At 54.9% G+C, this 461,373-nt stretch carries 429 protein-coding genes, 7 tRNA genes, 1 other RNA gene, 2 pseudogenes, 1 riboswitch and 1 other annotated feature (2 of these 441 cut by a window edge); of the genes and pseudogenes, 254 read left to right on the top strand and 185 right to left on the bottom strand.

The features are described 5' to 3' along the window. From FOC35_RS06970 to aspA, 4 genes are all read right to left on the bottom strand, one after another. Positions 1-253: the start of a protein-disulfide reductase DsbD gene (locus tag FOC35_RS06970; protein ID WP_172568519.1), read on the bottom strand. Its footprint begins 1,481 nt before the window's first position; only the first 253 of its 1,734 coding nucleotides appear in the window; the start codon lies at positions 251-253; the stop codon falls past the left edge of the window. Further along, on the bottom strand, positions 229-552 hold the full coding sequence (gene cutA / locus FOC35_RS06965; RefSeq protein WP_039897826.1) for a divalent cation tolerance protein CutA: 324 nt from the start codon (positions 550-552) through the stop codon (positions 229-231). Before cutA ends, FOC35_RS06970 begins: the two co-directional genes overlap by 25 nt. Before the next feature lie 87 nt (positions 553-639). Next, entirely contained in the window at positions 640-1,941 is a 1,302-nt protein-coding gene (locus tag FOC35_RS06960; protein ID WP_016517537.1) for an anaerobic C4-dicarboxylate transporter, read from the bottom strand. Positions 1,942-2,056: 115 nt separating this feature from the next. Beyond that, on the bottom strand, positions 2,057-3,493 hold the full coding sequence (gene aspA, locus FOC35_RS06955; RefSeq protein WP_016517538.1) for an aspartate ammonia-lyase: 1,437 nt from the start codon (positions 3,491-3,493) through the stop codon (positions 2,057-2,059). Positions 3,494-3,836: 343 nt separating this feature from the next. On the opposite strand from aspA, the gene FOC35_RS06950 reads away from it, so the two are divergent. The 4 genes from FOC35_RS06950 to FOC35_RS06935 all read left to right on the top strand — a co-directional run bounded on the left by FOC35_RS06950 (position 3,837) and on the right by FOC35_RS06935 (position 6,908). Further along, positions 3,837-4,313, top strand: coding sequence for an FxsA family protein (locus FOC35_RS06950; RefSeq protein ID WP_016517539.1), 477 nt, complete (start codon positions 3,837-3,839; stop codon positions 4,311-4,313). Between the two features lie 134 nt (positions 4,314-4,447). Next, on the top strand, positions 4,448-4,741 hold the full coding sequence (locus tag FOC35_RS06945) for a co-chaperone GroES (protein WP_008453772.1): 294 nt from the start codon (positions 4,448-4,450) through the stop codon (positions 4,739-4,741). A 40-nt stretch (positions 4,742-4,781) separates the two neighbouring features. Continuing rightward, positions 4,782-6,425: a chaperonin GroEL gene (gene groL, locus FOC35_RS06940; RefSeq protein ID WP_016517540.1), complete on the top strand. Its 1,644-nt coding sequence runs from the start codon at positions 4,782-4,784 to the stop codon at positions 6,423-6,425. Between the two features lie 111 nt (positions 6,426-6,536). Beyond that, positions 6,537-6,908 (top strand): DUF4156 domain-containing protein, encoded by a 372-nt coding sequence (locus tag FOC35_RS06935; RefSeq protein WP_262360750.1) that lies wholly within the window; start codon positions 6,537-6,539, stop codon positions 6,906-6,908. Between the two features lie 40 nt (positions 6,909-6,948). Here FOC35_RS06935 and epmB read toward each other — a convergent pair whose 3' ends face one another. After that, positions 6,949-7,977 carry an EF-P beta-lysylation protein EpmB gene (epmB, locus tag FOC35_RS06930; RefSeq protein ID WP_172568518.1) on the bottom strand — a complete coding sequence of 343 codons (1,029 nt, stop codon included), beginning with the start codon at positions 7,975-7,977 and terminating at the stop codon, positions 6,949-6,951. Positions 7,978-8,018: 41 nt separating this feature from the next. Here epmB and efp point away from each other — a divergent pair, with 41 nt between their 5' ends. The 3 genes and pseudogenes from efp (at position 8,019) to ecnB (ending at position 9,031) form a co-directional block, all read left to right on the top strand. Next, entirely contained in the window at positions 8,019-8,585 is a 567-nt protein-coding gene (gene efp / locus FOC35_RS06925; protein ID WP_016517543.1) for an elongation factor P, read from the top strand. A gap of 114 nt (positions 8,586-8,699) precedes the next feature. Then, positions 8,700-8,783, top strand: a pseudogene (locus FOC35_RS06920) (entericidin A/B family lipoprotein); the annotation flags it as partial. A 101-nt stretch (positions 8,784-8,884) separates the two neighbouring features. After that, complete coding sequence (ecnB, locus tag FOC35_RS06915; RefSeq protein WP_016517545.1) at positions 8,885-9,031, top strand: lipoprotein toxin entericidin B; 147 nt, start codon at positions 8,885-8,887, stop codon at positions 9,029-9,031. Positions 9,032-9,062: 31 nt separating this feature from the next. Here the strand turns inward: ecnB and FOC35_RS06910 are convergent, their stop codons facing one another. Continuing rightward, positions 9,063-9,671 carry a response regulator transcription factor gene (locus FOC35_RS06910; protein ID WP_172568517.1) on the bottom strand — a complete coding sequence of 203 codons (609 nt, stop codon included), beginning with the start codon at positions 9,669-9,671 and terminating at the stop codon, positions 9,063-9,065. A 288-nt stretch (positions 9,672-9,959) separates the two neighbouring features. Here FOC35_RS06910 and sugE point away from each other — a divergent pair, with 288 nt between their 5' ends. After that, complete coding sequence (gene sugE, locus FOC35_RS06905) at positions 9,960-10,277, top strand: quaternary ammonium compound efflux SMR transporter SugE (protein WP_016517547.1); 318 nt, start codon at positions 9,960-9,962, stop codon at positions 10,275-10,277. On the opposite strand, the gene FOC35_RS06900 is transcribed toward sugE, so the two are convergent. Together FOC35_RS06900 and ampC are read right to left on the bottom strand one after the other, a co-directional pair. Next, on the bottom strand, positions 10,274-10,807 hold the full coding sequence (locus FOC35_RS06900; RefSeq protein ID WP_016517548.1) for a lipocalin family protein: 534 nt from the start codon (positions 10,805-10,807) through the stop codon (positions 10,274-10,276). The genes sugE and FOC35_RS06900 overlap by 4 nt on opposite strands. Before the next feature lie 107 nt (positions 10,808-10,914). Continuing rightward, on the bottom strand, positions 10,915-12,066 hold the full coding sequence (gene ampC / locus FOC35_RS06895) for a CMY2/MIR/ACT/EC family class C beta-lactamase (RefSeq protein ID WP_172570332.1): 1,152 nt from the start codon (positions 12,064-12,066) through the stop codon (positions 10,915-10,917). 128 nt (positions 12,067-12,194) lie between these two features. On the opposite strand from ampC, the gene ampR reads away from it, so the two are divergent. Next, positions 12,195-13,070 carry a LysR family transcriptional regulator AmpR gene (gene ampR / locus FOC35_RS06890; protein ID WP_172568516.1) on the top strand — a complete coding sequence of 292 codons (876 nt, stop codon included), beginning with the start codon at positions 12,195-12,197 and terminating at the stop codon, positions 13,068-13,070. 41 nt (positions 13,071-13,111) lie between these two features. Here ampR and frdD read toward each other — a convergent pair whose 3' ends face one another. The 4 genes from frdD to frdA are packed head-to-tail and all read right to left on the bottom strand — an operon-like array spanning position 13,112 to position 16,405. Next, on the bottom strand, positions 13,112-13,471 hold the full coding sequence (gene frdD / locus FOC35_RS06885; protein ID WP_016517551.1) for a fumarate reductase subunit FrdD: 360 nt from the start codon (positions 13,469-13,471) through the stop codon (positions 13,112-13,114). Between the two features lie 10 nt (positions 13,472-13,481). Then, positions 13,482-13,877 carry a fumarate reductase subunit FrdC gene (gene frdC, locus FOC35_RS06880; RefSeq protein WP_172568515.1) on the bottom strand — a complete coding sequence of 132 codons (396 nt, stop codon included), beginning with the start codon at positions 13,875-13,877 and terminating at the stop codon, positions 13,482-13,484. Between the two features lie 10 nt (positions 13,878-13,887). Next, entirely contained in the window at positions 13,888-14,622 is a 735-nt protein-coding gene (locus FOC35_RS06875; protein ID WP_172568514.1) for a succinate dehydrogenase/fumarate reductase iron-sulfur subunit, read from the bottom strand. Then, on the bottom strand, positions 14,615-16,405 hold the full coding sequence (gene frdA / locus FOC35_RS06870; protein WP_172568513.1) for a fumarate reductase (quinol) flavoprotein subunit: 1,791 nt from the start codon (positions 16,403-16,405) through the stop codon (positions 14,615-14,617). The genes FOC35_RS06875 and frdA overlap by 8 nt, the downstream gene beginning before the upstream one ends. Positions 16,406-16,788: 383 nt before the next feature. On the opposite strand from frdA, the gene epmA reads away from it, so the two are divergent. From epmA to FOC35_RS06855, 3 genes are all read left to right on the top strand, one after another. After that, on the top strand, positions 16,789-17,766 hold the full coding sequence (gene epmA, locus FOC35_RS06865; protein WP_039897831.1) for an elongation factor P--(R)-beta-lysine ligase: 978 nt from the start codon (positions 16,789-16,791) through the stop codon (positions 17,764-17,766). Positions 17,767-17,834: 68 nt separating this feature from the next. Beyond that, on the top strand, positions 17,835-18,365 hold the full coding sequence (locus FOC35_RS06860; RefSeq protein WP_172568512.1) for a GNAT family N-acetyltransferase: 531 nt from the start codon (positions 17,835-17,837) through the stop codon (positions 18,363-18,365). A 65-nt stretch (positions 18,366-18,430) separates the two neighbouring features. Next, entirely contained in the window at positions 18,431-19,060 is a 630-nt protein-coding gene (locus tag FOC35_RS06855; protein WP_172568511.1) for a LysE family translocator, read from the top strand. A gap of 59 nt (positions 19,061-19,119) precedes the next feature. Here the strand turns inward: FOC35_RS06855 and yjgA are convergent, their stop codons facing one another. Beyond that, the gene (yjgA, locus tag FOC35_RS06850) at positions 19,120-19,674 is read right to left on the bottom strand and encodes a ribosome biogenesis factor YjgA (protein ID WP_172568510.1); all 555 of its coding nucleotides are present in this window, start codon (positions 19,672-19,674) and stop codon (positions 19,120-19,122) included. Positions 19,675-19,774: 100 nt separating this feature from the next. Here yjgA and pmbA point away from each other — a divergent pair, with 100 nt between their 5' ends. Together pmbA and cybC are read left to right on the top strand one after the other, a co-directional pair. After that, positions 19,775-21,127 (top strand): metalloprotease PmbA, encoded by a 1,353-nt coding sequence (gene pmbA, locus FOC35_RS06845; protein WP_172568509.1) that lies wholly within the window; start codon positions 19,775-19,777, stop codon positions 21,125-21,127. A 58-nt stretch (positions 21,128-21,185) separates the two neighbouring features. After that, on the top strand, positions 21,186-21,572 hold the full coding sequence (cybC, locus tag FOC35_RS06840; protein ID WP_016517560.1) for a cytochrome b562: 387 nt from the start codon (positions 21,186-21,188) through the stop codon (positions 21,570-21,572). Positions 21,573-21,608: 36 nt separating this feature from the next. Here the strand turns inward: cybC and FOC35_RS06835 are convergent, their stop codons facing one another. Further along, positions 21,609-22,241, bottom strand: coding sequence for a CatB-related O-acetyltransferase (locus FOC35_RS06835; RefSeq protein ID WP_172568508.1), 633 nt, complete (start codon positions 22,239-22,241; stop codon positions 21,609-21,611). A 389-nt stretch (positions 22,242-22,630) separates the two neighbouring features. Here FOC35_RS06835 and mdcA point away from each other — a divergent pair, with 389 nt between their 5' ends. The 8 genes from mdcA to mdcH all read left to right on the top strand — a co-directional run bounded on the left by mdcA (position 22,631) and on the right by mdcH (position 29,710). Further along, positions 22,631-24,286 (top strand): malonate decarboxylase subunit alpha, encoded by a 1,656-nt coding sequence (gene mdcA / locus FOC35_RS06830; protein ID WP_039897832.1) that lies wholly within the window; start codon positions 22,631-22,633, stop codon positions 24,284-24,286. Next, on the top strand, positions 24,286-25,155 hold the full coding sequence (locus FOC35_RS06825) for a triphosphoribosyl-dephospho-CoA synthase (RefSeq protein ID WP_172568507.1): 870 nt from the start codon (positions 24,286-24,288) through the stop codon (positions 25,153-25,155). The genes mdcA and FOC35_RS06825 overlap by 1 nt, the downstream gene beginning before the upstream one ends. A gap of 10 nt (positions 25,156-25,165) precedes the next feature. Then, positions 25,166-25,465: a malonate decarboxylase acyl carrier protein gene (gene mdcC, locus FOC35_RS06820; protein WP_016517564.1), complete on the top strand. Its 300-nt coding sequence runs from the start codon at positions 25,166-25,168 to the stop codon at positions 25,463-25,465. Continuing rightward, positions 25,458-26,288: a biotin-independent malonate decarboxylase subunit beta gene (locus FOC35_RS06815; RefSeq protein WP_016517565.1), complete on the top strand. Its 831-nt coding sequence runs from the start codon at positions 25,458-25,460 to the stop codon at positions 26,286-26,288. The genes mdcC and FOC35_RS06815 overlap by 8 nt, the downstream gene beginning before the upstream one ends. Next, on the top strand, positions 26,288-27,088 hold the full coding sequence (gene mdcE / locus FOC35_RS06810; RefSeq protein WP_172568506.1) for a biotin-independent malonate decarboxylase subunit gamma: 801 nt from the start codon (positions 26,288-26,290) through the stop codon (positions 27,086-27,088). Before FOC35_RS06815 ends, mdcE begins: the two co-directional genes overlap by 1 nt. 133 nt (positions 27,089-27,221) lie before the next feature. Continuing rightward, the gene (locus tag FOC35_RS06805) at positions 27,222-28,181 is read left to right on the top strand and encodes an AEC family transporter (RefSeq protein WP_016517567.1); all 960 of its coding nucleotides are present in this window, start codon (positions 27,222-27,224) and stop codon (positions 28,179-28,181) included. A 3-nt stretch (positions 28,182-28,184) separates the two neighbouring features. Next, complete coding sequence (locus FOC35_RS06800) at positions 28,185-28,805, top strand: malonate decarboxylase holo-ACP synthase (protein WP_172568505.1); 621 nt, start codon at positions 28,185-28,187, stop codon at positions 28,803-28,805. Beyond that, a complete protein-coding gene (gene mdcH, locus FOC35_RS06795; protein ID WP_172568504.1) occupies positions 28,802-29,710 on the top strand; it encodes a malonate decarboxylase subunit epsilon in 909 nt (302 codons plus the stop codon). The genes FOC35_RS06800 and mdcH overlap by 4 nt, the downstream gene beginning before the upstream one ends. On the opposite strand, the gene FOC35_RS06790 is transcribed toward mdcH, so the two are convergent. Continuing rightward, complete coding sequence (locus FOC35_RS06790; RefSeq protein WP_172570331.1) at positions 29,694-30,632, bottom strand: LysR family transcriptional regulator; 939 nt, start codon at positions 30,630-30,632, stop codon at positions 29,694-29,696. The genes mdcH and FOC35_RS06790 overlap by 17 nt on opposite strands. Positions 30,633-31,033: 401 nt before the next feature. Here FOC35_RS06790 and FOC35_RS06785 point away from each other — a divergent pair, with 401 nt between their 5' ends. The 10 genes from FOC35_RS06785 (at position 31,034) to FOC35_RS06740 (ending at position 39,734) form a co-directional block, all read left to right on the top strand. Continuing rightward, positions 31,034-31,336 carry a glycine dehydrogenase gene (locus tag FOC35_RS06785; protein WP_172568503.1) on the top strand — a complete coding sequence of 101 codons (303 nt, stop codon included), beginning with the start codon at positions 31,034-31,036 and terminating at the stop codon, positions 31,334-31,336. A gap of 17 nt (positions 31,337-31,353) precedes the next feature. Next, the gene (locus FOC35_RS06780) at positions 31,354-31,716 is read left to right on the top strand and encodes an SFCGS family glycine-rich protein (protein WP_016517575.1); all 363 of its coding nucleotides are present in this window, start codon (positions 31,354-31,356) and stop codon (positions 31,714-31,716) included. Positions 31,717-31,718: 2 nt separating this feature from the next. Continuing rightward, a complete protein-coding gene (locus FOC35_RS06775; protein ID WP_016517576.1) occupies positions 31,719-32,015 on the top strand; it encodes a DUF4312 family protein in 297 nt (98 codons plus the stop codon). A 24-nt stretch (positions 32,016-32,039) separates the two neighbouring features. Continuing rightward, positions 32,040-32,816, top strand: coding sequence for a DUF4311 domain-containing protein (locus FOC35_RS06770; protein ID WP_016517577.1), 777 nt, complete (start codon positions 32,040-32,042; stop codon positions 32,814-32,816). A gap of 9 nt (positions 32,817-32,825) precedes the next feature. After that, entirely contained in the window at positions 32,826-33,467 is a 642-nt protein-coding gene (locus FOC35_RS06765; protein ID WP_016517578.1) for a DUF4310 family protein, read from the top strand. Positions 33,468-33,521: 54 nt separating this feature from the next. Then, on the top strand, positions 33,522-34,625 hold the full coding sequence (locus FOC35_RS06760) for an amidohydrolase/deacetylase family metallohydrolase (protein ID WP_016517579.1): 1,104 nt from the start codon (positions 33,522-33,524) through the stop codon (positions 34,623-34,625). A gap of 13 nt (positions 34,626-34,638) precedes the next feature. Beyond that, positions 34,639-35,751 (top strand): DgaE family pyridoxal phosphate-dependent ammonia lyase, encoded by a 1,113-nt coding sequence (locus FOC35_RS06755; RefSeq protein WP_172568502.1) that lies wholly within the window; start codon positions 34,639-34,641, stop codon positions 35,749-35,751. Positions 35,752-35,753: 2 nt separating this feature from the next. Further along, entirely contained in the window at positions 35,754-36,494 is a 741-nt protein-coding gene (locus FOC35_RS06750; RefSeq protein ID WP_172568501.1) for a KDGP aldolase family protein, read from the top strand. Positions 36,495-36,625: 131 nt separating this feature from the next. Continuing rightward, positions 36,626-37,777: a lactonase family protein gene (locus FOC35_RS06745; RefSeq protein ID WP_172568500.1), complete on the top strand. Its 1,152-nt coding sequence runs from the start codon at positions 36,626-36,628 to the stop codon at positions 37,775-37,777. Positions 37,778-37,823: 46 nt separating this feature from the next. Beyond that, on the top strand, positions 37,824-39,734 hold the full coding sequence (locus tag FOC35_RS06740; RefSeq protein ID WP_039897836.1) for a transcription antiterminator: 1,911 nt from the start codon (positions 37,824-37,826) through the stop codon (positions 39,732-39,734). Positions 39,735-39,836: 102 nt separating this feature from the next. Here the strand turns inward: FOC35_RS06740 and dolP are convergent, their stop codons facing one another. The 4 genes from dolP to FOC35_RS06720 are packed head-to-tail and all read right to left on the bottom strand — an operon-like array spanning position 39,837 to position 43,518. Beyond that, the gene (gene dolP / locus FOC35_RS06735) at positions 39,837-40,412 is read right to left on the bottom strand and encodes a division/outer membrane stress-associated lipid-binding lipoprotein (protein ID WP_039899080.1); all 576 of its coding nucleotides are present in this window, start codon (positions 40,410-40,412) and stop codon (positions 39,837-39,839) included. Between the two features lie 32 nt (positions 40,413-40,444). Then, on the bottom strand, positions 40,445-41,035 hold the full coding sequence (gene diaA, locus FOC35_RS06730; protein WP_008453676.1) for a DnaA initiator-associating protein DiaA: 591 nt from the start codon (positions 41,033-41,035) through the stop codon (positions 40,445-40,447). 21 nt (positions 41,036-41,056) lie between these two features. Beyond that, positions 41,057-41,452, bottom strand: coding sequence for a YraN family protein (locus FOC35_RS06725; RefSeq protein WP_016517585.1), 396 nt, complete (start codon positions 41,450-41,452; stop codon positions 41,057-41,059). After that, positions 41,410-43,518 carry a penicillin-binding protein activator gene (locus tag FOC35_RS06720; protein ID WP_172568499.1) on the bottom strand — a complete coding sequence of 703 codons (2,109 nt, stop codon included), beginning with the start codon at positions 43,516-43,518 and terminating at the stop codon, positions 41,410-41,412. The genes FOC35_RS06725 and FOC35_RS06720 overlap by 43 nt, the downstream gene beginning before the upstream one ends. 62 nt (positions 43,519-43,580) lie before the next feature. Here FOC35_RS06720 and rsmI point away from each other — a divergent pair, with 62 nt between their 5' ends. Further along, entirely contained in the window at positions 43,581-44,447 is an 867-nt protein-coding gene (gene rsmI, locus FOC35_RS06715; protein WP_172568498.1) for a 16S rRNA (cytidine(1402)-2'-O)-methyltransferase, read from the top strand. A 139-nt stretch (positions 44,448-44,586) separates the two neighbouring features. After that, on the top strand, positions 44,587-45,204 hold the full coding sequence (locus FOC35_RS06710) for a hypothetical protein (RefSeq protein WP_253282907.1): 618 nt from the start codon (positions 44,587-44,589) through the stop codon (positions 45,202-45,204). A 57-nt stretch (positions 45,205-45,261) separates the two neighbouring features. Here FOC35_RS06710 and FOC35_RS06705 read toward each other — a convergent pair whose 3' ends face one another. The 8 genes from FOC35_RS06705 to kbaZ form a co-directional block, all read right to left on the bottom strand. Beyond that, positions 45,262-47,151, bottom strand: a complete 1,890-nt coding sequence (locus tag FOC35_RS06705; protein ID WP_172568496.1) for an enterotoxin — start codon at positions 47,149-47,151, stop codon at positions 45,262-45,264. Positions 47,152-47,174: 23 nt separating this feature from the next. Next, positions 47,175-48,053, bottom strand: a complete 879-nt coding sequence (kbaY, locus tag FOC35_RS06700) for a tagatose-bisphosphate aldolase subunit KbaY (RefSeq protein ID WP_016517590.1) — start codon at positions 48,051-48,053, stop codon at positions 47,175-47,177. 10 nt (positions 48,054-48,063) lie between these two features. Beyond that, complete coding sequence (locus FOC35_RS06695) at positions 48,064-49,218, bottom strand: SIS domain-containing protein (protein ID WP_172568495.1); 1,155 nt, start codon at positions 49,216-49,218, stop codon at positions 48,064-48,066. 343 nt (positions 49,219-49,561) lie between these two features. Further along, positions 49,562-49,996 (bottom strand): PTS galactosamine/N-acetylgalactosamine transporter subunit IIA, encoded by a 435-nt coding sequence (gene agaF, locus FOC35_RS06690; RefSeq protein ID WP_172568494.1) that lies wholly within the window; start codon positions 49,994-49,996, stop codon positions 49,562-49,564. Positions 49,997-50,011: 15 nt separating this feature from the next. Then, positions 50,012-50,887, bottom strand: a complete 876-nt coding sequence (gene agaE / locus FOC35_RS06685; protein WP_172568493.1) for a PTS N-acetylgalactosamine transporter subunit IID — start codon at positions 50,885-50,887, stop codon at positions 50,012-50,014. After that, positions 50,877-51,659, bottom strand: coding sequence for a PTS N-acetylgalactosamine transporter subunit IIC (agaW, locus tag FOC35_RS06680; protein WP_016517594.1), 783 nt, complete (start codon positions 51,657-51,659; stop codon positions 50,877-50,879). The genes agaE and agaW overlap by 11 nt, the downstream gene beginning before the upstream one ends. Before the next feature lie 10 nt (positions 51,660-51,669). Continuing rightward, positions 51,670-52,143, bottom strand: coding sequence for a PTS N-acetylgalactosamine transporter subunit IIB (gene agaV / locus FOC35_RS06675; protein ID WP_016517595.1), 474 nt, complete (start codon positions 52,141-52,143; stop codon positions 51,670-51,672). A gap of 24 nt (positions 52,144-52,167) precedes the next feature. Next, positions 52,168-53,460, bottom strand: a complete 1,293-nt coding sequence (kbaZ, locus tag FOC35_RS06670) for a tagatose-bisphosphate aldolase subunit KbaZ (protein WP_172568492.1) — start codon at positions 53,458-53,460, stop codon at positions 52,168-52,170. Positions 53,461-53,711: 251 nt separating this feature from the next. On the opposite strand from kbaZ, the gene FOC35_RS06665 reads away from it, so the two are divergent. The 3 genes from FOC35_RS06665 to FOC35_RS06655 all read left to right on the top strand — a co-directional run bounded on the left by FOC35_RS06665 (position 53,712) and on the right by FOC35_RS06655 (position 56,177). Then, positions 53,712-54,521, top strand: coding sequence for a DeoR family transcriptional regulator (locus tag FOC35_RS06665; RefSeq protein WP_016517598.1), 810 nt, complete (start codon positions 53,712-53,714; stop codon positions 54,519-54,521). A 58-nt stretch (positions 54,522-54,579) separates the two neighbouring features. Then, positions 54,580-54,958, top strand: an RNA gene (rnpB, locus tag FOC35_RS06660) — RNase P RNA component class A. Positions 54,959-55,079: 121 nt separating this feature from the next. After that, complete coding sequence (locus tag FOC35_RS06655; RefSeq protein WP_172568491.1) at positions 55,080-56,177, top strand: AAA family ATPase; 1,098 nt, start codon at positions 55,080-55,082, stop codon at positions 56,175-56,177. A gap of 67 nt (positions 56,178-56,244) precedes the next feature. Here FOC35_RS06655 and FOC35_RS06650 read toward each other — a convergent pair whose 3' ends face one another. After that, positions 56,245-56,946 (bottom strand): pirin family protein, encoded by a 702-nt coding sequence (locus FOC35_RS06650; protein ID WP_172568490.1) that lies wholly within the window; start codon positions 56,944-56,946, stop codon positions 56,245-56,247. A 105-nt stretch (positions 56,947-57,051) separates the two neighbouring features. Here FOC35_RS06650 and FOC35_RS06645 point away from each other — a divergent pair, with 105 nt between their 5' ends. After that, positions 57,052-57,942 carry a LysR family transcriptional regulator gene (locus FOC35_RS06645; protein WP_016517601.1) on the top strand — a complete coding sequence of 297 codons (891 nt, stop codon included), beginning with the start codon at positions 57,052-57,054 and terminating at the stop codon, positions 57,940-57,942. A 39-nt stretch (positions 57,943-57,981) separates the two neighbouring features. Here the strand turns inward: FOC35_RS06645 and mscM are convergent, their stop codons facing one another. The 3 genes from mscM to rsgA form a co-directional block, all read right to left on the bottom strand. Beyond that, the gene (gene mscM, locus FOC35_RS06640) at positions 57,982-61,320 is read right to left on the bottom strand and encodes a miniconductance mechanosensitive channel MscM (protein WP_172568489.1); all 3,339 of its coding nucleotides are present in this window, start codon (positions 61,318-61,320) and stop codon (positions 57,982-57,984) included. A gap of 36 nt (positions 61,321-61,356) precedes the next feature. After that, a complete protein-coding gene (asd, locus tag FOC35_RS06635) occupies positions 61,357-62,322 on the bottom strand; it encodes an archaetidylserine decarboxylase (RefSeq protein WP_016517603.1) in 966 nt (321 codons plus the stop codon). A 79-nt stretch (positions 62,323-62,401) separates the two neighbouring features. Further along, a complete protein-coding gene (gene rsgA, locus FOC35_RS06630) occupies positions 62,402-63,457 on the bottom strand; it encodes a small ribosomal subunit biogenesis GTPase RsgA (RefSeq protein ID WP_039897842.1) in 1,056 nt (351 codons plus the stop codon). Positions 63,458-63,570: 113 nt separating this feature from the next. Here rsgA and orn point away from each other — a divergent pair, with 113 nt between their 5' ends. From orn to FOC35_RS06610, 4 genes are all read left to right on the top strand, one after another. After that, positions 63,571-64,116 carry an oligoribonuclease gene (gene orn / locus FOC35_RS06625; RefSeq protein ID WP_172568488.1) on the top strand — a complete coding sequence of 182 codons (546 nt, stop codon included), beginning with the start codon at positions 63,571-63,573 and terminating at the stop codon, positions 64,114-64,116. A 185-nt stretch (positions 64,117-64,301) separates the two neighbouring features. Beyond that, positions 64,302-64,377: transfer RNA gene (locus FOC35_RS06620), tRNA-Gly, on the top strand. A gap of 36 nt (positions 64,378-64,413) precedes the next feature. Continuing rightward, a tRNA-Gly gene (locus tag FOC35_RS06615) sits at positions 64,414-64,489 on the top strand. Between the two features lie 36 nt (positions 64,490-64,525). After that, a tRNA-Gly gene (locus FOC35_RS06610) sits at positions 64,526-64,601 on the top strand. 273 nt (positions 64,602-64,874) lie between these two features. On the opposite strand, the gene queG is transcribed toward FOC35_RS06610, so the two are convergent. Further along, a complete protein-coding gene (gene queG, locus FOC35_RS06605; protein ID WP_016517608.1) occupies positions 64,875-66,014 on the bottom strand; it encodes a tRNA epoxyqueuosine(34) reductase QueG in 1,140 nt (379 codons plus the stop codon). On the opposite strand from queG, the gene nnr reads away from it, so the two are divergent. The 15 genes from nnr to FOC35_RS06530 all read left to right on the top strand — a co-directional run bounded on the left by nnr (position 66,013) and on the right by FOC35_RS06530 (position 83,693). Continuing rightward, entirely contained in the window at positions 66,013-67,524 is a 1,512-nt protein-coding gene (gene nnr, locus FOC35_RS06600) for a bifunctional ADP-dependent NAD(P)H-hydrate dehydratase/NAD(P)H-hydrate epimerase (RefSeq protein ID WP_172568487.1), read from the top strand. The genes queG and nnr overlap by 2 nt on opposite strands. Before the next feature lie 4 nt (positions 67,525-67,528). Then, entirely contained in the window at positions 67,529-67,990 is a 462-nt protein-coding gene (tsaE, locus tag FOC35_RS06595; RefSeq protein WP_016517610.1) for a tRNA (adenosine(37)-N6)-threonylcarbamoyltransferase complex ATPase subunit type 1 TsaE, read from the top strand. Positions 67,991-68,003: 13 nt separating this feature from the next. Beyond that, on the top strand, positions 68,004-69,332 hold the full coding sequence (amiB, locus tag FOC35_RS06590; RefSeq protein ID WP_172568486.1) for an N-acetylmuramoyl-L-alanine amidase AmiB: 1,329 nt from the start codon (positions 68,004-68,006) through the stop codon (positions 69,330-69,332). Between the two features lie 9 nt (positions 69,333-69,341). Further along, positions 69,342-71,222: a DNA mismatch repair endonuclease MutL gene (gene mutL, locus FOC35_RS06585; protein WP_172568485.1), complete on the top strand. Its 1,881-nt coding sequence runs from the start codon at positions 69,342-69,344 to the stop codon at positions 71,220-71,222. Then, complete coding sequence (gene miaA, locus FOC35_RS06580; protein WP_016517613.1) at positions 71,215-72,159, top strand: tRNA (adenosine(37)-N6)-dimethylallyltransferase MiaA; 945 nt, start codon at positions 71,215-71,217, stop codon at positions 72,157-72,159. Before mutL ends, miaA begins: the two co-directional genes overlap by 8 nt. Positions 72,160-72,260: 101 nt before the next feature. Next, complete coding sequence (gene hfq / locus FOC35_RS06575; RefSeq protein WP_016517614.1) at positions 72,261-72,572, top strand: RNA chaperone Hfq; 312 nt, start codon at positions 72,261-72,263, stop codon at positions 72,570-72,572. Positions 72,573-72,647: 75 nt separating this feature from the next. After that, on the top strand, positions 72,648-73,928 hold the full coding sequence (gene hflX, locus FOC35_RS06570) for a ribosome rescue GTPase HflX (RefSeq protein ID WP_172568484.1): 1,281 nt from the start codon (positions 72,648-72,650) through the stop codon (positions 73,926-73,928). A gap of 84 nt (positions 73,929-74,012) precedes the next feature. Continuing rightward, a complete protein-coding gene (gene hflK, locus FOC35_RS06565) occupies positions 74,013-75,269 on the top strand; it encodes an FtsH protease activity modulator HflK (protein WP_016517616.1) in 1,257 nt (418 codons plus the stop codon). Between the two features lie 2 nt (positions 75,270-75,271). Next, positions 75,272-76,276 carry a protease modulator HflC gene (gene hflC, locus FOC35_RS06560; RefSeq protein ID WP_016517617.1) on the top strand — a complete coding sequence of 335 codons (1,005 nt, stop codon included), beginning with the start codon at positions 75,272-75,274 and terminating at the stop codon, positions 76,274-76,276. A 61-nt stretch (positions 76,277-76,337) separates the two neighbouring features. Further along, positions 76,338-76,535, top strand: coding sequence for a DUF2065 domain-containing protein (locus FOC35_RS06555; RefSeq protein ID WP_039897843.1), 198 nt, complete (start codon positions 76,338-76,340; stop codon positions 76,533-76,535). A gap of 102 nt (positions 76,536-76,637) precedes the next feature. After that, the gene (locus FOC35_RS06550) at positions 76,638-77,936 is read left to right on the top strand and encodes an adenylosuccinate synthase (RefSeq protein WP_016517619.1); all 1,299 of its coding nucleotides are present in this window, start codon (positions 76,638-76,640) and stop codon (positions 77,934-77,936) included. 177 nt (positions 77,937-78,113) lie between these two features. Beyond that, complete coding sequence (gene nsrR / locus FOC35_RS06545; RefSeq protein ID WP_039899082.1) at positions 78,114-78,539, top strand: nitric oxide-sensing transcriptional repressor NsrR; 426 nt, start codon at positions 78,114-78,116, stop codon at positions 78,537-78,539. Between the two features lie 37 nt (positions 78,540-78,576). After that, a complete protein-coding gene (rnr, locus tag FOC35_RS06540; RefSeq protein ID WP_172568483.1) occupies positions 78,577-81,021 on the top strand; it encodes a ribonuclease R in 2,445 nt (814 codons plus the stop codon). Between the two features lie 195 nt (positions 81,022-81,216). After that, entirely contained in the window at positions 81,217-81,948 is a 732-nt protein-coding gene (rlmB, locus tag FOC35_RS06535) for a 23S rRNA (guanosine(2251)-2'-O)-methyltransferase RlmB (protein WP_016517622.1), read from the top strand. 110 nt (positions 81,949-82,058) lie between these two features. Further along, positions 82,059-83,693: an isovaleryl-CoA dehydrogenase gene (locus FOC35_RS06530; RefSeq protein ID WP_172568482.1), complete on the top strand. Its 1,635-nt coding sequence runs from the start codon at positions 82,059-82,061 to the stop codon at positions 83,691-83,693. Positions 83,694-83,712: 19 nt separating this feature from the next. On the opposite strand, the gene yjfN is transcribed toward FOC35_RS06530, so the two are convergent. Together yjfN and bsmA are read right to left on the bottom strand one after the other, a co-directional pair. After that, complete coding sequence (gene yjfN, locus FOC35_RS06525) at positions 83,713-83,988, bottom strand: DUF1471 family protease activator YjfN (RefSeq protein WP_016517624.1); 276 nt, start codon at positions 83,986-83,988, stop codon at positions 83,713-83,715. A 156-nt stretch (positions 83,989-84,144) separates the two neighbouring features. Continuing rightward, entirely contained in the window at positions 84,145-84,474 is a 330-nt protein-coding gene (bsmA, locus tag FOC35_RS06520) for a biofilm peroxide resistance protein BsmA (protein ID WP_016517625.1), read from the bottom strand. A 166-nt stretch (positions 84,475-84,640) separates the two neighbouring features. Here bsmA and yjfP point away from each other — a divergent pair, with 166 nt between their 5' ends. Then, entirely contained in the window at positions 84,641-85,369 is a 729-nt protein-coding gene (yjfP, locus tag FOC35_RS06515; protein ID WP_172568481.1) for an esterase, read from the top strand. Positions 85,370-85,371: 2 nt separating this feature from the next. Here yjfP and ulaR read toward each other — a convergent pair whose 3' ends face one another. Both ulaR and ulaG read right to left on the bottom strand, forming a co-directional pair. Then, on the bottom strand, positions 85,372-86,127 hold the full coding sequence (gene ulaR, locus FOC35_RS06510; protein ID WP_016517627.1) for an HTH-type transcriptional regulator UlaR: 756 nt from the start codon (positions 86,125-86,127) through the stop codon (positions 85,372-85,374). A 99-nt stretch (positions 86,128-86,226) separates the two neighbouring features. Further along, entirely contained in the window at positions 86,227-87,291 is a 1,065-nt protein-coding gene (gene ulaG, locus FOC35_RS06505; protein ID WP_172568480.1) for an L-ascorbate 6-phosphate lactonase, read from the bottom strand. A 367-nt stretch (positions 87,292-87,658) separates the two neighbouring features. Between ulaG and ulaA the strand changes: the two genes are divergently transcribed. The 6 genes from ulaA to FOC35_RS06475 are packed head-to-tail and all read left to right on the top strand — an operon-like array spanning position 87,659 to position 92,066. Continuing rightward, positions 87,659-89,050 carry a PTS ascorbate transporter subunit IIC gene (ulaA, locus tag FOC35_RS06500; RefSeq protein ID WP_016517629.1) on the top strand — a complete coding sequence of 464 codons (1,392 nt, stop codon included), beginning with the start codon at positions 87,659-87,661 and terminating at the stop codon, positions 89,048-89,050. 13 nt (positions 89,051-89,063) lie between these two features. Then, positions 89,064-89,369 (top strand): PTS ascorbate transporter subunit IIB, encoded by a 306-nt coding sequence (ulaB, locus tag FOC35_RS06495; protein ID WP_039897845.1) that lies wholly within the window; start codon positions 89,064-89,066, stop codon positions 89,367-89,369. Between the two features lie 9 nt (positions 89,370-89,378). Further along, the gene (gene ulaC, locus FOC35_RS06490; protein ID WP_016517631.1) at positions 89,379-89,843 is read left to right on the top strand and encodes a PTS ascorbate transporter subunit IIA; all 465 of its coding nucleotides are present in this window, start codon (positions 89,379-89,381) and stop codon (positions 89,841-89,843) included. Between the two features lie 10 nt (positions 89,844-89,853). Next, entirely contained in the window at positions 89,854-90,510 is a 657-nt protein-coding gene (locus FOC35_RS06485) for a 3-keto-L-gulonate-6-phosphate decarboxylase UlaD (RefSeq protein WP_172568479.1), read from the top strand. Positions 90,511-90,520: 10 nt separating this feature from the next. Further along, positions 90,521-91,390, top strand: coding sequence for an L-ribulose-5-phosphate 3-epimerase (locus FOC35_RS06480; RefSeq protein WP_172568478.1), 870 nt, complete (start codon positions 90,521-90,523; stop codon positions 91,388-91,390). Further along, positions 91,377-92,066 carry an L-ribulose-5-phosphate 4-epimerase gene (locus FOC35_RS06475; RefSeq protein ID WP_016517634.1) on the top strand — a complete coding sequence of 230 codons (690 nt, stop codon included), beginning with the start codon at positions 91,377-91,379 and terminating at the stop codon, positions 92,064-92,066. The genes FOC35_RS06480 and FOC35_RS06475 overlap by 14 nt, the downstream gene beginning before the upstream one ends. A 96-nt stretch (positions 92,067-92,162) precedes the next feature. Here the strand turns inward: FOC35_RS06475 and yjfY are convergent, their stop codons facing one another. Beyond that, a complete protein-coding gene (gene yjfY / locus FOC35_RS06470) occupies positions 92,163-92,438 on the bottom strand; it encodes a DUF1471 family protein YjfY (protein ID WP_016517635.1) in 276 nt (91 codons plus the stop codon). A gap of 348 nt (positions 92,439-92,786) precedes the next feature. Here yjfY and rpsF point away from each other — a divergent pair, with 348 nt between their 5' ends. The 4 genes from rpsF to rplI are packed head-to-tail and all read left to right on the top strand — an operon-like array spanning position 92,787 to position 94,228. Beyond that, positions 92,787-93,182: a 30S ribosomal protein S6 gene (gene rpsF / locus FOC35_RS06465; protein WP_016517636.1), complete on the top strand. Its 396-nt coding sequence runs from the start codon at positions 92,787-92,789 to the stop codon at positions 93,180-93,182. Positions 93,183-93,187: 5 nt separating this feature from the next. Continuing rightward, positions 93,188-93,505, top strand: a complete 318-nt coding sequence (gene priB / locus FOC35_RS06460; protein WP_172568477.1) for a primosomal replication protein N — start codon at positions 93,188-93,190, stop codon at positions 93,503-93,505. Positions 93,506-93,509: 4 nt separating this feature from the next. Continuing rightward, entirely contained in the window at positions 93,510-93,737 is a 228-nt protein-coding gene (gene rpsR, locus FOC35_RS06455) for a 30S ribosomal protein S18 (RefSeq protein WP_000135199.1), read from the top strand. A gap of 41 nt (positions 93,738-93,778) precedes the next feature. Further along, positions 93,779-94,228, top strand: a complete 450-nt coding sequence (rplI, locus tag FOC35_RS06450; protein WP_008460412.1) for a 50S ribosomal protein L9 — start codon at positions 93,779-93,781, stop codon at positions 94,226-94,228. 231 nt (positions 94,229-94,459) lie between these two features. On the opposite strand, the gene FOC35_RS06445 is transcribed toward rplI, so the two are convergent. Then, positions 94,460-95,056 carry an OapA family protein gene (locus FOC35_RS06445; RefSeq protein WP_172568476.1) on the bottom strand — a complete coding sequence of 199 codons (597 nt, stop codon included), beginning with the start codon at positions 95,054-95,056 and terminating at the stop codon, positions 94,460-94,462. Between the two features lie 217 nt (positions 95,057-95,273). Between FOC35_RS06445 and fklB the strand changes: the two genes are divergently transcribed. Both fklB and cycA read left to right on the top strand, forming a co-directional pair. After that, positions 95,274-95,894 (top strand): FKBP-type peptidyl-prolyl cis-trans isomerase, encoded by a 621-nt coding sequence (fklB, locus tag FOC35_RS06440; protein WP_039897848.1) that lies wholly within the window; start codon positions 95,274-95,276, stop codon positions 95,892-95,894. Between the two features lie 278 nt (positions 95,895-96,172). Next, on the top strand, positions 96,173-97,585 hold the full coding sequence (cycA, locus tag FOC35_RS06435) for a D-serine/D-alanine/glycine transporter (RefSeq protein WP_016534641.1): 1,413 nt from the start codon (positions 96,173-96,175) through the stop codon (positions 97,583-97,585). Between the two features lie 72 nt (positions 97,586-97,657). Here the strand turns inward: cycA and ytfE are convergent, their stop codons facing one another. Further along, positions 97,658-98,320 carry an iron-sulfur cluster repair protein YtfE gene (gene ytfE, locus FOC35_RS06430; RefSeq protein WP_172568475.1) on the bottom strand — a complete coding sequence of 221 codons (663 nt, stop codon included), beginning with the start codon at positions 98,318-98,320 and terminating at the stop codon, positions 97,658-97,660. 244 nt (positions 98,321-98,564) lie between these two features. Here ytfE and FOC35_RS06425 point away from each other — a divergent pair, with 244 nt between their 5' ends. Next, entirely contained in the window at positions 98,565-100,220 is a 1,656-nt protein-coding gene (locus FOC35_RS06425) for a methyl-accepting chemotaxis protein (RefSeq protein ID WP_016534643.1), read from the top strand. A gap of 71 nt (positions 100,221-100,291) precedes the next feature. On the opposite strand, the gene FOC35_RS06420 is transcribed toward FOC35_RS06425, so the two are convergent. From FOC35_RS06420 to FOC35_RS06410, 3 genes are all read right to left on the bottom strand, one after another. After that, entirely contained in the window at positions 100,292-101,257 is a 966-nt protein-coding gene (locus tag FOC35_RS06420) for a DMT family transporter (RefSeq protein ID WP_039897851.1), read from the bottom strand. 80 nt (positions 101,258-101,337) lie between these two features. Further along, complete coding sequence (locus FOC35_RS06415) at positions 101,338-102,159, bottom strand: AraC family transcriptional regulator (RefSeq protein WP_172568474.1); 822 nt, start codon at positions 102,157-102,159, stop codon at positions 101,338-101,340. Positions 102,160-102,237: 78 nt separating this feature from the next. Continuing rightward, complete coding sequence (locus FOC35_RS06410; protein WP_172568473.1) at positions 102,238-103,086, bottom strand: SDR family oxidoreductase; 849 nt, start codon at positions 103,084-103,086, stop codon at positions 102,238-102,240. Positions 103,087-103,178: 92 nt separating this feature from the next. Here FOC35_RS06410 and FOC35_RS06405 point away from each other — a divergent pair, with 92 nt between their 5' ends. Then, entirely contained in the window at positions 103,179-103,574 is a 396-nt protein-coding gene (locus FOC35_RS06405; RefSeq protein WP_172568472.1) for a helix-turn-helix domain-containing protein, read from the top strand. Positions 103,575-103,579: 5 nt separating this feature from the next. On the opposite strand, the gene FOC35_RS06400 is transcribed toward FOC35_RS06405, so the two are convergent. After that, positions 103,580-105,511, bottom strand: coding sequence for a bifunctional 2',3'-cyclic-nucleotide 2'-phosphodiesterase/3'-nucleotidase (locus tag FOC35_RS06400; RefSeq protein ID WP_172568471.1), 1,932 nt, complete (start codon positions 105,509-105,511; stop codon positions 103,580-103,582). Between the two features lie 202 nt (positions 105,512-105,713). On the opposite strand from FOC35_RS06400, the gene cysQ reads away from it, so the two are divergent. Further along, a complete protein-coding gene (cysQ, locus tag FOC35_RS06395) occupies positions 105,714-106,460 on the top strand; it encodes a 3'(2'),5'-bisphosphate nucleotidase CysQ (protein WP_016534649.1) in 747 nt (248 codons plus the stop codon). Here cysQ and FOC35_RS06390 read toward each other — a convergent pair. Then, positions 106,450-107,007: a YtfJ family protein gene (locus tag FOC35_RS06390; protein ID WP_039897852.1), complete on the bottom strand. Its 558-nt coding sequence runs from the start codon at positions 107,005-107,007 to the stop codon at positions 106,450-106,452. The two genes, cysQ and FOC35_RS06390, sit on opposite strands and share 11 nt — an antisense overlap. Positions 107,008-107,335: 328 nt before the next feature. On the opposite strand from FOC35_RS06390, the gene FOC35_RS06385 reads away from it, so the two are divergent. After that, entirely contained in the window at positions 107,336-107,542 is a 207-nt protein-coding gene (locus FOC35_RS06385) for a DUF1107 domain-containing protein (RefSeq protein ID WP_008460430.1), read from the top strand. Between the two features lie 58 nt (positions 107,543-107,600). Here the strand turns inward: FOC35_RS06385 and FOC35_RS06380 are convergent, their stop codons facing one another. Next, the gene (locus FOC35_RS06380; protein WP_016534652.1) at positions 107,601-108,938 is read right to left on the bottom strand and encodes a hemolysin family protein; all 1,338 of its coding nucleotides are present in this window, start codon (positions 108,936-108,938) and stop codon (positions 107,601-107,603) included. A gap of 256 nt (positions 108,939-109,194) precedes the next feature. Next, a complete protein-coding gene (gene msrA, locus FOC35_RS06375; RefSeq protein WP_039899083.1) occupies positions 109,195-109,833 on the bottom strand; it encodes a peptide-methionine (S)-S-oxide reductase MsrA in 639 nt (212 codons plus the stop codon). A gap of 213 nt (positions 109,834-110,046) precedes the next feature. On the opposite strand from msrA, the gene tamA reads away from it, so the two are divergent. The 5 genes from tamA to FOC35_RS06350 all read left to right on the top strand — a co-directional run bounded on the left by tamA (position 110,047) and on the right by FOC35_RS06350 (position 116,725). After that, positions 110,047-111,783 (top strand): autotransporter assembly complex protein TamA, encoded by a 1,737-nt coding sequence (tamA, locus tag FOC35_RS06370; protein WP_039897853.1) that lies wholly within the window; start codon positions 110,047-110,049, stop codon positions 111,781-111,783. Next, positions 111,780-115,556 carry a translocation/assembly module TamB domain-containing protein gene (locus tag FOC35_RS06365; RefSeq protein WP_172568470.1) on the top strand — a complete coding sequence of 1,259 codons (3,777 nt, stop codon included), beginning with the start codon at positions 111,780-111,782 and terminating at the stop codon, positions 115,554-115,556. Before tamA ends, FOC35_RS06365 begins: the two co-directional genes overlap by 4 nt. Positions 115,557-115,558: 2 nt before the next feature. After that, positions 115,559-115,903 (top strand): gamma-glutamylcyclotransferase, encoded by a 345-nt coding sequence (locus tag FOC35_RS06360; RefSeq protein WP_039897855.1) that lies wholly within the window; start codon positions 115,559-115,561, stop codon positions 115,901-115,903. Positions 115,904-116,129: 226 nt separating this feature from the next. Continuing rightward, entirely contained in the window at positions 116,130-116,381 is a 252-nt protein-coding gene (locus FOC35_RS06355) for an AbrB/MazE/SpoVT family DNA-binding domain-containing protein (RefSeq protein ID WP_016534657.1), read from the top strand. After that, positions 116,375-116,725 carry a type II toxin-antitoxin system ChpB family toxin gene (locus tag FOC35_RS06350; RefSeq protein WP_016534658.1) on the top strand — a complete coding sequence of 117 codons (351 nt, stop codon included), beginning with the start codon at positions 116,375-116,377 and terminating at the stop codon, positions 116,723-116,725. The genes FOC35_RS06355 and FOC35_RS06350 overlap by 7 nt, the downstream gene beginning before the upstream one ends. A 51-nt stretch (positions 116,726-116,776) precedes the next feature. Here the strand turns inward: FOC35_RS06350 and ppa are convergent, their stop codons facing one another. Next, positions 116,777-117,307 (bottom strand): inorganic diphosphatase, encoded by a 531-nt coding sequence (gene ppa, locus FOC35_RS06345; protein ID WP_016534659.1) that lies wholly within the window; start codon positions 117,305-117,307, stop codon positions 116,777-116,779. Between the two features lie 283 nt (positions 117,308-117,590). On the opposite strand from ppa, the gene FOC35_RS06340 reads away from it, so the two are divergent. After that, positions 117,591-119,144 (top strand): methyl-accepting chemotaxis protein, encoded by a 1,554-nt coding sequence (locus FOC35_RS06340; RefSeq protein ID WP_172568469.1) that lies wholly within the window; start codon positions 117,591-117,593, stop codon positions 119,142-119,144. A gap of 51 nt (positions 119,145-119,195) precedes the next feature. On the opposite strand, the gene fbp is transcribed toward FOC35_RS06340, so the two are convergent. Beyond that, positions 119,196-120,194: a class 1 fructose-bisphosphatase gene (gene fbp / locus FOC35_RS06335; RefSeq protein WP_016534661.1), complete on the bottom strand. Its 999-nt coding sequence runs from the start codon at positions 120,192-120,194 to the stop codon at positions 119,196-119,198. Positions 120,195-120,369: 175 nt separating this feature from the next. Here fbp and mpl point away from each other — a divergent pair, with 175 nt between their 5' ends. Next, positions 120,370-121,755, top strand: a complete 1,386-nt coding sequence (mpl, locus tag FOC35_RS06330) for a UDP-N-acetylmuramate:L-alanyl-gamma-D-glutamyl-meso-diaminopimelate ligase (RefSeq protein ID WP_016534662.1) — start codon at positions 120,370-120,372, stop codon at positions 121,753-121,755. Positions 121,756-121,809: 54 nt separating this feature from the next. On the opposite strand, the gene FOC35_RS06325 is transcribed toward mpl, so the two are convergent. From FOC35_RS06325 to FOC35_RS06275, 11 genes are all read right to left on the bottom strand, one after another. Then, positions 121,810-122,199, bottom strand: coding sequence for a DUF805 domain-containing protein (locus FOC35_RS06325; protein WP_016534663.1), 390 nt, complete (start codon positions 122,197-122,199; stop codon positions 121,810-121,812). A 104-nt stretch (positions 122,200-122,303) separates the two neighbouring features. Beyond that, a complete protein-coding gene (locus FOC35_RS06320) occupies positions 122,304-123,296 on the bottom strand; it encodes a glutathione S-transferase family protein (protein WP_172568468.1) in 993 nt (330 codons plus the stop codon). A gap of 74 nt (positions 123,297-123,370) precedes the next feature. Continuing rightward, positions 123,371-123,763: a DoxX family protein gene (locus FOC35_RS06315; RefSeq protein ID WP_016534665.1), complete on the bottom strand. Its 393-nt coding sequence runs from the start codon at positions 123,761-123,763 to the stop codon at positions 123,371-123,373. Between the two features lie 216 nt (positions 123,764-123,979). Next, entirely contained in the window at positions 123,980-124,270 is a 291-nt protein-coding gene (locus tag FOC35_RS06310) for a YqjK-like family protein (protein WP_016534666.1), read from the bottom strand. Then, positions 124,270-124,665, bottom strand: coding sequence for a phage holin family protein (locus tag FOC35_RS06305; protein ID WP_016534667.1), 396 nt, complete (start codon positions 124,663-124,665; stop codon positions 124,270-124,272). The genes FOC35_RS06310 and FOC35_RS06305 overlap by 1 nt, the downstream gene beginning before the upstream one ends. A gap of 1 nt (position 124,666) precedes the next feature. Then, positions 124,667-124,972 carry a YqjD family protein gene (locus FOC35_RS06300; protein ID WP_016534668.1) on the bottom strand — a complete coding sequence of 102 codons (306 nt, stop codon included), beginning with the start codon at positions 124,970-124,972 and terminating at the stop codon, positions 124,667-124,669. Between the two features lie 51 nt (positions 124,973-125,023). Further along, the gene (locus tag FOC35_RS06295) at positions 125,024-125,392 is read right to left on the bottom strand and encodes a DUF1090 domain-containing protein (RefSeq protein ID WP_039897856.1); all 369 of its coding nucleotides are present in this window, start codon (positions 125,390-125,392) and stop codon (positions 125,024-125,026) included. A 176-nt stretch (positions 125,393-125,568) separates the two neighbouring features. Then, on the bottom strand, positions 125,569-125,946 hold the full coding sequence (mzrA, locus tag FOC35_RS06290; protein ID WP_016534670.1) for an EnvZ/OmpR regulon moderator MzrA: 378 nt from the start codon (positions 125,944-125,946) through the stop codon (positions 125,569-125,571). Positions 125,947-125,955: 9 nt separating this feature from the next. Beyond that, on the bottom strand, positions 125,956-126,618 hold the full coding sequence (gene yqjA / locus FOC35_RS06285; RefSeq protein WP_016534671.1) for a DedA family general envelope maintenance protein YqjA: 663 nt from the start codon (positions 126,616-126,618) through the stop codon (positions 125,956-125,958). 320 nt (positions 126,619-126,938) lie between these two features. Then, positions 126,939-127,715 carry a transcriptional regulator ExuR gene (gene exuR, locus FOC35_RS06280; RefSeq protein ID WP_172568467.1) on the bottom strand — a complete coding sequence of 259 codons (777 nt, stop codon included), beginning with the start codon at positions 127,713-127,715 and terminating at the stop codon, positions 126,939-126,941. 106 nt (positions 127,716-127,821) lie between these two features. Beyond that, positions 127,822-129,123, bottom strand: coding sequence for an MFS transporter (locus FOC35_RS06275; RefSeq protein ID WP_039897858.1), 1,302 nt, complete (start codon positions 129,121-129,123; stop codon positions 127,822-127,824). Positions 129,124-129,493: 370 nt separating this feature from the next. Here FOC35_RS06275 and uxaC point away from each other — a divergent pair, with 370 nt between their 5' ends. After that, on the top strand, positions 129,494-130,906 hold the full coding sequence (gene uxaC, locus FOC35_RS06270) for a glucuronate isomerase (protein WP_016534676.1): 1,413 nt from the start codon (positions 129,494-129,496) through the stop codon (positions 130,904-130,906). Positions 130,907-130,924: 18 nt separating this feature from the next. Further along, complete coding sequence (locus tag FOC35_RS06265) at positions 130,925-132,412, top strand: UxaA family hydrolase (protein WP_172568466.1); 1,488 nt, start codon at positions 130,925-130,927, stop codon at positions 132,410-132,412. Positions 132,413-132,440: 28 nt separating this feature from the next. Here FOC35_RS06265 and sstT read toward each other — a convergent pair whose 3' ends face one another. From sstT to FOC35_RS06245, 4 genes are all read right to left on the bottom strand, one after another. Continuing rightward, on the bottom strand, positions 132,441-133,685 hold the full coding sequence (gene sstT / locus FOC35_RS06260; protein WP_172568465.1) for a serine/threonine transporter SstT: 1,245 nt from the start codon (positions 133,683-133,685) through the stop codon (positions 132,441-132,443). 265 nt (positions 133,686-133,950) lie between these two features. Then, positions 133,951-134,919, bottom strand: a complete 969-nt coding sequence (locus FOC35_RS06255) for a TerC family protein (RefSeq protein WP_172568464.1) — start codon at positions 134,917-134,919, stop codon at positions 133,951-133,953. A gap of 241 nt (positions 134,920-135,160) precedes the next feature. Next, complete coding sequence (locus FOC35_RS06250) at positions 135,161-136,159, bottom strand: Gfo/Idh/MocA family protein (RefSeq protein WP_016534680.1); 999 nt, start codon at positions 136,157-136,159, stop codon at positions 135,161-135,163. A 46-nt stretch (positions 136,160-136,205) separates the two neighbouring features. Next, complete coding sequence (locus FOC35_RS06245; protein WP_172568463.1) at positions 136,206-136,706, bottom strand: M48 family metallopeptidase; 501 nt, start codon at positions 136,704-136,706, stop codon at positions 136,206-136,208. Positions 136,707-136,790: 84 nt separating this feature from the next. Here FOC35_RS06245 and rlmG point away from each other — a divergent pair, with 84 nt between their 5' ends. Further along, positions 136,791-137,927: a 23S rRNA (guanine(1835)-N(2))-methyltransferase RlmG gene (rlmG, locus tag FOC35_RS06240; RefSeq protein ID WP_172568462.1), complete on the top strand. Its 1,137-nt coding sequence runs from the start codon at positions 136,791-136,793 to the stop codon at positions 137,925-137,927. Here rlmG and FOC35_RS06235 read toward each other — a convergent pair. The 6 genes from FOC35_RS06235 to lsrK form a co-directional block, all read right to left on the bottom strand. Next, the gene (locus FOC35_RS06235; protein WP_172568461.1) at positions 137,924-139,942 is read right to left on the bottom strand and encodes an NADPH-dependent 2,4-dienoyl-CoA reductase; all 2,019 of its coding nucleotides are present in this window, start codon (positions 139,940-139,942) and stop codon (positions 137,924-137,926) included. The two genes, rlmG and FOC35_RS06235, sit on opposite strands and share 4 nt — an antisense overlap. 134 nt (positions 139,943-140,076) lie before the next feature. After that, entirely contained in the window at positions 140,077-141,267 is a 1,191-nt protein-coding gene (locus tag FOC35_RS06230; protein ID WP_172568460.1) for a cytochrome c biogenesis protein/redoxin, read from the bottom strand. Positions 141,268-141,402: 135 nt separating this feature from the next. Next, complete coding sequence (locus FOC35_RS06225) at positions 141,403-142,707, bottom strand: ATP-binding protein (protein ID WP_172568459.1); 1,305 nt, start codon at positions 142,705-142,707, stop codon at positions 141,403-141,405. Continuing rightward, a complete protein-coding gene (locus FOC35_RS06220; protein ID WP_016534686.1) occupies positions 142,704-143,444 on the bottom strand; it encodes a response regulator in 741 nt (246 codons plus the stop codon). Before FOC35_RS06220 ends, FOC35_RS06225 begins: the two co-directional genes overlap by 4 nt. 79 nt (positions 143,445-143,523) lie before the next feature. After that, complete coding sequence (locus FOC35_RS06215) at positions 143,524-144,507, bottom strand: alpha/beta fold hydrolase (protein ID WP_172568458.1); 984 nt, start codon at positions 144,505-144,507, stop codon at positions 143,524-143,526. Positions 144,508-144,692: 185 nt separating this feature from the next. Then, positions 144,693-146,273, bottom strand: coding sequence for an autoinducer-2 kinase (gene lsrK, locus FOC35_RS06210; protein WP_172568457.1), 1,581 nt, complete (start codon positions 146,271-146,273; stop codon positions 144,693-144,695). Between the two features lie 170 nt (positions 146,274-146,443). Here lsrK and lsrF point away from each other — a divergent pair, with 170 nt between their 5' ends. Both lsrF and lsrG read left to right on the top strand, forming a co-directional pair. Further along, complete coding sequence (lsrF, locus tag FOC35_RS06205; RefSeq protein WP_172568456.1) at positions 146,444-147,334, top strand: 3-hydroxy-5-phosphonooxypentane-2,4-dione thiolase; 891 nt, start codon at positions 146,444-146,446, stop codon at positions 147,332-147,334. Beyond that, positions 147,331-147,621: a (4S)-4-hydroxy-5-phosphonooxypentane-2,3-dione isomerase gene (gene lsrG, locus FOC35_RS06200; RefSeq protein WP_172568455.1), complete on the top strand. Its 291-nt coding sequence runs from the start codon at positions 147,331-147,333 to the stop codon at positions 147,619-147,621. The genes lsrF and lsrG overlap by 4 nt, the downstream gene beginning before the upstream one ends. A 108-nt stretch (positions 147,622-147,729) precedes the next feature. Here the strand turns inward: lsrG and ygjG are convergent, their stop codons facing one another. The 7 genes from ygjG to proP form a co-directional block, all read right to left on the bottom strand. Next, the gene (gene ygjG / locus FOC35_RS06195; RefSeq protein ID WP_216845781.1) at positions 147,730-149,127 is read right to left on the bottom strand and encodes a putrescine aminotransferase; all 1,398 of its coding nucleotides are present in this window, start codon (positions 149,125-149,127) and stop codon (positions 147,730-147,732) included. A gap of 206 nt (positions 149,128-149,333) precedes the next feature. Then, positions 149,334-150,062: an ABC transporter ATP-binding protein gene (locus tag FOC35_RS06190; protein WP_172568453.1), complete on the bottom strand. Its 729-nt coding sequence runs from the start codon at positions 150,060-150,062 to the stop codon at positions 149,334-149,336. Beyond that, complete coding sequence (locus tag FOC35_RS06185) at positions 150,049-150,882, bottom strand: ABC transporter ATP-binding protein (RefSeq protein ID WP_172568452.1); 834 nt, start codon at positions 150,880-150,882, stop codon at positions 150,049-150,051. The genes FOC35_RS06190 and FOC35_RS06185 overlap by 14 nt, the downstream gene beginning before the upstream one ends. Then, positions 150,875-151,708 (bottom strand): ABC transporter permease, encoded by an 834-nt coding sequence (locus FOC35_RS06180; RefSeq protein ID WP_172568451.1) that lies wholly within the window; start codon positions 151,706-151,708, stop codon positions 150,875-150,877. Before FOC35_RS06180 ends, FOC35_RS06185 begins: the two co-directional genes overlap by 8 nt. Further along, positions 151,708-152,751, bottom strand: coding sequence for an ABC transporter permease (locus tag FOC35_RS06175; protein ID WP_172568450.1), 1,044 nt, complete (start codon positions 152,749-152,751; stop codon positions 151,708-151,710). Before FOC35_RS06175 ends, FOC35_RS06180 begins: the two co-directional genes overlap by 1 nt. 99 nt (positions 152,752-152,850) lie before the next feature. Then, positions 152,851-154,419, bottom strand: a complete 1,569-nt coding sequence (locus tag FOC35_RS06170; RefSeq protein ID WP_172568449.1) for an ABC transporter substrate-binding protein — start codon at positions 154,417-154,419, stop codon at positions 152,851-152,853. A gap of 249 nt (positions 154,420-154,668) precedes the next feature. Next, complete coding sequence (proP, locus tag FOC35_RS06165) at positions 154,669-156,174, bottom strand: glycine betaine/L-proline transporter ProP (RefSeq protein ID WP_172568448.1); 1,506 nt, start codon at positions 156,172-156,174, stop codon at positions 154,669-154,671. 305 nt (positions 156,175-156,479) lie between these two features. On the opposite strand from proP, the gene FOC35_RS06160 reads away from it, so the two are divergent. After that, the gene (locus FOC35_RS06160; protein ID WP_016534698.1) at positions 156,480-158,000 is read left to right on the top strand and encodes a PAS domain-containing methyl-accepting chemotaxis protein; all 1,521 of its coding nucleotides are present in this window, start codon (positions 156,480-156,482) and stop codon (positions 157,998-158,000) included. Between the two features lie 26 nt (positions 158,001-158,026). On the opposite strand, the gene FOC35_RS06155 is transcribed toward FOC35_RS06160, so the two are convergent. Continuing rightward, positions 158,027-158,716: a response regulator gene (locus tag FOC35_RS06155; protein WP_172568447.1), complete on the bottom strand. Its 690-nt coding sequence runs from the start codon at positions 158,714-158,716 to the stop codon at positions 158,027-158,029. 10 nt (positions 158,717-158,726) lie between these two features. Continuing rightward, the gene (locus tag FOC35_RS06150; protein ID WP_172568446.1) at positions 158,727-160,343 is read right to left on the bottom strand and encodes a sensor histidine kinase; all 1,617 of its coding nucleotides are present in this window, start codon (positions 160,341-160,343) and stop codon (positions 158,727-158,729) included. Positions 160,344-160,649: 306 nt separating this feature from the next. Between FOC35_RS06150 and FOC35_RS06145 the strand changes: the two genes are divergently transcribed. From FOC35_RS06145 to uxuR, 12 genes are all read left to right on the top strand, one after another. After that, positions 160,650-162,014 (top strand): 2-hydroxycarboxylate transporter family protein, encoded by a 1,365-nt coding sequence (locus tag FOC35_RS06145; RefSeq protein WP_016534702.1) that lies wholly within the window; start codon positions 160,650-160,652, stop codon positions 162,012-162,014. A gap of 23 nt (positions 162,015-162,037) precedes the next feature. After that, positions 162,038-162,907 carry a fumarylacetoacetate hydrolase family protein gene (locus FOC35_RS06140; protein ID WP_172568445.1) on the top strand — a complete coding sequence of 290 codons (870 nt, stop codon included), beginning with the start codon at positions 162,038-162,040 and terminating at the stop codon, positions 162,905-162,907. Positions 162,908-162,911: 4 nt separating this feature from the next. Then, positions 162,912-163,955 (top strand): [citrate (pro-3S)-lyase] ligase, encoded by a 1,044-nt coding sequence (citC, locus tag FOC35_RS06135; RefSeq protein ID WP_172568444.1) that lies wholly within the window; start codon positions 162,912-162,914, stop codon positions 163,953-163,955. A gap of 23 nt (positions 163,956-163,978) precedes the next feature. After that, positions 163,979-164,272 (top strand): citrate lyase acyl carrier protein, encoded by a 294-nt coding sequence (gene citD, locus FOC35_RS06130; RefSeq protein WP_016534705.1) that lies wholly within the window; start codon positions 163,979-163,981, stop codon positions 164,270-164,272. Further along, positions 164,269-165,144, top strand: a complete 876-nt coding sequence (citE, locus tag FOC35_RS06125; RefSeq protein WP_172568443.1) for a citrate (pro-3S)-lyase subunit beta — start codon at positions 164,269-164,271, stop codon at positions 165,142-165,144. Before citD ends, citE begins: the two co-directional genes overlap by 4 nt. Before the next feature lie 10 nt (positions 165,145-165,154). Beyond that, complete coding sequence (citF, locus tag FOC35_RS06120; RefSeq protein ID WP_172568442.1) at positions 165,155-166,678, top strand: citrate lyase subunit alpha; 1,524 nt, start codon at positions 165,155-165,157, stop codon at positions 166,676-166,678. A 5-nt stretch (positions 166,679-166,683) separates the two neighbouring features. After that, positions 166,684-167,223, top strand: coding sequence for a citrate lyase holo-[acyl-carrier protein] synthase (gene citX, locus FOC35_RS06115; protein ID WP_016534708.1), 540 nt, complete (start codon positions 166,684-166,686; stop codon positions 167,221-167,223). Further along, a complete protein-coding gene (citG, locus tag FOC35_RS06110; protein WP_172568441.1) occupies positions 167,201-168,046 on the top strand; it encodes a triphosphoribosyl-dephospho-CoA synthase CitG in 846 nt (281 codons plus the stop codon). Before citX ends, citG begins: the two co-directional genes overlap by 23 nt. An 85-nt stretch (positions 168,047-168,131) precedes the next feature. Then, positions 168,132-169,163 (top strand): NADP-dependent oxidoreductase, encoded by a 1,032-nt coding sequence (locus FOC35_RS06105; RefSeq protein ID WP_172568440.1) that lies wholly within the window; start codon positions 168,132-168,134, stop codon positions 169,161-169,163. Between the two features lie 294 nt (positions 169,164-169,457). Next, a complete protein-coding gene (gene cspA, locus FOC35_RS06100; protein WP_039897868.1) occupies positions 169,458-169,670 on the top strand; it encodes an RNA chaperone/antiterminator CspA in 213 nt (70 codons plus the stop codon). A 257-nt stretch (positions 169,671-169,927) separates the two neighbouring features. Next, positions 169,928-171,112, top strand: coding sequence for a mannonate dehydratase (gene uxuA, locus FOC35_RS06095; protein ID WP_172568439.1), 1,185 nt, complete (start codon positions 169,928-169,930; stop codon positions 171,110-171,112). Positions 171,113-171,194: 82 nt separating this feature from the next. Continuing rightward, the gene (gene uxuR, locus FOC35_RS06090) at positions 171,195-171,983 is read left to right on the top strand and encodes a Uxu operon transcriptional regulator (RefSeq protein ID WP_016534713.1); all 789 of its coding nucleotides are present in this window, start codon (positions 171,195-171,197) and stop codon (positions 171,981-171,983) included. 34 nt (positions 171,984-172,017) lie between these two features. Here uxuR and FOC35_RS06085 read toward each other — a convergent pair whose 3' ends face one another. From FOC35_RS06085 to FOC35_RS06065, 5 genes are all read right to left on the bottom strand, one after another. Then, a complete protein-coding gene (locus tag FOC35_RS06085) occupies positions 172,018-172,812 on the bottom strand; it encodes an anti-sigma factor (RefSeq protein ID WP_172568438.1) in 795 nt (264 codons plus the stop codon). Continuing rightward, the gene (locus FOC35_RS06080) at positions 172,809-173,357 is read right to left on the bottom strand and encodes an RNA polymerase sigma factor (protein WP_172568437.1); all 549 of its coding nucleotides are present in this window, start codon (positions 173,355-173,357) and stop codon (positions 172,809-172,811) included. Before FOC35_RS06080 ends, FOC35_RS06085 begins: the two co-directional genes overlap by 4 nt. After that, positions 173,335-173,871, bottom strand: a complete 537-nt coding sequence (locus FOC35_RS06075; RefSeq protein WP_172568436.1) for a M48 family metallopeptidase — start codon at positions 173,869-173,871, stop codon at positions 173,335-173,337. Before FOC35_RS06075 ends, FOC35_RS06080 begins: the two co-directional genes overlap by 23 nt. 16 nt (positions 173,872-173,887) lie before the next feature. Continuing rightward, positions 173,888-174,478 (bottom strand): cytochrome b, encoded by a 591-nt coding sequence (locus FOC35_RS06070; protein WP_172568435.1) that lies wholly within the window; start codon positions 174,476-174,478, stop codon positions 173,888-173,890. Positions 174,479-174,601: 123 nt separating this feature from the next. Continuing rightward, positions 174,602-175,696, bottom strand: coding sequence for an adenosylhomocysteinase (locus FOC35_RS06065; RefSeq protein WP_172570330.1), 1,095 nt, complete (start codon positions 175,694-175,696; stop codon positions 174,602-174,604). A 220-nt stretch (positions 175,697-175,916) separates the two neighbouring features. Between FOC35_RS06065 and FOC35_RS06060 the strand changes: the two genes are divergently transcribed. Then, complete coding sequence (locus FOC35_RS06060) at positions 175,917-176,501, top strand: histidine phosphatase family protein (protein WP_016534719.1); 585 nt, start codon at positions 175,917-175,919, stop codon at positions 176,499-176,501. 55 nt (positions 176,502-176,556) lie between these two features. On the opposite strand, the gene FOC35_RS06055 is transcribed toward FOC35_RS06060, so the two are convergent. From FOC35_RS06055 to FOC35_RS06045, 3 genes are all read right to left on the bottom strand, one after another. Next, a complete protein-coding gene (locus FOC35_RS06055; protein WP_016534720.1) occupies positions 176,557-178,230 on the bottom strand; it encodes a carbohydrate porin in 1,674 nt (557 codons plus the stop codon). An 89-nt stretch (positions 178,231-178,319) separates the two neighbouring features. After that, the gene (locus FOC35_RS06050) at positions 178,320-179,642 is read right to left on the bottom strand and encodes a PTS sugar transporter subunit IIC (protein WP_016534721.1); all 1,323 of its coding nucleotides are present in this window, start codon (positions 179,640-179,642) and stop codon (positions 178,320-178,322) included. A gap of 124 nt (positions 179,643-179,766) precedes the next feature. Next, positions 179,767-180,081 (bottom strand): PTS sugar transporter subunit IIB, encoded by a 315-nt coding sequence (locus FOC35_RS06045; RefSeq protein ID WP_172568434.1) that lies wholly within the window; start codon positions 180,079-180,081, stop codon positions 179,767-179,769. A 195-nt stretch (positions 180,082-180,276) separates the two neighbouring features. On the opposite strand from FOC35_RS06045, the gene FOC35_RS06040 reads away from it, so the two are divergent. From FOC35_RS06040 to FOC35_RS06005, 8 genes are all read left to right on the top strand, one after another. After that, positions 180,277-180,984, top strand: coding sequence for a GntR family transcriptional regulator (locus tag FOC35_RS06040; protein WP_016534723.1), 708 nt, complete (start codon positions 180,277-180,279; stop codon positions 180,982-180,984). A 261-nt stretch (positions 180,985-181,245) separates the two neighbouring features. Then, complete coding sequence (gene bglK / locus FOC35_RS06035) at positions 181,246-182,139, top strand: beta-glucoside kinase BglK (RefSeq protein WP_016534724.1); 894 nt, start codon at positions 181,246-181,248, stop codon at positions 182,137-182,139. A 10-nt stretch (positions 182,140-182,149) separates the two neighbouring features. Then, positions 182,150-183,580, top strand: coding sequence for a 6-phospho-beta-glucosidase (locus FOC35_RS06030; RefSeq protein ID WP_016534725.1), 1,431 nt, complete (start codon positions 182,150-182,152; stop codon positions 183,578-183,580). Positions 183,581-183,953: 373 nt separating this feature from the next. Beyond that, entirely contained in the window at positions 183,954-184,403 is a 450-nt protein-coding gene (locus FOC35_RS06025) for a hypothetical protein (protein ID WP_172568433.1), read from the top strand. Between the two features lie 301 nt (positions 184,404-184,704). After that, the gene (locus FOC35_RS06020) at positions 184,705-186,390 is read left to right on the top strand and encodes a methyl-accepting chemotaxis protein (protein WP_172568432.1); all 1,686 of its coding nucleotides are present in this window, start codon (positions 184,705-184,707) and stop codon (positions 186,388-186,390) included. Between the two features lie 147 nt (positions 186,391-186,537). Next, positions 186,538-187,776: a cytochrome P450 gene (locus tag FOC35_RS06015; RefSeq protein ID WP_172568431.1), complete on the top strand. Its 1,239-nt coding sequence runs from the start codon at positions 186,538-186,540 to the stop codon at positions 187,774-187,776. A 146-nt stretch (positions 187,777-187,922) separates the two neighbouring features. Further along, complete coding sequence (locus FOC35_RS06010) at positions 187,923-188,732, top strand: CatB-related O-acetyltransferase (protein WP_172568430.1); 810 nt, start codon at positions 187,923-187,925, stop codon at positions 188,730-188,732. A 350-nt stretch (positions 188,733-189,082) separates the two neighbouring features. Then, the gene (locus tag FOC35_RS06005) at positions 189,083-189,382 is read left to right on the top strand and encodes a DUF1889 family protein (RefSeq protein ID WP_039897871.1); all 300 of its coding nucleotides are present in this window, start codon (positions 189,083-189,085) and stop codon (positions 189,380-189,382) included. Positions 189,383-189,482: 100 nt separating this feature from the next. On the opposite strand, the gene FOC35_RS06000 is transcribed toward FOC35_RS06005, so the two are convergent. Genes FOC35_RS06000 through FOC35_RS05985 form a run of 4 tightly spaced genes read right to left on the bottom strand, consistent with a single transcriptional unit; the run spans position 189,483 to position 194,488 of the window. Then, entirely contained in the window at positions 189,483-190,868 is a 1,386-nt protein-coding gene (locus FOC35_RS06000; RefSeq protein WP_172568429.1) for a DHA2 family efflux MFS transporter permease subunit, read from the bottom strand. Between the two features lie 27 nt (positions 190,869-190,895). Then, positions 190,896-191,876: a hypothetical protein gene (locus tag FOC35_RS05995; RefSeq protein WP_172568428.1), complete on the bottom strand. Its 981-nt coding sequence runs from the start codon at positions 191,874-191,876 to the stop codon at positions 190,896-190,898. Next, a complete protein-coding gene (locus FOC35_RS05990; RefSeq protein ID WP_172568427.1) occupies positions 191,873-193,015 on the bottom strand; it encodes a hypothetical protein in 1,143 nt (380 codons plus the stop codon). Before FOC35_RS05990 ends, FOC35_RS05995 begins: the two co-directional genes overlap by 4 nt. Before the next feature lie 45 nt (positions 193,016-193,060). Then, positions 193,061-194,488, bottom strand: a complete 1,428-nt coding sequence (locus FOC35_RS05985; RefSeq protein ID WP_172568426.1) for a bifunctional 2-methylcitrate dehydratase/aconitate hydratase — start codon at positions 194,486-194,488, stop codon at positions 193,061-193,063. A gap of 390 nt (positions 194,489-194,878) precedes the next feature. Between FOC35_RS05985 and FOC35_RS05980 the strand changes: the two genes are divergently transcribed. Continuing rightward, positions 194,879-195,766: a LysR family transcriptional regulator gene (locus FOC35_RS05980; RefSeq protein ID WP_172568425.1), complete on the top strand. Its 888-nt coding sequence runs from the start codon at positions 194,879-194,881 to the stop codon at positions 195,764-195,766. A 259-nt stretch (positions 195,767-196,025) separates the two neighbouring features. Here FOC35_RS05980 and FOC35_RS05975 read toward each other — a convergent pair whose 3' ends face one another. The 5 genes from FOC35_RS05975 to FOC35_RS05955 form a co-directional block, all read right to left on the bottom strand. Beyond that, positions 196,026-197,228 (bottom strand): acyltransferase, encoded by a 1,203-nt coding sequence (locus FOC35_RS05975; protein ID WP_254065375.1) that lies wholly within the window; start codon positions 197,226-197,228, stop codon positions 196,026-196,028. A gap of 200 nt (positions 197,229-197,428) precedes the next feature. After that, on the bottom strand, positions 197,429-198,265 hold the full coding sequence (locus FOC35_RS05970; protein WP_172568423.1) for an MBL fold metallo-hydrolase: 837 nt from the start codon (positions 198,263-198,265) through the stop codon (positions 197,429-197,431). 10 nt (positions 198,266-198,275) lie between these two features. Then, complete coding sequence (locus FOC35_RS05965; protein ID WP_172568422.1) at positions 198,276-198,602, bottom strand: hypothetical protein; 327 nt, start codon at positions 198,600-198,602, stop codon at positions 198,276-198,278. Positions 198,603-198,643: 41 nt separating this feature from the next. After that, positions 198,644-199,207, bottom strand: a complete 564-nt coding sequence (locus FOC35_RS05960; RefSeq protein ID WP_172568421.1) for a peptidylprolyl isomerase — start codon at positions 199,205-199,207, stop codon at positions 198,644-198,646. A gap of 85 nt (positions 199,208-199,292) precedes the next feature. Next, complete coding sequence (locus FOC35_RS05955; protein ID WP_172568420.1) at positions 199,293-200,075, bottom strand: alpha/beta fold hydrolase; 783 nt, start codon at positions 200,073-200,075, stop codon at positions 199,293-199,295. A 393-nt stretch (positions 200,076-200,468) separates the two neighbouring features. Here FOC35_RS05955 and FOC35_RS05950 point away from each other — a divergent pair, with 393 nt between their 5' ends. Next, positions 200,469-200,669 carry a hypothetical protein gene (locus FOC35_RS05950; protein WP_216845780.1) on the top strand — a complete coding sequence of 67 codons (201 nt, stop codon included), beginning with the start codon at positions 200,469-200,471 and terminating at the stop codon, positions 200,667-200,669. A 90-nt stretch (positions 200,670-200,759) separates the two neighbouring features. Here the strand turns inward: FOC35_RS05950 and FOC35_RS05945 are convergent, their stop codons facing one another. Beyond that, positions 200,760-201,125, bottom strand: coding sequence for a hypothetical protein (locus FOC35_RS05945; protein ID WP_172568419.1), 366 nt, complete (start codon positions 201,123-201,125; stop codon positions 200,760-200,762). A 174-nt stretch (positions 201,126-201,299) separates the two neighbouring features. Continuing rightward, positions 201,300-201,375, bottom strand: a tRNA-Ile gene (locus tag FOC35_RS05940). Positions 201,376-201,501: 126 nt separating this feature from the next. Between FOC35_RS05940 and mug the strand changes: the two genes are divergently transcribed. Beyond that, a complete protein-coding gene (mug, locus tag FOC35_RS05935; RefSeq protein ID WP_172568418.1) occupies positions 201,502-202,008 on the top strand; it encodes a G/U mismatch-specific DNA glycosylase in 507 nt (168 codons plus the stop codon). 73 nt (positions 202,009-202,081) lie between these two features. Here mug and rpoD read toward each other — a convergent pair whose 3' ends face one another. The 3 genes from rpoD to rpsU all read right to left on the bottom strand — a co-directional run bounded on the left by rpoD (position 202,082) and on the right by rpsU (position 206,191). Beyond that, entirely contained in the window at positions 202,082-203,926 is a 1,845-nt protein-coding gene (gene rpoD, locus FOC35_RS05930; RefSeq protein ID WP_016534747.1) for an RNA polymerase sigma factor RpoD, read from the bottom strand. 151 nt (positions 203,927-204,077) lie between these two features. Beyond that, the gene (gene dnaG, locus FOC35_RS05925) at positions 204,078-205,823 is read right to left on the bottom strand and encodes a DNA primase (protein WP_172568417.1); all 1,746 of its coding nucleotides are present in this window, start codon (positions 205,821-205,823) and stop codon (positions 204,078-204,080) included. A 152-nt stretch (positions 205,824-205,975) separates the two neighbouring features. Then, entirely contained in the window at positions 205,976-206,191 is a 216-nt protein-coding gene (gene rpsU, locus FOC35_RS05920) for a 30S ribosomal protein S21 (RefSeq protein ID WP_001144069.1), read from the bottom strand. 249 nt (positions 206,192-206,440) lie between these two features. Between rpsU and tsaD the strand changes: the two genes are divergently transcribed. Further along, positions 206,441-207,454, top strand: a complete 1,014-nt coding sequence (tsaD, locus tag FOC35_RS05915) for a tRNA (adenosine(37)-N6)-threonylcarbamoyltransferase complex transferase subunit TsaD (RefSeq protein ID WP_172568416.1) — start codon at positions 206,441-206,443, stop codon at positions 207,452-207,454. 26 nt (positions 207,455-207,480) lie between these two features. Here the strand turns inward: tsaD and plsY are convergent, their stop codons facing one another. Then, entirely contained in the window at positions 207,481-208,131 is a 651-nt protein-coding gene (plsY, locus tag FOC35_RS05910; protein ID WP_016534750.1) for a glycerol-3-phosphate 1-O-acyltransferase PlsY, read from the bottom strand. A 107-nt stretch (positions 208,132-208,238) separates the two neighbouring features. On the opposite strand from plsY, the gene folB reads away from it, so the two are divergent. After that, entirely contained in the window at positions 208,239-208,607 is a 369-nt protein-coding gene (gene folB, locus FOC35_RS05905; RefSeq protein ID WP_172568415.1) for a bifunctional dihydroneopterin aldolase/7,8-dihydroneopterin epimerase, read from the top strand. A gap of 115 nt (positions 208,608-208,722) precedes the next feature. Continuing rightward, positions 208,723-209,544: an undecaprenyl-diphosphate phosphatase gene (gene bacA, locus FOC35_RS05900; protein WP_172568414.1), complete on the top strand. Its 822-nt coding sequence runs from the start codon at positions 208,723-208,725 to the stop codon at positions 209,542-209,544. Between the two features lie 14 nt (positions 209,545-209,558). Here the strand turns inward: bacA and FOC35_RS05895 are convergent, their stop codons facing one another. Both FOC35_RS05895 and FOC35_RS05890 read right to left on the bottom strand, forming a co-directional pair. After that, positions 209,559-210,800: a multifunctional CCA addition/repair protein gene (locus tag FOC35_RS05895; protein WP_039899092.1), complete on the bottom strand. Its 1,242-nt coding sequence runs from the start codon at positions 210,798-210,800 to the stop codon at positions 209,559-209,561. 81 nt (positions 210,801-210,881) lie between these two features. Beyond that, the gene (locus tag FOC35_RS05890) at positions 210,882-211,502 is read right to left on the bottom strand and encodes a TIGR04211 family SH3 domain-containing protein (RefSeq protein ID WP_016534754.1); all 621 of its coding nucleotides are present in this window, start codon (positions 211,500-211,502) and stop codon (positions 210,882-210,884) included. A gap of 235 nt (positions 211,503-211,737) precedes the next feature. Between FOC35_RS05890 and FOC35_RS05885 the strand changes: the two genes are divergently transcribed. The 3 genes from FOC35_RS05885 to hldE are packed head-to-tail and all read left to right on the top strand — an operon-like array spanning position 211,738 to position 217,395. Continuing rightward, positions 211,738-213,036 carry an inorganic triphosphatase gene (locus FOC35_RS05885; protein ID WP_172568413.1) on the top strand — a complete coding sequence of 433 codons (1,299 nt, stop codon included), beginning with the start codon at positions 211,738-211,740 and terminating at the stop codon, positions 213,034-213,036. A gap of 23 nt (positions 213,037-213,059) precedes the next feature. Continuing rightward, positions 213,060-215,918, top strand: coding sequence for a bifunctional [glutamate--ammonia ligase]-adenylyl-L-tyrosine phosphorylase/[glutamate--ammonia-ligase] adenylyltransferase (gene glnE / locus FOC35_RS05880; RefSeq protein WP_172568412.1), 2,859 nt, complete (start codon positions 213,060-213,062; stop codon positions 215,916-215,918). A 49-nt stretch (positions 215,919-215,967) separates the two neighbouring features. Then, complete coding sequence (hldE, locus tag FOC35_RS05875; protein WP_172568411.1) at positions 215,968-217,395, top strand: bifunctional D-glycero-beta-D-manno-heptose-7-phosphate kinase/D-glycero-beta-D-manno-heptose 1-phosphate adenylyltransferase HldE; 1,428 nt, start codon at positions 215,968-215,970, stop codon at positions 217,393-217,395. A gap of 44 nt (positions 217,396-217,439) precedes the next feature. On the opposite strand, the gene FOC35_RS05870 is transcribed toward hldE, so the two are convergent. Together FOC35_RS05870 and FOC35_RS05865 are read right to left on the bottom strand one after the other, a co-directional pair. Then, positions 217,440-218,783 carry an NCS2 family permease gene (locus FOC35_RS05870; protein WP_172568410.1) on the bottom strand — a complete coding sequence of 448 codons (1,344 nt, stop codon included), beginning with the start codon at positions 218,781-218,783 and terminating at the stop codon, positions 217,440-217,442. Positions 218,784-218,800: 17 nt separating this feature from the next. Then, a complete protein-coding gene (locus tag FOC35_RS05865; protein ID WP_172568409.1) occupies positions 218,801-220,588 on the bottom strand; it encodes an adenine deaminase in 1,788 nt (595 codons plus the stop codon). A gap of 135 nt (positions 220,589-220,723) precedes the next feature. Here FOC35_RS05865 and FOC35_RS05860 point away from each other — a divergent pair, with 135 nt between their 5' ends. Both FOC35_RS05860 and FOC35_RS05855 read left to right on the top strand, forming a co-directional pair. Beyond that, positions 220,724-221,650 carry a LysR family transcriptional regulator gene (locus FOC35_RS05860; protein WP_016534760.1) on the top strand — a complete coding sequence of 309 codons (927 nt, stop codon included), beginning with the start codon at positions 220,724-220,726 and terminating at the stop codon, positions 221,648-221,650. Between the two features lie 20 nt (positions 221,651-221,670). After that, a complete protein-coding gene (locus FOC35_RS05855) occupies positions 221,671-222,411 on the top strand; it encodes a CDP-diacylglycerol diphosphatase (RefSeq protein WP_172568408.1) in 741 nt (246 codons plus the stop codon). 38 nt (positions 222,412-222,449) lie between these two features. Here FOC35_RS05855 and FOC35_RS05850 read toward each other — a convergent pair whose 3' ends face one another. The 6 genes from FOC35_RS05850 to FOC35_RS05825 form a co-directional block, all read right to left on the bottom strand. Continuing rightward, the gene (locus FOC35_RS05850) at positions 222,450-222,959 is read right to left on the bottom strand and encodes a DUF2501 domain-containing protein (RefSeq protein WP_016534764.1); all 510 of its coding nucleotides are present in this window, start codon (positions 222,957-222,959) and stop codon (positions 222,450-222,452) included. A gap of 141 nt (positions 222,960-223,100) precedes the next feature. Further along, a complete protein-coding gene (locus FOC35_RS05845; RefSeq protein WP_016534765.1) occupies positions 223,101-223,529 on the bottom strand; it encodes an organic hydroperoxide resistance protein in 429 nt (142 codons plus the stop codon). A 95-nt stretch (positions 223,530-223,624) separates the two neighbouring features. Beyond that, positions 223,625-224,071, bottom strand: coding sequence for a MarR family winged helix-turn-helix transcriptional regulator (locus tag FOC35_RS05840; protein WP_172568407.1), 447 nt, complete (start codon positions 224,069-224,071; stop codon positions 223,625-223,627). 74 nt (positions 224,072-224,145) lie between these two features. Continuing rightward, positions 224,146-224,619, bottom strand: coding sequence for a threonine/serine exporter (locus FOC35_RS05835; RefSeq protein WP_016534767.1), 474 nt, complete (start codon positions 224,617-224,619; stop codon positions 224,146-224,148). After that, a complete protein-coding gene (locus FOC35_RS05830) occupies positions 224,610-225,386 on the bottom strand; it encodes a threonine/serine exporter ThrE family protein (RefSeq protein WP_016534768.1) in 777 nt (258 codons plus the stop codon). Before FOC35_RS05830 ends, FOC35_RS05835 begins: the two co-directional genes overlap by 10 nt. A 153-nt stretch (positions 225,387-225,539) precedes the next feature. Then, complete coding sequence (locus tag FOC35_RS05825; protein ID WP_016534769.1) at positions 225,540-225,998, bottom strand: YbaK/EbsC family protein; 459 nt, start codon at positions 225,996-225,998, stop codon at positions 225,540-225,542. Positions 225,999-226,206: 208 nt separating this feature from the next. Between FOC35_RS05825 and FOC35_RS05820 the strand changes: the two genes are divergently transcribed. Both FOC35_RS05820 and FOC35_RS05815 read left to right on the top strand, forming a co-directional pair. Further along, positions 226,207-226,512: a PTS sugar transporter subunit IIB gene (locus FOC35_RS05820; RefSeq protein ID WP_039897876.1), complete on the top strand. Its 306-nt coding sequence runs from the start codon at positions 226,207-226,209 to the stop codon at positions 226,510-226,512. A 13-nt stretch (positions 226,513-226,525) separates the two neighbouring features. Continuing rightward, the gene (locus FOC35_RS05815; RefSeq protein ID WP_039897877.1) at positions 226,526-227,872 is read left to right on the top strand and encodes a PTS sugar transporter subunit IIC; all 1,347 of its coding nucleotides are present in this window, start codon (positions 226,526-226,528) and stop codon (positions 227,870-227,872) included. 42 nt (positions 227,873-227,914) lie between these two features. Here the strand turns inward: FOC35_RS05815 and fhuF are convergent, their stop codons facing one another. From fhuF to FOC35_RS05800, 3 genes are all read right to left on the bottom strand, one after another. Then, a complete protein-coding gene (gene fhuF, locus FOC35_RS05810) occupies positions 227,915-228,706 on the bottom strand; it encodes a siderophore-iron reductase FhuF (protein ID WP_172568406.1) in 792 nt (263 codons plus the stop codon). Between the two features lie 113 nt (positions 228,707-228,819). Continuing rightward, complete coding sequence (locus tag FOC35_RS05805; protein WP_172568405.1) at positions 228,820-229,185, bottom strand: hypothetical protein; 366 nt, start codon at positions 229,183-229,185, stop codon at positions 228,820-228,822. A gap of 109 nt (positions 229,186-229,294) precedes the next feature. Beyond that, positions 229,295-230,359, bottom strand: a complete 1,065-nt coding sequence (locus tag FOC35_RS05800) for a diguanylate cyclase (protein ID WP_172568404.1) — start codon at positions 230,357-230,359, stop codon at positions 229,295-229,297. A 266-nt stretch (positions 230,360-230,625) separates the two neighbouring features. Here FOC35_RS05800 and FOC35_RS05795 point away from each other — a divergent pair, with 266 nt between their 5' ends. Continuing rightward, the gene (locus FOC35_RS05795; protein WP_016534775.1) at positions 230,626-230,865 is read left to right on the top strand and encodes a DUF1435 domain-containing protein; all 240 of its coding nucleotides are present in this window, start codon (positions 230,626-230,628) and stop codon (positions 230,863-230,865) included. Positions 230,866-230,902: 37 nt separating this feature from the next. Here FOC35_RS05795 and FOC35_RS05790 read toward each other — a convergent pair. The 4 genes from FOC35_RS05790 to rsmC form a co-directional block, all read right to left on the bottom strand. Continuing rightward, positions 230,903-230,989: transfer RNA gene (locus FOC35_RS05790), tRNA-Leu, on the bottom strand. 46 nt (positions 230,990-231,035) lie between these two features. After that, positions 231,036-231,122, bottom strand: a tRNA-Leu gene (locus FOC35_RS05785). Positions 231,123-231,151: 29 nt separating this feature from the next. After that, positions 231,152-231,238 (bottom strand) — tRNA-Leu (locus FOC35_RS05780). A 121-nt stretch (positions 231,239-231,359) separates the two neighbouring features. Continuing rightward, positions 231,360-232,391, bottom strand: coding sequence for a 16S rRNA (guanine(1207)-N(2))-methyltransferase RsmC (gene rsmC, locus FOC35_RS05775; protein ID WP_172568403.1), 1,032 nt, complete (start codon positions 232,389-232,391; stop codon positions 231,360-231,362). 107 nt (positions 232,392-232,498) lie between these two features. Between rsmC and FOC35_RS05770 the strand changes: the two genes are divergently transcribed. From FOC35_RS05770 to yjjJ, 14 genes are all read left to right on the top strand, one after another. Further along, a complete protein-coding gene (locus FOC35_RS05770) occupies positions 232,499-232,918 on the top strand; it encodes a DNA polymerase III subunit psi (RefSeq protein ID WP_016534777.1) in 420 nt (139 codons plus the stop codon). Further along, positions 232,887-233,330, top strand: coding sequence for a ribosomal protein S18-alanine N-acetyltransferase (rimI, locus tag FOC35_RS05765; protein WP_016534778.1), 444 nt, complete (start codon positions 232,887-232,889; stop codon positions 233,328-233,330). The genes FOC35_RS05770 and rimI overlap by 32 nt, the downstream gene beginning before the upstream one ends. Before the next feature lie 18 nt (positions 233,331-233,348). Then, positions 233,349-234,026 carry a pyrimidine 5'-nucleotidase gene (gene yjjG, locus FOC35_RS05760; RefSeq protein ID WP_172568402.1) on the top strand — a complete coding sequence of 226 codons (678 nt, stop codon included), beginning with the start codon at positions 233,349-233,351 and terminating at the stop codon, positions 234,024-234,026. Between the two features lie 100 nt (positions 234,027-234,126). Further along, positions 234,127-235,716: a peptide chain release factor 3 gene (gene prfC, locus FOC35_RS05755; RefSeq protein WP_016534780.1), complete on the top strand. Its 1,590-nt coding sequence runs from the start codon at positions 234,127-234,129 to the stop codon at positions 235,714-235,716. Between the two features lie 316 nt (positions 235,717-236,032). Further along, on the top strand, positions 236,033-236,644 hold the full coding sequence (gene osmY / locus FOC35_RS05750) for a molecular chaperone OsmY (RefSeq protein WP_172568401.1): 612 nt from the start codon (positions 236,033-236,035) through the stop codon (positions 236,642-236,644). A gap of 134 nt (positions 236,645-236,778) precedes the next feature. After that, positions 236,779-236,940 (top strand): DUF1328 domain-containing protein, encoded by a 162-nt coding sequence (locus FOC35_RS05745; protein WP_002437547.1) that lies wholly within the window; start codon positions 236,779-236,781, stop codon positions 236,938-236,940. A 122-nt stretch (positions 236,941-237,062) separates the two neighbouring features. Then, the gene (locus FOC35_RS05740) at positions 237,063-238,136 is read left to right on the top strand and encodes a patatin family protein (RefSeq protein WP_016534782.1); all 1,074 of its coding nucleotides are present in this window, start codon (positions 237,063-237,065) and stop codon (positions 238,134-238,136) included. Further along, positions 238,133-238,909, top strand: coding sequence for a TatD family hydrolase (locus FOC35_RS05735; RefSeq protein WP_172568400.1), 777 nt, complete (start codon positions 238,133-238,135; stop codon positions 238,907-238,909). The genes FOC35_RS05740 and FOC35_RS05735 overlap by 4 nt, the downstream gene beginning before the upstream one ends. 171 nt (positions 238,910-239,080) lie before the next feature. Beyond that, positions 239,081-240,358 (top strand): NupC/NupG family nucleoside CNT transporter, encoded by a 1,278-nt coding sequence (locus FOC35_RS05730; RefSeq protein WP_016534784.1) that lies wholly within the window; start codon positions 239,081-239,083, stop codon positions 240,356-240,358. 351 nt (positions 240,359-240,709) lie between these two features. Further along, on the top strand, positions 240,710-241,489 hold the full coding sequence (deoC, locus tag FOC35_RS05725; protein WP_016534785.1) for a deoxyribose-phosphate aldolase: 780 nt from the start codon (positions 240,710-240,712) through the stop codon (positions 241,487-241,489). 181 nt (positions 241,490-241,670) lie between these two features. Next, positions 241,671-242,993 carry a thymidine phosphorylase gene (deoA, locus tag FOC35_RS05720; RefSeq protein WP_039897880.1) on the top strand — a complete coding sequence of 441 codons (1,323 nt, stop codon included), beginning with the start codon at positions 241,671-241,673 and terminating at the stop codon, positions 242,991-242,993. Between the two features lie 52 nt (positions 242,994-243,045). Beyond that, the gene (deoB, locus tag FOC35_RS05715) at positions 243,046-244,269 is read left to right on the top strand and encodes a phosphopentomutase (RefSeq protein WP_016534787.1); all 1,224 of its coding nucleotides are present in this window, start codon (positions 243,046-243,048) and stop codon (positions 244,267-244,269) included. A 58-nt stretch (positions 244,270-244,327) separates the two neighbouring features. Next, the gene (gene deoD, locus FOC35_RS05710; protein ID WP_016534788.1) at positions 244,328-245,047 is read left to right on the top strand and encodes a purine-nucleoside phosphorylase; all 720 of its coding nucleotides are present in this window, start codon (positions 244,328-244,330) and stop codon (positions 245,045-245,047) included. A gap of 150 nt (positions 245,048-245,197) precedes the next feature. Next, positions 245,198-246,526, top strand: a complete 1,329-nt coding sequence (gene yjjJ, locus FOC35_RS05705; RefSeq protein WP_172568399.1) for a type II toxin-antitoxin system HipA family toxin YjjJ — start codon at positions 245,198-245,200, stop codon at positions 246,524-246,526. Here the strand turns inward: yjjJ and lplA are convergent. Further along, positions 246,523-247,539, bottom strand: coding sequence for a lipoate--protein ligase LplA (lplA, locus tag FOC35_RS05700; protein ID WP_172568398.1), 1,017 nt, complete (start codon positions 247,537-247,539; stop codon positions 246,523-246,525). The genes yjjJ and lplA overlap by 4 nt on opposite strands. A gap of 60 nt (positions 247,540-247,599) precedes the next feature. Continuing rightward, a complete protein-coding gene (locus FOC35_RS05695; protein WP_172568397.1) occupies positions 247,600-248,253 on the bottom strand; it encodes a YtjB family periplasmic protein in 654 nt (217 codons plus the stop codon). A 183-nt stretch (positions 248,254-248,436) separates the two neighbouring features. Here FOC35_RS05695 and serB point away from each other — a divergent pair, with 183 nt between their 5' ends. The 3 genes from serB to nadR are packed head-to-tail and all read left to right on the top strand — an operon-like array spanning position 248,437 to position 252,088. Continuing rightward, complete coding sequence (serB, locus tag FOC35_RS05690; protein ID WP_172568396.1) at positions 248,437-249,414, top strand: phosphoserine phosphatase; 978 nt, start codon at positions 248,437-248,439, stop codon at positions 249,412-249,414. Positions 249,415-249,425: 11 nt separating this feature from the next. Further along, positions 249,426-250,808 carry a DNA repair protein RadA gene (gene radA / locus FOC35_RS05685; protein WP_039897883.1) on the top strand — a complete coding sequence of 461 codons (1,383 nt, stop codon included), beginning with the start codon at positions 249,426-249,428 and terminating at the stop codon, positions 250,806-250,808. A 47-nt stretch (positions 250,809-250,855) separates the two neighbouring features. Beyond that, a complete protein-coding gene (gene nadR, locus FOC35_RS05680) occupies positions 250,856-252,088 on the top strand; it encodes a multifunctional transcriptional regulator/nicotinamide-nucleotide adenylyltransferase/ribosylnicotinamide kinase NadR (RefSeq protein WP_016534794.1) in 1,233 nt (410 codons plus the stop codon). A gap of 86 nt (positions 252,089-252,174) precedes the next feature. Here nadR and ettA read toward each other — a convergent pair whose 3' ends face one another. Continuing rightward, complete coding sequence (gene ettA / locus FOC35_RS05675; protein ID WP_039897884.1) at positions 252,175-253,842, bottom strand: energy-dependent translational throttle protein EttA; 1,668 nt, start codon at positions 253,840-253,842, stop codon at positions 252,175-252,177. A gap of 242 nt (positions 253,843-254,084) precedes the next feature. Here ettA and sltY point away from each other — a divergent pair, with 242 nt between their 5' ends. Both sltY and trpR read left to right on the top strand, forming a co-directional pair. After that, positions 254,085-256,019 carry a murein transglycosylase gene (gene sltY / locus FOC35_RS05670; protein ID WP_172568395.1) on the top strand — a complete coding sequence of 645 codons (1,935 nt, stop codon included), beginning with the start codon at positions 254,085-254,087 and terminating at the stop codon, positions 256,017-256,019. Positions 256,020-256,074: 55 nt separating this feature from the next. Then, positions 256,075-256,413, top strand: coding sequence for a trp operon repressor (gene trpR, locus FOC35_RS05665; protein ID WP_016534797.1), 339 nt, complete (start codon positions 256,075-256,077; stop codon positions 256,411-256,413). 5 nt (positions 256,414-256,418) lie between these two features. On the opposite strand, the gene yjjX is transcribed toward trpR, so the two are convergent. Further along, positions 256,419-256,937, bottom strand: coding sequence for an inosine/xanthosine triphosphatase (yjjX, locus tag FOC35_RS05660; RefSeq protein ID WP_016534798.1), 519 nt, complete (start codon positions 256,935-256,937; stop codon positions 256,419-256,421). Between the two features lie 52 nt (positions 256,938-256,989). Between yjjX and gpmB the strand changes: the two genes are divergently transcribed. After that, entirely contained in the window at positions 256,990-257,637 is a 648-nt protein-coding gene (gene gpmB, locus FOC35_RS05655) for a 2,3-diphosphoglycerate-dependent phosphoglycerate mutase GpmB (protein ID WP_016534799.1), read from the top strand. Here the strand turns inward: gpmB and robA are convergent. Continuing rightward, the gene (gene robA, locus FOC35_RS05650) at positions 257,634-258,503 is read right to left on the bottom strand and encodes an MDR efflux pump AcrAB transcriptional activator RobA (protein ID WP_016534800.1); all 870 of its coding nucleotides are present in this window, start codon (positions 258,501-258,503) and stop codon (positions 257,634-257,636) included. The genes gpmB and robA overlap by 4 nt on opposite strands. A 211-nt stretch (positions 258,504-258,714) precedes the next feature. Between robA and creA the strand changes: the two genes are divergently transcribed. Together creA and FOC35_RS05640 are read left to right on the top strand one after the other, a co-directional pair. Next, a complete protein-coding gene (gene creA / locus FOC35_RS05645; RefSeq protein WP_016534801.1) occupies positions 258,715-259,188 on the top strand; it encodes a protein CreA in 474 nt (157 codons plus the stop codon). 143 nt (positions 259,189-259,331) lie between these two features. After that, positions 259,332-260,252 carry a LysR substrate-binding domain-containing protein gene (locus FOC35_RS05640; RefSeq protein ID WP_016534802.1) on the top strand — a complete coding sequence of 307 codons (921 nt, stop codon included), beginning with the start codon at positions 259,332-259,334 and terminating at the stop codon, positions 260,250-260,252. A 125-nt stretch (positions 260,253-260,377) separates the two neighbouring features. Here the strand turns inward: FOC35_RS05640 and FOC35_RS05635 are convergent, their stop codons facing one another. Further along, positions 260,378-260,665, bottom strand: a complete 288-nt coding sequence (locus tag FOC35_RS05635; protein ID WP_039899095.1) for a hypothetical protein — start codon at positions 260,663-260,665, stop codon at positions 260,378-260,380. 191 nt (positions 260,666-260,856) lie between these two features. On the opposite strand from FOC35_RS05635, the gene FOC35_RS05630 reads away from it, so the two are divergent. The 5 genes from FOC35_RS05630 to FOC35_RS05610 are packed head-to-tail and all read left to right on the top strand — an operon-like array spanning position 260,857 to position 267,864. After that, the gene (locus FOC35_RS05630) at positions 260,857-262,446 is read left to right on the top strand and encodes an ABC transporter substrate-binding protein (protein ID WP_172568394.1); all 1,590 of its coding nucleotides are present in this window, start codon (positions 260,857-260,859) and stop codon (positions 262,444-262,446) included. Further along, a complete protein-coding gene (locus FOC35_RS05625; protein WP_172568393.1) occupies positions 262,446-263,393 on the top strand; it encodes an ABC transporter permease in 948 nt (315 codons plus the stop codon). The genes FOC35_RS05630 and FOC35_RS05625 overlap by 1 nt, the downstream gene beginning before the upstream one ends. Before the next feature lie 3 nt (positions 263,394-263,396). Further along, positions 263,397-264,227 carry an ABC transporter permease gene (locus FOC35_RS05620; protein WP_016534806.1) on the top strand — a complete coding sequence of 277 codons (831 nt, stop codon included), beginning with the start codon at positions 263,397-263,399 and terminating at the stop codon, positions 264,225-264,227. Next, positions 264,224-265,846 (top strand): ABC transporter ATP-binding protein, encoded by a 1,623-nt coding sequence (locus tag FOC35_RS05615; protein ID WP_172568392.1) that lies wholly within the window; start codon positions 264,224-264,226, stop codon positions 265,844-265,846. The genes FOC35_RS05620 and FOC35_RS05615 overlap by 4 nt, the downstream gene beginning before the upstream one ends. Then, entirely contained in the window at positions 265,843-267,864 is a 2,022-nt protein-coding gene (locus FOC35_RS05610; protein WP_172568391.1) for a CocE/NonD family hydrolase, read from the top strand. The genes FOC35_RS05615 and FOC35_RS05610 overlap by 4 nt, the downstream gene beginning before the upstream one ends. Before the next feature lie 58 nt (positions 267,865-267,922). Here the strand turns inward: FOC35_RS05610 and arcA are convergent, their stop codons facing one another. Then, positions 267,923-268,639 carry a two-component system response regulator ArcA gene (gene arcA / locus FOC35_RS05605; protein ID WP_008461663.1) on the bottom strand — a complete coding sequence of 239 codons (717 nt, stop codon included), beginning with the start codon at positions 268,637-268,639 and terminating at the stop codon, positions 267,923-267,925. A gap of 96 nt (positions 268,640-268,735) precedes the next feature. On the opposite strand from arcA, the gene yjjY reads away from it, so the two are divergent. From yjjY to thrC, 6 genes are all read left to right on the top strand, one after another. Then, entirely contained in the window at positions 268,736-268,876 is a 141-nt protein-coding gene (yjjY, locus tag FOC35_RS05600; RefSeq protein WP_115586303.1) for a protein YjjY, read from the top strand. Between the two features lie 401 nt (positions 268,877-269,277). Then, entirely contained in the window at positions 269,278-269,964 is a 687-nt protein-coding gene (locus tag FOC35_RS05595; protein WP_172568390.1) for a tRNA/rRNA methyltransferase, read from the top strand. Positions 269,965-270,161: 197 nt separating this feature from the next. Beyond that, positions 270,162-270,230: a thr operon leader peptide gene (thrL, locus tag FOC35_RS05590; RefSeq protein WP_071530522.1), complete on the top strand. Its 69-nt coding sequence runs from the start codon at positions 270,162-270,164 to the stop codon at positions 270,228-270,230. Further along, positions 270,169-270,286 (top strand) — a sequence feature (Thr leader region). (Overlaps the previous gene by 62 nt.) A 25-nt stretch (positions 270,287-270,311) precedes the next feature. Next, a complete protein-coding gene (thrA, locus tag FOC35_RS05585; protein WP_172568389.1) occupies positions 270,312-272,774 on the top strand; it encodes a bifunctional aspartate kinase/homoserine dehydrogenase I in 2,463 nt (820 codons plus the stop codon). A gap of 1 nt (position 272,775) precedes the next feature. After that, positions 272,776-273,705 (top strand): homoserine kinase, encoded by a 930-nt coding sequence (gene thrB, locus FOC35_RS05580; RefSeq protein ID WP_172568388.1) that lies wholly within the window; start codon positions 272,776-272,778, stop codon positions 273,703-273,705. A gap of 3 nt (positions 273,706-273,708) precedes the next feature. Further along, a complete protein-coding gene (thrC, locus tag FOC35_RS05575; protein ID WP_172568387.1) occupies positions 273,709-274,995 on the top strand; it encodes a threonine synthase in 1,287 nt (428 codons plus the stop codon). 47 nt (positions 274,996-275,042) lie between these two features. Here thrC and yaaA read toward each other — a convergent pair whose 3' ends face one another. Both yaaA and FOC35_RS05565 read right to left on the bottom strand, forming a co-directional pair. After that, positions 275,043-275,816: a peroxide stress protein YaaA gene (gene yaaA / locus FOC35_RS05570; protein ID WP_016534813.1), complete on the bottom strand. Its 774-nt coding sequence runs from the start codon at positions 275,814-275,816 to the stop codon at positions 275,043-275,045. Between the two features lie 68 nt (positions 275,817-275,884). After that, the gene (locus FOC35_RS05565) at positions 275,885-277,330 is read right to left on the bottom strand and encodes a sodium:alanine symporter family protein (RefSeq protein ID WP_172568386.1); all 1,446 of its coding nucleotides are present in this window, start codon (positions 277,328-277,330) and stop codon (positions 275,885-275,887) included. A gap of 217 nt (positions 277,331-277,547) precedes the next feature. On the opposite strand from FOC35_RS05565, the gene tal reads away from it, so the two are divergent. The 3 genes from tal to FOC35_RS05550 all read left to right on the top strand — a co-directional run bounded on the left by tal (position 277,548) and on the right by FOC35_RS05550 (position 280,634). Next, a complete protein-coding gene (gene tal, locus FOC35_RS05560) occupies positions 277,548-278,501 on the top strand; it encodes a transaldolase (RefSeq protein WP_016534815.1) in 954 nt (317 codons plus the stop codon). Between the two features lie 109 nt (positions 278,502-278,610). Further along, entirely contained in the window at positions 278,611-279,198 is a 588-nt protein-coding gene (gene mog, locus FOC35_RS05555) for a molybdopterin adenylyltransferase (protein ID WP_172568385.1), read from the top strand. A 125-nt stretch (positions 279,199-279,323) separates the two neighbouring features. After that, positions 279,324-280,634 carry an MFS transporter gene (locus FOC35_RS05550; RefSeq protein ID WP_172568384.1) on the top strand — a complete coding sequence of 437 codons (1,311 nt, stop codon included), beginning with the start codon at positions 279,324-279,326 and terminating at the stop codon, positions 280,632-280,634. 51 nt (positions 280,635-280,685) lie between these two features. Here the strand turns inward: FOC35_RS05550 and satP are convergent, their stop codons facing one another. Next, on the bottom strand, positions 280,686-281,252 hold the full coding sequence (gene satP, locus FOC35_RS05545) for an acetate uptake transporter (RefSeq protein ID WP_016534819.1): 567 nt from the start codon (positions 281,250-281,252) through the stop codon (positions 280,686-280,688). 296 nt (positions 281,253-281,548) lie between these two features. On the opposite strand from satP, the gene dnaK reads away from it, so the two are divergent. The 4 genes from dnaK (at position 281,549) to nhaR (ending at position 287,020) form a co-directional block, all read left to right on the top strand. Continuing rightward, positions 281,549-283,471, top strand: a complete 1,923-nt coding sequence (dnaK, locus tag FOC35_RS05540) for a molecular chaperone DnaK (RefSeq protein WP_016534821.1) — start codon at positions 281,549-281,551, stop codon at positions 283,469-283,471. 84 nt (positions 283,472-283,555) lie between these two features. Beyond that, entirely contained in the window at positions 283,556-284,689 is a 1,134-nt protein-coding gene (gene dnaJ, locus FOC35_RS05535) for a molecular chaperone DnaJ (RefSeq protein WP_172568383.1), read from the top strand. Between the two features lie 196 nt (positions 284,690-284,885). Then, the gene (nhaA, locus tag FOC35_RS05530) at positions 284,886-286,058 is read left to right on the top strand and encodes a Na+/H+ antiporter NhaA (RefSeq protein WP_172568382.1); all 1,173 of its coding nucleotides are present in this window, start codon (positions 284,886-284,888) and stop codon (positions 286,056-286,058) included. A gap of 68 nt (positions 286,059-286,126) precedes the next feature. Next, positions 286,127-287,020: a transcriptional activator NhaR gene (gene nhaR, locus FOC35_RS05525; protein ID WP_016534825.1), complete on the top strand. Its 894-nt coding sequence runs from the start codon at positions 286,127-286,129 to the stop codon at positions 287,018-287,020. Between the two features lie 63 nt (positions 287,021-287,083). On the opposite strand, the gene rpsT is transcribed toward nhaR, so the two are convergent. Next, complete coding sequence (rpsT, locus tag FOC35_RS05520) at positions 287,084-287,347, bottom strand: 30S ribosomal protein S20 (protein ID WP_039897887.1); 264 nt, start codon at positions 287,345-287,347, stop codon at positions 287,084-287,086. Between the two features lie 327 nt (positions 287,348-287,674). On the opposite strand from rpsT, the gene ribF reads away from it, so the two are divergent. Genes ribF through ispH form a run of 5 tightly spaced genes read left to right on the top strand, consistent with a single transcriptional unit; the run spans position 287,675 to position 293,364 of the window. Next, positions 287,675-288,607, top strand: a complete 933-nt coding sequence (ribF, locus tag FOC35_RS05510; protein WP_016534828.1) for a bifunctional riboflavin kinase/FAD synthetase — start codon at positions 287,675-287,677, stop codon at positions 288,605-288,607. Positions 288,608-288,639: 32 nt separating this feature from the next. Further along, the gene (ileS, locus tag FOC35_RS05505; protein WP_172568381.1) at positions 288,640-291,456 is read left to right on the top strand and encodes an isoleucine--tRNA ligase; all 2,817 of its coding nucleotides are present in this window, start codon (positions 288,640-288,642) and stop codon (positions 291,454-291,456) included. After that, positions 291,453-291,959 (top strand): signal peptidase II, encoded by a 507-nt coding sequence (lspA, locus tag FOC35_RS05500; RefSeq protein WP_039897888.1) that lies wholly within the window; start codon positions 291,453-291,455, stop codon positions 291,957-291,959. Before ileS ends, lspA begins: the two co-directional genes overlap by 4 nt. 3 nt (positions 291,960-291,962) lie before the next feature. After that, positions 291,963-292,433 (top strand): FKBP-type peptidyl-prolyl cis-trans isomerase, encoded by a 471-nt coding sequence (gene fkpB / locus FOC35_RS05495; protein WP_016534831.1) that lies wholly within the window; start codon positions 291,963-291,965, stop codon positions 292,431-292,433. Further along, on the top strand, positions 292,414-293,364 hold the full coding sequence (ispH, locus tag FOC35_RS05490) for a 4-hydroxy-3-methylbut-2-enyl diphosphate reductase (RefSeq protein ID WP_172568380.1): 951 nt from the start codon (positions 292,414-292,416) through the stop codon (positions 293,362-293,364). The genes fkpB and ispH overlap by 20 nt, the downstream gene beginning before the upstream one ends. A gap of 84 nt (positions 293,365-293,448) precedes the next feature. Here the strand turns inward: ispH and FOC35_RS05485 are convergent, their stop codons facing one another. Beyond that, positions 293,449-294,378 carry a LysR family transcriptional regulator gene (locus tag FOC35_RS05485; protein ID WP_172568379.1) on the bottom strand — a complete coding sequence of 310 codons (930 nt, stop codon included), beginning with the start codon at positions 294,376-294,378 and terminating at the stop codon, positions 293,449-293,451. A 91-nt stretch (positions 294,379-294,469) separates the two neighbouring features. On the opposite strand from FOC35_RS05485, the gene FOC35_RS05480 reads away from it, so the two are divergent. From FOC35_RS05480 to folA, 8 genes are all read left to right on the top strand, one after another. After that, a complete protein-coding gene (locus FOC35_RS05480; RefSeq protein WP_172568378.1) occupies positions 294,470-295,099 on the top strand; it encodes an alanyl-tRNA editing protein in 630 nt (209 codons plus the stop codon). 243 nt (positions 295,100-295,342) lie between these two features. Next, positions 295,343-296,164, top strand: a complete 822-nt coding sequence (gene dapB / locus FOC35_RS05475) for a 4-hydroxy-tetrahydrodipicolinate reductase (protein ID WP_172568377.1) — start codon at positions 295,343-295,345, stop codon at positions 296,162-296,164. Between the two features lie 468 nt (positions 296,165-296,632). Next, positions 296,633-297,781 (top strand): glutamine-hydrolyzing carbamoyl-phosphate synthase small subunit, encoded by a 1,149-nt coding sequence (gene carA / locus FOC35_RS05470; protein WP_039899097.1) that lies wholly within the window; start codon positions 296,633-296,635, stop codon positions 297,779-297,781. Positions 297,782-297,799: 18 nt separating this feature from the next. Beyond that, positions 297,800-301,024 (top strand): carbamoyl-phosphate synthase large subunit, encoded by a 3,225-nt coding sequence (carB, locus tag FOC35_RS05465; RefSeq protein WP_172568376.1) that lies wholly within the window; start codon positions 297,800-297,802, stop codon positions 301,022-301,024. Positions 301,025-301,162: 138 nt separating this feature from the next. Further along, on the top strand, positions 301,163-301,396 hold the full coding sequence (locus FOC35_RS05460) for a YgdI/YgdR family lipoprotein (protein WP_016534852.1): 234 nt from the start codon (positions 301,163-301,165) through the stop codon (positions 301,394-301,396). A gap of 73 nt (positions 301,397-301,469) precedes the next feature. Then, positions 301,470-302,030, top strand: a complete 561-nt coding sequence (kefF, locus tag FOC35_RS05455) for a glutathione-regulated potassium-efflux system oxidoreductase KefF (RefSeq protein ID WP_342341888.1) — start codon at positions 301,470-301,472, stop codon at positions 302,028-302,030. Beyond that, on the top strand, positions 302,023-303,885 hold the full coding sequence (kefC, locus tag FOC35_RS05450) for a glutathione-regulated potassium-efflux system protein KefC (RefSeq protein ID WP_172568375.1): 1,863 nt from the start codon (positions 302,023-302,025) through the stop codon (positions 303,883-303,885). The genes kefF and kefC overlap by 8 nt, the downstream gene beginning before the upstream one ends. Before the next feature lie 204 nt (positions 303,886-304,089). Further along, positions 304,090-304,569, top strand: coding sequence for a type 3 dihydrofolate reductase (gene folA / locus FOC35_RS05445; RefSeq protein WP_172568374.1), 480 nt, complete (start codon positions 304,090-304,092; stop codon positions 304,567-304,569). A gap of 35 nt (positions 304,570-304,604) precedes the next feature. Here folA and apaH read toward each other — a convergent pair whose 3' ends face one another. Genes apaH through lptD form a run of 6 tightly spaced genes read right to left on the bottom strand, consistent with a single transcriptional unit; the run spans position 304,605 to position 311,359 of the window. After that, positions 304,605-305,456: a bis(5'-nucleosyl)-tetraphosphatase (symmetrical) ApaH gene (apaH, locus tag FOC35_RS05440; protein ID WP_172568373.1), complete on the bottom strand. Its 852-nt coding sequence runs from the start codon at positions 305,454-305,456 to the stop codon at positions 304,605-304,607. 4 nt (positions 305,457-305,460) lie between these two features. Continuing rightward, complete coding sequence (gene apaG / locus FOC35_RS05435; protein WP_016534858.1) at positions 305,461-305,838, bottom strand: Co2+/Mg2+ efflux protein ApaG; 378 nt, start codon at positions 305,836-305,838, stop codon at positions 305,461-305,463. 3 nt (positions 305,839-305,841) lie between these two features. Next, positions 305,842-306,666: a 16S rRNA (adenine(1518)-N(6)/adenine(1519)-N(6))-dimethyltransferase RsmA gene (gene rsmA / locus FOC35_RS05430; RefSeq protein WP_016534859.1), complete on the bottom strand. Its 825-nt coding sequence runs from the start codon at positions 306,664-306,666 to the stop codon at positions 305,842-305,844. After that, positions 306,663-307,652 (bottom strand): 4-hydroxythreonine-4-phosphate dehydrogenase PdxA, encoded by a 990-nt coding sequence (gene pdxA / locus FOC35_RS05425; protein WP_172568372.1) that lies wholly within the window; start codon positions 307,650-307,652, stop codon positions 306,663-306,665. The genes rsmA and pdxA overlap by 4 nt, the downstream gene beginning before the upstream one ends. Next, positions 307,645-308,937 (bottom strand): peptidylprolyl isomerase SurA, encoded by a 1,293-nt coding sequence (gene surA, locus FOC35_RS05420; RefSeq protein WP_016534861.1) that lies wholly within the window; start codon positions 308,935-308,937, stop codon positions 307,645-307,647. The genes pdxA and surA overlap by 8 nt, the downstream gene beginning before the upstream one ends. A 58-nt stretch (positions 308,938-308,995) precedes the next feature. Then, complete coding sequence (gene lptD / locus FOC35_RS05415; protein WP_172568371.1) at positions 308,996-311,359, bottom strand: LPS assembly protein LptD; 2,364 nt, start codon at positions 311,357-311,359, stop codon at positions 308,996-308,998. A gap of 182 nt (positions 311,360-311,541) precedes the next feature. Here lptD and djlA point away from each other — a divergent pair, with 182 nt between their 5' ends. Beyond that, complete coding sequence (gene djlA, locus FOC35_RS05410) at positions 311,542-312,357, top strand: co-chaperone DjlA (protein WP_016534863.1); 816 nt, start codon at positions 311,542-311,544, stop codon at positions 312,355-312,357. 28 nt (positions 312,358-312,385) lie between these two features. Here the strand turns inward: djlA and rluA are convergent, their stop codons facing one another. The 3 genes from rluA to polB form a co-directional block, all read right to left on the bottom strand. Further along, positions 312,386-313,045: a bifunctional tRNA pseudouridine(32) synthase/23S rRNA pseudouridine(746) synthase RluA gene (gene rluA, locus FOC35_RS05405; RefSeq protein WP_172568370.1), complete on the bottom strand. Its 660-nt coding sequence runs from the start codon at positions 313,043-313,045 to the stop codon at positions 312,386-312,388. A gap of 136 nt (positions 313,046-313,181) precedes the next feature. Continuing rightward, a complete protein-coding gene (gene rapA, locus FOC35_RS05400; RefSeq protein WP_172568369.1) occupies positions 313,182-316,088 on the bottom strand; it encodes an RNA polymerase-associated protein RapA in 2,907 nt (968 codons plus the stop codon). 162 nt (positions 316,089-316,250) lie between these two features. Then, positions 316,251-318,653, bottom strand: coding sequence for a DNA polymerase II (gene polB, locus FOC35_RS05395; protein ID WP_172568368.1), 2,403 nt, complete (start codon positions 318,651-318,653; stop codon positions 316,251-316,253). Between the two features lie 156 nt (positions 318,654-318,809). Here polB and FOC35_RS05390 point away from each other — a divergent pair, with 156 nt between their 5' ends. After that, entirely contained in the window at positions 318,810-319,577 is a 768-nt protein-coding gene (locus FOC35_RS05390) for a DedA family protein (RefSeq protein ID WP_016534868.1), read from the top strand. Here FOC35_RS05390 and thiQ read toward each other — a convergent pair. From thiQ to sgrR, 4 genes are all read right to left on the bottom strand, one after another. Next, positions 319,574-320,272 (bottom strand): thiamine ABC transporter ATP-binding protein ThiQ, encoded by a 699-nt coding sequence (thiQ, locus tag FOC35_RS05385; RefSeq protein WP_172568367.1) that lies wholly within the window; start codon positions 320,270-320,272, stop codon positions 319,574-319,576. The two genes, FOC35_RS05390 and thiQ, sit on opposite strands and share 4 nt — an antisense overlap. After that, positions 320,256-321,866, bottom strand: coding sequence for a thiamine/thiamine pyrophosphate ABC transporter permease ThiP (thiP, locus tag FOC35_RS05380; protein WP_172568366.1), 1,611 nt, complete (start codon positions 321,864-321,866; stop codon positions 320,256-320,258). The genes thiQ and thiP overlap by 17 nt, the downstream gene beginning before the upstream one ends. Then, positions 321,842-322,825: a thiamine ABC transporter substrate binding subunit gene (thiB, locus tag FOC35_RS05375; RefSeq protein WP_172568365.1), complete on the bottom strand. Its 984-nt coding sequence runs from the start codon at positions 322,823-322,825 to the stop codon at positions 321,842-321,844. The genes thiP and thiB overlap by 25 nt, the downstream gene beginning before the upstream one ends. A 32-nt stretch (positions 322,826-322,857) precedes the next feature. Beyond that, a riboswitch (TPP riboswitch) is annotated at positions 322,858-322,959 on the bottom strand. Positions 322,960-322,994: 35 nt separating this feature from the next. Then, the gene (gene sgrR / locus FOC35_RS05370; RefSeq protein ID WP_039897902.1) at positions 322,995-324,653 is read right to left on the bottom strand and encodes an HTH-type transcriptional regulator SgrR; all 1,659 of its coding nucleotides are present in this window, start codon (positions 324,651-324,653) and stop codon (positions 322,995-322,997) included. 87 nt (positions 324,654-324,740) lie between these two features. Here sgrR and sgrT point away from each other — a divergent pair, with 87 nt between their 5' ends. Both sgrT and FOC35_RS05360 read left to right on the top strand, forming a co-directional pair. Beyond that, positions 324,741-324,920, top strand: a complete 180-nt coding sequence (sgrT, locus tag FOC35_RS05365; RefSeq protein WP_039897904.1) for a glucose uptake inhibitor SgrT — start codon at positions 324,741-324,743, stop codon at positions 324,918-324,920. 112 nt (positions 324,921-325,032) lie between these two features. Next, positions 325,033-326,211: a sugar efflux transporter gene (locus tag FOC35_RS05360; protein WP_172568364.1), complete on the top strand. Its 1,179-nt coding sequence runs from the start codon at positions 325,033-325,035 to the stop codon at positions 326,209-326,211. 39 nt (positions 326,212-326,250) lie between these two features. On the opposite strand, the gene leuD is transcribed toward FOC35_RS05360, so the two are convergent. The 5 genes from leuD to leuL all read right to left on the bottom strand — a co-directional run bounded on the left by leuD (position 326,251) and on the right by leuL (position 331,114). Next, positions 326,251-326,856 carry a 3-isopropylmalate dehydratase small subunit gene (leuD, locus tag FOC35_RS05355; protein ID WP_172568363.1) on the bottom strand — a complete coding sequence of 202 codons (606 nt, stop codon included), beginning with the start codon at positions 326,854-326,856 and terminating at the stop codon, positions 326,251-326,253. Between the two features lie 11 nt (positions 326,857-326,867). Then, positions 326,868-328,268, bottom strand: a complete 1,401-nt coding sequence (leuC, locus tag FOC35_RS05350) for a 3-isopropylmalate dehydratase large subunit (protein ID WP_016534875.1) — start codon at positions 328,266-328,268, stop codon at positions 326,868-326,870. Between the two features lie 2 nt (positions 328,269-328,270). Beyond that, the gene (gene leuB, locus FOC35_RS05345; protein WP_172568362.1) at positions 328,271-329,362 is read right to left on the bottom strand and encodes a 3-isopropylmalate dehydrogenase; all 1,092 of its coding nucleotides are present in this window, start codon (positions 329,360-329,362) and stop codon (positions 328,271-328,273) included. Next, on the bottom strand, positions 329,362-330,939 hold the full coding sequence (gene leuA, locus FOC35_RS05340; protein WP_016534877.1) for a 2-isopropylmalate synthase: 1,578 nt from the start codon (positions 330,937-330,939) through the stop codon (positions 329,362-329,364). Before leuA ends, leuB begins: the two co-directional genes overlap by 1 nt. 91 nt (positions 330,940-331,030) lie before the next feature. Continuing rightward, entirely contained in the window at positions 331,031-331,114 is an 84-nt protein-coding gene (leuL, locus tag FOC35_RS22930) for a leu operon leader peptide (RefSeq protein WP_227318491.1), read from the bottom strand. Positions 331,115-331,572: 458 nt separating this feature from the next. Between leuL and leuO the strand changes: the two genes are divergently transcribed. The 20 genes from leuO to lpxC all read left to right on the top strand — a co-directional run bounded on the left by leuO (position 331,573) and on the right by lpxC (position 354,747). Beyond that, positions 331,573-332,517 (top strand): transcriptional regulator LeuO, encoded by a 945-nt coding sequence (gene leuO, locus FOC35_RS05330; RefSeq protein WP_172570329.1) that lies wholly within the window; start codon positions 331,573-331,575, stop codon positions 332,515-332,517. 406 nt (positions 332,518-332,923) lie between these two features. After that, the gene (gene ilvI, locus FOC35_RS05325; RefSeq protein ID WP_172568361.1) at positions 332,924-334,648 is read left to right on the top strand and encodes an acetolactate synthase 3 large subunit; all 1,725 of its coding nucleotides are present in this window, start codon (positions 332,924-332,926) and stop codon (positions 334,646-334,648) included. A 2-nt stretch (positions 334,649-334,650) separates the two neighbouring features. Next, entirely contained in the window at positions 334,651-335,142 is a 492-nt protein-coding gene (ilvN, locus tag FOC35_RS05320) for an acetolactate synthase small subunit (protein ID WP_016534881.1), read from the top strand. Positions 335,143-335,318: 176 nt separating this feature from the next. Continuing rightward, the gene (cra, locus tag FOC35_RS05315; protein ID WP_016534883.1) at positions 335,319-336,323 is read left to right on the top strand and encodes a catabolite repressor/activator; all 1,005 of its coding nucleotides are present in this window, start codon (positions 335,319-335,321) and stop codon (positions 336,321-336,323) included. Positions 336,324-336,886: 563 nt separating this feature from the next. Continuing rightward, positions 336,887-337,345 carry a division/cell wall cluster transcriptional repressor MraZ gene (gene mraZ, locus FOC35_RS05310; protein ID WP_016534886.1) on the top strand — a complete coding sequence of 153 codons (459 nt, stop codon included), beginning with the start codon at positions 336,887-336,889 and terminating at the stop codon, positions 337,343-337,345. A gap of 3 nt (positions 337,346-337,348) precedes the next feature. Continuing rightward, on the top strand, positions 337,349-338,290 hold the full coding sequence (rsmH, locus tag FOC35_RS05305; protein ID WP_172568360.1) for a 16S rRNA (cytosine(1402)-N(4))-methyltransferase RsmH: 942 nt from the start codon (positions 337,349-337,351) through the stop codon (positions 338,288-338,290). Beyond that, positions 338,287-338,649 carry a cell division protein FtsL gene (gene ftsL / locus FOC35_RS05300; protein WP_016534888.1) on the top strand — a complete coding sequence of 121 codons (363 nt, stop codon included), beginning with the start codon at positions 338,287-338,289 and terminating at the stop codon, positions 338,647-338,649. Before rsmH ends, ftsL begins: the two co-directional genes overlap by 4 nt. Before the next feature lie 15 nt (positions 338,650-338,664). After that, entirely contained in the window at positions 338,665-340,431 is a 1,767-nt protein-coding gene (locus tag FOC35_RS05295; protein ID WP_016534889.1) for a peptidoglycan glycosyltransferase FtsI, read from the top strand. Next, positions 340,418-341,905 carry a UDP-N-acetylmuramoyl-L-alanyl-D-glutamate--2,6-diaminopimelate ligase gene (gene murE, locus FOC35_RS05290; protein WP_172568359.1) on the top strand — a complete coding sequence of 496 codons (1,488 nt, stop codon included), beginning with the start codon at positions 340,418-340,420 and terminating at the stop codon, positions 341,903-341,905. The genes FOC35_RS05295 and murE overlap by 14 nt, the downstream gene beginning before the upstream one ends. Then, positions 341,902-343,260: a UDP-N-acetylmuramoyl-tripeptide--D-alanyl-D-alanine ligase gene (gene murF, locus FOC35_RS05285; RefSeq protein WP_172568358.1), complete on the top strand. Its 1,359-nt coding sequence runs from the start codon at positions 341,902-341,904 to the stop codon at positions 343,258-343,260. The genes murE and murF overlap by 4 nt, the downstream gene beginning before the upstream one ends. Beyond that, positions 343,254-344,336: a phospho-N-acetylmuramoyl-pentapeptide-transferase gene (mraY, locus tag FOC35_RS05280; RefSeq protein ID WP_172568357.1), complete on the top strand. Its 1,083-nt coding sequence runs from the start codon at positions 343,254-343,256 to the stop codon at positions 344,334-344,336. The genes murF and mraY overlap by 7 nt, the downstream gene beginning before the upstream one ends. Positions 344,337-344,338: 2 nt before the next feature. After that, a complete protein-coding gene (gene murD / locus FOC35_RS05275; RefSeq protein ID WP_172568356.1) occupies positions 344,339-345,655 on the top strand; it encodes a UDP-N-acetylmuramoyl-L-alanine--D-glutamate ligase in 1,317 nt (438 codons plus the stop codon). Next, the gene (gene ftsW / locus FOC35_RS05270; RefSeq protein ID WP_172568355.1) at positions 345,655-346,899 is read left to right on the top strand and encodes a cell division protein FtsW; all 1,245 of its coding nucleotides are present in this window, start codon (positions 345,655-345,657) and stop codon (positions 346,897-346,899) included. The genes murD and ftsW overlap by 1 nt, the downstream gene beginning before the upstream one ends. After that, positions 346,896-347,963, top strand: coding sequence for an undecaprenyldiphospho-muramoylpentapeptide beta-N-acetylglucosaminyltransferase (murG, locus tag FOC35_RS05265; protein ID WP_016534895.1), 1,068 nt, complete (start codon positions 346,896-346,898; stop codon positions 347,961-347,963). The genes ftsW and murG overlap by 4 nt, the downstream gene beginning before the upstream one ends. A gap of 70 nt (positions 347,964-348,033) precedes the next feature. Next, positions 348,034-349,509 carry a UDP-N-acetylmuramate--L-alanine ligase gene (murC, locus tag FOC35_RS05260; protein ID WP_172568354.1) on the top strand — a complete coding sequence of 492 codons (1,476 nt, stop codon included), beginning with the start codon at positions 348,034-348,036 and terminating at the stop codon, positions 349,507-349,509. Next, positions 349,502-350,422 (top strand): D-alanine--D-alanine ligase, encoded by a 921-nt coding sequence (locus FOC35_RS05255; protein ID WP_016534897.1) that lies wholly within the window; start codon positions 349,502-349,504, stop codon positions 350,420-350,422. The genes murC and FOC35_RS05255 overlap by 8 nt, the downstream gene beginning before the upstream one ends. Before the next feature lies 1 nt (position 350,423). Continuing rightward, positions 350,424-351,260: a cell division protein FtsQ gene (ftsQ, locus tag FOC35_RS05250; RefSeq protein ID WP_016534898.1), complete on the top strand. Its 837-nt coding sequence runs from the start codon at positions 350,424-350,426 to the stop codon at positions 351,258-351,260. Beyond that, on the top strand, positions 351,257-352,513 hold the full coding sequence (ftsA, locus tag FOC35_RS05245; protein ID WP_016534899.1) for a cell division protein FtsA: 1,257 nt from the start codon (positions 351,257-351,259) through the stop codon (positions 352,511-352,513). Before ftsQ ends, ftsA begins: the two co-directional genes overlap by 4 nt. 63 nt (positions 352,514-352,576) lie before the next feature. Continuing rightward, entirely contained in the window at positions 352,577-353,728 is a 1,152-nt protein-coding gene (gene ftsZ / locus FOC35_RS05240; protein ID WP_016534900.1) for a cell division protein FtsZ, read from the top strand. Between the two features lie 101 nt (positions 353,729-353,829). Then, the gene (lpxC, locus tag FOC35_RS05235; RefSeq protein WP_016534901.1) at positions 353,830-354,747 is read left to right on the top strand and encodes a UDP-3-O-acyl-N-acetylglucosamine deacetylase; all 918 of its coding nucleotides are present in this window, start codon (positions 353,830-353,832) and stop codon (positions 354,745-354,747) included. Positions 354,748-354,755: 8 nt separating this feature from the next. Here lpxC and FOC35_RS05230 read toward each other — a convergent pair whose 3' ends face one another. Then, the gene (locus FOC35_RS05230; protein WP_016534902.1) at positions 354,756-355,271 is read right to left on the bottom strand and encodes a DUF721 domain-containing protein; all 516 of its coding nucleotides are present in this window, start codon (positions 355,269-355,271) and stop codon (positions 354,756-354,758) included. Between the two features lie 22 nt (positions 355,272-355,293). Here FOC35_RS05230 and secM point away from each other — a divergent pair, with 22 nt between their 5' ends. The 3 genes from secM (at position 355,294) to mutT (ending at position 359,020) form a co-directional block, all read left to right on the top strand. Continuing rightward, positions 355,294-355,800, top strand: coding sequence for a secA translation cis-regulator SecM (gene secM, locus FOC35_RS05225; protein ID WP_071704071.1), 507 nt, complete (start codon positions 355,294-355,296; stop codon positions 355,798-355,800). Between the two features lie 63 nt (positions 355,801-355,863). Continuing rightward, on the top strand, positions 355,864-358,569 hold the full coding sequence (secA, locus tag FOC35_RS05220) for a preprotein translocase subunit SecA (protein ID WP_172568353.1): 2,706 nt from the start codon (positions 355,864-355,866) through the stop codon (positions 358,567-358,569). A gap of 61 nt (positions 358,570-358,630) precedes the next feature. Continuing rightward, positions 358,631-359,020: an 8-oxo-dGTP diphosphatase MutT gene (gene mutT, locus FOC35_RS05215; RefSeq protein WP_172568352.1), complete on the top strand. Its 390-nt coding sequence runs from the start codon at positions 358,631-358,633 to the stop codon at positions 359,018-359,020. Here mutT and yacG read toward each other — a convergent pair. Genes yacG through coaE form a run of 3 tightly spaced genes read right to left on the bottom strand, consistent with a single transcriptional unit; the run spans position 359,017 to position 360,587 of the window. Beyond that, positions 359,017-359,214, bottom strand: a complete 198-nt coding sequence (gene yacG, locus FOC35_RS05210; protein WP_039897912.1) for a DNA gyrase inhibitor YacG — start codon at positions 359,212-359,214, stop codon at positions 359,017-359,019. The two genes, mutT and yacG, sit on opposite strands and share 4 nt — an antisense overlap. A 9-nt stretch (positions 359,215-359,223) precedes the next feature. Continuing rightward, positions 359,224-359,967, bottom strand: coding sequence for a cell division protein ZapD (gene zapD / locus FOC35_RS05205; RefSeq protein ID WP_172568351.1), 744 nt, complete (start codon positions 359,965-359,967; stop codon positions 359,224-359,226). Beyond that, a complete protein-coding gene (gene coaE / locus FOC35_RS05200) occupies positions 359,967-360,587 on the bottom strand; it encodes a dephospho-CoA kinase (RefSeq protein WP_172568350.1) in 621 nt (206 codons plus the stop codon). The genes zapD and coaE overlap by 1 nt, the downstream gene beginning before the upstream one ends. Before the next feature lie 277 nt (positions 360,588-360,864). On the opposite strand from coaE, the gene FOC35_RS05195 reads away from it, so the two are divergent. After that, the gene (locus tag FOC35_RS05195) at positions 360,865-361,908 is read left to right on the top strand and encodes a GMP reductase (RefSeq protein ID WP_039897913.1); all 1,044 of its coding nucleotides are present in this window, start codon (positions 360,865-360,867) and stop codon (positions 361,906-361,908) included. A gap of 31 nt (positions 361,909-361,939) precedes the next feature. Here FOC35_RS05195 and hofC read toward each other — a convergent pair whose 3' ends face one another. The 4 genes from hofC to nadC all read right to left on the bottom strand — a co-directional run bounded on the left by hofC (position 361,940) and on the right by nadC (position 366,043). Beyond that, complete coding sequence (gene hofC, locus FOC35_RS05190; protein ID WP_172568349.1) at positions 361,940-363,145, bottom strand: protein transport protein HofC; 1,206 nt, start codon at positions 363,143-363,145, stop codon at positions 361,940-361,942. Then, the gene (gene gspE / locus FOC35_RS05185; RefSeq protein ID WP_172568348.1) at positions 363,138-364,517 is read right to left on the bottom strand and encodes a type II secretion system protein GspE; all 1,380 of its coding nucleotides are present in this window, start codon (positions 364,515-364,517) and stop codon (positions 363,138-363,140) included. Before gspE ends, hofC begins: the two co-directional genes overlap by 8 nt. Continuing rightward, positions 364,514-364,969, bottom strand: a complete 456-nt coding sequence (ppdD, locus tag FOC35_RS05180) for a prepilin peptidase-dependent pilin (RefSeq protein WP_016534912.1) — start codon at positions 364,967-364,969, stop codon at positions 364,514-364,516. Before ppdD ends, gspE begins: the two co-directional genes overlap by 4 nt. Positions 364,970-365,152: 183 nt before the next feature. After that, on the bottom strand, positions 365,153-366,043 hold the full coding sequence (gene nadC / locus FOC35_RS05175) for a carboxylating nicotinate-nucleotide diphosphorylase (RefSeq protein ID WP_172568347.1): 891 nt from the start codon (positions 366,041-366,043) through the stop codon (positions 365,153-365,155). An 83-nt stretch (positions 366,044-366,126) separates the two neighbouring features. Here nadC and ampD point away from each other — a divergent pair, with 83 nt between their 5' ends. The 3 genes from ampD to FOC35_RS05160 all read left to right on the top strand — a co-directional run bounded on the left by ampD (position 366,127) and on the right by FOC35_RS05160 (position 371,208). Next, a complete protein-coding gene (ampD, locus tag FOC35_RS05170; RefSeq protein ID WP_172568346.1) occupies positions 366,127-366,690 on the top strand; it encodes a 1,6-anhydro-N-acetylmuramyl-L-alanine amidase AmpD in 564 nt (187 codons plus the stop codon). Next, entirely contained in the window at positions 366,687-367,541 is an 855-nt protein-coding gene (gene ampE / locus FOC35_RS05165; protein ID WP_172568345.1) for a beta-lactamase regulator AmpE, read from the top strand. Before ampD ends, ampE begins: the two co-directional genes overlap by 4 nt. 289 nt (positions 367,542-367,830) lie before the next feature. Then, entirely contained in the window at positions 367,831-371,208 is a 3,378-nt protein-coding gene (locus FOC35_RS05160; RefSeq protein WP_172568344.1) for an inverse autotransporter beta domain-containing protein, read from the top strand. A gap of 109 nt (positions 371,209-371,317) precedes the next feature. Here the strand turns inward: FOC35_RS05160 and aroP are convergent, their stop codons facing one another. Further along, a complete protein-coding gene (aroP, locus tag FOC35_RS05155; protein WP_172568343.1) occupies positions 371,318-372,688 on the bottom strand; it encodes an aromatic amino acid transporter AroP in 1,371 nt (456 codons plus the stop codon). Positions 372,689-373,226: 538 nt separating this feature from the next. Between aroP and pdhR the strand changes: the two genes are divergently transcribed. From pdhR to yacL, 6 genes are all read left to right on the top strand, one after another. Beyond that, positions 373,227-373,991, top strand: coding sequence for a pyruvate dehydrogenase complex transcriptional repressor PdhR (pdhR, locus tag FOC35_RS05150; protein ID WP_016534918.1), 765 nt, complete (start codon positions 373,227-373,229; stop codon positions 373,989-373,991). Between the two features lie 119 nt (positions 373,992-374,110). Continuing rightward, entirely contained in the window at positions 374,111-376,774 is a 2,664-nt protein-coding gene (gene aceE, locus FOC35_RS05145) for a pyruvate dehydrogenase (acetyl-transferring), homodimeric type (RefSeq protein WP_172568342.1), read from the top strand. A 14-nt stretch (positions 376,775-376,788) separates the two neighbouring features. Beyond that, on the top strand, positions 376,789-378,672 hold the full coding sequence (gene aceF, locus FOC35_RS05140; RefSeq protein ID WP_172568341.1) for a pyruvate dehydrogenase complex dihydrolipoyllysine-residue acetyltransferase: 1,884 nt from the start codon (positions 376,789-376,791) through the stop codon (positions 378,670-378,672). A gap of 175 nt (positions 378,673-378,847) precedes the next feature. Then, a complete protein-coding gene (lpdA, locus tag FOC35_RS05135; protein ID WP_039897917.1) occupies positions 378,848-380,272 on the top strand; it encodes a dihydrolipoyl dehydrogenase in 1,425 nt (474 codons plus the stop codon). A gap of 258 nt (positions 380,273-380,530) precedes the next feature. After that, complete coding sequence (acnB, locus tag FOC35_RS05130) at positions 380,531-383,128, top strand: bifunctional aconitate hydratase 2/2-methylisocitrate dehydratase (protein WP_172568340.1); 2,598 nt, start codon at positions 380,531-380,533, stop codon at positions 383,126-383,128. Between the two features lie 213 nt (positions 383,129-383,341). Continuing rightward, positions 383,342-383,704: a protein YacL gene (gene yacL / locus FOC35_RS05125; RefSeq protein WP_039897918.1), complete on the top strand. Its 363-nt coding sequence runs from the start codon at positions 383,342-383,344 to the stop codon at positions 383,702-383,704. 57 nt (positions 383,705-383,761) lie between these two features. Here yacL and FOC35_RS05120 read toward each other — a convergent pair whose 3' ends face one another. Beyond that, on the bottom strand, positions 383,762-384,109 hold the full coding sequence (locus FOC35_RS05120; RefSeq protein ID WP_016534925.1) for a YacC family pilotin-like protein: 348 nt from the start codon (positions 384,107-384,109) through the stop codon (positions 383,762-383,764). Positions 384,110-384,253: 144 nt separating this feature from the next. On the opposite strand from FOC35_RS05120, the gene cueO reads away from it, so the two are divergent. Beyond that, positions 384,254-385,807, top strand: a complete 1,554-nt coding sequence (cueO, locus tag FOC35_RS05115; RefSeq protein WP_016534926.1) for a multicopper oxidase CueO — start codon at positions 384,254-384,256, stop codon at positions 385,805-385,807. A gap of 36 nt (positions 385,808-385,843) precedes the next feature. On the opposite strand, the gene FOC35_RS05110 is transcribed toward cueO, so the two are convergent. Beyond that, the gene (locus tag FOC35_RS05110; RefSeq protein WP_172568339.1) at positions 385,844-388,234 is read right to left on the bottom strand and encodes a glucose/quinate/shikimate family membrane-bound PQQ-dependent dehydrogenase; all 2,391 of its coding nucleotides are present in this window, start codon (positions 388,232-388,234) and stop codon (positions 385,844-385,846) included. Between the two features lie 317 nt (positions 388,235-388,551). Here FOC35_RS05110 and FOC35_RS05105 point away from each other — a divergent pair, with 317 nt between their 5' ends. Both FOC35_RS05105 and hpt read left to right on the top strand, forming a co-directional pair. Further along, complete coding sequence (locus FOC35_RS05105; protein WP_172568338.1) at positions 388,552-389,106, top strand: YceI family protein; 555 nt, start codon at positions 388,552-388,554, stop codon at positions 389,104-389,106. A 184-nt stretch (positions 389,107-389,290) separates the two neighbouring features. Further along, positions 389,291-389,827, top strand: coding sequence for a hypoxanthine phosphoribosyltransferase (gene hpt / locus FOC35_RS05100; RefSeq protein WP_016534930.1), 537 nt, complete (start codon positions 389,291-389,293; stop codon positions 389,825-389,827). Between the two features lie 61 nt (positions 389,828-389,888). On the opposite strand, the gene can is transcribed toward hpt, so the two are convergent. Continuing rightward, the gene (gene can, locus FOC35_RS05095; RefSeq protein WP_039897921.1) at positions 389,889-390,569 is read right to left on the bottom strand and encodes a carbonate dehydratase; all 681 of its coding nucleotides are present in this window, start codon (positions 390,567-390,569) and stop codon (positions 389,889-389,891) included. A 98-nt stretch (positions 390,570-390,667) separates the two neighbouring features. On the opposite strand from can, the gene FOC35_RS05090 reads away from it, so the two are divergent. From FOC35_RS05090 to FOC35_RS05075, 4 genes are all read left to right on the top strand, one after another. Beyond that, positions 390,668-391,594, top strand: a complete 927-nt coding sequence (locus FOC35_RS05090) for an ABC transporter ATP-binding protein (RefSeq protein ID WP_016534933.1) — start codon at positions 390,668-390,670, stop codon at positions 391,592-391,594. Then, on the top strand, positions 391,591-392,361 hold the full coding sequence (locus tag FOC35_RS05085; RefSeq protein WP_016534934.1) for an ABC transporter permease: 771 nt from the start codon (positions 391,591-391,593) through the stop codon (positions 392,359-392,361). Before FOC35_RS05090 ends, FOC35_RS05085 begins: the two co-directional genes overlap by 4 nt. Positions 392,362-392,478: 117 nt before the next feature. Next, positions 392,479-392,910, top strand: a complete 432-nt coding sequence (gene agaF / locus FOC35_RS05080) for a PTS galactosamine/N-acetylgalactosamine transporter subunit IIA (protein ID WP_172568337.1) — start codon at positions 392,479-392,481, stop codon at positions 392,908-392,910. Between the two features lie 93 nt (positions 392,911-393,003). Next, positions 393,004-394,254 (top strand): polysaccharide deacetylase family protein, encoded by a 1,251-nt coding sequence (locus tag FOC35_RS05075; protein WP_172568336.1) that lies wholly within the window; start codon positions 393,004-393,006, stop codon positions 394,252-394,254. A gap of 90 nt (positions 394,255-394,344) precedes the next feature. On the opposite strand, the gene panD is transcribed toward FOC35_RS05075, so the two are convergent. The 9 genes from panD to thpR all read right to left on the bottom strand — a co-directional run bounded on the left by panD (position 394,345) and on the right by thpR (position 401,306). Further along, positions 394,345-394,725 (bottom strand): aspartate 1-decarboxylase, encoded by a 381-nt coding sequence (panD, locus tag FOC35_RS05070; protein WP_004387652.1) that lies wholly within the window; start codon positions 394,723-394,725, stop codon positions 394,345-394,347. Between the two features lie 91 nt (positions 394,726-394,816). Then, positions 394,817-395,671, bottom strand: coding sequence for a pantoate--beta-alanine ligase (gene panC / locus FOC35_RS05065; RefSeq protein ID WP_172568335.1), 855 nt, complete (start codon positions 395,669-395,671; stop codon positions 394,817-394,819). A 13-nt stretch (positions 395,672-395,684) separates the two neighbouring features. After that, positions 395,685-396,479 (bottom strand): 3-methyl-2-oxobutanoate hydroxymethyltransferase, encoded by a 795-nt coding sequence (panB, locus tag FOC35_RS05060; protein ID WP_172568334.1) that lies wholly within the window; start codon positions 396,477-396,479, stop codon positions 395,685-395,687. 44 nt (positions 396,480-396,523) lie between these two features. Continuing rightward, on the bottom strand, positions 396,524-397,003 hold the full coding sequence (gene folK, locus FOC35_RS05055) for a 2-amino-4-hydroxy-6-hydroxymethyldihydropteridine diphosphokinase (protein WP_172568333.1): 480 nt from the start codon (positions 397,001-397,003) through the stop codon (positions 396,524-396,526). Then, the gene (pcnB, locus tag FOC35_RS05050) at positions 397,000-398,400 is read right to left on the bottom strand and encodes a polynucleotide adenylyltransferase PcnB (protein WP_209420416.1); all 1,401 of its coding nucleotides are present in this window, start codon (positions 398,398-398,400) and stop codon (positions 397,000-397,002) included. Before pcnB ends, folK begins: the two co-directional genes overlap by 4 nt. A 56-nt stretch (positions 398,401-398,456) precedes the next feature. Further along, positions 398,457-399,341 (bottom strand): tRNA glutamyl-Q(34) synthetase GluQRS, encoded by an 885-nt coding sequence (gene gluQRS / locus FOC35_RS05045; protein ID WP_016534942.1) that lies wholly within the window; start codon positions 399,339-399,341, stop codon positions 398,457-398,459. 73 nt (positions 399,342-399,414) lie between these two features. Further along, complete coding sequence (gene dksA, locus FOC35_RS05040) at positions 399,415-399,870, bottom strand: RNA polymerase-binding protein DksA (protein WP_016534943.1); 456 nt, start codon at positions 399,868-399,870, stop codon at positions 399,415-399,417. A gap of 191 nt (positions 399,871-400,061) precedes the next feature. Further along, on the bottom strand, positions 400,062-400,766 hold the full coding sequence (gene sfsA / locus FOC35_RS05035) for a DNA/RNA nuclease SfsA (protein WP_172568332.1): 705 nt from the start codon (positions 400,764-400,766) through the stop codon (positions 400,062-400,064). After that, a complete protein-coding gene (gene thpR, locus FOC35_RS05030; protein WP_172568331.1) occupies positions 400,767-401,306 on the bottom strand; it encodes an RNA 2',3'-cyclic phosphodiesterase in 540 nt (179 codons plus the stop codon). 73 nt (positions 401,307-401,379) lie between these two features. Here thpR and hrpB point away from each other — a divergent pair, with 73 nt between their 5' ends. From hrpB to fhuB, 6 genes are all read left to right on the top strand, one after another. After that, entirely contained in the window at positions 401,380-403,815 is a 2,436-nt protein-coding gene (gene hrpB, locus FOC35_RS05025) for an ATP-dependent helicase HrpB (protein WP_172568330.1), read from the top strand. 155 nt (positions 403,816-403,970) lie between these two features. Beyond that, complete coding sequence (gene mrcB, locus FOC35_RS05020) at positions 403,971-406,526, top strand: bifunctional glycosyl transferase/transpeptidase (RefSeq protein ID WP_172568329.1); 2,556 nt, start codon at positions 403,971-403,973, stop codon at positions 406,524-406,526. Positions 406,527-406,743: 217 nt separating this feature from the next. Then, the gene (gene fhuA / locus FOC35_RS05015; RefSeq protein ID WP_172568328.1) at positions 406,744-408,981 is read left to right on the top strand and encodes a ferrichrome porin FhuA; all 2,238 of its coding nucleotides are present in this window, start codon (positions 406,744-406,746) and stop codon (positions 408,979-408,981) included. 48 nt (positions 408,982-409,029) lie between these two features. Beyond that, a complete protein-coding gene (gene fhuC / locus FOC35_RS05010) occupies positions 409,030-409,827 on the top strand; it encodes a Fe3+-hydroxamate ABC transporter ATP-binding protein FhuC (RefSeq protein ID WP_172568327.1) in 798 nt (265 codons plus the stop codon). Further along, positions 409,827-410,726 carry a Fe(3+)-hydroxamate ABC transporter substrate-binding protein FhuD gene (gene fhuD, locus FOC35_RS05005; protein ID WP_172568326.1) on the top strand — a complete coding sequence of 300 codons (900 nt, stop codon included), beginning with the start codon at positions 409,827-409,829 and terminating at the stop codon, positions 410,724-410,726. Before fhuC ends, fhuD begins: the two co-directional genes overlap by 1 nt. Next, positions 410,723-412,702: a Fe(3+)-hydroxamate ABC transporter permease FhuB gene (gene fhuB, locus FOC35_RS05000; protein WP_172568325.1), complete on the top strand. Its 1,980-nt coding sequence runs from the start codon at positions 410,723-410,725 to the stop codon at positions 412,700-412,702. Before fhuD ends, fhuB begins: the two co-directional genes overlap by 4 nt. A 622-nt stretch (positions 412,703-413,324) precedes the next feature. Here the strand turns inward: fhuB and FOC35_RS04995 are convergent. The 5 genes from FOC35_RS04995 to FOC35_RS04975 all read right to left on the bottom strand — a co-directional run bounded on the left by FOC35_RS04995 (position 413,325) and on the right by FOC35_RS04975 (position 418,805). After that, positions 413,325-414,485, bottom strand: a complete 1,161-nt coding sequence (locus FOC35_RS04995; RefSeq protein ID WP_172568324.1) for a spore coat protein U domain-containing protein — start codon at positions 414,483-414,485, stop codon at positions 413,325-413,327. Positions 414,486-414,494: 9 nt separating this feature from the next. Next, positions 414,495-416,882, bottom strand: coding sequence for a fimbria/pilus outer membrane usher protein (locus FOC35_RS04990; protein ID WP_172568323.1), 2,388 nt, complete (start codon positions 416,880-416,882; stop codon positions 414,495-414,497). 17 nt (positions 416,883-416,899) lie between these two features. Continuing rightward, positions 416,900-417,658 carry a molecular chaperone gene (locus tag FOC35_RS04985; protein WP_172568322.1) on the bottom strand — a complete coding sequence of 253 codons (759 nt, stop codon included), beginning with the start codon at positions 417,656-417,658 and terminating at the stop codon, positions 416,900-416,902. Between the two features lie 35 nt (positions 417,659-417,693). Continuing rightward, entirely contained in the window at positions 417,694-418,161 is a 468-nt protein-coding gene (locus FOC35_RS04980; RefSeq protein ID WP_172568321.1) for a spore coat U domain-containing protein, read from the bottom strand. Between the two features lie 89 nt (positions 418,162-418,250). Next, positions 418,251-418,805, bottom strand: coding sequence for a spore coat protein U domain-containing protein (locus FOC35_RS04975; RefSeq protein WP_172568320.1), 555 nt, complete (start codon positions 418,803-418,805; stop codon positions 418,251-418,253). 505 nt (positions 418,806-419,310) lie between these two features. On the opposite strand from FOC35_RS04975, the pseudogene FOC35_RS04970 reads away from it, so the two are divergent. Further along, positions 419,311-419,445: pseudogene (locus tag FOC35_RS04970) on the top strand (iron chelate uptake ABC transporter family permease subunit); the annotation flags it as partial. Positions 419,446-419,499: 54 nt separating this feature from the next. Here the strand turns inward: FOC35_RS04970 and hemL are convergent. Next, a complete protein-coding gene (gene hemL / locus FOC35_RS04965; protein ID WP_016534952.1) occupies positions 419,500-420,780 on the bottom strand; it encodes a glutamate-1-semialdehyde 2,1-aminomutase in 1,281 nt (426 codons plus the stop codon). Between the two features lie 177 nt (positions 420,781-420,957). On the opposite strand from hemL, the gene clcA reads away from it, so the two are divergent. Together clcA and erpA are read left to right on the top strand one after the other, a co-directional pair. Beyond that, positions 420,958-422,382: a H(+)/Cl(-) exchange transporter ClcA gene (clcA, locus tag FOC35_RS04960; protein ID WP_172568319.1), complete on the top strand. Its 1,425-nt coding sequence runs from the start codon at positions 420,958-420,960 to the stop codon at positions 422,380-422,382. 80 nt (positions 422,383-422,462) lie between these two features. Beyond that, on the top strand, positions 422,463-422,807 hold the full coding sequence (erpA, locus tag FOC35_RS04955) for an iron-sulfur cluster insertion protein ErpA (protein ID WP_016534954.1): 345 nt from the start codon (positions 422,463-422,465) through the stop codon (positions 422,805-422,807). Between the two features lie 50 nt (positions 422,808-422,857). Here erpA and FOC35_RS04950 read toward each other — a convergent pair whose 3' ends face one another. Genes FOC35_RS04950 through mtnN form a run of 3 tightly spaced genes read right to left on the bottom strand, consistent with a single transcriptional unit; the run spans position 422,858 to position 424,992 of the window. Next, a complete protein-coding gene (locus FOC35_RS04950) occupies positions 422,858-423,478 on the bottom strand; it encodes a TRIC cation channel family protein (RefSeq protein ID WP_172568318.1) in 621 nt (206 codons plus the stop codon). Between the two features lie 22 nt (positions 423,479-423,500). Next, entirely contained in the window at positions 423,501-424,301 is an 801-nt protein-coding gene (gene btuF, locus FOC35_RS04945) for a vitamin B12 ABC transporter substrate-binding protein BtuF (protein ID WP_172568317.1), read from the bottom strand. Then, positions 424,294-424,992: a 5'-methylthioadenosine/S-adenosylhomocysteine nucleosidase gene (mtnN, locus tag FOC35_RS04940; protein ID WP_172570328.1), complete on the bottom strand. Its 699-nt coding sequence runs from the start codon at positions 424,990-424,992 to the stop codon at positions 424,294-424,296. Before mtnN ends, btuF begins: the two co-directional genes overlap by 8 nt. Positions 424,993-425,086: 94 nt before the next feature. Between mtnN and dgt the strand changes: the two genes are divergently transcribed. Together dgt and degP are read left to right on the top strand one after the other, a co-directional pair. After that, complete coding sequence (gene dgt, locus FOC35_RS04935) at positions 425,087-426,601, top strand: dGTPase (protein WP_172568316.1); 1,515 nt, start codon at positions 425,087-425,089, stop codon at positions 426,599-426,601. Between the two features lie 139 nt (positions 426,602-426,740). After that, positions 426,741-428,186: a serine endoprotease DegP gene (gene degP, locus FOC35_RS04930; RefSeq protein ID WP_172568315.1), complete on the top strand. Its 1,446-nt coding sequence runs from the start codon at positions 426,741-426,743 to the stop codon at positions 428,184-428,186. Positions 428,187-428,243: 57 nt separating this feature from the next. Here the strand turns inward: degP and FOC35_RS04925 are convergent, their stop codons facing one another. The 4 genes from FOC35_RS04925 to map form a co-directional block, all read right to left on the bottom strand. Further along, positions 428,244-428,633: a DUF3461 family protein gene (locus FOC35_RS04925; protein ID WP_016534960.1), complete on the bottom strand. Its 390-nt coding sequence runs from the start codon at positions 428,631-428,633 to the stop codon at positions 428,244-428,246. A gap of 109 nt (positions 428,634-428,742) precedes the next feature. Further along, positions 428,743-429,567 carry a 2,3,4,5-tetrahydropyridine-2,6-dicarboxylate N-succinyltransferase gene (gene dapD, locus FOC35_RS04920; RefSeq protein ID WP_016534961.1) on the bottom strand — a complete coding sequence of 275 codons (825 nt, stop codon included), beginning with the start codon at positions 429,565-429,567 and terminating at the stop codon, positions 428,743-428,745. Positions 429,568-429,662: 95 nt separating this feature from the next. Then, a complete protein-coding gene (gene glnD / locus FOC35_RS04915; protein ID WP_172568314.1) occupies positions 429,663-432,335 on the bottom strand; it encodes a bifunctional uridylyltransferase/uridylyl-removing protein GlnD in 2,673 nt (890 codons plus the stop codon). A gap of 64 nt (positions 432,336-432,399) precedes the next feature. Next, the gene (gene map, locus FOC35_RS04910) at positions 432,400-433,194 is read right to left on the bottom strand and encodes a type I methionyl aminopeptidase (protein WP_016534963.1); all 795 of its coding nucleotides are present in this window, start codon (positions 433,192-433,194) and stop codon (positions 432,400-432,402) included. Positions 433,195-433,506: 312 nt separating this feature from the next. Between map and rpsB the strand changes: the two genes are divergently transcribed. The 21 genes from rpsB (at position 433,507) to FOC35_RS04805 (ending at position 457,439) form a co-directional block, all read left to right on the top strand. Then, positions 433,507-434,232, top strand: coding sequence for a 30S ribosomal protein S2 (rpsB, locus tag FOC35_RS04905; protein ID WP_016534964.1), 726 nt, complete (start codon positions 433,507-433,509; stop codon positions 434,230-434,232). Between the two features lie 135 nt (positions 434,233-434,367). Next, on the top strand, positions 434,368-435,219 hold the full coding sequence (gene tsf / locus FOC35_RS04900; RefSeq protein ID WP_016534965.1) for a translation elongation factor Ts: 852 nt from the start codon (positions 434,368-434,370) through the stop codon (positions 435,217-435,219). Positions 435,220-435,365: 146 nt separating this feature from the next. Further along, positions 435,366-436,091: a UMP kinase gene (gene pyrH / locus FOC35_RS04895; RefSeq protein ID WP_039897929.1), complete on the top strand. Its 726-nt coding sequence runs from the start codon at positions 435,366-435,368 to the stop codon at positions 436,089-436,091. A gap of 139 nt (positions 436,092-436,230) precedes the next feature. Next, the gene (frr, locus tag FOC35_RS04890; RefSeq protein ID WP_039897930.1) at positions 436,231-436,788 is read left to right on the top strand and encodes a ribosome recycling factor; all 558 of its coding nucleotides are present in this window, start codon (positions 436,231-436,233) and stop codon (positions 436,786-436,788) included. Positions 436,789-436,957: 169 nt separating this feature from the next. Then, positions 436,958-438,157 carry a 1-deoxy-D-xylulose-5-phosphate reductoisomerase gene (ispC, locus tag FOC35_RS04885; protein WP_016534968.1) on the top strand — a complete coding sequence of 400 codons (1,200 nt, stop codon included), beginning with the start codon at positions 436,958-436,960 and terminating at the stop codon, positions 438,155-438,157. A gap of 186 nt (positions 438,158-438,343) precedes the next feature. Further along, positions 438,344-439,096 carry a (2E,6E)-farnesyl-diphosphate-specific ditrans,polycis-undecaprenyl-diphosphate synthase gene (gene ispU, locus FOC35_RS04880; RefSeq protein ID WP_172570327.1) on the top strand — a complete coding sequence of 251 codons (753 nt, stop codon included), beginning with the start codon at positions 438,344-438,346 and terminating at the stop codon, positions 439,094-439,096. Between the two features lie 18 nt (positions 439,097-439,114). Continuing rightward, complete coding sequence (cdsA, locus tag FOC35_RS04875; protein WP_039897932.1) at positions 439,115-439,972, top strand: phosphatidate cytidylyltransferase; 858 nt, start codon at positions 439,115-439,117, stop codon at positions 439,970-439,972. 11 nt (positions 439,973-439,983) lie between these two features. Then, positions 439,984-441,336, top strand: a complete 1,353-nt coding sequence (gene rseP / locus FOC35_RS04870) for a sigma E protease regulator RseP (RefSeq protein WP_016534971.1) — start codon at positions 439,984-439,986, stop codon at positions 441,334-441,336. 33 nt (positions 441,337-441,369) lie between these two features. Then, positions 441,370-443,775: an outer membrane protein assembly factor BamA gene (gene bamA / locus FOC35_RS04865; protein WP_016534972.1), complete on the top strand. Its 2,406-nt coding sequence runs from the start codon at positions 441,370-441,372 to the stop codon at positions 443,773-443,775. Positions 443,776-443,896: 121 nt separating this feature from the next. Then, positions 443,897-444,397 carry a molecular chaperone Skp gene (gene skp, locus FOC35_RS04860; protein WP_039897933.1) on the top strand — a complete coding sequence of 167 codons (501 nt, stop codon included), beginning with the start codon at positions 443,897-443,899 and terminating at the stop codon, positions 444,395-444,397. A 3-nt stretch (positions 444,398-444,400) separates the two neighbouring features. Beyond that, on the top strand, positions 444,401-445,426 hold the full coding sequence (gene lpxD, locus FOC35_RS04855) for a UDP-3-O-(3-hydroxymyristoyl)glucosamine N-acyltransferase (RefSeq protein ID WP_016534974.1): 1,026 nt from the start codon (positions 444,401-444,403) through the stop codon (positions 445,424-445,426). A gap of 149 nt (positions 445,427-445,575) precedes the next feature. Beyond that, positions 445,576-446,031, top strand: coding sequence for a 3-hydroxyacyl-ACP dehydratase FabZ (gene fabZ, locus FOC35_RS04850; protein WP_016534975.1), 456 nt, complete (start codon positions 445,576-445,578; stop codon positions 446,029-446,031). 3 nt (positions 446,032-446,034) lie between these two features. Beyond that, complete coding sequence (gene lpxA, locus FOC35_RS04845) at positions 446,035-446,823, top strand: acyl-ACP--UDP-N-acetylglucosamine O-acyltransferase (protein WP_016534976.1); 789 nt, start codon at positions 446,035-446,037, stop codon at positions 446,821-446,823. Further along, entirely contained in the window at positions 446,824-447,972 is a 1,149-nt protein-coding gene (lpxB, locus tag FOC35_RS04840) for a lipid-A-disaccharide synthase (RefSeq protein ID WP_172568313.1), read from the top strand. After that, entirely contained in the window at positions 447,969-448,565 is a 597-nt protein-coding gene (gene rnhB, locus FOC35_RS04835) for a ribonuclease HII (protein WP_016534978.1), read from the top strand. The genes lpxB and rnhB overlap by 4 nt, the downstream gene beginning before the upstream one ends. 35 nt (positions 448,566-448,600) lie before the next feature. Continuing rightward, positions 448,601-452,083 carry a DNA polymerase III subunit alpha gene (gene dnaE, locus FOC35_RS04830; protein ID WP_172568312.1) on the top strand — a complete coding sequence of 1,161 codons (3,483 nt, stop codon included), beginning with the start codon at positions 448,601-448,603 and terminating at the stop codon, positions 452,081-452,083. A gap of 12 nt (positions 452,084-452,095) precedes the next feature. Continuing rightward, positions 452,096-453,055 carry an acetyl-CoA carboxylase carboxyl transferase subunit alpha gene (gene accA, locus FOC35_RS04825; protein ID WP_016534980.1) on the top strand — a complete coding sequence of 320 codons (960 nt, stop codon included), beginning with the start codon at positions 452,096-452,098 and terminating at the stop codon, positions 453,053-453,055. Between the two features lie 117 nt (positions 453,056-453,172). Next, positions 453,173-455,314 carry a lysine decarboxylase LdcC gene (locus FOC35_RS04820; protein WP_172568311.1) on the top strand — a complete coding sequence of 714 codons (2,142 nt, stop codon included), beginning with the start codon at positions 453,173-453,175 and terminating at the stop codon, positions 455,312-455,314. A gap of 57 nt (positions 455,315-455,371) precedes the next feature. Next, complete coding sequence (locus FOC35_RS04815) at positions 455,372-455,761, top strand: VOC family protein (RefSeq protein WP_172568310.1); 390 nt, start codon at positions 455,372-455,374, stop codon at positions 455,759-455,761. A gap of 62 nt (positions 455,762-455,823) precedes the next feature. Then, positions 455,824-457,131, top strand: a complete 1,308-nt coding sequence (gene tilS / locus FOC35_RS04810) for a tRNA lysidine(34) synthetase TilS (protein ID WP_172568309.1) — start codon at positions 455,824-455,826, stop codon at positions 457,129-457,131. Continuing rightward, a complete protein-coding gene (locus FOC35_RS04805; RefSeq protein WP_016534984.1) occupies positions 457,128-457,439 on the top strand; it encodes a cytochrome c in 312 nt (103 codons plus the stop codon). Before tilS ends, FOC35_RS04805 begins: the two co-directional genes overlap by 4 nt. A 55-nt stretch (positions 457,440-457,494) precedes the next feature. Here the strand turns inward: FOC35_RS04805 and rof are convergent, their stop codons facing one another. After that, positions 457,495-457,755, bottom strand: a complete 261-nt coding sequence (gene rof, locus FOC35_RS04800; RefSeq protein ID WP_039897935.1) for a Rho-binding antiterminator — start codon at positions 457,753-457,755, stop codon at positions 457,495-457,497. Continuing rightward, positions 457,742-457,942, bottom strand: coding sequence for a YaeP family protein (locus tag FOC35_RS04795; protein ID WP_016534986.1), 201 nt, complete (start codon positions 457,940-457,942; stop codon positions 457,742-457,744). The genes rof and FOC35_RS04795 overlap by 14 nt, the downstream gene beginning before the upstream one ends. Positions 457,943-458,144: 202 nt before the next feature. Here FOC35_RS04795 and FOC35_RS04790 point away from each other — a divergent pair, with 202 nt between their 5' ends. Genes FOC35_RS04790 through nlpE form a run of 3 tightly spaced genes read left to right on the top strand, consistent with a single transcriptional unit; the run spans position 458,145 to position 459,833 of the window. Continuing rightward, positions 458,145-458,687: a YaeQ family protein gene (locus FOC35_RS04790; RefSeq protein WP_016534987.1), complete on the top strand. Its 543-nt coding sequence runs from the start codon at positions 458,145-458,147 to the stop codon at positions 458,685-458,687. After that, positions 458,684-459,106: an alternative ribosome rescue aminoacyl-tRNA hydrolase ArfB gene (gene arfB, locus FOC35_RS04785; protein WP_016534988.1), complete on the top strand. Its 423-nt coding sequence runs from the start codon at positions 458,684-458,686 to the stop codon at positions 459,104-459,106. The genes FOC35_RS04790 and arfB overlap by 4 nt, the downstream gene beginning before the upstream one ends. Positions 459,107-459,143: 37 nt before the next feature. Then, positions 459,144-459,833, top strand: a complete 690-nt coding sequence (nlpE, locus tag FOC35_RS04780; RefSeq protein WP_172568308.1) for an envelope stress response activation lipoprotein NlpE — start codon at positions 459,144-459,146, stop codon at positions 459,831-459,833. A 48-nt stretch (positions 459,834-459,881) separates the two neighbouring features. Here nlpE and proS read toward each other — a convergent pair whose 3' ends face one another. After that, positions 459,882-461,373: the 3' portion of a proline--tRNA ligase gene (proS, locus tag FOC35_RS04775; protein WP_172568307.1), read on the bottom strand. Its footprint extends 227 nt past the window's final position; the window shows 1,492 of its 1,719 coding nt (coding positions 228-1,719); its start codon lies beyond the right edge, outside the window — the gene reads right to left on this strand; its stop codon occupies positions 459,882-459,884.

The following is a 461,373-nucleotide window of genomic DNA, read 5'->3' as shown; positions in this document are numbered from 1 at the left end:
GCCAGCTGCCTTTGGGGACGCTAAGCGGCGCAATGTCGGCGTTGGCGGGCTGGACTTTGATCTGCTGGCGATAAAGGTAATAGCCGGGTTTAATCTGCCAGTTAAGGGTGAGCTGGTGTTCGGACTGCTGGAAGTCAAAGGCAAAGGCCTGATCCACCGGCACAAACTGGGTTTTATTCTGGCCGTCAAAAAGCCCGGCGAAGGCCTGCGAGCTACAAAGCAGCAGGACTAGCGTAAGGATGCGTAAAGCCATGAGAGATATTCACTGTTTCCATGTGCAACTGGCAGAACCAGTAATTCTGGAGTTTGATAAGGGTGGTGGGACTTCAGGCAGGCAAGCAGCGCTTCCTGGTGCTCCACGTCGCTTTTCAGCAGCATTTGTACTTCGTACTCCTGCTCCAGTTTCCCTTCCCAATAATAGAGCGAGGTTGCGCCCGGCAGCAGCGTAACGCATGCCGCAAGCTTCTCGGCCAAAACTTTAGCCGCCAGGTCCTGAGCGCTGGCTTCATCCGGTGCGGTACAGAGTACAACTACAGCCTGAGTCATCGACATCACAAACCTCATTACGGGAGGAAATGGCATCGACTATAGCATGAGGAGGAGAAGACGGGCCGAATTACGACCCGTCTTTGAGGAGATTTACAGCAGCACGCTACCTATCAGGAAGCCGAAGCATACCGCCAGCACTACGCCCATCGTGCCGGGAATAAAGAACGGGTGGTTGAAGACAAATTTGCCGATGCGGGTCGTGCCGGTATCGTCCATCTGCACCGCCGCAACCAGGGTTGGGTAGGTTGGCAGGATAAACAGGCCGGAGACGGCGGCAAAAGAGGCCACTGCGGTTAAAGGCGATACGTTAAGAGCCAGCGCCATCGGCATCAGTGCTTTAGCCGTGGCTGCCTGGGAGTAAAGCAGGGCCGAGGCAAAGAAGAAGATTATCGCCAGTAGCCACGGATGCCCCTGGATAACGCTGCCCGCCGTCTCTTTGATCCAGTCGATGTTAGCGGCAACAAAAGTATCGCCCAGCCACGCAACGCCAAGGATACAAATACAGGCGCTCATACCGGCCTTGAAGGTGCTGGAATTCAGGATGCTTTCCGTTTCCACGCCGCAGATGACCGTTGTCAGCGTGGCGACGGCCAGCATAATAATCAGAATCGCGTTGGTGGTGTTCATTAGCGGCGTTGCCACCAGGCCCAGACTCGGGCTGTTGACGATGGCATAGATAACCACGCCAACCACGCCCAACAGGAAGAGGAGGACGGAGGTTTTGGCGCGCGGTTTAATTTCAATCTGCTTGTCGCCGCGCAGCTCAATCAGGCCTTCTTCCAGGCGTTTCAGATAAACCGGGTCGTCAGAGAGTTTGGAGTTGAACAGAATAGACACCAGGAATGACATCACCAGCACCGCCAGCAGCGTGGACGGAATCACGACCGACAGCAGATGAATATAGCTGACGCCGTGGCCTTCCATCACCGAAGACATGTAAACCACCGCGGCGGAAATTGGTGAGGCGGTAATGGCTATCTGGGCAGAGACCACGGCCGTCGAGAGCGGGCGGCAGGGTTTAATGCCCTGTTCTTTGGCGACTTCGGCAATCACCGGCAGCGTGGCCAGTGAGATATTGCCGGTGCCGGCGAAGATAGTCAGGAAGTAGGTCACAATAGGCGCAAGAATGGTGATGTACTTAGGGTTCTTGCGTAACAGTTTCTCGGTTTGGTGAACCAGGTAGTCGAGGCCGCCCGCAATTTGCATCGCGGAGATGGCTGCAATAACCGCCATGATGATAGAGATAACGTCGAAGGGAATGCTGCCAGGTTTCACGCCGATGGCCGCGAGAACCAGTACCCCAAGCCCTCCCGCGTAGCCAATGCCTATCCCGCCAAGCCTTGCCCCCAGAAAAATCGCTGCTAACACGATGATGAGTTCGATGACTATCATGGTTGCTTCCTTGATGTTTTAATGAGATGAAAATGAGTTGTTATGTTTTCGTATACCGTTGAAATGAAAAAGGCACGTCCGGTTGGACGTGCCTTTTGGCGTTTATGCTGATGAATTATTGTTCGTTTTCATCGGTATAGCGCTTAGCTTTGTAAGCCGGGTGCATCAGGTTATGGACGGAGAAGATATCGTCCAGCTCGGCTTCGGTCAGCAGGCCACGCTCCAGTACGACTTCGCGCACGCTCTTGCCGGTTTCCGCACAAATCTTGCCGACGATATCGCCGTTGTGGTGACCAATGAACGGGTTCAGGTAAGTCACGATGCCGATGGAGTTATACACGTAGCTTTCACACACTTCTTTATTAGCGGTGATGCCGTTGATGCATTTTTCCAGCAGGTTGTAGCAGGCGTTGGTCAGGATGTGGATAGACTCGAACATCGCCTGGCCAATAACCGGCTCCATCACGTTCAGCTGTAGCTGACCGGCTTCGGAAGCCATGGTCACGGTGGTGTCATTGCCGATAACTTTGAAGCAGACTTGGTTAACCACTTCTGGCACTACCGGGTTCACTTTGGCTGGCATGATGGATGAACCCGCCTGCAGTTCCGGCAGGTTAATTTCGTTCAGGCCGGAGCGCGGGCCGGAAGAGAGCAGGCGCAGGTCGTTACAGATTTTCGACATCTTTACGGCCAGGCGTTTCAGCGAGCTGTGTACCATGACATAAGCGCCGCAGTCGGAGGTTGCTTCAATCAGGTCTTCCGCCGGTACGCAAGCCAGGCCGCTCACTTCAGCCAGCTTCTGAACCGCCAGCTGCTGGTAACCATCCGGGGTGTTCAGGCGAGTACCGATGGCGGTTGCGCCGAGGTTAACTTCAAGCAGCAGTTCCGCGGTGCGCAGCAGGTTACGAGTCTCTTCGGTCAGCAGCACGTTGAACGCGTGGAATTCCTGGCCGAGGGTCATTGGGACGGCATCCTGCAGCTGGGTACGGCCCATTTTCAGAATTTCTGCGAACTCAACCGCTTTACGCTGGAAGCCTTCGCCCAGCTGGTTGATAGCGTCGATAAGTTTGATGATTGAGGCGTAAACCGCAATACGGAAGCCGGTTGGGTAAGCGTCGTTGGTGGACTGGCATTTGTTGACGTGGTCGTTCGGGTTCAGGAACTGGTATTCACCTTTCTGGTGGCCCATCAGTTCGAGGCCGATATTGGCGAGCACTTCGTTAGTGTTCATGTTGACGGAAGTACCGGCGCCGCCCTGGTAAACGTCTACCGGGAACTGATCCATGCATTTGCCGTTGTTCAGAACTTCATCGCAGGCCTGAATAATGGTATTAGCGATGCTCTTCGGAATGGTTTGCAGTTCCTTATTCGCCATTGCCGCCGCTTTTTTTACCATGACCATACCGCGTACAAATTCCGGTATATCGCTGATTTTACTGTTGCTAATGTAGAAGTTTTCAATCGCACGCAGAGTGTGAACACCATAATAGGCATCCGCTGGCACTTCCCTGGTACCTAACAAATCTTCTTCGATACGAATGTTATTTAACATGTGAACCTTCTTAGTAAAGCTGCAGATAAATGCGCTGTATTATTCACACACACGAAATGTGGTTGTGAGTTTAATTGACCGATGATTATGTCCATATTCGGCCGCGTTTTCGTGATCATATGCTGATGATAGCGAAAAGCAGTAACCTGGATCACTTATTAAAAGCCGCGTTGCATAACAATTATTAATATGTGATATAGGTCAACAGTTGAAAATTTCCAGAAAAATTTCACCGCTCAAGCATTGATCTTTTCCGCTCTCGTCGCCATTTCACCTCTACGCGTGATTGCTAACCCATTTTTGCGAGGCCACTTCAGGACTCGCCCGATTACAGGAGCGTACGGTGCGCTGGATCCCGTTTATCGCCATTTTCCTTTATGTGTACATCGAGATTTCGCTGTTCATACAGGTGGCACATGTTATGGGGGTCTTTATGACCCTGATTCTGGTTATCTTCACTTCGGTGATTGGCCTGTCGCTGGTGCGTAACCAGGGCTTTAAAAACCTGATGCTGATGCAGCAGAAGATGGCGGCGGGCGAAAGTCCGGCGGCCGAGATGATTAAAAGTGTTTCGCTGATCATCGCCGGTATCCTACTGCTGCTGCCGGGTTTCTTTACCGACTTCCTCGGCCTGCTGCTGTTGCTGCCGCCGGTGCAAAAGCACCTGACGCTGAAATTGATGCCGCATTTACGCTTTTCCCGTATGCCGGGCGGCGGCTTTAGCGCCGGTAGCGAAGGGGGTAACACTTTCGACGGCGAGTTTCAGCGTAAAGACGACGGACCAAAGCGTCTCGATGACCAGCATCGCGACGATCGTTAAATTTTAGTTTTTTTTGTTTTCCCCCCTTGAAGGGGGGAGAGCCCATCCCCATTTCTCAGGTCACCAGCCGATAACCCGTTTGGGCCGGCGTTACCTAAATATCTGATACTGACTTTCTCAAAGGAGAGCTATCAATGAGCATTCGTCCATTACATGATCGTGTCATCGTCAAGCGTAAAGAAGTTGAGTCCAAATCTGCGGGCGGCATCGTTCTGACTGGCTCAGCAGCAGGCAAATCAACTCGTGGCGAGATCATCGCTGTCGGTAAAGGCCGCATCCTGGAAAACGGTAGCGTGCAGCCGCTGGACGTTAAAGTAGGTGACATCGTTATCTTCAACGATGGCTACGGCGTGAAGTCCGAGAAAATCGACAACGAAGAAGTGCTGATCATGTCCGAAAGCGACATCCTGGCAATTGTTGAAGCGTAATTTGACGCACGAACCTGAACGAATTTGAGGAATAGAAGAAATGGCAGCTAAAGACGTAAAATTCGGTAACGACGCTCGTGTAAAAATGCTGCGTGGCGTTAACGTACTGGCAGATGCAGTGAAAGTTACCCTCGGTCCTAAAGGCCGTAACGTGGTTCTGGATAAATCTTTCGGTGCACCGACCATCACCAAAGATGGTGTTTCCGTAGCGCGTGAAATCGAGCTGGAAGACAAGTTCGAAAACATGGGCGCGCAGATGGTGAAAGAAGTTGCCTCTAAAGCGAACGACGCTGCAGGCGACGGTACCACCACCGCAACCGTACTGGCTCAGGCTATCATCACCGAAGGTCTGAAAGCCGTTGCTGCTGGCATGAACCCAATGGATCTGAAACGCGGCATCGATAAAGCCGTTGTTGCAGCTGTTGAAGAGCTGAAAACGCTGTCCGTTCCGTGCTCCGACTCTAAAGCAATTGCTCAGGTTGGTACTATCTCCGCTAACTCCGACGAAACCGTAGGTAAACTGATCGCTGAAGCGATGGATAAAGTCGGTAAAGAAGGCGTTATCACCGTTGAAGACGGTACTGGCCTGGAAGACGAACTGGACGTAGTTGAAGGTATGCAGTTCGACCGCGGCTACCTGTCTCCTTACTTCATCAACAAGCCGGAAACCGGTGCTGTTGAGCTGGAAAGCCCGTTCATCCTGCTGGCTGACAAAAAAATCTCCAACATCCGCGAAATGCTGCCGGTGCTGGAAGCCGTTGCTAAAGCAGGCAAACCGCTGCTGATCATCGCTGAAGATGTTGAAGGCGAAGCGCTGGCGACCCTGGTGGTTAACACCATGCGCGGCATCGTGAAAGTGGCTGCGGTTAAAGCACCTGGCTTCGGCGACCGTCGTAAAGCTATGCTGCAGGACATCGCAACTCTGACCGGCGGTACCGTTATCTCTGAAGAGATCGGTATGGAGCTGGAAAAAGCGACTCTGGAAGATATGGGTCAGGCCAAACGCGTTGTTATCAACAAAGACACCACTACCATCATCGATGGCGTGGGTGAAGAGGCCGCTATTCAGGGCCGCGTTGGTCAGATTCGTAAGCAAATCGAAGAAGCAACCTCTGATTACGACCGTGAAAAACTGCAGGAGCGCGTAGCGAAACTGGCAGGCGGCGTTGCGGTAATCAAAGTCGGTGCTGCTACCGAAGTTGAAATGAAAGAGAAAAAAGCACGCGTTGACGATGCCCTGCACGCGACTCGTGCTGCGGTAGAAGAAGGCGTGGTTGCCGGTGGTGGTGTTGCGCTGATTCGCGTAGCGTCTAAACTGAGCGCGCTGCGTGGCCAGAACGAAGATCAGAACGTGGGTATCAAAGTTGCGCTGCGCGCAATGGAAGCTCCTCTGCGTCAGATCGTTCTGAACTGCGGCGAAGAGCCTTCTGTAGTGGCTAACACCGTGAAAGCGGGCGACGGCAACTATGGCTACAATGCTGCAACTGAAGAATACGGCAACATGATCGACATGGGTATTCTGGATCCAACCAAAGTAACCCGTTCTGCTCTGCAGTATGCGGCTTCCGTTGCGGGTCTGATGATCACCACCGAATGCATGGTTACCGACCTGCCTAAAGGCGACGCGCCTGATTTAGGTGCTGCTGGTATGGGCGGCATGGGTGGCATGGGCGGCATGATGTAATTCGCCTTAGCACCTTGTGTTAAAGAAACCCTCAGTCAGAAATGTCTGAGGGTTTTTTCTTTTGTCCACAGTCTGGTATAAGGTCTTACCGGGCGATAACGGCTCAATACCTTGATTACGGGGAATAACATGCGCATGAAAGTCTCATCAGGAGTGGTTGTGGCAGCGCTGCTGCTGGCAGGATGTAGCACGGGCAACTCGCTGACAGCCAGCGGCCAGAGCGTTCGTTTCGTGGAAGATAAGCCGGGGAGCGAATGCCGTCTGTTAGGCACGGCGACCGGCGAGCAAAGCAACTGGCTGTCCGGCCAGCACGGCGATGAAGGCGGCTCTATGCGAGGCGCGGCGAATGCACTGCGTAATAATGCGGCCGAGATGGGCGGTAACGTTCTGTACGGCGTGAGCAGCCCGAGCCAGACGCTGCTTTCAAGCTTTGCCCCGACCGCCAGCAAAATGACCGGTCAGGTTTATAAGTGCCCGAACTGATTTAGCCTGTACCCTCTCCTTCGGGAGAGGGGATCTTGCCTCACTTTTGCCGCAGCTGTAAATCCAGCGGCGTCTTGCTCGGCTCTCCGCCAATCTCTCTTGCCAGTTTCGGCACCATATAACCAGACACCAGCGTCAGCAGCTCGCGCATAATCGCCCGTGCTTCTTCGTCTTCCACCATGAAATGCGCCGCCCCCTGTACTTTGTCGAGTACGTGCAGGTAATAGGGCATCACGCCCGCATCAAACAGCGCATTGCTCAGATCGGCCAGAGTCCGGGCGTTATCGTTCACGCCGCGCAGTAATACGCTTTGGTTGAGCAGCGTCACGCCGGCCTGGCGCAGTTTTGCCATCCCGCTGCGGAACTCGTCGCCAAGCTCTTGCGCATGGTTGATGTGGTTTACCAGCAGAATTTGTAAGGTGGAACGGGCAAATCTTTCTGCCAGGGCATCGGTAATGCGGGCCGGGATGACAATCGGCAATCGGCTGTGAATGCGCAGACGCTTGATGTGTGGAATGGCCTCCAGTTCGTTGATAAGCCAGTCCAGTTCGCTATCTTTTGCCATCAGCGGATCGCCGCCGGAGAAGATGATTTCATCCAGTTCCGGGTGTTCGCTGATATAGCCCAGCGCCGTTTGCCAGTTGCGCTTATTGCCCTGGTTGTCGGCATACGGGAAATGGCGGCGGAAGCAGTAGCGGCAGTTAACGGCGCAGCCGCCTTTAACCAGCAGCAGGGCACGGTTGCGGTACTTATGCAGCAGGCCTGGCACTACGCTATGCTGCTCTTCCAGCGGGTCGGTAGTGAAGCCTGGCGCGGCAACGAACTCCTGCTTTGCGGTCAATACCTGGCGCAGTAACGGATCGTTCGGGTTGCCTTTTTCCATGCGCGCGACGAATGCACGCGGCACCCGCAGCGCGAAAAGCCGCCTTGCTTCGCGCCCGGCAAGCAGTTCTTCATCGTCCGCTACATTTAAAATGTGCAGCAGTTCATCAGGATCGGTTATAACATCGGCAAGTTGCGTTAACCAATCTTCTCTGTGAGGGGGATTTAGGGTTACAATGTGTGCCATTTTTTTGGCTAAGCTACCAGTTAACAATTTCAGAGGGCCTTATGGCGACTTATTCTAGCAACGATTTCCGTGCCGGTCTTAAAATCATGATGGATGGCGAACCGTACGCGGTTGAAGCCAGCGAATTCGTAAAACCGGGCAAAGGCCAGGCATTCGCGCGCGTTAAGCTGCGTCGTCTGCTGACCGGTACCCGCGTTGAGAAAACCTTCAAGTCTACCGACTCTGCTGAAGGCGCTGACGTTGTCGATATGAACCTGACTTACCTGTACAACGACGGTGAGTTCTATCACTTCATGAACAACCAGACCTTTGAGCAGCTGGCCGCGGACGAAAAAGCCGTTGGCGAAAATGCTAAATGGCTGCTGGACCAGGCCGAGTGCATCGTGACCCTGTGGAACGGCCAGCCTATTTCCGTGACTCCGCCAAACTTCGTGGAGCTGGAAATCATTGAAACTGACCCAGGCCTGAAAGGCGATACCGCAGGTACCGGCGGTAAACCAGCTACCCTGAGCACCGGCGCTGTAGTTAAAGTTCCGTTGTTCGTACAGATTGGCGAAGTCATCAAAGTTGACACCCGCTCTGGTGAATACGTTTCTCGCGTGAAGTAATTCGCGAAGGTTCGCGGCGCGGTGCATTCAGGCTCGCGCCGCCGCTTTGTGAGGCAGGGAAGGTGAACCGTTTACTGAAACAAATGCTTTTTCTCTCACTGTTAGCCACTACAGCTGTCGGGCTGTCATACGACCCGTGGATTCGGCGAAGACTTGCAGCATCTCGGCGGCGCTATCGAGCGCGCGGCCAACAAATAATTTCCTCTGTTCCGAAAACGCTTCACTTTTCCTTCATCGCTCCGTTTTTTGTCTATGCTTAACAAGCTATACACAAACAACATTGGTAAAAGGAAAAGCTCATGATTAAGAAAACCATTGCTGCGTTTTTCTCTCTCGTCGTTCTTTCATCCTTGTTGACCGCCTGCAATACCACGCGCGGCGTAGGTGAGGATATCCAAAGCGGCGGACATGCAATTTCTGGAGCAGCAACTAAAGCGCAGCAATAACGATTTGCGGTACGGTAATATAACCGTGCCGCTATTCTAAAACGGCCTCAGGAATATTCAGGAATAGCGCCAGTCGATTATCCGCGCCCAGTTTTAAACGAATATTACGCTTGTAGGTGTAAACTGTTTTTATACTTATATCCATTACCCGCGCAATATATTCATTATTCGCCTCTTCCTTCCAGAGTTTTAATATTCTCTCTTCGCGTAAAGTCAGTAGCGGAGTTATATGACGTTTTGTTTCACGAAACGGCGGTCGTTGTGCAATGGTCTGCTGAATAATTGCGGTTAAGTCCGGTAAAGATAGCGACTTATCCCAAATGTCATGGCTGCCCTGGGTTGCGCAGTATTCGGCAATCAGGGAGTGCTGGCCGCTTTGCAGCAGAAGAAGGCGGGTGGTGTCGCCGCAGGCGGAGTAAATGGTCGAAAGTTGCTGGATATTATGTAGTGAGGTTGAAAAGCTATTAAAGTCGGCAATAACCATATTGGGCTGCCATTTTATAATTTTCTCCCGGGCGAGAAGTAAATTGTCTGTCTCTGAAATACTCACTGCCGTAGCCAGACTATTTTTCTGATTGAGCAAGTGCGTCAGTCCCTGACGGCTGAAGTAACAACTATCAACCAACAATATTTTATACATTTTCACGTTTCACGTTAATCATTACTACGGCGTTTGCAGGCTGGCAAACCACGTTTAATCATATGTACAAAAGTAGTCAAATGAATCAGGGAAATACGAGCTAATTCGCGGTCAATTCCAGGCTTAGCAAGGCCTGTCGATTGAAACGATTATTTCATTTTGGGGCGTGTAGGCGCGGTTTTCCAGAGCACTAAAGCGGTGCTAAGATAGTGTTCTCACCTAAGCCTTGCGGGACGACCCGCAAGCGCATCTTACAGCGGGGACGGCCCCATTTTTACTGGAGCTGTTATGGCCTGGATTATTCTTTTCATTGCCGGATTACTGGAAGTTGTTTGGGCAGTAGGGCTTAAATATACCCACGGTTTTAGCCGCCTGTGGCCAAGCGTTATCACGATTATTGCTATGGTGGTTAGCATGGCGCTGCTCTCCTGGGCGATGAAGACGTTGCCCACCGGCACGGCCTACGCGGTATGGACCGGTATTGGCGCCGTTGGGGCCGCAATTACCGGTATCTTGCTGCTCGGAGAGTCGGCTAACCCGGCACGCCTGATTAGCCTGGCTCTGATCGTATTGGGCATTATTGGGCTGAAACTTTCCACTCATTAAGAGCCGGGTTGTTTCACCCAGATGAGTTTATCCACCGCGAATCCCTGCCGGGTGGCGGCGGCCAGCATTTGCTGTTTAATCTCGTTGCTAATGGTTGGCGTGCGGGAAAGTATCCACAGATAGTTGAGATCCGGCCCGCAGACCAACGCATGGCGATAATCTTTATCCAGTGCAATCACGTTGTAGCCGCCATAGAAGGGGCCAAAGAACGAAACCTTCAGCGCGGCTACGCTCGGGTCTCCGGTAAAGTAAGCTTTGCCCTCGCTTTGCTGCCACATCTGCCTGTCGGGGTTGAAGCCGCGGTTAATCACGCGCAGGCCGCCGTCATCCATAAAGCTATAAGTTGCCGTAACCTGATTCAGGCCGCTTTCAAAACTATGATCCAGCCTGGCAATTTCGTACCAGGTGCCGATAAAGCGTTTTGCTTCGAAGTTTTTAACCACCGTGACGCTGGCGGGAGGGGTTGGGGCGCTACAGGAGACAACGAAAAATGCAACCGCAAGCGCGGTGACAGCGGGCCAAATGCGCATAGCAGATTCCTTCCAGGGTTTTTAGCTAAGTGTAGATGGCGGCAGGGAAAAAAGTGTGAGCGAAGCCGGAAATAATACGGCCCGTGGTGAACAGGCCGTGAGGGAGGTTATTGCAGCGCTTCGAGAATAGCGTAGGCGGCTTTTACCCGCTCAGGATTCGGGTAGCTTTTGTTCGCCAGCATCACGATGCCCAACTGCTTTTCAGGAATAAAGGCCACATAGCTACCGAAGCCGCCGGTTGAGCCGGTTTTGTGTACCCAGGATGCCTTCACTACCGGGGCCGGTGGGTCAATAGCCACCGCGGTCTGCGGGGCAAGGGCGACTTTATTATCGCTGCCGTCGATAACCACTTTGCCCTTCAGCGGCCAGTTCAGCATTTCCCAGCCCAGGCCCTGATACATGCTGCCAATCCGCCAGTAGCGAGACTGTGCAAGCTTGATTCCTTGTTGCAGATTTTTCTGTTCAACCCGCTCCGGCGCCATATTCGCCTGCACCCAGTGCGCCATATCTTCGATACTGGACTTAACGCCGTAGGCTTCTGCATCCAGCATACCCGGTGAAACACGTACTGCTTTGTCGTTGCGGTAGCCCCAGGCGTAATGGCTCTCTTCAGCGGGAGGAACGGTTATCCAGGTATGGGTCAGCTTTAATGGCTCCAGTACTCGCGTTGTCATCGCCTGCTCGAAGCCCATTCCTGAAGGCTTAACCATCAGCGCCCCAAACAGCCCAATGCTGGCGTTGGCATAGAGCCTTTTGCTGCCTGGTGCCCACTGCGGCTGCCACGACTGGTAAAAGTTGAGCAGCGAGGCGTTGTCGGTAACTTCATCAGGCACCTGTAGCGGCAACCCGCCTGCTGTATAGGTTGCCAGCTGCAATAGCGTTATTCCTTTCCACTGGCTGCCGGTTAGCTCCGGCCAATATTTTTGCGCCGGATCGCTCAGGCTTATCTCGCCGCGAGCCAGCGTATCCCCGCCCAGCACGCCGGTAAATGTTTTACTGACCGAACCAAGCTCGAACAGCGTTTGCCGGGTTACCGGCTCGTTATGCTGCACGTCGGCTTTGCCCCAGGTGAAATACAGCGGGTAGCCTTTATAGATAACGGCGACTGCCATGCCCGGGATCGCCTGCTCTTTCACCAGCGGCGAAATCGTGCGATTAACGATTTTTTCGATCTGCTGCGCGGTGAGCTGCTTTGGCGCGGCAAAAGTAGAGCATGAGGCGGCGAGCAGCAGCGTCAGGCAGAGGGATTTTTTCATGATTGATAACCTTCCATAGAGAGATGATAGCTGTCCGGGCCCATCAGACGAGGCAAGTTTGTTGGATTTGACTCTGGATGACAAACGATTAAATTTGGCATTAGCCTTAAGATTTTCTAACGGAAAAAGCCATGACACGCAGCTATATTCCCCTTAACTCGCTACGCGCCTTCGAAGCCGCCGCCAGGCATCTAAGTTTTACTAATGCCGCTATCGAGCTAAACGTCACCCATTCGGCGATTAGCCAGCAGGTGAAATCCCTTGAAGAGCATCTGCACTGCCAGCTTTTTGTTCGTGTTTCCCGCGGCTTAATGCTCACTACGGAAGGGGAGAACCTGTTACCTGTGCTAAACGACTCGTTCGACCGCATAGCGGGAATGCTGGACCGTTTTTCCGGCGCTCAGGCGAGGGAGAAACTGAAGGTAGGCGTTGTGGGGACGTTTGCTACGGGTTTTTTGTTGCCGAGGCTCGAGCATTTTCGCAGGCGTTATCCGCATATCGATTTACAACTCTCGACCCACAACAACCGGGTTGACCCGGCGGCAGAAGGGCTGGATTACACGGTGCGGTTCGGCAGCGGAGCCTGGCATGGCACCGAAGCTACATTCCTGTGTGATGCCCCGCTGGCTCCTCTGTGCTCTGCCGTGCTGGCATCAGAGCTACAAAAGCCTTCGGATGTCCTGAAGTTCACCCTGCTACGTTCCTATCGGCGCGACGAGTGGGCCGCCTGGCTGCACGCCGCGGGTGAACAGCCGCCCTCGCCAACGCATCTGGTGATGGTATTTGACTCCTCCGTGACGATGCTGGAGGCCGCGCAGGCGGGTGCCGGGGTCGCCATCGCCCCGGTGAATATGTTTACTCACTTGTTGAACAGCGAGCGAATTGTCTGCCCTTTTGACACCCGTATAAGCCTGGGAAGTTATTGGTTAACGAGGCTGCAATCCCGGGTGGAAACCCCGGCTATGCTGGATTTTTCGAGCTGGCTTGCCGGGCAATGTGCAAACTAAAAAGGCCTGCACGGTGGTAGGCCTTGTCGTGTACTGAGCGGTTAAAGCGTCAGCAAACCGATGACGGTTACCACGGTTAAAATAGCGGCAAGCCCATAGAACACCCATTTCCCGGCCGGAACGTGGATTTTCAGGTCGTGCATCGCGTGGTGAATGCGGTGCAGGCCACACCACAGCGGCAGGACTATCATCAGCAGCAGGAACAGGCGGCCAATCCAGCTGTGGGAGAAGGCATACACGCGTTCAAAGCTCAGGGCATCGCCTGGGAACAGGCCAAGCGGCAGCATGATGCCGACCAGTAGCACGATAACCGGGGCGAAAATCGCGCCCCACATCCCGCCTGCGCCAAACAGACCCCAGAATACCGGCTCGTCGGAGCGTTTTGGATTTTGATTGATCACGACATCCTCCTTACCAGAACAGTGCCACAAGCAGCACAACGATAGTCACCAACGCGGTGACGGCCCACAGCCCTTTAATCACCGGCTCTGGCCCCATTTTTTCATCCTTAACGATGATGTTAGCGGCCTTAGGGGCCAGCTCAAACCAGGTTTTGGTATGCAGCAAGGCGGCGGCCAGGGTGATGAGGTTGAGAATAATCACTATCGGGTTTTGCAGAAAACCAACAAAACCAGCCCAGCTTTCCGCGCCGTGCTTCAGGGCGAAAATCCCGTAAATCAGCACGATGCTGAACCAAACGGTGGGAACCGAGGTGCCTTCCCTCAGCATATAGAAACGGTAGAAGCCAAGCTGCCGCCACCACGTCGGTGCTATGGGGCGAACATAAGGCTTACGTTTAGTCGTCATGGTGCACTCCTTAGCGTGGTTTCAGGGTGGCAATCAAAAAGTCTTTCGAACTTTCGACTTTGCCCTGCTGGATGGCGGCTGCCGGGTCAACGTGTTTCGGACACACTTCGGAGCAGAAGCCCACGAAGGTGCAGCTCCACACGCCGTTCGGCCCGTTAAGCTGCGGCATACGCTGCTTCTTGCCGTGGTCGCGGCTGTCCAGGTTGTAACGATGGGCGAGGGTAATCGCCGCCGGGCCAATAAACTCAGGGTTGAGGCCAAACTGTGGGCAGGCGGCATAACACAGCCCGCAGTTGATGCAGCCGGAGAACTGGTGGTATTTCGCCATTTGGGCAGGCGTTTGCTTGCTCGGCCCCTGCTCCGGCGTACGAGCGTTGCCGATGATGTACGGCTTAATCGCTTCCAGGCTCTCGATGAAGTGGGTCATATCGACCACTAAATCACGCTCAATCGGGAAGTTGGCCAGCGCCTCCACCTTGATGCCGTTGGTGTATTCCCGCAGGAAGGTTTTACAGGCAAGCTTCGGCACTTTGTTGACCATGATGCCGCAGGAGCCGCAGATAGCCATGCGGCAGGACCAGCGGTAGCTGAGATCCGGCGCGAGGTTATCTTTGATATAGCCCAGAGCATCCAGCAATGAGGTTTGCTCGTCAAAAGGCACTTCGTAGATTGCGCTATGCGGTTCGCTGTCCGTTTCCGGGTTGTAGCGCACAATCTCAATCTTCAGATTCTGCATCTCAGCCATTTGCCTTCTCCTTTTTGTCGGCGGATTCCGCTTCCGCGCCGTACACGCGTTTTGCCGGAGGCAGCGTTGTAATCTTCACGTCGCTATAGTCGAGGCGCGTGGTGCCGTCGGCGTCGCGGAAGGCCAGCGTATGTTTCAGGAAGTTGACGTCATCACGTTCGGTACAGCCTTCGTCGAGGCGCTGGTGGGCGCCGCGTGACTCTTTACGCGCCAGCGCCGAGTGCGCCATACATTCGGCAACGTTCAGGCCGTGGCCCAGCTCGATGGTGTAAAGCAGGTCGGTGTTGAAGACGCTGGAGGTGTCGGTAATGCGTACGCGCTTGAAGCGCTCCTGGAGTTCGGCCAGCTTATCGACGGTTTTCTGCATCAACTCAGGCGTGCGGTAAATCCCGCAGCCTTCTTCCATAGAAAGCCCCATCTCGTCGCGTATTTTCGACCAGTTTTCATTGCCTTCCTGGTTCACCAACTGCTTCAGGCGCGCTTCAACGTCGGCTGCCTGGGCGTTCAGCGCAGCGTCGTTGGCTGGCTGTGCCTGAGCGGCACGCTCGACGGCTTTTTCACCCGCCAGGCGGCCAAATACCACCAGCTCTGCCAGCGAGTTAGAGCCCAGACGGTTGGCACCATGCAGGCCGACGGAGGAACATTCGCCTACCGCAAACAGCCCCTTGATGCGGCTTTCACAGTGGGCGTCGGTTTCAATGCCGCCCATGGTGTAGTGTGCGGTTGGACGCACCGGAATCGGCTCTTTAATCGGGTCAACGCCGACATAAGCCTTCGCCAGCTCGCAGATAAACGGCAGGCGCTCGAGCAGTTTCTTCTCGCCGAGATGGCGCAGGTCGAGGTAAACCACGTCCCCGCGTGGGGTGGAAATGGTGTTGCCTTTGCGCCACTCGTGCCAGAAAGCCTGAGATACTTTATCGCGCGGGCCAAGCTCCATATATTTGTTCTTCGGTTCGCCGAGCGGGGTTTCTGGCCCCATGCCGTAATCCTGCAAATAGCGATAGCCGTCTTTATTTACCAGGATACCGCCTTCGCCGCGGCAGCCTTCGGTCATCAGGATGCCGGAGCCCGGCAGCCCGGTTGGGTGATATTGCACAAACTCCATGTCGCGCAGCGGTACGCCGTGGCTGAGCGCCATGCCCATGCCGTCGCCGGTGACGATACCGCCGTTGGTGTTATAGCGATAAACGCGCCCCGCACCGCCCGTTGCCATGACGACCGCATTGGCGCGGATTTGCACCAGCTCGCCTTCCATCATGTTCATGGCAACCAGGCCGCGAGCCTGGCCGTCATCCACCAGGATGTCGAGGACAAAATGTTCGTCAAAGCGTTGGATTTGTGGGAACTGGAGTGAAGTCTGGAACAGGGTGTGGAGCATGTGGAAGCCGGTTTTATCGGCGGCGAACCAGGTACGTTCTATCTTCATGCCGCCGAAGCGCCGCACGTTGACGCTGCCGTCCGGGCGGCGACTCCACGGGCATCCCCACTGCTCAAGCTGGGTCATCTCGGTTGGGCAGTGGTGGACAAAGTAGTCGACCACGTCCTGCTCACAAAGCCAATCCCCCCCGGCTACGGTGTCGTGGAAGTGGTATTCAAAGCTGTCGTTATCCTGTGCGACGGCGGCGGAACCCCCTTCGGCGGCAACCGTGTGGCTGCGCATTGGGTAGACTTTGGAAATCAGAGCGATTTTTGCCTGTGGGTTGGCCTGGGCTGCCGCAATGGCTGTCCGTAGGCCTGCTCCACCGGCGCCTATAATGGCGAGATCGGCTTGAAAGGTTTGCACGACATTCCTCCAGATTTTAGTGATTCGCAAAGCTACACGACCAATGGGTTGTTCACCGTCGATATGGCGGCGGCTGCGAAAGGGATTTCCCTGCTCCTTTGTAGGTAGATTGAGTATAACCGGAGGGATTTTAGGGAAATTTGATTTGTTCGATTTTTTTGCCGTTCTGTGAGCTGATTAATTACTTCTGTTAATGAATCAGGTCACATAATTGACTTTGAAAATGGTGTAAAAGCGGCAAAAAAACGGCGCGCCGAATCTAAAGGAAAGCCAGCGATTTCCCGGCTGCTCTGCGCCATAAGCAAAATTTTCTGCGCAAAATTTGTCTCCTTTCTGTGATGCGGGTAGACTTCTCGGCCTTGTATAAATACGGAGAATTACCCATGAGCGAAACGGCCACCTGGCAGCCGAGCGCGTCCATCCCCAATCTATTAAAACGCGCCGCCATTATGGCGGAGATCCGGCGCTTCTTTGCCGATCGCGGCGTTCTGGAGGTGGAAACACCCTGCATGAGTCAGGCGACGGTCACCGACATCCATATGGTGCCGTTTGAAACCCGTTTCGTTGGTCCAGGCCACTCTCAGGGCCTCAATCTGTACCTGATGACCAGCCCGGAATACCACATGAAGCGCCTGCTGGCGGCGGGCTGTGGCCCGGTGTTCCAGCTGTGCCGCAGTTTCCGTAATGAAGAGATGGGGCGTCATCACAACCCTGAATTCACCATGCTGGAGTGGTATCGCCCGCACTACGATATGTACCGTCTGATGAACGAGGTCGACGACCTGCTACAGCAGGTGCTGGAGTGCGGTGCGGCGGAGAGCCTCTCTTATCAGCAGGCTTTCCAGCGCCATCTGGAAATAGACCCGCTCTCTGCCGACAAAGCGCAGCTGCGCGAAGCTGCGGCGAAGCTCGACCTGAGCAACATTGCCGACCAGGAAGAAGACCGCGACACGCTGCTGCAATTGCTGTTTGCCATGGGCGTTGAGCCGCAGATTGGTAAAGATAAGCCGACTTTCGTTTACCACTTCCCGGCAAGCCAGGCTTCGTTGGCGCAAATCAGCACCGAAGATCACCGCGTGGCCGAGCGCTTTGAGGTTTACTTCAAAGGTCTTGAACTGGCGAATGGTTTCCACGAGCTGACCGACGCGCGTGAACAGCAGCAGCGTTTTGAGCAAGATAACCGCAAACGCGCGGCGCGCGGCCTGCCGCAACAGCCGGTAGATGTTAACCTGCTGGCGGCTTTAGAAGCAGGCATGCCGGACAGTTCCGGCGTGGCGTTGGGCGTTGATCGCCTGATTATGCTGGCGCTGGGGGCAGAAAAACTGGCTGACGTGCTGGCCTTTACGGTCGACCGCGCTTAATCCCCAACTGCGTATCGCGCTGTCGGCGGAGAGTTTCGGCGGCAGCGCAGGCTTTATGGACGATAACTATGCTGACGATAAAAAGGATAACCGACCGCAGTTCACGCTATTTTGATGTCGTGGACGAGCTGTATGAAAGCGCCTTCCCGCGCCATGAAAAACGCCAGCCTGCGGCGAAGGTGAGCGCCCTGGCTAACCCGAATTACAGTCTCCAGGCCTGGTTCGACGGCGAGCAGTTTATCGGCATGATTGGCGCGTGGGACTTCGGCGACTATAGCTATATTGAGCATCTGGCGGTCAACGGCCAGCTGCGCGCCCAGGGCTACGGCAAAAGAATGCTCAGCCAGTTTTTGCAGCTTTACCCGCAAACCATTCTCGAAATCGATCCGCTGACTACCGAGATTGCCCGCAAAAGGCTGCGTTTTTATCAAAGCCTCGGTTTCTGCGAAAACGATTATCAGCATCACCACCCGACTTATCACCCGGAAATCCCCGATCACGAACTGATCGTGCTGAGCTATCCGCAGAAAATCAGCGAGCCTCAGTATCTGCGATTTTTTGATGATTTATGCCGCGTGGTTATGGCGCGTCGGCCTTAAATTTTCTCTTCGTCCGGCGGCAAGTTTTCGCCGGGCATTGATGTGCTTTCACCAGGATCTTGTTGATGGATATCACCACTCTGTTTTTCTACGTCATTGCCGTCAGTGCGGTAATGGTCACGCCCGGCCCGTCTATGCTGCTGGCTTTAAATAACGGCGCCACCTACGGGATGCGCATCGCAGGCTATGGTTTTCTTGGAGCGGTGCTGGCTGACCTGCTGCTTATTGGCGCGGTCGGCTGCGGGCTTGGCGCGCTGCTACAGGCCTCCGAGCAGCTCTTTGCGGTAGTGAAGTGGGGCGGAGCTCTCTATTTGGTCTATCTGGCCTACGTGCTGTGGCGCGCCCCGGCTAAAGCTTTAACGGTTAGCGCCTCGGCGGCGGTAGCGACGGGGAAAACGGCGTTTCTGCGCTCGCTGATGGTTGGCCTGTCTAACCCAAAAGGGCTGCTGTTCTTCTCGGCATTTTTACCGCAGTTCATTCGCCCGCAGGAGCCGGTGGCGACTCAGTATCTGATTCTGGCGCTGGTCAGCGCGGTAATCGACTGCATTATGATGACGATTTATGCCTGGGGTGGTCGCCACGCGATGCGTAAATTTTCCGCTAATGTTATGCGCTGGGTAAACCGTAGCTGTGCGGGGATGCTCGCCGTGTTGGCGGTTGGGGTGGCGCTCTATCGCCGCAGTAATTTGACCTGAGAAACGGGCAGGGAAGTTTTGCGCTGGCCCGGCGAAAAGCCTTCGGCCAGCGCTAACTTTTAGCGCTCTTGCTCTTCTGCGAGTTCGCGCAGATAAGAGAAGATATGACGGTATGACTTAGGCGGCTTATTGGCCGCTTTTTCTTTTTGCGCGTTACGGATAAGCACGCGCAGCTGCTGGCGGTCAGCCTGCGGGTATAGTCTCAGCACTTCGGTCATCGCCTCGTCGCCTTCTTCTACCAGGCGGTCACGCAGCGCTTCCAGCTTGTGGAACAGCGAAACCTGCTGGTTATGGCGGTTTTTCAGCTTGTCGAGCGCCTGACGAATCGGGTCAACATCGCGGGAGCGCATCATTTTGCCGATCAGCTGCACCTGGCGGCGGCGGCCTTCTTTTTTAATGCGCTGCGCCAGCTCAATGGCGGCACGTAAATCGTCGTCGAGCGGGATTTTATCGAGGGCATTTTTACCCAGCTCCATCAGCTCCATACCCAGGCGTTTTAGCTCTTCGGCATCGCGCTTAATTTCGCTTTTACTGACCCAGATAATTTCATCATCTTCGTCTTCATTTTCATTATCGGGCACATCGTCGAGCCAGTCTTCGGGCTGCTTGGTCATATTAGGCTCCTTAAAAAAGTTGACGCGGATATTACCAGCAAAGGGGCTGCACTGCGAAATTGTTCTGATCCTGTTAGACTTGAACGACTCACCTTACATTATGGCAGTCGCGATGAAAGTAAACACGCAAGTAGCACAACAACGTCAGGTTCTGGAGCAGGCGGTTTCACAGGCGCTGGAGCTGGCGAAAGGCAAATCGGACGGCGCAGAAGTCGCGGTCAGCAAAACCACCGGTATCAGCGTCAGCACCCGCTACGGTGAGGTGGAGAACGTCGAATTTAACAGCGATGGTGCGCTGGGCATCACCGTTTATCATCAAAATCGCAAAGGTAGCGCCTCCTCTACCGACCTCAGCCCGGACGCGATTGCCCGCACCGTGCAGGCGGCGCTGGATATCGCTCGCTTTACTTCCCCCGACCCTTATGCGGGCGTGGCGGACAAAGAGCTGCTGGCCTTTGACGCGCCGGACTTAGACTTGTTCCACCCGACAGAAATCGATCCCGACAAGGCCATTGAGCTGGCGGCCAGGGCAGAGCAGGCCTCTCTGAACGTGGATAAACGCATTACCAATACCGAAGGCGGCAGCTTCAATAGCCATTACGGCATTAAAGTGTTCGGCAACAGCCACGGCATGCTGCAAAGCTACTGCTCCACGCGCCACTCGCTCTCCAGCTGCGTGATTGCCGAAGAGAACGGCGATATGGAGCGTGATTATGCCTACACCATTGGCCGTGCGATGGAAGACCTGAAAACGCCTGAATGGGTAGGTGCCGATTGCGCCCGCCGCACGCTTTCTCGCCTTTCCCCGCGCAAGCTGTCGACCATGAAAGCGCCGGTCATTTTTGCCAATGAAGTGGCGACCGGGCTGTTTGGCCACCTGGTTGGCGCGATTGCAGGCGGCTCCGTTTACCGTAAATCCACCTTCCTGCTGGAAGCGCTCGGCACACAAATCCTGCCGGAATGGCTGACCATTGAAGAGCATCCGCACTTGCTGAAAGGGCTGGCTTCTACGCCGTTCGATAGCGAAGGCGTCGTGACCTCTCGCCGCGATATCGTTAAAGACGGCGTGCTGCAACAGTGGCTGCTGACCAACTATTCTGCGCGTAAGCTGGGCCTGAAAAGCACCGGCCACGCCGGCGGCATTCATAACTGGCGCATTGCCGGTCAGGGCCTCGGTTTTGAGGAAATGCTGAAAGAAATGGGCACCGGGCTGGTGGTGACCGAGCTGATGGGACAGGGCGTAAGCGGCATTACCGGGGATTATTCTCGCGGTGCGGCGGGCTTCTGGGTTGAGAACGGCGAAATACAATATCCGGTGAGCGAAATCACCATCGCCGGTAACCTGAAGGACATGTGGCGCAACATTGTTACCGTTGGCAACGATATAGAAACACGTAGCAATATTCAGTGTGGTTCAGTCTTACTTCCGGAGATGAAGATAGCCGGTCAGTAAAGCAATGTGGCGCGTCGTTCCGCGCCCGTTTCTCATATAAAAAAGATAAGGTGAGTAAATGCGTAAGCAACTGATTGCAATGTTAGCAGTATCATCCGTTTTGTTGTCCGGCGCCGCTTTTGCTAAAGACGTTGGCGACGACATGGACATCATCGCGAAGAACTACAAAACCGTGCTTAGCACCAAAGATGCAGCCGAGCTGAAAACCTCGCTGAGCAATATGCGTGAAGCGGCGCTGGACGCGCAAAAAGGCACGCCGCCAAAGCTGGAAAACGAAGCAGCCGACAGCGCCAACATGAAAGAGTACCGCCACGGGTTTGATATTCTCGTGGGCCAGATTGACGGTGCTCTGAAGCTGGCAAACGAAGGCAAAGTGCAGGAAGCTCAGGCCGCGGCCGGAGAATTTAAGGCCACTCGCGATACTTACCACAAGAAATTCCGCTAAGTTTTAAAACGGGCGGGTTTAACCCGCCCGCCGTCATTACGCCAGACTCCTCACGGCAAGCTCCAGCGCGTCAATATCGTTATTGCTCAACAACGGCCTGATAGTCTCGAACTGCTCGTCGCTAAGCCGGTACACATTCAGCTTCAGCAGCCGCTCTATGGTCGATGGGTCAAAGCGCCAGGCAATAACCCTGGCCGGATTGCCGCCAACTACGCTATAGGGGCTAACGTCTTTGGTGACTACGCTCCCTGCGGCAACAATCGCCCCTTCACCAAGGGTTATTCCCGGCATAATCATCGCCCGCATGCCAATCCAACTGCCGTCGCCTATATGGGTATCCCCTTTGGGTCGATACGATCCCTTGAGGGTTTCCATAAACGGATACAGCGAAAACCAGTCGCTGCGATGCGTATTATTGCCGCCCATTAAAATAACCGCTTCCGCGGCGATGCAGACGTAATCGCCAATCCAAAGCCGATCAAGGTGGCCGATTGGCTCCCAGCTTTGGCTGAGCACATCGCCCTGGAGATAGCGAACAACGCTGTTTTCAAAACCGTTATCCCAGCAGTCGCTGTAGTAGCTGTGGCGGCCTTTAATATGAATATTGGGGTTGGTCACCGTTTCGTGCAGGTACTCCACACGAGACCAGTGTTTATCTGTCTCTGACATGATTTATTTCTCACAATAGTGTGCCCACGGAACAGGGTTCCGCCTCGGTTTACAGAAAGGAAAGCATGAAGGGCGCTAAGCGATGCGCGGCTGCTTTAACAGAGGATTAATGAGCATTGTGGTGACCCTTTAGGCTTTAACATCAAGAGAGAGAACGGGGTAATTTTATCATTACCGGTGCCGGAGTAAACCTTTTACCCGCCAAAACCCCACAGGCTAGCTGAAGCCCGCCCGCTTTTCACTTTAAGTCTGTCACAAAACGAAATATCCATTATTACTCTAAGGCTAATGATTGATCCCTGAGCTTAATTGATAGCCTCTCCCGCGCAGCGCACACTTTATCCAGACTAAAGCAAATCAAAATGATTAGCTGAATCAGGAGGTTAATAATGAGTGCTAGCCAAACGCCTGCCCGCGTCTGGAACACCCGCCGCAGCGAGAAACAGCGGCGTATGGCGTCCAGTAACGTGCAGGGCAAGGTCATTCCCACCGGCAATCTTGTCGAGGTGATGGAAAAGCTGATTGCGCCGGGCGACCGGGTGGTGCTGGAAGGGAATAACCAAAAACAGGCGGATTTCCTTTCCCGCATGCTGGCCGAAGTCAGCCCGGCAAAAGTTCACGACCTGCACATGATTATGCCGAGCGTCGGACGTAGCGAACATCTCGATATTTTTGAGAAAGGCATCGCCCGCAAGCTCGACTTCTCATTCTCAGGAACCCAAAGCCTGCGTATCTCCCAACTGCTGGAAGACGGCCAGTTAGAGATAGGCTCTATCCATACCTACATTGAGCTTTATGCCCGCTTGTACGTCGATCTTGCGCCGAACGTAGCGCTGATTGCCGGGTATAAAGCCGACCGCAAAGGCAACCTGTACACCGGGCCAAGTACCGAAGATACGCCAGCGCTGGTCGAAGCCGCCGCTTTCCACGACGGGATTGTTATCGCCCAGGTCAATGAGCTGGTCGACGATGATTGCGATTTGCCGCGCGTTGATATTCCCGGTTCGTGGATTGACTACGTGGTGGTTGCCGATAAGCCGTTCTTTATCGAACCGCTGTTCACCCGCGACCCGCGATTGATCAAACAGGAACACATCCTGATGGCGATGATGGCCATCAAAGGTATCTACGCCGAGCATCAGGTGCAGTCCCTAAACCACGGTATCGGCTTCAACACCGCCGCCATCGAACTGCTGCTCCCGACTTACGGCGAACAGCTTGGGCTGAAAGGCAAAATCTGTAAGCACTGGACCCTGAACCCGCATCCGACGCTGATCCCGGCGATTGAAAGCGGCTGGGTGGAGAGCGTTCACTGCTTCGGCGGCGAGCTGGGAATGGAAGAGTATATTCGCGCCCGCCCGGACGTGTTCTTTACCGGTGCGGACGGCTCCATGCGTTCCAACCGCGCGATGTGCCAGCTTGCGGGCCAGTACGCGGTGGATATGTTCATCGGCTCAACCCTTCAGGTTGACGGCCTTGCCAACTCTTCAACCGTCACTCGTGGCCGCCTTTCCGGTTTTGGCGGTGCGCCAAATATGGGCCATGACCCGCACGGCCGCCGCCATGCAACGCCAGCCTGGCTGAACATGATTACCGAACCAGACCCGATGCAGCGCGGCAAAAAGCTTGTTGTGCAGATGGTTGAAACCTTCCAGGCGGGCGTGAAACCGACCTTCGTAGAAACCCTGGACGCGGTGGAAGTTGCCAAAACTTCCGGGATGCCGCTGGCTCCGGTGATGATTTATGGCGATGACGTTACCCACGTCCTGACCGAAGAAGGCATTGCTTACCTGTACCGTGCGGAGAGCCTTGAAGAGCGCCGCGCAATGGTTGCAGCCGTAGCAGGCATTACCGACATCGGCCTGGGCGTGGATGCGAAGCGCGTGGCGGCTCTGCGCCAAAGCGGCAAAGTCGTTTACCCGGAAGATATGGGTATTCGCCGCAGCGATGCTACGCGTTCTCTGCTGGCTGCCAGCAGCGTGGCGGACCTGGTTGAATGGTCCGGCGGTCTTTATAACCCGCCTGCGAAATTCCGGAGCTGGTAATGAAATTACATCCACAGAAAGGCGTTGAGGAAAGTGTGAGCGAGCTGGCAAGGGCGGCGACCCAAAGCCTTCTTGAAGAAGCGCGTTTAAGCCCGAAACCCGGTCTGGTGGACAGTCGGGGAAACGGCGCGCATCACGACCTTAGTCTGGCGCTGATGGAGCGCTCGGCGCACAGCCTGACCCCGACATTTCATGCTCTGGCATTACAAAGCTGGGAACGTCCGGCAGACATCGCGCTGCGCCAGCTGGTGGGGCGTCTTGGCCGCGAAGGTGAGCAGCAGATGATGGCCGCTACCGGCGGTGTTAACACCCATCGCGGAGCCATTTGGGCGCTTGGCCTGCTGGTTTCGGCTGCCGCGATGCACGGCATGGCGGGCAGCAGCAAAGCTATTGCCGCTACCGCCGCCCAACTAGCGGCCCTGCCGGACGATGCCGCGCCAAAAATCTTCAGCAAGGGGTTAAGGGCGACGCGGCGTTATCGCGTACCGGGCGCCAGAGAGGAGGCTCAGCAAGGTTTCCCTCACGTCATGCATCTTGCGCTGCCGCAGCTGCGACGTAGCCGTCAGTTCGGGGCTTCGGAAAGCGAGGCGCGGGTTGATGCTCTGATGGCGATTATGACCTCGCTTTCGGATACCTGTGTGCTCTCCCGTGCCGGATTAACCGGCCTGGAAACCATGCAGAACGGCGCGCGTAGCGTGCTGGTAGCCGGAGGCTGCGCAACGGCGGAAGGCCGCAGCGCGCTGGCGGTGCTTGACCAGCAAATGCTGGCGCTCAATGCCTCTCCGGGCGGCGCGGCAGATTTACTCGCCGCAACCTTGCTGCTGGACGGTATCGCCAACGATGCCGCCCCGCTTCACACACTTATTTAACGAGGGCGTTATGGAACACATTACGTTGTCATTTCCGGCAACCCGCACGGCCAAAGGCAAGGCCCTGGCTGGCGTGGTTGGCTCCGGCGATATGGAAGTCCTGTTTACCGCAGACCAGGGGCAGGCGCTGACCATCGACATCACCACTTCCGTCGATAACAGCGAGCAACGCTGGAAAGCATTATTTACCCGTCTCAGCGCGCTGAGCAGCTTGCCTGCCGGGCAGATGCAGATCCACGACTTCGGCGCGACGCCGGGCGTGGCGCGTATTCGTATTGAACAGGTTTTTGAGGAGGTGGCTCATGCGTGACGACAGCAGCTTTATTGAACTGAGAGCGCGTGACCGTGCGCGCCTGCTGTTAGACGAAGGCAGCTACCGTGAACTGCTTGACCCGTTCGACGGCATCATCTCGCCGTGGTTAGGGCCGCAGGGCATTGTGCCGCAGTCTGACGACGGCATGGTGGTCGCTAAAGGCACCATTAACGGCGGGCCAGCGGTGGTGATTGCCATCGAAGGTGCGTTCCAGGGCGGCAGCATGGGCGAAGTCTCCGGCGCGAAAATGGCCGCGGCGCTTGAGCTAGCTGCGGAAGATAACCGCAACGGAATTCCTACTCAGGCCGTGCTGTGCCTTGAAACCGGCGGCGTGCGCTTGCAGGAGGCTAACCTTGGCCTGGCGGCGATTGCAGATATCCATGCGGCGATAGTTGACCTGCGCCGTTATACCCCGGTTATCGGCGTGGTTGCCGGTACCGTGGGCTGCTTCGGCGGGATGTCGATTGCCGCGGCGCTTTGCAGCTACCTGATTGTAACCCGCGAAGCGCGTCTCGGCCTGAACGGCCCGCAGGTTATCGAGCAGGAAGCGGGGATTGATGAATACGACTCCCGCGACCGTCCGTTTATCTGGAGCATGACGGGGGGCGAGGTACGTTTCCAGAGCGGGCTGGTTGATGCCCTGGTGGGCGACGGCGTTCATGCCGTGAAACAGGCGGTGAACGACGCTATTGCCAAAGGCGTACCGGCGAAGCACCGCACCGATAACTACGCGTGGTATCTGGAGCGCCTGACCCACTTCGACACCAACAAACAGGCCGATGCCGAACAGATCAAACAGCTTTTTGGGGAGAAACACTAATGAGCCAGAAACTGAATCGTGCCGCCGTTTGGCTGGACACTTTAGCCCCGAATGCACCGCGCATGGCAGGCCTGTGCGCCTCCGTGCAGGTGGCTGACGGCAATGTTGACGGGAAACCGGCGCGTTTTATCGCCGTCGTGCCGGACGCCAATAATCATTATCCCCGCGCCGCAGGCGGCGAAGTGGGCCTGCTTGAGGGCTGGACGCTGGCAAAAGTTGTCAGCGAAACCATTGCCGAAGACGCCGATAAGGCCGAAAAGCGCGCCATCGTGGCGGTGATTGATGTTCCAAGCCAGGCTTATGGCCGCCGTGAGGAAGCATTTGGTATTCACCAGGCGCTGGCCGGTGCGGCCGGAGCCTATGCTAATGCTCGTCTTGCCGGTCATCCGGTTGTGGGGCTGATCGTGGGTAAAGCAATGTCCGGGGCGTTTCTGGCGCACGGTTATCAGGCAAACCGCCTGGTGGCCTTTAACGACCAGGGGGTAATGATCCACGCGATGGGTAAAGAGTCGGCCGCCCGCATTACGCTGCGCACCGTAGAGGCGCTGGAAAAACTGGCCGCCACCATCCCGCCAATGGCCTACGACATTAGCAATTATGAAACGCTGGGGCTGCTTTCCGCCCTGCTGGACATCAACAACCCGGATGCGCCGCAAAGTGAGGATGTGGCAAAAGTAAATGCTGCATTAGTGGCGGCCGTTGATGAAGCTCGCACAGATAACACGTTGAAAAACAGACTCAATGCTAAGAACCGTCATAGCTCGGCGCTGGTTCGCGAACGCATGCGCGCCAGCTGGTAATAAGCGCTGGTAATAAGACAGACCTGCCAGACGATAAAGCCAGGCGCGTACTGCGCGCCTGAGTAAAAAAAACGTCTGAAAAATAATAACCATCGCGACCGTGCTGACTCTCTTTTTTAACCAAGGTGAAGTTATGACTTACGTGATTGTTCATGCTCTGGCTCCTATTTTTGTCATCATGCTACTGGGCTTTTTCGCCGGCAAAGCGAAGATGGTCGATAACAAAAATGTCTCGCTGTTAAACATTTTTGTCATGGATTTTGCGCTACCTGCGGCACTGTTCAGCGCTACCGTGCAAACTCCGTGGCTTGGAATCGTTCAGCAGTCACCGCTGATTGTGGTGCTGGTGCTGGCGATGTGGATAACCTATGCGGCGATTTATTTCCTGGCGACCAGCGTGTTTAAAAAGTCTCCGCAGGATGCGGCCGTACTGACTTTGACCGTAGCCTTACCTAACTACGCGGCGCTGGGTCTGCCAATCCTGGGCAGCGTGCTGGGCGAAGGCCCGTCGACTTCGCTGTCGGTGGCGGTCTCAATTGCCTGCGGTTCCGTTCTGATGACGCCGTTCTGCCTGCTGATTCTGGAACGCGAAAAAGCGCGCGCTGCCGGTGAAGCCAGTGGTTCTACGCTGGCAATGCTGCCTGTGCTGATGTGGCGTTCGGTGAAAAAACCTATCGTCTGGGGGCCGCTGCTGGGGGTTGTACTGTCGGCACTCGGTATTCGCATGCCGGAGCTGCTGTTGGCTTCAATTAAGCCGCTGGGCCTGGCCGCAACCGCTGCCGCGCTGTTCCTGACCGGGGTTATCCTTTCTGCCCGTAAGCTGCAAATCAACACCGTGGTGATAACGGCGACCATTACCAAACTGCTGATTCAGCCGTTTATCGCATGGGGCATCGTGCTGGCGCTGGGCCTGACCGGGCCGGTAGCCATCACCTCTATCCTGATGATTGCGCTGGCGGCAGGTTTCTTCGGCGTGGTATTTGGAAACCGCTTTGGCGTGCAGTCTCCGGATGCGGAAGCCGTGTTGTTGCTAAGCTCGGTACTCTCTATCCTGTCGCTACCGCTGTTTATCTCACTGACTTCAGGACTTTAACTTATGTCGACATTCCGCCCCCACGATCTTCTTTGGCTGGCTGACCGCAGCGCTCTTGAAGGCGCTGGCGAGGAGTGGGTCGCAGGCCAGTGGCGCCCCGCGCTGCCGGTGGTGGTGCGGCGGGATGTTGAACGTGAAGGGCGCATTCCGGTGGGTATCCGCGGGATGCGTCGGGAGCAACGTGCTGCCGGGTGGGCGAATGCCGCAGGCGTTAAGCGTGTTGTCAGCCCGGAAGCATTAGCTAGCCGCGAGGCACTTCTTCATTCTCCTTTTGTCTCTATGCCGCCGGTTCAGAGCGCAATTCAACTGGCAGGTCGCCAGTGGCCGTGGGTCTGGGGCATAACCGGAAGCGTTGGCTATGCGCTGGCGACGGAAGTGCCGGTGCTGCACGTTGAGAGCGATCTCGACTTGCTGATTCGCTGCCCTGAACCACAGGAGATGGAGGCGCTGGTGGAATGGCAGGCATTGACCGCCAGGCTGCTGTGCCGCGCCGATACGCAAATTGAAACGCCTTACGGCGGGTTTGCGCTGGCGGAATGGCTGAGGGAAGGGCGAGTGCTGCTGAAAACCAGCCGTGGCCCGGTGCTGACCAGCAATCCATGGATGCCGGAGGACGATGTATGAAAATACTCTTTACTTTTCCCGGACAGGGTACACAGCGGCCAGGTATGCTGCAAAATCTGCCAGAACGCGACGCCATCATGGCGCAGGTGCGTAGCGTTCTGGGGGATGAAACCGACCTGCTTGATACTCATTCTGCTCTCAGACATACCCGCGCCGTGCAGCTTTGCCTGTTGATAGCCGGGGTGGCCTGGGCGCGAGACCTTGAGCGCAACGGCGTTGAGCCGGATATGGTCAGCGGTCTGTCAATCGGCGCTTTTCCGGCGGCGGTCATTGCCGGAGTATTAAGCTTTGAGGATGCTTTAAAACTGGTTGCGCTGCGCGGCGATCTTATGGAACAGGCTTATCCTGAAGGCTACGGCTTAACCGCCATCGTTGGGCTGCTTTTAGGCCAGGTGGAAGCCCTGGTCGAGGGCAGCGGAACCTATATCGCCAATATCAACGCCGAGCAGCAAATTGTTATTGCCGGGCGCGAAGACGATATGGCGCAGGTGGCGCAAAAAGCGCTGGCAAAAGGGGCGCAAAAAGCACGGCAGCTCGCGGTTAGCGTTCCTTCTCACTGCGCATTGCTGAATGAACCGGCCCAGAAACTCAAACAGGCTTTTGACGGCGTGAGCGTAAACCGGCCGCGCCGTGCTTACCTCAGCGGCAGCACGGGCCGCGTGCTATGGCAACCGGAGCAAATAGCCGAAGATTTGGCGCTTAATATGGCGCGTACGGTGCGCTGGCGTGATGCGATGGTGGCGGCCAATGAGAGAGATGTGCGCCTGGCAATAGAAATGCCGCCGGGAAGCGTATTGTCAGGGCTGACCCGGCAGGCGTTCCGTGAAGGGCTAACCGTCTGCCGCGAGCAGAATAGCGTGGCGGTGATTTCACGCCTTGCCGAACGAACTAGAGCGGCGCGTTAGGCGTATCGACAAACGAGCGGGCGTACATACGCCCTTCGGCCGCCAGCGCCAGCAGGTTCGGATCAAGCTCGCGGGCACGAGGGAAGACAACAGCGATAGTCTGCTTCATCTGATACTGCTCGGCGAGCCTCAGCAGTTGCACTGAATTTTCATAAACCTTTTTCATTCTGCCCGGTATCAGCGTTAGCCCGACACCCGCCTGCACCAGACTCACCATCGAGAAAATATCGTTTACGCGAGTGACGATTTCCGGCTCAAAACCGGCGATATGGAAGGCTTCCTGAAAACCTGCATAGGTGGCAAAACCTTCGGCCAGGGAAACAAACTTCTCGCCGTCAAACTCACGTAAATCCGCTGGATGGCTGGTATCCAGGGGATAATTCCCAGGCGTGGCGAGAAAAATATCGTCCTTGAACAGCGGCAGAACTTCGAGCCGCGAGCGGTCTACTTCGCCTTCGGAGAGGGATATCAGGATGGCATCCAGTACGCCGTCTTCCAGCATATTGAGCAGCACCTGGTTGGAGCCCATGGTGAGATCCATTTCCAGATCCGGGCGGCGAAGCTTCATGCCCATAATCAGTTTCGGCACGGTTTCCAGCGTCAGCGAATAGAGCGTGCCGATGCGTAACCGCCCCTGGCCAACGCCCGCCGTCTGGCGAGCCTCAATAAGCCCCCGCGACATTACCGCCACCGCTTCTTTACTGTGCTCCAGCAGGGTAAAAGCCGACTCCAGCGGCACCAGATTGCGCCCTTTATGAATAAACAGCGGGCAGCGCACGCCTTCTTCCAGCGTATGCAGGGCGCGATGCACGCTAACCCCGCTAATGCCCAGCGCTTCGGCGGTGCGGGCAATGTTGCCCTTTTCCATAAACTCCATAAATATCTCAAGCTTACGGAAGGTGATTTCGGCGTCGATTTTCATTACCAGGCGGCAATCCCAGTCGGAAATATGATGGAGATAAGGTATAGCAAACGCGGCCGGACGGCACTGTTGTGTCGCAAAAAGAGGCGCGGTTTTGGGCCCCAGGCCTGATTTTTCTATCATAAGCAACGCCAATGATGGCGACAAAACCTTCCTCTCATCACAGTTTCGAACAAAAAGGGCCGCTGGATATTTCCCATTTCATTGCCCAGTTATGTGACCTAACGCACGTCATGGCAGTGAAAAACCTTCATTCCCGCCCTTTATGTGGAACAGATCACTATTGCCGCCCCGATTTCCACTTCGAAGTGGAAAACAACTCGCTACAAACCTTTCTTCCCGCCGGATAGCTTAAAAACAGATTAGTTAACGAGGTACCCAGGGTGAACAACGGAGCGGTAATGGTTAATGAAGCCGAGGAATTAACGGCGCGCGTACAGAGTTTTATCCACGCGCTGTTTAAGAGCAAGAACATCACGCCCAACGCGGTACAGGAGCAGATGCTGGCCTCCCATGTGAAAGCGATGGCACATCGGTCGCTTACCGGAGAGCCGCTGCCGGAAGTGGATGAGAGCCTGTTCGAAGAAATATCTTCAGAGTCGATGGCGATGGCTCAGGCGGTAGTGGATCAGTTTGGCAACCTGCCGGTGGAAGAGGCGTGGTTACTGTCAGTGCATTTCGAAGTGGCGAAAGACAATCTTTGAATAATCAGGAGAGAACGATGGAACAAATTACCGTAGTGATCGGCGACCGTTTGGGTAAAGGCCAGAAAGTTGCCGCAGGGATCGAAAAAGCGGGCGGTCGCGCCGTGGTTATTCCGGGCGTCGCCGCCGACATGAAATTGGGTGACGTGATGAAGGCCGAGAACGCCACTTTTGGTATCTCCTTCTGCGGCAGCGGCGGTGCAGGTGCTATCACCGCGCAAACCAAACACGGCTACAAAGCGAAATACGGCATGCGTTCTGTGGAAGAAGGCGTCACCGCGATTAACGAAGGCAATAACGTTCTTGGCTTTGGTTTTATGGATAAAGAAGAGCTGGGTGAACGCCTGGTCCTGGCCTGGAACAAGAAGTACGGCAGCTAAGTATGAAAGAGAAATTCGCAACTACGGTGCGAGTCAGCGGGCGCGGCGATACTAAAGCCAAAGCCTTCTCCGATGCCCTGAACCAGGTTCAGGGTACGGTGCTCAAGTCCACCAACAAAATTCTGCTGCGCATTGAGCCACAGGACGTGCAGGTTGTTCAGGCGCAGGTCAGGGTGCGCAAAGAAGCTTTTCTGTTCTTCTTTCTGCGCCGGGAAAGGCGGAGCTACAGCGTGGAGCTGGATGTTTCCGTCAACGTGACGGCTCTTAACCTCGATGAGGTGGATTTCGTCGCGCACTAAAACAACTCCAACAAGGGCAGATACATGTTCCTCATTATCTTATTTAAATCACTCATTATCGGCGGGCTCGTCGGTGTGGGCGTTGGCGCCGGGGCCGCGCGTATGTTCCACGCGCCAACCTCTCAGGGAATGGGCGCATTTCGTACACTCGGCGAGCTGAACTCCTGCGAAGGCGATCCGGCTTCTCACTTCTCCTTTGGTCTCGGCTTCTTCTTCAACGCCTGGGCATCCTCGGTGGCTGCGGGGGCCTTCACCCAGGATGTTGACCATCGCATTATCCCTAACTGGGGTGCCGCGGCGTTGATGGTGAAAAACCGTAACGTGGCAGAAACCCTGCACGACCCGAAAAAAATGGCCATCGCCTGCGGCATTATCGGCATGGTTGTGGTGGCGTTTCTCAACAGCACCGCCTCTGCGGTTCCTGCCGCGCTACAGGTGACGGCGGTTAAGGTTCTGGTGCCTGCGGCTAACCTGCTGGTTAACACCGTGATGCCGGTTATCTTCTGGCTGGCGGCAATTGATGCCGGTAAAAAATCGGGCTTCTGGGCAACCATTTTCGGCGGCGCAGCACAGCTGATTATGGGCAACGCCGTACCGGGCCTGGTGCTGGGGATTCTTATCGGTAAAGGTGTTGAAGAGAGCGGCTGGCACCGCGTCACTAAAGTGATGATGGGGGCTATCGTTGCTCTGTTTGTGCTGAGCGCCTTCTTCCGCGGCTTCGATATGAAAATGATCGAATCCTTCCATCTGACCACGCCGGACTGGCTGAGTCTTATCCATAACGCCGTCAGCGGAAAATAAGAGGCCACCATGGAACAGAATAAAGGTTTTTGGTATGCCGACTGGTCGTTCCCGATCTTCGTTGGCCTGCTCTCTTCCGGCGTCTTTGCCGGGACGCATATGTACTACCTGTACGGTATCGGTGCCTTCAACGAAGTCGCTTTTGTGGCGATGCTGAAGTCGGGGATTGATACCGGCGTATACGGCGCGGTAGCCGCGTTCGGCGCTAGTTTCCTGTTTGCCCGCATCATTGAAGGTTCGCTGGTGGGGATTCTGGATATAGGTGGAGCCATTCAGACCGGCGTTGGTCTTGGCGTTCCGGCGCTATTGCTCGGCGCGGGCTTTGTCTTCCCGGTAGCCAACTTCGGCGCATCGCTGGTGACCGGCCTGGTGATTGGTCTGGCGATTGGCTACATCATCATTCTCGCCCGTAAATTTACCATCAACCAGAGCGACTCTACCTACGGCGCAGACGTAATGATGGGCGCGGGTAATGCCTCCGGTCGCTTCCTGGGGCCGTTGATTATTCTCAGCGCCATGACGGCGTCGATTCCGATTGGTATCGGTTCATTAATTGGCTCTTTGCTGTTTTACCTCTGGGGCAAACCGATTACCGGCGGTGCGATCCTCGGTGCCATGATCTTAGGCTCCATCTTCCCGGTAGCGTTGTAAGCAGTATTTCCAGGGCGGACGGGCTGCGGCTCGCCGCCAGTTAAGGAGAAAAACATGTTTGACCTGATCCTGCGCCAGGCGCGGCTGGTGGACGATACCGTTATCGATATCGCCCTGAAGGACGGCAAAATTGCCGCTTTGGGTAAGATTGCGGGCGCAGCAAGTGAAGAGCGCCAGCTGAACGGAGAATACTACGTCAGCGCCGGCTGGATTGACTCCCACGTCCACTGTTACCCCAAATCCCCTATCTACCACGATGAACCTGACAGCGTGGGCATTCACACCGGCGTGACGACCGTAATCGATGCGGGCAGCACCGGGGCTGATGACGTAGACGACTTCTATCAAATCACCCGCAGCGCCGCGACCGAAGTCTACGCCTTGCTGAATATTTCCCGCGTAGGGCTGATAGCCCAGAACGAGCTGTCGAATATGAACAATATCGACGGCGACGCGGTACGCGAGGCGGTGAAGCGCCTCCCTGATTTTATCGTCGGCCTGAAAGCGCGAATGAGCAGCAGCGTAGTCGGCGAAAACGGCATTGCGCCATTGGTGAGAGCGAAAGAAATACAGAAAGAGAATGGCGATTTGCCGCTGATGGTTCACATCGGCAATAACCCGCCGGATCTTGACGAAGTGGCCGAGCTGCTCACCAGCGGCGACATTATCACCCACTGCTATAACGGCAAACCTAACCGCATTCTGAACCCGGCAGGCCAGCTTCGTGCTTGCGTTTCCCGGGCGATTCAGCGCGGCGTGCGGCTGGATGTTGGCCACGGTACTGCCAGCTTCAGTTTTGAAGTGGCGCGAGTAGCTATCCAGCAGGGCATTTTGCCGCACAGCATCAGCTCGGATATCTACTGCCGCAACCGCATTAGCGGCCCGGTACATTCCCTGGGGGCGGTGATGTCGAAATTCCTCTCCATCGGCCTGTCGCTACCGCAGGTTATTGACTGCGTGACTTCCCACGCTGCCGACGGGCTGAGGTTGAAAAACAAAGGCCGCCTGGCCGTTGGGCTGGACGGCGACCTGACCCTCTTTGAACTGCGCCGCGAGCCAACCGTCTTTACCGATGCCGAACAGCAGACGCTGACGGGCGATCGGGCGCTGGTGGCGCTTGCCGTGGTGCGCGCCGGGAAGTGGTTTGACTGTGAATAAGGGAAAGCAGAACATGTCTTCGATTTATGAGAAATACAATTTAAAACAGGTGATTAATGCTTCAGGCCGCATGACCGCATTGGGCGTTTCTACCCCACGCCCGGAAGTAGTTGAAGCGGTGACAACCGGCATGAATCATTATTTCGAAATGAAGGATCTGGTGAATAAAACCGGAGCCTACATTGCCGGGTTGCTCGACGTTGAAGCGGCGACCGTGGTTTCCTGCGCTTCTGCGGGTATCGCCCAGTCCGTGGCGGCAGTGCTGGTGAAAGATAATCAGTGGCTGATTGAGAACCTGCACGCGGCTCCTCTGGAGAATAACGAAATCGTGCTGCCAAAAGGGCACAACGTTAACTTTGGCGCACCGGTCGGCACGATGGTCAACCTCGGCGGCGGCAAAATTGTTGAAGCGGGTTACGCCAACGAATGTTCAGCCGACCAGCTTGCAGCGGCCATCTCTCCGCGCACGGCGGCGATTCTGTATATCAAATCCCACCATTCGGTGCAGAAAAGCATGCTCAGCGTTGAGCAGGCCGTGGTCGTTGCGCGTAAACACAATCTGCCGCTGATCGTTGATGCTGCGGCGGAAGAAGACCTGGAATGCTATTACCGTGCCGGTGCCGACCTGGTTATCTACAGCGGCGCGAAAGCCATTGAAGGGCCAACCAGCGGGTTGGTCATCGGTAAAAAGCAGTACGTTGAATGGGTAAAACTGCAAACCGGCGGTATTGGCCGTGCGATGAAGGTCGGCAAAGAAGGCATTCTCGGCCTGACCTGCGCCATTGAGCATTACCTTAGCGCGGCGAAAGAGAGCGGTGCGGAAATGGTCGCGAAGATGACGCCCTTTATCGAGAACCTGAATACGATTAACGGCGTAACCGCTCGTGTTGTCTGGGATTCCGCTGGCCGTGATATCGCACGCAGTGAAATTAAATTCGATGAAGCGACCGTCGGCATCAGCACCGGCGAGCTGGTGGGCGCGTTGAAGCAGGGCGAATACGCCATCTACTTCCGCGGCTACAAAGCTAACGAAGGCATTATCGAAGCGGATGTGCGCAGCGTGAGCGCGGCACAGCTGGAGATTATTTACCGCTGCATTAAAGCGCTGGTAAGCAAGGAGAAATAAGCATGAAACTGACCCCGAATTTTTATCGTGACCGCGTCTGTCTCAACGTGCTGGCAGGCTCTAAAGAGAATGCTAAAGACATTTATCAGGCGGCGGAAGGCCATGTGCTGGTCGGCGTGCTTTCTAAAAACTACCCGGATGTACCAAGCGCGGTTGCCGATATGCGCGACTACGCGGCGCTGATTGATAACGCGCTGTCCGTCGGGCTTGGCGCGGGCGATCCGAATCAGTCGGCAATGGTGAGCGAGATTTCCGGCCAGATCCAGCCGCAGCACGTCAACCAGGTGTTTACCGGCGTAGGCACCAGCCGCGCGCTGCTGGGCCAGAACGAAAGCGTGGTCAATGGCCTGGTTTCACCGACCGGCACCGTCGGCATGGTAAAAATCTCCACCGGGCCGTTAAGCTCGGGTGCGGCGGACGGCATCGTGCCGGTAGAAACCGCTATTGCGCTGCTGAAAGATATGGGCGGCAGCTCAATCAAATATTTCCCGATGGGCGGGCTGGAATGCCGCGCTGAATATCAGGCCGTAGCAGAAGCCTGCGCGAAGCATGACTTCTGGCTGGAGCCAACCGGCGGTATCGATCTGGAGAACTTCGAGGAGATCCTGAAGATTGCGCTGGACGCGGGCGTGAGAAAAGTGATCCCACATATCTACAGCTCGATTATCGACAAAGCCAGCGGTAATACTCGCCCGGCTGACGTGGCGACGCTGCTGACGATGACGAAGAAGCTGGTGGGGTAAAGCACTGTTTCCCCTCACCCCGACCCTCTCCCCAAAGGGGCGAGGGGGAAAAGAAAGATCCCCTCTCCCTTTTAGGGGGAGGGTTAGGGTGAGGGTATAATCCTCATCAACCACACTTCGAGGATCAACGCATGTCTGCACGCACTCTGCTTGTTGCTTCATTTGCCTTACTTGCCGCTGGAAACAGCGCGGCGCAAAGTCATTATGCCTGGGTCGGCACCTACAACCCAAACGGCGAAGGGCTTTATCGCTTCCTGGTTGACGCTAAGACCGGCGCGTTGAGCGATAAAACGCTGGTCAGCTCGCTGCCTAACGCCGCGCAGCTTACGGCGTCGCAGGACGGCAAAACGCTTTATGTTGCCAGCGAAGCGGAGAAAGGCGTGATAGCGGCATTGCGCGTTGGCGATGACGGCAGCGTGACCGAGCTGAACCAGGTCTCCTCCGGCGGCGCGGGGCCGGTTTATCTCTCGCTAACGCCTCAGGGCAAGCACCTGCTGGTGGCAAACTATATTAGCGGCTCTATCGCCGTGCTGCCGGTGAATGCCGACGGCAGCCTGCAAGAAGCCAGCGATAAGCATCAGGACAGCGGCGAGCCGGGGGCGGCAAAACCGGAGGCTGCGGCAGAAGGCAGCTTTGCGGCCAGCGATCATAACGGGCCGCATGCGCACATGATTGCCGCCGATCCGAGCGGGAAGTTCGTCTTCTCAACCGATCTGGGTCTGGATCGAGTCTATCAATATCGTTTCGATCAGAGCAAAGGCTCGCTGGAGCCGAACGATCCGCCGTTTATTGCCGCGTCATCCAAAGGCGCTGGGCCACGTCATTTTGTCTTTTCTGCCGACGGTTCAGGCCTGTGGCTGATTAACGAAGAGGCCTCTACGCTTACTCACTACAAGCTGGATGGTGGCAAGGGTACGCTGAGCGAAGGCAAAACAATTTCGGCGCTGCCGAAGGGGTATAAGGGCACGAGTTTCGCGGCAGGCCTGGTGCTTAGCCGGGACGGCAAGCAGCTGTATGTTGCCAACCGGCTGCATAACAGCATCGCCCATTTTAGCGTGGCGGCGAACGGCGAGTTAACGCATCAGGATGATGTCTGGACGCGGGGCGATTACCCGCGCGGATTGACGCTGGACGGCAGCGGTAAACATCTCTACGCCCTGAATCAGCGCAGCGACAATATCACCCGCTTTAGCGTGGCGCCGGGGAGCGGTAAATTGACCTTTATCGAGGATTATACGGCGGTGGGAAGTCCGTCGCAGATGGTCTTCACCCCGTTTAAGTAGAGCAGGACGGAGCGCCAGCGCGCTCCGCTAACCAAAGGAAACGGTTGTGAGATTTCCCAATCAACGTCTGGCTCAACTCTTTGAGATGCTGCAAAACGAAACGCTGCCCCAGGATGAACTGGCGCGGCGTTTGTCGGTTTCTACCCGCACGGTACGGGCCGATATTACGGCGCTCAATGCCCTGATGGCAGGCTTTGGCGCGCAGTTTACGCTGACCCGCGGCGCGGGTTATCAGCTGAATATTGAGGATGCAGAACGTTACGGAGAACTGGTTCAGCACCGGCCGCGCCAGCTTCGCATCCCGCGCACTTCGCCGGAACGTGTGCATTATCTGGTGGTACGTTTTCTGACGGCGGCATTTTCGCTCAAGCTGGAAGATTTGGCCGAGGAGTGGTTCGTCAGCCGGGCGACGTTACAAAGCGATATGGCCGAAGTCCGCGAGTGGTTTACGCGCTACCATTTGACCATAGAAACTCGCCCGCGCCACGGCATGAAGCTGTTTGGCAGCGAGATGTCGATTCGCGCCTGCCTGACGGACTTGCTCTGGCAGCTGACGCTGGAAGACAGCGAAAATCCTTTGCTGACGGAAGAAGCGCTCAACGCAGGCGTTCCTGAGCTGCTGGCCGGGCCGCTGCATGACTGTTTTACCCGCTGCCGGATTCGCTTAACCGACGAGGGCGAGCAGTTTATTCGTCTCTATTGCTCGGTGGCGGTACGCCGCATTAGCGAAGGTTATCCGCTGCCGGAATTCACCGCTGATAACGTGGATGTCCAGGTAAAAGAGGCCGCTCGCCAGATAGCCGCATTGCTACAAAAGCTGGCGGGTAAACCGCTCTCCGAAGCAGAAGAGCAGTGGCTACAGGTGCACATCGCCGCGCGCCAGGTGCAGGAAGTTGCGCCCAGCGCTATCAGCGCCGACGACGATGAGGCGCTGGTAAACTACATCCTGCGCTACATCAACACCCACTATAACTACAATCTGCTGGGCGACGAGCAGCTGCACGCCGACCTGCTCACCCATATCAAAACCATGATTACCCGGGTGCGCTACCAGATAAATATTCCTAACCCGCTGTTGGCCAATATTAAGCAGCACTATCCGCTGGCCTATGACATGACGCTGGCGGCGGTATCGAGCTGGGGCAAATACACCCCGTATGCGATAAGTGAAAACGAAATTGGTTTTCTGGTGCTGCATATCGGCGTCGGGCTGGAGCGCCATTACAACATTGGCTACCAGCGCCACCCGCGCGTACTGCTGGTTTGCGATACCGGCAACTCCACGGTGCGCATGCTCCAGGCCATGCTGATGCGTAAATATCCGCAGGTAGAAATCACCAGTATCATCTCGTTGCGCGACTATGAGCAGTTGGAAAGCGTGGAGGCGGATTTTGTTATCAGCACCGCGCGCATAGCCGAAAAGGAAAAGCCGGTAGTGCTGATGGCTCCGTTCCCGACCGATTATCAGCTCGAGCAGCTCGGCAAGCTGGTGCTGGTGGACAGAACGCGGCCTTACATGCTGGAGAAATTTTTTGATGCCAGCCATTTCCGCATCATCGACGGCCCAATGACCCAGCAGCAGCTCTTTATGACGCTCTGTGAACAGCTGGAGCGTGAGGGTGTTGTGGATGCCGATTTCCATCCTTCGGTGGTGGAGCGCGAGGCGATTGTCAGCACCATGCTCGGAGAAGGCATTGCTCTGCCGCACTCCCTGGGGCTGCTGGCTAAGAAAACGGTGGTCTACACCGTGCTGGCGCCGGAGGGGATTAGCTGGGGCGACGAGACGGCGCACGTTATCTTCCTGCTGGCTATCAGCAAGAGCGAGTATGAAGAGGCGATGGCAATTTACGATTTATTTGTGACGTTCTTGCGGGAGCGGGCGATGGTTCGACTGCGTGACAGCAAGGATTTTGCCAGCTTTAAAGCGGTGGCGATGGAGTGCCTGAGTAAGCTGTAAATGTAGTTGGCCCTCACCCCGGGGAAAGTATAGAGGCAATTCAATCTGATAGCTGGTGTTATCCCCTCTCCCCTGTGGGGAGAGGGTTAGGGTTAGGGGCAGTTATTTCAGGATAGTGAACGCGGTAGTTACGTGCTTCACACCGCTCACGCGGCTGGCAATATCGGCCGCAGCCTTGCCTTCACGCTCCGTCACCAGGCCAAGCAGGAACACTTCGCCGTTTTCGGTGGTGACCTTCACGTTAGACGATTTAACCTGATCGCTGGTCAACAACTGCGAGCGCACTTTGGTGGTTATCCATGTGTCGCTTGAAGCCGTACCCAGGCCTACCGGAGCCATGATGCGAATTTCGTTATACACTTCGGTAGCGCCGTCTACGCCCAACGCGATTTGCTTGGCGCGGGAAGCCAGTTCAGGGTTCGGAGACTGGCCAGCCAGCAACACTTTGCCCTGGTAAGCCGTGACGTTAATACGTGCTTCTTTCTTGATTTGCTCATCCTTGCTGAGCGCGCTGTTCACGCGTAGCTCCAGCGTGCCGTCATCAACCTGAGTACCTACGGTACGCGGGTCGGTTGCGGTTTTGGTCGCCACGGCGGCGCTTCCCACAACAACGGCACCGACGCAGCCCTGTAGCAGCAGCGCGGAAATAAGAACAGCAATTGGCGTAAAGGCCTTCATGTTCATTCCTTCTCCTTTCTCAAAGATTGCTATTAGCCATCCTGGTGGGGAAATAGCGTATTGTCGATCAGATCGCATAAACAGTTCACCGTCAGCATGTGCATTTCCTGAATGCGTGCGCTGCGGTGAGAAGGGATGCGGATTTCTACATCCTGCGGCCCTAACAGCCCTGCCAGTTCACCCCCGTCATAGCCCGTTAGCGCGACAATTGTCATGTCGCGGGTGACGGCTGCCTCTACCGCTTTGACGATATCACGGCTGTTACCTCGGGTGGAAATTGCCAGCAGGACATCTCCGGCATGGCCCAGAGCACGCACCTGTTTGGCGTACACTTCCTCATGCAGGCGATCGTTAGCGATCGCGGTTAAGACCACATTATCTGCATTAAGTGCAATGGCCGGTAAACTGGGGCGCTCTGTTTCGAAGCGATTGATCATGCTGGCAGCAAAATGCTGTGCGTTGGCGGCGGAGGTGCCGTTGCCACAACAGAGGATTTTGTTGCCGTTCAACAGAGACTGAACCAGCGTCATTGCGGCACGGGAAATGGCGTCCGGCAGGGCTTCCGCTGCGGCAATCTGAGTTTGAATACTTTCCGTGAAGCAGACTTTGATTCTTTCGAGCACGTTGATTCTACCTGGAGTTTTTTAGATATCGGCGGCAAACGCGTTGGTCAGCCACTCTATTTCATTGCCGGTGAAGGCTAACACATCGAAACGGCAATCCACAGTATCAAAACTTTTCCCGCTGCTGCTCAACCAAACCTGTGCGGCGTGCAGCAGGCGTTGTTGCTTAGAGCGGGTAACGCTGGCGGCAGCGCCGCCGAACTTATCGTTACGCCGAAAGCGAACTTCAACGAAGACGATAATCTGTTGCTGTTTCATTATGAGGTCGAGTTCACCGCCGCGTATGCGCACATTCGAAGCGATAAAGCGCAATCCCTTGCGCTCGAGATAGCGGCGCGCCTGCTGCTCATAGTGCGCGCCGCTTTGCTGGCGGTTCAGGAAACCGGGACGATCTGGCCCTGACTGAATTGCAGCCAATTTAACTTCCTGTTAATTACGCAATCCTGGTTGGCGGTCAGCTGCCCGGTATTCCCGTTAAGCTGATAGCCCGGCACCTGGCGCATTTGGGAGAAATGGTTGGCCAGGGACCAGGCATCGAAGCCCATGGCATACAGGCGAGCCAGCGAATAGTCGTTATTAACGCGGCTCAGCGCCTGCTGCATCAACTGCGGGTTGCCGCCGGAGAGCATCGGGATTTCGCTGAACTGCAGGCCTTCCATTTCCAGGCGGTAGTCCGGGCCGTTAACGCCCTGAGAGCTGCGGGAGCTGGCATACAGCTGCGCGGCGCTGCGGCTGCCGGTGCGCATGGCGATCATCGGTTTAATCAAAGCGACTTCATCGGAAGTGGCAACGATATACACCGAATCGACGCTGCCGCTGCTGCCGGCGGTAATTTGTGCATCCGTTGGTGCCGCCGGAATGGTCAGGCCGCCGATGGTTACGCCCGGCGCCGTGTTGGACGGTGTGCTGACCGGCGTACCGGTTAACGCTATGCCGGAGCCGCTGTTAATGCCGCGTTTGAGGTCGCTTAGGGAGCCAAATTTCTGCTGTAGCACCAGGCCGCCGCCAATCTTCTGCCATTCGGTGGCAAAGGCTTTGGCCACGCGGTCGCCAAAGGCGTTAGAAGGCAGCAACAGCAGCGGGCTGCGGTGATTTTGCTGCCAGATATGGTGGGCTGCATCGCGGGCTTCGTCTTCCGGAGAAAGGGCGAAATAGCAGATATTTGGGCGATTCTGCACGGTTTCCGGCTGGTTAAGCGCCAGGATATTCAGCGGGCTGTTTGTACCGGCAAGCTCATCGACGTTATTTTTCAATAACGGCCCGACCACCAGGGTCGCGCCATCCTGCTGTGCCTGGGCCAGCACCTGAGACAGCGGCTGAGAGCTGGTATCGTAGACTTTGATTTCCGCCGATGGGTTGGCAGGGGCAGAGCTTGAGGCCTCTCCGGCAGGTTGTGCCGCCGGTGCCGCTGGCGCATCAGTCGCTGGCTGGATTGAGGCCGACTGTGCTTTTTGGTCGGTCAGATCGCTAACGGAAGCGCTGGCCGGGCTGACGGCGGCATTGGGGTCTACGGGTGCCTGAGCGGCCTGCGGTTGCTGCACCTGAGGCTGCGGAGCTGGCTGTTGCTGAGTATTAGGGTCTGTTGGCTGAACCTGTGGCTGCACGGCGGCAACCGGGGCAGAACCGCTGTTTTTAGCGGCCTCAAAACCCTGTTCGATAGCGTGGCCAAATACCGCGGCCTGGCCGTTTAGCGGCAGCAACAGGGCAATTTTCCCGGTCGAAGCAGGCTTGAAGTTCTGGACATTAACCAACTGGGTTGGGAGCGTCTTTGCGCCCGGATTGTTCGGGTAGCGCGTTTGCCAGTCCTGGATGCCCGCTTTCAGCATCTTCGGATCGTTGCGGTTATCGCTCCAGACGCGCTGTAAGTCCAGCCAGCCCTGCAGAGTATTCTCGTCGGCGTTAATGACCATGCTGTTCATCTGCTCCGCGGAGAGCTGTGACAGCGCCTGCCAAATCCCGTCAATGTTCTTCTGGCGTGCATCGCCCTTGAGCAGCGGCTCCTGGGTAATATAAGCGCGCAGCAGTGCCAGAGAAGGACGCCCCTGAGAAGAGTCAATCACCGCCTGGTAATAACGGCTTTGCTGGCTCTTATCGAGCGTGGATGGATCTATCTTTTCCAGCAGGGCCGAGGCCGCGTTGAAATCTTTCTGCGCAATCTTCACTTCCGGCACCAGAAGCTGCTGTTCGCGGGCCTGGGCAGCGGTCAATTCCTGCGGCAGTTGGTTATACAGCTGTACGGCCTCCTGAGGTTTCCCCTCTTTCAGCAGGGCACGAATGGCGAGTAATTGCCAGTTGGTCTTGCTATCATCTGCGCTTTGCTGCATTTGCTGCAGATAGTACGCTGACCCGGCGGTAGTTTCGCCCTGCAGCAGCGCGGCGGATTGATCCGGCGCCTGAGTAGAACAGCCGGCAAAAATTAGCGCAGCGAGCAAAACAGGCAGGCAGCGCCCGGCTTTTGAACGATTCAAGGTTGAGGGTAGCATTCTGTATCCAGTGGTTTTTAAATCCCAATGTACAATATTAAATCGGCAATACGGATGAAACAATGAAACAACACGAAACGGCGGCGATTTTAGCCAATACGCTCTATATCGTCCCGACGCCTATCGGCAATCTCGGGGACATCACCCAGCGGGCCCTCTCGGTGTTGCAAGGCGTTGATCTGATTGCCGCAGAAGATACTCGCCATACCGGCCTTTTGCTGCAGCATTTTGCGATTAATGCGCGACTGTTCGCACTTCACGATCACAACGAGCAACAAAAAGCCGAAACCCTGCTGGCTAAGCTGAAAGAAGGCCAAAGCATTGCGCTGGTTTCTGATGCCGGTACGCCGCTGATTAATGACCCCGGCTATCATCTGGTGCGTACCTGCCGTGAAGCCGGGATCCGCGTTGTGCCGCTGCCCGGCCCGTGCGCCGCTATTGCCGCCTTGAGCGCCGCAGGTTTACCGTCCGACCGCTTCTGTTATGAAGGCTTCCTGCCGGCAAAATCCAAAGGCCGCCGCGATGCGCTGAAGGCGGTAGAGCAGGAGCCACGCACGCTGATTTTCTACGAGTCCACCCACCGCCTGCTGGATAGCATGGAAGATATCTGCGCGGTGCTCGGCGAGTCCCGCTATGTGGTACTGGCGCGCGAGCTGACCAAAACCTGGGAGTCTATCCAGGGCGCGCCGATTGGCGAGCTGCTGGCCTGGGTGAAAGAAGATGAGAATCGCCGCAAGGGCGAAATGGTGCTGATAGTCGAAGGTTTTAAGGCACAAAGCGATGATGAGCTACCGGCCGATGCCCTGCGCACGCTCGCCTTGTTGCAGGCTGAACTTCCGCTGAAGAAAGCCGCCGCGCTTGCCGCCGAAATTCATGGCGTCAAGAAGAACGCGCTGTATAAATATGCTTTAGAGCAGGGTGGTAAATAGTTTTTTTCGCGATGCTTCGCAGTTTTCGTGAAAGAACGCAAAACAACATTGAAGTTAAGGTTATTGCTGTTAATTTGCTCAAAATTTATTTAGCTTAGGTGAGCAAATTATGCCGGTATTGATGTGTGGAGACTCCAATATGGTAGTAATGCCTTTTTCCTATAGCGCAGCGGCAGTGAAACGATCTTTTGATGTCATTGAAGAGCTCACTTTCGCCGGGCAAAAATTCCTCATCATCTTTGACAAGCAGACTCCGCGCGCTGCAATAATTAAGGCGGAGCCTGAAGGCGATGAAAAAGATCTCCGGCATGTCGTTGTGGCCATGCTTGAACTTCAGAACCAAAAAAGTATTGGGGATAATGTCATCTCAGTCGATCGTTTCTGGGAGGACGACAGTATTTTGCAGATTGAAGGCATCTGTGTCGAAAGCCGTCTCCAGGAAGCTGGATTCGCGACTCAGCTTTATGAGGCGCTGGTTCTCAAATGTGGCGTCATTTTAATGAGCGATAATATCCATTACGCCGGAGGAAAGGCGCTTTGGCAAAAAATTGCCAGAAGCTCATCTCAGCTCGCTGTTTTCGTTCTGGACTCTGATTCGGGAAGATTTTATCCCTACGACGGCACGAAAGCCGTTTACGATGGAACAAGTATTCCGGAAGAATCTATCTGGAGTGTGCATCCTGATAAACAGCGATTTGGAGTGGTGCTGATTGCCGAGGATAAAAAACGTATTGAAGCATTAACTTCCGCCAGATAAGGCCCCGAATCATACCGGAGCGCACATGACTTTCATCATCGGCGCTCCGGGGCACTATTACCTTACCGGCGTAGCCTCAACCACCAGCGTTTCCAGCGGCTTCAGCGTCACAATCAGCGGTTTACTGTAATCTCCCGTGAGCGTTGCGTTATCGCCATAAACGGCTTTTAGCGTAAAGCGTGTGGCCTCGCCGTCCGGTACTTCAAAGCTTTTACTCAAGTCCAGATAGTAGCTCTGCGGCTTATCGGATGGGTTACGCAGCCCAAAAATCGCTTTCTCCTTGCTCCAGGACGCCCAGCCATAAACCTCAAGCTGCGTTGGGTCGCCGCCTATCCAGTGGCTGTCTACCAGCACGTTGCTATTTTCCCGCGACCATTTAGCCGCTTTAGCCAGCGTGTCCCATTTGGCGCTGTTCAGCATCGACGGCGTAATATACAGCTCTTGCAGCTGGGTGCCGGTAGCAAAATAGCTCCAGGTCTGGTCGGCGAAGTCGCCGTCTGTCTGGATCTTCTCAAGCCCAAAGTAGGCATGCTCGGCGCTGACAATACCGTGATACATCAATGAGCTTATCGGGAACAGCGGGCCTTTTCGCACGATAGAGCGATAAGTTTCAGCGTCGCGGTAGGTTACCCATTGCTGTACCGGAGAGCCTTTGCCGTAGACGTTAATATCGTCGCCCTGTCGCCAGATGGAGTCGGCATAAAATAGCCAGGACGGGCTGGCGTTGGTGCCGGTCGTCAGGTTGATAAACAGGTCTTTATTGGCCGCGCGCATGTTCTTAATCAGCTCGATAGACGCATCGAAGTCGGAGGCAAAGGGGCTGCCCTTGATATAAGAGTTGGCGTTGCCCATGCCGTCGAGCTTGAACGAGGTAATGTGCTCGTTTTTGATTAACCCAATTATCTTCTCGTTAAAGTTGCGGAAGTAGTTGGGGCCGGAAAGGGCGAATTTTCCGTCTACCGTCTCAAAACCATTCTCTTTGGCGTTGGAGACGCGTTCGTCGCGAGGTTTGTTATAACCGCCCCACGGCGAGAGCCACAGGCCGATTGAGGTATGCATGCTGTCGGCCTTTTCTTTAACGGCGCTGAAGCCGTGTTTAAATGCCGGGCCAAATAGCCATTTACCGGTGAGATCGTCCCAGCCATCATCGAGCAGGAAGCCGTCCAGCTTAACGCCGCGTTTATTAATCAGCTCACGGGCGTATTCATCCATACGGGTGAGAACGTCTTTCTCGCTGTAGGGCGTAAAGAAGCCGATGTCCATCCAGCTGTTGTAATGCAGATAGGGCTGGTAAGGCCGCGGACGCATAACGTTAATGAACTGATTAAAGCTGCGGCGAAGCTGGTCGGTGGCCTCAAAGGTTCCGAAATACGTGGTATAGGTAACGGGCGCGTCGGTTTTAATCGGGGTTTTTAGCTCGACGTTAAGGTTAGTGGTGGTTTCGTAGGCGTAAGTATTCACGATGGGCTTTTGCGGCAGCATAAAGAAGCTGTCGGCCACAATCGGCGAGCTGTTGACTGCGCCGTTGACGTAAGGTGCCTGAGCCTGCCCCTTGGTTGGGAAGAAGGTTATTTTAGCGACGTCGCGCGGCTGGCCCTTTGCCTGCAAGGTATAGTCGATAGCGGCGTATTTTCCTTTTAATACCTTGAACACTACGCTGACGGCAAAATCGTCATGCTCGTAATCTATCTGAATGGCATCGTCTTTTTTGCTGACATTTTTGATTTTAAAGTCAGCGGTATGAATGACCTTTTCATCGGGCAGCGTCATAAAAAATAGCTCAACGGGCGCGAGTTTATGCCCGGACAGCTTGTCTTTCACTACCGCCGCAGAGTTTGCATCATCAAACGTTATCGCCAGATTGTTGTTATCCAGCTGGTATTGCGCCGCCAGCGCGGCATTGCTCATCAGCATGAGGAGTAGAGAGCTTTTTATTATTGTCTTCATCAGAGGTCCTTAGCGTTGCGAGGTTACAGAGCGGCTTCTGGTTCCGGCAGCAATTTATTGGCTGAGCCGCAAACCGCGACTTTGCTGCGCACCACTTCTTTCATTGCGTCCATGCCGACGCGCATGTAGTAGCGCGGGTCATTGCCTTCCGGGTTATCGGCAAACCATTTTTTGACCGCGGCGGCGAAGGCGATTTTGAGTTCCGTTGCCACATTCACTTTGCAGACGCCCAGCTCAATGGTGCGGCGAACAAATTCATCCGGAACATCGCTGGCGCCGTGTAAAACCAGCGGCACGGAGACCACTTCCCGGATTTCCCCCAGCCGCTTAAAGTCGATTTTTGGGCGTTTGGTATACAAGCCGTGGGCGGTACCAATGGCGACGGCCAGGCTATCTACACCGGTAAGTTCAACAAAGCGCCGTGCTTCCTGCGGATCGGTCAGGAAGGCGCTCTCCTCATCGACATCCATATCGTCTTCAACGCCGCCAAGCCGGCCGAGTTCGGCCTCTACGCTACAGTCGAAGCGGTGGCAAAAATCCACTACCGATTTCACCAGCTTCACGTTTTCGGCAAACGGGAAGTGGCTGCCGTCGATCATGGCGCTGCGTACGCCCGCGTTAACCTTGCGGGTGATATCCGCCAGCGTTTCATGATGATCAAGATGCAGCGCCAGCGGAATGCCGTAGCTCTCGGAATAGGCCTCGCAAAGCGCATAAATTTCTTCGAAAGCGATATGTTTAAAAGTGCCCGGCGTACCGGCAAGGATAACCGGCGAGTTCAGCTCTTTGCAGACTTCTAAAATCGCCTGAATAGTCTCGGCATTGTGGATATTAAAAGCCGGTACCGCGTAGCCCCTGGCCTGTGCGTCCTGAAGCAGATATTTAGTGGAGATAATGCTCATGGGTAACCTCTCAGCCTTTCCAGGGATGAATCACTACGCCTTTCACCACGCGGTTTACGGTGCCGCTGGCGGAAGGTGTATCCGGGGTAATACCTGCTTTAACCGATGCGGTCAGGGCAAAAATTTGTGCATACATCAGGAAGCAGAACGCTTGTTCGATATCCAGAAACTCCCTGGCGGCGGGCAGCAGGATATGCGGCCCTGCTTCGATCTCCGGGCTGCTGACGGCTGAAATCGCGATGGTCTGCATTGCCAGTCGATCCCTGCGCAGTTCGGCCAGCAGATCCAGGTCGTACAGCCTTGTATATGGGTCACTTGAAATCAGCACGACTGCCAGAGTTGCGTTATTCACCAGCGATTTAGGGCCATGGCGGAAGCCGGTTGGCGAGTCGTAAAACGCGGCCAGTTTGCCTGCCGTAAGTTCCAGAACTTTCAGCGCGGCTTCGCGGGCTACGCCTTGTAAACCTCCGCTGCCGAGATAAACCACGCGCTGATATGGCTGGTCGCCAAACGGCATTTCGCTGAAGTCCCCCTGCGATTCGATTATCTGAGCGCAGCGGTGCGCCACGTCCTGGAATGAAGAGGAGTTGATAATATCCGGGGCAAATACCGCGAGGCAGCTGGCCATCATGGTGGTGATGCTGCTGGTCATTGCAAACCCGCGGTCGTGGGTTTCGGCCGGCATCAACAGCGGCAGAGATCGCTCGTCGTGTAAGGCATTACGGTAAAGGCTGCCGGCTTCATTGCAGGTAATCATCAGATGATGGCGGGGCCGCACCAACTGATTCACCAGGTCAACCGCCGCCACACTTTCCGGGCTATTGCCGGAGCGGGCAAAAGAGACCAGCAGCGTGTTCTGCCCGGGCGAGAGGTAATCCAGCGGGTTGGTGACTAAATCCGTGGTGGGAATAGCGACAAAGTTCTTTCCGGTATGGCGAGACAGCCAGGGAGCAATAATATCGCCAATAAAAGCGGAGGTTCCCGCGCCGGTAAGCACAATTTTTAGATCTTCTTTTACCAGCAGCGGCGCAAGGAAAGCGTCGATTTGTTCGCGTAAGCGAGCGATCTGCTGTAGCGATCTGATCCAACTGGCGGGCTGCTGGCGGATCTCTCTTTCTGTCCAGGTGGTGCTGCCGCTGACGGCGACTGCCGGGGTTTCGCTCATGACGTGTTCCTTAGTATTGCGTGGTCAGGTGTCAGCTCATGTGCGCATGACTACCTTTCGTTTCATTTCACTTAATGAGTTGCCTGCTTAAAAGGAAATGTATAGAAAGGAAAGTATAAGATCAACATCAAAAAAGAAATAAAACGAAAATCGTGATCTATATTGAGCGTTTTGTTTATCTCTTTAATTAATAATGGTTTTTATTGGAGTGATGGATTTTTGGAAAGGAAAGAAAAGGTCTGCGACGGAGCAGGCCGCAGACCAAAGTGGTACACATTGAAAGCGCTATAGGGGGACGCTTTTATTAATCGAAATCGGCTTATGGCAGATCAATACTGCCCTGTCATATGCCTTCTCCAGCGGCCTCAACCGAGCGGTGGCGTGCCATCTCATCAACCAGGCTGGTTAAGCCCCGGTGGCCGCACTCGAGCGCCATCTGGCGAAATTCGCTGCTGTTCAGGCCTTCTCGCTCCAGCACCATTTCCAGAAGCAATTGAAGATTAATGCCGGTAATGACTTCGCGCCCGGGCCTTTCAAGCGCCAGGGTGGAGGCCACACGAAACGGTGTGCCGCCGAGCAAATCAGTCAGAAAAATTAGCCCCTCGCGCTCGTCAAGGCGGTTAATGGCTTCTTCAAACTGGCCGGTAAGCCGCGCGGTGGATGACGTTTCCGGGAAGTCGATGGCGATAATTTGCGGCTGTTCGCCCAGGATCTGTTTCATTGCCTGCTCCAGACCGCTGGCAAAGCTTCCGTGCCCGCTGACAATTATGCTTAGCATGTGCTTTCCTCTCTCTTACAGGAAGTGAAGGAATTTCCCGACGACCGCCAGAACGACGGTGATGCAAATAAGCCGTAAAGGACTCCAGCCGCGGCGAACCAGGGCATACATCACCAGGGTGTAAACCAGCGGAAGAAACGCGGGCATCAGCTTGTCGATAACGTCCGTCTGAAGCTTGACGACGGCATCCCCGGCGGTAATTTCCAGCGTGGTGGACAGGCGAACATAGGTGGCAACCAGGGCGCCAATTACCGTCATCCCGACAATGGAAGCGGCATGGCCTACCTTGCGGGTATTGGCCTTGATAAGCGGAATGGCCGCAACACCCATGCGGTAAGCATAGTGCGCCAGCCCAAAGCGCAGGCCGAGGTGAACCACGTTAAACAGCACGAGAAATATCACGGCGCCAAGAATAGATCCTTGTAAGGCCAGGCTGGCACCGATGCCGCCGCATATTGGCAGCAGCGTTAACCAAAACATGGCGTCGCCTATCCCGCCGAGCGGTGCGCCAACGGCAATTTTAGTGCTCTGAATACTGTTTACATCCTGCTTTGAACGCTCCATAGCCAGGATAATGCCGATAACGAAGGTCACGAGGAATGGATGAGTGTTAAAGAACCCCATGTGTCCCTTCATGGCTCGTGCGAGATCTTGTTTGTTGGTATGGATTTTTTTCAGGGCAGGCAGCAGGCCGTACAGCCAGCCGCAGGCCTGCATACGTTCGTAGTTAAACGAAGCCTGAAGCAGCATGGAGCGCCACGCTACGCGGTTAATGTCTTTCTTCGTCAGCTCAGCGCCAATGGTCTGATCCTGATAAATATTATCGTTGCCGCCGGTGATGACGGTTTCTGTTTCAGTGGCCTGAGGCAGAGTTTGGGTATCAGATGCCATCTTCAAATTCCTCTTGCTGGGCGCGGGAAGGCTGCGGGGGAGTCGGGTCTTTACGCATCAGGTCCATTAAAGCCATCGCCAGCGCTGCCGCAGCAATCGCCAGAACCGGTAGTTTGAGCCAGGCTGCGCAGACAAAGCCGATAATGAAGTAGGGGATGTAGACGTTTTTCATCATGATTTTTAGCAGCACGGCGAAGCCGATAGCGGGCATTATCCCGCCGGCAACGCCGAGGCCGTCAATCAAGCGGGCCGGCAGCATGTCAATGGCCGCTTTGGCGTGTTCTGCGCCAAAGTTGATCGGTAAAAATGCGCACAGGAAATAGAAGATGCCCAGAGCCAGCATGGCCAGGTAGTTGATTCGCTCTATGCCTCTGGTGTCCGCGTTTGCCGCCATGCGGTCGGCGCGAGCCATTACCCCGGACATGATAGAGAACAGGAACGTTATCCCCATTTGCACCGCCACCGCAAACGGCACGGCAACGCCGACGGCAACTTCGGGCTTCACGCCGGTAGTGATGGCGAAAGTGGTGCCGACAATCGTCCCGATAATGACGTTAGGCGGCTGGGCACCGGCAAGCGGAGCCAGCCCCATCCAGACCAGCTCAAGGGTGCCGCCGGTGAGAATACCGGTGTGTAAATCCCCCAGAATCAGGCCAACCAGCGGGCCAAGCACAACCGGGCGGTGCATGTGCGTCAGGCCGTTGAACATATCCAGCCCGGCAATAAAGGCCAGGACACCTAACGCTATCGCTTGTAGTAAGCTGATTTCCATAGCAAATACCTCAGAGAAGTTTATAGAGATCCTGAGCCGATTCTGTGGGAACGCCCTGAACGAAACACTCCACCCCGGCCTGCTTAAGGCCGGAGAAAGCGGCAATGTCCTGTTCATCCACCGAGACGGTTTTGGCGACCTGTTTCTTACCTTCGACGTAATGCATGTTGCCGACATTGATGCGTTGGACCGGAACGCCGCCCTGGACCAGGGCTAAAAAGTCCTGCGGGCTTTTGCAGACCAGCAGAATTTTCTGGCGGTCTGCGGCTTTGTGAATGTTGTCGATAACTTTTTGCAGCGGCCAAAAACGTACCGCAATGCCTTCGGCCAGCACCATTTCCATCAGGTTTTGCTGGATGGGGTCTTCGGCGACTTCGTCATTGGCTACCAGCACCAGGTTAGCGCCGGAAAACCCAACCCACTGCACGCCAACCTGGCCGTGGATCAGTCGCTCATCAATGCGGCTTAAAACAATGTTTGGCATGTTATTTTCCTTATTATCATTGTGTTAATCAGAAGACATTTCGCCATGACAGGCCGCATGGTACTGGCGCAGCACATCCTGAATATGGTCGATTATCAGCTCGTGAGGTGTGGCTGATAGCTGGCTCTCACGCACTTTTGCGTACTGAAGAGGCAGGTACTGGCTGATCAGCGGCAGCGGGATAGGTTCATTCGCGAGATTTTTTACCAACGTGTCGTAGGCTTCATCGATATCACGATCCGGCCAGTAGTAGCGCACCCGGTCAGAATAGCTGTAGCCGCGAGCGAGCCGCAGGGCATCGCCTTTACCGTGATAGTGCTGCTGCCAGTGCGCCGGGTTGTCCAGCATAACCGTCTCCAGTACGTCCCTTAGGCCCGAGCATCTGTGGGCAGGAAGCAGCTCTCGCTCGATGGCCGAGAGGGAGAACAGGGCTTCACGCAGTGCAAAGGTGAGCGCAGGGCCGACTTTCAGTATTGCGAAGTGGTTCTCAACCAGCCGGGACAGGGCCTGCGGCGTCTGGTAATCGGTCGAGTGGGCTTCAAAAACCATGGTTTCCGAGGCTTCTATCATCTTGCTTAGCGGCTGGGATTTCTCCGGGCAATAGTCAATGACCTGGGTGTGGTCGAACTCAACGCCGGGCTGGACTACCAGGCCGATGATGCGTGGCCACAGGCCGCTAAGCCCGCTTTGTTCGAAAGCATGTCGGTGGGCTTCCAGGGTCTTTTTTGCCGCCTGTGGCGAGGTTACGGCCAGTTCAGCCAGGGTTTCATGAGCGCCGCCGGGAACCGGGACTTCGGTGCCTATGACGTACACCAGGTCCGACTTTCCAAAGTGCTCAATGCAGGTTTGCTCGGCTATCACCGCCAGCCTGGCCGCACGGCCTGCGACGAGTTCGTCGGTTAGCGGAACGGGGTCATCGGCACAGGACATGCTGCAATCGAGGTGAATTTTTTTAAATCCTGCGGCCACGTAGGTGCGAATCAACTCTTCGGCGTGAGCCATTGCCTCTTCGGCCGGGCGGTTTTGCCAGCGATTCGGGCCAAGGTGGTCTCCGCCAGGGATAATCCTGGCGTGGGGGAAGTTATGTTGCTCAGCCAGGCGGTAAACAAACCCACAGAAGTCTGCTGGCGTCATTCCCGTGTAGCCGCCGTATTGATCAACCTGATTTGAAGTCGCTTCAATCAGCAAGTCTGCGTCCGCTTCGCGGGCATGACGCATCGCCGCCTCGAGAACGAGCGGATGGGCGGAACAAACCGCGAAAACTCCGCAATGCTTGTTCTTTTTGTGGTTAGCTACAAACTCGGTTAATTGTTTCACTTTCCTCTCCGCAGCGATTGATTAAAACAACTTCTTTCGATTCATTTCATTTAATCGTGCCTTATTGTGGTTTGAGAATAAAAAGAAAGATAATGGAATTGAGATCTGTTTCGCAAAAGAAACATAATGAAAGGGTGGGGTTGCAGTAAAAATGGCAGATGGTGCCGATTCCAGGGACTTGCTTTCCGCTAAAAGAAAGGTGTTAATAGGCAAAGAGAAATGAAACGAAAGATATATAGAAAGGATCTCCTATGAGCAACAGCGATTCGGCGACGGATAAACGTATCCCCGGCACCAGCGAACGGCGCGAGCAGATTATTCAGCGTCTCCGCCAGCAGGGAAGCGTACAGGTTAATGATTTGTCGTCATTTTTCGGCGTGTCTACCGTGACTATCCGTAACGATCTGGCCTTTCTGGAAAAGCAGGGCATCGCAATGCGTGCCTATGGCGGAGCGCTTATTTGCGAGCCGGGCAGCATGGCAGCGGAGCCTTCTGTGGAAGACAAAAGCTCGCTCAATACCTCCCTCAAGCGCAGCATTGCCAGAGTGGCGGCAGATCTGATTACGCCAGGATCTCGGGTGATTCTTGATTCAGGTACAACAACTTATGAAATAGCGCGCCTGATGCGCCAGCATAAAGATGTTATTGCGATGACCAACGGCATCAACGTAGCTAATGCGCTGCTCGAAGCGGAAGGTGTTGAGCTGTTAATGACCGGCGGGCATCTGCGGCGCCAGTCCCAGTCGTTTTACGGCGACTGTGCGGAGCAATCATTGCAGAACTACCATTTCGATATGCTGTTTCTCGGGGTGGATGCTATCGATCCGGAGCGCGGCGTGAGCACCCACAACGAAGATGAAGCAAGGCTTAACCGTAAAATGTGCGAAGTGGCTGAGCGTATTATTGTGGTAACGGACTCCAGCAAATTTAACCGCTCCAGCCTGCATAAAATCATTGATACCCAGCGTATTCATCGGGTGATAACCGATAAAGGTATTCCGGCCGAAAGCCTTAACGCTTTGCGTAAAGGCGGCATTGATGTGGTGCTGGTTGGCGAGTAACCCTCACCCGTAGTCAGGCCGCGTGACAGGGGGGGCGAAACCCTCTATACTGCGCGCCGAAGCTGACCAGACAGTCGCCGCTTCGTCGTCGTCCTCCTTCGGGGGGAGACGGGCGGAGGGGAGGAAAGTCCGGGCTCCATAGGGCAGGGTGCCAGGTAACGCCTGGGGGGGAAACCCACGACCAGTGCAACAGAGAGCAAACCGCCGATGGCCCGCGCAAGCGGGATCAGGTAAGGGTGAAAGGGTGCGGTAAGAGCGCACCGCGCGACTGGTAACAGCTCGCGGCACGGTAAACTCCACCCGGAGCAAGGCCAAATAGGGGTTCACAAGGTACGGCCCGTACTGAACCCGGGTAGGCTGCTTGAGCCAGTGAGCGATTGCTGGCCTAGATGAATGACTGTCCACGACAGAACCCGGCTTATCGGTCAGCTTCAACCATTCAGAGACGCCCCACCAGTGAAAGCTGGCGGGGCGTTTTGCTTTGTGAACTTCGAAACTGATGCGCTTTGTCAGGCATTTGTCATAATACCGCTCTGAGCCCACTACGCAGGCAGAGCCATGATCAAATCCCTGTATATCGACAACTACCGTTCCGTGCGCAAGCTTTCTATCGATCTGGAGCGCCTGAACGTGGTGTTTGGCCCCAACGGCTGCGGCAAGTCGAATATTTATAAGGCGATCCATTTGATCCACGGCGCGGGCACCGGGCAGCTTTCTCATTGGCTATCCGATGAGGGAGGGATCCAGAAAGTGATGTGGGCCGGTGAGCGGGCGCGTGGCTATGCCAGCGCTCCACGCAGGATGACATTGGCGGTAGAAACTGACTCTTTTGAGTATGAGCTACAGGTTGGCTTCCCCGACAAGCTGCCTTACCCCACGATGTTCGATCTCGATCCTATTGTTAAAGAAGAACAAATCTGGCTTAGCGGCTACCGACGTCGCCCTTCCGCATCGATTATGCATCGTCGAAATCAGTCAGTTTTTCTCAATGATGTTAATGGCGAAAAGGTCACGCACGCCGCCTCTTTGTACGAAAATGAGTCGCTTTTTGGCCAGCTTGGCGAGCCGCATTTGTACCCTGAAGTCTCCAGCGCACGCGAAACGCTGCGCAACTGGCGTTTCTACCATGAGTTCGATATTTCGAAGGGGGCGGGACTGCGGCTCCCACAGGTTGGATACCGTTCGCCCGTACTTGCAGGCGATGGCTTAAACCTTGCCGCAGCGTTCCAGACGATCGTTGAGATTGGCGATAGCGAACTGCTGTTTACCGTGCTGGGTGAGGCATTCCCGGAGTGCGCATTTTTCTGCGACAACGCCGGCGGCCGCTTCCAGATGATGATGAACCGCCACGGCATTAATCGCCCGCTGGAATCCGCAGAATTCTCCGACGGGACGCTGCGTTTTCTTTGCCTGACGGTGGCCTTGCTTAGCCCGCGTCCGCCGCAGTTTATTGCCCTCAACGAACCGGAGAACAGCCTCCACCCGCAAATGCTTCCGGCCCTGGCGCGGCTAATAGCCGAGGCGAGCCGCTACACGCAAATCTGGCTCACCAGCCACTCGCCGGAACTGGCAAAGCTAATTGAGAAGCATACTTCGTTTACGCTGTATGAACTGGGGATTGAGCGGGGCGAGACGAGGGTTAATCGGCTTTCGTAATCCGATATCCTCCACGCTAACCCCCTCTCCGAAACGGGCGTGGAGAGAGGGGCAGAGTGGATTAAATCTAGACTGGTAAGTCAATCAGCAACGCTCGCAGCGGCGTATCTGCCACCAAAGTAATATTCGCCTCATCGCGAATAAATGCCCCATCGCCGCAGGTTAAGCCTTCCTTTTCTTCCGCAGGCGTAACGGCGTGTACCGTGCCGTGAATCGACTGCAGGTAGGCGCGCGGGCCGTGCAGCTGGAAGCTTAGCTGCTCACCTTTCTGCATTTCGATGTGATGCACCCACACCTGCTGGCGCAGCTGAAGGCTGTTATTGTCCCCGTCCGGGGAGGCGATAAGCTGGTGTGATGCGCCGCTGAGCGGGATCTTCTGCACCAGTGGATTTTCGCGTTCCGGGCAGGCGTCCAGCCAGAGCTGCATGCGGGTCAGCGACTTATCTTTGCTGATATTATGCTCGCTATAGCTGATGCCGGGCTGGGTTGAAAGCAACAAGGCTTCCCCCGCACTTGCCTGCACATGGTTACCTTCGCTGTCGCGGTACTCCGCTTCCCCTTCCAGGATCAGATTGAGGATGTCTACCTTAGGGTAGCTGCGCGGCTGAAACGACGCGCCGGGAGCCAGAACTTCCTGGTTGAGCACGCGCAGGGAGGCGTAGCCCAGCAGTTTCGGGTCGAAATAATGTCCAAAAGAAAAGGTGTAGCGAGCCTGCAGCCATCCGTAGTCAGCTTTACCACACTGTTTGGCTGTTCTTGTCGTAATCATAATTCTTGACCTCTCTTTACACTAAACCCATGGTAAGGGTCTGGACGCTTCATTGTTAGCCAGTTAATCTGCTCGGTATGTTCAAATTTCCTGAATGAGAACGAGATGGCAAAAGAAAGGGCGTTGACGCTGGAAGCGTTAAGAGTCATGGATGCAATTGACAGACGGGGCAGTTTTGCCGCCGCAGCCGACGAGCTGGGGCGCGTTCCGTCAGCCCTGAGCTACACCATGCAAAAGCTGGAAGAAGAGTTGGATGTGGTGCTATTTGACCGTTCCGGCCACCGCACTAAATTCACCAACGTCGGGCGTATGCTGCTTGAACGTGGTCGGGTTCTGCTGGAGGCGGCTGACAAGCTAACGACGGACGCTGAGGCGCTGGCGCGAGGCTGGGAGGCGAATCTGACAATTGTCACCGAGGCGCTGGTGCCAACCGAGAAGCTGTTCCCGCTGGTGAGTAAATTGGCGGAGAAAGCCGATACTCAGCTGTCTATCTTTACCGAGGTACTGGCCGGTGCCTGGGAGCGGCTGGAGCAGGGGCGTGCGGACATCGTGATCGCCCCGGATATGCACTTCCGCAGCTCGTCGGAGATAAACTCCCGTAAGCTCTATAAGGTGATGAGCGTGTATGTTGCCGCGCCGGATCACCCGATTCACCAGGAGCCGGAGCCGCTCTCTGACGTTACGCGGGTGAAGTATCGCGGCGTTGCGGTGGCGGATACCGCCCGTGAAAGGCCGGTGCTGACGGTACGCCTGTTGGATAAACAGCCGCGCCTGACGGTCAGCTCGATAGAGGAAAAAAGGCTGGCGCTGCTGGCCGGGCTGGGCGTAGCAACCATGCCTTATCCGCTGGTTGAGCAGGATATTGCCGAGGGGCGTCTGCGGGTGGTTAGCCCGGAATACAGCAACGAAATTGATATCATCATGGCCTGGCGGCGTGACAGCATGGGTGAGGCAAAAGCCTGGTGCCTGCGCGAACTGCCTAAGCTGCTGAAATAAAAAAAACGCGTTGGTTTTGCCAACGCGTTTTCTCTTCTGTTACAGGCTGCCCGGCGTTCTGCCGGCTCTTCCCGCGGACTTAATTGCTTTGGTGCTACGCTGCCCGCCGAGGCTCTCCAGACGCATCTGGAACGGTGGGAACGGCATCTCGATATTATGTTCGCGGAAGCCCTGCAGAATCAGCTGGTGGATCTCGTGGCGCAGCGGCATACGGTGGCCCATTTCAGCGGCATGTATACGCAGCTCAAATACCTGAATACCCTGCTGGAGATCGACCAGGAAGGCTTCAGGCTGCGGCGTCTCCAGCACCAGAGAGCAGCGGTGTGCGGCCTGCAACAAGATCTCCGTAACCTCTTCAGTGTCGGCCTCGGAAGGCGCTGGCACGGTTAATACCACACGCGTTACCGAGTCCGAAAGCGACCAGTTGATAAACTGCTCGGTAATAAACGCCTGATTCGGCACGATGATTTCTTTGCGGTCCCAGTCGCTGATGGTGGTGGCGCGCGTATTAATACGCGTGATAGTTCCCGTCAGGTCGCGAATAGTAACCGTATCGCCGATGCGGATCGGCTTCTCAAACAGGATAATCAGGCCGGAGACGAAGTTGGCGAAGATTTGCTGTAAGCCAAAACCGAGGCCGACACCGAGTGCGGCAACCAGCCATTGCAGTTTCGACCACTCGATACCGATCATTGAGAAGCCCACCAGGCCGCCTATCAGCAGCAGCAGATATTTGGTGATGGTGGTTATCGCGTAGCCGGTGCCCGGCGTTAAATCCAGGTGCTGCAGGATAGCCAGTTCCAGCAGGGCAGGCATATTACGTACCAGCTGAGTGGTAATAATCAGCACCAGGATGGCAATCAGCAGCGCACCAAGCGTAATTGGCTCAATGCTTTCCACACCCTGCACCGTGGAAGTGACGTCCCACAGCGTGATGTTGCCGAGGAAGCCAAAAGCAGAATGGATTTCCGACCACAGAACAATCACCGACAGCAGCGCTATCAGCGTCAGAATCGAACGCACCAGGCGCAGCGACTGGGCGCTGATGGTATCAAGATCGACCTCCGGCTCGTCCACTGTTTCCACTGAACCTTCGGTGCTGTTGGCGTGTGCCGTCTCTTCTTCACCTCGTGCGCGCTGGGCAAGAATTTCGGCCCGGCGATGTTTGGCGCGGTCGAACGCCAGACGGCGGCGCTGAATCAGCATCCAGCGGCGGATGATGTGGTAAATCACCAGCAGCAGGAACCAAATAGCCACCGAGGTTTCCAGGCGGGCCAGCAGCGCCTGCGCCGTAGCCAGGTAGCCGACAGCGGCCGCCAGAATGCCAAACAGCGGAGCGCTTATCAGCAGGTTCCACAGTATGGTGTTGACGATGTTTTCGCCGTTGCCCTGTTTGTCGAGGTAGAGCGGCAGCCCGGCCCGCTTCAGGCTCAGGGTGACAATAGCCAGCGCCCCGCAAATCATGATGAAGCACAGCCTGCCCAGCGAGCCGGAGAACTCCCGGTCATTGAGGTTATCGAACATAATCAGCGCCATGATCAGCGGTACAATCAGCCCGATGCTCAGAATGTAATAGCGCATTGCCCGGCCTACACGCTCGCGCGGCCAGCCAAAATGCACCACAAACAAACCGGTAGGGCGGGCAAAGGTGGCACAAATCATCACGCCCCAAAGTAGCGGCACGGTGGCGGTCACGCCGTCGCCAATTGCCACCGCAATCGGGTACGGCCAGGCCTCCTGGAGGCCATAACCCAGGGTGGCCCACAACACCGGCAGCGGGGACGCGACCAGAATTGACCAGAACACCGTTCGCAGCGTCAAATAGAAGTGATCCTGGGTAACTTTGCCGACTTTTGCGCTGGAACGTTCAAGAAATGCGGTGAAGTGACGGCGAGAGCTGATGCTGAAGCCCACCAGGATTAATGCGCCAAACAGCGGCAGCAGCGTCTCTTTGCTGGTGACCATCATCACCGCCGCTTTACCCAACTGGCTGAAGGTATCCAGCGAGATCAGACGGCGCAGATCCTGCACCAGAACAAGCGGCCAGCTAATGCCCATAGGGCTGACGTCTGATGTCCAGAACAGATAGCGGTGGGTCGCTTCGTTAACTTCTTTCAACGCGTCTTCCAGCTGGCTGTTCGCGACTTTGAGCTTGGTTAGCTCGAGGATCAGGGTATCGCCACCTTGCAAAAGAGAGTTGAGCAATTCGCGCTGGGTGCGTAGCTGAGCCTGCAAAATTTTGTTTTGCTCTGCCGTCAGCGGGCTGCCGTCCGCCTGGCGGACCTGGCGCAGCTGGGCGTGCTTGTTCAGCAGATCTTCAAAATGCAGGCGTTCGACGCGCAGCTGAGCCAGTTCGGTATCTAACTGCTGCGGTTTTGGCATATCCGGCAGGCGCGAAACCTGGGCGCGTAGCGCTTCACCCAGCACGTTTGAAACCCCCAGCCACTGGGACTGCTCGCGCAGCGTGTTAAGCGCCTGGCGTACCTGTAGGGTTTGATTGTTGGCCTGCCGCTGCTGGGAGGCAACGAGATCCATCCGCTGGGCCTGTTGGTTCAGGGCCTGGGAGAGTTCACGGTTGTTTTTGAACTGCTCGACGATTTCCGGCGGCAGGTTAGCGCTGGTTTCTGCCAGCAGCTCGGTGCTTTCAAGCGCCTGCTCGGCTTCACGCTGGCGCTGGCTGTTCAGCTGATTACGCAGCGCCTGAAGATAAGCGTCCAGCTGCGTGCTTTGCTTTTGCGCCACCTCGGCGCGCATGCGCGAAAGCTCCTGGCGATTGTTAGCGGAAAGCTGCGCCAGCTCTAGTTCATCGACCAGCGCCTTCAGGCGTGCGGACTCAGCCTGCTGGAAGAAATGCTGTGCCTGAGAGAGCGGCGAGCCGCCGCCTGTCTGAGTGCCTGCCCGGCGTTCAATATCGTTAAGCTGGCGTCGCGCCTCGGTTTGCTGCTGCGGCAGCTGGCTTAAAGAGTCGCTAATGTCGCGGGTGCGTTCTTGTTCCTGCTGCGCCAGACGGCTTTTATCCAGAAGCTGGCTGCTGACCTGCAGGATCTCCTGGTTGAGCGCGTCGCTGGACATTCCGGGCTGCACTTCATCGGGTTCATCCCGCAGGTTGGTCAGCTGCTTGCGCAGGTTTTGCGACAGTTTGGGGAAGTTATCAATGACCTGCTGATACTGTTCGGCGCGCTCGAGCGAACCTTTGCGTTCGTCCAGCGCGTTGAGAGCGGACTGGAGAGCCTCGACGATTTCCGCCTGGTTTGGCGTATTCTTGGCGGCCTTAGCCTGCTCCAGTTCCTGAGAGATTTGTTTTGCGTCGGGGGCGGTAGCTGCGTACGCCCCCAGGCTGAGGCACCAGGCCATCAGAATAGTGATAATCAGGCGCACGTCAGTTACCTTGCTAAAACTCGAAATAGAGAGCGGTTAGTCTTTGCGGCTATCTTCTTCCTGAACGTTGGGCGCTTCATCAGAGGCGACAACGTCGGCAGGAATTTCGCTTACCGGCACTTCAGGCTCGACAACCGGTGCGGTAGAAACGGCCAGCGCTTCGCCGATTTTAGTCGCGGAGAGGTTCTTCAACTGTTCGACCAGGTTTACCTTGCCCGGCGCAAACAGGTTAATCACCGTAGAGCCTAACTTAAAGCGGCCCATTTCCTGGCCCTTAAGCAGCGCAACGGAGCCTTCGCTTTCACCTGCAGGCCAGGTCCAGCGCTTGATAACGCCTTCGCGCGGCGGCGTAATGGTGCCGGCCCAAACGGTTTCGATGCTGCCAACAATGGTAGCACCTACCAGAATTTGCGCCATTGGACCGAATTCTGTGTCGAACAGGCAGATTACGCGTTCGTTACGGGCAAACAGGTTCGGAACGTTTTGCGCGGTCAGATGGTTTACGGAGAACAGGTCGCCGGGAACGTAGATCATTTCACGCAGGATGCCGTTGCACGGCATATGCACGCGGTGGTAATCGCGAGGAGACAGGTAAGTGGTAACAAAGCTGCCGTTGCGGAACAGGTCTGCCATCAGGTAGTTGCCTGCAAGCAAAGCTTCCAGGCTGTAGTTATGGCCTTTTGCCTGCAGGATTTTGTCTTCTTCAATGTTGCCAAGCTGGCTGATTACGCCGTCGGCAGGCATCACCAGTACGTTCGGGTCGGTATTCAGCGGGCGAGCGTCATCTCGCAGCGGGCGTACGAAGAAGTCGTTAAAGGTGCGGTAAGCGGCGGTATCCGGCTTCTGCGCCTCTTTCATGTCAACTTTGTAGTATTTCACAAACAGGTCGATGACCAGCTTGGTCAGCCAGCCAGCACGTTTGCTTGCGCCCCAGCCTGCCAGGCGAGTCAGCCACAGTTTTGGCAGAATGTATTGAAGCGAAAGTTTAATGTTGTCTAACAAAATAGCCTCCTGGCTAAATGCCCTGATGGTCGGGCTGATACAGAAAAGGGGGCGATTCTAGCGATGCCCAGCTTAATTGTCAGTCGTCAGTTTCAGAAAAGCTTTTACGCGTTTTTACCTGCGCCATACTTTCCAGAATGCGGTGGTAGTTTTCAAAGCGTGTTTCCGCTATCTCGCCGCGCTCGACGGCTTCACGCAGGGCACAGCCCGGATCGTTATCATGGCGGCAGTCGCGGTATTTGCAGCGGCCTAAATAATCATTGAATTCGACAAATCCGTGGGTGATTTGTTCAGGCTCAAGGTGCCACAGGCCAAATTCACGCACGCCCGGCGAGTCGATAACGTCGCCGCCGCCCGGGAAATGGTACAGGCGTGATGCGGTGGTGGTGTGCTGTCCGAGGCCGGAGACGTCGGAAACATCATTCACCAGAATTTGCTTGTCGATGAAGCCCAGCAGGTTATTAAGCAGGCTGGATTTGCCGACGCCAGACTGACCGGCAAAGATGCTGATGCGGCCAACCAGCTCGCCTTCCAGCTCTTTAAGGCCTTCCGCTTTGTAGCTGGACACCATCAGTACGCGATAGCCAATCTTGCGATAGATATCCATTTGCTGGTTGACCCACTTCAGGCCGTCTTCGTCCAGCAGGTCTGTTTTATTCAGGACCAGCAGAGGCTCAACGTCGAGGGTTTCGCAGGCGACGAGGTAGCGGTCGATAATGTTCAACGAGAGTTCCGGCAAAATAGCCGAAACAATAATGATTTGGTTGATATTTGCCGCGATGGGTTTTACGCCATCGTAAAAGTCAGGGCGCGTCAGAACCGAGGTTCGTTCATGAACCGCTTCGACAATGCCTTTTTTCGAGACGCCTTCTGCCGCCTCTTTCGCTAAGCGCCAGACCACCTTGTCGCCGGTAACCAGCGAACGAATGGTGCGACGAATGTTGCAGCGGTGGACCGTGCCTTCATGGGACTCTACGTCCGCGTGTTGGCCAAAGCGGCTGATAACCGTGCCTTCGCGCGGCTCACCAAACTGGGCGTCGTCGTAATCGGCTTTCTCCACGGTTTTTGTCAGACGACGCTGATGGTTCGCGTTAACGCGGCGCTGCTGGCCTTTGGAGAGTTTATTTTTGCTCAAGCGTACTGGCTCCTGGTCGCCCCTGGTGGGCAAAACCTCTATGATACACACTATTTTATACGAATTAACCCATCGTCAAGGGTGGGCGACGCACAAGAAGGGTGGAAAATAGCATGAGTGGAAACGAAAACAATCTGATTTGGATTGATTTAGAAATGACCGGTCTGGACCCCGAGCGGGATCGCATAATTGAGATTGCTACCCTGGTGACCGATGCCAACCTGAATATTCTGGCGGAGGGGCCGACCATCGCGGTACACCAGTCCGACGAGCAGCTTGAGTTGATGGACGACTGGAACGTTCGTACCCACACCGCCAGCGGCCTGGTGGAGCGCGTGAAGGCCAGCTCGTTTGACGACCATGCGGCTGAACTGGCGACGCTGGAGTTTCTTAAACAATGGGTGCCTGCGAATACCTCGCCTATCTGCGGTAACAGTATCGGCCAGGATCGCCGCTTCCTGTTCAAATACATGCCGGAGCTGGAGGCATATTTCCACTACCGTTACCTCGATGTCAGCACGCTGAAAGAACTGGCTCGCCGCTGGAAGCCAGAAATTTTGCCGGGCTTTAAAAAACAGGGTACGCACCAGGCGATGGATGATATTCGCGAGTCGGTGGCGGAACTTGCTTATTATCGCGAGAATTTTATTAAGCTTTAAAAACAGTCCCCTTGCCGAAAGGTGAGGGGAAAATAGCCACATGAGATGATAAAATAATCATCCTGGCGATTTAATCGGCAGTCAGATAAAAAACGAGAAAAAAAACGTTTCAGGGCTTGCGACAAAAACGAATTCTCGTATAATGCGCCTCCCGTACCGATGCAGAAATTGCAGAGATACACAGAGCGGGAATAGCTCAGTTGGTAGAGCACGACCTTGCCAAGGTCGGGGTCGCGAGTTCGAGTCTCGTTTCCCGCTCCAAAATTTGATTTGGCTTTCACAGCCAGCACCACCCAAGCGGGAATAGCTCAGTTGGTAGAGCACGACCTTGCCAAGGTCGGGGTCGCGAGTTCGAGTCTCGTTTCCCGCTCCAAAATTTGATTGGCTTTTACAGCCACGCACCACCCAAGCGGGAATAGCTCAGTTGGTAGAGCACGACCTTGCCAAGGTCGGGGTCGCGAGTTCGAGTCTCGTTTCCCGCTCCAAATTTTTCCTTTCAAGTACAAATTATCCACAGCGCCCAGCATGCGTCGGGGATGGCATTTTGTGACTCTGCAATATTATTGTGAACAGACTTATCCACAGGATTGTCTGCGCCTTTCGCTATGCTACGAATGTAATATTTTTTACACTAATATTTTAATTCGTTGATTTTTATAGAAATAATTTAATTTCGAAATATTAATGTAATACTTGCGGAAATTTTGACGCTTGAATGACAAAGCGTTTTTGAATGTTATGCACACGCTGTGGACATATCACGCGTCGCGCACCAGCCCCTTTTCGATGACCCTGACCAGCCTCTGTTTCTTCGGCAACTGAACTTCCACTGCCTGCTCGCTTCGCCTGGCTATTTGTTGCGCAATCGCCCATTCAATATGCTCATCCAGAAGTGGGTGCTCACCTTTTCTCTGTTCAAGTGCGGCAAGATTAGCCTCATCCCAGGGGGCATTGCCGAGCGCAACCGCAATATTTCTCGACCAGCGTAAATGACCAATGCGGCGAATGGCCGATCCCTCTGTCACCCGCAGGAAGTGCTGCTCGCTCCAGGCGAACAGTTCGGTTAGCTGTGGGGCGTGCAGGGCGCGACGCGGGCTGAAATCGTCCTCATCGCTAAGCTGCGAGTAGCGGTTCCACGGGCAGATAAGCTGGCAGTCATCGCAGCCGTAAATGCGGTTGCCGATAAGCGACCTGAATTCCTCCGGGATAGCACCTTCAAGTTCAATCGTCAGGTAGGAGATGCAGCGGCGGGCATCCACCGTGTAGGGTTCAACGATGGCCCCCGTCGGGCAAATCGTCATGCATGCCACGCAGCGGCCGCAGGCTTCTTCCACCGGTTTATCGATCGGGAGCGGGATATCAACCAGCAGCTCGCCGAGGAAAAAGAACGATCCTGCCTCGCGGTTGAGGATAAGTGAGTGCTTACCTGTCCAACCCAGCCCGGCTTTTTCAGCCAGCGGGCGCTCAAGAAGCGGCGCTGAGTCAACAAAAGGTCTAAAATTCAGCGTGGAACAGTGGGTCTGGATCATTTCCCCAAGCTTTTTTAAGCGGTTACGCAAAACTTTATGGTAGTCACGGCCCAGCGCGTAGCGGCTGACGTAACCTAACTGCGGGTTTTTTAGCGTAGAGGCGAAAGCCGCGTTGGCGGGAAGGTAATTCATGCGCACGCTAATCACCCGCAGCGTGCCGGGCACCAGTTCGTGCGGGCGGGCGCGCATCATGCCGTGGCGGGCCATCCAGTCCATTTCGCCGTGGTATTGCTTGTCCAGCCATGCCTGCAGCTCCGGCTCGCTGGCGGAGAGGTCGGTATCGGTAATACCAACCTGCTGGAAGCCAAGCTCTTCGCCCCACAGTTTGATGTTTTGCGCTAATTGATTGTAATCGAGGGGCTGTGACATGACGGACCATAACCTGAAAAAGTACGCTAAAAGTATACCACATTCAGTCTGGCCAGCGGACTGGCTGCGTAACGCCGAGCCGGAGGCTGCCGACAGCCTCGGCCTGACGCTGTATGAACTGATGCAGCGGGCGGGTGAGGCGGCGTTTCAAATCGCACGGGAGCATTACCCGGAGACGCGCAACTGGCTGGTTGTATGCGGCAAGGGCAATAACGGCGGCGACGGCTATGTTGTGGCTCGTCTGGCTCAGGCCGCTGGCATTCATGTCACCTTGCTGGCGGTAGAAAGTGACAAGCCTCTGCCGGAAGAGGCGCACCAGGCTCGCGCGGCCTGGCTAAACGCCGGTGGCGTTCCTCACGACCCGCAGCAGGCATGGCCTTCTGATACTGATTTGATTGTTGATGCGCTGCTCGGCTCCGGGCTGGCCAGCGCCCCGCGCGAAAACATATCGCGGCTTATCGAGCGTATTAATCAGCATCCTGCTCCGGTTATTGCCCTGGATATTCCTTCTGGCCTGCTGGCTGAGACCGGCGCAACGCCGGGGGCCGTTGTCCAGGCTAAGGATACCGTGACCTTTATCGCCCTGAAGCCGGGGTTACTGACCGGTAAAGCGCGTGATGTAGTGGGCCGGCTGCATTATTCGGCTCTGGGGCTTGAGCCGTGGTTGCTCGGGCAGGAGCCTCCAATTGCGCGCTTCGATACACAGCAACTTGCCGACTGGATCAACCCGAGGCGCCCAACCTCGCACAAAGGCGATAACGGGCGGCTGGTGATTATCGGCGGCGACCACGGCACGGCGGGCGCTATCCGCATGGCCGGGGAGGCCGCGCTGCGTGCCGGGGCAGGACTGGTTCGGGTGCTTACCCGTCGGGAGAATATCGCGCCGTTGCTGACCGCTCGCCCGGAATTAATGGTTCATGAGCTGACGCCGGAATCGCTGGATGAGGCGTTGGAATGGGCCGACGTGGTTGCCATTGGCCCCGGCTTAGGCCAGCAGGAGTGGGGCAAAAAGGCCCTACAAAAAGTGGAGAACAGCCGTAAACCGATGCTTTGGGATGCGGATGCGCTCAACCTTCTGGCAATCAATCCGGATAAACGTCAGAATCGCGTGATAACTCCCCATCCTGGCGAGGCCGCACGGCTGCTTAATTGCGCTGTGTCACAAATTGAGAGTGACCGCTTACTTGCCGCCAGGCGTCTGGTAAAACGTTATGGTGGAACGGTGGTCTTAAAAGGAGCCGGTACGCTGGTTGCTCATCAAGATAGCCTGGCGATTATAGACGTGGGTAATGCCGGGATGGGCGGCGGCGGTATGGGGGATGTGCTATCTGGCATCATTGCCGCATTGCTGGCACAGAAGCTTACCCCGTATGATGCTGCCTGCGCGGGCTGCGTCGCTCACGGCGCGGCCGCAGATGTACTGGCCCGCCAGAGCGGAATGCGTGGCATGCTGGCGAGCGACCTGCTATCGACGCTTTACCTGTTTGTTAACCCGGATTTGAATACCTGAAGCCATGATGAATCGTGTTATTGAATTACCTGACGAAGCGGCAACATTACAGCTGGGCGATAGCCTGGCGCGAGCCTGCGAAGGCGCAACGGTTATTTACCTGTATGGCGATCTTGGGGCGGGGAAAACCACCTTTAGCCGCGGTTTTTTGCAGGCGCTGGGTCATAAGGGCAACGTTAAAAGCCCAACTTATACGCTCGTTGAGCCGTATCAGCTTGATGACCTGATGGTCTATCACTTTGATTTATATCGACTGGCTGATCCGGAAGAGCTGGAGTTTATGGGAATTCGCGATTACTTCACCAACGACGCTATTTGCCTGGTTGAGTGGCCGCAGCAGGGGAAAGGTGTGCTCCCGGAACCGGATGTCGAACTTCACCTAAGCTACCAGGCGCAAGGGCGTGAGGCACGCATTGCAGCTGTTTCCTCATCTGGTGAGTCGTTACTGGCGCGGTTAGCCAAATAACAAGGATGACGGGATGATCTATCGCGTGAAAGGTTGGTTGATGGCCGGTTTCCTGCTGATGTGCTGCGCACAGGCTGGAGCGGCAACGCTTTCGGATATTCAGGTTTCTAACGGTGATAACCAGGCGCGTATCACCTTCAGTTTTATGGGTGACCCGGAATATACTTTTTCGCAGGACGATAAACGAAGCGTCGCGCTGGATATTAAGCAAACCGGCGTGATTCGCGGGCTTCCGCTACAGTTTAGCGGCAGTAATCTGGTGAAAAGCATTCGTTCCGGGCAGCCTAAAGACGAACAGTCGCTGCGTCTGGTGGTCGATTTAACCCAGCCGGGTAAAACGCGCGCCGTTAAGCAGCAGAACGGCGCCAATTATACCGTCATCTTTACCATTAATGCAGATGCACCGCCGCCTCCACCGCCGCCAGTAGTGGCTAAGCGCGCTGAGCCTGCGGCTCCCGTTCGCTCGCCCGATCCGGCCCGTAACCCCTTTAAACCGCAGCAGGTAACCAGCGTAATCGGCTCTAATACCGTTACCCGCCCGGCTGCCCGGGTTAAAAATAACGGCCAGTCGGACACCGTTGTGGTGGCGATTGATGCCGGACACGGCGGCCAGGATCCCGGTGCCATTGGCCCCGGCGGCACTCAGGAGAAGAACGTCACTATCTCCATAGCCCGCAAGCTCAAGGTGTTGCTGAACGATGACCCAATGTTCCGCGGTGTGTTGACCCGCGATGGCGATTATTTTATTTCGGTTATGGGCCGCTCCGACGTGGCGCGTAAGCAAAATGCCAACCTGCTGGTTTCTATTCATGCTGACGCCGCGCCTAACCGCGATGCAACCGGGGCTTCGGTTTGGGTTCTCTCCAACCGCAGGGCTAATAGCGAGATGGCGGGCTGGCTGGAACAGCACGAGAAGCAGTCTGAGTTACTGGGCGGCGCGGGTGACGTGCTGGCCAACAGCCAGGCGGACCCTTACCTCAGCCAGGCGGTGCTTGATTTGCAGTTCGGTCATTCACAGCGCGTCGGGTATGATGTGGCGACAAAAGTGCTGGCCCAATTGCAGCGCGTAGGTTCGCTGCACAAACGCCGCCCCGAGCATGCCAGCCTGGGCGTGCTGCGCTCGCCGGATATCCCTTCTCTGCTGGTCGAAACCGGGTTTATCAGCAACAGCTCCGAAGAGCGCCAGTTAGGCAGCGACAGCTATCAGCAGCAAATTGCCCAGGCGATTTATGAAGGGCTGCGAAACTACTTCCGGGAGCATCCTTTGCAATCGGCTCCGGGGAGTGAGCAGACCGCCCGCACGCAGGCCGGTTCGCCGCAGCAGGTCGCGATTACTAACTAAGGAGATAACATGCCGATTCAGGTTCTGCCGCCGCAGCTTGCGAACCAGATCGCCGCTGGCGAGGTTGTAGAGCGCCCTGCGTCGGTAGTGAAAGAGCTGGTCGAGAACAGCCTCGATGCCGGTGCCACGCGCATCGACATTGATATTGAACGTGGGGGCGCGAAACTTATCCGCATCCGCGATAACGGCTGCGGTATTAAGCAGGAGGAGCTGGCGCTGGCGCTGGCCCGCCACGCGACCAGTAAAATCGCTTCGCTTGACGATCTGGAAGCGATTATTAGTCTGGGATTTCGCGGAGAAGCGCTGGCCAGTATCAGCTCTGTGTCCCGTCTGATGCTGACCTCGCGTACCGCAGAGCAAAGCGAAGCCTGGCAGGCATATGCGGAAGGGCGCGACCAGGATGTTACGGTGAAACCCGCCGCACATCCGGTAGGGACGACGCTTGAAGTTCTCGACCTGTTTTACAACACTCCGGCACGCCGCAAGTTTATGCGTACCGAAAAGACCGAGTTTAATCATATCGATGAAGTGGTGCGCCGCATTGCGCTGGCGCGCTTCGACGTCTCCATCACGCTCAATCACAACGGTAAGATGATCCGCCAGTATCGTGCGGTTCAGGACGGAGCGCCTCGTGAAAGGCGGCTCGGCGCTATTTGCGGCACGCCGTTTCTTGAGCAAGCGCTGGCCATTGAGTGGCAGCACGGTGATTTGGCACTGCGCGGTTGGGTTGCCGAACCGCGCGCCACAACGTCTGCGCTGGCGGAAATTCAGTATTGCTATGTTAATGGCCGCATGATGCGCGACAGGCTAATTAACCACGCCATCCGCCAGGCCTGTGAGGATAAACTCGGGGTCGATCAGCAGCCGGCTTTCGTGCTGTATCTGGAGATAGATCCTCATCAGGTGGACGTTAACGTTCATCCCGCCAAGCATGAAGTGCGCTTTCATCAGTCGCGGCTGGTGCATGATTTTATTTATCAGGGCGTGCTTAGCGTGCTGCAACAGCAAAGCGAAAATGCGCTGGCGCTGGAAGAGACAACGGAGCTGCCCGCCGAACGCTGGCAGCCTGAAAACCGGGTTGCCGCCGGGCGTAACCAGTTTGCCATTCCGGCCGTAGAAAGTGAGCCTCGGGAGCCTTCGCCGCGCCCGGTTTCATCGTCTTCTGCGGCAGGCGGTGGGCGCTCTGGTGCGGGCGGTAGTACGCCGCTTTGGCCGCATGCTTCGCCGGGCTACCAGAAGCAGCAGGGCGCGTTATACCGCCAACTGCTGGACACGCTGGAAGTCAGCCAGCCGCCGGTAGCACGTGCAGAAGAGCCGGCCGCGCTGGAAGGCCACTCGCAAAGCTTTGGCCGGGTGCTGACGGTTTTACCTCCCGATACCGCTCTGCTTGAGCGCCAGGGTAAGCTTGCGCTGCTCTCGCTGGCGGTTGCCGAGCGCTGGTTAAAACAGGCGCAGCTCTCGCCCGGCAGCGAGGGGCTGCGCGCTCAGCCGCTGTTGATCCCTCTGCGGCTTAAAGTCAGCCGTGAAGAACATGATGTATTGGTTAAATATCAAGCGCTTTTGAAAGAAATGGGCATCGAATTTGATACTGACGCCCGTCAAATAACAATTCGCACAGTACCTTTACCTTTACGGAAACAAAATTTACAAATCTTGATTCACGAACTGCCAGGATACCTGGCGCAACAGGCAGAAGTCTCGCAGAGCCAGCTTGCTATGTGGATTGCTCGTCATCTTGCGAGCGATAACGAGCACTGGAGTCAGGCTCAGGCTATCGCCCTGCTGGCTGAAGTCGAACGTCTTTGCCCGCAGCTGGTGAAATCACCGCCCGGCGGCTTACTGCAACCTGTTGATTTACAATCGGCGATGAACGCCCTGAAACATGACTGAAGATAAAAAACTGCCTCAGGCGATTTTTTTAATGGGGCCAACGGCCTCCGGCAAGACCGCTCTTGCTATTAATTTGCGTAAAACTTTACCAGTAGAGTTGATAAGCGTGGATTCGGCCCTCATCTATCGTGGAATGGATGTCGGCACCGCTAAGCCAACGGAGCAGGAACTGGCCCAGGCGCCGCACAGGCTGCTGGACATTCTTGACCCGGCTCAGGCGTACTCCGCAGCGGATTTTCGCCGCGATGCGCTGGCCGAGATGGCAGAGATTACCGCCGCCGGGCGTATCCCGCTGCTGGTGGGCGGAACAATGCTTTACTTTAAGGCGCTGCTGGAAGGGCTTTCGCCGCTGCCGTCAGCCGACCCTGAAGTGAGAGCGAAGATAGAGAAACAGGCAGCAGAGCTGGGATGGGACGCGTTGCATCGCCAACTGGAACAGATTGATCCCGTTGCGGGCGCCCGGATTCATCCAAATGATCCGCAAAGGCTTTCCCGGGCACTGGAAGTTTTTTTCATTTCGGGTAAAACTTTAACGGAACTGACGCAAACGTCAGGAGAAGCTCTGCCGTATCAGGTGCATCAGTTCGCCATCGCCCCGGCGAGCCGTGAACTGCTCCATCAGCGAATTGAGCAGCGTTATCATCAGATGTTAGCTTCAGGTTTTGAAGCAGAAGTGCGGGCGCTTTTTGCTCGCGGAGATTTGCATACGGAGATGCCTTCCATCCGTTGTGTGGGTTACCGGCAGATGTGGTCTTATCTGGCGGGTGAAACCTCCTATGACGAGATGGTTTATCGAGGTATTTGCGCGACGCGTCAATTGGCTAAGCGCCAGATGACCTGGCTGCGTGGTTGGGAAGGTGTTCACTGGTTAGACAGTGAAAATCCTGAACAGGCATACAGCGAAGTGCTACAGGTTGTTAGTGCGAAGCATGGGTGAATGTGTACAATTGAAACGTCAGCGTGCGCAAATTTTTACGCAGTTTTTCAGAGCTAATCGCTCTTGAGTGACAAACAACAAACATATAAGGAAAAGATAGAATGGCTAAGGGGCAATCTTTACAAGATCCGTTCTTGAACGCACTGCGTCGTGAACGTGTTCCAGTTTCTATTTATTTGGTGAATGGTATTAAGCTGCAAGGGCAAATTGAGTCTTTCGATCAGTTCGTGATCCTGTTGAAAAACACGGTCAGCCAGATGGTCTATAAGCACGCGATTTCTACCGTTGTTCCGTCTCGTCCGGTTTCTCATCATAGCAATAACACCGGCACCGGCGGTTCTGGCGGCTACCATCACGGCGGCAGCGCGCAGGCTGGTTCTGCGACGCAACAAGACGGCGAAGAGACCGAATAAGGTCGAAGGCTGTTTTCCCGGTCGGGGGACCAGTTCAGCTGCGTTCCCCGCTGGTCTTTTTGAGAGGTTATACGCTTGTTTGACCGTTATGATGCCGGTGAGCAGGCGGTGCTGGTACACATCTATTTTTCGCAAGACAAAGATATGGAAGACCTGGTGGAGTTTGAATCCCTGGTCTCTTCAGCCGGCGTCGAAGCATTGCAGGTGGTGACCGGTAGCCGCAAGTCCCCGCACCCAAAGTATTTCGTTGGTGAAGGCAAAGCCGTTGAAATTGCCGAAGCTGTAAAAGCTACTGGGGCGTCGGTTGTGCTGTTTGATCACGCGTTATCCCCCGCCCAGGAACGTAACCTTGAAGCTCTGTGCGAGTGTCGTGTCATCGACCGCACCGGGTTAATTTTAGATATTTTCGCCCAACGTGCACGTACCCATGAAGGTAAATTGCAGGTTGAGCTGGCTCAGCTTCGCCATCTGGCTACTCGCCTGGTGCGCGGCTGGACCCACCTTGAACGTCAGAAAGGCGGGATTGGTTTACGCGGCCCGGGTGAAACCCAGCTCGAAACCGACCGTCGCTTACTGCGTAACCGAATTATGCTGATCCTCTCGCGCTTAGAACGAGTTGAAAAACAGCGCGAGCAGGGGCGCCGTTCACGCAATAAAGCAGATGTGCCGACGGTTTCATTGGTGGGCTATACCAACGCCGGTAAATCCACGCTGTTTAACAGAATTACCGCGGCAGATGTTTACGCCGCGGATCAGCTATTTGCCACACTCGATCCTACGCTGCGCCGCATTGACGTCGCCGATGTGGGCGAAACCGTGCTGGCAGATACTGTAGGTTTTATTCGCCATCTGCCGCATGACCTGGTAGCGGCGTTTAAAGCCACTTTGCAGGAGACACGTCAGGCCACGCTGTTGTTACACGTCATTGACGCGGCTGACTTCCGGATGCAGGAAAACATTGCAGCAGTCGATACCGTACTGGAAGAGATTGAAGCAGATGAAATCCCGTCTCTGTTGGTCATGAATAAAATCGATGCGCTGGACGAGTTCGAACCGCGCATCGACAGGAACGACGAGAATGTGCCGATCCGGGTCTGGCTTTCCGCTCAGACCGGGGCCGGTGTCCCACTGCTTTTCCAGGCTCTGACCGAGCGTTTGTCTGGTGAAATTGCGCAGCACACGCTGCGTTTACCTCCTCAGGAAGGCCGCTTGCGGAGCCGTTTTTATCAGCTTCAGGCAATAGAAAAAGAGTGGACAGAGGAAGACGGTTCTCTTGGGTTAGAAGTTCGTATGCCCATCGTGGACTGGCGCCGCCTCTGTAAACAAGAACCGGCACTGGCGGATTACATCGTTTAGACGCAATCAAGCCGGCTCACAAATGTCCTGAAGACTATTTCCCCCTCGGGGGATATCACCGCACAACAAATATGGAGCATAAACATGGCGTGGAATCAGCCCGGTAATAACGGACAGGACCGCGACCCGTGGGGAAGCAGCAAGCCTGGCGGCGACTCTGGGGGTAACAAAGGAGGGCGCGATCAGGGGCCACCTGATCTGGATGATATCTTCCGTAAGCTGAGCAAAAAGCTCGGTGGCCTTGGGGGCGGAAAAAGTGGCGGCAGCGGCGGTGCTTCATCGCAGGGGCCGGGTAATCCCATTGGCGGTCGTATCGTCGGTATCGTTGCCGTCGCGGTCGTAATTATCTGGGCCGCAACCGGGTTCTATACCATTAAAGAAGCCGAACGCGGTGTTGTGACCCGCTTTGGTAAGTTCAGCCATCTGGTTGAGCCGGGTCTGAACTGGAAACCGACCTTTATCGACAGCGTTCAGGCCGTTAACGTTGAGTCGGTCCGTGAACTGGCCGCCTCAGGCGTGATGCTGACTTCTGATGAAAACGTGGTGCGCGTTGAAATGAACGTGCAGTACCGCGTGACCGATCCGCAGCGTTACCTGTTTAGCGTAACCAGCGCGGACGACAGCCTGCGCCAGGCAACCGACAGCGCGCTGCGCGGCGTTATCGGCAAATACACCATGGATAAGATCCTCACCGAGGGTCGTACCATTATTCGTAGCGACACCCAGCGTGAGCTGGAAGAGACGATTCGCCCGTACAACATGGGGATAACCCTGCTGGACGTCAACTTCCAGACGGCGCGTCCGCCGGAAGAAGTGAAGGCGGCGTTTGATGATGCTATCTCTGCTCGTGAAAACGAACAGCAGTACATCCGTGAAGCGGAAGCTTACACCAACGAAGTCCAGCCGCGTGCTAACGGCCAGGCTCAGCGTATTCTGGAAGAGGCCCGTGCTTATAAAGTGCAGACCGTTCTGGAAGCGCAGGGTGAAGTTTCTCGCTTTGCCAGGTTGCTGCCTGAATATAAAGCCGCGCCGGAAATTACCCGCGAGCGTCTGTATATCGAAACCATGGAAAAAGTGCTTAGCCACACCCGTAAAGTGCTGGTTAACGACAAAGGTGGCAACCTGATGGTGCTTCCGCTGGATCAGATGTTGAAGGGTGGCGCTCAGCAGCCAGCTGCAAAGAGCGATAACAGCGCGGCGAGCAATCTGCTGCGTCTGCCGCCAGCGTCCAGCTCCGGCAGCAGTGCCAGCACCTCTTCGTCCTCCTCGAGTGGCGATGTCATGGATAGCCGTCGCGCTAACGCGCAGCGCAACGATACCCAGCGCGTAGGGAGTGAATAACGATGCGTAAGTCTTTAATTGCAGTAATTATCATCGTGCTGGTCGTGATTTACACCTCGCTGTTTGTGGTGCATGAGGGTGAGCGCGGCATTACATTACGCTTCGGTAAAGTCCTGCGTGATGACGAAAACAAACCGCTGGTTTATGAGCCGGGTCTGCACTTCAAGATCCCATTCATTGAAACCGTGAAAACCCTGGATGCTCGTATCCAGACCATGGACAACCAGGCCGATCGCTTCGTTACCAAAGAGAAGAAAGACCTGATCGTTGACTCCTATATCAAGTGGCGTATCAGCGACTTTAGCCGTTACTACCTGGCGACAGGCGGCGGCGATGTTTCTCAGGCAGAAGTCTTGCTGAAACGTAAGTTCAGCGACCGTCTGCGTTCTGAAATTGGTCGTCTGGATGTGAAAGACATCGTAACCGACTCTCGTGGCCGCCTGACGCTGGACGTGCGCGATGCGCTGAACTCCGGTTCTGCGGGTACGGATGACGAAGTCGCCACGCCGGCCGCGGACGATGCAATTGCATCGGCAGCAGCGCGTGTGACTCAGGAAACCAACGGCAAAGTGCCGGTGATTAACCCGAACAGTATGGCTGCGCTGGGTATTGAAGTGGTGGATGTGCGTATCAAGCAGATCAACCTGCCGACCGAAGTGTCCGAGGCTATCTATAACCGTATGCGCGCCGAGCGTGAAGCGGTTGCACGTCGCCACCGTTCACAGGGTCAGGAAGAGGCTGAGAAGCTGCGCGCTACCGCTGACTACGAGGTGACTCGTACGCTGGCAGAAGCCGAGCGTCAGGGCCGCATGACCCGCGGTGAAGGTGATGCTGAAGCAGCGAAACTGTTTGCCGACGCGTTTAGCCAGGACCCGGACTTCTATGCCTTTATTCGTAGCCTGCGTGCTTATGAAGCGAGCTTCCAGTCCAACCAGGACATTATGGTCATGAGCCCGGACAGCGACTTCTTCCGCTACATGAAGACGCCAACCACCAGCTCACGCTAATCTTTAATGTGATGAAAGAGCCGGTTTACCGGCTCTTTTTTTATGCCCGTAAAGGATGATTATGAATTCAACAATCTGGCTGGCTCTTGCGCTGGTTTTAGTGCTTGAGGGGCTTGGGCCGATGCTTTACCCACGCATCTGGCGGCGTATGATCCTCGCAATGGCACAATTACCCGACACGCTGCTGCGCCGTTTTGGCGGAGGTCTTGTGGTTGCAGGCATCGTTATCTACTACATGTTGAGTCGCGGCGGCAACTGAGCAAAATTTATTCGGCAGAATACTATTTTGTGTACTAAAAGGGCTGTTCATCTGGGAAACCGATGGTAGAATCCTTTTTTAAGCAAACGGTGATTTTGAAAAATGGGTAACAACGTCGTCGTACTGGGCACCCAATGGGGTGACGAAGGTAAAGGAAAGATCGTAGATCTTCTGACTGAACGGGCTAAATATGTTGTACGCTACCAGGGCGGTCACAACGCAGGCCACACTCTCGTAATCAACGGTGAAAAAACCGTTCTCCATCTTATTCCATCAGGTATTCTCCGCGAAAACGTCACCAGCATCATCGGTAACGGCGTTGTGCTGTCTCCTGCGGCGCTGATGAAAGAGATGAAAGGGCTGGAAGACCGCGGGATTCCGGTACGTGAGCGTCTGCTGCTGTCTGAAGCTTGCCCGCTTATCCTTGACTACCACGTTGCGCTGGACGTTGCGCGTGAAAAAGCTCGCGGCGCTAAAGCTATCGGTACGACCGGTCGCGGCATCGGCCCGGCTTACGAAGACAAAGTGGCCCGTCGTGGCCTGCGCGTTGGCGACCTGTTTGACAAAGCCACCTTTGCAGACAAGCTGAAAGAAGTGATGGAATACCATAACTTCCAGCTGGTGAACTTCTACAAAGTTGAAGCGGTTGACTACCAGAAAGTGCTGGATGATGCGATGGCGGTTGCCGACATCCTGACCTCCATGGTGGTGGACGTGTCTGACCTGCTGGATCAGGCGCGCAAACGCGGCGATTTCATCATGTTTGAAGGTGCTCAGGGTACGCTGCTGGACATCGACCACGGTACCTATCCGTACGTAACCTCTTCCAACACCACCGCGGGTGGCGTAGCGACCGGCTCCGGCATTGGTCCACGTTATGTTGATTACGTTCTGGGTATCATCAAAGCCTACTCCACCCGCGTGGGTGCAGGTCCGTTCCCAACCGAACTGTTCGATGACATCGGCGAGTTTCTGTGCAAACAGGGTAACGAATTCGGTGCCACCACCGGTCGTCGTCGTCGTACCGGCTGGCTGGATGCGGTTGCCGTGCGTCGTGCGGTGCAGATCAACTCCCTGTCCGGCTTCTGCCTGACCAAGCTGGACGTACTGGACGGCCTGAAAGAAGTTAAAATCTGCGTAGCCTACCGTCTGCCGGACGGCCGTGAAGTCACCACCACCCCAATGGCGGCGGATGACTGGGAAGGTATCGAGCCGATTTACGAAGTCATGCCGGGCTGGTCCGAAACCACCTTTGGCGTGAAAGAGCGTAGCGGTCTGCCGCAGGCAGCGTTGAACTACATCAAACGCATTGAAGAAGTCACCGGCGTGCCGATTGATATCATTTCTACCGGCCCAGACCGTACTGAAACCATGATTCTGCGCGATCCGTTCGACGCATAATGATGTGGCGGGGTGTGGCTCCACACCCCGTATTGCTCGTTTCCCGCCGCTTTATTCGCTATTCTCGCCAAATAAATTAGCTGGCAGCCTTATGGCTGGTTTATCATCAATATGTGCCTGGTTTAAGGTACACCTTGCCTTGTGCAAAGCGTTTCCCCTCCCACCCATGAGGTTGATGTGCAGTTAACGAGTTTTACTGATTACGGTTTACGTGCTTTGATTTATATGGCTTCTCTCCCCGAAGGGAGAATGACCAACATTTCTGAGGTGACAGAGGTGTACGGCGTGTCCCGAAATCATATGGTGAAAATCATCAATCAACTCAGCCGCGCGGGTTATGTAATGGCCGTGCGAGGAAAAAACGGCGGCATCCGCCTTGGTAAGCCTGCGGAGACTATCCGCATAGGCGACGTGGTGCGTGAGCTGGAGCCGCTCTCATTGGTGAACTGTAGCAGTGAGTTTTGTCATATCACCCCGGCTTGTCGACTCAAGCAGGCTTTGGCCGAAGCGGTGCAAAGTTTCCTGAAGGAGCTTGATAAGCACACGCTGGCCGATCTGGTGGACCAAAACCAACCGCTCTACAAATTACTGCTGGTGGACTAATCACACTCCATCTGTGGATGACAACGGAGGACCCGAAATGTCAAAAGATCCTTTTAAGGAACGAGAAGCCGAAAAATACGAAAACCCGATCCCAAGCCGGGAGTTTATTCTCGATCATCTCTCAAAACGTGAAAAACCTGCCAATCGTGAAGAACTGGCAGAAGAACTAAAAATTTCCGGTGAAGAACAGATTGAAGCCCTGCGCCGTCGCCTGCGAGCGATGGAACGTGACGGGCAGTTGGTCTTTACCCGCCGTCAGTGCTATGCGCTGCCGGAGCGCCTTGATTTACTCAAAGGCAAAGTGATTGGCCACCGCGATGGCTTCGGCTTTCTGCGCGTGGAAGGGCGTAAAGACGACCTCTATCTTTCATCTGAACAGATGAAGATGTGCATGCACGGTGACCTGGTGCTGGCGCAGCCGCTGGGTGCCGACCGCAAAGGCCGTCGCGAAGCGCGTATTGTCCGCGTGCTGGAGCCAAGAACCGGTCAAATCGTTGGCCGCTACTTTACCGATGCTGGTATTGGTTTTGTGGTGCCTGACGACAGCCGCCTCAGCTTCGATATCCTGATCCCGCCTGAAGAGCTGATGGGTGCCCGTATGGGCTTTGTGGTGGTGGTTGAGCTGACCCAGCGCCCGACCCGCCGCACCAAAGCTATAGGCAAGATTGTTGAAGTGCTCGGCGACAATATGGGCACCGGCATGGCCGTGGATATGGCGCTGCGTACTCATGAAATTCCATACGTCTGGCCTAAAGAGGTTGAAGAGCAGGTTTCGACTCTGAAGGAAGAAGTGCCGGAAGAAGCCAAAATTGGCCGCGTTGACCTGCGCGACTTGCCGCTGGTTACCATTGATGGTGAAGATGCCCGAGACTTCGATGATGCCGTATTCTGTGAGAAAAAACGCGGCGGCGGCTGGCGCCTCTGGGTCGCTATTGCCGACGTGAGCTACTACGTGCGTCCGCCAACCGCGCTGGATAACGAAGCGCGCAATCGTGGCACTTCGGTCTACTTCCCGTCGCAGGTTGTTCCTATGCTGCCGGAAGTGCTGTCCAACGGTCTGTGCTCGCTCAACCCGCAGGTTGACCGCCTGTGTATGGTCTGCGAAATGACTATTTCAGCCGCAGGCCGCCTGACCGGCTACAAATTCTATGAAGCGGTGATGAGCTCCCACGCGCGCCTGACTTACACCAAAGTCTGGCATATGCTGCAAGGCGACCAGGAGTTGCGCGAGCAGTACGCGCCGTTGGTGAAGCACATCGAAGAGCTGCATAACCTTTATAAAGTGCTGGAAGTCTCCCGCGCCCAGCGCGGCGGCATCTCGTTTGAAAGCGAAGAGGCGAAGTTTATCTTCAACGCTGAACGTCGTATCGAACGCGTAGAGCAAACCGTGCGTAACGACGCGCATAAGCTTATCGAAGAGTGCATGATCCTCGCGAATATCTCGGCGGCGCGTTTCGTTGAGAAAAATAACGAGCCTGCGCTATTCCGCGACCACGATCGTCCGAGCAATGACGCCATCACCGCGTTCCGCTCGGTACTGGCGGAGTTGGGTCTTGAGCTGCCGGGCGGGCAGAAACCAGAGCCGCGTGATTACGCTGACCTTCTGGCCTCCATCGCCGATCGTCCTGACCATGAAATGCTGCAAACCATGCTGCTGCGCTCCATGAAACAGGCAATTTACGATCCGGAAAACCGCGGCCACTTCGGTCTGGCGCTGCAATCGTACGCGCACTTTACTTCGCCTATCCGCCGTTACCCGGACCTGTTGCTGCACCGTGCCATCAAATATCTGCTGGCAAAAGAGCAGGGCCATAAAGGCAACAGCACCGAGTCCGGCGGCTGGCACTACAGCATGGAAGAGATGCTCCAGCTTGGTCAGCATTGCTCGATGACGGAACGCCGCGCCGACGAAGCAACCCGCGACGTAGCGGACTGGCTGAAATGCGACTTTATGCAGGATCAGGTGGGCCAGGTCTTCAACGGCATCATCGCCAGCGTAACCGGGTTTGGTTTCTTCGTTCGCCTGGACGATCTGTTTATCGACGGGCTGGTTCACGTCTCGACGCTGGATAACGATTACTATCGTTTCGACCAGATTGGCCAGCGCCTGATTGGCGAGTCAGGCGGTCAGACTTACCGCCTGGGTGACCGCGTTGAAGTTCGGGTTGAAGCCGTTCACATGGACGAGCGTAAAATCGACTTCGCGCTTATCTCAAGCCAGCGTGCGCCGCGTGGCGTAGGTAAAACGGCGAAGGATAAAGCGAAGAAAGGAGCTGGCGGAGCGCCTTCCAAACGCCGTCAGGCCGGTAAGCGCGTAAACTTCGAGCCTGACAACGCCTTCCGTAAAGAGAAGGACGGTGCCAAAGCGAAGAAAGAGAAGGCCGGAAAGAAACCGAAGAAAGCCAAAGCGCCGTCGGACAAAACCCGTAAAATAGCGGCTGCGACCAAGGCGAAGCGCGCGGCTAAAAAGCCGGTAAGCTGATATTACCCTCACCCTAACCCTCTCCCTGAAAGGGAGAGGGGACAGACAGAATGATGATGTACTCCCTCGTGTAAACGGGGAAGGCCTTATCGTTTTTCTCCCTCGCTCCTTTGGGGAGAGGGCCGGGGTGAGGGGCTAAACATAGACATGAATAAACCAACACGGGCGATCTCTCGTCCGCAATGAGTGACATCAATGAGTGAAATTATTTACGGCATTCACGCCGTCCAGGCCCTGCTTGAACGCGCTCCGCAGCGTTTTCAGGAAGTTTTTATCCTGAAAGGTCGCGAAGACAAGCGCCTGATGCCGCTGATCCACGCTGTTGAAGCGCAGGGTATTCCGGTTCAGGTGGCAAACCGCCAGTGGCTGGACGAGAAAGCCGAAGGCGCGGTTCACCAGGGGATTATTGCCCGCGTGAAGCCGGGCCGTCAGTACCAGGAAAACGATCTGCCGGACTTGATTGCCGAGCATGAACGTCCGTTCCTGCTGATCCTTGATGGCGTAACCGACCCGCACAACCTCGGGGCATGCCTGCGTAGCGCAGATGCTGCGGGCGTTCACGCGGTTATCGTTCCTAAGGATCGTTCCGCCCAGCTTAACGCGACGGCTAAAAAAGTTGCCTGCGGCGCGGCGGAAAATGTTCCGTTGATCCGCGTAACCAACCTGGCCCGCACCATGCGTCTGCTGCAGGAAGAAAACGTCTGGATTGTGGGGACTGCGGGTGAGGCTGACCATACGCTGTTCCAGAGTAAATTTACCGGCCCGATGGCGCTGGTGATGGGTGCGGAAGGCGAAGGTATGCGCCGCCTGACTCGCGAGCACTGTGACGAACTGGTCAGCATCCCGATGGCCGGGACCGTTTCTTCTCTGAACGTCTCCGTGGCAACCGGCGTTTGCCTGTTTGAAATCGTGCGTCAGCGCGGTTAATTAGCATTAACGCAAACGGGGTGTAAACCGCCCCGTTTGTGATCCCCCTCCGCGCAGAAGCGCCATCTCCGTCCATACTTAAAGGCATTGCCAAAGATGGAGGGAACAGGATGCGCTGGCAAACTCACACCGTTTTTAACCAACCGTTGCCCCTCAGCAACAGTAACCTTTTTCTTTCCGATATTTCCGTGCGAGAGGCGTTAATTCGCGAAGGCGCAGGCTGGGATGCTGAGCTTCAGGCCAGTATTGGCCAGCAGCTGGGGTCTGCGGAATCTCTCGAACTGGGGCGTTTGGCTAACGCTAACCCGCCGGAGCTGCTGCGATACGACAGCAGCGGAGAGCGGCTGGATGACGTTCGCTTTCACCCCGCCTGGCACCTGCTGATGCAGGGCTTGTTTGCTAACAGAGTGCATAACCTTCCGTGGCAGGAAGATGCCAGGCAAGGCTCTTTCGTCGCCCGTGCGGCACGCTTTATTCAGCATGCTCAGGTCGAAGCTGGCACGCTGTGCCCGATAACCATGACTTTCGGCGCCACGCCGCTGCTACTGCAACATCTGCCGAAGGCGTTTGAAAGCTGGCGCAGGCCGCTGCTGGGTGACCGCTATGACGCGCATTTTCAGCCCGGTGAGCAAAAGCGCGGTTTGCTGATTGGCATGGGCATGACGGAGAAGCAGGGCGGATCGGATGTATTGAGCAATACCACTAAGGCGGAGCCGTTGGGCAACCGGGGAGCAGGTGAGCCTTATCGACTGGTCGGCCACAAATGGTTTTTCTCAGTACCGCAAAGCGATGCGCACCTGGTGCTGGCTCAGGCAAAAGGGGGCTTATCCTGCTATTTTCTGCCGCGCATTCTGCCCGATGGCCAGCGCAATGCGGTGCGCCTCGAAAGGCTCAAAGATAAGCTCGGAAATCGCTCTAATGCCAGCGCCGAAGCAGAATTCTGCGATGCGACCGGGTGGCTTATCGGCGAAGAAGGCGAGGGCGTGCGCCATATCCTTAAAATGGGCGGTTTTACGCGTTTCGACTGTGCGCTTGGCAGCCATGGCCTGATGCGACGCGCGCTGTCGGTCGCTTTGTATCACGCGCTCCAGCGGCAGGCCTTAGGTAAAAGCCTTATCGAGCAGCCGATCATGCGCCAGCTACTGGGGAAAATGGCATTGCATCTTGAAGGGCAAACCGCGTTTCTGTTCCGCCTGGCACGGGCCTGGGAATCCCCGGGGGATGCTCAACAACTCGCCTATAGCCGCCTGTTCACGCCCGCCGCCAAGTTTAGCGTCTGTAAGGCCGGCATTGGGTTTGTGGCAGAGGCAATGGAGGTGCTGGGGGGGATCGGCTATTGCGAAGATAGCGAGCTGCCTCGCCTGTACCGCGAAATGCCGGTAAATAGTATCTGGGAAGGCTCAGGCAACATTATGAGCCTCGACGTGCTGCGTGTGCTGGCTAAACAGCCTGCGGTCATGGAGATGCTGCATAGCGAGTTTGACGAAGTAAAAGGGCAAAACCGGCATTTTGACCGCAGCTGGCGGCAGCTTCAGCAAAGGTTGCGTAAACCGCAGGAGGAGAGAGGGAGGGAGATTATTCGCCAACTGGCAGATCTTGCCTGTGGAGCGCAGTTGCTGCGATTTCTTTCTCCACCGGCCGCTGAAGCGTGGTGCCGCATGAAGCTTGATGACCGAGGCGAAACGCTTTTGCCCGAGCAGGTCATCAGCGATGTGCTGCTGCGGGCAACGGGAGGCATGGCCTGATGATTTCTCCGGCGGGTAATCAGGCGTAAATAATCGCCTGTGCTCGCCAGTTGTCGGCCTGGAGGTTTTCCTGCATTTGAATAATGCGGTACCAGGAAGCACCCTGCTCGTCAGCTTTCAGCGCAATCATGCGCTCGACGTCCTGCGGGCTACCGAAAATATCATTCACCGAAATTAATCCGATTTCGTTAAGGCCCGTCACGCAATCCGCGCTGGCAAACTCGGCTGACTGAGCCAGAGTCGGAATCAGGCCAACAGATAACAGCAGTGTAGTTAAGGCAAGAGATCGTTTCATTGTCAGTTCCTTATTAATTTACCCCGAAGTCACAGGGCAATCCTTCGCTTACTCAAAGCAGACCCCGCTTCCTGAGGGCGGGGTTAATTGTGCACAAGAAACCATCAAGCGGCGAAAAGCTGTGTAAATATCAATAAATAACGCGTGTCCGCTACGTTATTTTCGATACAAAATAGCCTGTATGTACCACTGACCCGGTATTACGGTCTCATCATTCATAATGATGAGGTAATAATCGGCTTTCGCTGCTGCGGCTTTCTTCTTAATAATGGCTTCTGAGTCCATTGGAGAGCCGCGTACTACGGCTGAAACCGTGCCGATTTTGGTTAGCTCCGCAGTTTGAGGACGCTGTATTTCCTGCGGATAATCGCGGAGCGGTGGAGCTGGCTGCGGCGAACCCTGAAGCACGCTGCAGGCGCTCAATAACGCCGCTGTAATTAGCACGGATAGCCGAAGCATGATGGTTTCTCGTTTCTTGACTGTCATAGTGTAGTTCCGGGTTTGGCGCTGAAAAGGGGGAATGTTCCCGATCTGTTATCTGAGGCGCGCTTTTAACTCACTTTCGAATGAAAATCGCTAACTGGATCTCACCGTTACAATAATCCCTAATAGCGGCTACTTTCCCTGATATTTCGCCGGAGGAGAAGAGAAGATGATTGAAATTTATAATGAGCCATTTGCAGGCGTTGAAGTCCTGCATGCCGTACCCGCCGGAATGAAAGAAGCCCCCTTGCCAACGGTCATTTTCTACCACGGATTTACCTCCTCTAAACTGGTTTACAGCTACTTCGCCGTGGCGCTTGCCCAGGCCGGGTTCCGCGTAGTGATGCCGGATGCGCGCGACCACGGCGCTCGCTACGACGGCAACGCAAGCGCCCGACTATTACAGCTCTGGCCGATTTTAAAAACCAGTATTGATGAATTTCCTGAACTTTATCAGGCGCTTCTGGACAAGAAGTTGATTGCAGAGGGAAGAGTGGCGGTGGCCGGAGCTTCCATGGGGGGAATGACGGCGCTGGGCATCATGGCTCGCCACCCGGAGGTTCGCTGCGTTGCCTGCCTGATGGGATCGGGTTATTTCACTACTTTGGCGCAAACCCTTTATCCACCAGCGGCTGAAGAGAGAGAGGGAATTATTGCCGGACTGGTGGACTATGATATCGGCCAGCAACTTGAACGCCTTGCCGACAGGCCGCTGCTGCTCTGGCACGGCGAGGCCGATGACGTGGTCCCCGCCGTAGAGACCCTGAGGCTCCAGCAGGCGTTAATCGCCAGCAAGCAGGACAAAAACCTCACCTGCTTGTGGGAAGCCGGTGTGAAACACCGCATTACACCCGAGGCGCTGGAAGCCACAAGCCAGTTTTTTGCCCGCCATCTGTAAACCTAAACCAGCATCACTTTAACACCGCGATCCTGAAGTTTTTTTACCACTTCAGGATCGGCGTGTTTGCCGGTTATCACTAAATCTATCTGGTCTGCGCGGCTAAAGAGCATACCGGCCCGCTGCCCAACTTTACTGCTGTCCACTAACACGGCCAGTTTCCCGACTACGCTCAACATCTTCTGCTCCGCCATCGCGGTGAGCATATCGGTTTTGTACAGCCCTTCGGCGGTAAGCCCTTTGCCGCTGGTAAACATCCAGTGTCCGGCATACAGAGACGTTTCGCTCTCCTGCGGGCCGAGCGTAATCGAGTGGCTCTTATTGTACTGGCCGCCCATGATGACCACGCTGTCGTGCTCCTGCTCGATAAGATAATTTGCCAGCGGCAAGTAATTAGTGATGATTTGTACCGGTTTGCCGCAAATCTGCTGGCCGAGTAAGAACGCGGTGGAACCGCAGTTAATGACTACGCTTTCGCCGGGGTTCACCAACTGCGAGGCGGCATTGGCGATGCGGCTTTTTTCATCGTGATTCTGCGCCAGATGAATATTCATCGGCGTCCAGCGCGGGCGCTGTTGTGTAATCGCCTCTGCGCCGTTGCGTACTTTCTTCAGTTTGCCGCTCTCATCGAGCTTGTTAATGTCCCTCCTCGCGGTTGCGGGAGAAATACCCAGACGTTCAATCGCCTGTTCAACCGTAATAAATCCGGATTGTTGCAGTAGATCGAGCAAAATCTGGTGGCGCTGTGCTTCCGTCATGCGTAGTTCCGATGAGAGATGATAGAGAAAGATGATATTTGAAAATGTTTGAAATACCTATGGATAAACAAAAAAGCCGGGCCGATGCCCGGCATGACATCACAGGAATGATTTAAACGGCAAATCGGGTTCAAGGGTAAAACAGTCGTCAAACCCGCGCGGGTAGTGGTATTCAAAACTATCTTTATCCTCAGGCCAGGTGAATTTGCCGCCAACCTGCCAGATGAACGGCTTAAAGCCATATTTCAAACGATCTTTTTTCATTTCCCACAGCACGCGGATCTCCTGCGGGTCGGCCTGGAAATTTGACCAGATATCATGATGGAAAGGGATAACGACTTTTGTATTAAGGGATTCGGCCATACGCAGGATATCGGCGCTGGTCATTTTATCCGTAATACCGCGTGGGTTCTCGCCGTAGGAACCTAACGCCACATCAATTTTGTGCTCGTTTCCGTGTTTCGCATAATAGTTAGAGTAGTGGGAGTCTCCGCTGTGGTAGAGCGTTCCCCCGGGGGTTTTAAACAGGTAGTTTACCGCGCGGTTATCCATGCCGTCGGGCAATACTCCCGCCGCCTTTTGCCCGGCCGGTAGCGTAATCAGCGCGGTACGGTCAAAAGCATCGAGCGCGTGGATTTCAGTATCTTTAACTCTTACTACGTCACCCGGCTTCACTACGATGCAGCGTTCGCGCGGGACGCCCCAGCTAATCCAGATATCCACGCAGGTTTGTGGCCCGATAAACGGCACATCTTTGGCGCAGTTTTGCATGACGGCGGCGGCAACGTTCACATCAATATGATCGTTGTGATCGTGCGTAGCCAGCACGGCGTCAATCTCGCGAATTGCGAAAGGATCGAGGACAAAAGGCGTGGTGCGGAGATTCGGCTGGAGCTTCTTAACGCCCGCCATACGCTGCATCTGATGACCCGTTTTCATTAACGGGTTGCCGTGGCTCTGTTTCCCAACTCCGCACCAAAAATCCACACAGATATTTGCCCCACCCTGAGATTTCAACCAGATCCCCGTACAGCCAAGCCACCACATCGCAAAGGTGCCGGGGGCGACCACCTCCTGCTCAATCTCTTCATTAAGCCAGCTTCCCCACTCAGGAAAAGTATTCAGGATCCAGGATTCTCGGGTAATCGAAGCAATTTTACTCATCGGATAACTCCTTTTTTTGTCGCCATTTAATCATTTTATGATTCAATTTGATTTATATTGACAGGAATAATCAGCGTGTAAAAGCATTTTTTTAACCTGGTGACTATGTGTATGGAGCGGATAAGCAGCTTGATTATAAAGGTTAAAATGTTTTTTATTGATTATGATTTTGATTATAAAGAATTATTTTGAGTGCTTATTGAATGAAAATAAGCCCTTTAAGGGGTAGGGTAAATAAAATGCGGGGCATCTCACAAATAATCATTTTTGATCTTCTTGTGATTACTTTTGAAAGATAGAGTGTGGCTGAGTTTTCAATCCGCCTGTTTGTCAGCAAGCAGGGAGCGACCATCCTACGGAGAGCTTTATGGAGATCCTTTATCACGTCTTTACCCTGTTTTTTGATCAGGTAATGACTAACGCCCCGTTGCTGCTGGGGATCGTTACCTGCCTCGGCTACCTGCTGCTGCGCAAAAGCGCCAGCGTGATTATCAAAGGGACGATAAAAACTATTATCGGCTTTATGTTGCTCCAGGCGGGTTCCGGCATCCTGACCGGTACCTTTAAACCGGTAGTGGCAAAAATGTCGGAGGTGTACGGGATTAACGGCGCTATATCAGACACTTATGCGTCTATGATGGCTGCGATTGAAAAAATGGGCGACGCCTACAGCTGGGTGGGGTACGCGGTTCTGCTCGCGCTGGCGCTGAACATTTGCTACGTGCTGCTGCGCCGTATAACCGGCATCCGCACCATCATGCTGACGGGCCATATCATGTTCCAGCAGGCCGGGCTTATTGCCGTCTTTTTCTACATCCTTGGTTATCCGATGTGGACCACGATTATTTGTACCGCAGTGCTGGTGTCACTTTATTGGGGCATCACCTCAAACATGATGTTCAAGCCGACGCAGGAGATAACGGAAAACAGCGGTTTCTCCATCGGCCATCAGCAGCAGTTTGCTTCGTGGATTGCTTACAAAATTGCGCCGAGGCTGGGTAAAAAAGAGGAGAGCGTTGAAGATCTTAAGCTGCCCGGCTGGCTGAATATTTTCCATGACAATATCGTTTCCACCGCCATTGTGATGACGCTTTTCTTCGGCGTAATCCTTTGTTCGTTCGGCCTTGATACCGTTCAGGCCATGGCCGGAAAAACGCACTGGACTCTCTATATCCTGCAAACCGGCTTCCAGTTTGCGGTGGCAATTTTCATCATTGTGCAGGGTGTTCGCATGTTTGTTGCCGAACTCTCTGAAGCTTTCAACGGTATTTCACAACGCTTAATACCCGGCGCGGTATTAGCCATCGACTGCGCAGCCATTTATAGCTTTGCGCCAAACGCCGTGGTGTGGGGCTTCCTTTGGGGCACCGTAGGCCAGCTAATCGCGGTTGGGGTCCTTATCGCCTGCGGCTCATCCATTATGATTATCCCGGGCTTTATTCCAATGTTCTTCTCTAACGCCACCATCGGCGTCTTTGCTAACCATTTCGGCGGCTGGCGCGCAGCGCTCAAGATTTGCCTGGTGATGGGCATGATCGAAATCTTTGGTTGCGTCTGGGCGGTTCATCTCACCGGGCTTAGCGCGTGGATGGGCATGGCCGACTGGTCGATTCTTGCACCGCCGCTGATGCAGGGGCTGACGCTTGGTCTGTGGTTTATGGGCGTCGTTATTGTTATCGCCCTGATTTACATGTTCTTCGCCGGGCGCACTTTGCGAAAGGAAGAGGACATGGCTCTCAGTGAAACTTCAGTTAACTAAAGGGATTGAGATTATGACCGTACGCATTCTTGCCGTTTGTGGCTGTGGGCAGGGCAGCTCCATGATTATGAAAATGAAAGTGGATCAATTTCTTACTCAGCAAGGCATTAACCACACCGTCAACAGCTGTGCCGTGGGTGAATACAAAAGTGAGCTGAGCGGAGCGGACATCATCATTGCTTCGACTCACGTTGCCGGTGAAATCACGGTCACGGGCAATAAGTACGTTATCGGCGTTCGCAACATGCTTTCCGCTGCCGACTTCGGTCCCAAGCTGATGGCGGTGATTGGCGAGCATTTTGCGCAGGACATGATTTAAGGAGGGCATATGAAGCTACGTGATTCCCTGGCTCAAAACCACTCTGTGCGCCTGCAGGCGGAGGCCGCAACCTGGCAGGAGGCGGTCAGGATTGGCGTTGATTTACTGGTGGAAGCAGGCGTTGTCGAGCCACGCTACTACCAGGCCATTCTCGATGGCGTGGCGCAGTTCGGCCCTTATTTTGTTATCGCCCCGGGGCTGGCTATGCCACATGGGCGCCCGGAAGAAGGCGTTAAACGCACCGGTTTTGCGTTGGTGACGCTGAAAACGCCGCTGATGTTTAACCACGAGGACAACGACCCGGTGGACATCCTGATTACGATGGCGGCGGTGGATGCCAATGCTCATCAGGAGGTTGGCATCATGCAAATTGTGAACCTGTTTGAAGATGAAGAAAACTTTGACCGTTTACGCGCCTGCCGCTCAGAGCAAGAGGTGCTTGATTTAATCGACCGTGCAGCGGCGGCTGCATAAGGACCAGTAAATGACTCATTCATTACCTATGTTACAAGTGGCGCTGGACAACCAGACTCTGGCAGATGCTTACCGGACAACGAGCCTGATAGCCGAGGAGGTCGACATTATTGAAGTGGGCACCATTCTTTGCGTGGGGGAGGGCGTGCGTGCGGTTCGTGACCTTAAGGCACTCTATCCGCACAAGATTGTGCTGGCGGATGCCAAAATTGCCGATGCCGGGAAAATCCTCTCGCGCATGTGTTTTGAAGCGAATGCAGATTGGGTAACGGTTATTTGCTGCGCCGATATCAACACCGCCAAAGGCGCGCTCGACGTTGCCGGTGAGTTTAACGGCGATGTGCAAATCGAGCTGACCGGCTTCTGGACGTGGGAGCAGGCTCAGGCGTGGCGTGATGTCGGTATCCAGCAGGTGGTTTATCACCGCAGCCGGGACGCTCAGGCCGCTGGCATTAACTGGAGTGATGAGGATATCAGCGCGATAAAACGCCTTGCGGATATGGGCTTCAAAGTGACGGTAACCGGTGGCCTGGCGCTGGAAGATCTGCCGCTGTTTAAAGGCATTCCCATCCATGTCTTTATTGCCGGGCGCAGCATACGTGATGCGGCAAGCCCGGTCGAAGCCGCCCGCCAGTTTAAGCACACCATTGCCCACCTGTGGGGCTAAAGGGGAGCCTATGTTAGACAAGCGGGTTCCACTTGGTATTTATGAAAAAGCGCTTCCGGCAGGAGAGTGCTGGCGGGAGCGCTTAACTCTTGCCGCCGGGCTTCATTTTGATTTTGTCGAAATGTCGGTGGATGAAACCGATGAGCGTCTGGCAAGGCTGGACTGGAGCAGTGAGCAGCGAATGGCGCTGGTAGAGGCCGTGGCCGAAACGGGCGTGCGCGTGCCGTCGATGTGCCTGAGCGCCCATCGTCGCTATCCGCTGGGGAGCGAAGATGACGAGGTGCGCAATCGGGGGCTGGAGATTATGCGCAAAGCAATAGCGCTGGCGCAGGATGTCGGCATACGCGTTATTCAACTGGCGGGCTACGACGTTTATTACCAGCAGGCAAATAATGAAACCCGCTGCCGTTTCCGGGACGGTTTGCAGCAGGCGGTGGAAATGGCCGCCCGCGCTCAGGTCACGCTGGCAATGGAAATCATGGACTATCCGCTGATGAATTCCATCAGCAAGGCGCTGGGCTATGCCCACTATCTGAATAACCCGTGGTTCCAGCTTTACCCTGATATTGGCAATCTCTCGGCCTGGGATAACGACGTGCAGATGGAGCTGCAGGCGGGCAGCGGGCATATCGTCGCTGTTCACGTAAAAGATACTCTGCCGGGGGTGTTTAAGAATGTGCCGTTTGGCACGGGCGTTGTTGAGTTTGAGCGCTGCTTCAGGACGCTACGGCAAAGCGGCTACCGTGGGCCATATCTGATTGAGATGTGGAGTGAATCGGCCGAAGACCCGGTCGCCGAGGTTAGAGCCGCGCGGGACTGGGTGCTGGCCCGAATGAAAAATGCCGGACTCCCGGTGGAGGTAAAGCATGCGGCAGCTTAAGCAACAGGTATTCGAAGCGAATATGGCTCTCCCGTGTCACGGGCTGGTTACCTTTACCTGGGGAAACGTCAGCGCTATCGACAGGGATCGCCGCTGTATTGTCATTAAGCCAAGCGGCGTAGCGTATGAGCAGATGACGGTGGATGACATGGTGGTTGTTAGCCTGACCGGCGAGCACCTGGAAGGGCGATATCGCCCATCATCGGATACCGCGACACACCTGGCTCTTTATCAACGTTATCCGGAAATCGGTGGTGTGGTTCACACCCACTCAACCCACGCCACGGCCTGGGCTCAGGCGGGGCGAGCGATTCCGGCACTGGGGACAACGCATGCAGATTATTTCTCCGGGGATATTCCCTGCACGCGCCCGTTAACCAGCGCTGAAGTCGCCGAGGAATATGAACTCAATACCGGAAGGGTCATTATTGAAACCATAGGGCAGGTTAATCCTCTGCACACGCCCGGCGTCGTGGTTTATCAGCATGGCCCATTCGCCTGGGGGAAAGATGCGGACGAGGCTCTGCATAATGCTGTGGTGATGGAGGAGGTCGCACGTATGGCCTGGATAACCGGGGGAATCAACCCGCAGCGAGAGGCGATTGATAGTTATCTGATGAATAAGCACTTTCAGCGCAAGCACGGGCCGGGCGCTTATTACGGGCAGCCCAAATAACAGCGCAGCAATAAAAAGCCCCCGCAAGCGGGGGCAAAGTCAAACATGGGTATTATCGATCGTGGTGTTTCTCTGGTGTTTACGCTTACTGCTGGGCTACCGGTAGATATCCGCACTGACGTGCATATTTCCGTTACTGCCGGGTTCTCTCATAATAATAGTGTGATAAAACTTCGCGCCGTGCTGGTCGGCGTCCTGGTTGATGGCGGCTTCAGCTTCCGGAACGGTGGCGAAATTATGGTTGATGTAAATTACGCCCAGGCTCTGAACATCGTCCATATTTCTGGCCTGGCGGCTGTCGATTTTGATGGCAGCCGTCGCGTTTGCACATAACAGCAGCGCTGCGGCAAGGGCAATTGCGATATTTTTCATGATGCGCTCCACTACAACAAGTGTGTAACCAGTGGTCGTCGCTCCTGTTAATGGCTGGTGGCGGCCTGTTATCAATAAGTGTAATCCCTACCGGGTGAATAAAAAGTGACCATTTCTGATGGTCTCTTTCAAAATATTTAGCCTATCCAGCAGTTTGTTTTGTAATTCACACGCTTAGCGAAATCCCCTGCAATGAAGATAATTAATTTGCACGCGCCCTTGAGTTTAGGGGCCCGGGTAAGTATGATTACGCGTCAATTTTTCAGCCGCAATTCAAACACGTTCCTTGCTTCCATGGGCCGCGGCTGACCCTGACAGGAGGCTGAATAATCCGTAAGGAGCAATTCGATGCGTCATTACGAAATCGTTTTTATGGTCCATCCTGACCAGAGCGAACAGGTTCCGGGTATGATCGAACGTTACACTGGTGCAATTACTGCAGCAGAAGGTACGATCCACCGTCTGGAAGACTGGGGCCGCCGTCAGCTGGCTTATCCGATCAACAAACTGCACAAAGCTCACTACGTTCTGCTGAACGTTGAAGCTCCGCAGGAAGCGATCGATGAGCTGGAAACTAACTTCCGCTTCAACGACGCCGTTATCCGCAGCATGGTTATGCGCGTTAAGCACGCGGTTACCGAAGCATCTCCAATGGTTAAAGCGAAAGACGAACGCCGTGAGCGTCGCGATGATTTCGCTAGCGAAACCGCTGACGATGCAGATGCTGGGGATTCTGAAGAGTAATTCTGATGACGGCCAACCGCCTGGCGTTGTCTGGCACCGTGTGCAAGACGCCCCTTCGCAAGGTCAGCCCCTCAGGAATTCCTCACTGCCAGTTCGTGCTTGAGCATCGTTCTGTGCAGCAGGAAGCCGGTTTTAACCGGCAGGCATGGTGCCGAATGCCAGTTATTGTTAGCGGGCACGCGAACCAGGCCATTACTCACAGTATAACGGTCGGTACGCAAATCACGGTTCACGGGTTCATTACTTGTCATCAGATGAAGAATGGACTGAACAAAGTGGTATTGCATGCCGAGCAGATTGAATTGATAGATTCTGGAGACTAGCCATATGGCACGTTATTTCCGTCGTCGCAAGTTCTGCCGTTTCACCGCGGAAGGCGTTCAAGAGATCGACTATAAAGACATCGCTACGCTGAAAAACTACATCACCGAAAGCGGTAAGATTGTCCCAAGCCGTATCACCGGTACCCGTGCAAAATACCAGCGTCAGCTGGCTCGCGCTATCAAACGCGCTCGCTACCTGTCTCTGCTGCCGTACACTGATCGTCATCAGTAATCGGTCACGGTCCATTAATACGACTTTGAGAGGATAAGGTAATGCAAGTTATTCTGCTTGATAAAGTAGCAAACCTGGGTAGCCTGGGTGATCAGGTTAACGTTAAAGCGGGTTATGCTCGTAACTTCCTGGTACCACAGGGTAAAGCTGTTCCTGCTACCAAGAAAAACGTTGAGTTCTTCGAAGCACGCCGTGCAGAACTGGAAGCTAAACTGGCTGACGTTCTGGCTGCAGCTGCAGCTCGCGCTGAGAAAATCAACGCACTGGAAACCGTAACCATCGCGTCTAAAGCTGGCGACGAAGGTAAACTGTTCGGTTCCATCGGTACTCGCGACATCGCTGACGCTGTTACTGCAGCTGGCGTTGCTGTTGCCAAGAGCGAAGTTCGCCTGCCGAACGGCGTTCTGCGCACCACCGGTGAGCACGAAGTGGACTTCCAGGTTCACAGCGAAGTATTCGCTAAACTGACTGTAAACGTTGTAGCTGAATAATTTATTATTCACTGCTCGTAAAAACGCCAGCCTCGTGCTGGCGTTTTGCTTTTCAGGAACGGGTGGCAAAGTTCATCTCGATGCAATGTTTGAATGCGGGCTGAACTAAGAAGATAAAGAATATCTTCTGATTTACCCCAAACACCCGAAAACCACGTTTTTTGGGTGTTTGCCACCAGTCTAAAAACGCCAGCCTCGTGCTGGCGTTTTGCTTTTCTGAGGCCGCAATTTTTACTGCGCGCGGATAAAACTGCCGTTCGGCTGGCGGGTAAACAGCACCTGCTGATCGTTACCGATATCAATCGTTAAGCCCGTCACCACGCCGTTGGCATTCTGGCGTACCTGCACCATCTGGCCGCTTTGCAAATTACTCAGAGGCTTGTTTGCCCCTTCAACCTGGGCCATCGAATACACATCCGCAGGCGGCAGATTATGGTCGCGGAACAGCTGCGCCATGGTCTGGCCCGACTCTACGCGATAGGAGCGCCACTGCTGCTCGATATCATTATTATCGTGCGGCACCGGGGCCTGAGTTTGTTCTTCTATTCTTGCTGGCTCAACGGGCGTAGCGGGAGCGCTGCTATTATTCGAAGGAGGAACCAGTTCGGCCTGCATAGGTGACTGGGACTGAACGGAGAGCTGGGCATCGCGCGTGGCCGGGCGGCTGGCGTCGTCAGCGGTGGGCAGCAGGAAGCCGATAACAATGCATGCTGCGCCAAGAATAATGCCCCGGCGGTGCAGGGGAGGCAACGGATCCATCAGGCGGAAATGCTCAGGTGCATGCCAAATCCGCGTAAGCCATGGTTTAACAGCGAATTGCATCGGCAACCCTCCTCTAAATAATACTTATCCAGTATAGAACGCTAACTGTTTGATGCGCTAAGCAATCCGGGTTTCCATGACGGTAAACCGCAATTCTGCGCCCGCTTAAGCTATTGTTCCCGTTTCGTTTGCATTTGTCACCTTTCCTCCATTTGCATTTTACCCTGCTGTTTGACGCTGTTATGCTGCGGGCTTGCTTTTAAACACCATGAAAGGAAAATCCATGACAACCCCTTCTTTTGACAGCGTCGAAGCGCAAGCAAGTTACGGTATTGGTTTACAGGTAGGTCAGCAACTGAGCGAATCCGGCCTGCAGGGTTTACTGCCAGAAGCGCTGGTCGCTGGCCTGCGCGATGCGCTGGAAGGGAATGCCCCGGCGGTTCCTGTTGACGTTGTTCACCGTGCGCTGCGCGAAGTTCACGAACGTGCTGATGAAGTGCGCCGTGAGCGTCAGAAAGAAATGGCTGTAGAAGGTCAAAAATATCTCGAGCAGAACGCAGAAAAAGAAGGCGTGAGCAGCACCGAGTCCGGCCTGCAGTTCCGCGTTCTGACCCAGGGCACCGGCCCAATCCCGGCGCGTAAAGATCACGTTCGCGTTCACTACACCGGCAAGCTGATCGACGGCACCGTATTCGACAGCTCCGTACAGCGTGGCGAACCTGCTGAATTCCCGGTTAGCGGCGTTATTGCTGGCTGGATTGAAGCGCTGACCCTGATGCCGGTTGGCTCTAAGTGGGAACTGACTATTCCTCACAACCTCGCCTACGGCGAGCGCGGTGCCGGTGCTTCTATCCCGCCGTTCAGCACCCTGGTATTTGAAGTAGAATTGCTGGAAATTCTGTAATCCAGCCTTCAGCCCCGTCTCTGGCGGGGTTTTAAATTGATTAATAATAAATAAGCGTGATTTTATCTTGCATTAACCCTCGTTCCGGGTATTTTTGTGAGCTGTATCCCGCTGTGAATGCGATTTCACACTCAAATTAAACAAAAAATTAACAATAACCTTGTGCTTACTATTTATCCCGCCGATTCTTACCTCGTATCACGCAAACAACATCATTTAAAAACAGTTCACGGGCCAGTAGAGCCTGAAAAAACAGACAGGTACAGGAAAATACAAACATGGTAGATCAGGTCAAAGTTACAGACGAAGCTCAGGCTCCGACTGAGCAGTCGCTACGGCGTAATTTAACAAACCGCCATATTCAGCTTATTGCCATTGGGGGTGCAATTGGCACCGGCTTGTTTATGGGGTCAGGAAAGACCATCAGCCTCGCGGGGCCGTCCATTATTTTCGTCTACATGATAATCGGCTTTATGCTGTTCTTCGTGATGCGGGCGATGGGTGAGCTGTTGCTGTCCAATCTTGAATATAAATCTTTCAGCGACTTTGCCGCCGACCTGCTGGGGCCGTGGGCCGGGTATTTTACCGGCTGGACTTACTGGTTCTGCTGGGTGGTCACCGGTATGGCGGACGTGGTGGCGATAACCGCCTACGCGCAGTTCTGGTTCCCCGGCCTGTCGGACTGGGTCGCGTCCCTGGCCGTGGTGATCGTGCTCCTGAGCCTCAACCTGGCTACGGTCAAAATGTTCGGTGAAATGGAATTCTGGTTTGCGATGATCAAAATCGTCGCCATCGTTGCGCTGATCGTTATCGGCCTGGTGATGGTGCTGACCAGCTTCCATTCTCCGTCGGGGGTTGAGGCCTCTTTTAACAACCTGTGGAACGACGGTGGCTGGTTCCCGAAAGGGCTGAGCGGCTTCTTTGCCGGCTTCCAGATAGCGGTGTTTGCTTTTGTGGGCATTGAGCTGGTGGGCACAACCGCCGCTGAGACAAAAGACCCTGAGAAATCCCTGCCGCGCGCGATCAACTCAATTCCTCTGCGCATCATTATGTTCTACGTGTTCTCGCTGATTATCATCATGTCGGTGACGCCGTGGAGCTCTGTCGTGCCGGATAAGAGCCCGTTCGTTGAGCTGTTTGTGCTGGTCGGCCTGCCTGCGGCGGCGAGCATCATTAACTTCGTGGTGCTGACTTCTGCCGCTTCGTCTGCCAATAGCGGCGTATTCTCCACCAGCCGCATGCTGTTTGGCCTGGCGCAGGACGGCATGGCGCCGAAAGCATTCGCTAAGCTTTCCAAACGTGCAGTCCCGGCTAAAGGGCTAACGTTCTCCTGTATCTGCCTGCTTGGCGGCGTGGTGATGCTTTACGTAAACCCGAACGTTATCGCCGCATTTACCATGATAACGACCGTGTCTGCGATTCTGTTTATGTTTGTCTGGACCATCATTCTTTGCTCGTACCTGGTGTACCGCAAGCAGCGTCCTCAACTGCATGAAAAATCCATCTACAAGATGCCGCTTGGCAAACTGATGTGCTGGGTTTGTATGGCCTTCTTTGTGTTTGTAATTGTGCTGCTGACGCTTGAAGACGATACCCGCCAGGCGCTGATCGTTACGCCGCTGTGGTTCATTGTACTGGGTGCTGGCTGGCTGCTCATCGGCAAGAAACGCCTGACGAACATCGGCAAATAGCCGGGTTGGAATAGGCAGTAAAAATACCCTCTCCCTTCCCGGGAGAGGGTTTGAGTGACGGGGAGAGCTTGTTTATTCCCCGCCTAACGCCCGCGGAAACAGGACGTTATTCTCCAGACTGATGTGGTTCATCAGGTCGTCAATCAGTTCGTTAATCCCGTTATACATCGCTTTCCACGTCGTGCAGGCTTCCGGCGGCGGCGTCACGTTATTGGTGGTGTGCTTGATAACTTCCAGCAGCTCACCGGCTTCATCATGCTCGCTCTCCATCACGCTAATAGGCCCACCGGCCTGCGCGCCCATGCCCTGTTTAATCATCGGGAACAGGATCTGCTCTTCTTTCATCATGTGGCTGCTAAGTTCCTGGTGCAGCATGGTCAGGTATTTTGCTAACCCTTTTGGTACGTTTGGCTTATCGGCATGCACGCGTTCAACTTTGGTGGCCTGCAAAATCAGTTCCGGCAGCTGTTCGCGGTGGCGGTCGTGGAAGCGAACAATAATGTGGTCGATGATTTCCGCCAGCGGGGCGCTGCGCCAGTCTTTCTCCACCGGCTCGTCGGCCAGGGCGGCAAGCTGGGCTTCAATCTCTTCCAGATTTAACTCTTTACGACCGGCGGCCCGCAGCAGCGTTTGTTTGCCGCCACAGCAAAAATCCAGGTCCAGTTTACGGAACAGCGCGGAGGCGCGTGGAATCGTTAACGCCAGTTCGCCTAAAGGTTGATCGCGGTACGCCATAGCAAGATCCTCATAGTGAATTATAAGGTGCATTTTAAATGCATCTTTATCCCGGCACTATAACCCTTTCGGGGCACTGATTACAGTGAGACTTGCATCACAAAAAAAGTTTTCGCTTTAACATACTGAATGCTTACAAAAAATCCCCATAAATGGTGGTTCGTATTGCACAGCGGCATAAATAACCAGGGCAAGCTGCCGATAGTTAGACGTCGGACAATACCTGTATAAGAAAAGGCAATACATGTTTAAACGAATGAAAGTCATCACCTTGCTAATTACCGTTCTGATTGCGCTGGGCTTAATGCAGCTCCTCTCGGCCACGGTTTTCATCAATGCCCTCAATAACGATAAAAATAACTTCACCGTTTCCCAGCTTTCCAGCCAAAACGTGGCGGAATTTACCGATGCGTGGATAGCCCTGAACCAGGCTCGCGTAACGCTGAACCGCGGGATGCTGCGCATTCAGAGCAGCCTGGCTAACCAGATTAACGGCGGTCAGCTTCAGGAGCTGGTTACCACAACCAACACTCTGTTAGCCGAAGCCCAGAACCACTATGAAAAATATCAGGCTCTGCCCGATACGCCGGGCCTGCGCCCGCATCTGAGCGAAGAGCTGGAAGAGCAATATCGCAACTACTCTTCCACGCTGGCAAAAATGAACACCTTCCTGGGTCAAAGCAATCTGGAGCAGATGTTCAAACAGAATGCGGAGCAGAAGCAGGTCGCTATGCAGAAGGTTTACCGTGAATGGCGAGCCGAGCAATCTGAACTTTCGAGCGAGGGAGTTCGTGATAATCAGAACGACTATCAGCGCATTCTGTGGATCCTCAGCGCCGTAATGCTGTGCGTGATTTTTGTGATTGTGATGAGCTGGGTAGCGATGCGCCGCGTTCTGCTGCTGCCACTGAATGAGGTTATGGGTCATATCCGCGCTATTGCCGCAGGTGACCTTACTCAGTCCATTGACGTTCAGGGTAAAAACGAAATGGCCCTGCTGGCAAACAGCGTAGACGAGATGCAAAAATCGCTGGCCAATACCGTGGGCGTGGTGCGTGACGGTGCCGACACCATTTACACCGGCGCGGGTGAAATCTCTGCTGGCAGCAACGATCTTTCTTCTCGTACCGAGCAGCAGGCTGCTTCTCTTGAAGAGACCGCGGCCAGCATGGAACAGTTGACGGCAACGGTGAAACAGAACGCCGACAACGCTCGTCAGGCTTCCCGCCTGGCTCTGGATGCATCAACTACCGCGAAAAAGGGCGGCAGCGTGGTTGAGGGCGTCGTGCGGACAATGGACGAAATCGCGACCAGCTCCAGCAAGATCGCTCAAATTACCAACGTTATCGACGGTATTGCCTTCCAGACCAATATTCTGGCGCTTAACGCGGCGGTAGAAGCCGCTCGCGCCGGTGAGCAGGGGCGTGGTTTTGCCGTAGTTGCCGGGGAAGTTCGCACTCTGGCCCAGCGCAGCGCCCAGGCTGCCAAAGAAATTAAAGCGCTGATTGATGATTCCGGCGAGCGCGTGAATGCAGGATCTGAGTTGGTGAACGAGGCCGGAAAAACCATGGCTGAGATTGTCGGGGCGGTCACTCGCGTAACCGATATTATGGGTGAAATCGCCTCTGCCTCAGATGAGCAAAGCCGAGGTATCGACCAGGTAGGCCAGGCCGTTGCCGAGATGGACCGCGTGACTCAGCAGAATGCTTCTTTGGTGGAAGAGTCTGCCGCAGCGGCTGCGGCGCTTGAAGAGCAGGCTTCGCGCCTTAATGAGGCGGTTGCGGTGTTTAAAGTTAGCCGTCGCCAACCGGCTCAGGTAAAAGCGGCTTCGGTAAAAACGCCGCTGCTGAAGGCAAAGCAGGCGCTTCCGGTATCCGATGCGAACTGGGAAACCTTCTAAAGAAGTCCCGCCAGCCAGTTACCTGGCGGGAGAGTTTTGACTTCTGGCCGGGCGCAATAAGCCCGGCTTTTTTACACCCCGGAAACCTGCACCACGGTCGGTTTTTCCGGCTTTGAGCGCACGGCGAGCACCACGCCAATGGCAAGGCTGAGTACGCCGCACAGCGTTAACAGCGGCGGCCAACTGTGGCGAATCATAAAGGTGTACGCAAGGCCTGCTAAGGTTTCAAAAACAATCAGCGGGCCGACAATCACCGTCGGCAGGCGCTGGCAGGCAATATTCCAGCACAGATTTCCCAGCCACGAGCAGAGTACGGCGATTGCCAGCATCAGAGGAATAAACACCTCAGGGCGCGGGCCAAACGGCAGGGCGAAACTGGCCTCGCTACTGCTCATCCACCAGCACACCGCCACATAACCGATAAGCGAGAAGGGTAGAGTCGAAAGCCCCTGTACGGTTGCCCACATCATCGGATTTTTGTCCGGGTTTTCACGCAGCCAGCGGGCGTTTCGCAGCGCATACCACGCCCAGCAGGCCACCGAAATAAAGGCCAGCAGAATACCGCTGGCGTAGCGCCACCAGCTAAAGTCGGCCTGTTTTCCACTGAGTTCGGCGGTGTTAACCATTATCAGCCCGGCGGCAATAATCACCAGCGCGGGAGCAAGCCGCCGCCACGGAAGTTTACCGTCGCGTTTGCTGTACAGCAGGTTAGCGAAAATCGGGATAACCACCGGCAGCGTGCCGATAATCATGGTTGCGATAGGCGCGCCGGTACGCTGGATGGCGCTAGCCAGGCAGACGTAATAAATCAGGTTACCGACGCTGGAAAGCTTCAGGGCGGTAAACCAGTCCTGGCGGCTCAGCTCAAGCAAACGCCTGCGCCCCAGCCAGGCAATCGGGATGGCAATCAGGCCCAACGCCAGGTAGCGCCCGGTGGATTGCAGGGCCGCCGGGTAGTCCGGTACGATAATTGGCCCGACAAAGATTAATCCCCACATCAGCCCCGCCAGCAAAGCATACAGCACACCACTCAACATCTTCTTTTCCTGCAAAGTCACAATTTGAGGCAAGTGTAGGGGGGCAGAAGAGAGGCGTATTGTACCAGCTTGCTGTCCTGCTAACGGGAGACCTGCTTTTGGTAGCGCACGGGCGTGATGCCGTAGCGCCGGGCAAACGCGCGCGTGAGGTGAGCCTGGTCCGTCAGGCCGCTGGCGGCGGCAACCTCGGCGGCGGGCATTCCGGCGGTGAGAAACTGCTTGGCGTGCCACAGGCGAATTGCCATCAGCATCTGGTGGGGCGTAACGTGGTAATGGGCCTTAAACTGACGCTGGAAATGGTACGGGCTGAGTGACACCAGCGCCGCTAAATCATCAAGCGTGATGGTGTGCATATAGTTGTCATAAAGGTATTCGCGTACCAGCGTGAAGCGATTTTCTCCCTCCCGAAGCCCCGGAAGATGGCGGGCGTAGGGGCGAAAAGCTTCGACCAGATTCAGCAATAAACCCTGCTGAGTCAGCGTATCTTCGGCCTGCCAGAGGCCGCCAATAAACTGTGAAACCTGGCGAGCGCGGGCGGGATCATGGTTCACTGCCGCGTTAAACCACCAGCTCCGCTCCCCGGTTACCGACTCCAGCAGATCCGGGTCCAGATAAATCATGCGGTACTGCCAGCCGTCTTCGCTGGCGGCTTCGCCGGTATGCAGCTCGTCCGGGTTCATCAGAACCAGCGAATCGGTTGGCGCAACCAGCTGTTCCCCGCGGTAACGAAAGCGCTCCGCTCCCCAGGTGATTGCTCCGATGCCGAAGGCTTCATGGGTATGCGGCTCGAAGGCGTACTTCGCAATATGGGCGTGATAAAGCTCAACGCCCGGCAGCTGCGGCAAATGCCGGAACTGGGCGCTGTCTCTCTCATCGCTAAACTGCTCGGGTACACCCTGCACGCTTTCTCTCCACGCTGAATCTCCCGTTATTATAGAGATGCCAGCGTGGAGGGCTAGTTATTAACCAGGTTTTAACAATTACAGCGCGGTTTTTACGCTGTCGCTGAGGGACGTGGTCGGGCGGCCAATCAGCTTACTGAGCTGGTGCCCGTCGTCGAACAGGCCGCCTTTTTCTGCTCCGCTATCGGAATTTGCCAGCAGGTCAGCAAAGCCTTCCGGCAGGCCAGCGCCCTGAAGTGCGGCTTTAAAGTCGGCTTCGCTCAGGTTCTGATAAACCACCGGTTTGCCGCTTTGCTTGCTGACTTCCGCCACCAGCTCTGCAAGCGTCCAGGCCTGGTCACCGGCCAGCTCGTAAACTTTGCCTGCCTGGTTATCCAGCGTCAGCACTTTTGCCGCAGCGGCTGCGTAATCAGCGCGGGTGGCGGAGGCGATTTTGCCTTCTCCGGCGCTGCCGATAAACACGCCGTGCTGAACCGCAGGCGGCACGCTGGCAAGATAGTTTTCGGTGTACCAGCCGTTACGCAGCAGCACAAACGGTAAGCCAGATGCCTGAAGCAGTTGCTCGGTGGCTACATGTTCATCCGCCAGCGCCAGAGGCGAGCGGTCGGCATGCAGCAGGCTGGTGTAGGCGATAAGTTTTACGCTCGCCTGTTTCGCGGCCTCGATAATATTTTTGTGCTGAACGGTACGCTGACCGACTTCGCTGGAGGAGATCAGCAGCACTTTTTCTACCCCGGAAAACGCTTTTGCCAGGGCAGAAACATCGCCGTAGTCCCCCGCCCGCACCTGCACGCCGCGGCTGGCAAAATCTTCAACTTTTGCCGGGTTTCTTACTACGGTAACGACCTCTGCGGCATCAACGGTTTTCAGTAAATCTTCAACCACAAGGCGGCCCAGCTGGCCGGAAGCTCCGGTAATCGCAATCATGATGAATCTCCTGAGTGATGTTTCATACGAGTTGTGTCACACTAGCACCTTAGCTAACTTTTAGTAAGTACGCACAAAAAGGTAAGTATCAAATGAGTGAAACCACCGAAGCATCTCCTTCTTTGGGCGAACAGCTGCGCAGCGGAAATCTGTTCTGCGACAAATGCCCGTCGCGCGATGTTCTGAAGCACGTAACCAGCCGCTGGGGCGTACTTATCCTGATGGCTTTGCAGGACGGCACTCATCGCTTCAGCGATTTAAGACGCAAGATGGGCGGCGTAAGCGAAAAAATGCTGGCACAAACGCTGCAATGGCTCGAGGCCGACGGATTTGTCGACAGGAAATCTTATCCGGTAGTGCCGCCGCATGTGGAATACACCCTGACGCCAATGGGGCATGAAATATCCGGCAAGGTCGCCGCGCTGGCGGACTGGATTGAGGGGAATCTGCCGCAGGTGATGGCGTCCCGCGAGAAACGGGACGCCTGAGAGCCTTACTTAGTTAAATCAAGCTGATAAACGGCGAACCCGATATCGTCGTTGCCGACGTTTTTCATCGGATACTGCGCTTTTTCTTTGATAAACGCGGCGGCTTTTTCGGTTGGCGACGTTTCGAAGCGGATATCCAGCGGCTGCTTGCTGGCAATTTTCGCCAGGCGCCAGTTATTGTCCGCTGCCGGGTGAATTTCGCCCTGAGCGCTAATCCAGCTGGCAAGCACCGAGCGGTTCTCGTCCGGGGAAGCAAACGCGATATGGCTGTCGCCGGTTCCGGCAAACTTGCCGCCGTAGGCTCGGTAGTTATTGGTTGCCACCAGGAATACGGCGTTCGGATCGATTGGCTTGCCTTTGAAGGTCAGCTGTTTGATACGCTCGGCTTGCGGGTTAACCATCTGGCATTCGCCGTCGTAGCGAGCCGGCTGGGAAACATCAACCTGATAATTTACGCCGTCAATAACGTCGAAGTTATAGGTGCGGAACCCGTCCCAGTTGATAAGCTCCTGCGGTTTAGTGCTGTTCACGTCAATCTGGTTGAACTGCCCGGCGGAGCATTCCAGCCACTCTTTCACTTCTTTCCCCGTCGCCTTCACAACAACCAGGGTATTCGGATAAAGGTAGAGATCGGCGGCGTTGCGGAAGGTCAGCTGGCCTTTTTCCACTTCAACAAAGCTTGCCGGATCGTTTTTACGGCCACCGACTTTGAAAGGCGCGGCGGCGGAGAGTACCGGCAGGTTAGCCAGATCCGGGTCGCCCTGAATGTATTTTTCAACATAGGCACGCTGCGCGTTATTCACCACCTGCACGGTTGGGTCGTCCTGCACCAGCGCGAGGTAGCTATACATGTTGTCCGATGATTTGCCGACAGGCTTGCTGACAAATTCGCGGGTGGCGTCGTGATCGTGTTCCAGCACTTTCACCAGCTTCGCGTCTTCAGGCGCCAGTGATTTTTTTGCAACGGTATCGTAAATCGGGCGTGCTTCGGCTTTGCTGCCGGTGACTTTCCAGCTACCGGAGTCGTTGTTCAGCACTAGATCCACCACGCCTAGATGGTCGCCCCACATGCCCGGCATTACCGCCGGGACGCCGTTCAGGGTGCCTTTCTCAATATCGGCCCCTTTAATACTGGCAAAATCCTTGCCCGGAAAAACGGCATGGGCATGACCGAACATAATCGCATCCACGCCCGGGACTTCGCTGAGGTAGTAAACGGAGTTTTCCGCCATCGCCTGGTAAGGCTCGCTGGAAAGGCCCGAGTGCGCGATGACCACCACCACATCCGCACCCTGCTTGCGCATTTCAGGCACGTACTTGCGGGCGGTTTCGGTGATGTCGTTCACCGTCACTTTACCGCTGAGGTTTGCTTTATCCCAGGTCATTATCTGTGGCGGAACGAAGCCGATATAACCGATGCGTAAAGTCTGAGATTTGCCGTCTTTATCTTTAACCTCAGTCTCTTTAATCAGATAAGGCGTAAACAGCGGCTTATTGGTTTTGGCATCAATAATATTGGCGTTAACGTACGGGAACTTCGCGCCAGCGAGGGCTTTATGCAGGAAGTCGAGGCCGTAGTTGAATTCGTGATTGCCAAGGTTGCCCACGGTATAGTCCAGCGTATTCAGCGCTTTATAGACCGGGTGGATTTCTCCCGCCTTGAGGCCTTTTGCCGCCGCGTAATCGCCCAGCGGGCTGCCCTGAATAATGTCGCCATTATCCACCAGCACGCTGTTGGTGACTTCACCGCGGGCGGCATTGATTAAACTTGCGGTGCGTACCAGCCCGAACTTCTCAGTAGGCGTATCTTTGTAGTAATCGAAGTCCATCATATTACTGTGCAGATCGGTTGTTTCCATGATCCGCAGATCGACGGTTGCCGCATTGACGCTGGCCGCTATCAGCATGGCCAGAAGCGTTGCGCTAAACTTAATCATGTTCAATGTCCTTTTTAGAGGTACGCCACAAAGGGCAATGTATATACATACTGTTGCTTACAATTTTGTGAAGTCTGCCAGAAATTTTCGGCACTAAACCAGAAATGCTTCACAGATAGCGCATCGCGGTGCAATGAGATATAAGTAAAACAATAAGTTATTCGCTCGGTGCAGCGCGCAGCGACACAACACGAGGTGGAGAATGTTAGAACAAATTTGCCAACTGGCGCGGGAAGCGGGCGTCGCCATCATGCAGGTCTATGAAGGTGAAAAGCCGCTTGAAGCAACCCACAAGTCAGACGACTCGCCGGTGACGGCGGCAGATCTAGCCGCACACGCAATTATTCTCGAAGGCTTACGGACGTTAACGCCGGACATACCGGTGCTGTCGGAAGAAGATCCCCAGTCGTGGGAAACTCGTCAAAACTGGCAGCGCTACTGGCTGGTTGACCCGCTGGACGGCACGAAAGAGTTCCTCAAGCGCAATGGCGAGTTCACCGTTAACATCGCGCTTATCGAGCAGGGTAAAGCGGTGATGGGCGTGGTCTATGCCCCGGTGCTGAAAATCATGTACAGCGCAGCGGAAGGGAAGGCGTGGAAGGAAGAGTGCGGCGTGCGTAACCAAATTCACGTTCGGGATGCCCGCCCGCCGCGCGTAGTTGTGAGCCGCTCTCATGCCGCCAGCGACGACGAACTGAAAGAATATTTGCAGCAGATGGGAGAGCACCAGACCACGGCTATTGGTTCATCGCTCAAGTTTTGCCTGGTGGCCGATGGCCAGGCGCAGCTTTACCCGCGCTTTGGGCCAACCAATATCTGGGATACCGCAGCGGGGCATGCCGTGGCGGTGGCCGCCGGGGCGCATGTGCACGACTGGCAGGGTAAAACGCTTGATTACACCCCTCGCGAGTCATTCCTTAACCCCGGCTTCCGGGTTTCTATTTACTGAGTAGCCCCTGTAGCAGGCTAATCACCTGCTGCACTTCCTGCTGGGTTAGCGGGCCGTCTTTGGCGAACTGAATACGGCCTTCTTTATCCAGCACCACGATTGCCGATCCACCCTGCTCAAGTTTCCAGGCTTTGGCCGCCACGCCGTTGCCGTCGACAACAAACTGCGACCACGGAAACTCCTTCTTATTACTCTCTATACTGCTGCGAACGAACATCGAGGTGCCGACTATAGCGTCATCGGTATTTACGATGGTGGTTGTCTGGTATTTGTCGTGCGGGAATTTCGCCGCTTTGATGGCTTCGACAACCGCAGCATTTTCCTCTTTAGCGCTGGAGCGGCCGGCAATATGCTGGAGCACCCGCACTTTTCCCGGCAGCTGCGCGCTATTCCAGTTTTTGTAGCTAAACTTACCGTTATCGAGCACTAACTCTCCCTTATCGGTTATCCCAATCGGTGAGACTCGCTGGTTATTCTCGAAGTTGTGCGCCGAGGCCATAAGCGGCAGCAGCAGAAGGGACAGCGCCAGAGTTCCGCGCAGGGTCATAGTGAGCTCCTTATTGTTGTTGGCAGGTGATCCGACCACTTGAGTCGACGTTTTAAGCATATGTGCTGAATAACCATCTGTCCCGCAATGACAATGCCAGTTTGCGGGGCGGCGCACATATCCCTGAATTTTGAAGGCTTACGCTATTATTTTTTTACAAATTAAAAGATTGTTCTGAAAGTTTGTAATCTTTTAGTAAAAAAACTGCTACATACTAGGTCCCCTCGGATATCTGGACTATAGTTTTTGAGCACCAAAATTTTTCGCCTCATTTTGTTGAGCCAAATGTGGCTCGCAGGGGCGTAAACACTGCAGGAGTGAAACAACAATGAAAATTTTCCAACGTTACAACCCCCTTCAGGTGGCGAAGTACGTGAAGATCCTGTTCCGTGGACGGTTGTATATCAAGGACGTTGGCGCTTTCGAATTTGATAAGGGCAAAATCCTTGTCCCGAAGGTTAAAGACAAGCAGCACTACTCGGTGATGTCCGAGGTTAACCGCCAGGTCATGCGTTTGCAGGCGGACATGGGCTAGGCCCAAAGGTTGTAAAAAAAAACGGCCCTCGCAAGGGCCGTTCGTGTTTCTGAGGAGCTTACTGCTCCTGATTTTCTTCAGCATCGGGCAGCTTTGGCGTCAGCGCCGTTGGCTTGTTATCAATGCGCGTCACCAGCAGCTGGTCGATGCGGTAGTTATCGATATCCACTACCTCGAACTTGTAGCCGGAGAATTTCACCGCATCTGTGCGTTTTGGGATCTTACGCAGCATAAACATCATGAATCCGCCGATGGTTTCGTAGTTGCCGGATTGCGGGAATTCGTCGATATCCAGCACGCGCATCACGTCATCGATAGGCGTCCCGCCTTCAACCAGCCACGAGTTCTCGTCGCGGGCCACAATCTGCTCTTCCATCCCCTGGCCGACCAGGTCGCCCATCAGGGTGGTCATCACGTCGTTCAGGGTGATAATGCCTACCACCAGCGCGTATTCGTTCATGATAACCGCGAAGTCTTCACCGGCGGTTTTGAAGCTTTCCAGCGCCTCGGACAGCGTCAGCGTATCCGGCACAATCAGCGCATTACGCAGATGCACGCCGCTGTTAAGCGCCATGCTTTGGTTGCCCAGCACGCGGTTCAGCAGCTCTTTAGAGTCAACGTAGCCGACAACGTGATCGATATCGCCGTTACACACCAGGAACTTGGAGTGAGGATGCTCGGCGATGGTGGACTTCAGGCTCTGCTCGTCGGCGTGTAAATCGAACCAGATAACGTTTTCGCGTGAGGTCATGGAGGACGGGACGGTACGTGATTCAAGTTCGAACACGTTTTCGATCAATTCGTGCTCCTGCTTACGCAGCACGCCCGCCAGCGCACCGGCTTCAAATACCGCATAAACGTCGTCGGAGGTAATGTCGTCTTTACGCACCATCGGCAGTTTGAAGATGCGGAAGATAACGTTCGCCAGGCCGTTGAAGAACCAGACCAGAGGTCTGAAGATAAACAGACAGAAGCGCATCGGGTTGATGATTCGCAAAGCGACCGTTTCAGGCGAAATCATACCGATGCGTTTCGGGGTAAGGTCTGCAAACAGGATGAACAGGCTGGTGACGAGGGTGAACGAGATAATAAAGCTGAGCTGATCGGCAAGTTCCGGAGACAGGAAGCGTTCCAGCAGCATTTTAAAGGCCGGTGAAAAGGCCGCATCGCCGACGATACCGCCGAGAATAGCTACGGCGTTCAGGCCAATTTGCACCACGGTAAAGAACATGCCCGGCGTTTCCTGCATCTTCAGCACGCGCTGCGCGTTCACATTGCCTTCATCGGCCAGCAGCTTAAGTTTGATTTTACGAGAGGCGGCAAGCGAGATCTCAGAGATTGAGAAGAAGGCACTGATAGCAATAAGAATAAGTATTATCAAAATACTGTTTAACATAATTTATCCGGCTGTTGTGGCCAGATCCTCGGAAGGGAAAAGTTGAAAAATCTAAGGGGTCAAACACAAGAAAAGCTGGCCGATTTTGTGAGCGGGCCAGCAATTTCAACGACTAGTATAGCGTAAGCGGGGGAGGTGTCGCTACTGGCTATAAAAGAGGCACGGCGGAATGGGTCAGTCTACCTGGCTGCAATCCAGCATTATTTTCATTGTGGAATGCAGCCGGGTGGTAAGTTTAGATCGAAAGGCGTAAATATCACGCCTGAGGCGGCAGGCAAACCCCAATACCGCCGATGCCGCAATAGCCCTGCGGATTTTTGTACAAGTACTGCTGGTGGTCGTCTTCCGCGTAATAGAACGGGCCTGCATTAGCAATCTCGGTGGTGACCTGGCGTTTGTCACCGGCGGCGGTCATCGCGGCCTGAAAGCGTTCAAGGCTGGCGCGGGCCGCTTTGTCCTGCTCCGGCGTCAGGGGATAAATAGCGGAGCGATATTGAGTCCCTACGTCGCCGCCCTGGCGCATGCCCTGAGCCGGATCGTGGTTTTCCCAGAACACCTGTAGCAGCTGCTCATAGCTGACGACTTTCGGGTCATACACCACACGCACCGCTTCCGCATGGCCGGTCTGGCCGCTGCAGACTTCACGGTAGGTTGGGTTTGGGGTATAGCCGCCGCTGTAGCCCGCAGCCGTGCTGTAAACGCCGGGAATCTCCCAATACAAACGCTCGACGCCCCAAAAACATCCCATCGCAAACAGGGCGATTTCCATCCCATCTGGTACATTTGTCATAGAGTGTTCATTAACCGCATGAAGCGTGGCGACCGGCATTGGCGTGTTTCGCCCCGGCAGGGCTTCGGACTGAGCAACAGGGTGAGTTTTTTCGAACAAATGCATGGTGTTTTTCTCCGGGAAATCGATAAAAAAGCGAGCGGTTGTCATCAGTCCTGCAATTTCAGACAATACACACAACTTAAAGACTACATTACATATAAGAAAGATTTAGGCTAGTGAGTTATTTTCAACCCTTAATGTTAGGGTTTTGTTAATCCGCGGAGCGGTAATGACGTTTCCTTCCAGGGGTGGGAACAAGGATATTCAGGAGAAAACGTGCCAGCAATCCGTACTTTATGTATTACCAGCCTGTGTGTGGCGAGCACATGGGCCAGCGCAGCGAACGTGCGTTTGCAGGTTGAGGGACTCAGCGGCGAGCTGCAAAAAAACGTACGTGCCCAGCTTTCAACTATCGAAAGTGATGAAGTCACGCCGGATCGCCGTTTCCAGGCGCGCGTGGACGACGCTATTCGTGAAGGGCTAAAAGCCCTGGGCTATTACGAGCCGACAATTGATTTTACCCTTCGTCCGCCTCCTGCAAACGGCGGCAGACAGGTACTGCTCGCGAAAGTAGACGCAGGCCCGCCGGTGTTAATTGGCGGCACTGATGTTATTTTGCGCGGCGGCGCACGTACCGACAAAGACTATCTCGAGCTGCTCACCAAGCGGCCAAAAATCGGCACCGTTCTCGATCACGCCGATTACGACAACTTCAAAAAAGGGCTTTCCAGCGTTGCGCTGCGTAAAGGCTACTTCGACAGTGATTTCCGCAAAAGCCAGCTGGGCGTTTCGCTGGACAGGCACCAGGCGTTCTGGGATATCGACTACGACAGCGGCGAGCGCTACCGCTTTGGCGACGTCACTTTCGAAGGCTCGCAAATTCGCGAAGAGTACCTGCAAAACCTGATCCCGTTTAAGCCGGGTGACTACTACAAGTCGAGCGATCTGGCCGAGCTTAACCGCCGCCTGTCGGCAACCGGCTGGTTTAACTCTGTGGTTGTGGCGCCAGAATTTGAAAAGTCCCGGCAGACCAAAGTGCTGCCTCTGCACGGCGTAGTTTCTCCGCGTACCGAGAACACGATAGAAACCGGTGTGGGTTATTCAACCGACGTAGGCCCACGCCTGAAAGCCAGCTGGAAAAAGCCGTGGATGAACTCGTACGGCCACAGCCTGACGACCAGTACCAGCCTCTCCGGCCCGGAGCAGACGCTGGACTTCAGCTATAAAGTGCCGCTGCTCAAAAGCCCGCTGGAGCAATACTATCTGGTGCAGGGTGGCTTCAAACGCACCGATCTGAACGATACAAAATCTGACTCAACAACCGTGGCGCTTTCCCGCTACTGGGATATGTCGAGCGGCTGGCAGCGCGCGGTTAACCTGCGCTGGAGCCTCGACCACTTTACCCAGGCGGACGTCACCAACACCACGATGCTGCTCTATCCGGGCGTTAGCCTGAACCGTACGCGTTCGCGCGGCGGCCTGATGCCTACGTGGGGTGATTCACAGCGGTATTCGATTGATGTTTCCAACACGACATGGGGTTCAGACGTCGACTTTGGCGTTTTCCAGGCGCAAAACGTCTGGATCCGCTCGCTGTATGAAAAACACCGTTTTGTGGTGCGCGGCAACCTTGGCTGGATAGAAACCAACAACTTCAAGAAAGTCCCGCCGGACCTGCGTTTCTTCGCTGGTGGCGACCGCAGCATTCGCGGCTACAAATACAAATCTATCTCGCCTGAGGACAGCAACGGCAAGCTGACCGGTGCGTCCAAGCTGGCAACCGGCTCGCTGGAATACCAGTACAACGTAACCGGAAAATGGTGGGGCGCGGCGTTTGTTGACTCCGGCGAAGCGGTTAACGACATCAAGCGCAGTAATTTCAAAACCGGCGCGGGCGTCGGGGTTCGCTGGCAGTCTCCCGTTGGGCCAATCAAGCTCGATTTTGCGGTGCCGGTTGGCGATAAAGAAGAGCACGGTTTACAGTTTTACATCGGTTTGGGGCCTGAATTATGAGTCGTTGGAAGAAAATAAGCCTCGCGGTGTTGGCTGTTATTGTCCTGTTGGTTGCGGCGGTAGGTTTCCTGGTCGGCACTACACCGGGCCTGCATTTGCTATTTAAAGGGGCTAACCGCTGGGTGCCGGGGCTGCACATCGCCCAGGTCGATGGCGGCTGGCGCAACCTGACGCTGAAGAACCTGAGCTACGAGCAGCCGGGTGTTGCGGTGCGAGCGGGCGAAGTGCATCTTGCGGTTAAGCTCAACTGCCTGTGGCACAGCAGCCTGTGCGTGAATGACTTCTCGCTAAAAAATGTCGATGTCGCTATCGACAGTAAAAAAATGCCGCCGTCTGCTCCTGTCGAAGAGCAGGACAGCGGCCCGCTCAACCTCTCCACGCCATATCCCATCACCCTCAGCCGCGTGGCGCTGAACAACGTCAACGTTAAAATCGACGACACCACTGTTTCGGTGATGGATTTCTCCAGCGGCCTGAGCTGGGAGCAGCGAAATCTCACGCTGACGCCAACCAGCCTTGAAGGCTTGCTTATTGCCCTGCCGAAAGCCGCGCAGGTGGCAAAAGAAGAAGTGGTGGAGCCGAAGATCCAGAACCCGCAGCCGGACGAAGCACCGCTTGGGGAAACGCTCCAGAAGCTCTTCGAGAAGCCGCTGCTGCCGGAAATGGCAGACGTAAACCTGCCGGTGAATCTGAATATTCAGGAATTCCGCGGCGCGCGCCTGCGCCTGACGGGCGACACCGATTTGATGATTAATTCGCTGTTGCTCAAAGTCAGCAGCATCGACGGCAACCTGAAGCTGGATGCGCTGGACGTGGACTCGTCCCAGGGGCTGGTGAACGCCACCGGAAGCGCCCAGCTGCGGGATAACTGGCCGGTAGACCTGACCCTTAACAGCACGCTGAACATCGACCCGCTGAAAGGCGAAAAGGTGAAGATGAAAGTCGGCGGCGCGCTGCGCGACGAGCTGAAAGTCGGCATTAACCTTTCAGGGCCGGTGGGCATGCAGCTGAATGCTCAGGCGAAGCTTGCGGAGGCCGGACTGCCGCTGAATATCGCGCTGGACAGCAAGCAGCTTGCCTGGCCGCTGAGCGGTGAAAAACAGTACCAGGCGGATGACATCAAGCTGCGCCTGACCGGCAAGATGACCGACTACAAGCTTTCGTTCAGCACCGCCGTGAAGGGCGACCAGGTTCCGCCCGCCACGATAACGCTCGATGGCAAAGGTAACGAGCAGCAGTTTAGCCTCGACAAACTGCGGGTGGCCGCGCTTCAGGGCAATACCGATCTGAAGGCGCTGGTGGACTGGAGCAAAGCGATTAGCTGGCGCGGCGAACTTACCCTCGCAGGAATCAATACCGCGAAGCAGTTCCCGGACTGGCCCGCGAAGCTGGACGGCAATATCAAAACCCGCGGCAGCCTGTACGGCGGCAGCTGGCAGATGGATATTCCCGAGCTGAAGCTCAGCGGAAACGTGAAACAGAACAAAGTGAACGTTCAGGGCGCACTCCAGGGCAACAACTACATGCAGTGGAAAGTGCCAGGCCTGCACATTGAGCTGGGGCGCAACACGGTGGATGTGAAGGGCGAGCTGGGCGAGAAAGATCTCAACCTGGACGCCAACATTAATGCGCCAAACCTGGATAATGCGCTGCCGGGCCTCGGCGGCACGGCGAAAGGCATCATCAAGGTGCGTGGCGATGTGAAAGCGCCGCAGTTGCTGGCTGACCTCACGGCAAATAGCCTGCGCTGGCAGGAACTGACAGTTGCCCGCGTGCTGCTCAAAGGCGACGTGAAGTCGAGTGAGCAAATCGGCGGCAACCTCAACCTGCGCGTAGAGCGCGTTGTTCAGCCCGGCGTGAAGGTCGATTTGGTTACGCTGGATGCGAAAGGCGATGAAAAGCAGCACCAGCTTCAGCTGCGTATTCAGGGCGAACCCGTTTCCGGGCGGCTGAACCTCAGCGGCAGCTTTGACCGCAATGAAGAGCGCTGGCGCGGCAAGCTGACCGATACGCGCTTCGACACGCCGGTTGGCCCGTGGGCGCTGAACCGCGAGCTAACGCTGGACTTCCGAAATAAAGAACAGAAGATTGCGATTGGCCCACACTGCTGGGTTAACCCGAACGCTGAGCTTTGCGTACCGCAAACCATTGACGCCGGAGCTAAAGGCCGCGCGGTGGTGAACCTTAACCGCTTCGACCTGGCGATGCTAAAACCGGTGATGCCGGAAGAGACGCAGGCCAGCGGCGTGTTTACCGGTAAAGCGGATGTGAGCTGGGACAGCGAGTCCGGCGGCCTGCCTCAGGGCCAGGTCACGCTTAGCGGGCGCGGCGTGAAGGTCGCGCAGGTGGTTAACGGAAATACGCTGCCGGTCGCCTTCGATACGCTAAACCTGAACGCGGAACTGAAGAACAATCGTGCCCAACTGGGCTGGTTGATCAAAGTGGCGAACAACGGGCAGTTCGACGGCCAGGTGCAAATAACCGACCCGCAGGGGCGGCGTAACCTGGGCGGCAACGTCAATATTCGTAACTTCTCGCTGGCTATCGCCAACGCTATCTTCTCGCGCGGCGAGAAAGCAGACGGCACGCTGAATGCTAACCTGCGTCTTGGCGGCAACCTTGAACGTCCGCAGATGTTCGGCCAGATGCAGCTCAACGGCGTTGATGTTGAAGGCAACTTTATGCCGTTCGAAATGCAGCCGAGCCAGATTGCAATGAACTTCAACGGCATGAATTCAACGCTGCAAGGCGTGGTGCGAACCAAACAGGGGCAAATAGTCCTCAGCGGCGACGCAGACTGGACACAAATTGACAACTGGCGGGCGCGTATTGCCGCGAAGGGCAGCAAGGTGCGTATCACCGTGCCGCCGATGGTGCGGCTGGACGTTTCCCCGGATATCGAGTTTGTGGCAACCCCGAGCCTGTTCACCCTTAACGGCAATGTTGACGTGCCGTGGGCGCGTATCGTGGTCCACGATGTGCCGGGCAGCGCGGTGGGCGTCTCCAGCGATGAAGTGATGCTGGATAAAGATCTGAAACCGGTGAATCCGAAGTCGGCAAGTATTCCAATCAACAGCAATCTGACGATTCACGTTGGCAATAATGTCCGGCTGGATGCCTTCGGCCTGAAAGCCCGCCTCACCGGCGACCTGAAAATGGTGCAGGATAAGCAGGGGCTGGGTCTGAACGGCCAAATCAGCATTCCGCAGGGGCGCTTCCATGCTTATGGGCAGGATCTTATCGTGCGCAAAGGCGAGCTGCTGTTCTCCGGCCCGCCGGATAACCCGTATCTCAACATTGAGGCAGTGCGTAACCCTGAAGCGACGGAAAACGACGTCACTGCGGGCGTTCGGGTTACCGGGCCTGCCGACGAACCAAAAGCTGAAATCTTCTCTGACCCGGCGATGTCGCAGCAGGAAGCCTTGTCCTACCTGCTTCGCGGCCAGGGATTAGACACTTCCGGCAACGATGGCGACGCGATGACTTCAATGCTTGTGGGTCTGGGGGTTGCACAAAGTGGTCAGGTTGTGGGTAAAATCGGCGAGACGTTTGGCGTAAGCAACCTGGCGCTCGACACCGCAGGGGTAGGAGACTCTTCCCAGGTGGTCGTCAGCGGCTATGTACTGCCGGGTCTTCAGGTTAAATATGGCGTAGGTATTTTTGACTCTCTGGCGACGTTAACGCTGCGTTATCGTCTGATGCCTAAGCTATATCTGGAAGCGGTGTCTGGCGTAGATCAGGCACTAGATCTGCTCTATCAGTTTGAGTTTTAGCAATGCGAATATTTGTTTACGGCAGTTTACGACGCAAACAAGGTAACAGCCACTGGATGACCAACGCCCAGTGGCTGGGCGACCACACGCAGGAAAACTACGTGTTGTATAGCCTTGGGCATTATCCAGGCGCCGTGCCGGGCGATGGCATCGTATCGGGTGAAGTTTACCGGATAGACGCCTCCACACTTTCCGAGCTGGATGCACTGCGCACCAAAGGGGGCGAGTACCGACGCCAGCTGATTCAGACACCTTACGGCGGAGCCTGGATGTACGTTTACCAGCGCCCGGTGGACGGGCTAACGCGCATCGACAGCGGGAACTGGCTGGATCGAGAAAAGTATTAAGCACATCTAAAGCGGCTACCCCAACAGGTAGCCGTTTTTTTATCCCTGCGGCCTTCCATTATTTTGCCATGTTCCTCCGCCGTACATTTTTCCGTGGGAAGCCCATTCCAAAATTAAACTCTGCTCACATTTTGTTCTGTTCATGCGTCTGAATCAGTTTTATAACTGGCGCAGTTTCATGTCGTTGTGTTTATACTTTGTATAACACACCCGACAGGAGAGAGAGATGCGCATCACCATCAAAAAATGGGGGAACAGTGCTGGTATGGTCATTCCCGGTGCATTAATGGATGAGCTAGGGCTTAAGATTGGGCAAAGTATGGAGGCGGAAGTGTTTAACAATCAGCTGATTATGAAACCCGTAAGGAAAAAGTACACTCTGGACGAACTGCTGGCTCTGGGTGACCCATCGGCGCCGAAAGTGTCTGAAGAAGAGATTTGGGGCAAGGATAACCCGGTCGGGAAAGAAGTATGGTGAGACGTGGGGGTTTTGAAAGGGGCGATATCGTTCTCGTGGGGTTCAATCCCGCCGTTGGCCGGGAGCAACAGGGGGAAGGCCGTCCTGCTCTGGTGCTTTCAACCCGGGCATTTAACCAGACGGGCACGGTGCTGGTGGCACCCATCACTCAGGGCGGAAATTACGCAAGGGACGCAGGTTTTGCCGTTTCCCTGAGCGGATGCGGGACGGAGACCTGCGGCGTGGTGCTGGTTAACCAGGCCAGAATGGTCGATCTTGAATGCCGCGGGGCACAAAAACTTGAGGCCGCTCCGCTAGACGTTGTTGAGGAAGTTTTAGCCAGGCTTCAGGCCATCCTCGAATAAACAAAAACACCGCCCGGAGGCGGTGTTTGCTCTTTACTCGCAGGCTGAGAATTACTTCTTAGCGGCGCGTTCAAAAGAGGCGATGATTTCTGCTTTAGCAGCTTCGGCATTGTCCCAGCCGTCAACTTTCACCCATTTGCCTTTTTCGAGGTCTTTGTAGTGCTCGAAGAAGTGAGTGATCTGCGCTTTCAGCAGTTCTGGCAGGTCGTTCACATCTTTAATGTGATCGTACTCTTTGCTCAGTTTGGTGTGCGGAACAGCAACCAGTTTAGCGTCTTCGCCAGACTCGTCGGTCATTTTCAGCACGCCAACAGGGCGGCAACGAATCACGCTGCCTGGCTCCAGCGGGTATGGAGTTGGGACCAGAACGTCTACCGGGTCACCGTCCAGAGACAGGGTGTGGTTGATGTAACCGTAGTTGCACGGGTAGAACATCGCGGTAGACATGAAGCGGTCAACAAACAGCGCGCCGCTATCCTTGTCTACTTCGTATTTGATTGGGTCAGCGTTAGCCGGGATTTCAATAACAACGTAGATATCTTCCGGCAGATCTTTACCCGCTGGAACGTTGAGTAAGCTCATGTCTCTTTCCTTTAAACTGGTGTATTTCAAGTGCCCGATATTATAGCCAACTGCGGTTAAATGTCTTTTGCTGTTTTTCCCCAACGGCCTAAGACGCTAAGCTAAACGGCCCTCCCGCGCGGCCGCCTGCCCGGATAACCGTGCGAACCTGCCTGCGCTAAACTTCATGGCAACAAGCACTTAACGTATGCAAATAACGCAAATTGATTAAACATTTTCCTAAAATTGCCGATAACACGCTCACTACTTTATTCATGAGCCATCGTTAAACCGGGAATTAAGCATGTTGAGAAATTTGTCGATTCGCACGGGGCTGCTGACGCTGTTGGCAGTTATGACGTTCCTGCTGTTGGTTGTTAGCGGCATCGGCATTTATGCCCTGCAGCAAAGTTCCGCTTCTCTTGAGCGCATTAACCGCCTGCAGGGTGAGCAAATGGTGCGCGTTAGCGATGGCTATATTCTGCTGCTGCGCGCCCGTAATGAGGCCGGTCAGTCGGTACGGCAGATGGAAATCGGCATGCTGGATGATGCGACGAAGTCGGCTAAAAATGTGACCGTCGAAGTAGAGCAGGCGCAGAAAAATCTAAAATCTGTTATCGACAGCGGAGTGAGCGACGAGCAGGGCGATGCTCTTCTGGCAAGTCTGGCCAAAAGCTATGCAGCCTATCAGGCTCAGGGGATTGCCCCGATGCTGGCGGCGCTGCAAAAGCAAAGCCCGGACGACTATTACGATCTGCTGGAAAAAAGCCTGATCCCGCTTGGGCAGAAATTTGATACCGACGTGCAGGCGTTTCAGCGCTGGGGTGAAGCCCGCGGCAACAGCGAAGTGGCTGGCGTCCAGCTGCATAAGAAAATCGTGCTTGGCTTTATTATCCTCGCCGCGCTGCTGACTGCCGCCATCATTGTGCTGGTGTGGCTGGCGCTGCGCCATCTGCTGCTTAAGCCGCTGGATGAAGCCATTCACCAGCTGGAGTTTGTCGCCGAAGGTGATTTAACCCAGCCGCTGCCGCAAACCGGCAACAACGAATTTGGCCGCCTTGCCGGAGCGATTGTGGCGATGCGGACCTCTCTGGTGGACTCGGTAAGCCGCGTGCGCGACGCATCATCGCAGATTGATACCGGCAGCCGCGAGCTGGCCGCGGGCAACCTCAACCTCTCCCAGCGTACTGAATCCACCGCGACCTCGCTGGAAGAAACCGCAGCCAGCATGGAGCAAATCACCGCCACCGTGAAGCAAAACGCCGATAACGCCGAGCAGGCCCATAAGCTGGCTAAAGTGGTTTCCGACACAGCCGACCGCGGTAGCGAAATGGTTTGCTACGTGATTGAAAAAATGCGTGATATTTCAGGTAGCGCAGGCCGTATCGCAGATATTCTTAGCGTTATCGACGGCATCGCTTTCCAGACCAATATCCTGGCGCTTAACGCCTCGGTGGAAGCGGCTCGCGCCGGGGAGCAGGGGCGTGGTTTTGCCGTGGTAGCCGGTGAAGTTCGCACTCTGGCAAGCCGTAGCGCCGAAGCGGCCAAAGAGATCCGCACCCTGATTTCTGACTCTCAGACACATGTAGGCGAGGGCAGCGACCTCGCCCAGCAGGCCGGTGAAACAATGGATGAAATCGCCGAAGAAATTATGCGTATGACCAGGCTGGTACGTGAAATTGCCAACGCTTCTAACGAGCAAAGCCACGGAATTGAGCAGGTGAATATTGCCGTGAGCCAGATGGATGAAGCGGCTCAGCAGAACGCGGCGTTAGTGGAAGAGTCTACGGCGGCAACCCGTTCGCTGGAAGAGCAGTCTCAGCAGTTGGTTACGGCGATGGCGTCATTTCGCTATTAAGTGAAGCGCTAAAAACCCTCTCCCCGATGGGAGAGGGTGAGAAGAAAGAAATCAGGCGTCCGGGTATTCGCGAATAAAGCGCTCGACGTCTTCAACCATGTGCTGAGTGCCAACAAAGAACGGGCGGCGCTGGTGCAGGGTGGTTGGGATGATGTCCAGAATACGCTCTTTACCGTCGCTGGCTTTGCCGCCGGCCTGTTCCGCAAGGAACGCCATCGGGTTGCCTTCATACAGCAAACGCAGTTTGCCTTCAGGGTGGCTGGCGGTGCTTGGATAAAGGTAAATCCCGCCTTTCAGCAGGTTACGATGGAAGTCCGCAACCAGAGAGCCAATGTAGCGCGAGGTGTAAGGGCGCTTGCTGGCCGCATCTTCTTCCTGGCAGAATTTGATGTACTTCTTCACGCCGTTCGGGAATTTAATGTAGTTGCCTTCGTTAATGGAGTAGGTGTTGCCTCTCTCCGGGAAGCGCATACGTTCCTGGCTCAGGCAGAATACGCCGAGTGAAGGATCGTAGGTGAAGGCGTGAACGCCGCAGCCGGTGGTGTAAACCAGCATCGTCGAGGAGCCATAAACCACATATCCCGCTGCAACCTGCTTGTTGCCGGGCTGCAGGAAGTCCTCTTCGGTTACCGGAGTGCCTACGGGAGTGATACGGCGGTAGATAGAAAATATGGTGCCAACCGAGACGTTGACATCAATGTTAGAAGAGCCGTCAAGCGGGTCCATCAGCACCACGTATTTGGCCTGCTCCGCGCCCTCGAAGACGACAATGTCATCCTCTTCTTCGGAGGCAATACCTGCCACAATGCCGCGTGCCTTCAGCGCTGCCTTGAGTTTTTCATTCGCAAACAGGTCGAGTTTTTGCTGCTCCTCACCCTGCACGTTTTCGGCACCGCTCGCACCCAGGATATCGACCAGACCGGCCTTATTGATATCGCGGTGGATGATTTTAGCGCCCAGCTTTATCGCCGACAGTAAAGCCGTAAGCTCACCGGTAGCATGAGAAAACTCGTGCTGCTTCTCGACAATAAATTCACCTAACGTTTTCATAACACTTTCCCTGCATCATTATGTTGGATAAAGCGATCGCAACAATCTTAACAAATATTCAAAACATCGCGCACAGGTGAATCGCGCCAGCAAGTTAAGGAATATCCTGAAATGCGTTTCGCCCCGGAGGCCATACGGTTAGAATGTGCGCCAAACAAAGAAAGGATAGTTTCGTATGCGCATTCATATTCTAGGGATCTGTGGCACCTTTATGGGCGGCCTGGCGATGCTGGCTCGCTCTTTAGGGCATGAAGTGACTGGCTCGGACGCCAATGTTTACCCGCCGATGAGTACGCTGCTTGAACAGCAGGGGATCTCGTTAATCGAAGGTTATGACGCCAGCCAGCTCGACCCGCATCCTGACCTGGTGATTATCGGCAACGCGATGACGCGCGGTAATCCTTGTGTTGAAGCGGTGCTGGAGCAGGGCATTCCTTATATGTCCGGCCCGCAGTGGCTGCATGACTTTGTGCTGCGCGACCGCTGGGTGATTGCGGTTGCCGGTACTCACGGTAAAACCACGACGGCCGGAATGGCGACCTGGATTCTGGAAGCCTGCGGTTATAAGCCGGGCTTTGTCATCGGCGGCGTGCCGGGGAACTTCGAGGTTTCTGCTCGCCTGGGCGACAGCTCATTCTTCGTGATTGAAGCCGACGAATATGACTGCGCGTTCTTCGACAAGCGTTCCAAATTCGTGCATTACTGCCCGCGCACGCTAATCCTCAATAACCTTGAGTTCGACCACGCGGATATCTTCGACGATCTGAAAGCCATCCAGAAGCAGTTCCACCATCTGGTGCGCATCGTGCCGGGCCAGGGGAAAATTATCTGGCCGGAAAACGACGCAAACCTGAAGCAAACCCTGGCGATGGGCTGCTGGAGCGAGCAGGAACTGGTTGGCGAGCAGGGCCACTGGCAGGCTAAAAAGCTGACGACCGATGCCTCCCAGTGGGAAGTCTATCTGGACGGCGAGTGCGTAGGCACCGTGAACTGGCAGCTTGTGGGCGAACACAACATGCATAACGGCCTGATGGCGATTGCCGCCGCCCGGCATGTTGGCGTTACGCCAGCAGATGCCGCTCAGGCACTGGGCGGTTTCGTTAACGCACGCCGCCGCCTTGAGCTGCGCGGTGAAGCTAATGGCGTAACCGTTTATGATGATTTTGCTCATCATCCGACGGCAATTCTGGCCACCCTTGCTGCGCTACGCGGTAAAGTTGGCGGAACGGCGCGCATTCTGGCGGTGCTGGAGCCTCGTTCAAACACCATGAAAATGGGCGTCTGCAAAGACGATCTGGCGCCATCTTTGGGGCGTGCAGATGAAGTCTTCCTGCTGCAACCGCAGCATATTCCATGGCAGGTTGCGGAAGTGGCTGAGGCCTGCGTGCAGCCAGCACACTGGAGTGCGGACGTGGATACGCTGGCCGATATGATTGTGAAAACAGCGCAGCCCGGCGACCATATTCTGGTGATGAGCAATGGCGGCTTCGGCGGCATTCATCAGAAGCTGCTGAATGGTCTGGCTAAAAAAGCGGAACTTGCGGACGAGCAGGCTATTTAAGCCAAGCCCGTTTAGCATGCGGTCAAGGGCGTACTTCGGGTACGCCCTTTTTGTTTAAAGCGAGCCAGCCACTTTAAATGTGTCTGTTACCTTAGGATCCACACCGAAGCGGTTAACGCCTGGCGTCCCATTCTGGCAGTTGAACGCCAGAATAATCAGCCATCCAACGACTGGGATCAGCAGCAGCAGCAGCCACCACGCCGAACGATCGGTATCGTGCAGGCGGCGGAACTGTACTGCCCAGAGCGGCAGGAAAACCAGGATGCTGTAAATTGTGGTGAGCGCACCTTCATCTTTATAGATATGAAGTCCAAGCATTCTGTCCAGCACGCTGAGTACGCCAGCCAGAATGAAGTTCACCAGATGGAACATCCAGTACTCTTTGCGGCGTGCACGGCCGCTAAAACCAAGATAATTTCTTAATGCTTTGAAATACCAATCCATTTACGGCCCGCCTTGATTATCCGAAAATCACCCGATAGATAAGCGATCGTTTCAAGAATAGTCGTGAAAATCTGGGCCGTAAATCATTGTTGTGGTGAATATTCTTAACCCCGGCTAAACCGGACATCGCGCCCGTGCGGCTGGTCTAAATCCTGCGCAGGGCCGACGGAAATAACGCCGGTTGGGTTAATCGTTTTATGGCTGCGATAGTAGTGGTTGCGAATATGCGGGAAGCTCACCGTTTCGCTTATCCCCGGCAACTGATAGATGTCGCGCAGGAAGCCGTAAAGATTGGGGTAGTCGCTGATGCGGCGTTTGTCGCACTTGAAGTGGGTGACATACACCGGATCAAAGCGTACCAGCGTCGTCCACAGGCGAATATCCGCCTCGGTCAGCTGGTTACCGGTTAAATAGCGGTGCTGGCCGAGGATTTGCTCAAGGCGTTCCAGAGAGATGAAAAGCTTGTCGACAGCTTCGTCATAGGCTTCCTGCGAAGTGGCGAATCCTGCCTTATACACGCCGTTATTCACCGAGTCGTAGATCCAGCCGTTTAGCTCATCTATCTCACTTCTCAGCGCTTCGGGGTAGTAGTCTCCTGCTCGCGCGCCAAGCGCATCAAACGCCGTGTTGAACATGCGGATGATTTCAGCCGACTCGTTGCTGACGATGGTTTGATTTTTCTTATCCCACAGCACCGGCACCGTAACGCGCCCGGTATAGTTCGGGTCTGCCTGAAGATAGAGCTGATAGAGAAAATCGTGCTGATAAAGAGTGTCGCCGGTTGCGTCCGGGAAGTCTGTGCCAAACGTCCAGCCATTTTGCAGCATCAGCGGGTGTACTACGGAAACAGAGATAAAGGGCTCGAGACCTTTCAGCTTGCGAACCATCAGGGTGCGGTGCGCCCACGGGCAGGCCAGGGAGACATACAGATGATAGCGATCTTTTTCGGCGGCAAAGGCTTTGCCGCCGTCTGGACCGGCGGTGCCGTCTGCTGTCAGCCAGTTGCGGAAGGCGGATTCGGTGCGCTTGAAGCGGCCGCCGGTCGATTTGGTGTCGTACCAGACGTCATGCCAGACGCCGTCGATGAGTTGCCCCATTTTTTTCTCCTCCTCAATAGCAAAAAAGCGAAGACAATGTCTTCGCTTTCTCAGTGTTCATCAGTATAGAACGCTTACCACTTTTTATTCAGTACGCGGTCGAGGCTGATTGCGCCCGGGCCGAAGACGGCCAGCAGCAGGTAACCACCCGCGATGGTGAAGTTCTTCATAAACATGATGGAGTTCGCGCCTTCAGCAAAGTTGCTGTGGAACAGGAACGCCGTCAGCAGAGTAAACAGCGCGGTGATAAGCGCGGTGGTACGGGTCAGGAAACCGAACAGGATAGCCAGACCGCCGCCGAACTCCAGCAGGATAGTCAGCGGCAGCAGTGCGCCCGGCACGCCCATCGCTTCCATGTATTGCTGAGTGCCAGCATAACCGGTGATTTTGCCCCAGCCAGCGGTAATAAACAGGATTGGCATTAAAATACGAGCAACCAGGACGCCAACATCTTCTAATTTTTTCATTTTACTCTCCAGCGGTTCTTTTTTCCGGCGTTCATTGCCAGGACTTAAAGGGGGCGCAAACTCCAGTGATTACCGGTGCTTGCCGTCGATGGAGAGGATAATAGACGGGGTGAAAAAGGATTGTTAGCAAGGAAAACTGTCTAAGTCCTTCAAATATCCTGAGTGAACTAAGCGGCAAAAGTAAAAACACCGCCATCGAGGCGGTGTTTGTGGGGTCTAGCGTGGGTTTTGATTCAGCGCATTGCGGATCATTCGCCAGGCGCTCCAGGCGCCAAAACCTCGCTTCGCCCAGCGCATCAGCAAGCTTGGGTGCCGTACCGACCAGATAGCCAGCACGCTGCTGGCTATCATGGCGTAGCTGCGCAGGCTTAGCAGAGTATTCCAGCCGCGATCGTAAGGGCCGGTCACCTGCAACCAATCCCGCCTTGTGGCGCTGAGGTCGAGACGCTGTTGCTGGATTTGGCTGAGCAGATGCGCCTTACGCTTAGTGCGTTCTGCATCGCTCATTACTTATCCTCTTCCAGCAGGGTCCGGTCGTTTTCCAGCTCGCGCCGGGTATGGCGCAGCAAAGTCGACTGCCGGGATTTTCTCAGCGTCCAGATACCGCCGATCAGCGCCAGAGAGAGCAGCACCACGGTGGTCGCAATCATGGCGTTGAGGCGATACTGCGGATCAACGGCCCAGATAACCAGCACCATCAGGCTCATCAGGCCAAAAGCGGCAAACAGCATCGTCAGGCCGAGCATCAGCAGCAACTGAACGAGATGCGCTTTTTCCTCTTCCAGCTCAACCACGGCAAGGCGCAGGCGGGTTTCAACCATTCCAACCAGAATGGTGACCAGCCGCTGACCAATGCCGAGCACGCTCTTGCCCGGCCCCTGGCTTTGATGAGAATCAGCCATCTTAGCGGCGAGCCAGCAGCACGCCCAGTACGACGCCTACCGCCGCACCAATCCCAACGCCTGTCCACGGGTTCTCGCGAACATAATCGTCAGCTTTTGCCGCGGCTTCACGGGTTTGCTGGGCGATGGCTTCGCTGGTTTCGCCGAGACGAGAGCGGCTCTCTTTCAGCGCTTTTTCTGCTTTGGTGCGCAGCTTATCCAGTTCGGTTTTCGACTTGTCCGTGGAAGCACTCAGGACTTCTTCAAGCGTATCTGCCAGGGATTTCAACTCAGCGCGCAAATGTTCTGACGTAGTATCTTTTGACATAATTCTCTCCGAGTGTTTGAGGTGGATCCTTAAAGTCTGCGACTACCTGTCTCAGTAATCACGCTTCTCTAAAGCTTTCAATTCGTCTTCAGCTTCTGCCAGTTTTTTCTCGCGTTTAGCAATTTTTTCCGGGTCGCCCTTCTGGCGGGCTTCATTGAGATCGGCTCTACGTTCTTCAATTTCTTCTTTTTGATGGGTGATTTTTTTCTGGTGTTCGGCGCGCAGGCTGCTGTCGCTGCAATTTGCGCGCACTTCGCTCAACGCTTTTTTCAGGCCATCAATACGATGCTGGTTATTGTGTTTTTCCGCATAGCCAATCTCGCGTTGAATATCCTGCTCTTTTTCACCGCAAAGCGAAGCGGCCTGAGCGGCAGAAGTCAGGGTGAGTAAAGCAAGAGCCAGTACGGTGCGGTATTTCATGATTTGACCTTCCATTGTAAGACGATGCACAAATTATCGGGTGATAATACCCTATGCGTCGTTCCAGAGTTTCGTTTAAAAGCGCTGATAATGAGCGGTAAAAACAGATAAAGCATAGTCATGAATCAACTAAAAACCCAGAGGGTAATAATAAATTCGGACTCAGAGAAGGGTGATTAACCGAGATGATTGTGGTCAGGGCGCAGGATGGAGAGCCATGCCAGCGCGTCGCTATCGCCGTCCTGCTGGGCCACAACATAGCCCTGCGGCAGCGTACGGTTCAGCACTTCCTTTGCGGCTTCACTCTGTGCGCTGGAATCAAAAGTAACCAGCAGTGTGTTATTCAGCGGCGTAATACTTTTGAAGCGGATGCCGTTGGCGTCGAGATGATGCCAGACGTAAAAACCGTCAGGTATGCTCCCGCCCTGCCGCGAGGCACGTATCTCAAGAGTGGAATCTTTATTCTGCATGCCGGACCACATAACCAGCGCGACCAGCGCCAGCGCACCCACAAGCAGCGCCGCCCGAAGGCGGCCTGTGAAAGCTAATTTCATCGAATCTCTCTAACTGCTTTGACCGCGTTTTTTACGCCAGAGCACAATTAATGAACCTACGAGGCCGATGACAAGGAGCACCACCGGGATAAGCATCAGGCACGACATTAATGCGTCTTCGTATTTCTGGAACACAGGGGTTTTGCCCAGCAAATAGCCCAGCGTGGTGAGAATCAATATCCACAACAGGCCGCTCATCCAGTTAAAGAACTGGAAGCGTGTGCTGCTAAGACCCGATAACCCGGCAATAGTTGGCAGCAGGGTACGAACAAATGCGATAAAACGCCCCACCAGCAGCGCCGACAGGCCGTGCTTATGGAATAACTGGTGTGAGCGCTGGTGGTAGTGCGCAGGCAGATGAGAAAGCCAGTTTTGTACCAGCCTCGTATTTCCCAGCCAGCGCCCCTGAATGTAGCCCAGCCAGCTGCCGAGGCTTGCCGCTATGGTGAGCAGAGCGATAGTTTCCGCAAAGCCCAGAGACCCTTTCGCTATCAGAACGCCAACCAGAACCAGCAGGCTGTCACCGGGCAAAAATGCCGCCGGAAGCAGGCCGTTTTCGAGAAATAAAATCATGAACAGCACAAAGTAGAGCATGCCAACCATCGAGGGGTTAGCGAGCGTTTCAAAATCCTGGCTCCAGAGAGCGGAGAGCAGTTGCGTCAGTAGTTCCATTCAGTGTTCCTGGCACTTCGTTTAGGCCGCCGGTGTAAACGGATGAGCAGAATGCAGCATGGTTTTTATAGTTAGTTGCTGGCTACAATCCACTGCCCCTACTGTGGTGTCGGAATAACATCGTGTGAAACGACAGCCAGAAGGACGGAAACCCGTACAGACGGTGAAATTGCATCTAATTGTAACAAAACTACGCGTTATACGTCACAGTATTTGCAGTTTGTTGAGGAATGATTTTGCTTACTGGCGGGGAGGCTGGCGAGGGTATTTACAAACGCTGACACTATTTATGGTTTGCTTACCCTCGGGCGGAAAAATGACTATTTTTGACCGTTTGCCGCTTTATCAAGATGAACTACCGGATTTTCAGCAAACAAATAGCGGTCTGCGTTGAACTCGAAATCATCGCTGGTGGCGTTAAACAGCACCTGGCGAGTATTTTCCAGATGCTGCCACATGGCCAGTTTAGCCGCAGCAGGGTCTTTGCGAATCAATGCCTTAAGGATTTGGTCATGATCGTCGCACCAGTTATCAACCGGGCGCATATCCATGTGTTCGTGTAATTTTTTCCAGTACGGATTGTAAATGCGGTGGCTCCACATTTTTTCCACGATAGTGGCCAGCGCGCCGTTTTGCGTAGCCAGCGCCACCTGCACATGGAACTGAAGATCCCATTCTGAATCGCGGAAGGTTTGCTCTTTTCTCGCTTTCTCCTGAATCTCCATCAGCTTAACAATGTCCTGCTTGGTCACCTGAGTGGCGGCAAACTCGGCAATATTGCTCTCAATCAGCTGGCGGGCCTGCAAAAGCTCGAAAGGACCATAATTGGCAAATTCAAAGCGCTCGTCCGGCACCGTCATATATTTTGCCTGGCTGGAAATGACGTGGATCCCGGAACCCTTGCGGACTTCAACGTAACCTTCAACCTCCAGCATGATTATCGCCTCGCGCACGACCGTACGGCTGACGTTTTTCTCTTCCGCGATATAGCGCTCCGCAGGCAGTTTTTCTCCGACCTGGTAAACCCCGGACTCGATACGATGTTTAAGTTCAGCGGCCAGCTGCTGATACAGGCGGCGGGGTTCTATGGCGTCCATAAGTTGCTCCAAAAAAGGGCTGCGGCGTGAGTAAATTTGTTATACCACTTTTTCAGATAACGCTCTAGCAAGCTTCGGGATTAAAGCCGCCCGAAGGCGGCTAAGTTTAAGACTGCACGACGGCTTTTGCCGGAACGATTTCGGGCGTCAGCTCACTGGCGGGCTGATTTTTCAGTACCGTCCAGATAACGATAGCGCCCAGCAGGTCGAATACCGCCAGCGCGGCAAACAGCGGGCTAAAGCCCATGGTGTCAGCCAGCGCGCCGACGACCAGGGCAAACAGCGTGCTGGCAGTCCAGGCTGCCATCCCCGTCAGGCCGTTTGCTGTCGCCACCTCGTTGCGCCCGAAAACGTCGGAAGAGAGCGTGATCAACGCGCCGGATAGCGCCTGGTGAGCAAAGCCGCCCACGCACAGCAGGGCAATGGCGACGTAAGGGCTGGTAAACAGGCCGATGGTGCCGGGGCCAATCATCAGCACCGCGCCCATGGTAACCACCAGCTTGCGGGAAACAATCAGGTTAACGCCAAACCAGCGCTGGAACAGCGGGGGCAGGTAACCGCCAAGAATGCAGCCGAAGTCGGCAAACAGCATCGGCATCCAGGCAAACATCGCGATTTCTTTCAGGTTAAAGCCGTAGGCCTTGAACATAAACAGCGGGATCCATGCGTTAAAGGTGCCCCAGGCCGGTTCCGCAAGAAAGCGCGGCAGAGCAATGCCCCAGAACTGGCGGTTACGCAGGATCTTCCAGGCCGACATTTTTTTGGTGTTATCGGTCTGATGATGAGCTTCCTGGCCGCTGATAATGTATTCGCGCTCTTCGCTGCTGAGTTTCTTCTGGTCGCGGGGGTTTTTATAGAACCAGAGCCAAACCATCGCCCAGATAAAACTCAGGACGCCCGTCACGATAAACGCCATCTGCCAGCTGTGCATGACTATTGCCCAGACCACCAGCGGCGGAGCTATCATCGCGCCGATTGAGGAGCCAACGTTGAAATAGCCCACCGCAATGGAACGCTCTTTTGCCGGGAACCATTCGCTGCTGGCCTTAAGCCCCGCAGGGATCATCGCCGCTTCGGCCGCACCAACCGCGCCGCGGGCAAGCGCCAGCCCGCCCCAGCTGCCCGCCAGCGCGGTGGCGGCACAGAAAACGGCCCATACTACGGCGAAGACCGCGTAGCCTATTTTGGTGCCCAACACGTCCAGCACATATCCCGCAACCGGCTGCATCACGGTGTAGCAGGCGGAATAGGCGGCAATTATCCACGAATATTGCTGGGTGGTGATATGCAGCTCGCTCATCAGCGTGGGTGCCGCAACGGCGACCGTATTGCGGGTCAGATAGCCCAGCACGGTGCCTAGGGTCACCAGCGCTATCATGTACCAGCGTAAACCTTTTATCTTTCGCATTTCTAACCCCATCCCGTCTTCATTTGAACGTTTTCAGGTAAACCGGCATCCATTGTTATTTTTGTCACCCAGGCCTGCGGCTGGCTTTCCATAGCAAGAGGGACATCGACGGCTGAAAGATAACTTGTCATACATCTTTATAAGTTGAGTGATATCACAAAAGCTTTTTCCGGAAGAACGGCGTGATAAAGCGCCTTTGCGGCCAGATCTGATGCGGGTTGTAGCGGGGTTTGGGGCCGTTTGTGGCGAATTAATCTGCTGTTTTTGTGAGCTTATACGCAAAAATCAGGTCGTTGCTGAAAAATTGGTGTGATAACTTTACTCCATCATGCACAAGCATAGAATCGTTATTTGCAGAGGACGCCCGACCATGGCCCAGTTTATGACTGAAGATTTTCTTCTTGATACCGAATTCGCCCGCCGTCTTTATCACGACTACGCAAAACAGCAGCCGATTTTTGATTACCATTGCCACCTGCCGCCGCAGCAAATCGCCGACAACTATCGCTTTAAAAACCTGTATGACATCTGGCTGAAGGGCGATCACTACAAATGGCGCGCGATGCGTACCAACGGCGTTGCGGAAAGGCTGTGTACCGGGGATGCGAGCGACCGCGAAAAGTTTGACGCCTGGGCCGCCACCGTACCGCATACTCTCGGCAACCCGCTCTATCACTGGACGCACCTCGAGCTGCGCCGCCCGTTCGGCATCACCGGGAAGCTATTCTCCCCGGCAACGGCGGATGAAATCTGGCACCAGGGCAACGACCTGCTGGCGCAGGACTCCTTCAGCGCTCGCGGCATCATGAAGCAGATGAACGTGAAAATGGTCGGCACCACTGACGATCCGGTTGATTCTCTCGAGCACCATGCCGCCGTGGCAAAAGATGCCGATTTTGACGTCAAAGTGCTGCCGAGCTGGCGTCCGGACCGGGCATTTAACATTGAACAGGCGACCTTTGCGGAATACATCTCAAAACTGGCCGCCGTTTCTGATACCGATATTCGCCGCTTCGGCGATCTTCAGGCTGCCTTAAGCAAGCGGCTGGATCACTTTGCCGCGCACGGCTGTAAAGTTGCCGACCATGCGCTGGACGTCGTGCTGTTCGCCGAGGCCGATGAAGCCACGCTGGACGCTATTCTGGCCCGTCGCCTGGCGGGCGCTCTGCTCAATGAAACCGAAGTTGCACAGTTTAAAACCGCCGTGCTGTCCTGGCTGGGAACCGAGTACGCGCGCCGTGGCTGGGTACAGCAGTACCACATCGGTGCGCTGCGCAATAATAACCAGCGCCAGTTCAAGCTGCTGGGGGCGGACGTGGGCTTCGACTCAATCAACGACAGGCCGCTGGCCGAGCCGCTGTCAAAACTGTTGAGTAAGCAAAACGAAGAGAACCTGCTGCCGAAAACCATTCTCTACTGCCTGAACCCGCGCGATAACGAAGTGCTGGGCACGATGATCGGTAATTTCCAGGGCGAAGGGATGCCGGGCAAGATGCAGTTTGGCTCAGGCTGGTGGTTTAACGATCAAAAAGACGGCATGGAGCGGCAGATGACCCAGCTTGCCCAGCTCGGCCTGCTCAGCCGCTTCGTCGGTATGCTCACCGACAGCCGCAGCTTCCTCTCCTACACCCGCCATGAATATTTCCGCCGGATTTTATGCCGCATGCTTGGCCACTGGGTGCAGGCGGGCGAAGTGCCGCAAGATCTACCGCTGCTGGGCGAGATGGTAAAAAACATCTGCTTTAACAACGCCCGTGACTATTTTGCCATTGAGCTGAATTAACTCGCGACCGAGGCCGATATGCGATACATCCAGATCCACCCCCGGGACAATGTTGCCGTCGCGCTGGTAGACCTGCCGGAGGGAGAGGCGATAACGCTCGGGCAGAGTGAATTTTCGCTGCCCCAGCCGGTAGCTCGTGGGCACAAATTTGCCCTTCGGGCGCTCGCCGCCGATGAAAACGTTGTGAAGTATGGCCTGCCGATAGGCCATGCTCTGTCTGCGATCGCCGTCGGCGAGCATCTGCATTCGCATAACCTGCGGACCAATCTTAACGACGTAGATGAGTATCGCTATCAGCCCGAATTTGCCTCTGCGGGCAAACGGACGAGCGATCGCGAAGTTAATCTTTATCGCCGGGATAACGGCGCGGTGGGCGTGCGCAATGAGCTATGGATCCTGCCAACCGTCGGCTGCGTAAACGCCATAGCGCGCCAGATGCTGAACCGCTTTTTGAAGCAGACCAACGACGCGGAAGGCATTGACGGAGCGTATCTGTTCAGCCACCAGTTCGGCTGTTCCCAGCTGGGAGACGATCACCTCAACACCCGTACCATGCTGCAAAACATGGTGCATCATCCCAATGCCGGAGCGGTGCTGGTGGTGGGGCTTGGGTGTGAAAACAATCAGATAGCCGCCTTTTGCGAAACGCTGGGCGAGTATGACCCCAGCCGCGTGCGTTTTATGGCTTTGCAGCAGCAGGATAATGAAGTTGAGGCGGGGCTGGAGCATCTTCACGCCCTGTATCAGGTTATGCGCCACGACACCCGCCAGCCAGGCCGGCTCAGCGAGCTGAAGTTCGGCCTTGAATGCGGCGGCTCCGATGGCCTTTCCGGCATTACGGCCAACCCAATGCTGGGCCTCTTTTCCGACTATGTTGTGGCGAACGGCGGCACCACGGTGCTGACGGAAGTGCCGGAAATGTTTGGCGCAGAACGCATTCTGATGAGCCACTGTCGCGATGAAGAAACGTTTGAGAAAACCGTCGCCATGGTTAACGACTTCAAACGCTATTTTATCGAGCATCACCAGCCGATTTACGAAAACCCTTCTCCGGGAAACAAGGCGGGCGGCATCACCACGCTGGAAGAGAAATCCCTCGGCTGCACGCAGAAAGCCGGAGGCAGCCAGGTTGTTGACGTGCTGCGCTACGGAGAGCGGCTAAAAGAGGCCGGGCTGAACTTGCTTAGCGCGCCCGGAAATGATGCGGTAGCGACCAGCGCGTTGGCCGGAGCGGGCTGCCATATGGTGCTGTTCAGCACCGGGCGCGGCACGCCTTATGGCGGCTTTGTACCCACGTTGAAAATCGCCACTAACAGCGAGCTGGCGGAGAAAAAACCGCACTGGATTGATTTTGACGCCGGGCGCCTGCTGCATGGCAGCACCATGCCTGAGCTGCTGGAGCAGTTTATTGATGTGATTGTTCGCACGGTAAACGGGGAAAGCACCTGCAACGAGAAAAACGACTTCCGGGAGCTGGCGCTGTTTAAGAGTGGCGTAACGCTTTAGCTCCCCGCCGGCGGCGGGGAGGAAAAAACTATCCTCGCAGCGGATCGCTCTTCGCAAGACGAGCATCCTCCGCCTGGCAAACGGCGGCGGTAAAGATAACGTCGGTCGAAGAGTTAAGCGCGGTTTCGCAAGAATCCTGAAGCACGCCGATAATAAAGCCCACGGCAACCACCTGCATGGCAATCTCATTCGGGATGCCGAACATACCGCAGGCCAGAGGGATCAGCAGCAGCGATCCACCCGCCACGCCAGAAGCTCCGCAGGCGCACAGCGAAGCCACTACGCTTAGCAGCAGCGCGGTAGGCAAATCGACCGGTACGCCCAGGGTATGCACCGCAGCCAGCGTCAGCACGGTGATGGTGATAGCCGCCCCGGCCATATTGATGGTTGCCCCCAGAGGAATCGAAACCGAGTAGGTATCGCGGTCGAGATTCATTTTCTGGCACATGCTCATATTCACCGGAATATTCGCCGCCGAGCTGCGGGTAAAGAATGCGGTAACGCCGCTCTCGCGCAGGCAGGCCAGTACCAGCGGGTAAGGATTGCGGCGGGTGGTGATAAATACCAGCAGCGGATTAATTATCAGCGCCACGCCGAACATACAGCCGAGCAGTACCAGCAGCAATTGCGCATAACTCCACAGCGTGGAAAAGCCGGTTGTCGCGAGCGTTGAAGCCACCAGCCCAAAGATCCCAATCGGCGCAAAGCGGATAACCACCTTTACGATGAAGGTCACCGCGTCGGAAAGATCGTTAACCAGATTTTTGGTGGTTTCATTACCGTGGCGCAGGGCAAAGCCCAGCCCGACGGCCCAAACCAGAATGCCGATGTAGTTGGCGTTTAACAGAGCATCTATCGGGTTAGAAATAATGCTCATCAGCAGGCCATGAATAACCGCCACAATACCGGAAGGCGGCGTAATATCGGTCGCGCCGGTGGTCAGATGCAGTGTGGAAGGGAACATAAAACTGACCACAACCGCCGTTAACGCAGCGGAAAAAGTCCCCAGTAAATAGAGCACCAGAATCGGGCGAATGTTGGTTTTCTGGCCGTGCTGATGGTTGGCAATAGAAGCGATGACCAGCGTCAGTACCAGCACCGGCGCTACTGCTTTAAGTGCGCCAACAAACAGCGTGCCGAGCAGGCCGGTGGCGGTAGCCGCCGGTTCAGAGATAAGCGCCAGCGCGATGCCGAGCACCAGGCCTATCAGAATTTGTTTAACCAGGCTGCCGCGCGCAAAGCGCTGCAATAATCCAGAAGCTTGCGGATCCATGAATACCTTCCTGTATATCAGTGATGTCGTTGCGTACCGCGTGCGTAGTGGGCTACGTCTGAGCGGATGTAAGAAAATGTGTTTGCCCGCTGAGTATAAGGAAAATGGCCGAAGGACAAAGCAATTCGCGCTGGAATTGCGCTCAGCGTTAGATTTTGCAACTGATCATTAACATCTGTGTGACATAAACGGCAGTTCGGACTTTTAGCGATTTGCCAGAATGACAAAGGGGCATTACGCCCCTTTAAAGTGAATTGAACCCGGCTTATTGAGCCGAGCTTTTACGGTCGTTACGGTGGTTAACCCAGGCGTTGATTATCAACGTTCCCGCCAGAATACCGCCCACTACGCCCAGAGAAACGGCAATCGGGATATGGTAGAAGTCGACAATCAGCATCTTCACGCCGATAAACACCAGGATAACCGACAGGCCGTACTTCAGCATTGAGAAGCGCTCCGCAACGCCTGCCAGCAGGAAGTACATAGCGCGCAGGCCGAGGATAGCGAACAGGTTCGAGGTCAGCACGATGAACGGGTCGGTGGTGACGGCGAAAATTGCCGGAATGCTGTCTACCGCGAAGATGACGTCGCTCAGCTCAACCAGAATCAGCACCAGCAGCAGCGGAGTGGCGTACAGCAGCCCGTTATGGCGGACGAAGAAACGCTCGTTCTCGATTTTATCCGTCATGCGCAGATGGCCGCGCAGCCAGCGAACCAGCGGCTTCTCGCCGATGCCGGTATCGTCTTCCTTCGCCAGCGCCATTTTGACCCCGGTGAACAGCAGGAACGCGCCGAACACGTACAGCAGCCACTCAAACTGAGTAATCAGCCAGCTACCGCCGAAGATCATGATAGTTCTCAGCACAATCGCGCCCAGCACGCCGTAAACCAGCACCCGACGCTGCAACGCAGCGGGCACGGCAAAGTAGCTGAACAGCATCAGCCAGACGAAGACGTTATCGACCGCCAGCGCTTTTTCAATCAGGTAACCGGTGAGGAAGGCCAGCGCCTGGGTGTCCGCCACTTCGCGGCCAGCGGTGCCGCTGAGATACCACCAGAAGGCGAGGTTAAACAGCAGGGAAAGAGAGACCCAGACCAGCGACCAGATGGCCGCCTGTTTCATGGACATGGTTTGCGAGCCGCGACGGCCCTGAACCAGCAGATCGATAGCCAACATGATGGCGACCACGACCGCGAAGCTGCCCCAGAGGAGGGGGGTACCGACAGTATGCATAATGAGATTCCTTAAAAACAAAAACGGCTAACGTCAGAAGACGCCAGCCGCTTTCGCTTGCAACAGGGATCTCGCCTTCCGGCAAGGTCTCACTTACAACGTCTGCGACGTTGCCCGGCAACCGGATGCTTGCGCATCGTAATGACGATTAACCGGCAATGAAGTTACTCCCCTTTGCGAGTAACAAAATATGACAGGCCGGCGTCGGCGTCAATATCCCGTTACGCTTTTTTGCCGCTCATCATGCCGGAAGCTGCTCTGGTACGTCATCCGCCGGGAACTTCACGCCCGTCTGGCGGCGAATTTCGGTGGCAAGCGCCGAAGTGCCGCGCGAGGTCGCCAGGCCCGGATGATTTACTTCGTTCTCTTCAACCAGCCGCGCAAAGGTCTCCGCTTCATACAGCATAGTGTTGATATGCTGCGGCAGCGTAAGATCCTGCGGTTTTCCGCCGCGCGGGATAAAGGTCAGACGCTGGCATTCCGAGATTTTCTCGATAAGCAGCGAACCGGCTTCGCCCTGGATCTCGCTTGGAATAGCGGAGTCGCTCACTTTAGAGTGCAGCAGGGTGACGTCGAAATCGCCGTAGTTCATCTGCACGCTGCCGTGGGCATCCACGCCGCTGTCGAGCAGCGAGGCGGTGGCCTGAACGGAATGAGGCTCGCCCCACAGCGCCACCGCAGAGGCCAGCACGTAGAAGCCGATATCCATAATCGAGCCGTTAGAAAACGCCGGGTTGAAGGTATTCGGGTTTTCGCCGTCCAGATAGCGCTGGTAGCGCGAAGAATACTGGCAGTAGCTGAGCAGCGCTTTGCGGATCTTCCCGATCTTCGGCAGCGCCTGCTGTAAGGCAATAAAGTTCGGCAGGCTGGCGGTTTTAAACGCCTCGAACAGCACGACCTGATTCTCGCGGGCGCAGGCGATAGACGCTTCCACTTCGCGCAGGTTCGAAGCCAGCGGTTTTTCGCAAATCACATGTTTTTTGTGGCTGAGGAACAGCAGGCTTTGCGGGCCATGCAGCGAGTTAGGGCTGGCAATATATACCGCGTCAATGGCGTCGCTTTGGGCCATTGCTTCAAGCGATGTGAACAGGTGCTCCACCGGGTAATCATTGGCGAAAGCCTGAGCCTGCTCAAGGCTGCGCGAGTAAACCGCAGTGAGCTTATATTTGCCGCTTTCATGAGCGGCATCCACGAACTGACGGGTTATCCAGTTGGTGCCAACCACAGCGAAACGTATCATAGACAGGGGCGTTCTCCGGAAGGTTGATAAAGGGGCACGGGTTTAATCAGGCCGCGCCGCTGAGCGACAGCTGCGTCAGCCAAAGCCGCGTGTCGAATTCTAACTGGTGATACTGCGGTTCCATATGACAGCACAAGGAGTAGAACGCTTTGTTGTGATCTTTCTCCTTAAGATGCGCGAGCTCATGCACTACGATCATGCGTAAAAACGCTTCAGGAGCGCCGCGAAAAACGGTGGCCACGCGGATTTCCGCTTTAGCTTTCAGCTTGTTGCCCTGCACGCGCGAAATAGCGGTATGCAGCCCAAGCGCGTTATTCAGAACGTGGATTTTGCTGTCATAAGCGACTTTATTTATCGGCGGAGCATTACGCAGAAACTGGCTTTTCAACTCCTGAGTGTAAGCGTAAAGCGCTTTATCTGTAGCGATATTGTGGCTCTGCGGGTAGCGCTTCTCCAGCACTTCGCCCAGGCGCTGCTCGGCAATCAGGGTACGAACCTGGGAGAGCAAATGCTCGGGATAGCCGCTTAAATAAATCAGTTCGCTCATGCTTGTCTCAGGTTGAAGGAAAAAAAGGTATACTCTCGCCCCCGCTATGGGGATATCACCAAATTTTACCATCCAGGAGGGCCGATGAGCCAATTAGACAACGGTTTTCGTTCACTGACGCTGAAACGTTTTCCAGAAACGGACGACGTTAACCCGCTGCAGGCGTGGGAAGCGGCAGATGACTACCTGTTGCAACAGGTGGACGAACTTGAGCCAGTCGGCCCCGTTCTTGTATTCAACGATACCTTCGGCACGCTCGCCTGCGTGCTGGCGGAGCACAAGCCTTACAGCATCAGCGACTCATACCTGAGCGAACTGGCGACGCGTGAAAACCTGCGCGAGAACGGCATCGCGGAAAACAGCGTAACCTTCCTCGACAGCACCGCTGAGTATCCGCAGGCACCGGGCCTGGTGCTGATTAAAGTGCCTAAAACCCTGGCTCTGCTGGAGCAACAGCTGCGCGCCCTGCGCAAGGTTGTTACCCCGGAAACCCGCATCATCGCGGGTGCTAAAGCGCGTGACGTTCATAACTCGACCCTTGAGCTGTTTGAAAAAATTCTTGGGCCAACCACCACCTCGCTGGCGTGGAAAAAAGCGCGTTTGATTAACCCAACCGTGACAAAGCCGGAGCTGGCCGATGCGCCGCAAACGCTGAGCTGGAAGCTGGAAGGCACGCCGTGGACCATTCACAACCATGCGAACGTCTTCTCCCGCACCGGGCTGGACATTGGCGCACGTTTCTTTATTGAGCACCTGCCTTCCGATCTGGAAGGCGAGATTGTGGACCTGGGCTGCGGCAACGGGGTAATTGGCCTGACGCTGCTGGAAAGAAACCCGCAGGCGCAGGTGGTGTTTGTGGATGAATCGCCGATGGCGGTCGCGTCCAGCCGCCTGAACGTTGAAACCAACCTGCCGGGCGATATCGACCGCTGCGAGTTTATGATTAACAACGGGCTGTCCGGCGTGGAGCCGTTCCGCTTCAACGCGGTGCTGTGTAACCCGCCGTTCCACCAGCAGCACGCGCTGACCGACCAGATTGCGTGGGAGATGTTCCACCACGCCCGCCGCTGCCTGAAAATCAACGGCGAGCTGTATATCGTGGCTAACCGTCACCTCGACTACTTCCGCAAGCTGAAGAAGATCTTCGGTAACTGCACCACGGTCGCCACTAACAGCAAGTTCGTGGTGCTCAAAGCGGTTAAGTTAGGCCGCCGCAGCTAAATCTCCAGCGCCAGACGGGTGCCCTGCGCGATAGCGCGTCGGGCATCCAGCTCCATCGCCACATCGGCACCGCCAATCAAATGCACGGTTTTTCCCATCTCCCTTAGCGGCTGCTCCAGCTCGCGGCGCGGGTTTTGCCCGGCGCAAATAATCACGTTATCCACTTCCAGCAGCTGCGGCTCGCCGCCGACGGTGATATGCAGCCCGGCATCATCAATACGATCGTAGCTCACGCCCGCCATCATCTTCACGCCGCGAGCCAGCAGCGTGGTGCGATGTATCCAGCCGGTCGTTTTCCCCAGGCCTTCTCCCGGTTTGCTGGTTTTGCGCTGTAGCAGATAGATTTTACGCGGGCTTTTGGGCAGGTGAGCGCCTTCCGGGCACAGCCCTCCGGCATTTTGCAGGCTGGTATCAATGCCCCATTCCACGCAGAATTCGGCGATGCTCTGGCTGGTGGACTCGCCCTGCTGGCTCAGGTACATCGAAGTATCAAAGCCGATGCCGCCCGCGCCAATCACCGCCACGCGATTGCCGACCGGTGTTTTCTCACGCAGCACGTCGATGTAACTCAGCACTTTAGAATGACTAATGCCTTCGATATCCGGCATGCGTGGTTCAATACCGCAGGCCAGAACCACTTCGTCATAGCCGCCGAGCATGGCAGCGTTAACGTATTGGTTGAGGCGTACTTCAACGCCGTTCAGCTTGAGCATCTGGCGGTAATAGCGTAGCGTTTCGAAGAACTCTTCTTTGCCGGGGATCTGCTTGGCGATATTAAACTGCCCGCCAATTTCTGCGGCGGCGTCAAACAGCGTGACTTTATGGCCACGCCCGGCGGCGTTCACCGCAAAGGCAAGCCCGGCAGGGCCCGCGCCAACAACCGCGATGCACTTAGTTTGCGTAGCGGGCACAACGGGCATTTTGGTTTCGTGGCAGGCACGGGGGTTTACGAGGCAGGAAGTTACCTTCCCGGCAAAAATCTGATCCAGGCAGGCCTGGTTACAGCCGATGCAGGTATTGATTTGCTCTGATTTGCCCGCGGCGGCCTTGGAGACAAACTCGGCGTCGGCAAGAAACGGGCGGGCCATCGAGACCATATCCGCGTCGCCCTGGGCCAAAATTTGCTCGGCGGTTTCCGGGGTGTTGATACGGTTGGTCGTGACCAGCGGCAGCGCGACGTGGCTTTTGAGCTTTTTCGTCACCCAGCTGAACGCCCCGCGCGGCACCGAAGTAGCGATGGTTGGAATACGCGCCTCGTGCCAGCCAATGCCGGTATTTATAAGCGTCGCGCCCGCTTTTTCTATCGCTTTAGCCAGGGTAACGGCTTGCTCAAAGTTGCCGCCGCCTTCGACCAGGTCGAGCAGCGACAGGCGATAGATAATAATGAATTCTTTGCCAACCCTTTCCCGAACCGAGCGCACCACTTCTACCGCAAAGCGCATTCTGCGCGAGTAGTCGCCGCCCCATTCATCGTCGCGCTGGTTGGTGCGCGCCGCTAAAAACTGGTTAATCAGGTAGCCTTCGGAGCCCATTATTTCCACGCCATCATAGCCCGCCTCGCGAGCCAGGCTGGCGCAGTTGGCGAAGTCTTCGATGAGGGTAAGGATCTCTTCGTGGCTAAGGGCGTGGGGTTTAAACGGGTTAATCGGAGCCTGAATGGCCGACGGAGCGACCAGCTTTGGCTGATAGCTGTAGCGGCCGGTATGCAGAATTTGCAGCGCAATTTTCCCGCCTTCGCGGTGAACGGCATCGGTTACCACGCGGTGATGGGCAAGTTGGTTTTTATCGTTCAACACCGCGCCGTGGGCAATTGTTACCCCGGAAGATGAGGGTGCAATGCCGCCGGTCACAATCAGGGCTACGCCGTGGCGTGCGCGCTCTGCATAAAAGGCAGCCAGGCGCTCTGCGCCGTCCGGCAACTCTTCCAGGCCGGTATGCATCGACCCCATAAGCACGCGGTTTTTCAGGGTGGTGAAGCCAAGATCCAAAGGGGCAAGCAGCGACGAGTAGCTCATAGACGATTCCAATATGTAAAATTATTGTTATGTGGTCGGATGAGTTCTAATTTAGCCGTCGCGGCGTAAAAGGGAAAAGGGGAGTGCGGCGAATGTGATGTGATTCAAATTCCCACCTCCCCGGAGGAGAAAAATCAGGTATGCGCTTCCTGGAGCAGCTTCTGTATTACCTGTTCTTGCTGCTCATAGTTGCCTTCGCCGAACGAGACATTGCGTAGCTGGCCGCGGGCGTCAAAGTAATAGTGAGCGGGCCAGTATTGGTTGCCAAACGCATTCCAGATTTGGTAGTTGTTGTCGGTGACCACCGGGTACGGCAACTGCCACTTAGCCACCGCTTTTTTCACCGAATCGAGATCTTTTTCCCACGGATATTCCGGCGTATGAACGCCAATCACCACCAGTCCCCGATCTTTGTACTTATTCGCCCACTCGCGGACGTGCGGCAGAGAATGCTGGCAGTTAATGCAGTCGAAGGTCCAGAAGTCGATAAGCACAACCTTGCCCTTCAGCGCTTCGGGCGTTAGCGCCGGGCTGTTTATCCAGGCCGTTCCTCCTGCCAGCGAAGGCATGGCGCTGCTCGGGGCTGTATCGACGATGGGCTGTAGCTTTGGTGCTGCCGTCGTTACGGGGGAAAGCGCCAATAAACGTTGCTCCAGCTTCGCAGCCGCGCCGTTAGCATTTTGTAGTGCCGAAGTGGTGCCGGAGGCGATAAGGACTACCGTTGCCAGCATCGCAACCCCGGCCACGCGGCGCAGCTGCTCCATCAGCGCCATTTTTTCACGCAGGCGGGCCATAATCCGGTATCCGCAGAACCACAACAGAGCCAGCATCAGCGCGCACCCTGAACCATAGGCGGCAAGCAACAAACCGGCGGCCACCGTCGAGGAGCCGGACAGGCCGATGCCGAGGATGGCACCCAGGATTGGCCCCGCGCAGGGGGACCAGAGCAGGCCGACGGCCAGCCCGGCCAGAAATGCCGACAGCGTGCCGCGAGTGCGATTGCTTTTGTCGTTGATGGCGTTACCCAACTGCACGGCGGGGCGCGTAATCCGCCCGGCGAGGTTAGGGAAGATTAGCGTCAGGGCGGCAAGCGCCAGCATTGCCAGGGCGACCCAGCGGCCAACCAGCGTAGCCTTAACAATCCACTCTCCGGCGGCGCTCACCAGCAGGGCAACGGCGGTAAACATGCTTACCATCCCGAGAAAAAGAGCGGCAATTTGCTGCTTCTTGCCCCTAAATGCGGCGAAAAGTAACGGAATGACGGGCAGGGTACAGGGGCTTAATAAACTCAGTATGCCGCCAAGAAAGGCAATCAGAACGGTCATAACACACCTCACGGTTAAAGGATGATTGAATGGCTCGGGCCATTAAAACGTCCTGATGTGTTCGCGGTGTGTGGGGAAATCGGCCTGATTGTCAGTTTGTTTGTCGCCGTCGTGCAGGCATACAGAGCGATACAATCACGCGATCGGCAGGGTAATGCTGGCCTTCAGCCCGCCCTGCGGCAGGTTAGCGAGGGTTAACGAGCCGCCCAGCTGGCCGACGAGTTGAGCGGCAATAGCCAGCCCCAGCCCGGTGCCGCCGGTATCGCGGTTTCTTGAATTTTCGATGCGGTAAAACGGCTGTAACACCGCGCTAAGCTCTTCATCGGGGATGCCGGGACCGTTATCGGTAATCGTCAGCGTGACCTGATTTTCACCCTGGCGTTCCAGGCTCAGTTCAGCGGCAGTGCCGAATTTCAATGCGTTATCCAGCAGGTTGGTCAGGATACGGCGCAGCGCCTGCGGGCGGGTCGAGAGCGCAAGCGCTGCCTGAGGTGCGGCAAACTGCACCGGCTTACCCACGTCCTGGTAGTCGCAGGCCAGGCTGTCGACAAAGGCTCTCAGTTCGATACGTTGCTGCGGTTTTTCAAGCGTTTCTGAGGATCTCGCATAGGCGATGCCTTCGCGCACCAGATGGGTCATGTTGTCGAGATCCTGCATTAGCTTGTCGCGTAGCTCCGGCTCGTCGCTCATTTCCAGGCGCAGCTTCATGCGGGTGATCGGCGTTTGCAGATCGTGAGAGATCGACGCCAGAATTTGCGTACGTTCTTTCAGGTGCATCTGGATCCGCGCCTGCATGGCATTAAACGCTTTGGCGGCATGTTGTACTTCAACCGGGCCGCTCTCCGGCATGGCGGAAGGGGCCGATGCCGCAGGCTCCAGCGCCTCTACTGCATGGGTAAAGCGGGTAAACGGCAGGACAACCTGGCGCACCGCAAACCACGCACACAGCGCTAATAGCAGGAGCTGAATAACAATTACCACCGGCAGCCAGCTCTCAATCGGCGGCATTCTCGGCGTGATATCAATCGTGAGCGGAGAGCCGTCGGCCAGGGTCAAATGAGCCTGAACGTGCGATGCCGCACCGGGCAGGGCGGTAAAATTCAGCGCGTAGCTGCCGCCGAGCGCTTCTTTTAGCGAGTTAATTGCATCTTTTGAACGCTCGTCGACGGGCGTTTTCCCCGGCGTGCCCGGCCCGAGAATATAGTGATAATTTTCGCGCGCCAGGCGCTCAAGCCATCCCGGGCGTTCGTCTGCCGGAAGCTTATCGAGAATTGCCACGCTGGTGGCAACGTTGTTTTGCAGATTATCCAGCATGACGTTTCGGGCGCTGCTCATGCGCTCGGCGGTCGTCAGCGAGAGCGTAAGCGCGTTTGCGAGCACCAGTCCCAGCAAAACGATGAGAAAAAGGCGGTAGAGCAGGGAGCGTGGCCAGAGCCTCATTCTCGCGCCTCGACAATCACCACCGGGACGGAGAGCACGTAGCCTTCGCTGCGCACGGTTTTGATATAGGCTGGCGTTCGCGCGTCTTCATTCAGGCGCTGACGCACGCGGCTGACCAGCAGATCGATAGAACGCTCGAATAGCTCGGCGTCGCGGCCCTGCGTCAGGTTTAAAAGCTGATCCCGGGACAGCACGCGCTGAGGGTGATCCAGAAATACGCGCAACAGGCGATATTCCGCGCCGCTAAGCGCGACAATGGTGCCCTGATGGTCAATCAGGTGGCGGGCTGAAGTATCAAGCTGCCATTCGCCGAAAGCGATGATCCGCCCGGCTTCGGTAACCTGCAAATTAGGCGGCAGGGCGCGGAAACGGCGCAGGATCGCCTTGATCCGTGCCAGCAGCTCGCGGGCGACAAAGGGTTTGACCACGTAGTCGTCGGCACCCATTTCCAGACCGAGGATCCTGTCCGTATCTTCGTTTCTTGCGGTCAGCATCAGGATCGGCAGGTCTTTATGTTTGTCGCTTCGCAGCTGGCGGCACAGCGTCAGCCCGTCGTCGCCCGGCATCATGACGTCCAGCACCACTAAATCGACGTGCTGCTTATCCAGCGTCGCCCGCATCTCTTTACCGTTGGCCGCGCCGCTCGCGCGGTAGCCGGACTTCTCCAGATAGCTGACAATGAGTTCGCGAATGTCGCGGTCATCGTCCACAACGAGAATATGATCAATGTGTTCCACCTGGGGCTCCTGGCGCTAAAAAATGGGGGCTGAAACCAGCTTAGCCGCTCGCTGCAAAACGGCCGTGCTTCTTTTTGTACTACAGCTTGCTGGCATCCACCACTGCCTTAACAAAGGCCTCCGGTGCTTCCTGCGGCGGGTTATGACCGATATTGCCGCTGAAGGTGCGGTGCTCGTACTTGCCGGTAAACTTCGCGGCATAGGCTTGCGGGGCAGGATGCGGCGCGCCGTTGTTATCCCCTTCGATGGTGATAGTCGGCACGCTGATGTTCGGCAGCGCCGCCAGCTTTTCCTCGTCTGCCGCGTATTTCTGCTCACCGTTTTCCAGCCCCTGACGCCAGCGATAATTACTTAACGTAATGGCGATGTGGTCCGGGTTATCAAGCGATTTGGCGCTGGTATTAAACGTCTCGTCGCTGAACTTCCAGCCCGGAGAAGCCTGCTGCCAGATAAGTTTGGCGAAGTCGTGAGTATTCTGCGCATAGCCCGCCGCGCCGCGCGGAGTCGCGAAATAGAACTGATACCACCATTGCAGCTCGGCCTTCGGCGGCAGCGGTTTCTTGCCCGCCTGCTGGCTGCTAATCAGATAGCCGCTGACCGATACCAAAGCTTTAACTCGCTCAGGGTGCAGCGCCGCGGCGATATCTGCGGTGCGTGCGCCCCAGTCATAACCGGCGAATACCGCCTGCCTGATATGCAGCGCGTCCATTAGCGCCAGGGTATCGTCTGCAATCGCGACCGGCTCGCCGTTACGTGGCGTAGTGGCCGAAAGGAAGCGGGTGCTGCCGAAGCCACGCAGGTCAGGGACGATAACCCGGTAGCCCTGCTTCGCCAGCTCGGGCGCTACCGTGGCGAAGCTGTTGATGTCGTAGGGCCAGCCGTGCAGGAGAATAACCGGCTGGCCGTCTTTCGGGCCGAGTTCGACATAGCCGACGCTCAGCACGCCCGCATCGATCTGTTTTATCTGCTTTGAGTCAAAACCAGCAGCTTCCGCCTGGCAGGCGAAAACCACCGAGAGAGAAAGTGGAGCAATCAGTGCAGACAGGGTGAGTTTGTTGAACATGATGTTTTCTCCGAAGCCGTAACAAAGTGTTTGGCTATCACATCATGGGATTGTAGGCGGCGTGTTTTCCAAACCGTCCTTTTTGCATGGCGGCGTATCTGGCCGGGTTCTGGATACAGTGTGATACAAAGCGGTTTGTTTTCCCCCTCGCCCCTTTGGGGAGAGGGCCGGGGTGAGGGGAAAGATTACACCGGCGTTCTTGGCGCAAGCCCCGGAGCCTGCCACATCGAGGTCGTTAAGCCGCTGTCCACCAAGGTCAACTGGTCGGCATAAACCTTCTGCCATTTGCGCTTCATTTCGTTGTACAGCTCGCGGTGCTCCGGATTTGGCGTGAATTCGCGCTGCCACTGCACCAGGCGTTCTCCCGTAGCGGCCAGCGAGTCAAACAGCCCGGCCCCCACGCCCGCCGCAATGGCGCAGCCTAATGCCGTTGCCTCTTTAACCACCGGAACGCGAACCGGCAGCCCGGTTACGTCGCTAAGGATCTGGCTCCAGAGCGCGCCTTTTGAGCCGCCTCCGGCAAACACCAGCGAATCAAATTTTACCCCTGAAAATCCGGATATTTGTTCGAGATTGCAGGCCGAAACAATGGCCGCATTCTCTTCAAGCGCGCGGAACAGCGTCGCCTTGTTGCATTTCTCAGGGTCAATGGAGAGGTTAATAAACGAAGGTGCGGCGTGATACCACTGCTTGAAATGCATTGCGTCGGAGAAAATCGGCATCACGCCGTGGGAGCCTGCCGGAACGCGGCTGGCCATCTCTTCCATCAGGGCGTAAGTATCTACGCCCAGCCGCTCGGCCAGCAGCTTTTCTTCCGCGCAGAAGGCGTCCCGGAACCAGCGCATCGTCAGGCCGGTAAAGAAGCTGATGGACTCCGCCTGCACCATATTTTGGATGATGTGCGGGTTAATGCGGATGTTCATTTCCGGATCGGTTTTGATCGCCGGAAGGTTAACCACCTGCTGCCAAAAAGTCCCGCCCAGCACCGCGGTTTGCCCCTCTCTGACAATGCCCAGCCCGAGGCACCCAAGCTGCACGTCGCCGCCGCCCATCACTACCGGCGTGCCTTTCAGCAGGCCGCTTTCCTCTGCCGCCTGTTGCGTCACGCCGCCAAGCACCCTCCCGGTTTCTTTCACCGGGGAAAGGATATCTGCCCGCAGCCCGGCCATATCCAGCAGGGCGGGGCGCCAGTCTCTGGTCGCCAGATCAAGCATCCCGGTGGTGCCTGCATTAGAAGGATCAACGGCCAGCTCGCCGGAGAGTCTGGCCGCCAGCCAGTCGCTGATCATAGTGACGGTTGCGGCTTTGCGATAAATATCCGGGCGATGATGAGCCAGCCACAGCAGGCGCGGCATGGCGCTCAGGGCAAGCGTCTGGCCGGAAACGTGATACACCTCGGACTCAAACCGGAAGTCGTGGATCTCTTTAAGCTCGCTGACCTCGCGGCTGGCGCGGGCATCAACGTTGGCGCAGGCCCAGATAGGTTCACCGCCGCTGTCGTACAGCACGATCCCTTCACGCATGGAACAGCAGGAAACCGCGCTAATCGCGGCGGAGGAAAGATTGGCTTTATGCAACGCTTCGCGAATGCAGCGGCAGGTTAGCTGCCAGTTGACGGCAAGATCGAACTCCATAGAGCCCGGCACATTATCCACGCTGAGATGCTTCCACTCTGCCTGGCCGACGGCAATCTGCTGGCCTGCGGTATCGAAGATAACGGCGCGAATGCTGCCCGTCCCGGCGTCCAGTGCAAGTAAATAACTCATTAGCATGCCTCTTGCGTCATCCGTTCAATAGATAAACTCTTAGCCATAGCGAGCGATCTGACCGATCTATTTGAATGTTTTGTGATCGCTGCACGGTTGCAATCGCCGATCCATGACTAAGTTTTTGAACACTATCTGTTATTCAAAGACGAATTCCGGGAGAGGACATCATGGCAGATCTGGATGACATCAAAGACGGAAAAGACTTCGGCATTGGCCATCCGCAGGAGAACCGGGCCTTTTACCTGAAGGGTAGCGGCGCGCTGGACTGGGGCATGCAGTCGCGGCTGGCGCGAATTTTCAACCCGGATACCGGGCGCACCGTGATGCTGGCTTTTGACCACGGCTATTTTCAGGGGCCGACCACCGGGCTGGAACGTATCGACCTGTCCATAGCTCCGTTGTTTCCTGAAACCGATGTGCTGATGTGTACCCGCGGCATCCTGCGCAGCGTAGTGCCTCCGGCCACCAACAAACCCGTGGTGCTTAGGGCTTCCGGCGGGAACTCAATTCTTAGCGAACTCTCTCGCGAGAGCGTGGCCGTCACTATGGAAGATGCGCTGCGCCTGAACGCTTGCGCGGTGGCGGCGCAAATTTATATTGGCAGCGAATATGAGCACCAGTCGATCAACAACATCATCAAGCTGGTGGATGAAGGCACCCGCTACGGCATTCCTACGCTGGCGGTTACCGGCGTTGGCAAAGAGATGACGCGTGACGCCCGCTATTTTTCGCTGGCGAGCCGCATTGCGGCTGAGCTCGGCGCGCAGTTCGTGAAAACCTACTTTGTAGAAGAAGGCTTTGAGAAAGTTGCGGCCAGCTGCCCGGTGCCGATAGTCATCGCCGGAGGCAAAAAGCTGCCGGAGCTGGAAGCACTGGAGATGTGCTTTAAGGCGATAGATCAGGGCGCGTCCGGCGTGGATATGGGGCGCAATATCTTCCAGTCAGAAGCCCCGCTCGCCATGCTACAGGCGGTGAAAAAGGTGGTTCACGAAAACTTTTCCGCCCGGGAGGCTTATCAGCTATGGCTTGAAGCAAAACATCAGGGAGTGAAAGCATGAACGTGACGCTGGTAGAGATAAACATTAAGCCCGAACGCGTGGACGAGTTTCTGGAAGTGTTCCGCGCCAATCACGAAGGGGCGATTAAAGAGCCGGGAAATCTGCGTTTTGACGTGTTGCAGGACCCGGAAGTTGCCACGAGGTTTTTTATTTACGAAGCTTATCAGGATGACGAAGCTGTGCTGGCGCATAAGAAAACCCCGCACTATCTGGCCTGCGTTGAGAAGCTGGATGAGATGATGTCGGAGCCGCGCAAGAAGCGGAGTTTTATCGGACTGCTGCCTTAAGGGCTGCCTCTCACCCTGGCCCTCTCCCCGGAGGGAAGATGGGATAAAGCAAAGTGGGAGCTGAAAACTCCCTCTCCCTTTCAGGGAGAGGGTTGGGGTGAGGGTCAATCAGCTTTCCTGCGCTTCAGCCGTTTCATCCTGCGTCACGCGCAACGTCACAAGCGCACGCTTAGCGCAGCCCAGCACCTGTTCGCACTGCTCAAGCGTCAGGGTCAGAGGCGGCTCCACGCGGATGGTTTTTGAGTTATTCAACGTGCCCGCAACCAGCACCTGCTGGCGGAACATCTGGCTGGCAAAGTTATAGCCGATGTCGTTATCGCGGAACTCAATTGCCATCAGCATCCCCTGGCCGCGAGCCTCAACCACCAGATCCGGGAACTCACGGGCCAACGCGCGGAAGCCATCCAGCAAGAATCTCCCTTTCTGGGCGGCCTGAGCGGGCAGATTCTCTTCCAGCAAGTAGTGAATGGTCGCCAGCGCCGCGGCACAGGCCAGCGGGTTGCCGCCAAACGTGGTGGTGTGCAGGAACGGGTTGTCGAACAAAACAGAGAACACCTCTTCTGTCGCAACCGTTGCGCCAATCGGCATCACGCCGCCGCCAAGCGCTTTAGCCAGGCAGAGAATATCCGGCTGCACGTTTTCGTGCTCGCAGGCGAACATTTTGCCGGTGCGCCCCATCCCGGTTTGTACTTCATCCAGAATAAGCAATACGCCAAACTCGTCGCAAAGCTGGCGTACGGCGGGCAGGTAGCCCTGTGGCGGCAGAATAACGCCGCCCTCGCCCTGAATAGGTTCCAGAATAAGCGCGGCTACGTCATCCCCGGTTTTACGGCATTCGCTGAACTGGCTGCGTAACGCGTCGATATTGCCAAAGGGTACGTGGCGGAAGCCAGGCAGCAGAGGCATGAAAGGTTTGCGGAATGTGGATTTTGCGGTGGCGGATAAAGCCCCAAGAGATTTACCGTGGAACGCACCGCTGGTAGCGATGAAGGTAAATTTACCGCGTGGCGACTGATAGGCTTTAGCGAGTTTTATTGCCGCTTCAACCGACTCCGTCCCGCTGTTGCTAAAGAAGCTGTATTTAAGTTTACCCGGGGTCAGCGTCGCAAGCGTTTTAGCAAGCATTGCCCTCAGGGGGTCGAGCAGTTCCTGGCTGTGCAGCGGCTGCTTTTCAAGCTGGTGCTGTACGGCGGAAACAACGGCTGGATTACGGTGCCCCACGTTAAAAATGCCGAACCCGCCCAGGCAGTCGAGATACTCCTTACCCTGGGTGTCGACAAGCGTATTTAAACTGTTCGCCTGCCACTCTACGGCTCCGTAATCCCCACCGGCGGTAACGGACTTGCGATACTCAAGAAAACCCGGATTAACATGCTGCTGGAAGCTGTCGATAACTTCCCGGTTTAGCGCCTTCATCTCCTCATGGCTGAGTGACTTCTTTTCGATAATGCTCAATGCGTGCGCCGTACAGGCAAGGGCCGAGGCGCTGGAAGGTAACCTGTTCAAAATGTGCTCCTGGATGTGGCGTATCACGCGATACACAGGATAAGTATTGCAGGGATTGCGCCAGGTAGCGTTCCGTAAGCTAAATCGGGATAAACCTCCTTAAATATCATGCTGTGCAATAATTAATCACATCGGATTACATTTTGCGTGCTTTCCTGCTGTCGGAATTTGCAGCAGGAAGCGCTGAAGTTCACCTCTATGCACTGTTAAGGGGCAGAGTTTTCCATCCGGTGCTCACCGGCAACCAGCGCAGCGCGGTCGAAGCTGCGTTCAATGACGCCGTTTGCCATAAACGCCGCCAGGTCGGACATGTGGGCAATCACATCCGCATCGTGGCTGACCAGCAAATAGGTCATGCCGTGCTGCTGTTTCAGGCGGTTTAGCAGGTTAAGAATTTCGGCCTGTACCGACATATCCAGCGCCGATGTTGGCTCGTCCAGTAGCAGAATTTTTGGGCGCAACAGCAGCGCTCTGGCAATCGCCACACGCTGGCGCTGGCCGCCGGAAAGCTGATGCGGGTAGCGTTTAGCCGCGTCCGCCGGGAGGCCCACCTGGCTTAATGCTTCTTCCACCCGCGCCTCAATATTGCTCTCCCCGTGGATCTTCAGCGGCTCGGCCAGCGTGCGCCAGAGCGTGTGATTCGGGTGCAGCGAGGCATAAGGATCCTGAAAAACCATCTGTACATCCCGGCGCAGCGCACCTTGAAAACGTTTGCCGGGAGCGATGTTGTTACCCAGCAGCGCCACGGAACCGTGCCACTCGCGCTGTAGACCGGCAAGCACGCGCAGAATAGTCGATTTTCCGCAGCCGGAAGCGCCTATCAGGCTAAAGGTTTCCCCTTGCTCAACCCCAAAACTGGCACCGGCCACGGCGGTTTTTACGCCGCCTTTTGCCGCAAACTGTACGTTCAGGCCGCTGACATTAACGAGCGCCATTCGTTTCTCCTTGCTGGAATTCACCGCGGTTCAGCGTCGGCAGCATATGCCCATAAGTGTCCGCATTCGGTCGGCAGGTCCAGAGCGTTCTGGTGTAAGGATGCTCTGCCTGCGGTAGCTTGCTGGCTTCCATTTCATCCACTTTCTGGCCCTGATACATCACCAGCACGCGCTGGCAGTGTTCCGCTACCAGAGGCAGGTCATGACTGATTAGCAGGAGTGCCATTTGCCGCTGCTCGCACTGTGCCACGAGTAACTCAAGGATCTGGTTACGCAGGCGGGCGTCCAGCGCCGAGGTGGGTTCGTCGGCAATCAGCACTTTAGGATTGTTAGCAAGCGCGATGGCAATCATCACGCGCTGACCCATACCGCCGGACAGCTCACCAGGGTAGCGCGCGAGTACCGCATCCGGCAGGCCAACTGAGCGCACCAGCTCGTGGCAACGCTCGCGGCGCTCTGCGGAAGACAATTTCTGATGCAGGCGCAGCGCTTCGTCGATTTGCTGCGCCACGTTTTTCACCGGGTTCAGCGCATAGCGCGGGTCTTGCAGCACCATCGAAATCTCGCTCCCGCGCAGTTGGTTCCAGGCGCGGGCATTCATATCCAGCAGATCATGCCCCAGCAGGTTCAATTGCTCCGCACTCACCTTGCCGGGCTTACGCACCAGGCCCATTAGCGCTCTGGCGGTCATTGATTTGCCGGAGCCTGATTCGCCCACCAGCGCCAGGCGTTCGTTGCCCAGTGTAAAAGAGAGGTTGCTGACCACACGGCTGCCCGGATAGTCGATATTCAGCCCCGAAACGCTAATTCTGTTAGTCATGTTGCGGCTCCAGTACATCACGCAGGCCGTCGCCCAGCAGATTAAATGCCAGGCTGCTCAGCAGAATGGCGGTACCCGGGATTGCGGCAATCCACCACTGGTCGAAAATGACCTGCATGCCGTCGGCAATCATCGCGCCCCATTCCGACATCGGCGGGCGAGCGCCCAGGCCGAGGAAGCCAAGCCCGGCGGCTGCCAGAATAATTCCCGCCAGATCCAGCGCCAGGCGCACGATGGCCGACGGCAGGCAAAGCGGCAGAATATGGCCGCCCAGCAGGCGTAATCCTTTAATGCCCATCATCTCGGCGGCGGCGAGATAGTCGCTATGGCGCAGCCGCTGAATTTCGCTTCGGGCCTGGCGTGCGTAGGCAGGCCAGGTGGTCAAAGCCAGCGCCAGCGCGCCGTTAACCAGCCCTGGCCCGAGCATCGCCACGAAAGCAAAAGCCAGAATCAGGCGCGGCATCGACATCACCACGTCGGTAAAGCGCATCAGGATCCGCTCAAGCCAGCCGCCGTAATAGCCGGAAAGAATACCGATAAGCAGGCCCACCGGCAGGGTAATGACCGTGACCAGCAGCACCAGGCCAAGCGCCGGACGGGTGCCGTACAGCAGGCGAGAAAGCAGGTCGCGGCCGTAGCTGTCCGTGCCCAGCAAATGATGGGCGTTCGGGGCCTGAAGGCGAGCCGCAGCGTCCTGCCAGTTGGGATCAAACGGGGCCAGCAGCGGGGCAAAAATCGCGATAAGCACCAGCACGGCGATAATCAGCAGCCCGCTGAGGGCGGCCGGGGAGCGCAGCATGCGTCGCAGAAAAAGAGAAAACGGCATTAGCGGATCCTCGGGTCGGTGGCGCGCACCAGAATGTCGGTCAGGTTATTGATAATCACAAACGACACGCCAATCACCAGCGTACCGCCCATGATGGCGGTAGTATCACCGGCAAACAGCGCGGTAGTGAGATAGCGGCCAATGCCCGGCCAGGAGAAGACGGTTTCCGTCAGCACCGCGCCTTCGAGCATGCTGGTATAGGCGAGGGCGATAACGGTAAGCAGCGTGCCGCGAATATTAGGCAATACATGGCGGAACAGGATGGCCATATCACCGGCGCCCTTGGCGCGTGCCAGGGTGATGTACTCTTTGTTCATTTCGCTCAGGCAGGCGGTGCGCGTCAGGCGCGTAATGCTGGCAAGCGAGTAATAGGCCAGCAGCAGCACCGGCAAAATCATGTGGCTGACGGCGTTGATAAACGCGCCTTTGTCGCCGGAAAGCCAGGTATCAATCAGCACGAAGCCGGTTTTGGCTTCGACGCTGTACTGGTAAATATCGTCCAGCCTGCCGGGGCCAGTGCTCCATTGCAGGCGGGCGTAAAATAACGCCAGCATCAGCAGCCCTAACCAGAAAATGGGCACCGAGTTGCCGAGCAGGGTAAAGGTGCGAACCGCTAAATCCCACGGTGAACCGGCAAAGCGCGCGCAGAGCACGCCAAACAGCACGCCGAGTACGCTACCGATAATCAGCGCCAGAGTAGCCAGCTCCAGGGTTGCGGGGAAGGCGGCAAGCAGGTCGTGCAGCACCGGCTGGCCGGTGGAGCTTGCCGTGCCTAAATCGCCATGGGCGAGGTTCACCAGATAGTGCCAGAACTGGACGGGAAGCGATTGATCCAGCCCGAGCTGGTGGCGAACCTGATCGTAAGTGGACTGGCTGGCGTGATCGCCGACAATTTGCAGCACCCGGTCGACCGGTGAAAGGGCGGACAAAGCGAAGGTGATAAGCAGCAGGCCGAGCAGGGTAAGCGCGAGGGTAAATATCCCCTGCAGCAGGGTTAGCAGCGGTCGCCGCAGGCGGTGCGACGAAGGCGAAACTTCGGACATGGGGTACTCTTTTTATGCGCTGAGGGTAATAAAACCCTCACCCAGCCCTCTCCCGGTCAGGAAGAGGGGAACAATCTTAGTAGAGTGAGGGTTGTCTGATTACTTAGTGACGTTGTCGTAATACACCATATCCGCATTCAGACCTTGCTGGTAGCCTTTAATGTTATCGCGGACCACCACCTGGGTTTTACCCTGGTCAACAAACACATACGGGGAGCTACGCTGCAATTCTTCCTGCAGTTTGGTGTAGAGCGTTTTGCGTTTGGCCGGGTCAGCTTCGGCAACTGCCGCCAGCGTTTGCTTGCTCAGCTCTGGTATCTGCCAACCGTTCAGTCCGGCAACGGTGCTGGCCTTGCCGTCGTTATAGGCGAAGGCGCTGGCGTTGGAGTGGGCGTCGAAATAGTCAGGGATCCACAGGCGAATCGCCGCCTGGTGCTGTTTGGCGCGAACGCGGGCGTAAACCTGGCTACCGGCGGCTGGCAGTAAATCAACCTTCACGCCGCCCTGGGCGAAGCTCGCCTGCATGGACTGGGCAATGGTGATAAACGGCGGCTTGTTTTCCACGTCCAGAGAGAAGTGAGCGTCTTTAATTCCCGCTTTGGCGAGGATCTCTTTGGCTTTAGCCGGGTCAAATTTAAACGGTGAGTTCTCCAGCGCGCCCGGGAAACCGACCGGCAGGAAGCTCTGATGCACGAAATACTGGCCCTTCAGCAGATCTTTAGTAATCCCCTGGTAGTCCACGAGGTAGCGAGCCGCTTCCCACAGCGCCGGGTTTTTCAGCAGTGGGTTAGCGTTATTGCCGACGTTAAATACCAGATAGTTTTGCTCGGCGCTCGGAATGCTAAGCACTTTCACGCCCGGTTTACCTTCCAGAGCGCTGGTCTGGTCAGAGCCTAAATCACGGGCGATGTCGGCGTCACCTTGCTGGATAAGCAGGCGGCGAGCGGCCGGATCGGGCACGTTTTTAATGATGATGTTTTTAACTTTTGGCGCGTCGCCAGGCGAGGTTGGATTGGCGTCCAGCACGATAGCCTGGTGCGGCTGATAGACGCGCATTTTGAACGGGCCGCTACCGGCGGAGTGCATTTTCAGCCACTCGTTACCGAAGTCGCCAGCTTTAACATTAGGCTCTACCGCCTTTTCATCGACGATGGAGGCGATTGGCGTGGAGAGAATATTCAGCGCTACCGCCGGGCTGACGTCCGCCGTCCAGTGTACTTCCAGCGTGTGCTCATCGACCTTTTTCAGCTGGTTTGCGATGTTATCCGGTTGCCAGCCGAGCACGTTGAGAATAAAGGCCGGGGACTTGTTCAGCGTCACCGCGCGGGTGTAAGAGAAAATAACGTCTTCCGGGCGCAGCGGGTTGCCGGAGGCGAATTTGGCATCCGGGCGCAGCTTAATAGTCAGCTTTTTATGGGCGGCATCGCCTTCCCAACTGGCGGCCAGAATCGGCACAACTTTAGCCGGGTCGGTACGGTCGGCCTGCACCAGGCGCTGGTAAAGGCTTGGCACGGTCTGAATGCTGGAAAGCTCGTTGGCTTCGGCCGGGTCGAGACTGACGATATCGTCCAGCCCCTGAGCGACAACCAGGGTATCCGGCGGCGTGGCGGCATGAGAAGCCGCGGACAGCGCGGCAAGCAGCAGTAATGGCAGAACTTTTCTTTGCATGTGTGCACCCTGTAAATTGTGTTTTTTATCGGCTTTTTCTAAGTGTATTTACGTTAGGTGAGTTATCGCAATTCACAAAGTCAAAATTGCGCTTTGCATATAAATATACGATATATCCAATGCCATAAAGTGCTGAGAATCCTCATTCCTTCAGTTTTCCTCGCAGGGAAAAGGCGCAAAAAAAAGCCTCCACGCAAAGGCGGAGGCTTTCTCATTCTTTCCCTGTACCCCTTAGTCAGGAGGGAAAAACTACTCGTTTATGCGCGGGTGCTGCTGCACCAGCAGGGTACGTTTCGCCTGTAAGTCTTCGATTTCCTTATCCAGGTCCTCAATCTTCTGCTCGATATTATCGTGATGCTCCTGAACAATCTCACGAGCTTCGGCAATATCAGAGGCCGCCGGCGTTGCGCCTTTCAGCGGTTTATTCGCCGTCTCTCTCATGGTGATGGCGGTGATAAAGCCGATAATCGCCACGACCATCAGGTAGTAAGCAGGCATCATCAGGTTCTGGGTAGTTTCTACCAGCCAGGCCGCAAGCGTAGGCGTCACGCCCGCAATCAGCACCGAGATGTTAAAGGCGCTGGCAAGGGCGCTATAACGAATATGGGTCGGGAACATCGCCGGTAGAGTGGATGCCATTACGCCGATAAAGAAGTTCAGCACCACCGCCAGTATCAGCAGACCGGCAAAAATCAGCCCAATTTCGTTGCTGTTAATCAGCATAAACGCCGGAATGGACAGCAGGAACAGGCCGAGACTGCCGAGTAAGATAAACGGACGGCGGCCAAAACGGTCGCTCAGCAGGCCAATCATCGGCTGTACGAACAGCATCCCTACCATAATGGCGATGATTATCAGCACCCCATGCTCTTCCGAATAATGCAGGTTATGGGAGAGGTAGCTCGGCATGTAGGTCAGCAGCATGTAGTAGGTTACGTTGGTGGAAATCACCAGACCGACACACACCAGCAGGCTGCGCCAGTGTTTGGTGGCAATCTCTTTAAACGACACCTTCGGCCCTTCGGCCAGCCCTTCGCGGTCGCCCTGTTCCATTTTCTCAACGTGCTGCTGGAACGCCGGAGTCTCTTCCAGCGCGTGGCGCAGGTAGAGGCCGATGATGCCCAGCGGCAGCGCCAGGAAGAACGGAATACGCCAGCCCCATTCGAGGAAGCTTTCCTCGCCGACAATCGCGGTAATCAGCACCACGACGCCCGCGCCGCAGACAAATCCGGCTATTGAACCGAAGTCCAGCCAGCTGCCCATAAAGCCGCGTTTTCGGTCGGGTGAGTATTCGGCCACAAAGATAGACGCCCCGGTATATTCGCCGCCTACCGAGAAGCCCTGGGCCATTTTGGCCAGCAGCAGCAGGATAGGTGCCCAGATGCCGATGGTGGCATAAGACGGGATAAGCCCGATGGCGAAGGTACTGAGCGACATGATGACGATGGTGATAGCCAGAATTTTCTGACGACCGTATTTATCCCCTAGCATCCCAAAGAACAGGCCGCCCAGCGGGCGAATCAGGAAAGGAACAGAGAAGGTCCCCAGCGCGGCAATCATCTGCACGCTTGGGCTGGCATCCGGGAAGAAGACTTTACCCAGGGCGTAAGCAACAAAACCATAAACACCAAAATCAAACCATTCCATCGCGTTACCGAGTGAGGCGGCAGTGATGGCTTTTTTCAGGCGCGCATCGTCAATGATAGTGACATCACTGACCTTAATCGGCCTGACTTTCTTTTTCCTTTTTAACATTTTTTATCCTCGAGTTTTCCTTGCGGGGGTAAAAATTCCCTCTGTAAGTGTAGTGTGCCGATGAACAAACGCTGGCGAAAACAGCAGCACTCAGTTCAGGTGCCAGCAAAGAGAGGTGAACAAGTAATAACATATTGAAACTATTTAAAATGCAATGCTTAAGCTAGTCTCATTAATATTGTGGCTAATACCTGGAAGTGCGATCAATATCAAATTTTTTAACTAAAGTAAAATTTCACTGCGCCGACATAACATAGATACCACTAAAGCATTAACATCTGGATAACCTCTCAAAGGGAGTTGCTATGTCCGCCCATGTGCCGGTCACCCAGCGCGAATACACGCTCGATGACGATACGACCCTGATGTCCACCACCGATCTGCAAAGTTACATTACCCACGCTAACGATACCTTCGTGCAGGTCAGCGGTTACCAGCTTCATGAACTGAGCGGCGCTGCACACAACGTCGTGCGGCATCCCGACATGCCGAAAGCGGCATTTGCCGACATGTGGTTTACCCTGCAACAGGGCGAGCCGTGGACCGGCATCGTGAAGAATCGCCGTAAAAATGGCGACCATTATTGGGTGCGGGCCAATGCCGTACCGGTGGTGCGCAACGGCAAAACGACCGGCTATATGTCGATTCGCACCAAGGCCACGCCGGAAGAAATTGCCGCCGCCGAGCCGCTGTATAAGGCTCTGAACGAAGGGCGCAGCAACAAGACCGTTTACAAAGGCCTGGTACTGCGCAAAGGCCTGTTCGGCAAGTTGCCGACGCTTTCCCTGCGCTGGCGTATTCGCGGGCTGATGGGCGGGCTGTTTGTGCTGCTGATGGCCGCCGCTTTTGCGTTCGGCGAGAACCCGCTGCAAATGCTGGCCATTACGGCGTTTACCGCACTCGCCTGTATCCTGCTGGAGTGGCAAATCGCACGCCCTCTGGAAAACGTTAAACGCCAGGCGCTGGAAGTCGCGACCGGCAACAGCCATCGCGTTAAGCACCTACAGCGTAGCGACGAAATTGGCACCATTTTGCGCTCTATCGGCCAGCTTGGCCTGATGTGCCGCTGGCTGATTAATGATGTCAGCAGCCAGGTGGCAAACGTGCGTACCGGCAGTGAAGCCATGGCTAAAGGTAATGACGATCTTAACGAGCGTACCCGTCAGACGGTGGTCAACGTGCAGCAAACCGTGGCGACCATGAACCAAATGGCGGCTTCGGTACAAACCAACTCGGAAACCGCGGCGGCGGCAGACAAACTTTCCAGCTCCGCCAGCGATGCAGCCACCCAGGGCGGCCACGCGATGGAAACCGTGGTGACCACCATGGACGATATCGCAGACAGCACGCAGCGCATCGGCTCTATCACCACCCTTATCAACGACATCGCCTTCCAGACCAATATTCTGGCGCTTAACGCGGCGGTAGAAGCGGCCCGCGCCGGTGAGCAGGGCAAAGGCTTTGCGGTGGTTGCCGGTGAGGTTCGCAATCTGGCTCAGCGCAGCGCCAGCGCGGCCAACGATATCCGTAAGCTTATCGACGCCAGCGCCAGCAAGGTACAGTCGGGCACGGTACAGGTTCACGAGGCGGGCCGAACCATGCAGGACATCGTGGCTCAGGTGCAAAATGTGACCCAGCTTCTCGGACAGATTAGCCATGCCACTTCGGAACAGGCCGATGGTCTGGCGGATATCACCCGCGCGGTGGCGGAATTAAATTCCATCACTCAGAAAAACGCCGCGCTGGTGGAAGAAGGTGCGCAGGTTTCAGCGATGGTTAAACACCGCGCTACCCGCCTGCAGGATGCGGTAACCGTGCTGGGATAACGACGTAGAGCGGATAAATTATCCGCTCAGCTGCGCTTATATAAACGGCGGGGGTGACCAATTTTGCCGTACAGCATCTCTACGCTGAGAAAACCTTTTTCGACGCAGTGCTCCAGGTAGCGGCGGGCGGTGGTTTTACTCAGTTTGGTTTCGCTTACCACGTCGTCCACTGAAAAACAGCGCTGCGCTTCGCCCTCGCGAAACAGGCGCTGCACCAACTCTAAGGTATTTTCCTCAATCCCCTTGCTGCCCGCGTCGAGCGGGGCGTTTCTTGCCTGTAGTTCATAAAGCTTATCGACGTTTTGCTGATCGACCACTTTCCATTCGCGCTGCTGCTGGCTGAACTGTACGAAGCGCTCCAGAGAGTGGCTCAGACGCTTCCACGAAACGGGCTTCAGGATGTAGTCAAACGCGCCGCTGCGGATGGCCTGGCTACAGGTATCCATATCGCTGGCGGCGGTAATGAAAATGACCGAGCACGGATACTGCTTGAGCAGGTCGCTGCCGAACAGCGTGAGGCCTTTGCCGTCGGGCAAATAGTTGTCCAGCAGCAGCAACTGAGGCTGCTTTTCGCGCATCAGGCGCTGGGCGGCGGCCAGGCTGCTGGCAATGCCAACCAGATGGAGGTGAGGGTGCTTATCGATAAGCTCCGCATGGAGGGCGGCAAGCTCGCTCTCATCCTCCACGATCAGCACATTAATCATTTCATTCTGCATACTAAAAGCCTTACGTTGGGTTGAGGTTGCTGCCCGGAACGACAACGTCTGGAATAAAGACCGAGAAAACGGTTCCGCTCGGCAGGTTGTCGGAAACCTCCACGCTGCCTTTTGCCAGCGCAACATAACTGGCGATAAGGTGCAGCCCCAGCCCGTGATCGCCGTGGGTCTTGGTGGTGACGCCGGGGGTGAAAATATGCTCACGCAGCTCCGGGGCAATGCCTACGCCGTGATCGGCCACTTCAATCACCAGTTCTCGTTCGTTGAGCACGATATACACTTCAACCGGCTGGTGTTCGCCTTCGGCGCGCTGCGTGGCTTCAATTGCGTTATCCAGCAGGTTGCCAATAATCGAAATCAGCTCTGACTCCGGCACGTTAGCGGGCATGCGGGTCATGCTGCAGGCCGGGTCGAACGCCAGCACCACCCCTTTTTCTCTCGCTCTGGCATATTTCCCGAGCAGCAGCCCGCAAAGCGTGGCGGAGCAGAAACGCGCTGAGACAAAATCCAGCACTTCCTGAGCATGTTCGGACTGCGCTTTGATGTAGCGTTTAGCCTCGTCGTAGCGTGCCATATGCAGCAGCCCGGCAAGCGTCGCCATACGGTTTAACTGCTCATGACGCATGATGCGCAGGTTGTCGACATAGCGTTTTACCTGGCTTAGCTGGAAGCTCAGGCTGTCGATATCCTTGCGGTCGCGGAAGGTGATAACCCATCCCTGCAACTTGCCTTCCAGTTCGATGCGCACCCGGCTTGCCACCACGCTGAGATCGTTGAAGGCGCAAATTTCGTCGTGGGTATCGCGAGCCAGCATCACTTCAGGGTTGAAGAACGCGACCGGGTTAATCACCTCGGCAAGCTGCCTGCCTCTGATCTCGCGCGAAGGCTGGTTCAGTCCGAGCAGTTTTTTCGCCGCCTTATTGATAACCTCAATATGCGACTGGCTATCAATGGCTATTACCCCTTCATAAATCGACTCCATCATCGCCTTCTGCTGGCGCACCAGCAGGCTTATCTGCCTGGGCTCCAGGGAAAACATCTGCTTTTTAATGCTGCGGGTGAAGTACCAGGAAAAAACGAATAAGGCGACCAGCAGAAAAGCGGCGGCCAGCAGAATATTAATCACTTTGCCGGAGGTGACATCGTCGAGATAGCTTTTCAGGTAGCCTACGGAAACGATGCCGATGACTTTGCCGTGTTGGTCAAAAATCGGCGCTTTGCTGCGCAATGAAAGACCAAGGCCGCCCTGGCGCAAAGTGGTAATGCTTTTGCCCTGTAAAACCTCTTCGTTATCGCCGCCGACCAGGGTTTTGCCCACCCGGTCTGCGTAGGCCGAGTGGTAGAGATGGATGCCGTGGTCATCGCCAATAACGATAAAGCTGGCGTCGCTGTGGCTAACCAGTTTTTGCATAAAGCTATGGATTGCCGGAATATCCTTTCTGGCTACAGAATCCTGTAATGTGGGAATTAAGGCAATATCTTCTGCCTGAATTCTGGCGCGGGTGCTCATTTCCTGATAAAGCTGGCGGCCAACGTCGAAATAGTAATAGGTGCCGAGCATGCAAAATAGCACCGAAAAAAAGGCGACGAGGTAGATAAATAAGCGTATTTGAAAAGAGACTTTCATAATCCAGCGTGTATTCAGCAGAGCAAGACGCCAGCTTAACACTGATGAGCCGCAGTCTACGTGGCTTTGAGTGAAAGTTTGAACAACCTCACGCAACGGCGTTTTTCATCCTCTATCTGCTGTTTTTTAGGCTAGCTTAAGGTTTCTCTAAGCCTATTAATAAAAACCATAAAAACCACGCCAACAATTAAAACCATTAACGCCATAGATGCCTTTAAATTAACTGTTTTAATCTGCTTGCCCTCACATTACATGGGTATTTAATCTTTTAGTCTGCTCCGACAAATTAAAATAAGGAGCTTGATTATGAGCACGACCGATGATTCCTACAACATCATTCCAGAACCTATTGATATTAATAAGCCGTCGATGAAGGAGCGCTGGTGGCATATTCTCGACAGCTGGAAAGTGGGCATTATCCCGCTGCCGCTGTTTGTCCTGGCCGGCGCGCTGATAGCCATTGACTGCCTGGGCGGCAAGCTGCCGAGCGACATCGTGGTGATGGTGGCCACTCTGGCTTTCTTCGGCTTCGCCTGCGGCGAGTTCGGTAAGCGCCTGCCGGTTATCGGCAAAATGGGTGCCGCCGCCATCTGCGCTACCTTTATCCCTTCCGCGCTGGTCTATTACGGGCTGCTGCCGGATGTAGTGGTGGAGTCCACCACCAAATTCTACAAATCCACCAACATTCTCTATCTCTACATCTGCTGCATTATCGTCGGCAGCATCATGAGCATGAACCGCACCGCGCTGATTCAGGGCTTCCTGCGCATCTTCTTCCCGATGCTGTGCGGTGAAGTGGTTGGCATGGTTGTTGGCATGGGCGTTGGGCTGGCGTTAGGCCTTGAACCCTTCCAGATCTTCTTCTTCCTGATTTTGCCTATTATGGCCGGCGGAGTGGGCGAAGGGGCTATTCCGCTTTCCATCGGCTATGCCACCCTGCTGCATATGGACCAGGGCGTGGCGCTGGGCCGCATTCTGCCTATCGTGATGCTGGGTAGCCTGACGGCGATTGTTATCTCCGGATGCCTGAACCAACTGGGTAAGCGCTTCCCGCATCTGACCGGGGAAGGGGAGCTGATGCCGGGCAAAAAAGCCAACGGTGAGAAAGAGCCCTCCACGTCGATGTTCAGCGGTAAAGCGGACGTTACTACTATCGCTTCCGGCGCGCTGCTGGCGGTGCTGCTCTACATGGTCGGCATGCTGCTGCACAAACTGATTGGCCTGCCTGCACCGGTCGGTATGTTGTTTGTTGCTGTTCTTATCAAGCTTTGCCACGGCGTTTCTCCGCGCATGCTTGCCGGTTCGCAGGTGGTTTATAAATTCTTCCAGACCGCCGTCACCTACCCAATCCTCTTCGCCGTGGGCGTGGCGATTACGCCGTGGAACGAGCTGGTTGACGCTTTCACCATCAACAACCTGCTGGTCATCGTCAGCACCGTCAGCGCGCTGGTGGCGACCGGCTTCTTCGTCGGTAAAAAAATCGGTATGCATCCTATCGACGTGGCGATTGTCTCCTGCTGCCAGAGCGGGCAGGGCGGCACCGGCGACGTTGCGATTCTTACCGCAGGCAATCGCATGTCGCTGATGCCGTTCGCACAAATTGCCACCCGCATCGGCGGCGCAATTAACGTTTCGGTGGCGCTGCTGGTGCTTGGCAACTTTCTTGTCTGATTTTTGATTAACCAGGAACTGTTATGAAACTCGCGAGTTATTTACTGCAGGGTCAGCGTAGCTACGGCATCGTTACGGCTGAAGGTATTGTTGATCTTGGCCGTCGCTTAGGCACCCGCTTTGCGGATCTTAAAGCCCTGCTGGCGGCGGATGCCGTACACGAAGCTCTGCCGTTTGCCGGGCTGGCTGCCGACTTCTCTCCCGCCGATGTCAGCTGGCTGCCGGTGATTGAGCGCCCGGAAAAGATCCTCTGCGTTGGCATGAACTACGCCGACAAGCGCAAAGAGTTTGACCAGCACAACCCGGCTCCCACGCTGTTCGTGCGCTTTGCGGATTCCCAGACCGGACATAACGGCCCGGTGGTTAAACCGCACCACTCCAGCGAATTTGATTACGAAGGCGAGCTGGCGGTGATCATCGGCAAAGGCGGAGTGAATATCGCCGCCGCAGATGCTCTGAGCCACGTTGCCGGTTACAGCTGCTACATGGACGGTTCGGCACGGGACTGGCAGCACAGCTGGTTTACCGCCGGAAAAAACTGGCCACAGACCGGTTCCTTTGGGCCGTGGATGACTACCGCCGACGAAATTACCGATCCTCACGATCTGGCGATCCGCACCTGGCTTAACGGCCGCATGGTGCAGGAAGACAACACGAGCAGCATGATCCACAAAGTGGCGGAGCTTATCGAATACATCAGCACCTTCACTTCGCTCGGCGCTGGCGATGTGATCATTACCGGATCTCCGGGCGGGGTAGGTAAAAAACGCACGCCGCCGCTGTTTATGAAACCGGGCGATTGTATTGAAGTTGAAATTGAACGCATCGGCCATCTCAGCAATGTGATCGTTGAAGCGCGTGCGCCGCAGGCCGCCGTGGCGGTGGCCCACTAACGCTATGTACCACTCCAATCCCATTGAGTTCAGAACCGTCGATCCTCTAAGGCAGCCGAAGGAGCTGGCGGCGATCCGTGAGCTACTGGAATGCAATCAGCTCGGCCTCGACGGCGATATTCAGCTGTTTGTGGTTGCCGCTGCGGGACGCCGGATCGTGGGCTGTGCAGGGCTGGCGTGGCGCACCATCAAATGCGTGGCGGTGGATGAGGCCTGGCGCGGCGATAACCTCAGCGTTCGTTTGCTGGGCGAGATACAGCACATGGCGATGGAGCGCGGCAATGCGCATCTATTTCTGTTTACTCGCCCGCACAATCTTGAGCGCTTTCGCCAGGGCGGCTTCTGGCCGCTGGTGCAGGTGGAAGAGACGGCGGTGCTGATGGAAAACACGCCCGTCGGCATTAGCCGCTACTGCGCCGGGCTGGAAAAAAAGCGCAAGCCCGGGAGCCGCATCGGCTCGATTGTGATGAACGCCAACCCGTTCACCCTGGGCCATCGCTATTTAGCGGAGCAGGCGGCGGCGCGCTGCGACTGGCTGCATCTGTTCGTGGTACGTGAAGACGCCTCCTTTTTCCCGTTTGAAGAGCGCTGGGAGATGGTTTGCCGGGGCGTGGCGCATTTGCCGAACGTCATCGTGCATCGGGGTTCCGACTACCTGATTTCCCGCGCCACTTTTCCGGGCTATTTCCTGAAGGAGAGCGGCCTTATCGACAAAACCTGGAGCGCGATGGACTTGATGATTTTCCGCGACTACATCGCTCCCGCGCTCGGAATTACCCACCGTTTTGTTGGCAACGAACCGTTTTGCGCCGTCACGCGTGAGTACAACCAGGCCATGCGCTACTGGCTCGAGGTACACCGCAACCATAGCGCGGCCTCGCTTCAGGTGGTGGAGCTGCCGCGTAAATGCCATGCCGCCGGGCGGGCGATATCCGCCTCGGAAGTCCGTGCCTTACTCAAGAGCCAGCAAATGGCCCGCATCCGGGAAATAGTCCCGGAAACAACCTTTAGCCATCTCCAGCGTTATTACGCTCTGGATGTGGCCTGATTTTTTAACCAGGACAAAGCCTTATGAAAATAGTTAAGGAAGCTTTAGCCGGCACGCTCGAGTCCAGCGATCTGCTGGTGCGGGTGGCTCCCGCCGAAGGGGAATTCAGCCTGATTACCCACAGCGAAGTGCAAAAGCAGTTTGGCGAGCAGATTCGCAAAGTAGCGGAGCAGACCCTGCAACAGCTCGGGGTGAAAGAGGGCATTTTTATTCTTGAAGACAAAGGCGCGCTGGACTGCGTGATCCGCGCCCGGCTGCAAAGCGCGGTGCTGCGTGCGGCCAACGTCGAACAAATTGACTGGGAAAAATTACAATGAAAAAACTCCGTCGCAGCATGCTATTTCTCCCCGGTGCCAATGCCGCCATGCTTTCAACCGCTTTTATCTACCGCCCGGACTCGATCATGTTCGATCTGGAAGATGCGGTTGCCCTGCGCGAGAAAGATACCGCCCGCGTGCTGGTATTCCACGCGCTCCAGCATCCGATGTACCGCGATATTGAAACCGTGGTACGCATCAATCCGCTGAATACGCCTTTTGGTCTTGCCGATCTTGAAGCTGTAGTTCGCGCCGGTGTGGACGTAGTGCGCCTGCCGAAAACCGATACGCCGGAAGACATTTTCCTGCTTGAGTCGCACCTTGAACGCATTGAAAAAGCTTGCGGGCGCGAGCCAGGTTCCACCAAATTAATGGCGGCGATTGAGTCCGCCGTGGGCGTGATAAACGCCGTGGCTATTGCTCGTTCCTCCCCGCGCCTTATCGGTATTGCGCTGGCGGCGTTTGACTACGTGATGGACATGCAGACCGAACGTGGCGACGGCACGGAGCTTTTCTATGCCCGCTGTGCGGTGCTGCATGCCGCTCGTGCCGCAGGAATTGATGCCTTCGATGTGGTTTGGTCGGACGTGAATAACGAAGCGGGATTCCTGCGCGAAGTCGAGCTGATCCGCAAGATGGGCTTCAACGGGAAATCGCTGATTAACCCACGGCAGATTGAGCTGCTGCATAACGCCTACGCGCCGACTCAGGAAGAGGTTGATTATGCTCGCCGGGTGATTGCCGCGGCGGATGAAGGCGAGCGTAACGGGCTGGGCGTAGTGTCGCTAAACGGCAAGATGATTGATGCGCCAATTATCAATCACGCGCAGGTGGTTCTGGAACGCGCTTCTGCTTCCGGCGTGCGCCGCTAAGGATAAAACAATGAGCAACATGACTGAACTTTTGCACCTCGATTACCCGCATCTTTCACATCTCACTGATTTTGAAGGTGCGCACCAGATTACCCCATGGCTTAAGGACGCTGAGGCGAAGAAAAACCGCAAACTCTGCGGCACGCTGGAGCAGGCGATTGCCCAAAGCGGGCTGAAAGACGGCATGACCATTTCCTTCCATCACGCGTTTCGCGAGGGAGACCGCGTGATTAACCACGTAGTCGCCACGCTCGCTCGCCTCGGCTTTATAAACCTCACTCTGGCCTCCAGTTCGTTGATGACCTGCAATGAAGCGCTTATCGAGCACATCCGCTCCGGCGTTATCACCCGTATTTACACCTCGGGCATGCGCGGCAAGCTGGCGGAGGCTATTTCTCACGGCCTGATGGACGAGCCGGTGCAAATTCACTCCCACGGCGGCCGCGTGAAGCTGTTGCAGGACGGCGAGCTGAACATCGACGTGGCGTTTCTGGGCGTGCCGTGTAGCGATGAGTTCGGCAATGCCAACGGCACTCACGGTAAATCCTGCTGCGGCTCGCTTGGCTATGCCAAAGTGGACGCTCACTTTGCCCGCAAAGTTGTGCTACTGGCCGAAGAACTGGTGCCGTTTCCCAACATGCCTGCCAGCCTGATGCAGGACGAAGTGGATTACATCGTCAAGGTCGATACCGTCGGCGATCCGGCCAAAATTAGCGTGGGCGCGGCCCGCGTAACCAGCAACCCGCGCGAGCTGATGATTGCCCGTGCGGCCGCCGAAGTCATCGAGCACTCGGGGTATTTTCGTAACGGTTTCTCAATGCAAACCGGCTCCGGCGCGGCGGCTACCGCCTGCACGCGCTTTATGGAAGAGAAAATGGAGCGCAACGGCGTGGTGGCTCGCTTCGCGCTGGGCGGGATCACCGGGAGCCTGGTTGATCTGCATGAGAAAGGCCTGATCGAAAAGCTGCTCGATACTCAATGCTTTGACGGACAGGCAGCGGCCTCGCTGGCGCGTAACCCGAACCACGTTGAGATCTCCACCAACGTCTACGCCAACCCGACGGCAAAAGCCGCCAGCTGTGACCAGCTGGACGTGGTTATTCTCAGCGCCTTAGAGATAGATATCGATTTTAACGTCAATGTAATAACCGGCTCCGACGGCGTCATGCGCGGCGCTTCCGGCGGCCACTGCGACGTAGCCAGCGCCGCAAACCTGACGATTGTGGTCGCGCCGCTGCTGCGCACCCGCATTCCGACCGTAGTCAAACGCGTCACCACGCGGGTAACGCCGGGTGAAAGTATCGACGTCCTGGTTACCGACCACGGTATTGCCGTGAATCCGGCGCGTCCGGAGATCCGCGAACGGCTGCTGGCCGCGGGCGTGAAAGTTGTGGATATCGCAGATCTCTACAAACGCGCCATTTCCCTGACCGGGGAGCCAAGGCCTATCGAGTTCACCCGGCGTATTGTCGGCGTGATCCGCTACCGTGACGGCAGCGTGATCGACGTGGTGCGCCAGGTCAAAGAGGAGTAAACACCATGAGCGAAGCCCTGCTGGAGCATGAAGGCATTACCCTTGAAGCGCTGCTGGAGGCCAAAGAGAAGCGCGCCCGCAGGCAGCATGACTGGCTGGTGCGCCACCGGCAGCCGGTGCTTTCCCTGACGCTGGTGACGCCCGGTCCGGTTAAAGACAGCATTCGCTACCGCAACTGCATGGCGGTGGCTTTGCAGGCGTGCGATCAGCTGCTGTGGCAGCGTCACTGGCCGGTGCTGGAGAGGCAGGTATTTTGGCTGCCAACCGGGGCGGAAGCGATGTGGAGCGTGGCACATGCGGCTAGCGAGCTGAAAGCGGCAACGGTAGAGCTGGAGCAAACTCACCCGCTCGGCCGGCTGTGGGACGCAGATGTTATCTGCCCGGAGAACGGCCCGGTGGGGCGAAGCTCGTTGGATATGGCGGGGCGGCGTTGCCTGGTATGCAACGAACCGGCTCATGCCTGCGCCCGTTCCCGTCGCCATCCGCTGGATGAGGTGACTCAACGCGTAGAGAGGCTAATAGATGGCTGGTTTGCCAGGGATTAATACCGTCGCCGCGCCGCTGCCGGACGTTCCGGAGCTGGTGCGGCAGGCCCTGCTGGATGAAGTCTGGCTGACGCCAAAGCCTGGGCTGGTGGATAGCGTAAATAACGGCTCGCATCGGGATATGGACCTGCCGATGTTTCTTCGCAGTATCGCCGCTATATCGCCGTGGTTCGGCACTTTTCACGCGCTTGGGCTTGAGCACGCCGGGCGCGGGAGCGGTGAAATGCTGCGGCTGATCCGCCCGGCCGGAATAGCCTGTGAGCAGGCGATGTATCAGGCTACCGACGGGGTGAACACGCATAAAGGCGGCGTGTTCTCTCTCGGGCTGCTGTCTACCGCCGCAGGCCGCCTGCTGGGGCAGGGGGAAAAATTGACCGCCGCGAAGCTGTGCGCCACGGTGGGTGAGATGTGCAGCGGCCTGGTGGAAAGAGAGCTGGTTATGGCGCGTAAGGCGGCAACCGTTGGTGAAAGGCTGTATCAGCAGTTTGGTTTGACCGGGGCGCGTGGCGAAGCCGAAAGCGGATTTTTGACGGTACGCCAACATGTGCTGCCTTATTGGCATCAGGAAGCCGACGCGCAGCGCCGTCTTTTGAATGCGATGCTGCGCCTGATGGCGGTTAATCCTGATACTAATCTGGCGTCGCGAGGCGGGCTGACCGGCCTGCGCTACGTTCAGCGCTATGCCGCTCGCCTGCTGACACAGGGCTGGACGACAGAAGATTTACAGCAGATGGACTCGGAGCTGATGGCCCGTAATCTCAGCCCCGGCGGCAGCGCCGATCTGCTGGCCGTAAGTATCGTTTTAGCGGAAGTTGCGGCATAAATCCTATGCCGCACGAATTTCATGCTGCCCCGGCCCGATTTTGACTAGTCTGAAGTTTTCACTCTGGAAAACTAAGGAGCTCCTGATGGCCCAGTCTGCTGATAAAAACCGTCGCTTCGTCTTGGCACAGCGCCCGCAGGGCATGCCAACTCGCGAAGATATTCATCTGGAAGAGATCGCCGTGCCCGCGCCCGGTAAAGGCGAGGTGCTGCTGCGCACTCTTTATCTTTCACTCGACCCGTATATGCGTGGGCGCATGAGTGACGCCAAATCTTACTCTGCACCCATTGGTATCGGAGAAGTAATTGTTGGCGGGACCGTTAGCCGCGTGGAAAGCTCTCAGCATCCCGATTATCAGCCCGGCGACCTGGTGCTGTCCTATGCTGGCTGGCAGGACTACGCTATTTCGAACGGCGAAGGGCTCCGCAAGCTGGATAAAAATATGGCGCATCCTTCCTGGGCGCTGGGGCTGCTTGGGATGCCGGGCTTTACCGGCTATATGGGGCTGACCGATATCGGCAATCCGCAGCCGGGTGAAACGGTGGTGGTAGCGGCGGCCAGCGGAGCCGTGGGTTCCGTTGTCGGGCAAACCGCTCGCCTGCGTGGCGCGAAGGTCGTTGGTATTGCCGGCGGGGAAGAGAAATGCCGCTATGTAAAAGAGACGCTGAAGTTTGATGTTTGCCTCGATCACCGCGCCAGCGACTTTGCCGAACAGCTGGCAAAAGCCTGCCCGAACGGCATCGATGTCTATTTTGAAAACGTCGGCGGCGCGGTGTTTGACGCGGTGCTCCCTCTTCTCAACACCAAAGCGCGCATCCCAGTTTGCGGCATGATAAGCCAGTACAACGGTGAAAATAGCGCCTTTGAACAAGACCGTTTGCCGCAGCTGATGTCGACCATTCTGAAAAAACGCATGCGCGTGGAAGGTTTTATCATTAGCCTGGATTACGACCATCGTTACGAAGAATTCTTTAAACAGATGAGCGAATGGATTGCTGCCGGTGAGATTGAGTTCCGCGAAGATATCGTGGACGGCCTGGAGAAAAGCGTCGAGGCGTTCCAGGGCCTGCTTTCCGGGAAGAACTTCGGCAAGCTGATTGTTAAGGTGGCTGAGTAATACAACCCCCTCTCCTCTGCGGAAGAGAGGGTTCATTTCTCGGGAAATTAAATGAGAATATTTTTTATTTGAAAGTTGTTCTTGATAAATGAGTAAGGACGTGAGAGATTAGCTCTCGGTTTGGAACACAGACCTTATGAAAGCAGTTTTAGTAAAGCAGTCCTCAGTTCAAGCGCTATCTTAGATATCCCTTCTTCTCGAGTCTCCTCCTAAGTGCCCGAATAAGTCCAACTCTGCTGAACAGACCATGTTCGCCGCGTTTAGTGGCTCAAGATAATGAAAAAGGTAATATCTATGTCTAACAAAATGACTGGTTTAGTAAAATGGTTCAACGCTGAGAAAGGTTTCGGTTTTATCTCTCCTGCTGACGGCAGCAAAGACGTGTTCGTACACTTCTCTGCAATCCAGAGCGATAACTTCAAGACTCTCGACGAAGGCCAGAAAGTTGAGTTCTCTATCGAGAACGGCGCTAAAGGCCCAGCTGCTGCTAACGTTGTTGCGCTGTAATCCAGCCTGACGTTTCAGTAGTTAAAAAACCCGCTTAGGCGGGTTTTTTTGTGTCCGCAGTTTATAGATGTCCTATAGCTTTTTGCGATTTATCCTCAATGTTGTGTGCTAAATTGTGATTTTGGTTAACCAATTATTCTTCTCTGATTGACAGCCTCTCTAAATTAGCCGAATTTGTTCGTCATAGAGTGGATGAATCATGGTGCTCAGTCGCGAGATTGGGTGGTCAACCAATTAAAAGCTATCGAGGATGCTACATGAAACAAACCTGGCGTTGGTATGGTCCGAACGATCCGGTAACGCTGGCCGATGTGCGCCAGGCCGGTGCCACAGGCGTTGTCACCGCACTGCATCACATTCCAAACGGCGAAGTCTGGCCGGTGGACGAGATCCTCAAGCGTAAAGCGATGATTGAGGCGGCTGGGCTGGAGTGGTCGGTGGTTGAAAGCGTGCCTATCCACGAAGAGATCAAAACCCACAGCGGGCAGTACGACCTGTGGATTGAAAACTACCGCCAGAGCCTGCGCAACCTGGCGCAGTGCGGCATATATACCGTGTGCTACAACTTTATGCCGGTGCTGGACTGGACGCGAACCGACCTCGAATATCAGCTGCCGGACGGCTCCAAAGCGCTGCGCTTTGACCAAATCGAATTTGCCGCCTTTGAGCTGCACATCCTGCAACGTAAAGGTGCACAGGCGGACTACAGCGCCGAAGAAATTGAGCAGGCGAACCGGCGTTTTGCCGAAATGAGCGATGAAGAAAAAGCCCGTCTGACGCGCAACATCATTGCTGGCCTGCCCGGAGCGGAAGAAGGCTACACGCTGGATCAGTTCCGCGCCCGGCTTGATACCTACAAAGATATCGACAAAACAAAGCTGCGCGAGAACTTCGCTTACTTCCTGCGCGGCATTATTCCTGTTGCCGAACAAGTGGGGCTTCGCATGGCGGTGCACCCGGACGATCCTCCGCGCCCCATTCTCGGCCTGCCGCGCATTGTTTCTACCGTGGAAGATATGCAGTGGATGGTTGAGGCGGTTAGCAGCGAGGCGAACGGTTTCACCATGTGTACCGGCTCTTACGGCGTGCGCGCCGACAACGATCTGGTCGGGATGATCAAACGCTTCGGCCCGCGCATCTACTTCACCCATTTACGCTCCACGCTGCGGGAAGATAACCCGAAGACCTTCCACGAAGCGGCTCATTTGTATGGCGATGTGGATATGTATGAAGTAGTGAAGGCCATTGCGGAAGAAGAGCAGCGCCGCAAGGCTGCGGGGCGGGAAGACTTGATCCCTATGCGCCCGGATCACGGCCACCAGATGCTCGACGATCTGAAAAAGAAAGTGAATCCGGGTTATTCGGCGATTGGCCGCCTGAAAGGGCTGGCGGAGGTTCGCGGGGTTGAGCTGGCTATTCAGCGGGCCTTCTTCACGAAATAAAGCCTGCACACTCTCACCGGGGCAAGGGAATGGGTCAACCAATTATGCTATAGTCTGGCGCATTCCCGGCCTGTTGTGAGCAATGATGAAACCACAAACCCACGAAAAATCCGCCGTCCCGCCGCAGCGCCCTTACCAGGAAGTGGGCGTGATGCTGCGCGAGATGATAGCCGGGCAGCAGTATGCCCTGGGCGACAGGCTGCCGCCGGAGCGGGAGATTGCCTCTTTACTGGCGGTTAGCCGCACCGTAGTGCGTGAAGCGCTGATCATGCTGGAAATCGAGGGGCTGATTGAAGTCCGGCGCGGTGCGGGCATTTTTGTTATTGCTATGCCCCGCCAGGCGATTGCCGGAGAGACGGTTTCCGCCACGCAGTGCAACGATGCCGGGCCGTTTGAGCTATTGCAGGCTCGCCAACTGCTGGAGAGCAATATCGCCGAGTTCGCCGCGCAGCAGGCTACCCGCGAAGACATCATGAAAATGCGCCGTGCTTTGCAGGTTGAAGAGCAGGAGCTGGCGTCGGAAGAGGGGGAAAGCGGCGACAGGCAGTTTCACCTGGCGATTGCCGAGGCGACCCATAACAGCATGCTGGTGGAGCTGTTCAGGCAATCCTGGCAGTGGCGCGAGAACAACCCGATGTGGGTTCAGCTGCACAGCCATCTGGAAAATAATCACTATCGCAGCGAGTGGCTTAGCGACCATAAGCTTATCCTGGCTGCGCTTATCAAAAAAGATGCCAAAGCCGCCAAACATGCCATGTGGCAGCATCTGGAAAATGTAAAAAACCGGCTGCTGGCACTGTCCGACGTCGATGATATTAATTTCGACGGCTATCTGTTCGAGTCCTGGCCGCTAAACGAAACGGAACGTTAAGCGCCCGTGAGGCCAGCCGATGAGCTGGCCTTTTTTAGATCTGCTCTTGCAACAGTTCGCCGCTATTTTGCAAGTCCTGCTGCGGGTTACGGCCAATCAGCACGTATTCAAAACCTTTCTCGCGCCACCAGACCAGGTTCAGGCCTCTGCGTACCTCATGTTTCAGCCCGCCCGATCCGGCGGTTTTAGCCCGCGATATACAAAGCGCCATCGGCCCATAGCTGGCATGCAGCCAGGCGATTTGCGCGATGGATGTGCTGTTATAACGCAACATGCGCACGCTTTTTAGCTCGGCTTCCGGTAGCTGAATTTCGTCCTGAGCAAGCGTCAGCCCGATGTCCTGCTGCATCCGGTTTAGCCCCTGCTGTAGCGCCTGCGGAGTGACGTTGATATCCGCCAGCGTTTCGGCGCTGTACAGCGACATGTACTGGGCTATCAGGTCACGGATTTCCGTCTCGCCGCTAAGCTCTTTCTCCTCAGGATGAATAAAACGTCCGGCCAGCACGCCTACGGCAAGGAAGCTGAGCGAGGCGGCAATCAGGCTACGGCGGCTAACCCCTTCAGGCTGCGGTTTTACCTTCACCGGCTGGTGAAGCAATATCTGGAGTTTGGCCTGCATTTTTTCCAGCGGCGCATCCTGTAGCAGCGGGGCAAAAGCCTGCTCCCACGGCTGGTTGCTTTGCATCAGCTGTTCCACGCGAACGGCAAGCCCGGCGTCTTTGTTCAACTGCTGGTCAAAAGCGCCGCGCTCTGCTTCGCTCATCTCGCCGTCCAGCCAGGCAACGATGGCCTCATCGCTCCACGGAGCGGAGAAGGATTGACGTGTCATTTAAGCTCCTTCTTCATCGTCGGCATCAGCTGTTTTGCCAGCGTCAGGCGCGCGGCGGCCAAGCGGCTCATCACGGTGCCGATGGGAATAGCCAGCGTGTTGGCGGCTTCCTGATAACTAAAACCTTCTACATAAACCAAAAATACCGTGTTGCGCTGCGCTTCGGGAAGCTCGCTGACCTGCTGTAGCAGGGCGTGATACTGGTGGCGATCCTCGGTGCTTTCCACGTCGGCCAGGGCGCTGAGTTCGTCGCCGTCGACAAAGCCCTGGCCCTGGCGAACGCGCAGGGCGCGGATTTCGTTGATCCAGATAGAGTACAAAATCGCAAACAGCCAGCGGTCGATTCGGGTGCCGGACTGAAACTGGTCGCCGCGCTCAAGGGCGCGCACGCAGGTAGACTGAACCAAATCCTCAGCCACATCGCGATTGCGGGACAGCACCATGCCGTAGCGCCAGAGGCGGGCAAGATGCAGTCCCAGCTGTAAACGAACTTCGTTGACGGTGATTTTTATGCCCTCAAACTTATGACTCCGGGTGCCCGTCAATGGCGGCTTTCAAATCGCGATACTCCTCGCAGCCGGTTCCGCAGAGCGTTTTAATCGTCGCCAGCTGGGCTTTAGCCAGGTCCGGGCGACCTTTGATTACCCACGCCTCACCGAGATATTCACGCACTTTGGCATAATGCGGATCGAGAGCGATGGAACGCTGATAATAGCCGATCCCTTCGTCAGTACGCCCCAATTTACGCGTGGCATAGCCGCGGTAGTTCCAGGCTTCGCGAGTATTGGGCTGCTGCAAAGTATCCAGCAGGTTTAAGGCCTCCTGATAGCGGCCGGATTTTGCCAGATGATAAGCATATTGGGTTTTGTCCTGGTCACCGATCATGCTGCTCTTCTCGACCAGACAGGTTTTGGTTTTACTGTCGTAAACCTGGCCTTTTGGGCAGTCCGGCGTTTTCGAATCATCATCGCCCATTGCGCTGGCGGCGGCGGAGTAAAGCAGGCCGCTGGCGACCAGGCACAGCAAAGGCAGCAGGTTAGCGGTTGAATGCGTTTTCATGATGTTGTCCTGTGGGTTAGCGAGAGTGGCCTTTGCAGGCGGGAAGCATGCGGCGTAGCGTGCCGTCACGTAGAACATAGTGGTGAAGCAGCGCGGCGGCGGCGTGTGCGCCGGCCAGAATAACCAGCGCCCACGCCACGTTGTTATGCAGCATGCCGAAGGTACGGCGCAGCATTGGGTCAATGTTAAACAGGTCGGGAATTTCAATGATATTGAAGAACCAAAACGGCTCTCCCTGCGCCCAGCGGAACAGAAAGCCGAGCGTGGCCTGAGCTATCAGCAGCAGATACAGCACGCCGTGAGTGGCGTGGGCGGCGATGCGAAATGCGCCCGGCATCGGCACTTTCTCCATCTTTCTTGATGGCGAGAACGCAGCGCTAATGCGCCAGGCAAGCCTTGCCAGGATGATGGCGCTCAGCAGAATGCCAAAAGAGATATGCAGCGACTGTAATCCTTTGCGCAGCGGCGTTCCGCGCTCGAGGGCTTCCCAGATATGGGCGCTGGCAAACAGGAAAATAACGCATCCGGCGGTTAACCAGTGCAGGGTGATGCTAAAGGCGTCGTAGCGTTTACGCCCGGCTCGGGCTTCAGGGGGCTGGTGGCTCATGATTATTTGTTCCTCAGGTTCTGGTAAGGAGTAAACAATCGGGCGGGGGAGTTTATTCGGGGACGTTTGAAAAAAAATTAAGGAGCCGGGTGGCTCCTTACATAATCGGTATGCTAAATGTGCTTACAACGCTTTTTGCCATACGGACTGTGGCAGCAGATAAACGGCTTTTTCTGCCTGCTGGCCGTCGGTCACGATGTGTTTTATGCCGCTCGCCATCACCGCCAGGGTCACGTCAAACGCGTTGAGGCTGTCGCCGAATCCGGCGGTCAGGTTCAGCATCGAGCCGTTCGCCATCAGGTACAGCGTTTTGCCGTTCAGCTGATAAGCGTTGATAAACGGCATCACTTCTTCGTTCGGGAATTGTTGCAGGTAGCCGCAGTCGATCTCTTCGGCAACGTGGCCGACGTTGAGGATGAATACGCCGTCTTTTGCCTTATCCAGCACCGCAGCGCTAACCACTTTCTTCGCGCCTGTAGCGGTTGCCACTACGTCAGTTGTGGTAATCACATCATTAATATCAACTACGTGCCAGCCATCGTAAGCGGCCTGCAGGCGGCGAGCCGGATCGAGTTCTGCCACCATAACCTGGCCACCGTAGGCTTTGGCCGCCGCGGCAACGCCCTGGCCCACCAGGCCATAACCGATAACCAGAACGCGTTTTTCATGCAGCGTCAGGTGAGTGGTCTGGAAGAAGGTTTGCCACGCGGTGAGGCCAACCATGTGGCGGTTGTGCAGGCCTTCTTTAACCGGGAGGTCGTCCCAGTTGAAGATTGGGTAGCCCGGGCGCAGGTCGGCAAGGCGGTTAACCCCGGAGCCGGTGGCTTCCAGGCAGGCCACAACATCGCCAAATTCGCCGCGCTGGTGCAGCAAAGTGGTGATGTCGGCACCCATTTCGCAAAGGTGCGTCGGGCGCCAGTCGATGGCTTTTTCCCAGGCGTTGCGCCAGTCTGCATCGCTCATATTGCGCCACGCGCTGGCTTCGGCTCCGGCGGCGACCAGATAAGCCACCACGTCATCCTGCACGGTGGTTGGGTTGCAGGTGGTGAGGAATATTTTGGCGTTTTTCTTCAGCAGGCCTTCCACCAGAGGGATCATCTTCAGGTCGAGATGCATATTGCAGGCGAGGCGGACGTGGCTTAAGTCAGGCAGCGCTTCAACCTGCTTCAGGGTGCGAACCATATGGCGACGGGACCACTCAATCTCTTTGATAAACATCTCGTTCTGGGCGTTCACGGAGGTTCCTTATTAATTGTTTTTAATGATTTTTATAGAATATATCATCACGATATCGGGCATGAGGATAGCAAAATGCAGGCGGCTTGTTAACCGGATGCGCGGGCGAGAGTGGTGTGACTTCTGGTTACCAAAGTTTTGTTTTATTGGCTGATTTATTCTCTATATTAATGTCTCTTTCCCCCAGTTGAACGTGAGAAAAATGATTAAAAAAGCGCTAGTCGTATTACTTGGTTCCGCGTTACTTGCCCCGATGATAGCCAGTGCGGACAGCACGATTGTGTTCTTACGTCACGGAGAAAAGCCGGACAACAATAGCGGGCAGCTGACCTGTAAAGGGCTAAACCGCGCGCTGCAATTGCCTTCGGTATTACTTAGCCAGTACGGTAAACCTGACGCGATTTATGCCTCTGCGCCGAAAGAGAACAAAACCGGTAGCTCCCTGCGCCCGCTGACGACAATTACGCCGACCGCCATTCGACTTTCACAGGCTATCGACCTGCATTACCACGCCGAGCAAACGGATGGCCTGGTTGATGCTCTGCTGAAAAGTCAGGGCAGCAATCACCTAACGTTTGTCTCCTGGGAGCATAAAAATCTGGTCGTGGCGGCGCAGAAGCTGGTGAAAAAAACCGGCGGCGATCCGGCGGTGGTGCCTAAGTGGCCGGGTTCTGATTTTGACTCGCTGTACATCATCAAGCTGGATGATCAACAGCGTTTCAAGTCTTTTACTCGCGGAGCGGAAGGCTTGAATAACGTGCCGGACAGCTGCGCGGCCGCAAGCTGACTGGAAAAGAAAAACCCGTCTGAGCAGACGGGTTTTTTATGTGTTTAACCGAAGATTACCACCACACTTCAGCCTGAACGCCCGCCATAAACTCGTTTTTGCTGTTCTCGTTGAAGCGGAACTGCGACAGCTCGTTATCCAGGATATTCAGATAGGTGCCGTAGAAACGAATCTCAGGACGCGAGCCGAGCAGGCTCGGGCCGACTTTTAGAGCATGGTACAGCGTAGTTTTGTAGCCGGACTCTTTCAGGTTCACGCCCTGCTCGGTTTTGTTTTTCTGGGCAAACCAGCTCAGCTCGAGGCCGGTCTGGTTCCATGTATCCCAGATCCATGCCGGGCGGATAACTGCGCGAATGCTGTTGAAGTCGCTGTGGGCACCGCTTTCATAGCTGTAAACGTCTTCCCCGTGGGAGTAAACCAGCGCGTTTGCCATGATGATACGGTCGGCAAGGTAGGTTTCACCCTGGGAAATCAGTCGCCATGCCACGCCGTCGGTCTGGTCGCCATAGTAGTATCGGCCCGGTGCCATTGAGTTGCTGGCACCCGAGAAGTTGGCGAAGCTGCTGGCGTAGGAGTTATTGGCAACCTGCAACGTAAACTCGTTAAAGGTATCGCGCGGCAGATCCTGGCGTACGATGGCCGTTGCCATCCAGGTGTCCTTCAGCTTGAAGAACGAGCCATTATCTTCATTGGTTTTCTGGTCGTCGGTTTTGTTGGCGAAGGCGTATTTACCCATCAACGACAGCGAACCGTTCTCCCACAGCGGGATGTTGCGGTAGCGCAAATCAACCGAGTTGGTGTTCATTTGCGTAGTATGGCTAAAGTCGCGGGAGTAAACATCGACGTCGTTACGGCTGACGGAGGCGTCAAGCTGGCCCACGCCAAGGTTCCAGTTCTGGATCCCCACGGCGGCGGCAACCTGCGTGGTCAATGACTTCCAGTCGAGCATCTGGATTTCGTATTCCGGCAACTTGTGTTTACCCACCCAGAAGTCGGCTTCCGGCGCAAACGGCAGGAAACCCCGCGTGGTCAGGAAGATATCGCTGAACTGCATGATATTTTCATTGCCGTTGTTGTCGCCGAACCAGGCATCGTTGTACTGCTCGCCCACGTTACCGTCATAGGTGACGATGGCGTTGGCGGTTTTGCCGTCCTGATTATAGACGCGCTGGTTGAGCGTTAAGTCGAACCAGCCGCTCATTTCGTTACCAAAACGACCCAGAGACCCGGCGGCATAGGTTTGCGCCGAACCACGGTTCCCGGCGGCCCAGCCGGAACGGAAATAGCCTTCGTAGCTGAAGCCGATATCGTCTTTAATAAATTTACTGATGTCTTTCAGCGTCACGCTTTCAACGCTGGTTTTACCGTCTTTTTTATTGGCGACGGCAATTCTCTGGTCGCCTTTAACCGGCGTTGGCGCAGGCTTAGTGCCAAAATGATTATTTTCATTTTCGATGTTATCTGCAACCGGAGAATATACCGTAGGGTTAACATTCGCCGTGCTGGATTGATTATTGCTGCCTGCGGTTTGTAGCTGAACAACCTTGTCTTTATAAACAGCTAACTCTTTCTGTGTTTTATTTAGTTCGGATTTGTTTTCTGATAATTGTCTTTCCAGCAGCTCCAGACGTTGCTCAACCGTTAATTTTGCCGCTACTGCGCTGGTTGAGGATAACGCTAACAGGATAGCTGAAGACAATAGACTGACCTTCAATAAATTTGAATTCATAGAATACCCCAGAAGTATAATTATTATTTGCCTCCGACATTAATTGCCGGAGGCAGGTGAAAATTAAATCGCTATCATCGGTGTACTTTCTATTGCGCCGCCTGAACTGCATTTACCTTATTGGCGGCAATAACGAACGGTAAATAAATTAAAGTGGAGATGGCCAGGCACAGCAGCCCTACAATTAGCGCGAGCCAGTTCCCTCCGGTACCAAAGAAGGCTATCAGCGGCCCCGGTGTGGTCCACGGCACCGCATAGGCAATTGGCGGGATAATCTCCATGCTGACAAAGAAATAACCTACCAGCGAGTTGACGAAGGGTACGGTAATAAAAGGAATAATCAGAATAGGGTTCAGCACTACCGGCAGGCCAAAAATAACGGGCTCGTTGATGTTAAACAGGCCGGGAACAAAGGCCATTTTTGCCATATCGCGATAGTCGGCGCGGCGTGAGGCAATAAATATTGCCAGCAGCAGGCCAAGCGTCATCCCGGAGCCGCCGTAGTTGGCGAAGGCGTCGTTGATACCGCCCCAGGTTATCGGGTAAGGCGCGCCCCAGGTGGTACCGTTGGAGGCCGCAAACGAGAGGTTCTCGAGGTTGGCTTCGGAGAAGATAGTCTCGCGAATAGCGGCCACGGTGTTTGGCCCGTGAATACCCAGAACCCAAAGGAAGTTAGCCACTACGCCTAGTACCAGAACAGCAACAATGTTGGTGCCCATGTTTTTCAGCGGTGCCTGGATAAGGGTATAAATCAGTTCGTTCAGGCCGTTAGGTGAGATTTTTGTCAGGCAGTAGTTCAGCACCGAGAAGAAAATCATCACGAAGAAAATAGGGATAAGCACCTTGAAAGAGCGGGCAACCGCAGGCGGAACGGCCGCTGGCATAGTAATGGTGATTTTCGGATTACGCGCCAGGCGGCAGAAAATTTCGCCGGTAATAAGCGCCACGATGATAGCGACGAACAGCCCCTGCGGACCGAGATACTGGGTCGTCAGGTAAGCCGAGCCGTCAATCATTTGGTAAGGCGTGTAGACCACGAAGAACGCGCCGATTGCCGTCAGCCCGCACAGCAGGTCGTCCTGCTGGTAGCTAATGGCGATATTACGCGCCACCAGGAAGGCAATCATTATCGACATGATATTGACCGAACCGTTCATCACCGGCGAGAAGATCTTCTGCGCTTCGGCTAAATTCGGGAATAACGTACCTAAATGCAAAAGCGAGGCAATAAAGCCATCCGGAGACAAAATAGCAAAGTTGATCAGCACGATCAGAGAACTGGCCATGACAATCGGGAATGACAATATAAAAGCATCGCGGATAGCCGAGATGTGTATCTGAGAGTTTAATTTAATCGCAATAGGAACAAGAAGTTTTTCCATACCGCGTTCAAAGGCATTCATTATACTCATGATGAGCCCTTTATCATAAGGGAGATATTGAACAATTATTTGAATTTATCGACGAAATACGAGATGGAACTCGAGAGAAGTGACGATAAATTCAATGAATTATTTATGTTATACGCGGCACTAATTAATGACTGGCCAAAAGATTTAATGCGGTATCTAAAACGGATTTTCCATCTATTTGCCCATAGTGTTTCATGTCAATAACTGAAACAGGGATTTTACCCTGAGCAACATCCTCTATTTCACTTTTCTGGAAGCGAACCTGCGGGCCAAGTAAAACAACATCGGCTCCATTTTTCTTGATTATTTCTTTGGCTTCTGAGATTGCCAGTGCGTTGATATTTACCTCAATATTTCCCGCCTCGGCGTGTTCTTTCATTCTTTTAACCAGCATGCTGGTGGACATCCCTGCGGCGCAAACCAATAAAATATTCTTCATTTTTACCCTTAACTCTTTGTTGGTAATCAGACAGCGGCTAACTTAATGAATATCAATTTCTTCATCTGCCATTTCGATCACAGTTAGTAACCACAGAGTGGTGCAATAAATAAGATAAAAATGAACATGTGTTGAATTTCAAATGCGATTAAGATAGTAATTAATTGTTTTTTAATGAAATAGGGAGGTTCAAAAGTGGTTTACAAAGATGTTGTTAACTTACTAAAAAGCAGGATCAGCAGCCCGACCTACAATATCGGCGACAGCCTCCCGCCGGAAAAAGAGCTTGCTGAGTTCTACAATGTCTCGCGCAATACGCTGCGTAAAGCGTTGCGGGTGCTGGAAGATGAGGCCCTGATTGAGCGCAGGCACGGGTCCGGCACCTATGTGCGAAACAAACATTTCCAGGCCTCGGTGACCCACCTGGACAGCTTTACGGAAATCGCTAAAAGCGAAGGGAAAAAACCTTCAAGCCAGGTGCTGAGGTTTGAGCTACAGCAGGCCTCCGAAGAGATAGCCAGCCGCCTGCAGCTGGCGATTGGCGAACCGGTTTACTACGCTAAGCGGCTGCGCCACATCGACAACGTGCCGATGCAGGTGGAGGAGACCTGGCTGTCGGTTAACCGCTTCCCTGACCTGACGGTGAACCATATGAAACGATCGAAATTTTCCTACATTGAAGATGAGTGCGGCGTTAAAATTCACGGCTGCTACGAGTCATTTCAGCCGCTTTTACCGCCGAGCGACATCGCCAAATTGCTGCACATCAGCGTACGTGATCCGATTATTCGCATGGAAACTCAATCAGTTGATGAAAGTCACGGCCCGATTGACTATTCGATTCTCTATACCAACGTGTTTGAGTTTCAGGTGAAATATTTTCTGCCGCGCAAAGTGGGTTAACGTCCGGGTGCCCGTATTCGCAATGGCTGTCACAGTTCTGTTCGAAAAAGAGGTTCATTACTCAGCTAATAAATGAACCTATTCTGTAAGCGCTGTTAAAAGCATGGTTAACTATCTGTAAATAATGCATTTTAACAGGTTTATAAGTTGTTCATTTTGTAATTTCTCCACGCTTGCCGGATAGGCTTTCGATTGATTAAGCTTTTCTCCATTGCAGGCGGGGAATATGCCGCTGCGGGTATATCCGGGAGAAATTAACGTATGAAAATTGCCGCGTTTGATATCGGTGGCACAGCGCTGAAAATGGGCATTATCACCTCGCAGGGTGAGATGCTGGAAAAAGACAAAGAGACAATCAACGACAGCGATGGCGAACAAATCCTGCGGGCCATGCTGAACTGGATTGCCGCACATCCCGAATGTGAAGGGATTGCGATTAGCGCACCGGGCTACGTTAATCCCCACACCGGTTTCATCGAAATGGGCGGTGCCATTCGCCGCTTCGACAACTTCGCCATCAAAGCCTGGCTTGAAGAGCAAACCCAACTTCCTGTTGCCATTGAAAACGACGCCAACTGCGTGCTGCTGGCCGAACGCTGGCAGGGCAAAGCGAGTGAAATGAGCAACTTCCTGGTGCTGACCATAGGCACCGGCATCGGCGGCGCAATCTTCTGTAATAACCAACTGGTTCATGGCGCACGTTTTCGTGCCGGAGAGTTTGGCTACATGCTGACGGAGCGGCCTGGCCCGCGCGATGTTCGCCGCTACACCATGAACGACAACTGCACGCTGCGTACGCTGCGTAAACACTATGCCGACTATGCCGGCCGCCCCCTCGAAGAGGTCAGCGGCGAAGAGATTTTTGACCGTTTTGACGCGGGCGACGTGGTCTGCCAGCGCCTGGTAACGGAGTTCTTTAACGACCTGGGAACCGGCCTCTATAACCTGGTCAATCTGTTCGACCCGCAAAAAATTCTGCTGGGCGGCGGCATCGTCGAGCGCCCCGGCTTCCTGGCCCTGCTGCGCGAGCATCTCGCCTGGTTCACGATTGACGAATACATCGACACCGTCAGCCACGGCAATGACGCCGGATTAATCGGCGCGGTCTACCATTTTAATCAGCACTATCGGTCGCATCCTGCGATCTCTAATTGAGGGAGAGAATATGTCCGGATTTAAAGAAGGCTTTCTGTGGGGTGGGGCGGTAGCGGCGCATCAGCTGGAAGGCGGCTGGAAAGAAGGCGGGAAGGGAATTAGCGTGGCCGATGTGATGACGGCGGGTGCCCATGGCGTACCGCGAGAAATTACCGACGGCGTGTTGCAGGGTAAAAACTACCCGAACCACGAGGCAATCGACTTCTATCATCGCTACAAAGAAGACATCCAGCTGTTTGCCGAAATGGGCTTCAAATGCTTCCGTACCTCGATTGCCTGGACGCGTATTTTCCCGCTGGGCGACGAGCAGGAGCCAAACGAAGCTGGCCTGAAATTCTATGATGATCTGTTTGACGAGTGCCTGAAGCACGGCATCGAACCGGTTATTACCCTGTCGCATTTCGAAATGCCTTATCACCTGGTGACCGAGTACGGCGGCTGGCGTAACCGCAAGCTTATCGACTTTTTCGTGCGCTTCTCCAAAGTGGTCTTCACCCGCTATCAGCACAAAGTGAAGTACTGGATGACCTTCAACGAGATCAACAACCAGGCCAACTTCCACGAAGACTTCGCGCCGTTCACCAACTCCGGCCTTAAATATCAGCCGGGCGAAGATCGCGAGCCGGTGATGTATCAGGCTTCCCACTATGAACTGGTTGCCAGCGCGCTGGCCGTACGCGCCGCCCGCGAAATCAACCCTGAGCTGCAGGTTGGCTGCATGATTGCCATGTGCCCAATCTACCCGCTGACCTGCGCACCGGGCGATATGATGATGGCGATGAACGCCATGCACCGCCGCTACTGGTTCACCGACGTGCACGTTCGCGGTAAATATCCTCAGCACCTGCTGAACTACTTCGAGCGCCGTGGATTTGAGCTGGATATCACCAGCGAAGATCTGGCTGCCCTGGCCGAAGGCTGCGTGGATTACATCGGGTTCAGCTATTACATGTCGTTTGCTACCAAAGCGAGCGCCGATAACCCGCAGTTCGATTACGACGAAAGCAAAAGCCTGGTCTCCAACCCTTACGTGCAGAAATCTGACTGGGGCTGGCAGATTGACCCGGTTGGCCTGCGCTATTCGCTGAACTGGTTCTGGGATCACTACCAGCTGCCGCTGTTTATTGTTGAAAACGGCTTCGGCGCGATTGATGTGGCTCAGGAAGACGGCTACGTGGATGACCAGTACCGCATCGATTACCTGTCTGCCCACGTTGCCGAAATGAAGAAAGCGGTAGTTGAAGATGGCGTTGACCTGATGGGCTACACCCCGTGGGGCTGCATCGATCTGGTTTCCGCCGGGACGGGCGAGATGAAAAAACGCTACGGCTTTATCTATGTTGATAAAGACAACGAAGGCAACGGCAGCCTGAGCCGCAGCCGCAAGAAATCCTTCAAATGGTATCAGGACGTTATCGCGACTAACGGCGAAAAACTCTGATAGCGCTTTGTTAGCCCCCTCCAAACGCTGATTGCCGGTCAATCAGCGTTTTTTATTGCCAGCTGGTTCAGTCAATCAGGCGAAGGCGCGGCGCTTCGATATCCCGGCAGCATCTGGCTCAAGCATGCAATCTTCATCTTCTCCTTATTACAGCCGCCACGGCTAGTTATTTAACTTATGATGGAATGAATATCTGTTATTTCCAGTGCGGTGAATTTCTTTATGTATATTTAATTTTTTAATTAAAAAAACATGAATGGTGCGATATTGACGAAGCTATGTACCTCTGATGTACTACGGCGGTATTTTATTCAGTTCGTTGGTGATTGATTCACCTGAAGACAATAAGCTGAACTTAACTCTGGAAATAATAATGAAAAAAATAACACGGCTTCTGCTGGCGACCGCCGGTTTGCTTTTTGCTATGGTGGGACAGGCTGAATCAGTAAAAAGTGTAAATGCTGAACACCGTATTCCGGCAGTGAAGTTAATTAATACGGCAGATAATCATTCCGCCTTTGTTAAGGGCTCCATTCCCTCTCTGGCAAAGCTCTCCTCCGAGGATCTCTATTTCAGCAACACCTTTGAAGAGTGGCAAAAAGGCGTTCATCCGGCACCGAAAAAACAGTATGTGGTGACCCTGAAGGGCAAGCTGAAGTTTAAGGTCAGCGATGGCTCCACCTTCATTATCGAGCCTGGAACGGTACTACTTGCGGCGGACACGGCAGGAGAAGGCCACAGCTGGGATATTGTTGACGGTAAGGAGTGGGTGCGTGTCTACATCCCGGTAGGCGAAGACGACCACTTCATTGCCGATAAATAATCATCAATGATTTTTTAATTTAATTAAAACCCCGTTAACCACAAAAAGGTGCGGGGCTGCTATCCCTAAATATAGTAGTTTTATTCTTTTCTGATTATATAAATTACGCCTGCGTTAGCCGTAATGTTTTTGTCATTATTTTGCTATTGTTAAAAATTCATAAATAGCGCTAAAGAATTCATTTTCGTTGCCGATGTTTTTTTTGATAATTTTAAAACTATAGTCGCAACCGTTGATGTGATTTCTACCGATTACCTCCTCTTCTTGCCTGCGATATAACCATAAAAGCTCAGAGGGATTTATGAACAAACTGAAAAATATGCGACTCAGCACCATGCTGGGTGCCGGCTTTGCGCTGGTCATCGCCATTGGATTTTTTGTCGCATTATTTGCCAGAATGCAGTTGGTTTCAGTCGGAAATAATCTTAATTACGCCGCGAATGTTCGCCTGGTGAATTTACTGACTATCGTAAAAATTAAAGACAACATTACCGATAACGCCCACGATATTCGCGATATGGCGCTGTACACCACGCTGCCGCATACCGAAGAAGAGAGCCGGGAATACATCCAAAAAACCAACCTGGTGCTCGAAAAGCGCATTGCCGATAACAACGTCCTGTTACAGCAGCTGGATAAGGCGCTGAAGCTCAAGCGTTCCCGCGAGCTGTTCGACAATCTGAATAACGTTCGCCCCGCCTATTCACAGGCGCTGCGCAAAGTGATGGGAGTGAGCGCTGCCGGGCAGTACGACGCTGCCCGTGCGCTGGTGATTAATGAAGTTATCGGCCCTCAGGCTCGGGTGCTGGATGCGCTTAGCGACATGATTTCCGATCACTCCGGTTCTACGGTTAGTATGTCCCGTCATTATGTTGAAGAAGCTCATTATGCCGGTAACCTTTTGCTTATTATTACTATTATCAGTGCCCTGATTGGCGCGCTGATAGCCTGGGGAATTAGCCGCGCGGTTAAAGGGCAGCTTGGCGGTGAGCCAACTTATGCCGCTTTAGTGGCTAAACAAGTTTCTGAAGGGCAGCTCAATACTGGCGTCGAGCTGAAGGCTGGCGATACCCGCAGCCTGCTTGCCGCGATGGATGCGATGCGCACCCGCCTGCTGGGTGTTGTCCGCGAGGTACGCGACAGCAGCCACTCCGTTTCAATCGGCGCCAGTGAGATTGCTGCCGGCAGTACCGACCTGAGTCAGCGCACCGAGGAGCAGGCCGCCAGCCTGCAAGAAACCGCGGCCTCAATGGAGCAAATGAGCCAGACCATTCAGCAGAACGCCGAGACGGTTCGGGCGGCGACTCGCCTGGCAAACTCCGCCAGCGAGACCGCGACCAAAAGCGGCAACGCGGTGAATAATCTTGTGTTGACCATGCAGGAAATTAGCAACAGCTCGCAGAAGATTGGCGATATCATCAGCGTTATCGACGGTATTGCTTTCCAGACCAATATCCTGGCGCTGAATGCCGCGGTGGAAGCGGCTCGTGCCGGAGAATCCGGGCGTGGCTTTGCGGTCGTAGCCGGAGAGGTTCGTTCCCTGGCACAGCGATCTGCTTCAGCGGCTAACGAAATTAAGGCACTGATTGAGGACAGCATGCGTACGGTGACAAAAGGATCGGATATGGTGAGTTCGGCGGGCGTTACGATCGATGACCTGGTTCAACAGTCTCACCGCGTTGCGGGCCTGATCTCCGAGATAGGCGTGACTACTGAAGAGCAGGGGCAGGGCATTAATCAGATTAACGTGGCGATTACCCAGCTTGATCAGGTGACCCAGCAGAATGCCGCCCTGGTTGAGGAATCTGCCAGCGCCGCAGATAGCCTGAGCGACCAGGCCGCCAAATTAGTGCAGTTGATGAGCATCTTTAATACCGGGCAGTCACTTGCTGCCGCAAACGCTCGCCCGTCTCCTGCTGTACCAAAGGCTATCAAACGCCAGCCCGCAGCGGTGGCAACCGGGTCTGAAAACTGGGAACAGTTCTAAGGGGTTACCGCTCGCTGTTTTAAAAAGGAGGCTCGAGTTTTGCTCGAGCTTTTATTTTTGTGTGAAATTTAATCAGTTTGTCGTTGACGTGAAACGGACGTCTGCTTAACTCAATGTGATATTCGTCACGTTATCGAGGGTTCTGGCATGACTCAAACGCGTAACAAATTGCTCCGTTTTAACCCAGCCTCTCCCGACTTCCACGCTAATCTCTACGCAGTGTACAGCAATATGCGTGGCGAGCAGCCGCTGGTTCGCCTCGGCAGGACGTGGATACTTACGCGTTATCATGACATTGCTAACGTTTTAAAGAATCGATCTTTTATTAGCTCAGGCATTCCGGAACAACTGCATAACGAACTGGATCGTCTGGGTTTTGAGCTTTCTCCCGCCTTGCGCGCTTTTCTCTTCGGGATTGTCCTTTTTGAGGATGGCGAACGACATGCCTCTCACCGTTTGGCGCTGCAGGCATTATTCAAGGGCGAAGCCTGGAATGAAGTGAGTGAGATGGTTACCCGGCAGGCTCAAAAGCTGGCAACTCACGCCGCCGCTGGGCGGCATTTTGATGGCATTCGCGATTTTGCTGCACCGCTCTGGAGGCAGGTTTTTACCCGTTGGCTTAATCTACCGCCGGAGCTGCAGGAGATTGTTGAGCGGGAAAAGACCGCGATTCGTTTATTGCTCGATCCCAGCGCAATTGATGACGCTGGACTGAAACAGCTTATGCAAGCGATGAGCCAACTGGATAAAGGTTTTAATCAGCTGCTGGAGGCCCATTTAGCGGGTTATGACTCGTTGTTTTTCCGCTCGCTGGTGAAAGGCTATGATGGCGACCTGGCAACGTTGCAACAGAGATTCAGTACGGACTGTATCACTATGCTGATAGGTGGCAGTGAAACCAGCGAGGCATTGACGGGAAACCTGCTATTGATGCTGGCGCAGCGCACTGAGCTACAGAAAGGGGTGCAAAATGGCTCGCTACGAATGCGCGACATTGTGACCGAAACAATGCGCTTTGAATCTCCGCTGCAAATGGTGCGCCGCAAAGTTCAGTCTCCGACAGAGCTCCACGGCAGGGAATTACGCCCGGGCGATAATTTACTGTTGTGCCTGGGTTCAGCTAACCGCGATGAGTCCGTTTTTGAAGAGGCTGCCAGTTTCAACCCCGGCAGGAAAAACGCCCAGCGTCAGCTTGGATTTGGCATCGGTATGCATCAGTGCATAGGCCAATTCCTGGCGCAGTTTCAGGCTGAGCAAATGGCCACGGCATTGTTTACTCAGGGCAGATTGGCGCAGTCGGGTGAGGCCGCCTGGTCGCAGCGAAGTCTTATCCTTCGTTCTCTCGACGTGCTTCCCCTGCATTTTGTTAACGGCGCTTGTGAATGATTCAGTTTCTAACCTAAAAAGTACGCATTGCCTATTTCTGGTCAGTCACAGATTTATGTATTAACTTCCTGGTGGATATTGATAAAAATAGGCTTGTGGGTTATCGTTATTTTTAATATTAGACTAATTTTATAGATTCTGTGAATATGAAAAGTGAATTATTTAAGTTTACTGAAGAGAATAATAATGGATATGCATTTAGATGGACCCGCAAACATCATGAGTATTGCGCAGATAATCATATTTTCCTGGGTCATAAAGGTAAGAAGGTTTATAAAGAGAAGAGTTTATTACGCCTCGCTAAAGGTGATAAAGTTAAAATCGACGATAATGTCATAGCCGAAGAATATTCAACAATGCCGGTGCGGAATTTTTCCAGCGTGGGCGCATTTTCATTCCCAACTTGCCATTTTTCAGGAAACGTTGTTATCGGTAGATTTTGTAGCATTGCCTCACATGTGAAGATAATGGGAGGGAATCATCCAATGGATAGATTTACCACGCATATGCTGACCTACAACGGGGACTTTGATCGGTATGCAAGGACTGAATTTAATAGCGAGTGGATATTAAAACCGTTTGATACTACTCAAAAAAATCCGGTTATAGGTAACGATGTCTGGATTGGCAACGACGTGGTTTTGAAAGGCGGAATTACGATTGGAGATGGGGCTGTTATTGCGGCAAACTCGGTGGTGACAAAAGACGTACCTCCTTATGCGTTAGTGGGTGGCATCCCTGCCAGGGTTATTAAATATCGATTCAATACTGATGTCGTTAAAGAATTATTATCAATAAAATGGTGGGAGTATAACTACCCGGATCTCCCGGATAATAATAGGTGTGATGATATTGATTATTTTATAAAAGAAATGAGCGACCGGATTGCTGACGGAAGTTTAAAGAAGAGGCATTATAAATCTTTTGATCTTTCTAAAGATTTTAGATCTCTGTGATAGTTGGTTGCATTTTTTGACAGGGGGGGGGCTGCATGGGAGATTTGAAATCTTAATTTTTTAATCTGGCTGAAAATAAATATTAAAGCACTTGGCTTATATAATTTAATAAAATTATGATGATAACTTATAAAAACATCATCGCACGCTTGTAAAGGTTCGTTTTTTACTCAGCTGTAAAGGTGTTGAAGAATGGGCTTTGGCCCTTATCGGTTGGTTGTGGCGTCTATCAGGATTTTATAGGGGTCTAAACGTGACTGACCCTGAAAAAATGAATCAGGATTAGTGATATCTTTAATCTTGCGAACTATAGTCTTATTGATTAAGTGGTTAATTTTAAGGATAAAAATATGCCAGAGGTAATTGATAAAGCATTAGACTTCATTGGTGGTATGAATACATCCGCATCTGCACCACATCCGATGGACGAAAGTACAGCGAAGGAAATGCTCAAGTATTTGAAGCAGTTAGGAGTGCCGGCCAGCGCAGCTGAAATTACAGCGCGAGGCACTCAGGAAGGCTGGAACGCCGAGTTCACGAAAAAACTGGCCAGTTGGGCCGATAAAATTGAGGCTGGCGATCGTGTTATCGCCAAACACCCGGAATACTTTTCTTCTTATATGAAAGAAGAACTCCGCGCGCTGGTATGAGTTAAGTATCAGCTCTCCTGAAAAACTAAGGGCCGACGATAGCGTCAGCCCTTTTTGTTTGTTGCTCTTGCCTGCATAATTCCGGGCTCGCCTCAGTCCATCAGCGATGCAGGCGTAGCGTACTGGCAAGAGACGATATTGCCGCTATGGCGCAGGCCATCCCAAACACATATACGGCAAATTGAACGCCCGCGTCCCCCGTTAAGCCATTCAACAACGCAATGATCATCGCAACCAGCGCGGCACCAATAGATTGCCCTGCCGTTCTGGCCGTTGACAGTACTCCGGAGGCCGTTACCGTCCGATTTGCTGCGACATTTAAAAACATTTCTTTGTTGTTTGGCGGCAGGAATAGACCATATCCAATCCCGCAAACCGCCACGCACCACAGAAAATCATTCACCGTCGCGGCATCCGGCAATAGCGTCAGTGAGCCCAGGCCGAGGCTAAATATCACCACGCCAACGGTGGATATCTGGGTCGGATTGAAACGGTTCGACAACTTCCCTGCAAGCGGCGCACAGAACGCCACAGCTAGCGGCCATGGGGTAAAGATGAATGCTGATTCCAGCACAGAGTAGTGATAAGTATGCTGTAGCACAAAGGGTAACCCCACCAGCGCCATCCCCTGTGCAACGAACATAGAGACAGAAGAGAGCACCGCGAAGGTATATTGCCGTGAATGAAATATATCCAGCGGCAACAGAGGGTTATTCGAACTCATCTGGGCTTTTATAAAGACGGCGAAGAGCACCACAGACGCAACGCCGCAAAATAGTAGAGTACGACTTTCCCAGCGCCCGATTTGATCGACGGCAATAACCATCAGACCTAATGCAACTGCGGAACTGATCGCCCCTCCCCAGTCGAATCCCTTCTCTTTTTCGGTATCCATACCCAATGAGATCAGCGAAAAGACAATGGCCAGCCCTCCCAGCGGAATGTTGATATAAAACAGCCAGGGCCAGGACAGGTAAGAAATTATCAGGCCGCCCAGCGCAGGGCCTATGGCCGTGCCTACCGCAAATGCCAGCGCATTCAGTCCAAATATCGTCCCCAGCGCGGCGGGGGGAAAGATAACCCGGTAAAGCCCCAGCCCAACGCTTATCATGACCGCATAGCTCACCCCCTGAAGTACCCTCATGAAAACCAGTACGCCAAAGGTCGGAGAGAGGCTACAGCCCAGAGAAGACAGCGTAAACAGCACCATCCCTATCGTGTAAAAGCGCCGCTCCCCTATCCTGGTGCCGAGCGAAGCACAAATCAGCATTGTTGCTGCGCTCGCCACCTGATAGCCGTTGGTCACCCAGATACTGGAGGCCGAATCTACCTGTAATGCATTAGCAATGGAGGGTAAGGCGATATTGACAATAGAGCTGTCCAGCGCTGCCATCAAAACGCCTATCAAGATGGCCGCCGCTGCCAGATAGCGCCTCGGCGTTTCAAAGCCTTGTTCTAAGGTGTGACTACTGCTTACCAACGACATATCCTCAGGTCCTTTATTGGGATGAAATTATGCGCAAAGACTTTCGCTCTCAACGCCCGCGCCTTCGAGATAAGCCAGCATGCCCAGCATCAGCACCTCTTCAGGCCGTGCTATCACAGGAGAACGCGGTGCTTCCCAGTCCTGTTTGCTCCCGTTGATACGAATACTTCTAAGGAAACAGTAGGTTGTGAGAACATAAAATCGATTACGCATATCTTCGCCCATCAGCGGCAGCAGGCCGGAAATGCCTCCTATTTCCGGGATTTCATTCAGGATATTGCCGTAGTCTTGTTTCGCCAGAACGAACATAAGCGCGTCTGACATCGGTACGATTTTTACCGAGTCTTCAACTTCGGCTGCCAGTTCATGCCAAAACGAAAAGGCAAACCGGGAGAATCCAAAAAGCGGATCGAGGCCTCGTACAGAAAAATCGGGATCAATGAAGCTGGTCTGGGATCGCTCCTCGTTATAGAGCACGTTGCCAAAATGGAAATTGAAGTGAGCTTTTTCCACCGAACGGAATTGCTCGCTACGGGCCATATCCAGCGATTTTTCAAAGACCTCCCTGGCCGTGATGCCGAAGCGAGCGCCGTTAAGCAAAACCGGTTTATCAAACAGTTCGTGGGCAAAACGCGTGCCTTCCCATTCCTCCAGTAATCTGGCCGGCATATCGTTCGCCAGCGGACACTGGCTGCTTATCTCCAGGCTGACTGCTTTTTGGATGTTTTCCAGCGCATGCAGGATAATTTCTCTTCTCTCACCCAGAGACCGCCGTTCATCAAACACAATGCTGGAGAGCGGGAGGGCGTCTTTCTTTTCAAGAACGTAGAACTGCCGACCGGCGGCCAGGCCATCGTGCAGAACCGGAACCATCAGCTCCGGGTAGATTTCGTGTAAGGTGCGTATTTGCTCGACCTCAGCCTTCAGCTTTGCATTAAACGCTGCCAACGTGGCCGTCTTCACGACAAAGCCAGAACTCAAAAAATCAACGGTATGTGAACGGGTCATTTTTCAATCCCCGGGAAAGTGGCAACGGGCTGTCCCTGCGCGATATTGCGCGCTACGGAACGGACAACAGCGGTGTAACCCACCGTATTATTAACAAACGACTGGATGATAACTTCGCTGAGATTCTGGTCTGCCAGATACGCCGGACGAAGGATCAACAAATGGTTAGTGTCCGAGAGAATGGTTGAGCAGCGTTGTTCGTAAGCATAAGCACGCCCGCCTAACGGCGTCCGTGAGGCCTGGACAATATAAGGATGTGCTTTGTTCACCCGCTCAATTGCCGCCTCAATAAGATTGGTGCTTAACGCGCCATTATCTTTAACGATAAAGCGATTTATCTGATAACCCGGGGCATGAACCGGTGCACGTAACGATACGGTATTCACCAGTGATGCCCAGGGCATCACTTTTTTCTGGCTCATGGCAATTTGGGAAAAGCTGGGACGGAGATTGTCGCGGGCGTCCTGCATTCGCCCTTCAAACGAGCGTGTGCCCAGCACGCCGTTGGGGGGGGCGGGATGCACAATATCGGTTTCAACCGCCACAATATGTGAAGCGTTACAATTAATAGCGCTCAGCGCGTCGCTTAAGACTCGCAATGAAGCATGCATACCATTCGTCTGGCAGGAGCCCAGGCAGAACATGCCAGAGTTAACGACCTGGCGCTGTATCGTACTGATATCGCCTTCCGTCAGGCTGCCCAGACAGCCGTAAATAGCAGGCAGGCTATCGGCCTCCGCAACGCCCAGGACTACGTCTGCCAGCTCTGACATATTGCGTGCTACAGGGCTGTTGAGATCCATATCCTGCTTGCTGGTCGCTATAAAACCAATATCGAATCGTCCCTCGACTGGTGGGCACTCTTTGGCTAAATCGCCAAAGAAAAAGCCAATTTCACGACCATTAATTTGCAGAACGTTGCTGCTGATAATGTTGATCCGGGATTGTATGCCGGGCTGAGCCATCGCCAGACGTGCAACAATGCCGTCTATTGGGCGGAGTTCAGGATAATGTTTATCTACAGCAGGGGGATTCGTCACGACCATCTGGATCGCGAAACCATCCTGCTGCGGATCATTCTGAATCAACAGGTTTGCGCCAATCTCTGCACCACAGCCTACCAGTATTGCCTTTTTCACTTTAATTACCTCTAATGATATGAATTATTTGGTTTTTTATAATTCTTAATCTAAGGAAAGCATTTTCAGGAAGTCAGTAACGGGCATAGCATCCAGCTTCGTGCCTGAAGTCAGGATGTCGGCCAGGCTCTGTGCCCTGTCTCGTAGCGGGCTATCGGAAAGATTCAGATGGAATTTCGTCAGAAGTGCGTCGAAACATTCTTCACGGCGGCTAACATGACCGAGCGGATACTCGATGAGTGCCGAGATCTCCTCCGCCATCCCATGACACTTTATGTAGAGTGCGTTAGGGATCGCGCGCTTTTCCGGGTCGTAGTAGCTCTCGGTAAATGAAGGACGTTCAGTACAGGTAATTTTCTGGCGTAGTGCTTCCAGTTGGGGATCAGAGGCGAGAGGTTCGTGAAAATCTTTAATGGTCAGATTTCCGGTTTGAAGCCCTACTGCAATCATGTACTGAAGGCAGTGATCGCGATCCGCAGAGTTAGTCAGCACGCCAGACTTATCAATGATTTGAATCGCAGGTCGCGTCGTTTCTACGCGCACATATTCAATGCTTTCAGGGGAGAACCCATCAGATAGCATCCGCTCACGAAGGCAAATAGCCGCCTCCACTGCCGTTTGAGCATGATATTCAGCCGGGTTGGGGACTTTAAACAGGATGTTCCTGATGACAAAGTCAGACAGGTTACGCGTCAGGTTGAGCGGCTGGCCTCTGAGCACGGCATCATCAAACCCCCAGCGACTGGCCGTGAGCGCCGTTGGGTATCCCATCTCACCGGTTTGTGCAAAAAGAGCCAGCTGCAGACCGCGTGCCGTTGCGTCACCGGCGGCCCATGATTTACGTGTTCCCGCGTTTGGTGCATGTCGGTAGGTTCTGAGAGAATGGCCATCGATAATGGCATTGGACAGCGCGCTGAGCGCCTGGTCTTTTGATAATCCCAGAATTTGGGCGGCAGCGATGGCAGAGGCCACTTTAACCAGCACGACGTGGTCAATGCCCAGAGCATTAAAGCAGTTCGACAGGCACAGCACGCCATGAATTTCATAAGCGCGAATCATCGTGTTCAGTACGGCTGACATACTGACAGCTGACTGAGTGCTATCGGAGAGGCTACGCCATGCCGCAGCCGCCAGAATCGCCCCCAGGTTATCGGATGGATGCCCCCATTCTTGCGCAAGCCATGTATCGTTGAACTCAAGCCAGCGGATCATCGAACCCATCTGAAAAGCTGCTTCAATCGGGCCTAAACGTAGTGGGGTGCCCACTATAGGTACACCCTCGCTGTTTTTACTGAATTGCACACTGCGCATGAGCCTGGAGCAGTCGTCGTCAGTGGAGGCAGCGATCGCACAGCCTATCGAATCCAGCAGGCAAAAACGTGCCAGGTGGAGTGTCTCATTGTCAAAGGTTGCTTGCTGATAAGCATAGTCAACCAGCTCGATCATTATTTTATCAAACTCAGCGTGCGCCATGTTTTATCCCATAAACGAAAAGAAGTTTTCGCCAATACAAGTAATGAAGGCCCGGGAAGGTATACATTTGCATATAGTTAAATAACCAATTGATTTTTAATATAATGAACGAGCCCTGCCGATAAAATCGTAATGGGCATGAGAATGAAAAACCAGCGAATAAAATCGAGGTACTCATCGAAAAGATTGATACCTGTGCCATATCAGGCGAGCACGAGGGGTTAGAATGAAGCATAAAGGAAGGCGGATTGTTACTGAGGAGGATCTGGAGGATTCCTTGCAGCCATTAGCCTGGCTTATGTTAATAGTCATAAACAGAGTGACAAATGGTTTTTAACAAATTATAAATATTGTTGAAACATTGAACTAACTTTTAGCATGAGGTCTCAAATGAAGCTAAGTGAACTTCTTGCGTTCGTGACAGTCGTGGAGACAGGGAACATAACCCAAGCCGCAGAGCGCCTGAATCGAGTGCAATCCAGTATTTCCCATCGAATACGAAGCCTGGAAGATAACCTTGATGTAATCTTGTTTGATAGAAAAAATGATGGATGCTCACCCACAGCGCAAGGCCAGATACTTTATGATTACGCACTTAAAATTCTGAATCTTGCGGATGATTGCAAAAACAATATTTCCTACTCTAAAACTAATCAGATAACCATCAGGGTGGGAATAATTGAATGCTTACCCCCTTATATTATTAGTTCGTTGATTGATTTAGGGCAGGATCTGGGCTGGAATATCGATATATCCATCGGGAATACAATCAGCTTGCTGAGCGCCTTTGATAAAAATGAGTTTGATGCGGTCATCATTGGCGCTGGATTTTCCAACGCACAACATACACGTTCCATATTACTTTCCAGCGAGCTGGTGATTATTACTGAGAAAAATCGCCCCTCTATTACCGATATATCCAGCCTGGATGGTGAGGTTTTTTTACTCAGCAGTAAAAAATGTGCAACCTCAACCCGCAATTTCAATGTGCTCTTCAGCGAAGGCAATATCACACCCAAACGTGTAGTGGAGTGTGGTTCCTACCCTGTGCTGTTTTCAAGTATTGCCGCCGGTAAAGGCGTCTCGCTGGTGTTACGTTGTTCGATCAGTAGCGAAGTAAAGAGCAAGATAGAAATCCATCTGCTATCCGGTCAGTTCAATGATTTCAACATAGAACTGGTATATCGCCCGGATTGCCCCTATCTGGATTGTGCAAAGTTTGCCGGTATGATGACTTCCGTCTTCCAGGATCCGCGGCTGCGTGACATCGGCTATTAACAGACTTTCCTTACTGCACACGTAATGCCTTTATCAGGATAAAAAAAGACATAAACCATTCAAGCACGATCGGTAAAGTGGCTAACAGGAATATATTTCCGTTCACGGAAGAGACTGGCAAAAGGCTTAAGGTTTCTTGCTGATTAAGACATAAAGAGAGTGGAAGAGTAATCCCTTACCGTATGCTCTCCTGGCTTATGAGTGGGAACCATCCCGAAAACTAAACGAGATGATTCCCCTATAAGGCTACGATTTATTGTTACGAAGACTCACGCAGAGCGACCAGCGTTTTTGCTCTGAACTTCGCCATAATTATTTTCATCATTGGGACTTCAAAATACTTGTATAAAAAAGAAGCACAAGAGATTGTCAGAATGAGCGCTACGACGATAAGCCCGACTCCCTCCATTAAGTTGAACTTCTTTCCTGCGGTTAAATTCAAAAAATAAAAAAGCACTAAAAAATGTATCATATAGAATGCATAAGATATCTCGCCTAACCAAACCGATGTTTTATGGTTTAAAACGATTTTTTTGTTACCTAAGTCGTCACCGGCAAAGGCGGTAATTAATAAACAAACGGGAATGATAAATACGACACTCATACTGAATTGGTATGGAACATACATGGCTCCAACATACGTTGCGGCAAGTAAGGTAAACGCCGCTGGTTTCGTGAGCATGATTGCTCGCCCATTTATCAGCAAGCGTGCAGCAAACATACCTGCGAGGAATTCAAATATGCGCGCTGGCGGGAAAATATACGAAATCCAAAAGTGATGCTGAGAGATAGGAAATGCTCCCATCATTTTGTTTGGCTCAACCCACAGATAAATAAACATTTGAACCAGGAAGGATGCTACGGTGACGGTAAATAATCCCGCTAAGTCGTATTTTTCTGGTATGGATTTCATCACTTTAAAAAGAAGCGGGAAAGAGAGATAAAACATCGCTTCTATACACAGAGACCAGCTGGGTCTGTTCGCTACGAAAAAGTAGCGAACATCATCAAACCAGGTATTCACCAGCAGAAGGTTTGACGACCACAGCTTGTACTGATAAATACTCACTGCGCCAACAACGAATGCTATCGCCCAGGTCAGAAAATGAGTGGGGTATATCTTAGCAAAGCGCCGCAGGTAAAAATCACCCACGCTATCGCTATCCTTTGCAGACCACACCATTATAAAACCACTTAAGATAAAGAAGTATGAAACCCCTAACCATCCAGCCTTACCCACAATAACTGTATAAACATGCTGGATTGTAGGGTCTGAAAATGGAGCAAGATCGCTGGGCAGCGAAGCATGAAATAAAAAAACTAAAAAGGCGGCCCAGAACCTACTTCCGGTAATCGAAGGTAGTTTGGGCCGTACCGTTAATTTCCCTTCCGCCATTGGTTGTCTCACTAATGTTTCATTAACTTCGCCATAAATAGCATCAGCATTTACTTTGTTGGTCATTGAAGAATTCATCACACACCCCATATATGGTATTTTTATATCAATAATTTATTCTGAAATAGAATCATAGTTACAGACAGAAAAATTAATAATGGCAAAGCAATGTAATCCAGGATTCACATGGATCCTGTTTATTAAAATAATAATGACGGCCAGGGAAATTACTTTGTGGAATGGCACATTTACCTTATCGTTTTTGATTAGTCAGCATCGACGATTTCATATCCTGATTTCTGTTTTTCTATATAGCCAAATCCTTGTGATCCAAAATGCATCCCGCCGACAAGAATCCGGTCAGAACTGACCATCGCAAGGATGCGTGTTCGTGTCTCCGCCGCTGCCTGCGGGTCATGATCGAAGGCAATCGATACTTCTGGTTTTAACAATTGGATATGTGGAAAGTGAACAATATCTCCCCAAATCAACAAGCTTCCTTTGCTGCCTTCAACTCTATATCCCATATGGCCCGGGGTATGGCCTTTTAATGGGATCGCAAAAATGCCGGGGAAAATCTCACCTTCATCAATTAAGCGGAGATTGTCCTGATACTCTTTAAAGGCACTCCGCGCTAAAAGAAAGTTACCTTTTACGCGATCGGTGACGGCAGCAAAATTTTTATCGTCTTGTATGTAATTAAACTCATCAGCGCTTATGACTAGCTCCGCGTGAGGAAATGCAGCTTTTCCCTGTGAATTTATTAGCCCACCAATATGGTCAGGGTGAGTGTGTGTAAGAAGAACGGCATTAATATCCCCTGGCTTTAACCCAAGCTTTGCAAGATTATCAACCAGGGCGCCACCCCAACCTTTAATGCCGCCTGCGCCACTATCGATTAGAATGTTTTTTCCCTTTCTTTGTACCAGGAAGGTATTGATATGAACCGCGTTATGTTCACTTATGCAGGCATTCTCCTGGATTTTTTTGCACTCGGCTTCATCAACATTAGCTAGCAGTCCAAAATCAACCTGGAGGTAGCCATCGCTTAATGCGGTAACAGAGACATCACCAAGATCTTTCAATGGAAGTTGTTCACTCATAATCTATCCTTCAATTTATTGCGTAAATATCATTGGCTTCATAAAGAAAACAGCGGATTCTCGCTACAACGCCGATCTTCTCTTTAATTAATAAATCAACCTGATGCAAAAACTCATTCATCACCGGCCCGGTACGGAAAACCTCTTGCCTGAGTTTTGCCTCTAAGTAAACGGGGGTTCCAAAACTTATGTCGCATGTCACATAGCTGATATGAATGTTATTTTCTTTTGCTTTTAGTATGCCCATGGCCAGGTTTGCTAAAGAGTCAGAGAATTCAGACAAAGAAACCGCATCCATACGATGGTTTGCGGAGGTATATACGGTAATGCTGGGCATTTGATATTAACTCCTGTGAATGGTTATTTTAAGAATAGTGATTACGTAACCCTTGTTGTGACTAATCGCATTCTTTTTATGACGTCTGGATTCACGACGGTACCCATTTCAGCATCACCCCGACTGAGCTGCTCAATTAAGTCCATGCCCGCTGTAACTTTCCCGAACGCGGTATAATTCTGATCTAAAAAGTGTGTTCTGGCGGAAGTAATAAAAAATTGGTGACAGGCGCTATGCGGATTTCTCGACCTCGCCATCCCGACGGTACCGCGTTCAAACGGCATGTGATTAAATTCCGCGGCCAGTTTAGGCAATGTTAAGCTATCCAATCTCGTATTTTTTACCGGATCCCCGGTTTGTGCCATAAAACCATCAATAACGCGGGAGAAAGGTACGCCATCATAAAATTTCGACTGCACCAGCATTTTTATACGTGCGACATGATTGGGTGCCAGGTCTGAAAATAACTGGATAGTGGCAGTTCCACGATCCAACTGCATTTCTATAGTATCACCCTGAACGTTTAACCATCTTAATGCGGCGGGGGCTGCGACAGCACTGGCACATAAGCCCAGACACCCGCCTATAAATAACCGACGATTCATATCATGACTCCATTCCCACAATCGGGTTCACCACCCATTTACTCATTAATAACGCCCATGCGTACCCTGTTGGTATCGGCGGGCATTAATGTGTATTGGCCTTATCGATAAACGATATGATTTCATCTGTGAGCGCATCTGGTCGCTCAAAATTCGGCAAATGGGAAGCACCGGGTATGATATGCAGTTCTGCATTGCGTTTTTTCGCCAGGCGTTGGGCGTAGTCTTGCGGCGTCAGCTTGTCTTCCGCTCCCCGGACGACAATCGCTTTGACGCCGGGGATCTGCATATCTGTCAAATCCGTATCGGCAATCGCTAAAGAGCAGCCCGCGAAAGCTTCGACCGTGGTACGACGCAGCATCTGCCTGAGACCATCCGCCTCGGGCGAGTCGATAAATGCCGGTGTAACCCAGTTGCTGATAATCCCCCTCTCAAGGTGCTCAAGACCATGCTGGAAGACATCTTCCGCCCTGGCCCGCCACAGGGAAGGAGGGGCGGCATTCACCAGTGAGGTATCGATGATAACCATGCCCTGGACTCGTTCAGGTAACTTGAATCCAATCCATTGCGCTATCGTGCCGCCTATCGAAACGCCGGCAACATAAAATTTATCGATTTTCAGGTGATCCACTACGGCGATAACATCATCGGCCAGGTCAGACATTGAAAACGGCTGCGCATCAACCGCGCTTAGCCCATGCCCTCGAATATCCAGCCTGACCACACGATAGCGCTCAGTTAACCGTGGAATTTGCAAATCCCACAAATGCAAATCTGTTCCCAAAGAATGAAGAAGTATCAATGTCGTAGCCTCTTCAGGCCCCTCTACATCGACATGCTGAGTTAACTTAAGCGGTCGGATAAACATTTCATACTCCGTATTTTTATTCTTAGTTTTACCCCGGGTTCCACAGAACGTAATGCAGGCTCATTCACCCTGACTTGTTGGTGAAAAAGTGAAACATCTCCATGCCCCAGCCAGTATTATTAGAGTAATTACCGCGCTGGCTCTAATGGATAATTTCGATATCTCTATCGAAATTGTTGATGCATGAAGGAGATAATGGACAGAAACATCCTCTATTGACCGCTTACAATTCAACGGTGTACCGGAAGGCGTTTGAGAAAGTTAACTGTCAGAATGTGCTGTGGCAGGAAAACCAAAATGGGGAAAGCATCTGTGGTTTGGGAAGACTGGGGCAATAACTATCAACGACAACAGGAATACGATGTAGTGAACCTGTTCGGACGGAGATAATGTTTGTCAAAGCATGAGATTAATTCAGCAGAAGAGCGTTACCAGTCTGGTTCAGGTGGTTTGGTTTTGAGGAACAAGCTGGAGATTATCGATGCTACTGAAATGGATGTGTTGGAGTCAGGGCTGCTGATCATGTTCTATTGTACGCTTAAAACCCATGAGTCAATTGCAGCAATGATTGTTTGCTCTGGCACTATAAATTAGATGCTTCTCCATCTGCAATATCATCAGCAGTCATTGGCATAGCACTAATTCAGAAAGCAAACCACCGATAATTCGGTGGTTTGCTTCTAATTACCATGTAAGCTTCTGATTATTAGCTTTTACATTTTCCTGATACATCATTTCAATCGTAGTGTAAGTACACATATCTAAACCACCATCGCAATAATCCTGGATTACCCGATCCATCACTTTCCTATCATTAGCTTGAGTGAGTTTTTTAAATGCAGTGAGGTTTTCCTGTTCCATCATGCGCAGTGTTGTGGGTTGGCACATATCCAATTGACCATCGCAATAATCAGCTTTCACTTTTGCTTGAATGAATTTAATTACTTCCTGCTTTTGTGCCTCTGAGCCATCAAAATCTAACGGATGGACGAAACCAGCATTTGCGGCAAAAGAAGATAAAAGTACAACAGCTCCTAAAAGTATTTTCATTTTGAAATCCATTGCAAAAAAGAAGGGTTAAGACTAATCCGAAATCATGGCTATGTGAACCGGGAATGGTCAAGCTGAAGTGATCGTGCTGAAATTCCATCGCCACTTTGGAATGAGACAACAAAAAAGCCACCGCTATGGGTGGCTTAACTGTTTGAATTTATTCACTAAATTTGGTGGCCCCTGCTGGACTTGAACCAGCGACCAAGCGATTATGAGTCGCCTGCTCTAACCACTGAGCTAAGGGGCCGTGGCGCTGAATTATAATGTAACTGTAAGCTGCAATCCAGCGCTTATATGGCGTCTGCTGTTTTTATAAACAATTGTGAATCAAACCCTTATACTTATCGCTCATTCATAACTTCAGGTACCAGGCATGATCCACGATATTCTGGCTCCGGGGCTGCGTGTGGTGTTCTGCGGCATTAATCCCGGCAAGTCCTCGGCACATACCGGTTTTCATTTTGCTCATCCGGGGAATCGCTTCTGGAAGGTGATTCATCAGGCCGGGTTTACCGAGAAGCTGCTCAAGCCCGAAGAAGAACAGCAGCTGCTGGATACCCGCTGCGGCATTACCATGTTGGTAGAAAGGCCCACGGTGCAGGCCAGCGAGGTGAAGCTCCAGGAGCTGCGAGACGGCGGCAGAGCGCTGGTACAGAAGATGCTGGACTACCAGCCGGGCGTGCTGGCTATTCTCGGGAAGCAGGCGTTTGAGCAGGCCTTTAACCAGCGTGGCGCAAAGTGGGGCAGGCAGGATATTACGATTGGTGAGACCGAGGTGTGGATTTTGCCGAATCCCAGCGGGTTGAATCGGGCGACGCTGGAGAAGCTGGTCGAGGCCTATAAAGAGCTTGATGAGTCGCTGGCGGCGCGCGGCCGGTAGTTAAATTTAAGGCAAAAAAAAGCTCCCGGACGGGAGCTTTTTGTTTTTGGAACCGATTAATTTCCGGGAGCGATTAATCGTCCAGGAAGCTACGCAGCACTTCAGAGCGGCTCGGGTGGCGCAGTTTGCGCAGCGCCTTCGCTTCGATCTGACGGATACGTTCGCGGGTAACGTCGAACTGTTTACCCACTTCTTCCAGCGTGTGGTCGGTATTCATATCGATACCGAAGCGCATACGCAGAACTTTCGCTTCACGCGCGGTCAGGCCAGCCAGCACGTCGTGAGTTGCGGAACGCAGGCTTTCGGAGGTGGCAGAATCCAGCGGCAGCTCGAGGGTGGTATCCTCGATGAAGTCACCCAGATGCGAATCTTCATCGTCGCCGATTGGCGTTTCCATGGAGATAGGCTCTTTAGCAATCTTCAGCACTTTACGGATTTTGTCTTCCGGCATCAGCATACGTTCAGCCAGCTCTTCCGGCGTCGGCTCGCGGCCCATCTCCTGCAGCATCTGGCGCGAAATACGGTTGAGCTTGTTGATGGTCTCAATCATATGCACCGGAATACGGATGGTACGCGCCTGGTCGGCGATGGAGCGAGTGATAGCCTGACGGATCCACCAGGTGGCGTAAGTTGAGAACTTATAACCACGACGGTATTCAAACTTATCAACCGCTTTCATCAGGCCGATGTTGCCTTCCTGAATCAGGTCGAGGAACTGCAGGCCACGGTTGGTATATTTCTTGGCGATAGAAATAACCAGACGCAAGTTGGCTTCAACCATCTCTTTCTTCGCGCGGCGGGCTTTCGCTTCACCGATGGACATGCGACGGTTGATGTCTTTTACCTGCTCGATGGTCAGGCCGGTCTCTTCTTCAATCTGCTGCAATTTCTGCAGGCTACGGTGAACGTCATCCGAGACGTCGTGCAGCTTTTCAGACCACGGCTTGTTCATTGCGATTGCAGCGTTGAACCAGGTTTCGCTGGTTTCGTTGCCGGTGAACAGGGTGATGAAGTTTTTCTTCGGCATTTTGCACTGCTCAACGCAGAGTTTCATGATGATACGTTCTTGAGTACGAACGCGATCCATCATGACGCGCATGCTGTTGACCAGGTAGTCGAACTGCTTCGGCACCAGGCGGAACTGCTTGAAGACTTCAGACAGCTGCTGGATCTCAGCGGCGGCGTCAGCATGGCTGCGGCCTTTCGCTTTGATGGTGTCACGAGCCAGCTCGTACTGCTTACGCAGTTCGCCAAATTTCTCGCGGGCCAGTTCCGGGTCGATGCTGTTGTCGTCGTCGGAGCTGTCGTCGTCGGACTCTTCGTCTTCGTCCTCATCGTCGTCCAACTCTTCCTGAGAGAGTTCAGAACCAACGTGAGTGGCGGTCGGCGCGAGGTCTTCTTCGGCATTCGGATCGACAAAGCCGGTAATCAGGTCGGACAGGCGAGCTTCTTCAGCCTCAACGCGATCGTACTGCTCCAGCAGATAGGTGATCGCTTCCGGGTACTCGGCAACCGAGCACTGTACCTGGTTGATACCGTCTTCGATACGCTTAGCGATATCGATCTCACCCTCACGGGTTAACAGCTCAACGGTACCCATTTCGCGCATGTACATGCGCACCGGGTCGGTGGTACGTCCGATTTCGGACTCCACGCTGGACAGTACCTGAGCGGCAGCTTCTTCCGCATCTTCGTCGGTGCTGTTAGAGTTTTCAGCAAGCAAAAGATCATCGGCATCAGGGGCTTCTTCCATCACCTGAATGCCCATGTCGTTGATCATTTGGATGATGTCTTCGATCTGATCGGAGTCGACGATATCTTCCGGCAGATGGTCATTGACCTCGGCATAGGTCAGATAGCCTTGCTCCTTACCACGTTGGACAAGAAGCTTGAGCTGTGACTGCGGGTTTTGCTCCATAAGACGGTATCCACACTTCAGTATTAGGGTTGTGTCGGTAGGCGTTGCCGCCAACAATAACGTTACGAGGGCCAATTTATTTTTATGCCGCAGCCCGTCCGTGCGGCGTTCGGGGGTGACCCGATCAATGTTCGGCAGTTAAGCCGCGAATCTACTTTTTGGCGCGTGACTCAGTTATCACACGAACTTCTTCACGCTCCGCCGGGGTTAGCCCCTCAGTTCTGGAACGTGCCATTAATTCTTCAAACCTCAGCTCGAGCGCGGAATCGAACAGATGATCCAGCGAGTCGGTGAACGTTTTTTCAGCAATCTCTCTATCTGCTATATCGTCCCACGCAGAGAGTTTTTCAAGGGTGGCGGCTTCATTTGTTCCGCGATATTGTTCCAAAAGCTGCCCGGTTGTTAACCCAGGCTGGGCCAGGCAGGCATTTACCAGGTCGCTAAACAGCGTTAACCCCGGCAGTTTTGCCGCGTCCAGCCCGCTAAGTGGCGGGACCAGAGGAGCCAGCTCCGGGTTTTGTACCAATAACCCTATTAGTATACGCATGGTTGTGCGTTTTAGCTGAGGCGCGGGGCGAGGCGTTACGCCATCGACCTGTTTGGGCATCAGCTTTTCAAGCTGGCTGTCGTCCAGAATGCCGAGCTTGTTGCCCAGCTGCTGGCGCAGATAGATGCGCAGCGTTTCGCCGGGCACCTGGCTAATCAGCGGCAGCGCGAGGGTACTTAAACGCGCCCGGCCGTCCGGAGTGCTCAGGTCAACCTGCGGCATCAGACTGTTAAACAGGAAAGTGGAGAGCGGCTGAGCCTGCTCCATCCGCGTTTCGAACGCTTCCTTCCCTTCTTTACGAACCAGCGTATCCGGGTCTTCACCGTCGGGCAGGAACATGAAGCGCAGCTGACGACCGTCAGTCATATAAGGTAGCGCAGTTTCCAGCGCTCGCCATGCCGCGTCCCGCCCGGCGCGATCGCCGTCATAGCAACAAACCACGTTATCCGTTACCCGGAACAGGAGCTGGATGTGGTCTGCGGTTGTGGAGGTGCCAAGGGAAGCAACGGCGTAAGAAATGCCGTACTGTGCCAGGGCCACCACATCCATATATCCTTCGACTACCAGCAGGCGCGCCGGTTCCGGCTGGCTTTGCTGGGCTTCATACAGGCCATACAGCTGGCGGCCCTTATGGAAAATCTCGGTTTCCGGGGAGTTCAGGTACTTCGGCATGCCGTCGCCCAGCACGCGCCCGCCAAACCCGATTACCCGGCCGCGTTTATCACGAATCGGGAACATCACCCGCTCGCGGAAGCGGTCGTAGCTGCGGCCTTTATCGTTAGTGACCAGCATGCCTGCGTCCGTCAGCGCCTGACGGTTTTCGCTGTTGCCGCCGAAGCGTTTTAGCGCGTTGTCCCAGCCCGGGGGCGCGTAACCAATAGCAAAGTGGGCAATAACCTCGTCGCTCAGGCCGCGTTTTCCCAGGTACTGGCGAGCCGGTTCGGCAGCGGGCAGCTTCAGGGATTGCTGATAAAAGGCGTTAAGGCCGTCCATCAGTTGATATAGGCTCTGGCGCTGGTGGCGTTCTATCTGGCTTGGGCCGTTGCCAGCTTCGTACGGCACTTCAAGGTTGTGCATGGTCGCCAGCTCTTCAACGCTTTCTACAAACTCGAGCTTGTCGTAGTTCATCAGGAAGTCGAGGGCGTTACCGTGTGCGCCACAGCCGAAGCAGTGGTAAAACTGTTTATCACCGTTCACGGTGAAAGAGGGGGTTTTCTCGTTATGGAATGGACAACACGCGTGGTAGTTTTTGCCCTGTTTTTTCAGCTTCACGCGAGCATCGATCAGGTCGACGATGTCGGTGCGAGCGATCAGGTCATTGATAAAGACACGCGGGATTCGTCCAGCCATAGGCCCCATGCTATATCCGTCATCTCTCAGGCGGTGGCCTAAAAGCTCAGGGATATGTCAGTTTATAAACGAGAATAAGCCGCGCATTCCTTTCGGAAGCACGGCCTTATAACTACTACTCGGTCTGATTTGAGGAGTGAATCCTCAGAAGATTAGTACAGACGAGTGCGGCGTGCGTTTTCGCGAGCCAGTTTCTTCGCGTGGCGTTTCACAGCAGAAGCTTTAGCGCGTTTACGTTCGGTAGTCGGTTTTTCATAGAACTCACGACGACGAACTTCCGCCAGAACGCCTGCTTTTTCACAGGAACGTTTGAAGCGACGCAGTGCTACGTCGAACGGCTCGTTTTCACGTACTTTAATTACCGGCATGTAACTCTCACCTTTAATAATTCGGTTTGCCGCTGGCCTACGTGCCAGCTTAATTCAAAATGGTGCGGAATTTTACTGCAACTCTTGCTGCTTTGTAAAGCACCGAACGACCAGAAACCTGGCTTTTAGGGCCGGTATCTTCCAGGACCGAGGATTATACACGATTAGCAGGGGCCTGGGGCAGCAAAGTTTTACAAAGGAGGGCGGCGGGATTAAACTTCGCGCCGGGTCAAAGAGGTAAAACTAGCCATGCGTGTACTGGGAATCGAGACATCCTGTGATGAAACCGGCATCGCCATTTATGACGATGAGAAAGGGTTATTAGCCAACCAATTGTATAGTCAGGTGAAACTTCACGCTGACTACGGCGGCGTGGTGCCGGAGCTTGCCTCCCGCGATCACGTACGCAAAACCGTGCCGCTGATTCAGGCTGCGTTAAAAGAGGCGGGCTTAACCGCAAAAGATATTGACGGCGTGGCCTATACCGCCGGGCCGGGCCTGGTTGGAGCTCTGCTGGTTGGTGCAACCGTCGGCCGCGCGCTGGCTTTTGCCTGGGATGTTCCTGCCGTACCGGTACACCATATGGAAGGGCACCTTCTTGCGCCGATGCTGGAAGATAATCCTCCTGAGTTCCCGTTTGTGGCGCTGCTGGTTTCCGGCGGCCACACGCAGCTGATTAGCGTGACCGGCATCGGTGAATATGAGCTGCTGGGTGAGTCTGTTGACGATGCGGCTGGTGAAGCCTTCGATAAAACCGCCAAGCTGTTGGGGCTCGACTATCCAGGCGGACCGCTGCTGTCGAAAATGGCCGCGCAGGGTACCGAAGGGCGCTTTACCTTCCCGCGCCCGATGACCGACCGCCCGGGGCTGGACTTCAGCTTCTCCGGCCTGAAGACCTTCGCCGCGAATACCATCCGTGGGAACGAAGACGACGACCAGACTCGAGCCGACATCGCCCGCGCTTTTGAAGATGCAGTGGTTGATACGCTGGCGATTAAATGCAAACGAGCCCTCGACCAAACCGGCTTTAAGCGCCTGGTGATGGCCGGAGGCGTGAGCGCAAACCGCACGCTGCGGGCAAAGCTGGCAGAGATGATGGCAAAACGCCGCGGCGAAGTGTTCTACGCCCGCCCTGAGTTTTGCACCGATAACGGCGCGATGATTGCCTATGCCGGCATGATCCGCCTTAAGGCCGGAACATCGGGTGAGCTGAGCGTCAGCGTCAGGCCGCGTTGGCCGCTGGCAGAATTACCCGCCGCCTGATAAGCGTTGAAAAGAGGAGTGAGAAATCACTCCTTTTTTGTTGCTTCTTTTTTTATTTCTTCCGGCGCTGCTGCTTTTTTCTTGCGGCGCAGCTTCGACCAAATTTTTGATTCCTGCCCGCGCCACAGGCGCTGGATATTATCGTGATGACGCATCAGGATAAGGCAAGAGAGCATCGCTACCGGGAAGGTAAACTGCGGTTTGAACCACCACACGTAGAACGGGGCGATCAGCGCGCTGATAATCGCGCCGAGAGAAGAATAGCCGCTCAACAGCACGCTCAGCAGCCAGGTTCCGGCCATCACGCCGGTTAAGTCCCAGCCGATGGGCGCGATGGCACCAAATGCCGTCGCCACGCCTTTACCGCCGCGGAATTTAAAGAAGACTGGCCAGATATGGCCCAGGCAGGCGGCAATGGCTATCAGCCCGAGCCAGAAGGGCGTGACGCCTAATGCATAGGCGGCCCATACCGGCAACATGCCTTTCAGCACATCAAAAATTAGTACCGCTGCGGCTGCGCCTTTACCACCAATACGTAATACATTGGTTGCTCCTGGGTTACCGGAGCCGCTCTCGCGTGGATCGGGGAGACCGGCAATGCGGCAAACCAGAATGGCGCTAGAAATGGAGCCGCAAAGATACGCGAGGAGGATCATACCAGGCGCGATTGCACTCATAACGCTGTTCCATGTTGAAAGTGTCGAAGTCTTCTTTGCATCTGTGGATAATACGCATATTTCGCCGGAAGTGGTATCCGGCATGACTAAAAACCGGGCAGGGCGTGATGGACATTGTATTTATAGAGCAACTTACCGTAATCACTACCATTGGTGTTTACGACTGGGAACAGACCATTGAGCAGAAGCTGGTGTTCGATATCGAAATGGCCTGGGATAATTGCAAGGCGGCAAGCAGCGATGACGTGAGCGACTGTCTCAGCTATGCGGATGTCAGCGAGGCGGTCATTAAGCACGTCAGCGGCGGCCGTTTTGCGCTGGTTGAACGCGTAGCTGAAGAAGTTGCTCAACTGCTACTTGCCCGCTTTAATTCGCCCTGGGTGCGTCTCAAAGTCAGTAAACCCGGCGCGGTTGCTCAGGCGGCTAACGTTGGGGTGGTGATTGAACGTGGCAATAATCTGAAACAAAGCAAATAATTACTGCGGCCATAAAACCAAACCACGGTAGCCTGGTCTTATCAACGTATCTTTTGCGGCAGACGCACAGCGTAGGCCGTTTTTTTGTGTCTATTTTGGGGATGAGGGTTAAGTAATGAGCGATCTACCAACTCTGGCGATTGCCGCCATTCTTGGCGTAGTTGAGGGGTTAACCGAGTTTTTGCCGGTATCATCTACCGGGCACATGATTATCGTTGGTCACCTTCTGGGCTTTGAAGGCAAGACCGCCGAAACCTTCGAAGTGGTCATTCAGCTTGGTTCTATTCTCGCGGTTGTGGTGATGTTCTGGCGTCGTCTGTTTGGTTTGATTGGCATTCATTTTGGCCGTCCGCCTCAGCATGAAGGCACCGGAACCGGGCGTCTTTCGTTGATTCATATCCTGTTGGGTATGGTGCCGGCGGTGGTGCTTGGGCTTATTTTCCACGACATGATTAAGTCGTTGTTTAACCCGATTAACGTGATGTATGCCCTTGTCGTGGGCGGCGTGCTGCTGATTGCGGCGGAATGCCTGAAGCCGAAAAAGCCGCTTGCGGAAGGGGTGGACGATATTACTTATCGTCAGGCCTTTATGATTGGCTGCTTCCAGTGTCTGGCGCTGTGGCCCGGTTTCTCCCGCTCGGGCGCAACCATCTCCGGTGGGATGCTGATGGGCGTTAGCCGCTATGCGGCTTCCGAGTTTTCCTTCCTGCTGGCGGTGCCGATGATGATGGGCGCAACGGTGCTTGATCTCTACAAGAGCATCGGTTTCCTGACGATGGGCGACCTGCCTATGTTTGCCGTCGGTTTCGTCACCGCCTTTATCGTTGCGCTTATCGCCATCAAAACCTTCCTGCAGCTGATTAAACGTATTTCGTTTATCCCGTTTGCGATTTATCGCTTCGTGGTGGCCGCAGTGGTGTTCTTCATCTTTACCTAGCGTTTATGTTGCCCTTAGCCTTGAGGCTGAGGGCAATGCTGTTCCTTCCAGGCCGCAACCGCTTTTATTCTTCGCTTAGTCAGCTCTTCACGAATAGCCGGGCCGCTGAATCCTGCCTCGATAACCTCTTTATTACTCACGCTCTGAGCGGCAGCCCAGGCGGCTCGCAGCATTCTTCCCTGCGGGTAATCGCTGGCTTCAAAGCCTGTTCTTCCGCGCGCGTCGGCTTCGCTGGTTAAGGCGATTTGCTCTACCCGCTGCGGTTTACGCCATGCGTCAATGGCGTCAAACAGCTTGACCACCGTCTTTGGCTGTAAAATGGGGAAGGTATGGATCAGATCGTGGAATTCGGCCACTAGCTTCGCCAGGTCGCGGATTTCATTCGGCACGCGCAGGCGAGCGCAGAGCTGTTCCACCAGCTTGACGCCAGCCGGGCCGTGGCCGTGGTGGCTTGGCCATTTTTCCTTCGGCGTCAGCCCTTTGCCCAGGTCGTGGCAGAGAGTGGCAAAGCGAACATCAATTTCCGGGCTGAGCTGGGCCGCCATCGACAGGGTCATCAGCGTGTGGATCCCCGTGTCGATTTCCGGGTGCCATTTGGCCGGAGCCGGTACGCCATAAAGCGCGTCGATTTCCGGGAACAGAACTTTCAGCGCGCCACACTCGCGCAGCACCGAGAAGTAAACCTGTGGGTTACGGCTGCTAAGGGCATTTTCCGTCTCTTTCCAGACTCGCTCGGCGGTGAGATGGGCCAGCTCGCCGTTATCGGCCATTTCGCGCATCAGGGCCAGCGTTTCGGGAGCGATAAGGAAATTAAGATGGGCGTAACGTGCGGCAAAACGCGCCACGCGCAGAACGCGGAGCGGATCTTCATTAAAGGCCGGGGAAACGTGGCGTAATAAACGACGCTCAATATCCGAACGCCCGTTATAAGGGTCGATTAGCTCGCCGGTTTCATCCTGGGCAATGGCGTTGATGGTGAGGTCACGGCGCAGTAAATCCTGCTCCAGCGTGACGTCCGGTGCGGCATAACATGTAAAACCGGTATAACCCTGGCCCGACTTCCGCTCGGTACGCGCCAGGGCGTACTCTTCGCGGGACTGCGGATGCAGAAACACCGGAAAATCTTTGCCAACCTGCTGGTAGCCAGCGTCCAGCATTTGCTGCGGCGTCGCGCCGACCACAACCCAGTCTTTATCCTTAACCGGCAGTTTTAATAACCCGTCACGTACTGCACCACCGACCAGATAAATCTTCACCCTTTGCCCCCCAAGCGCCATTTTTGAACCACGAATGGTAAGTGTAGATGCGAGGGTGAAGCAACGGCTAATGTATCGCCTTTAGTTCATCCAGCGGTCTTTCTTTTTACGGCTTGGGATCATGTGCGGGAGCAGCAGGCCAATCAGCAGGCCAAAGCCAGCCACGCCGCCGCCGTACATAAACCACTGCATAATGATGGCGCGCTGCTTATCGTCCAGCTGCACGTTGGCGGCATTTACCTTTTTCTGGGCGACGATAAGCTGGTTCTTAAGCTGCTGATTTTCTTCTTTCAGACCGTTAATCACCGTGTCGCTCTGGGCAACTTTCTGCTGCATTTCTGCGGTGCGCTGGTTCCAGGTGGTGTCGATGTTATTCAGCTTGTCGGTCAGGGTTTTTACCTGATTTTCCAGATCCGGCACGCGGGTACGCAGGCTTGGATTGGTGCTGAGCTGCGCCAGCGGTATCCAGGATGTTTTGCCGCTGCTGTCGCGCACCTGGCCGTATTTGGTTTCTTCATTGCTTTGCAGCAGCGTGACTTGTTCCCCTGCGTTGACTGTGCCAACCAGGCGGTAGTTATCGCCCGGGCCGCTACGGACCCAGGTGTTTAATTCATCAGAGACATAACGTTTTTCTTCGGCATGGGCCACTACGGAAACGCTAAGAGAGAGCAAAGTAAGGCAAATCAGGCGTAATTTGTGCATTAGTTCGTCGTTATTTTCATTAAGTGTGGAACGATAGTAGTGGCAACAGTCTGAAGGCGCAATCCGGAAACCTGAATGAGAATCATCCTGATGTCATTTTAACCACTGGCGCTGCTGCACTACCGCAAATTCGCTACCCGAGAGGGTATTTTGTCGTACTATCTACAGACCTAATCGACGCTATTTAGTTCGCCGGGAAATTGCCCGGCGTGACGTAAACGAAAGTAAATAAGACATGGCTCAGGAAATCGAACTTAAATTTATCGTTAACCCTGCGGCGCTTGATGCGCTGCGTGACAAGCTGAATGCCCTGCCGGGCGAACACAGCGACCCTCGTCAGCTTCTGAATATCTATTACGAGACCGCAGATAAACTGCTGCGTCGTCACGATATGGGGCTGCGCATTCGAGGTGATGCCGGGCGCTATGAAATGACGATGAAAATCGCCGGGCGCGTCACTGGTGGTCTGCATCAGCGCCCTGAATACAACGTAGAGTTGAGCAAGCCCGAGCTGGATCTCGCTCTGCTGCCCGCTGAAGTGTGGCCTGAAGGGCTGGACGTTGTCGCTTTGCAGACGGAAGTTCAGCCGCTATTCAGCACCGATTTTGAGCGTGAAAAGTGGGTAGTTGCTCAGGGTACAAGCCGTATCGAACTTGCTCTGGACAGCGGTGAAGTCAAAGCCGGGGAGCACCGGGAGCCTATTTGCGAGCTGGAGCTTGAGCTGCTGTCGGGGGAAACCGCGGATTTACTGGCGCTGGCGGAAAGTCTGGTGACCGAGCCGGGGCTGCGTCAGGGAAGCCTGAGCAAGGCGGCACGCGGGTATCATCTCGCTCAGGGTAATGCGGCAAGAGAGATTAAACCGCTTGGCGTACTGCATCCGGCGGCTAAGGCCACGGTTGAGCAGGGCCTGGAAGGTTCTCTGGAGCTTGCCCTGGGCCACTGGCTTTATCACGAAGAGCTGTGGCTCTCCGGCAGCAAAGCGGCTAAGCAGCAGGTGATTGATGCCGTAGGCCTGGTGCGCCATGCCCTGGCGCTGTTTGGCGGCATTATCCCTCGTAAAGCGAGCACTCACTTACGTGACCAACTGATCGCTTTTGAAACCCGCCTTGCCGGGAGTGAGAAAGCCGAGGCCGTGGTTTACAGCGCCCAGGCAAGCGCGACCAAACTGGCGCTGACCCGCTGGCTGGTGGAGCGCCAGTGGCAGCCGTATATCGATGAGAAAAGCCGCAACAAGCTGGACGGTTCGTTCAAACGCTTTGCCGACGTAAACCTCTCCCGTCATGCAGCGGAGCTGAAAGGTGCCTTCCAGCGCCCGCTCGGCGACAGCTACGGTGACCAGCTGCCGCGCCTGACGCGTGAAACTGACGCCATTCGATTGCTTGCCGGCGTTTACCCCGATGAGCAATCTCAGCCCTGGCTGGAAAACTGGCAGGGCCTGCGCCACGCCATTATGACGCGCCAGCACATCGAAATTGAGCATTACAGAAACGAAGCGATCTCGCAGGCACCTTTCTGGCTGCATAGCGGGAAATAACTGACTGGCAACGGATACCCACCATGATGCCGCTTACTCCTTTATTACAGCAGCACCTGCAGGCGTTTTTACCGCGCCTGCCGCAAGAGATTGACTCCCGGACACTCAGCGACGAAGCTCGCGCGGTGCTGGCTATTAGTGATTTTGTTGGTGATAGCGTGGTGGCGTATCCGGCCTGGCTGCAGGAATTGCAGCAGGCCGCGCCGCAGGCGGACGAATGGCAGCACTACGCCGCCTGGTTGCAGCATGATTTACGGGAAGTGTATGACGAAGCGGCGCTGATGAAGGCGCTGCGGCTTTTTCGTCGTCGCATTATGGTGCGTATCGCCTGGTCGCAGGCGCTGGAGCAGGTGGCGACCGAAAGCACCCTGCAACAGCTGAGCGTGCTGGCGGAGACGCTGATTGTTGCCGCTCGCGACTGGCTTTATGACGCCTGCTGCCGCGAATGGGGCACTCCGGGCAATGCGGAGGGAGAGGCGCAGCCGCTGCTGATCCTCGGTATGGGCAAACTGGGCGGCGGGGAGCTGAATTTCTCCTCGGATATCGACCTGATTTTTGCCTGGCCGGAAAACGGCTCCACCCGCGGCGGGCGGCGCGAGCTGGATAATGCTCAGTTCTTTACCCGCATGGGGCAGCGCCTGATTAAGGTGCTCGACCAGCCGACTCAGGACGGCTTTGTTTACCGCGTGGATATGCGCCTGCGTCCGTTTGGCGAGAGCGGCCCGCTGGTGCTGAGTTTTGCCGCGCTGGAGGATTATTACCAGGAGCAGGGGCGCGACTGGGAACGCTACGCGATGGTGAAAGCGCGGATAATGGGCGATAACGGCGATGTCTGGAGCCAGGAGCTGCGCAACATGCTGCGGCCGTTTGTGTTCCGCCGCTACATCGACTTCAGCGTCATTCAGTCCCTGCGAAACATGAAAGGCATGATTGCCCGCGAAGTGCGACGTCGGGGGCTAACGGACAATATTAAACTTGGCGCGGGCGGTATCCGCGAAACCGAGTTTATCGTTCAGGTCTTCCAGCTGATTCGCGGCGGGCGTGAGCCTTCGTTGCAATCCCGTTCGTTGCTGCCCACGCTGGAAGCTATCCAGCAGCTTCATCTGCTGCCCGAAGAGGACGCGCAAAAGCTGCGTGCGGCCTATCTCTACCTGCGGCGGCTGGAAAACCTGCTGCAAAGCATCAACGACGAGCAGACGCAAACTCTGCCCGGCGACGAGTTAAATCGCGCCCGGCTGGCGTGGGGCATGCAGGCCGCCGACTGGGATGCACTCCAGGGCACGCTGCAACAGCACATGAGCGACGTGCGCCAGGTCTTTAACGACCTGATTGGCGACGACGAGCCGGAAGCCGGTGAGGACAAAGTTTCCGAAGCGTGGCGCGAGCTGTGGATTGACGCCCTGGACGCCGATGAAAACACACCTGTGCTCGCTCATCTGACGGCGCAGGAGCGGGATGAAGTCCTGAGGCAGCTCGGCGATTTCCGCCGGGATATTGATAAGCGAACCCTTGGCCCGCGTGGCCGCCAGGTGCTGGATCATCTGATGCCGCGCCTGCTGAGCGAAGCCTGCTCCCGGGGTGACGCACCGCTGGCGTTTTCCCGCCTTATCCCGCTGCTGCTCGGTATTCTTACTCGTACCACTTATCTGGAACTGCTGAGCGAATTCCCCGGCGCGCTGAAGCATTTAATTTCTCTTTGCGCCGCCTCGCCAATGATTGCCGCGCAGCTGGCCAGCTATCCGCTGCTGCTCGACGAGCTGCTCGACCCGAGTACGCTCTACCAGCCAACGGCGATGGATGCCTACCGCGACGAGCTGCGCCAGTACCTGCTGCGGGTGCCGGACGAAGACGAAGAGCAACAGCTCGAGGCGTTACGCCAGTTTAAGCAGGCGCAGATGCTGCGCGTGGCGGCGGCAGATATCGCCGGAACGCTGCCGGTGATGAAGGTCAGCGACCACCTTACCTGGCTGGCGGAGGCGATTCTCGACTCGGTCGTGCAGCGAGCCTGGACGCAAATAGTAGCGCGCTATGGCCAGCCGAAGCATTTGCAGGACAGAGAAGGCCGCGGTTTTGCCGTGCTGGGCTACGGCAAGCTCGGCGGCTGGGAGCTGGGCTACAGCTCTGATTTGGATCTGGTGTTTCTGCACGACTGCCCGATGGAAGTGATGACCGACGGCGAGCGTGAAATCGACGGCCGTCAGTTCTACCTGCGCCTGGCGCAGCGAATCATGCATCTGTTCAGCACGCGCACCTCGACGGGGATTTTGTATGAAGTCGATGCTCGCCTCAGGCCGTCGGGCGCGGCGGGCATGTTGGTCACCACCGCTGAAGCTTTCGCCGATTACCAGAAAAACGAAGCCTGGACGTGGGAACATCAGGCCCTGGTGCGCGCCCGCGTTGTCTACGGCGACCCGGCGCTTAACCGCCAGTTTGAGGCGATCCGCCGCGATATTCTCTGTACCGCGCGTGAAGGTGAAAAGTTGCAGGTTGAAGTGCGCGAAATGCGTGAAAAAATGCGCGCCCACCTCGGCAATAAACACCGCGATCGCTTTGATATTAAAGCCGATGAAGGCGGGATAACCGACATCGAGTTTATCACTCAGTATCTGGTGCTGCGTTACGCCAGCGAAGCGCCGAAGTTAACCCGCTGGTCGGATAACGTGCGTATTCTGGAACTGATGGCGCAAAACGACATTATGAGCGAGGAAGAGGCCAAAGCCCTGACCCACGCTTACGTCACGCTGCGCGATGAGCTTCACCATCTGGCGCTACAGGAGCTGCCGGGTAACGTTGCCCTGGACTTGTTTGTTGTAGAGCGCGAACAGGTGCGGCACAGCTGGAAAACGTGGCTTGGCGAGCCGCAAACGCGCGTGGAGGTGTAAATATGTTATTATCCCGCGCAAAAATAATCCCCTCTCTGGAGAGTCAGGAATGAAAGTAACGCTGCCCGAATACAGCCGTGCAGGCGTCATGGTAGTTGGTGATGTGATGCTGGATCGCTACTGGTACGGTCCTACCAGCCGTATTTCCCCGGAAGCCCCGGTGCCGGTGGTAAAAGTGGACACCATCGAAGAGCGTCCCGGCGGCGCTGCTAACGTAGCGATGAACATCGCTTCGCTGGGTGCGGCTTCTCGCCTGGTTGGCCTGACCGGTATCGACGACGCGGCTCGTGCGCTCAGCCAGAGCCTGGCCGGCGTAAACGTGAAGTGTGACTTCGTTTCCGTTCCGACCCACCCGACCATTACCAAACTGCGCGTGCTTTCGCGCAACCAGCAGCTGATCCGCCTCGACTTCGAAGAAGGTTTTGAGGGCGTAGATCCTGAGCCGCTGCACGAACGTATTAACCAGGCGCTGCCGCATATTGGTGCCCTGGTGCTCTCTGACTACGCGAAAGGCGCTCTGGCTAGCGTGCAGCAGATGATCCGCCTGGCGCGTGAAGCTAAAGTACCGGTGCTAATCGACCCGAAAGGCAGCGACTTTGAGCGCTACCGCGGCGCGACGCTGCTGACGCCGAACTTGTCCGAGTTTGAGGTGGTTGTCGGCAAGTGCAAAACCGAGGCCGAGCTGGTGGATCGCGGCATGAAGCTGATTGCCGACTTCGAGCTTTCTGCGCTGCTGGTGACCCGCTCCGAGCAGGGCATGACGCTGCTTCAACCCGGTATTGAGCCGTTCCACCTGCCGACCCAGGCGCAGGAGGTTTACGACGTGACCGGTGCCGGTGACACGGTGATTGGCGTGCTGGCGGCCACGCTTGCGGCAGGCAATTCTCTGGAAGAAGCCTGTTACTTTGCCAATGCGGCGGCGGGCGTTGTAGTCGGCAAGCTCGGGACTTCTACCGTTTCTCCGGTTGAGCTGGAGAACGCGGTGCGCGGTCGTTCAGAAACCGGCTTTGGCGTGATGACCGAGGCCGAATTGAAAGTGGCTGTTGCGGCAGCACGCAAGCGCGGTGAGCGCGTGGTGATGACCAACGGCGTGTTCGACATTCTGCACGCGGGCCACGTTTCCTACCTCGCCAATGCCCGCAAGCTGGGCGATCGCCTGATTGTGGCGGTGAACAGCGATGCTTCTACTAAACGCCTGAAAGGTGAAACCCGCCCGGTTAACCCGCAGGATCAGCGTATGATCGTGCTGGCGGCGCTGGAAGCGGTGGACTGGGTGGTGCTGTTCGAAGAAGACACTCCGCAGCGCCTGATTGGCGAGATCCTGCCGGATCGCCTGGTAAAGGGCGGTGACTACAAGCCTGAGCAGATTGCCGGGAGCAAAGAGGTCTGGGCCAACGGCGGTGAAGTGATGGTGCTGAACTTCGAAGACGGTTGCTCCACCACCAATATCATCAAGAAGATCCAGAACAACGGCTGATCCAGCCGGTAGAAAAAAGCCCTCGAAAGAGGGCTTTGTTGTTTCTAGTGCTTCACCAGCGTCGCGAAGTAATAAACCAGAGGAATAGCCAGCAGATACAGCCCCACCGGAATTTCACGCCATTTACCCGCAATCACTTTGATTACCACATAGAACAACAGGCCGCCTGCGATACCGGTCCCGAAGCTGTTGGCGATGAGCGTTATCATTACCATCATCAGCACCGGCAGGCCGTCGGTAAAATTCCCCAGATCCACTTTACGCAGCCCGCTGAACATATTCAGGCCGATAAGGATCAGCGCAGGCGCGGTGGCTTCTTTTGGGATCATCAGCGCAACCGGCGTGAACAGCAGCATCAGCAGAAACATAACCGCAGCGGCCAGTGCCGTAAGGCCCGTTTTGCCGCCCGCTTCGGCAGCGGCTGAAGACTCGATCAGCGCCGTTGCCGCAGGAATGCCAACCCACGGGCCAAGCGCGGCGGCGATGGAGTCCACCATAAACGGACGGTTGATGTGCTGCATATTGCCGTGCTCGTCCAGCAGACCTGCTTCGCCGCCTACTGCCAGCGTAGTGCCCATGGTGGAGAAAAACTCCGAGGCAAAGAAGACAAACAGGAACGGCAGGAAGGCGATGTTCAGCGCGCCCAGCATATCGACGTGGCCCAGCACCGGAGCCAGAGAATGCGGCATGGCGATAAAGCTTTGCGGCAGATGGGTGACGCCAAATGGAATGCCGACCAGCGTAGCAAACAGAATGGCCCACAGAATGGCGCCCGGTACGCGGCGAGCCTGAAGCGCAATCGCCAGAAACAGCCCGCACAGAGCAACCAGCGCGCCGGGTGCGGTAAAGTCACCCATTGCCAGAGCATTGGTTTTGGCGTTAGCCAGCACCAGCCCGGCATTGCGGAAGCCAAGGATGGCGACGAACAGGCCAATGGACGCCGTGAGGCCGAGCTTTATCGACTGCGGCACCGAGCGGGTGACGACTTCACGCAGGCCCAGGCGAGTCAGAGCGAAGAACAAAATACCCGACCAGCAGGCGATACCTAGCCCAATCTGCCAGCCAATATGTTCGCTGCCCGCAAGCGTTACGCCCACCAGCACCGAACCGCCGATCCCCGGCCCGACGATAAACGGCAGGTTGCCATAAAATGCCATTAGCAGCGTGCCGAGCACGAACACGATAATCGTGCCGGTGGTGGCCGCGCCTTTGTCCATCCCGCCAACGGCCAGCAGGCCAGGAATGACTACCAGCAGGTAGGCGGCGGCGAGAAAACCGGTGACGCCTGCGAGGCATTCGGTTTTAACTTTAGTCTGGCGACCGCGGAGCTGGAACCGCCGCTCCAGCCATTTTTCGCCGGCTGCCTGTGACACTGAATTTTCGGCCATTATTTGGCTCTCCTGGACTAGTGTGTTGTGTGTGTGTCTGCCGGGTATTCATGGCATTCAATAAGCGGGTCGACGATTTGACGCGTACTGCCGTCGGTCAGCCCGAGATCTGTCAGGTGCGGCCCGGCGTTGCAGGCGAGGCAGGTGCCTTCAATTGCCTTGAAAACGCGGTACGGCGGTTCCCAGTCGGCAACTTTATTGCTCAGCTCGCGTAGCTGTGCAAACTGCTGCGCCAGCTCGCTGGCCGGGAGATCGGAAAGCATCCCGGCGATGGGCATTTCAACTTTCGCCAGCATTTTGCCATTCTGGCTTAGCGCCATGCCGCCGCCGCAGGCGATAAGCTGATTGGCCGCCAGCGCCATATCCTGCGGGTTGCGGCCCAGCACGACGAGGTTGTGGGAGTCATGCGAGTAGGTGGTGGCAATCGCGCCTCTGAGTTCCCCCCAGCCTTCGAGTAGCGCCAGCTGTGGCTTCGCTTCGTGACGGCCATGGCGGTGCTGAACCCAAATCAGGCTAAAGCCTTCCGGGAGCTGAACTTCGCCGCCGCGGACCTCAACCTCGACTTCGCTCCACTGGGTAAAACGAGCCCCTTTTATGTGACGCAGGCGAGCGCGACCGTTGTTTACCGGCACTTTCAGCACAAAATCATTTGGGCTAAGCGACTGTAAACGCACGGTATCACGAGGCGGAACAATGGACGGTGCGGTAACGGGTTCGAGCATTTTGCCCCGTTCGGCCATTAGCTTACCGGCAACGAAGACCGTGCGGGCGCTGAGTTTCTCCAGCGAATCAAACACCACCAGGTCGGCGGTGCGGCCTGCGGCAATCAGCCCCAGATCGGGGCGCTGTAAACGCAGAGAGGCGTTCAGCGTGGCGAGGCGCAGGGCGTCCGTCGCCTTCATGCCGTGCTCAATCAGCAGGTTCAGCAGGGCGACAATACCGCCTCTTTCCAGCAGCATGTCCGGCGGCACGTCGTCGGTGCAGACCGTAACCTGAGATGACAGGTGCGGTAACCCGTTGAGCGCTTCAACAATTTCCGGCAGCAGGTAAGGATGAGAGCCGCGAATTTCCAGCGTCAGGCCGGCACGCAGTTTTTCCAGCGCGTCCGCGGCGGAAGTGAGTTCGTGGTCGGAAGTGACGCCTGCGGCAAGATAAGCCTGCAAACCGGCACCGCTAAGACCACGAGCGTGCCCTTCGATAAGCTTGCCGCTGTTTAGCCCGGCGTTGAGGATCTCCAGCATTCTTTCGCTGCCGTTGAGTACGCCGTGCATGTCCATGACTTCGGCCACGCCCGCCACTTCAGGCCAGGAGAGCAGGGTTTCCATCTCTTTTCCGGCGAAATCCGCACCGGACATCTCAAGCCCCGGCGTGGAAGGCACGCTGGAAGGGGCGGCGCAAATCACGCGCAGCGGCAGGTTACGACTGGCATCAACGGCGTAGCGCACGCCTTCAATGCCGAGCACGTTTGCCAGCTCGTGCGGGTCCCAGAAAATGGTGGTCGTGCCCTGCGCGACGACGATTTCGGCGTAACGTGCAGGCGGTAGGTGCGAGCTTTCGACGTGGACGTGAGTGTCCATCAGGCCCGGGCTAAGATAGCTTCCGGCAAGATCGTGAATTTTGACGGCATCTTCGCGGCTTCCGCGCGGATGCACGCTGGCGATAAGCGTGCCGACAATGCCGACATCGGCCTGGCGGATTTCGCCGGTTGCCATATCAATAAGCTGGCTGTTGGTCAGCAGCAGGTCGAAGGGAACTTCACCGAGGGCGGCTTTTACCGCGCGGCGGCGTAAATCAGCAGGTGTCATGGCTGGGGTCCAAAAAATGTGCTCTGGCGGCTACTCTAGGCAGGTGCGTGAACTTTGCCCAGATGATTTAATTTATCAGCCGATAAGAAACGTTTATCCTGTAGCAAACGTTTACCTGGTAACCCTGATACTCCAATGGCTGAACCCTGGCAGCGCCTTCCCGCTCTCTCGTTAAAACAGATCCAGTATTTTGTGACGCTGGCGAAACTTCGTCATTTTACCGATACCGCCAGCAGGTTGGCTATCAGTCAGCCCGCGCTAAGCAGCGCATTACGACAAATTGAGTCGGTGCTGGGAGGTAAGCTGGTTAACCGCACCGCTTCTGCCGTAACGTTGACGGAGCTGGGGGCTGCGCTGCTGCCCCACGCCGAGCGCATGCTCAACGTTGCCCAGCGAGCCTTCGATGATATGCAGCGCATTGTGCAGGACGGCGGGGACGGCACGTTGCGTATCGGTCTGGTGCCGTCCGTTGGCAGCCTGCTGTTTCCTCATATCCCGCAACTGCTGGCCGACGCTTTTCCTCGCCTGCGGGTGGAGTTTCACGATCGCACCAATGATGCGCTGATAGCCCAGTTGGAAAACGGCCAGCTCGATTTCGGGTTTGGCGGACTGGACAGTTCGGTGCCCGCCACGCTTGAGATCAATCCGTTACAAGAAGATCCCTTCGTGGCGGTAGTCAATCGTCACGATCCTCTGGCAGAATCCAGCCATGCTCCGTGGCGTAGCCTGGTCAAACGGGATATTGCAGTGTTTTCAAAAGGAAACATCAGCCGGCTGGTGGCGGCGATGGCGGAAAGCCAGCGCCTTAAGCTTAACACCCGCTATCAGGTTGATTTTATTGAAACACTTTACGGGCTGGTGCGCTCGCAACTGGCGGTAGCAATCCTGCCGCAGCTTTACACGACCTATTTGCAGGACCCGGAGCTGAAGGTTATCCACCTGCAGCAACCTTCCCTGAGCCGCACCGTGGCGCTGATGCGCAGTACCGAGCCGTTTGCGCCGCAGATTGAAGCCTGCTTCCAACTGATTGTCCGAGTATTACAACAACGAAAAATGCCCTGATTTAACAAGGAAAACCCGAGATGAAGAAGATCCTGCGTGTGGTGGTTGTGCTGCTGATTTTACTGGTAGCCGCCGTCGCCATTCGCCTGTGGCTTTTGCACCGCCATAGCGATGCGCTGTGGAACATCATTAGCCAGCAGTGCATACCGAACCAGCAGCAGCACAATTCGCCGGAGCCGTGCCTGAAGGTTGATTTACAGCAGCGCTACCTGGTGTTCAAAGATGCGAAAGGCCCGCTCCATACTTTGCTGATGCCAACAGATAAAATTACCGGCATTGAAAGCCCGAAGATTCTGGAAAACGGGGCGCCGAACTACTTCCAGGATGCGTGGGATAACCGCCATTATCTGCTGGATGAAACCACTAAGCCGGTGAAGGATGACGATTTAGTGCTGGCGATTAACTCTCGCTACGGGCGTTCTCAGAACCAGCTGCATATTCATCTCTCATGCCTGCGTCCTGAGGTTTATCAGTCGATTAACCAGCTTGCGGATAAAGTTACCGACCAGTGGCAGCCGTTTGGCGCGGAGATCCTCGGCCATAAGTATCTGGCGATAAAAGTGCCTGTGGAAGCGAATCCGTTTAGCGTGCTGGCGGCCTATGCGAAGGCTCAGGGCGATGAAATGGAAAACTTTGGTCTGGCGCGAGTAGTGACCGCGAAAGGCGAGGTGGTGTTGTTAGCCAACCCTCGCCAGCTGCTGGGCGGTAACCAGGGGTCCGCTGAGGAGATGCTGGACTACAGCTGTTCTTTGGCTCAGTAAGCAAACAGCCTCCGGTCGGAGGCTGTTTCATAAATCTATCAGGACAGGTAATTCATACCCTGTTTCAGCACCAGGTCGCAGGCTTTGGTTTTCACCTTTTCAGCCAGAGGCGAGTTGCCGATAGTGTTCAGGTCAAGCTTCTGGCCGTTAGCGGTATTCAGCAGCCCCATCAGGCCCTGGTTGTAATCCTGCTTATCCGCGGGCTTGGTGCTGTTCTCCAGGCCAAGTTTGGTCATCAGCTGATTTTTGATATTTTCCGTATTGGTGACGGAAGCAAGCTTGTTCTTCGCACAATATTCCATCACGCCTGCGGCGTTGGTCATGGTGCTGGAGGTGAGCGATTTACCGTTGCCGTTAAGCAGGCTGGTCAGGGAAGAGAGAGAAAGGCCGCCGTTCTGAGCGCCTGCGCCGGTGGTGGTTGAGCCGCTTTTGCTCAGCTCGTTTGCCGCGCTTGAAAGCTGATCCTGCCAGCTTGCCGCACTTGCCTGGCCCGCAAAAAAGGCCGTTGCCAGCGCCATTGCGCAGAGAGTTTTAATGCTTACTTTCATCTGTTGATACTCGCTTTGTTTACCTGCCGGGCAGGAGAATTCAGCGCTGAGTATAACGCTTTGCCGGGAAAGAGGGGGATTGAGAGTTTTCCTAAACGGCGGGCATGAGAGTAAAAAGCCGGGTTTCCCCGGCTTGCGACATCAGTTGATGATATTCAGCGTGACGTCGATGTTGCCGCGAGTGGCGTTGGAATACGGGCAAACGATGTGCGCCGCATCGACCAGTTTTTTCGCTTCAGCAGCGTCCATACCCGGCAGGTGGATGTTCAGTTTAGCTTCGATGCCGAAGCCGGTAGGCAGCGGCCCAATACCCACTTCACCTTCGATAAAGGCTTCAGCAGGCATGGAGATTTTGTCGCGGCCGGAAACAAACTTCATCGCGCCCAGGAAGCAGGCCGAGTAGCCAGCGGCGAACAGCTGTTCCGGGTTAGTCACTTCACCACCGGCACCGCCCATCTCTTTTGGCAGGCCCAGTTTGACGTCCAGAACGCCGTCAGAAGAGGTTGCACGACCTTCACGGCCGCCGGTTGCTTTTGCTTTTGCGGTATAAACGACTTTTTCTAAAGACATGGCAGGTTCCTCATCTTACTTTGTGTTTGTGCTATAAAATAGCACGCGATTTATATGGTTTTTTAAAAATCGCCGGCAGTGCCGACGGGTGTTAATTAGGTATTCAGGTTGCCGCGCAGCGTTTCCAGCTGATCCTTAAGCGCCAGCATGCTGTCTACGCTACAGGCCGAAGCACAGAGTACCGACTCAGGAATGCTGTGAGCTTTTTCCTGCAGCGCTTTGCCTTCATCGGTCAGGGTAACGACGACCTGACGTTCGTCTTCACGGGAGCGCTGACGCAGCAGCAAACCAGCGCTTTCAAGACGCTTTAACAGCGGCGTTAAGGTGGCGGAGTCTAAAAACAGACGCTCGCCGATTTGCGACACCGTGACATCGTCCCGCTCCCACAGCACCAGCATCACCAGATATTGCGGATAGGTGAGTTGCAGCGGCGCAAGCAGCTGGCGGTAGAGTTTATTGACCGCCAGATTGGCGGAATAGAGCGCGAAGCAAAGCTGGTTGTCCAGCAGCAGCGCGTTCGTTTCGGTCGATGTCTTGTTCATGGATTTGAATATAGATAGTGCACGATTAAATAGCAAATAATTTTACGTGAATTTTGTCTGACGCAGCGTTTGGGCTAGACCCTGGGTTTTTTACGGTACAGCCACAGCCCCGGTAGAGAAAGGCCAATCGACAACGCGCCCACGATAAATGAGGCCTTCAGGAAGTTTGTCACCAGCTGGATCATCATCGGTTCGGTGTAGCCGAAGTGGGTCAACTTTACCGCAGAGATCATCGCCGTATAGGCATAGATCCCCGGAAACATTGGGATCACTGCCGCAACGGTAAACACTTTGGGATGAGCCAGATACCAGCGCGACCACTGGATTCCGATAATACCGACCAGGATTGAGGCCAAAAAAGTGCTCCATTCAATATTCAGGCCTGCGGTCATCATCGCCATTCGCGAGCCGTGACCGACGGCACCGAGCAGGGCGCAGTACGGCAGCGCTCGCTGTGGAACGTTAAAGACCAGCGCAAAACCTACCGCCGGAATCGCCGAAAGCGCCATATCCTGCATCAGTGCCAGAACAAACTCGATTATGCCCATCCCCGAAGCCCCCATACCGACATCGCCATCACCACGCCAATACAGGTGGCGAGGGTTAGCAGGCTGGCCATTGCCCAGCGTGCCAGGCCGGTGTTGACGTGGCCTTTGAACATATCGGCAACGGCATTAATCAGCGGGAACCCCGGCACCAGCAGCAGCACGCTCGCCGCCATGGCGATATTTGAGGTGCTGGCAAACGGGCCTTTGGCGATTAATAGCCCGGAGACGCTGGTGGCAACGAAGGCGGTGAGGCAAAAATTAATTTGAGGATGCATCTGCCGATGGGTGAGAAGCTGGCGCACGTACATCGCCAGAGAGCTGGCAATAAAGGCCACCAATGACCCATCCCAGCCGCCGTTGTTGAGTTTACAGAAGCAGCCGCAGGAGAGGCCGACCATCAGCACGACCAGCCAGCGTGGGTAACGAAGCGGCTTGATATGTTCGAAACGTTTGAGCACGTCTCTGGCATCGATAAGCCGGTGTTCAGCGAGGATAACGATGTGCTGAATTTCGGTAACCATATGCATATTGATCCCGCGGTCGACATTTTTGCGGGTGGTGGTCAGGCACTGATTATCTTTAATGGTGCTCAGCACAATGGCGTTGGCGGAGATTGAGCTTTCTACGCTGTCCATACCGAGCGCTTTTCCAAGCCGGGTGGAAAGCTCCTCAACCAGCGCGCTCTCAGCCCCGTGTTGCAGCAAAAAAAGCGCACATTGAATGCATAAACGGGTGACACCACGCTGTGAGGCAACATCGGTCTGCATGCTTATCCCGAAAAAAGAGAGTGAACAAAGGGTAACGTTCACTTATTAAACATGAGCGCTTCACTCTCTTAAGCGTGCCAGATCAACCTTTGAGCAACTAGTCCGGTCGCGTGACCTTTGGATGGCGTCCTTTAGCCACGCTTCAAATAACCCTCACTGGCAGACATCGACCCACTTGGCCTGAGTTAAGTCGGCCATTCTCTCGGGTGAGATTCGCACCGCGCTGTGGATAGCGCCTGCGGCCGGGAGAACTTCCTGGTACTGGCGGAGCGAAATATCGCAGTAGACCGCCAGCGGATTTTCCAGCCCAAAAGGGCAAACGCCGCCGACCGGATGCCCGGTCCAGTTCACCACCTCATCGCTGCTCAACATACGCGCTTTAGCGCCGAATGTTTCCTTAAGCTTTTTATTATCCAGGCGGGCATCGCCCTTCGCGACAATCAGTATGATGTCGTTTTTAACCTTGAGCGACAGGGTCTTGGCGATTTGCCCGGCTTCAACATTATGGGCAGCGGCGGCAAGTGCGACGGTAGCGGTGCTTTGATTTAGTTCGATAATATTAATATCGGGGGCATGGTCGGCGAAGAATTGCCGCACGGACTGCAAACTCATGATTTTCTCCTGATCCAGGTGGCAAATAATTTCGCATAAGCTTGTACTTTCTGTAAACCGCTTATACTTATCTCACACCCTCCTTGTCAGAAATTTCTGGATCTCCTTCACAATCACTGAAACCGGTTGCAGTAACCGGTTGCAGTAATGATTGGCGCGAGGAATACTGATTTCGTAACCCCCCTGTACCTAATAATTAGAGTCGTCTATGAAACGTATCCTCTTATGCTGTGCCGCTGGTATGTCTACCAGTATGGTCGTGAACAGGATGAAACAAGCCGCCATGGAGCAACGGATTGACGTTGAGATAAAAGCGGTGGGTATCGAAGAGTTCACGGATGTTATGCCTGAATTTGATTGCTGTTTACTCGGTCCGCAGATCAAATATCGTCTGGAAGATTTTAAGGCTCAGGCCGCTCCCAAACGTATCCCGGTCACGGTCATTAACTCTATGGATTACGGAATGATGCGCGGCGACAGAATTCTCGCCGATGCACTCGCGTTGATAGCCTGACAGGAGAGCCACCATGTCTTCCAACCATGCTGCATTTAATTTAATTTTTCGTTTTGTTGAAAACTACGTTAGCCCGGTCGCTGGCCGCATTTCTTCCCAGCGCCACGTGATGGCTATCCGCGACGGTTTCATTTCGGCGATGCCGTTTATGATTGTCGGCTCGTTCCTGCTGGTGTTCGCTTACCCGCCGTTCTCTCCAACCACTACGTGGGGGTTTGCCCGCGCATGGCTGGATCTGGCGAAGCAGTTTGAAGGCCAGATCCTGACGCCGTTTGATATGACGATGGGCATCATGTCTATCTATATTTGCGCGGCCATTGCCTACAACCTCGGCAAGCATTATGTGAAGTCTCACGGTCTCGACCCGTTTATGTGCGCCATGCTGTCCCTGATGGCTTTCCTGGTGGTGGCTGCGCCGAAAACTAAAGGCACGCTGCCGGTGGATAGCCTGGGCGGGACTGGGATTTTCACCGCCATTCTGGTGGCAATTTACTGCGTAGAGATGATGCGCTTCCTGAAGGCACACAACATCGGTATTAAACTGCCGGACCAGGTGCCGCCGATGATCAAAAACTCCTTTGACCTGCTGATCCCGGTGCTGGTTGTCGTGCTCACGCTGTATCCGCTGAGCCTGTTTATTCAGTCTCAGTTCGATATGCTGATCCCTCAGGCTATTATGGCGCTGTTCAAACCTCTGGTTTCCGCCGCGGACTCGCTGCCTGCGATTTTACTGGCGGTGTTGATTGCTCACCTGCTTTGGTTCGCTGGCATCCACGGAGCGGCTATCGTTTCCGGCATGCTGCAAATGTTCTGGCTGACCAACCTCGGCCTGAACCAGGGCGCGCTGGCCGCCGGTGCGCCGCTGCCGCACATTTTCATGGAGGCCTTCTGGACCTTCTTTATCGTAGTTGGCGGTTCCGGCGCGACGATGGGGCTGGTTATTTGCTACCTGCGCAGCAAATCTGCCCACCTGCGTTCTATCGGCCGTCTGAGCATTGTTCCGACCTGCTTTAACATTAACGAACCGGTTATCTTCGGGACGCCTATCGTGATGAACCCGGTGTTCTTCATTCCGTTCCTGCTGGCGCCGATGGTTAACGCCGTGCTGGCGTGGGGAGCGATGAAGCTTGACCTGATTGGCCGCGTGATTTCCGTCGTGCCGTGGACTGCACCGGCTCCAATTGGCGCAGCCTGGGCGCTGGGCTGGGACTTCCGTGCTGCGATTCTGGTTATTCTGCTGGCCTGCGTGTCGTCCATCATCTACTTCCCGTTCTTCAAAGTGTACGAGAAGCAACTGCTGGAGCAGGAAAAAGAAGAAGCACAAAGAGCGAGCGAGGAAGGAAACCAACAGCTGGCTTAATCGATAAAACAGAGTCAAAACGGCGGGGAAACCCGCCGTTTTCTATTTTAAGGTACAGTCGCCGCAGCTTTGTACATCGGGCAGCTTGTAGCGCTGGCAGCAGGTGCGGCGAACCAGAACCCCTTCGCGCGGGATTACCGTGCGGTATAACGGGTTATTCTGGCCGCAGGAGAGCTGTTTTTCAAAAAAGCAGGCGTTAATCAGCAGGGCGTGAGTTTCATCCTTGAGGAGCGGCTTGAGTTCTCCTAAGAACCAGTTCACCAGATAGCCTGTATTACTCCAGATAAGCTTACCGTTGATATCTCCGCTGGCTTCCAGCGCATCCACAACCGGGATTAAAACATCGGCGATTAGTTTTTCCACGCGCTGGCGCGGAGCAAGGGAGCTTAGCTGCACATCTTCTTCAGCGTTTATCCAGAAACTTGCGGCGCGGCCCGTTTCATGGAAATCGACGTATATCCGTTCCGGGGCCAGGCTGAGCGCTTTGCGCTGGGTCAGGAGCGCCATCATCAGCGGCGGCACCAGCAGGCCAATATACCACTGCGCCCAGAGCGATTTCAGCGGCTTATGTTCACGCGATTGATGCGGCTGATTGCGGTAGATATGGTCGCCATAGGCTGCTATCAGAGAAGCCAGTATTGCCGGTTGACGCCATCGGCTCAGCGGCATGGCACTGGCCGGAGCAGGTTCATTTAGCCTAATGATGTCGTTGAAGTAAGAACGATGGGTGGCGAAATAGTCGCGCAAAGCTTCCGCCAGCGGTGGGGACGCCGGAGGCCACGGGAGAATAAAACACCCGCCGTCATCGCTAAGCTGAAGGGATTGAAGCGCCATGTTCTCGTCAGAAGCCAATCTAAATGATAATGATTAGCAATCCTAACCATGGGGCAAATCATTGGCAAGATGATTTCGCAGCTGTTGCTTCAATCGCCGGGTTCAGGCTCAGATTATTTCGCGGCGAACTTGTATGCCGTTTTGCCGTCAGGGAAGAAAGAGTAGGTGACATACATCGGAATAGCGCGGCCGCAGGCATCAAAATTCCACGCTTCCCTGGCTGAGCCCGAGATAAGCGCGGTTCCGGCAGCGTTGGTACGAATATCATCAGATTTACTGACCAGCGCTACGCTAACGGATTTGGGCTTTTCCCGGCAGCCGCTGGTGATGGGCAGCATGGGGATGAGATGTTGTAAAACGTAAGCCGGATCGCTGGTGAGCGGCTGGCCTTTTACCTGTAGCTTGCCGGGGCTGCTGGTGGAGCAGGCGGCGAGTAAAAGAGCGGGAAGAACGATAGCCGCAGGCAAAATTTTATTCATTGTTATTCCTCAGAGATACGGTGTATTGCCGCTGGCGGCATATTGTTATTGTTTGAAATATGAACAATAAGCCGCCGGGATGCAACCCTGCAATCTCTGAGGAAAGCGGTTAACTCACGCTTGCCATTTGGCTGGTCAGAATACTGTTGCGGCCCTGGTTTTTGGCCTGATAGAGCGCTTTGTCCGCCAGGCTCAGGGCGTTTTCGATATCCTCGTCCGGCAGTGGCGCAAGGCCAATGCTCACGGTCACGTTGGTGGCGACTTCGTTATTGAACATGTGGGGAATATCGAGATCGTTAACGCGCTGGCGGATCCTCTCCGCGGCCTGGAGCGCCCGCTCGCCGTCAATATGGGTCAACATCACCATAAATTCTTCGCCGCCGTAGCGGGTAACGATGTCCCTCGAACGTACCGCATCGCGAATAGCGGCCGAAACGCGGATCAAAGCCTGATCGCCCATCGCGTGGCCGTAATGATCGTTGTAGGACTTGAAGTAGTCGATATCCAGCAGCAACACATAATGGTTGCCGGGGCCGGAAGCCCGAAGGTGTTCCAGCCGGTTCTGGAAACCACGGCGGTTGTACAGGCCGGTTAACGGGTCGAGCATACTGAGGCCGTTGAGCGTCTCTTTTTCTTCCACCAGCTTATTCATCAGACGCTGCGTGAAGCGGTCGTTACGCTTTTGAATAATATGCTGAATGGTAATGCCGATAGCCGGTAGGGCGATGGAGTAAAGCACCCGCAGCCAGTGATCGACGCTGTCCAGCCACAGCACCGTCAGCGCGACCGGCAGGCTATGCAGCAGAAAGGCGACGATGTTGTTGATAAAGGAAATAGCGCCAATAAACAGCACCGACATCAGGCTTATCACCAGGAATGAGGCACCAACATCGCCTAGAGGTTTGTTTTTAATGAATATATGCAACGCCCAGAGCAGGCCAATTAGCAACGAGACCATATTCAGGTTAATCAGCAGCTTTTTATTCAGCAACTGCCAGCCGAGCAGCGTCACGCTAAGCAGCAGGATAATCACCACCGGCGGCGTTACGCGCATTACCGGGTTCACCGGAAATAACATCGAGAAGGCTGCTGATATGGCATTGAGTAGCAAAAATAAACGTAATGAAAGCAGATGCTTTGCTTTGAGTAGTGCTCGCCAGGTCTGGGCTGTCATAGGGATGGTTATGTCTTGGGTAAGAAAGTCTGGTGTTGTGTGTGTTGTCTAAAAAAAAGCGGGTAGTTTGCTTTTTTGGTAACTATTGGAATTTTTATATGGCGTATTAACGCCGGCGCTCAATCTATCACCTTACTGAAAATCTGTCATTAAATGCCGGGTAAACTCCGGCTATTTCAGCGATAGCCCTGATACGTTTTCTCGCTGACAGTTGAGAATTTTTATCATATGATATTGGTTATCATTATCATGGTTGGGATGCTGAAATGCTGCAACGACGACTCGAAGGTGGCTGGAGCGTAATGGTGGCGGGTATGGCGGTGGCGCTGCTCGCCTGGCTGGATCTTTCTTTCAGCGAGTGGCGGGTGCTGGTTGTCGCGGGGCTGCTGGCGACGGCACTGATGCTGTATCACAAGAAATTGCGGCATTTTGTTTTGCTGCCGTCGTGCGTGGCATTTGCCAGCGGGCTGCTGCTTATCGTGATGAATCTGGGGAAATCGGGATAAGAAATGGGGACTTACCAGGGGAACTTCATTTAAGAAGTGGTGCGAAGAGAGGGACTTGAACCCTCACGTCCGTAAGGACACTAACACCTGAAGCTAGCGCGTCTACCAATTCCGCCACCTTCGCACAGGTTTCAGGCTTGCGCCTGAGAGTTTTGATATCGTCTTCGCATTGGTGCGAAGAGAGGGACTTGAACCCTCACGTCCGTAAGAACACTAACACCTGAAGCTAGCGCGTCTACCAATTCCGCCACCTTCGCGCAGTGCGAACGATATCTTGCGTGGTTGTTGGTGCGAAGAGAGGGACTTGAACCCTCACGTCCGTAAGAACACTAACACCTGAAGCTAGCGCGTCTACCAATTCCGCCACCTTCGCATACCTGTAATACCGAAGTATCACAACCACGGAGGCGCATTCTAGATGTTTTCTGAACTTCGTCAACAGTTAATTTGGTGCCGCTTCCCTGACTGCTGGAAAAAGCGGCACCAAAGGAGGGTTAGCGCTTTTTAGCCGCTCGCGACAGAACCGCACGGTAGACTTTAAAACGCCCGGTTTGGGCGATAACTTCATGACTTCCAAACACTTCATCCAGCACGTTAGGGTACGCCAGGAAGGCGTTAGCAACGATGCGCAGCTCGCCGCCCATGTTCAGATGGCGGGCAGCACCGCGAATCAGCTGGTGAGCCGCGTCAAGGCTGGTTTGCATCCCGTCGTGGAACGGCGGGTTAGAGATAATCATGTCGAAACGGCCGCTGATCCCGGAGTAGACGTTGCTGGCAATGACCTCGCCTTCGATGCCGTTAGCGGCAAGCGTGGCGCGGCTGGCTTCTACAGCCGGTGCGCTGACATCACACAGGGTCAGGCGGACTTTCGGTGAGTGGCTGGCAAGAGTAATTGCCAGTACGCCCGCACCGCAGCCCACGTCCAGCACTTTGCCCTTGGTGTGCGGGGTGAGGGTTGAAAGCAGCAGTTTGCTGCCGGTGTCCAGACCGTCACGGCTGAACACGCCCGGTAAGGTTTTGACCGTCATCTCGCCGTGCGGGTACTCGCCCCACCAGCTGTTTTCATCGAACTCAGGCTGTTTCTCGAGGCGACCATGGTAGAGGCCACAGCGGCGGGCGCTGTCGATTTTGCTCAGCGGGCAGATATCGGCCAGTATCTGTTCGGCGCTGCGAACGCCGCTGCGGTTTTCACCGACCACGAAGACGTCAGTGCCAACCGGCATCAACGACAGGATGTTCATCAGCTGGAATTGGGCTTCCGGCTTGTTCTTCGGCCAGTAATAAATCAGCGTATTGCTGTCTGCAACGACGTCGGCACCGGCCACCAGGCCATACTGTGCGTTTTCGCCCATCTGCGCGCTTAGTACCTGCCAGTGGTGAAATTGCTGGGTGTGGGCGCGGCTGGCGGCGGTGTCAAAACGCGCCGGCAGATCGTCTTGCATGTCACCGGCAAACAACACGCGGCTCTCGGTAAAATCATCGCTGTGGCGCAGCAGTACTTCACTCGCCGGGGTTAACGCACTCATCAAATTGCTCCTGGAAAATCAGAGCGTGGATTATAGAGCTTTAATGGCGTGGATTCGATGAATTTGCTATATTTGCGCCCCTTATTACGCTCCAGACAGGTTTCGCTATGACTTCCCCTTCCCGACGTGACTGGCAGTTACAGCAACTGGGTATTACTCAGTGGGTGCTGCGCCGTCCGACGGCTTTACAGGGAGAGATAGCGGTATCGCTACCGGCAGGCGTGCGTCTGGTGATGGTGGCTGAAGAGCTGCCCGCCTTAAGCGACCCGCTGGTGCTGGATGTTTTACGCAGTCTTGAGCTGAGTGCCGGGCAGGTTATGCAACTGACGCCGGACCGTGTGGCAATGATGCCGCAGGACAGCCGCTGCAATAGCTGGCGGCTCGGCGTTGAGCAGCCTTTGAGCCTTGACGGCGCCCAGCTTGCTTCTCCGGCGCTTGACGAGCTTTATCACAATGGCAATGCGCGACAGGCGCTGTGGCAACAAATTTGCGAACATGAACAAGATTTCTTCCCTGACGCCGAATGATTTAGCGGCGGCGTACGCCATCGAGCAACGCAGCCACGCTTTCCCCTGGAGTGAAAAGACTTTCGCCAGTAACCAGGGCGAACGCTATTTCAATTTACGGCTGGACGTAGACGGTAAAATGGCGGCCTTCGCGGTGACCCAGGTGGTGCTCGACGAAGCCACGCTTTTTAACATCGCGGTTGATCCGGCTTATCAGCGCCAGGGGCTGGGCAGAGCGCTGCTCGAGCACTTAATTCAGGAGCTTGAGAAGCGCGATGTCTTCACGCTGTGGCTTGAAGTGCGTGCCTCCAACCTCGCCGCCAGAGCGTTATACGAAAGCCTCGGCTTTAACGAAGCGACCGTACGTCGCAACTATTACCCGGCAAAAGAGGGCCGGGAAGACGCGATTATTATGGCGTTACCCCTCGGTTAATATTTAAAAGGTGTGTGGATGAACTGGGACTGGATTTTATTTGATGCGGACGAAACGCTGTTTACCTTTGACGCATTCGGCGGGCTACAGCGGATGTTTCTCGACTACAGCGTGACCTTTACCGCAGATGACTTCCAGGACTACCAGGCGGTGAACAAGCCGCTGTGGGTGGACTACCAGAACGGTGCCATCACCGCATTGCAATTACAGCTCCGGCGTTTTGAAGGCTGGGCAGAGCGTCTTAGCGTGCCGTCTGCCGAACTGAATGATGCTTTCTTGTCGGCGATGGCCGAGATTTGCGCCCCGCTGCCGGGCGCGGTTTCGCTGCTCAACGCCCTGAAGGGGAAAGCGAAACTCGGCATCATCACCAACGGGTTTACCGCGCTACAGCAGATTCGCCTCGAGCGCACCGGCCTGCGGGACTATTTCGATCTGCTGGTTATCTCCGAGCAGGTCGGCATTGCAAAGCCCGATCGCCGCATTTTCGACTATACCTTTGAGCAAATGGGCCAGCCGCCGCGCGACCGCGTTTTGATGGTTGGCGACACGGCGGAGTCCGATATTCTGGGCGGCATCAACGCCGGGATAGCAACCTGCTGGCTAAATGCCCACGGCCGCACCGCGCCGGAAGGGATTGAGCCAACCTGGCAGGTCACTTCGTTAAGTGAACTGGAGCAACTGCTGTGTAAGCCATGATTGTTGATTGTTAAACCCACAATGGCGGGTAAAATAGCCGCCAAATAACGTTCACTCAACGCGTGGCTCAAAGCCGTGCGCATTTACAGAAGATGTAATTATGACTTTGTCTCCTTATTTGCAAGAGGTGGCGAAACGCCGCACTTTTGCCATCATTTCTCACCCGGATGCCGGTAAAACGACCATCACTGAAAAGGTGCTGCTGTTCGGACAGGCTATCCAGACCGCCGGTACGGTAAAAGGGCGTGGCTCAAGCCAGCACGCTAAATCCGACTGGATGGAAATGGAAAAACAGCGTGGGATCTCAATCACCACCTCGGTGATGCAATTCCCGTATCGCGATAGCCTGGTTAACCTGCTGGACACCCCGGGGCACGAAGACTTCTCCGAAGATACCTATCGTACTCTGACGGCGGTGGACTGCTGCCTGATGGTTATCGACGCCGCAAAAGGGGTTGAAGATCGTACCCGCAAGCTGATGGAAGTTACCCGCCTGCGCGACACGCCGATCATCACCTTTATGAACAAGCTGGACCGCGATATCCGCGATCCGATGGAAGTGCTGGATGAAGTTGAACGCGAGCTGAAGATTGGCTGCGCGCCGATCACCTGGCCTATCGGCTGCGGCAAGTTGTTCAAAGGTGTTTACCACCTTTATAAAGATGAAACCTACCTTTACCAGACTGGTAAAGGCCACACCATCCAGGAAGTCCGCATCGTTAAAGGGTTGAACAACCCGGATCTCGATGCCGCAGTGGGCGACGATCTCGCCCAGCAGCTGCGCGACGAGCTGGAACTGGTGCAGGGAGCTTCTAACGAGTTCGATCACGAACTGTTCCTGGCGGGTGAAATCACGCCGGTCTTCTTCGGCACCGCGTTGGGCAACTTCGGCGTTGACCACATGCTGGATGGCCTGGTGGAATGGGCGCCAGCGCCGATGCCGCGTAAAACCGACACCCGTGTTGTGGAAGCGGCGGACGAGAAGTTCACCGGCTTTGTGTTTAAGATCCAGGCGAATATGGATCCAAAACACCGCGACCGTGTAGCTTTTATGCGCGTGGTTTCCGGTAAGTATGAGAAGGGTATGAAGCTGCGCCAGGTGCGTATTGGTAAAGACGTCGTTATCTCTGACGCTCTGACCTTTATGGCCGGTGACCGCTCTCACGTTGAGGAAGCCTACCCTGGCGACATCATCGGGCTGCATAACCACGGCACTATTCAGATAGGCGACACCTTTACCCAGGGTGAAATGATGAAGTTCACCGGTATTCCGAACTTCGCGCCGGAACTGTTCCGCCGTATCCGCCTGCGTGACCCGCTTAAGCAGAAGCAGCTGCTGAAAGGCCTGGTTCAGCTTTCAGAAGAGGGTGCGGTGCAGGTGTTCCGTCCTATTGCGAATAACGATCTTATCGTTGGCGCAGTTGGGGTGCTGCAGTTTGATGTGGTTGTTGCCCGCCTGAAAAGTGAGTACAACGTGGAAGCGATTTACGAGTCGGTTAACGTTGCTACCGCGCGCTGGGTTGAAGGGACAGACGTTAAGAAGTTTGAGGAATTCAAACGTAAAAACGAAATCCAGCTGGCGCTGGATGGCGGGGATAACCTGACCTACATTGCGCCAACGATGGTTAACCTGAACATTACCCAGGAACGCTACCCGGACGTCACTTTCCGCAAAACCCGCGAGCACTAATCGCCTTCAGGAACGCGGCGCCCGTCGCGTTCCTGCCACTTTCCTTGTCTTTTGAATCCCTTGCGGAATCTTCTTAATTTCCTGCCGATTCGGCGTTATTGCTGCTTTTTCCACCACTCCGCCATGCACTTTTATGATTGTGATCTATATTTAACAAAGCGATGACCACTTTATTGGATGAAAGCACCGGGAAATTATTGTTTCCTGGCTTGTTATTAACGTTTCTCCGGTTGTTGCGATATTAATTGCTGATTTTTTTCGGCGCGGTGGGAAACGAAAAAGCTCAAATGATGAGCAAACCTACAGGAATTAATCGATGACTACGACTAAGATTTCAAAAACTCTGCTGGCTGTTGTTCTGGGTTCTGTTCTGGCAAGCGGTAGCGCTTTCGCCGAAGAGACGCTGGCCAACAAAACGGAAGCTACGGCTGATTCCGCAGGGAAAAAAATCGATAGCTCTATGAGTAAAGTCGGCGACTTCATGGATGACAGCGGTATCACAGCGAAAGTTAAGGCCGCTCTGGTGGATGACAAAAACATCAAGAGCACCGATATCTCGGTAAAAACCGAGAAAAAAGTGGTTACCCTGAGCGGCTTCGTAGAGAGCCAGGCCCAGGCGGAACAGGCCGTTGCCACGGCCAAAAAAGTGGAAGGCGTTAGCTCCGTGAGCGACAAGCTCCACGTCCGTGACGCTAAATCCCAGTCGGTGAAGGGCTACGCGGGTGATGCGGCAACCACCAGTGAAATTAAAGGCAAATTACTGGCAGATGACAGCGTACCTTCCCGTCATGTGAAAGTAGAAACCACCGATGGCGTAGTTCAGCTTTCCGGTGAGGTGAAAACCAGCGCACAGTCCGAACGCGCTGAAAGCATCGCCAAGGCAGTTGAAGGCGTGAAAAGCGTTAAAAATGATCTGAAAGTGAAGTAACGGCAGCACCCGAAACTTTCTTCCGGGCCCGGCCCGGAAGGCGGTAAGCACCACCATTATTAATTATCGCCAGTGGGTTAGCCATCCGGTGCCCATTAAGAAGCGATAAGGTTCACTATGGTTAAGGAGAGTCTATGTTTCGTTGGGGCATTATTTTTCTTGTTATCGCGTTGATAGCTGCGGCTCTGGGCTTTGGTGGCCTGGCAGGTACTGCCGCAGGTGCTGCAAAAATTGTCTTTGTAGTAGGTATCATCCTGTTCCTGGTCAGTCTGTTTATGGGACGCAGGCGCCCTTAGCCACGCTAAGCCAGTAACATACCGATACAAAAGCCAGTCCTTGTGACTGGCTTTCTCGGTTTTACATAGCAGCCTAAGGGTATAGGGTAGAAATACACAACAACAGATTTCAGGGAAGCAGGGTGGGACATCGTATACCCGTTACGCTCGGCAATATTGCGCCGCTAGCGCTCAAGCCTTTTCGTCCTGGAAAGCTCGCTCTTATTTGTGAAGGAGGGGGCCAGCGGGGAATTTTTACGGCCGGGGTTCTGGACGAATTTATGCGCGCCGAATTTAATCCCTTCGATCTGTTTCTTGGCACTTCCGCCGGGGCGCAAAACCTCTCTGCCTACGTTTGCAACCAGCCGGGTTACGCCCGCCGCGTGATAACTCGTTTCACCACTACCAGCGAATTTTTTAACCCGCTGCGCTTTGTGCGTGGTGGAAACCTGATAGACCTTGACTGGCTGATTGAGTCGACGGCTGCCAGGCTGCCGCTTTCTATGTCCAGCGCCGATGGCCTGTTCGAGAAGGGAAAAGAGTTCTACATGTGCGCCTGCCGCAGCGACGATTATGCGGCAAACTATTTCTCACCGACCCAGGACACATGGCTGAATTTATTGAAGGCCTCGAGCGCCATTCCGGGATTTTACCGCACCGGGGTAGACATTGACGGCATAAGCTATCAGGACGGCGGCATCAGCGACGCGGTGCCGGTGCGTGAAGCCGCAAGCCGGGGTGCCGATACGCTGGTGGTGATTCGCACCGTGCCTTCACAGATGTATTACACCCCCCAGTGGTTCAAACGCATGGAGCGCTGGCTGGGTGACAGCAGCCTCCAGCCGCTGCTGAACCTGGTGCAGCATCACGAAGAGAGCTACCGCGAGATCCAGAGCTTTATTGAGAAACCGCCCGGCAAGCTGAGGATCTTTGAAATTTATCCGCCGAAACCGTTGCTGAGCAATGCGCTCGGCAGCCGCCTGCCGTCGCTCACGGCCGACTACCAGACCGGCCGCCTGTGCGGGCGTTATTTCCTGGCTGCCGTGGGCAAGCTGCTGGTGCCCAAGCCCCCGTTGATGCGCCATACTCCACGTATTAAGATGCCTGGCCCGCTGGTCATTCCGCCGGCTGCGGCGGCAAATCAAGCTCTGGTTAAGCCGATAACGCCGGCTCCGCAGGCTAATGATTCGGCTTTTGATAACGAGGATCTTGCGTGAGCTTTACGTTCTACGACACCCATTGCCACTTTGATTTTCCGCCGTTTGCCGGAGATGAAGCTAACAGCATCAGGCTGGCCGTGCAGGCCGGTGTGACTAAAATCATCGTGCCCGCGGTAGAGGCGGGGCGTTTTGAACGCGTGCTGGCGCTGGCGGAGAACTTCCCTGAACTGTATGCCGCAATCGGTCTGCATCCCATTGTTATACAAAATCATGATGAAGCCGGGCTTGCTCTGCTTGAAACGCTGCTGCGAAAAAAAACGCGCAAACTTGTCGCTCTCGGAGAGATCGGACTGGATCTTTATAGGGAGGATCCGCAGTTTGATCGCCAGGAGTTTATGCTGGGTGAACAGTTAAAGCTGGCTAAGCGTTACGATTTGCCGGTGCTGCTGCATTCCAGGCGGACGCACGACAAGCTGGCGCTGCATTTGAAGCGCCATAATTTACCGCGCACCGGCGTTATACACGGTTTTGCAGGCAGCCAGCAGCAGGCGGAACGCTTTATTGCGCTGGGCTACCGCATAGGCGTTGGCGGCACGATTACCTACCCCAGGGCCAGCAAAACTCGCGATGTTATGTCCCGGCTACCGCTCTCCTCGCTGCTGCTGGAAACCGATGCTCCCGATATGCCTCTTAACGGCTGGCAGGGCGAGCCTAACCGCCCTGAACGTGCGGCGCTGGTCTTTGACATGCTATGCGAATTACGCCCTGAATCTCCTGAAATCATCGCTAACGCTTTGAAAAACAACGCAGACGAATTATTTGCTTTCTAATCACTCCGTACCTTGATGTGACGGATGTCACTCTTTTGCGTAAATGTTTCTATATATTTCCGTGAATACGTGATTGCTCCGGCACTTTTCACCCCCCTGTGGTTATAATCCGCGCGCTTAAAAGCGGGCTGGCAAGGCCCGAACCTTCCAATTAATACACAGGGAATCTGTATGCAAATCCTCATGGGGCTGGTCGGCATGGTCGTTTTATTGCTGATCGCCGTTTTACTCTCCAGCAACCGCAAAGCGATAAACCTGCGTACCGTTATCGGCGCGTGGCTTATCCAGATAGGCATCGGCGCGCTGATCCTTTATGTGCCCGTTGGCCGTAAAGTGCTGCTTGCTATGTCAGAAGGGGTGGCTAACGTTATCGCCTACGGCAACTCAGGGATCTCTTTCCTGTTTGGCGGCCTGGTTTCCGATAAAATGTTCGAACTCTTCGGCGGCGGCGGTTTTATTTTTGCGCTGCGCGTTCTGCCGGTTATCGTCTTCTTCTCCTCGCTGATTGCCGTGCTTTACTACCTGGGCATTATGCAGCTGGTTATCCGCCTGCTCGGCGGCGGTCTGCGTAAGCTGCTGAAAACCTCCCGCACCGAATCTCTTTCGGCAACGGCGAATATTTTCGTTGGGCAGACCGAAGCGCCGCTGGTGGTACGCCCTTACATTGCCACCATGACCCGCTCGGAGCTGTTCGCGGTAATGTGCGGCGGGCTGGCGTCCGTGGCAGGCTCCGTACTGGCCGGTTATGCCCAGATGGGCGTGCCGCTGGAATACCTGATTGCGGCTTCCTTTATGGCGGCACCGGGCGGCCTGCTGTTTGCTAAACTGATGCTGCCGGAGACGGAAACGCCTAACGATGCGCCGCATCTTGAATCAATGGAAAACGATCCCGACCGTCCGGCCAACGTGCTGGATGCAGCCGCTTCCGGTGCCGCTTCCGGGATGCAGCTGGCGTTGAACGTGGGCGCAATGTTGCTGGCTTTTGTTGCGCTGATTGCCCTGCTGAACGGCATGCTTTCCGGGATTGGCGGCTGGTTTAATTTCCCGCAGCTGTCGCTGGAGCTGATGCTCGGCTGGGTGTTTGCCCCGGTAGCCTGGCTGATTGGCGTGCCGTGGAGTGAAGCGAACGTGGCGGGATCGTTTATCGGCCAGAAGCTGATTATCAACGAATTCGTCGCCTACCTGAACTTTGGCGCTTACCTGAAAGACGATGCGGAAGTTGCCGCCGCCGGGTTACAGGTGCTTTCCGGGCATACTAAAGCGATTATCTCCTTCGCGCTGTGTGGGTTTGCTAACCTTTCTTCTATTGCGATCCTGATTGGTGGCCTGGGCAGTATGGCACCTACGCGTCGGCATGAGGTTGCACAGCTTGGCCTGAAGGCCGTGGCGGCGGGGACACTCTCTAACCTGATGAGCGCGACTATTGCCGGGATATTCCTGGCGCTGTAGTTCTCACCAGAAATGTTATAATTATAACATTGTGATAAGGCCGATGGCTGGCGCATTGCCGGCCATTTTCTTGCGGTCTGATGCAATTTAGCGCGTTATTTTGTTTCTTTAATCACATATAATGGATGAAAGCTTGCAATTCACTCTTTGGCTTTTGTGAGACGAGACACAAAATTGATTCGGCGGTGAGTGTTAGAATTCTAACATTGCTACCGGCAATGTGCGGTGAGAAGGATCTCAACGTGATGGTGACTCCGGTGACCACTCATCTTCAAGGAACCAAGTCCGCTCCAACGTGTTGAGTTTCCCGTTTCAGGCCGGAGACTTTTATATCTTTTGTTGGAGAGCGTTATGACCGATTTAACCAAAAGCAGCCTGCGTGCGCTGAAACTGATGGATTTGACCACCCTGAACGACGATGACACCAATGAGAAAGTCATCGCCCTCTGCCATCAGGCGAAAACCCCGGTGGGCAACACCGCCGCAATCTGTATCTACCCACGCTTTATCCCAATTGCCCGTAAAACCCTGAAAGAGCAGGGCACGCCGGATATCCGTATTGCCACCGTGACCAACTTCCCGCACGGCAACGATGATATTGATATCGCACTGGCTGAAACTCGTGCGGCCATCGCTTATGGCGCGGATGAAGTTGACGTTGTATTCCCATACCGCGCGCTGATCGCCGGTAACGAGCAGATTGGTTTCGATCTGGTGAAAGCTTGTAAAGAGGCTTGTGCCAGCGCGAACGTGCTGCTGAAAGTGATAATCGAAACCGGCGAGCTGAAAACCGAAGAGCTGATCCGTAAGGCTTCTGCCATCGCTATTAAAGCTGGCGCAGACTTTATCAAAACTTCTACCGGTAAAGTGCCGGTTAACGCCACGCCGGAAAGCGCCCGCATCATGATGGAAGTTATCCGCGATATGGGCGTGGAGAAATCCGTAGGCTTCAAACCGGCCGGCGGTGTTCGTTCTGCTGAAGATGCCGCGCAGTTCCTTGCTATTGCCGACGATTTGTTTGGTGCTGACTGGGCCGACTCTCGCCACTACCGCTTCGGTGCTTCCAGTCTGCTAGCCAGCCTGTTGAAAGCGCTGGGCCACGGCGACGGTAAAAGCGCCAGTAGCTACTAATTACTCGTCATACTTCAAGCCGCAGGTGCGTAAGCTGCACTCCCTCACCCCAGTCACTTACTTCAGTAAGCTCCTGGGGATGAGCTCTTTTGCCTTCTGCCTGCGACTCGAATTATCTAGAGTAATCTTTAATTGCGGTGGGTTTTCCGCCGCTTTTTACCCGCATTCCCAGGGGGTTGCCGTGTTTCTCGCACAAGAAATTATTCGTAAAAAACGTGATGGCCTGGTACTGAGTGACGAAGAGATTCGTTTCTTTATCAACGGTATTCGCGACAACACCGTCTCTGAAGGGCAGATTGCTGCTCTGGCGATGACCATCTTCTTCCACGACATGACGATGCCGGAAAGGGTGTCGCTGACTATGGCGATGCGGGATTCCGGAACCGTGCTGGACTGGAAAAGCCTCAATCTCAACGGCCCAATTGTTGATAAACACTCCACCGGCGGCGTGGGCGATGTGACTTCGCTGATGCTTGGCCCAATGGTGGCGGCGTGCGGCGGTTATGTGCCAATGATCTCCGGCCGTGGCCTCGGTCATACCGGCGGCACGCTCGATAAACTGGAAGCTATTCCGGGCTTCGATATCTTCCCGGATGATAACCGCTTCCGAGACATTATTAAGGACGTCGGCGTGGCCATTATCGGCCAGACCAGCTCTCTGGCACCGGCGGACAAACGTTTTTATGCCACCCGCGATATTACCGCGACGGTGGACTCTATCCCGCTTATTACCGCTTCTATTCTGGCGAAGAAACTGGCCGAAGGGCTGGATGCGCTGGTCATGGATGTGAAAGTTGGCAGCGGCGCATTTATGCCGACTTATCAGCTCTCTGAACAGCTGGCCGAAGCAATTGTTGGTGTGGCTAACGGCGCGGGCGTGAAGACGACCGCCCTGCTGACCGATATGAATCAGGTTCTGGCTTCCAGCGCCGGTAACGCAGTGGAAGTTCGCGAGGCGGTGCAGTTCCTTACGGGTGAATACCGTAACCCGCGTCTGTTTGAGGTAACGATGGCGCTGTGCGTGGAAATGCTGATTTCCGGCAGGCTCGCCAAAGACGAAACAGAAGCGCGCGCGAAGCTTCAGGCGGTGCTGGATAACGGCAAAGCGGCCGAAGTGTTTGGCCGCATGGTGGCCGCGCAGAAAGGCCCGAGCGACTTTGTTGAAAACTATGCGAAATACCTGCCTACAGCGATGCTGAGCAAAGCCGTTTACGCCGACGCCTCCGGCTTTGTTTCAGCGATGGATACCCGCGCGCTGGGCATGGCCGTGGTTTCTATGGGCGGCGGTCGCCGTCAGGCTTCCGATACTATCGACTACAGCGTTGGCTTTACCGATATGGCTCGTCTGGGCGAGGCTATCGACGCCGAACGTCCGCTGGCGGTTATTCATGCTAAAGATGAAGCCAGCTGGCAGGATGCGGCGAAGGCGGTGAAAGCGGCAATCATAATTGACGAAAAAGCGCCGCAGGAAACACCAACGGTCTATCGTCGAATCACCGAATAACGGTATACTGATCTGATCCCTATTTTATAGAGCACAAGGTACGGAGAATAATATGAAACGTGCGTTTATTATGGTGCTGGACTCGTTCGGCATCGGTGCTACCGAAGACGCTGAGCGCTTCGGAGATGTCGGCTCTGATACTTTCGGTCACATCGCGGAAGCTTGCGCCAAAGGCGAAGCTGACAAAGGCCGTAAAGGGCCTCTGAACCTGCCTAACCTCACTCGTCTTGGCCTGGTTAAAGCCCACGAAGGCTCTACCGGGAAAGTTGCCGCAGGCATGGACCCTAATGCAGAAGTTATCGGGGCGTACGCCTGGGCACACGAACTTTCTTCCGGCAAAGACACTCCGTCTGGCCACTGGGAAATCGCCGGCGTGCCGGTTCTGTTCGACTGGGGCTACTTCAGCGATCACGAAAACAGCTTCCCGCAGGAGCTGCTGGAAAAACTGGTTAAGCGTGCAAATCTGCCGGGCTACCTCGGTAACTGCCACTCTTCCGGTACCGTCATTCTCGACCAGCTTGGCGAAGAGCACATGAAAACCGGCAAGCCGATTTTCTATACCTCCGCTGACTCCGTGTTCCAGATTGCCTGCCATGAAGAAACCTACGGCCTGGATAAACTTTACGAGCTGTGCGAAATCGCCCGTGAAGAACTGACCGAAGGCGGCTACAACATTGGCCGCGTTATTGCCCGTCCGTTCATCGGCGATAAAGCGGGTAACTTCCAGCGTACCGGTAACCGTCACGATCTGGCGGTTGAGCCACCTGCGGCAACCGTGCTGCAAAAACTGGTGGATGAGAAAAACGGCCAGGTAGTTTCAGTGGGTAAAATTGCTGATATCTACGCCAACTGCGGCATCACCAAAAAAGTGAAAGCGACAGGTCTGGATGCGCTGTTTGATGCCACCATCAAAGAGATGAAAGAAGCAGGCGACGAGACTATCGTCTTCACCAACTTCGTTGACTTCGACTCCTCCTGGGGCCACCGCCGCGATGTGGCCGGTTATGCCGCTGGTCTTGAGCTGTTCGACCGCCGTCTGCCTGAGCTGATGGAACTGCTGAAAGAGGACGATATTCTGATCCTCACCGCGGACCACGGCTGCGACCCAACCTGGCAGGGCACCGACCATACCCGCGAACACATTCCGGTGCTTATCTATGGCCCGAAAGTTAAAGCCGGTTCGCTTGGCCACCGTGAAACCTTCGCGGACATCGGCCAGACCGTGGCGAAATACTTTGGTGTTTCCGACATGGACTACGGCAAAAACATGCTGTGATCCCTTTGGGCAGGCGTTGCCTGCCCGATTGTTAACTTTTTAAATCAAGGAATAAACAATGGCTACGCCACACATTAACGCAGAAATGGGTGATTTCGCTGACGTAGTGCTGATGCCGGGCGACCCGCTGCGCGCTAAGCACATCGCGGAAACCTTCCTGGAAGATGTGCGTGAAGTGAACAACGTGCGCGGCATGCTGGGCTTCACCGGGACTTACAAAGGCCGTAAGATTTCCGTTATGGGCCACGGCATGGGCATCCCATCCTGCTCTATCTATGCTAAAGAGCTGATCACCGATTTCGGCGTGAAAAAAATCATTCGTGTTGGCTCCTGCGGCGCAGTTCGCCAGGATGTGAAACTGCGCGATGTGGTTATCGGTATGGGCGCCTGCACCGACTCTAAAGTGAACCGTCTGCGCTTTAAAGATCACGACTTCGCGGCTATCGCGGACTTCGACATGGTTCGCAACGCGGTGGATGCGGCTAAAGCGCTGGGCGTTGACGCTCGCGTAGGTAACATCTTCTCTGCCGACCTGTTCTACACGCCGGACCCGTCCATGTTCGACGTGATGGAAAAATACGGCATCCTCGGCGTGGAAATGGAAGCGGCCGGTATCTACGGCGTAGCGGCAGAGTTTGGTGCCAAAGCGCTGACCATCTGCACCGTGTCTGACCATATTCGTACCCACGAGCAGACCAGTGCCGCTGAGCGCCAGACCACGTTCAACGACATGATCAAAATTGCTCTGGAATCCGTCCTGCTGGGCGATAAAGAGTAAATTTTTAGCTTGTTAAAAAGACGCCCGCGGGCGTCTTTTCTATTGAAAGTATCTATTCATTCCTCTCTTCATAAAATCCCCTGATTCCTTTACTCACAAAGGTTTTTTGGCTATATATCTATTCAATTATCTATTCAATAATCTATTCATATGAGCGAGATAACGGACCTACTTTTGCAGGGGCCACGCCCGGCAAGGGAGCTGACCCAGCGCCTGGGAATAAGCCAGGCGACCTTCTCGCGCCGCGTACTCACCGAGAAAGACATCATCAAATTTGGTCAGGCCAGGGCAACGCAGTATGGCCTGAAACACCCCGTACGCCAGAAGGATGCGTTTCAGCTTTGGCAGATTGATGACCAGGGAAAAGCCTGGTCGTTTGGCGTGCTCTACCCGATGTGGCCCAGGGGAAGCTGCCTGGTTATCCACGATAACGGTGAAAGCAGCTGGTTTGATGGGTTGCCGTGGTATCTAAGCGATCTCAGGCCTCAGGGATTCCTAGGCCGCGCATGGGGCCGTGAGCTGGCCCGAAAAAGTGATTTACCCGAAGACATTCGCCTGTGGCAGGAAGAGGACGTGCTGTTTGCGCTTTCCGTGCAGGAGCCGGAACATCTGGGCGGATGGCTGGTGGGGGAGGAGAGTTACCGCCGATGGGCGACGGCACAAGCGGCGCTGCCTGTCCCCTGTGGTGAGCGGTTACGCACATATTCAGAGCTTGCGCATCGCGCGATGGACGGCGAAATTGTCGGATCGTCTGCGGGAGGAGAGCAGCCGAAATTCTCCAGCTACAGCGAGACAAGTCGCGGAGCCCGGCAGGTTATCGTTAAATTTACTCCCGCTGTTCACAACGCCAACCAGCGGCGCTGGGCTGATTTATTGACGGCGGAGGCTGCCGCCCTGGCATTGCTGAACGACAGCGGTATTTCTGCCGCTCAATGCGAACTGCTGCGGGCGGAAACGGGGCAGGTATTTCTTGAGGTTGAGCGTTTTGATTGCGTTGGCGCTCACGGTCGACTTGGAATAGTTTCCCTCGAGAGCGTGCAGAGCGAGTTTGCGTCAGGCGTACTTAACTGGCCAAAAGCCGTCGCAGGTTTAAAAGAGGCGGGCATTGTTGATGCCGCAACTTTGCGGCAGGTTCAGAAGGTTTGGGCCTTCGGCAGGCTGATTGCCAACAGCGATATGCATGCCGGTAATCTCTCCTTTTTCCTTTCCGACCGCCCGCTCGCGCTGGCTCCGGTATACGACATGCTGCCGATGGCCTACGCGCCCGGCAGCACGGGCAGCATGCTGAGTCAGGTTTATGATATCAGCCTTGATGCGGCGATCCCGGGCGCCGTATGGCTGGAGATGCAATCTCTGGCACGGCGTTTCTGGCTGGCGCTCAGCCAGAATGAGCTGGTGAGCGAGCCATTCCGGCTTATCGCCGCTGAAATGGCCGAGCGGATTGAGAGCCTTCGCGAGTCGCTCCGGCGGCTGGCTTAGCGTACCGCCTGGGCAATCCACGCGGAGAGTTCCCGCAGTTCCTTTTCCTGCTCCGGGAAAGTATAAATCAGCGTTTCACACTCCTGCTGTAGCAGGATGCTGCGATACAGACAGCCCTTCAGCCGGTCGGCCAGCGCTTCAAGCGGCGCCGGGTTCAGGCTGTCGGTGAACATCTGCGTGCGCGTAATATGGCCTTTCTCGACGTCAAAATGCAGTTCGACGCCGCCCCAGCTAAAGCGGTTGTCCAGCAGGTGGCTGAAAGCCGGAGCCTGACCAAAATTCCACTCCCAGCTGCTCTGGCGGGCAAAGGTTTCGGCAAAGCCCGGTAAGTCCGGCAGCGCTTCGGGTGAGATGTGCTCGGCTTCTACCCGCTCGCCGAAATGGTCGAAAAAGGCTTCACGAATGGCGTCGCTGATTTGCTCATGAGTGACTCCCGGTTTCAAATCACAAAGGTTGGCTACCCGGCTTCGCACAGAGGTGATGCCTTTCGCCTGTAGTTTTTTCGGGTCCGGGTTCAGGTAGTTTGCCAGTCGGCTGAGGTCGGCATTTAATAACAGCGTGCCGTGGTGGAAGCCGCGATCCAGGGTTTCGCGGTAGGCAGATCCGGAGATTTTCCTCGTCCCTTCGGCCGTTTCTACTTCCAGATCGTTACGCCCGGAAGCGCTTGCCTGGAAGCCCAGGTTGCTCAGCGCCTTGAGCACAATGGCGGTGGAGATGCTTTTGTCGTACTCAGGCTTGCCGGCCATAAAGGTAAAGCAGGTGTTGCCGAGGTCGTGGAATACCGCGCCGCCGCCGCTGCTACGGCGTGCCAGCCGCACATTATCCTGCTCCATTCGCCCGGTATTGCACTCTTTCCACGGGTTCTGCGCCCGGCCAATAACGACCGTATCCGCATTGCGCCACAGAAACAGCACGCGTTGGGTGGCGGGCATCTGACGAAAGATTGTCTCTTCAACAGCCAGGTTAAACCACGGGTCGTAAGAGTCAGAAATAAGTAAACGCAACGTCGGCATAGCAGAGATCCTTTTCCCAGAAGAATAGCGCCATCTTAGCATGCAGGCGCTGCGGTAGAGTTAGCGCCCGGAGCCCTGGTTCGTTTCGTCATCCTCTTCCTTTACCTTGCTGTTAGCGGTGAGCAGGAACGGGGATTGCTGCCAGCGCGTGCGCTTGCCGTGCAGCAGCGTGCGCGTCAGGACGATGCCGATAGCGACGGCCAGCAGCAGCATTAGCCGCAAAATATTGGTGGTGTTGTCCACCTGCTTTGCCTCGGTGGCGAGGGTATGGGTATCAAGCGTGATGCGCAGGTAGCCAATAGGGCCGTTTTTATCCTCGATGGGCTGAACGATTTGGCGGTTAAAATAGCTGCCGGCTTTTTGCCCATCCAGCGCCAGGCGGTCGCGGACTTCAATGTTTTCCCCCGCCCTGGCAATCTGGTCGCCTTCGCTGTCGTAGACGGCAGCATCAAGAATGCGGCTATCTTTCGTGAGGAGATTAAGTGAGGCAGAGATACGCTTCTCGTCGGGATTTTCGGTTTTCATCACCGGTACAAGATTAAAAGCAACCTGACGCGCCAGCGTGCGGGCCAACTCTTCAAGCTGGACGTTACGCGCCTGCTGGCTGCCCCGGCTGAACCAGGATGTGCCCTGCATTAAAGCGACCAAAAGCGCCAGGCAGAACAGCACAATCACCGCGCGATGGAGCCGAAATTTAAATTTTACCCGAACCATGATGCACCTTTGGAAAATTGCTTACATTAATGTTGCCAGAAGCAAGGCGGACAAGGTAGCCTCATGCGTTGTTTTATCCCGGATACCCTTCATCCTTCGAATCGCGGGGATGGGCTGCACTCGCTTACCGCCTTCCCGCAATTCGAATGCTAAAGAGTATCTTAAATTGAACCTGGAGCCGTAATGCCAAACAGTTTGACCTGGTGCGACTTGCCTAATGATGTTTCACTTTGGCCTGGATTGCCGCTTTCTTTAAGCGGTGATGAAGTGATGCCGCTGGATTACCGCGCCGGGCGCAGCGGTTGGCTCCTGTATGGGCGTAATCTCGATAAACAGTGCCTGACCAAATACCAGCGCAAGCTCGGGGCGGCGATGGTTATCGTGACCGCCTGGTGCGTGGAAGATTATCAGGTCATCCGCCTTGCCGGGTCGTTGACCCCGCGCGCGACCCGCCTTGCTCATGAAGCCGGTCTGGATGTTGCGCCGCTGGGCAAAATCCCGCACTTAAAAACGCCGGGTCTGCTGGTCATGGACATGGATTCAACCGCTATTCAGATTGAGTGTATCGACGAAATCGCCAGGCTGGCGGGAACCGGTGAAATGGTGTCCGAAGTGACCGAGCGTGCGATGCGTGGTGAGCTGGACTTTACCGCCAGCCTGCGCCAGCGCGTGGCTACTCTAAAAGGTGCCGATGCCAATATTCTGCGTCAGGTGCGCGATGAGCTGCCGCTGATGCCGGGGCTGACCTCGCTGGTTCAGAACCTTGAAACGCTGGGCTGGAAAGTCGCTATTGCCTCCGGGGGCTTTACCTTCTTCGCCGAGTACCTGCGCGACAAGTTGAACCTGACGACCGTCGTGGCAAATGAACTCGAAATTTGTGACGGTAAACTTACCGGCGAAGTGCTAGGGCAAATTGTGGATGCCAAATTCAAGGCTGAAACCCTGACGCGCCTGGCCGAAAAATATGAAATTCCCGCCGCCCAGACCGTAGCGATTGGCGACGGGGCGAATGATTTACCGATGATCCATACCGCTGGTCTGGGCATCGCCTATCACGCTAAGCCGAAGGTGAATGAGAAGAGCGAAGTCAGCATCCGCCATGCGGATCTGATGGGCGTATTCTGCATTCTTTCCGGCAGCCTGATTCAGGAAGAACGTTAAGAGGAAATAAGGTGGCGAAAGCTCCAAAACGCGCATTTGTTTGTAACGAGTGTGGTGCGGATTACCCGCGCTGGCAGGGGCAGTGCAGCGCCTGTCACGCGTGGAATACCATTACCGAAGTGCGCATCGCCGCTTCTCCTCAGGTTGCCCGCAACGAGCGTCTGTCCGGCTATGCCGGCAGCGCTGGCGTCAGCCGGGTGCAAAAGCTCTCCGATATCAGTCTTGAAGAGCTGCCGCGTTTCTCAACCGGCTTTAAAGAATTTGACCGCGTGCTCGGCGGCGGCGTAGTGCCCGGAAGCGCGATTTTAATTGGCGGTAACCCAGGTGCGGGTAAATCAACGCTGCTGCTGCAAACGCTTTGCAAGCTGAGCGAGCAGATGAAAACCCTGTATGTCACCGGGGAAGAGTCGCTTCAGCAGGTGGCGATGCGCGCCCACCGTCTTGGTCTGCCGACCCAGAACCTCAATATGTTGTCCGAAACTAGCATCGAGCAAATCTGCATGATTGCCGATGAAGAGCAGCCGAAGCTGATGGTTATCGACTCCATTCAGGTTATGCATATGGCCGATGTGCAGTCCTCTCCAGGCAGCGTGGCTCAGGTTCGCGAGACGGCGGCTTATCTCACCCGTTTTGCCAAGACGAAAGGCGTGGCTATCGTGATGGTCGGCCATGTGACTAAAGACGGCTCGCTGGCCGGGCCAAAAGTGCTCGAGCATTGTATCGACTGCTCCGTGATGCTGGACGGCGATGCTGATTCCCGCTTCCGCACTCTGCGCAGCCATAAAAACCGTTTTGGTGCGGTAAACGAGCTGGGCGTATTTGCGATGACGGAACAGGGGCTGCGCGAAGTGAGCAACCCGTCAGCCATATTCCTGAGCCGCGGCGATGAAGTCACGCCGGGCAGCTCGGTGATGGTGGTCTGGGAAGGTACGCGCCCGCTGTTAGTTGAAATCCAGGCCCTGGTAGATCAGTCGATGATGTCCAACCCAAGGCGCGTGGCCGTGGGGCTGGAGCAAAATCGCCTCGCAATACTACTGGCCGTACTGCATCGCCATGGTGGCCTGCAAATGGCGGATCAGGATGTATTCGTTAACGTTGTCGGCGGCGTAAAAGTCACCGAAACCAGCGCCGATTTAGCGCTTCTGCTGGCCATGGTTTCCAGCCTGCGTAACAGAGCGCTGCCGCAGGATTTGGTTGTGTTTGGGGAAGTCGGCCTGGCCGGTGAGATTCGCCCGGTGCCGAGCGGCCAGGAGCGGATCGCGGAAGCGGCCAAGCACGGCTTTAAACGCGCGATTGTGCCGCAGGCCAACGTGCCGAAAAAAATCCCCGAAGGCATGCAGGTCTTTGGCGTCAAGAAACTTGCTGATGCGCTTTCCGTCTTTGACGACTTATAATTGAGTAACTTGCGGGAGTCGTTCCCGCTTTGTGCAGGAGGCAGCGCGTGTCGTCATTCGACTATATCAAAACGGCTATTCGCCAGCAGGGCTGTACTTTACAGCAGGTGGCGGACGCCAGCGGCATGACTAAAGGCTACCTGAGCCAGTTACTGAACGCGAAAATTAAAAGCCCCAGCGCTCAGAAACTGGAGGCGCTGCATCGTTTCCTTGGGCTGGAATTCCCGCGGCGCGAAAAGAAAGTCGGCGTGGTGTTCGGCAAATTCTACCCGCTGCATACCGGCCATATTTATCTGATCCAGCGCGCCTGTAGCCAGGTGGACGAGCTGCACATCATCATGGGCTATGACGAACCGCGCGACCGTGCGCTGTTCGATGACAGCGCGATGTCCCAGCAGCCTACCACCGGCGACCGCCTGCGCTGGCTGCTACAAACCTTCAAATATCAGAAAAATATCCGCATTCACTCTTTTAACGAAGAGGGGATGGAGCCTTATCCGCACGGCTGGGACGTCTGGAGCCGCGGTATTAAGGCGTTTATGGACAGCAAAGGCATTTCTCCCGACAGGATCTACACCTCGGAAGAAGGCGATGCCGCTAAATTTACCGAGCATCTGGGAATTGAAACGGTTGTTGTTGACCCTAAACGCACCTTTATGAACATCAGCGGCACGCAAATCCGTGAAAACCCATTCCGCTATTGGGAATACATTCCTACCGAAGTGAAGCCATTCTTTGTGCGTACCGTGGCTATCCTCGGCGGCGAGTCGAGCGGCAAATCGTGGATGGTGAACAAGCTCGCCAACATTTTTAACACCACCAGCGCATGGGAATACGGGCGAGATTATGTTTTCTCTCATCTCGGCGGTGACGAAATGGCGCTGCAATACTCTGACTACGATAAAATAGCCATCGGCCACGCGCAGTACGTTGATTTTGCGGTTAAGTACGCCAATAAAGTGGCGTTTATCGACACCGATTTCGTGACGACTCAAGCGTTCTGTAAAAAGTATGAAGGCCGGGAGCACCCGTTTGTTCAGGCGCTGATCGACGAATACCGCTTCGACCTGGTTATCCTACTGGAGAACAATACGCCGTGGGTTGCCGACGGGCTGCGCAGTCTGGGCAGCGATGCGGACAGAAAATCCTTCCAGAATCTGCTGGTGGATATGTTGAAAGAGAATGGTATCAGTTTCGTACACGTTGAAGAGTCTGACTATGACTCGCGCTTCCTGCGCTGCGTGGATCTGGTTAAAGAGATGATGGGCGAGCAGCGATAAATAATGGGCTGTGGGACTTGATGCCCGACCCTTCCCGCAGGGCGAGAGCAAACATAAAAAAGGCACCGTGAAGGTGCCTTTTGCTTTTACTTGGTTACGCGTTTGTACTTGATGCGTTTTGGTTCCAGGGCATCTGCGCCGAGGGTACGCTTCTTGTACTCTTCGTATTCGGTAAAGTTACCTTCGAAGAACTCCACCTTGCCTTCATCCTGGTAGTCCAGAATGTGGGTGGCGATACGGTCGAGGAACCAACGGTCGTGGGAGATAACCATCGCGCAGCCCGGGAATTCCAGCAGGGCGTTTTCCAGCGCGCGCAGGGTTTCGATATCCAGGTCGTTGGTCGGTTCATCGAGCAGCAGCACGTTACCGCCAACCTGCAGCAGCTTCGCCAGATGCAGACGACCTCGCTCACCGCCGGACAGCTCGCCCACGCGTTTGCCCTGGTCGACGCCTTTGAAGTTAAAGCGGCCAACGTAGGCACGGCTTGGCATCTCGGTGTTACCGATACGCATGATATCCTGGCCGCCGGAGACTTCTTCCCACACGGTTTTGCTGTTGTCCATGGCGTCACGGAACTGGTCAACGGAGGCCAGCTTCACGGTCTCACCCAGGGTGATAGAGCCGCTGTCAGGCTGTTCCTGACCGGACATCATGCGGAACAGGGTGGATTTACCCGCGCCGTTCGGACCGATGATGCCCACGATGGCGCCCTTCGGTACGGAGAAGCTCAGGTCGTCAATCAGCAGGCGGTCGCCGTAGGATTTACGCAGATTGTTAACTTCCACCACTTTATCCCCCAGGCGTGCACCAGGCGGGATAAACAGTTCGTTGGTTTCGTTACGTTTTTGGTATTCGGTGCTGTTCAGCTCTTCAAAGCGTGCCAGACGAGCCTTGCCTTTAGACTGGCGGCCTTTAGCGCCCTGACGAACCCACTCCAGCTCTTTCTCAATGGATTTACGGCGAGCGGCTTCCGTGGAGGCTTCCTGCGCCAGGCGCTGATCTTTCTGCTCCAGCCAGGAGGAGTAGTTACCTTCCCATGGAATACCTTCCCCACGGTCAAGCTCCAGGATCCAGCCGGCGACGTTGTCGAGGAAGTAACGGTCGTGGGTAATCGCCACAACGGTGCCTTCGAAGTCGTGCAGGAAGCGTTCCAGCCATGCCACGGATTCTGCATCCAGGTGGTTGGTTGGTTCGTCGAGCAGCAGCATGTCTGGTTTTTCCAGCAGCAGGCGGCACAGCGCTACGCGGCGGCGTTCACCCCCGGACAGCTTCTCAATTTTTGCATCCCAGTCCGGCAGGCGCAGCGCATCAGCGGCGCGCTCCAGCTGCACGTTCAGGTTATGACCGTCATGCGCCTGGATAATTTCTTCATACTTGCCTTGCTGCGCGGCCAGCTTATCGAAGTCCGCGTCCGGCTCGGCGTATTTGGCGTAGACTTCGTCCAGGCCTTTCAGGGCGTTAACCACTTCGGAAACGGCTTCTTCTACGGACTCACGGACGGTGTGCTCCGGGTTCAGCTTAGGTTCCTGCGGCAGGTAACCTATCTTAAGGCCAGGCTGAGGGCGGGCTTCACCTTCGATATCGGTATCGATGCCGGCCATGATGCGCAGCAGGGTGGATTTACCGGCACCGTTCAGACCCAGCACGCCGATTTTGGCGCCAGGGAAGAAGCTGAGCGAAATATTTTTCAGAATATGTCGTTTCGGCGGGACAACTTTGCCGACACGATGCATGGTATAAACGAATTGAGCCACAGTGCGACTTTGCCTCTTTTATCGTGATGTAAGATGGTCCATAACAAAGGCGAAGTGTAGCCGTTTTCCCGGTCTAATCCCAGCGGGGTATCGTGGTTCTGACGCTGGTTTCCCCTTTATACGTTTAATGACCAAAATATACCTTTCGGACATGGCGTAATGGGCGCCCCCTGGTTAGCATGAATTCATTCGCTTATTGCAGCGCTGGCATGATGCCGTCAGGAAAATAGTGAGGAGAAGTTGTGGTAAAAGCCAAACAAGTCGTATGGCAGTTGCTTGTCGCGGGCGTCAGCCTGGTGATGTTAAACAGCGCGGTGCGTGCTGACTCGCTGGATGAGCAACGCAGCCGCTACGCGCAAATCAAACAGGCGTGGGATAACAAGCAAATGGATGTGGTGGCGCAGCTGATGCCCACGCTACAAACTTATCCTCTTTACCCTTATCTCGAATATCGCCAGCTAACCGATGACCTGATGAATGAGCCCGCCATGGCGGTGGCCCAGTTTATTCAGGCTAACCCCACGCTGCCGCCCGCGCGCTCGTTAAGCTCGCGCTTTGTTAATGAACTGGCAAGGCGTCAGGACTGGCGCGGCCTGCTGGCGTTTAGCCCCGAGCCGCCGGCCACCAATGAAGCAAAATGTAATTACTACTTTGCGAAGTGGAGCACCGGGCAGACGGACGCTGCCTGGGCCGGAGCCAAAGAGCTGTGGCTGACGGGCAAAAGCCAGCCTTCGAGCTGCGATGCGCTGTTCTCGGCGTGGCGCGCCTCGGGCACTCAGGACCCGCTCGCTTATCTGGAACGTATTCGCCTGGCGATGAAAGAGGGCAATACCTCGCTGGTGAACGCTCTTGCAAACCAAATGCCTGCGGATTATCAGACCATCGCCAGCGCGCTGATTAGCCTGCAAAACAACCCCAGCACGGTGCTGACTTTCGCCAATAGCGTTGGGGCGACGGATTTCACGCGCCAGGCGGCGGCCATCGCCTTTGCGAGCGTTGCTCGCCAGGATGTTGAGAATGCTCGTTTGATGATCCCGTCCCTGGTTCAGGCGCAAAAGCTGAACGATGAGCAGGCGCAGGAACTGAGGGACACCGTGGCGTGGCGGCTGATGGGCAACGACGTTACCGACGAGCAGGCCAAATGGCGTGATGATGCGATCATGCGCTCCCAGTCTACTTCGCTGATTGAGCGCCGGGTGCGCATGGCTCTGGGTAGCGGAGACCGTTCCGGCCTGAACACCTGGCTTGCGCGTCTGCCGATGGAATCGAAGGAAAAAGATGAATGGCGCTACTGGCAGGCGGACCTGTTACTGGAGCGCGGGCGCGATGATGAAGCAAAAGAGATTCTGCATGCGCTGATGAAAGAGCGCGGTTTCTATCCGATGGTCGCCGCCCAGCGCCTTGGGGAAGAGTATCCGCTGCGCGTAGAGAAAGCGGAAAGCGTGAACCCGGCGCTGGTGCAGGGGCCGGAGATGGCGCGCGTGCGCGAGCTGATGTACTGGAATATGGATAACACCGCGCGCAGCGAGTGGGCTAACCTGGTCACCAGCCGAACCAAACAGGAACAGGGCGGGCTGGCGCGTTATGCCTTTGAGCAGGACTGGTGGGATCTCAGCGTGCAGGCAACCATTGCCGGTAAGCTGTGGGATAACCTCGAGGAGCGCTTCCCGCTGGCTTACAAGGAGACGTTTGCCCGCTACGTTAGCGGCAAAACCGTGCCGCAAAGCTATGCCATGGCGATTGCCCGCCAGGAGAGCGCATGGAACCCGAAAGTTCGTTCTCCGGTAGGCGCCAGCGGCCTGATGCAAATCATGCCGGGAACCGCCACCCATACCGTGAAGATGTTCAGCATCCCAGGCTACAGCAGCCCGGTGCAGCTGCTCGACCCTGAAACCAATATCAATATTGGCACCAGTTATCTGCAATACGTGTTCCAGCAGTTTGAGAGCAACCGTATCTTTGCCTCCGCCGCCTACAACGCCGGGCCGGGGCGGGTCAGAACCTGGCTTGGCAATAGCGGGGGGCGCATCGACGCTATCGCCTTTGTGGAGAGTATTCCGTTCTCGGAAACTCGGGGTTACGTGAAAAACGTGCTGGCTTACGACGCCTACTATCGCTATTTCATGGGGCAGCCCGACAAAATTCTGTCGGATAGCGAGTGGCAGCGGCGTTACTGATTGCGCTGAGAGTATGTTATGCTGCCGTACTAGTTAAAGAGTATGGTGGCCTGACATGACTCAGCTCTCTCAATATTCGGCGGAACAGGCCGAGCAAAGTAACAAAGAGTGGCTCCGCTTTGTGGGGCTGTTGCAGCAGGCGTTTGGGCAGGAGCTTCATTTGCCCCTGCTGACGCTGCTGCTGACCCCGGATGAGCGCACGGCGCTCGGCACCCGGGTGCGGATTATCGAAGAGCTACTGCGCGGTGAACTGAGCCAGCGCGAGCTGAAGAATGAACTGGGCGCGGGGATAGCAACAATTACTCGCGGCTCTAACAGCCTGAAGGCCGCGCCTCCCGAGCTGCGGGCATGGCTGGAACAGCAGTTGCTTCAGGGCGGCAAGCCCGCCGAATAAAGTCTCTACCGGCGATAAATCTCGTTATGAAACGGGCTTAGCGCCAGAATCACCGCCTGATGGTAAACGCTGCTGCGCGTGAGCTTTCCGGCGGTGAAAACCCCGATTGCCCCCTCTTTACGCCCAATTTTATCGATACCGGTGTATTCCGACATAACCGGCCCGAGCGCGTTCCCGGCGGTCACTTTTTCAAGAATAACGTCCGGCAGCGGCAGGGTGGCGGAGCGCGCTTCACCGCGCTGATTACCCGCTTCTATCACCACCCAACTGAAGGTGCTGCCTTCGTCAATTCCGGCCTCAATGGCGACCCAGAAGTCGGCTTCTGGTCTGACTTCCCGGGCATTTAGCACCCGGCTTCGTGCGCCAGTTCGCGTTTCGCTGCTGCCAAAGGGTTGTTCAGGCACGCCGCTATCGACGACAACCGACTCAATATGGCAGGATCCTTCACCATAGATTTGGTTAAAAGCCTGCAGAATCGCCTGAATTTTGGCGGGATTAGTTGTTGCAGCAACGACATGGTTCATAATAAGTCAGAACTCTCGATATTTCGTGACCGCAGTATAACGGATAAAACGCATGTTACAGGTATACCTTGTTCGTCATGGCGAAACGCAGTGGAACGCGGAACGCCGCATTCAGGGCCAGTCAGACAGCGCGCTGACTGAAAATGGAGAACGTCAGGCCTGGCAAGTTGCCGAGCGGGCCAGAGCCCTTGGAGTCACCCACATTATCAGCAGCGATTTAGGCCGCACGCGCCGCACCGCAGAGATTATCGCCGAGGCCTGCGGCTGCGATATTATTTTTGATGAGCGCCTGCGTGAGCTGAACATGGGCGTGCTTGAATGCCGCAAAATGGATACGCTGACCGAGGAAGAAGAGGGCTGGCGCCGTCGCCTGGTGGACGGTACGCCGGACGGGCGTATTCCCGAGGGCGAAAGCATGCAGGAGCTGAGCAATCGCATGCATGAGGCGCTTAACGCCTGCCGCGAACTGCCGGAAGGAAGCCGACCGCTGCTGGTGAGCCACGGCATGGCGCTGGGTGGGTTGGTGAGCACTATTCTGGGGTTGCCCGCATCGGCTGAACGCCGTCTGCGCCTGCGTAACTGCTCAATCTCCCGGGTGGATTATCAGCACAGCCCGTGGCTGGCGTCCGGGTGGGTAGTTGAAACGGCAGGAGACATCTCGCATCTCGACGCTCCTGCCCTGGATGAACTCCAGCGTTAACGGCGTACCGGGATCAGGTATTCGCAGCGGATTTGCATCGGCACGTCCTGTTCCCGCGTTTCATCCTGCGGATAGAAAAGCTCAATGTCCTGACCCTGGCGGCGCGTAAGGTTCAGGGAAGGCATGCAGGTGCCGTAAACCGTCAGGATAAAGTCCTGTAGCCCGGTGCCCAGCCCTTCATAGTTAAACTGCACGTAATCCCCGCCTTCCAGCACCACCGGGTGCGAGTCCGGCAGGAACCCGTTGGCCAGTTCCGGCGTCAGCGCGGTGGTGTAGAACACTTCCTGTTCGTCATCTTTTTCCGAGCTTGGGCGCGGTTCATGCAGGCCATACAGTACTCGCGGAATGGTTGGCGAATTGCCCAGGAACTGCGTCCAGAACTGAATACGCATTTCATTACGGAAGTCTGATATCTGCTCCAGCGTGCAGCTGTAGCTTTGCGTCACCCCGACCAGATGGGTTTCCGGCAACGTAATGAAATGGGCCTGAGGCAGCGTGAACTCGCCCAGGCGCAGCGGCGGACGCATACCGAATGCGCTCCAGTCCGGGGAACGGCGGTACAGGGCCGGCGTTTGAGCGAACTGTTTCTTAAAGGCGCGGGTAAACGTCTGCTGTGAGTCAAAACGATATTGCAGCGCAATATCAAGAATTGGGCGCGCCGTTAAACGCAGGGCAACGGCAGATTTGGAGAGTCGGCGGGCGCGAATATAGGCACCTATGGCGTGCCCGGTAACCTCTTTGAACATCCGTTGTAAATGCCACTTGGAATACCCTGCTTTTGCCGCCACATTATCAAGGGCGAGAGGCTGATCGAGGTGGCCCTCCAGCCAGCTAAGCAGATCGCGAATGATCGCAGCCTGATCCATAAAATATCCTCATCCATACAAGCGAATGCCTGTTTACTAAGGTAGCGGATGATAGCATTTTTGTACTTTATGCATTCAGCGTTTTTTTTTAACAAGTTGTGCCAAATCTGCGCATTATGGAGACAGGTTTTGCTAATAATGTGATATTCAACGGTTTTTTACGCAACTATTGAATAATCGCGTAGTGTAATTTTTATACAATGGTAACAATATGAAATATAAAGCTTTAGCACTTTGCAGTGCGCTTCTGGCTCTGAGCTATGGCGCTCACGCGGAGCAGATCGGATCGGTCGATACGGTGTTTAAAGTCTTTGGCCCGGATCACAAGATCGTAGTAGAAGCGTTTGACGATCCCGACGTTAAGAACGTGACCTGCTACATCAGCCGCGCCAAAACCGGCGGTATCAAAGGCGGGCTTGGGTTGGCGGAAGATACTTCCGACGCGGCAATTTCCTGCCAGCAGGTCGGGCCTGTTGAGCTAAGCGACAAGATCAAAGCCGGTAAAGCTCAGGGCGATGTCGTATTCCAGAAGCGTACCTCGCTGGTGTTCAAGAAGCTTCAGGTTGTGCGTTTTTACGATTCAAAACGCAACACGCTCGCCTATCTGGCCTACTCCGACAGAGTGGTAGAAGGCTCGCCGAAAAACGCCATCAGCGCGGTGCCGATTATTCCGTGGAGTAAATAATCACCCGGCCGGCGCTGAACGGATGCGCTTGCGCGTCATCAGCATGAGAAGCCTGATGTATTTCTGACTCATCAGGCTTGTCAGCTCCGGCCTTCCTTATTAGTGTGTGCTCACGACTCCGCCGCCGATTAAGGCATCGATTGATGCAGATTGAACCTCTACCGCCCCTCAATACCCTTATCGCTTTCGAATGTGTTGCCCGCTACGGCAATATCTCTCGCGCCGCGGAAGAGCTAAACCTCACGCAAAGTGCCATCAGCCGCCAGATTTTACAGCTGGAAGAGATGCTGGGGTGCAAGCTGTTTACCCGCACCCAGAGGCGAGTTTTACTTACGCCGCGCGGTGAATCCTACGCAACCAGGGTGCGCCAGCAGCTGGCCGCATTGTCTCACGCTACCGCCGAAGTTATGGGCTGGACCGGGCTGCCGCAGGTGACCATTGCCTGCACCAGCGCCATGAGTTCGCTCTGGTTGTCATCGCGTTTATCTGCGCTGCACCGCGAACTTCCGGATTTACAGGTGCGGATGAAAATTACCGACAACTTCACCGAACTTCGCTCATCTGAATTCGATCTGGCTATCTTTTATCTGCGTGAGGCACCGCCGGGGTTTCATGCTGAGCCACTGTTTGATGAAGTCTGCTACCCGATGTGTTCCCCGGCGTTCTTGTCGCGTATCGATACCGCTGCACCCGCAGAAGCGCTGCTACAGCACACATTGCTGATTCAGGACGATCCGCAGCGAGAATGGACGGGCTGGAGCGACTGGTTTGCCTCGCAGAATGTTCTCAGCTTTGTGCCTCGCCAGACCTGGCGGGCAAATAATTATCCGTTTTTAGTCGAGACGGCGGCGCGCGGAGACGGGATATTACTCGGCTGGGAAGGGCTGGTGCAGGATTATCTTAATCGCGGCGATCTGGTGGCGGCGCACCCGGGAAAACTGGCGGCGGGCAGTAAGTGCTTCTTGCTGGTTCCTGAAGATCGTTATATCAAGCCGGTTGTTCGCCATGTGATGAGCTGGCTGCAGCGGCCGCAGCCAGTTGAATCGGGTATTCCTGGCGTGTAGTCGCCACGGAATATTATTTTACTATGGAATGTATCACTAAATTATTTATCTGAAATCTTTGCCATAACATTTTCTTATATATATTCCGTGAACTGACAGGAATAAATAAGTATTAAGCCACTGGTTTATTTGTGGGTGTCTAAATCTAAAGGCGGTAATTTATTTCTTAAGGCTCCACGTCGGCGATAAGAAGTATGCATACCTACAAGGGTGAAAACCAGCCACATTGATTGCGATATTACCGATGCCAAATTAAAATCATGGCTTAAGGAATACAGCCCGCCCACGCAGCCTGCGATATTAAGACAGGCATAACTGTTTGAATCTATTGATACCCTGCGCATCTGAACCAGCGCGTATGCCAGCAGGTAGCAAAACACGCCCACTAATCCTACAAAGGTATGCAGTTCCACTTTTTTTTCCTGAGATGACTCCGTGATCGGCAAATTATCTTTTTTGCTGAAGCTCTGCTGTGCATTTTTTTCATAGTCTGATACGAAAAACTCATGCATCAGAATTAAGCGCTTTTGATATAAATCATAAATAGATGTGCTATGGCATCAGACCCGTGGTCAGACAGACAAATAATAACGGAGAAAAATAAATGAAAGACGAGCGTTCAGATTTGAATAAATACATGCAGGGCGTAAACATCAGCCGCCGTTCATTTATCAACACTGCCGCCCTTATCGGGGCGGGCACCGCGTTGTCGCTCTCGCCGCTGGCCGGTTTCGCCGCAGAGGCTGCGCCAAAAAAAGGGGGCGTGCTAAAGCTTGGGATGTCGGGCGGCAATACCAGCGACTCGCTCGACCCTACGTTGTTTAGCGACTGGGTACCGCTTAACCAGGCCTATATGCTGATGAATGGCCTGGTGGAGATTGATGAAAATAACCAGGCTATACCCGAGCTGCTCGAAAGCTGGGAGGCGAAGCCGGGAGCGCAGGAGTGGACGTTTAAGGTTCGCTCCGGCGTCACCTTCCATAACGGCAAGACCCTGAGCGTGGAAGACATTCTCTATTCTATCAACCTGCACCGCGGCGACCAGTCGCGCAGCGCCATTAAGACCCAGCTCGCCAGCATCAAAGAGCTGAAAAAGAGCGGCGATAACGAAATCAGTATCGTGCTGGACGGCGGCAACGCGGACCTGCCGTTCCTGCTGGCGGACTACCACCTCGTCGTGGTGCCGGACGGCTTTACCGACTGGAAGCATCCGATTGGGACAGGTGGCTTTGTCTTCGACCAATATCAGCCGGGCGTACGCTCCTTCTTCAAGCGTAATCCTGATTACTGGAAACCGAATCGTGCGTTCGTGGATGCGGTGGAAGTGCTGGTCATCAACGATGCCACGGCACGAACCAACGCCCTGATTTCCGGCCAGGTACACGCTATCAACCGCGTTGACTTCAAAACCGTCGATTTCCTCAAACGCAGCCCGGCGCTGAATATCGTGCGTTCTTCGGGCGGCCAACACTTCACTTTCCTGATGGATTGCCGCGTTGCGCCGTTTAACAACAACGATGTGCGCATGGCGATTAAGTACGGCATCGATCGCGAAAAGCTGCTGGCCACCGTGCTGCGTGGCTATGGCGCGCTGGGCAACGATCATCCGATCCCGAAAACCGATCGCTTCTTTAATAAGAGCCTCGCGCAGCGCGCCTACGATCCGGATAAAGCGAAGTTCTATCTGCAAAAAGCCGGGCTTAGCACCTTGCCGCTGGAGCTTTCTTCCTCGGACGCCGCCTTTGCCGGAGCGCTGGATGCCGCGGCCCTGTTCCAGAGCGAGGCCTCTGCCGCCGGGATCCAGGTGAACATCAAACGGCAGCCCGCCGACAGCTACTGGGATGATGTCTGGATGAAAGCGCCGTTCAGCATGGGCTATTGGGGAGGCCGCCCGACGGCGGACCAGATGTTCTCCACCGCCTGGCAGTCCACGGCGAAATGGAATGACTCCCACTGGAAGAATGAGAAATTCGACAGCCTGCTGCTCCAGGCTCGTTCGCTGCTCGATGACCAGAAACGAGCGGAAATCTATGGCGAATTGCAGACTATTGCCCACGACGACGGTGGCGCAATGATCCCGCTATTTGGCGACTATCTGGACGCCGCCAGCAAGAAAGTCGGCGGGGTGAAGCCGCACCCGCTGTTCAACTTTATGGGTGGCCGTCTGGCTGAACGCGTCTGGCTGGAGTCGTAATGAAAAAACAGATCCTTCATCGCCTGCTGCTGGGCATTCTTACGCTGTGGCTGGTCTCGGTACTGATTTTTGTTGGCACCGAGCTGCTGCCGGGAGACGTGGCCAGCGCGATCCTTGGTCAAAACGGCACGCCTGAAACCATTGCCGCGCTGCGCCTGCAGCTCGGGCTCGATCAGCCAGCCGTCTACCGCTACCTGCACTGGTTTTCCGGCGTGCTGCACGGGGATTTGGGCAATTCGCTTACCAATAATCAACCGATTGGCGCCGAGCTGCTGCCCCGGCTGGCAAATACGCTGTTCCTTGCCGCCTATGCCGCGCTGATTGCTATTCCGCTGGCCGTAATGCTGGGCATTGCTTCTGCGGTATGGCGTGGCTCCTGGTTTGACCGCCTGGCAAACACGCTGACGCTGCTGAGTATATCGGTGCCGGAGTTTTTCGTCGGCTACGTGCTGGTTATCTTCTTTGCTATTCGCCTCGCCTGGTTTCCGAGCCTCGCGCTGGTCGACCCCGATGCCAGCCTGGGGGATCGTCTCTATGCCTGCACTTTGCCGATGCTGACGCTGGTGCTGGTCGTGCTGGCGCATATGCTGCGCATGACCCGGGCCTCGGTAGGAGCAGTGATGTCCAGCAGCTATATCGAAACGGCGCTGCTGAAAGGGTTATCCCGCTGGCGCATCGTGCTGGGTCACGCGCTGCCCAACGCGCTGGCGCCGATCATCAACGTTATCGCCTTTAACCTCGCCTACCTGGTGGTGGGCGTGATTCTGGTGGAAGTGGTGTTTGTCTATCCGGGCATTGGTCAACTGATGGTGGACGCGGTGACTAAACGTGATTTGCCGGTGGTGCAGGCGTGCGGGCTGCTGTTTGGTGGAACCTACATCCTGCTGAATACCACCGCAGATTTGCTGGCTATTTGGTGTAACCCACGACTGCGGCATGCGAGGTAAGTCATGAACAAGATAAAAATTCGCACGGTGCCGCTGTCGGCGATGCTGGGGATGGCAATTATTGCCGTCAATCTGATAGCCGCGCTTTTTGCGCCCTGGCTTGCTCCACACAGCGAAACCGCACAGGTTGGCGATATCTGGATGCTGCCATCCGGTGCGCTGCCGTTCGGCACCGACAGCCTCGGGCGCGATATGCTTTCGCGTATTTTGTATGGCGCTCGCACCACTATCGCTATTGCGCTGTCGATTACCGCCATCTCCTTTGTACTCGGGATTATCACCGGGTTTACCGCCGCTATTTATGGCCGCTGGGTGGATGTGGTCCTGACGCGCATTGTCGATACGCTGATGTCGATTCCGGTTCTGATCCTGGCCTTGATTGTGCTGTCGGTACTTGGAACCTCAATCCCTGTTTTGGTCGGCACTATTGCTTTGCTGGACGCCACGCGTGTGTTCCGGCTTGCGCGCCTCGTCGCTCAGGGGATTGTTTGCCTTGAGTATGTTGAGGCCGCTCGTCTGCGCGGGGAAGGTCTTTGGTGGATCGTGCGTAAAGAGTTTTTACCTAACGCTATGCCGCCGTTGCTGGCGGAGTTTGGCATGCGTTTTTGCTTCACCTTCCTGTTTATTGCCGGACTGAGCTTCCTTGGGCTGGGCATTCAGCCGCCGTGGGCGGACTGGGGCAGCATGGTGCGCGACAACGCCCAGGCGATTAACTTCGGGCAGCTGGCACCGCTTTACCCGGCTGCGGCCATCGCCCTTCTGACGATTGGCGTCAATCTGGTGGTCGACTGGCTGCTGGCGCGTAATAACCTTTCGCTGGGGGAAGAGAGATGACACAACCGATTTTACAGATGCGCGATTTACGCATCGACACTGAACAGGGGCTGCCGCTGGTTAAAGGCATTTCTCTTACCCTGATGCCGGGCGAAGTGCTGGGGCTGATTGGCGAGTCCGGCGCGGGCAAATCGACCATCGGGCTTGCGGCTCTTGGCTATGCTCGTCCGGGCTGCCGTATTGCAGGCGGCGAAGTGCTGATTGCCGGGCAGGATATTGTGCGCCTCTCAAGCAAGGAGAAGCGTGAAATTCGCGGCAGGCGCGTAGCCTATGTTGCCCAGAGCGCGGCGGCGGCGTTTAACCCGGCGCTGACTATCGGCAAGCAGGTTTGCGAGGGGCCGATTCGCCACGGGCTGATGAGCAGTGAGGAGGCGCAGGCGTGGGCGGTAACCTTGTTTCGGGCGCTGGACTTGCCCGAGCCTGAAACTATCGGCCAGCGCTACCCGCACCAGCTTTCCGGCGGCCAGCTTCAGCGTGCAATGGCGGCGATGGCAATGTCCTGCAGGCCGGACGTGCTGGTGCTGGATGAGCCAACAACGGCGCTGGACGTGACCACTCAAATAGAAGTGCTGGTGATGCTGCGCAAGCTGGTCAGAGAGTTTAATACCGCCGCGCTGTATATCACCCACGACCTCGCCGTTGTGGCGCAGATTGCCGACCGCATTATGGTGCTGAGGCAGGGGAGCGAAGTGGAAAGCGGCAGCACTGCCGATATTCTTCAACATCCCAAAGAAAGCTATACCCAGCGGCTGGTGTCCGAGCGGGCGCATGCGCTAACGCCGGTACACGCTGAGAATCGGCCCCAGGGTAAATTGCTAAGCATTGATAACCTGTCCACCGGCTATAACGGAAAAACCGTAGTGCGCGGCGTTTCTTTGACTATTTCTAAAGGGGAGACGCTGGCCATTATCGGCGAGTCCGGCAGCGGAAAGAGCACGCTGGCTCGCGCTTTATGCGGCCTGCTGACCGATACGCAAGGAGCGGTGACTTTTGCCGACAAGGCGCTGGCCAACCGCTATCAGCAGCGTGATAAAGAGACGCTGCGGCGGATCCAGATGATCTATCAACTGCCCGATGTCGCGCTTAACCCACGCCAGACGGTGCTTGAGGCAATTGGTCGGCCGGTCGCTTTCTATTTTGGCCTGGATAAGCAGCAGGTTCGCGCCCGCGTTGCAGAGCTGCTGAAGTTGACCGAGCTGCCTGATTACCTGATCGATCGTTACCCCGGCTCGCTTTCCGGCGGGCAAAAGCAGCGCGTCTGCATTGCGCGAGCGCTGGCCGCACAGCCTGATTTGATTATTTGCGATGAAGCCACTTCGGCGCTCGATCCTTTAGTGGCGGAAGAGGTGCTCAAGCTATTGCGCCATTTGCAGGAACAACTTGGGCTGTCGTATCTGTTTATCACCCACGATCTCAGCACCGTAAAACGCATCGCCCAGCAGGTGGCGGTGATGTACCAGGGCAACGTTGTTGCGCAGGGGCCGACCGAACAGGTATTCAGCGCGCCGATGCACAGCTATACCGAAAAACTGCTGACTTCCGTTCCGGAAATGCGCCCGTCCTGGCTGGATGAGGTGCTGGGTCAGCGCCAGTTAAATGCGATGGCAGGAGCCTCATGAAAACACTCATCACGCAATTTCCCCACAGCGTCAGCGTGACCGAACACCTGTGGATCGTCCTGAAAGACGGCACTCGCCTGGCGGCCCGAATGTGGCTGCCCTTGTCGGCTGCGCAGCACCCTGTTCCCGCAATTCTTGAATACATTCCCTACCGTAAGCGGGACGGTACGCGCACCCGAGACGAACCGATGCACGGCTATTTTGCCGGTCACGGTTATGCCGTTCTGCGCGTGGACATGCGCGGGAGCGGAGATTCCGACGGGCTGCTCGCCGACGAATATCTGCTACAGGAACATGAAGATGCGCTGGAGGTCATTGACTGGATCAGCCGTCAGGGCTGGTGCAACGGTTCGGTCGGCATGATGGGCAAATCCTGGGGGGGCTTTAACTGCCTGCAGCTGGCGGCCCGGCGTCCACCGGCGCTGAAAGCGATTATTACCGTCTGCTCGACGGACGACCGTTACAACGACGATATTCACTATAAAGGCGGCTGCCTGCTGAACGACAATCTGTGGTGGGGCGGGATTATGCTGGCCTATCAGAGTCGCCCGCAGGATCCGCAGCTGGTGGGGGATGGCTGGTACAAAGAGTGGCTGAATCGCCTGGAGAATATGCCCTTTTTCCCGGCGCTGTGGATGGAGCATCCGCTGAAAGACGCCTACTGGGAGCACGGCTCCGTGGGTGAAGACTGGCAGGCTATTACCTGCCCGGTTATGGCGGTGGGCGGCTGGGCGGACTCTTATAGCAACGCCGTCTTCCGCCTGATGGATAATCTCGACGTACCGCGTAAGGCAATTCTCGGCTCATGGGCGCACATCTACCCGCAGGACGGCACGCCGGAACCGGCGATAGGCTTCCTGCAGGAGGCGGTGAGCTGGTGGGATCGCTGGCTGAAGCAGGTGGACAATGACGCTCTCGAAGGGCCGCGCGTGCAGGCGTGGCTGAACGATAGCCAGCGTCCAGACTCTCAGCGTCCAAAAGCCTTTGGCGAGTGGATCGCTATCGACGGCGATACCGATGAAGTCACGCAGCCTCAGAGCTGGCATTTGCATCCCGGCGGGCTGGAGACGGAGCCATTAGCCGGGGAATACCTGCGGTCTGTCTGTAGCGTGCAAAACCACGGCCTGCTGGCGGGGGAGTGGATGGGCGCTGGTGTGTTAGGGGAAAGCCCGAGCGATCAGCGGATGGACGAAGGCATGGCCGAATGCTTCGACAGCGAGCCGCTGGGCGAGAGCCTGACGATTTACGGCTTCCCGCAGTTCAGCATTACGCTTTCCAGCGATAAACCCGCGGCCATGCTCTACGTGCGGCTTTCTGACGTAGCGCCGGACGGGGCATCGACACGCGTAAGCCACGGCTGGGTGAATCTCAGCCACCTCCAGGGGCAGCATCAGAATGTGCCGTTGACGCCGGGGGAAAAAGTTAGCGTACCGGTGCAGTTGGACGGCATTGCGTGGCGCTTTGCGGCCGGGCATCGGCTGCGCGTTTCGCTGGCGACAACCTTCTGGCCTATGATCTGGCCGATGGCGGAGGTTGCTACGCTCGATGTTGATTTGGCAAGCAGCAGGCTGCTGCTGCCGGTATGTCGGCAGGTCGTGCCCTGCGCCGGGCCGAACCCGCAGCCTGAAACTGCCGCCAATACGCCTTTAACGATTCTATCGCCGGGGAGGGTCGAGCGGGGACTGCGTTATGACGTGGTCAACGATAGCTGGCAAAGTATTACCGAGGGCGTGGGCGGCGTGTTCGGGGAAGGGGTTTACCGCTTTGACGATATTGATACCACCGTCGATCATAGCCTGCGCCGCCAGTTGACCGTTAATAATCAGGACCCGCTGTCAGCCCATTATTTGTTGACGCAAAGCATGAAGATTGGCCGGGAAGGCTGGTGGACGGAGACGGATATCGTGCTGGAGATGCGCAGTGACCTGACGCATTTTATCGTCAGCGGAGAGATGACGGTGCGGCATAACGGCGAGAAAGTATTTACCCGAGACTGGGCGCAGCGTATCGCGCGCTAGGATTTCGGGCATAAAAAAGGGCCGGCGAATGCCGGCCCTTTTCCGTGATTTTTACTGCTTATTCCTGCAGATCGCCGCAGAAACGGTAACCTTCGCCGTGGATAGTGGCGATGATTTCCGGCGTATCCGGCGTGGATTCGAAGTGCTTACGAATACGGCGGATAGTCACGTCTACGGTACGGTCATGCGGCTTCAGCTCGCGACCGGTCATTTTCTTCAGCAGTTCAGCACGAGACTGAATTTTGCCCGGGTTTTCGCAGAAGTGCAGCATCGCGCGGAATTCACTGCGCGGCAGCTTGTACTGCTCGCCGTTAGGGCTAACCAGAGAGCGGCTGTTGATGTCCAGCTCCCAGCCGTTGAATTTATAGCTTTCAACGGAGCGACGCTCTTCGCTGATGGCCCCTAAATTCATAGTGCGTGACAGCAGGTTGCGTGCACGAATGGTCAGCTCACGCGGGTTGAACGGCTTGGTGATGTAATCATCCGCGCCAATTTCAAGACCGAGGATCTTGTCCACTTCGTTATCACGGCCCGTCAGGAACATCAGCGCCACGTTGGCTTGCTCGCGGAGTTCACGCGCCAGCAGCAGGCCGTTTTTACCCGGCAGGTTGATGTCCATAATCACGAGGTTAATGTCATTATCCGCGAGGATTTGATGCATCTCGGCGCCATCGGTCGCTTCAAAGACATCATAGCCTTCCGCTTCAAAAATGCTTTTTAACGTGTTGCGTGTTACTAATTCGTCTTCGACGATAAGAATGTGCGGGGTCTGCATGTTTGCTACCTAAAATTGCCAACTAAATCGAAACAGGAAGTACAAAAGTCCCTGACCTGCCTGTTACATGCCATAAATTAACATGCCGGGCTTAACATGACTAAAGTACGTAATTGCGTTCTTGATGCACTTTCCATCAACGTCAACAACATCATTAGCTTGGTCGTGGGTACGCTCCCTTTGGACCCGACGGTGTCAAAAACGGTTGTTATCCTAACCATTTTAACAGCAACATAACAGGCTGGAGCGCCTTAGACACCTGATAAAACTGCGCTTCGTTGACATATATCAATTTCAATTGTAGCACGTTAACAGTTTCATTAAATCATCGTAGCTCAATGCTAGCTTTTGTCACAACTTTTTAATAATCAAGATCGTAATGGGTTAAAAAAAGTAGCGCTAATCATTCACCGCACTTTATCCTTCACGGAATGAAATAAACCATGCCAAACAAGTGGATATAGTGCGTTGCAGAGACGATTTTTAGCCATATAACCGAATAAAAGCATAAGTTTAAGTTATGAATCTAGCGAGCCTGTATTGATAATATATGTTGCAACAAAGTAAATTTGCGATGCGTATTATCAAATTTTGTGCATCACTTCTCACGTTTTTGCGGATTTTAGAAGAGAGTTCCTATGCGTTTGCCAATTATCCTGGTTTCACCGGCCAGACCTGAGAACGTCGGGGCCGCCGCCCGGGCCATGAAAACTATGGGGTTTACCGAGTTGCGCATCGTTGCAAGCGATGCCCACCTGCAGCCTGCGGCGCGTTGGGTCGCACACGGGGCGGGCGATATTCTTGACGGCGTGCAGCATTTTGCCACGCTGGCCGAAGCGCTGAGCGATGTTGATTTTACCGTTGCCACAACCGCCAGAAGCCGCGCGAAGTTTCATTATTACGCGACTCCGCAACAGCTGCTGCCGCTGCTGGAGGAGAAGCGCCAGTGGGTGCAAACCACCGCACTGGTGTTTGGGCGCGAAGACTCAGGCCTGACCAATGAAGAACTGGAGTTGGCCGATGTATTAACCGGCGTGCCGATGGTGGCCGACTATCCTTCGCTTAATCTGGGCCAGGCCGTAATGGTCTACTGCTATCAGCTTTCAGCATTAATGCAGCTGCCCGCGGTGGAAACTACCGGGATGGACGGTCAACAATTGAACGCTCTGCGCTTGCGTATTAGCGCGCTTTTGACTCGCCTTGATGTGGCCGATGACCAAAAATTAGCCGACTGGGTTCAACAGCGCCTGGGACTGCTTGAGCAGCGCGACACCGCAATGTTGCATCGTTTGCTGCATGATATCGAAAAAAACAAGACAGAATAAATGACTGCAAAATAAATAAATCTCAGGATAATAAATCAATAAATGGCCGCGTGAGTTTGCCTTTTCTACCCTTTCTGGTGTATTTTCCAGCGTGAGTGAGCGTGGCCGATTAATGTGACGGATGTAAAAAAAATTGACTTAGCAGAGCTATTACTTTAACCAATAGAGCTAATTCAAATTTAGAGCACACAACATCCATGTTCCGCTTCAGCCTGATTACCACAATTATCACAACCACCATTACCACAGGTAACGGTGCGGGCTGACGCATACAGGTAAAAATGAAAAAAGCCCGCACCTAAACAGTGCGGGCTTTTTTTTCGGGAAAAAATCAAGGGGTCACAACAATGCGAGTGTTGAAATTCGGCGGTACATCAGTGGCAAATGCGGAGCGTTTCCTCCGCGTTGCCGATATCCTGGAAAGTAATGCCAAACAGGGGCAGGTAGCGACCGTGCTGTCTGCTCCGGCAAAAATTACCAACCACCTTGTGGCGATGATTGAGAAAACCATCGGTGGCCAGGATGCTGTGCCGAATATCAGCGATGCCGAACGTATCTTCTCAGAGCTGCTTAATGGCCTGGCCGAAGCGCAGCCCGGCTTCCCGCTTGCCGAGCTGAAGGCGGTGGTTGATCGGGAATTTGCCCAGCTTAAGCATGTCCTGCACGGTATTAGCCTGTTAGGGCAGTGCCCGGACAGCATCAATGCGGCAATCATCTGCCGCGGTGAGAAGCTTTCCATCGCCATCATGTCGGCGGTATTGCAGGCTCGCGGTTACCCGGTGACGGTCATCGATCCGGTTGAGAAGCTGCTCGCTGTGGGTCATTACCTTGATTCCAGCGTTGATATTGCCGAGTCCACCCGCCGTATTGCCGCCAGCCGTATTCCTGAAGACCACATGATCCTGATGGCCGGTTTTACCGCCGGTAACGACAAAGGTGAACTGGTAGTGCTGGGGCGCAATGGCTCCGACTATTCCGCTGCCGTGCTGGCCGCCTGCCTGCGGGCCGACTGTTGTGAGATCTGGACCGACGTTGACGGGGTGTATACCTGCGACCCGCGCCAGGTTCCGGATGCCCGGCTGCTGAAGTCGATGTCTTACCAGGAAGCGATGGAGCTTTCCTACTTCGGCGCCAAAGTTCTTCATCCCCGCACTATTACCCCGATAGCCCAGTTCCAGATCCCTTGTCTGATTAAAAATACCGGCAATCCGCAGGCGCCAGGCACGCTTATTGGCGACAGAAGCGACGATGAAGGCCTGCCGGTTAAAGGCATTACTAATCTGAATAACATGGCGATGTTCAGCGTCTCCGGCCCCGGCATGAAGGGCATGGTCGGCATGGCCGCGCGCGTGTTTGCCGCGATGTCCCGTGCCGGCATCTCCGTGGTGCTGATTACCCAGTCTTCTTCTGAATACAGCATTAGCTTCTGTGTGCCGCAGGCGGACTGCGGGCGCGCCCGTAAGGCAATGGAAGATGAATTCTATCTTGAGCTGAAAGAAGAGCTTCTGGAGCCGCTGGCGGTCACCGAACGTCTGGCCGTTATCTCGGTCGTGGGCGACGGTATGAAAACGCTGCGTGGTATTTCGGCGAAGTTCTTTGCCGCGTTGGCCCGCGCCAATATCAACATCGTGGCGATTGCTCAGGGTTCTTCCGAGCGCTCTATCTCGGTTGTCGTCGATAACGACGATGCGACGACCGGCGTGCGTGTTACTCACCAGATGTTGTTTAACACCGACCAGGTTATCGAGCTGTTCCTGGTGGGCGTAGGTGGAGTGGGTGCCGCGCTGCTGGAACAAGTTAAGCGCCAGCAGGCATGGCTGAAAGCGAAGCATATCGACCTGCGTGTGTGCGGCATAGCGAACTCAAAAGCCTTGTTGACCAACGTACACGGTCTGGACCTGGAAAACTGGCAGCAGGCGCTTGAGCAGGCTAAAGAGCCGTTTAATCTTGGCCGCCTGATTCGTCTGGTGAAAGAGTATCACCTGCTGAACCCGGTGATTGTCGACTGTACTTCCAGCCAGGCGGTGGCAGACCAGTACGCCGACTTCCTGAGCGAAGGCTTCCACGTGGTGACGCCGAATAAAAAGGCCAACACCTCCAGCATGAATTATTACCACCAGATGCGTAATGCGGCTGAGCATTCTCGCCGTAAGTTCCTGTACGACACCAACGTAGGTGCCGGACTGCCGGTGATTGAAAACCTGCAAAACCTGCTCAACGCCGGGGATGATTTGCAGCGCTTCTCCGGTATTCTCTCTGGCTCGCTTTCGTTTATTTTTGGCAAGCTTGATGAGGGCATGAGCTTCTCGCTGGCGACCAGCACCGCCCGCGAAATGGGTTATACCGAACCGGATCCGCGCGACGATCTTTCCGGCATGGACGTTGCGCGTAAGCTGCTTATCCTGGCGCGCGAAACCGGCAGCGAACTCGAACTTTCCGATATTGCTATTGAGTCGGTGCTGCCGGAGAGCTTTGACGCCAGCGGAGACGTGGAGTCTTTTATGGCACGCCTTCCTCAGTTGGATGATGAGTTTGCGGCTCGTGTGAGGAAGGCGCGTGACGATGGGAAAGTGCTACGTTACGTCGGTATTATTGAAGAAGACGGCAGCTGTAAAGTGAAGATCGATGCCGTAGACGGCAACGATCCGCTGTATAAAGTGAAAAACGGCGAGAACGCACTGGCCTTCTACAGCCACTATTATCAGCCGCTGCCTCTGGTATTGCGCGGTTACGGTGCCGGTAACGATGTTACTGCCGCGGGCGTGTTCGCGGATCTGTTGCGCACCCTGTCATGGAAGTTAGGAGTTTAAGATGGTTAAAGTATATGCACCGGCTTCCAGCGCCAATATGAGCGTGGGTTTTGACGTTCTGGGGGCTGCGGTGTCGCCGATTGACGGTTCGCACCTCGGCGATTACGTGACGGTGGAGGCGGCGGAAAGCTTCAGCCTCACCAACCTCGGGCGTTTTGCCAGCAAGCTGCCGGATGAACCTCGCGAGAATATTGTTTACCAGTGCTGGGAGCGCTTCTGCCAGGAGATTGGCAAAACCATTCCGGTGGCGATGACGCTTGAGAAAAATATGCCTATCGGATCCGGGCTGGGCTCCAGCGCCTGTTCGGTGGTTGCCGGGCTGATGGCAATGAATGAGTTCTGCGGTAAACCGCTGAGCGACACGCGCCTGCTTGGCCTGATGGGCGAGCTGGAAGGGCGCATCTCCGGCAGCATTCATTACGACAACGTTGCGCCGTGTTTCCTCGGCGGCATGCAGTTGATGATTGAAGAAAGCGGCATCATCAGCCAGCAGGTGCCAGGCTTTGATGAGTGGCTGTGGGTGCTGGCTTATCCCGGCATCAAAGTTTCTACCGCCGAAGCGCGGGCTATTCTGCCGGCGCAGTATCGCCGCCAGGACTGCATCAGCCACGGGCGCCATCTGGCCGGTTTTATTCATGCCTGCCATACCCGCCAGCCTGCGCTTGCTGCCAAACTGATGCAGGACGTAATAGCCGAGCCTTACCGCGCTAAACTGCTGCCGAAGTTCGATGAGTCTCGTAAAGCGGTGGCCGATATTGGCGCGCTGGCGAGCGGTATTTCGGGCTCCGGCCCAACCTTATTTGCGCTGTGCGATAACAACGATACCGCGCAGCGTGTGGCTGACTGGCTAAGCCAACACTATTTGCAAAACCAGGAAGGTTTTGTACATATTTGCCGTCTGGATACGGCTGGCGCACGAGTTTTGGGATAACGCATGAAACTGTACAACCTTAAAGATCACAACGAGCAGGTCAGCTTTGCGCAGGCCGTCACCCAGGGGCTGGGCAAACAGCAGGGCCTGTTCTTCCCGCACGACCTGCCGGAATTTGAGCTGACTGAAATCGACGCCATGCTGAACCAGGATTTTGTCAGCCGTAGCAGCAAAATCCTCTCGGCGTTTATCGGCGATGAGATCCCTCAGGAGATTCTGGAAGAGCGCGTTCGCGCGGCCTTCGCTTTCCCCGCGCCGGTGAAGATGGTCGAGCCTGATGTCGGCTGCCTTGAGCTGTTCCACGGCCCAACGCTGGCGTTTAAAGACTTCGGCGGCCGGTTTATGGCGCAAATGCTGACTCATATCAGCGGTGACAAACCGGTCACTATTCTGACCGCGACTTCCGGCGATACCGGGGCAGCCGTTGCCCACGCTTTCTACGGTATTGAGAACGTTCGTGTGGTCATCCTGTACCCGCGTGGCAAAATCAGCCCGCTGCAGGAAAAACTGTTCTGCACCCTGGGCGGCAATATCGAAACTGTCGCTATTGATGGCGATTTCGACGCCTGCCAGGCGCTGGTGAAACAGGCATTTGACGACGAAGAGCTGAAAGCCGCTCTGGGGTTAAACTCGGCCAACTCCATTAATATCAGCCGCCTGCTGGCGCAGATTTGCTACTACTTTGAAGCGGTTGCTCAACTCCCTCAGGAAGCGCGTAACCAGCTGGTGGTCTCCGTGCCAAGCGGTAACTTCGGTGACCTGACTGCTGGCCTGCTGGCGAAATCCCTTGGCCTGCCGATTAAGCGTTTTATTGCCGCCACCAACGCCAACGACACGGTTCCTCGCTTCCTGGCTGAAGGGCAGTGGGCGCCGAAAACGACGGTTGCCACCCTTTCCAACGCCATGGACGTGAGCCAGCCAAACAACTGGCCGCGTGTAGAAGAGCTGTTCCGCCGTAAAATCTGGCGTCTCACCGATCTCGGCTATGCCGCCGTGACCGACGAAACGACCAAAGAGACGATGCGCGAGCTGAAAACTATCGGCTATGTTTCTGAGCCGCACGCGGCCATTGCCTATCGTGCGCTGCGCGACCAGCTGCAGCCCGGTGAATTTGGCTTGTTCCTGGGCACTGCGCATCCGGCGAAGTTTAAAGAGAGCGTGGAAGAGATTCTGGGTGAAGCGCTGCCGCTGCCGCAGGAGCTGGCGTCCCGCGCCGACCTGCCGCTGCTCTCCCATAACCTTCCGGCTGACTTTGCAGAGCTGCGTAAGCTGATGATGGCGAGAGCTTAATATCATTCTGTGAATAAAAAACGCCAGCATTAAGCTGGCGTTTTTTTTTACTGCTCGTGGCGCTTAAACACCAGTTCGTTTTTCTGCGAGGCTTCTTCATCGAAGAAGTAACCGTCGGTATTAAACGCCTTCAGTTGTTCCGGCTTGCTGAGGCGGTTTTCAATGATGTAGCGGCTCATCAGGCCGCGCGCTTTTTTAGCGTAGAAGCTGATGACCTTAAACTTGCCGTTCTTCTCGTCCAGGAACACCGGCTTGATGATTTCTGCATCGAGCTTTTTCGGTTTAACCGCTTTGAAATACTCGTCTGACGCCAGGTTTATAACGATCTTGTCGCCCTGGGCGGCCAGCACCTGGTTCAGCTTTTCGGTTATCGTATCGCCCCAGAAATGATACAGGTCTTTGCCTTTAGGGTTCTCAAGGCGGATACCCATCTCCAGGCGGTAAGGCTGCATCAAATCCAGCGGGCGCAGCACGCCGTAAAGGCCGGAGAGCATGCGCAAATGCTGTTGGGCAAAATCGAAGTCTGCTTCGCTAAATTCCTCAGCCTGTAAGCCGGTATAAACATCGCCTTTGAAAGCGAGGATAGCCGGGCGGGCATTCTGCGGGCTGAATTCCGGGTGCCACTCGTGGAAGCGGGTTTCATTCAGGGAAGCCAGCTTATCGCTGATGCTCATCAGCGACGCAATTTGAGGCGCGCTAAGTTTGCGGGCAACGCTGATCAACTGCTGAGAGTATTCCAGCAGTTCCGGCTGCGTGTAGCGGTTAGTGGCTAACTCGCTCTGGTAGTCCAGCGTCTTGGCAGGTGAAATAAGAATTAGCATGTCCACTCCTTGCAGGTTTTGGCGGTTACTTTAGCAAATTTCCGGAACGTAGCGGCCTATGGCTGCAATTAGCGATCGGTTTTTTTTTCAGGATCCGTGCCCCAGACGCCGGGAGCCAGCTGGTTCTTTATCTCGGGGAAACGGTTGGGATTGAAGGTCGGCGTAATGCCCAGCTTTTGCTGGCGTAGATAGTCCGCAGCAAGATCCCGAACCACCGGTGAGAGCAATAAAATCGCCGTAATGTTGGTGATAGCCATAATGGCCATCGCCACATCTGCCAACTGCCAGACCAGCGGCAGCGCCGCCTGGGTGCCAAACATCACCATCGCCAGCACAAAGCAGCGCAGCAATAGCTTTGACACGCGGCCGCTTGGGTTAAGAAACAGAAGGTTATTTTCCGCATAGCTGTAGTTGGCGACTATCGAAGTGAAGGCGAACAGGAAAACGATAATGACGATAAAACCGCTGCCCCAGTTCCCGACAGCCGAGCTAAGCGCCTGCTGAACCAGAATAATTCCGCCGCGTGAGGTTACGGCTCCGTCGAGCATGCCGGACATTAATACGATGGCGGCGGTGGCGGTGCAGATAATAACCGTATCAATTAATACCCCAAACATCTGGACCACGCCCTGGGTAGCCGGGTGCGGAGGCCAGGCCGCAGCCGCTGCGGCTGCGTTGGGCGTTGAACCCATCCCCGCTTCATTGGAAAACATGCCGCGCTGAAAACCGTTGGTGATAGCCTGGCTGACGGTGTAGCCGAGCGCGCCCGACGCGGCTTCATGCCAGCCAAACGCCTGGCTGAAAATTAGCCTGACCACCTCCGGGAAGCGCTCAATATGCAGCGCAACCACGTACAGGCTCATAAATACCCACAGCAGCGCCATCAGCGGCACCAGCCACTGGGACAGGCGGGCTATCGCCCTCATCCCGCGCCAGATGACCAGCGCGGTGACGATGACCAGCGCAATACCGATCCAGAGTTTCGGCACGTCGAACGCATAATGGGTGGCAATGGCAATAGAGTTTGCCTGAACGGCATTGAACACCATCCCAAAGGCGACGATTAAAAAGAGTGAGAACAGTACGCCCATCCAGCGCATACCCAGCCCGCGTTCCATATACCAGGCCGGGCCGCCGCGATAATTTCCGTCTTTGTCGCGGCTTTTATACAGCTGCGCCAGCGAGCATTCAGCAAAGGCGGTTGCCATGCTGAGCACGGCTGCAACCCACATCCAGAAAACGGCACCGGGGCCACCGGCCGAGATGGCGAGCGCAATACCGGCAAGATTGCCGCTGCCTACGCGTGCGGCGAGGCTGGTGCAGAGCGCCTGAAATGAGGATATTCCGGAAGGATCTGACGAGGTGCTGTTACGCAGGAAAAGGCGAAGCCGGGTGAAATAGCGAAACTGCACGAAGCCGCAGCGCCAGGTGAACCAGACTCCGGCCCCAATCAACAGCCAGAGTAGAACGGACCCCCAAAGCACCTCGTTGATAAATAATAAAAAATCTGTCATTAACGTCCCTCTTGTTAATGCGTGATGGCGGCGAGGTTGACGGGCCCGTGCCATGCAGTCCATTACGTTACAGATAAAGATCGGGCGGAGTTTATCATATTCTCAGCCACTGGACGGACAGCACTTGTCGCGGTTGCACCTGATGGGCGGCGTGATATCATCAAGCCAGACCGGTTACATCTCCCTAACAAGCTACACCTGAAGAGAAACACTCATTATGACGGATAAATTGACTTCTTTGCGTCAACTGACCACCGTGGTTGCTGACACCGGAGATATCGCGGCGATGAAGCTGTATCAGCCGCAGGATGCTACTACTAACCCTTCTCTGATCCTTAACGCAGCGCAGATCCCTGAGTATCGCAAACTGATTGATGAAGCGATTACCTGGGCTCGCGGCCAGAGCAACGACCGCGCTCAGCAGGTTGTTGACGCTACCGACAAGCTGGCTGTGAACATCGGCCTGGAAATTCTGAAACTGATCCCGGGTCGTATCTCTACCGAGGTTGATGCTCGCCTGTCTTATGACACCGAAGCCAGCATCGCCAAAGCGAAGCACCTGATTAAGCTCTATAACGATGCGGGCATCAGCAACGATCGCATTCTGATTAAACTGGCTTCTACCTGGCAGGGCATCCGCGCTGCCGAGCAGCTGGAAAAAGAAGGCATCAACTGTAACCTGACCCTGCTGTTCTCCTTCGCTCAGGCACGCGCCTGTGCGGAAGCCGGCGTGTTCCTGATTTCTCCGTTTGTTGGCCGTATCCTCGACTGGTACAAAGCTAACACCGACAAGAAAGAATACGCGCCGCAGGAAGATCCGGGCGTGGTTTCCGTTACCGAAATCTACCAGTATTACAAACAGCACGGCTATGAAACCGTCGTAATGGGCGCAAGCTTCCGTAACGTCGGTGAAATCATCGAGCTGGCTGGCTGTGACCGCCTGACCATCGCACCTGCTCTGCTCAAAGAGCTGGCGGAAAGCGAAGGGGCGCTTGAGCGTAAGCTGAGCTACACCGGTGAAGTGAAAGCGCGTCCGGAGCGCATCACTGAATCCCAGTTCCTGTGGCAGCACAACCAGGATCCAATGGCGGTAGATAAACTGGCGGACGGTATCCGTAAGTTTGCTATCGACCAGGAAAAACTGGAAAAAATGATCGGCGACCTGCTGTAATCATTATCGTGGCCGGCGCTCGTCGGCCACGCTTTTAGCGTCTTCCCCTGTCTGCAACGCCTTTCGCCGTGTATCATTTCGCCCAGACTTGCTCATTTCCGGGAATGATATGAATACCTTTCGCATTGGATTAGTTTCCATTTCAGACCGCGCCTCCAGCGGCATCTATCAGGACAAAGGCATCCCTGCGCTACAGGCGTGGCTGGAGCAAACCCTGACGACACCTTTTGAAGTCGAAACCCGCCTGATCCCCGATGAACAGCCGATCATTGAGCAAACGCTTTGCGAGCTGGTGGATGAGATGGGTTGCCACCTGGTGCTGACGACCGGCGGTACCGGCCCGGCGCGACGCGACGTGACCCCGGATGCTACGCTGGCGATTGCCGACCGCGTGATGCCGGGCTTTGGCGAACAGATGCGCCAGATCAGCCTGCATTTTGTGCCGACGGCTATTCTCTCGCGCCAGGTCGGCGTTATTCGCAAGCAGGCGCTGATCCTTAACCTGCCGGGCCAGCCGAAGTCTATTCAGGAAACGCTCGAAGGCGTGAAAGACGAGAGCGGCAAGGTGGTGGTGCCCGGGATCTTCGCAAGCGTACCGTACTGTGTACAGCTTATCGACGGCCCTTATGTTGAAACTAATGACGATGTGGTAGCAGCATTTCGCCCTAAGAGCGCGCGACGCGAAACAAAATCCTAAATAAATGCCTTTCTTGACATAAGATCGAGTTGATGTGGAGTGTTGGTTTTTAACCGTTATAGTAATCCTGGCTTTACAGCTAAACGGAAATAATAATTAACACTCCTCTTTACAAGCGGTTTCCTATGTCAATACAGCGCGTCAGACCTCTGAATGGTCAGGACTATAAAACCCTGACACTTGCCGCCCTCGGTGGCGCTCTCGAATTTTACGACTTCATTATCTTCGTATTTTTCGCCGCGGTAGTGGGGGAGTTGTTCTTCCCGGCCGATATTCCCGAGTGGCTCCGTCAGGTTCAGACTTTCGGGATATTTGCCGCTGGCTATCTTGCACGCCCGCTTGGCGGCATCGTGATGGCGCACTTTGGCGACCTGGTTGGCCGCAAAAAAATGTTCACCCTCAGCATTTTGCTGATGGCGCTGCCGACTCTGGCTATTGGTCTGCTGCCTACTTATGCCACGTTGGGCATTGCGGCTCCGCTGTTGTTACTGCTGATGCGTATCTTGCAGGGCGCAGCGATAGGCGGTGAAGTGCCGGGCGCGTGGGTCTTTGTTGCCGAGCACGTTCCGGCGAGGCGCATCGGTATCGCCTGCGGAACCCTGACGATGGGGCTGACCGTCGGTATTCTTCTTGGCTCGGTTGTTGCGACCATCATTAATACTTCGCTGACCCAGCAGACTATTCACGACGGCGGCTGGCGTATTCCTTTCTTACTCGGCGGCATTTTCGGCCTGGTGGCGATGTATTTACGCCGCTGGTTGCGTGAGACGCCGATATTCCTTGAGATGCAGCAACGTAAAGCGCTGGCCGCAGAGCTGCCGCTAAAAGCCGTTGTGGCTAAGCATAAGAAAGCGGTGGTGATTTCCATGCTGCTGACCTGGCTGCTTTCGGCCTGTATCGTCGTGGTCATTCTGATGTCGCCGATTTGGCTGCAAAAGCAGTACGGCATGGCACCGGCTTTGACGTTGAAGGCCAACAGCATCGCAACCATCATGCTGTGTATTGGCTGCCTGCTGGCCGGGCTGGCGGCGGACCGGTTCGGGGCAGGTAAAACCTTTACCGTAGGCAGTATTCTGCTGGCGATTTGCAGCTGGATGTTTTACCACCTGACGGCCACTCATCCCGAGCACCTGTTCCTGCTATATGGCCTTGTGGGGCTAAGCGTTGGCGTTGTTGGCGCGGTGCCGTTTGTGATGGTACGGGCGTTCCCGGCGGAAGTACGCTTCACCGGTATCTCTTTCTCTTATAACCTTTCTTATGCGATTTTCGGCGGACTGACGCCGGTGGCCGTCACGATGCTGATGGGCGTTTCGCCTATGGCTCCGGCGTGGTACGTGCTGGCGCTGGCGCTAGTTGGGCTGGGATTGGGACTCTGGCTCAGGCGCGACATCCATCATGAGGATGAAGCAAAGGAAAGGACGTTGGTGCAGTCATAAATAAAAAACGCGGAGCCGGGCTCCGCGTTTTTTATTGCTAAGCGAAAGAAATTAGTGCTTTTCGCCAATCGGCAGTACGGTGCGGCCAAACTGTTCGTTCAGCACTTCACCCATTGCCAGGTAGATAGCGCTCGCGCCACACACCAGGCCAATCCAGCCGGCAACTTTAACGATGCCTTCGTTATCGGTCAGATGGCCAACGGCCAGCAGGGCAAACAGCACGGTCAGGCTGGCAAACACGAATTGCAGCATACGCGGCGCTTTCAGGGTGCCGAAGAACATGAACAGCGTGAACACGCCCCACAGGCCCAGGTACGCGCCGAGGAAGTGCCCGTTGGTTGCATCGCCAAGACCCATCTTAGGCAGCAGCAGGATAGCGACCAGCGTCAGCCAGAACGAGCCGTAAGAGGTGAAGGCGGTTAAACCGAAAGTGTTCCCTTTTTTAAACTCCAGCAGGCCCGCGAAGATTTGCGCGATACCGCCGTAGAAAATCCCCATAGCGAGGATAATAACGTCAAAACCAAAAATGCCTGCGTTGTGCAGATTGAGCAAAATGGTGGTCATGCCGAAGCCCATTAAGCCCAGGGGAGCTGGATTAGCCAACTTAGTGTTGCCCATAGTTCCTCTGAAAAATTCATCTGAAAAAAAGTATCAAGTAAGCCCACACCGCCGGGACTCCGGCAGCGGGCGCGGCATAATAATCAGGCGGCAGGCCGCCGTCTATGATCTGAGCGGGTGGAAAGCAGAAAATTTTTTTTCATCTGCCCCTTGATGGCGGGTGTTGCGACCCCATCTTGTATGCAACCGCAGTTGGCGGACCTGAAAAAAACGCGACGGGCAATTGAAACAGACGCCTTTGCCCATATAACAGGTTCACAACCACATGATGACGAATTTTTAGTGGAGACGTTTAGATGGGTAAAATTATTGGTATCGACCTGGGGACAACCAACTCTTGTGTCGCGATTATGGATGGTACTACTGCTCGTGTGCTGGAGAACGCCGAGGGCGACCGCACCACGCCTTCTATCATTGCTTACACTCAGGACGGCGAAATCCTGGTAGGTCAGCCGGCTAAACGTCAGGCAGTGACTAACCCGCAAAACACTCTGTTTGCGATCAAACGCCTGATTGGCCGCCGCTTCCAGGACGAAGAAGTGCAGCGTGATGAAGCCATCATGCCTTACAAAATCATCGGCGCCGACAACGGCGACGCATGGATTGATGTAAAAGGTCAGAAAATGGCACCGCCGCAGATCTCTGCTGAAGTGCTGAAAAAAATGAAGAAAACCGCTGAAGATTACCTGGGTGAGCCGGTAACTGAAGCTGTTATCACCGTACCTGCATACTTCAACGATGCTCAGCGTCAGGCAACGAAAGACGCCGGCCGTATCGCGGGTCTGGAAGTTAAGCGTATCATCAACGAACCAACCGCAGCGGCTTTGGCCTACGGTCTGGACAAAGAAGTTGGCAACCGTACTATCGCGGTTTACGACCTGGGTGGTGGTACTTTCGATATCTCTATTATCGAAATCGACGAAGTTGACGGCGAAAAAACCTTCGAAGTTCTGGCGACCAACGGTGATACCCACCTCGGTGGTGAAGACTTCGACAGCCGTATGATCAACTACCTCGTTGACGAGTTTAAGAAAGATCAGGGCATTGACCTGCGTAACGATCCGCTGGCCATGCAGCGCCTGAAAGAAGCGGCAGAGAAAGCGAAAATCGAACTTTCTTCTGCACAGCAGACCGACGTGAACCTGCCGTACATCACCGCAGACGCGACCGGTCCGAAACACATGAACATCAAAGTGACTCGTGCGAAACTGGAATCCCTGGTCGAAGACCTGGTAAACCGTTCAATCGATCCGCTGAAAGTTGCGCTGCAGGATGCTGGCCTGTCCGTTTCCGATATCCAGGACGTTATTCTGGTCGGCGGTCAGACTCGTATGCCAATGGTGCAGAAAAAAGTTGCTGAGTTCTTCGGTAAAGAGCCGCGTAAAGACGTTAACCCGGACGAAGCTGTTGCCATCGGTGCAGCGGTTCAGGGTGGTGTTCTGACCGGCGAAGTGAAAGACGTACTGCTGCTGGACGTTACCCCGCTGTCTCTGGGTATCGAAACCATGGGTGGAGTGATGACCGCGCTTATCGCGAAAAACACCACTATCCCAACCAAGCACAGCCAGGTGTTCTCTACCGCTGAAGACAACCAGTCTGCGGTAACCATCCACGTGATTCAGGGTGAGCGTAAACGCGCATCCGATAACAAATCACTGGGTCAGTTCAACCTGGATGGGATCAGCCCGGCACCGCGCGGCATGCCGCAGATCGAAGTCACCTTCGATATCGATGCTGACGGTATTCTGCACGTTTCCGCTAAAGACAAAAACAGCGGTAAAGAGCAGAAGATTACCATTAAAGCTTCTTCCGGCCTGAACGAAGAAGAGATCCAGAAAATGGTGCGCGAAGCCGAAGCTAACGCCGAGTCTGACCGTAAGTTCGAAGAGCTGGTTCAGACCCGTAACCAGGGCGATCACCTGCTGCACAGCACCCGTAAGCAGGTTGAAGAAGCAGGCGACAAGCTGCCGGCTGACGACAAAACGGCTATCGAGTCCGCTCTGAGCGCGCTGGAAGGTTCTCTGAAAGGCGAAGACAAAGCTGACATCGAAGCGAAAATGCAGGCTCTGGCTCAGGTTTCCCAGAAACTGATGGAGCTGGCTCAGCAGCAGCACGCCGAGCAGCAGGCAGGTAATGCCGCCGATGCTGGCAACGCTAACGCAGGCAAAGACGACGATGTTGTTGATGCTGAGTTCGAAGAAGTGAAAGATAAAAAATAATCGCCCTGATGCAGGGTAATTAACCGGCACGGGCGCGGAGTTTACTCCACGCCCGTGCTCGTATGTTAAGGGCAGAAAAAAGAGATGGCGAAGAGAGACTATTACGAGGTTTTAGGCGTTCCGAAATCAGCGGAAGAGCGTGAAATCAAAAAAGCCTATAAGCGCCTGGCGATGAAGTTCCATCCGGACCGTAACCAGGGCGATAAAGAGGCCGAGGGTAAGTTCAAAGAGATCAAAGAAGCCTACGAGATCCTTACCGATTCTCAGAAACGTGCGGCCTACGATCAATACGGCCATGCTGCGTTTGAGCAGGGCGGTATGGGCGGCGGTGGCGGCTTTGGCGGCGGCGGTGCGGACTTCAACGATATCTTTGGCGACGTGTTTGGCGATATCTTTGGCGGCGGACGCCGTCAACGTGCGTCTCGTGGCGCGGACCTGCGCTACAACATGGACTTAACGCTTGAAGAAGCGGTTCGTGGCGTTACCAAAGAGATCCGTATCCCGACGCTGGAAGAGTGTGACGTTTGCCACGGCAGCGGTGCGAAAAAAGGCTCATCTCCGCAAACCTGTCCAACCTGTCACGGACAGGGCCAGGTGCAGATGCGTCAGGGCTTCTTTACCGTGCAGCAGAGCTGCCCTCATTGCCAGGGCCGCGGCACCATCATTAAAGATCCGTGCAACAGCTGCCACGGCCATGGCCGGGTAGAGAAAACCAAAACCCTGTCGGTGAAAATTCCTGCGGGTGTTGATACCGGAGATCGTATTCGCCTGTCCGGCGAAGGTGAAGCCGGTGAGCACGGTGCGCCGTCCGGCGACCTGTACGTTCAGGTTCAGGTGAAACAGCACCCAATCTTTGAGCGCGAAGGTAACAACCTGTACTGCGAAGTGCCTATCAACTTCGCTATGGCCGCTCTGGGCGGGGAAATTGAAGTCCCAACCCTCGACGGTCGCGTAAAACTGAAGGTGCCGAGCGAAACGCAGACCGGCAAGCTGTTCAGAATGCGCGGTAAAGGCGTTAAGTCCGTACGCGGTGGTGCTCAGGGTGACCTGCTGTGCCGCGTGGTTGTCGAAACGCCTGTCAGCCTGAACGAAAAACAGAAAAAGCTGCTTCGTGATTTAGAAGAGAGCTTTGGTGGGCCAGCGGGTGAGCAAAACAGCCCGCGTTCGAAGAGCTTCTTCGACGGCGTGAAGAAATTCTTTGACGATTTGACCCGCTAATTTCTTCCGGCTTTAGCCACGCAAAAACCTGAACTGCTTCATTCGGTTCAGGTTTTTTTATGCCTCAGAAAACAGCTCGGTTTTTGCGATCTATATTTGCCATATAAGTTGATTTTATCGATGTGTCATTGTCGCTATGCTGACTACCATAATAGTGTTTGGGATGAACACGCTGTTTGGATAACTGGGTGAAATAATGACTAAAAATCTGCAACGCTTTTTTCAAAATGACGCCGCGGGCGGTATTTTTTTGATAGTTGCCGCCGCTCTGGCGATGCTGCTGGCAAATCTGAGTGCAACCAGCGCGGGCTACGAGGCGTTTCTTGCCACGCCGGTTGAGGTACGCATCGGGCCGCTGGATATCAGCAAAAACCTGCTGCTGTGGGTCAACGACGCGTTGATGGCTATCTTCTTCCTGATGATTGGCCTGGAAGTGAAGCGGGAAATGGTGCTCGGCTCGCTTGCCGATCGCCGTCAGGCGGCGTTTCCGGTGATTGCTGCGCTCGGCGGGATGGTTGTTCCGGCGCTGCTCTATCTGGCCTTTAACTATTCTGACCCGGTAACCCGCGAAGGCTGGGCTATCCCGGCGGCGACCGATATCGCCTTTGCTTTGGGAATTCTGGCGCTGCTGGGCAACCGGGTGCCGCTGGCGCTGAAGGTTTTCCTGATGGCGCTGGCAATCATCGATGACCTGGGCGCCATCATCATTATCGCGCTGTTCTATACTCATGACTTATCCATGATGTCGTTGGGGATTGCGGCTGCGGCTATCGTTGCGCTGGCGCTGCTGAACCTGTTCAACGTGCGCCGCACGGGCGTTTACATCCTGGTGGGCGTGATTCTGTGGACTGCTGTTTTAAAATCCGGGGTTCATGCGACGCTGGCGGGGGTCATCATCGGCTTCTTTATTCCGCTAAAAGAGCAGAACGGGCGTTCGCCTGCTCAGGAGCTTGAGCATGTGCTGCATCCGTGGGTGGCGTTCCTGATCCTGCCGCTGTTCGCTTTTGCCAATGCTGGCGTGTCGCTCTCTGGCGTGACCATGGAAGGCCTGACCTCGCTGCTGCCGCTCGGCATCATTGCCGGTTTGTTTATCGGCAAGCCGCTGGGGATAAGCCTGTTCTGCTGGCTGGCGCTTAAGCTTAAGCTCGCCACGCTGCCAGAGGGGACGCGGTTCAGCGACATCATGGCGGTAGGTGTGCTGTGCGGCATCGGCTTTACTATGTCGATTTTCATCGCTTCGTTGGCCTTCGGCGACGTGGATGCGGAGCTGATTACCTGGGCGAAACTCGGCATTCTTCTTGGGTCGCTGCTTTCAGCCGTGGTGGGCTTTAGCATGCTGAGAGCGCGCCTTTCTGAGGCCAAAGCATGATACTTGTGTTAACCGGGCCATCGGCAGGATGGCCCGATAACGGAATAACTTTCAGGGAGTGAAGGGCGATGTCCCATATTAATTACAACCATCTTTATTACTTCTGGCACGTCTGCAAAGAAGGCTCGGTGGTCGGCGCTGCCGAAGCGTTGTTTCTGACGCCGCAGACCATCACCGGGCAAATTAAAGCGCTCGAAGAGCGGCTGCAGGGAAAATTGTTTCGCCGTCAGGGCAGGGGGCTGGTGCCTTCGGAGCTGGGCCAGCTGGTGTTTCGCTATGCCGACCGCATGTTCACCCTGAGCCAGGAAATGCTGGATATCGTTAACTATCGCAAAGAGGCCAATATTCTTTTCGACGTTGGCGTAGCGGATGCGCTTTCCAAGCGGCTGGTCAGCGGGGTGCTGGACGCTGCGGTGGTTGATGATGAGCAAATCCACCTGCGCTGCTTCGAGTCGACTCACGAAATGCTGCTGGAACAGCTGAGCCAGCATAAGCTGGACATGATTATTTCAGACTGCCCGATAGACTCGACCCAGCAGGAAGGGCTGTTTTCCGTCAGGCTTGGCGAATGCGGGATTAGCTTCTGGTGCAAGGGGCCGGCCCCTGAACTGCCTTTCCCGGCCTGCCTTGAAACCCGGCGCCTGCTTATTCCGGGGCGTCGCTCGATGCTGGGACGTAAGCTGCTGAACTGGATTAACATCCAGGGCCTGAAGATTGAGATCCTCGGCGAATTTGACGATGCCGCGCTGATGAAGGCATTTGGGGCGACCCATAACGCTATTTTTGTTGCGCCAACGCTCTACGCGCAGGACATCTATAGCGACGACGATATCATCGAGGTTGGGCGGATTGATAATGTGCTGGAGGAGTATCACGCGATTTTTGCCGAACGAATGATTCAGCATCCTGCGGTACAGCGAATTTGCAGCAAGGATTACTCGGCGTTGTTTAAGGTGGAGTGATTTGCGGATATAAAAAAACCGGCGTTAGCCGGTTTTTTTATCAAAGCGACAGCAAACGAGCGATTAAGCCAGTTTGTTGATTTGCGCAGTCAGATTTGCTTTATGACGCGCAGCTTTGTTTTTGTGGATCAGACCTTTGCTAGCCTGACGATCCACGATTGGTTGCATTTCGTTAAATGCTTTCTGTGCAGCAGCTTTGTCGCCAGTTTCAATCGCTGCGTATACTTTCTTGATGAAAGTACGCATCATAGAGCGACGGCTTGCGTTGTGCTTACGAGCCTTTTCAGACTGTACAGCACGTTTCTTAGCTGATTTGATATTAGCCAAGGTCCAACTCCCAAATATGATCTATGTGGACAATTCAAAGGCCGAGGAATATGCCCCGCTAGCCTTCTTTTGTCAATGGATTTGTGCAAATAAGCGCCGTTAAATTTTCGGCACCTCTTACGTTGTGATGGCGCGGATTCTACCAGCATCAGGGCCGGGAATACAGTCTTTCGCATCAAAAATCGTCGAGACAAAGCCTAAGCCTGCTCAAAGAGCGGCTCAGCGTAATGAATTCATTAAAGCTTTATGCCAAAGGCGGCAATCGCCGGTTAACCTTAATCGCTGTCCTTGATATAATCCGCCAATTTCCACTGTTTTGAGCCAGCCATGAAGCTGATACGCGGTATACATAACCTGCGCCAGAACCACCACGGGTGTGTCCTCACCATTGGTAATTTCGACGGCGTACATCGTGGCCATCAGGCGCTGTTAAAGGGCCTGTGTGAAGAGGGGCGTGCGCGCAATCTCCCGGTCATGGTGATGATTTTTGAGCCTCAACCGCTTGAACTGTTCGCCCCGGAAAAGGCCCCGGCCCGCCTGACTCGCCTGCGTGAAAAACTGCGCTATCTCGCTGGGTGCGGCGTGGACTACGTGCTGTGCGTGCGCTTCGATCGCCGTTTTGCCGCCTTGAGCGCGCAGAACTTCGTCAGCAATCTGCTGGTGGACCGTCTGGGGGTTAAATTCCTCGCGGTAGGCGATGATTTCCGCTTTGGCGCTGGTCGTCAGGGGGATTTCTTGTTATTACAGAAGGCTGGTCAGGAATACGGCTTCGACATCGCAAGTACTCAAACATTTTGCGAAGACGGGGTGCGTATTAGCAGTACCGCCGTGCGTCAGGCGCTGGCGGATGACGATTTGCAACAGGCTGAAAGCCTGCTGGGGCATCCGTTTATGATCTCCGGGCGTGTGGTACACGGCGATGAGCTGGGTCGCACTATTGGTTTCCCTACGGCGAATTTACCGCTGCGTCGTCAGGTTTCCCCGGTAAAAGGGGTGTATGCGGTTGAAGTCTCAGGCCTCGGTGATAAGCCGATAGCTGGCGTGGCTAATATTGGCACTCGCCCTACGGTGGCGGGTGTCCGCCAGCAGCTTGAAGTCCACTTATTGGACGTTGTAATGGACCTTTATGGTCGCCATATAGAAGTAGTGCTGCGTAAAAAGATACGTAATGAGCAGCGGTTTGCTTCACTCGATGAGCTGAAAGCGCAAATCGCCAGAGATGTGGTATCAGCCCGCGAATTTTTTGAGTCAAATGCCTGAAAGGCTAACCGAAATACGGAACCGAGAATCTAATGAGTGACTTTAAATCTACCCTAAATTTGCCTGAAACAGGGTTCCCGATGCGCGGCGACTTAGCCAAGCGCGAACCGGGCATGCTGGCGCGTTGGAACGATGATGACCTGTACGGCATCATTCGTAATGCGAAAAAGGGCAAAAAAACCTTCATTTTGCATGATGGCCCTCCTTATGCGAACGGTAGCATTCACATTGGTCACTCAGTTAACAAGATTCTGAAAGATATTATTATCAAGTCCAAAGGGCTGTCCGGCTTCGACTCGCCGTACGTGCCGGGCTGGGACTGCCACGGTCTGCCGATTGAACTGAAAGTAGAACAACTGATCGGTAAGCCGGGTGAGAAGGTTTCTGCCGCTGAGTTCCGTGCAGCATGCCGTAAATATGCCGCAGAGCAGGTTGATGGCCAGCGCGCTGACTTTATCCGTCTTGGCGTGCTGGGCGACTGGTCTCGCCCGTACCTGACTATGGACTTCAACACCGAAGCCAACATCATTCGTGCGCTGGGCAAAATCATCGGCAACGGCCATCTGCATAAAGGCGCGAAGCCGGTGCACTGGTGCGTTGACTGCCGTTCCGCACTGGCGGAAGCGGAAGTTGAGTATTATGACAAAACCTCGCCATCTATCGACGTGACGTTTAACGCCGTCGATAGCGATGCGGTGAAAGCGAAGTTTGGCGCGGCTGAAGTTAAAGGCCCAATCTCTCTGCTTATCTGGACCACCACGCCGTGGACCCTGCCGGCTAACCGCGCTATTTCTCTGGGCGCCGAGTTCGAATATGTGCTGGTGCAGATTGAAGGCCAGGCGCTGATCCTCGCAAAAGACCTGCTGGAAAGCGTGCTGAAACGCGCTGGCATCACTGATTATCAAATCCTCGGCACAGTCAAAGGTTCCGAGCTGGAACTGCTGCGCTTCAGGCATCCGTTTATGGGCTTCGACGTGCCTGCAATCCTCGGCGATCACGTTACGCTGGACGCGGGTACCGGTGCTGTACATACGGCGCCAGGCCACGGCCCGGACGACTACGTTATCGGCCAGAAATACGGTCTGGAAGTTGCTAACCCGGTTGGCCCGGATGGCAGCTATCTGCCGGGCACTTATGAAGGCCTCGACGGCGTTCAGGTGTTTAAAGCCAACGATCTAGTGGTTAACATCCTGCGTGATAAAGGCGCTCTGCTGCACATTGAAAAACTGCTGCACAGCTACCCGCACTGCTGGCGCCATAAAACGCCAATCATTTTCCGTGCGACCCCGCAGTGGTTCATCAGCATGGATCAGAAAGGCCTGCGCGCTCAGTCTCTGAAAGAGATCAAAGGCGTGCAGTGGATCCCGGACTGGGGCCAGGCGCGTATCGAGTCCATGGTGGCAAACCGCCCTGACTGGTGTATTTCGCGTCAGCGTACCTGGGGCGTGCCGATGTCCCTGTTTGTGCATAAAGAGACCGAAGAGCTGCACCCGCGCTCTCTGGAGCTGATGGAAGAAGTTGCTAAGCGCGTAGAGCAGGACGGCATTCAGGCGTGGTGGGATCTCGACCCGCGCGACATCATGGGCGATGACGCCGATAACTACGTCAAAGTGCCGGATACGCTGGACGTTTGGTTCGACTCCGGGTCAACCAACTCCTCCGTTGTGGATGTTCGCCCTGAATTTAACGGCCATTCTGCGGATATCTATCTGGAAGGTTCGGATCAGCATCGCGGCTGGTTCATGTCCTCTCTGATGATCTCCACGGCGATGAAAGGCAAAGCGCCTTACCGCCAGGTGCTGACCCACGGTTTCACCGTTGATGGTCAGGGCCGCAAAATGTCCAAGTCCATCGGCAACACCGTTAGCCCGCAGGACGTAATGAACAAACTCGGCGCGGATATCCTGCGCCTGTGGGTGGCGTCTACCGACTACACCGGCGAAATGGCGGTTTCTGATGAAATTCTGAAACGCTCCGCCGACGCTTATCGTCGTATCCGTAACACCGCACGTTTCCTGCTGGCTAACCTGAACGGCTTTAATCCGGAAACCGACATGGTGAAACCGGAAGAGATGGTGGTGCTGGATCGCTGGGCAGTAGGCTGCGCCCAGGAAGCCCAGGCTGATATTCTGGCTTCCTACGAAAACTACGATTTCCACGAAGTGGTTCAGCGCCTGATGCGCTTCTGCTCCGTTGAGATGGGCTCGTTCTACCTCGACATCATTAAAGACCGCCAGTACACCGCGAAGTCCGACAGCGTGGCTCGCCGCAGCTGCCAGACCGCGCTGTACCACATCTGTGAAGCGCTGGTGCGCTGGATGGCACCTATCATGTCCTTCACCGCGGATGAAATCTGGGGCTACCTGCCGGGTTCTCGCGAGAAGTACGTGTTTACCGGCGAGTGGTACGAAGGTCTGTTCGGCCTGGCGGAAAGCGAAGCGATGAACGGTGAGTTCTGGGATACGCTGCTGACCGTGCGCGGTGAAGTTAACAAGGTTATCGAGCAGGCGCGTGCCGATAAACGCATCGGCGGTTCTCTGGAAGCGGCAGTCACTCTGTTTGCCGACAGCGAGCTGGCGGCGAAGCTAAATAGCCTGAGTGATGAATTGCGATTTGTCCTGTTGACCTCCGGGGCTGCGGTTGCCGATTATGCACAGGCGGGTGAAGACGCTCAGCAGAGCGAAATCCTCAAAGGGCTGAAAGTTGCCCTGCGTAAAGCCGATGGTGAGAAGTGCCCGCGCTGCTGGCATTACACCACCGACATCGGTCAGGTTGCGGAACACGCAGAAATTTGCGGCCGCTGTGTTACCAACGTAGCCGGTGACGGCGAACAACGTAAGTTTGCCTGATGAAACCATTACTCTCTACCGGGTTGCGCTGGCTTTGGCTGGTGGTCGTGGTACTGATTGTGGATCTGGGCAGTAAATACCTGATCCTCCAGCATTTTATGCTGGGGGACACGGTGTCTCTGTTCCCGTCCCTGAATCTGCACTACGCTCGTAACTACGGGGCGGCGTTCAGCTTCCTCGCGGATAAAGGCGGCTGGCAGCGCTGGTTCTTCGCCGGTATCGCAATCGGTATCTGCGTAGCGCTGGTGTGGATGATGTACCGCGCTAAAGCGAGCCAAAAGCTGAATAACATCGCCTATGCTCTGATTATCGGCGGTGCGCTCGGCAACCTGTTTGACCGCTTATGGCACGGCTTTGTGGTCGACATGATCGATTTCTACGTTGGCGACTGGCACTTTGCCACCTTCAATCTGGCCGATACGGCAATCTGTATCGGCGCGGCGCTGATTGTGCTGGAGGGCTTCTTTGTCTCCTCCGACAAGCCCGCGAAGCAAAAAGGGTAACCCATGGCTGAGTCTGTACAGAGCAACAGCGCGGTGCTGGTGCATTTCACGCTGAAGCTTGAAGATGGCTCCACCGCGGAGTCCACCCGCGCTAACGGTAAGCCTGCGCTGTTTCGCCTTGGGGATGAAACGCTGTCTCCGGGCCTCGAAAGCGAGCTGATTGGCCTGAAAGCCGGAGAGAAAAAAGCATTCTCTCTGGCCCCGGAAGCGGCGTTTGGCATTCCAAGCCCGGATATGATCCAGTATTTCTCGCGTCGTGAATTCGTTGACGCGGGCGAGCCGGAGCCGGGCGCTATAATGTTGTTTACCGCAATGGATGGCAGCGAAATGCCTGGCGTCGTGCGCGAAGTTAACGGTGACTCGATTACCGTCGACTTCAACCATCCGCTGGCCGGGCGAACCGTTCATTTTGATATTGAAGTGCTGGAAGTCGATCCGGTGCTGGAGGCGTTGAATGCAGATCCTGTTGGCTAATCCCAGAGGCTTTTGTGCTGGGGTCGACCGCGCTATCAGCATTGTCGAAAACGCGCTGCAAATTTACGGCGCGCCAATCTATGTCCGTCACGAAGTAGTACACAACCGCTACGTGGTGGACAGCCTGCGCGAGCGCGGCGCTATTTTCATCGAGCAAATCAGCGAAGTGCCGGACGGTGCGATCCTGATTTTCTCGGCGCACGGCGTTTCTCAGGCGGTGCGTAACGAAGCCAAATGCCGCGAGCTGACGGTGTTCGATGCGACCTGCCCGTTGGTCACCAAAGTGCATATGGAAGTTGCCCGAGCCAGCCGCCGTGGCGAAGAGTCGATTTTAATCGGCCACGCAGGCCACCCGGAAGTGGAAGGCACCATGGGCCAGTACAGCAATCCGAAGGGCGGGATGTACCTGGTTGAGTCGCCGGACGATGTGCTGACGCTTGAAGTTAAAGACGAAAGCAATTTGTCGTTTATGACCCAGACTACGCTCTCGGTGGACGACACTTCCGACGTTATCGACGCGCTGCGTAAACGCTTCCCGAAAATCATCGGCCCGCGTAAAGACGATATCTGCTATGCCACCACTAACCGCCAGGAAGCGGTGCGTGCGCTGGCTAATGAAGCGGATGTGGTGCTGGTTGTGGGGTCAAAAAACTCCTCCAACTCCAACCGTCTTGCCGAACTGGCTCAGCGTATGGGAAAAGCCGCTTATCTTATCGATGACGCAGCCGATATCCAGGAAGCGTGGGTAAAAGAGGCAAACTGCGTGGGCGTAACGGCCGGGGCTTCTGCGCCGGATGTGCTGGTTCAAAACGTCATTTCACGCCTGCGTGAAATGGGCGGTAGCGAAGCCCGCGAACTCACCGGCCGCGAAGAGAATATTGTCTTTGAAGTGCCGCGAGAGCTGCGGGTTGACGTGCGTGAAGTAGAGTAACGTCGTCGATTTTTGCCAGCCTGAAAATGCCAGCCGGTGTAAACCCGCTGGTATTTTTTTTGCATATCCAGGTCATGATGTGGTTCAAACAAGATTTACCGCCGTATCGGCAGCACGAGCGGCAAGTTCCTCGCTTAAATAGTCAATCATCGCCCGCATCGGGCCTGGCATATGCTGATTGCGAGTCCACAATAGCCACAGTTCGCCAGTATAGGCGCTGATAAACTCCCATTCCGGCAGCACTTGCACTATTTCGCCATGCGCCAGCGCGTCGCGCGCGGTAAACAGCGGCAGGCTGCCGATCCCCAGATTACGTTTAACAGCATCCAGCCTCACTCCCGTATGGTTTGCCGCATAGCGCCCGTGGGTTTGAACCGTCTCCGTCTTGCCGGGGCGGTGAAACTTCCAGCGTGAATCTGCCGGAGTCTCTCCAAGGTTGATACAGCTATGCTGGCGAAGCTCCGCGGGGGTTTCAGGCGTGCCGTGCAGACGCAGGTATTCCGGGGTTGCACAAATGATGTGTGCGATGGGCATCAGCGGTTTGCCGTAAAGTCCCGGAGAGGGCGTGCCGGTAATACGCAGTGCGAGATCGACTCCGTCATCAATGAGATCCATGTAGCGGTCTTCCAGGCGCAGGCTGACATCCACCTGCGGGTAGCGGGCGAGAAATTCGGGGATCAAAGGATGAATAACAAAGTGGCCAACGGCCTTCGGCACGCTAAGGGTCAGCCTGCCCTGAACTACCGTTTGTAAGCTGCGCCCTTTATCCATCGCCTGCCGGGCCGCATCCAGCATCTCCAGCGCATGCTGATGCACCGTTTTCCCCGTATCGCTCAGCGCAAGCTTGCGCGTTGTGCGGTGCAGCAATTTACAGCCCATTTCGCGTTCAAGGCGTGAGACGCTGCGGCTGATGGCGGAGGGGGTTGCCCCCGTTACTCTTGCGGCGGCGGAAAAGCTGCCCTGCTCAACAATAACAACGAAAGTCGCCAGATCGGGAAGTAAAGTTAAATTCATTTGTGCATGCCAGGCAAAGGTGCATTGTTCTGCGAGAAGATTATCCGCATTGATAAACGCAATATACTCTTCTGACAATGAGGAGAACACAATGACTGAACGACTTTATTATACGAGTGATGTAACCGAGGGGCGCGCAAGGGTTGTTAGCTGCACGGCTGATGCCGACGGGCGTTATGTTGTTGAACTGGATAAAACGCTGTTCCATCCGCAGGGCGGCGGGCAGCCTGCGGACAAAGGCTGGATCGCTGACATCCCGGTTGAGGAGGTGGTACAGCGCGGCGACAATGTGGCGCATATCCTTTCCCAGCCGCTGGAACCCGGCGAGGTAGAAGTCCGCGTTGATGCGGCAATTCGGCAGCAGCATTCGCGCTGGCACTCCGCGGGGCATCTGGTGGGCTATGCTGGTGAAATCTCTGGCTGGCAGCCCGTTAAAGCCCACCACTGGCCAGGGGAGGGACGCATTACCTTTGCAGCTAAAGATAATGTCTCCCAACCCACGGACGCAGAGCTTCTCGAAATAATCCAGCCGTGGCTGGAGGGTGGGTTAAGCCGCTTTGTTGCATTTGAAGAAGGGCGGCGCAAAGTGTGGTTTGGCGACCTGCCTGCCTACCTTTGCGGCGGAACCCACGTTAAGACGCTGGCCGAGATTAATGGCCTCGCTATTACCGCTGTCAAAATCAAAAAAGGGCAGCTTATCGTGAATTACACGCTCGCATAAACGCCATGAGTGCACCTTTTTAGCGCGAATTCTATTACTCTTGGGGAAATAACCGGGGCAGCGGGAGCCGTTTTGCCGGGTTTGATTTAAACCTGGTAAAAGAAGGGTTTTTATGGCTGATATTGATAACTGCCGCGTCATGACAGTAAATTCTAATTATCGCTGTTTTCGGCTGGCGGCCCGACACCGGGCTGGTTAACCTGAGAACGTTTTCTACGAATTATTTAACCAAAGAGTAAAGATATGCATGATGCACAAATTCGCGTAGCCATTGCGGGAGCTGGCGGGCGCATGGGACGCCAGCTTATTCAGGCCACTTTGCAGCTGGACGGCGTGCAGCTTGGTGCCGCCCTGGAACGTCCGGGCTCTTCTCTGCTCGGCAGCGATGCGGGTGAACTGGCCGGAGTGGCAAAAACGGGCGTGCTGGTCAGCGATAGTCTGGACGCGGTAGTGAACGATTTTGATGTCTTTATCGACTTCACCCGCCCGGAAGGCACGCTTGCCCATCTGGCGTTCTGCCTCAAACACGGCAAAGGCATGGTTATCGGGACTACCGGTTTTGATGAGGCCGGTAAGCAGGCAATCCACGATGCTTCTCGCGAGATCCCTATCGTCTTCGCAGCCAATTTCAGCGTTGGCGTAAATGTGATGCTGAAGCTGCTGGAGAAGGCGGCCAAAGTGATGGGCGATTATACCGACATCGAAATTATTGAGGCCCACCACCGCCACAAAGTTGATGCTCCATCCGGCACGGCGCTGGCAATGGGCGAAGCTATTGCTCAGGCGATGGACAAAGATCTGAAGCAGTGCGCGGTTTATTCTCGCGAAGGCTATACAGGCGAACGTGTGCCTGGAACCATTGGCTTTGCTACGGTACGTGCGGGTGACATTGTGGGTGAGCACACCGCGATGTTCGCCGATATCGGAGAGCGTATTGAAATTACCCATAAGGCGTCCAGCCGGATGACTTTTGCTAATGGTGCAGTTCGTTCTGCATTATGGTTAAAGTCCAGAAAAAATGGTCTTTTTGATATGCGAGATGTTCTAGATCTCAACAGTTTGTAATTTAACTTATCCTTAGTGATGTGGTTGTTTCAATCGTAATCTATTGATTGTCAGGGCAATATTTTATTGCCCTTTTTTATTGTCTTAATTTAATGGGTTTGATTTTAATTTTAAGTTTAGATCGTTATAAAAATAACTTATCGTTCATTTTTGTGTTGTGGTGTTGTTAATTTTGACCATTTGGTCTACTTTTTTACGCTGTTACGACCACTTTCCCACTATTCATGGTCAGCAACCGATTACTTTTCCTTTGTTAGCTGGCTATTTTGACCTTCAAATCAGATCTTTTTGCTCTGAGCGCTAAAATACACAGAAAAACTTCGCGATAAGGTAGACTTTTGCCCAGCCAGTCCCTAGAATGCCGCCGTTTGCCAAAAATCCGAAAGGCAGACGCTTTTGCATTTGATTCAGGAACTGGTTTTGAATTAATATGCGAATAAGTTGAATGTTTATTCCCTGGAGGACGTTTTGATTAAGTCAGCGCTGTTGGTTCTGGAAGACGGAACCCAATTCCACGGTCGGGCCATTGGGGCATCGGGTACGGCAGTGGGTGAAGTCGTTTTCAATACCTCATTGACCGGTTATCAAGAAATCCTCACTGATCCTTCTTACTCCCGCCAAATAGTCACTCTTACTTATCCTCATATCGGTAATGTCGGCACCAATGAAGCCGATGAAGAATCCTCCCAGGTACATGCGCAAGGCCTCGTCATCCGTGACCTGCCGCTGATTGCCAGCAACTTCCGCAGCACCGAAGACCTTTCTTCTTACCTTAAGCGCCATAACATCGTGGCGATTGCCGATATTGATACCCGCAAACTGACCCGCCTGCTGCGTGAGAAAGGCGCACAGAATGGCTGCATTATTGCTGGTGATAACGTTGATGCGGCGCTGGCGCTGGAAAAGGCAAAAGCCTTCCCGGGCCTGAACGGTATGGATCTGGCAAAAGAAGTCACTACTAAAGAAGCTTACGCCTGGCAGCAGGGGAGCTGGACGCTGGAGCACGACCTGCCGGAAGCCGCAAAAGCAGAAGATTTGCCGTTCCACGTTGTGGCTTACGATTACGGCGCAAAGCGCAATATCCTGCGCATGCTGGTAGACAGAGGCTGCCGCCTGACTGTTGTTCCTGCGCAAACGCCAGCTGAAGAAGTGCTGAAGATGAATCCTGACGGTATCTTCCTTTCCAACGGTCCCGGCGACCCGGCACCGTGTGATTACGCTATCAGCGCGATTAAATCTTTCCTGGAAACCGATATTCCTGTGTTCGGCATCTGCCTCGGTCACCAACTGCTGGCGCTGGCGAGCGGCGCAAACACCGTGAAAATGAAGTTTGGTCACCACGGCGGCAACCATCCGGTAAAAGATCTGGATAAAGACTGCGTGATGATAACCGCTCAAAACCACGGTTTTGCGGTTGACGAAACCACGCTGCCTGCCAACCTGCGCGTGACCCATAAATCGCTGTTCGACGGCACCCTGCAGGGCATCCACCGCACCGATAAAGCCGCGTTCAGTTTCCAGGGGCACCCTGAAGCAAGCCCGGGGCCGCACGATGCCGCGCCGCTGTTTGACCACTTTATCGATTTGATTAAGCAATACCGTTCTACCGCCAAATAAAATCAGGAGCTAAAGAAAATGCCAAAACGTACAGATATAAAAAGCATCCTGATCCTCGGCGCTGGCCCGATTGTTATCGGCCAGGCGTGTGAGTTCGACTACTCCGGTGCTCAGGCGTGTAAAGCGCTGCGTGAAGAGGGCTACCGCGTTATCCTGGTGAACTCTAACCCGGCCACCATCATGACTGACCCTGAAATGGCCGATGCCACTTATATCGAGCCGATTCATTGGGAAGTGGTTCGCAAAATCATTGAGAAAGAGCGCCCGGACGCGGTGCTGCCTACGATGGGCGGCCAGACTGCGCTGAACTGCGCGCTGGAACTCGAGCGTCAGGGCGTGCTGGAAGAATTTGGCGTCACCATGATTGGCGCCACAGCTGATGCTATCGATAAAGCCGAAGACCGCCGTCGTTTCGACATCGCGATGAAAAAAATCGGCCTCGACACCGCTCGTTCCGGTATTGCGCACAATATGGAAGAAGCGCTGGCGGTTGCCGCCGATGTGGGCTATCCGTGCATCATCCGTCCTTCCTTTACCATGGGCGGCACCGGCGGCGGTATCGCCTATAACCGCGAAGAGTTCGAAGAGATTTGCGAACGCGGTCTGGATCTTTCCCCAACCAAAGAGCTGCTGATTGACGAGTCGCTGATTGGCTGGAAAGAGTACGAGATGGAAGTGGTTCGCGATAAAAACGACAACTGCATCATCGTCTGCTCTATCGAAAACTTAGACCCGATGGGCATCCACACCGGCGACTCCATCACCGTTGCTCCGGCTCAGACCCTGACCGACAAAGAATACCAAATCATGCGTAACGCCTCGATGGCGGTCCTGCGTGAAATCGGTGTGGAAACCGGCGGCTCCAACGTTCAGTTCTCGGTTAACCCGAAAACTGGCCGCCTGATTATCATCGAGATGAACCCGCGCGTATCCCGCTCTTCGGCGCTAGCTTCTAAAGCAACCGGCTTCCCGATTGCTAAAGTGGCGGCGAAACTGGCGGTGGGTTACACCCTCGACGAGCTGATGAATGACATCACCGGCGGCCGCACTCCGGCTTCGTTCGAGCCGTCCATCGACTACGTTGTGACTAAAATTCCTCGCTTTAACTTCGAGAAATTCGTCGGTGCTAACGACCGCCTGACCACCCAGATGAAATCCGTGGGTGAAGTGATGGCGATTGGCCGGACCCAGCAGGAGTCGCTGCAGAAAGCGCTGCGCGGTCTGGAAGTCGGCGCTACCGGTTTTGACCCGAAAGTTAACCTTGATGACCCGGAAGCGCTGACCAAAATCCGCCGCGAGCTGAAAGATGCTGGCGCGGAGCGTATCTGGTATGTGGCTGACGCCTTCCGCGCGGGTCTCTCCGTTGACGGCGTGTTCAACCTGACCAACATCGACCGCTGGTTCCTGGTGCAGATTGAAGAGCTGGTTCGCCTGGAAGAGCAGGTAGCGGAAATCGGTATTACCGGCCTGAACCACGACTTCCTGCGTATGCTGAAGCGTAAAGGCTTTGCCGATGCGCGCCTGGCTAAACTGGCTGGCGTGCGTGAAGCGGAAATCCGTAAACTGCGCGAGCAATATGGCCTCCACCCGGTCTACAAGCGCGTAGATACCTGCGCCGCTGAATTTGCTACCGACACCGCTTATATGTACTCCACATATGAAGATGAGTGCGAAGCAAACCCGAACAACGACCGTGACAAAATCATGGTGCTGGGCGGCGGGCCGAACCGTATCGGCCAGGGCATTGAGTTTGACTACTGCTGCGTACACGCCTCCCTGGCGCTGCGCGAAGATGGTTACGAAACCATCATGGTTAACTGCAACCCGGAAACCGTCTCCACCGACTACGACACTTCCGACCGCCTCTACTTCGAGCCGGTTACTTTCGAAGATGTGCTGGAAATCGTCCGCGTTGAGAAGCCAAAGGGCGTTATCGTCCAGTACGGCGGCCAGACTCCGCTGAAACTTGCGCGTGCGCTGGAAGCCGCCGGCGTACCGGTTATCGGCACCAGCCCGGATGCTATCGACCGTGCCGAAGACCGCGAGCGCTTCCAGCATGCGGTTGAGCGCCTGAAGCTGAAACAGCCAGCTAACGCCACCGTGACCGCTATTGAGCAGGCCGTTGAGAAAGCGGTTCAGATTGGTTACCCGCTGGTGGTTCGCCCTTCTTATGTCCTTGGTGGCCGCGCAATGGAAATCGTCTATGACGAGGTGGATTTACGCCGCTACTTCCAGACCGCGGTTAGCGTCTCCAACGACGCGCCGGTGCTTCTTGACCGCTTCCTTGACGATGCGGTTGAAGTGGATGTTGATGCAATCTGCGACGGCGAGACCGTGCTGATTGGCGGCATCATGGAGCATATCGAGCAGGCAGGCGTTCACTCCGGCGACTCCGCCTGTTCTCTGCCAGCCTATACGCTGAGCCAGGAAATTCAGGATGTGATGCGTCAGCAGGTACAGAAGTTAGCCTTCGAACTACAGGTGCGCGGCCTGATGAACGTGCAGTTTGCGGTGAAGGACAACGAAGTTTATCTGATTGAGGTGAACCCACGTGCGGCACGTACCGTACCGTTTGTCTCCAAGGCGACCGGCGTACCGCTGGCGAAAGTGGCCGCCCGCGTAATGACCGGCAAAACGCTGGTCGAGCAGGGTATGACCAAAGAAACTATCCCGCCGTACTACTCGGTGAAAGAAGTGGTGCTGCCGTTCAACAAATTCCCGGGCGTTGACCCGCTGTTAGGGCCTGAAATGCGCTCTACCGGGGAAGTGATGGGCGTGGGCCGTACTTTCGCAGAGGCGTTCTCTAAAGCAATGCTGGGTAGCCAGTCCACGATGCGTAAACCAGGACGCGCGCTGCTTTCGGTACGCGAAGGGGATAAAGAGCGCGTGGTAGACCTGGCCGCTAAGCTGCTTAAACAGGGCTTTGAGCTGGATGCAACCCACGGCACGGCAATCGTTTTGGGCGAAGCCGGGATTAACCCGCGCCTGGTGAACAAGGTGCATGAAGGTCGCCCTCACATTCAGGACCGTATCAAGAATGGCGAGTACACCTACATCATCAACACCACCGCTGGCCGCCAGGCGATTGAGGATTCCAAACTCATCCGCCGCAGTGCTCTGCAATACAAGGTGCATTACGACACTACCCTGAACGGCGGTTTTGCCACCGCAATGGCGCTGAATGCCGATGCGACCGAAAAAGTAATTTCGGTACAGGAAATGCACGCTCAGATTAAGGTCTGATTAAACCAGCCTAATAGAATGTTCCGAAAGTAACGCCAATGGCCTCTGAAAAGAGGCCATTTTCGATCTAATCCCAGAGCGTTAGACTACAGTTAATCAGCACACAACTGGAAATAACTAACATGCTGGGAGAACACCATGCAAAAACATATGCTATTTGCTTCACTCTTTGCCGCTGCTACTCTGATGACCGTGGCCGGCTGTTCGTCCAATCAGTCGGTTAAAACCAGCGATGGCAAAACCATCGTTACCGACGGGAAACCGCAGGTCGATAAAGATACTGGCTTGGTCTCTTACAAAAACGCTGAAACCGGTAAAACCGAGCAGATCAACCGGGATCAGGTGAAAGAGATGAGCGAGCTGGACAATTAATTCAGAAATCTCCCGCAGCACGCTCAGCAATATTGACTGTTAGCCTGTCGATTATGTGACTAAACTCACTGTCATTAAATGCAGTAGTGAAGACAGGCTAACAATGATCCTTATTATTTATGCGCATCCCTACCCCCAGCATTCGCACGCCAACCGGCAAATGATTGAGCGAGCGAAAACGTTGCCGGGGGTAGAGGTTCGCTCCCTCTACGACCTTTATCCCGATTTTAATATTGATATCGCCGCCGAACAGCAGGCGCTTAGCCGTGCCGAGTTGATTATCTGGCAGCATCCGATGCAGTGGTACAGCACGCCGCCGCTGATGAAATTGTGGATAGATAAAGTTCTGGCACATGGCTGGGCCTACGGCAAGGGTGGCAAAGCGCTACACGGTAAAGACGTGATGTGGGCCGTGACCACCGGCGGCAGCGAGAAGCATTTTGAGCTTGGGGATCACCCCGGTTTTGACGTGCTTGCTCAGCCGCTACAGGCTACCGCGCTCTATTGCGGCATGAATTGGCTGCCAAATTTCGCTATTCACTTCACCTTTGTTTGCGATGAGTTCACCCTCGCTCGCCAGGCGGATGAATATAAGCAGCGCCTGATGGACTGGCAGGAGGCTCGCCGTGGATAGCCATAGCATGATTCAGGCGCTGATTTATCTGGGGTCAGCGGCGCTTATTGTTCCGATTGCGGTTCGCCTCGGTCTTGGCTCCGTGCTCGGGTATCTGATCGCCGGTTGTATTATCGGCCCCTGGGGATTACGGCTGGTAACGGATGCGGAAAGCATTCTGCATTTTGCCGAAATTGGCGTCGTGCTGATGCTGTTTGTCATTGGCCTGGAGCTGGATCCTCAACGATTGTGGACGCTACGTGCTTCGGTGTTTGGCGGCGGCTTTTTACAAATGGCGGCCTGCGGTCTGGCACTTGGCGCATTCTGTATAGTGATGGGGCTGGACTGGAAGATTGCGGTATTGATAGGCCTGACGCTTGCGCTCTCTTCCACCGCTATTGCCATGCAGGCGATGAACGAACGTAACCTGACCGTTACGCCGATGGGGCGTAGCGCGTTTGCGGTGCTGTTGTTCCAGGATATCGCCGCGATCCCGCTGGTAGCGATGATCCCGCTGCTGGCCAGCAGCGGCGGCACGATGACCTTCGCCGCTTTTTCTATTTCTGCCCTTAAGGTTGTGGCCGCGCTGGCGCTGGTGGTGCTTTTGGGCCGCTACGTCACTCGTCCGGCGCTGCGTTTTGTCGCTCGATCCGGGCTACGTGAAGTGTTCAGTGCCGTTGCGCTATTCCTGGTCTTCGGCTTCGGCCTGCTGCTTGAAGAAGCCGGGCTGTCGATGGCGATGGGGGCGTTTCTTGCGGGTGTCCTGCTGGCCAGCTCCGAATACCGTCACGCGCTTGAAAGCGATATCGAACCGTTTAAGGGCCTGCTGCTTGGGCTGTTCTTTATCGGCGTAGGGATGTCTATCGACTTCGGCACTTTGCTGGAAGATCCGTTGCGCATTCTGGCTCTGCTGGTCGGTTTCCTGGCGATTAAAATGCTGATGCTTTGGCTGGTGGCTAAGCCGCTGAAGGTTCCACGCAGGCAGCGCCGCTGGTTTGCCGTACTGCTCGGGCAGGGAAGTGAGTTCGCCTTTGTTATCTTCGGCGCGGCGCATATGGCGCAGGTGCTGGACGACAGCTGGGCGAAGTCGCTCACTCTTGCGGTTGCCCTGTCGATGGCGGCAACGCCTCTGCTGCTGGTTTTGCTGAACCGGCTAGAGAAGACGGGAAACGAGCAGGCGGGAGAGGCCGACGAAATTGATGAAGAGCAGCCGAGGGTGATTATTGCCGGTTTCGGTCGCTTCGGGCAGATAGCAGGCCGTTTATTACTGACCAGTGGGGTTAATGTCGTCATCCTGGATCACGATCCAGACCACATTGAAACGCTGCGTAAATTTGGCACTAAAGTGTTTTATGGCGATGCTACTCGTGTTGATTTACTGGAGTCTGCCGGAGCGGCTGGAGCCGAGGTGCTGATTAACGCCATCGACGATCCTGAGGCGAATATGCAGCTTACCGAGTTGGCGAAGGAACATTTTCCACACCTGCAAATCCTTGCTCGTGCTCGCGACATTAATCACTACATCCGCCTGCGTCAGGCTGGCGTTGAGCAGCCGGAACGTGAAACGTTTGAAAGCTCTCTGAAGATTGGGCGACGCGCACTGGAAGGTTTAGGCGTAGGAAAGTACGAGGCAAGAGAAAGGGCCGATCACTTCCGTCGCTTCAACCTGCAAATGCTGGAAGAAATGGTGCCGACTGACGATATGTCGGCCGACAGGGCCGACGTGTTCAAACGCAATAGTGCCATGCTTACCGAGGTCATCAACGAAGATCGGGCGCATTTGAATGTGATCCAGCGCCACGGCTGGCAGGGGACGGAAGAGGGGCTGCATAGCGGCAAACTGGCGGATGAACCCCCGGCCAAACCGGCAGAGTAATATTGCTGAAAAATATTTACTTTCCCTGTAAAGAAAGGGGGTTCATGCTAACCCCTTGTTCCATATCCTGCTGTTGAAAACGGCGGCGTGTCTGGCCCAGCAGAATAAAAAAAATTCTCGTTACCGGCCACGCCCCCTGTCGACGAAAGATTGCGCTTTCCGTATAGTGGCGGCAATTTTTTTGCTTACCCTTAGGTTATATAAATGATCAGTCTCATTGCTGCTTTAGCGGTAGATCGTGTTATCGGCATGGAAAACGCCATGCCCTGGGATTTACCTGCCGACCTGGCCTGGTTTAAACGCAATACGTTAAACAAGCCGGTTGTTATGGGGCGCCTGACCTGGGAGTCTATCGGTCGTCCACTTCCTGGCCGTAAAAACATTGTTATCAGCAGCAAGCCAGGTAACGATGAGCGCGTTGAGTGGGTGACTTCGATAGAAGAGGCGATTAAAGCCTGCGGTGACGCTGAAGAGATTATGGTGATTGGCGGCGGGCGCGTTTACGAACAATTCCTGCCAAAAGCACAGCGCCTGTATCTGACCCATATTGATGCAGAAGTTGAAGGCGATACTCACTTCCCGGACTACAGCCCGGACGAGTGGCAGTCTACCTTTAGCGAGTTCCACGATGCCGATGAAAATAACTCGCACGGCTACTGCTTCGAAATTCTGGAACGCCGCTAGAACTTAGCCCTCTCCCACTGGGGGAGGGCTGATTATTAAGAGGCGACGGCCGCCTGGCCTTCATCCCCTTCCTGCTGGCGGTTTGAAGGCTGCACGAACCAGGCTTTATCTTCCCAGCGCAGGCAGGTGAGATCCCCTCCCCAGCAGCAGCCCGTATCCAGGGCATAAATCCCTTCCGGTGTGCCTTTACCTTCCAGCGATGCCCAGTGGCCAAACGCAACGGAATATTCAGCCGTAACAGGACCCGGGATAGCAAACCAGGGTTTCAGCGGAGAAGGTGCTTTCTCCGGCGTATCTTTGCAGTACATATCCAACTGCCCGTTCGGGAAGCAGTAGCGCATGCGGGTGAGCGAGTTGGTGATAAAACGCAGACGAGCGAGACCGGTAAGTGAGTCGGACCAGTTATTTGGCATATCGCCATACATGGCGTCGAGGAACAGCGGATAGCTGTCGCTCGAGAGCACGGCCTCCACGTCGCGAGCACAGGCCAAAGCGGTGCTGATGTCCCATTGCGGCGTAATACCCGCGTGGGCCATCACCAGCTTTTTGTCTTCATCCACCTGGATTAGCGGCTGGCGACGCAGCCAGTTGAGCAACTCGTCCGCATCCGGCGCTTCCAGTAACGGAGTCACGCGATCTTTGGGTTTATTACGGCTGATGCCGGCAAAAACCGCCAGCAGATGGAGATCGTGATTGCCCAGCACCTGGCGCACGCTGTCGCCGAGGCTGCGGACATAGCGCAGGACTTCCAGCGAAGCAGGGCCACGTGCGACCAGGTCCCCGGTCAGCCATAACGTATCTTCTTCAGGTTTGAAATTAACCTGCTGTAGCAATGCGACCAGTTCATCGTAGCAGCCGTGAACGTCGCCTATCAGATATGTAGACATTGTATCAGTGAATGAATGTTGGGATGGCTAAACGGAAAACGGGAATTTCGACCCGGAAGGCCTCACCCTGAGCATCAACCATTTCATAATGGCCCTGCATGGTGCCGAGCGGCGTTTCGATAACCGCTCCGCTGGTGTACTGGTAGTCATTGCCCGGCTCAATCAGCGGTTGCTCGCCGACCACGCCTTCGCCCTGTACTTCGGTTTCCCGACCGTTACCGTTGGTGATAAGCCAGTAACGGCCGAGTAGCTGAACCGGCGTTCGCCCCACATTACGAATAGTGACGGTATAGGCAAACACGAAACGCTCGTCTTCCGGAGAAGACTGCGACTCAATATAAATGCTTTGTACCTGAACACATACGCGGGGCGAATCAAGCATGGTTTAGCTCTCCGACGGCTGCTGAGGGTTGTCAGCCAGATAGTTTGCAAGCTTGCAATATTGAGCAACGGAAATATTTTCCGCACGCAGCGTCGCATCAATTCCCAACTCCGCCATGACCTCCGGGCTAAACAGATGGCCCAGGCTGTTGCGAATGGTTTTACGACGCTTGTTAAACGCCTCTGTCGTGATGCGGCTCAGAACACGCAGCTCTTTTACCGGGTGCGGTAAAGTTGCATGAGGGACCAGGCGCACTACGGCTGAGTCTACTTTTGGCGCCGGGGTGAACGCCGTAGGCGGCACTTCCAGCACCGGGATAACGTTGCAGTAATACTGCGCCATCACCGACAGGCGGCCATACGCTTTGCTGTTTGGCCCGGCGACCAGGCGGTTAACCACCTCTTTTTGCAGCATGAAGTGCATGTCTGCAATAGCATCAGTATAGGTAAAAAGATGGAACATCAGCGGCGTAGAGATGTTATACGGCAGGTTGCCGAAGACGCGCAACGGCTGGCCGATTTCCTGCGAAAGCGCACCGAAGTCCATTGTCATCGCATCCTGCTGATAAATCGTCAGCTTAGGAGCAAGGAACGGATGCGTCTGCAAACGGGCGGCGAGATCGCGGTCCAGTTCGATAACGGTCATTTTATCCATGCGCTCACCCACCGGCTCGGTTAATGCACCGAGGCCTGGCCCGATTTCGACCATTGCCTGGCCGGGCTGTGGGTTGATAGCGGAGACAATACTGTCGATAACGAACTGATCATTAAGGAAGTTTTGTCCAAAACGTTTGCGGGCAAGATGGCCCTGGTGGACTCGAGTATTCATTGACTATTAGTAATCATTTTGATGGCGAGATTAAGCGCCGTAATAAAACTGCCGACTTCGGCTTTACCCTGGCCTGCAAGTTCAAGCGCAGTGCCGTGGTCAACCGAAGTGCGGATAAAAGGTAATCCCAGCGTGATATTTACCGCTCGGCCGAAGCCCTGGTATTTCAACACCGGCAGCCCCTGATCGTGGTACATCGCCAGCACAGCATCGGCGTGGTCGAGGTATTTGGGCTGGAATAGCGTATCTGCCGGTAACGGGCCAGAAAGGTGCATTCCCAAAGCTCGCATCTCATTTAACACCGGAATAATGGTGTCTATCTCTTCGGTGCCCATATGGCCACCTTCCCCGGCGTGCGGGTTGAGACCACAGACCAGAACGTGCGGCTGCGGGATACCAAATTTGGTTTGCAGGTCATGATACAGGATGGTGACTATCTGGCGTAGTAAATCTGGCGTAATGGCGTCAGAAATCGCTTTCAGCGGCAGGTGGGTGGTGGCCAGCGCAACGCGCAGCTCCTCCGTTGCCAGCATCATCACGACTTTTTCGCTGTGGGAGCGTTCTTCAAAGAATTCGGTATGGCCGATAAAAGGAATACCGGCATCGTTGATTATGCCTTTGTGTACCGGGCCGGTTATCAGCGCGGCAAACTCCCCGCTCATACAGCCGTCGCAGGCGCGAGCCAGCGTCTCGACCACATAGGCGCTGTTACGCACGTCGAGCTGCCCTGGAACCACCGGCGCGCGGAGTTCAACGGGTAACACGGTGAGCGTACCGGCAGCCTGCGGTATAGCGGGTGCACCGGCTTGCAAAGGCATTAAGGTAAGGGGAAGGCCGAGCAGAGCGGCGCGATCGAGTAAAAGATCCGGGGAAGCGCAGACGACCAGTTCAACGGGCCAGTCGCGTTGCGCCAACGCGACGACCAGGTCGGGACCAATCCCGGCGGGTTCGCCGGGAGTGATGGTCACACGAGAAATGTTAGCCATTGCTGCCTATGATTTTCACGTAAGCGCTGGCACGCTGTTCCTGCATCCAGGTTTGCGCTTCTTCAGAGAACTTGCGGTTGAACAGCATGCGGTAAGCACGGTCTTTCTGTGCGGCATCGGTTCTGTCCACTTTGCGGGTATCCAGCAGTTCAATCAGGTGCCAGCCAAAGGAAGAGTGCACCGGAGCGCTCATCTGGCCTTTATTCAGCTTCTGCAGGGCATCGCGGAAGGCAGGATCGTAGATATCCGTTGCCGCCCAGCCCAGGTCACCGCCCTGGTTCGCAGAGCCAGGATCGTCGGAGAACTCTTTTGCCGCAGCGGCAAAAGTGGTTTTTCCGCTCTTAATATCGGCGGCAATCTGCTCCAGCTTCTGACGCGCCTGGGCATCGTTCATGATAGGCGAGGTTTTCAGCAGGATATGGCGAGCATGAACTTCCGTAACCGAAATATTCTGGCTCTGGCCGCGCAGATCGTTAACTTTCAGGATGTGGAAGCCAACGCCGGAACGAATTGGGCCGATGATATCGCCTTTTTTCGCGGTGCTTAATGCCTGCGCGAAGATAGAAGGCAGCTCCTGGATACGGCCCCAGCCCATCTGGCCGCCTTTCAGCGCCTGCTGATCGGCAGAATAGCTGATGGCAAGCTTGCCGAAGTCGGCGCCGCCGCGAGCCTGTTCAACTACGTTACGCGCCTGTTTTTCCGCATCGTCAACCTGAGCAGAGCTTGGGTTTTCCGGCAGAGCAATCAGGATGTGGCTGAGGTTCAGCTCGGTGCTGCTGTCGTTCTGGTTGCCAACCTGCTGGGAAAGAGAGTCCACTTCCTGAGGCAGGATAGTTACGCGGCGGCGAACTTCGTTATTACGCACTTCCGAAATCGTCATCTCTTTACGAATCTGGCTGCGATAAGTGTTGTAGTTCACGCCGTCATAGGCCAGACGACTGCGCATCTGATCCATGGTCATATTGTTCTGTTTGGCGATGTTGGCGATAGCCTGATCGAGCTCATCGTCGGTAATCTTGACGCCCATTTTCTGGCCCATCTGCAGGATGATTTGGTCCATAATCAGGCGTTCAAGAATTTGGTGACGCAGGGTAGCATCGTCAGGAAGCTGCTGGCCCGCATCCCGTGAATTCATTTTCACCGACTGCATTAAGCCATCAACATCACTTTCAAGGACTACGCCGTTATTGACTACGGCGGCTACTTTGTCGACAACCTGTGGGGCAGCAAAAGCCGTGTTTGCCACCAGTGCGACACCAAGAAGCAGCGTTCTCCAGTTCTTCATACTTTTTCCATTTTACTTAGCCGCAAAGCGGATTATTTAGAGTATTCGTCAAAGTGAATTACATCGAGCTTTGGTACGGCAGAATGTTAGAACGCAGCATCTGCGGGATACCCAGGCCATAGTTGGAGCTAAGGCCGCGTAGCTCGATGTTAAAGCCGATTACGTTATCGTATTTGCTTTGGTTATTTTCCCAGCCGTTGATTTTACGTTCGACACCAACACGAATTGCATAGCAACAAGAGCTGTACTGGACGGCAAACATAGAGTCAGCGGACTGTCTGGCATTGGTATCATAGTAGTAAGCCCCGACTACCGACCAGCGATCGACTATCGGCCAGCTGGCTACCATACCTACCTGCGAGATCCCTTCTTTATATTGCTCGGCATAAGAATATGCTGGCAACGTCGCCTGAATATACTCCGGGCTGGCATAACGATAGGTTAACTGCGCCATGCGATCTGAATCGCGACGATACTCAATCGCGCCGCTGCCGGTTGCTACGTTGCCCAGGCGCGCGTCATACTGCACGCCGCCGCGCAGGCCCCAGCGATCCGTCATACGCCAGTAGGTGTCACCGGCCCAGAGCATTGAGCCGGTGCTTTTATCTTTCTCCCAGTTGATGTTGTCATCTCCGGTACGGGACTGGGTGAAATAGTAGATTTGACCAGCGGAAATATTAAAACGTTCAACCGAAGCATCATCATAAACGCGAGAAGTGACGCCGGTAGTCATTTGGTTGGCGGAAGCAATACGGTCCAGGCCGCCGTAGGTACGGTCCCTGAATAGCCCGCTGTAGTCCGACTGTAACAGCGAGGAGTCGTAGTTATTGATGTTGCTCTGGTTGCGGTAAGGCACGTACAGATACTGGGCACGCGGCTCCAGGGTCTGAGTCCAGCCGGCTACGGAGTCCATATCGCGGTCGAAGATCAGCTTGCCGTCCATTTTAAACTGCGGCAGCGTGCGGTTGACGGAACTCTCCAGCGTACTGGCTGAGTTAATCTTTTCTTTGTACTTGTCGAGATTGCCCTGCTGATAATGGGTCATCATCAGCTTGGTTTCGGTATTCAGGCTTGCCCAGCCGTTCGACAGCGGCAGGCTGATAACCGGCTCCAGGTGCAGACGCGTGGCGTCCGGCATATTGTCATTCACGTTGGTGAATTTAACCGCCTGGCCATAAATACGGGTATCAAATGGGCCCACATCGTTCTGGTAGAAGTTAACGTCCAGCTGCGGCTCTGCGCGGTAAGAGCTGGTACCCGCCCCAAGCTGATTAGCAAAGACCTGGAACTGTTTGGCGGACAATGTTGCGTCAAAATTCTGGTTAGCGTATCCGACGCTGAATTTTTGCGTCGCGTAGCCGTCGGTGCTGGAGCCGTACTTAGAACTAAAGTCGTTAAAGTAGCGGGAGTCGCTGACTTTTGTATAGTCAACGTTGAAACGCCATACCTGATCCATCACCCCGCTGTGGTTCCAGTAGAACAGCCAGCGGCGGTCTTTTTCCCCTGAAGCAACGCCAGGTTCGTTTTTGTATTCATCGTCTGACGGCAGGTAATCAAACTCCATCAAGCCTGTACCCGCCTGGGTCAGATAGCGGAACTCATTCTGCCATTGAATGCCGCCGCGTTTGTCTATGTAGTGCGGCGTAATGGTGGCATCGAAGTTAGGCGCAATGTTCCAGTAGTACGGCAGTGCGAACTCGATGCCGTTGTTGGTACTGTATTTAGCGCTTGGGATCAGGAAGCCTGAGCGGCGTTTGTCGCCAATCGGCAACTGCAGGTAAGGGCTATAAAAGACCGGCACCGGGCCGAGCTTAAAGCGGGCGTTCCAGATCTCGGCGACTTCTTCCTGACGGTCCTGAATAACTTCGCTTCCGACCACGCTCCAGGTATTGGAGCCGGGCAGACAGGAGGTAAATGTCCCGTTCTCGAGGATGGTGTAGCGGTTATCGCCGCGCTGCTTCATCAGGTCCGCAGTTCCGCGGCCCTGACGACCTACCATCTGGTAATCACCGCTCCAGACGTTAGTATCTTTGGTATTTAAATTCGACCACGCTTTCGGACCTTTCAGGATGACCTGATTATCGTCGTAATGCACATTACCCAGGGCATCGACGGTGCGTACCGGGTCCGGCTGGCCTTCAACCTGCTTCTGATGCAGCTGGACTTCGTCAGACTGCAGACGGCTATTCCCCTGCTGAATGTCAACATTGCCGGTAAATACGGCATTATCCGGGTAATTTCCTTTGGCATGATCGGCCTGGATAGTTACCGGAAGGTTGTTGCCATCGCCCTGAACCAAAGGACGGTTGTAGCTTGGGATACCCAGCATACATTGCGAGGCAAGGTCGGCAGCCATACCTTGTTGGCTATAAAGCGCTGAGCCAATCAGGGTGGCCAGCAAGGTGGGAATACGTTTTTTCATACGTGTTATTTGTTGTTCCGTCATCAGGGTATAGCGAAGGCAAACGGTCAGAGACTAACGTACTCATCACCACAGCGCTAGTGTTAATCCAGCCCGTTCAGCAGGATGCCGTTAGGCACCGCTATCAATGGCGGGTATGATAAAGCAAATTCTAGACGACGGCATGACGATTTGGGGAGTATATGCGGTATTGGGGAAAAGTAGTGGGTGTTGCTTTGGGGTTAATCTCGGGCGGCGGCTTCTGGGGTGTGGTGATTGGGTTTCTTATCGGCCATATGTTCGATAAGGCGCGCAGCCGCCGTGGCGCCTGGTTTGCCAACCAGCAGCAGCGTCAGGCGCTGTTTTTTTCTACCACTTTTGAAGTGATGGGGCATCTCACCAAATCGAAAGGCAGAGTAACCGAGGCGGATATCCAAATCGCTTCTTTACTTATGGACCGCATGCAGCTCCACGGTGAAGCGCGCGCTGCGGCGCAAAGAGCCTTCCGGGACGGTAAAGAGAACGGCTACCCGCTGCGTGAAAAAATGCGTCAGATGCGCACCGTGTGTTTTGGCCGCTCCGATCTTATTCGGATGTTTCTGGAAATCCAAATCCAGGCGGCGTTCGCCGACGGTTCATTGCATCCGAATGAGCGGCAGGTGCTGTATGTCATTGCCGAAGAGTTGGGGATTTCTCGCGGCCAGTTTGACCAGTTCCTGCGCATGATGGAGGGCGGCCAGCAGTTTGGCGGCGGGCAGTATCAGCAGCAGTCACAGGGCGGCTTCTCTCAGCAGCAGCGAGGCCCAACGCTTGAGGACGCCTGCAATGTGCTGGGGGTGAAAAGCTCCGATGAGCCGACGGTCATCAAGCGTGCCTACCGTAAGCTGATGAGCGAGCATCATCCGGATAAATTGGTGGCAAAAGGGTTACCGCCGGAAATGATGCAGATGGCGAAGCAGAAAGCGCAGGAAATTCAGGGTGCTTACGACCTGATTAAAACGACGAAAGGGTTCAAGTAGAAAAAAGCCTCCATTCGGAGGCTTTTAGTTAAAAGTCAGCAGGTGTTTTAAACGTCATTGGCGTACCGAAGCTTGGGTGGCTTATGGTAAGCATTTCGGCATGCAGTTGCAGACGAGGTGCCATTGCCAGCGCCTCAGGCGTGGCGTAGAAGCGGTCACCAAGGATCGGGTGCCCGAGCGCCTGCATATGGACACGCAGCTGGTGCGAGCGCCCGGTAATCGGTTTTAGCTGTACGCGGGCGGAATTATCCGCTGCGTATTCCAGCACCTGATATTCCGTCTGAGCCGCTTTCCCTGTTTCGTAGCACACCTTCTGCTTAGGCCTATTTGGCCAATCGCAAATCAGCGGCAAATCCACCATGCCTTTCTCCGGCTGCGGATGGCCCCAAACGCGAGCCACGTACTGCTTCTTCGGCTCGCGTTCGCGGAACTGGCGTTTGAGTTCACGCTCCGCCGCTTTGGTTAACGCGACAACAATAACGCCGCTGGTCGCCATATCAAGCCGATGGACCGATTCTGCCAGCGGATAGTCGCGCTGGACGCGCGTCATTACGCTGTCTTTGTGCTCATCAAGACGCCCGGGAACCGACAACAGGCCGCTGGGCTTGTTGACCACCATGATGTGCTCATCCTGGTAAAGGATGTGCAGCCACGGTTCAGTTGGCGGGTTGTACGGTTCCATCAACATTTACTCTGCATCCTTCAAGTCACAGCTGAGTTTGCTGCTCTTGTTTATCCCGGTCACTGGCTCAAGTCAGCGACCGGGAATGCTTTCTTTTGCCGCTTTGCTACAACTCGAATGGTTTGAGTAAAGCGACGTCTATTTACTGGTGGGTAACGACAATCAGGCGAAGCGCATCCAGGCGCCAGTTAGCCTGGCTCAGGGCTTCCATCACCTGCTGACGGTTGCTTTCAATTGCCGCAAGTTCGTCATCACGGATGTTAGGGTTGACCGCCTTCAGCGCTTCCAGACGCGACAGTTCCGCACTCAGTTTCTCATCGGCCTCTTCGCGAGCAGAGTCGATCAGCTCTCGTGCTGCGCTGGCGACTTTCTCTTCGGCCAGTTGCAGAATGGCATGAACGTCGGGCTGCACCGCATTGACGAGTTTGCTGCCGGTGTGGCGGTTAACCGCACTTAGCTGGCGGTTGAAGCTTTCAAACTCCACCTGTGCCGCAAGGTTGGTGCCATTTTTATCAACCAGCATACGCACCGGCGTTGGCGGCAGGAAGCGGTTAAGCTGCAACTGTTTAGGCGCTTTCGCCTCAACAACGTAGACCAGCTCAAGCAGCAGCGTGCCTACCGGCAGCGCCTTGTTCTTCAGCAGAGACAGGGCGCAGCTCCCGGTATCGCCGGAAAGGATCAGATCCAGGCCGTTACGGATGATCGGGTGTTCCCAGGTAACAAACTGCGCGTCTTCGCGCGAAAGCGCCACATCACGTTCGAAGGTAATGGTGCAGCCATCTTCCGGCAGGCCCGGGAAGTCCGGCACCAGCATATGGTCGGACGGCGTCAGCACAACCATGTTGTCGCCGCGATCGTCCTGATTGATACCGACGATGTCGAACAGGTTCATCGCAAAGCTAACGAGGTTGGTATCGTTATCCTGCTCTGAAATAGCCTGTGCCAGCGCCTGGGCTTTTTCGCCGCCGTTAGAGTGGATCTCCAGCAGGCGGTCACGGCCCTGTTCAAGCTGAATTTTCAGCGCATCGTGCTGCTCGCGGCACTGTTTAATCAGACCATCAAAGCCTTCGGTATTTTCCGGGGAGGCAAGGTACTCGATAAGCTGCGGGTAGACGCTATCGTAAATGGTGCGGCCGGTCGGGCAGGTATGCTCGAAGGCATCCAGGCCCGCGTGATACCAGTCAACCAGTACCGACTGCGCGGTTTTCTCCAGATAAGGAACGTGGATCTGGATATCGTGCGCCTGGCCGATACGGTCGAGGCGGCCGATACGCTGTTCCAGCAGATCCGGGTTAAACGGCAGATCAAACATCACCAACTGGCTGGCAAACTGGAAGTTACGCCCTTCAGAGCCGATTTCGGAGCACAGCAGGACCTGAGCGCCGGTGTCTTCTTCCGCAAACCAGGCGGCTGCGCGGTCGCGTTCGATAATTGACATGCCTTCATGGAACACGGCGGCACGAATGCCTTCGCGCTCGCGCAGAACCTGCTCAAGCTGTAGCGCGGTGGCGGCTTTGGCACAGATAACCAGCACTTTTTGCGAGCGGTGGCTGGTCAGGTAGCCCATCAGCCATTCGACGCGCGGATCGAAGTTCCACCAGGTGCCGGTATCGCCTTCGAATTCCTGATAAATCTGCTCCGGATAAAGCATATCGCGGGCGCGTTCCTCAACGGACTTGCGCGCCGCCATGATGCCGGAAACTTTAATTGCCGTTTGATACTGCGTTGGCAGCGGCAGGCGAATGGTATGCAGTTCGCGTTTCGGGAAGCCTTTCACGCCGTTACGGGTGTTACGGAACAGCACGCGGCTGGTGCCGTGGCGGTCCATCAGCATAGAGATCAGCTCCTGACGAGCGGCCTCGCTGCCTTCGCGATCGCTATTGGCGGTTTGCAGCAGCGGCTCGATATCCTGCTCGCCGATAAGCTCGCCCATGGTGTTGAGCTGCTCGTCAGTCAGGCGATCGCCCGCCAGCAGCAGAGCAACGGCGTCCGCAACCGGACGGTAATGCTGCTGCTCTTCAACGAACATCTCGAAGTCATGGAAGCGGTTAGGATCAAGCAGGCGCAGACGCGCAAAGTGGCTTTCCATTCCCAGCTGTTCCGGCGTTGCCGTCAGCAGCAGCACGCCGGGTACGTGTTCGGCCAGCTGTTCGATGGCCTGGTATTCGCGGCTCGGTGCGTCTTCGCTCCACACCAGATGGTGGGCTTCATCGACAACCAGCAGATCCCATTCCGCTTCGCACAGGTTTTCAAGGCGCTGTTTGCTGCGGCGCACAAAGTCGAGCGAACAGATGACCAGCTGTTCGGTATCAAACGGATTGCTGCTGTCGTGCTGGGCTTCGGCATAGCGTTCGTCATCAAACAGGGCGAAACGCAGGTTGAAGCGGCGCAGCATTTCAACTAGCCACTGATGTTGCAGGGTTTCCGGCACCACGATAAGCACACGCTCGGCGCTGCCTGCCAACAGTTGCTGGTGGATTATCATCCCGGCTTCGATGGTTTTGCCCAGGCCAACTTCATCGGCGAGCAGGACGCGCGGCGCATGGCGGCGGCCTACATCGTGGGCAATATTCAGCTGGTGCGGGATAAGACTGGTGCGCATGCCGCGCAGTCCGCTCCAGATCTGGCGAGATTGTTCGCTCTGATATTTGCGCGCGCGAAAACGTAGCGCAAAACGGTCCATGCGGTCGATTTGCCCGGCAAACAGGCGATCCTGAGGCTTGCTGAACACCAGCTTGCTGTCGAGAAACACTTCGCGTAGCAGAACGCTTTGTTCTTCGGTGTCGAGGCGGGTACCAAGGTAGGCGAGTAAACCCTTTTCTTCCTTAACTTCATCAACTTTTAGCTGCCAGCCTTCATGGCTGGTAATGATGTCGCCCGGGTTAAACATCACGCGGGTGATAGGCGAGTCATTTCTGGCATACAGACGATTTTCACCCGTTGCCGGGAATAGCAGAGTAACCATGCGCGTATCGAGCGCCACAACGGTTCCCAGTCCCAGTTCGCTTTCGGTATCGCTGATCCAACGTTGACCAAGTGTAAAAGGCATAAGTTTTCGGCTCTATTTCAGTGACTTAAATTTGCAGGCAATAGCATGACTACCGCGCACAAGGGGCGCAGTCGTTTAAAATTGGGTCTATGGATTCGGAGAAGGGCGCTATGGTACTGGATGGCAACGGATTCGTCACCTGCTTGTCACACCCCGAGTCTATTAAAATAGCCCCATTTGCCCCGTCATCAGTGTAGCAAAGTCATCCTCAAGGAAGGGCAAAATCCCTTCGGCCACCGGCTGTAGCTGGCGCGTCAGGTAATGATCGTAATCCAGAGGGGCCTGCTGGTAATCCACAGGCTCGGGGCCGTTTAGCGTCATCACATATTTTATTGTACCGCGGTTTTGGTACTGCGCCGGGCGCCCAAGCCGTTGGTTATGTTCGTCGGCAAGTCGGGCGGCGCGGACGTGAGGCGGGACATTTTTCTGGTATTCACTTAGCGGGCGGCGCAGCCTTTTGCGATAAATCAGCTGGGTGTCCAGCTCGCCCGCCATCAGGCTGGCAATCGTCTCACGAATATAATCCTGATAGGGCTCGTTGCGGAAAATCCGCAGGTACAGCGTTTGCTGGAACTGTTGGGCGAGGGGCGTCCAGTCCGTGCGCACCGTTTCCAGCCCCTTGAACACCATGCGCTGAGCGTCGCCCTCCTGAATCATCCCGGCATAGCGTTTTTTACTGCCCTGATCCGTTCCTCTGATGGTCGGCATCAGGAAACGGCTGAAATGGGTTTCGTACTCCAGCTCCAGCGCACAGCTGAGGTTTTGTGTGTTCTTCAGGTGCTCGCGCCACCAGTTATTAACGTGCTCAACCAGTTGGTTACCGATGCGCGCCGCATCCTGCTCGGTGTGTGCCTTTTTAAGCCAGATAAAGGTTGAATCCGTATCGCCATAAATCACGTCATACCCGCAGGCTTCTATTAATTCCCTGGTCTGGCGCATGATCTCATGTCCACGCATGGTGATCGATGAGGCAAGACGGGGATCGAAAAAGCGGCAGGCGCTGGTGCCCAGCACGCCATAAAAGGCGTTCATGATTATTTTCAACGCCTGGGACAGAGGTTTATTGCCCCGGCGTTTTGCTTCGTCTCGGCCGTGCCATATTTGGCCGACTATTTCCGGCAGGCAGTGTTTTTCGCGGGAGAACCACCCGCCAATAAAACCTTCAACAGCGTGCACGGAGTCCGGCTGCGCGGTGCCTTCGACCAGCCCGACAGGATCGATTAAAAAGGTGCGAATGATAGACGGGTAGAGGCTTTTATAATCCAGCACCAGCACCGAGTCGTACAGCCCGGGGCGGGAATCCATAACGTAGCCGCCGGGGCTTGCCTGCGGCGGCACTTCACCAAGGTTAGGTGCGACATAACCGGCGCGGTGCATACGCGGGAAATAGAGATGGCTGAATGCCGCTACCGAGCCGCCGTGCTTGTCCAGAGGCAGTCCGTTCACCGAAGCGCGCTCCAGCAGGAACGGCATCAGCTCGGTTTTATGGAAAATCCGCGTAACCAGCTCGCAGTCTTTGAGGTTATAGGTTGCCAGGGCGGGCTTATCCTCGGCAAAGCGGCGATCGATCTCATCCATTCGCTCCCATGGGTTATCGATAGATTTGCCTTCTCCCAGCAGCTCGCGTGAGACGGTTTCCAGAGAAAAAGAGGAAAAATTCCAGAATGCGGATTTCAGGGCTTCAATACCGTCGATGATTACCCGCCCGGCAATCTGGGCGAAGAATACGCCCTGTTTGAAACCGTGCTCGCGCCATTCCAGCAGGCTGTTGCCACGGCCCAGCCGCAGCGGTACCTGATAGCGTTCTGCCATTTTTTGCAGCACCCGCAGGTCGAACTGCACCACGTTCCAGCCTATCAGGACGTCGGGATCGTGTTCGGCAAACCAGGCGTTGAGCTTTTCAAGCAGCAGAGGGCGGCTGGCAACATATTCCAGCGTGAAATCCAAACTGGAGGCCTCGCCGTTCTCCGGCCCCAGCATGTAGACGTGGCGCTGACCGCAGCCCTCAAGGCCGATGCAGTAAAGCTCGCCGTGGCGGTTGGTTTCGATATCCAGCGATACCCATTTCAGCGGCGGGCGATATTCCGGGGCCGGCTTCAGGCGCGTGTCGAGCAGCACTTCGCCCTGAGGCTGGCCGCTGAACCAGACCGGGGCGGTGATAAAGCGCTCCATCAGGAAACGCTCCGGCGGGCGGATGTCCGCTTCGTAAACCGTTACGCCGCCGTCCCGCAGCAGTTTCTCAAACCTGATGAGCTGGCGGTGTTGGTGGCAATAAAGACCGGCCACCGGCTGACGGTGGAAATCTTTTAGCTCAAGCGGAGTGAGGCGGAACTGGCTTTCGCCTGCCAGCAAACGCTGCGCCTGCGCCAGCTGTGCCTGCGGAATAAAAGCCACGGACTCCTGCGGCGGCAGGCGCACTTTTTGCGGGCCAGCATCGGTGGCCAGCCAGAAATCAACTTCGGTTCCGCGTGGAGTATCCCGCCAGTGTCTGGTCAGCAGAAACCCCTGACGAGCTTGAGACACGCTGCATTCTCTCTCAGGAAAAGTGCTTCGATTATAGTCCATTTTGCGGGTGATTACTGCATTTATATACAGTGTTGTCGAGCGATGCCGCAAACCATCCGGAACTTTCCCGGCTATTATTTATTCATATAAATGATACCTTGACGGCCATCACGTTAATTCTGGAGAATCCCCCGCTCGTTTATCGACGGAAAGCCTATGGAAGCCTTACTGGAACACTTTATTACGCAGTCAGTAGCATATTCGCTTTTCGCGGTGATGCTGGTGGCCTTCTTTGAGTCGCTGGCGCTGGTGGGGCTTATCCTGCCGGGCACGGTGATGATGGCGGGGCTTGGCGCGCTTATCGGCAGCGGGCAGGTCAATTTTTACTATGCATGGGGCGCAGGAATTGTAGGCTGTCTGCTGGGCGACTGGATTTCATTCTGGCTGGGGCAGCGTTTTAAAGGGCCGCTGCACCGCTGGTCGTTTATGAAGAAAAACAAGGCGCTGCTGGATAAAACCGAGCACGCCCTGCATCAGCACAGCATGTTTACCATCCTGGTTGGGCGGTTTGTTGGCCCGACGCGGCCGCTGGTGCCGATGGTTGCCGGAATGCTGGACTTGCCGCTGGCTAAGTTTCTGCCGCCGAATATCATTGGCTGCCTGCTCTGGCCTCCGCTCTATTTTATGCCCGGTATTTTGGCCGGCGCGGCGATAGACATTCCGGCAGATATGAAGAGCGCCAGCTTTAAGTGGCTGCTGCTGGCGGTGGCGCTGCTGTTATGGCTGGCCGCCTGGCTGTGCTGGCGTTGGTATCGTAGCGATAAGAGCGGCTCAGATAGGCTTACCCGCTTTCTGCCACGATCGCGTTTACACTGGCTGGCGCCGTTGATGCTGGTGGCCGGAATCGGCAGCCTCGTGGCGCTGCTTCAGCATCCGCTGATGCCGGTTTACTGGGATATTTTGTGGAAGGTTTTATCCCACTAGCGGCCGATACCCAACAGCGTCGAGGCGCTTGCCTCGCCGCTTAGCAGCGTTTTTGTTTCCCCATCCCAGGCTATACGTCCGTCCATAACGACAAGGCTGCGTTCGGCAATGCGCGCCGTATCTTCAGTGCTATGAGAGACCATCAGCAGCGTCAGCCGCTGCTCCCGACACAGCTCATCAAGCAGCTGTAGCATTTCCTGGCGCAGCGCCGGGTCGAGCGCCGAAAAGGGTTCATCCAGCAATAAAATAGGCTGCTGACGCACCAGACAACGGGCCAGCGCCACACGCTGGCGCTGGCCGCCGGAAAGCTGGGACGGCAGACGGTCAAGCATCTCCTGCAACCCCATGCGCTCTGCCATTGCCACCAGCCTGCTCTGCTGCTGCGTATTTAGCTTCATACCGGGGTGCATACCGAGGGCGATGTTTTGCCGAACGGTAAGGTGGCTGAACAGGTTGTTTTCCTGAAATAGCATGGACACAGGGCGAGCCGAAGGCGGCGTTCGGGTATGTTCTTTTCCGTCCAGCTTGATGCTGCCGCTGGCCGGTTCAAGGAAACCGGCAACCAGGCTCAGCAGCGTGCTTTTCCCCGCGCCGCTTGGCCCAAGGATTGCCACGCGTTCACCGGCGGTAACGCGGAGAGAAAAGCGCATGGGTAAATGCTGATACAGCCAGGTTACATCAGTCAGAGTTAGCATCGCGCCCCGGTAATTTTTCAATCAAAGTGAACAGCATAAAGCACAGAAGTAATAGCAACAGCGCCGTCACCGCGCCATCCTGGCTGCGGTAAGAGCCGATTTGCTGGTACAGCCAAAACGGCAGCGTGCGGAAATCTTCATTGCCAAACAACGCAACCACGCCAAAATCGCCGATAGAGAGCACGCAGGCAAACGCCAGCGCCTGAGAAATTGGGATTTTTAGCGCCCTGAGTTCAATAAACCGCAGGCGATTCAAACCGCGAATATTCAGCGACTGGCAGAGCTGCGTATAGCGTTCCGCCACGTCACGCATTGGGTTTTCCAGCACTTTCAGCGCATAGGGAATGGCCATCAGCGCATTGGTAAAAATGACAATTGCATCGGCAGACTGGGGCAGGCCGACGGTATTATTGAGCAGCAGGAAGAAGCCGGTAGCCAGTACGATGCCCGGCATTGCCAAAATTAACATACCGCTTAGTTCTATAGCCTGCCCGGCAAACACTCGCTTGCGCAGCCGCAGTTCACGCGAGCTCCACAGCAGCATCATGGTTAACACAACGCAGATAATTCCGGCGGCAACTGCAATGCGCAGCGAAGTCCAGAGCGCCTGCCAGAGCGCGGCCTGCCGGAGCACGCTGCTCATGCTGCTATTGACTCCGTCGAACATTACCGCCAGCAAAGGCGGGAGCAATAGCAGCAATGCCAGCCCGATGAGCAGGCCATCGCACAGTTTACGGCGCAGAGAATCCTGCGGATCTCGCCAGCCTTGTAGCTGGCTTGAACCCACGGGGATAGCCTTGCTTAGTCTTTGGCTGAGCAGCACCAGCCCAAGGCAGCAAGCCATTTGCAGCAGCGCAAGCAGCGCGGCTCTGGCAGGATCGTAGTCGTAGCTCAGGGCCTGGAAGATAGCCAGTTCGATGGTTGTTGCCTGAGGTCCTCCGCCCAGCGAGAGCACGGTCGCGAAACTGGCAAAGCAGAGCATAAAGATAAGCGCCCCGGCCGGCAGAATTTGCCGCCGCAGCCACGGCCATTCGACGAAGCGAAAGAAATTCCAGCCCTGCATACCCAGCTGCGCGGCCAGCTGGCGCTGCTCTGACGGAATATTATTCAACGCCTGGAGCAGCAGGCGGGTGGCCATCGGCATGTTGAAAAAAACATGCGCGAGAAGGATGCCCTGTAAGCCGTAAGGCGAGAAATGCCACTCGAGGCCAAGCAAGCTGCAAAGCGTTGCCAGCCAGCCTTCGCGCCCGTAAACCGAGAGAATGCCGAATACCGCGACAAGCACCGGCAGCACCAGCGTCATGGCGCACAGCCGCAGCAGCGCCATACGGCCTGGAAAACGCCGTCGATAAAGCGCCCGAGCTAAAAAGATAGCCGGGAAAACGGAGAGTGCGGCGGAAAGAAAGGCCTGCCAGAAAGAGAAGCGCAGAACATGCCAGATATAGCTGTCCTGCAGCAGCGCGGAGACGTCCGTTTGCGGAGCGTTAAACCACAGCGCAAGGAAAGCCGCCAGGGCTACCGCCACCACCAGCGTGGCGGCAAATAGCCCTGGAAAGAGCCAGCCGGGGATCAGCGGCTGACGGCGCGTTGCCATTCACTAATCCAGGTTGCTCGTTGGGCCGCGACCTGCTGAGGCGTAAACTCCAGCGTGGTTTGCGGTTTCACCAGCCCGTCAAAACCAGCGGGTAATTTCACGTCGGTTACCGGATACATCCAGTTGCCGGTAGCGATAGTGTTCTGGAACCCAGGGGGGGTAATGAATTTGATAAATTTCTCCGCCAGCTCGGGCTGTTTGCTGCTGGCAAGACGCCCGGCAACTTCAACCTGCAGGTAGTGGCCTTCACTGAAGTACGCGGCTGCGTAGTTGTCTTTCTTCTCTTCAATGATGTGGTAAGCCGGGGAGGTGGTGTAGCTCATGACCAGGTCGGCTTCACCTTTGAGGAACAGGCCATAAGCTTCGCTCCAGCCTTTGGTGACGGTGACGGTTTTTTTCGCCAGCTTCTGCCAGGCTTCTGGCGCTTTGTCGCCATACACTTTCTGCATCCAGAGCAGCAAACCCAGCCCCGGCGTGCTGGTACGTGGGTCCTGATAAATCACTTTCCATTTCTGGTCGCTTTCGACCAGCTCTTTCAGGCTTTTCGGCGGGTTTTTCAGCTTGTTTTTGTCATAAACAAAAGCGAAGTAGCCGTAATCATAAGGAACAAACGTGCTGTTTTTCCAGCCGCCGGGCACTTTCAGGCTAGCGGTATCGATATTGGATGGCGCAAACAGTTTAGTTTGTGAAGCCGCGTCCAGCAGGTTGTTGTCCAGCCCCAGCACCACGTCAGCCTTGCTGTTTTTACCTTCCATGCGCACGCGGTTGAGCAGCGACACGCCGTCTTCCAGCGCGACAAATTTCAGTTCGCAGTTACAGTCGGCCTCAAACGCTTTTTTAACCGCCGGGCCAGGGCCCCAGTCGGCGGAAAATGAGTCGTAGGTGTAAACGGTTAATACGGGCTTAGCAAAAACGGGAGCGGCGACCAGCGCCAGCAGCGGCAGTAATTTTTTGAACACTTCGCACCTCTTATAAAAGGGGGCAAAGGAATTGAGCGGACTGTCTCAAATCCCTTCGCCGGCGTTATCCGGATCAGGTTCGACGGGTATTATCTCAGCGCGGACAATTTGTCCTGGCACCCCGTTGAGCAGGGAGGATTCTACTGATTTCCTCTGTGTTACGAAAGCGTTATGGACCGGGTGGCGCAAACCAGGCTGATTTAAAATCAAACCAGCCGAGGGTGTTCATTCTTACCCCGCGCATACTGCGCTGACCTTCGATGCGCAACCAGTGGTGAATCAAGGGCATAACGTCGTTTCGCTCCAGCATTTGCTTGCACCATTCCGGCAGAGGAAGGGTTTTTCCGTGCCAGCGGCGTGCGTCGCCCTGCCAGTCCAGCGGCATGCATTTTTGGATAAGCGGCACTTCATATAGCTGGGCAAACAGGGAATATTCCAGCGGCATCGTAAAGTTAACGCTGTTCAGCCAGATATCGCTTTGCGCATCGCCCTGGTGCCACTCGGCGTAATCGACTTCCTGGATAATCAGCTTCACGCCCTGCTCGGCCAGCAGTTCGGTCATGATATTGCTGATAACGCGGTGTTCTACATGGTCGCGGTAGTAGGTGAGGGTAATGCTTTCGAGGCCAGCAGGCCTGGCGGGCAGCGGGCCGGGGCGCGAATGATGCCAGCGCGGCAGCAGGCCGTAGGCAGGGAACCAGTATTGCTGATACTGCTCGGCCGCACGGTAAATGAGATTGACCGGCGAAAGGATGTGGCCAATCCACTGGCGTACGCCTTCGTGAACCCCGAGCGTGGAGCGGCTGTCGAACAGCAGGTAGTAGCAGCCTTCTTCGGGGCGGCTTTCAACGGCTTTTTCGCTGTCCGGCATGCCCTGTAGCTGCACGCCGCAGCTCGACTCTTCCCCCACCTCCGGCAGTACCCAGAAGTTAACCTCATCAATCAGCGCCCGGAAGCCGAAGTAATCATCAAATGCATGGATCTTCAGCTGGTTGCGATTATTACGGGCGACGGAATAAGGCCCTGTGCCAACGGGTTGGCTGGCAAAATCCGGCATCGTCGTCCATTCGCGCGGCAGGATCATGGCGTTAACGCTACCCAGCAGCCACGGCAGCCAGTCATCCGGCTGGCTGAGATGAATATCCAGCGTCCAGGTGGTCGGGGAGGTTATCTGCGTGATGTGGGCAAACAGCGGCAGGGTATTGATGCGCTGTAGCGAGGTAATGATATCCAGCATGTCCAGCTCCCGGCCATGATGGAAATGAATGCCGGGGCGGAGAAAGAAGCGCCAGCGTAAAGGGGATATTTGCTGCCAGTGATGGGCAATATCCGCTTCCAGTTCCCCATTTTCCTCATTTATACGCGTCAGGCCGCTAAAAATTTGCCTTGCGATATGGGTTTCGGAGCGCCGCAGCGCCGAGCCGGGCAGCAGGTTAAGCAGCGGGCGGTAGTAAAGCACACGCAAAATATGGCGGCCCTGGCGGAAGCTGCGTCCCAAATGGGAGATAAGCATCTGGCGCACAGCCGCCTTATCGCCAACGATTTGAACCAGCTGATCGATGCGATCCTGCTCGAGCAAATCTTCGGCTCGCTGTTGCTGAAGCGCCAGCCCGGTATAGAGAAAGGTGAGCTGCGAGCGTTTGCCGCGGCCCGCTTCGGCCTGCCAGCTTAGCCAGCCTTTTTCCTGCATGGCGTTCAGCAATGTGCGCATATGGCGACGTGAACAGCTCAGCAGCTCGGCCAGATCATTAAGCGTAGTTTCCTGTGGTTTGCCCTCGCAGCACTGCCACAGGCGGATGAATTGTTGTTGCAGACGTGACGAAGACATAAAAGAGGAACTCCCGCTGGAAACTCATCAATTTAACTATCCCTATATTACGTCAATAATCATCGGCGATGAAGCGAGGAGGTGTTTATGATGCGGTCATCACCTGTGAAGTTTTTCCAACAGTACTTTGCTGCGACACAATCTGTTCGTTCTGGATGGCTGGCTCGCCTGACGGTAGAGCAAAGACTAAGGATGCTCGAAGACTTGATGCAGTGGGAGGTTACAACCCCGATGCCCGAAAATACCCCCGCGCCGACTCATGTGTGACTGAGTATTGGTGCTTTTCACCGGCCAGCAGCTGTTTACTGCTGGCTTTTTTCGTTTAAAATTTACGCGCTTAGCCTCTGCCTCCGACTCCTTGGCCTTTTAAGGACATTCCATGCTCTGGTTTTTGACCCGCGCACGTCGTTTTAACCCGGTATATGCCGCTTTTATGGCTGTCGCTTTTATGATGGGGATAGCGGGTGCGCTACAGGCCCCAACGCTTAGCCTCTTTTTAACACGAGAAGTTGAGGTGCGCCCGTTCTGGGTCGGGCTGTTCTACACCGTCAACGCCATCGCCGGGATAGCCGTCAGCCTACTGCTGGCAAAGAGATCGGACAGCCAGGGCGACAGGCGCAAGCTGATTATGGTGTGCTGTGTGATGGCGGTTGCGAACTGCATTTTGTTTGCTTTTAACCGCCACTATCTGACGTTGATTACCGTTGGTGTGATGTTCGCCTCCATTGCTAACACCGCTATGCCGCAAATCTTTGCCCTGGCGCGTGAATATGCTGACCGCTCCGCGCGGGAAGTGGTGATGTTCAGCTCGGTGATGCGCGCCCAGCTCTCGCTTGCCTGGGTGATTGGCCCGCCGCTCTCTTTTATGCTGGCGCTGAAATACGGCTTTACCACCATGTTTCTTATTGCCGCCGGGATTTTTGTTATCTCGCTGGCGCTGATTGTTTTTGCTTTGCCTTCGGTTGCCAGGGTGGAGCAACCCGCCGAAGTCGCCATAACACAGGTCAGCGGCTGGAAGGACAGCAATGTCCGCATGCTGTTTATTGCCTCAATGCTGATGTGGACCTGCAACACCATGTACATCATCGATATGCCGCTGTGGATAAGCCAGGATCTCGGCCTGCCGGACGAGCTAGCGGGCCTATTAATGGGCACCGCCGCCGGGCTGGAAATCCCGGCGATGATTCTGGCGGGCTACTACGTGAAGCGCTTCGGTAAGCGAAACATGATGGTGGTCGCGGTGGCGGCTGGCGTGCTGTTTTACCTCGGGCTGATTTTCTTTCACGGTAAGGCGGCGCTGCTGGCCTTGCAGCTGTTTAACGCGGTGTTTATCGGCATTATTGCCGGGATCGGTATGTTGTGGTTCCAGGACTTAATGCCCGGCAGGCCGGGGTCTGCTACTACGTTATTTACCAACAGTATTTCAACGGGCGTCATTCTGGCGGGGATTTTACAGGGCGCGCTGGCGGAGAGTTTTGGTCACTATTCGGTGTACTGGCTGATGGCGGGGCTGGCTGTTGTTGCGCTTTACCTCACCAGCCGGGTTAAGAATGTTTGATAATTTTAGCCCTCTCCCGGAAAAGGAGAGGGCTAAGCGTTACTGCATAAAGGCCGGTAATTTTTGCTCGTAGCCGGAAATAGCGGCTTCGTGCTGCAATGTCAGGCCGATGCTGTCCAGACCGTTTAACATACAGTGACGGCGGAAGCTGTCGAGCTCGAACGAGTAGCTTTTCTCGCCTGCCTGAACGGTTTTCGCCTCCAGATCTACCACAAACTTAATCCCCGGCTGAGCGGCGACAAGCTTAAACAGCTCGTCCACCTGCTCGTCGCTCAGAATGACCGGCAGCAGCTGGTTGTTAAACGAGTTGCCGTAGAAGATATCGGCGAAGCTCGGGGCGATAACCACTTTAAAACCGTAGTCGGTCAACGCCCAGGGCGCATGCTCGCGGGAAGAGCCGCAGCCAAAGTTTTCACGCGCCAGCAGAATAGAAGCGCCTTTAAACTCAGGGTAGTTCAGCACGAACTCTGGGTTCGGCTGCTGGCCCGCATCATCCAGAAAACGCCAGTCGTTAAACAGGTGAGCGCCAAAACCGGTGCGGGTAACCTTCTGCAAAAACTGCTTCGGTATAATGGCATCGGTATCGACGTTCGCCGCGTCCAGCGGAACGACCAGGCCTGTATGTTGGATAAATTTCTCTGCCATGGTAGTTCCTCTTATTTCAATGTACGAATATCAGCAAAATGACCGGCAACCGCGGCGGCGGCGGCCATTGCAGGGCTGACCAGATGAGTACGCCCACCGCGGCCCTGGCGACCTTCAAAGTTACGGTTGCTGGTGGAGGCGCAGCGCTCGCCCGGGTTCAGGCGGTCGTTGTTCATAGCCAGGCACATGGAGCAGCCCGGAAGGCGCCATTCAAAACCGGCCTCAATGAAAATTTTGTCCAGACCTTCGGCTTCGGCCTGAGCTTTAACAGGGCCGGAGCCTGGAACCACCATCGCCAGTACGCCGGGAGCAACTTTGCGCCCTTTTGCGATTTCGGCCGCCGCACGCAGGTCTTCGATACGCGAGTTGGTACAGGAGCCGATAAACACTTTATCAATAGCCACTTCGGTCAGCGGGATGCCCGGCTTCAGGCCCATATAGGCCAACGCTTTCTCGGCAGAGGCGCGCTCAACCGGATCGCTGAACGAGTCAGGGTTCGGGATATTGTCGGTCACCGAGATGACCTGGCCTGGGTTGGTTCCCCAGGTTACCTGCGGTGCGATTTCAGCGGCGTCTAACGTTACGGTGGTGTCGAAGTTAGCGCCTTCATCGGTGCTGAAGGTTTTCCAGTAAGCAACCGCATCGTCCCAGTCAGCGCCTTTTGGTGCGTGCAGGCGGCCATTAACATAGTTGAAGGTGGTTTCGTCCGGCGCGACCAGACCCGCCTTAGCACCCATTTCAATAGCCATGTTGCACAGCGTCATGCGGCCTTCCATGCTCAGGGCACGGATAGCTTCCCCGCAGAACTCAACGACGTGGCCGGTACCGCCCGCGCTGCCGGTTTTACCGATGATCGCCAGCACGATATCTTTGGCCGTGATACCGGGTGCTGCGGTGCCTTTGACCTCGATCTTCATAGTCTTAGCGCGTCCCTGTTTCAGGGTCTGTGTTGCCAGCACGTGTTCAACTTCGGAAGTACCGATGCCGAACGCCAGCGCGCCAAAAGCGCCGTGGGTGGCGGTGTGGGAGTCGCCGCACACGATGGTCATGCCCGGCAGAGTAATGCCCTGTTCCGGCCCCATCACGTGGACAATGCCCTGGTAAGGGTGGTTCAAATCGTACAGTTCAACGCCAAACTCTTTGCAGTTCTTCATCAACTCCTGCATCTGAATGCGGGCCATCTCGCCGGAAGCGTTGATGTCTTTGGTCTGGGTTGAAACGTTGTGATCCATGGTGGCGAAAGTCTTCCCCGGCTGGCGCACAGGGCGGCCGTGGGCGCGCAGGCCGTCGAATGCCTGTGGAGAGGTCACTTCATGCACCAGATGGCGGTCGATGTACAGCAGCGGCGTCTCTTCCGGGGCTTCAAAGACCACATGGGCGTCGTACAATTTCTGATATAAGGTCTTAGCCATGATTACTTCCCCTGAGCCACGTAGCGGGCAATGATATCGCCCATTTCGTCGGTGCTGATTGCTTTACCATCACGGGCTAAGTCGCCGGTGCGGTGGCCTTCTTCTAACGCGCGGTTAATTGCGCCTTCGATAGCCTGAGCGGCCTGTTCCGCATTCAGGCTGTAGCGCAGCAGCAGCGCCAGCGACAGGATTTGCGCGATAGGGTTGGCGATGTTCTTGCCTGCGATGTCCGGCGCGGAACCGCCCGCAGGTTCGTACAGGCCAAAGCCCTGCTCGTTCAGGCTGGCGGACGGCAGCATCCCCATGGAACCGGTTATCATCGCGCACTCGTCGGACAAAATATCGCCAAACAAGTTGGAGCACAGCAGCACGTCAAACTGAGAAGGATCTTTAATTAACTGCATGGTGGCGTTGTCGATATACATATGGGACAGCGACACGTCAGGGTATTCTTTGCCGATTTCGTTGACGATTTCCCGCCACAACAGCGAAGTTTGCAGCACGTTCGCTTTGTCGATAGAGGTCACTTTACCGCGGCGTTTACGCGCGGATTCAAAAGCGATACGGGCGATTCGCTCGATCTCAAAGCGGTGGTAAACCTCAGTATCGTAGGCTTTTTCGTGCATGCCGCTGCCTTCGCGGCCCTTAGGCTGGCCGAAGTAAATCCCGCCGGTCAGTTCGCGAACGCACAGAATGTCGAAGCCGTTTGCCGCGATATCGGCGCGCAGCGGGCAAAACTCTTCCAGCCCCTGATACAGACGCGCCGGACGCAGGTTGCTGAACAGTTTGAAATGTTTGCGCAGCGGCAGCAGGGCACCGCGCTCGGGCTGCTCTGCCGGCGGTAAATGTTCCCATTTAGGGCCGCCCACGGAGCCGAATAAAATCGCATCGGCCTGCTCGCAGCCTTCAACCGTTGCCTGCGGCAGCGGGCTGCCGTGACGATCGATAGCCGCACCGCCTACGTCATGCGTGCTGGTGGTGATGCGGATATCAAAGCGGTTACGAACTGCATCCAGTACTTTCAGGGCCTGAGCCATCACTTCCGGGCCAATACCGTCGCCCGGCAAAACTGCAATATGATAATTTTTCGACATTACACGGTTTCCTGATTTTGTTCTTTATTCTGATGTTGAGCTTTGCGTTGCAATTCTTTTTCGACTTCACCGGCGCGCCAGATGTTGTTCAGCACATGCACCATCGCTTTGGCGGATGACTCGACGATGTCGGTAGTCAGGCCGACGCCGTGGAAGCGGCGACCGTTGTAGTTGGCGACGATATCAACCTGGCCCAGCGCGTCTTTACCCTGGCCTTTAGCGCTCAAGCTGTATTTCACCAGCTCAATATCGTATTCGGTGATGCGGTTAATAGCCTGGTACACGGCATCTACAGGGCCGTTGCCGTTTGCCGCTTCGGCCTTAATTTCTTCCCCGCAGGCCAGCTTCACGGAGGCGGTGGCGATGCCGTTGGAGCCTGACTGCACGCTGAAGTAGTCCAGGCGGAAGTGTTCGGGCTCTTCCTGCTGTTTGTTGATGAAGGCCAATGCTTCCAGATCGTAGTCAAAGACCTGGCCTTTTTTATCTGCCAGTTTCAGGAAGGCGTCGTACAGATTATCCAGGCTGTAGTCGTTTTCTTTGTAACCCATTTCATCCATGCGGTGCTTCACGGCCGCACGACCGGAGCGAGAGGTCAGGTTTAACTGCACCTGGTTCAGGCCAATGGATTCCGGGGTCATGATTTCGTAGTTTTCGCGGTTCTTCAGCACGCCGTCCTGGTGAATGCCGGAGGAGTGGGCGAAAGCGCCGGTGCCGACGATGGCTTTGTTAGCCGGGACCGGCATATTGCAGATTTGGCTGACCATCTGGCTGGTGCGCCAGATTTCCTGATGATTGATGCGGGTGTGCAGGTTCATGATGTCCTTGCGCACCTTGATAGCCATTATGACTTCTTCCAGCGAGCAGTTACCCGCGCGCTCGCCGATGCCGTTCATCGCGCCTTCAACCTGGCGAGCACCCGCGTGCACCGCAGCGATGGCGTTGCCGACGGCCAGGCCCAGGTCGTCATGGGTGTGAACGGAGATAATCGCTTTGTCGATATTTGGCACACGCTCATACAGGCCGGTGATGATGTTGGAGAACTCAAACGGCATGGTATAGCCGACGGTGTCCGGGATGTTGATGGTGGTAGCGCCAGCGTTAATCGCGGCTTCTACTACGCGAGCCAGATCGGCGATTGGCGTACGGCCAGCATCTTCACAGGAAAACTCAACATCATCGGTGTAGTTGCGGGCGCGTTTTACCATGTAAACGGCACGCTCGATAACTTCGTCCAGCGTACTGCGCAGCTTGGTGGCAATATGCATCGGCGAAGTGGCGATAAAGGTATGAATTCGGAAAGCTTCGGCAACTTTCAGCGACTCGGCGGCAACATCAATATCTTTCTCTACGCAGCGGGCCAAAGCACAAACACGGCTGTTTTTGATATTACGGGCGATGGTCTGAACGGACTCGAAATCACCCGGAGAGGAGACCGGGAAGCCGACTTCCATTACATCTACGCCCATACGTTCCAGCGCCATGGCTATCTGCAGTTTCTCTTTCACGCTCAGGCTGGCCTGTAATGCCTGCTCACCGTCACGCAATGTAGTATCAAAAATAATAACTTGCTGGCTCATGGTTAGGTCCTTTATCTGTCCTGGGCGCCTTCGCTACGAGCATAAAAAAACCCGCGCATTGGCGCGGGTTTTATTTGTCTGAAGGCTTGAATCAACGCTGATTGTCGCCCACCAGTCTACCGCGCAAATATGATGCGTTTAGTAGTAGACCAAGTAGGCGGATGCTGTGATTCATGTTCAAGCCCTGAGTAATTTCGTGATGTATTAATTGGTACTTGATCTGCTGGCGGCTGTCAACACTTATCCAGACAGGCGCAGCGGGTATGTCGCTTTTCACGGTTTCTCATTCAGAGGAAAACACCACTAAAGAATTTTTTACGAATATATATGAAAGCATCACAGTTAAATTAATCAATTTTCGATTATGGTCGTTTTTTGATAGTACCTTGTATGAATATTATAAAAATCATGTATTGTTTTCCCGCTGGCAAAAACGATATTAAATACGGGTAAGTTTTAATGCTTCTTGTTAATTGTTAATGGTTGCTTATAAATGGGGTGAGCTTAATATTTAAAGGTGCATGCTTTGGAAAGTACCATCAGCCCAGTTTGCCAGTCGAGTAAATATTGATGACGGAGTTTTCAGGTTCTTGAACCGTGGAAGGGAACCCAATTTGCTGCTGGAGTAATAAAATGACTGATGAACTCATTGAATGTCCGAATGTTCAGGAAATAATAAAATCACAATTGCGAGAAGTTGACCTGAATTTGCTCACGGTTTTTGACGCCGTGATGCAGGCTGAAAGTATTACCGGGGCCGCCAGACTGCTGGGGATGTCTCAGCCAGCGGTCAGCAATGCGGTTTCCCGGCTGAAGATAATGTTTAACGATGAGCTTTTCGTCCGCTATGGGCGAGGCATACAGCCAACCGGAAGGGCGTTTCAGCTGTTCAGTATTGTGCGCCACGTCCTGCAACTGGTTCAGAATGAGCTACCGGGCGCCGGGTTTGATCCTCTTGGAAGTGAGCGAGTTTTTAATATTTGCATTTCCAGCCCGCTGGATAACCGAATAATACCGATTTTTTATGATGCGGTTAAATATTCCGCACCCTATATTAAGTTGGGTTTTAAATCATGTTTTGGCCCTGATATTGAGCATCAGATGCGGCATCAGAAAGTCGACTTTGTGATTAGTTACGAAGAGTTTGTTCGGCCCGAATTTAAGCGCATGGTGCTGTTTAAGGACGAAATGGTATTAGTTACCGGGCCGCAACATCCAGGCTTTTGTGACTCGTTCAGCATCACCGATTTTTATAATGAGCGCCATGCTACCGCTTCTCTGGATAACTACGGCTCATTCAGTTTTCTTTGGTATGATACGGCTGAAAAACAAAATTCTATTGCCTGGCAGGGCGTAGCGATTACCAGCGTTTTGAATGTGGTTTCGCAGACGAAACTGGTCGGCGTAGCGCCGCGTTGGCTGGCTGAGAAGTTCGCTAATGAACTGAAAATAAATATTTTTCCGCTTCCTTTTGCGCAAAAAACTCGAACCTGTTATCTGTCGTGGCATGAATCAGCCGAGCAGGACAGAGGGCATTTGTGGATGCAGACTCTAATAAAGACAATTTGCTGTCAGTGAAAAAGGCAAATTGGCCAGCAATCGCGGAAGGTCACCGTTCTTTTTTCTCCCTTTTGTTTAAAATGCAGCATTTTATACTTTAGCACTTTCTGACTGCCGCTCTGCGGCGGTTTTGAATCTCTAAATTAATGTATAACGCACTGCATTTACCTCCATCTCTGACATATTCGTTAACAAGCCTCCCCGCTGTTCAGTTGATAGCTCCGCTATGTTCAGGTTTTGTAGCGATGAGGCCAAATTCGCTGCCCCGGATTGCGTAGGTGGATAATTGCCTGAGCGATTTTGAGCGGTTATGTTAATAAGCTAAACCTATAAAAACAAAACAGGCAGAGACACAACCTGTCGCAACGACGGCGCGGAAATGAGTTCTGCGTGCGGTCAAAAACGTGAGCCTGGAGGCAAAACCATGGAGATGTTGTCAGGAGCCGAGATGGTCGTCCGGTCGTTAATCGACCAGGGCGTTAAGCAGGTATTCGGCTACCCGGGAGGCGCGGTCCTCGATATTTACGACGCGCTTCATACTATGGGCGGAATCGATCATGTGCTGGTGCGCCATGAACAGGCGGCGGTGCATATGGCCGACGGCCTGGCGCGTGCGACCGGCGAAACGGGCGTGGTGCTGGTGACTTCTGGTCCCGGTGCAACCAATGCCATCACCGGTATCGCAACCGCCTATATGGATTCTATTCCAATGGTGGTGCTGTCAGGGCAGGTTGCAACTTCTCTGATTGGTTATGACGCTTTTCAGGAGTGCGATATGGTCGGCATTTCCCGGCCGGTGGTAAAGCACAGCTTCCTGGTAAAACAGGTCGAAGACATTCCCGCCACCATCAAAAAAGCATTCTGGCTGGCTTCGAGCGGCCGGCCTGGCCCGGTTGTAGTCGACCTGCCAAAAGATATTATGAGTCCGGCGAATAAGCTGCCGTACGCTTGGCCCGAATCCGTCAGTATGCGCTCCTATAACCCGACGACGCAGGGACATAAAGGGCAGATTAAACGTGCTCTGCAAACCCTGATTGCGGCTAAAAAGCCGGTTATGTACGTCGGCGGGGGCGCTATTAATTCGGCATGTCATGAACAACTGCTGACGCTCGCTGAAAAGCTAAATATTCCGGTGGTTTCTTCTTTGATGGGGCTGGGAGCCTTCCCGGCAACGCACCGTCAGGCACTGGGCATGCTCGGTATGCACGGCACTTATGAAGCCAACATGGCGATGCACCATTCCGATGTTATTTTTGCGGTTGGCGTGCGCTTTGACGATCGCACCACCAATAATCTCGCAAAATATTGCCCGAATGCCACCGTACTGCATATCGACATCGATCCGACTTCTATTTCCAAAACCGTGGCTGCGGATGTGCCAATCGTGGGCGACGCTCATCAGGTTCTGACCCAGATGCTGGACCTGCTGGCTCATGAAGAGACGCAGCAGTCCGGCGATGAGATTCGTGACTGGTGGCAGCACATTGAACAATGGCGCGCTCGACACTGCCTCGAATTCGACCGTAGCAGCGCAGCGATTAAACCACAGGCGGTGATAGAGACGGCATACCGTCTGACGAAAGGAGAGGCATATGTCACTTCCGACGTGGGCCAGCATCAGATGTTTGCCGCGCTTTATTATCCGTTCGATAAGCCTCGCCGTTGGATTAACTCGGGCGGGCTTGGCACCATGGGCTTTGGCCTGCCTGCCGCGCTTGGCGTGAAAATGGCATTGCCGGATGAAACCGTTATCTGTGTGACTGGTGATGGCAGTATCCAGATGAATATTCAGGAGCTTTCTACTGCCCTGCAGTATGGCCTGTCGGTGCTGGTACTGAACCTGAACAACCGCTATCTCGGGATGGTAAAACAGTGGCAGGACATGATCTATTCGGGCCGCCATTCTCAGTCTTATATGGAGTCGCTGCCTGACTTTGCGAAGCTGGCGGAGGCTTACGGCCACGTTGGCATCACCATTACTAAGCCCGAAGAGCTTGAAAGCCAGCTGGCACACGCCCTGGAAACCGTACGCGGCGGCCGCCTGGTATTTGTGGATGTCATGGTCGATGGAACAGAACACGTTTATCCGATGCAGATCCGCGGCGGCGGAATGGATGAAATGTGGTTAAGCAAAACGGAGAGAACCTGATTATGCGCCGGATATTATCTGTATTACTGGAGAATGAATCAGGAGCGTTATCTCGCGTTATTGGCCTGTTCTCCCAGCGTGGCTACAACATTGAAAGCCTGACCGTGGCACCCACTGACGATCCTACGCTCTCCCGGATGACTATTCAGACGGTGGGCGATGAAAAAGTGCTGGAGCAGATCGAAAAGCAGCTGCACAAGCTGGTGGATGTGCTGCGGGTAAGCGAACTGGGGCAGGGCGCGTATGTTGAGCGCGAAATCATGCTGGTTAAAGTTCAGGCCAGCGGGTACGGGCGCGAAGAGGTGAAACGCAGCGCGGAGATTTTCCGGGGGCAAATCATCGACGTGACGCCGACGCTCTACACGGTACAGCTTGCCGGCACCAGCGATAAGCTGAATGCTTTTCTCGATGCGATTCGCGATGTGGCGAAAATCGTTGAGATTGCCCGCTCGGGCGTCGTCGGCGTTTCGCGCGGCGATAAGATTATGCGCTAGTCACTAATGTGATCTAACTCACAGGCCCGGTAATCACTGCCGGGCTTTTTTTTGCAAACCAGAAAACAACACCCTGCAAAAGCGGTTGCCGGAGTTATTATTCTGCGCTTAGATGTAAATGTTGTTAACCATAGCCAGGGTATGGTTATGGGTCACCTGGAGAGTAAGGGGCTACAGTGAAATTGGATGAAATCGCGCGCCTGGCAGGAGTGTCACGCACTACGGCGAGCTACGTCATCAACGGGAAGGCGAAGCAGTATCGCGTCAGCGATAAAACCGTTGAGAAAGTTATGGCGGTGGTACGGGAGCATAACTACCACCCGAATGCGGTGGCCGCAGGTTTGCGCGCCGGGCGCACGCGTTCTATCGGTTTGGTTATCCCTGACCTGGAGAACACCAGCTACACCCGTATTGCTAACTATCTTGAGCGCCAGGCTCGCCAGCGCGGCTATCAGCTGCTGATCGCCTGTTCGGAAGATCAGCCGGACAACGAAATGCGCTGCATCGAGCATCTTTTACAGCGCCAGGTTGATGCGATCATTGTTTCGACATCGCTGCCTCCGGAGCACCCTTTCTATCAGCGCTGGGCGAACGATTCGTTTCCTATTATCGCGCTTGACAGGGCGTTAGATCGCGAGCATTTCACCAGCGTCGTCGGTGCCGATCAGGACGATGCGGAAATGCTGGCCGAAGAGCTGCGCAAATTCCCCGGCGATAATATTCTTTACCTCGGTGCGCTGCCCGAGCTTTCGGTCAGTTTCCTGCGTGAACAGGGTTTCCGTACCGCCTGGAAAGACGACCCGCGTACCGTCAACTACCTCTATGCCAACAGCTATGAGCGCGAGGCAGCGGCTCAGCTTTTTGAAAAATGGCTGGAAACCCACGAAATGCCGGACGCGCTTTATACCACCTCGTTTGCGCTGCTGCAGGGCGTAATGGACGTCACGCTGCGCCGCCAGGGCCGCCTTCCTTCTGAGCTGGCGATCGCTACCTTTGGCGACAACGAGCTGCTGGACTTCCTGCAATGCCCGGTGCTTGCGGTTGCTCAACGCCATCGAGATGTTGCCGAAAGGGTGCTTGAATTGGTGCTGGCAAGCCTAGACGAACCGCGTAAACCGAAGCCGGGTTTAACCCGAATTCGCAGAAATCTTTATCGTCGCGGTAGCCTGAGTCGCTACTAATCCTGAGGGCAGTTTCGGCTGCCCTAAAGTTAATTAAGAACTTTCCGGTATATTTACCCTTATTTTTTAAGGCAATTAATTAGCCGGGAAAAATGTGATAAAAAATCCCCATCGGCTAAATAAATCTCTTCTTTGTATTATTTTGTTACACACCCACAGATAAGAAATGTTGGATTATTAATCATTAGCCACCTCGCTTTCTTTACTCTTTACGCTCAGCCTGCGCCGGGCGGGCATCTGGCGCTGTTATCCAGCCCCGAAATACCTTAAAATGCCGACCGCGTCGCAAACTGCGCACTTAATATTTCCCAAAACAAGTATTTAGTCGTTTTAACGCTGTTGGTGTTTATTGGTCTTTTTCTTTCAAATATTCATGACGTTAATTTTGCCTCGCTAATGCGGCCCTTTTCACGCCAGCCATTTATCAATCGCTTAGGCGCGGGAATTTATTCCCGTAAGCGGCCTGGCTGGCTTGACAAGGTTTTCCTCCGCTCCGTAAACTCCTTTATGTGGGAATTTGTGGGGTAAAGTGGTGGAATGGGTCATTATAGGGTGAGGCTGGCATGTTCCGTGGAGCAACGTTAGTCAATCTCGACAGCAAGGGGCGGCTTGCCGTACCTACCCGTTATCGGGAAAAGCTAGTCGAAATCTCTGAAGGTCAGATGGTTTGCACCATCGACATCCATCACCCCTGCCTGCTGCTTTATACCGTTCCTGAATGGGAAATTATTGAACAAAAGCTTGCCCGTCTGTCGAGCATGAACCCCGCAGAACGCCGCGTACAGCGGTTGTTACTGGGTCATGCCAGTGAATGTCAGATGGATAGCGCCGGGCGATTGCTGCTGGCGCCAGTTTTACGCCAGCACGCCGGGCTTACCAAAGAAGTAATGCTGGTCGGGCAGTTCAATAAGTTTGAGCTGTGGGATGAAACGACCTGGCATCAACAGGTCAGGGAAGATATCGACGCTGAGCAGGCTTCGACCAATACCTTGTCGGAACGTCTGCAGGACTTGTCACTTTAAGAAATGATGGAAAATTTTAAACATACTACGGTGCTGCTGGACGAGGCCGTGAACGGCCTTAATATTCGTCCTGACGGCATCTACATTGATGGCACTTTTGGTCGCGGTGGCCACTCACGCCTGATCCTGTCCCAGCTTGGTGAACAGGGTCGTCTGCTGGCGATTGACCGCGATCCGCAGGCGATCGCCGCGGCAGCCGCTATTGATGACCCACGCTTCTCCATCATTCATGGCCCATTCTCTGCGCTGGCAGATTACGCCCGCGAGCGCGAACTGGAAGGCAAGATCGACGGCATTTTGCTGGATCTTGGCGTTTCGTCCCCTCAACTGGATGACGCTGAACGTGGTTTCTCCTTTATGCGAGATGGCCCGCTGGATATGCGTATGGATCCAACACGTGGCCAGTCTGCCGCCCAGTGGCTGATGACAGCAGAAGAAGCTGATATTGCCTGGGTTATCAAAACTTTCGGTGAAGAACGCTTTGGTAAGCGTATCGCGCGCGCCATTGTGGAGCGCAATCGTGAAGAGCCGATGACGCGTACCAAAGAGCTGGCGGCCGTTGTAGCCGCCGCGATGCCGGTAAAAGACAAGTTCAAACATCCGGCCACCCGCACTTTCCAGGCTATTCGTATCTGGATCAACAGCGAGCTGGACGAAATTGAAAAGGCGCTAAAAGGATCGCTGGCCGCGCTGGCAACCGGAGGGCGTCTGTCGATTATCAGTTTCCACTCTCTGGAAGACCGTATCGTCAAACGCTTTATGCGTGAAAACAGCCGTGGTCCACAGGTTCCGGCCGGTCTGCCGATGACGGAGGCTCAGCTGAATAAACTGGGCGGCCGCTACCTGAAGGCGCTCGGCAAAATGATGCCGGGCGAGGAAGAAGTTGCGGAGAATCCGCGCGCGCGCAGTTCCGTTTTGCGTATCGCCGAGAGGACTAACGCATGATCAACCGAGTGACAGAAACCCTCAGCAAGGTCACGCAGCTCGGCAGCAATGAGCGCCACGCCTTGCCGACGGTGATCGGCGGCGATCTGCTGCGACACGGGAAACTGCCACTCTGTTTGTTCATCGCCAGCATTATCACCGCCGTTTCAGTGGTGACCACGGCGCACCATACTCGCCTACTGACAGCACAGCGTGAGCAGATGGTTCTGGAACGCGACGCGCTGGATATTGAGTGGCGCAACCTGATTCTTGAAGAAAATGCGCTCGGCGATCATAGCCGGGTGGAGCGGATCGCGACGGAAAAGCTGCAATTGCAGCATGTCGATCCTTCGCAGGAAAACATCGTAGTTCAGCAATAAGGAATAGCGCGACAGATGAGAGCAGCGGCAAAAACGCTTAAACCAAAACGCCAGGAAGAACAGGCCAACTTTATCGGTTGGCGTTTTGCGTTGCTTTGCGGTTGCATTCTGCTCGCACTGACTTTCCTGCTCGGTCGCGTGGCGTGGCTGCAAATCATCAGTCCGGATATGCTGGTGCGCCAGGGTGATATGCGCTCTCTTCGCGTGCAGGAAGTTTCAACTTCACGCGGCATGATTAGCGACCGCGCGGGGCGTCCGCTGGCGGTGAGCGTGCCGGTTAATGCGATTTGGGCCGACCCTAAAGAGCTGCACGAGGCGGGAGGCGTAACGCTGGATAACCGCTGGAAAGCGCTGGCCGATGCGCTAAAAATCCCGCTCGACCAGCTGGCTACCCGGGTTAACAGCAATCCAAGTGGCCGCTTTATCTATCTTGCCCGCCAGGTCAACCCGGACATCGGCGACTACATCAAGAAGCTTAAGCTCCCCGGTATTCATCTGCGGCAGGAATCTCGCCGCTACTATCCTTCAGGCGAAGTGACTGCTCACCTCATCGGCTTTACCAACGTCGATAGCGAAGGGATCGAGGGGGTGGAAAAAAGCTTTGATAAATGGCTCACCGGTCAGCCCGGCGAGCGCGTTGTGCGTAAAGACCGCTACGGGCGCGTTATCGAAGACATTTCCTCAACCGACAGCCAGGCCGCCCATAACCTGGCTTTGAGCATTGATGAACGCCTGCAGGCTCTGGTCTACCGCGAGCTGAATAACGCCGTCGCCTTTAACAAGGCCGAGTCCGGCACCGCCGTACTGGTGGATGTGAATACCGGCGAAGTACTGGCGATGGCCAATAGCCCGTCCTACAACCCGAATAACCTGACCGGCACCGCAAAAGATGTGATGCGTAACCGCTCTATTACCGACATCTTTGAACCGGGTTCCACCGTTAAGCCAATGGTGGTGATGACCGCGCTGCAGCGTGGCGTGGTACAGGAAAATACCGTGCTGAACACGGTGCCGTTCCGCATCAATGGTCATGAGATCAAAGATGTTGGGCGCTACAACGAATTGACTCTTACCGGAGTCCTACAGAAGTCGAGTAACGTCGGGGTTTCAAAACTGGCGTTAGCGATGCCCTCCTCAGCGTTAGTAGATACTTACTCTCGTTTTGGACTGGGAAAAGCGACCAATTTGGGGTTGGTCGGGGAACGCAGTGGCTTATATCCTCAAAAACAACGGTGGTCTGACATAGAGAGGGCCACCTTCTCTTTCGGCTATGGGCTAATGGTAACGCCGTTACAGTTAGCGCGAGTCTACGCAACAATCGGCAGCTACGGAATTTACCGTCCGCTGTCTATCACCAAAGTTGACCCGCCGGTTCCCGGCGAACGTGTCTTTCCAGAATCCACAGTTCGCACAGTGCTACACATGATGGAAAGCGTGGCACTGCCCGGCGGCGGCGGGGTTAAGGCAGCGATTAAAGGTTATCGTATTGCCATTAAAACCGGTACCGCGAAGAAAGTTGGGCCGGACGGAAAATATATCAATAAATACATTGCCTATACCGCAGGTGTAGCGCCAGCCAGCAATCCGCGCTTCGCGCTGGTGGTAGTGATTAACGATCCGCAGGCCGGTAAATATTACGGCGGTGCCATCTCTGCACCCGTGTTCGGTGCAATTATGGGTGGCGTGCTGCGCACCATGAACATTGAACCGGATGCCCTGGCAGTCGGTGAGAAAAGCGAATTTGTAATTAATCAGAAAGAGGCATCAGGTGGCAGATCGTAATTTGAGTGACCTTCTTGCTCCGTGGGTAGCCGGACTGCCTGCGAGAGCGCTGCGAGAGATGACACTCGATAGTCGCGTGGCGGCTGCGGGCGATCTTTTTGTGGCCGTGGTCGGTCATCAGGCGGACGGGCGTCGTTATATCCCGCAGGCGATAGCACAGGGTGTAGCAGCCGTGATCGCAGAGGCGGACGGCGAAGCTGCGGATGGCGAAGTGCGTGAAATGCACGGCGTGCCTGTCATCTATCTTAGCCAGCTGCATCAGCGCCTCTCTGCGCTGGCCGGGCGCTTCTATCATCAGCCTTCCGGGGCGTTACGCCTGGTCGGCGTGACCGGTACCAACGGTAAGACCACAACGACCCAGTTGCTTGCGCAATGGGCCCAGCTACTGGGCGAAACCAGCGCCGTGATGGGCACCGTAGGCAATGGGCTGCTCGGGCAGGTGGTTCCGACCGAGAACACCACGGGTTCTGCGGTTGATGTTCAGCATGTATTAGCGAGCCTGAGCGCGCAGGGCGCAACCTTTGGCGCGATGGAAGTCTCTTCCCATGGCCTGGTTCAGCACCGCGTAGCGGCATTGAAATTTGCCGCCTCTGTCTTTACCAATTTAAGCCGCGATCATCTTGATTATCATGGTGATATGGCAAATTACGAAGCCGCAAAATGGCTGCTGTTCTCCGAACATGACTGCGGTCAGGCGATCATCAATGCCGACGATGAAGTCGGCCGCCGCTGGCTGGCTCGCCTGCCGGATGCCGTTGCGGTCAGCATGGAGAACAATTTACAGCCGGGCGGCCACGGTCGCTGGCTGAAAACCGATGAAGTGGTTTATCACGACAGCGGGGCAACGATTCGCTTTAGCTCCTCCTGGGGCGACGGTGAAATTGAAAGCCGCCTGATGGGGGCGTTTAACGTCAGTAACCTGCTGCTGGCTCTGGCAACGCTGCTGGCGCTGGGCTATCCGCTTAACGAATTGGTTGAGTCAGGGGCTCGCCTGCAGCCGGTTTGCGGGCGTATGGAAGTCTTCAGCGCGGCGGGTAAATCTACCGTAGTCGTTGATTACGCTCACACCCCGGACGCGCTGGAAAAAGCATTACAGGCTGCTCGCCTGCACTGCACCGGCAAACTGTGGTGCGTGTTTGGCTGCGGTGGCGATCGTGACAAGGGCAAACGCCCTCTTATGGGCGGTATCGCCGAGCAATACGCCGATGTGGTTGTGGTGACCGACGACAACCCGCGTACCGAGGAGCCAAAGGCTATCGTCGACGATATCCTGACCGGCATGCTTGATGCGGGCCGCGCTCACGTCGTATTAGGGCGTGCGGAAGCGGTGACCAATGCCATTATGCAGGCTAAAGAAAACGACGTCGTGCTGCTGGCCGGTAAAGGCCACGAAGATTATCAAATTGTTGGCAACCGCCGTCTGGATTACTCCGACCGCGTAACTGCCGCTCGTCTGCTGGGAGTTGTGGCATGATTCGCGTCTCCCTGAAGCAACTTGAAACCATCCTGAAGGGTGAGCTGTTCGGCGCTGACGCGGACATTATCGATGTCACTACCGACACCCGTAAGCTCACCGATGGCTGCCTGTTTGTGGCGCTAAAAGGCGAACGTTTTGATGCTCACAACTTTGCCGCGGATGCGGTGAAAGGTGGAGCAGGAGCGCTGCTGGTAAGCCGCAAGCTGGATATAGACGTACCGCAGCTGGTTGTCGCGGATACTCGCCTCGCTTTTGGCGAGCTGGGCGCGTGGGTTCGCCAGCAGGTTCCGACGCGCGTTGTGGCGCTCACCGGCTCCTCCGGCAAAACCTCGGTAAAAGAGATGGCGGCTTCAATCCTGCGCCAGTGCGGCAATACGCTTTACACCGCAGGCAACCTGAATAACGACATCGGCGTACCGATGACGCTGCTGCGCCTGACCCCGGAATATGACTTTGCCGTTATCGAACTGGGTGCTAATCACCAGGGCGAAATTGCCTGGACCGTGGGGCTGACCCGCCCGGAAGCCGCGCTGGTTAATAACCTGGCCGCCGCGCACCTTGAGGGCTTTGGCTCTCTGGCAGGCGTTGCGAAAGCGAAGGGTGAGATCTTTACCGGCCTGCCGGCCAACGGCACCGCAATCCTGAACGCCGATAATAACGACTGGCTGAACTGGCAGACGATCATCGGCGATCGTAAAACCTGGCGTTTTTCCCCTAACGCGGAAGGGAGCGATTTTACCGCGACCAATATCCATATCACTTCGCACGGCACCGAGTTCACTCTGCGCACCCCGCAGGGTGATATTAATGTCGTGCTGCCGCTGCCTGGCCGCCACAATATTGCTAACTCGCTGGCCGCTACGGCGCTGGCGATGGCCGTTGGCGCTCCTCTGGAAGCGGTAAAAGCTGGCCTGGCCGGGCTGAAAGCTGTTCCGGGCCGCCTGTTCCCCATTCAGCTTGCTGAAAATCAGCTGCTGTTGGATGACAGCTACAACGCCAACGTGGGTTCTATGACCGCCGCAGCGCAGGTGCTGTCGGAAATGCCCGGCTACCGCGTGATGGTTGTGGGCGATATGGCCGAACTGGGCGATGAAGCTGAAGCCTGCCATCGTCAGGTAGGCGAGGCGGCAAAATCCGCAGGCATCGACCGGGTATTAAGCGTGGGCGTGTTAAGTAAAACGCTGAGCGCTGCATCAGAAGTTGGTGAGCATTTTACCGATAAGCAGGCCGTGATTGAGCGTTTAAAAGCGCTGATTGCGGAACATTCAATTTTAACCATTTTGGTGAAAGGTTCACGTAGTGCGGCCATGGAAGAGGTGGTTCGCGCATTACAGGAGAAACAAGCATGCTAGTTTGGCTGGCCGAACATTTGGTCAAATATTATTCCGGCTTTAACGTCTTTTCCTACCTGACGTTTCGCGCCATTGTCAGCCTGCTGACCGCTCTGTTTATCTCCCTGTGGATGGGGCCGCGGATGATCGCGCGTTTACAACAACTCTCCTTCGGGCAGGTTGTGCGCAACGACGGCCCTGAGTCGCATTTCAGCAAACGTGGTACGCCGACGATGGGCGGCCTGATGATCCTGACCGCCATTGTGGTCTCGGTTCTGATGTGGGCTTACCCGTCTAACCCTTACGTCTGGTGCGTGCTGTTCGTGCTGGTCGGCTTCGGTATTGTCGGCTTTGTTGATGACTACCGCAAAGTGGTTCGCAAAGATACCAAGGGGCTGATTGCTCGCTGGAAATACTTCTGGATGTCGGCCATTGCTCTGGTGGTTGCCTTCACCATGTATGCCGTGGGCAAAGGGACTCCGGCCACCGAACTGGTGGTGCCGTTCTTTAAAGACGTGATGCCGCAGCTGGGCCTGTTCTATGTCCTGCTGGCGTACTTCGTCATCGTTGGCACCGGCAATGCGGTAAACCTGACGGACGGCCTGGACGGCCTGGCGATTATGCCAACCGTGTTTGTCGCCGCGGGCTTTGCGCTGGTGGCATGGGCAACGGGCAACATGAACTTCGCTGGTTATCTGCATATCCCTTACCTGCGTCACGCGGGCGAGTTGGTTATCGTTTGTACCGCCATCGTTGGGGCGGGGCTGGGTTTCCTGTGGTTCAACACTTATCCGGCCCAGGTCTTTATGGGCGATGTAGGCTCTCTGGCTCTGGGCGGCGCGCTCGGGACGATTGCCGTGCTGCTGCGCCAGGAGTTCCTGCTGGTGATTATGGGCGGCGTGTTTGTGGTTGAAACCCTGTCGGTTATCTTGCAGGTCGGCTCGTTCAAGCTGCGCGGACAGCGCATCTTCCGTATGGCGCCGATTCACCACCACTATGAATTAAAAGGCTGGCCGGAGCCGCGCGTTATTGTGCGCTTCTGGATTATCTCGCTGATGCTGGTGCTGATTGGCCTGGCAACGCTGAAGGTTCGCTAAACATGGCAGATTACCAGGGTAAAAAAGTCGTTATCATCGGGTTGGGCCTTACCGGCCTGTCATGCGTGGATTTCTTCCTGGCACGCGGCGTTACGCCGCGCGTAATCGACACCCGCATTTCCCCTCCTGGTCTTGATAAGCTGCCTGAAACCGTCGAGCGCCATACCGGATCGATGAACGAAGACTGGCTGCTGGCGGCGGATCTGATTGTCGCGAGCCCTGGCATCGCACTGGCAACACCCGCGCTTAGCGCCGCAGCGGATGCTGGTGTTGAAATTGTTGGCGATATCGAACTCTTTTGCCGTGAAGCTCAGGCGCCGATAATCGCTATCACCGGTTCTAACGGGAAAAGCACCGTCACCACCCTGGTGGGCGAGATGGCGAAGGCGGCGGGCGTTAACGTCGGCGTAGGCGGCAATATCGGCCTGCCTGCTTTGATGCTGCTGGGCAAAGATTGCGAGCTGTATGTGCTTGAGCTTTCCAGCTTCCAGCTGGAAACGACGTACAGCCTGAAAGCCGCCGCGGCTACCGTGCTGAACGTGACTGAAGATCATATGGATCGCTATCCGTTTGGCATGCAGCAGTACCGTGCGGCCAAGCTGCGCGTTTACGAAAACGCAAAAGTCTGCGTGGTGAACGCCGACGACGCGCTGACCATGCCGGTGCGCGGCGCGGATGAACGCTGTGTCAGCTTTGGCGTTGATGTGGGGGATTATCATCTTAACCGCCAGCAGGGCGATACCTGGCTGCGGGTGAAGGGTGAGAAGATCCTCAATACCAAAGAGATGAGCCTGGTTGGGCAGCATAACTATACCAACGCCCTGGCGGCGCTGGCGCTGGCCGATGCGGTGAAATTGCCCCGGGCAACCAGCCTGAAAGCGCTGACCACCTTTACCGGCCTGGCGCACCGTTTCCAGATGGCGTGGGAGCGTAACGGCGTTCGCTGGATCAATGATTCCAAAGCGACCAACGTCGGCAGCACCGAAGCGGCGCTGAACGGGCTGCATCTTGAAGGGACTTTGCATCTGCTGCTGGGTGGCGACGGTAAATCTGCGGATTTCTCGTCCCTGACTCGTTACCTGCAGGGCGACCGCGTTCGCCTCTATTGCTTTGGCCGCGATGGCGCTGAACTCGCCGGACTGCGTCCGGAAGTCGCCGAGCAAACCGAAACGATGGAGCAGGCGATGAAACTGGCCGCCGCACGCGTTCAGCCGGGCGATATGGTACTGCTTTCGCCGGCCTGCGCCAGCTTGGACCAGTTTAAAAACTTTGAACAGCGCGGCGACGTGTTTACTCAACTTGCGAAGGAGCTGGGCTGATGCGTTTATCTCTCCCTCGCCTGCGCGTGCCTCGTGTTCCGGGATTCGGTATCCTGGCGTGGCTCGCTTCGGCCATAAAAGGGTGGGTAATGGGCTCCCGCGAAGCCGACGCCAACAGCATGGTGCTGTACGACCGAACGCTGCTGTGGCTGACGTTCGGCCTGGCCGCGATCGGTTTTATTATGGTGACTTCGGCCTCAATGCCGGTAGGGCAGCGCCTGGCGGACGATCCGTTCCTGTTTGCCAAACGTGACGGTCTTTACATCCTCGTGGCGTTTGCCATGGCGATGGTCACCCTGCGCCTGCCGATGGACTTCTGGCAGCGCCACAGTACCGCGATGCTGCTGGCTTCGATTGTCATGCTGCTGATTGTGCTGGTGGTGGGGAGTTCCGTTAACGGTGCATCACGCTGGATTGCCTTCGGCCCGCTGCGTATTCAGCCCGCCGAGTTTTCAAAGCTGTCGCTGTTCTGCTACCTGGCAAACTACCTGGTGCGCAAAGTTGACGAGGTGCGTAATAACCTGCGCGGCTTCCTTAAACCAATGGGCGTTATCCTGGTGATGGCGGTTCTGCTGCTGGCGCAGCCGGACCTGGGGACGGTGGTTGTGCTGTTTGTGACAACCCTGGCAATGTTGTTCCTGGCCGGTGCAAAACTGTGGCAGTTCATCGCCATTATCGGCATGGGGATCTCGGCGGTTATCCTGCTTATCCTTGCCGAGCCTTACCGTATTCGCCGCGTAACTTCTTTCTGGAACCCCTGGGAAGATCCGTTCGGCAGCGGCTACCAGCTGACCCAATCTCTGATGGCTTTTGGACGCGGAGAATTGTGGGGGCAGGGGCTGGGGAATTCGGTTCAAAAACTGGAATATTTGCCCGAAGCACATACCGACTTTATCTTCTCGATTATCGGCGAGGAGCTGGGATATATCGGTGTGGTACTGGCTCTTTTGATGGTATTCTTCGTCGCTTTTCGCGCGATGTCCATCGGCAAACGCGCGCTGGAATTAGATCAGCGTTTTTCCGGTTTTCTGGCCTGCTCCATCGGTATTTGGTTTAGCTTCCAGGCGCTGGTTAACGTTGGTGCGGCTGCGGGTATGCTGCCGACCAAAGGTCTGACGCTGCCGCTTATCAGCTACGGTGGTTCCAGCCTGATAATTATGTCTACGGCAATCATGTTGTTGCTGCGAATAGATTATGAAACTCGCCTGGCCAAGGCTCAGGCGTTTACACGGAGTGCCAAATGACAGGCAAAGCGAAGCGGTTGATGGTGATGGCGGGCGGGACCGGCGGACATGTGTTCCCGGGGCTGGCGGTTGCTCATCATCTTCAGGCCGAAGGATGGGAAATTCGCTGGCTCGGTACCGCGGACCGTATGGAAGCCGACTTAGTGCCAAAACACGGTATTGGCATCGACTTCATTCGTATCTCCGGCCTGCGCGGAAAAGGGTTAAAAGCCCTGGCGCTGGCTCCGCTGCGTATCTTCAACGCCTGGCGTCAGGCGCGGGCGATTATGAAAGCCTGGCAGCCGGACGTGGTTCTGGGTATGGGCGGCTATGTTTCCGGCCCGGGTGGCCTGGCGGCCTGGTCGCTCGGTATTCCCGTGGTACTGCACGAGCAGAACGGCATCGCCGGGCTGACGAATAAGTGGCTGGCAAAGATTGCCACCAAAGTGATGCAGGCTTTCCCGGGTGCTTTCCCCAAAGCTGACGTGGTCGGCAACCCGGTGCGTACCGACGTGCTGGCGCTCCCGCTGCCGCAGGTTCGCTTTGCCGGACGTGAGGGGCCGATTCGTGTGCTGGTCGTTGGGGGGTCACAGGGCGCTCGCGTTCTGAACCAAACCCTGCCGCAGGTGGCCGCTCGTCTGGCCGATGCGGTGACAATCTGGCACCAAACCGGCAAAGGTGGCCAGGCCGTGGTGCAGCAGGCATATGCCGAAGCCGGGCAGCCGCAGCATAAAGTGACCGAATTTATTGACGATATGGCAGCCGCCTATGAATGGGCTGACGTAGTGGTTTGCCGCTCAGGTGCATTAACCGTGAGCGAAATCGCAGCGGCGGGTTTGCCCGCGCTGTTTGTTCCGTTCCAGCATAAAGACCGGCAGCAATACTGGAATGCGCTGCCGCTGGAAAAGGCAGGAGCCGCAACAATACTGGAGCAGCCGCAGTTTACCGTGGATGCCGTTACCCGCACCCTGGCCGGATGGGACAGAGCAACGCTGCTGGCAATGGCCGAGCGTGCGCGAGCGGCCTCCATTCCTGATGCGACAGAGCGGGTAGCAAATGAAGTCAGCGCCGCAGCGCGTGCGTAACTCTTGTGGGTGGCGAGTTGCCGCCCGTAAATTTGATGTAATGGCGGCATGCCGCCTGCAGGTTTAGAGAATGAATACACAACAACTGGCGAAACTGCGTTCAATCGTGCCCGAGATGCGTCGCGTCCGGCACATTCACTTTGTTGGCATCGGCGGCGCCGGTATGGGCGGTATTGCCGAAGTTTTGGCTAACGAAGGCTACCAGATCAGCGGTTCCGATCTGGCTCCGAACCCGGTCACGCAGCAGTTGTCGGCCCTGGGCGCCACTATTTATTTCAACCATCGCCCGGAGAACGTGCGTGATGCCAGCGTTGTAGTTGTGTCCACGGCTATTTCTGCGGATAACCCGGAAATTGTTGCCGCCCACGAAGCGCGTATCCCGGTTATCCGCCGCGCGGAGATGCTGGCCGAACTGATGCGCTTCCGCCACGGTATTGCCGTTGCCGGGACGCACGGTAAAACAACCACCACGGCGATGGTCTCCAGCATTTACGCAGAAGCGGGGCTGGACCCGACTTTCGTTAACGGCGGTTTGGTGAAGGCCGCGGGCGTTCATGCTCGTTTGGGGCACAGCCGCTACCTGATTGCAGAAGCCGATGAAAGTGACGCATCGTTCCTACATTTGCAGCCAATGGTGTCGATTGTCACCAATATCGAAGCCGACCACATGGATACTTACCAGGGCGACTTTGAAAATTTAAAACAGACATTTATTAATTTCCTGCACAATTTGCCGTTTTATGGTCGTGCAGTGATGTGCGTGGACGATCCGGTGATTCGCGAGCTGCTGCCGCGAGTGGGCCGCCAAACCACCACCTATGGTTTCAGTGAAGACGCGGATGTTCGCGTTGAAAACTATCAGCAGAAAGGCGCTCAGGGATTTTTCACTATTGTGCGTCAGGACAAGCCTGAGCTTCACGTAGTGCTGAATGCGCCGGGCCGTCATAACGCGCTGAACGCCGCGGCGGCTGTTGCCGTTGCGACGGAGGAAGGCATCGAGGACGAGGCGATTTTACGCGCGCTGGAAAGCTTCCAGGGAACCGGGCGTCGCTTCGATTTCCTAGGCGAGTATCCCCTGGCACCGATTAACGGCAAGACGGGAACGGCGATGCTGGTAGACGATTATGGTCATCACCCAACGGAAGTGGATGCCACGATTAAGGCGGCTCGTGCGGGCTGGCCGGATAAAAATCTGGTGATGATTTTCCAGCCGCACCGCTACACCCGCACCCGTGACCTGTACGACGATTTCGCAGGCGTGCTGTCGCAGGTGGACTCTCTGGTGATGCTGGAGGTTTACCCTGCCGGTGAAGCCCCGATCCCGGGGGCCGACAGCCGTTCTCTGTGCCGTACCATTCGAGGTCGCGGTAAGGTTGACCCGATCCTGGTTTCCGATCACGGTGAAGTGGCGGACATCCTGGCCCCTGTTCTGACGGGAAATGATCTGATCCTCGTCCAGGGTGCCGGGAACATCGGCAAAATTGCGAGAAACCTGGCTGAAATCAAGTTACAGCCTCAAACTAAAGAGGAAGGGCACCATGGCTGATAAAGTAGCCGTCCTGCTGGGGGGCACTTCCGCTGAACGTGAGGTTTCGCTGCAATCCGGTAGTGCGGTTCTGGCGGGATTAAGAGAGGGTGGCGTTGATGCCCATCCTTTCGATCCACAAAGCCAGTCGGTGCTGGAGCTGAAGTCGCAGGGGTTCGATAAAGTCTTTATCGCGCTGCACGGCCGCGGCGGCGAAGACGGCACTCTCCAAGGTTTGCTGGAGTTCCTTGAACTGCCGTATACCGGCAGCGGCGTAATGGCATCGGCAATAACCATGGATAAGCTGCGCAGCAAATTGCTGTGGCAGGGCGCGGGTTTACCGGTCGCCCCTTGGGTATACCTCAACCGTCGCGACGTAGAAGCAGGTATAACGGGAGCGCTGGAAGAGCGCATTTCCGCGCTGGGAATGCCGGTTATCGTTAAGCCGAGCCGTGAAGGCTCAAGCGTTGGTATGTCAAAGGTTGATAGCGTGGATGCGCTGCCTGCGGCTCTGGCGCTGGCGTTCGAACATGATGAAGATGTGCTGATTGAGAAATGGTTAAGCGGCCCGGAGTACACGGTGGCGATTTTAGGCGACGAAATTTTACCGTCTATCCGCATCCAACCCGCCGGAACCTTCTATGATTATGAGGCGAAGTATCTCTCTGATGAAACTCAATATTTCTGCCCGGCTGGATTAATTGAGCAAAGAGAGCAGGAATTGCAGGCATTAGTTCTACAGGCGTGGCAGGCTCTGGGCTGTAGCGGCTGGGGACGAGTGGATGTTATGCAGGATAACGACGGGCAGTTTTATCTGCTGGAAGTGAACACGTCGCCGGGCATGACAAGCCATAGCCTGGTGCCGATGGCGGCTCGCCAGGCGGGGATGAGCTTCTCGCAGCTGGTAGTACGAATTCTGGAACTGGCGGACTGATATGTCGCAGGCTGCACTGAATGCGCGTAACCGGGCAGAGGAAAATACCAGCTCGCGACGCAGTAACGGGTCCCGTCTGGCAGGAGTTATCTTCCTGTGCGTGGTCCTGTTTAGCGTGTTTATCGGCGGCTGGATAGTCGTTGGCTGGATGGAAGATGCCCAGCGCCTGCCGCTTTCGAAGCTGGTGGTTACCGGCGAGCGGCACTACACGCGCAATGATGATATTCGTCAGTCTATTTTGGCTCTGGGCGCGCCCGGAACCTTTATGACTCAGGATGTGAATATCATCCAACAACAGATAGAGCGTTTGCCGTGGATCAAGCAAGCAAGCGTTAGAAAGCAGTGGCCGGACGAATTGAAGATTCATCTGGTTGAATATGTGCCGATAGCACGCTGGAATGACCAGCATATGGTTGACGCGGAGGGGAACTCCTTCAGCGTACCGGCAGAGCGCACCAGCAAGCAGACGTTACCGATGCTCTCCGGCCCGGAAGGCAGCGAAAACGAAGTGCTGCAAGGTTACCGTGACATGGGTGTGGTGCTGGCAAAGGATAAGTTTACCTTGAAAGAGGCGGCGATGACCGCCCGCCGCTCCTGGCAGTTGACGCTGAATAACGGCATTAAGCTCAACCTTGGCCGGGGCGATACGATGAAACGTCTGGATCGTTTTGTAGAACTGTATCCGGTTCTGCAACAGCAGGCGCAGGCCGATAACAAACGGATCGGTTATGTCGACCTGCGATACGACTCAGGCGCCGCGGTAGGCTGGGAGGCACTTCCTCCTCCTGCACCTAATCCGAATCAGCAACAGAATCAGGCACAGGCAGAACAACAATGATCAAGGCGACGGACAGAAAACTGGTAGTTGGACTGGAGATTGGCACCGCTAAGGTCGCCGCTTTAGTAGGGGAAGTTCTGCCCGACGGTATGGTCAATATTATTGGCGTGGGCAGCTGCCCTTCGCGTGGTATGGACAAAGGTGGGGTAAACGACCTCGAGTCAGTAGTTAAGTGCGTTCAGCGGGCGATTGACCAGGCTGAACTGATGGCAGATTGCCAGATTTCTTCCGTCTACCTGGCGCTGTCCGGGAAGCACATTAGCTGCCAGAACGAAATTGGCATGGTGCCTATTTCGGAAGAGGAAGTGACTCAGGAAGATGTGGAAAATGTGGTGCATACGGCAAAATCTGTGCGCGTTCGTGATGAACACCGGGTTCTGCATGTGATTCCACAGGAATACGCTATTGATTACCAGGAAGGGATCAAAAATCCGGTTGGCCTGTCCGGCGTCCGTATGCAGGCCAAGGTGCACTTGATCACCTGTCACAACGACATGGCGAAAAACATTGTTAAAGCCGTTGAACGTTGTGGCCTGAAAGTTGACCAATTAATTTTTGCCGGTCTGGCCGCAAGCTATGCGGTATTGACCGAAGACGAACGTGAACTTGGCGTCTGTGTCGTGGATATCGGCGGTGGTACTATGGATATGGCGGTTTACACCGGCGGTGCGCTGCGCCATACCAAAGTTATCCCTTATGCTGGAAACGTGGTGACCAGCGATATCGCCTACGCGTTCGGTACGCCGCCGAGCGACGCCGAAGCGATTAAAGTGCGTCATGGCTGCGCACTTGGCTCCATCGTCGGGAAAGACGAAAACGTTGAAGTCCCGAGCGTAGGCGGGCGTCCACCGCGCAGCCTGCAGCGCCAGACGCTGGCGGAAGTGATTGAACCTCGTTATACCGAGTTGCTTAACCTGGTAAACGAAGAGATTCTGCAGTTACAGGAACAGCTTCGTCAGCAGGGCGTGAAACATCACCTCGCGGCGGGGATTGTGTTAACCGGCGGCGCAGCACAAATTGAAGGCCTGGCAGCCTGTGCTCAGCGCGTGTTCCATACGCAGGTGCGTATCGGTCAGCCGTTGAATATTACTGGCCTTACTGACTATGCCCAGGAGTCTTATTACTCCACCGCAGTAGGGTTGCTGCACTATGGGAAGGAATCGCATCTCAGTGGTGAAGCGGAAGTGGAAAAAAGGACCTCGGTCGGCTCGTGGTTTAAGCGACTCAACGGCTGGCTGAGAAAAGAATTTTAAATTTTATAAGAGACCGGAGACAATTAGCGGTCTCAGGCGACAGGCACAAAACGGAGAGAAACTATGTTTGAACCTATGGAACTGACCAACGACGCGGTGATTAAAGTCATCGGCGTCGGTGGCGGCGGCGGTAATGCCGTTGAACACATGGTGCGCGAGCGCATCGAAGGCGTTGAATTCTTCGCGGTGAACACCGACGCTCAGGCGTTGCGTAAAACTGCGGTAGGCCAGACGATTCAGATTGGTAACGGTATTACCAAAGGTCTGGGCGCTGGAGCAAATCCTGAAGTGGGCCGTAACGCCGCGGAAGAAGACCGCGAAGCTTTACGCGCAGCGCTGGATGGCGCAGACATGGTGTTTATCGCAGCAGGCATGGGCGGCGGTACCGGTACCGGTGCGGCTCCGGTCGTGGCTGAAGTTGCCAAAGATTTGGGTATTCTGACGGTTGCCGTCGTGACCAAGCCTTTCAACTTTGAAGGCAAGAAGCGTATGGCATTTGCCGAGCAGGGTATCGCCGAGCTGTCCAAACACGTTGACTCTCTGATTACTATTCCGAACGACAAGCTGCTGAAAGTGCTGGGTCGCGGTATCTCTCTGCTGGACGCTTTCGGCGCGGCAAACGACGTGCTGAAAGGCGCGGTACAGGGTATCGCAGAGCTTATCACTCGCCCTGGCCTGATGAACGTTGACTTTGCAGACGTTCGCACCGTGATGTCCGAAATGGGCTACGCGATGATGGGCTCTGGCGTTGCCAGCGGTGAAGATCGTGCAGAAGAAGCCGCAGAAATGGCTATCTCCAGCCCGCTGCTGGAAGATATCGACCTGTCAGGCGCTCGCGGCGTGCTGGTTAACATTACCGCCGGCTTCGACCTGCGCCTGGACGAGTTTGAAACCGTGGGTAACACTATCCGCGCCTTCGCCTCCGACAACGCTACCGTGGTTATCGGTACTTCTCTGGATCCAGAGATGAACGACGAACTGCGCGTAACCGTGGTTGCTACCGGTATCGGCATGGACAAACGTCCGGAAATCACGCTGGTGACCAACAAACAGCAACAGCAGCCGGTTATGGATCGCTACCAGCAGCACGGTATGGCTCCGCTGACTCAAGAGCAGAAGCCTGCGGCTAAAGTGGCTAACGACAATACTCCACAGACGGCGAAAGAGCCTGACTATCTGGATATTCCAGCGTTCCTGCGTAAGCAAGCTGATTAAGAATAAACCGGAAGTTGGGAATATCCGCTCTTTGTGCTAAACTGGCCTGCCGAACGTGATATACACTTTCGGCTGGATCAGCAATTTGGCGAGATTATACGATGATCAAACAAAGGACACTTAAACGTATCGTTCAGGCGACTGGCGTCGGTTTACATACCGGCAAAAAGGTCACACTGACGCTGCGCCCTGCGCCGGCCAATACCGGGGTCATCTATCGTCGCACCGACTTGAATCCTCCGGTAGATTTCCCGGCAGATGCCAAATCCGTGCGTGATACCATGCTCTGTACTTGTCTGGTGAACGAGCATGATGTGCGGATTTCTACCGTAGAGCACCTCAACGCTGCCTTGGCAGGGCTGGGTATCGACAACATCGTTATTGAAGTCGATGCGCCAGAAATCCCTATCATGGACGGCAGTGCGGCGCCGTTCGTTTACCTGTTGCTTGATGCGGGTATCGACGAGCTGAACTCGGCCAAGAAATTTGTACGTCTGAAAGAGACGGTTCGTGTAGAAGACGGCGATAAATGGGCTGAACTCTCACCGTTCAATGGTTTCTCGTTGGATTTCACCATCGACTTTAACCATCCGGCGATTGACGCAAGCACCCAGCGCTACACCATGAACTTCTCTGCTGAAGCCTTTATGCGCCAGATCAGTCGCGCCCGTACCTTCGGCTTTATGCGTGATATCGAATATCTGCAGTCCCGCGGTTTGTGCCTGGGCGGCAGCTTCGATTGTGCCATCGTTGTTGACGATTATCGCGTATTAAACGAAGACGGCCTGCGTTTTGAAGATGAATTCGTTCGTCACAAAATGCTGGATGCCATTGGCGACCTGTTCATGTGCGGCCACAATGTTATCGGCGCGTTTACCGCCTTTAAATCTGGCCATGCGCTGAACAACAAGCTGCTGCAGGCCGTGTTGGCTAAGCAAGAAGCCTGGGAATGGGCGACCTTCGAAGACGAAGCCGAACTTCCACTGGCCTTCAAAGCACCTAACCTGGTGCTGGCGTAACGCTTAAGCTATCTATTACGACTGGTTTTGCTGGTAACCTCTCCGGCCAGTGAAGCCAGTCGTTCTATTGTTGCTCTCAATTTCTCCGGGCTACGTTTAGCCACCTCCCTTAACGCTTCCGCACTCTGCTCGCTGAGCTGACGATTAACTTCGTATTTCTCCGCACCCGTCTGAGTGGTGTTTTGTTGTACGATTTCCTGCCCTTTTACCGCCAGCAATGGATTAATCCTGATGTCGATTGATGTCAATGATGGTAAGATTTGGGCGCGTAATGCACTCAGCAGCGTGGCTTGTTCATAGCGTAAGCGCATCAGCCAGCTGGCATTTGCGGTTTCAAGTACGAGGATCCCCTGACGAAAGTTGGCAACCCGACACCAGGGATGCAGTGGCGCAGGCAAAATGCCTTTCACTGCCCGGTTCAGTCGCAGCAGAGCAACAGCACGTTGTTGAACGTTTTGCAGCATGCTTTCCTGACCGGCATCGTCAAACAGATTCTCTAAAGATTGCGGGCGACTGTCGCGCATAGATTAAGCTCCGGCGGAAAAAGTGATTGGTATTCTAAATCGTTGGCGACAATTTGGCAGACGTTATTTCTGGCCGCATCTCCTGTTGGGGATGGTCGCGGCGAGTTTTGGCATGCCCGCGCTCAACGGTAACACAGAAACCGGCATTCCCGCAGAAGCCTCGGCCAGCCGCCATGACCCGGCTCGTCAGCTACGGTTTGATAGCCTCGTTCAGCTCCAGGAAAGCACGCGCCGTCCCTCTTTTAGTGTGGACTATTGGCACCAGCATGCAATCCGCACCGTTATTCGTCATCTTTCCTTTGCCATGGCGCCTCAGGCTCTGCCGGTGGCCCAGGAAAGTGTGCCGCTTCAGGCACAGCACCTTGCTTTACTGGATACGCTCAGCGCTCTGCTGACTCAGGAAAGTAAACCTCCCGTTATTGTGCGCGGCAGTGCCTTCCAGGCGTCTCCCCCGGCTGAAGTTTTTAATGCCGTTGCGTGGATCCGTCAGGCACAGGGCATCCGCGCCGGTCCGCTTCGCCTCAGCTAATTAATCTTCCTGACTAACAACAATTTATTGACCGCACTGACGGCAGGCGTTTGAGAATTTATTATGCTAATCAAATTATTAACCAAAGTTTTCGGTAGTCGTAACGATCGTACCCTGCGCCGTATGCGCAAAGTGGTGACCATGATTAACGCCATGGAACCGCAGATGGAGAAGCTCACGGATGATGAGCTGAAGGCTAAAACCGACGAGTTCCGCGCACGTCTGAAAAAAGGCGAAGTGCTTGAAAACCTGATCCCTGAAGCCTTTGCCGTGGTTCGCGAGGCGAGCAAGCGCGTATTCGGCATGCGTCACTTCGACGTGCAGCTGCTGGGCGGTATGGTGTTGAACGACCGCTGCATCGCAGAAATGCGTACCGGTGAAGGTAAAACCCTGACTGCGACCCTGCCAGCGTACCTGAACGCGCTGAGCGGCAAAGGCGTTCACGTTGTAACCGTGAACGACTACCTGGCCCAGCGTGACGCCGAAAACAACCGTCCGCTGTTTGAATACCTTGGCCTGAGCGTGGGTATCAACCTGCCGGGCATGCCGGCTCCTGCTAAGCGTGAAGCTTATGCCGCGGATATTACCTACGGCACCAACAACGAATACGGCTTTGACTACCTGCGTGACAACATGGCTTTCAGCCCGGAAGAACGCGTGCAGCGTAAACTTCATTACGCGCTGGTGGATGAGGTTGACTCAATCCTTATCGATGAAGCCCGTACCCCGCTGATAATCTCTGGCCCGGCCGAAGACAGCTCTGAGCTGTACAAGCGCGTTAACAAAATCATTCCGCGCCTGCTGCGTCAGGAAAAAGAAGACTCCGACACCTTCCAGGGTGAAGGCCACTTCTCCGTGGATGAGAAATCCCGCCAGGTTAACCTGACCGAACGCGGTCTGGTGCTTATTGAAGAGCTGCTGGTAGAAGAAGGCATGATGAACGAAGGCGAGTCTCTGTACTCCCCGGCCAACATTATGCTGATGCACCACGTTACCGCCGCGCTGCGTGCTCACGCGCTGTTCACCCGCGACGTTGACTACATTGTTAAAGACGGTGAAGTTATCATCGTTGACGAACATACCGGCCGTACCATGCAGGGCCGCCGCTGGTCAGACGGCCTGCATCAGGCAGTGGAAGCAAAAGAAGGCGTTGATATCCAGAACGAGAACCAGACTCTGGCTTCCATCACCTTCCAGAACTACTTCCGCCTGTATGAAAAGCTGGCCGGGATGACCGGTACCGCGGACACTGAAGCGTTTGAATTCAGCTCCATTTATAAGCTCGACACCATTGTGGTGCCAACCAACCGTCCTATGATCCGTAAAGATATGCCGGATCTGGTCTATATGACCGAGTTAGACAAAATTGGCGCCATCATCGAAGACATTAAAGAGCGCACTGCCAACGGCCAGCCTGTGCTGGTGGGGACCATCTCCATCGAGAAATCCGAAGTGGTTTCTCAGGAGCTGACCAAAGCGGGCATCAAACATAATGTTCTGAACGCCAAATTCCACGCGAACGAAGCAGGAATTGTTGCTCAGGCGGGTTACCCGGCTGCTGTGACCATTGCTACCAACATGGCCGGTCGTGGTACCGACATCGTGCTGGGCGGCAGCTGGCAGGAAGAAATTGCCGCGCTGGAAGACCCAACGCCGGAACAAATCGCCCAAATTAAAGCGGACTGGAAAGTTCGTCATGATGCGGTGCTGGCATCCGGTGGTCTGCACATTATCGGTACCGAGCGCCATGAATCACGCCGTATCGATAACCAGCTGCGTGGCCGTTCCGGTCGTCAGGGCGATGCAGGTTCTTCCCGCTTCTATCTCTCGATGGAAGATGCGCTGATGCGTATTTTCGCCTCCGATCGCGTCTCCAATATGATGCGTAAACTGGGCATGAAGCCGGGCGAAGCTATTGAGCACCCTTGGGTGACCAAGGCGATTGCCAACGCGCAGCGTAAAGTTGAAAGCCGTAACTTTGATATTCGTAAACAGCTGCTGGAATACGATGACGTAGCGAACGACCAGCGTCGCGCTATCTATACCCAGCGTAACGAGCTGCTGGACGTGAGCGATGTTAGCGAAACCATCGCCAGCATCCGCGAAGACGTGTTTAAAGTGACTATTGATGCGCATATTCCGCCGCAGTCTCTGGAAGAGATGTGGGATGTTGAAGGTCTGGAAGAGCGTCTGAAAAACGACTTCGACCTCGAAATGCCAATCAAAGAGTGGCTGGATAAAGAACCTGAGCTGCACGAAGAGACCCTGCGCGAGCGCATCCTGGCTAACGCGATTGAAGTTTATCAGCGTAAAGAGGAAGTGGTCGGCGCCGAGATGATGCGCCACTTCGAAAAAGGCGTGATGCTGCAAACGCTGGACTCTCTGTGGAAAGAGCACCTTGCTGCGATGGATTATCTGCGTCAGGGTATCCACCTGCGTGGTTATGCGCAGAAAGATCCTAAGCAGGAGTACAAACGTGAATCCTTCTCTATGTTTGCCGCTATGCTTGAGTCACTGAAGTATGAAGTGATCAGCACGCTGAGCAAGGTTCAGGTTCGTATGCCGGAAGAAGTTGAAGCGATGGAACAGCAGCGCCGCGAAGAAGCCGAGCGTCTGGCGAGCATGCAGCAGCTGAGCCACGTAGATGATGAGACTCAGGCAGCTCAAGCGCTGGCGGCTGAGACCGGCGACCGTAAAGTCGGGCGCAACGATCCTTGCCCTTGCGGTTCCGGTAAAAAATACAAACAGTGCCATGGCCGTCTGAGCTAAGGTCTGGAAAAACCAAAAGGCGCAGCTTGCTGCGCCTTTTTTCTATTCGGAGTTTGAGAATATGAAGCAGCTGCAAATCGCCGTCGGTATTATCCGCAACCCGCAGGGAGAAATCTTTATCACCCAGCGCGCGGCCGACGCGCATATGGCCAATAAATGGGAGTTCCCGGGCGGAAAAATTGAGGCCGGTGAATCACCGGAACAGGCTCTGATTCGTGAACTACAGGAAGAGACGGGGATTGCGGCCCAGAAAGCCGAGCTTTTTGAAACCCTGGAGTATCAGTTTCCCGATCGCCATATCTCGTTATGGTTTTACCTGGTTGAACAGTGGGGAGGCGAGCCGTGGGGGAAAGAGGGGCAGCCGGGGCGCTGGGTCGCTCAGCATCAGCTTATAGCCGACGAATTCCCGCCGGCTAATGAGCCTGTTATTCAGAAGCTGCTGAACGCCTAACGTTCAAGCTCCTCACTCCAGTCATCGCTTTCGGAAAGGTCGCCGCTGCTGGGAATACGTTTCTCTTCAGCGGCCCATTCGCCTAAATCAATAAGCTGGCAGCGTTTGCTGCAGAAAGGACGGTAAGGGCTGGCCTCGCTCCAGATAACGGCCTTGCCGCAGCCCGGGCAGTTCACAATAGTTTCTTCACTCATTTTCATTCCTTAGCAGCAGGCCAGTTCAAAATCGAGGCGTTCTGGCACCAGGCCATGTTCTGAGTCCAGCGGCAGAAAACGAATCGCAAAGCGACTTTTATGGCCAGAAACCTGAGGGTAAAGCTGGTCGTTCAGGGCGAGATGAAGGCGCAGTAAATCGGCGTCATCACCGTTATCCTGGTAGAAACCGTTGAGGCTGGTTTGCTTCCTGAACGGCGCTGAATTGCGGATGATATCCAGCAGCAGGTCGAGTGATTGCTTCACCGGCTCAAGGCTGTTGAGCCAGAGGCTAACCTGAGCATCACGCTGCTCCTGCGGCAGGTAAAGCCAGATATGCAGCGTCGGTAAATCAAAACTACAGCAGCCGCCGGGGATGCTCAAACGCTGGCGTACCAGCGCTATCAGCCTGTCTTCTCTCAAAAGCTGGCCGAGGCGCGGGGCAGCCATCAGAACGCTACCGCAGGTTTCCAACTGGGCACGCAGCGAGTCGATGCGTTGCATATCTACGCCCGGAACTTCTGACCAGCTCAATAGCTTGCGCTGCTGTCTGCCCAATTCTTTCAGGATCTCGGTGCGGACTTCGCCCCTTTCAAACACATCCAGCAGGTCACCGATGTTACGAAAAAAATGCAGCGCTCTAGCGCTTTCATCAATAGGTAAGGCAGCCTGTAGCTGCTGGATCAAAAACTCAATGCGTAGCCAGGTACGCATCTTTTCATTCAGCGGGTGCTCAAAAAGAACCTGAGTGCTCATTATTCTGTTTCCTGTTGTGCGGCCTGGGAAGCCAGTTTTAGATACTGGCGATGCAGGCGATCAACATGCACGGCAGCGTCTTGCGGGCTGCCGTCATTATTAATTATGTCATCTGCAACGGCGAGGCGGGCTTCCCGCGTTGCCTGGGCGGCCAGGATCTGCTGCGCATGTTCACGAGAGACATTATCCCGCTTCATGGTACGCGCAATCTGAGTTTCGGGGGAAACGTCGACCACCAGAACCCGGTTCGCTTTATTTTGCAGGTTATTTTCCACCAGCAGCGGGACAACCCACAACACATACGGCGAGGCGGCACGCGCAATTTCATCGCGAGTTCGCTGCTGGATTAAAGGATGAAGCAGGTTGTTTACCCATTGCTTTTGTTGAGGTGAGCTAAAGATCTCTTCGCGCAGGGCACGACGATTTAAAGAGCCATCTTCCAGAAGGATCTTTGAACCAAAATGTTGCGAAATGAGAGCCAGCGCACGTTGGCCAGGCTCAACAACCTGACGGGCAATGATATCAGCATCCACTACGGTGACTCCTGAGCGGGAAAATGCTTCGGCGATGGTACTTTTACCACTGCCAATACCGCCCGTAAGTGCTACCGTGTAAACCATAGAAAATCGATCCTGATGCTATTATTTGTCAATGAGATAAGAGGGGCTCTGGGTAAGGTTTTTCAGGTGATTTTTGCTTATGTAACAAGCGAAAATTACCCTTATTGGCCAGCGCTGCCCTTTATAAGGTAAATTTGAACGATTGTAGCGTAAAAAAGTCGGTTTTCGCAGTCTTGCGGAGCCATTATTACTGCGTATGATAGCGTCACTGGGGTTGGCCGTTGTTTCGCCGATCGTATTTATGTGTTCACCGCCATTCGACCCAGGGATCCGCAACATGCGTATTGAAGAAGATTTGAAGTTAGGTTTTAAAGACGTTTTAATCCGCCCGAAACGCTCCACCCTCAAGAGCCGTTCTGACGTTGAGCTTGAGCGTCAATTCACATTCAAACATTCCGGTATTGCGTGGTCTGGTGTGCCGATCATTGCGGCAAACATGGATACAGTCGGTACTTTCGCCATGGCGCAGGCGCTGGCCTCGTTCGATATTCTCACCGCCGTTCATAAGCATTACTCCGTTGAAGAATGGAGCAACTTCGTCAAGTCCGCGCCGGAAAACCTGCTGCGCTTTGTGATGGTTTCTACCGGCACTTCGGATGCCGATTTCGCTAAAACCAAGCAAATTCTGGCCCTGAATCCGGCGCTGAAATTTATCTGCATCGATGTCGCCAACGGCTACTCTGAGCACTTCACCCAGTTCGTAAGCAAAGCGCGCGAAGCCTGGCCGGATAAAGTGATTTGTGCGGGCAACGTGGTGACCGGTGAAATGTGCGAAGAGCTGATCCTCTCCGGCGCCGATATCGTCAAAGTCGGTATCGGCCCTGGCTCCGTGTGTACTACTCGCGTGAAAACTGGCGTGGGTTATCCTCAGCTTTCAGCGGTTATCGAGTGCGCCGATGCGGCTCACGGCCTTGGCGGCCAGATTGTCAGCGACGGCGGCTGTACCGTTCCGGGTGATGTGGCAAAAGCCTTCGGCGGCGGGGCAGACTTTGTGATGCTCGGCGGTATGCTTGCCGGTCACGAAGAGAGCGGCGGCACTGTTGTTGAGGAAGACGGCGAGAAGTTTATGCTGTTCTACGGCATGAGCTCTGAGTCCGCGATGACTCGCCACGTTGGCGGCGTAGCACAATACCGCGCCGCGGAAGGCAAAACCGTTAAGCTGCCGCTGCGTGGCCCGGTTGAAAATACCGCTCGTGATATCCTTGGCGGCCTGCGCTCCGCATGTACTTATGTTGGCGCGTCACGCCTTAAAGAGCTGACCAAACGCACCACCTTTATCCGCGTGGCGGAGCAGGAAAACCGCGTTTTCAACAGCCTCTAAAGTTGTTAATGGCGTAGCGTCTGCTGCGCCATTACCCCCCGCTCATTGCATCCCCCAACTGAAATATAGGCAGATACATCGCTACCACCAGCGTGCCAATAATTAGCCCAATCACAACCATCATTAGCGGTTCAAGCATGGCTGCAAGACCGTCGGCCAGCTCGTAGGTTTTGTCATAATGCCAGCGGGCTAACCGCCCAAGCATCAGATCCAGTGAACCGGACTCCTCCCCTATGCGAACCAGCTGCTGGCAGAGTGGCGTAAAGTAGCCGGAACCAGCGAGCGCTTGCCAAAGCGGCTGGCCTTCAGCAATTTTTTTGCTCACCCCGGAAATCTGCCGCTGCCATAGTCGCTGAGTCAGCGTTTTTTCCACCGCCTCAAGCCCCTGTAATAGAGGGATGCCTGCGTGTTGGGAGAGAGTTAATACGGTAAATATCTGGCTAAGTAACTGACCCCGCCGCAGCGGGGCAATGAGCGGTATTTTTAGTAAGAGTTGTTGCTCTTTTTCCCGTAAAGCGGGTTGAGTGCGGCGCAGCATCATCCAGCCGATACACAAAATAATCACCGCCAGCGCCCACCATCCCCCTTGCTCTGTTACCCATGCAGATATGCCCATAACGGCCTGGGTAACGGCAGGCAGTGGCGCATTGAATGAGCGATAGATATTGGCAAATTCGGGGAGAACAAAGCCCATCATCCCGGCCGTGACGAATAGTGCGACCAGCAGAATAAAAAGCGGATAGCGCAGGGCTTTAACCACTTTCCGGGTCAGTTGATATTGCTGTTCCTGCTGCTCGGCCAACTGCTGGCAGCACTCTGCAAGCTTGCCTGTTAGCTCCCCCGTATGCAGCAGTGCAATAAACAGCGGAGGGAAAATGCGCGGCCATTGCTGAAGTGCCCCGGAAAGAGGCACCCCCTGAGACACTTGCCCCTCAATATGCTGTAGCAAAGCTGACCAGGGCGGTTTCGGGTGCTGGCGGGAGATTAACAATAGGGCATCCGTCAGAGCGATGCCTGCATGGAGCAGGGCAGCAAGCTGGCGGATCACGTCAATCTTTTGCTGGATATGCCAGCAAGAGCCGCTGTTTATCGACGAACTTCTGGCCGAGAGTAACTGTAGCTGCTGCTTACCTAGCTCTTCCTCGAGCACCAGCCTCTCTGCTGCCAGAGTCGAACCAGTTTTCAATTGCCCCTGGTTATCTATTGCCTTCCAGCGCCAGATCCGCATTTTAGTCATGCGGCATGCCTAATACCCGATACAGCTCTTCCAGGGTAGTGTGCCCCCGTTCTACGGCGCGGCAGCCGCTTTCAAACAGGGTTGCCATTCCCTGCCTGCGTGCCAGGGATTCAATATTTTCCGCCGGTTCTCCACCGGTTATAGCCGAGCGCAGGGCGGGAGAGAGCGGCAGCATTTCAAACAGCGCCGTTCGCCCATAATAGCCTCTGTAGCACCGCTCGCAGCCAGTAGCGCGCCAGTGAGGCAGGGCAGTGGGCCAGATATGGACCGGGAGTTCGAGTGGGGTATCACCCAGGGTTTTACAGTGCGGGCAGAGCTTCCTGACCAGCCGCTGTGCGACGATGAGATTTACCGCTGAGGCAAGCATCCAGCGCGGAATAGACATTTGCTCAAGGCGGGTCAGCGTTTCCACCGTCGAGTTGGTATGAAGCGTGGAGAGTACCAGGTGCCCGGTTTGGGCCGCTTTTATCGCTATTTCTGCCGTTTCGCTGTCCCTGATTTCACCGACCATAATTACGTCGGGATCCTGGCGTAGCAGGGCACGCAGGATATTCTGGAAGGTGATCCCCGCTTTGGGGTTTACCTGAGTTTGATTCAGGCCGTCCTGAGGGATTTCTACGGGATCTTCGACGCTGCACACGTTAATCCCCGGTTGGTTGAGCACATCCAGGGCGCTATAAAGGGTGATTGTTTTTCCACTGCCCGTGGGGCCGGTAACCAGAATCATGCCCTGAGGTACAGAAAGCGATTGGCGAAACTGTTCGGTTTCTGCCGGCGGCATGCCCAGCAGGCTCATATCCAGGTTATTCCTGCCCTGCTGAAGCAGCCTTAACACCACTTTTTCGCCGTAGCGGCATGGAAGAGTGGAGACCCGAAATGAGGCCTTCACTTCCCCGACGTGATAGTCCATCTGCCCGTCCTGCGGTAAGCGCCTCTCCGCAATATTCAGGTTAGCCAGAACTTTCAACCTCGCGGTCATCGGGGCGGCAACCGAAGGAGGAAGCAGCGGCTGGCATTGCAGCACGCCGTCTATGCGCAGCCGAATCCGATAGACTTCTTCGCACGGCTCAAAATGGATATCGGAAGCTCGCTGTTGAACGGCCGCCGCCAGCGTACTGTCCAGCAGCGCAACGATGGAGCCATCCCCCTCTTGCTCTGGCTGCCGGAGAGTCTGGCCAGTTTGCCATTTCTCAAGGCGCTCCACGGGCCAGAGCTCGACATCGATATGCTTGTTACAGAGAAAGCGCAGCGCCTGGTACATTTGCTCATCCGGTTTATCCCGGGCCGCAATGCGCAGCGTGTCTTCCGTTTCCTCTATCAGGATAAGGTTGTAATGCTGACAGAGCGATAGGAGCTGTTGTTGGGTTTTCATGCTTTAGCTCCTGCTTTGCCGTCGGGAAAACGGAATATCTCTTCACAGGCCTGTTTCAGGGCGGTGTTATTTGCCGTATTGCAGCTTCGCGTCCAGCCTGTTACCCCGCTATCGTCAAGCCACTGCGGCGTAAAGGTTGCCGTCAGCCCGCTAAGTGATTCTTTACCCGTTAAGGTCACAATGCCGCTGGTTATGCTCATCGTGCTGACGTAGCGGGTCGTTTTGACCTCAGGAATTCCGCTGCTGTTGGCATTACAGCCGGTGATGCCGCCTTGCTCGATGGCGCATAGCTCTATGGCTGTGCGGTAAGGCACGAAGGTTTGCAGCATGTCGGTTAGCGCCGCTTTGCGGAGATAGTTTTGGTAGGCGGGAATGCCGATGGCGCTAAGAATTGCGATGATGCCGATTACCACCATCAGTTCGATTAAGGTGAATCCTTGTTGTCTTTTCATCTGTCGCTCCTGTTTGTCAGAAAGCGGCACTGTGCGGGGAGAGCAAGGTTATTACGAGGAAGGACATTCGGTTTCGGGAGGTGGTTTCAGCGCTAATTAAAGGCGTTGCGCGCATCGACAAATTGAATGGAACCTGGCACGCAAAAAAACGCGGACGGAGCAAATTCCCTCCGCGTTTTGCGATTAGCGGAAGCGCATCGAAAGGTCGAGGGCGCGAACGTGTTTGGTCAGAGCACCTACGGAGATGTAATCCACGCCGGTTTCGGCAAAGGTGCGCAACGTTTCTTTGGTCACATTGCCTGAAACCTCAAGGCGGGCTTTGCCCCGGGTCAACGCCACGGCCTGGCGCATTTGCTCGACGGTGAAGTTGTCGAGCATGATGATGTCGGCTCCTGCTTTCAGCGCCTGCTCCAGCTCATCCAGCGATTCAACTTCTACTTCAACCGGCACGTCCGGATGCAGCCAGAACGCTTTCTCTACCGCCTGGCGTACGGAGCCGGAAGCAATAATGTGGTTCTCTTTAATCAGAAAGGCGTCAGAAAGGCCAAGACGATGGTTACCGCCACCGCCGCAAAGTACGGCGTATTTCAGGGCGGTGCGAAGGCCCGGCAGCGTCTTGCGGGTATCCAGCAGTTGGGTTTTGGTGCCTTCGAGAAGGTCAACGTAGCTGCGGACTTCGCTGGCGACGCCGGACAGCGTCTGCACAAAATTGAGCGCCGTTCTCTCCCCGGTAAGCAGCACGCGAGCGGGGCCGTTAAGCTCAAACAGCGGCTGGTTGATAGTGACTTCGGTGCCGTCTTCAACATGCCAGGTGACGTTGACGTCGCCGCCCAGTTGAATAAAGACTTCCTCGACCCAGCGCTTACCGCAAAAAACGCCGTTCTCACGGGTAATGACTACCGCGTGAGCCATATTTTCCGGCGGCAGCAGTTGGGCAGTAATGTCGTTGTCAGGGTCAACCTCACCGCCAAGATCCTCACGCAGCGCCTGAGAAACGGCGAGGGGGATATCGAGGGCAATTCGTTCGAGTAGCTCGTCACGTCGGCGGTCTGGGTTATAACGGCGGGGCGGCATGATAAAACTCCGGAATGAATAAGTTAATATGGATTCATGCTACTCTGAAGCGACTTCAAGTACCACTCTAAGGAGAAGCTCGAATGCAGCTTAAAGACGGCTGGCTGGTGGGGGTAAAACATCTGCCATCCCCGCATTTTGACGGCCGACCGGAGGAGGAAAACCCCTCGTTGCTGGTGGTGCACAATATCAGTTTGCCGCCGGGTGAATTTGGTGGCCCCTGGATTGATGCCCTGTTCGCCGGCACGCTTGACCCGCAGGCTCACCCTTATTTTGCCGGTATCTCCCACCTGCGTGTGTCCGCACACTGTCTTATTCGCCGTGATGGCGAAATTGTTCAATACGTCCCTTTTGATAAGCGAGCCTGGCATGCAGGGGTTTCCCGCTATCAGGGGCGTGAAAAGTGCAACGACTTCTCCATTGGTATTGAGCTGGAGGGCACCGACACGCTGCCCTATACCGATGCACAGTATCAGCAGCTAACTGCCTTAACTAAGTTACTGATTCAGCACTATCCTGATATAGAGAAACATATGACGGGCCACAGCGATATTGCCCCGGGACGTAAGACCGATCCCGGCCCGGCGTTTGAGTGGCCGCGTTTTTTAGGGGCGATTAAAGAGACTACAGACAAGGAGAGCGCATGACTCTGTTTACCCTGTTGCTGGTGCTGATGAGCGAGCGGCTGTTCAAGATAGGCGAGCACTGGCAATTGGATCATCGTCTTGAAGTCGTGTTTGGCCGGGTTAAGCATTTCTCCCTGCTGCGAACGCTGCTGATGACAGCGCTGTTTATGGGGCTGGTCTTCCTGATAGAACGTGCGCTACACGGGCTGCTGTTTAACCTCCCCCTGCTGGTCTTCTGGATTGCGTTGGGCGTGCTCTGCATCGGCGCGGGGCAGGTGCGGCTGCACTACCATGCTTACCTTAAAGCCGCCAGCCGGGACGACGAACACGCCCGTGATGAGATGGCAAGCGAGTTAACGCTGATCCATGGCGTGCCGCCCGAGTGCAGTGAAAGGGAGTATCTGCGCGAGCTGCAAAATGCGCTGCTTTGGATTAACTTCCGCTTCTATTTAGCGCCCTTGTTCTGGTTTGTGGTTGGAGGAGTGTGGGGGCCGGTTACGCTGGCGGGTTATGCGTTCCTGCGCGCCTGGCAGACCTGGCTTGCTCGCCACCATACGCCGCACGAGCGTTTGCTGTCGGGTATTGATGCCATTCTGCACGTTCTTGACTGGATCCCGGTTCGCCTGGTCGGAGCGGCCTACGCGTTGCTGGGGCATGGAGAAAAAGCGCTTCCTGCCTGGTTTGCCTCCCTTGCCGACCGGCATTCTTCTCAGTACCAGGTGCTGACCCAGCTGGCACAATATTCCCTGGCGCGTGAACCGCATCAGGACAAGATGAAAACGCCGAAAGCTGCGGTTTCAATGGCGAAGAAAGTTTCTCTGGTGATTGTTGTCGTGGTGGCTTTGCTGACTATTTACGGCACGCTGGTTTAAAACCTCATCTCCCTTTTGCCTCCGGTCATGATGTTTTGTCCGGAGGACAGACGGATCTTATACCTGTTTAATCCCTCTTGTTTTATCTGAATCTCCTGGCGCTAATTGAGCGTTTTTTGAAATTAATTGATCAATATATCCTCTTATACTTTCCGCCCATTTGTGACTGCAAATTCGGGGCCTTAATTGTTTGATGATCGGCTTCTGCACCGTCAGCTTTTATCTCCCGCACAATAAATTTTCCAGTCACATTCTTTTTATTTTTTGCACATAGCACAGGTAATAATAGATGAGAGATATTAACACGGATGTTATTCCGCGCCGCCACCGTCGGCTGGCGTGGTTGAATATCGCTATTCAGGCTGTTTTCCCACTGGCAGTTGCTTTTTCCCCCGGTATGGCAGGCGCACAGAGCGGTTCACGTTTTCTGAATACGTCAACGCAAGAGACGTTATTGCGTACTCAGACATACAGCTTATCGCCCGGAGAAACCGTCACCTCAGTTGCTAAAAAATTCAATATGAGCGTGGACTCACTGCGAAAACTTAATCAGTTCCGCAGCTTTGCTCGCGGTTTTGATAAATTACAGCCAGGAGATGAACTTGATGTTCCGCTATCCCCGTTGCCTGAGATCATGTGGGATGAAAATATCGCGGCGGCGGGTAATTCCGCTGGCGAACGTCAGGCGCAAAAAATAGCCGGCATTGCTTCGCAGGCGGGCAGCTTCGTCGCCAGCGGCGTAAATAAAGATGCCGCCGCTTCTATGGCGCGAGGCATGGCGACCGGTGAGGCCAGCGGCCAGCTCCAGGAGTGGCTGAGTCGATTTGGTACAGCCCGCGTGCAGCTTGATGCGGACGAAAACTTTTCGCTGAAAAACTCACAGTTTGACCTGTTGGCACCGCTATACGACCAGGACAATAATCTGGTGTTCACCCAGGGGAGCCTGCACCGCACCGACGACCGTACTCAGGCAAACCTTGGCTTTGGGCTGCGTCACTTTGCGGCTGATTATATGGTCGGGGGCAATACCTTTGGTGACTACGATTTGTCCCGCGAACATGCGCGCATGGGCATGGGTGTTGAATACTGGCGTGATTTCCTCAAGCTAAGTGCCAACGGCTATATGCGCCTGACGAGCTGGAAAGACTCCCCGGATGTCACCGACTATGAAGAGCGCCCGGCGAATGGCTGGGACGTGCGTGCGCAGGGCTGGCTGCCTCAGCTGCCTCAACTGGGTGGTAAGTTGACCTATGAACAGTATTACGGCAATGAAGTGGCGCTTTTCGGTAAGGATAATCGCCAAAGCAACCCCTTCGCCATTACGGCAGGGCTAAATTACACGCCGGTGCCGCTGGTCACCTTTAGCGCGGAACAGCGCCAGGGTCAGTCGGGAAAAAATGATACCCGGTTAGGCGTGGATATGACGTATCAACTGGGCGTGCCGTGGAACCAGCAGATTAATCCAGCTGCTGTAGCGGCAATGCGCAGCCTGGCGGGTAGCCGCTACGATCTGGTCGAGCGTAATAACAACATCGTGCTGGAGTATCGCAAAAAGGAGGTTATTCACCTCCAGGCGGCAGCACAGGTGACAGGCTACACGGGTGAGCAGAAATCCCTTAACGTGTCGGTAACCAGCAAGTATGGCCTGGAACGGATTGACTGGTCAGCCTCATCCCTGGTGGCTGCGGGCGGCAAAATCGTTCAAAACGGTGCGGATTATGCCGTTGAACTCCCGGTATACCAGCCTTCGGCGCAGGGCATAAATAGCTATACGCTAAGCGGCGTGGCCGTAGATAAGAAGGGCAACAGATCGAATCGCAGTGAAACGCAGATTACGGTTCAGGCTTCGGTTATTAATGCGGAGAACAGCACCGTGATGCCAGCCAGCAGCACGCTGGTGCCTGACGGGAAAAGCATTCAGGTTCTGACTCTGGCCCTGAAGGATGCGCGTGGAGTTGCTGTAGATGTTCCTGAATCAGAACTTGCGATCGGCGTCGGCGCGCTGAAGAGCGCCAAAGTCTCTGCTGCGGTAAGAAAGGATGCAGGCGTGTATGAAGTTACGGTGACGGCCGGAACGGATGAGGAAAAGATAACACTGGCGCCTCAGGTGCGTGGTATTACGTTGGCGCAGGCCGAGGTGCTGATAAAGGTTCCTGCTGCCGTGCAGGTTAATTCGGCGATTAAAACCGATAAGGCAGCCTATATTGCCGGTAGCGATATGGCGCTGACGGTAACGCTGAAGGATGCAGCAGGTGCGGCGATAACCGGTGCGGTCTCTTCGCTGACGACGGATAGCGTGAAGGTGCCGAATGGCGAGTTAAAAGCGGGCAGCAGCTGGCAGGATAACGGCGACGGCAGCTACAGCGCGACGTATATCGCTCAAACGGAAGGCGCTAATCTTAAGGCGACGGTCACGTTAAATGGCTGGAGCACCAGCGCGGAGTCGGCGGCTTACGTCATCACTTCTCCGGAAGCTGTACAGGTGAACTCCGGTATCTCTCTCGATAGCGGTAACTATCCGGTTGGCGGCGAAATGGCCGTAACGGTCACCCTGAAGGATGCAGCAGGTGCGGCGATAACCGGTGCGGTCTCTTCGCTGACGACGGATAGCGTGAAGGTGCCGAACGGCGAGTTAAAAGCGGGCAGCCGCTGGCAGGATAACGGTGACGGCAGCTACAGCGCGACGTATATCGCTCAAACGGAAGGCGCTAATCTTAAGGCGACGGTCACGTTAAGCGGCTGGAGCACCAGCGCGAAGTCGTCGGCTTACGCTATCACTTCTCCGGAAGCTGTACAGGTGAACTCCGGTATCTCTCTCGATAGCGGTAACTATCCGGTTGGCGGCGAAATGGCCGTAACGGTCACCCTGAAGGATGCGGCCGGAAAGGCGATAACCGGTGCGGTCTCTTCGCTGACGACGGATAGCGTGAAGGTGCCGAACGGCGAGTTAAAAGCGGGCAGCAGCTGGCAGGATAACGGCGACGGCAGCTACAGCGCGACGTATATCGCCCAAACGGAAGGCGCTAATCTTAAGGCGACGTTGACGCTGGGTAACTGGAGCACCAGCGCAGAATCAGAAGCTTATACTATTAAGCGGGTGATGATTGCGCACGTTATCGCCGATGGTTATAGCTACGCGCCGGACGCCGGCTTCCCGACGATTGGTAATATCCCTCGCGCGGGTTATAAAGAGAGCTTCTTTAGTCTTGAACTCAGTAATGCCAGCGCGGCTGATTACGACTGGAGTGCGGACGCGCCGTGGGTGTCCGTTAGCGATGGGGAGGTGCATTTTACCGCCGTGGGCAGCGCCGATAAGGTGACCATTACCGCTACCCCAAAAAGTGGCGGAGAGGCGCTCACCTGGAGCTTTACCCTGAAGGGGTGGTTAGTCCGGGGGGCGTTGCGCAGCAGAGATATGGCCAATGCCTGGTGTATAAGCCAGACGGGCCACGGCCTGGCGACGGTGAAGCAGACTGTTGGTAGCCCGGCGAAGCGGGGAACCCTGGGTGGAGTATGGAGTGAGTGGGGGAGAACGTATCCAGAGACGAGCTGGTCATCGGACTACGATGAAAATGGTCAGCCTGTTGTCGTGACTATGACGAGCGGTGAATCTTATCCACGCGACCCCGCCGAAACGGCGTACGCTGCTTGTTATAAGGATCTTTAAAATATAGCCGCTGGCGGTTAAACAAAGCAGAGTCTGGCGGTGAACACGAAGTAAAATTAATGCGGCGCACGGTTTAACCCGTGCGTCGCATTTTTGTTAGTCACTCCCTTCAGGCTTTAACGGTTTTCAGGTTCTTCTGCTTAAGGAAGTAGCCCACGCCCAGAATCACAATCCATACTGGGATCAGATAAACCGAAATGGCCATGCCCGGCGTCATCAGCATGATGACCAGCACCGCGACCATAAACAGCAGGCAGACCCAGTTACCCAGCGGGTAGAACAGCGCCGGGAAGCGGGTTTTCACGCCCTGCAATTGCTTCGCGCGGCGGAACTTGATGTGCGCCAGGCTGATCATCGCCCAGTTGATCACCAGGGCGGACACTACCAGCGCCATCAGCAGGCCAAAGGCCGATTCCGGTGCCAGATAGTTAATCAGCACGCAGAGAGCGGTAAAGCCGGCGGAAACCAGAATAGTGTTTACCGGCACGCCGCGCTTATCGACATTTTTCAGCATTTTCGGGGCGTTGCCCTGCTGTGCCAGGCCGAAAAGCATACGGCTGTTGCAGTATACGCAGCTGTTGTAAACCGACAGCGCTGCGGTCAGCACCACCACGTTAAGCGCGTTGGCCACGAAGGTATCACCCAGCTCATGGAAGATCAGCACAAACGGGCTGGTGTCGGCGGTGACGCGCGTCCACGGCAGCAGGGACAGCAGGATCGCGAGCGAACCCACGTAGAAGATAAGGATGCGGTAGATAACCTGGTTAGTGGCTTTTGGAATGCTCACTTCCGGGTTGTCGGCTTCGGCGGCGGTAATGCCGACCAGCTCAAGCCCGCCGAAGGAGAACATGATAATCGCCATCATCATCACCAGTCCCGTGACGCCGTGCGGCATAAAGCCACCCTGATCCCAGAGGTTGCTGACGGATGCCTGCGGGCCGCCGTTGCCGCTGAACAGCAGCCAGCCGCCGAATATAATCATGGCGATAACGGCCACGACTTTAATAATGGCAAACCAGAACTCCATCTCGCCGAACACTTTCACGTTGGTCAGGTTGATGGCGTTGATAATCACGAAGAAGGCCGCCGCCGTTGCCCAGGTTGGGATCTCCGGCCACCAGAACTGAATATACTTCCCGACCGCCGTAAGCTCTGCCATGGCAACCAGGACGTACAGCACCCAGTAGTTCCAGCCTGAAGCAAAGCCCGCGAAGCCGCCCCAGTATTTATAGGCAAAATGGCTGAATGACCCGGCAACCGGCTCCTCAACGACCATTTCTCCCAGCTGGCGCATAATTAAAAAAGCGATAAACCCGGCGATGGCGTAGCCGAGAATAATTGCCGGACCCGCGGACTGGATGACGGATGCGCTGCCCAGAAACAGGCCCGTCCCGATAGCTCCACCCAGCGCAATCAGCTGAATATGGCGGTTTTTAAGGCCGCGTTTCAGCGTGTCGCCTTGCTGTTGACCTTCCATCATGTAACCTCATTGTGGTTAATGTCTGCGCTACACTGGCGCATTTGTAATTGTGTTGTTCCGTAATGTGTAGTCTTTTTTTTACGGTTGTTAAATATTGAATTTGCGGATGGGGCTACCGCATCGCAAAGAATAGTGGTAAGCGCTCGCGTTTGCACCTGCTTTCTGCCACTGCTCTGACGAGTTGAATAAAAAGAAACCATTTGTAAAAAAGGGGGAAGGAAAAAGTGGGATTGTGCAGCCTTTGTCCAGGCAGTTTTACTGCATGAATATGTCATTTTTTAGGCGATGTTTTCGGTTGCGATTGAAAAATATATCGTTTCATAAACGTTAACATTGCCACTTAGGGAGTAAACGGAGCTTGTGCGCCAGGTTACAGGTTTGAAAAGCCATTCCTTTAGTGTTGTTAAAATGTGCCTGCTTTCATGATTTCAATCAAAACCAATATGGACAGAAGGTGAATACTTTGTTACTTTTAGCCTCACGAACGTGAAATTGGTCTTACCAATTGACTCCGGGTTAATGGCAGGGATAGGGAACGATGGCCTACAACAAAATCCGCCAACCAAAATTATCCGATGTGATTGAGCAACAGCTGGAGTTTCTCATCCTTGAGGGGACCCTGCGCCCCGGCGAAAAACTTCCACCTGAACGCGAACTGGCGAAACAATTTGATGTTTCCCGTCCTTCACTACGCGAGGCCATTCAGCGTCTCGAAGCGAAGGGTTTGCTGCTCCGTCGTCAGGGCGGTGGCACTTTTGTCCAGAACAGCCTCTGGCAGAGCCTGAGCGACCCGCTGGTCGAGCTTCTCTCGGACCATCCCGAATCCCAGTTTGATCTGCTCGAAACCCGTCATGCCCTTGAAGGAATTGCTGCGTACTATGCGGCGCTACGCGGGACAGATGAAGATCTTAAACGCATTGGCGACTGCCATATAGCGATTCAGCAGGCTCAGGAGTCGGGCGATTTAGACGCCGAAGCCGATGCCGTCATGCAGTATCAAATTGCGGTAACCGAAGCGGCCCATAATGTGGTGCTTCTGCATTTACTGCGCTGCATGGAGCCGATGCTCGAACAAAACGTTCGCCAGAATTTTGAATTGCTCTACGCGCGCCGCGAGATGTTGGCGCAAGTGAGCAGCCATCGCGCCAGCATTTTTGCGGCGATTATGGCTCGCCAGCCGGAGCAGGCGCGAGAAGCGTCGCATCGTCACCTGGCGTTTATTGAGGAAATATTGCTGGACCGCAGCCGTGAGCAGAGTCGTCGCGAACGCTCTCTCCGTCTTCTTCAGCAACGTAAGGATTAAGCGCCCAACTTTAGAGCGCGGCAACTAAACGCAGAACCTGTCTTATTGTGTTTTTTACCAAGAGCACAATGGGACAGGTTCCAGATAATCAACGTATTAGACAGATAAGGAATACCCCCATGTCAGAACGTTTCCCAAATGACGTGGATCCGATTGAAACTCGCGACTGGTTACAGGCGATCGAATCGGTTATCCGTGAAGAAGGTGTTGAGCGCGCTCAGTATCTGATTGATCAGTTACTGGCCGAAGCCGGCAAAGGCGGCGTGAAAGTAGCTGCTTCCGCAGGTGCTCGCAACTATGTAAACACCATTGCCGTTGAAGATGAGCCGGAATACCCGGGCAATCTGGACCTGGAGCGCCGCATTCGTTCTGCTATCCGCTGGAACGCCATCATGACCGTTCTGCGCGCATCCAAGAAAGACCTGGAGCTGGGCGGCCACATGGCTTCCTTCCAGTCTTCTGCAACTGTTTATGAAGTGTGCTTTAACCACTTCTTCCGTGCAGCTAACGAGAAAGACGGCGGCGATCTGGTGTACTTCCAGGGCCACATCTCTCCGGGCATCTATGCGCGTGCATTCCTGGAAGGGCGTCTGACCGAAGAGCAGATGAACAACTTCCGTCAGGAAGTGCATGGTAAAGGTCTGTCTTCTTACCCGCACCCGAAACTGATGCCAGAATTCTGGCAGTTCCCGACCGTTTCTATGGGTCTGGGCCCAATCGGCGCTATCTACCAGGCTAAATTCCTGAAATATCTGGAACACCGCGGCCTGAAAGACACCTCCGAGCAAACCGTTTACGCCTTCCTGGGCGACGGCGAGATGGATGAGCCAGAATCTAAAGGTGCGATCACTATCGCGACCCGTGAGAAGCTGGACAACCTGTGCTTCATCATCAACTGTAACCTGCAGCGTCTGGATGGTCCGGTCACCGGTAACGGTAAGATCATCAACGAACTGGAAGGCATCTTCAGCGGTGCTGGCTGGAACGTTATCAAAGTGATGTGGGGCGGTCGTTGGGATGAGCTGCTGCGTAAAGACACCAGCGGTAAGCTTATCCAGCTGATGAACGAAACCGTTGACGGCGACTACCAGACCTTCAAATCCAAAGACGGCGCCTACGTGCGTGAGCACTTCTTCGGTAAATATCCTGAAACCGCCGCACTGGTTGCAGACTGGACTGATGAGCAGATCTGGGCGCTGAACCGTGGCGGTCACGATCCGAAGAAAGTTTACGCTGCACTGAAAAAAGCGCAGGACACCAAAGGTAAAGCGACCGTTATCCTGGCCCACACCATCAAAGGTTACGGCATGGGCGATACCGCAGAAGGTAAAAACATCGCTCACCAGGTGAAGAAAATGAACATGGACGGCGTGCGTTATATCCGCGACCGTTTCAACGTTCCTGTGACCGATGAGCAGGTAGAAAACCTGTCTTACATCACCTTCCCTGAAGGTTCTGAAGAGCACAAGTACCTGCACGAACGCCGTCAGGCGCTGAAAGGCTACCTGCCAGCTCGTCAGCCAAACTTCTCCGAGAAACTGGCACTGCCTGCGCTGGAAGACTTCTCTCAGCTGCTGGAAGAGCAGAACAAAGAGATCTCCACCACCATCGCCTTCGTTCGTGCCCTGAACGTGATGCTGAAGAACCCGTCTATTAAAGACCGTCTGGTCCCAATCATCGCCGATGAAGCTCGTACCTTTGGTATGGAAGGTCTGTTCCGTCAGATCGGTATTTACAGCCCGAACGGCCAGCAGTACACCCCGCAGGACCGTGAGCAGGTTGCTTACTATAAAGAAGACGAGAAAGGTCAGATCCTGCAGGAAGGTATCAACGAACTGGGTGCTGGCGCGTCCTGGCTGGCTGCTGCGACTTCATACAGCACCAACAACCTGCCGATGATCCCGTTCTACATCTACTACTCCATGTTCGGTTTCCAGCGTATCGGTGACCTGTGCTGGCAGGCTGGCGACCAACAGGCTCGCGGCTTCCTGGTCGGTGGTACTTCCGGTCGTACAACGCTGAACGGTGAAGGTCTGCAGCACGAAGATGGTCACAGCCACATTCAGTCTCTGACTATCCCTAACTGTATCTCTTACGACCCGTCTTACGCGTACGAAGTGGCTGTCATCATGCACGACGGTCTGACTCGTATGTACGGTGAAGCACAAGAGAACATTTACTACTACATCACCACCCTGAACGAAAACTACCACATGCCGGCTATGCCAGCAGGTGCCGAGGAAGGTATCCGTAAAGGTATCTACAAACTCGAAACCGTTGCGGGTAGCAAAGGTAAAGTTCAGCTGCTGGGCTCCGGTTCTATCCTGCGTCACGTACGTGAAGCAGCACAGATTCTGGCTAACGACTACGGCGTGGGCTCTGACGTGTACAGCGTAACTTCCTTCACTGAACTGGCTCGTGATGGCCAGGATTGTGAGCGCTGGAACATGCTGCACCCAATGGAAACTCCGCGCGTTCCGTACATCGCTCAGGTGATGAACGACGCTCCAGCGGTAGCTTCTACTGACTATATGAAACTGTTCGCCGAGCAGGTCCGTACTTACGTACCAGCTGATGATTATCGCGTACTGGGTACCGACGGCTTCGGTCGTTCTGACAGCCGCGAAAATCTGCGTCACCACTTCGAAGTTGATGCTTCTTATGTGGTTGTAGCGGCCCTGGGCGAACTGGCTAAACGTGGCGAAATCGATAAGAAAGTGGTTGCGGAAGCCATCACTAAATTCAACATCGATGCAGATAAAGTTAACCCGCGTCTGGCGTAAGAGGTAAAGAGACAATGGCTATCGAAATCAAAGTACCAGACATCGGCGCTGATGAAGTAGAAATCACCGAGATTCTGGTCAAAGTTGGCGACAAAGTTGAAGCTGAACAGTCGCTGATCACCGTAGAAGGCGACAAAGCCTCTATGGAAGTTCCGTCTCCTCAGGCTGGCGTCGTAAAAGAGATTAAAGTCTCCGTCGGCGACAAAACCGAGACCGGTAAACTGATCATGATTTTCGATTCCGCCGAAGGTGCAGCAGCCGCTGCACCTGCTAAGGCAGAAGAGAAGAAAGAAGCCGCTCCGGCTGCAGCACCTGCTGCCGCGGCTGCAAAAGAAGTTAACGTGCCGGACATCGGCGGTGACGAAGTAGAAGTTACCGAGATCATGGTTAAAGTTGGCGACACCGTTGCCGCTGAGCAGTCTCTGCTGACCGTAGAAGGCGACAAAGCCTCTATGGAAGTCCCTGCTCCGTTCGCGGGCGTGGTTAAAGAGATCAAAATCAGCACCGGCGACAAAGTGTCCACCGGCTCCCTGATCATGGTGTTCGAAGTGGCGGGTGCTGCACCTGCTGCGGCTCCGGCACAGGCTGCTGCTCCTGCCGCCGCTGCGCCAGCTGCTTCCGGTTCTAAAGAAGTAAACGTACCGGACATCGGCGGTGACGAAGTTGAAGTCACTGAAGTGATGGTGAAAGTGGGCGATAAAGTTGCCGCTGAACAGTCACTGATCACGGTAGAAGGCGACAAAGCTTCTATGGAAGTCCCTGCGCCATTCGCCGGTACTGTTAAAGAAATCAAAATCAGCACCGGCGACAAAGTGTCTACCGGCTCCCTGATCATGGTATTCGAAGTGGAAGGCGCTGCGCCTGCCGCGGCTCCGGCTGCTGCACCAGCTCCAGCCGCTGCGGCTCCTGCACCGGCTGCCAAAGCTGCTGCACCTGCTGCTAAAGCGGAAGGCAAATCTGAATTCGCTGAGAACGACGCTTACGTTCACGCTACTCCGCTGATCCGCCGTCTGGCTCGCGAGTTCGGCGTAAACCTGGCGAAAGTGAAGGGCACCGGCCGTAAAGGTCGCATCCTGCGCGAAGACGTTCAGACCTACGTGAAAGACGCAGTTAAGCGCGCTGAAGCGGCTCCGGCTGCTACCGGCGGCGGTCTGCCGGGCATGCTGCCATGGCCGAAAGTAGACTTCAGCAAGTTCGGCGAAATCGAAGAAGTGGAAATGGGCCGCATCCAGAAAATCTCTGGTGCTAACCTGAGCCGTAACTGGGTGATGATCCCGCACGTTACCCACTTCGACAAAACCGATATCACCGATCTGGAAGCGTTCCGTAAGCAGCAGAATGACGAAGCCGCTAAGCGTAAGCTGGACGTGAAGTTCACCCCTGTGGTGTTCATCATGAAAGCCGTTGCTGCCGCGCTTGAGCAGATGCCACGCTTCAACAGCTCCCTGTCCGAAGATGGCCAGAAGCTGACGCTGAAGAAATACATCAACGTGGGTGTTGCGGTTGATACTCCGAACGGCCTGGTCGTTCCGGTATTCAAAGATGTGAACAAGAAGAGCATCACCGAACTGTCCCGCGAACTGATGGCTATCTCCAAAAAAGCTCGCGACGGCAAGCTGACCGCTGGCGAAATGCAGGGCGGCTGCTTCACCATCTCCAGCCTGGGCGGTATCGGGACGACTCACTTCGCGCCAATCGTTAACGCGCCTGAAGTGGCTATCCTCGGTGTGTCCAAGTCGGCAATCGAGCCGGTCTGGAACGGTAAAGAGTTCACGCCGCGTCTGATGATGCCAATGTCTCTTTCCTTCGACCACCGCGTAATCGACGGCGCTGATGGTGCTCGCTTTATCACCATCATCAACAATATGCTGTCCGATATTCGCCGCCTGGTGATGTAATTGAAAAGCCGGCCAATCGGCCGGCTTTTTTCTGATAATCTCATGTGGTTTGTGAGGTTATTGGCGAAAGCGACAATTCGTGAGCCGTTTGTTGTTTCAAAATTGTTAACAATTTTGTAAACTGCGGGCGGATAGAACGACCCGGTGGACGACGGGTATAAATTAAGAGGTCATGATGAGCACAGAAATCAAAACTCAGGTCGTAGTACTTGGGGCAGGCCCGGCAGGTTACTCCGCAGCATTCCGCGCGGCGGATTTAGGTCTGGAAACCGTCATCGTAGAGCGTTACAGCACCCTCGGCGGTGTTTGTCTGAACGTCGGCTGTATCCCTTCTAAAGCGCTGCTGCACGTTGCTAAAGTTATCGAAGAAGCAAAAGCACTGGCCGAGCACGGCATCGTTTTCGGCGAACCGAAAACCGATATCGACAAAATTCGTACCTGGAAAGAGAAAGTTATCACTCAGCTGACTGGCGGTCTGGCCGGTATGGCAAAAGGCCGTAAGGTCAAAGTGGTAAACGGTCTGGGTAAATTCACCGGGGCTAACACCCTGGAAGTTGAAGGCGAGAACGGCAAAACCGTGATCAACTTCGACAACGCTATCATCGCGGCGGGTTCCCGTCCGATCGAGCTGCCGTTCATTCCTCATGAAGACCCGCGCGTGTGGGACTCCACCGATGCGCTGGAGCTGAAAACCGTACCGAAACGCCTGCTGGTTATGGGCGGCGGTATCATCGGTCTGGAAATGGGCACCGTATACCATGCGCTGGGTTCAGATATTGACGTGGTTGAAATGTTCGACCAGGTTATCCCGGCTGCTGACAAAGACATCGTTAAAGTCTTCACCAAACGCATCAGCAAGAAATTCAACCTGATGCTGGAAACCAAAGTGACCGCCGTTGAAGCAAAAGAAGACGGTATCTACGTTTCCATGGAAGGCAAAAAAGCACCTGCTGAACCACAGCGTTACGACGCCGTGCTGGTGGCTATCGGCCGCGTGCCGAACGGTAAAAACCTCGATGCTGGCAAAGCTGGCGTGGAAGTTGATGACCGTGGCTTCATCCACGTTGACAAGCAGCTGCGCACCAACGTGCCGCACATCTTTGCTATCGGCGATATCGTCGGTCAGCCAATGCTGGCGCACAAAGGTGTTCATGAAGGCCACGTTGCCGCTGAAGTTATCGCCGGAATGAAGCATTACTTCGACCCGAAAGTTATCCCATCCATCGCTTATACCGAGCCGGAAGTTGCATGGGTTGGCCTGACCGAGAAAGAAGCGAAAGAGAAAGGCATCAGCTATGAAACCGCCACCTTCCCGTGGGCTGCTTCTGGCCGTGCTATCGCTTCCGACTGTGCGGACGGCGTGACCAAGCTTATCTTCGACAAAGAAACTCACCGCGTTATCGGTGGTGCGATTGTTGGCACCAACGGCGGCGAGCTGCTGGGTGAAATCGGCCTGGCTATCGAAATGGGCTGTGATGCAGAAGACATCGCGCTGACCATCCACGCTCACCCAACTCTGCACGAGTCCGTTGGCTTGGCTGCTGAAGTGTTCGAAGGTAGCATCACCGACCTGCCAAACCCGAAAGCGAAGAAAAAGTAACTTTCCGAGTTTGATAAAGCGGCCCTCCGGGGCCGTTTTTTTTTGCCTGAACGTCATATCAAAAAGTAATCTATTCCCCCTTAACGATTCAGCAAGGTTTTAATGTTGCTTTTTTGTAAACGGATTAACACCCCCTGAAAATCCTGCTATGCTGCCCGACGCGGTACCGGGCATTTACCCTACAAACTGCTGTCTCACAGGAGCGTGAAGAGAGAGATCCGGTAGCGCCAAATGACAATGAGAGCGAGGAGAACCGTCGTGCTAGAAGAATACCGTAAGCACGTAGCTGAACGTGCCGCAGAAGGGATTGTTCCGAAACCCTTAGATGCCACCCAAATGGCCGCACTGGTTGAGCTGCTGAAAACCCCACCAGCGGGTGAAGAAGAATTCCTGTTAGATCTGATTACTAACCGCGTACCGCCGGGCGTTGATGAAGCCGCCTACGTGAAAGCGGGTTTCCTTGCCGCGATTGCCAAAGGCGATGCCACCTCTCCGCTTATCTCCCCTGAAAAAGCCGTTGAACTGCTGGGCACCATGCAGGGTGGCTACAACATTCACCCGCTGATTGACGCGCTGGATAACGAAAAGCTGGCACCGATCGCCGCTAAAGCGCTGTCCCATACGCTGCTGATGTTTGACAACTTCTACGACGTGGAAGAGAAAGCAAAAGCCGGTAATCAGTACGCGCAGCAGGTTATCAAGTCGTGGGCCGAAGCCGAATGGTTCCTGTCACGTCCTAAGCTGGCGGAAAAAATCACCGTAACCGTATTTAAAGTCACCGGCGAAACCAATACCGATGACCTGTCTCCGGCGCCGGATGCCTGGTCACGCCCTGACATCCCTCTGCACGCCCTGGCGATGCTGAAAAACGCCCGCGAAGGCATTGAGCCGGATCAGGCCGGTGTCGTTGGCCCAATCAAACAGATTGAAGCCCTGAATAAAAAAGGGTTCCCGCTGGCCTATGTTGGCGACGTAGTGGGCACCGGCTCTTCCCGTAAGTCCGCCACCAACTCGGTGCTGTGGTTCATGGGCGACGACATCCCGAACGTGCCGAACAAACGCGGCGGCGGCGTGGTGCTGGGCGGTAAAATTGCGCCAATCTTCTTTAACACCATGGAAGATGCTGGTGCGCTGCCAATCGAAGTTGACGTAAATAACCTGAATATGGGCGATGTTATCGACATTTACCCATACAAAGGCGAAGTGCGCAACCACGAGACTAACGCCGTTATTGCTAACTTCGAGCTGAAAACCGAAGTGCTGCTGGATGAAGTACGCGCCGGCGGCCGTATTCCGCTGATCATCGGCCGTGGCCTGACAACCAAGGCCCGCGAAGCGCTGAATCTGCCGCACAGCGAAGTCTTTGTTCAGGCGAAAGATGTGGCTGAAAGCAGCCGTGGCTACTCTCTGGCGCAGAAAATGGTTGGCCGCGCCTGCGGCGTAGAAGGTATTCGTCCGGGCGCCTACTGCGAGCCTAAGATGACCTCGGTTGGCTCCCAGGACACCACCGGCCCAATGACGCGTGATGAGCTGAAAGACCTGGCGTGCCTCGGCTTCTCCGCCGACCTGGTCATGCAGTCCTTCTGCCACACTGCGGCCTATCCGAAGCCGGTTGACGTGACCACTCACCACACGCTGCCTGACTTCATCATGAACCGCGGCGGCGTTTCGCTGCGTCCGGGCGATGGCGTAATCCACTCCTGGCTGAACCGTATGCTGCTGCCGGATACCGTTGGCACCGGCGGCGACTCCCATACCCGTTTCCCTATCGGCATTTCTTTCCCTGCGGGTTCTGGTCTGGTGGCCTTTGCCGCTGCGACCGGTGTCATGCCGCTGGATATGCCTGAGTCGGTGCTGGTTCGCTTCAAAGGCAAAATGCAGCCGGGCATTACCCTGCGTGATTTAGTTCACGCTATCCCGCTGTATGCGATTAAACAGGGTCTGCTGACCGTTGAGAAGAAAGGTAAGAAAAACATCTTCTCCGGCCGTATCCTGGAAATCGAAGGCCTGCCAACGCTGAAAGTAGAGCAGGCGTTTGAGTTGACCGATGCTTCCGCAGAGCGTTCCGCTGCGGGCTGTACCATCAAGCTGGATCGTGAGCCAATTGAAGAGTACCTGAACTCCAACATCGTGCTGCTGAAGTGGATGATTGCCGAAGGCTACGGCGATCGCCGCACGCTGGAGCGCCGTATCCAGGGCATGGAAAAATGGCTGGCCGATCCGCAACTGATGGAAGCGGATGCTGACGCAGAATATGCTGCGGTTATCGAAATCGATCTTCAGGACATCAAAGAGCCGATCCTTTGTGCGCCAAACGATCCGGACGATGCCCGCCTGCTGTCCGACGTTGCCGGTGAGAAAATCGATGAAGTGTTTATCGGCTCCTGCATGACCAACATCGGTCACTTCCGTGCTGCCGGTAAGCTGCTGGATAGCCACAAAGGCCAGCTGCCAACCCGCCTGTGGGTGGCTCCGCCAACCCGTATGGATGCGGCGCAGCTGACCGAAGAAGGTTATTACAGCGTGTTTGGTAAGAGCGGGGCGCGTATCGAAATCCCTGGGTGTTCCCTGTGTATGGGCAACCAGGCGCGCGTAGCCGATGGGGCAACGGTAGTTTCTACCTCAACCCGTAACTTCCCGAACCGTCTGGGCACCGGGGCGAACGTCTTCCTGGCGTCCGCGGAGCTGGCGGCGGTTGCTTCCCTGCTGGGCAAACTGCCGACGCCGGATGAGTATCAGACCTTCATGGCTCAGGTTGATAAAACCGCGGTAGATACTTATCGCTACCTGAACTTTGACCAGCTCAGCCAGTACACCGAGAAAGCCGACGGCGTTATCTTCCAGACCGCCGTATAAACTGCAAAACCGTCTCTGAAGAGACGGTTTTTAGTGTTTGCACCCTCTCCTGTGGGAGAGGGACGGGGTGAGGGTACCAGACCGCAGGGTCCCGCTCTCTCCTTTTTATTTCTCGTCCTTCTACTCTTCCCTCTGTTTTCCCCCGACTTTGCTGCGATAATTGAACCTATAAGCGTGGGTGAGGATTTCCCCCGCGATGTAGAGGAAACAATCATGGATTACGAATTTCTGCGGGATGTTACCGGGCTGGTTAAGGTACGCATGTCGATGGGCCACGAAGTCGTCGGCCACTGGTTTAACGAGGAAGTGAAGGGCGACCTGACGATACTCGATGAGGTCGAACAGGCTTTGCTTTCGGTCAAGGGCAGCGAGCGCCAGTGGCAGCGTGCGGGGCATGAATATACCCTGTGGCTGGACGAAGAAGAGGTGATTATTCGCGCCAATCAGCTGGAAATATCCGGTGATGAGATAGAAGAAGGCATGAGCTACTACGACGAAGAGAGCCTCTCTTTCTGCGGCGTGGAGGATTTTCTACAGGTGGCGAATGCCTACCGGGAATTTTTGCAGCAGCGCTGAGTAAAGTCGGCATTGACCGTGGCGACACGGTCAATGTTCAGCAAAGCGAGGTACGGGCTACTTCACGTAGGCGAGGAGGCTGAGAGAGTCCCGCGCCAGTGATTTGCATTTTGTTGCGGTAGGGAGGGCAATTCCGCTCAGGTCTTTATAACTATCTTCGCCGAGCGCTTTCATGTTCCAGCTATCGTAATTGGTTAAATCCCATTGATTTTGCTGGGCAAAAAATACCAGAGCACGACGTATCTGGCCGTTAGGGAGATTCTGGTAGCCACAATCATTTTTCAGAAACACAAATACCGCAGTCAGATCGGCCATATCTTCTGCTTCAGACTCGCTTAGCGCCAGGCTGCTGGTAGAAAAAGCCAGCAATACGCCCAGTAATAACGCCCTAACTCCCATCTTCATCACGTCTACCACTTTTTCTCAGATACGAAACGTTAACACAGTTAAATGGACGCCGACGAGATTTATTATGAGCTTAAAACTTGACCTTACCGTTGGGGAAAGGTTTATGCTCGCGCCTATGTATGCCCACTCAAGGAACTGATTATGCATCGCCGTAATTTTCTCAAATATTCCGCGGCCCTGGGGGCTTTCAGCGCGCTGCCTCTGTGGAGCCGGGCTGCATTTGCGGCCGATCGTCCGGCACTGCCGATCCCTCCTTTGCTCGCCCCTGATGCCAAAAATAGCATCCGCTTGACGGTAAATGCAGGGCAGACCACGTTTGGCAGCAAAATCGCCACCACATGGGGTTACAACGGCTCGCTGCTCGGCCCGGCATTAAAGCTGAAGCAGGGTGACGCGGTGACGGTGGAGATTAATAATCGCCTGGCGGAAGAAACTACCGTTCACTGGCACGGGCTGGAAGTTCCTGGTGATGTTGATGGCGGCCCGCAGGGCGTTATTGCCGCCGGTGGGAAGCGCAGCGTGACTTTTGCTCCTCAGCAGCGCGCGGCAACCTGCTGGTTCCATCCTCATCAACATGGCAAAACCGGGTATCAGGTGGCGATGGGCCTGGCGGGGCTGGTATTGATAGAAGACAGCGAAAGCGGCCAGTTAATGCTGCCTAAGCAATGGGGCATCGACGATGTGCCATTAGTCATTCAGGACAAACGCTTTGGCGCAGACGGGCAAATCGACTACCAACTGGACATGATGAGCGCCGCCGTAGGCTGGTTTGGCGATACGCTGCTGTGTAACGGTGCGGTTTACCCTCAGCACACCAATCCGAAAGGGTGGCTGCGCCTGCGTTTACTTAACGGCTGTAACGCTCGCTCGCTGAATATTGCCGCCAGCGATAATCGCCCGCTTTATGTCATCGCCAGCGACGGCGGGCTGCTTGCCGAACCAGTAAAAGTCACCGAGCTTGAACTGCTGATGGGCGAGCGTTTTGAAGTGCTGGTGGACACCAGCGATGGTAAAGCTTTTGATATCCTCACCCTGCCGGTTAAGCAAATGGGTATGACGGTTGCGCCGTTTGATAAACCTGTTCCGGTGGTGCGCATTCAGCCGTTGATTATCGCGGCATCCGGCGAGCTGCCGGATAAATTAGTCAGCGTGCCTGCTCTGCCGTCGCTGGAAGGTCTCACCGAGCGCTGGCTGCAACTGATGATGGATCCCATGTTGGACATGATGGGCATGCAGGCGTTAATGGACAAATACGGCATGCAGGCGATGGCCGGAATGGAAATGGGCGGCCATGGCAATATGGGTCATATGGGTCACGGCAACATGGGGAACATGAAGCACGGTTTTGACTTCCACAACGCCAACAAGATTAACGGCAAGGCTTTTGATATGAACACCCCGGCATTTGCGGCGCAAAAGGGGAAATACGAGAAGTGGACCATCTCAGGTGAAGGCGACATGATGCTGCACCCGTTCCACATCCACGGTACGCAGTTCCGCATTCTGTCGGAAAACGGCAAGCCGGTGGCGGCACATCGTCAGGGCTGGAAGGATACAGTGAGGGTAGAAGGCGCTCGCAGCGAAGTACTGGTGAAGTTCGATCACGAAGCGTCCAGAGAGGCGGCTTATATGGCGCACTGCCATCTGCTGGAGCATGAAGATACCGGAATGATGCTCGGCTTTACCGTAGCGTAAAAGAAGAGCGGGTGGCCATTGCCACCCGCATTCATATTACTTCGCGTCGTCCGGCAGAGCGTACGCCACAATGTAATCACCCATCTTTGTTCCGAAGGAGCCATGGCCCCCGGCGGAAATCACCACATACTGCTTACCGTTCACTTCATAAGTCATCGGCGTTGCCTGGCCACCGGCAGGCAGGCGGGCTTCCCACAGTTGTTTACCATCGCGCATATCAAACGCACGTAGGTAGTTGTCTGCGGTTGCGCCAATAAACATGACGTTACCGGCGGTGGAAATAGGGCCACCCAGCATTGGCATCCCCATACGGAACTTCATCGGGATCCCGGTCGGGAACGGCATGCTGTCCTCAACGGTGCCGATGCGTTTTTTCCACACGATTTCGTTGGTTTTCAGATCAACGCCAGAGATGTAGCCCCAGGCCGGTTGCTTACACGGCAGGCCGAGCGGAGACAAGAACGGGTTCAGGGTTACGCCATACGGCACGCCGTACTGAGGCTGAACGCCGGACTCTGTGCCAGACCCTTTCGCGTCTTTTGGCGGCTCCATCGGGTTGCCCGGTCCGCGAGGGATCAGTTTGGAAACGAACGGCAGCGCCATCGGGTTGGTCATTGCCACCTGGTTATTCGGGTCGACCGAAATACCGCCCCACTCGAACATCCCAAGGTTGCCCGGGAACACCAGCGTCCCTTTTTCAGAAGGCGGCGTGAAGATGCCCTCATAGCGCATGCTGTGGAACATCACGCGGCAAACCAGCTGGTCGAACATGGTTGCGCCCCACATATCCGCGCCGCTCAAATCTTTCTTCGGCCGGAAGGTCAGCTCGGAGAACGGTTGAGTAGGGGAAACATGGTCGCCTTTGGCTGCGCCTTGCGGCACCGGTTTTTCCGGAGCGGGCACAACCAGCTTGCCGTCACGTCTGTCCAGCACAAAGATATTGCCGGTTTTAGCCGGAGCGTAGATAACCGGAACCCGGTTGCCGCTCTTGTCGGTAATGTCCGCAAGCGTCGGCTGGGCTGGCATATCCATATCCCAAAGATCGTGATGCACGGTCTGATAGGACCAGGCCAGCTTGCCGGTCGTCGCGTTCAGGGCAACGATGCTGCTGGCATAGCGTTCCTGCTCAGGCGTGCGGTTGCCGCCCCAGATATCCGGAGTGGTTACGCCCATCGGGAGATAAACCAGATCCAGCTTTGCATCATAAGCCGCAGGCGCCCACGAGTTCGGGGAGTTCAGGGTGTAATGATGTCCATCATCAGGAATTGCGTTCGGATCTTTAGCGCCCGGATCGAACGCCCACAGCAGCTTGCCGCTGTTAACGTCGAAACCGCGGATCACGCCAGAAGGTTCACGGGTGGAGAAGTTGTCCGTTACCGCCCCGGCAATCACAATCACTTTATCGGTGATGATTGGCGGTGAAGTTGGCTCATACATCCCCGGGGTGGTGACCGGCTGGTTGGTTTGCAGATTCAGAATGCCTTTATTGGCGAAGCTTTCACAAAGCTTGCCGTTATCGGCGTTGATGGCAAACAGACGGCCATCGTTAACCGGCAGGATGATACGACGCGGACAGTCGGATACCACGTCCGGGCTGGCGTTATCGGCCGTTGCCTCGTGGTAGGAAACCCCACGACAGGTCACGTGCTGGAACGACGGGTCGGTATTCAGCTGAGGGTCAAATTTCCACTTCTCTTTCCCCGTGGCAGCATCCAGCGCGAACAGCTGCTGGTGCGCGGTACACAGGTAAAGCATGTCGCGAACTTTGATCGGGGTGACTTCGTTGGTGATTTCACCCGGGTCAGTAGCGCGCTTCACGTCACCGGTCTGGAAGCGCCAGGCTTCCTTCAGCTGGCCGACGTTTTTGTCGTTAATCTGCTTAAGAGGCGAGAAGCGCTGGCCTTCCTGGTTACGCCCGTAGGCAGGCCAGTCGGCATCAGGAATCGTCGAGGTGGCGGCCGCCGGTGTGTTATCCAGCTGCAGCGTGCCGTTGATTTCCTGAGGATCGTTAAAGCCCGCCCAGACCAGCACCACGGCGCTGATCAGCAGGGCCACAACCAGCGATGCTGCCGCACCGGCAGCCGGAACGGCCAGGCGACGGTAGACGAACGGCAACAGCAGCCAGACGCCAAAGAACACCAGTACGTCACAGCGGGGGGTCAAGGCCCAGAAGTCGAAGCCGACTTCCCACACGCCCCATGCCATGGTGCACAACAGTAGCGCGGCATAAAGCCACAGGGCGGCAGCCTTGCTTTTCCACAGGAGCCAGGCAACGCCAAGCATTACCAGTCCGGCAATCGGGTAGTACCAGGACCCACCGATAGCCACTAACCATATTCCGCCAAAGACTAAATATAGCCCGCACAGTACGGCAAAAAGGGCTGAGAGGGTCACAAATAGTTGCGATCCGGTTTTATTTATTTTCACAATTATCACACTCATAAAGGTTTGATAGCATTTAATTATAGTTATTAACAAGTGTGATGGTCGTCACATTTATGGCTTTTTTGCTCTGTGGAAGAGAAAAGAGTGGAGAGGTATCCGGGTTATCTCGATATTTACTGCCGCTATAAGAAGCGAAAGTATTTTTTTATTCTTTTTGAATCAAATTGTTACCACTCACGGTGGTCTCTTTGAAGCCGGCGAGCCCTGTGCTTTTCAATCCTCTTCTTTTTTACCTCTACAATCGAATAGATTGGCTCCCTGAAACGTTAACTCTTTACCTGTGTTAAGGAGTTGCCATTATGTCCAGGCTCGGTCTTCTCTTATCTGCTCTGCTGCTCATAAGCCCGCTGGCGAGCGCCCGGCCGGTCGATTACAAAATCGTTGCGCAAGACACCGATATCAATATGTCCTGGCGTGCCTTCGGCGGTATGCAGTCCTCGGCGGATATCAAGGGTGTAACCGGCCAGATAAAATTGGACCAGAACAACGAATTCAACGACAAGATTAACGTCAGCATTCCCGTTTCCCCTCTTATAGCCTCTAATTCTCTTCTCACATGGCAGCTTAAAAGCGATATGTTTTTTGATGCGGCGCGCTACCCCACGATGGTCTTTATCAGTGACAGAGTGGTCGGCCTGGGAAATCATCACTACAGGATCTTTGGTTCTTTGACGGTTAAAAATATCCGGCAGCCGGTGATTCTTGAAGCCGTGCTGGAAGCCCCGCAAGAGAATGAATGGGCCCTGCATGCCACGACCGCTATTTCGCGCTCTGCGTTTAATATGACGAGCTTTGCTGCGGTGGTGGATGACCGAATTGCCATCGCCATAACGCTTCAGGCAGCCCCGCTATAATGTCGAATTAAAAGGCCTGGCGTTATAGGGGTGCCGTGAAGATAGCTGGCTGATATACTAGCGCCCTCGATGTGGTACTGCGCGTTTGTACAAACTAATGTGTATCAGCGGGTGCAGCAGGCTTTATTCGCCCTGTACCGTTTGATTGGTCTTTGTTGTTTTAAAACGGTTGGTTGTATTTTTTATGAAACATACTGTTGAAGTGATGATCCCGGAAGCGGAGATCAAAGCCCGTGTCGCCGAGCTGGGTCGTCAGATTACCGAACACTATCGCGACAGCGGCAGTGATATGGTGCTGGTCGGGCTGCTGCGCGGTTCATTTATGTTTATGGCAGACCTGTGCCGTGAAGTTCAGGTGTCCCATGAAGTCGATTTTATGACTGCTTCCAGCTACGGCAGCGGCATGTCCACCACGCGCGATGTGAAAATCCTCAAAGATCTCGATGAAGACATTCGCGGTAAAGATGTGCTTATCGTGGAAGACATCATCGACTCCGGCAACACGCTGAGCAAAGTGCGTGAAATCCTCAGCCTGCGTGAGCCAAAATCTCTGGCCATTTGTACGCTGCTGGACAAACCAACCCGCCGTGAAGTGAACGTTACCGTTGAGTACGTTGGTTTCTCTATTCCGGATGAATTCGTGGTCGGCTACGGCATCGACTACGCGCAGCGCTATCGTCACCTGCCGTACGTTGGCAAAGTCGTGCCGCTGGGTGAGTAATCTCCGCTGAATAATGAAAAGGGCCTTTAAAGGCCCTTTTTGCTATCCACTTTTTGCGTAATTACTGCAAAGCTGAGCGATTGCGGTGGCTATGGTGGGTATTTTTTAGATTGGATATCCCGCTGCGGTAACCCTGCTCCAGCGACTCGCGGCTGGTGGCCGTGACTTCGAGGTCACGCAGGCGGCCGTCGTGGATACCGTAAACCCAGCCGTGAACCGTGACCTTCTGGCCTCGTTTCCACGCGGATTGCATGATGGTTGAGTGGCCGATGTTGTACACCTGCTCCATGACGTTCAGTTCACAGAGCGTATCCATACGCTGTTCCGGTGCCAGTTCCCCCAGTAGCGAACTATGCTTGAACCACAGATCGCGAATGTGCAGCAGCCAGTTGTTGATCAGGCCAAGCTCCGGGTTTTCTACCGCAGCCTGTACGCCGCCGCAGCCGTAGTGGCCGCAAATAATGATGTGCTCAACCTCAAGGACGTCTACCGCGTACTGAACAACCGAGAGGCAGTTCAGATCGGTATGGACCACCAGGTTGGCGACATTACGATGTACAAACAGCTCGCCCGGTTCGAGGCCGGTAAGGCGTTCCGCTGGGACACGGCTATCGGAGCAGCCGATCCAGAGGAAACGGGGTTTTTGTGCCTGGGAGAGTCTTTCGAAGAAACCCGGGTCTTCCTCAACCAGCATTTTGGACCAAAGTTCATTATTGCTGATAAGGGAATCAATATCTTTCATGTGCGGTTAACGCCTGTAACCCGAGAAGTGCGTTGAGGTAATATAGGGTAACTCAACGACTTTTTAAACAAGTACCGAATAAAGGTAAGTGAATATCCATGACAATTGCATTGGAACTGGAACAGTTAACGAAAACCTATCCCGGCGGCGTTCAGGCGCTGCGCGGTATAGATCTTCGTGTTGAGGCCGGAGACTTTTATGCGTTACTCGGCCCAAACGGCGCCGGTAAATCTACCACCATCGGCATTATTAGTTCTCTGGTGAATAAAACCTCCGGTCGGGTTCGCGTATTTGGCTATGACCTGCAAAAGGACGTGGTCAACGCCAAGCGCCAGCTCGGGCTGGTGCCGCAGGAATTTAACTTTAACCCGTTTGAGACGGTACAGCAGATAGTTGTACATCAGGCTGGCTACTACGGCGTTGAGCGTAATGAAGCTATCGCTCGCAGCGAAAAGTATTTAAAACAGCTCGATCTGTGGGAAAAACGCAACGAACGCGCGCGCATGTTATCCGGCGGGATGAAGCGCCGCCTGATGATAGCCCGCGCGCTGATGCACGAGCCGAAGCTGCTGATCCTTGATGAACCAACAGCCGGCGTGGATATTGAACTGCGCCGTTCAATGTGGGGCTTCCTCAAAGATCTCAACGACAAGGGCACCACGATTATCCTCACCACGCATTATCTGGAAGAAGCCGAAATGCTGTGCCGCAACATCGGCATTATCCAGCGCGGCGAGCTGGTGGAAAATACCTCCATGAAGTCGCTGCTTTCCAAGCTGAAGTCGGAAACCTTTATCCTCGACCTGGCGCCAAAAAGCCCGCTGCCGAAGCTGGACGGCTACCAGTACCGCCTGGTGGACACCTCAACGCTCGAAGTCGAAGTCCTGCGCGAGCAGGGCATTAATAGCGTCTTCAGCCAGCTTAGCGCTCAGGGAATACAGGTACAAAGTATGCGTAACAAGGCCAACCGTCTCGAAGAACTCTTTGTGACGCTGGTAAACGGTAAACAAGGGGATGCGTCATGATGCAGCTTTACTGGGTGGCGCTGAAAAGCATCTGGACCAAAGAAGTCCATCGCTTTGCCCGAATTTGGATCCAGACCCTGGTTCCGCCGGTCATCACCATGACTCTGTACTTCATTATCTTCGGTAACCTGATTGGCTCCCGCATCGGCGAAATGCACGGCTTCACCTATATGCAGTTTATCGTTCCGGGCCTGATTATGATGGCGGTTATCACCAATGCCTACGCTAACGTGGCCTCTTCGTTCTTTAGCGCTAAGTTCCAGCGCAATATCGAAGAACTGCTGGTTGCGCCGGTGCCGACGCATGTCATCATCGCGGGCTATGTCGGCGGCGGCGTTGCCCGCGGCCTGTGCGTGGGCATTCTGGTCACGGCGGTTTCGCTGTTCTTCGTTCCGTTCCAGGTCCATTCGTGGCTGTTCGTGGCGCTGACGCTGGTACTGACGGCGGTGCTGTTCTCGCTGGCTGGCTTGCTGAACGCGGTATTTGCCAAAACCTTTGATGACATCAGCCTGATCCCAACCTTCGTGCTGACGCCGCTCACTTATCTGGGCGGAGTGTTCTACTCCCTGACGCTGCTGCCGCCGTTCTGGCAGGGGCTGTCGCACCTGAACCCGATTGTCTACATGATTAGCGGCTTCCGCTTTGGTTTCCTCGGGATTAGCGACGTACCTCTGGCGACCACCGTTGGCGTGCTGGTCATCTTCATCGCGGCGTTTTATCTGCTGTGCTGGTATCTCATCCAGCGCGGACGCGGCCTGCGTACCTAATACCAGATTCCTCAACCCTCCCCAAAAGGGGAGGGTTTTCTCACCCCAAATTGATACGCATCAGGCTATTTTTTCAGCTTTCTGGCACACTATCGCCCGGTTAACAGGAGACGCCTTATGCTGGGTTGGGTGATTGCCGGGCACGACGATTATGCCCAGAAGATGCTGGATGCAATGGAAAAGCGCTTTGGCCCGCAGCCGCAGTGCTGCGCGGTAAATTTCTGGAAAGGGATGAGCACCAATATGCTGAGCCGCATGATGTGCGATGCGCTTTATCATTGCGACTCAGGAGACGGCGTTATCTTCCTTACGGATATTACCGGCGAAGCGCCTTACCGCACCGCCGCCTTGCTCAGCCATAAGCATGAGCACTGCGAGGTGATCTCCGGCGTAAATCTGCCGCTGCTGTGCGCCATGCGTGAACAGCGGGAGTCCCTGTCCAGCGAGGCGTTTCGCCTGCTGATAGTTGAGCAGGGCGAGGAGGCGATAACCAGCCTCTGGCACCAGCAGCAAAAGAACCCTCCGTTTGTATTGCTCCACCCGTTTTAAGGGGATTGGCTTATTCCGGTTGGTATTCACGCATCTTTTGCTAAAATAACGCCTTCCTTCCGTCTTCACGACACAAAGACTAATAAATTCGCCATGTTAACTCGCCTCGTTTATTGCGTGATGCTGGTCATCAGCATCTCTACCGCCCGGGCCAGCCTGCTTAGCAGCCATGCTACGCCTGCCCAATATATGCAAACCACCGAAGGGGCCGATATCTGGGCGCAGGTTGGCGACAGCGTTATTTCCGTAGGCAGAATTGAGGAAGGGCAGATTCTGGCCGTGGTGCCCACGGTGGCGGATTACTACGAATTTAATTTTGGCTTTGGCACAGGGTTTATCGACAAAGCGCATCTCGCGCCGGTCAAAGGCAAGCAGCGGGTGGAAGACCGGCTGGGCGACCTGAATAAGCCGCTCAGTAATCAGAACCTGATTACCTTCCGTGATGTGGTGGTTTACAGCGAGCCATCCACTTCCAGCACGCCGTTTGGCACCCTGGCGGATAACCTTCGCTACCCGGTGCTCAGCAAGTTAAAAGACCGATTAAACCAGACCTGGTTCCAGATCCGCATCGGCAACCGGCTTGGCTATATCAGCAGCCTGGATGCTCAGCCGGACAACGGTATTCCGGTGCTGACTTATCATCATATTCTGCGTGACGAAGAAAATACCCGCTTCCGCCATACGTCTACCACGACTTCGGTGGTTGCTTTCAGTAATCAGATGACCTGGCTGCGTGATATGGGCTACACCACGCTGACGATGTATCAGCTGGAAGGCTATGTGCGTAACCGAATGAACCTTCCTGCTCGCGCCGTGGTTATTACCTTCGATGACGGGCTGAAGTCGGTTTATCGCTACGCGTATCCTATCCTGAAGCAGTATGGCTTTAAGGCTACGGCTTACATCATCTCGTCGCGTATTAAGCGCCACCCGCAGCCGTGGAACGCTAAATCTCTGCAATTTATGAGTATCGCAGAGCTGGAAGCGATTCAAAGCGTGTTTGATATCCAGTCGCACACCCACTTCCTGCACCGGGTGGATAACTACCGCCGCCCAATCCTGCTAAGCCGCAGCTACCACAACATCCTGTTTGATTTTGAGCACTCGCGCCGCGCGCTCTCGCAATTTAATCCGCATGTGCTTTATCTCTCGTACCCGTTTGGCGGCTATAACGATACCGCGGTCAAAGCGGCTAATGACGCTGGTTTCCATATGGCGGTGACGACGGTGCGCGGCAAGGTGAAGCCGGGAGATAATCCGTTCCTGTTGAAGCGGCTTTATATTATGAGGACGGATTCGCTGGAGACGATGTCGAGGACGATTACCAATCAGCCTGAGTCGTAAGCGGACCCTGGTTTTGTAACGCGTTATCTAAGGTGGGTTTGTTCGATCCCCTCTCCCACGTGGGGAGAGGGGTAGGGTGAGAGGTAGTTGTTACGCTACCTGCACCGGTACGGCTTTCGCGAGACGTTTCATCTCATTATCACCGTCAAAATAGGCTACCTTCGGCTGCCAGCTACGAGCCTGCTCGTCCGGCATCGTCACGTAGCTTGCGATAATTAAAATATCGCCAACGTCCGCGCAGTGTGCCGCAGCGCCGTTAACGGAGATGATTTTAGACCCGCGCTCACCGGCAATAGCGTAGGTAGAAAAGCGCTTACCGTTGGTGACGTTGTAAATATCGATGGCTTCGTATTCCAGAATGCCTGCCGCCTCAAGGAAGTCCTGATCGATGGCGCAGGAGCCTTCGTAGTGCAAGTCCGCCTGAGTCACTTTGACGCGGTGTAACTTGCCTTGCAGCATAGTGCGAATCATAGCTTGAACCTTTGTCTCTGGGCTAAAAAAGCGCCGAATTCATCGACGCTGTGAATATTCGAGGCAGTATTGCCCTTTTTATTTGGGCTGTCTACTGCGCCAAATCAACGGTAACGTTATCAATCAGTCGCGCCTGGCCGAGCCACGCCGCCATCAGGATAACCGCGCGTTTGCTCTCTTCAGACAGCTCCAGCAGCGTGTCCGCATCGCGGATTTGCAGGTCGTCCGAGCGGAAGCCTTTTTCATTTAGCTCGGCCGCCGCGAGGATAAGCATCTCTTCGCAATCCCGTTCGCCGCTGCGCAGCTTGTCGGCCAGGCCGTTCATCACTTTGCTCAACCCCGGCGCAATTTTGCGCTGCTCCGCGCTCAGATAGCCATTGCGGGAGCTAAGGGCCAGCCCGTCTTTCGCCCGCACCGTTGGCACGCCGATAATCTCGATGTCGTAGCCCATATCGGCCACCATTTTGCGGATAAGCGCCAGCTGCTGGTAATCCTTCTGGCCAAAGCAGGCAACATCCGGCTGCACCAGGTTAAACAGCTTGCTGACGATGGTAGATACGCCGCGGAAGTGACCCGGACGGCTGGCGCCTTCCAGCATGGTGGAAATGCCCGGCACGTCAACGAAGGTTTGGCTATCAAGTCCCTGCGGGTAAACATCCGCCGGAGCCGGAGCGAACACCATATCGACCTTGCGGCGGTTGAGCTTCTCGCAGTCTTCCTGCAGGGTGCGCGGGTAGCGAGCTAAATCGTCGGGCCTGTCAAACTGCATCGGGTTGACGAAAATGCTTACAACCACCACATCGGCAGCGGCTTTTGCTTCTTCAACCAGCGTCATATGCCCATCGTGCAGGTTGCCCATAGTGGGCACCAGCGCAATGCGCTTTCCTTCCTGGCGCCAGCGGCGAATCTGCTGACGCAGCAGCGGTACGGTTTCGATAATCAGCACAACCCTTCTCCTGTCAGTAAAAACTGTGTTCGTTGCCCGGATAGCTGCCGGACTCGACTTCGCTAATGTACTGGCGCACTGCGGCGCGGATATCACCCGTCCCGGCCAGGAAGTTTTTCGCAAATTTAGGAATATGGCCGCCGGTGATTCCGAAGGCATCATGCATGACCAGAATTTGCCCGTCCGTGACGTTGCCCGCGCCGATACCGATAACCGGAATGCCAAGCGCTTCGGTAACGCGTTTTGCCAGTTCGACCGGCACGCACTCCAGAACCAGCAGCTGCGCGCCGGCGGCTTCCAGCGCCAGGGCATCGTCCAGCAGCGTCGTCGCTGCCTGCTCGTCTCGCCCCTGAACCTTATAGCCGCCAAAGATATTCACCGACTGCGGCGTCAGGCCCAGGTGCCCGCAAACCGGCACCGCTCGTTCGGTCAGCATTTTCACCGTCTCAGCAAGCCAGCGTCCGCCTTCGATTTTTACCATATTAGCACCGGCGCGCATCACTTCAGCCGAGTTGGCAAAGGCCTGTTCAGGCGTGGCATAAGCCATGAAAGGCAGGTCTGCCAGCAGCAGGCAATTTGGCGCACCGCGGCGAACCGCGCGGGTGTGGTAGGCAATCTCTTCGACCGTGACCGGCAGCGTGGAATCATTTCCCTGTACCGTCATGCCCAGCGAGTCGCCCACCAGCAGCACGCCGACGCCTTCGTCAGCAAAAAGTTTGGCAAAGCTAAAGTCATAGGCGGTAAGAGTGGCGAATTTCTTTTTGTCCTGCTTGAGCTTGCGCAGGGTGGAGGTGGTAGTGGGTTTCATCATCATCCCCGGAGAAAGGTTTGAAAAGGATACGGGCGCGCCGGTTACCAGCGGGTAATACCCTCCCGGGAGAGGTTAGCCAGTATCTCAGCAACAGCCTGGCCGTCAGGAAAACGGCAGTCTGGCGCTATTTCCAGTAAAGGAACCAGCATAAATGCGCGGTTCTTCATATCGTAGTGTGGCACGGTCAGGCGCTCGGTATGAATCACTTCGCTGCCGAACAGCATAATATCGAGATCTAAAGTACGCGGCCCCCAGCGTTCCTCTTTGCGCACGCGCCCGTGCTCCAGCTCAATGCGCTGAGTCTGGTCGAGTAAAGCTTCGGCCGGCAAATCGGTTTCCAGCACCACGGCTGCGTTCAGATAATCCGGCTGATCCTGTGGGCCCAGAGGCGGGGTGCGATAAAACGAAGAGGTCGCCACCACCAGGCTGTGCGGAATGGCGGCGAGGGCGTCGAGCGCGGAAGAGACTTGCTCCAGCGGCGACGCCTGATTACTGCCCAGAGCGATATACGCGAGGGTCATGCACTGCCTTCGCGGCGCGGCGCACGCTTGCGCGGACGGCGGGTGCGGCGGCGGGCGGCTGGCTCATCGCCAAGATCGTTGAGCATATCTTTCTGCATCGGCGGAGCGGCAACCTGGAACTCGCCCCACCATTTGGTCAGGCGCTGGAGCTCGTGGTTGTTTTCCACTTCGGCGCGCAGGGCCAGCAGGTCGTAAGAGGCGCGGAACTTAGGATGCTCCATCAGCTTCCAGGCGCGTTTACCCTGGCGGCGCGACAGGCGCAGCTGTAGGCCCCAGATATCACGCACGAGGGTAGTGATGCGTTTCGGAATCGCCAGCGCACGGCAGGCTTCATCCAGCACGTCATTCATCGCCAGCGCGAAGGCATCGTAATAGGCGAGGCCGCTTTCCTGGGCAATCTTTTGCGCCATCTCCAACTGCGGATACCAGAACATCGCCGCGAACAGGAACGCCGGATTCACGCGCATATCGTTATGAATGCGGTTGTCGGTGTTCTTCAGTACCTGAGCGATGATCAGTTCCATCGGGCTGTCGCCCTGCTCGGTAAAGTAGCGGGTGATGATCGGGAACAGCGGCTGGAACAGCTGATATTCACGCAGCAGACGGTAGGTTTCAAACCCATAGCCCGCCTGCAACAATTTGAGTGATTCTTCGAACAGACGCGCCGGAGGCACATCGTTAAGCAGGGTCGCCAGGCGTGGAATAGGCTCGCCGGTCTCCGGGCTAATCGACATGTTCAGTTTGGCGGCAAAGCGCACCGCGCGCAGCATACGAACCGGATCTTCGCGGTAACGCGTTTCCGGGTCGCCAATCAGGCGGATGATGCCGTTATTCAGATCGTTCAGGCCGCCAACATAATCTCGTACCGAGAAGTCGGCCACGCTGTAGTAAAGGCTGTTGATGGTAAAGTCACGGCGCTGGGCATCTTCTTCGATGGAACCAAAGATGTTGTCGCGAAGCAGCATGCCGTTCTGGCCGCGCTGGGAAGTCTGGCGGTCGGAGGACGCCTGTTCTTCGTGGTGACCACGGAAGGTCGCGACTTCGATGATTTCCGGCCCAAACATAACGTGAGCAAGACGGAAGCGGCGGCCAACCAGGCGGCAGTTGCGGAACAGTTTACGAACCTGATCCGGCGTAGCGCTGGTGGTGACGTCAAAATCTTTTGGTTTTTTGCCCAGCAGCAGGTCGCGGACGCCGCCGCCAACGAGATAGGCCTCGTAGCCTGCTTTGTTCAAACGGTAGAGCACCTTGAGGGCATTTTCACTGATATCTTTGCGGGAAATAGCGTGCTGATCGCGCGGAATAACAGTAATGTGCGGGAGAGCTTCACTCTCCTCGACCACGACGTCATCGCGGTTAAGCACCTTGCGGCAAAAATTAGCGACTCGGGTAAAAATAGTCCACCTCGGCAGTGTCAATCATAGGGACAAAAAAAACAGCGGCTAATCATAGCTCAGTGCGGCGCATTTGAGAATAATGTATTCATCGGCACGCTATCGAGCGACCAGTTAACCACGGCCTGTTCAAGCAGCGCTTCCAGCTTAAGACTCTGCCAGTCGGCCGCTACTTGTTGATTTAAAAAACGCAATGCTTCAACCAGCACCGGGCGCGGATCGCCCTGCGGTAAAGCCGGAGCATGATTCTGTTTCGACAGCTTGGCACCTTGCTGATTAAGCGCCAGCGGCAGGTGAATATAGTGCGGCACCGGCCAGCCAAGTTGTTGATACAGCGAAATTTGCCTTACCGTCGGCTCAATTAAGTCCGCCCCGCGTACAATCTCCGTCACGCCCTGAAAATGGTCATCCACCACTACAGCAAGATTATAGGCGAACAGGCCGTCGCGGCGATGAATGATAAAATCTTCGCGGGCCAAAGCGGCGTCGGCGGTCAGTAATCCTCTCAGCCCGTCCTGGAAGCTCAGCACCGGATTTTGCTGTACCAGGCGCATTGCGGCGTTTTGCGGACCGTTATTCAAAGTACGGCAGTGGCCGTCGTAATAGCCGCCAATGTGCTGAATTCGGCTGCGGGTGCAGGTGCAGTAATAGCTCAGGCCGCGCTGTTTTAACCACGCCAGCGCTTCGCGGTAGGCCTCGTGGCGCTGAGACTGCCACAACACTTCGCCGTCCCAGTGCAGGCCGTAATGCTCAAGCTGTTTCAGGATCGTGGTGGCTGCGCCCGGGACTTCACGAGGCGGATCGATATCTTCAATGCGAACCAGCCAGAGGCCCTGCTTAGCGCGTGCCTGAAGGTAGCTGCCGAGAGCGGCAATCAGCGAACCAAAATGCAGCTCCCCGGAAGGTGAGGGGGCAAAGCGGCCAATGTAGTGTTGAGAAGGCATGTTTTCGGGGGGCTATAAAGTAATATGGCGGGAGAAAGCTCCCGCCATAGAGTCCTGGCGTTTACGCGAGCCGTTAGCCGGCCATTTGTTTTTCGCGGATTTCTGCCAGCGTTTTGCAGTCGATACACAAATCAGCTGTCGGACGAGCTTCAAGGCGACGAATGCCGATTTCCACACCGCAGGATTCGCAGTAGCCGAAATCTTCGTCTTCCACTTTCTTGAGCGTTTTCTCGATCTTTTTGATCAGTTTACGTTCGCGATCGCGGTTACGCAGTTCGAGGCTGAACTCTTCTTCCTGGGCAGCACGGTCTACCGGGTCCGGGAAGTTAGCCGCTTCATCCTGCATATGTGTAACGGTGCGATCGACCTCGTCCATGAGCTGATTACGCCATGCTTCAAGAATGCGCTTGAAGTGCGACAGCTGGGCTTCGTTCATATACTCTTCGCCCGGCTTCTCCTGGTACGGCTCCACCCCTGCGATGGCGAGAATACTCAGGGACGATGTTTTACGCTTTTGCCCTTCTTGCATGTTGTTTCTCCTTAACACGCACTTATCGGTCCCCTGTCGGGGTAAAATCAGGCCGCTATAAATAGCAGATGCTTTTCAGGATGGCAATTATATAAACTCCTCTCTTGACAACCGTGTGAAGAAAAGCTTATTTGCGAAACGACCCGACTATAAAAAAGACAATACGTTATCTGTCCTTAACCAGATGTGATTCATAAATGGACAGGCAACGGCGTAGTTAGAGTCATTCCTGTGGCAGAAAGTTCTGCCTTCCAGGCGATAATTTCAACCCCACGCTGCTGCGCCTCACTCAACAGCTGCGCATATTTTGCATCAATGTGGCGGGCCGGGGAGACGCTATTTATAGCAGAATGCAATACCGCAAACAGTAGCACCGCGCGCTCTCCTTGCTGAACCACATTCATTAACTCTCTTAAATGCTTTTGGCCACGCAGGCTAACGGCATCCGGGAAAAATCCCATTTTGTTGTCAAACAGCGTGACCGATTTCACTTCAATATAGCAGTTAACCTTGTTACACGCCTGTAACATAAAATCAATTCTGCTGCGTTCGTCGCCGTATTTTACCTCGGCCTGAACGCTGCTGTAGCCCGCTAATTCCGCCGGAGGATTCGCCTCCAGCATCTCTTTAACCAGCATGTTGGCGCGTAACGTATTGACGCAAATTATCTCACCATTTTGCGTTTGGGTAAGCTCCCAGGTATTAGGGTATTTTCGCGTTGGGCTGGCGGACGTGGAGTACCAGACGGTGTCTCCCGGCGTGGCGCATCCCGTCATCGCTCCGGTATTCGGGCAATGAAGGGTCAGGGTTTCGCCATCGGCTGTCATCACATCGGCCAGAAAACGTTTATAGCGCTTGATGAGCGTTGCGGACTGCAGCGCGGGGGAAAACTCCATTTACTCTTCCTTATTTGTCAGCGGCCAGCGTTCAAGCGTCTGGTAGCGGGTTCTGCCCTGCTCAAAAATGGACTGGTACAGGCTAAACTCTTCCACCCTGAACTGCCAGCTAAAGCCCGGCGCGGGTAAAGCGACGGGGCGAATAGCGTTGCGATACAGCGTGATATGGGGGTGAAATGGCAGCGGAGACTGGTAGCAGCCGCTGCGGGCCGCCTGAGAGCGCAGCATATTTGCCAGTTGAAGCAGGCCGCGGGGTGCCTGACGCGGCCCCATCCAGACCACGCTTGAGCGCAGCCACTGCCCGGCATCGTCCAGCTTCAGGTTGAAACCCGGCTGGCGAATACGCCCGGCAAGGCGGCTTAGCGCCCGACATTTTTCTTCAGAGACATCTCCCAGAAATGCCAGCGTCAGGTGCAGGTTAGCCGCCGCGACCGGCCTCCCCGCATCGGCAGGAAATTCGGCGGCGCGCCAGTGGATAATCTGCTGTTGCACTTCGGACGGTAAGGTCAGGGCAAAAAACAGGCGGCGACTCTCGGCCATGGTTGTCTCTCGGTTATGGTTTGGCGGGATGCTACAATGCGCGACCGCCGATGTTAACCCTTTGGAGCCGTTTGTGTCGTCATTACCGGTCGCCGCCGTGCTGCCTGAAGTGCTTGAAGCGCTCGCGCACGCCCCACAAGTTTTGCTCAATGCCCCTACCGGCGCAGGTAAATCCACCTGGCTGCCGCTGCAAATTCTCCAGCATAGCGGGCTGGAAGGGCGCATTTTGCTGCTTGAACCCCGCCGCCTTGCCGCCCGTAATGTTGCCCAGAGGCTGGCAGAGCTGCTGGGAGAGAAGCCGGGTGAAACGGTGGGCTACAGAATGCGCGCCGATAGCTGCGTCGGGCCAGATACCCGGCTGGAAGTGGTGACCGAGGGGATATTAACCCGCATGATCCAGCAAGATCCCGAACTTAGCGGCATCGGGTTGGTTATCCTCGATGAATTCCATGAGCGCAGCCTGCAGGCGGATCTTGCCCTGGCGCTGCTGCTCGACGTGCAGGCCGGGCTGCGCGACGACCTGAAAATTCTGATTATGTCCGCAACCCTGGATAACCAGCGTCTGCGGCAGTGTCTGCCCGATGCGCCGGTGATTACTTCTGAGGGGCGAGCTTTCCCTGTTGAGCGCCGTTTTAGTCCCTTGCCCGCTCATCAACGCTTTGACGAAGCGGTGGCGATAGCCGTGGCGGGTTTGCTGCGCGAAGAAAAAGGCTCCCTGCTGCTGTTTTTACCGGGCGTTGGCGAAATCCAGCGCGTGCAGGAGCAGTTGAAAGAGCGAGTGGCGGGCGACGTTCAGCTCTGCCCTTTGTATGGCGCTCTGCCGCTCAGCGAGCAGCGTAAGGCCATTCTCCCCGCCGTAGCGGAAACCCGCAAGGTTGTGCTGGCGACTAATATCGCGGAAACCAGCCTGACCATCGAAGGTATTCGGCTGGTGGTGGACGGCTCGCTTGAGCGCGTCGCCCGTTTTGACGTCCGCACCGGCCTGACTCGTCTTGTTACACAGCGCGTAAGCCAGGCTTCTATGATTCAGCGCGCAGGGCGTGCCGGGCGACTGGAGCCAGGGATTTGCCTGCACCTGACCAGCGCCGAGCAGGCTGAGCGGGCCAGCGCCCAGGGCGAACCGGAAATCCTGCAAAGCGATCTTTCTGGCCTACAGCTTGAGCTGCTGCAATGGGGCTGCCGGGACGTGAGCCAGCTGACCTGGCTTGATACTCCGCCTGAAGCGAACCTTGCGGCGGCCCGCAGGCTTTTGCGCCAGCTGGGGGCGATGGATGAGCAGCAAAGGCTCAGCGCAAACGGGCAAAAGATGGCGCAGTTGGGCAACGATCCGCGTCTGGCTGCGATGCTGGTTGCCGCAAAAACGGCGGATGAGCAGGCTACGGCGGCGCTGCTGGCCGCGATTCTGGAAGAGCCACCGCGTACTCACGGCGGCGGCGATTTACGCGTAATGTTTGACGGCAAAAACGCTAACTGGCGGCAGCGTGCGGCTCAACTGCTGAAAAGAATAAACTCGCGCGGCGGCACGGCGGATATCTCCCTGGCTATGCCGCTGCTGGCCACCGCCTTTGCAGACCGCATTGCCCGGCGACGCGGTGCGGAAGGGCGCTATCAGCTGGCCAACGGCATGGGCGCGATGCTGGAGCAGGATGATGCCATGACGCGCCACGAATGGCTGATTGCTCCGCTGCTGTTGCAGGGAAGCCAGTCGCCGGATGCGAGAATTTTGCTGGCGCTGCCGCTGGATATTGAAGAGCTGGTGGCCCGCGTGCCGCAGCTGCTGACGGAAAGCGACTCCGTGGAGTGGGACGAAGAGCGCGGCTCGCTGAAGGCATATCGCCGCAGGCAAATCGGCAGGCTGGTGGTTAAAGTCCAGCTGCTGGCGAAACCTTCGGAAGAAGAGATGCAGTTGGCGATTTTAAACGGCATACGCGAGCGCGGGCTTGATCTGCTGGAGTGGTCAATCCCGGCGCAGCAGCTGCGTTTACGCCTCGCCTGCGCCGCCCGCTGGCTGCCGGAACAGAAATGGCCTGCGGTTGACGATGAATCGCTGCTGGCAACGCTGGAAGAGTGGCTGCTGCCTGAAATGCGCGGCGTTCATTCTCTGCGGGCGCTGAAAAATATCGATCTCAGCAGGGCGCTGGGCAACCTGCTCGACTGGCCGATGCGTCAACGGCTGGATAGTGCCCTGCCAACTCATTACACTGTGCCGACCGGAAGCCAGATTGCGATTCGCTATCACAGCGATAATCCTCCTGCGCTCGCGGTACGCATGCAGGAAATGTTTGGCGAAGCGCAAACGCCCTCTATTGCAGGGGGGCGCGTTCCGCTGGTGCTTGAGCTATTATCTCCGGCGCAGCGTCCACTGCAAATAACCCGCGATTTAACTGCCTTCTGGAACGGCGCTTATCGCGAAGTGCAGAAAGAGATGAAGGGGCGCTACCCGAAACACGTGTGGCCGGACGATCCGGCGAATACCGCGCCGACGCGCCGCACGAAGAAGTATTCCTGAGGGCGCCAACCCTCTCCCAAAGGGAGAGGGAGCAAACATGAAAAGACATTTTTGATAAGAATGTCTGGCTGTTTTTTTGAGAGATTTCTTCTTTCGTATTGCGCGGAAGAACGGAGAATCGGGCCCTGGCGCCTGAACTTTTGTGGAGAAGATGCATGGCGGGGAATGACCGCGAGCCGATTGGACGTAAAGGAAAAGCAACGCGTCCGGCGAAAGAGAAGGTGAGCCGTCGTCAGGTCAGGGATGAGGATTATGACGACGATTACGAAGATGACGACTACGAAGACGAGGAGCCAATGCCGCCGCGTAAAGGAAAAGGTAAGGGTAAGGGATCGGGCCGCCCGTCGAAAAAACGCCGCTTCTTCTGGCTGCTGGTGAAGCTGGCTATCATCTTCACAATTGCGTTTGCCATCTACGGGGTTTATCTCGATCAGCAAATCCGCAGCCGCATTGACGGCAAAGTCTGGCAACTGCCGGCGGCGGTATACGGCCGCATGGTCAACCTTGAACCGGATATGCCGTATAACAAGGCGGAGATGGTCAAGCTGCTGGAAGCGACCCAGTACCGCCAGGTTTCGAGCATGACTCGCCCGGGCGAGTTTACCGTGCAGGGCAACAGCATCGAGCTCATCCGTCGTCCGTTTGACTTCCCGGACGGGAAAGAAGGGCAGATCCGCGCTCGCCTGGTGTTTGACGGCGGGCGTCTGGAATCTATCCAGAACATGGACAATAACCGCAGCTTCGGGATTTTCCGCCTCGACCCGCGCCTGATAACCATGCTCTCTTCGCCAAACGGCGAGCAGCGCCTGTTTGTGCCGCGCTCCGGCTTCCCGGACCTGCTGGTGGATACGCTTATCGCCACCGAAGACCGTCATTTCTATGAGCATGACGGAATTAGCATTTATTCCATCGGCCGTGCGGTGCTGGCTAACCTGACGGCGGGGCGTGCGGTGCAGGGCGGCAGTACGCTGACCCAGCAGCTGGTAAAAAACCTGTTCCTGACCAACCAGCGTACGCTGTGGCGTAAAGCCAACGAAGCGTACATGGCGATTATCATGGACGCCCGCTACGACAAAGACCGCATTCTGGAGCTGTACCTGAACGAGGTTTATCTCGGCCAGAGCGGCGACGATCAGATTCGCGGCTTCCCGCTGGCGAGTCTTTACTACTTCGGTCGCCCGGTTGACGAGCTGAGCCTCGATCAGCAGGCGCTGCTGGTGGGCATGGTAAAAGGTGCGTCGCTATATAACCCGTGGCGTAATCCGAAGCTGGCGCTGGAGCGCCGTAACCTGGTGCTGCGCCTGCTGCAAGAGCAGAAGGTTATCGACCAGGAGCTGTACGACATGCTGAGCGCCCGTCCTCTGGGCGTGCAGCCGCGCGGCGGCGTTATTTCCCCGCAGCCTGCCTTTATGCAGATGGTGCGTCAGGAGTTGCAGGACAAGCTGGGCGATAAAGTGAAAGATCTCTCCGGCGTGAAGATCTTTACCACCTTTGACTCCGTTTCTCAGGATGCGGCTGAAAAAGCCGTAACCGAAGGCGTTCCGGTACTGCGCGCTTCGCGCAAGCTGAACGACCTGGAAGCGGCGATGGTGATTGTTGACCGCTTTACCGGTGAAGTTCGTGCCGTGGTCGGCGGGGCGGAGCCTCAGTTTGCGGGCTTTAACCGCGCATTGCAGGCTCGTCGTTCTATCGGCTCGCTGGCAAAACCGGCGACCTATCTGACGGCGCTAAGCCAGCCGGACACATTCCGCCTGAATACCTGGCTTGCCGATGCCCCAATTGGCATCAAGTTGTCGAACGGGCAGGTATGGTCGCCGCAAAACGATAACCACCAATATAGTGGGCAGGTGATGCTGGTTGACGCCCTGACGCGTTCTATGAACGTGCCGACCGTCAATCTCGGGATGACGCTGGGTCTACCGGCTATTACCGATACCTGGACTAAGCTCGGTGTGCCAAAAGACCAGTTGAATCCGGTTCCGTCGATGATCCTGGGGGCGCTGAACCTGACGCCGATTCAGGTCGCGCAGGCGTTCCAGACCATTGCCAGCGGCGGTAACCGCGCAACGCTGTCTGCGCTGCGTTCCGTTATTGCCGAAGACGGCACGGTGTTGTACCAGAGTTTCCCGCAGGCCGAGCAGGCCGTTCCGGCTCAGGCCGCTTACCTGACGCTGTTTGGTATGCAGCAGGTTGTGGCTCGCGGTACGGGTCGTGCGCTGGGCGGTAAATACCCGAACCTGCATCTGGCGGGTAAAACGGGGACCACCAACAACAATGTGGATACGTGGTTTGCCGGTATTGATGGCCGGGAAGTTACCATTACGTGGGTTGGCCGCGATAATAACCAGCCGACCAAACTGTACGGTGCCAGCGGCGCGATGTCGCTGTATCAGCGCTATCTGTCGAACCAGTCGCCGATCCCTCTGGATCTGACCGAGCCGGAAGATATCGTCGATATGGGCGTCAATAGCGCGGGCTACTTCCAGTGCGGAGGCGGGGGCGACCGCATTCTGCCGGTATGGACGACGAATCCAAATGCGTTGTGCCAGCAGAGCCAGCAGGAAGAGCAGTCGGCTAATCCATTTAGCCAGACTCCTGCGGGCCAGCAGCCTCAACAGCAGCCGCAGCAGCAACCTCAGCAACAACCCGCTCAGGAACAGAAAAGCGACGGCGTTGCCGGTTGGATCAAAGATATGTTCGGCGGTAACTAAGTTGACTCTTTACCCTCTCCCGCCCGGGAGAGGGTTCCTTATCCTAAATTTCACACCTCAATAACACCCTATAAACCATCCGGTTATTTCTTAATCCCTTAGCTATTGCGAGGATGTGAAGCGCTTGCTATGCACGATTCGTTTCGTCTATTATCCTGCGGGCATAATAATAATTATCGTTTACGTTATCATTTACTACTTCATCAGAGAAAATATCATGGCGCGTTCACTCACTGGTCAGCCAGCCAAAAACCCTGTCCGTAAGCTTGCCCTGTTTGTCGCTGCGGCGGTGGGAAGCGTAAGCGTAAGCAGCTTTGCTGCGGGCACTAATAGCACCCAAAAAGAAGACACTATTACGGTCTCTGCCAGCGCTGCACCGGCGGAAAGCGCATGGGGCCCGTCACCGACGATTGCGGCCAAGCGTTCCGCAACCGCGACCAAAACCGACACCCCAATTGAAAAGACGCCACAGTCTATTTCCGTGGTAACTAGTGAAGAGATGCAGATGCATCAATTCCAGTCCGTTAAAGAAGCGCTGGGCTATACGCCGGGCGTAACGGTAAGCAGCCGCGGTGCGTCAAACACTTATGACTTCGTTATTATTCGCGGCTTCTCCTCCGTTGGCCTGAACCAGAACAACTATCTGGACGGCCTGAAAATGCAGGGTGACTTCTATAACGACGCGGTCATCGATCCCTACATGCTGGAGCGCGTTGAGCTGATGCGCGGCCCAACCTCCGTGTTGTACGGTAAAAGCAGCCCGGGCGGCATTGTGAACATGGTTAGCAAGCGTCCGACTACCGAGCCGCTGCATGAGATCCAGTTCAAGATGGGGACGGATAATCTCTACCAGACCGGTTTTGACTTCAGCGATAAGCTGGACGATTCAGGTGTTTATTCTTATCGCCTGACCGGCGTTGCTCGTTCCAACAACGAACAGCAGGATCACGCTAAACAACAGCGTTATGCCATTGCTCCGTCCTTCTCATGGCGCCCTGACGACAGAACTAATTTTACCTTCCTGTCCTACTTCCAGAATGAACCTCAAACAGGTTACTACGGCTGGTTGCCAAAAGAGGGGACCGTTCAGCCGCTGCCAAACGGTGGACGTCTGCCAACCAGCTTTAATGAAGGGGCGACCAACAATAGCTATTCCCGCAACCAGAAAATGGTGGGCTATAGCTTTGAACACGGTTTCAACGACACCTTTACCGTGCGTCAGAACCTGCGCTTCTCAGAAATGAAAGTGGCTCAGCAAAGCGCATATGGAACCGGTCTGTGCAACAACAGCATGAACCTGTTTAATACCTACTGTCAGGCACTGACGGCTGAGCAAAAAGCTCACTATCTTGGACGCGGAACCGTCGTTGATAATGAAAGGCTGCAAAACTTCAGCGTTGATACGCAACTGCAAAGTAAATTTGCGACCGGTGATGTTGATCATACCCTGCTGACCGGGATTGATTACATGCGTATGCGTAACGACATCAGCGCTCTGTTTGGCAATGCTCCGGCTCTGGATCTTAATAATCTGGGTTCAATGAGCGACGTCGATTTCGGCAATGCTGTGCCTTACCAGATGAATGAAAGCAAGCAGACCGGCCTGTATGTTCAGGACCAGGCTGAATGGAACAAGTGGGTCATGACGTTGGGCGGTCGCTACGATTGGTCTAAGCAGGCGACAACGGTGCGCAGTGATAACGGTTATATCGAGCGCAACGATCATCAGTTCACCTGGCGTGGTGGTGTTAACTATCTGTTTGACAATGGTATTTCACCATACGTCAGCTACAGCCAGTCCTTTGAACCTAACGCATTTAGCCTCTACAGCACGCCTCGGGTTGCCTACCGTCCTTCTAAGGGCGAGCAGTACGAAGCTGGCGTGAAGTATGTACCTAAGGATATGCCGGTTGTGGTTACCGGTGCGGTCTATCAGTTGACCAAAACTGATACCCTGATGACGGACCCGACAAACGCGCTTAATCAGGTTCCGGCCGGTGAAGTTCGCGCTCGCGGCGTAGAGCTGGAAGCGAAGGCGGCGGTTAACGCTAATATCAACGTAACGGCGTCGTACACTTATACCGATGCGCAGTACACCAAAGATACAACCCTTCAGGGAAATAGTCCGGTCCAGGTTCCTAAACACATGGCTTCCCTGTGGGGGGATTATACCTTCAACAGCGGCGTGCTGAGTGGCCTGACTCTGGGTACCGGCGGTCGATTCATCGGCTCAAGCTATGGCGACCCGGCGAACACCTTCAAGGTGGGCAGCGCGGCGGTTATGGACGCAGTTGTGAAGTATGACCTCGGTCGCTTTGGCCTGAACGGTTCAAGCATTGCGGTGAACGTCAACAACCTGCTCGACCGTGACTATGTTGCCAGCTGCTTCGAAACTTATGGCTGCTTCTGGGGCGCAGAGCGTCAGGTGGTTGCCACCGCGACCTTCCGCTTCTAACTTGTCTCCCGGGCACGGTTCGCCGTGCCCTTCACTAAGATGGCTACCATGCAGGATAAACACCTTCATCCCGACACCACTTTTAGCCTCACCGATGTCACCTTCCGCGTGCCCGGGCGCACGTTACTCCATCCGCTTTCCATCACCTTTCCGGTGGGTAAAGTCACCGGCCTGATTGGCCACAACGGTTCCGGTAAATCGACGCTGCTGAAAATGCTCGGTCGCCACCAGAAGCCGTCGGACGGGGATATTCTGCTTAACTCGCAGCCGCTGGATAGCTGGAGCAGCAAGGCTTTTGCTCGCCAGGTTGCCTATCTGCCGCAGCAGTTGCCCGCGGCCGAAGGGATGACGGTACGTGAGCTGGTGGCGATTGGTCGTTATCCGTGGCACGGGGCATTGGGGCGTTTTGGCGTAGCCGATCGTGAACGGGTCGACGAGGCTATTAGCCTTGTAGGGCTGAAACCGTTTGCCCATCGCCTGGTGGACAGCCTTTCCGGCGGTGAGCGCCAGCGCGCGTGGATTGCGATGCTGGTGGCGCAGGATAGCCGCTGCCTGCTGCTTGATGAGCCAACCTCCGCGCTGGATATTGCTCACCAGGTTGATGTCCTCGCGCTTATTCATCGCCTTAGCCAGGAGCGTGGCCTGACGGTGATTGCCGTTCTGCACGATATCAATATGGCCGCACGCTATTGCGATAACCTGGTGGCGCTACGCGGCGGGGAAATGATCGCCCAGGGTACGCCAGAGGCGCTGATGCAAAGCGATACGCTGGAACACATCTACGGTATTCCGATGGGCATCCTGCCGCACCCGGCGGGGGCTGCGCCGGTAAGTTTTGTTTATTGATGAACCGTATGAATGACTTTCTTTTGACCCGTCGCCGCCTTCTGGCGGCGATGGCGCTTTCACCGCTGCTGCTGAAGCTTCCAGCGGCGCAGGCGGCGGTGCCGGATGCAAAACGCATTATCGCCCTGGAGTGGCTGCCCGTTGAGCTGATGATGGCGCTCGGCGTAACGCCAATGGCCGTCGCCGACATTCCTAATTACCAAACCTGGGTTAACGAACCTAAGCTGCCGGAAGGCGTGGTGGACGTTGGCCTGCGCACCGAGCCTAACCTTGAGCTGATGGCGCAGCTAAAACCCTCTTTAATTCTCTATTCTGCTGGCTACGGACCTTCGCCGGAGAAAATCACCCGCATTGCGCCCGGGCTGGGTTTCAATTTTAACGACGGTTCCGGCAAGCCGCTGGATATTGCACGCAAATCGTTAATTCAGCTGGGCGACACGCTGGGCATGCAGGCGGCCGCCAGTAACCATCTGGCCGAGTTTGATGCGTTTATAGCCAGCATGAAGCCCCGCTTTGCCGCTCGCGGTAGCCGTCCGGTGCTGCTGATGTCATTTTTGGATAACCGCCATGCGCTGGTGGTGGGCAAGCACAGCTTATTCGAACAGGTGATGGATCTGCTGGGGGTGACGAATGCCTGGCAGGAAGAGACCAACTTCTGGGGAACCGCGGTAGTGGGAATTGAACGTCTGGCGGCGATCAAAGACGCCGATGTGCTGTGCTTTGACCATAAAAACGAAGCGATAGCCCGCCAGGTTGCCGCGACGCCTCTGTGGAAAGCGATGCCGTTTATCCGCCAGAACCGTTTCCAGCAGGTTCCCGCTGTCTGGCTGTACGGCACGACGATGTCGGCGATGCATTTCGCCCGCGTGCTGGATGACGGGCTGAGGAGAATCTCATGATTCGTCGCCATTTTATTTTCCCTGCGGCGCTGCTGCTGATTCTGTTTATTGCTGCACTCTGGCTGACGCTGCACAACATGAACGGCGTGCTGCCTTCCGCGCAGTGGAGCCGCGCTTTTGCCAGGCCGGATCTCGACAATATTCAGCAGATGCTCTTTCACTTCAGCCTGCTGCCGCGCCTGGCAATATCGCTGCTGGTCGGTGCCGGGCTGGGGCTCGTCGGTGTGTTATTCCAGCAGGTGCTGCGTAACCCACTGGCGGAGCCGACAACGCTTGGCGTAGCCAGCGGCGCTCAGCTTGGTGTCACGGTCGCCACGCTCTGGGTGCTACCTCAGACGGCCCAGCCGTTTGCGGCGCTGATTGGCGCGGCAGCGGTTGGCCTGCTGGTCTTCGGCGTTGCCTGGGGCAAGCGCATGTCGCCGGTCACGCTTATTCTTGCGGGCCTGGTACTGAGCCTTTACTGCGGCGCGGTCAACCAGCTGCTGGCTATCTTCCACCACGATCAGCTGCAGAATATGTTCCTGTGGAGTACCGGCTCGCTCAACCAGCAGGACTGGAGCAGCGTAGAAAGCCTGTGGCCACGTTTGCTGGGCGGCCTGCTGCTAACGCTGCTGCTGCTGCGCCCGTTAACGCTGATGGGGCTGGACGATGGCGTAGCCCGTAACCTCGGCCTGGCGCTTTCTCTGGTACGGCTGGCAACGCTGGCGCTGGCGATTGTTCTCAGCGCCCAGCTGGTTAACGCGGTCGGTATTGTCGGTTTTATCGGCCTGTTTGCTCCGCTGCTGGCAAAAATGTTGGGTGCCCGCCGCCTGGCCGCTCGTCTGTTCCTTGCGCCGCTGATCGGGGCCTTGATCCTCTGGCTGTCCGATCAGATTGTTATCTGGCTGGCAGGCGTGTGGGGTGAAATTTCTACCGGCACCATCACCGCGCTCATCGGTGCGCCAATTCTGCTGTGGCTGCTGCCGCGCCTGCGCACCAGTGGCGCGCCTTCGATGAGCGCCGGAGACAATATTCCGGCTGAGCGCCAGCGGGTTGTGCTGTGGCTCCTCGTCAGCCTTGGCGTTCTGCTGGTGGCGATAGCCGCCGCGCTGGCGCTTGGCCGTGATGCTCATGGCTGGCGTTGGCTGAGTGGCGAACTGTTTGATGATGTTCTGCCATGGCGCTGGCCACGCGTGATGGCGGCGTTAACCGCAGGCGTGATGCTGGCGGTCGCGGGAAGCCTGATCCAGCGCCTGACCGGCAATGCGATGGCCAGCCCGGAAGTGCTGGGCATTAGCTCCGGGGCGGCGTTTGGCGTGGTGCTGATGTTGTTTATCGTGCCGGGCAATGCCTTCGTCTGGCTGCTGCCTGCCGGTAGCTTGGGCGCGGCGGCCACCCTGCTGATTATTATGATTGCCGCCGGGCGCGGAGGCTTCTCGCCGCAGCGTATGTTGTTGGCGGGCATGGCGCTAAGTACCGCATTTACCATGTTATTGATGATGCTGATGGCAAGTGGCGATCCGCGTATGGCAACGCTGCTAACCTGGATTTCGGGTTCGACTTACAACGTCACCGGAGATCAGGCGATAAGAACGCTGGTGGTTATGGCTATCCTGCTGGCGATAACGCCGCTGTTCCGCCGCTGGCTGGCTATTCTGCCGCTGGGCGGGGCGACTGCCCGCGCGGTTGGTATGGCGATAACGCCTTCACGGCTGGCGCTTCTGCTGCTGGCTTCCACGCTGACCGCCGCCGCGACGCTTATCGTCGGGCCTTTAAGCTTCGTTGGCCTGATGGCACCGCATATCGCACGCATGCTTGGCTTCCGCAGAGCGATGCCGCAGGTGGCGATTGCCGGGGTTCTCGGGGGAATATTGATGATTCTGGCTGACTGGTGCGGCAGGATGATTATGTTCCCGAACCAGGTTCCGGCGGGGCTGCTGGCGACGTTTATCGGCGCGCCATACTTCGTTTATCTGCTGAGAAAGCAGGGGCGGTAGTTTGTATATATCGATAAAGATGAACAATAGCATACCGCGCAGGCCACCATGACACGATGGCTAAGAACAGGAGGTTCTTTCGTCCCTATGGCGTGTAGCTAATCAATTCTGAGTCGGTAGCTTTTGCAAATAATAGTTCTTATTTTGTTTGGGAACTTCAATATATCTAAAAGGTATGTGTCAAACCACATTTAATTCAACGCGACTTCGCAAATATTCTTAAGATCTAAATCCATAGATGCAACGCTGCATTCAGGCGGTTATCCGTTGACCGCTGCTCCTTGACCGGTCAACTAATCTACTATCGTTAGCATAGACCGGGCACGGAGTATCAATAACCGAGCCGACAAATTTACCGTGGTTAACATCGACTGAATGGGGGGCGTTAATAATCAAATCCATATGGCTATCCTTACTAATCCCACGAGCGATGCTGTTTAAAGATGGGGCCGGAGCAGAATGCATGGCATATGCGGATGGTATTCCCATGCAAAATGTCGATGCTGCAATCAATAACATTATTTTTTTCAACATAATGGCCTTCACTGTATATTTTATCAGTTCTTAAATAACTGCTATGGAGAGTCTTATTGCGACAAAATCGCACGATTCAAGATACATATCAGGTAGCATCCGCATAGTTGACTGTCATCGTCACGGTGTCTTCATAGGTCCCAGCAGGTTGATTCTCGTCCCCGGTCAGGGTTTTAATCTTAAAATGTATCGGCTGTTTTTCCGAGGTTCCGGTAAATTTCTCCCCCAGTTGATCCCATCTAACACCCTTATCATTCAGGATTTGATAGGGGATTTTGTTTTTTCCATTGCTGATGGACAGATATTCTGTTCCGGTATTATCGGTATGCGATCCTTTAAAGGTGACCGTATAAGGAGTGCCATAGGTACAGCGAACTTGGGCGAGAGCATCCTGGGATTCACTTTGCCCGGAAAACATTTGAGCAGGTAAAATCACATCAGTTGGTGGAGTTACCTGGCATGAAGATGAAACATTTAGCCTGAATTCAAGTGGTTGCTGAACATTACTGATATTCATGCCCACTAATGAAAAACCCAAAAGGCTTTCCCCCCTAAGTTTACCATTAAGTCGGATAGTGTAAGTTCCGTAATAAGATCCTGGCGCAATTTGTGTCTGCTGCGGAATGATAAGGTGCGCCTGCAGGCGATAAGGATGTTCCCTTTGTCCAATATGAATATACATATATGTATAATCACATTCATCTGGATGTGCGCTGCATAGTGCTTTATTCATTGCCGTTGATTCACTGCTGTTGGGACCCAGAATACTGTCCACTAGTTCCTTTTGATCGCCCCCTTGAGGAAACACATAATTAGTTGGAGTGCCGATAGTGCTGACGCAAAGCTGAGAAATCTCTCCTGCTGATTGCCCTGCACACAGATTCGCCCGGATTTGATAATGCTCATTAGCCTCTGCCGGTTTTTCGTTAGTGAGCACCAGGTCATTACCGGACCAGGGCTTTGGAAATACGCGGCTGACCACCATACTGAAAGAGGCGTCGGAGTCAGAAAGAGTGTCGGGCCTGCCGAGACAGAAAACATCCACCGGGACGTCTACACTGGTATTACCACCATCCTGAATATCCAAACCTGATTTATCGAAAGAGCTAAGTATAATCGGTCCTGTATGGTCCCAATACACATTACAAAGCTGGTTGAATTCAAAGTTCATGAGGCTATTAGCCTGCCCCTTTGGAATAAAGCCTGATAGTAGAAAAAGCATTGCAATAATACCGTATCGTACTTTCATTATTTATCCTTAACGGCAGGTGTAGGTTGGTGGCGTGCCGCGCTGGGAAGCAAAGTCCCGACGGTGTAATACGATTCTGCATGTTGATCCCACGCCGTGATATATCGAGAGTATCACTGGACGATCATTCTCCATGTACACAAAACCTGTCCCGTGATAGCCAATAAAGGTGCTGTTACCTGAATCCTCATCCTTTACGACGCTGCCAGCAGGTATCGCATGTCCTGCACCATCTACCAGTCTGAAACTGGCAGGGAATGCTTTTTCTCCACCAAAGTTAACTTCTGTACCAGACTGAGGATAAAGTCTGACTTTTTTTCTGTAACGTCTGGCACGATAATCGACCGGAAGATGTGTCGGATCGAGCGATATTTCAATAGGGGTGCCTGCCTGTATGTTGTCAATAAAACCGTAACCTCGGCTATCGGTGCGTCCTTCGAGGTTTCCCCCGCTGTAATAAGGCAGGTCAGGGATACCTGCGTTGACCAGTACAAATGCCCCTTGAGAATCCCGGTTGAACTGTATGGCTCCGTCGAGGATAGTGACGGTACCTGAACCTTCCAGCCAGTAGGTTTTATCATTACTGCCATATAATCCTCCGCTAAGATTTGCGTAGCGGCTGCTGTGATAGATACTGGCACGTTGATTGCGGTAGCCGGTTTCCTCTTTTGTTGCCTGCAGGTCAATATGCGTTTTTTGAGGTCCGTATCCGCCCCATGTAAGGTTGACGCTATTCCGATTTCCTGGAGATGAGTGCTCAAAGGTATATTGCGCCCGCGCGCAGCTCCCCAGAGGTAGACTCCAGTTCAGCATCATCATCAAGTCATGGCCGCTCGCATTATAGGCGCTCACGCCCAGGGAAAGATCCCCATGCAGAAATGTGGGTAGGGATAATGAAATATTCCCCATGCTGTAGACTGAATTTTCATAAGGTCGGATATAGAAATAACCTATACCCAGGGTGACAGCATTCCGCCACTGGTAACTTAGCCATACCTGGTCGATGCTGCGGGTTGGCGCGAGAGAAAATCCGTCGGCTTGATAGCCATAACTGCCGAGATCCGTATAGCCCCTGGAGTACTGGCTGTGATTGTAGGAAAGATTTACATGCTGATTAGCATAGCTGTAGCCTAGCTCTGCTTTCCCGCCATTACGTCTGGTCAATTCATTATCCGAACTGGCCGCACCCGTCAAACTGAACGTGCCAACTGGAGCGACAAGGAAATTAATGCCTGTTCCTGCCATCAACAAACGGCTGGCATTTTGCATGAACAGTACATGTGTCAGAGTCGGGGTTATTCCCCTGCTCAGGTAACCGCTGAAAGCCAAATTATGGTATTTACTATCGCCATAGCCGTAATTGTAGCGAAGGTACCCAAGGTTAGCAGAGAACTGATTGATTCCTGCAGCAAGCAGCGAGCTGGTTTTATACAACTGCACTGTTTCATTGGTTTTATTTCCGAGTTTGTCCGTCGTGACGACGGTTACCTGTCCAGCCCCATTAATAAAGGGCAGGTTATTAATTTCGTAAGGCCCGCTGTCGACCGAATCGGAAGCAATTTTTCGATTATCCATAAAAATATCGACAATTGAAGGCGCTCTGGCTGTCCCGCGGATACTGGGTGACTGATAGATATTTTTGGCAGGGCTGAGCTGATAAGCCTTACGAAAAGATATGCCACCCATCCTTACGCCGCTGTCCCACTCGCCCCCATCCGAAACAAAATCACCCAGAATCAGAGCCGTATCGCTATCAGCAAAGTATTGCCGGTAGTAGGTTTGATATCGGATATACTGGGTCGCGCTGAATGCACTGCCTCGGAGCCTGGCTTGGCTTGCCAGGCCTGAAGCAAACAAATAGCCTGAACCGGTAAAAAAACGCCCCCCCAGATAAAGCGATCCAGCATCAAGCCAGCGGTTGTGCGATACATATACGTCATAATCCAAAGCCACACCGGAAGCGTTGCTATAATCAATACTTTCATCTGTATCAGAGGCTGAAAGACTCTGCCGCGGCAACCACTCGGGAGGGACATCAATTACTAATGCATGCTGCCCGGCATCATAGCGGGTTTTTATTCCGACAATAGCCGTGATGTCGACAACGTGCTTACTGTCAACCGGGAGTTGGCTCTTAGGGACAGGGATTTTGTGGTCAAGGTAAACGCGCGGAACCAGGTAGTGGTGATGGGTTATTCTGATCGGTATCCGGCTTTTAAGCATTCGCCCATTTAGAATCACGTTGACATTATATTCTGGTATAAATTCTGGCTGTAACGTCTGTGGTGCAGGAAGCTCATTCATATATTCGCGGCACAGGCCATTTCTGTGGGCAAAAATCCCCAGCAGCAGAAAACAGGCCGGGACGGTCTTGTTTTTCAAACCTGTTATATTCATGATTGTTATCCGGCCTATCAGCCACGTGGAATGACAGTGGGATGACTGTCCGCGTCAAAGAATCGTGCTGCCAGAGTCTCTTTATCTGAGGGCAAAACCGAGGCCGGCAACGGCATTGTTAGCGTAGCTCCGGGCAGAACATACCCCAGCAGTCCAGGGTGAAGCTGTATGGCTGCTTTCCCTTTCTGCTCGCCTTCTAGCGTGATATCTGAAAGCCGGGCATGTACCGGGCCAATATTATGAAAGACAATAGTTTTAGTTCCTTCTCCTGTGGAAAAATGCCAGGTCACTTCTGGGTAACGGGCCGGTAGATTGTCACCCTTCTGCTGCCAGGAGAGCGGTGTCTGACTACCGGAAACAAAGAGCGGCAACACATAGCGCATGCGTAGCGCCACCTTATCCTGGCCCCCTTTTGTAAGGTGAGGGACTTCATCGATAATAATTCGGTAAGCTTGCTCAGTGACACGGTGGGTCGAAGGGGAAACAAAAAAGCGCACAAAAGCTTTGTCGTCCGGCATAATTCCGAGGACTGGCGGAACAATATTGATATCATTCTGATCGCTGAAATAGTTGTTTCCCGCTTTCTGATGCCACGCCAGTACCCTGACAGAAATGCCGGCATTATCATCACCTGCATTCTTAATCCATAAAATGCTGGAGCTGTCTGAACTATTTATATGTTGATTTATAGGCCATAAAGCAATGTTAATCGCAGCGGATGCTGAAATGGATGCTATATAACTAGCGATTATAACTAAATAAATAAGTCGATGCATTGATGCCCCCAAATTTCAGACGGTAGCTTTCAGGCCTAATATTTTACGGTGACGTTAATAACGTCCTGGTAATTTCCAGTCTTGGGTATCGAGTTATGTGTATCTAACCTAGCGTAAAGTGGAATAGCTATTGGTTCACTAGTCGCTTCGGAATATTCATGGTTTAAATTTGGCGGCCAAAGCAACGTATATGCCGGGTCGAAGAAAATATCATAAGAAAGTAATTTATGATCTGGTGTCTGCATATTTCGTTGGTTGTTAGATGCGGCTTTTCCTCCATCCAAAGTCACACCTATTACCACGCCTGGTGTGCAGCACACATCAATTTCACCAACTGCAACCGGTCGTTTATCTACAAGTTCTGCTATGCTGAGATTACCAAAATCAATTTCCTTTTTTTGTGATATCTGACAACCGTTGAAAATGTGTTCTGATATTTTAAAAGATGCCTGTACGGTTGTAGAAATACTCTTATTGGAAAGGAGCATGGTAAAAATAGCCAAACACGTTCTCAGACACCACGATGAAACTAGCACTCGGGATATTTTTCTCATTCTGACTCTTCCCGGAAAAGATGATAGATTTTTCTGAATCAGCTACCACTCCAGTCTACCGTCATCTGGATGGTATCCTGATAATCACCCGCAGCTACTGACGTGACGTCCGAAATGCCGGGGATCTGGCCGGCAATAACCATCTTGAAAGGATTTTCTTTTTTCGTATTAATATCTTTTTCAGGCTCAATAACAGTGCTGTGAGTGCTGTCACTATAAAGCTGGTAAGCAAGTTTAGCGTTTTCAGCCGTTTTATTTACCATCTGCCAGAGTTTTAATTTTGGATCATAGCTCTTACCCTGATTCAGTTTGATAACGGGTACATTTCCTGAGGTACAGGTCACCGTTAAAGCCAAATCTTCAGCATTGATGGATTTATGCGACATCCAGTCAGAAGTATCAAAAGAAATAGTACCAAAATCACCTGAGAGAGGAGTTTCCGATCCGGTCGTCGTCACTTCACAGCTACCGGCAATGTTTGCACTCACCGTAATAGATCCAGTAATGACACTTGGTAAAGAGGCGGCTGTAGCTTGATAGGAAAAAATGCCGGTGAGTAAAAGAACGATAGTTGTTAATCGACGTAATAACATAAAGTAACCCTCCCTGAATTAATTGGTTTGTATATTTGTAGTGCACACAACTTATACGGTTCATAACCTAAACAGATTGACAACAACGATCAATGATCGTCGTTTAATAGTTATTGGCTATCAGTCAATTCTAAATTGATCGATAACAACACGAGTAAAATTGTATTGTAATTGATGCATATCAAAGCGGTAGCATAATAAAATGCACTGAAATATTTGAAAATATAATCTAACAAGGTTATTTAGATTATCTTCTGCTGGAAACGGGATGTGTTAAATTTATAGTGCGTTAAAGTAAGCGCGCTTAACATCTGCTGGGCTTGTTCGCTAATAACTACTATATGAAGCTGCAATTACCTTATTGGGATATTATCTGAGGGTATGAAAATAGTTTGTGCTAGGGTTTTTTTGAACAGGGCAGTATATTTCTCAGTGGAAATGAAGTCACAAAATGCACTATCTACAAAACCAGTCATTAGTGAGGTTATCGCGTAGTAGGGATCCCGGGGGCATATTGATGATTCTGGCTGACTGGTGCGGCAGGATGATTCTGTTCCCGAACCAGGTTCCGGCGGGGCTGCTGGCGACGTTTATCGGCGCGCCATACTTCGTTTATCTGCTGAGAAAGCAGGGGCGGTAATCCCTCATCCGAACCCTCTGCTTTCCGGGAAGAGGGCCGGGGTGAGGGTAAAGATTACAGCTTCGCGAACACACGACGCGCGGCGTCGATGGTCTTCTGAATATCTTCTTTAGAGTGGGCGACGGACATAAAGCCCGCTTCAAACGCCGAAGGCGCGAGGTAAATGCCTTCTTCCAGCATCAGGTGGAAGAAACGCTTGAAGCGCTCAACGTCGCATGTCATCACGTCTTTATAGTTGGTCACGGTTTCTGCATCGGTGAAGAACAGGCCGAACATACCGCCAACGTTATTTACCACCAAAGGAATGTTTTCAGCTTTAGCCGCTTTCAGCAGGCCGCTTGCCAGCATTTCGGTCAGCTCTGTCAGCGTCTGGTGAATGCCAGGCTGAGAAACTTCGGTCAGGCAGGCGTAGCCTGCGGCCATGGCAATTGGGTTACCGGAAAGCGTGCCAGCCTGGTAAACCGGGCCGGTTGGAGCCAGCGCGTCCATGATTTCACGACGGCCACCGAAAGCGCCTACCGGCATCCCGCCGCCGATGATTTTTCCAAGGCAGGTCAGGTCCGGCTCAACATCGTAGTAAGACTGAGCGCCAGCCAGCGCCACGCGGAAGCCGGTCATCACTTCGTCGATAATCAGCAGCGCGCCGAATTCGTCGCACAATGCGCGCAGGCCAGGCAGGAAGTCGGCGTTTGGCGGGATGCAGTTCATGTTGCCCGCAACCGGCTCAACGATGATACAGGCGACGTCCTGCGGATACTGTTCAAACGCCTCGCGCACGGAAGAGAGATCGTTATAGGTGCAGGTCAGCGTGTGTTTGGCGAAATCAGCAGGCACGCCCGGTGAGTTCGGCTGGCCGAGGGTCAGCGCGCCGGAACCCGCTTTTACCAGCAGGCAGTCAGCGTGGCCGTGGTAGCAGCCTTCGAATTTGATGATTTTGTCACGGCCGGTATAGCCGCGAGCCAGGCGAATGGCGCTCATGGTGGCTTCGGTGCCGGAGTTAACCATACGCACCATATCCATTGTCGGCACCAGTTCTGTAACCAGTTCCGCCATTTTGACTTCCATTTCGGTCGGTGCGCCGAAGCTCAGGCCGCGCTCAACGGCTTCGATGACCGCGTTGCGGATGGCCGGGTGGTTGTGGCCGAGCACCATTGGCCCCCACGAACCGACATAATCGATATAGGCCTTACCGTCAGCGTCATACAGATAAGCCCCGTCCGCACGCTCGATAAACAGTGGCACACCGCCAACGCCGGTAAAGGCGCGTACCGGTGAGTTAACGCCGCCGGGAATGACCTGGCGGGCTGCGGCGTACAGGTTTTCAGACTTACTCATGAATCGGCTCCTGATTCGTGGAAATGGTGACAGCGGTCTATTCTATGTGAAACCCGCGCCACGTTGAAATATTTGCCCAAATCAAACGTTACGGTTTATTAGGGAATTTAATAAGACGTTGGCGTAATCAGTGGGTAAAATGCCCGCCTTATTTGTATGACTAAACTGCATGAGCCGATGAATTCAGCCAACACTTCTTCTCCCGAAACACCACAAAGCGTCCGCCTGCGCAGGGGGGCCATCCTGCGCCGTCTGATTGGCCAGGATAAAATGCCGCTGATGATTTTACTGATGGCGGCCATCGTTGGAATACTCGCCGGCCTGGTCGGCGTGGCGTTTGAGAAATCGGTGAACTGGGTGCTACAGCACCGCATTGGCCTGCTGGCGCAGGTTGCCGATAGCGCCTGGCTGGTGTGGCCGCTGGCGTTTATTAGCTCGGCGCTGCTGGCGATGGTTGGCTATTACCTGGTGCGTCGGTTTGCGCCGGAAGCGGGCGGTTCGGGGATACCGGAAATCGAAGGGGCGCTTGAGGAACTGCGGCCGGTGCGCTGGTGGCGCGTTATCCCGGTGAAGTTTATTGGCGGTATGGGCACTCTCGGCGCGGGAATGGTGCTGGGGCGCGAAGGGCCAACGGTTCAACTGGGCGGCAATATCGGGCGCATGGTTAGTGACATGTTCCGCCAGCGCGGAGCGGAGGCTCGTCATTCTCTGCTGGCAACCGGCGCAGCTGCCGGTTTGTCTGCGGCTTTTAACGCTCCGCTGGCCGGGATCCTTTTTATCATCGAGGAGATGCGCACTCAGTTTCGCTATAACCTGATTTCGATAAAAGCGGTGTTTATCGGCGTGATTATGTCGAGCACCGTGTTTCGCATTTTTAATACCGAAACCACGGTGATTCAGGTGGGCAAGCTGGCGGATGCGCCGGTGAATACGCTTTGGCTATACCTGATCCTTGGCATGGTGTTTGGTATCGTCGGCGTGGCGTTTAACCGGATGGTTATTGGCGCGCAGGATATGTTCCAGCGTATTCACGGCGGCAATATCAATAAATGGGTGCTGATTGGCGGTTTGATAGGCGGGCTGTGCGGCGTACTGGGGCTTATTCAGCAGGCGGCCTCCGGCGGCGGCTTTAGCCTGATCCCGATTGCGGCAATGGGCAATTACAGCATCGACATGCTGCTGTTTCTCTTTTTTGCCCGCGTTATAACCACTTTGCTGTGCTTCTCCTCCGGTGCGCCGGGAGGCATTTTTGCGCCAATGCTGGCGCTGGGAACGCTGCTGGGTACCGCTTTTGGTATGGCATGCGCGGCCTGGTTCCCGGCTTATCATCTCGACATGGGGACTTTTGCCATTGCCGGGATGGGGGCACTGCTGGCGGCTTCATTACGTGCGCCGCTGACCGCCATCGTGCTGGTGCTGGAGATGACCGACAATTACCAGCTCATTCTGCCAATGATAATCACCTGCCTTGGGGCGACACTGTTGGCACAATTCCTCGGCGGGAAACCGCTATACTCGGTGATTCTGGCAAGAACGCTGGCAAAACAAGAAGCTGAGAAAGCGCGAGCGAATGAACAGGCTTGTGCCGGGCAGAATACTTGAACGATTTACCAGGGTATTAGATAATGCCGCTAAAGTGCGGGTTATTTTCTGCCCGACTTGTTAATTGTTGGGAGCAAAAAATGAGTGATGACGTAGCGCTGCCGCTGCAGTTTACCGAAGCAGCAGCCAATAAAGTGAAAAGTCTGATTGCAGACGAAGAAAACCCAAATCTGAAACTTCGCGTCTATATCACCGGTGGTGGTTGCAGCGGCTTCCAGTATGGCTTTACCTTTGACGACCAGATTAACGACGGCGATATGACCATTGAGAAACAGGGTGTTGCTCTGGTTGTGGATCCGATGAGCCTGCAATATCTGGTGGGCGGCGCGGTCGATTATAGCGAAGGCCTGGAAGGTTCCCGCTTTGTGGTGACCAACCCGAACGCAAAAAGCACCTGCGGGTGTGGTTCCTCCTTCAGCATCTGATTGGTTGCTGAAATAAAAAAGCCGCGTAGCAAACGCGGCTTTTTTTATGCCTACTGCCGGTCGGTTAGCGCAAACGTCGGCAGTTTAAGGTGCCAGCGGATTGCCGCCAGGCGGATAACCAGCGTGACGACCATACCAATCATACTTGCCTGCTCCAGCGGGACGCCAAAGGTGTGGTAGGCCGTGGCGTGAACGATACCGCCGATGATACAGGCGGTAGCGTAGATCTCGGTACGCAGAATCATCGGGACTTCACGAGCTAATACGTCGCGGATAATGCCGCCGCCTACGCCGGTAACGACGCCCATGCAGATAGCGACCAGCGGGCTGGCGTGGGCAAGAAAAGCTTTATTCACGCCAATGCCCACAAATACCGCAAGACCCACGGCGTCCAGCACCGGCAGCACCCATTTCGGCAGGCGGCGCGGCTGGCGCACCAGCACGATGGTCAGCATGCAGGTCACCATTGCGACCACCAAATCGGTAGGATCTTTAACCCAGAAGACCGGGCCGTTAGCCAGCGCCATATCGCGGATTGTGCCGCCGCCTACCGCCGTAACCACTCCGAGCACCAGGACGCCAAACGGGTCCATGCGCAGCTTGCCGGCCAGTAAAACGCCGGAAATGGCAAACACCGCAGTACCGACAATATCCAGCCAATAGACCAGCATTTATTATCCTCAGAGCGTGACGTTAATCTTTCGCCAGCTCTTCGCAGAGCTGTTTTGCGGCGAGGATAATACGCGGACCGGAACGTGTAAACCAATCATCATCGACGGCGATAACCGGAACTTTCAACTGATTACTCCAGAATTGCCGCACTGCCGGAATATTGCTCGCGTCGCCGGAAATAATTATTGCCTGCGGTTTGCGCACCAACACCTGTTCGCGGCTTACCTGTGGCCAGGGAACCCGGCTGTCGGCAAAGATATTTTGCCCGCCGCAGGTTTCGACTATCTCATTCTGAATAGAGTCTTTGCCGGTGGTGAACAGCGGCTGCTGGCTGAATTGCAGGAAAACTCTTTTGCTTTTTGTCTTTCCGTAGCGGGCTTTTAAATCAGCGAACTGTTGCGCTAATTTATCTGCTGCCCGGAGCGCCTTTTCGGGCGTTGGGCTGAGCGGAGCAAGCTGGCGCAATGCGGCTTCCACGTCCGCGACGCTTTTAGGATCGAGCCAGATGACGTTGATCCCCAGCGCAATAAGCTGGTTTACCTGCCTGTCCGGGTTACCGCCTCGCCAGGCCAGAACCGCATCCGGCTTTAACGCCACAATGCGTTCGAAATTCAGACCCTGCCAGTTGGCAAGCTGTTCAATTTTTTTCGCCTGCGGCGGGTAGTCTGAGTAAACGCTTACCGCAATCGGCTCGATTCCGGCGGCAAAAGCCAGTTCGGTGTTAGCGGGAGAAAGGGAGATGACCCGAGGCGCCGCAAGCAGCAGCGCCGGGAGGCCGAGGAGCAGGGCCGCTACTCCTCGCCATAATATGCCGTTAGCCACGAGCCAGATGCTGAACCAGTTTTTCCACCATCAGGGTGGACTGCTTAGCCGCAACCGCCAGGAACTCTTCAAAGCTGAGGTGAGACTGTTGATCGGCAACGTCCGAAATGGCGCGCACCACAACAAACGGCGTGTTGAAGTTATGGCAAACGTGGCCGATTGCCGTCGCTTCCATCTCTACCGCTACGGCCTGAGGGAAGTTATGGCGAATTTTGGCTAGCGCTACGGAGCCGTTAATAAAAGCATCGCCGCTGACGATCAGGCCGCGTACCGCATGTAAATCCAGCTCTTTAATGCAGGTTTCAGCCGCTTCAATCAGCTTTTTATCGGCAACGAAGCTTGCCGGGCAGCCCGCCATCTGGCCATATTCGTAGCCGAAAGCGGTGACATCCGCATCGTGGTAGCGTACTTCATCGGACACCACGATATCGCCCACTTTCAGCGTTGGCGCCAGGCCACCGGCGGAACCGGTATTGATAATCACGTCGGGCTTGCAGTGCTCCAGCAGCAGAGTAGCACCCATGGCCGCAGAGACTTTGCCGATCCCGGACTTCAGCAGCGCGACTTCAACGCCGTTCAGCGTACCGGTATAAATTTCACAACCGGCGATGCTCAGAGTATGGCGGTTTTCGATTTTGTCACGCAGCAGCGTAACTTCTTCTTCCATTGCACCAATAATGCCTGCTTTCATAGAGATACTCGCTAATGTGGTGGAACATGACTCAATTTTCGGGGCATAGTCTATCATGGCAAACAGTCTCCTTATCAACGGAACAGGAGTGGGCATGAGCGAAATAGACTTCCGCAGAAAAATTAACTGGCACCGGCGCTTCCGCTCGCCCGAAGGGGAGAAGAGCGAGTATGAAATTCTGCGCATTTTTGAAAGCGACCGCGGCAGGATAATCAACTCGCCTGCTATCCGCCGATTGCAGCAAAAAACGCAGGTTTTCCCGCTCGAACGCAACGCTGCCGTGCGCACGCGACTGACTCACTCGATGGAGGTCCAGCAGGTCGGCCGCTATATCGCCAAAGAGATCCTCGGGCGGCTGAAAGAGCAAAAGGCGCTGGAGAAGTATGGTCTCGACGAGCTAACCGGCCCGTTTGAAAGCATAGTGGAAATGGCCTGCCTGATGCACGACATCGGCAACCCGCCGTTCGGCCATTTTGGCGAGTCTGCCATCAACGACTGGTTCCGCCAGCGGCTACAGCCGAAAGATGCCGGGAGCCAGCCCCGCAGCGACGACCGCTGCAAAGTGGATTTTTTAAAGCTGCGTGAAGGGGAGGAGTCGCTAAATACTCTGCGCAGCAAAGTGCGCCAGGATTTGTGCAGCTTTGAGGGCAACGCCCAGGGTATCCGCCTGGTGCACAGCCTGCTGCGCATGAACCTGACCTGGGCCCAGGTTGGCTGCATCCTGAAATATACCCGCCCGGCCTGGTATGCCGACAAACCGCCGGAAAGCCATAATTACCTGATGAAGAAGCCGGGGTTTTATCTTTCGGAAGAGGGCTATATCGCCCGCCTGCGTAAAGAATTGAGCCTCGGGGAGTACAGCCGTTTCCCGCTGACCTGGATAATGGAGGCGGCGGACGATATCTCCTACTGCGTGGCGGATCTTGAAGATGCGGTAGAGAAGCGGATCTTTAGCGTGGAGCAGCTTTACCAGCATTTATGCGAAGCCTGGGGCGAGGAGAAGCGTGGCGACCTGTTTGAGCAGGTGGTTAAAGATGCGTGGGAGAAGTCCCGCACCAACCAGATGCGACGCAGCGCGGAAGATCAGTTCTTTATGTATCTACGCGTCAATACGCTGAACAAGCTGGCGCCTTATGCCGCCCAGCGCTTTATCGACAATCTGCCGGATATCTATTCCGGCGAGTTTAATCACGCGTTGCTGGAGGACGACAGTCCTTTCGCCAGGCTGCTGGAGTTGTATAAGCAGGTGGCGGTACGCCATGTTTTCAGCCATCCTGATGTGGAACAGCTGGAGTTGCAGGGTTACCGGGTTATCAGTGGCTTACTTGGTATTTACAGTCCCTTACTCGAGCTTTCAACCGAGGATTTCTCCGAGCTGGTCAGCAAAGAGAGCCTGCGCCGTTTGCCGATTGAAACGAGGCTTTTCCACAAACTCTCAACTAAACATAGGCTTGCTTATGTAGAGGCGGTGAACGATTTGCATCCGGCTAGCCTTGATTTTTCGGTTTGGGAATACTATTTCCGTGTAAGGCTGATTCAGGATTACATCAGCGGAATGACGGATTTATACGCCTGGGATGAGTACCGACGCCTGATGGCGGTAGAGTGAAGTCGGCAGGAGTTTTGTAAAGATGGACAATAAATTTTTACTTTTTCCAGCCACTTAAGCGCTGAACTTAGGGCGTAAACTTCACTCTGAATGGTACCAACACAGCAATTTTGCGTTATTTGAAAGTTGAGATGATTCCATGAAAAAAACCACGTTAGCAATGAGTGCGCTGGCTCTTAGTCTGGGTTTGGCGCTGAGTCCTATGTCTGCCTCCGCCGCTGAGACGGCCTCTTCTGCATCTGCTGCGCAGCCGCTGCCAAGCCTTGCGCCAATGCTGGAGCAGGTGATGCCTTCAGTGGTGAGTATCAACGTTGAAGGGAGCACGACGGTAAATACTCCGCGCATGGGGCGCAACTTCCAGCAATTCTTCGGTGATAACTCGCCGTTCTGCCAGGACGGTTCTCCGTTCCAGAGCTCACCTTTCTGCCAGGGCGGCGGCGGTGAAGGCGGCGCGCCTGACGGCGGCAGCCAGCAGCAGAAGTTTATGGCGCTGGGTTCCGGCGTAATTATTGATGCCGCTAAAGGCTACGTGGTGACCAATAACCACGTTGTTGATAATGCGACCGTGATTAAAGTGCAGCTGAGCGATGGCCGTAAATTTGACGCCAAAGTGGTCGGCAAAGACCCGCGCTCCGATATCGCGCTTATCCAGCTTCAGGACCCGAAAAACCTGACGGCGATTAAAATCGCTGACTCCGACGCACTGCGCGTAGGGGATTACACCGTGGCTATCGGTAACCCGTATGGCCTGGGTGAAACCGTGACTTCCGGTATCGTTTCGGCGCTGGGTCGTAGCGGCCTGAACGTTGAAAACTATGAAAACTTTATCCAGACCGATGCGGCGATTAACCGCGGTAACTCCGGCGGTGCGCTGGTTAACCTGAGAGGCGAGCTGATCGGGATTAACACCGCGATCCTTGCGCCGGACGGCGGCAACATCGGTATCGGCTTTGCTATCCCGAGCAATATGGTGAAAAACCTCACCGCTCAGATGGTGCAGTACGGGCAGGTTCGTCGCGGCGAGCTGGGGATTATGGGCACCGAGCTGAACTCCGAGCTGGCGAAAGCGATGAAAGTCGACGCTCAGCGCGGGGCATTTGTCAGCCAGGTGATGCCGAACTCCTCTGCTGCGAAATCGGGGATTAAAGCGGGTGACGTTATTACGTCCCTGAACGGTAAACCTATCAGCAGCTTTGCGGCGCTGCGTGCCGAAGTTGGCTCGATGCCGGTGGGGAGCAAAATCGCGCTTGGCCTGCTGCGCGACGGTAAGCCGATGACAGTGAGCCTGGAACTGCAGCAGAGCACGCAAAACCAGGTTGATGCGGCGACAATCTTCACCGGAATTGAAGGTGCGGAGATGAGCAACCGCGGCGGTAAAGACCAGAAAGGCGTGCAGGTCACCAGCGTGAAGCCAAATACTCCGGCGGCGCGTATCGGCCTGAAAAAAGGCGACATCATTGTTGGCGTCAACCAGCAGGCGGTGAACAATATTGCCGAGCTGCGTAAAGTGATGGACAGCAAGCCTTCGGTAATGGCGTTGAGCATCCAGCGCGGTGACACGTCGATTTACCTGCTGATGCAGTAATTTTTGAGTCAAACAGAAAAGGGCCGCAAATGCGGCCCTTTTTATTAGGTTACTGAACTACTTATTGCGGGTCAGTTTTTCCAGATCGGATTCGATTTCGCTGATCTTGTTGGTCACTACCGACTCGAGGTGACGCAGGTCTTCGAGGATCTTACGTTTCAGATCGACTTCGGTACGATCGCGCTGGCAAAGCTGATCCAGCTCGTCTATTACGTAGCGCAGGTTTGGGCTGATTTCCTGCACTTCTTTGTAGCCCTGGCCTACGCCGTCGGCAACCACTGTTTTGCGCTGGCGCGGGTATTTAAACTTCACGCTTTTGGCAAAAAACTCGCCCTTATCCTTCTGGAAATAGACTTTCAGGATATCGTTGTTGGCTTCCTGCCGGAGGCTGTAACGATCGATTTCATCAGGATTAGTAATACCCAGACTTTTTAAATTATCGTACATAAGCGGTACCCTTAAAGATCAATAACCATTAGAGAGTTAACGGAAAATTCCTTTTCCGCTAGTGCCAGATGCAAAAAAGGCGGGATAACCCGCCTTTTAGAGCAAAAAATTAGTCGATGGTGCGCAGCAGTTCGTTGATGCCGACTTTGCCGCGAGTTTTTGCGTCGACTTTCTTAACAATCACCGCGCAGTACAGGCTGTAAGAACCATCTTTAGACGGCAGGTTGCCTGAAACAACAACCGAGCCAGCCGGTACGCGGCCGTAATGGACTTCGCCGGTTTCGCGGTCATAAATACGGGTGCTCTGGCCGATGTACACGCCCATTGAGATGACGGAGCCTTCCTCAACGATAACGCCTTCCACCACTTCAGAACGCGCGCCGATGAAGCAGTTGTCTTCGATGATGGTCGGGTTGGCCTGCAGTGGCTCAAGTACGCCGCCGATGCCTACGCCGCCGGACAGGTGAACGTTTTTACCGATCTGCGCGCAGGAACCTACGGTCGCCCAGGTATCAACCATGGTGCCTTCATCAACGTATGCGCCGATGTTGACGTAGGAAGGCATGAGTACGGTGTTACGAGCGATAAATGCGCCCTGGCGAACCGCAGCAGGCGGAACCACGCGGAAGCCTTCTTTCTGGAAGCGAGCTTCGTCGTAGTCGGCAAATTTCATCGGTACTTTATCGAAATAGCGGCTTTCGGCGCCTTCGATAACTTTGTTGTCGTTAATGCGGAAAGAAAGCAGAACCGCCTTCTTCAGCCACTGGTGGGTGACCCACTGGCCGTCAATTTTTTCGGCAACGCGCAGCGCACCGCTGTCGAGCAGGGCAATAACCTGATTCACCGCTTCGCGGGTGACGGTATCAACATTTGCCGGGGTGATTTCGGCGCGGCGCTCGAAAGCGGATTCAATAACATTTTGTAGCTGCTGCATTATGAATATTTCCTGATTGTGACTTACCTTTCAACTTTCGGGCCGCAAAACTATTGACTGCGGCCCGCAAGCTAAAAGGTAAAAATAAAAGACCGTTATTTATCGTTTGGATTAAGGGCCGCTGTCAACCGTTGCTGCACTTCCTGCTGGAGCACATTATTAAGAGCACGCCGGTCGGCGGTCGCGATTATAAATAAATCTTCTACTCGCTCACCAATTGTCGTAATTCTCGCCCCGTAGAGCGAAATTCCCAGGTCCGCGAACACTTCACCGACCCTGGCAAGCAGGCCGGGCTGATCGAGCGCAATCAGCTCAAGGAAGGTTCGCCTGTCGGTGTGGGTGGGCAGGAAGTTGACCTCGGTGTCCACGGTAAAGTGGCGCAATTTTGCCGACTGGCGGCGAGGCTGCGGCGGCTGCCAGCTGGTCTGGGTTATCGCCTGCTCGAGACTGTGGCGAATAATATTATGCCGGTCAATGGAGAGCGGGCTGCCGTCCGGCTCGAGCACGATAAAGGTGTCCATCGCCATACCGTCGCGGGTGGTAAAGATTTGCGCATCGTGAACGCTAAGGTTGCGCCTGTCCAGCTCGGCACAAACGGCGGCAAACAGGTACGGCCTGTCCGGGCTCCAGATAAATATCTCTGTTCCGCCGCGCGTCGCCTGCGGGCTAAGCAGGATCAGCGGCTGGGTGAGGTCGTGCTTGAGCAGATGACGGGCGTGCCAGGCTATCTGATTCGGCGTGTGGCGCACAAAGTAGTTGGCGCGACAGCGTGCCCAGATGTGGTGCAGAGCCTCTTCGTTAATATTGTCCATGCGCAGCAAAGCCAGCGCCTGAAGCTGGTGGTGACGTACGCGCTCACGCATATCCGGGCTGTTTTGCATCCCACGGCGCAGTTGTTTCTCCGTGGCAAAATAGAGCTCGCGCAGCAGGCTTTGCTTCCAGCTGTTCCACAGCGTTTCGTTGGTGGCGCAGATATCGGCGACTGTCAGGCAGACAAGGTAGCGCAGGCGGTTTTCCGTCTGAACTTCTTCGGCAAATTGCTTGATGACTTCAGGATCCTGAATATCGCGGCGCTGGGCGGTGACGGACATCAGCAGATGCTGGCGAACCAGCCAGGCGACGAGCTGGGTTTCCCGCGAGTTCAGGCCATGAAGCTCAGCAAATTTCAGCACATCCTGAGCGCCGAGAACCGAGTGATCTCCGCCTCGCCCTTTGGCGATATCGTGGAACAGGGCGGCTATCAGGATCAGCTCAGGGTGCGAAAGGCGCGGCCAGAGATCGACGCAAAGTGGGTGTTTGGCCCGCGTTTCTTCCTTCGCGAAGCTTTCCAGTTTTTGCAGGACGCGAATGGTGTGCTCATCCACCGTGTAGGCGTGGAACAGGTCGAACTGCATCTGCCCGACGATGTGCGACCATTGAGGCATGTAGGCCCACAGCACGCTGTGGCGATGCATCGGCACCAGAGCACGGCTTACCGCGCCGGGGTGGCGGAGCATGACGAGGAATAGCTCTCGCGCTTCCGGAATGTAGCACAGCGGCTGCGTGAGGTGGCGGCGGGCATGGCGCAGATGGCGCAGCGTGGTTGAATAAATGCCGGTTATCTCGCGGTTGCGCACCATCATGTAGAACATGCGCAGAATCGCCTGCGGCTCGCGCATAAACAGCGTTTCATCGCGAAGATCGATAAGCGTGCCGCGCAGCTGGAAGTCATCGTCCAGAGGGCGGGGCTTCTCGCTGGCGTCCAGCGCCAGGATGGCTTCGTCAAACAGCTGCAACAGCATTTGGTTTAACTCGCCGACTCGCCGCGTCACGCGGTAGAAGTCCTTCATCATGTGTTCCACCGGCTCGTTACCTTCGCCGCTGTAGTGCAGGCGCTGGGCAACGCTAAGCTGGCGGTCAAACAGCAGGCGGTTATCGTAGCGATTCACTTCAAGATGCAGCGCAAAGCGAATGCGCCATAGCAGGTGCTGGCACTCGTCCAGCTCTTTGCGCTCGGCTTCGGTTAAGAAACCAAAGTCGACCATTTCGCCCATCGACGTTGCGCCGAAGTGGCGGCGCGCCACCCATTGCAGGGTATGGATATCGCGCAGGCCGCCGGGGCTGCTTTTAATGTCCGGTTCGAGATTGTAGCTGGTGCCGTGGTAGCGCTGGTGGCGCTCGTTTTGCTCTTCGACCTTGGCGGCAAAGAATTTGGCAGAGGGCCAGAAGCCTTCGCTAAAAATATGTTTTTGCAGTTCGAGGAACAGGGCGACGTCGCCTATCAGCAGGCGCGACTCGATAAGGTTGGTAGCAACCGTCAGGTCTGAGAGGCCTTCAAGCAGGCACTCTTCCAGGGTGCGTACGCTGTGGCCGACTTCCAGCTTAACGTCCCATAACAGGGTCAGCAGTTCGCCGATTTTTTGCGCCTGAGCGTCGGTCAGGCGTTTGCGGCTAAGGATCAGCAGGTCGATATCCGAGAGCGGGTGTAGTTCGGCGCGGCCATAGCCACCAACCGCAACCAGTGCGGCTTCCGGCACTTCCGCAAAACCGTAGGCAATCCACAGCCGCTGTAGCAGCTGGTCGATAAATTCGGTGCGCGCCTCAATCAGCCGCTCGGCTGAAATACCGCTGTCAAAGGCGGCGCCCAGCCACTTTTGAAAAGTGTCTAAATGCGACTTGATACTGGCGCAATTAAGCTCGGCTTCCTGCCAACTGTTGGGATAATCCGGCTGGCCGGAAATCTCGGGTTCCGTGGTGTTGGCAAACTGCTCTGGTAAACCTGGACTCATTGTGCGCTACCCATAAAAAAAGCCGGCTCGGGGCCGGCTTAGATTGCTGACTGACGTCAGGGCATCATTCGTTATGCGAAATCACGTTGGGGATGGTGTCATCCTTACGCAGCGTCATAATCTCGCAGCCGTTCTCAGTCACCACAATAGTATGCTCGTATTGAGCAGACAAGCTGCGATCTTTGGTTTTCACCGTCCAGCCGTCTTTCATGGTGCGAATGCGGTAATCACCGGCGTTTACCATCGGTTCGATGGTAAAGGTCATGCCCGGCTGGAGCACCACGCCGCCGTCGTCTGCATCATAGTGCAGCACCTGCGGTTCTTCGTGGAATACGCGACCAATGCCGTGGCCACAGTATTCACGCACCACGGAGAAACCTTCGGCTTCAACAAACTTCTGAATCGCCGCGCCAAGCGTGCGCAGACGGATGCCGGGCTTCACCATACGCAGGGCCAGGTAGAGGCTTTCCTGAGTGATGCGGCACAGGCGTTCGCCGAGAATGGTTGGCTTGCCGACGATAAACATCTTCGAGGTGTCGCCGTGGTACTCGTCTTTAATGACCGTCACGTCGATATTGACGATGTCGCCGTCTTTCAGCGCTTTTTCATCGTCCGGGATGCCGTGGCAAACCACTTCGTTAATGGAGATACAAACGGATTTCGGGAAGCCGTGGTAGCCCAGACAGGCGGAAATAGCCTGCTGCTCGTTGACGATGTAGTCATTACAGATGCGATCCAGCTCGCCGGTAGTGATGCCCGGTTTAACGTGGGGTTCGATCATTTCCAGCACTTCGGCAGCCAGGCGGCCGGCGACGCGCATTTTTTCGATTTCTTCAGGTGTTTTAATTGAAATAGCCATATCAGGTCCGCAGATGTCGAGCTTGTCGACATGAATTAAGCAGGGAAGTGACGTAATGGTATCAGGGGGCGCGACTTCCTGCCAAATTGAGAATCATTGAGCGAGCAGAACGGCAACAACTATTGGAGTCCTGACGCCGTTTATGGTATAAAGCGCGCCGGACTTGTATTCCGATTTTTCGGGTACAGCCAAACACTCTCACTTTGTGTAAATAACACACACGTATCGACACATATTCCGGGGTGCCCTTTGGGGTCGGTAATATGGGATACGTGGAGGCATAACCCCATACTTTTATAGAGGTTTTAAAACATGGCTACTGTTTCCATGCGCGACATGCTCAAGGCTGGTGTTCACTTCGGTCACCAGACCCGTTACTGGAACCCGAAAATGAAGCCTTTCATCTTCGGCGCACGTAACAAAGTTCACATCATCAACCTTGAGAAAACTGTACCAATGTTCAACGAAGCTCTGGCTGAACTGAACAAGATTGCTTCTCGCAAAGGTAAAATCCTTTTCGTTGGTACTAAGCGCGCTGCAAGCGAAGCGGTGAAAGAGTCTGCTAACAGCTGCGATCAGTTCTTCGTGAACCATCGCTGGTTGGGCGGCATGCTGACTAACTGGAAAACCGTTCGTCAGTCCATCAAACGTCTGAAAGACCTGGAAACTCAGGCTCAAGACGGTACTTTCGACAAGCTGACTAAGAAAGAAGCGCTGATGCGCACTCGTGAGCTGGACAAGCTGGAAAACAGCCTGGGCGGTATCAAAGACATGGGCGGCCTGCCGGACGCACTGTTTGTAATCGATGCCGATCACGAGCACATCGCTATCAAAGAAGCAAACAACCTGGGTATCCCGGTATTTGCTATCGTTGATACCAACTCTGATCCGGACGGTGTTGATTTCGTTATCCCTGGTAACGACGATGCTATCCGTGCTGTTAGCCTGTACCTGGGCGCTGTAGCTGCAACCGTTCGTGAAGGCCGTTCTCAGGATCTGGCTTCCCAGGCGGAAGAAAGCTTCGTAGAAGCAGAATAATAAGGCACGCTCGTCAGAGCCCTTATTTAACCAGGTAGTATCTAGTTTGGTTAGGGGCCTTTTTATGGCCCCTTTTTCACTTTTAAGTCTGTTTGGCCACCGTGCCGGGCAGGCAACATCTCCGAGGATTTTAGAATGGCTGAAATTACCGCATCCCTGGTAAAAGAGCTGCGTGAGCGTACTGGCGCTGGCATGATGGATTGTAAAAAAGCGCTGACCGAAGCCAACGGCGACATCGAGCTGGCAATCGAGAACATGCGTAAATCCGGTGCTATCAAAGCAGCTAAAAAAGCAGGCAACGTTGCTGCTGACGGCGTGATCATCACTAAGATCAACGGCAACTACGGCGTGATTCTGGAAGTTAACTGCCAGACCGACTTCGTTGCTAAAGACGGCGGCTTCCAGGCATTTGCTAACAAAGTTCTGGACGCAGCAGTTGCTGGCAAAATCACCGACGTTGAAGTTCTGAAAGCGCAGTTCGAAGAAGAGCGCGTTGCACTGGTTGCTAAAATCGGTGAGAACATCAACATCCGTCGCGTTTCTTCCCTGGAAGGCGACGTTCTGGGTTCTTATCAGCACGGCGCGCGTATCGGTGTTCTGGTTGCAGCTAAAGGCGCTGATGAAGAGCTGGTTAAACAGCTGGCAATGCACATTGCTGCAAGCAAGCCTGAGTTCGTTAAGCCAGAAGACGTTTCTGCAGAAGTTGTAGAGAAAGAATACCAGGTTCAGCTGGACATCGCGATGCAGTCCGGTAAGCCGAAAGAAATCGCAGAGAAAATGGTTGAAGGCCGCATGAAGAAATTCACCGGCGAAGTTTCTCTGACCGGCCAGCCGTTCGTAATGGACCCAAGCAAAACCGTTGCTCAGCTGCTGAAAGAGCACAACGCTGACGTCACTAACTTCATCCGCTTCGAAGTGGGTGAAGGTATCGAGAAAGTTGAGACTGACTTCGCAGCAGAAGTTGCTGCCATGTCCAAGCAGTCTTAATGGTTTAAAAGGAACCGCCAACCGGCGGTTCCTTTTTATCCAGCCTCATAAATTCAGCCGTCTCCTATAGGCAACTGGCTGAAATGCGACAGAATGTCGCCAGAATTAACCATCCCCCATTCGTTGACTGTTCTCAGGAAAGAAACATGGCTACCAATGCAAAACCCGTCTACAAACGCATTCTGCTCAAATTGAGCGGCGAAGCTCTGCAAGGTACAGAAGGCTTCGGTATTGACGCGAGTATTCTGGACCGTATGGCTCAGGAAATTAAAGAACTGGTGGAACTTGGCATTCAGGTCGGGGTGGTAATCGGCGGCGGTAACTTATTCCGTGGTGCTGGTCTTGCAAAAGCCGGTATGAACCGCGTCGTGGGCGACCACATGGGCATGCTGGCGACCGTAATGAACGGACTGGCGATGCGTGATGCGCTCCACCGCGCCTATGTGAACGCCCGCCTGATGTCCGCTATTCCACTGAATGGCGTTTGCGATAACTACAGCTGGGCAGAGGCCATCAGCCTGCTGCGCGCTAACCGTGTCGTTATCCTCGCAGCCGGTACCGGCAACCCGTTCTTCACCACCGACTCCGCAGCCTGCCTGCGCGGGATCGAAATTGAAGCGGACGTTGTGCTGAAAGCAACCAAAGTTGACGGCGTATTTACCGCCGATCCGGTTAAAGATCCAACTGCGACGCTGTACGAGCAGCTGACCTACACCGAAGTTCTGGATAAAGAGCTGAAAGTCATGGATCTTGCCGCCTTCACCCTTGCTCGCGACCACAAACTGCCGATCCGCGTGTTCAATATGAACAAGCCGGGTGCGCTGCGCCGTGTGGTAATGGGTGAGAAAGAAGGCACTTTAATCACTGAATAATTTCAGTCGCCCTTTAATCAGGGTAAGATTTGGCTTTATCTACAGCCAGGAATAAACAGGGCTATACTTAGCCTGCGGCCATCGTTGCCGCAGATGATAAGCGTGGTCTGCCTTAAACCAGTTTTCAAGGATTCGTAACGTGATTAGCGATATCAGAAAAGATGCTGAAGTGCGTATGGATAAATGCGTCGAAGCATTCAAAAACCAAATCAGCAAAATCCGCACCGGCCGCGCTTCTCCAAGCCTGCTGGACGGCATTGTCGTGGAATATTACGGCACGCCAACTCCGCTGCGTCAGCTGGCCAGCGTCACCGTAGAAGATACCCGTACCCTGAAGATCAACGTTTTCGATCGTTCCCTGGGCCCGGCAGTTGAAAAAGCGATCATGGCTTCTGACCTGGGTCTTAACCCAAGCTCAGCGGGCACCGATATTCGCGTTCCGCTGCCTCCGCTGACTGAAGAACGTCGTAAAGATCTGATCAAGATCGTACGTGGCGAAGCCGAAGGCGCTCGTGTTGCCGTGCGTAACGTTCGCCGTGACGCTAACGACAAAGTTAAAGCCCTGCTGAAAGACAAAGAGATCAGCGAAGATGATGATCGTCGTTCCCAGGACGACGTTCAGAAACTGACTGATGCAGCCATTAAGAAAGTGGATGCGGCTCTGTCTGAAAAAGAAGCCGAGCTGATGCAGTTCTAATCCACCCTCTGGTGGATAATACGCCGCACAGTAAGCCCTCGCGTGAAGCGTGGCGTTTGCTGAGCGGCGTTTTGCTTTGATAAACACAGAGCAAAGGCGTAGACAATACGCCCCCGTCGCCGCAAACTAATGCGTCATTAATCCCTCATTTTACGACCCTGAGTAACTCATGAAGCAGCTCACTATTCTTGGATCCACCGGCTCTATTGGCGTCAGTACGCTGAGCGTCGTTCGTCATAATCCTGAAAAATTTGCCGTAACCGCCCTGGTGGCCGGTAGCAACGTTGGGAAAATGGTCGAGCAATGTCTGGAGTTCTCGCCGCGCTTTGCGGTCATGGCCAGTGAGCAGGCCGCTTCTGAATTGCGTCGCCAGTTGAAAGAGCAGGGCAGTAAAACCGAGGTGTTGGCCGGTTCGCAGGCGGCATGTGAAGTTGCCGCGCTGAATGAAGTTGACCAGGTAATGGCCGCTATTGTTGGCGTTGCAGGTCTCCCCTCTACGCTCGCCGCTATCTCTGCGGGTAAGCAGGTGCTGCTGGCGAACAAAGAGTCGCTCATCACCTGCGGGCGGCTGTTTATGGAAGCCGTTGCCCGCAGCAAAGCGCAGTTATTGCCGATAGACAGCGAACATAACGCTATTTTTCAGAGTTTGCCGGAAACAATTCAGCAGAACCTGGGATACGCTAGCCTCGAAGATAATGGCGTATCGTCCATTATTCTCACCGGATCGGGTGGTCCGTTCCGGGAAACGGCGTATGCCGAACTGGCCGCAATGACGCCTGACCAGGCATGCAGCCACCCGAACTGGTCGATGGGACGCAAAATCTCCGTTGATTCGGCCACCATGATGAACAAAGGTCTCGAATATATTGAAGCGCGTTGGTTATTCAACGCCTCTGCGGCACAGATGGAAGTGCTGATTCATCCGCAGTCGGTTATCCATTCAATGGTTCGCTACCGTGATGGTAGCGTGCTGGCACAGCTTGGCGCACCGGATATGCGTACGCCAATTGCCCATGCGATGGCCTATCCTGCCCGCGTATCATCGGGCGTTGAGGCACTCGATTTTTGTAAAATCGGCACGCTGACTTTCATGGAGCCGGACTTTAAGCGCTACCCATGCCTGAAGCTCGCTATCGATGCCTGCGCGCAGGGGCAGGCGGCTACCACGGCGCTGAATGCGGCAAACGAAGTTGTGGTTGAAGCTTTCCTTAATCAGCAGGTGCGTTTCACCGATATCGCAGTGCTAAACCGCAGCGTGCTTGAGCAAATGAACTTAACCGAACCGCAAAGCGTGGAAGAGGTGCTGAGTGTCGATGCAATCGCTCGTGAAATAGCCAAAAAACAAGTGATGCACCTCGCAAGCCGGTGATAATTCATGCGGCCGACGTACCGCCATTTGTTCACTTTGTGCTTCAGTGATATAGTCTGCGCCACTTAATCGTCAGATGTGACTGAAGGTTAGGTGGAGAGCCGTGTCACAGCACGGCTTTTTTATGCGAAAGGCTTCAGTATTCCTGAGTACCGCTTAATTCTTTTCAGGGAATCATTACGCGTTATGTTGTCTGCTAATCAACAATTAAGCGAATCCTCACCTGCTCATGGCGCTCGCCATGTTGCCATTATTATGGATGGCAATGGCCGCTGGGCTAAGCGACAGGGGAAAATGAGGGTTTTCGGTCATAAAGCCGGGGCAAAGTCGGTTCGCCGCGCTGTTAGTTTTGCAGCCAATAGCGGCATCGATGCGCTGACGCTTTACGCTTTTAGTAGCGAAAACTGGAATCGCCCGGCTCAGGAAGTGACCGCGTTGATGGAGCTTTTTGTGTGGGCATTGGACAGTGAAGTCAAAAGCTTACACCGTCATAATGTCCGCTTACGGGTAATCGGCGATACCAGTCGGTTCAACTCACGCCTGCAAGAACGTATCAAAAAAGCTGAAGCACTGACCGGTGAAAATACCGGTTTGACGCTGAATATCGCCGCGAATTATGGCGGGCGTTGGGATATTATTCAGGGAGTGCGACAACTTGCGTCGCAGGTGCAGGAAGGCTTATTGCGCCCTGACCAAATAGATGAAGACCTGCTCGGTCAGCAGATCTGCATGCATGAACTGGCTCCCGTTGATTTAGTAATTAGGACAGGGGGAGAACATCGCATCAGTAACTTTCTCATCTGGCAAATTGCCTATGCTGAACTTTATTTTACCGATGTTCTTTGGCCTGATTTCGATGAACAAGACTTTGAAGGTGCACTAAATGCTTTTGCAAACCGAGAGCGTCGTTTTGGTGGCACAGCACCTGGTGGTGAATAAGCCTGTTGGGGGTCGCTTTTGCTGAAGTATCGCCTGATTTCCGCATTTATTATGATTCCTGTTGTCATCGCGGCGCTGTTTTGGCTGCCGCCGGTAGGATTCGCGATTGCGACACTGGTTATCTGCATGCTGGCTGCATGGGAGTGGGGGCAACTGGCTGGTTTCGTTGCTCGTTCACAGCGCGTTTGGCTGGCCGTACTGTGCGGCCTGCTGCTTGCAGTAATGCTCATTACGCTGCCTGAATACCGCCATTCGGTGCATCTCCCGGTGATAGAAGTATCGCTTTGGGCATCACTTATCTGGTGGGTTGCGGCGCTGCTGTTGGTGCTATTTTATCCCGCTTCTGCGGCACTCTGGCGCAATTCTAAGCCGATCCGTCTGGTCTTCGGCCTGTTGACGATTATCCCCTTTTTCTGGGGAATGGTGGCGCTGCGCAGCTGGCATTATGATATCAACCACTACAGCGGCTCCGTGTGGCTACTGTATGTGATGGTGCTGGTATGGGGCGCGGATTCCGGTGCTTATGTCTTCGGCAAGATGTTTGGTAAGCATAAGCTGGCACCGAAAGTGTCCCCGGGTAAAACCTGGCAGGGCTTTATTGGCGGGCTGGCTACATCCGCAGTTATTTCCCTGCTGTTTGGCATGTGGGCGAATCTGAATGTTGCGCCAGCTGTTCTGCTAACCTGTTCCATCGTTGCCGCGCTGGCCTCGGTTTTGGGTGATTTAACCGAGAGCATGTTTAAGCGTGAGGCCGGTATTAAAGATAGTGGTCACTTGATCCCCGGACATGGTGGTATTCTTGACCGCATTGACAGTCTGACAGCGGCGGTGCCGGTGTTTGCCTGTCTGCTGCTTCTGGTATTCAGGACGATTTAACGGAAGGTTTTATGCTGAGCATACTCTGGAATTTGGCTGCGTTTATCGTTGCACTGGGTGTTTTAATTACCGTGCACGAGTTTGGTCATTTTTGGGTTGCTCGCCGCTGCGGCGTTCGTGTTGAACGCTTCTCCATCGGCTTTGGTAAGGCGCTGTGGCGCCGTACCGACCGCCAGGGCACGGAGTTTGTCATTGCTCTTATCCCGCTGGGCGGCTACGTCAAAATGCTGGATGAACGCGTTGAGCCGGTCATCCCGGAAATGCGTCACGCCGCGTTCAACAACAAAACGGTTTCTCAGCGAGCGGCAATCATCGCTGCGGGGCCGGTTGCCAATTTTATCTTCGCTATCTTTGCTTACTGGCTGGTCTTTATTATCGGCGTCCCGAGCCTGCGCCCGGTGATCGGCGAAATAACCCCCAACTCTATCGCCGCCGAAGCACAAATTGCGGCGGGTATGGAACTAAAAGCGATAGATGGCATCGAAACGCCTGACTGGGATGCTGTTCGTTTGGCCTTGGTCGGCAAAATTGGCGATGCCAGCGCGCGGGTTTCTTATGCCCCGTTTGGCACCAATCAGACGCATGATGTGACCCTCGATCTGCGTAACTGGCAGTTTGAGCCAGACAAGCAGGATCCGGTAACATCACTCGGGTTTAAGCCTCGCGGTGCGCAGATTGAAAATGTGCTGGATGAAGTCCAGCCGCAGTCGGCAGCAAGTAAAGCGGGTTTGCAAGCCGGAGACAGGATCGTTAAAGTCAACGGTCAGCCGCTCCTTCAGTGGAGTACGTTTGTTAACCTGGTGCGCGATAACCCAGGGCAGGCGCTGGCCGTCCAGATTGAAAGGCAGGGGAGTTCCTTGTCTTTGACGCTGATACCGGATACAAAACCGGGTAAAGCGAAGGCCGAAGGGTTCGCAGGGGTAGTGCCAAAAATTATCCCGCTGCCTGATGAGTACAAGACAGTGCGTCAGTATGGGCCGTTTACCGCTGTAGCAGAAGCCACGGATAAAACCTGGCAACTGATGAAGCTGACGGTCAACATGCTGGGGAAATTAATAACCGGTGATGTAAAACTGAACAACCTCAGTGGGCCAATCTCCATAGCTCAAGGGGCAGGTATGTCGGCGGAATACGGGTTGATTTACTTCCTGATGTTCCTGGCGCTTATCAGCGTCAATTTAGGGATTATTAATCTGTTTCCACTGCCCGTCCTTGACGGCGGACACCTGCTCTTTTTGGCGGTTGAGAAACTGAAGGGCACACCGGTTTCCGAGCGAGTTCAGGACTTCAGTTATCGCATTGGCTCAATCCTGCTGGTGCTGTTAATGGGGCTTGCACTTTTCAATGATTTCTCTCGTTTATAGAGAGAATTAGGTTAGGAAGAACGCATAACAACGATGGCGATGAAAAAGCTCCTCATAGCGTCGCTGCTGTTTAGCAGCGCCACCGTATACGGTGCAGACGGGTTCGTGGTGAAAGACATTCATTTCGAAGGCCTGCAGCGAGTCGCCGTCGGTGCGGCCCTCCTCAGTATGCCGGTACGCCCAGGCGATACCGTCTCTGACGAGGATATCAGTAATACTATCCGTGCTCTGTTTGCCACCGGCAACTTCGAAGACGTGCGGGTTCTGCGTGATGGCAATACGCTGCTGGTGCAGGTCAAAGAGCGCCCAACCATTGCCAGCATCACTTTCTCCGGTAACAAGTCGGTGAAAGATGACATGCTCAAGCAGAACCTCGAAGCCTCCGGCGTTCGTGTGGGTGAATCTCTCGATCGCACCACTTTGGGCGACATCGAGAAAGGGCTGGAAGACTTCTACTACAGCGTCGGTAAATACAGCGCCAGCGTGAAAGCAGTGGTTACGCCGCTGCCGCGTAACCGTGTTGACCTGAAACTGGTATTCCAGGAAGGCGTTTCCGCGAAGATCCAGCAGATCAACATCGTCGGTAACCACGCGTTTACTACCGATGAGCTGATCTCCCACTTCCAACTGCGCGATGAAGTGCCGTGGTGGAACGTGGTTGGCGATCGCAAATACCAGAAGCAGAAGCTGGCCGGGGATCTCGAGACCCTGCGCAGCTACTATCTGGATCGCGGCTATGCGCGTTTCAACATCGACTCCACGCAGGTTAGCCTGACGCCGGATAAGAAAAGCATTTATGTGACGATTAACATCACCGAAGGCGAGCAGTACAAAATCGCCGGCGTGGATGTGAAAGGCAACCTGGCGGGCCACTCTGCGGAAATCGAGAGCCTGACCAAGCTGAAGCCTGGTGAGCTGTATAACGGCACCAAAGTCACCAAAATGGAAGACGACATTAAGAAACTACTGGGCCGCTATGGTTACGCGTATCCGCGCGTACAGACTCAGCCGGAAATTAATGACGCCGATAAGACCGTTAAACTGCACGTAAACGTCGACTCAGGTAACCGTTACTACGTTCGTAAGATCCGTTTCGAAGGCAACGACACCAGTAAAGATTCCGTTCTGCGCCGTGAAATGCGCCAGATGGAAGGCGCATGGCTGGGGAGCAACCTGGTTGACTCCGGTAAAGAGCGTCTGAACCGTCTGGGCTACTTCGAAACCGTAGATGTGGATACTCAGCGTGTGCCGGGCAGCCCGGACCAGGTTGACGTAGTCTATAAGGTGAAAGAGCGTAACACCGGTAGCTTCAACTTCGGCGTCGGTTACGGCACTGAAAGCGGCGTGAGCTTCCAGGTTGGCGTTCAGCAGGATAACTGGCTGGGTACAGGTTACTCCGTCGGCATCAGCGGCACCAAAAACGACTACCAGACCTACGCAGAACTCTCGGCCACCGACCCGTACTTCACGGTTGACGGCGTGAGCCTCGGCGGCCGTATTTTCTATAACGACTTTAAAGCTGACGATGCGGACCTGTCTGACTACACCAACAAAAGCTATGGTGTAGACAGTACGCTGGGCTTCCCGGTGAACGAATACAATACGCTGCGCCTTGGTCTCGGCTATGTGCATAACGACCTGTCGAATATGCAGCCGCAGATAGCGATGTGGCGTTACCTGGATTCTGTGGGTCAGCACCCGAATATGAACGCCAATGACAACAGTTTCTCGGCGGACGACTTCACTCTGAACTATGGTTGGACATACAACAACCTTGACCGCGGTTACTTCCCAACCGACGGTTCTCGCGTCAACCTGAATGGTAAAGTGACCATTCCAGGCTCTGATAACGAGTTCTATAAAGTGACGTTAGATACGGCGAGCTACTTCCCTATCAACGACGATCACACCTGGGTGGTGCTGGGTCGTACCCGTTGGGGTTATGGCGATGGTTTAGGCGGTAAAGAGCTGCCGTTCTACGAGAACTTCTACGCCGGTGGTTCCAGTACCGTGCGTGGTTTCCAGTCGAACAACATCGGCCCGAAAGCGGCTTACTTTGGCCCTAACCAACGTAACTGCGGAACCGGTGAGGTGTGTAACTCTAACGATGCGGTGGGCGGTAACGCCATGGGTGTTGCCAGCCTCGAGCTGATTACCCCGACGCCGTTCCTGAGCGAGAAGTATTCGAATTCTGTTCGTACCTCTCTGTTCGTTGATGCGGGTACCGTTTGGGATACCAAATGGGAAAATACCGCAGCAACCAGAGCGGCCGGTATACCTGACTACAGCACGCCGAGTAACATCCGTATGTCTGCAGGTATCGCATTGCAGTGGATGTCTCCTCTGGGGCCGCTGGTGTTCTCTTATGCCCAGCCGTATAAGAAATATGATGGAGACAAGGCAGAGCAATTCCAGTTTAACATTGGTAAAACCTGGTAATTGTTCCGCGCGAAGGAACGCAACAGCAGTGTAGCGTAGCGCCCGTTAGCCGCTTAGCAGTTCGCGGGTGCTCGCAAAAAACAGTGTCTTCGGACACCTATGGGATGGTAAGGAGTTAATTGTGAAAAAGTGGTTAGTTGCCGCAGGTCTCGGGATTGCTATGGTTGCTTCAGCCGGCGCTCAGGCTGCCTCCAGCATCGCAGTAGTTAATATGGGCAACCTGTTCCAACAGGTGGCACAAAGCACCGGCGTTTCTAAAACCCTGGAAAACGAGTTCAAAGGCCGCGCCGGTGAACTGCAGGGCATGGAAAACGATCTGCAATCCAAAATGCAGCGTCTGCAGCGCGATGGTTCAACCATGAAAGCTTCAGATCGCAGCAAAATGGAAAAAGACGTGATGGCTCAGCGCCAGGCGTTCTCTCAAAAAGCACAGGCTTTTGAGCAAGATCGCAACCGTCGTTCCAACGAAGAGCGTGGCAAACTGGTTACTCGTATCCAGGCTGCCGTGAAGAAAGTTGCTGACGACAAAGGTTATGATGTTGTTCTGGATGCAAACACCGTTGCCTATTCCGGTAACGATGTAAAAGACATCACTGCAGACGTTCTGAAACAGGTTAAATAAGTAATGCCTTCGATTCGACTGGCTGAATTAGCCCAGCAGTTGGATGCAGAATTGCACGGTGATGGCGATATCGTCATCACCGGCGTCGCATCTATGCAAACCGCCCAGGCGGGCCATATCACGTTCATGGTTAACCCTCGCTATCGTGAACAGCTGGCGGCTTGCCAGGCTTCTGCCGTCGTGATGACCGAAGCCGATCTTCCTCATGCTAAAAGCGCAGCTCTGGTAGTGAAGAACCCCTATCTGACCTATGCACGCATGGCACAAATTCTTGATACCACGCCTCAGCCGGCGCGTGACATCGCCCCGAGTGCGGTGGTTGACGCTTCAGCGAAGCTGGGTAATAACGTTTCTATCGGCGCGAACGCCGTTATCGAGTCCGGCGTTGAGCTGGGCGATAACGTAGTGATTGGCGCTGGATGCTTTATTGGTAAAAATACCAAAATCGGCGCGGGTAGCCGCCTGTGGGCCAATGTCTCCATTTATCACGAGATTGAAATCGGTGCCCAGTGCCTGATTCAGTCCAGCACCGTGATTGGATCTGACGGCTTTGGCTACGCCAACGATCGCGGCAATTGGGTGAAAATCCCCCAGCTTGGCCGCGTCATCATTGGCGATCGCGTTGAGATTGGTGCCTGCACAACCATTGACCGCGGTGCGCTGGATGACACGATTATCGGCAATGGTGTTATCATTGATAACCAGTGCCAGATTGCACATAACGTCGTGATTGGCGACAATACCGCAGTTGCTGGCGGCGTCATCATGGCTGGCAGCCTGAAAATCGGGCGTTACTGCATGATTGGCGGCGCAAGCGTGATTAACGGCCATATGGAAATCTGTGACAAGGTGACCGTGACCGGAATGGGAATGGTGATGCGTCCTATCACCGAGCCTGGCGTTTATTCCTCGGGCATCCCGTTGCAGCCAAACAAAGCGTGGCGTAAAACCGCTGCCCTGGTGATGAACATCGATGAAATGAGCAAACGCTTAAAATCCATCGAACGTAAGGTCAATCAACAAGACTGACCGTCGCCTGCCCCGCGCTGCCGTGCTTACCGGCCATAAGGGCCGAAGCGCGAAGCCGCGCGATTTGATTTGCGGCCTGCTGGCTTTCTTTCGATAGCCGCAGGCCGTGTTATTATTGTCATTTAGAATATTTAGACAGGAAGAGTATTTTGACTACTGACACTCATACTCTGCACATTGAAGAGATTTTAGAGCTTCTGCCGCACCGTTACCCGTTCTTGCTGGTTGACCGCGTGCTGGATTTTGAAGAAGGTCGTTTTCTGCGCGCAGTAAAAAATGTCTCCGTTAACGAGCCATTTTTCCAGGGCCACTTCCCTGGCAAGCCAATCTTCCCGGGCGTACTAATCCTGGAGGCGATGGCGCAAGCTACCGGTATTCTGGCGTTTAAAAGCGTCGGCAAACTTGAGCCGGGCGAACTGTATTACTTTGCCGGTATCGATGAAGCGCGCTTCAAGCGCCCTGTAGTGCCTGGCGATCAAATGGTTATGGAAGTGACCTTTGAGAAAACTCGCCGTGGTCTGACGCGTTTCAAAGGCGTTGCGACCGTTGACGGAAAAATTGTCTGCGAAGCAACCATGATGTGCGCGCGCAGCCGGGAGGCATAATACGTGATTGATAAATCCGCCTTTATTCATCCAACAGCTATCGTGGAAGAGGGTGCCGTTATCGGTGCCAACGTCCATATTGGTCCGTTTTGTATCGTGGGTCCAAATGTTGAAATCGGCGAAGGCACGGTGCTGAAATCTCACGTTGTCGTGAATGGCCATACTAAAATTGGCCGCGACAATGAGATCTATCAGTTCGCGTCCATCGGCGAAGTTAACCAGGATCTTAAATATGCGGGTGAACCTACTCGCGTGGAAATTGGCGATCGCAACCGCATTCGCGAAAGCGTCACTATCCACCGTGGTACGGTACAAGACGCTGGATTAACGAAGGTGGGCAGCGATAACCTGCTGATGGTTAATGCGCACGTTGCGCATGATTGCCAGATTGGCGACCGCTGCATCCTCGCGAACAACGCTACGCTCGCGGGTCACGTACAAATCGGGGATTACGCCATCATTGGCGGGATGACCGCGGTGCATCAGTTCTGCATCATCGGTGCCCACGTTATGGTTGGCGGCTGTTCCGGCGTCGCTCAGGACGTTCCACCTTACGTTATCGCACAGGGCAACCATGCGACGCCGTTTGGCGTGAACATCGAAGGCCTGAAGCGTCGCGGTTTCAGCAAAGAGGCGCTGCACGCTATTCGTAACGCCTATAAACTCCTCTATCGCAGCGGCAAAACGCTTGAAGAGGCGAAGCCGGAAATCGCTGAGATTGCCGCTCAGCATCCGGAAGTGAACGCATTTGTTGAATTCTTTGCGCGCTCCACGCGCGGTCTGATTCGCTAAATGAAGCCTGGTCGTCCCCTCACGATTGCCCTGGTCGCCGGAGAAACTTCCGGCGATATTCTTGGCGCAGGTCTTATCCGCGAGCTGAAAGCCCGAGTCCCCGATGCCCGTTTTGTTGGCGTTGCCGGGCCGCTGATGCAGGCTGAAGGCTGTGAAGCCTGGTATGAGATGGAAGAGCTGGCGGTAATGGGCATTGTCGAAGTGCTTGGCCGCCTGCGCCGCCTGCTGCATATCCGTGCTGACCTGACCAAACGCTTCACCGAACTGCAGCCAGACGTCTTCGTCGGCATTGATGCGCCGGATTTCAATATCACCCTGGAAGGCAATCTCAAGAAGCAGGGGATCCGCACCATCCACTACGTCAGCCCGTCCGTTTGGGCATGGCGGCAAAAACGCGTTTTCAAAATTGGCAGAGCGACCGATCTGGTGCTGGCTTTTCTGCCTTTCGAAAAAGCGTTTTATGACCGGTTTAACGTGCCCTGTCGCTTCATTGGGCACACCATGGCGGATGCCATGCCGCTCGACCCTGACAAAAACGCCGCCCGCGCGACGTTGGGTATAGCGCCTGAAGCAAAATGCCTCGCGCTGCTGCCCGGCAGCCGTGGTGCTGAAGTCGAAATGCTCAGCGCTGACTTCCTGCGTACCGCGCAGCTGCTGCGCAAACGCTGGCCGGAGCTGGAAGTTGTGGTGCCGCTTGTTAACGCGAAGCGCCGCGAGCAGTTTGAAAAAATCAAAGCCGAAGTTGCCCCCGAGCTGCACGTCCACCTGCTGGACGGCAAGGCTCGTGAGGCGATGATCGCCAGCGACGCGGCGCTGCTTGCCTCAGGCACGGCTGCTCTGGAGTGTATGCTGGCGAAATGCCCGATGGTTGTGGGTTACCGCATGAAGCCATTTACCTTCTGGCTGGCAAAGCGCCTGGTGAAAACGGACTACGTTTCGCTGCCTAACCTGCTGGCAGGGCGCGAGCTGGTGAAAGAGCTGCTGCAAAATGAATGTGAACCTATCGCTCTTGCGGCCGCGCTTGCGCCTCTGCTTGAAGACGGTGCGGTCAGCCATCAGGTGCACGAAACCTTCCGCGATTTGCATCAGCAGATCCGTTGTAACGCGGATAAGCAGGCGGCGGACGCCGTGCTGGAGCTGGCTCAATGATGGAATTTATCTACCCCCACACGCATCTGGTCGCCGGGGTTGACGAAGTAGGCCGCGGGCCGCTGGTTGGTGCCGTTGTTACCGCTGCGGTTATCCTTGATCCGGCAAAACCCATCGTCGGCCTGGCGGACTCGAAAAAATTATCAGAAAAGCGCCGTCTGGCGCTGTATGACGAGATTGTTGAGAAAGCGCTGAGCTGGAGCCTTGGGCGAGCCGAGCCGGAAGAGATAGACCAGCTCAATATTCTGCATGCGACAATGCTGGCGATGCAGCGTGCCGTTGCGGGCCTCCATATCATGCCAGAATATGTGTTGATTGACGGCAACCGCTGTCCGGCGCTGCCGGTGCCGTCTCTGGCGGTGGTAAAAGGCGATAGCCGGGTTGCGGAAATTAGCGCGGCGTCAATACTTGCCAAAGTCACGCGTGACCGCGAAATGGCAGAGCTGGACATAAGCTTCCCGCAGTACGGTTTCGCTCAACACAAGGGCTACCCAACCGCTTTTCATCTTGAGAAGCTTGCCGAGCATGGCGCGACCGAGCATCATCGCCGCAGCTTTGCCCCTGTCAAACGCGCGCTTGGGCTGGTGTCCTGAGCCGCGAGTAGCTGATACAGAGTAATTGGTGAGAGATGGCTGAACCACGTTTCATTCACCTTCGGGTGCACAGTGACTATTCCATGATCGATGGGCTGGCAAAAACCGGGCCGCTGGTAAAAAAAGCCGCGGCGCTGGGGATGCCTGCCATCGCTATCACCGACTTCACCAACCTGTGCGGGCTGGTGAAATTCTACGGTGCCGGGCACGGCGCCGGTATTAAGCCGATCATTGGCGCAGATTTTAACGTTGCCAGCGAGCTTCTGGGCGACGAGTTAAGCCATTTGACGGTGCTGGCCTCCAATAACGAAGGCTACCAGAACCTTACCTTGCTGATTTCTCGCGCCTATCAGCGCGGCTACGGAGCGGCGGGTCCGATTATTGACCGCGACTGGCTGATTGAGCTTGGTGAAGGGTTGATCCTGCTCTCCGGCGGGCGTATGGGAGATATCGGCAAAAGCCTGTTGAGGGGAAACCAGCCGCTGGTCGATCAGTGTCTGGCGTTCTACCAGCAGCATTTTGCCGATCGCTTCTATCTGGAACTGATACGTACCGGTCGTCCTGATGAAGAAAGTTATCTTCACGCGGCGGTGGCGCTGGCCGATGAACGAGGCTTGCCGGTCGTGGCAACCAATGACGTTCGTTTTCTCGAGCCGGGTGATTTCGACGCGCACGAAATTCGTGTCGCTATCCACGACGGCTTCACGCTGGACGATCCTAAACGCCCGCGAAATTACTCGCCCCAGCAGTACATGCGCAGCGAAGATGAGATGTGCGAGCTGTTCTCGGACATCCCGGAAGCGCTGGAAAACAGCGTGGAAATCGCCAAACGCTGTAACGTGACCGTGCGTCTGGGCGAATACTTCCTGCCGCAGTTCCCGACCGGTGAAATGAGCACCGAAGACTTCCTGGTAATGAAGTCCAAAGAGGGGCTGGAAGAGCGTCTCGAGTTCCTGTTCCCGGACCCCGAAGTCCGCGCGGAAAAACGCCCTGAATACGACGAACGTCTGGATATCGAGCTTCAGGTTATCAACCAGATGGGCTTCCCTGGCTACTTCCTGATCGTTATGGAGTTTATCCAGTGGTCGAAGGATAACGGCGTGCCGGTAGGGCCGGGGCGCGGTTCCGGTGCCGGCTCGCTTGTTGCGTATGCGTTGAAAATCACCGACCTCGATCCGCTGGAATTCGACCTGCTGTTCGAACGCTTCCTGAACCCTGAACGTGTTTCGATGCCCGACTTCGACGTCGACTTCTGCATGGAAAAACGCGACCAGGTTATCGACCACGTTTCGGAGATGTACGGCCGCGAGGCGGTTTCTCAGATAATCACCTTCGGCACCATGGCGGCGAAAGCGGTAATCCGCGACGTAGGCCGCGTGCTGGGGCACCCTTACGGCTTTGTCGATCGTATCTCCAAGCTGATCCCACCCGATCCGGGTATGACACTGGCCAAGGCGTTCGAAGCCGAACCTCAGCTACCTGAGATCTACGAAGCCGACGAAGAAGTTAAAGCGCTTATCGATATGGCGCGTAAGCTGGAAGGCGTCACGCGTAACGCCGGTAAGCACGCAGGGGGCGTGGTTATCGCCCCGACCAAAATTACCGATTTTGCGCCGCTTTACTGTGACGATCAGGGCCAGCATCCGGTCACCCAGTTTGACAAAAACGACGTTGAATATGCCGGCCTGGTGAAGTTCGACTTCCTCGGCCTGCGTACGCTGACGATCATCGACTGGGCGTTGAAAATGATTAACCCGCGTCGGGCTAAACAGGGGCTGGAGCCGATCGATATCGCCGCCATCCCGCTCGACGATAAGAAAAGCTTCGACATGCTGCAACGCTCGGAAACCACGGCGGTATTCCAGCTTGAATCGCGCGGCATGAAAGACCTGATTAAGCGCCTGCAGCCCGACTGCTTCGAAGACATGATTGCCCTGGTGGCCCTGTTCCGCCCCGGCCCGTTACAGTCGGGGATGGTAGATAACTTTATCGACCGTAAGCATGGCCGCGAAGCTATCTCTTACCCGGATGTTCAGTGGCAGCATGAATGTCTGAAGCCGGTTCTGGAGCCGACTTACGGCATCATTCTGTACCAGGAACAGGTGATGCAGATTGCCCAGGAGCTTTCTGGTTATACCCTCGGCGGCGCGGATATGCTGCGTCGTGCAATGGGTAAGAAAAAACCGGAAGAGATGGCCAAGCAGCGCGGCACCTTCGAAGAGGGTGCGAAGAAGAACGGCGTCGACGGCGAGCTGGCGATGAAGATCTTCGACCTGGTAGAGAAATTTGCCGGGTACGGTTTTAACAAATCCCACTCCGCCGCCTATGCTTTGGTTTCCTACCAGACGCTGTGGCTGAAGGCGCACTATCCCGCCGAGTTTATGGCGGCGGTAATGACCGCGGATATGGACAACACCGAGAAAGTTGTTGGTCTGGTGGACGAGTGCTGGCGCATGGGGCTGAAGGTTCTGTCGCCGGATATTAACTCCGGTCTTTATCATTTCCACGTCAATGACGATGGGGAAATTGTGTACGGCATCGGCGCGATTAAAGGCGTGGGTGAAGGGCCGATTGAAGCCATCATCGAAGCGCGTAACCAGGGCGGGCATTTCCTCGACCTGTTTGATCTTTGCGCGCGCTCCGATGTTAAAAAGCTCAACCGCCGGATACTGGAAAAACTGATTATGTCCGGGGCGTTTGACCGCCTCGGGCCGCACCGTGCGGCGCTGATGAACGCCCTGGGCGATGCCTTGAAGGCAGCCGATCAGCACGCGAAAGCCGAAGCCATTGGCCAGGCCGATATGTTTGGCGTGCTGGCCGAAGAGCCTGAACAGGTTGAGAAGTCGTATGCCAGCGTCATTCCCTGGCCCGATCAGGTGGTGCTGGAGGGCGAGCGTGAAACCCTGGGTCTGTACCTTACCGGCCACCCAATCAACCAGTACCTGAAAGAAATTGAGCGCTATGTCGGCGGCATGCGCCTGAAAGAGATGCACCCGACAGAACGTGGTAAAATGACCACGGCTGCGGGTCTGGTGATTGCTTCGCGAGTTATGGTCACCAAGCGGGGCAATCGCATCGGCATCTGTACGCTGGATGACCGTTCTGGTCGTCTGGAAGTGATGTTATTCACAGATGCGCTAGAAAAATACCAGCATCTGCTGGAAAAAGACCGTATCCTGATCGTTAGCGGACAGGTCAGCTTTGATGACTTCAGCGGAGGGCTTAAAATGACGGCCCGCGAGCTGATGGACATCGACGAAGCCCGTGAAAAGTACGCGCGTGGGCTTGCTATCTCGCTGACGGACAGGCAAATTGATGACCAGCTTTTAAACCGTCTCCGTCAGTCTCTGGAACCCCATCGTTCGGGGACAATTCCAGTACATCTCTACTATCAGAGGGCGGATGCACGCGCTCGATTGCGCTTTGGCGCAGCGTGGCGTGTTTCCCCTAGCGATCGGTTACTTAACGATTTGCGCACGCTGATTGGTTCGGAGCAGGTGGAACTGGAGTTTGACTAAAACAGGAATATTATGAGTCTGAATTTCCTTGATTTCGAACAGCCGATTGCAGAGCTGGAAGCGAAAATCGATTCCCTGACGGCCGTTAGCCGCCAGGACGAAAAACTGGATATTAATCTGGATGAAGAAGTGCAGCGTCTGCGCGAGAAAAGCGTTGAGCTGACCCGCAAGATCTTCGCTGATTTAGGCGCATGGCAGATTGCGCAACTGGCGCGTCACCCGCAGCGTCCGTACACCCTGGATTATTTGCGTCTCGCTTTTGACGAGTTTGACGAGCTTGCGGGCGACCGCGCCTATGCCGACGATAAAGCTATCGTTGGCGGTACCGCTCGTCTGGACGGCCGCCCGGTGATGATCATTGGTCATCAGAAAGGGCGTGAAACTAAAGAGAAAATCCGCCGTAACTTCGGTATGCCTGCTCCCGAAGGCTACCGCAAAGCGCTGCGTTTGATGGAAATGGCCGAGCGTTTCAACATGCCGATCATTACCTTCATCGACACGCCGGGGGCATACCCGGGCGTTGGCGCCGAAGAGCGCGGCCAGTCGGAAGCGATTGCCCGTAACCTGCGTGAAATGTCTCGCCTGAAGGTGCCGGTTATCTGCACCGTGATTGGCGAAGGTGGCTCCGGCGGCGCGCTGGCTATCGGCGTGGGCGACAAAGTGAACATGCTGCAGTACAGCACCTATTCGGTTATCTCCCCGGAAGGTTGTGCTTCTATTCTGTGGAAAAGTGCCGATAAAGCGCCGCTCGCGGCAGAAGCGATGGGCATTATTGCCCCGCGTCTGAAAGAGCTGAAGCTTATCGACACCGTTATCCCGGAACCGCTCGGCGGTGCGCACCGCAACCCGGAAGTGATGGCTGCTTCCCTGCGTGCTCAGCTGCTGGCGGATCTCGCAGATCTCGACGTGTTGAACAAAGAAGAACTGTTAAACCGTCGTTACCAGCGTCTGATGAGCTACGGTTACGCTTGAATAAAGGGTAAACAATAGCGATAAGGGTCGGATTTTCCGGCCCTTTTTTTATTTATCGCTTCATGGAAAATCGCATTGCGCTATGCTTAGCAAAGTATATTTTCCAGGAGGTGAATATTGAATACGATTGCAGTCATGGGGCCGCACGGCGTTTTTTACAAAGACGAGCCTATCAGGGAGCTGCATCGCGCCCTGGAGCTACAAGGCTTTCAGCTGATTTACCCGACCAACAGCACCGATCTCCTCAAGCTGATTGAGCACAACCCGCGTATCTGCGGCGTGGTGTTTGACTGGGACGAATACAGCCTTGATTTATGCAGTGAAATTAACCTGCTGAACGAAAACCTGCCGCTGTACGCCTTTATCAATACCCACTCTTCGCTGGACGTCAGCGTTAACGAAATGCGCATGGCGCTGTGGTTCTTCGAGTATGCGTTGAGCGCCGCCGACGACATCGCCCTGCGCATTCGGCAGTACACCGCTGAGTATCTCGACACCATTACGCCGCCGCTGACCAAAGCGCTGTTTACCTATGTGAAGGAAGGGAAATACACCTTCTGCACGCCGGGTCACATGGCGGGAACCGCTTACCAGAAAAGCCCGATTGGCTGTCTGTTCTACGATTTCTTTGGCGGCAACACGCTGAAGGCCGATGTCTCTATCTCGGTGACGGAGCTGGGATCGCTTTTAGACCACACCGGGCCGCACCTTGAGGCGGAAGAGTACATCGCCCGTACCTTTGGCGCCGAGCAAAGCTACATGGTGACTAACGGCACCTCGACCTCCAACAAAATCGTCGGCATGTATGCTGCGCCTTCCGGCAGCACTATTCTGGTGGATCGCAACTGCCACAAATCGCTCACGCACCTGCTGATGATGACCAACCTGGTGCCAATCTGGCTGAAGCCGACGCGAAACGCATTGGGGATCCTTGGCGGTATTCCTCAGCGCGAATTTATGCGGGAAAATATCGAAAAGAAAGTGGCCGCCACGCCTGACGCCCAATGGCCTGTACATGCGGTGATCACCAACTCCACCTACGATGGCCTGCTGTACAACACCGAATTTATCAAACAAACGCTGGATGTTCCGTCGATTCATTTTGACTCCGCATGGGTGCCTTATACCAACTTCCACCCAATCTATCAGGGTAAAAGCGGTATGAGCGGCGAACGCGTGCCGGGGAAAGTGATTTATGAAACGCAGTCTACCCACAAGCTGCTGGCGGCCTTTTCACAGGCTTCGCTGATCCATATTAAAGGCGATTACAGCGAAGAGACTTTTAACGAAGCCTACATGATGCACACCACGACTTCTCCGAGCTACCCGCTGGTGGCGTCGATAGAAACGGCGGCGGCCATGCTGCGCGGTAACACCGGCAAGCGTTTGATTAACCGCTCCGTAGAGCGGGCGCTTCATTTCCGTCGTGAAGTGCAGCGTCTGCGTGAAGAGTCAGAAGACTGGTTCTTCGATATCTGGCAGCCGGAAAGTATTGATGAAGCGCAGTGCTGGCCCATTGCGCCGGGTGAAGAAGACTGGCACGGTTTCCGTGATGCCGATGCGGATCATATGTATCTTGATCCTATTAAGGTTACGATCCTTACGCCGGGTATGAGCGAGCTGGGTGAAATGGCAGAGGAGGGGATCCCGGCCGCGCTGGTGGCGAAGTTCCTCGACGAGCGCGGCGTGGTGGTTGAGAAAACCGGGCCGTACAACCTGCTGTTTCTGTTCAGCATTGGCATTGATAAAACCAAGGCGCTAAGCCTGCTGCGCGGGCTGACCGAGTTTAAGCGCTCATACGATCTCAACCTGCGGGTGAAAAACATGCTGCCGGATCTCTACGCAGAAGATCCTGACTTCTATCGCAACATGCGTATTCAGACGCTGGCGCAGGGTATTCATAAGCTTATCAAGCAGCATAATTTGCCCGACCTGATGCTGCGGGCGTTCGACGTGCTGCCGGAAATGAGAATGACGCCGCATGAAGCCTGGCAGCAGCAGGTGAAGGGCAATGTCGAAACGGTAGAGATTGAAGAGTTGCTGGGGCGCGTCTCGGCCAACATGATCCTGCCTTACCCTCCCGGCGTGCCGGTCGTGATGCCTGGGGAAGTTATCACCAAACAGAGCCGCGCGGTGCTCGACTTCCTGCTGATGCTTTGCTCGGTGGGTGAGCATTACCCCGGTTTTGTAACAGATATTCATGGCGCAAAACTCGGCGACGATGGGATCTACAGGGTACGAGTCTTAAAAGAGGCCTGAGTGCTTGATTTGCAATGAAGCGGTGTTACCGTGCCAGAATAGATTAAGGAGCATCCTATGCTGGGTTTAAAACAGATTCATCACGTCGCTATTATCGCGTCGGACTACGAGCGCAGTAAGCAGTTTTATTGTGATGCGCTGGAATTCACGCTTGAAGCTGAAGTGTATCGCAAAGAACGAGATTCCTGGAAAGGTGACCTGGCGCTTAACGGGCAATACGTTATTGAGCTGTTTTCTTTCCCGTTCCCGCCCGCTCGCCCGAGCCGCCCGGAAGCCTGCGGGCTTCGTCATCTGGCGTTTAGCGTCGATAATATCGAGCAGGCGATTACGCACCTTGAAAGCCATGGCGTAAAATGCGAGCCGGTTCGTATTGATCCATACACCGATAAGCGTTTTACCTTCTTTAGCGATCCCGACGGTTTGCCGCTGGAACTTTATCAACAGTAGCCCTTGCCAGCGCTCTCAATGCCCGGTAACTTTCCGGGCAAATACCTCGTAACTATCGAACTATGACAATCCGCGAACTTCAGTCCTTTCTGCTTCCTCACCGCCGGCTGCTGGTGGCGTTCAGCGGTGGGCTGGATTCGACCGTTTTGCTTCATCAACTGGTCACGCTGCGGGATTCTTTAGCGCCTGAGCTGGAAATCCGGGCGATGCATATCCATCACGGACTTAGCCCGAAGGCGGATAGTTGGGTGGAACATTGCCGCACTTTATGTCGCCGCTGGTTAGTGTCTTTCGATGTCGCTTACGTGCAGCTTCCTTCCGGTGGCCAGGGGATTGAGGGAGAGGCGCGGGCGGCGCGTTATCAGGCGCTGTCAGGCTCTCTTTTAACCGAAGAAGTGCTGCTGGCGGCCCAGCACCTGGATGATCAGTGCGAAACCTTCCTGCTGGCTTTGAAGCGCGGCAGCGGCCCTGCTGGTTTAGCGTCAATGCCCGCAAAATTACCGTTTGCTAATACTCTATTGCTTCGCCCGCTGCTGGCGACTTCGCGCGCTCAGCTTGAAGAGTGGGCGCTGGCTCATCAACTTAGCTGGATAGAAGATGAGAGCAACGGGGATGATAAATACGACCGCAATTTCCTGCGCCTGCGGATTGTGCCTTTGCTACAACAGCGCTGGCCGCATTTTGCCCGCAGCGTAGCCCGCAGCGCCGACCTGTGCGGCGAGCAGGAACAGCTGCTTGATGAGCTGCTGGCCGAGCAGCTTGCCGGGCTGATGTCGCCCCAGGGCGCTTTACTTATTGAGCCGCTATGCACGGTAAGCGAAGCCCGGCGTTTTGCCTTATTGCGCCGCTGGCTGGGGCATCACCGGGCGGCTATGCCATCGCGGGCGGCGCTTCAGCGCCTGTGGCAAGAAGTGGCGTTGAGCCGGGAGGATGCCAATCCTCGCCTTCGCCTGGGTGAGTATGAAATTCGCCGCTTTCAGGGCGAACTTTATTGGGTTCCGCTGCGGGCAATAGACAAAGAGAGCGTTTATCCGTGGCCCGCCCCTTATCGGCCGCTTTCTCTTCCCGGCATCGGGACCGTTTCTCTTCAGCAAAGCGGCACTGCGGTGCGTGCTCCGATAGAAGGCGAAGGGGTGAGCCTGCGCTTTAAGGCTTCAGGATTGCAGCATATTGTTGGGCGGGATAAAGGGCGTCCGCTTAAAAAAATCTGGCAGGAATTACGCATTCCGCCCTGGCTGCGGGATATCACTCCGCTGCTGTTTTATGGCGAACAGTTGATTGCTGCTCCGGGAGTGTTTGTCACTCGTGAAGGGCAGGCGACAGAAAATTCATGCTGGCATATAGACTGGCGACAAGGAAGGGAAGAATGAAAAAGGCGGTGTTATTGCTGGGGTTGATGATTTGCAGCTTGTCGGCGCTGGCAAAAGGCAATGCTGAGGCCGGTGAGCAGAAAGCGATGATGTGCGTGGCCTGCCACGGCGCAAGCGGCACCGCGTCCGCTCCCCTTTACCCGAACCTGGCCGGGCAGCAAGAGGCGTATCTGGAGCATTCTCTCCAGGCCTATAAAAAAGGGGAGCGCAGCGGCGGGCAGGCAGAAATCATGAAGGCTTATGTCAGCGGGCTTTCCGATGAAGACATCAGCAATCTGGCGGCATATTACGCCTCAATGAAGCCTTAAAACAAAACGGGCAACCACCTGGGCTGCCCGTTTTGTGTTTGTGCGGTTACTACAGTTATTCAACGCTGACCACGATAGTGCCAATTTCAGGGTGGCTGAAGCTGTTAATCTTATCGAGGCGGACTTCACGCGAGGCACCGGCATCATCAACAATCAGATATTCGACGTTTTTACGAGAAACCAGGTCGCTCGCCTTGGCTTTGAAAATCTCCCCGTCTTTTAACTCCAGCGTCAGTAACAAATGCTGCTGGCAGGCGAGCTCGAGATTGTCATAATCATCACAATTGATGGGTTGATAGGCATCATTCATTGACATAATCGCTCACCAGTAAGTTCGCGGCAGCATACGCCGCCTGTTCCCTGATTGACTCTGAGACGGCCTCGCTGGAAGCCACTTCATTCAGAGCCTTCAATACGCATCCTAAGGCATCAGGAATGTAGCCTAAGTCACCGCTGGCAATTTCCGCATAGCGTTGTCGAACCAATTCACAATACTTTTCCACATACCCTCCTCTCAGAGTCCCAACTTCAGACCTATTCGTGGGGTCAAATCTAAGCCTACGAAGATAAACTCTGTTTAGCAAGGTGACTATACCACAGCAATGTAACCGATATCAGTAAGGCAAGGGGATGCAGCCACAATCGATAACAGCGTTTTTCAGTAGATTTCGCTACAATGGCGCCAACTGTGTATGGAGAAGTGTAATGGCGTTAAAAGCGACAATTTATAAGGCGACGGTGAATGTGGCCGATCTCGATCGGAATCGGTTTATGGACAGCAGCCTGACGCTGGCACGCCACCCTTCTGAGACTCAGGAACGCATGATGTTGCGCCTGCTGGCATGGATTAAATATGCGGATGAGCGGCTGGAGTTTACCCGCGGGCTGAGCGCAGAAGAAGAACCGGAGATCTGGCGTAAAAACGATCATCTGGGCATTGATTTATGGGTTGAGCTTGGGCTACCGGAAGAGCGCCGGGTGAAAAAAGCCTGTAGTCAGTCGGCCGAGGTGGCATTGTTTACCTATAATAGTCGGGCAGCGCAGGTTTGGTGGCAGCAAAACCAAAACCGCCTCAGCCAGTTTAAAAACCTGTCTATCTGGTATCTGGATGACGAGCAGCTGGCGAAGCTGAGCGAGTTCGGCACGCGCACCATGAATTTGCAGGCTACCATCCAGGACGGCGCTATCTGGCTTTCAGACAGCGAGAATAATCTGGAAATTCACTTTACGGCCTGGCAGCAGCGATGATTTCCGTTTCCAGGACGGTATCAATCCCGGACAATGAAGTGACGATTACCGCCATTCGTGCCCAGGGGGCGGGCGGGCAGCATGTGAATAAAACCTCAACGGCTATTCACTTGCGCTTTGATATCCCTGCCTCAAGCCTGCCGGAGTCGTATAAGATACGTCTGCTGGCCGTAAGCCACCATTTAATCACGCCTGAAGGCGTGGTGGTGATTAAGGCCCAGGAATACCGAAGCCAGGAGATGAACCGCGAAGCGGCGGTGGCTCGCCTGGTTTCACTGATACAAGAATTAACCGTAGTGCAGAAAAGCCGCCGGGCCACCAGGCCAACGCGGGCTTCTAAAGAGCGTCGTCTGGCTTCCAAATCGCAGAAGTCGACAACCAAAGCGCTACGCGGCAAGGTTAGCCGCCATCCGGAATAGTGGCTAACTTCAGGACAACAGCATAAGGATAAGAAGCATGAAAAAGAGTTTTCTGGCGGTGCTGGCGGCACTCAGCCTGTTCACGCTGTTTGGCTGTAATAACCGCAGTGAAATCCAAACCCTGATCCCGGCTCAGGCCGCCGAGTTGACGCCTATGCAGCAAAGCTACCGCGGCGTGATCCCATGCGCGGACTGCGAGGGAATTGAGACTTCACTGTTCCTGGAAAAAGATGGCACCTGGGTGATGAACCAGAGCTATCAGGGCAAAGGAGCCTCTTTCGGTAGTTACGGCACCTGGGCGCGTACCGCGGATAAACTGGTGTTAACCGATAGCGAAGGCGAAAAGCAGTATTTCCATCCGAAGGGCGATAGCCTGGTTATGCTGGATCGCGAAGGTAACCCGATTGAATCGCAGTTCAACTATACGTTGAAGGCGGTTAACGCGGCGCTGCCGTCAACGCCGATGCCGATGAAAGGGAAATATAAATATATGGCGGATGCAGCCGTCTTCCAGGATTGCGCTACCGGCAAGACCTTTGCCGTAGCGGATAATGCCGAACTGGAAAGAGGCTATGCTGCGGCTCGCGGTAAGAATAGCGCCCCGGTTCTGCTGGTGGTTGAAGGCCACTTCACGCTTCAGGCTTCCCCTGACAGCGGCGAACTGCAAAAAGCGCTGGTCGCCGACAAAGGCGCAAAATTCAGGCCCGGCAAAGAGTGTAACGACTAAAAACAAAAAGCCCTGCAATGCAGGGCTTTTTAATGGCTTCAACCAAAGTTAGCCTTTGATCTGTTTCACCAGGAAATCAACGATCTCGTTGGTTTTGATCATCTGTTTCTCACCAGCACGGCGGTGTTTGTATTCAACTTCTTCGTTATCCAGATTACGGTCGCCGATAACGATAGTGTGAGGAATACCAATCAGCTCCATATCTGCAAACATCACGCCCGGACGCTCTTTACGGTCGTCCAGCAGCACGTCGATACCCTGAGCGCGCAGCGTGGTGTACAGCTCTTCAGCAAGCTGCTGCACGCGGAAGGATTTGTGCATGTTCATCGGCAGAATGGCAACGTTGAACGGTGCGATGGCTTCCGGCCACAGAATGCCGCGATCGTCAAAGTTCTGCTCAATCGCCGCCGCGACAACGCGGGTTACGCCGATACCGTAGCAGCCCATGGTCAGCGTCTGGTTGCGGCCATCTTCACCCTGTACCGTGGCTTTCAGCGCTTCAGAGTATTTGGTGCCCAGTTGGAAGATGTGACCCACTTCGATGCCGCGCTTGATCATCAACGTACCTTTGCCGTCCGGGCTTGGGTCGCCGGCGACAACGTTACGGATATCTGCGACTTCCGGCAGCGCAACGTCACGCTCCCAGTTAATGCCGACGAAGTGCTTACCGTCGATGTTAGCGCCTGCGGCAAAATCACTCATCGCGGCTACGCTGCGGTCGATAACCACCGGGATTGGCAGATTGATTGGGCCAAGTGAGCCCGGGCCAGCTTTCGCTACAGCACGGATTTCTTCTTCAGTAGCAAAAGTCAGCGGGCTGGCAACCTGAGGCAGTTTTTCAGCTTTGACTTCGTTCAGCTCGTGATCGCCACGTACCAGTAGAGCAACCAGCGGGTAAGCGCTGCCCTCGGTGGCTTTCACCAGCAGAGTTTTAACCGTTTTCTCAACCGGCAGATTGAATTGCTCAACCAGCTCGGCGATGGTTTTTGCATTCGGGGTATCAATCTGGCTCATTTCAATGGTTGGTGCCGCACGGCCAGCCGCCGGAGACAGCGCTTCAGCGAACTCTATATTTGCCGCGTAGTCAGAGCTGTCGGAGAAGATAACGTCATCTTCGCCGCTCTGTGCCAGCACCTGGAACTCGTGCGAAGCGCTGCCGCCGATGGAGCCGGTATCAGCCTGCACGGCGCGGAAATCAAGGCCCATGCGGGAGAAGATTTTGCTGTAGGCTTCATACATCTTGTCGTAAGTTTCCTGCAGCGATTCCTGAGAAGTATGGAAAGAGTAGGCATCTTTCATCAGGAATTCGCGGGAACGCATAACGCCAAAGCGCGGACGCACTTCGTCACGGAACTTGGTCTGGATCTGGAACAAGTTCAGCGGCAACTGCTTGTAAGAGCTCAGCTCGTTACGAATCAGGTCGGTGATAACTTCTTCGTGAGTTGGGCCCAGTACAAACGGGCGCTCGCCACGGTCAACAAAACGCAGCAGCTCGGGGCCGTACTGCTCCCAACGTCCGCTCTCCTGCCACAGGTCGGCG

The sequence above is a fragment of the Cedecea sp. FDAARGOS_727 genome (assembly GCF_012273235.1).
GTDB classification, from domain to species: domain Bacteria; phylum Pseudomonadota; class Gammaproteobacteria; order Enterobacterales; family Enterobacteriaceae; genus Cedecea; species Cedecea davisae.
The sequence above is the reverse complement of the archived record's forward strand: the minus strand, read 5'-3'. Positions and strand labels throughout refer to the sequence as shown.

Excerpts from the sequence above, each read along its gene's own strand:
- cutA (WP_039897826.1), bottom strand. The coding sequence starts at position 552 with ATGTCGATGACTCAGGCTGTAGTTGTACTCTGTACCGCACCGGATGAA.
- FOC35_RS06960 (WP_016517537.1), bottom strand. The coding sequence starts at position 1,941 with ATGATAGTCATCGAACTCATCATCGTGTTAGCAGCGATTTTTCTGGGG.
- aspA (WP_016517538.1), bottom strand. The coding sequence starts at position 3,493 with ATGTTAAATAACATTCGTATCGAAGAAGATTTGTTAGGTACCAGGGAA.
- FOC35_RS06945 (WP_008453772.1), top strand. The coding sequence starts at position 4,448 with ATGAGCATTCGTCCATTACATGATCGTGTCATCGTCAAGCGTAAAGAA.
- groL (WP_016517540.1), top strand. The coding sequence starts at position 4,782 with ATGGCAGCTAAAGACGTAAAATTCGGTAACGACGCTCGTGTAAAAATG.
- epmB (WP_172568518.1), bottom strand. The coding sequence starts at position 7,977 with ATGGCACACATTGTAACCCTAAATCCCCCTCACAGAGAAGATTGGTTA.
- efp (WP_016517543.1), top strand. The coding sequence starts at position 8,019 with ATGGCGACTTATTCTAGCAACGATTTCCGTGCCGGTCTTAAAATCATG.
- ecnB (WP_016517545.1), top strand. The coding sequence starts at position 8,885 with ATGATTAAGAAAACCATTGCTGCGTTTTTCTCTCTCGTCGTTCTTTCA.
- FOC35_RS06910 (WP_172568517.1), bottom strand. The coding sequence starts at position 9,671 with ATGTATAAAATATTGTTGGTTGATAGTTGTTACTTCAGCCGTCAGGGA.
- sugE (WP_016517547.1), top strand. The coding sequence starts at position 9,960 with ATGGCCTGGATTATTCTTTTCATTGCCGGATTACTGGAAGTTGTTTGG.
- FOC35_RS06900 (WP_016517548.1), bottom strand. The coding sequence starts at position 10,807 with ATGCGCATTTGGCCCGCTGTCACCGCGCTTGCGGTTGCATTTTTCGTT.
- ampR (WP_172568516.1), top strand. The coding sequence starts at position 12,195 with ATGACACGCAGCTATATTCCCCTTAACTCGCTACGCGCCTTCGAAGCC.
- frdC (WP_172568515.1), bottom strand. The coding sequence starts at position 13,877 with ATGACGACTAAACGTAAGCCTTATGTTCGCCCCATAGCACCGACGTGG.
- FOC35_RS06875 (WP_172568514.1), bottom strand. The coding sequence starts at position 14,622 with ATGGCTGAGATGCAGAATCTGAAGATTGAGATTGTGCGCTACAACCCG.
- epmA (WP_039897831.1), top strand. The coding sequence starts at position 16,789 with ATGAGCGAAACGGCCACCTGGCAGCCGAGCGCGTCCATCCCCAATCTA.
- FOC35_RS06860 (WP_172568512.1), top strand. The coding sequence starts at position 17,835 with ATGCTGACGATAAAAAGGATAACCGACCGCAGTTCACGCTATTTTGAT.
- FOC35_RS06855 (WP_172568511.1), top strand. The coding sequence starts at position 18,431 with ATGGATATCACCACTCTGTTTTTCTACGTCATTGCCGTCAGTGCGGTA.
- yjgA (WP_172568510.1), bottom strand. The coding sequence starts at position 19,674 with ATGACCAAGCAGCCCGAAGACTGGCTCGACGATGTGCCCGATAATGAA.
- pmbA (WP_172568509.1), top strand. The coding sequence starts at position 19,775 with ATGGCAGTCGCGATGAAAGTAAACACGCAAGTAGCACAACAACGTCAG.
- cybC (WP_016517560.1), top strand. The coding sequence starts at position 21,186 with ATGCGTAAGCAACTGATTGCAATGTTAGCAGTATCATCCGTTTTGTTG.
- FOC35_RS06835 (WP_172568508.1), bottom strand. The coding sequence starts at position 22,241 with ATGTCAGAGACAGATAAACACTGGTCTCGTGTGGAGTACCTGCACGAA.
- mdcA (WP_039897832.1), top strand. The coding sequence starts at position 22,631 with ATGAGTGCTAGCCAAACGCCTGCCCGCGTCTGGAACACCCGCCGCAGC.
- FOC35_RS06825 (WP_172568507.1), top strand. The coding sequence starts at position 24,286 with ATGAAATTACATCCACAGAAAGGCGTTGAGGAAAGTGTGAGCGAGCTG.
- mdcC (WP_016517564.1), top strand. The coding sequence starts at position 25,166 with ATGGAACACATTACGTTGTCATTTCCGGCAACCCGCACGGCCAAAGGC.
- FOC35_RS06815 (WP_016517565.1), top strand. The coding sequence starts at position 25,458 with ATGCGTGACGACAGCAGCTTTATTGAACTGAGAGCGCGTGACCGTGCG.
- mdcE (WP_172568506.1), top strand. The coding sequence starts at position 26,288 with ATGAGCCAGAAACTGAATCGTGCCGCCGTTTGGCTGGACACTTTAGCC.
- FOC35_RS06805 (WP_016517567.1), top strand. The coding sequence starts at position 27,222 with ATGACTTACGTGATTGTTCATGCTCTGGCTCCTATTTTTGTCATCATG.
- FOC35_RS06800 (WP_172568505.1), top strand. The coding sequence starts at position 28,185 with ATGTCGACATTCCGCCCCCACGATCTTCTTTGGCTGGCTGACCGCAGC.
- mdcH (WP_172568504.1), top strand. The coding sequence starts at position 28,802 with ATGAAAATACTCTTTACTTTTCCCGGACAGGGTACACAGCGGCCAGGT.
- FOC35_RS06790 (WP_172570331.1), bottom strand. The coding sequence starts at position 30,632 with ATGAAAATCGACGCCGAAATCACCTTCCGTAAGCTTGAGATATTTATG.
- FOC35_RS06785 (WP_172568503.1), top strand. The coding sequence starts at position 31,034 with ATGGTTAATGAAGCCGAGGAATTAACGGCGCGCGTACAGAGTTTTATC.
- FOC35_RS06780 (WP_016517575.1), top strand. The coding sequence starts at position 31,354 with ATGGAACAAATTACCGTAGTGATCGGCGACCGTTTGGGTAAAGGCCAG.
- FOC35_RS06775 (WP_016517576.1), top strand. The coding sequence starts at position 31,719 with ATGAAAGAGAAATTCGCAACTACGGTGCGAGTCAGCGGGCGCGGCGAT.
- FOC35_RS06770 (WP_016517577.1), top strand. The coding sequence starts at position 32,040 with ATGTTCCTCATTATCTTATTTAAATCACTCATTATCGGCGGGCTCGTC.
- FOC35_RS06765 (WP_016517578.1), top strand. The coding sequence starts at position 32,826 with ATGGAACAGAATAAAGGTTTTTGGTATGCCGACTGGTCGTTCCCGATC.
- FOC35_RS06760 (WP_016517579.1), top strand. The coding sequence starts at position 33,522 with ATGTTTGACCTGATCCTGCGCCAGGCGCGGCTGGTGGACGATACCGTT.
- FOC35_RS06755 (WP_172568502.1), top strand. The coding sequence starts at position 34,639 with ATGTCTTCGATTTATGAGAAATACAATTTAAAACAGGTGATTAATGCT.
- FOC35_RS06750 (WP_172568501.1), top strand. The coding sequence starts at position 35,754 with ATGAAACTGACCCCGAATTTTTATCGTGACCGCGTCTGTCTCAACGTG.
- FOC35_RS06745 (WP_172568500.1), top strand. The coding sequence starts at position 36,626 with ATGTCTGCACGCACTCTGCTTGTTGCTTCATTTGCCTTACTTGCCGCT.
- dolP (WP_039899080.1), bottom strand. The coding sequence starts at position 40,412 with ATGAAGGCCTTTACGCCAATTGCTGTTCTTATTTCCGCGCTGCTGCTA.
- FOC35_RS06720 (WP_172568499.1), bottom strand. The coding sequence starts at position 43,518 with ATGCTACCCTCAACCTTGAATCGTTCAAAAGCCGGGCGCTGCCTGCCT.
- rsmI (WP_172568498.1), top strand. The coding sequence starts at position 43,581 with ATGAAACAACACGAAACGGCGGCGATTTTAGCCAATACGCTCTATATC.
- FOC35_RS06710 (WP_253282907.1), top strand. The coding sequence starts at position 44,587 with ATGGTAGTAATGCCTTTTTCCTATAGCGCAGCGGCAGTGAAACGATCT.
- FOC35_RS06705 (WP_172568496.1), bottom strand. The coding sequence starts at position 47,151 with ATGAAGACAATAATAAAAAGCTCTCTACTCCTCATGCTGATGAGCAAT.
- kbaY (WP_016517590.1), bottom strand. The coding sequence starts at position 48,053 with ATGAGCATTATCTCCACTAAATATCTGCTTCAGGACGCACAGGCCAGG.
- FOC35_RS06695 (WP_172568495.1), bottom strand. The coding sequence starts at position 49,218 with ATGAGCGAAACCCCGGCAGTCGCCGTCAGCGGCAGCACCACCTGGACA.
- agaF (WP_172568494.1), bottom strand. The coding sequence starts at position 49,996 with ATGCTAAGCATAATTGTCAGCGGGCACGGAAGCTTTGCCAGCGGTCTG.
- agaE (WP_172568493.1), bottom strand. The coding sequence starts at position 50,887 with ATGGCATCTGATACCCAAACTCTGCCTCAGGCCACTGAAACAGAAACC.
- agaW (WP_016517594.1), bottom strand. The coding sequence starts at position 51,659 with ATGGAAATCAGCTTACTACAAGCGATAGCGTTAGGTGTCCTGGCCTTT.
- agaV (WP_016517595.1), bottom strand. The coding sequence starts at position 52,143 with ATGCCAAACATTGTTTTAAGCCGCATTGATGAGCGACTGATCCACGGC.
- FOC35_RS06665 (WP_016517598.1), top strand. The coding sequence starts at position 53,712 with ATGAGCAACAGCGATTCGGCGACGGATAAACGTATCCCCGGCACCAGC.
- FOC35_RS06655 (WP_172568491.1), top strand. The coding sequence starts at position 55,080 with ATGATCAAATCCCTGTATATCGACAACTACCGTTCCGTGCGCAAGCTT.
- FOC35_RS06650 (WP_172568490.1), bottom strand. The coding sequence starts at position 56,946 with ATGATTACGACAAGAACAGCCAAACAGTGTGGTAAAGCTGACTACGGA.
- FOC35_RS06645 (WP_016517601.1), top strand. The coding sequence starts at position 57,052 with ATGGCAAAAGAAAGGGCGTTGACGCTGGAAGCGTTAAGAGTCATGGAT.
- orn (WP_172568488.1), top strand. The coding sequence starts at position 63,571 with ATGAGTGGAAACGAAAACAATCTGATTTGGATTGATTTAGAAATGACC.
- nnr (WP_172568487.1), top strand. The coding sequence starts at position 66,013 with ATGACGGACCATAACCTGAAAAAGTACGCTAAAAGTATACCACATTCA.
- queG (WP_016517608.1), bottom strand. The coding sequence starts at position 66,014 with ATGTCACAGCCCCTCGATTACAATCAATTAGCGCAAAACATCAAACTG.
- tsaE (WP_016517610.1), top strand. The coding sequence starts at position 67,529 with ATGATGAATCGTGTTATTGAATTACCTGACGAAGCGGCAACATTACAG.
- amiB (WP_172568486.1), top strand. The coding sequence starts at position 68,004 with ATGATCTATCGCGTGAAAGGTTGGTTGATGGCCGGTTTCCTGCTGATG.
- mutL (WP_172568485.1), top strand. The coding sequence starts at position 69,342 with ATGCCGATTCAGGTTCTGCCGCCGCAGCTTGCGAACCAGATCGCCGCT.
- miaA (WP_016517613.1), top strand. The coding sequence starts at position 71,215 with ATGACTGAAGATAAAAAACTGCCTCAGGCGATTTTTTTAATGGGGCCA.
- hfq (WP_016517614.1), top strand. The coding sequence starts at position 72,261 with ATGGCTAAGGGGCAATCTTTACAAGATCCGTTCTTGAACGCACTGCGT.
- hflK (WP_016517616.1), top strand. The coding sequence starts at position 74,013 with ATGGCGTGGAATCAGCCCGGTAATAACGGACAGGACCGCGACCCGTGG.
- hflC (WP_016517617.1), top strand. The coding sequence starts at position 75,272 with ATGCGTAAGTCTTTAATTGCAGTAATTATCATCGTGCTGGTCGTGATT.
- FOC35_RS06555 (WP_039897843.1), top strand. The coding sequence starts at position 76,338 with ATGAATTCAACAATCTGGCTGGCTCTTGCGCTGGTTTTAGTGCTTGAG.
- FOC35_RS06550 (WP_016517619.1), top strand. The coding sequence starts at position 76,638 with ATGGGTAACAACGTCGTCGTACTGGGCACCCAATGGGGTGACGAAGGT.
- rnr (WP_172568483.1), top strand. The coding sequence starts at position 78,577 with ATGTCAAAAGATCCTTTTAAGGAACGAGAAGCCGAAAAATACGAAAAC.
- rlmB (WP_016517622.1), top strand. The coding sequence starts at position 81,217 with ATGAGTGAAATTATTTACGGCATTCACGCCGTCCAGGCCCTGCTTGAA.
- FOC35_RS06530 (WP_172568482.1), top strand. The coding sequence starts at position 82,059 with ATGCGCTGGCAAACTCACACCGTTTTTAACCAACCGTTGCCCCTCAGC.
- yjfN (WP_016517624.1), bottom strand. The coding sequence starts at position 83,988 with ATGAAACGATCTCTTGCCTTAACTACACTGCTGTTATCTGTTGGCCTG.
- bsmA (WP_016517625.1), bottom strand. The coding sequence starts at position 84,474 with ATGACAGTCAAGAAACGAGAAACCATCATGCTTCGGCTATCCGTGCTA.
- yjfP (WP_172568481.1), top strand. The coding sequence starts at position 84,641 with ATGATTGAAATTTATAATGAGCCATTTGCAGGCGTTGAAGTCCTGCAT.
- ulaR (WP_016517627.1), bottom strand. The coding sequence starts at position 86,127 with ATGACGGAAGCACAGCGCCACCAGATTTTGCTCGATCTACTGCAACAA.
- ulaG (WP_172568480.1), bottom strand. The coding sequence starts at position 87,291 with ATGAGTAAAATTGCTTCGATTACCCGAGAATCCTGGATCCTGAATACT.
- ulaA (WP_016517629.1), top strand. The coding sequence starts at position 87,659 with ATGGAGATCCTTTATCACGTCTTTACCCTGTTTTTTGATCAGGTAATG.
- ulaB (WP_039897845.1), top strand. The coding sequence starts at position 89,064 with ATGACCGTACGCATTCTTGCCGTTTGTGGCTGTGGGCAGGGCAGCTCC.
- ulaC (WP_016517631.1), top strand. The coding sequence starts at position 89,379 with ATGAAGCTACGTGATTCCCTGGCTCAAAACCACTCTGTGCGCCTGCAG.
- FOC35_RS06485 (WP_172568479.1), top strand. The coding sequence starts at position 89,854 with ATGACTCATTCATTACCTATGTTACAAGTGGCGCTGGACAACCAGACT.
- FOC35_RS06480 (WP_172568478.1), top strand. The coding sequence starts at position 90,521 with ATGTTAGACAAGCGGGTTCCACTTGGTATTTATGAAAAAGCGCTTCCG.
- FOC35_RS06475 (WP_016517634.1), top strand. The coding sequence starts at position 91,377 with ATGCGGCAGCTTAAGCAACAGGTATTCGAAGCGAATATGGCTCTCCCG.
- yjfY (WP_016517635.1), bottom strand. The coding sequence starts at position 92,438 with ATGAAAAATATCGCAATTGCCCTTGCCGCAGCGCTGCTGTTATGTGCA.
- rpsF (WP_016517636.1), top strand. The coding sequence starts at position 92,787 with ATGCGTCATTACGAAATCGTTTTTATGGTCCATCCTGACCAGAGCGAA.
- priB (WP_172568477.1), top strand. The coding sequence starts at position 93,188 with ATGACGGCCAACCGCCTGGCGTTGTCTGGCACCGTGTGCAAGACGCCC.
- rpsR (WP_000135199.1), top strand. The coding sequence starts at position 93,510 with ATGGCACGTTATTTCCGTCGTCGCAAGTTCTGCCGTTTCACCGCGGAA.
- rplI (WP_008460412.1), top strand. The coding sequence starts at position 93,779 with ATGCAAGTTATTCTGCTTGATAAAGTAGCAAACCTGGGTAGCCTGGGT.
- fklB (WP_039897848.1), top strand. The coding sequence starts at position 95,274 with ATGACAACCCCTTCTTTTGACAGCGTCGAAGCGCAAGCAAGTTACGGT.
- cycA (WP_016534641.1), top strand. The coding sequence starts at position 96,173 with ATGGTAGATCAGGTCAAAGTTACAGACGAAGCTCAGGCTCCGACTGAG.
- ytfE (WP_172568475.1), bottom strand. The coding sequence starts at position 98,320 with ATGGCGTACCGCGATCAACCTTTAGGCGAACTGGCGTTAACGATTCCA.
- FOC35_RS06425 (WP_016534643.1), top strand. The coding sequence starts at position 98,565 with ATGTTTAAACGAATGAAAGTCATCACCTTGCTAATTACCGTTCTGATT.
- FOC35_RS06420 (WP_039897851.1), bottom strand. The coding sequence starts at position 101,257 with ATGTTGAGTGGTGTGCTGTATGCTTTGCTGGCGGGGCTGATGTGGGGA.
- FOC35_RS06410 (WP_172568473.1), bottom strand. The coding sequence starts at position 103,086 with ATGATTGCGATTACCGGAGCTTCCGGCCAGCTGGGCCGCCTTGTGGTT.
- FOC35_RS06405 (WP_172568472.1), top strand. The coding sequence starts at position 103,179 with ATGAGTGAAACCACCGAAGCATCTCCTTCTTTGGGCGAACAGCTGCGC.
- FOC35_RS06400 (WP_172568471.1), bottom strand. The coding sequence starts at position 105,511 with ATGATTAAGTTTAGCGCAACGCTTCTGGCCATGCTGATAGCGGCCAGC.
- cysQ (WP_016534649.1), top strand. The coding sequence starts at position 105,714 with ATGTTAGAACAAATTTGCCAACTGGCGCGGGAAGCGGGCGTCGCCATC.
- FOC35_RS06390 (WP_039897852.1), bottom strand. The coding sequence starts at position 107,007 with ATGACCCTGCGCGGAACTCTGGCGCTGTCCCTTCTGCTGCTGCCGCTT.
- FOC35_RS06385 (WP_008460430.1), top strand. The coding sequence starts at position 107,336 with ATGAAAATTTTCCAACGTTACAACCCCCTTCAGGTGGCGAAGTACGTG.
- FOC35_RS06380 (WP_016534652.1), bottom strand. The coding sequence starts at position 108,938 with ATGTTAAACAGTATTTTGATAATACTTATTCTTATTGCTATCAGTGCC.
- msrA (WP_039899083.1), bottom strand. The coding sequence starts at position 109,833 with ATGCATTTGTTCGAAAAAACTCACCCTGTTGCTCAGTCCGAAGCCCTG.
- FOC35_RS06365 (WP_172568470.1), top strand. The coding sequence starts at position 111,780 with ATGAGTCGTTGGAAGAAAATAAGCCTCGCGGTGTTGGCTGTTATTGTC.
- FOC35_RS06360 (WP_039897855.1), top strand. The coding sequence starts at position 115,559 with ATGCGAATATTTGTTTACGGCAGTTTACGACGCAAACAAGGTAACAGC.
- FOC35_RS06355 (WP_016534657.1), top strand. The coding sequence starts at position 116,130 with ATGCGCATCACCATCAAAAAATGGGGGAACAGTGCTGGTATGGTCATT.
- FOC35_RS06350 (WP_016534658.1), top strand. The coding sequence starts at position 116,375 with ATGGTGAGACGTGGGGGTTTTGAAAGGGGCGATATCGTTCTCGTGGGG.
- ppa (WP_016534659.1), bottom strand. The coding sequence starts at position 117,307 with ATGAGCTTACTCAACGTTCCAGCGGGTAAAGATCTGCCGGAAGATATC.
- FOC35_RS06340 (WP_172568469.1), top strand. The coding sequence starts at position 117,591 with ATGTTGAGAAATTTGTCGATTCGCACGGGGCTGCTGACGCTGTTGGCA.
- fbp (WP_016534661.1), bottom strand. The coding sequence starts at position 120,194 with ATGAAAACGTTAGGTGAATTTATTGTCGAGAAGCAGCACGAGTTTTCT.
- mpl (WP_016534662.1), top strand. The coding sequence starts at position 120,370 with ATGCGCATTCATATTCTAGGGATCTGTGGCACCTTTATGGGCGGCCTG.
- FOC35_RS06325 (WP_016534663.1), bottom strand. The coding sequence starts at position 122,199 with ATGGATTGGTATTTCAAAGCATTAAGAAATTATCTTGGTTTTAGCGGC.
- FOC35_RS06320 (WP_172568468.1), bottom strand. The coding sequence starts at position 123,296 with ATGGGGCAACTCATCGACGGCGTCTGGCATGACGTCTGGTACGACACC.
- FOC35_RS06315 (WP_016534665.1), bottom strand. The coding sequence starts at position 123,763 with ATGAAAAAATTAGAAGATGTTGGCGTCCTGGTTGCTCGTATTTTAATG.
- FOC35_RS06310 (WP_016534666.1), bottom strand. The coding sequence starts at position 124,270 with ATGAGCGATGCAGAACGCACTAAGCGTAAGGCGCATCTGCTCAGCCAA.
- FOC35_RS06305 (WP_016534667.1), bottom strand. The coding sequence starts at position 124,665 with ATGGCTGATTCTCATCAAAGCCAGGGGCCGGGCAAGAGCGTGCTCGGC.
- FOC35_RS06300 (WP_016534668.1), bottom strand. The coding sequence starts at position 124,972 with ATGTCAAAAGATACTACGTCAGAACATTTGCGCGCTGAGTTGAAATCC.
- FOC35_RS06295 (WP_039897856.1), bottom strand. The coding sequence starts at position 125,392 with ATGAAATACCGCACCGTACTGGCTCTTGCTTTACTCACCCTGACTTCT.
- mzrA (WP_016534670.1), bottom strand. The coding sequence starts at position 125,946 with ATGAAATTAGCTTTCACAGGCCGCCTTCGGGCGGCGCTGCTTGTGGGT.
- yqjA (WP_016534671.1), bottom strand. The coding sequence starts at position 126,618 with ATGGAACTACTGACGCAACTGCTCTCCGCTCTCTGGAGCCAGGATTTT.
- exuR (WP_172568467.1), bottom strand. The coding sequence starts at position 127,715 with ATGGACGCCATAGAACCCCGCCGCCTGTATCAGCAGCTGGCCGCTGAA.
- FOC35_RS06275 (WP_039897858.1), bottom strand. The coding sequence starts at position 129,123 with ATGCGAAAGATAAAAGGTTTACGCTGGTACATGATAGCGCTGGTGACC.
- uxaC (WP_016534676.1), top strand. The coding sequence starts at position 129,494 with ATGGCCCAGTTTATGACTGAAGATTTTCTTCTTGATACCGAATTCGCC.
- FOC35_RS06265 (WP_172568466.1), top strand. The coding sequence starts at position 130,925 with ATGCGATACATCCAGATCCACCCCCGGGACAATGTTGCCGTCGCGCTG.
- sstT (WP_172568465.1), bottom strand. The coding sequence starts at position 133,685 with ATGGATCCGCAAGCTTCTGGATTATTGCAGCGCTTTGCGCGCGGCAGC.
- FOC35_RS06255 (WP_172568464.1), bottom strand. The coding sequence starts at position 134,919 with ATGCATACTGTCGGTACCCCCCTCCTCTGGGGCAGCTTCGCGGTCGTG.
- FOC35_RS06250 (WP_016534680.1), bottom strand. The coding sequence starts at position 136,159 with ATGATACGTTTCGCTGTGGTTGGCACCAACTGGATAACCCGTCAGTTC.
- FOC35_RS06245 (WP_172568463.1), bottom strand. The coding sequence starts at position 136,706 with ATGAGCGAACTGATTTATTTAAGCGGCTATCCCGAGCATTTGCTCTCC.
- rlmG (WP_172568462.1), top strand. The coding sequence starts at position 136,791 with ATGAGCCAATTAGACAACGGTTTTCGTTCACTGACGCTGAAACGTTTT.
- FOC35_RS06235 (WP_172568461.1), bottom strand. The coding sequence starts at position 139,942 with ATGAGCTACTCGTCGCTGCTTGCCCCTTTGGATCTTGGCTTCACCACC.
- FOC35_RS06230 (WP_172568460.1), bottom strand. The coding sequence starts at position 141,267 with ATGACCGTTCTGATTGCCTTTCTTGGCGGCATACTGAGTTTATTAAGC.
- FOC35_RS06225 (WP_172568459.1), bottom strand. The coding sequence starts at position 142,707 with ATGAGGCTCTGGCCACGCTCCCTGCTCTACCGCCTTTTTCTCATCGTT.
- FOC35_RS06215 (WP_172568458.1), bottom strand. The coding sequence starts at position 144,507 with ATGTTCAACAAACTCACCCTGTCTGCACTGATTGCTCCACTTTCTCTC.
- lsrK (WP_172568457.1), bottom strand. The coding sequence starts at position 146,273 with ATGAGTTATTTACTTGCACTGGACGCCGGGACGGGCAGCATTCGCGCC.
- lsrF (WP_172568456.1), top strand. The coding sequence starts at position 146,444 with ATGGCAGATCTGGATGACATCAAAGACGGAAAAGACTTCGGCATTGGC.
- lsrG (WP_172568455.1), top strand. The coding sequence starts at position 147,331 with ATGAACGTGACGCTGGTAGAGATAAACATTAAGCCCGAACGCGTGGAC.
- FOC35_RS06190 (WP_172568453.1), bottom strand. The coding sequence starts at position 150,062 with ATGGCGCTCGTTAATGTCAGCGGCCTGAACGTACAGTTTGCGGCAAAA.
- FOC35_RS06185 (WP_172568452.1), bottom strand. The coding sequence starts at position 150,882 with ATGACTAACAGAATTAGCGTTTCGGGGCTGAATATCGACTATCCGGGC.
- FOC35_RS06180 (WP_172568451.1), bottom strand. The coding sequence starts at position 151,708 with ATGCCGTTTTCTCTTTTTCTGCGACGCATGCTGCGCTCCCCGGCCGCC.
- FOC35_RS06175 (WP_172568450.1), bottom strand. The coding sequence starts at position 152,751 with ATGTCCGAAGTTTCGCCTTCGTCGCACCGCCTGCGGCGACCGCTGCTA.
- FOC35_RS06170 (WP_172568449.1), bottom strand. The coding sequence starts at position 154,419 with ATGCAAAGAAAAGTTCTGCCATTACTGCTGCTTGCCGCGCTGTCCGCG.
- proP (WP_172568448.1), bottom strand. The coding sequence starts at position 156,174 with ATGTTAAAAAGGAAAAAGAAAGTCAGGCCGATTAAGGTCAGTGATGTC.
- FOC35_RS06160 (WP_016534698.1), top strand. The coding sequence starts at position 156,480 with ATGTCCGCCCATGTGCCGGTCACCCAGCGCGAATACACGCTCGATGAC.
- FOC35_RS06155 (WP_172568447.1), bottom strand. The coding sequence starts at position 158,716 with ATGCAGAATGAAATGATTAATGTGCTGATCGTGGAGGATGAGAGCGAG.
- FOC35_RS06150 (WP_172568446.1), bottom strand. The coding sequence starts at position 160,343 with ATGAAAGTCTCTTTTCAAATACGCTTATTTATCTACCTCGTCGCCTTT.
- FOC35_RS06145 (WP_016534702.1), top strand. The coding sequence starts at position 160,650 with ATGAGCACGACCGATGATTCCTACAACATCATTCCAGAACCTATTGAT.
- FOC35_RS06140 (WP_172568445.1), top strand. The coding sequence starts at position 162,038 with ATGAAACTCGCGAGTTATTTACTGCAGGGTCAGCGTAGCTACGGCATC.
- citC (WP_172568444.1), top strand. The coding sequence starts at position 162,912 with ATGTACCACTCCAATCCCATTGAGTTCAGAACCGTCGATCCTCTAAGG.
- citD (WP_016534705.1), top strand. The coding sequence starts at position 163,979 with ATGAAAATAGTTAAGGAAGCTTTAGCCGGCACGCTCGAGTCCAGCGAT.
- citE (WP_172568443.1), top strand. The coding sequence starts at position 164,269 with ATGAAAAAACTCCGTCGCAGCATGCTATTTCTCCCCGGTGCCAATGCC.
- citF (WP_172568442.1), top strand. The coding sequence starts at position 165,155 with ATGAGCAACATGACTGAACTTTTGCACCTCGATTACCCGCATCTTTCA.
- citX (WP_016534708.1), top strand. The coding sequence starts at position 166,684 with ATGAGCGAAGCCCTGCTGGAGCATGAAGGCATTACCCTTGAAGCGCTG.
- citG (WP_172568441.1), top strand. The coding sequence starts at position 167,201 with ATGGCTGGTTTGCCAGGGATTAATACCGTCGCCGCGCCGCTGCCGGAC.
- FOC35_RS06105 (WP_172568440.1), top strand. The coding sequence starts at position 168,132 with ATGGCCCAGTCTGCTGATAAAAACCGTCGCTTCGTCTTGGCACAGCGC.
- cspA (WP_039897868.1), top strand. The coding sequence starts at position 169,458 with ATGTCTAACAAAATGACTGGTTTAGTAAAATGGTTCAACGCTGAGAAA.
- uxuA (WP_172568439.1), top strand. The coding sequence starts at position 169,928 with ATGAAACAAACCTGGCGTTGGTATGGTCCGAACGATCCGGTAACGCTG.
- uxuR (WP_016534713.1), top strand. The coding sequence starts at position 171,195 with ATGATGAAACCACAAACCCACGAAAAATCCGCCGTCCCGCCGCAGCGC.
- FOC35_RS06085 (WP_172568438.1), bottom strand. The coding sequence starts at position 172,812 with ATGACACGTCAATCCTTCTCCGCTCCGTGGAGCGATGAGGCCATCGTT.
- FOC35_RS06075 (WP_172568436.1), bottom strand. The coding sequence starts at position 173,871 with ATGAAAACGCATTCAACCGCTAACCTGCTGCCTTTGCTGTGCCTGGTC.
- FOC35_RS06070 (WP_172568435.1), bottom strand. The coding sequence starts at position 174,478 with ATGAGCCACCAGCCCCCTGAAGCCCGAGCCGGGCGTAAACGCTACGAC.
- FOC35_RS06065 (WP_172570330.1), bottom strand. The coding sequence starts at position 175,696 with ATGTTTATCAAAGAGATTGAGTGGTCCCGTCGCCATATGGTTCGCACC.
- FOC35_RS06060 (WP_016534719.1), top strand. The coding sequence starts at position 175,917 with ATGATTAAAAAAGCGCTAGTCGTATTACTTGGTTCCGCGTTACTTGCC.
- FOC35_RS06055 (WP_016534720.1), bottom strand. The coding sequence starts at position 178,230 with ATGAATTCAAATTTATTGAAGGTCAGTCTATTGTCTTCAGCTATCCTG.
- FOC35_RS06050 (WP_016534721.1), bottom strand. The coding sequence starts at position 179,642 with ATGAGTATAATGAATGCCTTTGAACGCGGTATGGAAAAACTTCTTGTT.
- FOC35_RS06045 (WP_172568434.1), bottom strand. The coding sequence starts at position 180,081 with ATGAAGAATATTTTATTGGTTTGCGCCGCAGGGATGTCCACCAGCATG.
- bglK (WP_016534724.1), top strand. The coding sequence starts at position 181,246 with ATGAAAATTGCCGCGTTTGATATCGGTGGCACAGCGCTGAAAATGGGC.
- FOC35_RS06030 (WP_016534725.1), top strand. The coding sequence starts at position 182,150 with ATGTCCGGATTTAAAGAAGGCTTTCTGTGGGGTGGGGCGGTAGCGGCG.
- FOC35_RS06025 (WP_172568433.1), top strand. The coding sequence starts at position 183,954 with ATGAAAAAAATAACACGGCTTCTGCTGGCGACCGCCGGTTTGCTTTTT.
- FOC35_RS06020 (WP_172568432.1), top strand. The coding sequence starts at position 184,705 with ATGAACAAACTGAAAAATATGCGACTCAGCACCATGCTGGGTGCCGGC.
- FOC35_RS06015 (WP_172568431.1), top strand. The coding sequence starts at position 186,538 with ATGACTCAAACGCGTAACAAATTGCTCCGTTTTAACCCAGCCTCTCCC.
- FOC35_RS06010 (WP_172568430.1), top strand. The coding sequence starts at position 187,923 with ATGAAAAGTGAATTATTTAAGTTTACTGAAGAGAATAATAATGGATAT.
- FOC35_RS06005 (WP_039897871.1), top strand. The coding sequence starts at position 189,083 with ATGCCAGAGGTAATTGATAAAGCATTAGACTTCATTGGTGGTATGAAT.
- FOC35_RS06000 (WP_172568429.1), bottom strand. The coding sequence starts at position 190,868 with ATGTCGTTGGTAAGCAGTAGTCACACCTTAGAACAAGGCTTTGAAACG.
- FOC35_RS05995 (WP_172568428.1), bottom strand. The coding sequence starts at position 191,876 with ATGACCCGTTCACATACCGTTGATTTTTTGAGTTCTGGCTTTGTCGTG.
- FOC35_RS05985 (WP_172568426.1), bottom strand. The coding sequence starts at position 194,488 with ATGGCGCACGCTGAGTTTGATAAAATAATGATCGAGCTGGTTGACTAT.
- FOC35_RS05980 (WP_172568425.1), top strand. The coding sequence starts at position 194,879 with ATGAAGCTAAGTGAACTTCTTGCGTTCGTGACAGTCGTGGAGACAGGG.
- FOC35_RS05975 (WP_254065375.1), bottom strand. The coding sequence starts at position 197,228 with ATGACCAACAAAGTAAATGCTGATGCTATTTATGGCGAAGTTAATGAA.
- FOC35_RS05970 (WP_172568423.1), bottom strand. The coding sequence starts at position 198,265 with ATGAGTGAACAACTTCCATTGAAAGATCTTGGTGATGTCTCTGTTACC.
- FOC35_RS05965 (WP_172568422.1), bottom strand. The coding sequence starts at position 198,602 with ATGCCCAGCATTACCGTATATACCTCCGCAAACCATCGTATGGATGCG.
- FOC35_RS05960 (WP_172568421.1), bottom strand. The coding sequence starts at position 199,207 with ATGAATCGTCGGTTATTTATAGGCGGGTGTCTGGGCTTATGTGCCAGT.
- FOC35_RS05955 (WP_172568420.1), bottom strand. The coding sequence starts at position 200,075 with ATGTTTATCCGACCGCTTAAGTTAACTCAGCATGTCGATGTAGAGGGG.
- FOC35_RS05945 (WP_172568419.1), bottom strand. The coding sequence starts at position 201,125 with ATGAAAATACTTTTAGGAGCTGTTGTACTTTTATCTTCTTTTGCCGCA.
- mug (WP_172568418.1), top strand. The coding sequence starts at position 201,502 with ATGATCCACGATATTCTGGCTCCGGGGCTGCGTGTGGTGTTCTGCGGC.
- rpoD (WP_016534747.1), bottom strand. The coding sequence starts at position 203,926 with ATGGAGCAAAACCCGCAGTCACAGCTCAAGCTTCTTGTCCAACGTGGT.
- dnaG (WP_172568417.1), bottom strand. The coding sequence starts at position 205,823 with ATGGCTGGACGAATCCCGCGTGTCTTTATCAATGACCTGATCGCTCGC.
- rpsU (WP_001144069.1), bottom strand. The coding sequence starts at position 206,191 with ATGCCGGTAATTAAAGTACGTGAAAACGAGCCGTTCGACGTAGCACTG.
- tsaD (WP_172568416.1), top strand. The coding sequence starts at position 206,441 with ATGCGTGTACTGGGAATCGAGACATCCTGTGATGAAACCGGCATCGCC.
- plsY (WP_016534750.1), bottom strand. The coding sequence starts at position 208,131 with ATGAGTGCAATCGCGCCTGGTATGATCCTCCTCGCGTATCTTTGCGGC.
- folB (WP_172568415.1), top strand. The coding sequence starts at position 208,239 with ATGGACATTGTATTTATAGAGCAACTTACCGTAATCACTACCATTGGT.
- bacA (WP_172568414.1), top strand. The coding sequence starts at position 208,723 with ATGAGCGATCTACCAACTCTGGCGATTGCCGCCATTCTTGGCGTAGTT.
- FOC35_RS05890 (WP_016534754.1), bottom strand. The coding sequence starts at position 211,502 with ATGCACAAATTACGCCTGATTTGCCTTACTTTGCTCTCTCTTAGCGTT.
- FOC35_RS05885 (WP_172568413.1), top strand. The coding sequence starts at position 211,738 with ATGGCTCAGGAAATCGAACTTAAATTTATCGTTAACCCTGCGGCGCTT.
- glnE (WP_172568412.1), top strand. The coding sequence starts at position 213,060 with ATGATGCCGCTTACTCCTTTATTACAGCAGCACCTGCAGGCGTTTTTA.
- hldE (WP_172568411.1), top strand. The coding sequence starts at position 215,968 with ATGAAAGTAACGCTGCCCGAATACAGCCGTGCAGGCGTCATGGTAGTT.
- FOC35_RS05870 (WP_172568410.1), bottom strand. The coding sequence starts at position 218,783 with ATGGCCGAAAATTCAGTGTCACAGGCAGCCGGCGAAAAATGGCTGGAG.
- FOC35_RS05865 (WP_172568409.1), bottom strand. The coding sequence starts at position 220,588 with ATGACACCTGCTGATTTACGCCGCCGCGCGGTAAAAGCCGCCCTCGGT.
- FOC35_RS05860 (WP_016534760.1), top strand. The coding sequence starts at position 220,724 with ATGGCTGAACCCTGGCAGCGCCTTCCCGCTCTCTCGTTAAAACAGATC.
- FOC35_RS05855 (WP_172568408.1), top strand. The coding sequence starts at position 221,671 with ATGAAGAAGATCCTGCGTGTGGTGGTTGTGCTGCTGATTTTACTGGTA.
- FOC35_RS05850 (WP_016534764.1), bottom strand. The coding sequence starts at position 222,959 with ATGAAAGTAAGCATTAAAACTCTCTGCGCAATGGCGCTGGCAACGGCC.
- FOC35_RS05845 (WP_016534765.1), bottom strand. The coding sequence starts at position 223,529 with ATGTCTTTAGAAAAAGTCGTTTATACCGCAAAAGCAAAAGCAACCGGC.
- FOC35_RS05840 (WP_172568407.1), bottom strand. The coding sequence starts at position 224,071 with ATGAACAAGACATCGACCGAAACGAACGCGCTGCTGCTGGACAACCAG.
- FOC35_RS05835 (WP_016534767.1), bottom strand. The coding sequence starts at position 224,619 with ATGGGCATAATCGAGTTTGTTCTGGCACTGATGCAGGATATGGCGCTT.
- FOC35_RS05830 (WP_016534768.1), bottom strand. The coding sequence starts at position 225,386 with ATGCAGACCGATGTTGCCTCACAGCGTGGTGTCACCCGTTTATGCATT.
- FOC35_RS05825 (WP_016534769.1), bottom strand. The coding sequence starts at position 225,998 with ATGAGTTTGCAGTCCGTGCGGCAATTCTTCGCCGACCATGCCCCCGAT.
- FOC35_RS05820 (WP_039897876.1), top strand. The coding sequence starts at position 226,207 with ATGAAACGTATCCTCTTATGCTGTGCCGCTGGTATGTCTACCAGTATG.
- FOC35_RS05815 (WP_039897877.1), top strand. The coding sequence starts at position 226,526 with ATGTCTTCCAACCATGCTGCATTTAATTTAATTTTTCGTTTTGTTGAA.
- fhuF (WP_172568406.1), bottom strand. The coding sequence starts at position 228,706 with ATGGCGCTTCAATCCCTTCAGCTTAGCGATGACGGCGGGTGTTTTATT.
- FOC35_RS05805 (WP_172568405.1), bottom strand. The coding sequence starts at position 229,185 with ATGAATAAAATTTTGCCTGCGGCTATCGTTCTTCCCGCTCTTTTACTC.
- FOC35_RS05800 (WP_172568404.1), bottom strand. The coding sequence starts at position 230,359 with ATGACAGCCCAGACCTGGCGAGCACTACTCAAAGCAAAGCATCTGCTT.
- FOC35_RS05795 (WP_016534775.1), top strand. The coding sequence starts at position 230,626 with ATGCTGCAACGACGACTCGAAGGTGGCTGGAGCGTAATGGTGGCGGGT.
- rsmC (WP_172568403.1), bottom strand. The coding sequence starts at position 232,391 with ATGAGTGCGTTAACCCCGGCGAGTGAAGTACTGCTGCGCCACAGCGAT.
- FOC35_RS05770 (WP_016534777.1), top strand. The coding sequence starts at position 232,499 with ATGACTTCCCCTTCCCGACGTGACTGGCAGTTACAGCAACTGGGTATT.
- rimI (WP_016534778.1), top strand. The coding sequence starts at position 232,887 with ATGAACAAGATTTCTTCCCTGACGCCGAATGATTTAGCGGCGGCGTAC.
- yjjG (WP_172568402.1), top strand. The coding sequence starts at position 233,349 with ATGAACTGGGACTGGATTTTATTTGATGCGGACGAAACGCTGTTTACC.
- prfC (WP_016534780.1), top strand. The coding sequence starts at position 234,127 with ATGACTTTGTCTCCTTATTTGCAAGAGGTGGCGAAACGCCGCACTTTT.
- osmY (WP_172568401.1), top strand. The coding sequence starts at position 236,033 with ATGACTACGACTAAGATTTCAAAAACTCTGCTGGCTGTTGTTCTGGGT.
- FOC35_RS05745 (WP_002437547.1), top strand. The coding sequence starts at position 236,779 with ATGTTTCGTTGGGGCATTATTTTTCTTGTTATCGCGTTGATAGCTGCG.
- FOC35_RS05730 (WP_016534784.1), top strand. The coding sequence starts at position 239,081 with ATGCAAATCCTCATGGGGCTGGTCGGCATGGTCGTTTTATTGCTGATC.
- deoC (WP_016534785.1), top strand. The coding sequence starts at position 240,710 with ATGACCGATTTAACCAAAAGCAGCCTGCGTGCGCTGAAACTGATGGAT.
- deoB (WP_016534787.1), top strand. The coding sequence starts at position 243,046 with ATGAAACGTGCGTTTATTATGGTGCTGGACTCGTTCGGCATCGGTGCT.
- deoD (WP_016534788.1), top strand. The coding sequence starts at position 244,328 with ATGGCTACGCCACACATTAACGCAGAAATGGGTGATTTCGCTGACGTA.
- yjjJ (WP_172568399.1), top strand. The coding sequence starts at position 245,198 with ATGAGCGAGATAACGGACCTACTTTTGCAGGGGCCACGCCCGGCAAGG.
- lplA (WP_172568398.1), bottom strand. The coding sequence starts at position 247,539 with ATGCCGACGTTGCGTTTACTTATTTCTGACTCTTACGACCCGTGGTTT.
- FOC35_RS05695 (WP_172568397.1), bottom strand. The coding sequence starts at position 248,253 with ATGGTTCGGGTAAAATTTAAATTTCGGCTCCATCGCGCGGTGATTGTG.
- serB (WP_172568396.1), top strand. The coding sequence starts at position 248,437 with ATGCCAAACAGTTTGACCTGGTGCGACTTGCCTAATGATGTTTCACTT.
- trpR (WP_016534797.1), top strand. The coding sequence starts at position 256,075 with ATGACTCAGCTCTCTCAATATTCGGCGGAACAGGCCGAGCAAAGTAAC.
- yjjX (WP_016534798.1), bottom strand. The coding sequence starts at position 256,937 with ATGAACCATGTCGTTGCTGCAACAACTAATCCCGCCAAAATTCAGGCG.
- gpmB (WP_016534799.1), top strand. The coding sequence starts at position 256,990 with ATGTTACAGGTATACCTTGTTCGTCATGGCGAAACGCAGTGGAACGCG.
- robA (WP_016534800.1), bottom strand. The coding sequence starts at position 258,503 with ATGGATCAGGCTGCGATCATTCGCGATCTGCTTAGCTGGCTGGAGGGC.
- creA (WP_016534801.1), top strand. The coding sequence starts at position 258,715 with ATGAAATATAAAGCTTTAGCACTTTGCAGTGCGCTTCTGGCTCTGAGC.
- FOC35_RS05640 (WP_016534802.1), top strand. The coding sequence starts at position 259,332 with ATGCAGATTGAACCTCTACCGCCCCTCAATACCCTTATCGCTTTCGAA.
- FOC35_RS05630 (WP_172568394.1), top strand. The coding sequence starts at position 260,857 with ATGAAAGACGAGCGTTCAGATTTGAATAAATACATGCAGGGCGTAAAC.
- FOC35_RS05625 (WP_172568393.1), top strand. The coding sequence starts at position 262,446 with ATGAAAAAACAGATCCTTCATCGCCTGCTGCTGGGCATTCTTACGCTG.
- FOC35_RS05620 (WP_016534806.1), top strand. The coding sequence starts at position 263,397 with ATGAACAAGATAAAAATTCGCACGGTGCCGCTGTCGGCGATGCTGGGG.
- FOC35_RS05615 (WP_172568392.1), top strand. The coding sequence starts at position 264,224 with ATGACACAACCGATTTTACAGATGCGCGATTTACGCATCGACACTGAA.
- FOC35_RS05610 (WP_172568391.1), top strand. The coding sequence starts at position 265,843 with ATGAAAACACTCATCACGCAATTTCCCCACAGCGTCAGCGTGACCGAA.
- arcA (WP_008461663.1), bottom strand. The coding sequence starts at position 268,639 with ATGCAGACCCCGCACATTCTTATCGTCGAAGACGAATTAGTAACACGC.
- yjjY (WP_115586303.1), top strand. The coding sequence starts at position 268,736 with ATGACTAAAGTACGTAATTGCGTTCTTGATGCACTTTCCATCAACGTC.
- FOC35_RS05595 (WP_172568390.1), top strand. The coding sequence starts at position 269,278 with ATGCGTTTGCCAATTATCCTGGTTTCACCGGCCAGACCTGAGAACGTC.
- thrA (WP_172568389.1), top strand. The coding sequence starts at position 270,312 with ATGCGAGTGTTGAAATTCGGCGGTACATCAGTGGCAAATGCGGAGCGT.
- thrB (WP_172568388.1), top strand. The coding sequence starts at position 272,776 with ATGGTTAAAGTATATGCACCGGCTTCCAGCGCCAATATGAGCGTGGGT.
- thrC (WP_172568387.1), top strand. The coding sequence starts at position 273,709 with ATGAAACTGTACAACCTTAAAGATCACAACGAGCAGGTCAGCTTTGCG.
- yaaA (WP_016534813.1), bottom strand. The coding sequence starts at position 275,816 with ATGCTAATTCTTATTTCACCTGCCAAGACGCTGGACTACCAGAGCGAG.
- FOC35_RS05565 (WP_172568386.1), bottom strand. The coding sequence starts at position 277,330 with ATGACAGATTTTTTATTATTTATCAACGAGGTGCTTTGGGGGTCCGTT.
- tal (WP_016534815.1), top strand. The coding sequence starts at position 277,548 with ATGACGGATAAATTGACTTCTTTGCGTCAACTGACCACCGTGGTTGCT.
- mog (WP_172568385.1), top strand. The coding sequence starts at position 278,611 with ATGAATACCTTTCGCATTGGATTAGTTTCCATTTCAGACCGCGCCTCC.
- FOC35_RS05550 (WP_172568384.1), top strand. The coding sequence starts at position 279,324 with ATGTCAATACAGCGCGTCAGACCTCTGAATGGTCAGGACTATAAAACC.
- satP (WP_016534819.1), bottom strand. The coding sequence starts at position 281,252 with ATGGGCAACACTAAGTTGGCTAATCCAGCTCCCCTGGGCTTAATGGGC.
- dnaK (WP_016534821.1), top strand. The coding sequence starts at position 281,549 with ATGGGTAAAATTATTGGTATCGACCTGGGGACAACCAACTCTTGTGTC.
- dnaJ (WP_172568383.1), top strand. The coding sequence starts at position 283,556 with ATGGCGAAGAGAGACTATTACGAGGTTTTAGGCGTTCCGAAATCAGCG.
- nhaA (WP_172568382.1), top strand. The coding sequence starts at position 284,886 with ATGACTAAAAATCTGCAACGCTTTTTTCAAAATGACGCCGCGGGCGGT.
- nhaR (WP_016534825.1), top strand. The coding sequence starts at position 286,127 with ATGTCCCATATTAATTACAACCATCTTTATTACTTCTGGCACGTCTGC.
- ribF (WP_016534828.1), top strand. The coding sequence starts at position 287,675 with ATGAAGCTGATACGCGGTATACATAACCTGCGCCAGAACCACCACGGG.
- ileS (WP_172568381.1), top strand. The coding sequence starts at position 288,640 with ATGAGTGACTTTAAATCTACCCTAAATTTGCCTGAAACAGGGTTCCCG.
- fkpB (WP_016534831.1), top strand. The coding sequence starts at position 291,963 with ATGGCTGAGTCTGTACAGAGCAACAGCGCGGTGCTGGTGCATTTCACG.
- ispH (WP_172568380.1), top strand. The coding sequence starts at position 292,414 with ATGCAGATCCTGTTGGCTAATCCCAGAGGCTTTTGTGCTGGGGTCGAC.
- FOC35_RS05485 (WP_172568379.1), bottom strand. The coding sequence starts at position 294,378 with ATGAATTTAACTTTACTTCCCGATCTGGCGACTTTCGTTGTTATTGTT.
- FOC35_RS05480 (WP_172568378.1), top strand. The coding sequence starts at position 294,470 with ATGACTGAACGACTTTATTATACGAGTGATGTAACCGAGGGGCGCGCA.
- dapB (WP_172568377.1), top strand. The coding sequence starts at position 295,343 with ATGCATGATGCACAAATTCGCGTAGCCATTGCGGGAGCTGGCGGGCGC.
- carB (WP_172568376.1), top strand. The coding sequence starts at position 297,800 with ATGCCAAAACGTACAGATATAAAAAGCATCCTGATCCTCGGCGCTGGC.
- FOC35_RS05460 (WP_016534852.1), top strand. The coding sequence starts at position 301,163 with ATGCAAAAACATATGCTATTTGCTTCACTCTTTGCCGCTGCTACTCTG.
- folA (WP_172568374.1), top strand. The coding sequence starts at position 304,090 with ATGATCAGTCTCATTGCTGCTTTAGCGGTAGATCGTGTTATCGGCATG.
- apaH (WP_172568373.1), bottom strand. The coding sequence starts at position 305,456 with ATGTCTACATATCTGATAGGCGACGTTCACGGCTGCTACGATGAACTG.
- apaG (WP_016534858.1), bottom strand. The coding sequence starts at position 305,838 with ATGCTTGATTCGCCCCGCGTATGTGTTCAGGTACAAAGCATTTATATT.
- rsmA (WP_016534859.1), bottom strand. The coding sequence starts at position 306,666 with ATGAATACTCGAGTCCACCAGGGCCATCTTGCCCGCAAACGTTTTGGA.
- pdxA (WP_172568372.1), bottom strand. The coding sequence starts at position 307,652 with ATGGCTAACATTTCTCGTGTGACCATCACTCCCGGCGAACCCGCCGGG.
- surA (WP_016534861.1), bottom strand. The coding sequence starts at position 308,937 with ATGAAGAACTGGAGAACGCTGCTTCTTGGTGTCGCACTGGTGGCAAAC.
- lptD (WP_172568371.1), bottom strand. The coding sequence starts at position 311,359 with ATGAAAAAACGTATTCCCACCTTGCTGGCCACCCTGATTGGCTCAGCG.
- djlA (WP_016534863.1), top strand. The coding sequence starts at position 311,542 with ATGCGGTATTGGGGAAAAGTAGTGGGTGTTGCTTTGGGGTTAATCTCG.
- rluA (WP_172568370.1), bottom strand. The coding sequence starts at position 313,045 with ATGTTGATGGAACCGTACAACCCGCCAACTGAACCGTGGCTGCACATC.
- rapA (WP_172568369.1), bottom strand. The coding sequence starts at position 316,088 with ATGCCTTTTACACTTGGTCAACGTTGGATCAGCGATACCGAAAGCGAA.
- polB (WP_172568368.1), bottom strand. The coding sequence starts at position 318,653 with ATGGACTATAATCGAAGCACTTTTCCTGAGAGAGAATGCAGCGTGTCT.
- FOC35_RS05390 (WP_016534868.1), top strand. The coding sequence starts at position 318,810 with ATGGAAGCCTTACTGGAACACTTTATTACGCAGTCAGTAGCATATTCG.
- thiQ (WP_172568367.1), bottom strand. The coding sequence starts at position 320,272 with ATGCTAACTCTGACTGATGTAACCTGGCTGTATCAGCATTTACCCATG.
- thiP (WP_172568366.1), bottom strand. The coding sequence starts at position 321,866 with ATGGCAACGCGCCGTCAGCCGCTGATCCCCGGCTGGCTCTTTCCAGGG.
- sgrR (WP_039897902.1), bottom strand. The coding sequence starts at position 324,653 with ATGTCTTCGTCACGTCTGCAACAACAATTCATCCGCCTGTGGCAGTGC.
- sgrT (WP_039897904.1), top strand. The coding sequence starts at position 324,741 with ATGATGCGGTCATCACCTGTGAAGTTTTTCCAACAGTACTTTGCTGCG.
- FOC35_RS05360 (WP_172568364.1), top strand. The coding sequence starts at position 325,033 with ATGCTCTGGTTTTTGACCCGCGCACGTCGTTTTAACCCGGTATATGCC.
- leuD (WP_172568363.1), bottom strand. The coding sequence starts at position 326,856 with ATGGCAGAGAAATTTATCCAACATACAGGCCTGGTCGTTCCGCTGGAC.
- leuC (WP_016534875.1), bottom strand. The coding sequence starts at position 328,268 with ATGGCTAAGACCTTATATCAGAAATTGTACGACGCCCATGTGGTCTTT.
- leuB (WP_172568362.1), bottom strand. The coding sequence starts at position 329,362 with ATGTCGAAAAATTATCATATTGCAGTTTTGCCGGGCGACGGTATTGGC.
- leuA (WP_016534877.1), bottom strand. The coding sequence starts at position 330,939 with ATGAGCCAGCAAGTTATTATTTTTGATACTACATTGCGTGACGGTGAG.
- leuL (WP_227318491.1), bottom strand. The coding sequence starts at position 331,114 with ATGAATCACAGCATCCGCCTACTTGGTCTACTACTAAACGCATCATAT.
- leuO (WP_172570329.1), top strand. The coding sequence starts at position 331,573 with ATGACTGATGAACTCATTGAATGTCCGAATGTTCAGGAAATAATAAAA.
- ilvI (WP_172568361.1), top strand. The coding sequence starts at position 332,924 with ATGGAGATGTTGTCAGGAGCCGAGATGGTCGTCCGGTCGTTAATCGAC.
- ilvN (WP_016534881.1), top strand. The coding sequence starts at position 334,651 with ATGCGCCGGATATTATCTGTATTACTGGAGAATGAATCAGGAGCGTTA.
- mraZ (WP_016534886.1), top strand. The coding sequence starts at position 336,887 with ATGTTCCGTGGAGCAACGTTAGTCAATCTCGACAGCAAGGGGCGGCTT.
- rsmH (WP_172568360.1), top strand. The coding sequence starts at position 337,349 with ATGATGGAAAATTTTAAACATACTACGGTGCTGCTGGACGAGGCCGTG.
- ftsL (WP_016534888.1), top strand. The coding sequence starts at position 338,287 with ATGATCAACCGAGTGACAGAAACCCTCAGCAAGGTCACGCAGCTCGGC.
- FOC35_RS05295 (WP_016534889.1), top strand. The coding sequence starts at position 338,665 with ATGAGAGCAGCGGCAAAAACGCTTAAACCAAAACGCCAGGAAGAACAG.
- murF (WP_172568358.1), top strand. The coding sequence starts at position 341,902 with ATGATTCGCGTCTCCCTGAAGCAACTTGAAACCATCCTGAAGGGTGAG.
- mraY (WP_172568357.1), top strand. The coding sequence starts at position 343,254 with ATGCTAGTTTGGCTGGCCGAACATTTGGTCAAATATTATTCCGGCTTT.
- murD (WP_172568356.1), top strand. The coding sequence starts at position 344,339 with ATGGCAGATTACCAGGGTAAAAAAGTCGTTATCATCGGGTTGGGCCTT.
- ftsW (WP_172568355.1), top strand. The coding sequence starts at position 345,655 with ATGCGTTTATCTCTCCCTCGCCTGCGCGTGCCTCGTGTTCCGGGATTC.
- murG (WP_016534895.1), top strand. The coding sequence starts at position 346,896 with ATGACAGGCAAAGCGAAGCGGTTGATGGTGATGGCGGGCGGGACCGGC.
- murC (WP_172568354.1), top strand. The coding sequence starts at position 348,034 with ATGAATACACAACAACTGGCGAAACTGCGTTCAATCGTGCCCGAGATG.
- FOC35_RS05255 (WP_016534897.1), top strand. The coding sequence starts at position 349,502 with ATGGCTGATAAAGTAGCCGTCCTGCTGGGGGGCACTTCCGCTGAACGT.
- ftsQ (WP_016534898.1), top strand. The coding sequence starts at position 350,424 with ATGTCGCAGGCTGCACTGAATGCGCGTAACCGGGCAGAGGAAAATACC.
- ftsA (WP_016534899.1), top strand. The coding sequence starts at position 351,257 with ATGATCAAGGCGACGGACAGAAAACTGGTAGTTGGACTGGAGATTGGC.
- ftsZ (WP_016534900.1), top strand. The coding sequence starts at position 352,577 with ATGTTTGAACCTATGGAACTGACCAACGACGCGGTGATTAAAGTCATC.
- lpxC (WP_016534901.1), top strand. The coding sequence starts at position 353,830 with ATGATCAAACAAAGGACACTTAAACGTATCGTTCAGGCGACTGGCGTC.
- FOC35_RS05230 (WP_016534902.1), bottom strand. The coding sequence starts at position 355,271 with ATGCGCGACAGTCGCCCGCAATCTTTAGAGAATCTGTTTGACGATGCC.
- secA (WP_172568353.1), top strand. The coding sequence starts at position 355,864 with ATGCTAATCAAATTATTAACCAAAGTTTTCGGTAGTCGTAACGATCGT.
- mutT (WP_172568352.1), top strand. The coding sequence starts at position 358,631 with ATGAAGCAGCTGCAAATCGCCGTCGGTATTATCCGCAACCCGCAGGGA.
- yacG (WP_039897912.1), bottom strand. The coding sequence starts at position 359,214 with ATGAGTGAAGAAACTATTGTGAACTGCCCGGGCTGCGGCAAGGCCGTT.
- zapD (WP_172568351.1), bottom strand. The coding sequence starts at position 359,967 with ATGAGCACTCAGGTTCTTTTTGAGCACCCGCTGAATGAAAAGATGCGT.
- coaE (WP_172568350.1), bottom strand. The coding sequence starts at position 360,587 with ATGGTTTACACGGTAGCACTTACGGGCGGTATTGGCAGTGGTAAAAGT.
- FOC35_RS05195 (WP_039897913.1), top strand. The coding sequence starts at position 360,865 with ATGCGTATTGAAGAAGATTTGAAGTTAGGTTTTAAAGACGTTTTAATC.
- hofC (WP_172568349.1), bottom strand. The coding sequence starts at position 363,145 with ATGACTAAAATGCGGATCTGGCGCTGGAAGGCAATAGATAACCAGGGG.
- gspE (WP_172568348.1), bottom strand. The coding sequence starts at position 364,517 with ATGAAAACCCAACAACAGCTCCTATCGCTCTGTCAGCATTACAACCTT.
- ppdD (WP_016534912.1), bottom strand. The coding sequence starts at position 364,969 with ATGAAAAGACAACAAGGATTCACCTTAATCGAACTGATGGTGGTAATC.
- nadC (WP_172568347.1), bottom strand. The coding sequence starts at position 366,043 with ATGCCGCCCCGCCGTTATAACCCAGACCGCCGACGTGACGAGCTACTC.
- ampD (WP_172568346.1), top strand. The coding sequence starts at position 366,127 with ATGCAGCTTAAAGACGGCTGGCTGGTGGGGGTAAAACATCTGCCATCC.
- ampE (WP_172568345.1), top strand. The coding sequence starts at position 366,687 with ATGACTCTGTTTACCCTGTTGCTGGTGCTGATGAGCGAGCGGCTGTTC.
- FOC35_RS05160 (WP_172568344.1), top strand. The coding sequence starts at position 367,831 with ATGAGAGATATTAACACGGATGTTATTCCGCGCCGCCACCGTCGGCTG.
- aroP (WP_172568343.1), bottom strand. The coding sequence starts at position 372,688 with ATGATGGAAGGTCAACAGCAAGGCGACACGCTGAAACGCGGCCTTAAA.
- pdhR (WP_016534918.1), top strand. The coding sequence starts at position 373,227 with ATGGCCTACAACAAAATCCGCCAACCAAAATTATCCGATGTGATTGAG.
- aceE (WP_172568342.1), top strand. The coding sequence starts at position 374,111 with ATGTCAGAACGTTTCCCAAATGACGTGGATCCGATTGAAACTCGCGAC.
- aceF (WP_172568341.1), top strand. The coding sequence starts at position 376,789 with ATGGCTATCGAAATCAAAGTACCAGACATCGGCGCTGATGAAGTAGAA.
- lpdA (WP_039897917.1), top strand. The coding sequence starts at position 378,848 with ATGAGCACAGAAATCAAAACTCAGGTCGTAGTACTTGGGGCAGGCCCG.
- yacL (WP_039897918.1), top strand. The coding sequence starts at position 383,342 with ATGGATTACGAATTTCTGCGGGATGTTACCGGGCTGGTTAAGGTACGC.
- FOC35_RS05120 (WP_016534925.1), bottom strand. The coding sequence starts at position 384,109 with ATGAAGATGGGAGTTAGGGCGTTATTACTGGGCGTATTGCTGGCTTTT.
- cueO (WP_016534926.1), top strand. The coding sequence starts at position 384,254 with ATGCATCGCCGTAATTTTCTCAAATATTCCGCGGCCCTGGGGGCTTTC.
- FOC35_RS05105 (WP_172568338.1), top strand. The coding sequence starts at position 388,552 with ATGTCCAGGCTCGGTCTTCTCTTATCTGCTCTGCTGCTCATAAGCCCG.
- hpt (WP_016534930.1), top strand. The coding sequence starts at position 389,291 with ATGAAACATACTGTTGAAGTGATGATCCCGGAAGCGGAGATCAAAGCC.
- can (WP_039897921.1), bottom strand. The coding sequence starts at position 390,569 with ATGAAAGATATTGATTCCCTTATCAGCAATAATGAACTTTGGTCCAAA.
- FOC35_RS05090 (WP_016534933.1), top strand. The coding sequence starts at position 390,668 with ATGACAATTGCATTGGAACTGGAACAGTTAACGAAAACCTATCCCGGC.
- FOC35_RS05085 (WP_016534934.1), top strand. The coding sequence starts at position 391,591 with ATGATGCAGCTTTACTGGGTGGCGCTGAAAAGCATCTGGACCAAAGAA.
- agaF (WP_172568337.1), top strand. The coding sequence starts at position 392,479 with ATGCTGGGTTGGGTGATTGCCGGGCACGACGATTATGCCCAGAAGATG.
- FOC35_RS05075 (WP_172568336.1), top strand. The coding sequence starts at position 393,004 with ATGTTAACTCGCCTCGTTTATTGCGTGATGCTGGTCATCAGCATCTCT.
- panD (WP_004387652.1), bottom strand. The coding sequence starts at position 394,725 with ATGATTCGCACTATGCTGCAAGGCAAGTTACACCGCGTCAAAGTGACT.
- panB (WP_172568334.1), bottom strand. The coding sequence starts at position 396,479 with ATGAAACCCACTACCACCTCCACCCTGCGCAAGCTCAAGCAGGACAAA.
- folK (WP_172568333.1), bottom strand. The coding sequence starts at position 397,003 with ATGACCCTCGCGTATATCGCTCTGGGCAGTAATCAGGCGTCGCCGCTG.
- gluQRS (WP_016534942.1), bottom strand. The coding sequence starts at position 399,341 with ATGCCTTCTCAACACTACATTGGCCGCTTTGCCCCCTCACCTTCCGGG.
- dksA (WP_016534943.1), bottom strand. The coding sequence starts at position 399,870 with ATGCAAGAAGGGCAAAAGCGTAAAACATCGTCCCTGAGTATTCTCGCC.
- sfsA (WP_172568332.1), bottom strand. The coding sequence starts at position 400,766 with ATGGAGTTTTCCCCCGCGCTGCAGTCCGCAACGCTCATCAAGCGCTAT.
- thpR (WP_172568331.1), bottom strand. The coding sequence starts at position 401,306 with ATGGCCGAGAGTCGCCGCCTGTTTTTTGCCCTGACCTTACCGTCCGAA.
- mrcB (WP_172568329.1), top strand. The coding sequence starts at position 403,971 with ATGGCGGGGAATGACCGCGAGCCGATTGGACGTAAAGGAAAAGCAACG.
- fhuA (WP_172568328.1), top strand. The coding sequence starts at position 406,744 with ATGGCGCGTTCACTCACTGGTCAGCCAGCCAAAAACCCTGTCCGTAAG.
- fhuC (WP_172568327.1), top strand. The coding sequence starts at position 409,030 with ATGCAGGATAAACACCTTCATCCCGACACCACTTTTAGCCTCACCGAT.
- fhuD (WP_172568326.1), top strand. The coding sequence starts at position 409,827 with ATGAACCGTATGAATGACTTTCTTTTGACCCGTCGCCGCCTTCTGGCG.
- fhuB (WP_172568325.1), top strand. The coding sequence starts at position 410,723 with ATGATTCGTCGCCATTTTATTTTCCCTGCGGCGCTGCTGCTGATTCTG.
- FOC35_RS04995 (WP_172568324.1), bottom strand. The coding sequence starts at position 414,485 with ATGAAAGTACGATACGGTATTATTGCAATGCTTTTTCTACTATCAGGC.
- FOC35_RS04990 (WP_172568323.1), bottom strand. The coding sequence starts at position 416,882 with ATGAATATAACAGGTTTGAAAAACAAGACCGTCCCGGCCTGTTTTCTG.
- FOC35_RS04985 (WP_172568322.1), bottom strand. The coding sequence starts at position 417,658 with ATGCATCGACTTATTTATTTAGTTATAATCGCTAGTTATATAGCATCC.
- FOC35_RS04975 (WP_172568320.1), bottom strand. The coding sequence starts at position 418,805 with ATGTTATTACGTCGATTAACAACTATCGTTCTTTTACTCACCGGCATT.
- hemL (WP_016534952.1), bottom strand. The coding sequence starts at position 420,780 with ATGAGTAAGTCTGAAAACCTGTACGCCGCAGCCCGCCAGGTCATTCCC.
- clcA (WP_172568319.1), top strand. The coding sequence starts at position 420,958 with ATGAATTCAGCCAACACTTCTTCTCCCGAAACACCACAAAGCGTCCGC.
- erpA (WP_016534954.1), top strand. The coding sequence starts at position 422,463 with ATGAGTGATGACGTAGCGCTGCCGCTGCAGTTTACCGAAGCAGCAGCC.
- FOC35_RS04950 (WP_172568318.1), bottom strand. The coding sequence starts at position 423,478 with ATGCTGGTCTATTGGCTGGATATTGTCGGTACTGCGGTGTTTGCCATT.
- mtnN (WP_172570328.1), bottom strand. The coding sequence starts at position 424,992 with ATGAAAGCAGGCATTATTGGTGCAATGGAAGAAGAAGTTACGCTGCTG.
- dgt (WP_172568316.1), top strand. The coding sequence starts at position 425,087 with ATGAGCGAAATAGACTTCCGCAGAAAAATTAACTGGCACCGGCGCTTC.
- degP (WP_172568315.1), top strand. The coding sequence starts at position 426,741 with ATGAAAAAAACCACGTTAGCAATGAGTGCGCTGGCTCTTAGTCTGGGT.
- FOC35_RS04925 (WP_016534960.1), bottom strand. The coding sequence starts at position 428,633 with ATGTACGATAATTTAAAAAGTCTGGGTATTACTAATCCTGATGAAATC.
- dapD (WP_016534961.1), bottom strand. The coding sequence starts at position 429,567 with ATGCAGCAGCTACAAAATGTTATTGAATCCGCTTTCGAGCGCCGCGCC.
- glnD (WP_172568314.1), bottom strand. The coding sequence starts at position 432,335 with ATGAGTCCAGGTTTACCAGAGCAGTTTGCCAACACCACGGAACCCGAG.
- map (WP_016534963.1), bottom strand. The coding sequence starts at position 433,194 with ATGGCTATTTCAATTAAAACACCTGAAGAAATCGAAAAAATGCGCGTC.
- rpsB (WP_016534964.1), top strand. The coding sequence starts at position 433,507 with ATGGCTACTGTTTCCATGCGCGACATGCTCAAGGCTGGTGTTCACTTC.
- tsf (WP_016534965.1), top strand. The coding sequence starts at position 434,368 with ATGGCTGAAATTACCGCATCCCTGGTAAAAGAGCTGCGTGAGCGTACT.
- pyrH (WP_039897929.1), top strand. The coding sequence starts at position 435,366 with ATGGCTACCAATGCAAAACCCGTCTACAAACGCATTCTGCTCAAATTG.
- ispC (WP_016534968.1), top strand. The coding sequence starts at position 436,958 with ATGAAGCAGCTCACTATTCTTGGATCCACCGGCTCTATTGGCGTCAGT.
- ispU (WP_172570327.1), top strand. The coding sequence starts at position 438,344 with ATGTTGTCTGCTAATCAACAATTAAGCGAATCCTCACCTGCTCATGGC.
- rseP (WP_016534971.1), top strand. The coding sequence starts at position 439,984 with ATGCTGAGCATACTCTGGAATTTGGCTGCGTTTATCGTTGCACTGGGT.
- bamA (WP_016534972.1), top strand. The coding sequence starts at position 441,370 with ATGGCGATGAAAAAGCTCCTCATAGCGTCGCTGCTGTTTAGCAGCGCC.
- lpxD (WP_016534974.1), top strand. The coding sequence starts at position 444,401 with ATGCCTTCGATTCGACTGGCTGAATTAGCCCAGCAGTTGGATGCAGAA.
- lpxB (WP_172568313.1), top strand. The coding sequence starts at position 446,824 with ATGAAGCCTGGTCGTCCCCTCACGATTGCCCTGGTCGCCGGAGAAACT.
- rnhB (WP_016534978.1), top strand. The coding sequence starts at position 447,969 with ATGATGGAATTTATCTACCCCCACACGCATCTGGTCGCCGGGGTTGAC.
- dnaE (WP_172568312.1), top strand. The coding sequence starts at position 448,601 with ATGGCTGAACCACGTTTCATTCACCTTCGGGTGCACAGTGACTATTCC.
- accA (WP_016534980.1), top strand. The coding sequence starts at position 452,096 with ATGAGTCTGAATTTCCTTGATTTCGAACAGCCGATTGCAGAGCTGGAA.
- FOC35_RS04815 (WP_172568310.1), top strand. The coding sequence starts at position 455,372 with ATGCTGGGTTTAAAACAGATTCATCACGTCGCTATTATCGCGTCGGAC.
- tilS (WP_172568309.1), top strand. The coding sequence starts at position 455,824 with ATGACAATCCGCGAACTTCAGTCCTTTCTGCTTCCTCACCGCCGGCTG.
- FOC35_RS04805 (WP_016534984.1), top strand. The coding sequence starts at position 457,128 with ATGAAAAAGGCGGTGTTATTGCTGGGGTTGATGATTTGCAGCTTGTCG.
- rof (WP_039897935.1), bottom strand. The coding sequence starts at position 457,755 with ATGTCAATGAATGATGCCTATCAACCCATCAATTGTGATGATTATGAC.
- FOC35_RS04790 (WP_016534987.1), top strand. The coding sequence starts at position 458,145 with ATGGCGTTAAAAGCGACAATTTATAAGGCGACGGTGAATGTGGCCGAT.
- arfB (WP_016534988.1), top strand. The coding sequence starts at position 458,684 with ATGATTTCCGTTTCCAGGACGGTATCAATCCCGGACAATGAAGTGACG.
- nlpE (WP_172568308.1), top strand. The coding sequence starts at position 459,144 with ATGAAAAAGAGTTTTCTGGCGGTGCTGGCGGCACTCAGCCTGTTCACG.